General features: G+C 71.8%; 298 protein-coding genes, 3 tRNA genes and 9 pseudogenes. 184 read left to right on the top strand and 126 right to left on the bottom strand.

Going from position 1 to position 327,816, the window contains the following annotated elements; all coding sequences use genetic code 11:
- The first annotated feature begins 67 nt into the window (after nt 1-67).
- The 6 genes from rimO (at nt 68) to ACFQUZ_RS03520 (ending at nt 5,413) form a co-directional block, all read left to right on the top strand.
- Entirely contained in the window at nt 68-1,540 is a 1,473-nt protein-coding gene (gene rimO / locus ACFQUZ_RS03495; protein WP_377437522.1) for a 30S ribosomal protein S12 methylthiotransferase RimO, read from the top strand.
- 184 nt (nt 1,541-1,724) lie between these two features.
- Nucleotides 1,725-2,321 carry a CDP-diacylglycerol--glycerol-3-phosphate 3-phosphatidyltransferase gene (pgsA, locus tag ACFQUZ_RS03500; protein WP_377438106.1) on the top strand — a complete coding sequence of 199 codons (597 nt, stop codon included), beginning with the start codon at nt 1,725-1,727 and terminating at the stop codon, nt 2,319-2,321.
- A 39-nt stretch (nt 2,322-2,360) separates the two neighbouring features.
- Nucleotides 2,361-2,876, top strand: coding sequence for a CinA family protein (locus ACFQUZ_RS03505; protein ID WP_377437523.1), 516 nt, complete (start codon nt 2,361-2,363; stop codon nt 2,874-2,876).
- A gap of 169 nt (nt 2,877-3,045) precedes the next feature.
- Nucleotides 3,046-3,531 (top strand): helix-turn-helix domain-containing protein, encoded by a 486-nt coding sequence (locus tag ACFQUZ_RS03510; RefSeq protein ID WP_377437524.1) that lies wholly within the window; start codon nt 3,046-3,048, stop codon nt 3,529-3,531.
- A gap of 211 nt (nt 3,532-3,742) precedes the next feature.
- Nucleotides 3,743-4,609, top strand: coding sequence for a PspA/IM30 family protein (locus tag ACFQUZ_RS03515; protein ID WP_377437525.1), 867 nt, complete (start codon nt 3,743-3,745; stop codon nt 4,607-4,609).
- A 24-nt stretch (nt 4,610-4,633) separates the two neighbouring features.
- Complete coding sequence (locus ACFQUZ_RS03520) at nt 4,634-5,413, top strand: hypothetical protein (protein ID WP_377437526.1); 780 nt, start codon at nt 4,634-4,636, stop codon at nt 5,411-5,413.
- A gap of 71 nt (nt 5,414-5,484) precedes the next feature.
- Here ACFQUZ_RS03520 and ACFQUZ_RS03525 read toward each other — a convergent pair whose 3' ends face one another.
- The 6 genes from ACFQUZ_RS03525 to ACFQUZ_RS03550 all read right to left on the bottom strand — a co-directional run bounded on the left by ACFQUZ_RS03525 (nt 5,485) and on the right by ACFQUZ_RS03550 (nt 12,733).
- Entirely contained in the window at nt 5,485-9,042 is a 3,558-nt protein-coding gene (locus tag ACFQUZ_RS03525; RefSeq protein WP_377437527.1) for a hypothetical protein, read from the bottom strand.
- A 216-nt stretch (nt 9,043-9,258) separates the two neighbouring features.
- On the bottom strand, nt 9,259-10,074 hold the full coding sequence (locus ACFQUZ_RS03530; protein ID WP_377437528.1) for a DNA-formamidopyrimidine glycosylase family protein: 816 nt from the start codon (nt 10,072-10,074) through the stop codon (nt 9,259-9,261).
- 59 nt (nt 10,075-10,133) lie between these two features.
- Complete coding sequence (locus tag ACFQUZ_RS03535) at nt 10,134-10,427, bottom strand: helix-turn-helix transcriptional regulator (RefSeq protein ID WP_377437529.1); 294 nt, start codon at nt 10,425-10,427, stop codon at nt 10,134-10,136.
- Nucleotides 10,428-10,438: 11 nt separating this feature from the next.
- A complete protein-coding gene (locus ACFQUZ_RS03540) occupies nt 10,439-11,386 on the bottom strand; it encodes a TerC family protein (protein WP_377438109.1) in 948 nt (315 codons plus the stop codon).
- A gap of 247 nt (nt 11,387-11,633) precedes the next feature.
- Nucleotides 11,634-11,879: a CPCC family cysteine-rich protein gene (locus ACFQUZ_RS03545; protein ID WP_377437530.1), complete on the bottom strand. Its 246-nt coding sequence runs from the start codon at nt 11,877-11,879 to the stop codon at nt 11,634-11,636.
- A 65-nt stretch (nt 11,880-11,944) separates the two neighbouring features.
- Nucleotides 11,945-12,733, bottom strand: a complete 789-nt coding sequence (locus tag ACFQUZ_RS03550; protein WP_377437531.1) for an S-adenosyl-l-methionine hydroxide adenosyltransferase family protein — start codon at nt 12,731-12,733, stop codon at nt 11,945-11,947.
- 69 nt (nt 12,734-12,802) lie between these two features.
- Between ACFQUZ_RS03550 and ACFQUZ_RS03555 the strand changes: the two genes are divergently transcribed.
- Nucleotides 12,803-13,729 carry an LLM class F420-dependent oxidoreductase gene (locus tag ACFQUZ_RS03555; RefSeq protein WP_377437532.1) on the top strand — a complete coding sequence of 309 codons (927 nt, stop codon included), beginning with the start codon at nt 12,803-12,805 and terminating at the stop codon, nt 13,727-13,729.
- Nucleotides 13,730-13,823: 94 nt separating this feature from the next.
- Nucleotides 13,824-14,657 (top strand): SAM-dependent methyltransferase, encoded by an 834-nt coding sequence (locus ACFQUZ_RS03560; protein ID WP_377437533.1) that lies wholly within the window; start codon nt 13,824-13,826, stop codon nt 14,655-14,657.
- 33 nt (nt 14,658-14,690) lie between these two features.
- Here the strand turns inward: ACFQUZ_RS03560 and ACFQUZ_RS03565 are convergent, their stop codons facing one another.
- The gene (locus ACFQUZ_RS03565; protein WP_377437534.1) at nt 14,691-15,359 is read right to left on the bottom strand and encodes a Crp/Fnr family transcriptional regulator; all 669 of its coding nucleotides are present in this window, start codon (nt 15,357-15,359) and stop codon (nt 14,691-14,693) included.
- 59 nt (nt 15,360-15,418) lie between these two features.
- Between ACFQUZ_RS03565 and ACFQUZ_RS03570 the strand changes: the two genes are divergently transcribed.
- The 3 genes and pseudogenes from ACFQUZ_RS03570 to ACFQUZ_RS03580 all read left to right on the top strand — a co-directional run bounded on the left by ACFQUZ_RS03570 (nt 15,419) and on the right by ACFQUZ_RS03580 (nt 20,894).
- Entirely contained in the window at nt 15,419-15,691 is a 273-nt protein-coding gene (locus ACFQUZ_RS03570; protein ID WP_377437535.1) for a YciI family protein, read from the top strand.
- Nucleotides 15,692-15,860: 169 nt separating this feature from the next.
- Nucleotides 15,861-16,985 (top strand): annotated as a pseudogene (locus ACFQUZ_RS03575) (choice-of-anchor A family protein); the annotation flags it as partial.
- Nucleotides 16,986-17,738: 753 nt separating this feature from the next.
- Nucleotides 17,739-20,894 (top strand): LPXTG cell wall anchor domain-containing protein, encoded by a 3,156-nt coding sequence (locus ACFQUZ_RS03580; protein WP_377438112.1) that lies wholly within the window; start codon nt 17,739-17,741, stop codon nt 20,892-20,894.
- Nucleotides 20,895-20,991: 97 nt separating this feature from the next.
- On the opposite strand, the gene ACFQUZ_RS03585 is transcribed toward ACFQUZ_RS03580, so the two are convergent.
- Nucleotides 20,992-21,846, bottom strand: a complete 855-nt coding sequence (locus tag ACFQUZ_RS03585) for a potassium channel family protein (protein WP_377437536.1) — start codon at nt 21,844-21,846, stop codon at nt 20,992-20,994.
- Between the two features lie 64 nt (nt 21,847-21,910).
- The gene (locus tag ACFQUZ_RS03590) at nt 21,911-26,449 is read right to left on the bottom strand and encodes an ATP-dependent helicase (protein ID WP_377437537.1); all 4,539 of its coding nucleotides are present in this window, start codon (nt 26,447-26,449) and stop codon (nt 21,911-21,913) included.
- 195 nt (nt 26,450-26,644) lie between these two features.
- Between ACFQUZ_RS03590 and ACFQUZ_RS03595 the strand changes: the two genes are divergently transcribed.
- From ACFQUZ_RS03595 to ACFQUZ_RS03640, 10 genes are all read left to right on the top strand, one after another.
- Complete coding sequence (locus ACFQUZ_RS03595; RefSeq protein WP_377437538.1) at nt 26,645-26,986, top strand: hypothetical protein; 342 nt, start codon at nt 26,645-26,647, stop codon at nt 26,984-26,986.
- Nucleotides 26,987-27,546: 560 nt separating this feature from the next.
- Nucleotides 27,547-30,420 (top strand): Na+/H+ antiporter subunit A, encoded by a 2,874-nt coding sequence (locus tag ACFQUZ_RS03600; protein ID WP_377437539.1) that lies wholly within the window; start codon nt 27,547-27,549, stop codon nt 30,418-30,420.
- A complete protein-coding gene (locus ACFQUZ_RS03605) occupies nt 30,417-30,884 on the top strand; it encodes a Na(+)/H(+) antiporter subunit C (RefSeq protein WP_377437540.1) in 468 nt (155 codons plus the stop codon). The genes ACFQUZ_RS03600 and ACFQUZ_RS03605 overlap by 4 nt, the downstream gene beginning before the upstream one ends.
- A 115-nt stretch (nt 30,885-30,999) precedes the next feature.
- Entirely contained in the window at nt 31,000-32,739 is a 1,740-nt protein-coding gene (locus ACFQUZ_RS03610) for a Na+/H+ antiporter subunit D (RefSeq protein ID WP_377437541.1), read from the top strand.
- On the top strand, nt 32,736-33,311 hold the full coding sequence (locus tag ACFQUZ_RS03615; protein ID WP_377437542.1) for a Na+/H+ antiporter subunit E: 576 nt from the start codon (nt 32,736-32,738) through the stop codon (nt 33,309-33,311). The genes ACFQUZ_RS03610 and ACFQUZ_RS03615 overlap by 4 nt, the downstream gene beginning before the upstream one ends.
- Entirely contained in the window at nt 33,308-33,571 is a 264-nt protein-coding gene (locus tag ACFQUZ_RS03620) for a monovalent cation/H+ antiporter complex subunit F (protein WP_377437543.1), read from the top strand. Before ACFQUZ_RS03615 ends, ACFQUZ_RS03620 begins: the two co-directional genes overlap by 4 nt.
- Nucleotides 33,572-33,605: 34 nt before the next feature.
- Nucleotides 33,606-34,061, top strand: a complete 456-nt coding sequence (mnhG, locus tag ACFQUZ_RS03625; protein ID WP_377437544.1) for a monovalent cation/H(+) antiporter subunit G — start codon at nt 33,606-33,608, stop codon at nt 34,059-34,061.
- A 355-nt stretch (nt 34,062-34,416) separates the two neighbouring features.
- A complete protein-coding gene (locus ACFQUZ_RS03630) occupies nt 34,417-35,745 on the top strand; it encodes a hemolysin family protein (protein WP_377437545.1) in 1,329 nt (442 codons plus the stop codon).
- A 58-nt stretch (nt 35,746-35,803) separates the two neighbouring features.
- Complete coding sequence (locus tag ACFQUZ_RS03635) at nt 35,804-36,865, top strand: hemolysin family protein (protein WP_377437547.1); 1,062 nt, start codon at nt 35,804-35,806, stop codon at nt 36,863-36,865.
- 15 nt (nt 36,866-36,880) lie between these two features.
- Entirely contained in the window at nt 36,881-37,747 is an 867-nt protein-coding gene (locus ACFQUZ_RS03640; protein ID WP_377437549.1) for a sporulation protein, read from the top strand.
- 105 nt (nt 37,748-37,852) lie between these two features.
- On the opposite strand, the gene ACFQUZ_RS03645 is transcribed toward ACFQUZ_RS03640, so the two are convergent.
- On the bottom strand, nt 37,853-38,779 hold the full coding sequence (locus ACFQUZ_RS03645) for a sigma-70 family RNA polymerase sigma factor (RefSeq protein ID WP_377437550.1): 927 nt from the start codon (nt 38,777-38,779) through the stop codon (nt 37,853-37,855).
- 79 nt (nt 38,780-38,858) lie between these two features.
- On the opposite strand from ACFQUZ_RS03645, the gene ACFQUZ_RS03650 reads away from it, so the two are divergent.
- Nucleotides 38,859-39,236 carry a VOC family protein gene (locus ACFQUZ_RS03650; protein ID WP_377437552.1) on the top strand — a complete coding sequence of 126 codons (378 nt, stop codon included), beginning with the start codon at nt 38,859-38,861 and terminating at the stop codon, nt 39,234-39,236.
- Between the two features lie 71 nt (nt 39,237-39,307).
- Nucleotides 39,308-39,736, top strand: coding sequence for a DoxX family protein (locus ACFQUZ_RS03655; protein ID WP_377437553.1), 429 nt, complete (start codon nt 39,308-39,310; stop codon nt 39,734-39,736).
- A gap of 51 nt (nt 39,737-39,787) precedes the next feature.
- Here ACFQUZ_RS03655 and ACFQUZ_RS03660 read toward each other — a convergent pair whose 3' ends face one another.
- Nucleotides 39,788-41,032: a bifunctional pyridoxamine 5'-phosphate oxidase family protein/GNAT family N-acetyltransferase gene (locus ACFQUZ_RS03660; protein ID WP_377437555.1), complete on the bottom strand. Its 1,245-nt coding sequence runs from the start codon at nt 41,030-41,032 to the stop codon at nt 39,788-39,790.
- 41 nt (nt 41,033-41,073) lie between these two features.
- Here ACFQUZ_RS03660 and ACFQUZ_RS03665 point away from each other — a divergent pair, with 41 nt between their 5' ends.
- The 11 genes from ACFQUZ_RS03665 (at nt 41,074) to rny (ending at nt 52,625) form a co-directional block, all read left to right on the top strand.
- Nucleotides 41,074-42,411 carry an aminotransferase class I/II-fold pyridoxal phosphate-dependent enzyme gene (locus ACFQUZ_RS03665; protein ID WP_377437557.1) on the top strand — a complete coding sequence of 446 codons (1,338 nt, stop codon included), beginning with the start codon at nt 41,074-41,076 and terminating at the stop codon, nt 42,409-42,411.
- 130 nt (nt 42,412-42,541) lie between these two features.
- Nucleotides 42,542-43,243, top strand: coding sequence for a UdgX family uracil-DNA binding protein (locus ACFQUZ_RS03670; RefSeq protein WP_377437558.1), 702 nt, complete (start codon nt 42,542-42,544; stop codon nt 43,241-43,243).
- A gap of 109 nt (nt 43,244-43,352) precedes the next feature.
- On the top strand, nt 43,353-44,180 hold the full coding sequence (locus ACFQUZ_RS03675) for a GNAT family N-acetyltransferase (RefSeq protein WP_377437560.1): 828 nt from the start codon (nt 43,353-43,355) through the stop codon (nt 44,178-44,180).
- A 39-nt stretch (nt 44,181-44,219) separates the two neighbouring features.
- Nucleotides 44,220-45,362, top strand: a complete 1,143-nt coding sequence (locus ACFQUZ_RS03680) for an acyl-CoA dehydrogenase family protein (protein ID WP_377437562.1) — start codon at nt 44,220-44,222, stop codon at nt 45,360-45,362.
- Nucleotides 45,363-45,469: 107 nt separating this feature from the next.
- Nucleotides 45,470-46,924 carry an MFS transporter gene (locus ACFQUZ_RS03685; RefSeq protein WP_377437564.1) on the top strand — a complete coding sequence of 485 codons (1,455 nt, stop codon included), beginning with the start codon at nt 45,470-45,472 and terminating at the stop codon, nt 46,922-46,924.
- A 3-nt stretch (nt 46,925-46,927) separates the two neighbouring features.
- Complete coding sequence (locus tag ACFQUZ_RS03690; protein WP_377437565.1) at nt 46,928-47,128, top strand: DUF3046 domain-containing protein; 201 nt, start codon at nt 46,928-46,930, stop codon at nt 47,126-47,128.
- Nucleotides 47,129-47,311: 183 nt separating this feature from the next.
- Nucleotides 47,312-48,358 (top strand): recombinase RecA, encoded by a 1,047-nt coding sequence (recA, locus tag ACFQUZ_RS03695; protein WP_377437567.1) that lies wholly within the window; start codon nt 47,312-47,314, stop codon nt 48,356-48,358.
- Between the two features lie 63 nt (nt 48,359-48,421).
- Nucleotides 48,422-49,192 (top strand): regulatory protein RecX, encoded by a 771-nt coding sequence (locus ACFQUZ_RS03700; protein ID WP_377437569.1) that lies wholly within the window; start codon nt 48,422-48,424, stop codon nt 49,190-49,192.
- 116 nt (nt 49,193-49,308) lie between these two features.
- A complete protein-coding gene (locus ACFQUZ_RS03705) occupies nt 49,309-50,013 on the top strand; it encodes a 3-keto-5-aminohexanoate cleavage protein (protein ID WP_377437570.1) in 705 nt (234 codons plus the stop codon).
- Nucleotides 50,014-50,053: 40 nt separating this feature from the next.
- Complete coding sequence (locus ACFQUZ_RS03710) at nt 50,054-50,383, top strand: nucleoside triphosphate pyrophosphohydrolase family protein (protein ID WP_377437571.1); 330 nt, start codon at nt 50,054-50,056, stop codon at nt 50,381-50,383.
- Nucleotides 50,384-50,852: 469 nt separating this feature from the next.
- Complete coding sequence (rny, locus tag ACFQUZ_RS03715) at nt 50,853-52,625, top strand: ribonuclease Y (RefSeq protein ID WP_377437573.1); 1,773 nt, start codon at nt 50,853-50,855, stop codon at nt 52,623-52,625.
- A 64-nt stretch (nt 52,626-52,689) separates the two neighbouring features.
- Here rny and ACFQUZ_RS03720 read toward each other — a convergent pair whose 3' ends face one another.
- The 4 genes from ACFQUZ_RS03720 to ACFQUZ_RS03735 all read right to left on the bottom strand — a co-directional run bounded on the left by ACFQUZ_RS03720 (nt 52,690) and on the right by ACFQUZ_RS03735 (nt 56,095).
- Nucleotides 52,690-53,649, bottom strand: coding sequence for an amino acid ABC transporter permease (locus ACFQUZ_RS03720; RefSeq protein ID WP_377437574.1), 960 nt, complete (start codon nt 53,647-53,649; stop codon nt 52,690-52,692).
- Nucleotides 53,646-54,353, bottom strand: coding sequence for an amino acid ABC transporter permease (locus tag ACFQUZ_RS03725; RefSeq protein ID WP_377437575.1), 708 nt, complete (start codon nt 54,351-54,353; stop codon nt 53,646-53,648). Before ACFQUZ_RS03725 ends, ACFQUZ_RS03720 begins: the two co-directional genes overlap by 4 nt.
- 44 nt (nt 54,354-54,397) lie before the next feature.
- Nucleotides 54,398-55,279, bottom strand: coding sequence for a glutamate ABC transporter substrate-binding protein (locus ACFQUZ_RS03730; RefSeq protein ID WP_377437576.1), 882 nt, complete (start codon nt 55,277-55,279; stop codon nt 54,398-54,400).
- Between the two features lie 69 nt (nt 55,280-55,348).
- Complete coding sequence (locus tag ACFQUZ_RS03735) at nt 55,349-56,095, bottom strand: amino acid ABC transporter ATP-binding protein (protein WP_377437577.1); 747 nt, start codon at nt 56,093-56,095, stop codon at nt 55,349-55,351.
- 376 nt (nt 56,096-56,471) lie between these two features.
- Between ACFQUZ_RS03735 and ACFQUZ_RS03740 the strand changes: the two genes are divergently transcribed.
- Entirely contained in the window at nt 56,472-56,954 is a 483-nt protein-coding gene (locus tag ACFQUZ_RS03740) for a hypothetical protein (RefSeq protein WP_377437578.1), read from the top strand.
- A gap of 66 nt (nt 56,955-57,020) precedes the next feature.
- Here ACFQUZ_RS03740 and ACFQUZ_RS03745 read toward each other — a convergent pair whose 3' ends face one another.
- Nucleotides 57,021-57,284, bottom strand: coding sequence for a DUF2277 family protein (locus tag ACFQUZ_RS03745; protein WP_377437579.1), 264 nt, complete (start codon nt 57,282-57,284; stop codon nt 57,021-57,023).
- A gap of 345 nt (nt 57,285-57,629) precedes the next feature.
- On the opposite strand from ACFQUZ_RS03745, the gene miaB reads away from it, so the two are divergent.
- Nucleotides 57,630-59,135, top strand: coding sequence for a tRNA (N6-isopentenyl adenosine(37)-C2)-methylthiotransferase MiaB (gene miaB / locus ACFQUZ_RS03750; protein ID WP_377438115.1), 1,506 nt, complete (start codon nt 57,630-57,632; stop codon nt 59,133-59,135).
- 181 nt (nt 59,136-59,316) lie between these two features.
- Here the strand turns inward: miaB and ACFQUZ_RS03755 are convergent, their stop codons facing one another.
- Nucleotides 59,317-60,525, bottom strand: a complete 1,209-nt coding sequence (locus tag ACFQUZ_RS03755) for a DUF349 domain-containing protein (RefSeq protein WP_377437581.1) — start codon at nt 60,523-60,525, stop codon at nt 59,317-59,319.
- Between the two features lie 337 nt (nt 60,526-60,862).
- Between ACFQUZ_RS03755 and ACFQUZ_RS03760 the strand changes: the two genes are divergently transcribed.
- From ACFQUZ_RS03760 to dapF, 4 genes are read left to right on the top strand one after another with little or no spacing between them, the layout of a single operon-like run.
- On the top strand, nt 60,863-61,312 hold the full coding sequence (locus ACFQUZ_RS03760; RefSeq protein ID WP_377437583.1) for a hypothetical protein: 450 nt from the start codon (nt 60,863-60,865) through the stop codon (nt 61,310-61,312).
- Between the two features lie 45 nt (nt 61,313-61,357).
- The gene (locus ACFQUZ_RS03765) at nt 61,358-62,092 is read left to right on the top strand and encodes a class III extradiol dioxygenase subunit B-like domain-containing protein (protein ID WP_377437585.1); all 735 of its coding nucleotides are present in this window, start codon (nt 61,358-61,360) and stop codon (nt 62,090-62,092) included.
- Entirely contained in the window at nt 62,089-63,033 is a 945-nt protein-coding gene (gene miaA, locus ACFQUZ_RS03770) for a tRNA (adenosine(37)-N6)-dimethylallyltransferase MiaA (RefSeq protein WP_377437586.1), read from the top strand. The genes ACFQUZ_RS03765 and miaA overlap by 4 nt, the downstream gene beginning before the upstream one ends.
- A gap of 10 nt (nt 63,034-63,043) precedes the next feature.
- Nucleotides 63,044-64,015, top strand: a complete 972-nt coding sequence (dapF, locus tag ACFQUZ_RS03775; RefSeq protein WP_377437587.1) for a diaminopimelate epimerase — start codon at nt 63,044-63,046, stop codon at nt 64,013-64,015.
- A 126-nt stretch (nt 64,016-64,141) separates the two neighbouring features.
- Here the strand turns inward: dapF and ACFQUZ_RS03780 are convergent, their stop codons facing one another.
- Entirely contained in the window at nt 64,142-65,623 is a 1,482-nt protein-coding gene (locus tag ACFQUZ_RS03780) for an NAD-dependent malic enzyme (protein ID WP_377437588.1), read from the bottom strand.
- 241 nt (nt 65,624-65,864) lie between these two features.
- Here ACFQUZ_RS03780 and hflX point away from each other — a divergent pair, with 241 nt between their 5' ends.
- Entirely contained in the window at nt 65,865-67,322 is a 1,458-nt protein-coding gene (gene hflX / locus ACFQUZ_RS03785; protein WP_377437590.1) for a GTPase HflX, read from the top strand.
- 50 nt (nt 67,323-67,372) lie between these two features.
- Nucleotides 67,373-69,268, top strand: coding sequence for a hypothetical protein (locus ACFQUZ_RS03790; RefSeq protein WP_377437592.1), 1,896 nt, complete (start codon nt 67,373-67,375; stop codon nt 69,266-69,268).
- A 130-nt stretch (nt 69,269-69,398) separates the two neighbouring features.
- Here ACFQUZ_RS03790 and lexA read toward each other — a convergent pair whose 3' ends face one another.
- Complete coding sequence (lexA, locus tag ACFQUZ_RS03795) at nt 69,399-70,190, bottom strand: transcriptional repressor LexA (protein WP_377437594.1); 792 nt, start codon at nt 70,188-70,190, stop codon at nt 69,399-69,401.
- Between the two features lie 292 nt (nt 70,191-70,482).
- Between lexA and ACFQUZ_RS03800 the strand changes: the two genes are divergently transcribed.
- From ACFQUZ_RS03800 to ACFQUZ_RS03820, 5 genes and pseudogenes are all read left to right on the top strand, one after another.
- Complete coding sequence (locus ACFQUZ_RS03800; RefSeq protein WP_377437596.1) at nt 70,483-70,791, top strand: LysM peptidoglycan-binding domain-containing protein; 309 nt, start codon at nt 70,483-70,485, stop codon at nt 70,789-70,791.
- Between the two features lie 389 nt (nt 70,792-71,180).
- Nucleotides 71,181-71,636 (top strand): annotated as a pseudogene (gene nrdR, locus ACFQUZ_RS03805) (transcriptional regulator NrdR); the annotation flags it as partial.
- Between the two features lie 281 nt (nt 71,637-71,917).
- Nucleotides 71,918-74,812 carry a vitamin B12-dependent ribonucleotide reductase gene (locus ACFQUZ_RS03810; protein ID WP_377437597.1) on the top strand — a complete coding sequence of 965 codons (2,895 nt, stop codon included), beginning with the start codon at nt 71,918-71,920 and terminating at the stop codon, nt 74,810-74,812.
- Nucleotides 74,813-74,941: 129 nt separating this feature from the next.
- Nucleotides 74,942-75,355 carry a hypothetical protein gene (locus ACFQUZ_RS03815; protein ID WP_377437599.1) on the top strand — a complete coding sequence of 138 codons (414 nt, stop codon included), beginning with the start codon at nt 74,942-74,944 and terminating at the stop codon, nt 75,353-75,355.
- Entirely contained in the window at nt 75,355-75,780 is a 426-nt protein-coding gene (locus tag ACFQUZ_RS03820; protein WP_377437600.1) for a hypothetical protein, read from the top strand. Before ACFQUZ_RS03815 ends, ACFQUZ_RS03820 begins: the two co-directional genes overlap by 1 nt.
- Nucleotides 75,781-75,877: 97 nt before the next feature.
- On the opposite strand, the gene ACFQUZ_RS03825 is transcribed toward ACFQUZ_RS03820, so the two are convergent.
- From ACFQUZ_RS03825 to ACFQUZ_RS03835, 3 genes are read right to left on the bottom strand one after another with little or no spacing between them, the layout of a single operon-like run.
- A complete protein-coding gene (locus tag ACFQUZ_RS03825) occupies nt 75,878-76,210 on the bottom strand; it encodes a helix-turn-helix domain-containing protein (RefSeq protein ID WP_377437602.1) in 333 nt (110 codons plus the stop codon).
- Complete coding sequence (locus tag ACFQUZ_RS03830; protein WP_377437604.1) at nt 76,207-76,575, bottom strand: type II toxin-antitoxin system RelE/ParE family toxin; 369 nt, start codon at nt 76,573-76,575, stop codon at nt 76,207-76,209. Before ACFQUZ_RS03830 ends, ACFQUZ_RS03825 begins: the two co-directional genes overlap by 4 nt.
- Before the next feature lie 8 nt (nt 76,576-76,583).
- Complete coding sequence (locus tag ACFQUZ_RS03835) at nt 76,584-77,642, bottom strand: class I SAM-dependent methyltransferase (protein ID WP_377437605.1); 1,059 nt, start codon at nt 77,640-77,642, stop codon at nt 76,584-76,586.
- Between the two features lie 136 nt (nt 77,643-77,778).
- Between ACFQUZ_RS03835 and ACFQUZ_RS03840 the strand changes: the two are divergent.
- Both ACFQUZ_RS03840 and lhgO read left to right on the top strand, forming a co-directional pair.
- A pseudogene (locus ACFQUZ_RS03840) lies at nt 77,779-78,012 on the top strand (DUF5522 domain-containing protein); the annotation flags it as partial.
- 98 nt (nt 78,013-78,110) lie between these two features.
- Nucleotides 78,111-79,313 (top strand): L-2-hydroxyglutarate oxidase, encoded by a 1,203-nt coding sequence (gene lhgO, locus ACFQUZ_RS03845; RefSeq protein ID WP_377437607.1) that lies wholly within the window; start codon nt 78,111-78,113, stop codon nt 79,311-79,313.
- Nucleotides 79,314-79,350: 37 nt separating this feature from the next.
- Here lhgO and ACFQUZ_RS03850 read toward each other — a convergent pair whose 3' ends face one another.
- On the bottom strand, nt 79,351-80,040 hold the full coding sequence (locus ACFQUZ_RS03850) for a metal-dependent transcriptional regulator (protein WP_377437609.1): 690 nt from the start codon (nt 80,038-80,040) through the stop codon (nt 79,351-79,353).
- Nucleotides 80,041-80,137: 97 nt separating this feature from the next.
- On the opposite strand from ACFQUZ_RS03850, the gene ACFQUZ_RS03855 reads away from it, so the two are divergent.
- The 3 genes from ACFQUZ_RS03855 to ACFQUZ_RS03865 all read left to right on the top strand — a co-directional run bounded on the left by ACFQUZ_RS03855 (nt 80,138) and on the right by ACFQUZ_RS03865 (nt 84,978).
- Nucleotides 80,138-81,028, top strand: a complete 891-nt coding sequence (locus ACFQUZ_RS03855) for a sulfurtransferase (protein WP_377437611.1) — start codon at nt 80,138-80,140, stop codon at nt 81,026-81,028.
- 75 nt (nt 81,029-81,103) lie between these two features.
- A complete protein-coding gene (locus ACFQUZ_RS03860; protein WP_377437612.1) occupies nt 81,104-82,285 on the top strand; it encodes an acetoin utilization protein AcuC in 1,182 nt (393 codons plus the stop codon).
- A 2-nt stretch (nt 82,286-82,287) separates the two neighbouring features.
- Nucleotides 82,288-84,978, top strand: a complete 2,691-nt coding sequence (locus tag ACFQUZ_RS03865; RefSeq protein ID WP_377437614.1) for a GNAT family N-acetyltransferase — start codon at nt 82,288-82,290, stop codon at nt 84,976-84,978.
- Between the two features lie 49 nt (nt 84,979-85,027).
- Here the strand turns inward: ACFQUZ_RS03865 and sigB are convergent, their stop codons facing one another.
- From sigB to ACFQUZ_RS03880, 3 genes are all read right to left on the bottom strand, one after another.
- Complete coding sequence (gene sigB, locus ACFQUZ_RS03870; protein ID WP_377438118.1) at nt 85,028-85,966, bottom strand: RNA polymerase sigma factor SigB; 939 nt, start codon at nt 85,964-85,966, stop codon at nt 85,028-85,030.
- Between the two features lie 170 nt (nt 85,967-86,136).
- The gene (dtd, locus tag ACFQUZ_RS03875; protein WP_377437615.1) at nt 86,137-86,559 is read right to left on the bottom strand and encodes a D-aminoacyl-tRNA deacylase; all 423 of its coding nucleotides are present in this window, start codon (nt 86,557-86,559) and stop codon (nt 86,137-86,139) included.
- Between the two features lie 4 nt (nt 86,560-86,563).
- Entirely contained in the window at nt 86,564-88,030 is a 1,467-nt protein-coding gene (locus ACFQUZ_RS03880) for a methyltransferase (protein ID WP_377438121.1), read from the bottom strand.
- A 93-nt stretch (nt 88,031-88,123) separates the two neighbouring features.
- On the opposite strand from ACFQUZ_RS03880, the gene ACFQUZ_RS03885 reads away from it, so the two are divergent.
- From ACFQUZ_RS03885 to ACFQUZ_RS03900, 4 genes are all read left to right on the top strand, one after another.
- Nucleotides 88,124-88,873 carry a hypothetical protein gene (locus ACFQUZ_RS03885; protein WP_377437618.1) on the top strand — a complete coding sequence of 250 codons (750 nt, stop codon included), beginning with the start codon at nt 88,124-88,126 and terminating at the stop codon, nt 88,871-88,873.
- Complete coding sequence (locus ACFQUZ_RS03890) at nt 88,866-89,492, top strand: Fic family protein (RefSeq protein ID WP_377437621.1); 627 nt, start codon at nt 88,866-88,868, stop codon at nt 89,490-89,492. Before ACFQUZ_RS03885 ends, ACFQUZ_RS03890 begins: the two co-directional genes overlap by 8 nt.
- A gap of 704 nt (nt 89,493-90,196) precedes the next feature.
- A complete protein-coding gene (locus tag ACFQUZ_RS03895; RefSeq protein ID WP_377437623.1) occupies nt 90,197-90,559 on the top strand; it encodes a nuclear transport factor 2 family protein in 363 nt (120 codons plus the stop codon).
- 162 nt (nt 90,560-90,721) lie between these two features.
- Nucleotides 90,722-91,300, top strand: coding sequence for an HhH-GPD-type base excision DNA repair protein (locus ACFQUZ_RS03900; protein WP_377437626.1), 579 nt, complete (start codon nt 90,722-90,724; stop codon nt 91,298-91,300).
- Between the two features lie 102 nt (nt 91,301-91,402).
- On the opposite strand, the gene ACFQUZ_RS03905 is transcribed toward ACFQUZ_RS03900, so the two are convergent.
- Both ACFQUZ_RS03905 and ACFQUZ_RS03910 read right to left on the bottom strand, forming a co-directional pair.
- Nucleotides 91,403-91,714, bottom strand: a complete 312-nt coding sequence (locus tag ACFQUZ_RS03905; protein ID WP_377437629.1) for a hypothetical protein — start codon at nt 91,712-91,714, stop codon at nt 91,403-91,405.
- 10 nt (nt 91,715-91,724) lie between these two features.
- Nucleotides 91,725-92,012 (bottom strand): hypothetical protein, encoded by a 288-nt coding sequence (locus ACFQUZ_RS03910; RefSeq protein WP_377437632.1) that lies wholly within the window; start codon nt 92,010-92,012, stop codon nt 91,725-91,727.
- A gap of 107 nt (nt 92,013-92,119) precedes the next feature.
- On the opposite strand from ACFQUZ_RS03910, the gene ACFQUZ_RS03915 reads away from it, so the two are divergent.
- The 4 genes from ACFQUZ_RS03915 (at nt 92,120) to ACFQUZ_RS03930 (ending at nt 95,419) form a co-directional block, all read left to right on the top strand.
- Nucleotides 92,120-92,473, top strand: a complete 354-nt coding sequence (locus ACFQUZ_RS03915; RefSeq protein WP_377438124.1) for a DUF3099 domain-containing protein — start codon at nt 92,120-92,122, stop codon at nt 92,471-92,473.
- Between the two features lie 55 nt (nt 92,474-92,528).
- Nucleotides 92,529-92,804: a DUF3039 domain-containing protein gene (locus ACFQUZ_RS03920; RefSeq protein WP_377437635.1), complete on the top strand. Its 276-nt coding sequence runs from the start codon at nt 92,529-92,531 to the stop codon at nt 92,802-92,804.
- 9 nt (nt 92,805-92,813) lie between these two features.
- Nucleotides 92,814-93,464: a trimeric intracellular cation channel family protein gene (locus ACFQUZ_RS03925; protein ID WP_377437637.1), complete on the top strand. Its 651-nt coding sequence runs from the start codon at nt 92,814-92,816 to the stop codon at nt 93,462-93,464.
- A 230-nt stretch (nt 93,465-93,694) separates the two neighbouring features.
- Entirely contained in the window at nt 93,695-95,419 is a 1,725-nt protein-coding gene (locus ACFQUZ_RS03930; protein ID WP_377437640.1) for a DEAD/DEAH box helicase, read from the top strand.
- A 99-nt stretch (nt 95,420-95,518) separates the two neighbouring features.
- Here ACFQUZ_RS03930 and ACFQUZ_RS03935 read toward each other — a convergent pair whose 3' ends face one another.
- Nucleotides 95,519-95,752 carry a hypothetical protein gene (locus tag ACFQUZ_RS03935; protein ID WP_145819239.1) on the bottom strand — a complete coding sequence of 78 codons (234 nt, stop codon included), beginning with the start codon at nt 95,750-95,752 and terminating at the stop codon, nt 95,519-95,521.
- A 238-nt stretch (nt 95,753-95,990) separates the two neighbouring features.
- The gene (locus tag ACFQUZ_RS03940; protein ID WP_377437644.1) at nt 95,991-97,631 is read right to left on the bottom strand and encodes an RNA polymerase sigma factor; all 1,641 of its coding nucleotides are present in this window, start codon (nt 97,629-97,631) and stop codon (nt 95,991-95,993) included.
- Nucleotides 97,632-97,922: 291 nt separating this feature from the next.
- Between ACFQUZ_RS03940 and ACFQUZ_RS03945 the strand changes: the two genes are divergently transcribed.
- Nucleotides 97,923-98,741, top strand: a complete 819-nt coding sequence (locus tag ACFQUZ_RS03945; RefSeq protein WP_377437647.1) for an inositol monophosphatase family protein — start codon at nt 97,923-97,925, stop codon at nt 98,739-98,741.
- Nucleotides 98,742-98,751: 10 nt separating this feature from the next.
- On the opposite strand, the gene ACFQUZ_RS03950 is transcribed toward ACFQUZ_RS03945, so the two are convergent.
- Nucleotides 98,752-99,282, bottom strand: coding sequence for a LytR C-terminal domain-containing protein (locus ACFQUZ_RS03950; RefSeq protein ID WP_377437649.1), 531 nt, complete (start codon nt 99,280-99,282; stop codon nt 98,752-98,754).
- A 411-nt stretch (nt 99,283-99,693) separates the two neighbouring features.
- On the opposite strand from ACFQUZ_RS03950, the gene ACFQUZ_RS03955 reads away from it, so the two are divergent.
- Complete coding sequence (locus ACFQUZ_RS03955) at nt 99,694-99,990, top strand: DUF4193 domain-containing protein (protein ID WP_281598899.1); 297 nt, start codon at nt 99,694-99,696, stop codon at nt 99,988-99,990.
- 217 nt (nt 99,991-100,207) lie between these two features.
- On the top strand, nt 100,208-101,221 hold the full coding sequence (locus ACFQUZ_RS03960; RefSeq protein WP_377437652.1) for a hypothetical protein: 1,014 nt from the start codon (nt 100,208-100,210) through the stop codon (nt 101,219-101,221).
- Nucleotides 101,222-101,244: 23 nt separating this feature from the next.
- Here the strand turns inward: ACFQUZ_RS03960 and ACFQUZ_RS03965 are convergent, their stop codons facing one another.
- Nucleotides 101,245-101,739 carry a DUF3093 domain-containing protein gene (locus tag ACFQUZ_RS03965; protein WP_377437655.1) on the bottom strand — a complete coding sequence of 165 codons (495 nt, stop codon included), beginning with the start codon at nt 101,737-101,739 and terminating at the stop codon, nt 101,245-101,247.
- Nucleotides 101,740-101,843: 104 nt separating this feature from the next.
- Here ACFQUZ_RS03965 and dut point away from each other — a divergent pair, with 104 nt between their 5' ends.
- From dut to ACFQUZ_RS03985, 4 genes are all read left to right on the top strand, one after another.
- Nucleotides 101,844-102,362 (top strand): dUTP diphosphatase, encoded by a 519-nt coding sequence (gene dut / locus ACFQUZ_RS03970; protein ID WP_377437658.1) that lies wholly within the window; start codon nt 101,844-101,846, stop codon nt 102,360-102,362.
- Nucleotides 102,363-102,470: 108 nt separating this feature from the next.
- Entirely contained in the window at nt 102,471-103,184 is a 714-nt protein-coding gene (locus ACFQUZ_RS03975; protein WP_377437660.1) for a DUF3710 domain-containing protein, read from the top strand.
- 85 nt (nt 103,185-103,269) lie between these two features.
- Nucleotides 103,270-103,650, top strand: coding sequence for an OB-fold nucleic acid binding domain-containing protein (locus ACFQUZ_RS03980; RefSeq protein WP_377437662.1), 381 nt, complete (start codon nt 103,270-103,272; stop codon nt 103,648-103,650).
- 38 nt (nt 103,651-103,688) lie between these two features.
- Nucleotides 103,689-104,375, top strand: a complete 687-nt coding sequence (locus ACFQUZ_RS03985; protein WP_377437664.1) for a DUF3159 domain-containing protein — start codon at nt 103,689-103,691, stop codon at nt 104,373-104,375.
- A gap of 57 nt (nt 104,376-104,432) precedes the next feature.
- On the opposite strand, the gene ACFQUZ_RS03990 is transcribed toward ACFQUZ_RS03985, so the two are convergent.
- Nucleotides 104,433-105,131, bottom strand: coding sequence for a potassium channel family protein (locus ACFQUZ_RS03990; RefSeq protein ID WP_377437666.1), 699 nt, complete (start codon nt 105,129-105,131; stop codon nt 104,433-104,435).
- Nucleotides 105,128-105,793: a potassium channel family protein gene (locus ACFQUZ_RS03995; RefSeq protein WP_377437669.1), complete on the bottom strand. Its 666-nt coding sequence runs from the start codon at nt 105,791-105,793 to the stop codon at nt 105,128-105,130. Before ACFQUZ_RS03995 ends, ACFQUZ_RS03990 begins: the two co-directional genes overlap by 4 nt.
- 170 nt (nt 105,794-105,963) lie before the next feature.
- Here ACFQUZ_RS03995 and ACFQUZ_RS04000 point away from each other — a divergent pair.
- The 3 genes and pseudogenes from ACFQUZ_RS04000 to ACFQUZ_RS04010 form a co-directional block, all read left to right on the top strand.
- Nucleotides 105,964-107,950 (top strand): annotated as a pseudogene (locus tag ACFQUZ_RS04000) (APC family permease); the annotation flags it as partial.
- Between the two features lie 223 nt (nt 107,951-108,173).
- Nucleotides 108,174-109,397, top strand: a complete 1,224-nt coding sequence (locus ACFQUZ_RS04005) for a class I SAM-dependent RNA methyltransferase (RefSeq protein ID WP_377437671.1) — start codon at nt 108,174-108,176, stop codon at nt 109,395-109,397.
- Nucleotides 109,397-110,683 carry an anhydro-N-acetylmuramic acid kinase gene (locus ACFQUZ_RS04010; protein ID WP_377437674.1) on the top strand — a complete coding sequence of 429 codons (1,287 nt, stop codon included), beginning with the start codon at nt 109,397-109,399 and terminating at the stop codon, nt 110,681-110,683. The genes ACFQUZ_RS04005 and ACFQUZ_RS04010 overlap by 1 nt, the downstream gene beginning before the upstream one ends.
- A gap of 130 nt (nt 110,684-110,813) precedes the next feature.
- Here ACFQUZ_RS04010 and ACFQUZ_RS04015 read toward each other — a convergent pair whose 3' ends face one another.
- A complete protein-coding gene (locus ACFQUZ_RS04015) occupies nt 110,814-111,056 on the bottom strand; it encodes a hypothetical protein (RefSeq protein ID WP_377437676.1) in 243 nt (80 codons plus the stop codon).
- Between the two features lie 220 nt (nt 111,057-111,276).
- Here ACFQUZ_RS04015 and dxs point away from each other — a divergent pair, with 220 nt between their 5' ends.
- On the top strand, nt 111,277-113,295 hold the full coding sequence (dxs, locus tag ACFQUZ_RS04020) for a 1-deoxy-D-xylulose-5-phosphate synthase (protein ID WP_377437678.1): 2,019 nt from the start codon (nt 111,277-111,279) through the stop codon (nt 113,293-113,295).
- 90 nt (nt 113,296-113,385) lie between these two features.
- On the opposite strand, the gene ACFQUZ_RS04025 is transcribed toward dxs, so the two are convergent.
- A complete protein-coding gene (locus ACFQUZ_RS04025; protein ID WP_377437680.1) occupies nt 113,386-114,570 on the bottom strand; it encodes a hypothetical protein in 1,185 nt (394 codons plus the stop codon).
- Between the two features lie 353 nt (nt 114,571-114,923).
- Between ACFQUZ_RS04025 and ACFQUZ_RS04030 the strand changes: the two genes are divergently transcribed.
- Both ACFQUZ_RS04030 and ACFQUZ_RS04035 read left to right on the top strand, forming a co-directional pair.
- Nucleotides 114,924-116,828, top strand: a complete 1,905-nt coding sequence (locus ACFQUZ_RS04030) for a hypothetical protein (protein ID WP_377438126.1) — start codon at nt 114,924-114,926, stop codon at nt 116,826-116,828.
- On the top strand, nt 116,828-118,849 hold the full coding sequence (locus ACFQUZ_RS04035) for a hypothetical protein (RefSeq protein WP_377437682.1): 2,022 nt from the start codon (nt 116,828-116,830) through the stop codon (nt 118,847-118,849). Before ACFQUZ_RS04030 ends, ACFQUZ_RS04035 begins: the two co-directional genes overlap by 1 nt.
- Nucleotides 118,850-118,868: 19 nt before the next feature.
- Here ACFQUZ_RS04035 and ACFQUZ_RS04040 read toward each other — a convergent pair whose 3' ends face one another.
- A complete protein-coding gene (locus ACFQUZ_RS04040; protein WP_377437684.1) occupies nt 118,869-120,758 on the bottom strand; it encodes a hypothetical protein in 1,890 nt (629 codons plus the stop codon).
- Nucleotides 120,759-120,861: 103 nt separating this feature from the next.
- Here ACFQUZ_RS04040 and ACFQUZ_RS04045 point away from each other — a divergent pair, with 103 nt between their 5' ends.
- The 3 genes from ACFQUZ_RS04045 (at nt 120,862) to ACFQUZ_RS04055 (ending at nt 124,257) form a co-directional block, all read left to right on the top strand.
- Nucleotides 120,862-122,235: a PQQ-binding-like beta-propeller repeat protein gene (locus ACFQUZ_RS04045; protein WP_377437687.1), complete on the top strand. Its 1,374-nt coding sequence runs from the start codon at nt 120,862-120,864 to the stop codon at nt 122,233-122,235.
- 118 nt (nt 122,236-122,353) lie between these two features.
- Entirely contained in the window at nt 122,354-123,037 is a 684-nt protein-coding gene (locus tag ACFQUZ_RS04050; RefSeq protein WP_377437689.1) for a response regulator, read from the top strand.
- On the top strand, nt 123,034-124,257 hold the full coding sequence (locus ACFQUZ_RS04055) for a sensor histidine kinase (RefSeq protein WP_377437691.1): 1,224 nt from the start codon (nt 123,034-123,036) through the stop codon (nt 124,255-124,257). Before ACFQUZ_RS04050 ends, ACFQUZ_RS04055 begins: the two co-directional genes overlap by 4 nt.
- Before the next feature lie 48 nt (nt 124,258-124,305).
- Here the strand turns inward: ACFQUZ_RS04055 and ACFQUZ_RS04060 are convergent, their stop codons facing one another.
- A complete protein-coding gene (locus tag ACFQUZ_RS04060; RefSeq protein WP_377437693.1) occupies nt 124,306-125,154 on the bottom strand; it encodes a DUF2637 domain-containing protein in 849 nt (282 codons plus the stop codon).
- 260 nt (nt 125,155-125,414) lie between these two features.
- Here ACFQUZ_RS04060 and ACFQUZ_RS04065 point away from each other — a divergent pair, with 260 nt between their 5' ends.
- Nucleotides 125,415-125,828 carry a VOC family protein gene (locus ACFQUZ_RS04065; RefSeq protein ID WP_377437695.1) on the top strand — a complete coding sequence of 138 codons (414 nt, stop codon included), beginning with the start codon at nt 125,415-125,417 and terminating at the stop codon, nt 125,826-125,828.
- A 56-nt stretch (nt 125,829-125,884) separates the two neighbouring features.
- Here ACFQUZ_RS04065 and ACFQUZ_RS04070 read toward each other — a convergent pair whose 3' ends face one another.
- On the bottom strand, nt 125,885-126,799 hold the full coding sequence (locus tag ACFQUZ_RS04070) for a hypothetical protein (protein WP_377437697.1): 915 nt from the start codon (nt 126,797-126,799) through the stop codon (nt 125,885-125,887).
- A 14-nt stretch (nt 126,800-126,813) separates the two neighbouring features.
- Entirely contained in the window at nt 126,814-128,298 is a 1,485-nt protein-coding gene (locus ACFQUZ_RS04075; RefSeq protein WP_377437699.1) for a B12-binding domain-containing radical SAM protein, read from the bottom strand.
- Between the two features lie 197 nt (nt 128,299-128,495).
- Here ACFQUZ_RS04075 and ACFQUZ_RS04080 point away from each other — a divergent pair, with 197 nt between their 5' ends.
- Nucleotides 128,496-129,077 (top strand): dihydrofolate reductase family protein, encoded by a 582-nt coding sequence (locus ACFQUZ_RS04080; protein WP_377437701.1) that lies wholly within the window; start codon nt 128,496-128,498, stop codon nt 129,075-129,077.
- 206 nt (nt 129,078-129,283) lie between these two features.
- On the opposite strand, the gene ACFQUZ_RS04085 is transcribed toward ACFQUZ_RS04080, so the two are convergent.
- The gene (locus ACFQUZ_RS04085) at nt 129,284-131,350 is read right to left on the bottom strand and encodes a 3-hydroxyacyl-CoA dehydrogenase NAD-binding domain-containing protein (RefSeq protein ID WP_377437703.1); all 2,067 of its coding nucleotides are present in this window, start codon (nt 131,348-131,350) and stop codon (nt 129,284-129,286) included.
- A gap of 50 nt (nt 131,351-131,400) precedes the next feature.
- Nucleotides 131,401-132,600: a thiolase family protein gene (locus ACFQUZ_RS04090; RefSeq protein WP_377437705.1), complete on the bottom strand. Its 1,200-nt coding sequence runs from the start codon at nt 132,598-132,600 to the stop codon at nt 131,401-131,403.
- A 145-nt stretch (nt 132,601-132,745) separates the two neighbouring features.
- On the opposite strand from ACFQUZ_RS04090, the gene ACFQUZ_RS04095 reads away from it, so the two are divergent.
- Nucleotides 132,746-133,792, top strand: coding sequence for an NAD-dependent epimerase/dehydratase family protein (locus ACFQUZ_RS04095; RefSeq protein ID WP_377437707.1), 1,047 nt, complete (start codon nt 132,746-132,748; stop codon nt 133,790-133,792).
- Between the two features lie 36 nt (nt 133,793-133,828).
- Here the strand turns inward: ACFQUZ_RS04095 and ACFQUZ_RS04100 are convergent, their stop codons facing one another.
- The 3 genes from ACFQUZ_RS04100 to ACFQUZ_RS04110 all read right to left on the bottom strand — a co-directional run bounded on the left by ACFQUZ_RS04100 (nt 133,829) and on the right by ACFQUZ_RS04110 (nt 135,858).
- Nucleotides 133,829-134,233: a type II toxin-antitoxin system VapC family toxin gene (locus tag ACFQUZ_RS04100; protein ID WP_377437709.1), complete on the bottom strand. Its 405-nt coding sequence runs from the start codon at nt 134,231-134,233 to the stop codon at nt 133,829-133,831.
- Nucleotides 134,234-134,245: 12 nt separating this feature from the next.
- A complete protein-coding gene (locus tag ACFQUZ_RS04105) occupies nt 134,246-134,443 on the bottom strand; it encodes a hypothetical protein (protein WP_377437712.1) in 198 nt (65 codons plus the stop codon).
- A 98-nt stretch (nt 134,444-134,541) separates the two neighbouring features.
- Nucleotides 134,542-135,858 (bottom strand): HRDC domain-containing protein, encoded by a 1,317-nt coding sequence (locus tag ACFQUZ_RS04110; protein WP_377437714.1) that lies wholly within the window; start codon nt 135,856-135,858, stop codon nt 134,542-134,544.
- Nucleotides 135,859-136,129: 271 nt separating this feature from the next.
- Between ACFQUZ_RS04110 and ACFQUZ_RS04115 the strand changes: the two genes are divergently transcribed.
- Both ACFQUZ_RS04115 and ACFQUZ_RS04120 read left to right on the top strand, forming a co-directional pair.
- The gene (locus ACFQUZ_RS04115) at nt 136,130-137,314 is read left to right on the top strand and encodes a trypsin-like peptidase domain-containing protein (RefSeq protein ID WP_377437716.1); all 1,185 of its coding nucleotides are present in this window, start codon (nt 136,130-136,132) and stop codon (nt 137,312-137,314) included.
- A 49-nt stretch (nt 137,315-137,363) separates the two neighbouring features.
- Nucleotides 137,364-138,128, top strand: coding sequence for a hypothetical protein (locus ACFQUZ_RS04120; protein WP_377437717.1), 765 nt, complete (start codon nt 137,364-137,366; stop codon nt 138,126-138,128).
- 120 nt (nt 138,129-138,248) lie between these two features.
- Here ACFQUZ_RS04120 and ACFQUZ_RS04125 read toward each other — a convergent pair whose 3' ends face one another.
- The gene (locus ACFQUZ_RS04125; protein ID WP_377437719.1) at nt 138,249-138,821 is read right to left on the bottom strand and encodes a DUF3000 domain-containing protein; all 573 of its coding nucleotides are present in this window, start codon (nt 138,819-138,821) and stop codon (nt 138,249-138,251) included.
- A gap of 184 nt (nt 138,822-139,005) precedes the next feature.
- Here ACFQUZ_RS04125 and hemE point away from each other — a divergent pair, with 184 nt between their 5' ends.
- From hemE to ACFQUZ_RS04150, 5 genes are all read left to right on the top strand, one after another.
- Nucleotides 139,006-140,082: a uroporphyrinogen decarboxylase gene (gene hemE, locus ACFQUZ_RS04130; RefSeq protein ID WP_377437720.1), complete on the top strand. Its 1,077-nt coding sequence runs from the start codon at nt 139,006-139,008 to the stop codon at nt 140,080-140,082.
- Nucleotide 140,083: 1 nt separating this feature from the next.
- The gene (gene hemG / locus ACFQUZ_RS04135; protein ID WP_377437722.1) at nt 140,084-141,508 is read left to right on the top strand and encodes a protoporphyrinogen oxidase; all 1,425 of its coding nucleotides are present in this window, start codon (nt 140,084-140,086) and stop codon (nt 141,506-141,508) included.
- Nucleotides 141,505-142,209, top strand: a complete 705-nt coding sequence (hemQ, locus tag ACFQUZ_RS04140) for a hydrogen peroxide-dependent heme synthase (RefSeq protein ID WP_377437724.1) — start codon at nt 141,505-141,507, stop codon at nt 142,207-142,209. The genes hemG and hemQ overlap by 4 nt, the downstream gene beginning before the upstream one ends.
- Nucleotides 142,210-142,344: 135 nt before the next feature.
- Nucleotides 142,345-143,220 (top strand): helix-turn-helix domain-containing protein, encoded by an 876-nt coding sequence (locus ACFQUZ_RS04145; RefSeq protein ID WP_377437727.1) that lies wholly within the window; start codon nt 142,345-142,347, stop codon nt 143,218-143,220.
- A gap of 67 nt (nt 143,221-143,287) precedes the next feature.
- On the top strand, nt 143,288-143,563 hold the full coding sequence (locus tag ACFQUZ_RS04150; protein WP_377437730.1) for a DUF2087 domain-containing protein: 276 nt from the start codon (nt 143,288-143,290) through the stop codon (nt 143,561-143,563).
- Here the strand turns inward: ACFQUZ_RS04150 and ACFQUZ_RS04155 are convergent.
- Entirely contained in the window at nt 143,548-144,003 is a 456-nt protein-coding gene (locus tag ACFQUZ_RS04155; RefSeq protein WP_377437732.1) for a GNAT family N-acetyltransferase, read from the bottom strand. The two genes, ACFQUZ_RS04150 and ACFQUZ_RS04155, sit on opposite strands and share 16 nt — an antisense overlap.
- Nucleotides 144,004-144,153: 150 nt before the next feature.
- Entirely contained in the window at nt 144,154-144,414 is a 261-nt protein-coding gene (locus ACFQUZ_RS04160; RefSeq protein WP_377438129.1) for a Prokaryotic metallothionein, read from the bottom strand.
- A gap of 174 nt (nt 144,415-144,588) precedes the next feature.
- Between ACFQUZ_RS04160 and ACFQUZ_RS04165 the strand changes: the two genes are divergently transcribed.
- On the top strand, nt 144,589-144,867 hold the full coding sequence (locus ACFQUZ_RS04165; RefSeq protein ID WP_377437734.1) for an isoamylase early set domain-containing protein: 279 nt from the start codon (nt 144,589-144,591) through the stop codon (nt 144,865-144,867).
- 9 nt (nt 144,868-144,876) lie between these two features.
- Here ACFQUZ_RS04165 and ACFQUZ_RS04170 read toward each other — a convergent pair whose 3' ends face one another.
- Together ACFQUZ_RS04170 and msrB are read right to left on the bottom strand one after the other, a co-directional pair.
- Nucleotides 144,877-145,239 (bottom strand): hypothetical protein, encoded by a 363-nt coding sequence (locus ACFQUZ_RS04170; protein WP_377437736.1) that lies wholly within the window; start codon nt 145,237-145,239, stop codon nt 144,877-144,879.
- An 86-nt stretch (nt 145,240-145,325) separates the two neighbouring features.
- Nucleotides 145,326-145,751, bottom strand: a complete 426-nt coding sequence (gene msrB, locus ACFQUZ_RS04175) for a peptide-methionine (R)-S-oxide reductase MsrB (RefSeq protein WP_377437738.1) — start codon at nt 145,749-145,751, stop codon at nt 145,326-145,328.
- Nucleotides 145,752-145,809: 58 nt separating this feature from the next.
- Between msrB and ACFQUZ_RS04180 the strand changes: the two genes are divergently transcribed.
- The 6 genes from ACFQUZ_RS04180 (at nt 145,810) to ACFQUZ_RS04205 (ending at nt 155,898) form a co-directional block, all read left to right on the top strand.
- Nucleotides 145,810-146,409 (top strand): hypothetical protein, encoded by a 600-nt coding sequence (locus tag ACFQUZ_RS04180; protein WP_377437740.1) that lies wholly within the window; start codon nt 145,810-145,812, stop codon nt 146,407-146,409.
- 10 nt (nt 146,410-146,419) lie between these two features.
- On the top strand, nt 146,420-147,451 hold the full coding sequence (ligD, locus tag ACFQUZ_RS04185) for a non-homologous end-joining DNA ligase (RefSeq protein WP_377437742.1): 1,032 nt from the start codon (nt 146,420-146,422) through the stop codon (nt 147,449-147,451).
- A gap of 705 nt (nt 147,452-148,156) precedes the next feature.
- A complete protein-coding gene (locus tag ACFQUZ_RS04190) occupies nt 148,157-151,435 on the top strand; it encodes an FtsX-like permease family protein (protein WP_377438132.1) in 3,279 nt (1,092 codons plus the stop codon).
- Nucleotides 151,436-151,549: 114 nt separating this feature from the next.
- The gene (locus tag ACFQUZ_RS04195; protein ID WP_377437744.1) at nt 151,550-154,210 is read left to right on the top strand and encodes a hypothetical protein; all 2,661 of its coding nucleotides are present in this window, start codon (nt 151,550-151,552) and stop codon (nt 154,208-154,210) included.
- Between the two features lies 1 nt (nt 154,211).
- The gene (locus tag ACFQUZ_RS04200; RefSeq protein ID WP_377437747.1) at nt 154,212-155,186 is read left to right on the top strand and encodes an ABC transporter ATP-binding protein; all 975 of its coding nucleotides are present in this window, start codon (nt 154,212-154,214) and stop codon (nt 155,184-155,186) included.
- Nucleotides 155,179-155,898 (top strand): ABC transporter ATP-binding protein, encoded by a 720-nt coding sequence (locus ACFQUZ_RS04205; protein WP_377437750.1) that lies wholly within the window; start codon nt 155,179-155,181, stop codon nt 155,896-155,898. The genes ACFQUZ_RS04200 and ACFQUZ_RS04205 overlap by 8 nt, the downstream gene beginning before the upstream one ends.
- Before the next feature lie 57 nt (nt 155,899-155,955).
- Here ACFQUZ_RS04205 and ACFQUZ_RS04210 read toward each other — a convergent pair whose 3' ends face one another.
- From ACFQUZ_RS04210 to ACFQUZ_RS04255, 10 genes are all read right to left on the bottom strand, one after another.
- Nucleotides 155,956-156,399 carry a GNAT family N-acetyltransferase gene (locus ACFQUZ_RS04210; RefSeq protein ID WP_377437753.1) on the bottom strand — a complete coding sequence of 148 codons (444 nt, stop codon included), beginning with the start codon at nt 156,397-156,399 and terminating at the stop codon, nt 155,956-155,958.
- A 29-nt stretch (nt 156,400-156,428) separates the two neighbouring features.
- Complete coding sequence (locus ACFQUZ_RS04215; RefSeq protein ID WP_377438134.1) at nt 156,429-158,030, bottom strand: alpha/beta hydrolase; 1,602 nt, start codon at nt 158,028-158,030, stop codon at nt 156,429-156,431.
- Nucleotides 158,031-158,132: 102 nt separating this feature from the next.
- Entirely contained in the window at nt 158,133-159,053 is a 921-nt protein-coding gene (locus ACFQUZ_RS04220; protein WP_377437756.1) for a DNA-3-methyladenine glycosylase family protein, read from the bottom strand.
- Nucleotides 159,054-159,287: 234 nt separating this feature from the next.
- A complete protein-coding gene (locus ACFQUZ_RS04225; protein ID WP_377437760.1) occupies nt 159,288-160,391 on the bottom strand; it encodes a Pecanex-like protein 1 in 1,104 nt (367 codons plus the stop codon).
- 128 nt (nt 160,392-160,519) lie between these two features.
- Nucleotides 160,520-161,161, bottom strand: a complete 642-nt coding sequence (locus ACFQUZ_RS04230) for a hypothetical protein (protein WP_377437763.1) — start codon at nt 161,159-161,161, stop codon at nt 160,520-160,522.
- 249 nt (nt 161,162-161,410) lie between these two features.
- Entirely contained in the window at nt 161,411-162,199 is a 789-nt protein-coding gene (locus tag ACFQUZ_RS04235; protein ID WP_377437766.1) for an anti-sigma factor family protein, read from the bottom strand.
- Nucleotides 162,196-162,876 (bottom strand): sigma-70 family RNA polymerase sigma factor, encoded by a 681-nt coding sequence (locus ACFQUZ_RS04240; RefSeq protein WP_377437768.1) that lies wholly within the window; start codon nt 162,874-162,876, stop codon nt 162,196-162,198. The genes ACFQUZ_RS04235 and ACFQUZ_RS04240 overlap by 4 nt, the downstream gene beginning before the upstream one ends.
- Before the next feature lie 163 nt (nt 162,877-163,039).
- Nucleotides 163,040-163,897 (bottom strand): spermidine synthase, encoded by an 858-nt coding sequence (locus ACFQUZ_RS04245; protein WP_377437769.1) that lies wholly within the window; start codon nt 163,895-163,897, stop codon nt 163,040-163,042.
- Entirely contained in the window at nt 163,897-164,331 is a 435-nt protein-coding gene (locus tag ACFQUZ_RS04250; protein WP_377437771.1) for a type II toxin-antitoxin system VapC family toxin, read from the bottom strand. The genes ACFQUZ_RS04245 and ACFQUZ_RS04250 overlap by 1 nt, the downstream gene beginning before the upstream one ends.
- The gene (locus ACFQUZ_RS04255; RefSeq protein ID WP_377437773.1) at nt 164,313-164,762 is read right to left on the bottom strand and encodes a hypothetical protein; all 450 of its coding nucleotides are present in this window, start codon (nt 164,760-164,762) and stop codon (nt 164,313-164,315) included. Before ACFQUZ_RS04255 ends, ACFQUZ_RS04250 begins: the two co-directional genes overlap by 19 nt.
- A 186-nt stretch (nt 164,763-164,948) precedes the next feature.
- Here ACFQUZ_RS04255 and ACFQUZ_RS04260 point away from each other — a divergent pair, with 186 nt between their 5' ends.
- Complete coding sequence (locus tag ACFQUZ_RS04260) at nt 164,949-165,233, top strand: aminopeptidase (protein WP_377437776.1); 285 nt, start codon at nt 164,949-164,951, stop codon at nt 165,231-165,233.
- Here the strand turns inward: ACFQUZ_RS04260 and ACFQUZ_RS04265 are convergent.
- The 6 genes and pseudogenes from ACFQUZ_RS04265 to ACFQUZ_RS04290 all read right to left on the bottom strand — a co-directional run bounded on the left by ACFQUZ_RS04265 (nt 165,208) and on the right by ACFQUZ_RS04290 (nt 172,713).
- On the bottom strand, nt 165,208-166,170 hold the full coding sequence (locus tag ACFQUZ_RS04265; RefSeq protein WP_377437779.1) for a hypothetical protein: 963 nt from the start codon (nt 166,168-166,170) through the stop codon (nt 165,208-165,210). The genes ACFQUZ_RS04260 and ACFQUZ_RS04265 overlap by 26 nt on opposite strands.
- A 2-nt stretch (nt 166,171-166,172) precedes the next feature.
- Nucleotides 166,173-168,644 (bottom strand): AAA family ATPase, encoded by a 2,472-nt coding sequence (locus tag ACFQUZ_RS04270; protein ID WP_377437781.1) that lies wholly within the window; start codon nt 168,642-168,644, stop codon nt 166,173-166,175.
- Nucleotides 168,644-168,907, bottom strand: a pseudogene (locus tag ACFQUZ_RS04275) (exonuclease sbcCD subunit D); the annotation flags it as partial. The pseudogene ACFQUZ_RS04275 and the gene ACFQUZ_RS04270, both read right to left, overlap by 1 nt.
- Nucleotides 168,908-169,048: 141 nt before the next feature.
- Nucleotides 169,049-169,921, bottom strand: a pseudogene (locus tag ACFQUZ_RS04280) (exonuclease SbcCD subunit D); the annotation flags it as partial.
- 3 nt (nt 169,922-169,924) lie between these two features.
- Nucleotides 169,925-171,676: an ATP-binding protein gene (locus tag ACFQUZ_RS04285; RefSeq protein WP_377438137.1), complete on the bottom strand. Its 1,752-nt coding sequence runs from the start codon at nt 171,674-171,676 to the stop codon at nt 169,925-169,927.
- A 635-nt stretch (nt 171,677-172,311) separates the two neighbouring features.
- Nucleotides 172,312-172,713, bottom strand: a complete 402-nt coding sequence (locus ACFQUZ_RS04290) for a helix-turn-helix domain-containing protein (RefSeq protein WP_377437783.1) — start codon at nt 172,711-172,713, stop codon at nt 172,312-172,314.
- 272 nt (nt 172,714-172,985) lie between these two features.
- On the opposite strand from ACFQUZ_RS04290, the gene ACFQUZ_RS04295 reads away from it, so the two are divergent.
- On the top strand, nt 172,986-174,314 hold the full coding sequence (locus tag ACFQUZ_RS04295; protein ID WP_377437786.1) for a BtrH N-terminal domain-containing protein: 1,329 nt from the start codon (nt 172,986-172,988) through the stop codon (nt 174,312-174,314).
- 10 nt (nt 174,315-174,324) lie between these two features.
- On the opposite strand, the gene ACFQUZ_RS04300 is transcribed toward ACFQUZ_RS04295, so the two are convergent.
- From ACFQUZ_RS04300 to ACFQUZ_RS04310, 3 genes are all read right to left on the bottom strand, one after another.
- On the bottom strand, nt 174,325-175,155 hold the full coding sequence (locus ACFQUZ_RS04300; protein WP_377437787.1) for a MerR family transcriptional regulator: 831 nt from the start codon (nt 175,153-175,155) through the stop codon (nt 174,325-174,327).
- 12 nt (nt 175,156-175,167) lie between these two features.
- The gene (locus ACFQUZ_RS04305; RefSeq protein ID WP_377437790.1) at nt 175,168-176,010 is read right to left on the bottom strand and encodes an alpha/beta fold hydrolase; all 843 of its coding nucleotides are present in this window, start codon (nt 176,008-176,010) and stop codon (nt 175,168-175,170) included.
- Nucleotides 176,011-176,088: 78 nt separating this feature from the next.
- Complete coding sequence (locus ACFQUZ_RS04310; protein WP_377437793.1) at nt 176,089-176,859, bottom strand: pyrimidine reductase family protein; 771 nt, start codon at nt 176,857-176,859, stop codon at nt 176,089-176,091.
- A 147-nt stretch (nt 176,860-177,006) separates the two neighbouring features.
- Here ACFQUZ_RS04310 and ACFQUZ_RS04315 point away from each other — a divergent pair, with 147 nt between their 5' ends.
- The 6 genes from ACFQUZ_RS04315 (at nt 177,007) to ACFQUZ_RS04340 (ending at nt 183,680) form a co-directional block, all read left to right on the top strand.
- On the top strand, nt 177,007-177,552 hold the full coding sequence (locus ACFQUZ_RS04315) for a plasmid pRiA4b ORF-3 family protein (RefSeq protein WP_377437795.1): 546 nt from the start codon (nt 177,007-177,009) through the stop codon (nt 177,550-177,552).
- 227 nt (nt 177,553-177,779) lie between these two features.
- Nucleotides 177,780-179,087 (top strand): extracellular solute-binding protein, encoded by a 1,308-nt coding sequence (locus tag ACFQUZ_RS04320; RefSeq protein WP_377437798.1) that lies wholly within the window; start codon nt 177,780-177,782, stop codon nt 179,085-179,087.
- Nucleotides 179,088-179,222: 135 nt separating this feature from the next.
- Nucleotides 179,223-180,206 carry a carbohydrate ABC transporter permease gene (locus ACFQUZ_RS04325; RefSeq protein WP_377437800.1) on the top strand — a complete coding sequence of 328 codons (984 nt, stop codon included), beginning with the start codon at nt 179,223-179,225 and terminating at the stop codon, nt 180,204-180,206.
- A gap of 31 nt (nt 180,207-180,237) precedes the next feature.
- On the top strand, nt 180,238-181,146 hold the full coding sequence (locus ACFQUZ_RS04330; protein WP_377437803.1) for a carbohydrate ABC transporter permease: 909 nt from the start codon (nt 180,238-180,240) through the stop codon (nt 181,144-181,146).
- Nucleotides 181,143-182,561 carry a GH1 family beta-glucosidase gene (locus ACFQUZ_RS04335; protein ID WP_377437806.1) on the top strand — a complete coding sequence of 473 codons (1,419 nt, stop codon included), beginning with the start codon at nt 181,143-181,145 and terminating at the stop codon, nt 182,559-182,561. Before ACFQUZ_RS04330 ends, ACFQUZ_RS04335 begins: the two co-directional genes overlap by 4 nt.
- A gap of 72 nt (nt 182,562-182,633) precedes the next feature.
- A complete protein-coding gene (locus ACFQUZ_RS04340) occupies nt 182,634-183,680 on the top strand; it encodes a LacI family DNA-binding transcriptional regulator (protein ID WP_377437808.1) in 1,047 nt (348 codons plus the stop codon).
- Nucleotides 183,681-183,687: 7 nt separating this feature from the next.
- Here ACFQUZ_RS04340 and ACFQUZ_RS04345 read toward each other — a convergent pair whose 3' ends face one another.
- Complete coding sequence (locus ACFQUZ_RS04345; protein ID WP_377437810.1) at nt 183,688-184,905, bottom strand: acyl-CoA dehydrogenase family protein; 1,218 nt, start codon at nt 184,903-184,905, stop codon at nt 183,688-183,690.
- On the bottom strand, nt 184,905-185,960 hold the full coding sequence (locus ACFQUZ_RS04350) for a phosphotransferase family protein (RefSeq protein WP_377437812.1): 1,056 nt from the start codon (nt 185,958-185,960) through the stop codon (nt 184,905-184,907). The genes ACFQUZ_RS04345 and ACFQUZ_RS04350 overlap by 1 nt, the downstream gene beginning before the upstream one ends.
- Before the next feature lie 163 nt (nt 185,961-186,123).
- Here ACFQUZ_RS04350 and ACFQUZ_RS04355 point away from each other — a divergent pair, with 163 nt between their 5' ends.
- Nucleotides 186,124-186,834 carry an amino acid-binding protein gene (locus tag ACFQUZ_RS04355; protein ID WP_377437814.1) on the top strand — a complete coding sequence of 237 codons (711 nt, stop codon included), beginning with the start codon at nt 186,124-186,126 and terminating at the stop codon, nt 186,832-186,834.
- 142 nt (nt 186,835-186,976) lie between these two features.
- Complete coding sequence (locus ACFQUZ_RS04360) at nt 186,977-188,182, top strand: GNAT family N-acetyltransferase (RefSeq protein WP_377437816.1); 1,206 nt, start codon at nt 186,977-186,979, stop codon at nt 188,180-188,182.
- A 1-nt stretch (nt 188,183) separates the two neighbouring features.
- On the opposite strand, the gene ACFQUZ_RS04365 is transcribed toward ACFQUZ_RS04360, so the two are convergent.
- The 5 genes from ACFQUZ_RS04365 to bioB all read right to left on the bottom strand — a co-directional run bounded on the left by ACFQUZ_RS04365 (nt 188,184) and on the right by bioB (nt 193,510).
- Nucleotides 188,184-189,650, bottom strand: coding sequence for an RICIN domain-containing protein (locus ACFQUZ_RS04365; RefSeq protein ID WP_377437818.1), 1,467 nt, complete (start codon nt 189,648-189,650; stop codon nt 188,184-188,186).
- Between the two features lie 108 nt (nt 189,651-189,758).
- Nucleotides 189,759-191,333: an aldehyde dehydrogenase family protein gene (locus ACFQUZ_RS04370; protein WP_377437821.1), complete on the bottom strand. Its 1,575-nt coding sequence runs from the start codon at nt 191,331-191,333 to the stop codon at nt 189,759-189,761.
- 163 nt (nt 191,334-191,496) lie between these two features.
- Nucleotides 191,497-192,132 (bottom strand): pyridoxamine 5'-phosphate oxidase family protein, encoded by a 636-nt coding sequence (locus ACFQUZ_RS04375; protein ID WP_377437824.1) that lies wholly within the window; start codon nt 192,130-192,132, stop codon nt 191,497-191,499.
- A 177-nt stretch (nt 192,133-192,309) separates the two neighbouring features.
- Nucleotides 192,310-192,504 carry a hypothetical protein gene (locus ACFQUZ_RS04380; RefSeq protein ID WP_377437826.1) on the bottom strand — a complete coding sequence of 65 codons (195 nt, stop codon included), beginning with the start codon at nt 192,502-192,504 and terminating at the stop codon, nt 192,310-192,312.
- Between the two features lie 10 nt (nt 192,505-192,514).
- Nucleotides 192,515-193,510, bottom strand: coding sequence for a biotin synthase BioB (gene bioB / locus ACFQUZ_RS04385; protein WP_377437828.1), 996 nt, complete (start codon nt 193,508-193,510; stop codon nt 192,515-192,517).
- Nucleotides 193,511-193,657: 147 nt separating this feature from the next.
- Between bioB and ACFQUZ_RS04390 the strand changes: the two are divergent.
- The 4 genes and pseudogenes from ACFQUZ_RS04390 to ACFQUZ_RS04405 form a co-directional block, all read left to right on the top strand.
- A pseudogene (locus ACFQUZ_RS04390) lies at nt 193,658-194,791 on the top strand (8-amino-7-oxononanoate synthase); the annotation flags it as partial.
- A gap of 125 nt (nt 194,792-194,916) precedes the next feature.
- A complete protein-coding gene (bioD, locus tag ACFQUZ_RS04395) occupies nt 194,917-195,621 on the top strand; it encodes a dethiobiotin synthase (protein ID WP_377438140.1) in 705 nt (234 codons plus the stop codon).
- A 53-nt stretch (nt 195,622-195,674) separates the two neighbouring features.
- Nucleotides 195,675-197,324 (top strand): sensor histidine kinase, encoded by a 1,650-nt coding sequence (locus ACFQUZ_RS04400; RefSeq protein ID WP_377437831.1) that lies wholly within the window; start codon nt 195,675-195,677, stop codon nt 197,322-197,324.
- A gap of 12 nt (nt 197,325-197,336) precedes the next feature.
- Nucleotides 197,337-197,981 carry a response regulator gene (locus tag ACFQUZ_RS04405; protein ID WP_377437834.1) on the top strand — a complete coding sequence of 215 codons (645 nt, stop codon included), beginning with the start codon at nt 197,337-197,339 and terminating at the stop codon, nt 197,979-197,981.
- On the opposite strand, the gene ACFQUZ_RS04410 is transcribed toward ACFQUZ_RS04405, so the two are convergent.
- A complete protein-coding gene (locus ACFQUZ_RS04410; protein ID WP_377437836.1) occupies nt 197,978-198,346 on the bottom strand; it encodes a winged helix-turn-helix transcriptional regulator in 369 nt (122 codons plus the stop codon). The genes ACFQUZ_RS04405 and ACFQUZ_RS04410 overlap by 4 nt on opposite strands.
- A 49-nt stretch (nt 198,347-198,395) precedes the next feature.
- Between ACFQUZ_RS04410 and ACFQUZ_RS04415 the strand changes: the two genes are divergently transcribed.
- Complete coding sequence (locus ACFQUZ_RS04415) at nt 198,396-199,148, top strand: hypothetical protein (RefSeq protein WP_377437839.1); 753 nt, start codon at nt 198,396-198,398, stop codon at nt 199,146-199,148.
- Between the two features lie 102 nt (nt 199,149-199,250).
- Here the strand turns inward: ACFQUZ_RS04415 and ACFQUZ_RS04420 are convergent, their stop codons facing one another.
- Nucleotides 199,251-200,090, bottom strand: coding sequence for an ABC transporter permease (locus tag ACFQUZ_RS04420; protein WP_377437840.1), 840 nt, complete (start codon nt 200,088-200,090; stop codon nt 199,251-199,253).
- A complete protein-coding gene (locus ACFQUZ_RS04425) occupies nt 200,087-201,025 on the bottom strand; it encodes an ATP-binding cassette domain-containing protein (protein WP_377437842.1) in 939 nt (312 codons plus the stop codon). Before ACFQUZ_RS04425 ends, ACFQUZ_RS04420 begins: the two co-directional genes overlap by 4 nt.
- 271 nt (nt 201,026-201,296) lie before the next feature.
- On the opposite strand from ACFQUZ_RS04425, the gene ACFQUZ_RS04430 reads away from it, so the two are divergent.
- Nucleotides 201,297-202,202 carry a hypothetical protein gene (locus ACFQUZ_RS04430; protein WP_377437844.1) on the top strand — a complete coding sequence of 302 codons (906 nt, stop codon included), beginning with the start codon at nt 201,297-201,299 and terminating at the stop codon, nt 202,200-202,202.
- 147 nt (nt 202,203-202,349) lie between these two features.
- Here the strand turns inward: ACFQUZ_RS04430 and ACFQUZ_RS04435 are convergent, their stop codons facing one another.
- The 3 genes from ACFQUZ_RS04435 to ACFQUZ_RS04445 all read right to left on the bottom strand — a co-directional run bounded on the left by ACFQUZ_RS04435 (nt 202,350) and on the right by ACFQUZ_RS04445 (nt 205,619).
- On the bottom strand, nt 202,350-203,489 hold the full coding sequence (locus ACFQUZ_RS04435) for an alpha/beta hydrolase family protein (protein WP_377437847.1): 1,140 nt from the start codon (nt 203,487-203,489) through the stop codon (nt 202,350-202,352).
- 270 nt (nt 203,490-203,759) lie between these two features.
- Entirely contained in the window at nt 203,760-204,887 is a 1,128-nt protein-coding gene (locus ACFQUZ_RS04440) for a cytochrome P450 (RefSeq protein WP_377438143.1), read from the bottom strand.
- 63 nt (nt 204,888-204,950) lie between these two features.
- On the bottom strand, nt 204,951-205,619 hold the full coding sequence (locus tag ACFQUZ_RS04445) for a class I SAM-dependent methyltransferase (protein WP_377437850.1): 669 nt from the start codon (nt 205,617-205,619) through the stop codon (nt 204,951-204,953).
- A 167-nt stretch (nt 205,620-205,786) separates the two neighbouring features.
- Between ACFQUZ_RS04445 and ACFQUZ_RS04450 the strand changes: the two genes are divergently transcribed.
- Together ACFQUZ_RS04450 and ACFQUZ_RS04455 are read left to right on the top strand one after the other, a co-directional pair.
- Nucleotides 205,787-206,674, top strand: coding sequence for a hypothetical protein (locus ACFQUZ_RS04450; protein WP_377437852.1), 888 nt, complete (start codon nt 205,787-205,789; stop codon nt 206,672-206,674).
- 66 nt (nt 206,675-206,740) lie between these two features.
- A complete protein-coding gene (locus ACFQUZ_RS04455; RefSeq protein WP_377437855.1) occupies nt 206,741-207,964 on the top strand; it encodes an alkane 1-monooxygenase in 1,224 nt (407 codons plus the stop codon).
- On the opposite strand, the gene ACFQUZ_RS04460 is transcribed toward ACFQUZ_RS04455, so the two are convergent.
- Nucleotides 207,936-208,538, bottom strand: coding sequence for a TetR/AcrR family transcriptional regulator (locus ACFQUZ_RS04460; protein WP_377437857.1), 603 nt, complete (start codon nt 208,536-208,538; stop codon nt 207,936-207,938). The two genes, ACFQUZ_RS04455 and ACFQUZ_RS04460, sit on opposite strands and share 29 nt — an antisense overlap.
- A 155-nt stretch (nt 208,539-208,693) precedes the next feature.
- On the opposite strand from ACFQUZ_RS04460, the gene ACFQUZ_RS04465 reads away from it, so the two are divergent.
- The 6 genes from ACFQUZ_RS04465 to ACFQUZ_RS04490 all read left to right on the top strand — a co-directional run bounded on the left by ACFQUZ_RS04465 (nt 208,694) and on the right by ACFQUZ_RS04490 (nt 213,219).
- A complete protein-coding gene (locus tag ACFQUZ_RS04465) occupies nt 208,694-210,844 on the top strand; it encodes a TRAP transporter permease (RefSeq protein ID WP_377438146.1) in 2,151 nt (716 codons plus the stop codon).
- A complete protein-coding gene (locus ACFQUZ_RS04470; protein WP_377437860.1) occupies nt 210,841-211,860 on the top strand; it encodes a TAXI family TRAP transporter solute-binding subunit in 1,020 nt (339 codons plus the stop codon). Before ACFQUZ_RS04465 ends, ACFQUZ_RS04470 begins: the two co-directional genes overlap by 4 nt.
- Before the next feature lie 475 nt (nt 211,861-212,335).
- Nucleotides 212,336-212,408: transfer RNA gene (locus ACFQUZ_RS04475), tRNA-Gly, on the top strand.
- A gap of 33 nt (nt 212,409-212,441) precedes the next feature.
- Nucleotides 212,442-212,512: transfer RNA gene (locus ACFQUZ_RS04480), tRNA-Cys, on the top strand.
- Between the two features lie 13 nt (nt 212,513-212,525).
- Nucleotides 212,526-212,600: transfer RNA gene (locus ACFQUZ_RS04485), tRNA-Val, on the top strand.
- Nucleotides 212,601-213,132: 532 nt separating this feature from the next.
- Nucleotides 213,133-213,219 carry a hypothetical protein gene (locus ACFQUZ_RS04490; protein WP_377438149.1) on the top strand — a complete coding sequence of 29 codons (87 nt, stop codon included), beginning with the start codon at nt 213,133-213,135 and terminating at the stop codon, nt 213,217-213,219.
- A 220-nt stretch (nt 213,220-213,439) separates the two neighbouring features.
- On the opposite strand, the gene ACFQUZ_RS04495 is transcribed toward ACFQUZ_RS04490, so the two are convergent.
- Nucleotides 213,440-213,934, bottom strand: coding sequence for a nuclear transport factor 2 family protein (locus ACFQUZ_RS04495; protein ID WP_377437862.1), 495 nt, complete (start codon nt 213,932-213,934; stop codon nt 213,440-213,442).
- Between the two features lie 92 nt (nt 213,935-214,026).
- On the opposite strand from ACFQUZ_RS04495, the gene ACFQUZ_RS04500 reads away from it, so the two are divergent.
- The 4 genes from ACFQUZ_RS04500 to ACFQUZ_RS04515 all read left to right on the top strand — a co-directional run bounded on the left by ACFQUZ_RS04500 (nt 214,027) and on the right by ACFQUZ_RS04515 (nt 216,737).
- Nucleotides 214,027-214,893 carry a LysR family transcriptional regulator gene (locus ACFQUZ_RS04500; protein WP_377437865.1) on the top strand — a complete coding sequence of 289 codons (867 nt, stop codon included), beginning with the start codon at nt 214,027-214,029 and terminating at the stop codon, nt 214,891-214,893.
- Between the two features lie 120 nt (nt 214,894-215,013).
- Nucleotides 215,014-215,334, top strand: coding sequence for a hypothetical protein (locus ACFQUZ_RS04505; protein WP_377437866.1), 321 nt, complete (start codon nt 215,014-215,016; stop codon nt 215,332-215,334).
- A gap of 166 nt (nt 215,335-215,500) precedes the next feature.
- Entirely contained in the window at nt 215,501-215,944 is a 444-nt protein-coding gene (locus ACFQUZ_RS04510) for a DUF4259 domain-containing protein (RefSeq protein ID WP_377437868.1), read from the top strand.
- Between the two features lie 115 nt (nt 215,945-216,059).
- Nucleotides 216,060-216,737 carry a hypothetical protein gene (locus tag ACFQUZ_RS04515; RefSeq protein ID WP_377437870.1) on the top strand — a complete coding sequence of 226 codons (678 nt, stop codon included), beginning with the start codon at nt 216,060-216,062 and terminating at the stop codon, nt 216,735-216,737.
- A gap of 184 nt (nt 216,738-216,921) precedes the next feature.
- On the opposite strand, the gene ACFQUZ_RS04520 is transcribed toward ACFQUZ_RS04515, so the two are convergent.
- On the bottom strand, nt 216,922-217,506 hold the full coding sequence (locus ACFQUZ_RS04520) for a DinB family protein (protein ID WP_377437872.1): 585 nt from the start codon (nt 217,504-217,506) through the stop codon (nt 216,922-216,924).
- Complete coding sequence (locus ACFQUZ_RS04525) at nt 217,496-217,747, bottom strand: hypothetical protein (RefSeq protein ID WP_377437874.1); 252 nt, start codon at nt 217,745-217,747, stop codon at nt 217,496-217,498. The genes ACFQUZ_RS04520 and ACFQUZ_RS04525 overlap by 11 nt, the downstream gene beginning before the upstream one ends.
- A gap of 239 nt (nt 217,748-217,986) precedes the next feature.
- Between ACFQUZ_RS04525 and ACFQUZ_RS04530 the strand changes: the two genes are divergently transcribed.
- From ACFQUZ_RS04530 to ACFQUZ_RS04565, 8 genes and pseudogenes are all read left to right on the top strand, one after another.
- On the top strand, nt 217,987-218,214 hold the full coding sequence (locus tag ACFQUZ_RS04530; protein WP_377437877.1) for a hypothetical protein: 228 nt from the start codon (nt 217,987-217,989) through the stop codon (nt 218,212-218,214).
- Between the two features lie 33 nt (nt 218,215-218,247).
- On the top strand, nt 218,248-218,493 hold the full coding sequence (locus tag ACFQUZ_RS04535) for a hypothetical protein (protein WP_377437879.1): 246 nt from the start codon (nt 218,248-218,250) through the stop codon (nt 218,491-218,493).
- 640 nt (nt 218,494-219,133) lie between these two features.
- On the top strand, nt 219,134-219,949 hold the full coding sequence (locus ACFQUZ_RS04540) for an ABC transporter ATP-binding protein (RefSeq protein WP_377437881.1): 816 nt from the start codon (nt 219,134-219,136) through the stop codon (nt 219,947-219,949).
- Between the two features lie 833 nt (nt 219,950-220,782).
- Nucleotides 220,783-221,076 (top strand): annotated as a pseudogene (locus ACFQUZ_RS04545) (ABC transporter permease); the annotation flags it as partial.
- Nucleotides 221,077-221,245: 169 nt separating this feature from the next.
- The gene (locus tag ACFQUZ_RS04550; RefSeq protein ID WP_377437883.1) at nt 221,246-222,517 is read left to right on the top strand and encodes an ABC transporter permease; all 1,272 of its coding nucleotides are present in this window, start codon (nt 221,246-221,248) and stop codon (nt 222,515-222,517) included.
- A 262-nt stretch (nt 222,518-222,779) separates the two neighbouring features.
- Nucleotides 222,780-223,607: a sensor domain-containing protein gene (locus tag ACFQUZ_RS04555; protein ID WP_377437886.1), complete on the top strand. Its 828-nt coding sequence runs from the start codon at nt 222,780-222,782 to the stop codon at nt 223,605-223,607.
- 427 nt (nt 223,608-224,034) lie between these two features.
- Nucleotides 224,035-226,044: a hypothetical protein gene (locus ACFQUZ_RS04560; RefSeq protein ID WP_377438152.1), complete on the top strand. Its 2,010-nt coding sequence runs from the start codon at nt 224,035-224,037 to the stop codon at nt 226,042-226,044.
- A 32-nt stretch (nt 226,045-226,076) separates the two neighbouring features.
- On the top strand, nt 226,077-226,472 hold the full coding sequence (locus tag ACFQUZ_RS04565) for a hypothetical protein (protein ID WP_377437888.1): 396 nt from the start codon (nt 226,077-226,079) through the stop codon (nt 226,470-226,472).
- A 264-nt stretch (nt 226,473-226,736) separates the two neighbouring features.
- Here the strand turns inward: ACFQUZ_RS04565 and ACFQUZ_RS04570 are convergent, their stop codons facing one another.
- Nucleotides 226,737-228,311, bottom strand: coding sequence for an MFS transporter (locus ACFQUZ_RS04570; RefSeq protein ID WP_377437890.1), 1,575 nt, complete (start codon nt 228,309-228,311; stop codon nt 226,737-226,739).
- A gap of 195 nt (nt 228,312-228,506) precedes the next feature.
- The gene (locus tag ACFQUZ_RS04575; RefSeq protein WP_377438156.1) at nt 228,507-229,730 is read right to left on the bottom strand and encodes a multidrug effflux MFS transporter; all 1,224 of its coding nucleotides are present in this window, start codon (nt 229,728-229,730) and stop codon (nt 228,507-228,509) included.
- Between the two features lie 216 nt (nt 229,731-229,946).
- Here ACFQUZ_RS04575 and ACFQUZ_RS04580 point away from each other — a divergent pair, with 216 nt between their 5' ends.
- Nucleotides 229,947-230,861 carry an aminoglycoside phosphotransferase family protein gene (locus tag ACFQUZ_RS04580; RefSeq protein WP_377437893.1) on the top strand — a complete coding sequence of 305 codons (915 nt, stop codon included), beginning with the start codon at nt 229,947-229,949 and terminating at the stop codon, nt 230,859-230,861.
- Between the two features lie 234 nt (nt 230,862-231,095).
- Here the strand turns inward: ACFQUZ_RS04580 and ACFQUZ_RS04585 are convergent, their stop codons facing one another.
- The gene (locus ACFQUZ_RS04585) at nt 231,096-231,860 is read right to left on the bottom strand and encodes an SDR family NAD(P)-dependent oxidoreductase (protein ID WP_377437896.1); all 765 of its coding nucleotides are present in this window, start codon (nt 231,858-231,860) and stop codon (nt 231,096-231,098) included.
- A gap of 54 nt (nt 231,861-231,914) precedes the next feature.
- Here ACFQUZ_RS04585 and ACFQUZ_RS04590 point away from each other — a divergent pair, with 54 nt between their 5' ends.
- The 3 genes from ACFQUZ_RS04590 to gap all read left to right on the top strand — a co-directional run bounded on the left by ACFQUZ_RS04590 (nt 231,915) and on the right by gap (nt 234,192).
- On the top strand, nt 231,915-232,511 hold the full coding sequence (locus ACFQUZ_RS04590; RefSeq protein ID WP_377437898.1) for a TetR/AcrR family transcriptional regulator: 597 nt from the start codon (nt 231,915-231,917) through the stop codon (nt 232,509-232,511).
- A 77-nt stretch (nt 232,512-232,588) separates the two neighbouring features.
- Nucleotides 232,589-233,182, top strand: a complete 594-nt coding sequence (locus ACFQUZ_RS04595) for a TetR/AcrR family transcriptional regulator (protein WP_377437900.1) — start codon at nt 232,589-232,591, stop codon at nt 233,180-233,182.
- A gap of 5 nt (nt 233,183-233,187) precedes the next feature.
- On the top strand, nt 233,188-234,192 hold the full coding sequence (gap, locus tag ACFQUZ_RS04600; protein WP_377437903.1) for a type I glyceraldehyde-3-phosphate dehydrogenase: 1,005 nt from the start codon (nt 233,188-233,190) through the stop codon (nt 234,190-234,192).
- A gap of 17 nt (nt 234,193-234,209) precedes the next feature.
- On the opposite strand, the gene ACFQUZ_RS04605 is transcribed toward gap, so the two are convergent.
- Both ACFQUZ_RS04605 and ACFQUZ_RS04610 read right to left on the bottom strand, forming a co-directional pair.
- Nucleotides 234,210-234,587 (bottom strand): YciI family protein, encoded by a 378-nt coding sequence (locus tag ACFQUZ_RS04605; protein ID WP_377437905.1) that lies wholly within the window; start codon nt 234,585-234,587, stop codon nt 234,210-234,212.
- A 415-nt stretch (nt 234,588-235,002) separates the two neighbouring features.
- Complete coding sequence (locus tag ACFQUZ_RS04610) at nt 235,003-235,197, bottom strand: hypothetical protein (RefSeq protein WP_377437907.1); 195 nt, start codon at nt 235,195-235,197, stop codon at nt 235,003-235,005.
- Between the two features lie 170 nt (nt 235,198-235,367).
- Here ACFQUZ_RS04610 and ACFQUZ_RS04615 point away from each other — a divergent pair, with 170 nt between their 5' ends.
- The 6 genes from ACFQUZ_RS04615 (at nt 235,368) to ACFQUZ_RS04640 (ending at nt 240,299) form a co-directional block, all read left to right on the top strand.
- Complete coding sequence (locus ACFQUZ_RS04615) at nt 235,368-235,895, top strand: TlpA family protein disulfide reductase (RefSeq protein ID WP_377437909.1); 528 nt, start codon at nt 235,368-235,370, stop codon at nt 235,893-235,895.
- Nucleotides 235,892-237,697, top strand: coding sequence for an ABC transporter ATP-binding protein (locus ACFQUZ_RS04620; RefSeq protein WP_377437911.1), 1,806 nt, complete (start codon nt 235,892-235,894; stop codon nt 237,695-237,697). Before ACFQUZ_RS04615 ends, ACFQUZ_RS04620 begins: the two co-directional genes overlap by 4 nt.
- On the top strand, nt 237,694-238,194 hold the full coding sequence (locus ACFQUZ_RS04625) for a S26 family signal peptidase (protein ID WP_377437913.1): 501 nt from the start codon (nt 237,694-237,696) through the stop codon (nt 238,192-238,194). The genes ACFQUZ_RS04620 and ACFQUZ_RS04625 overlap by 4 nt, the downstream gene beginning before the upstream one ends.
- Nucleotides 238,195-238,321: 127 nt before the next feature.
- Nucleotides 238,322-239,149: a BTAD domain-containing putative transcriptional regulator gene (locus ACFQUZ_RS04630; protein WP_377437915.1), complete on the top strand. Its 828-nt coding sequence runs from the start codon at nt 238,322-238,324 to the stop codon at nt 239,147-239,149.
- Nucleotides 239,150-239,213: 64 nt separating this feature from the next.
- Nucleotides 239,214-239,879 carry a class I SAM-dependent methyltransferase family protein gene (locus ACFQUZ_RS04635; protein ID WP_377437917.1) on the top strand — a complete coding sequence of 222 codons (666 nt, stop codon included), beginning with the start codon at nt 239,214-239,216 and terminating at the stop codon, nt 239,877-239,879.
- A 39-nt stretch (nt 239,880-239,918) separates the two neighbouring features.
- Nucleotides 239,919-240,299 (top strand): VOC family protein, encoded by a 381-nt coding sequence (locus ACFQUZ_RS04640; RefSeq protein WP_377437920.1) that lies wholly within the window; start codon nt 239,919-239,921, stop codon nt 240,297-240,299.
- Nucleotides 240,300-240,337: 38 nt separating this feature from the next.
- On the opposite strand, the gene ACFQUZ_RS04645 is transcribed toward ACFQUZ_RS04640, so the two are convergent.
- The 6 genes from ACFQUZ_RS04645 to ACFQUZ_RS04670 form a co-directional block, all read right to left on the bottom strand.
- On the bottom strand, nt 240,338-240,724 hold the full coding sequence (locus ACFQUZ_RS04645) for a hypothetical protein (RefSeq protein WP_377437921.1): 387 nt from the start codon (nt 240,722-240,724) through the stop codon (nt 240,338-240,340).
- 132 nt (nt 240,725-240,856) lie between these two features.
- Nucleotides 240,857-242,089 carry a Gfo/Idh/MocA family protein gene (locus tag ACFQUZ_RS04650; protein ID WP_377437923.1) on the bottom strand — a complete coding sequence of 411 codons (1,233 nt, stop codon included), beginning with the start codon at nt 242,087-242,089 and terminating at the stop codon, nt 240,857-240,859.
- Nucleotides 242,086-243,576 carry a mannitol dehydrogenase family protein gene (locus ACFQUZ_RS04655; protein WP_377437926.1) on the bottom strand — a complete coding sequence of 497 codons (1,491 nt, stop codon included), beginning with the start codon at nt 243,574-243,576 and terminating at the stop codon, nt 242,086-242,088. Before ACFQUZ_RS04655 ends, ACFQUZ_RS04650 begins: the two co-directional genes overlap by 4 nt.
- Entirely contained in the window at nt 243,567-244,868 is a 1,302-nt protein-coding gene (locus ACFQUZ_RS04660) for an enolase C-terminal domain-like protein (RefSeq protein WP_377437928.1), read from the bottom strand. The genes ACFQUZ_RS04655 and ACFQUZ_RS04660 overlap by 10 nt, the downstream gene beginning before the upstream one ends.
- Nucleotides 244,865-246,295: a glucuronate isomerase gene (uxaC, locus tag ACFQUZ_RS04665; RefSeq protein ID WP_377437930.1), complete on the bottom strand. Its 1,431-nt coding sequence runs from the start codon at nt 246,293-246,295 to the stop codon at nt 244,865-244,867. Before uxaC ends, ACFQUZ_RS04660 begins: the two co-directional genes overlap by 4 nt.
- Nucleotides 246,296-246,308: 13 nt before the next feature.
- Entirely contained in the window at nt 246,309-247,643 is a 1,335-nt protein-coding gene (locus ACFQUZ_RS04670) for a Gfo/Idh/MocA family protein (RefSeq protein ID WP_377437933.1), read from the bottom strand.
- 250 nt (nt 247,644-247,893) lie between these two features.
- On the opposite strand from ACFQUZ_RS04670, the gene ACFQUZ_RS04675 reads away from it, so the two are divergent.
- From ACFQUZ_RS04675 to ACFQUZ_RS04705, 7 genes are all read left to right on the top strand, one after another.
- Complete coding sequence (locus tag ACFQUZ_RS04675) at nt 247,894-249,021, top strand: LacI family DNA-binding transcriptional regulator (protein WP_377437936.1); 1,128 nt, start codon at nt 247,894-247,896, stop codon at nt 249,019-249,021.
- Nucleotides 249,022-249,039: 18 nt separating this feature from the next.
- The gene (locus ACFQUZ_RS04680) at nt 249,040-250,389 is read left to right on the top strand and encodes an ABC transporter substrate-binding protein (RefSeq protein WP_377437939.1); all 1,350 of its coding nucleotides are present in this window, start codon (nt 249,040-249,042) and stop codon (nt 250,387-250,389) included.
- Nucleotides 250,390-250,426: 37 nt separating this feature from the next.
- Nucleotides 250,427-251,407 carry a carbohydrate ABC transporter permease gene (locus tag ACFQUZ_RS04685; RefSeq protein WP_377437941.1) on the top strand — a complete coding sequence of 327 codons (981 nt, stop codon included), beginning with the start codon at nt 250,427-250,429 and terminating at the stop codon, nt 251,405-251,407.
- Nucleotides 251,408-251,592: 185 nt separating this feature from the next.
- Entirely contained in the window at nt 251,593-252,354 is a 762-nt protein-coding gene (locus ACFQUZ_RS04690; protein ID WP_377438159.1) for a carbohydrate ABC transporter permease, read from the top strand.
- On the top strand, nt 252,351-253,016 hold the full coding sequence (locus ACFQUZ_RS04695) for a hypothetical protein (RefSeq protein ID WP_377437944.1): 666 nt from the start codon (nt 252,351-252,353) through the stop codon (nt 253,014-253,016). Before ACFQUZ_RS04690 ends, ACFQUZ_RS04695 begins: the two co-directional genes overlap by 4 nt.
- Nucleotides 253,013-253,873, top strand: coding sequence for a PmoA family protein (locus ACFQUZ_RS04700; RefSeq protein WP_377437947.1), 861 nt, complete (start codon nt 253,013-253,015; stop codon nt 253,871-253,873). The genes ACFQUZ_RS04695 and ACFQUZ_RS04700 overlap by 4 nt, the downstream gene beginning before the upstream one ends.
- Nucleotides 253,870-254,850 carry a sugar kinase gene (locus ACFQUZ_RS04705; RefSeq protein ID WP_377437949.1) on the top strand — a complete coding sequence of 327 codons (981 nt, stop codon included), beginning with the start codon at nt 253,870-253,872 and terminating at the stop codon, nt 254,848-254,850. The genes ACFQUZ_RS04700 and ACFQUZ_RS04705 overlap by 4 nt, the downstream gene beginning before the upstream one ends.
- A gap of 41 nt (nt 254,851-254,891) precedes the next feature.
- Here ACFQUZ_RS04705 and ACFQUZ_RS04710 read toward each other — a convergent pair whose 3' ends face one another.
- The 5 genes from ACFQUZ_RS04710 to ACFQUZ_RS04730 form a co-directional block, all read right to left on the bottom strand.
- A complete protein-coding gene (locus ACFQUZ_RS04710; RefSeq protein ID WP_377437952.1) occupies nt 254,892-255,410 on the bottom strand; it encodes a S26 family signal peptidase in 519 nt (172 codons plus the stop codon).
- A gap of 12 nt (nt 255,411-255,422) precedes the next feature.
- The gene (locus ACFQUZ_RS04715) at nt 255,423-257,255 is read right to left on the bottom strand and encodes an ABC transporter ATP-binding protein (protein ID WP_377437955.1); all 1,833 of its coding nucleotides are present in this window, start codon (nt 257,253-257,255) and stop codon (nt 255,423-255,425) included.
- Between the two features lie 204 nt (nt 257,256-257,459).
- On the bottom strand, nt 257,460-257,654 hold the full coding sequence (locus ACFQUZ_RS04720; protein ID WP_377437957.1) for a hypothetical protein: 195 nt from the start codon (nt 257,652-257,654) through the stop codon (nt 257,460-257,462).
- A gap of 133 nt (nt 257,655-257,787) precedes the next feature.
- Nucleotides 257,788-258,327 carry a TlpA disulfide reductase family protein gene (locus ACFQUZ_RS04725; RefSeq protein ID WP_377437958.1) on the bottom strand — a complete coding sequence of 180 codons (540 nt, stop codon included), beginning with the start codon at nt 258,325-258,327 and terminating at the stop codon, nt 257,788-257,790.
- Between the two features lie 21 nt (nt 258,328-258,348).
- On the bottom strand, nt 258,349-258,540 hold the full coding sequence (locus ACFQUZ_RS04730) for a hypothetical protein (protein ID WP_377437960.1): 192 nt from the start codon (nt 258,538-258,540) through the stop codon (nt 258,349-258,351).
- A 131-nt stretch (nt 258,541-258,671) separates the two neighbouring features.
- Between ACFQUZ_RS04730 and ACFQUZ_RS04735 the strand changes: the two genes are divergently transcribed.
- Complete coding sequence (locus ACFQUZ_RS04735; RefSeq protein WP_377437963.1) at nt 258,672-261,530, top strand: BTAD domain-containing putative transcriptional regulator; 2,859 nt, start codon at nt 258,672-258,674, stop codon at nt 261,528-261,530.
- A 103-nt stretch (nt 261,531-261,633) separates the two neighbouring features.
- Nucleotides 261,634-262,749, top strand: coding sequence for a hypothetical protein (locus tag ACFQUZ_RS04740; protein WP_377437965.1), 1,116 nt, complete (start codon nt 261,634-261,636; stop codon nt 262,747-262,749).
- Here the strand turns inward: ACFQUZ_RS04740 and ACFQUZ_RS04745 are convergent.
- From ACFQUZ_RS04745 to ACFQUZ_RS04765, 5 genes are all read right to left on the bottom strand, one after another.
- A complete protein-coding gene (locus tag ACFQUZ_RS04745) occupies nt 262,734-263,408 on the bottom strand; it encodes a response regulator (RefSeq protein WP_377437967.1) in 675 nt (224 codons plus the stop codon). The two genes, ACFQUZ_RS04740 and ACFQUZ_RS04745, sit on opposite strands and share 16 nt — an antisense overlap.
- Nucleotides 263,396-264,721, bottom strand: a complete 1,326-nt coding sequence (locus ACFQUZ_RS04750) for a sensor histidine kinase (RefSeq protein WP_377437970.1) — start codon at nt 264,719-264,721, stop codon at nt 263,396-263,398. The genes ACFQUZ_RS04745 and ACFQUZ_RS04750 overlap by 13 nt, the downstream gene beginning before the upstream one ends.
- Before the next feature lie 65 nt (nt 264,722-264,786).
- Nucleotides 264,787-265,620, bottom strand: coding sequence for a nitroreductase/quinone reductase family protein (locus tag ACFQUZ_RS04755; RefSeq protein ID WP_377437973.1), 834 nt, complete (start codon nt 265,618-265,620; stop codon nt 264,787-264,789).
- Nucleotides 265,621-266,002: 382 nt separating this feature from the next.
- Entirely contained in the window at nt 266,003-266,206 is a 204-nt protein-coding gene (locus tag ACFQUZ_RS04760; RefSeq protein WP_377437976.1) for a hypothetical protein, read from the bottom strand.
- Between the two features lie 108 nt (nt 266,207-266,314).
- Nucleotides 266,315-267,136: a DUF2249 domain-containing protein gene (locus ACFQUZ_RS04765; RefSeq protein WP_377437978.1), complete on the bottom strand. Its 822-nt coding sequence runs from the start codon at nt 267,134-267,136 to the stop codon at nt 266,315-266,317.
- Nucleotides 267,137-267,194: 58 nt separating this feature from the next.
- Here ACFQUZ_RS04765 and ACFQUZ_RS04770 point away from each other — a divergent pair, with 58 nt between their 5' ends.
- From ACFQUZ_RS04770 to ACFQUZ_RS04800, 7 genes are all read left to right on the top strand, one after another.
- On the top strand, nt 267,195-267,899 hold the full coding sequence (locus ACFQUZ_RS04770) for a helix-turn-helix transcriptional regulator (protein WP_377438162.1): 705 nt from the start codon (nt 267,195-267,197) through the stop codon (nt 267,897-267,899).
- 23 nt (nt 267,900-267,922) lie between these two features.
- Entirely contained in the window at nt 267,923-269,212 is a 1,290-nt protein-coding gene (locus ACFQUZ_RS04775; RefSeq protein ID WP_377437980.1) for a hypothetical protein, read from the top strand.
- 476 nt (nt 269,213-269,688) lie between these two features.
- Nucleotides 269,689-270,522 (top strand): YwiC-like family protein, encoded by an 834-nt coding sequence (locus ACFQUZ_RS04780; RefSeq protein ID WP_377438165.1) that lies wholly within the window; start codon nt 269,689-269,691, stop codon nt 270,520-270,522.
- A gap of 189 nt (nt 270,523-270,711) precedes the next feature.
- Nucleotides 270,712-271,104, top strand: coding sequence for a Fur family transcriptional regulator (locus ACFQUZ_RS04785; protein ID WP_377438168.1), 393 nt, complete (start codon nt 270,712-270,714; stop codon nt 271,102-271,104).
- A 485-nt stretch (nt 271,105-271,589) separates the two neighbouring features.
- On the top strand, nt 271,590-272,837 hold the full coding sequence (locus ACFQUZ_RS04790; RefSeq protein ID WP_377437983.1) for a cytochrome P450: 1,248 nt from the start codon (nt 271,590-271,592) through the stop codon (nt 272,835-272,837).
- A 205-nt stretch (nt 272,838-273,042) separates the two neighbouring features.
- Nucleotides 273,043-274,740: a serine/threonine-protein kinase gene (locus tag ACFQUZ_RS04795; protein ID WP_377437986.1), complete on the top strand. Its 1,698-nt coding sequence runs from the start codon at nt 273,043-273,045 to the stop codon at nt 274,738-274,740.
- Nucleotides 274,741-274,750: 10 nt separating this feature from the next.
- Nucleotides 274,751-275,776, top strand: coding sequence for a hypothetical protein (locus ACFQUZ_RS04800; protein WP_377437988.1), 1,026 nt, complete (start codon nt 274,751-274,753; stop codon nt 275,774-275,776).
- Nucleotides 275,777-275,841: 65 nt separating this feature from the next.
- Here ACFQUZ_RS04800 and ACFQUZ_RS04805 read toward each other — a convergent pair whose 3' ends face one another.
- A complete protein-coding gene (locus ACFQUZ_RS04805) occupies nt 275,842-276,738 on the bottom strand; it encodes a hypothetical protein (protein ID WP_377437991.1) in 897 nt (298 codons plus the stop codon).
- A 367-nt stretch (nt 276,739-277,105) separates the two neighbouring features.
- On the opposite strand from ACFQUZ_RS04805, the gene ACFQUZ_RS04810 reads away from it, so the two are divergent.
- Genes ACFQUZ_RS04810 through ACFQUZ_RS04820 form a run of 3 tightly spaced genes read left to right on the top strand, consistent with a single transcriptional unit; the run spans nt 277,106 to nt 280,323 of the window.
- The gene (locus ACFQUZ_RS04810) at nt 277,106-277,567 is read left to right on the top strand and encodes a hypothetical protein (protein ID WP_377437993.1); all 462 of its coding nucleotides are present in this window, start codon (nt 277,106-277,108) and stop codon (nt 277,565-277,567) included.
- Between the two features lie 24 nt (nt 277,568-277,591).
- Nucleotides 277,592-279,682 (top strand): sensor histidine kinase, encoded by a 2,091-nt coding sequence (locus ACFQUZ_RS04815; RefSeq protein WP_377437996.1) that lies wholly within the window; start codon nt 277,592-277,594, stop codon nt 279,680-279,682.
- The gene (locus tag ACFQUZ_RS04820; protein WP_377437998.1) at nt 279,679-280,323 is read left to right on the top strand and encodes a response regulator; all 645 of its coding nucleotides are present in this window, start codon (nt 279,679-279,681) and stop codon (nt 280,321-280,323) included. Before ACFQUZ_RS04815 ends, ACFQUZ_RS04820 begins: the two co-directional genes overlap by 4 nt.
- Before the next feature lie 9 nt (nt 280,324-280,332).
- On the opposite strand, the gene ACFQUZ_RS04825 is transcribed toward ACFQUZ_RS04820, so the two are convergent.
- Nucleotides 280,333-281,400 (bottom strand): ATP-dependent DNA ligase, encoded by a 1,068-nt coding sequence (locus ACFQUZ_RS04825; protein WP_377438000.1) that lies wholly within the window; start codon nt 281,398-281,400, stop codon nt 280,333-280,335.
- A 198-nt stretch (nt 281,401-281,598) separates the two neighbouring features.
- Here ACFQUZ_RS04825 and ACFQUZ_RS04830 point away from each other — a divergent pair, with 198 nt between their 5' ends.
- A complete protein-coding gene (locus ACFQUZ_RS04830) occupies nt 281,599-282,717 on the top strand; it encodes an N-acetylmuramoyl-L-alanine amidase (protein ID WP_377438003.1) in 1,119 nt (372 codons plus the stop codon).
- A gap of 44 nt (nt 282,718-282,761) precedes the next feature.
- Here ACFQUZ_RS04830 and ACFQUZ_RS04835 read toward each other — a convergent pair whose 3' ends face one another.
- Entirely contained in the window at nt 282,762-283,508 is a 747-nt protein-coding gene (locus ACFQUZ_RS04835; RefSeq protein WP_377438005.1) for a class I SAM-dependent methyltransferase, read from the bottom strand.
- Nucleotides 283,509-283,590: 82 nt separating this feature from the next.
- Between ACFQUZ_RS04835 and ACFQUZ_RS04840 the strand changes: the two genes are divergently transcribed.
- The 3 genes from ACFQUZ_RS04840 to ACFQUZ_RS04850 are packed head-to-tail and all read left to right on the top strand — an operon-like array spanning nt 283,591 to nt 286,682.
- Nucleotides 283,591-284,817 (top strand): nucleotide sugar dehydrogenase, encoded by a 1,227-nt coding sequence (locus ACFQUZ_RS04840; RefSeq protein WP_377438007.1) that lies wholly within the window; start codon nt 283,591-283,593, stop codon nt 284,815-284,817.
- Entirely contained in the window at nt 284,814-285,647 is an 834-nt protein-coding gene (locus ACFQUZ_RS04845) for a glycosyltransferase family 2 protein (protein WP_377438010.1), read from the top strand. The genes ACFQUZ_RS04840 and ACFQUZ_RS04845 overlap by 4 nt, the downstream gene beginning before the upstream one ends.
- Before the next feature lie 9 nt (nt 285,648-285,656).
- Nucleotides 285,657-286,682 carry an NAD-dependent epimerase/dehydratase family protein gene (locus ACFQUZ_RS04850; RefSeq protein WP_377438013.1) on the top strand — a complete coding sequence of 342 codons (1,026 nt, stop codon included), beginning with the start codon at nt 285,657-285,659 and terminating at the stop codon, nt 286,680-286,682.
- Nucleotides 286,683-286,732: 50 nt separating this feature from the next.
- Here ACFQUZ_RS04850 and ACFQUZ_RS04855 read toward each other — a convergent pair whose 3' ends face one another.
- Both ACFQUZ_RS04855 and ACFQUZ_RS04860 read right to left on the bottom strand, forming a co-directional pair.
- Nucleotides 286,733-288,646 carry a hypothetical protein gene (locus ACFQUZ_RS04855; protein ID WP_377438016.1) on the bottom strand — a complete coding sequence of 638 codons (1,914 nt, stop codon included), beginning with the start codon at nt 288,644-288,646 and terminating at the stop codon, nt 286,733-286,735.
- A gap of 288 nt (nt 288,647-288,934) precedes the next feature.
- Entirely contained in the window at nt 288,935-289,183 is a 249-nt protein-coding gene (locus ACFQUZ_RS04860; RefSeq protein WP_377438018.1) for a DUF6458 family protein, read from the bottom strand.
- A gap of 139 nt (nt 289,184-289,322) precedes the next feature.
- Here ACFQUZ_RS04860 and ACFQUZ_RS04865 point away from each other — a divergent pair, with 139 nt between their 5' ends.
- Nucleotides 289,323-289,688 (top strand): ArsR/SmtB family transcription factor, encoded by a 366-nt coding sequence (locus tag ACFQUZ_RS04865; protein ID WP_377438020.1) that lies wholly within the window; start codon nt 289,323-289,325, stop codon nt 289,686-289,688.
- Nucleotides 289,689-289,690: 2 nt separating this feature from the next.
- Nucleotides 289,691-289,948, top strand: a complete 258-nt coding sequence (locus ACFQUZ_RS04870; protein ID WP_377438022.1) for a hypothetical protein — start codon at nt 289,691-289,693, stop codon at nt 289,946-289,948.
- On the opposite strand, the gene ACFQUZ_RS04875 is transcribed toward ACFQUZ_RS04870, so the two are convergent.
- Nucleotides 289,932-290,612 carry a DedA family protein gene (locus tag ACFQUZ_RS04875; RefSeq protein WP_377438024.1) on the bottom strand — a complete coding sequence of 227 codons (681 nt, stop codon included), beginning with the start codon at nt 290,610-290,612 and terminating at the stop codon, nt 289,932-289,934. The genes ACFQUZ_RS04870 and ACFQUZ_RS04875 overlap by 17 nt on opposite strands.
- 361 nt (nt 290,613-290,973) lie before the next feature.
- Between ACFQUZ_RS04875 and ACFQUZ_RS04880 the strand changes: the two genes are divergently transcribed.
- Together ACFQUZ_RS04880 and ACFQUZ_RS04885 are read left to right on the top strand one after the other, a co-directional pair.
- The gene (locus tag ACFQUZ_RS04880) at nt 290,974-291,981 is read left to right on the top strand and encodes an ATP-binding cassette domain-containing protein (RefSeq protein ID WP_377438027.1); all 1,008 of its coding nucleotides are present in this window, start codon (nt 290,974-290,976) and stop codon (nt 291,979-291,981) included.
- Nucleotides 291,978-292,838: an ABC transporter permease gene (locus ACFQUZ_RS04885; protein WP_377438030.1), complete on the top strand. Its 861-nt coding sequence runs from the start codon at nt 291,978-291,980 to the stop codon at nt 292,836-292,838. The genes ACFQUZ_RS04880 and ACFQUZ_RS04885 overlap by 4 nt, the downstream gene beginning before the upstream one ends.
- Before the next feature lie 75 nt (nt 292,839-292,913).
- Here the strand turns inward: ACFQUZ_RS04885 and ACFQUZ_RS04890 are convergent, their stop codons facing one another.
- Nucleotides 292,914-296,192 (bottom strand): ATP-binding protein, encoded by a 3,279-nt coding sequence (locus ACFQUZ_RS04890; protein ID WP_377438033.1) that lies wholly within the window; start codon nt 296,190-296,192, stop codon nt 292,914-292,916.
- A 509-nt stretch (nt 296,193-296,701) separates the two neighbouring features.
- Between ACFQUZ_RS04890 and ACFQUZ_RS04895 the strand changes: the two genes are divergently transcribed.
- The 14 genes from ACFQUZ_RS04895 (at nt 296,702) to ACFQUZ_RS04960 (ending at nt 311,206) form a co-directional block, all read left to right on the top strand.
- Complete coding sequence (locus tag ACFQUZ_RS04895; protein WP_377438036.1) at nt 296,702-297,991, top strand: cytochrome P450; 1,290 nt, start codon at nt 296,702-296,704, stop codon at nt 297,989-297,991.
- Between the two features lie 311 nt (nt 297,992-298,302).
- Nucleotides 298,303-298,836: a helix-turn-helix transcriptional regulator gene (locus ACFQUZ_RS04900; RefSeq protein ID WP_377438039.1), complete on the top strand. Its 534-nt coding sequence runs from the start codon at nt 298,303-298,305 to the stop codon at nt 298,834-298,836.
- Between the two features lie 255 nt (nt 298,837-299,091).
- Entirely contained in the window at nt 299,092-301,761 is a 2,670-nt protein-coding gene (locus ACFQUZ_RS04905; RefSeq protein WP_377438042.1) for a nitrate- and nitrite sensing domain-containing protein, read from the top strand.
- Complete coding sequence (locus ACFQUZ_RS04910) at nt 301,758-302,162, top strand: roadblock/LC7 domain-containing protein (protein WP_377438045.1); 405 nt, start codon at nt 301,758-301,760, stop codon at nt 302,160-302,162. The genes ACFQUZ_RS04905 and ACFQUZ_RS04910 overlap by 4 nt, the downstream gene beginning before the upstream one ends.
- A gap of 49 nt (nt 302,163-302,211) precedes the next feature.
- Entirely contained in the window at nt 302,212-303,402 is a 1,191-nt protein-coding gene (locus ACFQUZ_RS04915; RefSeq protein ID WP_377438048.1) for an ABC transporter substrate-binding protein, read from the top strand.
- Nucleotides 303,399-304,292 carry a branched-chain amino acid ABC transporter permease gene (locus tag ACFQUZ_RS04920; protein WP_377438050.1) on the top strand — a complete coding sequence of 298 codons (894 nt, stop codon included), beginning with the start codon at nt 303,399-303,401 and terminating at the stop codon, nt 304,290-304,292. Before ACFQUZ_RS04915 ends, ACFQUZ_RS04920 begins: the two co-directional genes overlap by 4 nt.
- Nucleotides 304,289-305,308, top strand: a complete 1,020-nt coding sequence (locus ACFQUZ_RS04925) for a branched-chain amino acid ABC transporter permease (RefSeq protein ID WP_377438053.1) — start codon at nt 304,289-304,291, stop codon at nt 305,306-305,308. The genes ACFQUZ_RS04920 and ACFQUZ_RS04925 overlap by 4 nt, the downstream gene beginning before the upstream one ends.
- Nucleotides 305,305-306,048 carry an ABC transporter ATP-binding protein gene (locus ACFQUZ_RS04930; protein ID WP_377438055.1) on the top strand — a complete coding sequence of 248 codons (744 nt, stop codon included), beginning with the start codon at nt 305,305-305,307 and terminating at the stop codon, nt 306,046-306,048. Before ACFQUZ_RS04925 ends, ACFQUZ_RS04930 begins: the two co-directional genes overlap by 4 nt.
- The gene (locus tag ACFQUZ_RS04935; RefSeq protein ID WP_377438057.1) at nt 306,048-306,956 is read left to right on the top strand and encodes an ABC transporter ATP-binding protein; all 909 of its coding nucleotides are present in this window, start codon (nt 306,048-306,050) and stop codon (nt 306,954-306,956) included. Before ACFQUZ_RS04930 ends, ACFQUZ_RS04935 begins: the two co-directional genes overlap by 1 nt.
- A 2-nt stretch (nt 306,957-306,958) precedes the next feature.
- Complete coding sequence (locus tag ACFQUZ_RS04940) at nt 306,959-307,777, top strand: class I SAM-dependent methyltransferase (RefSeq protein ID WP_377438059.1); 819 nt, start codon at nt 306,959-306,961, stop codon at nt 307,775-307,777.
- Nucleotides 307,778-307,995: 218 nt separating this feature from the next.
- Nucleotides 307,996-308,472, top strand: a complete 477-nt coding sequence (locus ACFQUZ_RS04945) for a hypothetical protein (protein WP_377438061.1) — start codon at nt 307,996-307,998, stop codon at nt 308,470-308,472.
- A 76-nt stretch (nt 308,473-308,548) separates the two neighbouring features.
- Nucleotides 308,549-309,202, top strand: coding sequence for a hypothetical protein (locus ACFQUZ_RS04950; RefSeq protein WP_377438065.1), 654 nt, complete (start codon nt 308,549-308,551; stop codon nt 309,200-309,202).
- Nucleotides 309,203-309,358: 156 nt separating this feature from the next.
- Entirely contained in the window at nt 309,359-310,645 is a 1,287-nt protein-coding gene (locus tag ACFQUZ_RS04955) for an MFS transporter (RefSeq protein ID WP_377438171.1), read from the top strand.
- Between the two features lie 45 nt (nt 310,646-310,690).
- The gene (locus ACFQUZ_RS04960) at nt 310,691-311,206 is read left to right on the top strand and encodes a serine acetyltransferase (RefSeq protein ID WP_377438067.1); all 516 of its coding nucleotides are present in this window, start codon (nt 310,691-310,693) and stop codon (nt 311,204-311,206) included.
- A gap of 75 nt (nt 311,207-311,281) precedes the next feature.
- On the opposite strand, the gene ACFQUZ_RS04965 is transcribed toward ACFQUZ_RS04960, so the two are convergent.
- On the bottom strand, nt 311,282-312,298 hold the full coding sequence (locus ACFQUZ_RS04965; protein ID WP_377438070.1) for an Acg family FMN-binding oxidoreductase: 1,017 nt from the start codon (nt 312,296-312,298) through the stop codon (nt 311,282-311,284).
- Nucleotides 312,295-313,296, bottom strand: coding sequence for an Acg family FMN-binding oxidoreductase (locus ACFQUZ_RS04970; RefSeq protein ID WP_377438073.1), 1,002 nt, complete (start codon nt 313,294-313,296; stop codon nt 312,295-312,297). The genes ACFQUZ_RS04965 and ACFQUZ_RS04970 overlap by 4 nt, the downstream gene beginning before the upstream one ends.
- A 170-nt stretch (nt 313,297-313,466) precedes the next feature.
- Between ACFQUZ_RS04970 and ACFQUZ_RS04975 the strand changes: the two genes are divergently transcribed.
- Entirely contained in the window at nt 313,467-314,108 is a 642-nt protein-coding gene (locus tag ACFQUZ_RS04975; RefSeq protein WP_377438075.1) for a response regulator, read from the top strand.
- A 57-nt stretch (nt 314,109-314,165) separates the two neighbouring features.
- On the opposite strand, the gene ACFQUZ_RS04980 is transcribed toward ACFQUZ_RS04975, so the two are convergent.
- From ACFQUZ_RS04980 to ACFQUZ_RS04995, 4 genes are all read right to left on the bottom strand, one after another.
- Complete coding sequence (locus ACFQUZ_RS04980; protein WP_377438078.1) at nt 314,166-314,759, bottom strand: GrpB family protein; 594 nt, start codon at nt 314,757-314,759, stop codon at nt 314,166-314,168.
- Between the two features lie 188 nt (nt 314,760-314,947).
- Nucleotides 314,948-315,217 (bottom strand): type II toxin-antitoxin system VapB family antitoxin, encoded by a 270-nt coding sequence (locus ACFQUZ_RS04985; protein WP_377438080.1) that lies wholly within the window; start codon nt 315,215-315,217, stop codon nt 314,948-314,950.
- A gap of 119 nt (nt 315,218-315,336) precedes the next feature.
- The gene (locus ACFQUZ_RS04990; RefSeq protein WP_377438082.1) at nt 315,337-317,064 is read right to left on the bottom strand and encodes a GAF domain-containing protein; all 1,728 of its coding nucleotides are present in this window, start codon (nt 317,062-317,064) and stop codon (nt 315,337-315,339) included.
- A gap of 54 nt (nt 317,065-317,118) precedes the next feature.
- Entirely contained in the window at nt 317,119-318,123 is a 1,005-nt protein-coding gene (locus ACFQUZ_RS04995) for an Acg family FMN-binding oxidoreductase (protein ID WP_377438084.1), read from the bottom strand.
- Nucleotides 318,124-318,358: 235 nt separating this feature from the next.
- Between ACFQUZ_RS04995 and ACFQUZ_RS05000 the strand changes: the two genes are divergently transcribed.
- Nucleotides 318,359-320,254: a heavy metal translocating P-type ATPase gene (locus tag ACFQUZ_RS05000; RefSeq protein ID WP_377438086.1), complete on the top strand. Its 1,896-nt coding sequence runs from the start codon at nt 318,359-318,361 to the stop codon at nt 320,252-320,254.
- An 8-nt stretch (nt 320,255-320,262) separates the two neighbouring features.
- Here ACFQUZ_RS05000 and ACFQUZ_RS05005 read toward each other — a convergent pair.
- From ACFQUZ_RS05005 to ACFQUZ_RS05025, 5 genes and pseudogenes are all read right to left on the bottom strand, one after another.
- Nucleotides 320,263-320,523 (bottom strand): annotated as a pseudogene (locus ACFQUZ_RS05005) (hypothetical protein); the annotation flags it as partial.
- A gap of 108 nt (nt 320,524-320,631) precedes the next feature.
- Complete coding sequence (locus ACFQUZ_RS05010; protein WP_377438087.1) at nt 320,632-323,031, bottom strand: phosphoketolase; 2,400 nt, start codon at nt 323,029-323,031, stop codon at nt 320,632-320,634.
- A 201-nt stretch (nt 323,032-323,232) separates the two neighbouring features.
- The gene (locus tag ACFQUZ_RS05015) at nt 323,233-324,129 is read right to left on the bottom strand and encodes a universal stress protein (protein WP_377438089.1); all 897 of its coding nucleotides are present in this window, start codon (nt 324,127-324,129) and stop codon (nt 323,233-323,235) included.
- A 40-nt stretch (nt 324,130-324,169) separates the two neighbouring features.
- On the bottom strand, nt 324,170-324,988 hold the full coding sequence (locus ACFQUZ_RS05020) for an oxidoreductase (RefSeq protein ID WP_377438092.1): 819 nt from the start codon (nt 324,986-324,988) through the stop codon (nt 324,170-324,172).
- Nucleotides 324,985-325,548: a TetR/AcrR family transcriptional regulator gene (locus tag ACFQUZ_RS05025; RefSeq protein WP_377438094.1), complete on the bottom strand. Its 564-nt coding sequence runs from the start codon at nt 325,546-325,548 to the stop codon at nt 324,985-324,987. Before ACFQUZ_RS05025 ends, ACFQUZ_RS05020 begins: the two co-directional genes overlap by 4 nt.
- A gap of 133 nt (nt 325,549-325,681) precedes the next feature.
- On the opposite strand from ACFQUZ_RS05025, the gene ACFQUZ_RS05030 reads away from it, so the two are divergent.
- The gene (locus ACFQUZ_RS05030; RefSeq protein ID WP_377438097.1) at nt 325,682-326,239 is read left to right on the top strand and encodes a Uma2 family endonuclease; all 558 of its coding nucleotides are present in this window, start codon (nt 325,682-325,684) and stop codon (nt 326,237-326,239) included.
- An 18-nt stretch (nt 326,240-326,257) separates the two neighbouring features.
- On the opposite strand, the gene ACFQUZ_RS05035 is transcribed toward ACFQUZ_RS05030, so the two are convergent.
- Nucleotides 326,258-326,752: an Lrp/AsnC family transcriptional regulator gene (locus ACFQUZ_RS05035; protein WP_377438100.1), complete on the bottom strand. Its 495-nt coding sequence runs from the start codon at nt 326,750-326,752 to the stop codon at nt 326,258-326,260.
- Between the two features lie 62 nt (nt 326,753-326,814).
- On the opposite strand from ACFQUZ_RS05035, the gene ACFQUZ_RS05040 reads away from it, so the two are divergent.
- Nucleotides 326,815-327,744 carry a DMT family transporter gene (locus tag ACFQUZ_RS05040; RefSeq protein WP_377438103.1) on the top strand — a complete coding sequence of 310 codons (930 nt, stop codon included), beginning with the start codon at nt 326,815-326,817 and terminating at the stop codon, nt 327,742-327,744.
- Nucleotides 327,745-327,816: the final 72 nt, after the last annotated feature.

Genomic DNA, 327,816 nt, shown 5'->3' on the forward strand with positions numbered 1-327,816 from the left:
GTGGGGGGAGGGGGAGGGGGGTGGGTTGGCGTGTGGTTGGTGTGGGGGGCCGGCCCGGTAGGCTCGGATGGTGTCCGAGACCTCCACCTCCCCCGCCGGCGACCGGAAGGTTGCCCTGCTCACGCTCGGCTGTGCCCGTAACGAGGTCGACTCGGAGGAACTCGCCGCCCGGTTGGACGGCGACGGTTGGCGGGTGACCACCGACGCCGAGGGGGCGGACGTGGTGCTGGTCAACACCTGCGGGTTCGTGGAGAAGGCCAAGCAGGAGTCGATCCAGACGCTGCTGGCCGCGGCCGACTCGGGGGCCAAGGTGGTCGCCGCCGGCTGCATGGCCGAGCGGTACGGGCGGGAACTCGCCGACAGCCTGCCCGAGGCCGGCGCGGTGCTCAGCTTTGATGACTATCCGGACATCTCGGCCCGGCTCGGCGAGGTGCTCTCCGGGGAGCGGCTCGCCGCTCACACTCCCCGGGACCGGCGGGAACTGCTGCCGCTGACCCCGGTGTCCCGGCGGGACCGGGATGTCGTGGTGCCCGGCCACGGTGCGCCGCTGGCCGACGAGCACACCCCTGCCCACCTGAGGCCGGTGCTGCGGCATCGGCTGGAGCGCGGGCCGGTAGCTTCGCTCAAGCTGGCCAGCGGCTGCGACCGGCGGTGCACCTTCTGTGCGATTCCGGCCTTCCGGGGCGCCTTCGTCTCGCGTACCCCGGATGAGCTGCTGGCGGAGGCGGAGTGGCTGGCCAAGACCGGTGTGCGCGAGCTGGTGCTGGTGAGTGAGAACTCCACCTCCTATGGCAAGGATCTGGGCGACCCGCGGGCGCTGGAGAAGCTCTTGCCGCAGCTTGCGGCGGTCACCGGGATAGTCCGGGTGCGGGTCAGCTACCTGCAGCCGGCCGAGACCCGGCCGGGCCTGGTGGCGGCGATCGCCGGCACGCCCGGTGTGGCGCCCTACTTCGACCTGTCGTTCCAGCACTCCAGCGAGCCTGTCCTGCGCCGGATGCGCCGGTTCGGCTCCACCGACCGGTTCCTGGAACTGCTGGAGTCGGCACGCCGGCTGGCGCCGGAGGCGGGTGCCCGCAGCAACTTCATCGTCGGCTTCCCGGGCGAGACCCGGTCCGACGTCGACGAGCTGGTCCGGTTCCTGTCGGCCGCCCGGTTGGACGCTGTCGGCGTGTTCGACTACAGCGACGAGGACGGCACCGAGGCCGCCGACCTGCCCGGCAAGGTTTCCGCCGCGACGATAAAGCGCCGGTACGACAGGATCGGCGCGCTCGTCGACGAGTTGTGCGCGCAACGGGCGGAGGAGCGGTTGGGGTCCTCGGTGGAGGTGCTTGTGGACGCTGTCGACGATGGCGTGGTGGAGGGCCGGGCGGCCCATCAGGCGCCCGAGGTGGACGGCTCCACCACTCTCGTCGCCCCGCCCGGCGGTGCGGTCGACCTGGCGGTCCTGCGCCCCGGAGACCTGGTCCGGGCCACGGTCACCGGAACCGAGGGGGTCGACCTGGTCGCCGTACCGGTGGAGTTGGTTTCGGCGGCGGTGTGACGGGCCGGTGGGTGGGGGGACGGATATGACGGACGGGGTTCCGGTCGCGCCGCCGGCCAACGGCTCGCGGGCGCTGGACAGCGCGGCCGCAGGGCCGGCGGGCCCGGCGCTGCCGGAGTCCGTGTCGGGGCAGGCGCCGCCGGAGTCCGTGTCGGGGCAGGCGCCGGCGGGGTCGGCGGAGTCCGTGGGTCACCTCGGATCGGTCCCGCCGGACGTCGCGGTGGTACCACCGGTCCCCCTTGTCAACGCCGCGAACGCCCTCACCGCGCTGCGGCTGGCTCTGGTCCCGGTCTTCGTGGCGCTGGTGGTCGCCTCGGAGCTGACCCACCCGGGCTGGCGGATCATCGCCACGGTGACCTTCGTGGTCGCCTCCACGACCGATCTGGTCGACGGCTGGATCGCCCGCCGGTTCGGGCTTGTCACCTCGTTCGGCAAGGTGGCCGACCCGATCGCCGACAAGGCGCTCACCGGCGCGGCGCTGGTGCTGCTCTCCTGGTACGACGCACTTCCCTGGTGGGTCACCACGGTGATCCTGACCCGGGAGGTCGGGGTGACGCTTATCCGCTTCTGGGTGATCCGGTACGGCGTGATCGCCGCGAGCCACGGCGGCAAGATCAAGACTGCGCTGCAGATCCTGGCCATCGTCTGGTACCTGTGGCCCACGCCGACGGTGCTCACCGGGGTGGGTGGTTGGATCATGGCGGCTGCGGTCCTGGTCACCGTGGTGACCGGTTTAGACTACATTGTCCGCGCAGTCCGGATGCGCCGGCACGCCACCTGACTCGGCGACGGGAAGCCACGACGGAGAAGCGGAGGCCGGATGACCTCGGACGACAGCCACGGGCCAGGCAGCGCGGCCGCCGCGGCCGTGCACCTGCTCGCGGAGCGCGGCGAAACGCTGGCCACGGCGGAGTCGCTGACCGGTGGGTTACTCGCCTCGGCGATCGTGGAGATCGCCGGAGTGAGCAGCGTGTACCGGGGCGGGCTGGTGGTCTACGCCACCGAACTCAAGGCCACGCTGGCCGGCGTACCGGAGGATCTGCTGGCGGACCGCGGGCCGGTCGACCCGGACGTGGCCCGTGCCCTGGCCGAGGGGGCCCGATGGCGCTGCGGCGCCGACTGGGCGGTCGCCACCACCGGGGTCGCCGGCCCCGAGCCGCAGGATGGCCACGCGGTGGGTGAGGTGTACGTGGCCACGGCCGGTCCGGCGGGTAGCGAGGTCCGCCGGCTCGACCTCGGCGCCGGGCGGGAGGCCATCCGCGCCGCCGCCGTGGTGGAGGCGCTGCGGCTGCTCACCGACGCGCTGCACGCGGCGGCCGACCAGCCGGTCCGGTGACCGGGCTGTCGTCGCGGCGGTGATCCACGGAGATCGCGGGCGGGGTGGGATGTCGTCCGGCGCCGCACCGGGTACGGTTGCGGGAAGCTCCCGGCTCGCCGCGGAGCGGTCGCGCCGCCCGTGCAGCGGGTGGCGCCGGAGGACGTGTCCCGCGTGAGGGGGAGGTGCGATGGTCCTGCTGCGTCGGGTGATCGGTGACGCACTGCGCGCGCGCCGGCAGGGTCAGCACCGGACCCTGCGCGAGGTGTCCACCGCCGCGAACGTCAGCCTGGGCTACCTCTCCGAGATCGAACGCGGGCAGAAGGAAGCGTCAAGCGAACTGCTCGCCGCGATCTGCGACGCGCTCGGCGCCCGGCTGTCCGAGCTGCTCCGTGAGGTGAGCGACACCGTCGCTCTCGCCGAGCAGGTGCCCGGCGTGCTGCTGCCGGTGCGCGAGCCCGACGAGACCGTGCCGGTGGACGTGCCCGCCGGCGCCGGCGGCCGCTCGGAGGCCGCTCCACGCGCCGCTGCCGAGCCGGCGGTGCGCACGGTGACGGCCGACCCGTCGGTGTCCATCGCGGTACGCCAGAAGGCGCCGCTGAAGGCCACCCTGCGCACCGCCCGACGGGTGCACACCGGGCCCGACCGCGAACGCGACGTCGTTTGCGCCGCCTGAACCGGCCCGGCCGTCCCTGAGCCATCCCGGAGTCCTCCCTGGCTGGGGGCGCGGATGCGGCGTAGGGTTGATCTCACAGGTGCCGCAAACGGTCCGGCCCCGACTCCGCAGGACTGGCGCCGGGCTGGGACCATGTGATGGTGCCGCCTGGCACCCGACCGCCGGTGCGTCCGGGGCGGTCCGACGATGACTGTGAGGGGATACCGCGGAGATGGCGAACCCGTTCGTCAAGGGCTGGCACTACCTGATGGCGCTGTTCGGCGCCAAGATCGATGAGCACGCCGACCCGAAGGTCCAGATCCAGCAGGCCATCGCGGACGCGCAGCGCCAGCACCAGGCCCTGGTTCAGCAGGCCGCGGCGGTGATCGGCAACCAGCGTCAGCTGGAGATGCGGCTGTCCCGGCAGATGACCGAGGTGGAGCGGCTGCAGTCGATGGCCCGGCAGGCCCTGGTGCTCGCCGACCGTGCCCGGGGTGGTGGCGACGAGGCGGAGGCGCAGAAGTACGAGCAGTCCGCCCAGACGCTGGCCACCCAGCTCGTCTCGGCCGAGCAGTCGACCGAGGACCTGAAGACCCTGCACGACCAGGCGCTCAGCGCCGCCGCGCAGGCCCGCAAGGCGGTCGAGAACAACTCGATGATCCTCCAGCAGAAGCTCGCCGAGCGCACCAAGCTGCTCAGCCAGTTGGAGCAGGCGAAGATGCAGGAGAGCGTGGCCAAGTCGCTGGAGTCGATGTCGTCGATGACCGCGCCGGGCAACACCCCCTCCCTCGACGAGGTACGCGACAAGATCGAGCAGCGGTACGCGACCGCCATGGGCCGTGCCGAGCTGGCCGGCAACTCTGTCGAGGGCCGGATGCTGGAAATCCAGAAGTCGACGCTGGACATGGCCGGCGAGTCCCGGTTGGAGCAGATCCGGGCCAGCATGGCGGGCGAGCAACTGGCCGGGGGCGGCCAGCAGCCGGCGGTGGAGAAGGCGGCCTCGGCGGCGGATTCCGCCTCGGTGGCCCGGCTCGACGAGATCCGGGCGAGCATGAATCGGGACAAGCAGGCTGGCGGGGACGCCAGCGCCGCCGGCTGAGCCGGCCCGAACCTCGGGGGAGCGATGGCCGACCAGCGGACCCGTCATCTTCGCCAGCTGACCAGGCTGCGCCGAGCCGCCCGTCGGTGGAGCGTGTACGCCGGTGGCCTCGGTGGGGCGGCGGCCGTACTCACCCCGTACGCCGGAGTGGGTCTGCCGGACGCCGCCTGGGCGGCGGCGGCCGGCGGTTCGGCGGCCCTGGCGGTGTGGCGGTGGATGGACCTGCGCGCCCTGGCCCGTCAGCCGATCCCTCCGGCGGAGTCGCCGGAACAGGCCCGCACCCGGCTGGTCGCCGCGGTCGAACGGTTGCCCGCCGGACGGATCGCGATGGCCGAGGTACGCCGGCAGCGGGCACGGTTGGCGTTGCGCGGGTCGGTGGCCGGCCAGTCGTGGGAGCGGCTGGACCGGGCGGCGCAGGCTCTGATCGGCCTGTCCCCACGGCTGGCCGGGCACGGTGACGCGGCGTTGGCGGAGGCGGCCTCGGCCGAGCGGTCGTTGCGGGACCTGGCGCACCGGGTGGCCGAGATCGAGCGGGCGGTCCGGGTGGCACCGCCCGACGCCGGGCCCGCGCTGGGTGAGGCGCATCGCCGGCTCGCCCAGCAGCTGGACAGCGGGGTGACCGCGTACGAGGGGCTGGTCGCCGCGGCGGCCGGTTATGTGGCGGCCGACGGCACCCCGACCGGTGACCATCCGTCGGTGTCCCGGCTCGCCGAGGCCAGCGACTTCCTGCACGGGGTGGCGGCCGGCCTCCGGGAGTTCCGCCGGGCCGAGGAGATCCGCACCCAGCGGGCGTCGATCGTCTAGGCGCCTGTGTCACGGTCCTCGGTCGAGTCGAGGCGGAGTCGAGGCGGAGTCCGGGCGGGTCCGGTGCGGCCTCAGGCCCGGACGGCGACCGGTCCGGCGAACGGAGATCCGCCGGCCGCGTTCACGGTCTGGATCCGGTAGTGGTAGGTGGATCCCTGGTCGACCGCGGCGTCGAGATGCTTCCGGGCGTTCCCCGGCAGCGCCACCGTGACCAGCGCCGAGGTGAAGGCGGCGTCGGTCGCCCGCTGGAGCAGCAGCCCGGTGACCACGCTTACCGGTGACGTGCGCCAGGTCAGCTCCACCGGCCCGGAGCCGGTGGCTCGGGCGGTCACGTCGACCGGTGGCGCGGGCGGCGCCGGCGTCCGCACCGTGGCTACGTTGGACCATGGCGCGGCGGCACCGCGGTAGGTGGCCCGCACCCGCCAGTAGTACGTGGTGTCCGGCGAGATTGTCACGTCGGTGTGCGTGTTGCTGGCCGGCCGGGGCACGGTCACCAGACCGGCCGTGAAGGTCGGATTGGTGGCCCGTTGGACCTCCACCCCGGTCGCGAACGACTGGCCGGTCCAGGTCAGCCCGATGCGCAGCGGTGGTGTCGGCGGCACCATGGCGGCCAGCCCGGTTGCCGCGGGCAGGTGCACCACCGCGGCCGCCGTGTTCGACCAGGGTGAGTAGCTGACCGCGTTCTCGGCGCGGACCCGGTAGTAGTAGGTGACCCCGGGGACCACACCGTGGTCGGTGTGGCCGCGATGCGCCGCCGAGATGCGGACGGTGCAGCGGTCCTCGGTGAAGCCCGGATCGGTGGCCCGGTCGAAGGAGAAGCCGGCGGCCGGTGTCGCGCCGGCGTTGTTGGTCCAGGCCAGCACGATGGCCGGCAACATGGTCGGTCCGCCGGGCGCGCCGGTCGCGGTGAGTCCCGTGGGTCGGGCCGGCGACACCTGGAGTACCACGGGTCGCAGCAGGTCCGTTCCCGGTCCACCGGGCAGGTCGGCGTACCAGTGGTACTCCCACCCGAAGTCGCGGCCGAGGTTGCGGATACCGCCAGGCAACTGCTCGCCGGGCGGCAGGGTGGGGTCGAGCAGCCGGATGCTGTCGGCGACCCGGAACGGCAGCGGATCCGGCACCCGCGGTCGCAGCGCCACGACGGTGTCCTCGCCTGGATTCACCCGCACGACCTGCTTCCAACCCAGCTCGGTGGGGTGCGGCGCTCGGATGGCGCCGTCCCGCGCTACCCGGTTCACCACCTGCACCGGACCGGGAAACCGTACGGTGCGGCCCTGCCGCCCCAGTTGGCGGACGCGCCAGAGCTGGACGTCACCGCCCGCGGGTCCGGCGGACGGGACCAGAACCTCGGTCGGGACCCCGGGGTCGGCACCGAACCGGTCCGCCTGCCGGCCGTATCCGGGCTCGAAACCATCGACGATCACCTTGTCGACGGCGGGCAGGGTGAGCGGTGGGCCGCCGACGCCACGATCGATGACCAGGTCCGGCGCGTGCACCGGCAGCCGGCCGGCCGACTCCGTACGGGTGCCGAAGACCTGGTCGTACGCGGGTTGTGGCACCAGTGGAGGGGGTTGGCTGCTCGCGTACGCCCGGGGCAGCCGCTCCCGGAGCCGAACCAGGTCGACCGGCGCACCGGGCGCGCCGGCCACCCGGAACTGCAGCAGGGTCCGGGTGTTCGGGCCGTACCCGGGCCGGGTCGGTGGCGCCCCGCCGCGGTCGGTCTGGTCAGGGCCGTCGGTGTAGTGGTCGTAGCGGGGGTCGAACGCCGGCAGCGGTGCCGGGGCGTCGTTGTAGAGGATGAGCGTGGATCCCGGCGGTACCGAGGAGAAGTCCACCACCACGTCGGCCCGCTCCCCGGGCCCGAGCAGCAGCGAATGCTCGGCCACGTTCAACACGGTGACGTCCCGGCGGTCGTACCGGTAGCCGATCGGCCGGCTGGGCAGCACCACGAGTCGGGGGAGCAGGCCGCCGTCGGTGCCGATCTGGAGCCAGTCCGGCCCCGCGGCGCGGGGGTCGGGCACCCCGCCGGCACGCCCGTCGGTCGGCCAGTCCGGCGGCAGGTCGGGGTGTGGGCAGGCCGGCACCATCGGCACCTCGCCGGCCGCCGCGTCCTCGATGGCGCCGTCCGGTCGCCACATCGGGGCGCTGGAGGCCGCGTGGTAGAGCTGGAGGTTGACCGTCCGGTCCAGGCACGCGTTCAGGATCCGGAACCGGTACGCCTTCGGTTGGATCCGCAGGTAGGGATAGGCGCAGCCGTTGACGAGCGGGGTGTCGAGGAAGGCCGTCGGCGGCGCGGAGGGCACGGGGGTCCCTGGCTGCCGGGGCGGCTCGGTGGGTCGGTCCGGGCGCCCGTGGTGCGGGTTGGGCACCGAACCGTGCATGCTGTCGGTCGGTGGGGAGCCGTACCAGGGCCCGTAGTCCCAGCGACCGGCCGGGTTTCGCCCGCTCGGGTGGTACGGGTTCTGGTTGGGCAGGTAGACGTGGGGGAACCACAGGCTGCCCGGGCCGCCCCAGGCGGCGGTGTCCCAGGTGGGGTCCTGGGTGGCGAGCTGGCGAAGCTCGGGTACGAACGTCTTGTCCTCGATCACCAGTGGGATCTGTTCGGCGGGTAGCACCCCGTCGGCCACCAGTTGCCGTTCCGCCGGGTCGTCAAGCAGGCAGACACCCAGCAGTCCGGAGTAAACGGTGAGCCGGGCGAGGCCGGCCGTCAGGTCGTGGAACCAGAGCATCCGACCGCTCTGCTGGTTGGGAAAGAACAGGGTCACCGCGCCGGGCGCCGGATCCGGCATGTCCGGCACGGTGGCGAAGCCGGCTCCCCGCGCGTACGGGGTGACCTCGCCGGCCGGGGTGAACCACTGGTGCGCGGAGCCGGCGCTGATCCACGGCCCGTCCGCCCCGGCGAGATGCAGCACGGTGCGGTTGTGCGGATAGCGGTCGGTGCTGTTGAGTGGCCCGATACCGGCTCCGGCGACCGTGGTGTCGACCGGCAGGAACAGATCCCCGGCCGGGCCGGTGGGTAGCTGGTTGACCAACTTGACGCGCACCGGCCGGTCGCGGTGGGCGACCAGCACCGGACCCAGGTGGTACGGCCGGGCCGGCGGCGGGACGGTGTTGTGGCCGCTGCCGTCGGTGCCGTTGTTGAGCTGACGGTAGCCACGCAGCCGGGTGGGTCGCAGGTCCCGGTGCAGTTGCTGGGTGTACTCCTGCACGCCGATCTCGTAGTAGTCGCAGCCGGGATAGGTGATGGTGTCCGGGACCGCGACCGGCAGGTAGTTGCCGAGGCCGTTGCGGTGCTCGGCGCCGAGGCCGGGGAGGGCGTCGACGAACTTGCGCAGCCCGGTGCCGGCGATGACGGCACCCGTCGGGTCGAGGTCCGGTAGCGGACTCGTGGCGAAGTGCGGGATGCCGCCGAAGTGGTCGGGCGGTGCGGCGGGATCGATCCCGGCGGCCAGCTGAACGATGTCGGTGGTTGTCGTTCGCGCGTCGGGAGCGGTCGGCCGCGGCGCGGATTCCGTCGGCACCGGGTCGGTAACCGGTTCCGACGGGTCGCCGCCCGGCGCCTGCCGGGGGACCGTCGGCACTGGTCCGGAGTCTGGCCGACCCGTCGCGGCTGTCGTCTCGTCGGACATGATCATGCTCCTCACCGGAGCGGCCCGACGGCTGCGCCGGATCCGGCGGCGTCGAGTCGACTCTGGGGTTCCGGGCGGCGCTCCCCAGAAATCAACCTTTATAGACCGAAAAGGACGCGCGTCAGGGCCGTACCGATAGGGTCGCGCACCGTGTGGGCGTGACGCCAGCCCGTACCAGGACCTGGTGACGGGCCGTGGGTCGCGTCCGGGGTGATGCTAGGAGACCGGGTCGGACCGTGTTGCCGCGTCCGGGACCACCTGGCAGCGCGGACACCAGTAGGTGACCCGCTCGCCCTGCTCCCGCTTCCGGATCGCCGTGCCACACCGGCGACACGGTTGGGCGCGGCGGCCGTACACGTAGCTGGTTTCGCCGCGGCGCAGCGAGCCCGTGCTGCTCTGCGTCCACCGACCCCGATTGGCCGCCAACAGCCGGTGCGCGAGATCCACCATGCCGCGCGGGTCCGGGACCGCGCCGACCGGCGTCCACGGCGAGACGCCGCGCAGGAACAGCAGCTCGCACTTGTAGAGGTTGCCGATCCCGGCCAGGGTGCGCTGGTCGAGCAGCGCCTCGGCGATCTCCCGGCCTGGGTCGGCGACCAACCGGCGGGTCGCCTCGGTGGCGTCCCAGTCCGGACCGAGCAGGTCCGGCCCGAGGTGCCCGACAAGGCTGTCCTCCTCGACCGTCGGCACCAGCGCGAGGTCGTGCAGGTGGTAGCCGACGGCAACCGCCTCGGCGGTGCGTAACACCACCCGGATCAGGTGCGCGGGCCGGGCCGCCCAGCGCTCCCCCGGTCCGTACGCCCGCCAGGCCCCATCCATCCGCAGGTGCGAATGCAATGTCAGCGCCTGGTCACCGTGCCGCAACCGGAGCAGCAGGTGCTTGCCTCGGCTGGCCGAGTCGAGCACGGTGGCCCCGGTCAGGTCGGTGGTGGCCAGCCGTGGGACGCGGAAGTCGCTGGCGGTCAGCCGGCCACCGACCAGCGTGCGGTGCAGCGCGCGAGCCGTGTTCCAGACGGTGTCACCTTCGGGCACCCGTCCATCCTGCCGCCATCCGGACCGTCCGTCGCGGTGGATGCTCGGGCGCCGGCGCGTCATCCCGGGGGTGCGGTCGACGTGCTGTGCAGGACGGCCAGGATTTCCCCGATTTGATGGTCCCGTTCGAGTGGGTGGCGCAGTGGCAGGTCGCGATGGAGTTGGTAGCGGTTGCGGCGCCCGTCCCGGGTGCTGGTGAGATAACCGGCGTCCACCAGGTCGGCAACGATGCGTTGGGCGGCCCGTTCGGTGATGCCCACCTGCGTGGCCAGGTCGCGGAGCCGCACGTCAGGATCACGGGCGATGCACAGCAGTACATGCGCGTGGTTGGTCAGGAAGGTCCAGGCCGCCATGGCTGCTCAGGTTACGTCGGCCGTCGGCTCGTCGGCTCGTCGACGCCGCCACGGGTGGCCAGCAGGCTCCACCCGATGGAGGCGCCGATGGTGAGGATGATGACGCTCAGGGTCAGCGGGATCGGGAGTTTGCCCACCGGGGTCTCCGACAGGATCAGCTTGATCCCGGCGAAGGCGAGCAGCAGTGCCAGCCCGTAATGCAGATGCACGAACCGGCGCAGCAGCCCGGCCAGGCAGAAGTAGAGGCTGCGCAGACCCAGGATGGCGAACGCGTTGGCGGTCCAGACAATGAACGTGCTGGTGGTGATCGCCAGGATCGCCGCGACCGAGTCGACTGCGAAGATCAGGTCGGTCGCCTCCACCGCGATGAGGACCACGAACAGCAGGGTGGCCATGCGCCTGCCGTTGACGCGGACGAAAAACCGGTCCCCGTGGTAGCGGGCGTCGGTGGGGACGATCCGGCGGACCAGACGGACGAGCGGGTTGCGGTCCGGGGGAGTCTCGTCGTCGTGCCGGAAGGCCATCTTGTAACCGGTGTAGATCAGGAACGCGCCGAACAGGTACGCCGTCCAGAAGAACGTCTCCAGCAGTTCGGCGCCGACGAAAATGAACACCAACCGGAAGGCGAGCGCTCCGATAACGCCCCAGAACAACACCTTGTGTTGCACCGACGCCGGGACCGCGAAGAACGTGAAGATCAACGCGAAGACGAACACGTTGTCGATCGACAACGCCTTCTCGATCAGGTAGCCGGCGTAGTAGGTGCCCGCGACCTCGCCGCCCAGCCAGATCCACAACACGACGCCGAAGGCGAGACCGGCGGCGATCCACAGGCCGGACCAAGTCAGTGCCTCGCGGAAGCCGATGACGTGATTGTCACGGTGCAGGAACAGGTCGATCGCGAGCATGACCGCCACGGACAGCATGACCGCAACCCAAGCCCACCAGGGCACCGACATGAAGACCCCCTCCGACCGGCCGGCCTCACTGGCCGGCACGCCTGGTCGACGGTCTCCCCGGGCCACTCGCGGTGGCTGCGACGCCGGGACCCGGATGGGCCGGGTCCGTCCTGACGACGGCGCGTGGATCGGCGGGTACTCCCCGGTCGAACTACGATCCAGAATACATGAAAAACGTGTCGTATATCAAGGGTGTGTGTCATCGGCGGGGAGCAGCTACGTCGTCGGTACCGTCCGCCGCCGCGGATCAGGGGCGTTCGTCGTCGCGCGGCGACCGGACCACGTCCCGGTAGCGGGGATGGCTGGCGCCGTAGATATGGAAGTTGAGCCGGGCATGCGACAGGCTCAAGTCGCCGTTGGGTCCGTCGTGGACGGCGCCCGGATCGGTGCCGCCCCGGCCATCGTTGGTCCAGAAGCAGACCGGGCAGGTGCCGATCCCGGTCCGGTAGCCACAGCACGGGCAGGCGTCAACATCGGCCGATCGGGTCCCCACCGGGTAAGCATTTCATGTCGCTGGGTTGTCGGCGACCGCCGATGCGCCGACGTGGCGGGGCCCGATCAGCCGGCGCTGACCACGCGCACCATGTCGCCGGGCTCGACGGTCAGCACCACGGCCGCGCGACCGCCGTTCACCGCGATCGCCACCCGGTCCGCCGAGTCGACGTACGCCACCAGCCCGCCGGGCGGGGCCGCCGCGAAGGTGTCGCCACGGACCGCGGGCACCCCACCCACCCGCAGCGTCCGGCCCAACCCGGCGAGGGCCGGACCGGGGGCGGCGAGCTGCACGTTGCCGAACCGGTCGACGGTCAGCACCTCGGCCTCCAGCCAACCGTCCCCGGCCGCCACTACCGGTTCGGGCAGCCGGACCAGCGCCGTCGGGTCCACCGTCGGCCCGGCCTCGGCCAGCGCCGCCCCCGCGGCCAGCCGCGCCGCCGCCGGGGCGAAGACGTCCCGGCCGTGGAAGGTGTACGAGACGCGGTCACCGAACCACTCCGGGTTGGTCAACTCGACTACCTCGCGGACCCCACCGAGGGCCTCTGCCGCCCATGGCAGCAGGCCATTGTCCGGGCCGACCAGCAGGCCGCCCGGGGTTTCCACCGCGACTGGCCGGCGGGCCGTGCCCACTCCCGGGTCCACCACCGCGAGGTGCACCGCGGCCGGCAGGTGGGGCACGGTCTGCGCGAGCACCGCCGCGCCCTGCCGCACGTCGCCGGGGTGGATCAGGTGCGTCACGTCGATCACCCGGACCGGCGGTGCCAACCGGGCCACCACTCCGTGGCAGGCGGCCACGAAGCCGTCGGACAGGCCGTAGTCGGTGGTGAAGCTGATCCATGGATACCCCGCCATGCCGGAACGGTATCGCGAACCGCGATCACCTACCCGGCGGGTCCGGGGACCGGCTGGCAGAGTGGCGTCATGCGGCTGTGCATCTTCACCGAGCCCCAACAGGGGGCCACCTACGACGACCTGCTCCGGATCGCCCGACACACGCAGGACTGCGGGTTCGACGGCTTCTTCCGTTCGGACCACTACCTGACCATGGGTGGCGACGGGTTGCCCGGACCGACGGACGCCTGGCTGACCCTTGCCGCGCTCGCGGTGCAGACCGAACGGATCCGGCTCGGCACGCTTGTCACCTCGGCCACGTTCCGGCTGCCCGGGCCGCTGGCGATCGCGGTCGCCCAGGTGGACGCCATGAGCGGCGGCCGGGTGGAGTTGGGGTTGGGCACCGGCTGGTTCGCCGAGGAGCATCGGGCTTACGGCATCCCGTTCCCGCCGCTGGCCGAGCGGTTCGACCGGCTGGCCGAGCAGTTGGACGTGATCACCGGCCTGTGGACGACGGAGGCCGGCGGGACGTTCCGCTACCCGGGCACCCACTACCAGGTCGACGACTCGCCGGCGCTGCCCAAGCCGGTGCAGCGACCGCATCCGCCGGTCATCGTCGGCGGTAAGGGACTGACCAAGACGCCGCGGCTGGCGGCCCGGCACGCCGATGAGTTCAACGTGCCGTTCGGGTCGGTCGCCGAGGTCGCGCAGAGCTTCGGCGCGGTGCGGAAGGCGTGCGTGGACGCCGGTCGGGAGCGCCCGTTGACACTCTCCGCGGCGGTGACCGTGGTGTGCGGCCGGGACGACGCCGAGGTGCGCAGCCGGGCGGCGGCTGTCGGTCGGGATCCCGCGACGATGTTCGGCCAGGGTGGAGTGGCGGGTCCGCCCGACGCCGTGGTGGAGCAGCTCCGGCAGTACGCCGAGGCGGGGGCCTCCCGGATCTTCCTGCAGGTGCTCGACCTGGCCGACCTGGGCCACCTCGATCTGATCACGGCCGAGGTGGCCCCGCACCTGTGATCGCAGGGCCGTGTCACGTGACACGGTCCTCCGGCGCCTGGCCGGATCGTCGGCAGTCGATTAGATTCTCCTCGATTATTGATCGACTCCGGAGGTGGTCGTGGTCGTCCCCGAGGAACCGGCGTCCGAGAACCCGGACAACCAGATCGACACGTCGGTCGCGCATCCGGCTCGCCGCTACAACTACTGGCTCGGCGGTAAGGACCACTTCGCCGCCGACCGCGAGTCGGGAGACCGTATCGCGGCGGCCTGGCCGAGCGTCCGCACGGCGGCCCGGGAGAACCGTGGATTTCTCAAACGCGCCGTCACCTATCTCGCGGGAACGGCCGGGCTCGACCAGTTCCTGGACATCGGCACCGGCCTGCCCACCGCGGACAACACGCACGAGGTCGCGCAGGCGCTCGTGCCGAGGACGCGGGTGGTCTACGTGGACAACGACCCGATGGTGATGATGCATGCCCGGGCGCTGATGACCAGTGCGCCGGAGGGCGCCACCACCTACATCGAGGGCGACCTGCGAGAACCGGAGAAGATTCTCGCCCACCCCGACCTGACCGGAACGCTGGACCTGTCCCGCCCGATCGCCCTGATGCTGGTGGCGGTGCTGCACTTCATTCCCGCGCAGCAGGACGCGGTACGCATCGTCCGACGGCTGGTGTCGGCGCTGCCGCCCGGCAGCCACCTGACCGTCACCAATGCCACCAAGGACGTGCTCTCCCGGGAGACGGCGGCCGTGTACGACGCCATGCTCAACTCCGGCCGCACCGACGTGTGGCCCCGCAGCCGGGACGAGTTCGCCGCGCTGGTCGCCGGGCTCGAACTGGTGGAGCCGGGCATCGTCCCGGTGAGCGAGTGGCGACCGACCGCCACAACCCGACCCGACCCGGCCGACGTGGCCGTGTACGGCGCCGTGGCCCGGGTGCCCTGACCCGGCTACTCAGGTGTGGGCGCGGCGGCCGTGTCACCGGTCCTGACGGGCGGCGGCTGCCAGCCGAACGGGGTCCAGCACCACCACCGCCGCGGTCTCCACGCGTAGCACACCGGCCCGGGCGAGGGTCCGCAGCGCCCGGTTGACGGTGACCCGGGACAGGCCGAGGTGCTCACCGAGCCCTTGCTGCGCACCGGGCAGCCGGATCCGGCCGTCCCGCCCGCCATGGTCGCTGGCGAGCCAGTCGGCGACGCGGGCCACGGGCGGGCCGGCGACCGCGCGTACCTGCCGCCGCCGGTCCCGGTTGACCTGCCCGGCCAGGTGCCGCAACAGGTGGTCTCGCACCGCCGGCACCTCGTCCACCAGCCTCGTCAGGTGGTACGCCGGAAGTCGGCGGATCCGGGCCGGGGTGGCCGTCGTCCAGGTGGCGGTGTGCCTACCGCCGTCCAGGACGGCGGCCTTGTCCACGAGCGCGGGCCCGGTCACCGTGGCCAGGCCGACCCGGGTGCCGGCGACGGTGTCCCGGGTGGCGCGCAGCGTGCCGCGTTCCACCACGACGAGATGCCGGGCCGGCTCACCCGCCCGGGCCACCTGGGTGTCCGAGGGCAGGTCGCGCGGCGGCGCCTGGCTGGCGATGTCGCACAGCCGGGCCTCGTCGAGCGCGGCGAACAGCGGCACGGTGGCCAACCCCCGGATGTCCACGGCGCGACTGTATCCGGCGATACAGCGCGTCGATCCACCCGCGCCTACCGTCCGTTCCCATGATCTGTGTCGAACTGACCTTCACCGACGACCCGGCGCGGCTCGCCGTCCGGCCCGCGCACCGGGACCAAGTGGCCGCCCTGCACGAACGGGGCGACCTGTTGCTGGCCGGGCCGTGGGCCGACGACAGCGGCGCCCTCCTCATCTTCGACGTGGACCGGGACCGGCTCACCGAGATCATGGCGGCGGACCCGTACTACGAGACGCCCGGCGTCACGGTCGCGTCGATCCGCCGGTGGCGCCCGTTGCAGGAGGTGCCGGAACCGCGATGACAGAAAACGTGGCCCGAAGCCAGCGGTGACCGGAGGCGGCGGCCAAGACGGTTTCCCGCTCGCTGTCGTGTCATTACCACGGATTCGGACAAAAGAGATCTAGGCGCGCTGCAAGGTCGATACGCTCCCTGTCGAATGGGATGTAGGGGGCGTAATGGGAAACATCGGAATGGTGGCGTGGCGGCGGGCACTGGCGGCCGTCCTGGGCGTCGGTCTGCTGACGGGAAGCGGGACGGCGGCACCGGTCGCGGCGCGGGACGCGGACCGGCCACCAGTGGCGGCGTCGCGGGCGATCGGTCCGGTGAACCCCGTCGCCGACGCGTTGAGCTTCGGAGTGATGACCGAAGGCAACGCCAACGTCGTGCAGAGCGAGAACGAGGGCACGATGGCCGTCGGCGGCGATCTGTCCTTCGGTCAGTACCAGTTGGCGAACAACTCCGTCGGTTCCTTCATCGCGCCCGGAGACACCCGGCCGTCCGCGCTGGTGGTGGGCGGTCGGGTCAATTTCACCGGCAGCGTGGCCGGCACCCGGCTCCAGGTGTTGTCCGGCGGGTACGCCAAGGTCGGCAACCTGACCGGAACGTTCGTCCGGGACACCGACAACAACGGGGCCGCGGTCAACACCCGTATCCTGCCCACCAACAACTACGAGGCCACGCCCCGAGTGGAACTCACCACCCGGCAGGCTCCCAGCAACGTGGGACCCACCTCGCCGATCAACTTCGCGGCCGCCTTTGAGAGCTTCCGCAGCACCTCGATCGGCCTGTCGGGGTGCGACAACACCGTGGTGCTGCGGACGCCCAACGGCGACGTGCTGCCGCGGCCGATCCCGCCGGGCAGCAACGCGGTCGTCTCGCTGACCGCCGGCGTGACGAACGTGCTCAACCTGAGCGCCACCGATCTGAACAACATCGAAATCCTTACCTTCGCCAACCAGCCGACCGCAGCCACGCCGCTGCTGATCAACGTGGACACCACCGGGGTGGGCGACACCTTCGCGTGGAACTCGCCGAACTTCGCCGGCATCGGCGGCACCCAGGCCCAGTACATTCTGATCAACTTTCCGACCGCCACCCGGCTCACCCTGACGCCCGCGGCTCGAACTGTCGAGGGCAGCATCTACGCGCCCAACGCCGACCTGATCGACCTGTCGGCGTCGAACACCGAGGGCAGCGTCATCACCCGCACGCTGGACCACCGCGGCGGCGAGATTCACTACTTCCCGTTCAGCACCACGCTGTCCTGCAACGGTGCCACCCCGGCCGCCATCGCCCTGACCAAGGCCTCCACCACTGCCCTGATCACCAACGTCGGCCAGCAGGTGACGTACGACTTCCATGTGGTCAACACCGGCGGCGTCACCCTGAACAACATCGCGGTCGACGACACCCAGACACCGCCGTCGTCAAACGCGAACCTCGGCCCGATCACCTGCGCGGCCACCACCCTCGCCCCGGGTACCCGGACCGCGTGCACCGCGACCTACACGGTCACCCAGGCGGACCTGGACAACGGGTCGCTGAACAACACCGCCACCGCCCGCGGCACCCCGACCGGCTCGGCCACCCCGGTCGTATCCGCCCCCGACTCGCTGACCATTCCCGTCGCCGCGCTCACGCCGTCCATCTCGGTGGCGAAGGCCTCGACCACCACCAGCATCGGCTCGGTGGGCCAGCAGGTCCCGTACGACTACCATGTCACCAACACCGGCGGCCTGACCCTGTCGAACGTCAACATCACCGACGTGCAGACTCCGCCGTCGTCGAACGCGAATCTCGGCCCGATCACCTGCGCCGCCACCACCTTGGCGCCGGGCGCGTCGACCTCCTGCACCGCCACCTACACCGTCACGCAGGCGGATCTGGACAACGGCAAGGTGACCGACACGGCCACCGCGCACGGAACGCCGCCCGGCGGCACGCCCGTCGACTCGGCACCGTCGTCGTTGACGATCCCGGCGTCCGGGGTGACGCCGTCCATCGCGGTGATGAAGGCATCCACCACGACGGCGATCAATTCCGTCGGACAGCAGGTTCCGTACCAGTTCATGGTGGTCAACACGGGTGGCCTGACCCTGTCGAACGTGAACGTCACCGACGTGCAGACGCCGCCGTCGTCCAACGCCGACCTGGGTCCGATCAGCTGCCCGAGCACGTCGCTGGCGCCGGGAGCCTCGACGATCTGCACCGCGACCTACACCGTCACCCAGGCGGACCTGGATAACGGCGCGGTGACGGACACCGCCACCGCGCACGGCACCCCGCCGGGCAGCCAGACGCCGATCGACTCGCCGCCGGCGTCGCTGACCATCCCGGCCTCTGGCGTGGAGGCGTCGATCACGCTGACGAAGGTCACCACCACCGCGACGATCGACACGGTCGGACAGCAGGTGCCGTACCAGTTCCTGGTGGTCAACACCGGTGGCCTGACACTGTCGAACGTCAACGTCACCGATGTGCAGACGCCGCCGTCGTCGAACGCTGACCTCGGCCCGATCAGCTGCCCGGCCACCACTCTCGCCCCGGGGGCGTCCACCACGTGCATCGCGACCTACACGGTCACGCAGGCGGATCTGGACAACGGCGGGGTGACGGACACCGCCACCGCGCACGGCACCCCGCCGGGCAGTCAGACGCCGATCGACTCGGCTCCGTCGTCGCTGACCGTTCCCGCCGGTACGCTGATCAACGGCATCGCGGTGGTGAAGTCGTCGCCCACCACCGCGATCGACACGGTCGGCCAGCAGGTGCCGTACCAGTTCCTGGTCACCAACACCGGCGGCCGGACGCTTACCGACGTGAGCGTGACCGACGTGCAGACGCCGCCGTCGTCGAACGCGAACCTGAGCCCGATCAACTGCCCGGTGACGACGTTGGCGCCCGGGGTGTCGACCACCTGCACCGCCACCTACACAGTCACGCAGGCAGATCTGGACAACGACGGGGTGTCCGACACGGCCACCGCGCACGGCACCCCGAGCGGAAGCCAGACCCCGATCGACTCGGCGCCGTCGTCGCTGACCATCCCCGCGGTCGACGTGATCGCCAGCATTTCACTGGCGAAGTTGTCCACCACCACGACGATCAGCGCCGTCGGCCAGCAGGTGCCGTACCAGTTCCTGGTCGCCAACACCGGCGGCCGGACGCTTACCGACGTGACCGTGACCGACGTGCAGACGCCGCCGTCGTCGAACGCGAACCTCGGCCCGATCAGCTGTCCGGTGACGACGTTGGCGCCCGGGGCGGCGACCACGTGCACCGCGACATACACCGTCACCCAGGCCGACCTTGACAACGGCAGTCTGACGGACACGGCCAGGGCGCACGGCACCCCAGCGGGCGGCGGCGCTCCTGTCGACTCGGGCCCGTCGACGCTGACCATCCCGGCGGTGGACCTGGTCGCCGCGATCTCGGTCGACAAGAGTTCACCGACCGCGACCTACACGACGCCGGGTCAGCAGATCCAGTACCGCTACCTGGTGGTCAACACCGGCGGCCTGACGCTGTCGGAGGTGAACGTCACCGATGTGCAGACCCCGCCGTCGTCCAACGCCGATCTCGGCCCGATCAGCTGTCCGGTGACGACGTTGGCGCCCGGAGCGGCGACCACGTGCACCGCCACGTACACCGTCACCCAGGCCGACCTTGACAACGGCACCCTTACCGACACCGCCACGTCGCACGGCACCCCGCCCAGGGGCGGTCCGGTCGACTCGCCCCCGGCCACGTTGACCATCACGGCCGGCGACCCGACGATCTCCATTGCCGTGATCAAGTCCTCCACCACGGTGGCGATCACTGCCGCCGGGCAGCAGGTGCCGTTCTCGTACCTGGTGGTCAACAACGGGGGCCGCACCCTCACCGGGGTGACGGTGAACGACACGCCACTGCCGCCCGCCGACGTGGCGAACCTCGGTCCGATCACCTGCGGGCCGGACGACACCCCCAACGGGCAGGTGACGTTGGCGCCCGGCGCCGCCGTCGAATGCCACGCCACCTACACCGTCGCCGCGGCCGACCTCGGCCAGGCGAGCCTGATCGACGTCGCGACCGTCACCGGTACGCCGCCGAGCGGACCGCCGGTGGTGTCACCGTCGTCGCAACTGGACATCCCGGTCCTGCGCCCGGCAATCAGCCTCACCAAGTCGGTCAGCCCGACCGTCGTCGCCCATCCCGGAGACACCCTCACCTACCGGTATGTGGTCACCAACACCGGGAACACCACCCTGAGCGCGGTGACCGTGAACGAGACCCAGTTCTCCGGCACCGGCACGCCGTCCGCGATCACCTGCGGAAACCCGCCGGTGCCCAACGGCTCGGTTTCGTTGGACCCCGGCGCGAGCACCACCTGCACCGCCACCTACTCGGTGACGAGGCAGGACATCGAAGCCGGCCGGATCACCAACACCGCCATCGGCGTCGGCACCCCGCCCCAACAGCAGCCGGTAAGTTCCGGTCCGTCCTCCACGATTGTCACGGTCACCCGTAGCGCCGCCATCACCCTGACCAAGTCCGGCACCCTCATCGGGAAGCCGTGGCCCGACGGTCACTGGCCCGACGGTCACTGGCCCGACGGTCACTGGCCCGACGGTCACTGGCCCGACGGTCACTGGCCCGACGGGCATGGGCGCGACCACACCTGGCCCGGCGACAGCGCCACCGGCAGCGGATGGTCCGGCTCCGACGGCCACGGTGGCGACGGAGGCAGCGACGACCACGGATCGGGCAACCATTGGCCCGACGGACACGAGTCCGGCAAACCCGGCTACGGCCAGCAGATCCGCTACCGGTTCGTGGTGACGAACACCGGGACGGTCATCCTGACCGGGGTCACCGTCAATGACACCCTGGCACCGCCCGCCGATCCAGCCAACCTGGGCCCGATCACCTGCGGTCCGGATCGGGTGCCCAACGGGTCCGTCACCCTCACACCGGGAGCGTCCATCACCTGCGAGGCCATCTACACGGTGAGTAAGGCCGACTACCAGAACGGAACGGTGACCGACACCGCCACCGCCACCGGGACACCTCCGGAGGGCCCGGCTCCGATCTCGCCGGAGTCCACCGTCACCATCCGGCTCAAGGGCAAACTGCCTGTCACTGGTGACTCGCTCATCCTGCCGCTGGTCGCAAGCGGGGCCCTTGCCCTGTTGCTCGGTGCCTCCCTCGTCCTGCTCACCCGCCGGCGGCGGACCGAGAACTGACCGCAGCGTTCGAGGGAGCGGGGAAGCTGGCGCCGGTACGAGTACCGGCCCCAGCGTCCCCACTCCGGACCGGCCTGGGACGGCACCGGGCGCGAACCTACCCGGGGTCGGTACGGGTCACGACCTGGCCTTCCGGTGCCGGTGCCGGTGCCGGTGCATCTCCAGTAGGTCGCGGGACGGTCGGCCGGAAATGCGCGGGGTCGCGCAGCCGGGCGACCTCGGAGCGGAGTTCGGTCAGTTCGGCAAGTACGGCCGAGATGTCCTCCCGGGTGGCCGGAGGGGTCGGCGTGGCTGCCGAGATCCGTTCCACGATCCAACTCGCCAGCGAACCGGTGACGAAACCGATCAGCCCGATTCCGCCGATCATCAGGGCGACGGCCACCACTCGACCGCCGGTGGTCACCGGAAAGTGGTCGCCGTAGCCGACCGTGGTGATGGTCACCACCGACCACCACAGCGCCTCCGGATAGGAAGTGATGCTCGCGTCCGGAGCGCCCCTTTCCGCGTCCAGCACCGCGAGGCCGGCGACCAGGGTCAGCAGCACCGTTGTCGTGCCGACATAGAGCGCCAACTGGCCCCGGACGAGGGTCTCCGTTCGCCGGACGAGGAGGAGCACGGCGGTGACCAGACGCAGCACCCGCAGCGGACGCAGCACCGGCAGGGCCAGCACGATCAGGTCGAAGACGTGAGTGCGAAGGAACCGCAACCGGTCGGTGCTGAGGACGAGCCGCCCGGCGAACTCCACGATAAAGATCATCCAGATGGCGATGTTGATCGCCTCGCACATCGTACGGGCAGCCGGTGGCAGACCGGGTCGCAGGATCGGAAGCGCGTACACGCCCAGGAACAGCACGGCGAGAATGACCATCGGCCAGGCTGTCCGGCGTTCCCATGCGGCCAGCCGGGCGTCGCGTGTCGTCGACGGATCTGGTGACGTCATGCCGGCCAGCATCTCCTGTCATTGCGCGGCTGACCAGGGCGGTGGGCCGAAAGACTGGCGGTGGACCGCCTTTGGGTCAGCCGCGTAGGCGCAGGCCGCGCGGGGTGGCCCGGAACCCGGCGCCGATGAGCGCGTCGGCCAGCGGTGAGGAGCGCACGGCGCCCCCGTCGGCACGTTCCACCGAGATCGCGCCCAACGCCCCCGAGTGCACCACCTCGGCGAGGGCCTTGGTGGCCATGGCCAGCGGCTCCGGCCCGTCGGTGAAGGAGAGCAGGCTGCGGCCGCCGCGCTCAACATAGAGGGCAAGTGCCCCATCGACAAGCACCACCAGCGCCCCGGCCTTGCGGCCGGCCCGGTGCCCACCGGCGGCGACCGGCTCGCCGTCGCCGGAGTCCACCACCCGCTCGGGCCAGGGCAACGCCGCACCGTACGGGTTGGCCGGATCGGCGGCCGCCAGCACCAGCGCCGTGCCCGCGTCCCGGGTCGGCTCGACAAGCGCCCGGATCCGGTCCACCGCCCCTGGCACGGCGAACTGGGCCGCCCCCAACCCCTCCACGAAGTAGCCCCGGCGGACCGCGCCGCGCTCCTCCAGCGCCGCCAGCACCGGGTACACGCCGGCGAACCCGCCGGCCGGGCCCTCGGCCGCCACGGTCCCCCTGGTCAGCACGCCGTGCCGTTCGAGCAGCGCGTCCGCCAGGGCGGCGGTCCGGCGGGTCGGATCCGTGTCACGCTCGGGCAGCAGCGACCACCGCCCGGCGACGGTCGGCGGCCCGGTGCGGGTCGGCAGCGTCGCGCGGCCCGGTCGCCGGTACCGGGTGTGCGGCCCGGCCGTCGCCCTGGCCCGGTGGGCGCCGCCACCGCTGAGCGCGGCCCGTAGCGGCGCGGGCGTGTCGTTGGTCAGCCGGCCGGCCCAGACCAGGTCCCAGACGGCCGCCACCAGCCCGTTGTCGTCGGTCGAGCCAACCCGCTCGGACAACGCCCGGAAGAAGAGCGCCTGACCGTCGGCCAGCGCGGCCAGGATCTCCTCGTGCAGCGGGGTCAGCGCGAGGGTGTCGTCCGCCGGGGGCAGCAGCAGCGGCGCGGCATCCGCGTAGACCAGCCGCACCCAGCCGTCCCCGCCGCCGATCGCCCCGGCGCCGGCCCACAGCACCTCGCCGCTGGCACACAACTCGTCCAGGTACGCCGGGGAGTAGTCGGCCACCCGACCGGCGAGCACCAGGCGTTCCAGCGCGGAGGCCGGCATCGCCGCGCCCTGCAACTGCTCCACGACGGCGGCCACCGCGTCAACACCGCGGCCCGACGAGCCGACCTGCTGCCAGCGGGGTAGGAACGTGGCCAGCGCCCGGGGCGGCACCGGCTCGATCTCGCGGCGTAGCGCGGCGAGCGACCTGCGGCGCAGCAGTCGCAGGACCTCGGCGTCGCACCACTCGGCGCCGGCACCGTCCGGCCGGAACTCGCCGGCCACCACCCGGGAGGTGCCGGCCAGCCGGCGAAGCGCCTGCTCGACCACGGCCACCCCGAGCCCGAACCGGGCGGCACAGGTGGCGGCGGCGAACGGGCCGTGCCCGCGGGCGTAACGGGCGATCAGGTCGCCGAGTGGATCGGCCACCGGGGCGAGGTACGCCTCGGCCACCCCGACCGGCAACGCCACGCCGAGCGCGTCGCGCATCCGGCCGGCGTCCTCCACGCCGATCCACCGATCCTGGCCGGCAATCCGCACCCGGAGCACCCGGCGTGCCGATTCGAGGTCGGTCAGCCACTCCGGCCGGGCGCCGCGCTCCGTCAACTCGTCGTCGGACAGGTCGCCGAGCAGCCGCAACAGCTCCACCACGTCCTCGGCGTCCCGGGGCCGGCGATCGTCGGTCAGCCACTGCAACCGCCGCTCGGTCTCGACGACGACCGCCGGGTCCAGCAGCTCCCGCAAATCGACCCGACCGAGCAGCTCCCCCAGCAGCGTGGAGTCCAGGGCCAGCGCCGCGGCCCGGCGTTCGGCGAGTGGCGCGTCCCCTTCGTAGAGGAAGGCGCCGACGTAGCCGAACAGCAGCGAGCGGGCGAACGGTGACGGCCGCTGGGTCTCCACCTCGGCCAGCCGAACCTTCCGACCGGCCAGGTCCCGCATGAGACCGACCAGGCCCGGCAGGTCGAAGATGTCCCGCAGACACTCGCGGGCGGCCTCCAGCGTGATCGGGAAGTCGGCGTACTCGCGGGCCACGTCGAGCAACTGGGCGGCCCGCTGCCGCTGCTGCCACAGCGGCTGGCGGCGGCGCGGGTCACGCCGGGGGAGCAGCAGGGCCCGGGCGGCGCATTCGCGGAACCGGGAGGCGAACATCGCGGACGTGCCCACGGACTCCTCGACCAGCTGGGTGATCTCCTCGGGGTCGAAGGTGACCAGATCCGCGCCGGGCGGCTCGTCGGTGGTGTCCGGCAGCCGCACCACGATGCCGTCGTCCGAGGGCATCACCTGGGCGTCCGTGCCGTACCGCTCGGCCAGCCGGCGGCCGATCGCCAGCGCCCACGGGCCGTTCACCCGGGCGCCGAGCACGCAGTGCACGGCCAGCCGCCAGTCCCCCAGCTCGTCGCGGAACCGTTCCACCAGCACCGTGCGGTCGTCCGGCAACGCCCGGGTCGCCTCCCGCTGTTCGCGCAGGTATGCCAGCAGGTTCCCCGCCGCCCAGGCGTCGAGCCCGGAGTCGACGAGCGCGGTCTCCGCCGCCTGGTCGTCGGCCCGGGCCAGGGCGCGCAGCCGGGCGCCGATGGCCCGGCCCAGCTCGACGGGCCGGCCCGCGTTGTCGCCCTTCCAGAACGGCATGCGGGCGGCCTGTCCGGGCGCCGGCGAGACCAGGACCCGGTCCGGGGTGATGTCCTCGATCCGCCAGGACGAGGAGCCGAGCAGGAAGACGTCGCCGACGCGGGACTCGTACACCATCTCCTCGTCCAACTCGCCGACCCGGGCGGCCCGCTCGGCGCCGGCGAGGAACACCCCGAACAGCCCTCGGTCGGGGATCGTGCCACCGCTGGTCACCGCGAGCCGTTGGGCCCCGGGCCGACCGGAGAGCTGGTCGGTCGCCCGGTCCCAGACGAGCCGCGGGCGCAGCTCGGCGAAGGCGGTCGACGGGTAACGCCCGGACAGCATGTCGAGCACCGCGGTGAGCGCCGACTCCGGCAGGTCGGCGAACGGCGCGGCGCGGCGGACCAGCGCGGCCAGGTCGCCGAGGTGCCACTGGTCCAGCGCCACCATGGCGACGATCTGCTGGGCCAGCACATCGAGCGGGTTGCGCGGATAGCGCAGCTCCTCGATGGCGCCGTCCGCCATCCGCTCCGCGACCACGGCGCAGGAGAGCAGGTCACCGCGGTGCTTTGGGAAGACCACACCGCGTGAGACGGCGCCCACCTGGTGCCCGGCCCGACCGACGCGTTGCAGCCCGGCCGCGACGCTGGGCGGGGCCTCGATCTGCACCACCAGGTCGACGGCGCCCATGTCGATGCCCAGCTCGAGGCTGGAGGTGGCCACCACGGCCGGCAGCTGACCCGACTTGAGGGCCTCCTCGATGTGCTTGCGCTCCTCGCGCGACACGCTGCCGTGGTGGGCCCGCGCGATCACGGGGGCGGCGCCGCCGGCCATGCCGGACTGCGCCATGATCTCGGCCGGCTGCCGATCGGGCTCGGCCGGGGCGAGGCCGGCCGCCTCGGCGGCCAGCTCGTTGAGCCGGGCGCAGAGCCGCTCGGCTCCGCGCCGGGAATTGGTGAAGACGATTGTCGAGCGGTGCGCGCGGATGAGTTCGTGCACCCGCTCCTCGACCGCGGGCCAGATCGACGGCCGTCGCCGCGGGTCGAGGTCGTCGTCGCCCGGGTCCGGCTGCTCGTCGAGCCGGGTCATGTCCTCGACCGGCACCTGAACGGTGACCTCGATCGTCTTGGCGGTGCCGGGCTGCACGACGTCCACCGCGCGGGCGCCGCCGAGGAAGCGGGCGGTTTCGTCGACGGGGCGCACGGTGGCGGACAGCCCGATCCGCTGCGCCGGCCGCTCCAGCAACGCGTCCAACCGTTCCAGCGACAGGGCGAGGTGGGCACCGCGTTTGGTCGCCGCCACGGCGTGCACCTCGTCGATGATCACCGTCTCGACGCCGCGTAGCGCGTCCCGCGCCGCGGAAGTGAGCAGCAGGAACAGCGATTCGGGCGTAGTGATCAGGATGTCCGGAGGGGTACGCGCGAACGCGCGTCGCTCGTCGGCCGGGGTGTCGCCGGTGCGCATCCCGACAGTGATCTCGGGCGGTGGCTGGCCGAGCCGGGCGGCCGCCTGCCGGATCCCGGCGAGCGGGGCGCGCAGGTTGCGTTCGACGTCGACGGCCAGGGCCTTGAGCGGACTCACGTAGAGCACCCGGCAGCGACGCTGCCGGTCCGCCGGCGCCGGCTCCCGGGCCAACCGATCCAGTGACCAGAGGAAGGCGGCGAGGGTCTTGCCGGAACCGGTGGGCGCGACAACCAGGGCGTTGTGACCGGCGGCCACCGCCCGCCAGGCCCCAGCCTGGGCGTCCGTGGGCGCGGCGAAGGAGGCGGCGAACCACTCCCGCGTCGCCACCCCGAAATCCGCCAGCATGCCGGTCACGCGATCCATCCTGCCCCGGGGGTACGACACCAGCCAGCCGCCGGACGTCGCGGACGCGTCGACCGAGCGCGGCGGAAATGGTGGATTTAAGTCGCCCCCGCGAAGAATCAGATGAGAAGCATTAATTATCGCTTAACTACTTGCTTGCCTTTGGCCACGTACCGTAATTTCTCCGGCAAGTCGGATCGACCAGCAGGGGGTCACATGATCGTCGAGCGCCACTCGACGCTCGGCGTGGACGTGCTGATCCGTGCGGTCGACGGGCACCTCGACGCCCTGCGTCCGGTGCTGACCGGCATAGATCTCGACCTCGCTGAGCGGTTGGCGGTCTGCCTGCGCGCACTGGTCAGAGTCACGGCCGAGTCCAGCGCCGCCGACCGGGCCCGGGTCCGGGTCGCGGTGCACCACTTCGTCCGCGCTCCCCGAAACCGCCGGCTCGCCCTGGTGCGGTCACTCGCCCTCGTGCGTGCCCTGGTGGACGAGAGCGCGGAGCGGCTTCAACGCCCCGATCTGACGGTCCGACCGTCCGGCGGTAACCGCCCCTAAACATTCCGGGCTCCCGCCTCAACCCCGCTCAACCCGTGCCGCCCGGCCCACCCACCCCGGGCGCCGCCCGCCCGTCTCGCCGGCCTCGCCCATGATCGTTGCTGGATTTGGACCCGACACGCCGTGCGATCGCACCGTTTTCCTCCAATGATCATGAATCCCCCACTCTGGCCCCGCCCCTGCCCCTCCGGTCCCACCTCACCCCCCGGCCCCGCTCCTGCCCCTCCGCCCGGCCGTCCCCGGACCAGCCCCTGCCCCTCTCCAGCCCTGCCCCTCTCCAGCCCTGCCCCTCTCCAGCCCTGCCCCTCTCCAGCCCTGCCCCTCTCCAGCCCTGCCCCTCTCCGGCCCGGCTCCGCTCCGGGGGTGCCTCCGGCTCCGCCCCGCGCGCCGTCGACCACGCCTCCCGGCCCGTTGCCGGTTTCGCCGCGGTCAACCGGACCGGCCGCGTACCCGATCGGTGGCCGATTTCCGGCAGATTCCGCGAATCGCTCATCTACCCTCGCCATCTGCCGTCTGATTCGTCGTAGCCCCACCCGGCGACGACTCGGGAGTACGCACGCATGCTTGTCCTGTTGGCCCTGCACCTCGCGGCGGCGCTTGGCGCGCCGGCGCTCACGCGGTGGTGGGGCCGGCAGGCGTTCGTCGTCCTGGCTCTGGTCCCGGCCGTGGCGGCGGGTTGGGCGGTTTCCCGGACAGCCGAGGTGCGGCGAGGCGACAGCGTGACCGAGACGTACCCCTGGATCCCCGGGCTGGCCCTGGACCTCGCGCTGCGGCTCGATCCCGTGTCCTGGTTGATGCTGCTGCTGGTGGGCGGGGTCGGCGCGCTCGTGCTCGTCTACTGTGCGCGGTACTTCCCGGCGGACACACCGTCGCTCGGCCGGTTCGCCGGCTCATTCGTCGGCTTCGCCGGAGCGATGACCGGCTTGGTGATCGCCGACAACCTGCTCCTGCTCTACGTCTTCTGGGAATTGACAAGCGTCTTCTCGTATCTGCTGATCGGGCAGAACCCGGCGCGCCGTGCCACCCGGCAGGCCGCCGCCCAGGCGCTGATGGTCACCACGCTTGGCGGGTTGGCCATGCTTGTCGGCTTCGTCCTGCTCGGCGAACATGCCGGCACGTACCGCTGGTCGGAGATCGTGGCCGGGCGGCTGCCCACCGACGGCCGGCTGGCCACCGCCGCGCTGCTGATCCTGGTGGGCGCGGTGACCAAATCCGCCATCTTCCCCACCAGTTTTTGGCTCCCGGCCGCGATGGCCGCGCCGAGCCCGGTCTCCGCGTACCTGCACGCCGCCGCGATGGTCAAGGCGGGTATCTACCTCGTCGCCCTGCTCACGCCGGGGCTCGCCGCGGCCGCCGGCTGGCGGCCGGCGGTCACGGTGCTCGGCGCCGTCACCATGCTGGCCGGCGGCTGGGCGGCGCTGCGGCAGGTCGACCTCAAGCTACTGCTGGCGTACGGCACGGTAAGTCAACTCGGCCTGCTCGTGCTGCTGGTCGGCACGGGCGACCGGGCCGCGGCCACGGCGGGACTCGCCCTGCTGCTGGCCCATGCCCTGTTCAAAGCGGCGCTTTTCCTGGTCGCCGGCGTGGTGGACCGTAGTGCTGGCAGCCGGGACCTGGACCGACTCTCCGGGTTGGGTCGGCGGATGCCGGCGCTGGCCGTGGTGGCCGGGCTGTCGGCCGCCTCGATGGCTGGGCTGCCGCCGCTGCTGGGGTTCGTGGCCAAGGAGGCCGCCGTGGTGGCCGTCGAGCGGCGACTCCTGGTGCTGGCGGCAGTCCTGATCGGCACAGCGCTCACGGTCGCGTACAGCGCCCGATTCATGTGGGGCGCCTTCGCCGACAAGCCGGGTCGCCCGGCGACCTCGGTCCGCCGGACCGGCTTGCTGCTGTTCGTGCCGCCGGCGGTGCTGTCGGTGGCCGCGCTGGCGCTCGGGCCGCTCGCCGGGCCACTCGACACGATCTTCGCGCCGTACACGACACGCTTTCCGGGCCCACCGCATCCGCTGGTCCTCTGGCCGGGCTTCACGCTCGGGCTGGGCCTGTCCGTGCTGGCGGTGGCAGGCGGGCTGGGGATCTTCCTGTTCCGTGACCGGGTCACCCCGGTGGTTGGCCGGATCCGCGCGCCCATCGCCGGTGCCCACGTCTACCAGCGCGCCACCCACCTGCTCGGCCGGCTGGCCATCGAGGTCACCGGGGCCACCCAGCGCGGCTCGGTGCCGCAGTACCTGGCAACCATCCTGTGCGTCCTGCTGGTGGTGGGCGGGGTGGCGCTGGCCGACGCCTGGCCCTGGGGGACGCGGCTGCGACCCTGGTTCGACCCCGTCCAGCCGGTCGTGATCGGGGTGCTCGCCCTGGCGGCCGTGCTTGCGGTCTGGGCGCGCCGGCGGATCACCGCGATGGTCCTGGTGGGAGTCACCGGGTACGGCACCGCGTTGATGTTCATTCTGTACGGCGCGCCGGATCTGGCGCTCACCCAGTTCCTCGTGGAAACGGTCACCATCGCGGTGTTCATGCTCGTGCTTCGCCGGTTGCCGGCGAACTTCTCGGCCCGCCCGCTGCGCCGGAGCCGGTGGTTCCGGGTCGCGCTCGGCTGCGGGGTCGGGTTGCTCGTGGCCGGGCTGGTGCTGGCCGCGACCGGCGGACGGCGGGCGGCACCGGTCTCCGACGCGTTCCCCGACCTGGCGGAGACCGTGGGTCACGGCCGCAACGTGGTGAACGTGGTGCTTGTCGACATCCGGGCCTGGGACACCCTGGGGGAGATATCGGTCCTGGTGGTGGTCGCGACCGGAGTGGCCAGCCTGATCTTCGTGCACCCTCGTGCCGGGGCCCGGCCGCCCCGCGCCGAGGCGCCGGCCGCCGAGCCGGGGGAGCGGACCTGGTTGCGGGGCGGCCCGACCGTGGCGGTCCGACGGCGTTACATCGTGCTCGAGGTGGTCACCCGGCTGATCTTCCACACGGTGGTGGTGTTCTCGCTGTTCCTGCTCTTCCGCGGGCACAACGCGCCGGGGGGCGGTTTCGCCGGCGGGCTGGTGGCCGGGCTGGCGCTGGCGCTGCGGTACCTGGCCGGCGGACGGCACGAACTGGACGAGGCGGCGCCCGTCGACGCCGGTGTGGTGCTCGGCGCCGGCCTGCTCACGTCGGTCAGCACGGGGGCGCTCGCCATGTTCGTCGGTCGACCGGTGTTCGACGCGACCAAACTGTCCGCGCATCTCCCGCTCATCGGGGACACGTACGTCGTCACTTCGTTGTTCTTCGACATCGGGGTGTACCTCGTGGTGATCGGCCTGGTCCTGGACATCCTGCGCAGCCTCGGTGGCGGGATCGACAAGCAACTGGAGGCGACCGGCGGGCACCGGCGGGGGGAAGGCGCGACCAGTGAGCGGACGCTGCCGCCCGGCCTGACCGGACGGGTCGATCCGGGCGAGGCGGCGGGATGAGTACGTCACTCGTCACGGTGATCGCCCTCGGCGTGTTGTTCGCCGCCGGGGTGACCCTGCTGCTGGAGCGGAGTCTGACCCGGGTCGTGCTCGGCGTGGTCGTCCTCGGCAACGGCATCAACCTGCTGATCCTGGTCGGTGGCCGACCCGGGGGGCCGCCGATCGTCGGGGAGACCGAAGCGGACGCGATGAGCGATCCGTTGCCTCAGGCGATGGTGCTGACCGCCATCGTGATCACATTCGGCATGACGGCGCTGCTGCTGGCGGTGGCATACCGGAGCTGGCAGGTGCGGGGGAACGACGAACTCCAGGACGATCCCGAGGACCGTCAGATCGTCCGGCTCGCGGAGCGCGACGAGGTCCCCGACGGCGACACGGCACCGGAAACCGGCCCGGACGATCCGGAACAGGTGGACCTGGACGCCGCGGTTCGCCGCCTCCACGGCCGGGGCACCAACCGGTGAGGGCGAGGAGTGAGCCGGGTTTGCGAGCCCCGCAGCGCGAACGGACGGCGGCACCGGTGAGGGCGAGGAGTGAGCCGGGTTTGCGAGCCCCGCAGCGCGAACGGACGGCGGCACCGTGAGCGCGCTCGTGCCGCTTCCCGTCATGCTGCCGCTGCTCGGCGCGGCGCTCACCCTGGTGCTGGTCGGGCGGCCCCGGACCCAGCGCACCCTGAGCGTGACCGTCCAGGGGGCCATCATGCTCGTCGCGGCGTTGCTGCTTGTCGAGTCGGACCGGCATGGCCCCGTGGTGGTGGAGGTGGGAGGTTGGGCGGCCAGTACCGGCATCGTGCTGGTCGCTGACCAGCTCGCCAGCCTGATGCTGCTGGTCTCCGCGGCGGTGACTCTCTGTGTGCTGCTCTATTCCATCGGGCAGGGCCAGGCCGGTGGCGCAGAGACGGCACCGGTGACCGTCTACCATCCGACCTACCTGGTGCTGACCGCCGGCGTGACGAACGCCTTTCTGGCCGGTGACCTGTTCAACCTGTTCGTCGGCTTCGAGGTACTCCTGGCCGCCAGCTACGTGCTCATCATGCTGGGCGGTAGTGAGGTGCGGGTCCGGGTGGGTGCCACGTACGTCGTGGTCAGTCTGCTTTCCTCGATGCTGTTCCTGACCGGGGTGGGGCTGGTGTACGCGGCCACCGGCACGCTCAACCTCGCCCAACTCGCCGGCCGGCTCGCCGACCTGCCGGACGGATTGCGGTTGGCCCTTCAGGTCATGCTGCTGCTCGCGTTCAGCATCAAGGCCGCGGTCTTCCCGCTGGCCGCGTGGTTACCGGACAGTTATCCGAGCGCGCCCACCCCGGTCACCGCCGTATTCGCCGGCCTGCTCACGAAAGTCGGCGTCTACGCGATCATCCGAGTGGAAACGCTGCTCTTCCCCGGCGGCCGGGCGGCCGACGTGGTGCTGGTGCTGGGACTGCTCACCATGCTGTTCGGCATCCTCGGTGCCGTCGTCCAGAGCGACATCAAGCGACTGCTGTCGTTCACGCTTGTCAGCCACATCGGCTATCTGCTGTTCGGGGTCGGGCTGACCACGGTCCGCGGGCTGGCCGCGGCGACCTTCTACGTGCTGCACCACATCACGGTGCAGACCGCCCTCTTCCTCGCCGCCGGACTGGTCGAGCGGCGTGCCGGCAGCACCAACCTGGACCGACTGGGCGGGCTCGCCCGCGCCGCTCCGTTGCTCGGCTGGCTGTTTCTCGTTCCGGCGCTGAACCTGGCGGGGATTCCGCCGATGTCGGGCTTCCTGGGCAAGCTCGGACTCATCGAGGCCGGTGTGGCGGATCGTGGGGTGCTGGCGGCCGTGCTGGTGGGCGGCGCGGTGGCGACCAGCCTGCTCACCTTGTACGCCATGGTGCGGGTCTGGAGTCTGGCGTTCTGGCGGGACCGTCCGGCGGATGAACCGGTGGTGACCGGAGAACCGCCCCTCGCGGCTGGCGTGCGGTCGGCCCCCGGGATGTCGGCCGTGGCGTCGGCAACCGCTCGTTCCGGCCACCACCCGGGACCGGAACCTGAACTGGCCGAGCAGGTGGCGCCCGCGGCGCCGCACGAACCAGATCAACCCGCTGGGGGCCGGCCGGCAACTGATCCCCGGCATACGGGGACGGTCCGCCACACCGAGGTGGACGGTGCCGAGGGCGATTCGTCCGGCGCTCTCCACCCGTTGATGGTCGGCGCCACCATGGCGCTTGTCGTCCTCGGTGTCGTGGTCGCCGTGGTGGCGGGACCGGTGTACCGGATCGTGGATGACGCAGCGGTCGATCTCAACCAGCGGAGCCCGTACATCGAGGCGGTGCTGGGCGGGGGAGAGCCGTGAGCCGGCCCGCGAACGCCGCCACGTGGCGGCGCCGACGGGGGCGGGACCTGGTCGCGGTGGCCGGGTTGACGCTCATCTGGAACCTGCTCTGGGCGGAGCTGAGCTGGGCCAACCTCGTCGGCGGCATGCTGGTGGCCGTAGTGGTGTTGATCTTTTTCCCGCTCCCACCGGTGACCTTCCGGGGACGGCTGCGGCCGCTGCCACTGGTGCGCCTGGCGGCCCACTTCGTGGTCGAACTGGTGGCGGCGAGCGTCGCACTGAGCTGGCTGGCCATCCGGGGCGGTCGCGTCCCACGCAGCGCCGTGATCGCGGTGCCGCTGCGGGTGGGCTCCGACCTCAACCTCTCGCTCACCGCCGAGCTGGTTTCGCTGGTGCCCGGCACGCTGGTGGTCGAGGTCGATCGCGACGCCGGCATCCTGTTCGTACATGTGTTCGACGTGCGCGGGGCGGGCTCCCTGGCCGAGGGACGGCGGCGCATTCACCGGGTCGAGGCCCGGCTCGTCCGGGCAGTGGGTTCACCCGCCGAGGTGCGCCGGGTCGCGGCCCGGCCGGACCGGGAGCCGACGGGATGAACCTCGCAATCGCGCTCGCCGTGGCGGTCCCGTTGTCGGTCGCCGCCTTGTTCGCGCTGGTCCGGCTCGTCCGCGGACCCGCCGTGCTGGACCGCATCGTGGCCGCCGAGGTGCTGCTGACGCTGATGGTGGCGGCGGTGGGCGCGGAGGCGGCGATCAACCGGCACACGACCACGCTGCCGGTCCTCGGGGTGCTCTCCCTGCTGGGCTTCGTCGGCTCGGTGTCGATCGTCCGGTTCTCCGGCAGTGAGGAACCGTGACCGGGAGGGCGAGAGCCGTCAGCGGAGGTGGACGATGACCGGTGCCGATGTCGCGGACCTGCTCGCCCTGCCATGCCTGGTGGCTGGCGCCCTGCTGAGCCTGGCCGCCGGGATCGGGTTGCTCCGATTCCCGGACACCTTGTCCCGCGTGCACGCGGCGACGAAACCGCAGGTGCTCGGCGTACTCCTGATTTTGGTCGGGGTTGGGCTGCGGCTGCGCACCCCGACCGTGCTGCCGATGCTGCTGCTGATCGGGGCGTTCCAGCTCATCACGGCGCCGATCACGGGGCAGATGATCGGCCGGGCCGGATACCGGTCTCGGAAGCTGCGCCCGGACCTGCTGGACGTCGACGAACTCGCTGACCGGCGGGTTGGGCGCGGGTCCGCCGCGCGGACCCACGGGCCGCCGCGATCCGCCGGTGGTTCCGCGTCGTCCGGCACGGATCAGCCCTTCAGCGGTCAGGACGACGGGCCCAGGCCGGCACCGTAGCGCGGACGCGTGTCGCTACTGGGAACGTGGAACATCCTCCTGATCGGCGCGCCGCGGCTTCCGTGGGGCGCGCCACGCTGCGGAGATGACCGGCGGGTCGCGGCTTTACCGACGCGCCGCGGCTTCCGGTCGGCCAACCGGCCGGGCGGGCGAACGGAGTACGGGCAGCGAAACCAGGCACCGGGGATGCTTCCGGCACTCTCAGCGAACCTCCAGCCTGCCTGGTTAAACTTGACGGCATGATCGACTCGACTGCCCAGGAGGGCAGTAGTAGCCAGCCGGGTCGGGCCCGGCATTCCTGGTCGACACGTCGGCCATCGCAGTCCGAGCGGCGACGGGGAGCACTGACGCATCCGTGCTGATCGCCCTTGGCCTCCTTCTGATTCTCGTACTGACCGCGGCGACGGGATACTTCGTCGCCCAGGAGTTCGGCTACGTCGCCGCCGATCGCGGCAAGCTGCGCCAACTCGCCGACGACGGTGACCGCGCCGCGAGCCAGGCGCTCCAGGTCACCGGCCGGCTCTCCTTCATGCTCTCCGGTGCCCAACTCGGCATCACGGTCACCGCGCTACTCGTCGGTTACGTCGCCGAGCCGTTCCTCGGTGCCGGACTGGCCGAGCTGTTCGGCGGCGTCGGCCTGCCGACCGGGGTGAGTCTGCCGCTCTCGGTCGCCCTCGCCCTGCTGATCGCGACCGTGGTGCAGATGGTCTTCGGCGAGTTGGCTCCCAAGAACCTCGCTATCGCCAAGCCGGAGGCGCTGGCCCGGGCGCTCGCCAGCTCCACCCGGATCTATCTCGCGCTCGCCGGACCGCTGATCCGGCTCTTCGACGCCTCCGCGACCCGGCTGCTGCGCCGGGTCGGCATCGAACCGATCGAGGAGTTGCCCAGCGGCGCCACCCATGAGGACCTTGAGCAGATCATCGCCTCCTCACAGAAGCAGGGTCATCTCAGCGCGGAGATGTCCAACCTGCTGGACCGGGGCCTGGACTTCCGCGAACTGACCGCCGGGGAGGCGATGGTGCCCCGGGTGGACGTGGTGACGCTGAGCGCCGACGACCCGGTGACCCGCCTGGTCGAGCTGTTGGACACCGGGCACTCCCGCTTTCCCGTACACGGGGCTGACCTGGACGACCTGGTCGGGGTGGTGGGGATCGCCGACGTCCTCGGCGTGCCGGCGGACCGGCGGGCCACCACCCCGGTCGCCGCGGTGGCCGTGCCGCCGCTGCTGGTGCCGGAGACGCTGCCGTTGCCGACGGTGCTGGACCGGCTGCGCTCCGGGCACCGGCAACTCGCCTGCGTGGTCGACGAGTACGGCGGCTTCGCCGGGGTGGTCACCTTGGAGGACATCGCCGAGGAACTCGTCGGACCGATCCGGGACGAGGACGATCCCCCCGAACGGGCACCGGTCCGGCAGCCCGACGGTTCGTGGGTGGTGCCGGCGCGTTGGCGCATCGACGAGGTGGCCGACAGCACCGGCATCGAGCTGCCCGAGGCGCCCGAATACGACACAGTCTCCGGACTGGTGATGCGCGAGCTGGGCCGGGTGCCCGAGGTGGGTGACCGCCTGGAGATCGTGTTGCCGGTTGACCCCGACGCGCCGGAGCAGATCCCGCACGCTCTGGTCGAGGTGCTGGCCGTGGATCGGCACGTGGCCGACGCCGTACGGCTGGAGGTGCGTGCGTGAGCGCGAGGAGTGAGCCGGTTGTGCGAGCCCCGCAGTCGCGAACGAAGGCTGGTAACCGATGAGCGCCGGCCTGGCACTGTTCCTGTCGTTGATCCTGCTGGCGCTGAACGCCTTCTTCGTGGCCGCCGAATTCGCCCTCGTCGCGAGCAAGCGCTACCGGCTCGAACAGGCCGCCGCCACGGGCAGCCGGGCGGCCCGGGCGGCGCTGGCCGGCAACCGGGAGCTGTCCCTGATGCTGGCCGGCGCGCAGCTCGGCATCACCGTGTGCACCCTGGGCCTCGGTGCGCTGGCCGAACCGGCGATCGAACGCCTGCTCAGCCCGCTTCTGCACCTCGTCGGGTTGCCGGAGGCGACGAGTCACGTCATCGCCTTGGTGATCGCACTGTCGCTGGTGACCTTCCTGCACCTGGTGGTGGGGGAGATGGCGCCGAAGTCGTGGGCGATCACCCATCCGGAGCGGTCCGCGCTGCTGCTGGCCCTGCCGTTCCGCGCGTTCGCCTGGCTGGCCCGGCCCGTGCTGGCCGCGTTGAACTGGCTGGCCAACGGCACGTTGCGCCTGGTCCGGGTGCAGCCGCAGGACCAGTTGGCCCAGGTGCACGGCCCGGGAGAGCTGCGCATCCTGCTCGAACAGTCGCACGAACACGGGCTCTTGGAGGCGCAGGAGCACCTGATGCTCACCAGCATGCTGGAGCTGCAGGGCACCGCCGTGAAGGACGTCATGGAGCCGCTGGACGGGCTGGTCGCGGTCGACGGGCGGGCGTCCGCGGACCGGATCGAGGAGGTGTCCCGGGACAGCGGCCGGTCCCGGCTCGCGGTCCGCGGCGCCGACGGCGCGATCGCCGGGCTGGTGCATGTGCGGGAGGCGGTCCGGGCGACCACCGCGGGGCGGCCGACCACGGCGGCGGACCTGATGACGGACGCCTTCGCCCTGCCGGCGACGGCCAGGGTGACCGAGGCGGTGGCCGCCATGCGGGCACGGCAGGCGCAGTTGGCGCTCGTCGTCCCGGTGCGGGGCGCCCGACCGGTCGGCTTCGTGGCCCTGGAGGACCTCCTGGAAGAGGTCATCGGCGAGTTCGACGACGAAACCGACCCGGTCCCGCGGGGCCGGCGGATGCGCTGAGTGGAGGTGGGGTCGGTGGGGCTGCCGGTGGCGGGACCGCCCGGACTGTCGGTGCAGACCGACCTCACCAATCCCAGCACGCGGCCGGGCCTGCGGCTCCCCGGCCGGGTGACGCTGACCGCCACGCTGGATCCGGTACGGATCGACGGTGTCCGGCTGGGCCTGGTCGGCAAGGTGGAGCGGGACGATGGCGGGCAGGCGCTTGTCGAGTTCCACCGGATGCCGGTGGCCGGGCCGTTCCTGCTGGCCGCCGGGGAACGCCGGGTGGTGCCGTTCGCCGCCCCGATGCCCTGGGAGACCCCGGTCAGCGTGGTGGACGACAAGGCGCCGCTGGCTCTGCGGCTCGGCCTGCGTACCGAGGTGTCGACCGGTGATGGCCCGGGGCCGGACGACATGCGACCGGTGTTCGTGCATCCGCTGCCGGTACAGGCCGGGGTCCTGGGAACGCTTGCCGAACTCGGGTTCGAGCTGCGGCAGGCGGCGCTGCGGGACGGGCGGCTGCCCAACGTCGACCAGGTCTTCGGCTTCCACCAGGTGATCGGCTACTGGGCGGCGCCGCTGTACGCCGGGCCGATGAGCGAGGTGGAGGTCACCTTCGTCACCGACGACACCGGGGTGGACGTCATCCTCTGGCTGGACCGTCGGCTCGCGCTGGCCGGCGGCGGGCACACCAGCATCAGCCGGTTCCGGGTCAACCACTCGGGTGCCGACCGTGCCGACTGGCCGTCGGTGGTGGACGGCTGGCTGCGGCAGGCGATAGATCGGCACGTCGCGGCCCATTCGCCGTACCCGGTGCATCCGCACCTGACCGAGTCGCCGCGGGTCAGCCGACCACCGGACCGGCTGGAGCAGGGCGGCGATCCAGGCGCTACGGCCGGCTGACCTCACCCGCGACGCCGACCGAGCACACCGAGGTCTGGCGGTCCGGCCGTCGCCGGGTAGGACGTCGGTGCCGAGGGTCGAAGGCGCCTCCCGGCCTGGCGGTGGTCACCGATGGAGGGCAACCAGGTCGAGGCGGGTCAGGTGGTCGGCGTCGGCGATCAGGTCGATGGCCGTGATCTGCCCGTGGGCCACGGTGAAGGCGAACACCACCCGGGGGCGGCCGGCGTGCGTCCAGAGCGCGCCGGCCCGCCCGTCGACCATCGCGGGCTGGGCCGCCCGGGCCCGTCCCGCGAAGGTGCCGGCCACGTCCGCCGCACCTCGTACCTCGCCCGCCGCGCCCATCAGCACAGCGGCACCGTCGGCACGGGCGACGACATCCGGGTGGAGCACCGCCAGCAGCGCGGCGAAGTCGCCATCCCGGGCGGCGGCCAGGAAGGCTCCGACCACCTGCCGTTGCCGCTCCGGGTCGCGATCCGGCCGACCGAGGGAGTCGGGCTCCTCGGCGGGCTCCGGCCCGCCGGTCTGGCGCACACGGCGGCGGGCTCGGCTGGCAAGCATCTTGGTGGCGTCCGGGGACCGCCCCAGGATCGGGGCGATCTGGTCGAACGGTACGGCGAACAGGTCGTGCAGCACGAAGGCGAGCCGTTCGGCGGGGGAGAGCGTATCCAGGACCACGAGCAGGGCGGCGCCGATAGAGTCGGCCAGCAGCGCCTCCTGTTCCGGGTCGACCGGCTCGTCGGCCGCCACCGGCCGGGCGTTCGTTGTCGGCCGGGCGATTTCGTCGCGGGCGTCGAGCGGGTCCTCCCGGCGGGCGGTCCGGGACCGGAGCATGTCCAGGCATACCCGACCGATCACGGTGGTGAGCCAGCCACCCAGGTTGGTCACGCCATCGGCCTCCGTACGGGCGAGGCGGAGCCAGGTCTCCTGGACGGCGTCCTCGGCCTCTCCGCTTGAGCCGAGCATCCGGTGCGCCACGGCCCGCAACCGGGCCCGGTGCGGTTCGAACCGGTCGGCCAACCACTCGTCGTCCACAGTTACCTTCTCCCGTCGCTGTCCGTCATAGCGGTGACGGAGCACCACCCGCTGAGGTAACACATCAAGGAGCACAACCATGTCGACGGGCCTCAGGACGATCATCTACCCGGTCCGGGATCTGGCTCAGGCGAAGGCGTTGTTCGGCGACCTGCTCGGGGTCACCCCGTACATGGACGAGCCCTACTACGTCGGTTTCGACCGCGACGGGCAGGACGTGGGGCTGGATCCCCACGGCCACGACAAGGGCATGACCGGGCCGGTCGGCTATTGGCACGTCGACGACATCGAGGCCAGCCTCGGCCGCCTGCTCGCCGTCGGCGCAAAGGCGGAGCAGGACATCAAGGACGTTGGTGGGGGCAAGTTGGTGGCCAGTGTGCGGGATGTCGACGGCAACGTGATCGGTCTCATCCAAACCCCCAGCGATCCCGGTCTGGTCGGGTCCGACAACGCCTGACGTCCGACGCGCCCGCGGCCGCTCGTGCACCGACACCGGGCTCGGGCGGCGCCCTGAGGAAGGAGCTTGAGTTGTCTGATCGACCTGTCCGGGGCTGGCGACCACGCCTGCTCACCGCGCTGTGCTGGGTGATGGCCGTGGCGTTCACCGTCGGCGGGATCACCAAGATCCTTCCCGGCGAGACGTTCTTCGGCCCGCCGTACTCGGTGAAGTTCGTCGAATGGGGCTATCCGGCCTGGTTCCGTTTCCTGGTCGCAGCCGGGGAGATCGTCGGCGCCATCCTCCTGGTAACACCCCGACCGAAGGCCCGGTTCGTTGGTGCGGCGCTGCTGGGCGTCATCCTTGTGGGGGCCGTCATCACGCACATCGCCAATCGGGATCCGGTGGCCCACAGCGTCTCGGCTCCCGTCCACCTGGTGCTGGTCAGCATCGTGGCCTGGGTGAACCGACCGGAGAAGGGTTTCCGGTGGCCCGGTGGTCGGGCGGAGGTTGCGGCTTGAGGTACCCCTGGACGCCGCTGGAGATCAGCGGTGTCCAGGGAACCACTGTCGTCACGCGGCGGATGCGGCTGGTCGAATCCTGTCCCGCAGCAGCCGTCGTGCGTCCGGCCAGTCCTGTTCGGTCATCGCGTACTGCACGGTGTCCCGCCACGATCCGTCCGCGCGCTGTTTGTGCATCCGCAGCACCCCTTCCCGCCGGGCACCGAGGCGCTCGATGGCCCGCTGCGAGCGCTCGTTGCGGATGTCGGTGTGCCAGACCACTCGGACGGCGCCGAGAGCGCCGAACGCCCGGTCCAGCAGCAGCAGCTTGGCCTCGGTGTTGACTCCGGTACGCCACCAGGGCCGGCCCAGCCAGGTGTAGCCGATGGCGAGGCTGCGCCGCTCCGGGTCGACCTCGTAGAACGAGGTGGAGCCGAGGACCGTGCCGGTCCGCGCGCACCGTTGCACCCAGGGCACCCGCTCCCCGGCGAGTTGGGCGCGCAGCGCGGCGGTCACCCACCCGGCCACGTCGGCGGGGCCGTCCGGGGTGGCCGAGCCGAGGTGTCGCCACACCTCCTCGTCAGCACCGGCCGCGTACAGCGCCTCGGTGTGGCTGGCGTCGAGCGGCTCCAGCGCGACGTGGTCGCCCCGCATCGGCTCGGCGGACAGCCAGGGTGAGGTGACCGGGCGCAGGTACTCGGGCACCGGCACGGTCACCCCGGCGGCCGGCTCGGGGACCCCTGCGACCTGCCGCAGCGGCAACACGCCGGCCCAGTACGGCAGGTCGAGGTCCGCCTCGTCGTCCACCGGCGCCCCGGACCGGCGCTTGACGGTCACCTCGTGCAGCGGCAACGCGAGCACCGCCGTCTCGGCCAACTCCCGCCGGGTCGGTGGCCGGGTGTCGGCGGCCCGGCCGGGGCCGACCTTGTCGACGAGCGCCGCCAGCACCCGCCGTTTGGTCTCCTCCTCCGCGACCAGCCGGGCCACCCCGTGCACCACCGCCGATCGGTAGTTGGCGCTGTGGTGGAACTGGGAGCGGGCGTACACCAACCCGTCGAGCTGGGTGACCGCCACGCAGACCGGCAACCCGGGCTCCGCCCGGGCGGCGAGCAGCGGCCGGCTGCCGGTGGACCCGTGCAGGTAGAGCGTGTCACCGATGCGTACGTGCAGGGTGGGCAGCAGCCGGGGCTCACCGTCCACGGTGAAGCCGAGGACGCAGTGGTACGCCTCGTCCAGCAGGTCGTGCGCGGGTTCCTGGCGCCGGTCGATGCGCTCCCGGTAGCGGCTGGCAGCGGTGCGGTCGGTGGTGGCGAACATCTGACGCGCTCCGTCCTTTGTTCTAGTACAATCCTTAAACTGTGTCAGTACGTTATCAGTTGACCGGTACGACGGCGCTCGGCATTTCGGCAAGCGTCGAGACCGGCATCCGCACCGGAGCCCTGCCGCCGGGCGCGGCCCTACCGGCCGTGCGGGCCCTCGCCGCGGAGCTGGCGGTCAGCCCCGCGACCGTCGCCCGCGCGTACCAGGTGCTGCGTCAGCGCGGCCTGGTCGAGACCGCCGGCCGCAACGGCACGCGGGTGCGGCACCGGCCGGCGGTCGTCGCCACCCGCTCGGCCGGGCCGCCCGTCCCGCCCGGGGTGCGGGACCTGTCCGCCGGCGAACCGGACCCCCGGCTGCTACCGCCGCTGGGTCCGCCGCTCGCGGCCGTCGCCGCCGGGCTCACCGACCCCATCGGGTACGCCGCCGGCGGGGTGCTGCCCGACCTGGCCGACCTGGCTCGAACCCGGCTCCGGGCCGACGGGGTGCCGGCCGGCGGGATCGCCGTCACCTCGGGGGCGCTGGACGGCATCGAACGGTTGCTGGGCACCCGGTTGCGGGCCGGAGACGCGGTGGCGGTGGAGGATCCCGGCTGGGCCAACCTGCTCGACTTGGTGGCGGCGCTCGGCCTGCGCGCCGTCGGCGTACCCGTGGATCGGGACGGGCCGACGATGGCCGGCGTCCGGGCGGCGCTCGCGGCCGGTGTCCAGGCCCTGGTGGTGACGACCCGAGCGCACAACCCCACCGGCGCCGCGGTGAGTGCCGACCGGGCCGCCACGCTCCGGACGGTGCTGGCCGGCCATCCGGATCTGCTGGTGATCGAGGACGACCATGCCGCCGAACTGGCCCACGTCCCGCCGCACAGCCTGGCCGGCGCGACCTCACACTGGGCGTTCGTCCGCTCGCTGAGCAAGCCGTACGGGCCGGACCTGCGGCTGGCGACGGTGACCGGCGACGACACCACCCTCGGCCGGCTCACCGGCCGGCTAAGGCTGGGCGCCGGCTGGGTCTCCACCGTGCTGCAACGCCTGGTCGTCCGGCTGTGGACCGATCCGGCCACCGCCGAACAGGTCATGGCCGCGGCGACGAGCTATGACCGGCGGCGGGACGCCCTTCGCGCCGCCCTCGCGGAACGGGGGATCGAGGCCGCCGGCCGCACCGGAATCAACGTCTGGGTGCCGGTGCCGGACGAGACGCGCGCGGTGACCATGTTGCGCGACGCCGGCTACGCCGTCGCTCCCGGTTCGCTCTACCGGCTGGCCGCCGAGCCGGCCGTGCGGATCACCATCAGCCCGCTGGACGACACGGACATCCCGGCCCTCGCCAGCGCCGTCGTCACGGCGGCCGCACCCGCCCACCCCGCAGCCTTCCGCGCCTAACTCCCCCCACCCCCCACCTCGACGAGATCGACGAGATCGACGAGGAAGGAGGGGTGGGTGCGGTGCTCGACCGGGGCGCGCCGAGCGGGATCAGTGCGTGCGCGCGGTCCGGCGGGGTAGAACAGACCGCATGCCCGACATCCGGACCGCGCCCGGCGCCCAGCAGTTCATCCCGCCCGACGCCGATGACCTCGACGCGCTGAAGGCAGCCGCCGCCCGCTGCCGGGGGTGCGAGTTGTACGAACCGGCAACCCAGACGGTGTTCGGTCGGGGTGACGCGCACGCACCGGCGGTGTTCGTCGGCGAGCAGCCCGGCGACATGGAGGACAAGCAGGGGCTGCCGTTCGTCGGGCCGGCCGGGCACCTGCTCCGCCGGGCGGTGGACGACGCCGGCATCGATCCACAAGGGATCTATTTGACGAACGCCGTGAAGCACTTCCGTTTCGAGACGCGCGGCAAGCGACGCATCCACCAGACCCCGGACCGGACGCACATCGTCGCCTGCCGGCCCTGGCTGGTCGCCGAGTTCGCCAAGCTGCGCCCGAGGGTCGTCGTGGCGCTCGGGGCCACCGCCGCGAAGGCGCTGCTCGGGCCGTCGTTCCGGGTCACCCGGTCGCGCGGCGAGTTGCTGCCGTGGCCGGCGTCGGCGCAGCACCCCGACGACTTCGCCCGGGTGCCGGTGGACGCCTCCGGCACCGTCGCCGACGCCCCGACCGTGCAACTGGTCGCCACCATCCACCCGTCGGCCGTGCTACGCGCCGACAACCAGGACGACGCGTACGCCGGGCTGGTCGCCGACCTGACGGTGGCCGCCCGCGCCCTCCGCGTTTAGGAATGGCTTGCACCCTTCCGCACATCGCAGTGGAGGCGCCCCCTGTTGACCGCCCGGCTAAGTGTCGGTTCAGTCCCACCCCGGGCGTCGGTCGCGTACCGTGCCGATGATGGGCACGGCTTCCCCTGATCTCCGCCTGGCCACCGACAACTTTGCCGCCTTCTGGTCGGTGCTCGCCGACGCTCGCGGGCACGCCCTGGTCCGCCGACCCGGCTTCCTCGCCGTGACCGGCAGCGACCGGACGGGCCTGCGGGTGCTGCTGCTGACGCCCGAGCCGTCCGTGGCGGACCTCGCGAACCTGATCGAACTGGTCCGCAGCTGGCTGCCCGGGCCGGTCACCGTCGAGGACCCGTTCAGCACGGTGGAGTTGACCGGGTGCGGTCTTGCTCCGATGCGGATGCCGATCATGGTCCGGCCGCCGGAGCCGGTTGGGCGGGCTCACCCGGCCTCGGCCCCGACCTCGGCCCCGGCCCTGGCCCCGGCGTTGGCTCCGAGCTCGACCCCGGACCCGGCGGCGCTGGGCGACGCGGCGATCGACGTGCACCGGGTCGGGCACGTTCACGAGCTGACGCTGGTGGAGGACGTGGTGGTGCATGACTTCCCGCTGCCGCCGCTCCAGCCGTACCAGATGGGGGAGGCCTTCCCACCGGCGCTGCTCGACCGGCCCGAGGTCGGGCTCCACCTGGCTCGCCGGGGCGAGGTGCCAGCCGGTGCCTGTCTCACCTTGACCGGTCCGGTCACGACCGGGCTCTACTGGATGACCACGCTGCCCGAGCACCGGTCGTACGGGGTGGGCCGGTCATTGCTGGAATCGGTGCTGGCGGGGCTGCCGGAGCGTCGGATGGTGCTGACCGCCACCCCGGCCGGGCGGCCGCTCTATGACTCGCTGGGCTTCCGGGCGATCGCCGAGGCGACCTGGTGGATCCGGTACGTGTGATGATCGCGCGCCACCCGGTCGTGGTGCCAGACTGACGGCATGGAGCAGCACCTCTATGAGTCTGTACATGAGGAGTTCCGCTCATTGTGCCGGGAATTCCTGGCCCGGGAGGCGGTGCCCCGGCACGCGGAGTGGGAGGCGGCCGGCATCGTCGACCGGGGGGTGTGGCGGGCCGCCGGGGCGGCGGGCCTACTCGGTCCCGACATCGACGAGGAGTACGGTGGCGGAGGCCAGCGCGACTTCCGGTTCAACGCGGTGCTGGTCGAGGAGATCGTCGCCTCCGGTTGTTCGGGACTCGGATTCGGCCTGCACAACGACGTGATCGCCCCGTACCTCACCGAGCTGACCACTCCCGACCAGCGCAAGCGTTGGTTGCCCGGGTTCTGCTCCGGTGACCTGGTCACCGCGATCGCGATGAGCGAGCCGGGCGCCGGGTCCGACCTGGCCGGGGTCCGTACCTCGGCGGTCCGCGACGGGGACGACTACGTCCTCAACGGACAGAAGACGTTCATCACCAACGGAGAGCTGGCCGATCTGGTGCTGGTGGTCGCCAAGACCGCACCGGACCAGGGTGCGCACGGGGTGAGCCTGATCGCTGTCGAGCGGGAGACCCCGGGGTTCACCCGGGGCCGGCGGCTGGAGAAGGTGGGCCTCAAGGCCAACGACACCGCCGAACTGTTCTTCGACGACTGTCGGGTGCCGGCGGAGAACCTGATCGGCACCGAGAACCACGGCTTCTATCACCTGATGGGCAACCTGCCCCGGGAGCGGCTGAGCATCGCCATCGCCGCCGTCGCGGCGGCGGAGAAACTGCTCGCCATCAGCCTCGACTACGCCCGTACGCGGCAGGCGTTCGGCCGGCCGATCGGGGCGTTCCAGCACAACCGGTTCCTGCTCGCCGAACTCGACACGGAGGTGACCATCGCGCGTACCTTCGTCAACCACTGCGTCGCCGAGTTCAACGCCGGCCGGTTGTCGGTGGCCGACGCGGCGAAGGCCAAGTGGTGGACCACCGAACTGCAGATCAAGGTCGCGGACCGGTGCGTCCAGTTGCACGGCGGCTACGGCTACATGGTCGAGTATCCGGTCGCGAAGGCGTGGCTGGACGGCCGGGTGCAGACCATCTACGGCGGCACCACCGAGATCATGAAGGAGATCATCGGACGCGGCCTGGGGCTGTAGGTCCAGGTCCGCGCCGGAGTTCGCCGCGCGACGGGTACGCCTCGACGGGTACGGGGAGGCGCGGCGAAAGGGTAGAGTGGCTCGCCGCCCGTTACCGAGGAGGGCCGATGGCCACCGAACTCGTCACCTCGGCCGGTCTCGACGTACCCCGGCTGCAACGCCGCACGCTTGGCCTGCTCGCCGGCAGTCAGGTCGTCGGTGGCATCGGGGTGGCGACCGGGCTGACCGTCGGTGCCCTGCTCGCCGAGGAGGTGGCCGGCACCGCGCTGTCCGGCCTGGCCATCAGCGCCGGGGTGGTGGGCGCGGCGTTGCTCGCCGTGCCGGTGAGCCGGATCATGCGGGCCGCCGGTCGGCGACCGGGTCTCGCGTTGGCGTACCTCGTCGGTGCGCTGGGGGCGGTGCTGGTGGTGGTCGCGACGGTGATCCGGTCGGTGCCACTGCTCTTCCTGGGGATGCTGCTGTTCGGCGGCGGCACCACGGCCAACCTGCAGACCCGGTACGCCGCCATCGACCTGGCCGATCCGGCGCGCCGGGCCCGGCAGCTCTCACTGATCGTGTGGGTGACCACGGTCGGGGCGGTGGCGGCGCCCAACCTCGCACCGCTCGCCGATCGCCTCGGAACGCGGCTCGACCTGCCGCCACTGGCCGGCGCGTTCGCGGTCAGCGCGGTGGCGAACATCGTCGCGGCCGTGCTGGTGCAGACTTTCTTGCGGCCCGATCCGCTGCTCACCGCGCAGCGGCTCACCGCGCCGACGGCCGCCCCGGCGAGCGCGGCGGAGGCGGTTCCGGCGGTCGCTACGGTGACAGCCGTGCCGGCGAACCCTGTGGCGGTGGCCGTCCCCGAGAAGGCGGTGACCGTCCCGGAGAAGGCGGTGACCGTCCCGGAGAGTGCGGCGCCGCCCGGCGTCGGACGCCCCTCGGTCGGCGGGGGGCAGCCGCGCCGTGCCGATGGGATGGGGGCGGCGCTGCGGGTGATTCGGGACCGGCCGGCGGCCCGGCTGGGGATGGCCGCCGTCGCGGTGGGCCATCTGGTGATGGTCGCCGTGATGGTGATGACTCCCCTGCGGCTGCACGAGACGCACGGCGACGCCGATGTGCTCCGCGTCGTCGGGGTGGTGTTGAGCCTGCACGTCGCCGGCATGTACGCCCTGTCGCCGGTGGTCGGCCTGCTGGCGGACCGGTTCGGCCGCCGACGGGTGATCGTCGGTGGGTTGGCCATGCTGCTGGCCGCCTGCGCGGTGGCCGGCAGCGCCGGGCACAACACGCTATGGCTCGCGATCGGATTGACCATGCTGGGGCTCGGTTGGTCGGGCACGATGGTGGCCGGGTCCGCCCTGCTCACCGAGGCTGTGCCGGCAGCGGTGCGTCCGGCGACGCAGGGCCTGTCCGACCTGACGATGGGACTGGCCGGCGCGTTGGCCGGCGCGCTCAGCGGGTTCGTCGTGCATCTCGCGGGTTACCCGGTGCTCACCGCGCTGGCCGCGCTCGCGGCCGTGCCGCTGTTGGCGCTAGCGTTGCGTCCGGTGCCGCCGGTGGCGGCGGATGACCCGCGTAGGGAGTGACCGGTGCGGTTGACGGATTTCTGGGGCCGGCTCGAGGAGGTCTTCGGGTCCGGGTACGCCGCCAGCATCGCCGCCGACCAGGTCCTTCCGCAGTTGGCCGGACGAACCATCGACCAGGCCATCGCCGACGGCGAGCAGACCGCGGTGGTGTGGCGGGCGGTGTGCGCGGCCTATCCCGACCGGGTGCCGGCGCGACTACGCTGAGTTGCTTTTGGGTGGGTACGCGTGTCGCGTGCGGTGTCGTACACCTGTTCGGCTATTGTCCACAGCGAGGCGCCGTCCACAGGGCGCGGCCTGATCGGCTGTGTTCTGTCAGACCCAGCGCCTAGCGTGTTGCTCGTGACGAGAAGCTCTTCAAAGATGCCGGCGAAGGCAGGGGTGGCGAACATGGCGGCAGGGCCTGACCGGGAGAAGGCACTCGACCTTGCTCTCGCTCAGATCGACAAGCAGTTCGGCAAGGGTTCGGTGATGAGGTTGGGGGAGCGGCCGGTCGTGGAGACCGCGATCATCCCGACCGGTTCCATCGCGCTGGACGTGGCGCTCGGCGTGGGCGGCCTGCCCCGTGGCCGGGTGGTGGAAATCTACGGGCCGGAGTCCAGCGGTAAGACCACGGTCGCGCTGCACGCGGTGGCCAGCGCCCAGCGGGCCGGCGGCATCGCCGCCTTCATCGACGCCGAGCATGCCCTCGACCCGGAGTACGCGCGGGCTCTGGGTGTGGACACCGACGCGCTGCTCGTCTCCCAGCCGGACACCGGCGAGCAGGCGCTGGAGATCGCCGACATGCTGGTCCGGTCGGGCGCGCTGGACATCATCGTGATCGACTCGGTCGCCGCGCTGGTGCCACGGGCCGAGATCGAGGGCGAGATGGGGGACAGCCACGTCGGCCTCCAGGCTCGACTCATGAGCCAGGCGCTACGGAAGATCACCGGTGTGCTCAACAACAGCGGGACCACCGCGATCTTCATCAACCAGCTCCGCGAGAAGATCGGCGTCATGTTCGGCTCGCCCGAGACGACGACCGGTGGCCGGGCACTGAAGTTCTACTCCTCGGTGCGGCTCGACGTGCGTCGGATCGAGAGCCTCAAGGACGGCACCGACGTGGTCGGCAACCGGACCCGGGTCAAGGTGGTGAAGAACAAGGTCGCCGCGCCGTTCAAGCAGGCCGAGTTCGACATCATGTACGGCAAGGGGATCTCCCGCGAGGGATCGCTTATCGACGTCGGCGTTGAGCAGGCGATCATTCGCAAGTCCGGCGCCTGGTACACCTACGACGGCGACCAGCTGGGCCAGGGTAAGGAGAAGGCGCGGGAGTTTCTGCGGGAGAACCCGGATGTGGCCGCGGAGATCGAGAAGAAGATTCTGGAGAAGCTCGGCGTCGGAGCCGGTGCCGGCGATGCCGCCGGCGGTCCAGAGCTTCCGCCGGTGGACTTCTGACGGTCGGTTCGATGACGCATCCGTCGATGTCGCCTGCCGTTCCGGCCGGCGACCGCTGACGACATGGCAGGACGACGACGTGGCGCCCGGACTGGGCGGGGCTGGGACGCCGCCCCACCCCGGTCCGGCGCCGCGAACGGCAGGCGCCGGGGTGGCGGAGCCCGATTCCCGAGCCGAGGTGAGGACGGCCGGATCCGGGACGGGGCCGATGAGTTCCACCCGGACGGCGAGGGTGACGTCGGTTGGGACGAGCCGGCTCGGGCACCGGCCCCGCGCGACGAGGCCGAGGTTGCCCGGGAGATCTGCCTGCGGCAGCTCGCGGTGCGACCACGCACCCGTGCCGAACTGGCCACCGCGTTGTCCCGCAAGGGCATCTCCGCGACGGTCGCCGAATCGGTGCTCGACCGGTATGACGAGGTCGGCATGATCGACGACGCCGCGTTCGCCCGGGCCTGGGTGACCAGCCGGCACCACGGCCGAGGGCTGGCCCGTCGGGCGCTCGCCAACGAACTGCGGCAGCGGGGCGTCGACGGGGAGACGGCCGGCGAGGCGCTCGGCGCGCTGGACGAGGAGACCGAGGCGGAGACCGCGCGGGCGCTTGTCGACCGCAAGCTGCGGACGGTCCGGGGGGAGCCGGACGCGGTGTTCCGCCGGCTGGTCGGGATGCTCGCCCGCAAGGGTTATCCACCGGGTGTGGCGATCCGGGCGGTCAAGGACGCGTTGGCCGCACAGAGCGCCGAGGCGGCCGAGTTCGCTGATCAGATCGACGCGGACGCGGTGGCCGACGCCATCGGGCCGGACGCCGCCGGCCCGGACCCGACGCCGTCCAGTTGATCAGTCGTTGCCGGGTGCCCAAGCAACAGGCCTGCCCACGTCATGATCGAGGGACTCGACGTGGGTGAGCCGGGACCGAGCAGGTCAGCGGAGATTGCGGCAGATCGGAGTAGCGAATGCTGAAGGTATGCCTGAACGGGGGACGCGACCGGCGGGAGCACCCGGCGGTTCCCGTCACCGCCGCCGAACTGGCCGCTGACGCGGCACGCTGCGTCGCGGCGGGTGCCGCGGCGATCCACCTCCATCCGCGCGGTGCGGACGAGACGGAGACCCTGGATCCGGCGGCGGTCGGCGCGGCACTCACCGCGATCCGGGCAGCCTGCCCTGGCGTACCGGTCGGTGTGAGCACGGGTGCCTGGATCGTTCCGCGGCCCGAGGAGCGGGTGGCCGCCGTACGATCCTGGGAGGTGCTGCCCGACTTCGCCTCCGTCAACGCGCATGAGGAGGGTGCCGAGGAGGTCGCCGCGGCCCTGTGCGAGCGGGGGATCGGGGTGGAGGCGGGCCTGTGGACCCTGGACGCGGTGCGGGCCTACCGGGGCTGGCGGGTGCCGGTCCTGCGGGTGCTGCTGGAGTGCATGGACCCGACGCCGGAGGCGGCGACCGCCGACGCGGAGGCGATGCTGGCCGCGTTGCCGGTGGGATCGCCCAGGGTGCTGATGCACGCGGAGGGTCCCGCGGTCTGGCATGTGCTCCGGCTCGCGGTCCGGCTCGGCCTGGACAGCCGGATCGGCTTGGAGGACACCACCGACCTGCCCGACGGATCCCGTACCCCGGACAACGCCGCCCTGGTCGCCGCGGCGATGGCGGTCGGTGCCCGGTAGCACACCGGGGGCGACACCCGGTTCGTCATACTGGTCCGCCATGGATCTGGACGAGTATCAGCGCGGCGCTCTCCGCACCGCCGCTCCACGTGACAAAAGGAACGAACTGCTTCACCTGGTGCTCGGGCTGGTCGGTGAGTCCGGTGAAATCGCCGAGAAGTTCAAGAAATGGGTCCGCGACCTCGACAGCGAGGAGTCGCGGCTCGACCGGGCCGACATCGGTAAGGAACTTGGTGACGTGCTCTGGTACGTGGCGGTGCTCGCCGACTACCTCGACCTGTCGCTGGACGATATCGCCACGGCCAACCTTGCCAAGCTGGCCAGCCGTCAGGGTCGTGGCGTCCTAGGTGGCAGCGGAGACAACCGCTGATCCGGGTGATCTTGTGCTCTTTCCGCGTTGTTTACCCGAGGTTCCGACCGACCGGACCATCGCCGGCTCCAACCGACCAGCTCACCCTCGGCAGGTCGATCATGACTCCTTGACCGAACGGGCCCTTGCGACCTAGCCTCGCCTTACACAATGAGAATGCCCGACCAGCGCAGGCAACGCGCACAACATAGATCGCATAACAGTACGGCAACACTTCGGCCCAGCTCAGCGGCCAGATAGGGCGCACCCGGACGGCCGGTCCGGTGGCGGCCCGACAGCAGCACCGGCCGTCAGCGGTGTCTTCGACATCGCTGGCTGGACGCTACCCGCAGCCACCGCCCCGGTCGGGCGTCTCGACAACGGCAGGGCGAGCCCGGAGGGCGATGCCTCCGGCGACGCGCTGGTGGAGGGAGGCGGCCATGAGCGGGTGGCACACGGCGGTCGGCGCGAACCGGTGCGAGGTGCCGACATGACCGGCCTGGAGGCGGTCCTCCTCGTCGCCGTACTCCTGCTCACCGTGGTCGTCGCGGGTGCGTTGGTGATCGGCGTCCGGGCGGTCCGCCAGATGGGTGGCGCCGGAATGCCGGCCCGCGATGATCCGGCCTTCGCCGCCGAGCGCGACCGGCAGGAGCAGTCCCTGGCGGCGCTGCGCGAAGCGGCCGACGAGGCGAGTTCGAGCGTCGACGTGGCCAAGTCGGCTGCGGCGGCCGCCCGGACCGAGGCGGCGGCCGCCAAGGCGGAGGCCAACGCCGCCCGGGCCGAGGCGCTCCGGGTGTTGGACGCCGCCCGAGCCGAGGCGGACAACGTCCTGGAACGCGCTCACCGGCAGGCGGAAATCGATGCCGAGCAGGTCCGGGCGGCCGCCCGGCGCAGCGGCGAACGCGAGGTCGCCATGCTGGCCAGCACCACCCGGGAGCAGGCTGCCGAGGTGGAGCGGCGGGCCCAGCGGATGGACGAGCGGGAGCGGTTGCACACCGAGGAGGTGGAGCGGCTCGCCGAGCGGGAGCGCCAACTGACCGCCGCCGCGGCGGAACTGAACGCCCGGGAGGCGGCGCTCGCCGTGCGGGACGCGGCACTCGCCGAAGCGGAGGAGCGGCGCCGCCGCGAACTGGAGCGGGTCGCCGGGCTGACCGTCGACGCCGCCCGGCAGGAACTGGTGGACGCCATCGAGGGGCAGGCGAAGCGGGAGGCCGCGATCCTGGTCCGGGACATCGAGAGTGACGCGCGGAGCACCGCCGACCAGCGGGCCCGGCACATAGTGGTGGACGCCATCCAGCGAGTCGCCAGCGAACAGACCGCGGAGAGCGTGGTCAGCGTCCTGCACCTGCCCGGTGACGAGATGAAGGGACGGATCATCGGCCGGGAGGGTCGCAACATCCGGGCTTTCGAGTCGGTCACAGGGGTCAACCTGATCATCGATGACACGCCGGAGGCGGTGCTGCTCTCGTGCTTCGACCCGGTCCGGCGGGAGATCGGCCGGTTGACCCTGGAGAAGCTGGTGCTCGACGGTCGGATCCATCCGCACCGGATCGAGGAGGTTTACGACACGGCCCGGTACGAGGTCGAAGGGCTGTGCCGGCGAGCCGCCGAGGACGCGCTGGTCGACGTCGGCATCACCGAGATGCACGACGAACTGGTCACCCTGCTCGGCCGGCTGCGCTACCGGACCTCGTACGGGCAGAACGTGCTCAAACATCTCGTCGAGACGGCACACATCGCTGGCGTCATGGCGGCCGAGCTGCGCCTGGACGTGCCGACCATCAAGCGGTGCGCCTTCCTGCACGACATCGGCAAGGCCCTCACGCACGAAGTGGAGGGGAGCCACGCCATCATCGGCGCCGACCTGGCCCGCAAGTACGGTGAGAGCGAGGACGTGGTGCACGCCATCGAGGCGCACCACAACGAGGTGCCACCGCAGACCATCGAGGCGGTGCTCACGCAGGCCTCCGACGCCTGTTCCGGGGGGCGGCCGGGGGCGCGCCGGGAAAGCCTGGAGGCGTACGTGAAACGGCTGGAGCGGATCGAGGAGATCGCCGGCGGCAAGTTGGGCGTGGAGAAGGTCTTCGCCATGCAGGCCGGCCGGGAGATCCGGGTGATGGTCAAGCCGGACGACGTGGACGACATCGGCGCCGCCGTGCTGGCCCGGGACGTGGCCAAGCAGATCGAGGAGGAGCTGACCTATCCGGGGCAGATCCGGGTCACGGTGGTCCGGGAGTCCCGGGTCAGCGAGATCGCCCGCTGACAGCACCCCACCCGCCCCCGCCCGCCCTTACCCCACCCCACCGGGCGAGGGAGGGGGAGGAGGGTCAGGTGGCGGTGCCCGCCACGGCCTCCGTCTCCAGTTCGGTGCCGGCGGCGCCGGTCCGGGTCGACGAGCGGCGGCCCCGGGCGAGCCGGTGCTGGACGTACTGCGCCAGCTTCGACAGCGAGTAGTTCACCGCGATGAACAGTACGGCGATCACCGTGTACGTCTGGATCGGGTTGTCCAGCACGCCGATGATCTGCTTGCCGATGTTGAGCGTCTCCTCGTAGCTGATGATGAAGCCCAGCGAGGTGTCCTTGAGTACCACGACGAGCTGGCTGATCAGCGCCGGAAGCATGATTCGGAACGCCTGTGGCAGCAGGATCATGCGGGTGGTCTGCATCGGGGCGAGGCCGATGGCGGCGGCGGCCTCCGCCTGCCCGCCGGGCAGCCCCTCCATGCCGGAGCGGAGGATCTCGCCGATGACCACACCGTTGTAGATCGTCAGGCCGATGACCAGATACCAGAGGGTGCTGAAGGTGATCCCGAATTCGGGGAAGCCGCGCGCCACGAAGAAGATGGTGATGACGACCGGCAGGCCGCGGAACACCTCGACACAGACCCGGCTGACCACCGACAGCGTCCAGCTCAGGCCGCGCAGCAGGTACGACACGGGCGTGGCCAGGCCGGTGAACCGACGCCGGGTCAGGCTCTTGAGCTGGATCCGCAGCACGGCCAGCAGCGTGCCGATCACCAGCGACGCGATGATGGCGAAGACCGCCGCGGTCAGCGTGTTCTTCAGGCCGAGGCCGATCCGCTCCCACACGAGGGAGAAGTTCTCGTTGCCGGGGTCGATGAGCGGACCCCACAGCTCCATCGAGAACTGGTCCTTCTCGTCCAGCGGCTTGTAGATCAGGAAGTACGCGCCGAGGAGCAGCAGCACCCCGGCAACGACGCTGCTGATCAGGGTGATCCGGCGTTGGCGCGGGCCGGGTACGTCGTAGAGGACGCTGTTCTGGCTCATCGGGCCACCGCCTGTCGCTTCTCCAGCCGGTCCAACATGGCGCCGAGCGGAACGGTCATGATCAGGTAGCCGGCCGAGATGCCGATGGCGACGGGGATGAAGGGGTAGCCCTCGGCGGAGGTGAGCTGGTCGGCGGTCTGGGCGAGGTCGCCGACGACGCCGAAGAAGCCGATAAGCGCCGAGTTCTTGATCATTGCGATGATCACCGAACCGAGCGGCACGACCGACGCCTTCCAGGACTGCGGCAGCACCACGTACCGCAGATTCTGGCCGAAGGTGAGGCCGATCGACCGCGCGGCCTCGGCCTGGCCGGCGGGCACCGCGTTGACGCCGGAGCGCAGTGCCTCACAGACGAACGCCGCGGTGTAGAGCACCAGCGCGATCACGCCGAAGCGGAAGTACGGCAGGTCGGTGCCGAGCCGGCTGAAGATCGAGTCGAGCACCGGGATCCGCAGGAAGTCGGCGTTTGAGCCGAGCGCCGGCAGCCCGAACGCCGCGAAGAACAGCACCACGGTCAGCGGCATGTTCCGGAAGACGTTCACGTAGGCGGTGCCGACCGCGCGCAGCGGCGGCACCGGTGAGATGCGGAGCACCGCCACGACGGCGCCCAGGATCAGGGCGCCGATCGCGGCGAGTACGCAGGCCTGGAAGGTGAGCCAGAAACCACCGGCGAAAACGTCGAAATTCTCGATGAGGACGCTCACGCGGCCGCCTCCATGCTCACCCTCCAGGTCGTCGGTCTAGCTGCTCAGTAACGGTTCACGGTCGGCGCGTCACCCAGCTCGGCGTCGAACTTGCCGGCGGTGTCGTCCCAGGCCTTCTTCCAGCGGCCGTCGGAGAACGCCGCCTCCAGGATGTCGTTGATGAAGTTGCGGAACGCGGTGTCGTCCTTCTTCACCCCGATGCCGTACGGCTCCTTGGTGAAGTTGTCGCCGGCGAGCTTGAACGCGCCCTCGTCCTTGGCGATGTAGCCAAGCAGGATGACGTTGTCCGTGGTCAGCGCGTCCACCTGGCCGCCCTTGACGGCGTCCCGGCACTTGTCGTACGTGTCGAAGAGCACCACCTGGGTGGCCACGTCCTTGACGTACTCCTTGATCTTCTCGGCCGGGGTCGATCCGGTGACCGAGCAGACCTTCTTGGTGCCGTCCTTGAACGAGTCCGGGCCGGTGATCGACGTGTCGTCCTTGCGGACCATGATGTTCTGGCCGGCCTCGTAGTACGGCCCGGCGAACGCGATGCGCTCCTTGCGCTTGTCGTTGATCGTGTAGGTGGCGACGACCATGTCGACGGTGTCGTTGACGATCACGTCCTCGCGGACCTTGGACGGCGTCTCGACGTACTCGATCTTGTCCTCGGGAATGCCGAGTTCCTTAACGATGATCTTGGCGATCTCGACGTCGAAGCCCTCCGGCTTGCCGGAAAGGCCCTTCTGCCCGAAACCGGGCTGGTCGAACTTGGTGCCGACCTTGATCGCCTGGGCCTTGTTCAGCCGCTCCATGGTGCTGCCGGCCTCGAAGGTCTTGCTGCCGGCGCCGGTGCCCTCGTCGCCGCCGTCGTCGCCGCCGCAGGCGGCGACCGTGAGCGACAGCGCCGCCACCGCGGTCAGCGCCGCCATCCGAGTGAATCGCATTGTTCTACCCCTTCTTCGACGGAGCGTGCCGTGCCGGTCCCCGGCCACGACACGCTCCACGGTGGACGCCTAGTGTGTAAGGATCTTGGAAAGGAAGTCCTTCGCCCGCTCGCTGCGCGGGTTGCCGAAGAACTCCTCCGGGGGCGCGTCCTCGACGAGCTGGCCATCGGCCATGAAGATGACCCGGTTGGCGGCGTGCCGGGCGAAGCCCATCTCGTGGGTCACCACCACCATTGTCATGCCGTCGCGCGCGAGCGAGGTCATCACGTCCAGCACCTCGCCGACCATCTCCGGATCGAGGGCGCTGGTGGGCTCGTCGAAGAGCATCGCCTTGGGTTGCATGGCCAGTGCGCGGGCGATCGCGGCGCGCTGCTGCTGGCCGCCGGAGAGTTGGGCCGGGTACTTCTCCGCCTGGTTCGCGATGCCCACCCGGTCGAGCAGGGCCATCCCCCGCTCCCGGGCGGCCGCCGACTTCTCCTTGCGTACCTTGATCGGGCCCAGGGTGACGTTGTCCAGAATCGTCTTGTGCGCGAAGAGGTTGAAGGACTGGAACACCATGCCGACGTCGCTGCGCAGCTTCGCCAGCGGACGGCCCTCCTCGGGCAGCGGTTTGCCGTCGAAAGTGATGGAACCCGACGTGATGGGCTCCAACCGGTTGATGGTCCGGCACAACGTGGACTTGCCGGACCCGGACGGTCCGATCACCACGACGACCTCGCCCCGACCGACCGACAGGTTCACGTCGTCGAGCACGTGCAGGGGGCCGAACCACTTGTTTACCGCTTCGAGCACGATGAGCGGTTCGCCCGTCGTCACCGTCGTCCACCGTCCTGTTCTCGCCGAGGGCTGGGGGTTGCACGCACAGTGGCATCACCTCTGGTGGGGCCACTCTAGGCGGGCGTTTGTGTGCGAGCGCAACCGGAATGGTCACGGAGCCGTAACAGCGGGCCGATCGGCCGCCGGTTGGGGTCGTCGGGCCACCGTCCGTGACGGGCAGGCGTGTTGATTCGGGGCCAGGGCGGCAGCGACGGTACCGTGTGGTCCGTCGAACGTGAGGCGGCATCGGCGCGACAAATTGGGCTGAAATGGTCACAGACCGGTAACTTCGCCCCCGATCATTCCCAGCCACCCGGCACCATCGTCAGTAGGCCCGATCCCGAGGGGCTCGTGGCGGGCGTGGTGAGGAGGCGGCATGACCGAGTTGTGGAACTGGAAGGTCGACGACGATGTCGTACGCGTCGAGGTCTACCAGGCGCTGGCCGAGGCGCTCGGTCGGCCGGTGGTGCCGCTCGGCGACCGGCACCCCGCCCGGATCCCGGTCGGCGCGGTGCTCGCCGACGTGTGGCGGCGTCCGGGCGACTTCGCGCTATCCGTCGACTGCTACGGACCGCCGCCCGGACTCCCCGAGCACACCGCTATCGCGGCGTTGGCGCGAGGGCTCGGGAAGGGCTGCCTGCTCGCCGACGACACCTACGACGGCAGTCGGCACCTGCTGGTCACACCGGACGGAACCGTACGCGCCGTGCATTTCGACGTCGTGGAGACCGACGACGGCGAGATGTTGACCAACCAGCGGTTGTGCAGCACCGGGCTGTCCGGTTGTCAGGGCTGGTCACAATGTCGCCGGTCCAGATGGGCACCCGACTCCGTGCTGCCCGCGCTGGCCGCGGCCTGAACCCGCCCCTCCCCGTCGATCTAGGGCAGATGGTCGCGATTAGAGATCGGCTAGCAGCCATCTTCCCTAGATCGACGGGGAATGGGAGGCGGGCTCCGCTCCCGACCCGGCATGGGCTCGAGCCGGCCGGCCGATCACCAGCTGGTCGAGCAGCACCCGGGTCGCCTCGGCCACCGCGGCGACCGCCGCGTCGAACGCCTCGGCGTTGTGCGGAGCGGGCTTACGAAAGCCACTGATCTTGCGGACGTACTGCAGGGCGGCGGCCTCGATGTCGGCCTCGGTCACCACCTCGGCGTACGGCTCCCGCAGGGTCTTGATACTGCGGCACATGTCTCCTCCGTCTCCGCCGGCCGGCGAACCGCGGCGGTAGCGATCTGGTCACCGGGACGGTGACACCATGTCAGGAACTCCCTATCCTTGCCGAGGACGAACGAGGCCGCCGACCCTCGACGCCGGCGAGGTTGTCCCCATCGGTCCAGGGAGCATCATGGTGGACGCCCGACCGGGCCACCCACGAACCGGTCTCGACCTGCTCAGCCGTCTCGGGGTGCCTGGCTCGCCCACCTGATCCTCGCGCTCTGCTGCCCGGGGTCCTGACCCTGGTTGCCGTGCCGCCCCGGGGACGTCCGCCGGCGGCGGGCATCGCCGTCGGTCGACCCGCGGGAGGGCACTACGCTGGGGGGGCGAGGGAGAGGGGCTGGAGCACCGGTGGCAAGGACCTACAACGTCGTGACCTACGGCTGCCAGATGAACGTGCACGATTCCGAGCGGATCTCCGGTCTGCTCGAGGATGCCGGGTACGTGCGGGCGGCGAGCACCGACGAGCCTGACGTCGTGGTGTTCAACACCTGTGCCGTCCGGGAGAACGCGGACAACCGGCTCTACGGCAACCTGGGACACCTGCGGCCGACCAAGACCAGGCGGCCGGGCATGCAGATCGCCGTGGGCGGCTGCCTGGCGCAGAAGGACCGGGGCGAGATCGTCAGGCGGGCCCCCTGGGTGGACGTGGTGTTCGGCACCCACAACATCGGCTCGCTGCCGGTGCTGCTGGAGCGGGCCCGGCACAACGCCGCCGCCGAGGTGGAGATCCTGGAGTCGCTGGAGGTGTTCCCGTCCACCCTCCCGGCTCGGCGGGAGTCGACCTACGCGGGCTGGGTGTCGATCTCCGTTGGTTGCAACAACACCTGCACGTTCTGCATCGTGCCGTCCCTGCGGGGCAAGGAGAAGGACCGCCGCCCCGGCGACATCCTGTCCGAGGTGCGGGCGCTGGTGGACGAGGGCGTCCTGGAGGTCACCCTGCTCGGCCAGAACGTCAACTCCTACGGGGTGGAGTTCGGTGACCGGCTCGCGTTCGGCAAGCTACTGCGCGCCTGCGGCGACATCGACGGGCTGGAACGGGTCCGGTTCACCAGCCCGCACCCGAAGGACTTCACCGACGACGTGATCGCCGCGATGGCCGAGACGCCGAACGCCTGCCACTCGTTGCACATGCCGTTGCAGTCCGGCTCGGACGACGTGCTGCGGGCCATGCGCCGCTCCTACCGGGCGGACCGCTACCTGGGCATCATCGACAAGGTCAGGGCGGCGATGCCGGACGCGGCGATCACCACGGACATCATCGTCGGCTTCCCGGGCGAGACGGAGGCGGACTTCGAACGCACCCTCGACGTGGTGCGGCAGGCTCGGTTCTCCTCGGCGTTCACCTTCCAGTACTCCAAGCGTCCGGGCACCCCGGCCGCGTCCATGCCGGACCAGTTGCCCAAGCAGGTCGTGCAGGAGCGGTACACGCGGTTGCTCGCCTGCGTCGAGGAGATCACCTGGGCGGAGAACAAGCGGCTGGTCGGCGAGACCGTCGAGGTGCTGGTGGCCGTCGGCGAGGGGCGCAAGGACGAACGCACCGGCCGGCTGTCCGGCCGGGCCAGGGACGGTCGCCTGGTGCATTTCGAGGCCGGCTCCCTGGCCGGTCGGATCCGACCGGGTGACGTCGTGCACACGACCGTCACCTACGCCGCCCCGCACCACCTCAACGCCGACGGCGAACCCGGGGCGCACCGACGGACCCGGGCCGGTGACGCCGCCGAGGCGGGCCGCTCCCCGCGTACCCCTGGTGTGCTCCTCGGACTGCCGACGATCGGCGCTCCACCGGCCGCGTCCGCTCCCGCGAACGCCTGCGGCGTATAGCAGGATGTGCCCCTTGCCATCCGCCGCCAGGGGCCGCCAGGGGCACGTCGCATCAGACGGAGATCCGTCCGGCGCCCGCGCCACCCGTGACGATCGACGTGACGCAAGGTAACTGGAACCGGACGTGGGCGGACGTGCGTCGGCCCCGACCCCAGGACGGGACCGGGGCCGATGGCGGAGTTCAGTTGGTCTGTTCGGCCAGGTTGAGGAACTGCCGCTTGGCCTCCAACGCCTTCTCGGCCTCGCGAATCCGCTTGTTGTCGCCGGCCGCCCTGGCCCGGGCCAGCCGCTGCTCGGCCTCGGCCACCTGCTCGCGCATCTGCGCCAGCAGCGGGTTGGCCGACGGCTCGGTCCGCCGCCACGCCGAGTCCATCGCCTGTCGGACCTTCTCGTCGACCGCCCGCAACCGGCGGTCCAGTCCCGCGGCGGCGTCCCGGGGGACCCGGCCCGCCTCGTGCCACTGCCCCTGGATCTCCCGCAGCCGGGCCTGGGTGCCGCGTGGGTCCGCGTCCACGTCGAGCGCCTCCGCCTCGGCGATCAGGGCCTGCTTCCGTTCGAGGTTGGCCCGCTGCTCGTTGTCCCGGGCCGAGAAGACCTCGCTGCGCCGGCTGAAGAACGCGTCCTGGGCGGAGCGGAACCGTTCCCAGAGTCGCTGTTCGGCCTCCTTGGAGGCTCGGGGGGCCGCCTTCCACTGGGCCATCAGATCCTTGAGCCGGCCGGCCGTGGGGCCCCAGTCGGTGGAGTCGGCCAATGCCTCCGCCTCCGTGACAAGTTCCTCCTTGGCCGCCTGGGCCTGCTTGCGCTGGGCGTCCAGGGTGGCGAAGTGCGCCCCACGCCGGCGGGTGAAGCCGTCCCGGGCCGTGGCGAACCGCTTCCACAGTTCGCCGTCGGTCTTCTTGTCGACCCCGCGGATCGTCTTCCACTCGTCGAGGATCTCCTTGAGCCGGTCGCCGGCGGTCTTCCAGCCGGTCGACTCGGCGGCCATCTTCTCGGCCTCCTCGACAAGGGCCGTCTTGCGGGCAACCGCCTCGGCGCGGGCCGCCTCCCGGGCGGCGCGCGCCTCGCCGGCCTTCTCCTCGGCGAGGGTGCTGAGCTTGTCCAGCCGGGCGGCGAGGGCGTCGATATCCCCGACGACGTGCGCCTCGGCCAGCGAGGCCCGGATCCGGCGGAACGTGGACAGGGAGTGGGCGGGGTCGGCCGCACCGGAGTTGAGGCGGGCCTCGGTCAGGTCGACCTCGGTAACCAGGTCGGCGAAGCGCCGGGCGAAGTGGGCGAGGCCCTCCTCCGGTGAACCCGCCTGCCACGAGCCGACAACACGCTCGCCCTCGGCCGTCTTGACGTAGACCGTGCCATCCGCATCGACGCGGCCGAAGGCAGTCCAGTCAGTCATGTGCCCATCCTCGTTCTCCCGGCGCCGGCCGGAGGCATCCTCCGCCGGGCGCCGCCACGGCGCATATTGCACAGAAGTTTCCCCCGGCATTGTCACAGGTGCCACCCGCCCCGCGTCGAGCGCCTGTCGCCGACCGTGACCATATGGTGTCCTACCCCCTCCGACGGCGGCCTCGGCTTCGGACGCGACTGGATCCGTACGCTGTACGGTATAATGTACGGCGAGCCGGAGCGACGCTCCGGCAGCGCGGCGCCACAAGCGCCGCGGACGGACCAGATCACCAGCCCGGCAAAACGAGCGCGCGGACAGGCGCGGTCGTACGCAGACAGGAGCCCCAATGACCCAGACCGCTTCGCAGCTCACCCCACCGGCCGACTCGGGCTACCAGCCCACCTCCGACGACCTCGCGGCGCTGGACGAGTGGTTCCGCCGGTACGACGGGTACGCCGCGGCGGGTGATGTCTCGGCGACGGCCGACCTGGCGATGTTCCCGCTGAACACAGTCACCGACAATGCCGCTGGCGAGGGCTCGGCCCAGCAGCTCACCCGCGACGAGTACCTGCGGCAGATGGCAGCCGTGCTGGGTGGCTCGGCCGACCTGCAGATGGAGTCCCGGCGTACGCCGCATTTCCTCACCGCCAGCCTGGCGGTGGTCTTCACCGACGCCGAGTTCACGATCGACGGTCAGCGGCAGCGGGTGCGGTACGCGGACGTGCTGGTCAAGACCGGTGGGCAGTGGCGGTTCCAGACCATGATCCAGGGCGGCTGGGGCGACCACACCGGCTGACGACACCGGCGCGGACGGCGGTGGCGTGACCGCTACGGTGGCCAGGTGCCACTGGTCGCCGCCGCCGTCTGCCCACACCCACCGCTGATCGTTCCCGAGGTCGCGGGCGACGCCGCCCCGGAGTTGAACGGGCTACGCGGCGCCTGCGACGACGCCCTCGTCGCTCTGCTCGCCGCCGGGCCGGACGAGATCATCCTGGTCGGCGGCGGCCCGGAGACCACCGGGTTCGGTGCCGGGGCCTCCGGCACCCTGTGGCCGTACGGGGTGCCGCTGGCCATTTCGCTCGGGACGACGCCGGGCGGTGGCCCGTCGTCCGGTGGACCCGACCTGCCGCTGAGCCTGACGATCGGCGCCTGGCTGCTCAACCGGACCGGCACGAACCTGCCCCGGCACGCCGAAGCCGTCACCGTCGACGCCCCCTCGTCGACGTGCCTCCGGCTCGGCGAGCGGCTCGCCGATCGTGCGGGGCGCCGGACCGCGCTGCTGGTGCTCGGGGACGGGACGGCCCGCCGGGACGAGCGGGCCCCCGGTTACCACGATCCACGCGCCCTGGCGTACGACGAGGAGGTGGCCCGGGCCCTGGCCGACGCGGACACCGAGGCGCTGCTCGGCATGGACCCGGGGGTTTCGGCGGAGCTGACGGTGGCGGGCCGGGCGGCCTGGCAGGTGCTCGCCGGTGCCGTCCGCTCGACGCCCGGAGCCTGGCGCGGGGAGCTTCGACACCACTCGGCGCCCTACGGCGTCGGCTATCTCGTCGCCAACTGGGAGCCGATCCGATGATGCGGGGCGGGGCCGGTGGTCCGGGGGCGGCGTTGACGGGACGGGTCGTCGCGGTCGTCGGGCCCACCGCGGCGGGCAAGTCGGCGCTCAGCATCGCGTTGGCCCACGCCCTCGGCGGCGAGGTGGTCAACGCCGACTCGATGCAGCTCTACCGCGGAATGGACATCGGCACGGCCAAACTTACCGAGACCGAGCGGGACGGCGTACCGCATCATCTGCTGGACATATGGGACGTCACCGAGCCGGCGAGCGTGGCCGAATACCAGCGGCTGGCCCGGGCTGCCGTGGACGACGTGCTGGCCCGCGACCGCGTACCGCTGCTGGTCGGCGGATCGGGGCTGTACGTCCGCGCGGTGCTGGAGGAGTTCGAGTTTCCCGGCACCGACCCGGCGTTGCGGGCCAGGCTTGAGGCAGAGCTGGCGGCCGTCGGCCCGGCACCGCTGCACGCGCGGCTGCTTGCCGCCGACCCGGTGGCCGCGGCCGGCATCCTGCCCGGAAACGGTCGGCGGATCGTCCGCGCGCTCGAAGTGATCGAGTTGACCGGCGGTCCGTTCCGGGCCGGGTTACCCGAACCTCGGCCTTACTACCCCGCCGTGCAGCTCGGCGTCGACCTGGACACGGCCGTGCTCGATGAGCGAATCGCCGCCCGGGTCGACCTCATGTGGCGGCGAGGGCTGGTCGACGAGGTGCGGAGGTTGGCGGACCACGGGTTACGCACCGGGCGGACGGCGGGGCGTGCCCTCGGTTACCAGCAGGTGCTCCGGCTGCTCGACGGCGAACTGTCCGACGAACAGGCACGGGACGAGACGATCCGGGCAACCCGCCGGTTCGTCCGGCGGCAGCGGTCCTGGTTCCGCCGGGACCCGCGCGTGCGCTGGCTGGATGCCGGCCGGTCGGACCTGATCGAGGCCGCCCGCACGGCGCTGGTGGCCGGTGAGTGATGATGGGGACGTGGAGTTCACCAAGGGCCACGGCACCGGCAACGACTTCGTGATCCTGCCCGATCCGGAGGGGCGGCTCGCGCTCACCCCGGCGCTCGTCGCCGCGCTGTGCGACCGCAGGCGGGGAGTCGGTGGCGACGGCGTGCTCCGCGTCGTGCGGTCGGCGAAGCACCCGGACGCGGTGGGCGACGCCGCCGAGGCCGAGTGGTTCATGGACTACTGGAACGCCGACGGCTCACATGCCGAGATGTGTGGCAACGGCGCCCGGGTGTTCGTCCGATACCTGCTGGACAACGGACTGGTCCCGGTTGGAGAGGCGACCGTGCCGGTGGCGACCCGGGCCGGCGTCGTGCGTGCGGTGATCGCGGACGGCACGATCGCCGTCGGCATGCGGCTTCCCCGGATGTACGCCCGGAGCACGGCCGAGACCGGCGGACTGACCCTGCCCGGGCGGGTCGTGGACGTCGGCAACCCGCACCTGGTCTGCCCGTTGCCGGCGGGGGTCGACCTGGCCGCGTTGGACCTCACCCGGGCCCCGGGGTACGACCCGGCCATGTTTCCCGCCGGGGTGAACGTCGAGTTCACCGCCCCTGGCGAGCCGGACGGGTCCGGGTTCGGCGACCCGGTCGCCGCCACGTCCGGGGATCCCGCCGGGTCCGGGGATTCCGCCGGGTCCGGGAATTCGGGCGGGACTACGGACTCGGGCGGGTCCGCCGGGTCGGCGGTCGGCCGGGCTGACGTGCACATCCGGATGCGGGTGTACGAGCGCGGGTCGGCGGAGACGCAGTCCTGTGGCACCGGTGCCTGCGCCGTGGCGGCGGTGGCGCTCGCCGAAGCGGGTCGGGACGCCGGGCTGGTGGCGGTCGACGTACCGGGTGGGCGATTGACGGTCGCCCTGGACGGCTCCGCCTGCTGGTTGGCCGGTCCCGCGGTGCTGGTCGCCCACGGTCGGGTCGACACCACGGCACTACCCCACACCTAACCCCCGCCCCCGCCCCGTGTACGGCGCCGATCTTGCAGTTTCGGCTGCAATTATCGGGCACTTTGTCGGCTTTGCCGGGGCCGCAAGTTCAAGATCGGCGCGGAAGGGGTGGGGGGTGGGGGCGGCTCAGTGGGTGGACGGTTGGGTTGTGGCGGCGTCCCGGGCCGCGATCTCCGGGAGGTCCGCCGGGCCGGGGTCCGCGGCCGGCGGTTCGGCAGGCGTCGTGGCGGCGGCCCGTACCGCGGCAGCCACCGCCGGGGCGACCCGGGGATCGAACACGCTGGGCACGATGACCGTCGGGTTGACCTTCTCCTCGCCCACCACGTCGGCGATCGCCCGAGCGGCCGCGATGGCCATCTCCTCGGTGAACTCCTCCGCGTGCGCGTCCAGCATGCCGCGGAACACGCCGGGGAACGCCAGCACGTTGTTGATCTGGTTGGGCTGGTCCGAGCGGCCGGTGGCCACCACCGCGGCGTGCTTGCGGGCCTCCCGCGGGTCGACCTCCGGGTCCGGGTTCGCCAGCGCGAAGACGATGGCGTCCTTTGCCATCCCGGCCACATCGTCGCCGGTGAGCAGGTTGGGCGCGCTCACCCCGATGAAGACGTCGGCGCCGCGGAGCGCGCCGGGCAGGTCGCCGGAGTAGTTCTCCTTGTTGGTGTGCTCGGCCAGCCACTGCCAGGCCGGGTTGAGGTCGGGCAGACCGCGGTGCAGGGCGCCCTGGCGGTCGTACGCGATGATGTCCCCGACGCCCTGGCGCAGCAACAGCTTCATGATCGCGGTGCCGGCCGCGCCGGCCCCGGAGACCACCACCCGGACGTCCGCGAGTCGCTTGCCCACCACACGCAGCGCGTTGGTGAGGGCGGCGAGTACGCAGATCGCGGTGCCGTGCTGGTCGTCGTGGAAGACCGGAACGTCCAGGGCCTCGCGCAACCGGGACTCGATCTCGAAGCACCGCGGCGCGGCGATGTCCTCAAGGTTGATCCCGCCGTACGCGGGCGCGATCGCCCGGACGATCGAGACGATCTCGTCGGTGTCCTGCGTGTCCAGCACGACGGGCCAGGCGTCCACCCCACCGAACCGCTTGAACAGCGCCGCCTTGCCCTCCATCACCGGGAGGGCGGCGGCCGGGCCGATGTTGCCCAGGCCGAGCACCGCGGAGCCGTCGGTGACGACGGCGACGGTGTTGCGCTTGATGGTGAGCCGCCGGGCGTCCGCCGGGTTCTCCGCGATGGCCAGGCAGACGCGGGCGACTCCCGGCGTGTATGCCCGGGACAGCTCGTCCCGGTTGCGCAACGCCACCTTGGGGGTGACCTCGATCTTCCCACCGAGGTGGAGCAGGAAGGTGCGGTCGGAGACCTTCCGGACGTCCACCCCGTCCAGTTCGGTAAGCGCGTCGACGACCTGGTCGGCGTGTCCGGAGTCCGCGGTGTCGCAGGTCAGGTCGACCACCACGTGGGTCGGGTCGGAATCCACCACGTCGAGGGCGGTGACGATGGCACCGGCTTCCCCGACGCAGGTGGTGAGCCGGCCGATCGCCGACGCGTCGGCGGTCACGCTGATCCGGATCGTGATCGAGAATCCGGCGCTCGGCAGTCGGGTGATCGCCACAGGTCCCTCCGTCATCCACTCGGCGGCCGAGGGGCGTCGGGCCGCCTGGGCATTCTCCCGCCGCCGGTCCGCACGCTGTCGGTGGGGTCGGGCGGGAGCCGGTTTCGACCTCCGTGGCCGGATCGGATCCCCCCGGTGCCTGGGTCGGCTCCGCCGGCTGGCAGCGGGTATAGCAGGTGCAACCGGCCGGTCGACGTGTCACGATTGATCGGCGACCCACACTTATCGACGGGAGAACGGCTTGCGAGACCAGGAGAGCTTCGTCCAGATGGCGGACGAAGACCTCGACGCCACCACCGGCGAGTTGGAACTGGAGGACCGCCAGGCGTTGCGTCGCGTCGCGGGCCTGTCCACCGAACTCACCGATATCACCGAGGTCGAGTACCGGCAGCTCCGGCTGGAGCGGGTGGTGCTCGTGGGGGTGTGGACCGACGGATCGGTCACCGATGCGGAAAACTCCCTCACCGAGCTCGCGGCGCTCGCCGAGACGGCTGGTTCGCAGGTGCTCGAGGGGCTCATCCAGCGGCGGAACCGGCCCGACCCGGCGACCTACGTCGGACGAGGCAAGGTCGACGACCTGGGTTCGATCGTCCGCGACAGCGGCGCCGACACGGTCATCTGCGACGGAGAGCTGTCCCCGTCCCAACTTCGTAACCTCGAACAGCGCACCAAGGTCAAGGTGGTGGACCGGACCGCGCTGATCCTGGACATCTTCGCCCAGCACGCCAAGAGCAAGGAGGGCAAGGCCCAGGTCGAGCTGGCTCAGCTGGAATACCTGCTGCCCAGGCTGCGGGGCTGGGGTGAGACCCTGTCCCGGCAGACCGGCGGCAGCGGCCGCGGTGGCGGTGCCGGGGGCGGCGTCGGTCTGCGTGGCCCGGGTGAGACCAAGCTCGAGACCGACCGGCGGCGGATCCGCACCCGGATCGCCCGGCTCCGGCGAGAGATCAAGGGCATGCGCATGGTGCGGACCACGAAGCGGGCCCGCCGGGCGCGCAACGCGGTGCCGGCCGTGGCCATCGCCGGGTACACCAACGCCGGCAAGTCCAGCCTGCTCAATCGGCTCACCGGGGCGGGCGTGCTGGTGGAGGACGCGTTGTTCGCCACCCTGGATCCGACCACCCGGCGGGCCCGGACCGCGGACGGCCGGGTCTACACGCTGTCGGACACGGTTGGCTTCGTCCGGCACCTGCCGCACCAGATCGTCGAGGCGTTCCGGTCCACCTTGGAGGAGGTGGCGGAGGCGGACCTCGTGGTGCACGTGGTGGACGGCGCGCATCCGGACCCCGAGGAGCAGGTTCGCGCGGTTCGCGAGGTGCTCGGGGAGGTGGGCGCCGACCGACTGCCCGAGTTGCTGGTGGTCAACAAGATCGACGCGGCCGACGAGGAGACGTTGCTGCGGCTCAAGCGGGCCTGGCCCGACGCCGTATTCGTCTCCGCGCGGGCCGGGCGGGGCATCGACGACCTGCGGGCGACGATCGAGAGCCGGCTGCCGCGACCGCCGGTGGAGGTCCGGGTGGTTCTGCCGTACGACAGGGGGGACCTGGTCGCCCGGGTGCACCGCAGTGGCGAGGTGCTGAGCACGGCGCATCTGGGTGAGGGAACGGCGTTGCACGTACGCGTCGGGGAGGCGCTCGCCGCCGAACTCGAGCCGTATCTGGCCGCGACGGCGCGGGCGGATGTGGGCGCCACCCGCAATTGATGGATCACCGGGGCATCCGGGTGGCGGGTGTGCCATGCGACACTGGCCAGATGCGGCGTGCCCTCTCCTGGATCGCGGTTGCCCTCGGCGCGGTGACGGCATGCGCGTTGGCGGCTCCCGCCACCGCGGCGGGCCCCAGTCGCGAGGGCGGCGTCGTCCGCTCCGGGCTGGCCGCCGTTGCGGGGACCAAGGTCTGCACGATCTCCGACGAGCGCCTGCTCGAACTGTCCGGCCTGGTGGCCACCAAGGACGGATACGTCGTGATCAACGACGGCACCGAGGTGGAGAGTCGTAAGCGGGTCTTCTTCCTGGACGGCAGGTGCCAGGTCAAGAAACAGGTGGCCTACTCGGGTGACGGGCCGTACGACACGGAGGACATGGTGCTGTCGGCCGACGGCAGCACCATGTGGATCGCGGACACCGGCGACAACGTCACCAGCCGCGAGCACCGCACCCGGGTGGCACTGTGGAGCATGCCGGTCAACGGCTCGGCCAAGCCGGTGCTGCACCGGCTGAGCTATCCCGGGCAGAAGCCGCACGACGCCGAGGCGTTGCTGATGGCCGACGACGGTACGCCGATCATCGTCACGAAGACCACCGGCAAGGCGAAGGTGTTCGTGCCGACGGCGCCTCTCAAGAGGAACAACGCCGACCCGGTGCCGATGAAGCAGGTTGGTGAGGTCGGCCTCCCCAAGACCACGACGGAGAACATCCTCGGCGCGGACGGACGGGTCGCGATCACCGGGGCGACCAGATCCCCGGACGGGCGCAAGGTGGTGCTGCGTACGTATGCCGACGCGTTCGAATTCGACGTGCCGGACGGTGACCTCGTCAAGGCCATCACCTCGGGGACACCGCGGGTGACGGCGCTCGCCGACCCGTTCGGTGAGGCGATCTCCTACACCCCGGACGGTGCCGCGTTCGTGACGGTCTCGGAGGCGCGTTCCGAGGAGGAGAACGCCAGCGTGGCGATTCTCAAGTACACCCCGTCAGCGGCCACCGCCAAGCCGGTCGCGGCCGCGGCGCCCAAGAAGGCCGCCGGGCGGTCCTGGACCGATTCACTGACCCTGAACGACATCACGTACCTCATCGCCGCCGTGGGCCTGATCGGGGTGATCCTGGTCAGCGCGGGGGTGTTCGGGATCCTGCGGGCCAGGCGTCGTCCGCCCGGCGTCGGGGACGCGGCCGAGGACAATAGCGGAGTCGGGGCGGCGCGGGCGTCCTCGGGTTGGAGTGGCCCCGAACCCGGTGGTCCGCCCGGGGCCGAGCGCAACCGGTACGGAGCGGACGCCGGCGACGGGCGGAACGGCGCCGTCTACGGCGCCGGAGGTGGGCGCGGTTCCGCCGGTCCGGATTCCGGCGGCGGACGCAACGGCGCGGTGTACGGCGGCGGCCCGGCCGGCCCGGGTGGTGGACCGGCGGCGGGAGGGGTTTACGGTGACGGCCGAGCTGGACCGGGCGGCGGGCGGGGCGGTCCGGGCGGCGGGCGGGGCGGTCCGGGCGGCGGGCGGGGCGGTCCGGGCGGCGGGCGGGGCGGGGTGTACGGCGGCGGACCGGGTGGTAGCCATGGCGGACCCGGCGGCGGCGGTCGTGGTGGTGCCGGTGGGGGGCGCGGTGGCGCTGCCGGCGCCGGCGGCCGATCTGGTCCCGAGCCGGCCGGCGGCGCGTTCGGTGGCCGGCGGGGCGGATATGGCGCCCAGCCGGATGGTGGTCAGAACGGACCGGCCGGTCCCCAGCCCGGCGGTCGTTCCGGGGCCCAGTCTGGTGGCCGGTCCGGGGGACGAGGGTCCGGTGCCGTCTACGGCAGCGGGCCGATGGGCCGCGGCCGTGGGGACGACGAGCCGCCCCGAGATGGCAGCCCTGGCGGCCGGCCACCACGCGGGCATGGCGGCCGAGGTCGGCCGTACGACCAGAACGGCGGGTACGACGACCAGGGCTACCGCTGATCTGGACCGGCTGACCCGGATGTCCTGGTCGGACGCACAGCGTCGGTGGTCCGGGAACGGTTCCGGGCGCTCCGGGAGCCATCAGACTGGTCCGGTGGCTCCCGGACGACCGCCGCCGTCCTGGGTGGGTTCAGATCCGACGCAGCACCGCCACGACGCGTCCCATGATCGTGGCGTCGTCACCGGGGATCGGGTCGAACGCCGGGTTCTGCGGCATCAGCCATGCGTGACCATCGCGACGGCGGTAGGTCTTGACCGTCGCCTCGCCGTCGAGCATGGCGGCGACGATGTCTCCAGCGTTCGCGGTCGGCTGCTGCCGGACCACCACCCAGTCGCCGTCGCAGATCGCCGCGTCGATCATGGAATCGCCCTTGACCTGAAGCATGAACACCTCGCCCTCGCCCACCAGCTCCCTCGGCAGCGGGAACACGTCCTCCACCGCCTGCTCGGCGAGAATCGGACCGCCTGCCGCGATCCGGCCGAGCATCGGCACGTACGCCGGGGCGGGGCGCTGCGCACGGGCGGCCTCGTCGTCCATCAGGTCGTTCGGCGGGCGGACGTCCACCGCCCGGGGACGGTTGGGGTCGCGGCGGAGGAAGCCCTTCCGCTCCAACTCCTTGAGCTGGTAGGCGACGCTTGACGGGGAGACGAGCCCGACGGCCTCGCCGATCTCCCGCACGCTCGGCGGGTAACCGTATCGCTCCACCCAGTCGCGGATGAACTCGAGGATGCGGCGTTGTCGCGCGGTCAGCGTCGAGCCCGCCTGGTCGGGGAACGCGCTGACCACCGGCGCGACAGCGCGCAGGCCCGGCTCAGCGGCTCGGGCCCGGCCCGAGCCGCGACGGCGGGTCGCGGACCCGGCCGTGCTCGCGACCCCCTTGCGCGGATGCTTCTGCCGGCTGGTGCCCTCGTCGGTCGACACGTCCGTCCTCCCTGGTCGGCGGTGGTCCCAATGCTGGTACGGAGTCGTTTTGGGCCGCTGCTGCCCGTTTCGCGCGGGTGGTCGTCAGCGACTGGAGTCGACCGTATCGGTGGGATCCGACAGTTTCAAACATCTGTACGATCTCGCGTCGGCGTGTCGCGCGCCAAACCTCGACATCCGTACGCCTGTTCTGATACACCATCGTACGTCCGTACTATCGAACTGGCGTTCGATCTTGGAGGTCACGGTGATTGCGACGGGGTCATCGGGTTCGTCCGATCATCCGCACCGCATGGTGTCGGATGTCCAGCCGCCGCCGCTGCGGCTGACGCGCCGAGGTCGAATCGTCCTGATCGTGGGCGTGTTGATCCTTCTGGGTGCCGTCATCGCCGTCTTGGCCCCCGCGTCCCAGGCGGCGGACCCGGCCGGAACGTCGCACACCACGGTGGTGCGTCCCGGCGACACCCTCTGGTCGGTCGCGGAACGGCAACTGCCGGACCACGACACATATCTGGTGATCGCGGAGATCCGGCGACTCAACGGCCTCGACGGCTACACCATCTACGCCGGCCAGGAGCTGGTGCTGCCCGCCGGCCGCTGACAGCTGACCGCCGCCCGCGCGCCCGCCGCCCCCTCGCCCGCCGCCCCCGCGCCCGCCGGCCGACAGCGGACCGCCGCCCGCGCGCCCGCCGCCCCCTCGCCCGTCCCGTCGCCCGCGCGCCCGCCCCCGCCGCCCGGCGTTTCACGATCGCGGCGACGGTCTCTGCCGATTTACCCGTTTCCGCACGTCGTCCAGGTGTTCCGGTAACCGACGGGCGCCGTCCGAGGTTGGCAGAGTGACGACGCGCCGGGACGCGCCGATCGACTTGACCAACGCCGGGTGGCGGCATACGGTCGACCCCTAGATGTAGTAGTGACAAGGGTGTAAGTCGTCCATAGGTTGGGTTCGACGGCCCTACAGCTCCCGTTGGTATCAAACGGAGGTCGACCATGCGGTGCCCGTACTGCCGGCACGCCGATTCGCGCGTGGTCGACTCCCGGGAGGCCGACGACGGCCAGCTGATCCGGCGGCGGCGATCCTGCCCGGAGTGCGGCAAGCGGTTCACCACCGTCGAGGAGGCGGTGCTCGCTGTGGTCAAGCGCAGCGGGGTGACCGAACCCTTCAGTCGCAGCAAGATTATCGGCGGGGTGCGCAAGGCGTGCCAGGGGCGACCGGTCGACGAGGACGCGATCGCCCTGCTGGCCCAGCGGGTGGAGGAGACGGTCCGGGCCAAGGGTGCGGCCGAGCTGCCCAGCCACGATGTCGGCTTGGCCATCCTGGGCCCGTTGCGGGAGCTGGACGAGGTCGCGTACCTACGGTTCGCCAGCGTCTACCGGTCGTTCGACTCGTTGGCCGACTTCGAGCGGGAGATCGAGGCGCTGCGAGCGGAGGCCGACCAGCGGCAGCGGCCGGCCGGCGACACCGGACCTTCGGTTGAGGGGGCCGGATCGCGGGGGAGCGGCGCGGCGACGGATGGCGGCGCGGCCCCGACGGCGAACGGTCAGCGCCCCGCCGGCTTGCGGGCCGGTCCACCGGCCTGACGGCCGGGCTCGACCGGTCGAACGGAGCGAACAGATCGGGTCGCGACCACGCGACGGCGGGCATGGCCAGCCAATTATTGAGTGTTTTGGACGGATTTCTGACGACGGACGCGGTCGGACCGCGTCCGCGCGAGGGGGCGGATGACATGGCGGGGGAGAGCGTGACAACAGGGCGGACCGGACGGGTACGGGGGACCGCGACCGCGACCGGACTCAAGGTGGACCGGGTCTGGACCAGTGCCGGGGTGCACCCGTACGACGAGGTCGAGTGGGAGCGCCGGGACGTCGTCATGACGAACTGGCGGGACGGCTCGATCAACTTCGAGCAGCGCGGGGTGGAGTTCCCCACGAGTTGGAGCGTCAACGCGGCCAACATCGTGACCACCAAGTACTTCCGGGGCGCCATCGGCACGCCGGAGCGGGAGTGGTCGCTCAAGCAGCTCATCGACCGGGTGGTCAAGTCCTACCGGGCGGCGGGCGAGCAGCACGGTTACTTCGCTAACCCCGCCGACGCCGAGATCTTCGAGCACGAGCTGACCTGGATGCTGCTGCACCAGGTGTTCAGCTTCAACTCGCCGGTCTGGTTCAACGTCGGCACCACCTCGCCGCAGCAGGTCAGCGCGTGTTTCATCCTGGCCGTCGACGACTCGATGGACTCGATCCTCGACTGGTACAAGGAGGAGGGGCTGATCTTCAAGGGCGGCTCCGGCTCCGGCGTCAACCTGTCCCGGATCCGCTCGTCCCGGGAACTGCTGTCCAGCGGCGGCACCGCCTCCGGCCCGGTCAGCTTCATGCGCGGCGCCGACGCGAGCGCCGGCACCATCAAGTCCGGTGGCGCGACCCGCCGGGCGGCCAAGATGGTCATCCTGGACGTGGACCACCCCGACGTGGAGGAGTTCGTCCTCACCAAGGCCCGCGAGGAGCACAAGGTGCGGGCCCTGCGGGACGCCGGCTTCGACATGGACCTGGGCGGCTCGGACATCGTCAGCGTCCAGTACCAGAACGCCAACAACTCGGTCCGGGTCACCGACGAGTTCATGCGGGCGGTCGACGACGGCGCCACCTTCGACCTGCGTGGCCGGCTGGACGGCGCGGTGATCGACACGATCGACGCCAAGAAGCTGTTCCGCACCATCTCCCAGGCCGCGTGGGAGTGCGCCGACCCCGGCCTCCAGTACGACGACACGATCAACGACTGGCACACCTGCCCGGAGACGGGCCGGATCACCGCCTCCAACCCGTGTTCGGAGTACCTGCACCTGGACAACTCCTCGTGCAACCTCGCCTCGCTGAACCTGATGAAGTTCCTGCGCGCCGACGGCGGCTTCGAGGTGGAGAAGTTCGTCCGGTCGGTGGAGTTCGTCATCACCGCGATGGACATCTCGATCTGCTTCGCCGACTTCCCCACCGAGAAGATCGGCGAGACCACCCGGGCGTACCGGCAGCTCGGCATCGGGTACGCCAACCTGGGCGCGCTGCTGATGGCCTCCGGCATGCCGTACGACTCGGAGCAGGGTCGGTCGCTTGCCGCCGCCATCACGTCGCTGATGACCGGTACGGCGTACCGGCGCTCGGCCGAACTGGCCGGCGTGGTCGGCGCGTACGACGGCTACGCGCGCAACGCGGAGCCGCACAAGCGGGTGATGCGCAAGCACGCCGCTGCCAACGACGAGATCAAGCCGTCCGGCCCGGTCGCCACGGCGATCGTCCGGGAGGCCACCCGGCAGTGGACCCAGGGCAACAAGGTCGGCGACAAGCACGGCTGGCGGAACTCGCAGGCGTCGGTGCTCGCGCCGACCGGCACCATCGGCCTGATGATGGACTGCGACACCACCGGTGTCGAGCCGGACCTCGCCCTGGTCAAGTTCAAGAAGCTGGTCGGCGGCGGCTCGATGCAGATCGTGAACCAGACGGTGCCGCGCGCGCTGCGTAGCCTCGGTTACCCCGAGGAGCAGGTCGAGGCGATCGTCGAGCACATCGCCGACCGTGGCCACGTGGTGGACGCGCCGGGCCTCAAGCCGGAGCACTACCCGGTCTTCGACTGCGCGATGGGCGAGCGGTCGATCGCGCCGATGGGGCACGTCCGGATGATGGCCGCGGTGCAGCCGTTCATCTCCGGCGCCATCTCCAAGACGGTCAACATGCCCGAGGCGGCCACCGTCGAGGATGTCGAGAAGATCTACTTCGAGGGGTGGAAGCTCGGCCTCAAGGCGTTGGCGATCTACCGGGACAACTGCAAGGTCGGCCAGCCGCTGTCCGTCGCCAAGACCACCAAGGCCGCGGTCGAGGCGCCGGCCGAGGCGGCGAAGGTCGTCGAGAAGGTGGTCGAGTACCGGCCGGTCCGCAAGCGGCTGCCGAAGAAGCGCCCGTCCGAGACGGTGTCCTTCTCGGTGGGCGGTGCCGAGGGCTACCTCACCGCCTCGTCCTACCCGGACGACGGTCTCGGCGAGGTCTTCCTCAAGATGTCCAAGCAGGGCTCGACCCTGGCCGGAGTGATGGACGCGTTCTCCGTGGCCATCTCGATCGGTCTCCAGTACGGCGTGCCGCTGGAGACGTACGTCAGCAAGTTCACGAACATGCGGTTCGAGCCAGCGGGGATGACCGACGACCCAGACGTGCGGATGGCCGCGTCGGTGATGGACTACATCTTCCGCCGGTTGGCGCTGGACTTCCTGCCTTACGAGCGCCGCGCGGAACTGGGCATCTTCACGGCCAAGGAGCGGGCAGCCCAGTTGCGGGCGGAGGCCGAGGCGGAGAGCGGTGTGGACCTGACCGCGATGGCGTCCTCGGCGCCGGTGGAGACTAGGCAGGACGGCCCGGACGAGGTGGCGACCGGCACCGACGCCGCCGCGGCGACCGGCTCGGACGAGGTGGCGGCGGCCAAGCCGGCGCCGTCGGTTGGTTCATCCACCGAGCTGCTGGAGGCGGTGATCGGCAAGGCCGCCGACGCCCCGCTCTGCTTCACCTGCGGTACGAAGATGCGGCCGGCCGGTAGCTGCTACGTCTGCGAGGGCTGCGGCTCCACCAGCGGCTGCAGCTGACCCATGGCGTGACCGGGAACGGGAGTCGGGCCGCACGGTCCGGCTCCCGTTCCTATGGGGGATAAGTACGTGAAGTACTTGACGTACTTGCGGAGCGGGGGCAGGCTGTAGAACAGGAAGGGGGCGGTCATGTCGGGTGTCCACTATGAGAGCTATACCGACGCGCGGGCGCATCTCAAGGATCTCCTGGATGCGGCCGAACGAGGTCGTGTGGCGACCGTGCGTCGGGATGCCCGCACCACTGCCTTCGTCGACCAGGAACGGCTCAGACGCTTCCTCAAGGCCGTCTGCCCGTCCAACGCGCAAGCGGTCGCCGAGGACGGCGGTTGGTCGATCTTTATACCGGGATTGCCGGTGGCTGCCGACGCCGCGACCTTCGACGAGGCGGTGCAGGAGACGATCACCGCTCTGCGCGAGTACGCCGAGGACTGGCAGGACCGGCTGCTCGACGCTCCCAACCACGCGGGCAACTGGGGCCTTGTGCAATTGGTGAGTCTCAGTGACGACGAGCAACTGCGTGACTGGCTTGTCGGGTCGCGGTAATGAGGCACCCGCAGCCGACGCGGCAGGCGCACGAGAAGTTCTGCCGGGTGGAGGAGTGGACCCGGGTGCGGGACGCGCGCGGGCGCACGGGCACTCACCACGTGACGTACGAGTTGAGCCTCAAGGACGGTCGTATCCTGCGAACCAGGATCTCCCATCCGGTCGATCGCACGACATACGGCGCTCGCATCTGGGGCCACATCCTTAGAGACCAGCTTGAGGTCACCGACGACGAGTTCTGGGCCTGCGCGCGGGACCGGATCCGGCCGGACCGAGGCGAGCCCGTGGTGCCCCTGGACGCTTTGCCGGCCGACCTCGTCCATCTACTCATCACCCGGGTCGGTGTCGACGAGACGACCGTCGCCGCGATGACGAAGGACGAGGCCGTCGCCCGCGTCAATGATTACTGGATGGGCCGCGACTGACCCGCCGCGTCGGTCACCGCAGTGCCCGCCAGTCACGCGGTCGACTCTGTCGCGCCGCTGGCCCGGGCATGGTCCTCGCTACCGTCCACCACTCGCGTCAAGCCACATTGAGATGGATATTGCCAATACGGGCGACCACGTCGAGATGACCGCCCAGTCCCGCGACATAGGCGCGCAGCGTTTCCAGGTTGGTCACCGCGCCGCTCTCGATCTGGCTGATGCGTGCCTGGGTCAGGCCAGCGGCCTCAGCGAGTTGGCTCTGGGTCATACCGAGTTGTTTGCGGATCTCGGCTAGCTGGGCGCCACTCACTGAGGCGAGCATCTGTTCTCTGAAAGCAGCACGTCGGGCGACTCTGTCGGCAGTGTCCCATTCTGGATCGGCGTCCCGGCCCTTGGCTTTCACGTCGCGCCAATTCGCTGGTGTGCTCACCGCTGCTCCTCCTTTAGTCGCGTCAGATGCTCCTCGAAGCGGGCGTCAGCCAAGGGGATAGCGGTTCGGTACCAGCTCTGCCACCGTCCGGATTTGTCGCCCGCGATCAGGAAAACCGCCTCCCGTGCCGGGTCGAATGCGAAGATCATGCGAACCTCGGTCGCTCCTGTCGATCCCGGCCGTAACTCTTTCATGTGATGGAATGCGCTGCTCTTGAGGCGATCGACCAAGGGGCGCCCCAATGCCGGACCATGTTCCGCGAGCAGATCAATGGCCTCGACGACGAGGTCGGCGCTGACGGGATCGGAGCGGCAGAGATCGAGAAACCACGTCTCGACCTCCGGGTGGAGCACTACTTCCCACACGCCAAGAACTATAAGCCGAACTTATATTCGTAGCAAAGCATCGCGTTGGGCGGTCGCCCTGACGGGGGCACCGTCAGCCACGCGGTCGAGGCCGTCCCGTCACCCGTCCGGGCATGGCTCTCGCCGACCACAGGAAAGCCCAACCCGCGCACCAGCTCGGCCACGCCGGGCAGTGACCCACCGATCGGCTGGTAGACGCTGACCAGCAGCCGACCGTCCGGTTCCACCAGGCTCAGCCCGTGCCGGACCAGGTCGGCCCGCCGGCGCGCGGGCACCAGGTCCAGCAGCAGGTGGACGAACGCGAACAGCCGCCCGTGCGCCGGTCGCCAGTCGATCGCGTTACCCACCGCGATCCGGTCCGCCCAGTGCGGCAGCCGACTGCGGGCCAGCTCCACCAGGCCGGGCGCCAGGTCCACCCCGTACGGCTCCAGGGTGTGCCCCCGCTCGGCGGCCCACTCCCGGACCGATTCCATGAGCAGCCCGTTGGCGCAGCCCACGTCCAGGAAGGTGCCCGATCGGTGGACGCCGTCCACGATCATCGACCGGCGGGCCCGCCACTCGTCCGGCCCGCTCCCGAATCCCGAGCCGGCCCACACGGTGTCGCCGCGCAGGTACGCCGGTTCGAGCAGCCGCCGGTTGTCGGCGTAGTAGCTCTCGTCAGTCTGCGCGGTGAACGACCGGTGCCCGTCCCGTACCGCGATCGCCTGGTCCGGCCGTCCGGCGGCGGCGAGCCGGTCCGCGATGCTGGCCGCGTTTCCGGTGATCCACGGCACCGTCGCGTGCGGCCGGCGGCCGGCGTAGCGGTCGCCGTCGCACCAGACGTACAGATGGTCGCCGTCGGCGGCGAACGGGTGCACCCGTTGCGGCTTGTACCCGGCCGTCTCCAGCGGTACTCGCTGGGCGCCGTCGACCAGCCAGTGCTCGCCGGGCGCCACGGCGCCGTGCGGCAGTCGCGGTCCGTCCGTCGCATCGATGACGGCGCAGTGTCCGTCGGGGAGGAACGGGACGATCGTGAGGCGGCGGACGGCGTCCGGATCTGGATCGGTCTCGGCCGGTCGGTACGGCATCCGGACAGGATCGCCACCGGGCCGCCATCCGCGCCACCGGATAAAGCCGCAATCGCGCGACACGGTTGGTCACGGGAGCGCGGCGGACGAAAGGGGCACCTCCGGGCACTGCCGTCCGGCTTCCTAGACTGGTCGGGTGGATCCGCAGCCCCGGCCGCTGGCCGATCGACCGTTGACGGAGCCGCATCCGTCCCGGCTGGCCCCGGAACACCCGCACCGGCAGCGGATCCTGGCCGCGCACGCCGCCGCCCTGGCGGCCGGCGACGCCGGTTACGCCGACCCGGGTACCGGCCTGTTCGTGCTGACCGCCGGCTTCCTCGCCAACCGGGGAACCTGTTGCGGCCGGGGCTGCCGGCACTGCCCGTACGTCACGGACGCCGACGGGCCGGAACCCGACAGAACGCGACCCGGCGACCCGCCGGGCGCGGACCGCAACGCGGGGCGCGGCGGCCGGTAGCTTCCCCCACCATGAGGTACGCGGTGGTGGGTGGCGGCATCGTCGGGCTGGCCACGGCGCACCGCATCCTGGTGGACAACCCTGAAGCACGGGTGACCGTGCTGGAGAAGGAACCGGTCCTCGGCGCCCACCAAACCGGGCACAACTCGGGCGTCATCCACGCCGGCGTCTACTACCGGCCGGGCAGCCTCAAGGCACGCCTGTGCCGCGCCGGCAGCCGGTCCATGCTGGAGTTCTGCGCCGAGCACGGCGTACCGGTGCACACCTGCGGCAAGTTGATCGTCGCGACCGACGACGCGGAGTTGCCCCGGCTGCGGGCGCTACACGAGCGGGCGTCGGCCAACGGTCTGCCGGTGCGGCTGGTCGGGCCGGCGGAGGCGCGGGAGTACGAGCCGGCGGCCCGGGTCGCCGGGGGCATCTGGGTGCCGACGACCGCCGTGGTGGACTTCCGGGCGGTCTGCGCGGCCCTCGCCAACCTGGTGACGGCGGCCGGCGGCCGGATCAGCACCGGCAGCCGGGTCACCGGGGTCCGGGTCGCCCGGCAGGAGCAGGTGGTGCGCACCACGACCGGGGACGTGCCTGTCGACGTGCTGGTCAACTGCGCCGGCCTGCACGCGGACCGGGTCGCCGAGCTGGCCGGGGTCCGCCCGCCGGCCCGGATCGTGCCGTTCCGGGGTGAGTACTACGAGCTGCGTACCGAGCGGCGCGAGCTGGTACGTGGACTGATCTATCCGGTGCCGGACCCGGACCTGCCGTTCCTCGGCGTACACCTGACCCGGATGATCGACGGCTCGGTGCACGCCGGTCCGAACGCCGTGCTGGCGTTGGCGCGGGAGGGCTATTCGTGGGGGCGGGTCGATCCTCGGGAGGTGCTCGACCTGGCCCGCCATCCAGGGCTGTGGCGGCTGGCCCGGCGGCACCTGCGGTACGGGGTGTCGGAGGTGGCCCGGTCGTTGTCCAGGCGCCGGTTCGCGACCGCGCTGGCCCGGCTGGTGCCCGAGCTGACCCGGCAGGATCTGCGGCCCACGGCGGCAGGGGTACGGGCGCAGGCGGTGGCTCCGGACGGGTCGCTTGTCGACGACTTCCTGATCGTGCGGGCCGAGCGGCAGGTGCACGTCATCAACGCCCCGTCACCGGCCGCGACCAGCTCGCTGGAGATCGCCAAGCACATCGTGGCACGGCTGCCGGGCGGACCAACCGGCAGCGCCAGATGATCGACCGACGGTGTCCGGGGCAGGTGGCGCCGGGTGGTCAGGCGGCGGCGACGAAGACCCGCGAGGCGACCTCCCGGGGAAGGCGGATCTTGTCGCCGGAGCGGTCGATTGTCACGCCGTCCCGTTCCTGCCATACGGTGACGGTGGCGCCCGGGTCGACGCCTGCCGCGTGCAGCTGGCGCAGCACCTCCGCGTCGGTCTGCACGCTCTCGCAGATGCGGCGCACGGTGACGGCGCCGGTCAGGCCGGGGAAGGCCAGGTTGCGTTCGACCTCGACGTCGGTCGGGACCTCCGCGGTGGGCGGGGTGCCGAACGCGTCCAGCCCCGGGATCGGGTTGCCGTACGGCGACCGGGTGGGCCGGTTGAGCAAGGTGTAGACCTTTTCCTCCACGGCCTCGCTCATCACGTGCTCCCACCGGCAGGCCTCCTCGTGGGCCTCCTCGTAGGGCATCCCGATCACGTTGACGAGCAGCAGCTCGGCGAGCCGGTGTTTGCGCATGACGGAGACGGCGTGTGCCCGGCCCTGCTCGGTGAGGTGTAGTTGCCGGTCGCCCTCGACGGTGAGCAGTCCGTCGCGCTCCATCCGAGCCACCGTCTGGCTCACCGTCGGACCGCTCTGCCGCAGCCGCTCCGCGATCCGGGCACGCAGCGGGGGCACACCCTCCTCCTCAAGCTCGAGGATGGTGCGCAGATACATCTCGGTGGTGTCAACCAGGTCGTGCTTCACGTCAGCGGTCCTCCCGGATGTCGATGGTACCCCGCGGCACCGACAGGACCGGGCCGCCGCGACGCCGTACCGAGCCCGATGGTGTTGACTTGTCGGCATGTCCGGAACCGGCTCCGATGATCTTCTCGTCACTCCTGTCGATCTTGCCGACCGGCTCTCCAGCGAGCGCCCACCGACGCTGCTCGATGTGCGCTGGCGGCTGACCGTGAGCCGGGACGCCGACCGGGTCGGCCCCACCGGCCGGGACGACTACCAGGCGGGACACCTCCCAGGTGCGGTGTTCCTGGATCTCGACCACGATCTCTGTGGACCGCCCGGCCCGGCCGGTCGGCACCCGCTGCCCGACCCGACCGAGCTGCAGCGTGTGCTGCGCGCCGCGGGGGTGGCCGGGAATCGGCCGGTGGTGGTCTACGACGACGGGGACGGGCTGGCCGCGTCCCGCGCCTGGTGGACCCTCCGGTGGGCCGGACACCCGGCCGTGCGGGTCCTGGACGGCGGCTATCCGGCCTGGCTCGCCGCGGGACTGCCGGTGACCGCCGAGCTGCCGGACCCGGCGCCGGGCGACCTCACCGTACGACCGGGCGCGCTGCCGGTGCTGGACGCCGAGGGCGCGGCCGCCCTCGCCGCCGGCGACGGGGTCCTGGTGGATGTCCGGGCGGCGGCCCGTTTCCGGGGTGAGACGGAGCCGATCGACGCGGTCGCGGGACACGTACCCGGCGCGGTGAACCTGCCGATCGGCGAGTTGCTCGACGCCGGGCGGTTCCGCGAGCCGGCCGCGCTGCGGTCCCGGTTCGCGGCGGTCGGCGTCGATCCCGGGGTACGGGTGGGCGCGTACTGCGGATCGGGGGTGACCGCCGCGCAGGCCGTGTTCGCGCTGCACCGGGCCGGCCGTCCGGACGCCGCGCTCTATGTCGGCTCGTGGAGCGGGTGGATCACCGATCCGAGCCGGCCGGTGGCCACGGGGATCGAGCAGGGCGCGGCCGGCTGACCTCGACGGCAGGTGAATTCACCGGCTCACGAACGTGAACGGGTGTTACCGGGTGCCTCGTGCGAGGATGTGCCCATGTCGGACGGCACGGTCGTGGTCTGGGACGAGCGGTTGCTGGCCTACGACCTGGGGGAACACCCGCTGGATCCGGTGCGGGTGGAGCTGACGATGGCACTCGCCCGGGAGTTCGGCATCCTCGACCGGCCAGGCGTTCGCATGGTGGTGCCGGAGCCGGCCGACGACGCGGCGCTGACCCGGGTGCACGACGCCGACTACCTGGCCGCCGTCCGGGCAGCACCGGCGGATCCGTTCTTCTCCGGGTACGGCCTGGGCACGGCCGACAACCCGACGTTCGACGGGATGCACGAGTCGTCCGCGCTGGTGGCCGGGGCGAGCCTGGCGGCCGCCGAGGCGGTGTGGCGGGGCGACGCCCGCCGGGCGGTGAACGTGGCCGGCGGCCTGCACCACGCGATGCCGGACCGGGCGGCCGGGTTCTGCGTCTACAACGATCCGGCGGTGGCGATCGCGCGGCTGCTCGACTCGGGCGCCGAGCGGATCGCGTACGTGGACATCGACGTGCACCACGGCGACGGGGTGCAGGAGATCTTCTACGACGATCCACGGGTGCTGACGGTGAGCCTGCACGAGACGCCGTTGGCGCTCTTTCCCGGCACCGGCTTCCCCGACGAGACCGGCGGGTCGGGGGCCGAGGGGAGCGCGGTGAACCTGCCGCTGCCGCCGGGCACCGGAGACGCCGGCTGGTTGCGGGCGTTCGCCGCCGTGGTGCCGTCGGTGCTTCGCGCGTTCCGGCCGCAGCTACTGGTCACCCAGTGTGGCGCCGACGCCCACCGGCTGGATCCGCTGGCCGACCTGCGGTTGTCGGTGGACGGCCAGCGGGCCGCGTACCTCGCGTTGCGGGATCTCGTCGACGAACTGTGCGACGGACGCTGGGTGGCCCTCGGCGGTGGCGGGTACGCCCTGGTGGAGGTGGTGCCCCGGGCCTGGACGCACCTGCTGGCGGTGGTCACCGGGAAACCGGTCGAGCCCGCCACGCTGGTGCCGATCCGCTGGCGCGAGCTGGCGTCGAGCCGGTGTCCGGGCCGGGACGCTCCGCTGCGGATGACCGACGACGGAGATCCCGCGTTCGAGCCCTGGCAGCCGGGTGGTGAGCCGGACGCGGTCGATCGGGCGATCATGGCGACCCGCAAGGCGGTGTTCCCGCTGCACGGTCTCGACCCGCACGATCCGCGCGACTGACCATGACGCCGGCCGACAGCCAGGCGCCGGACGGCGGCGCCACCGCGCCGGACGGCGGCGCCACCGCGCCGGACGGCGGCGCCACCGCGCCGGACGGCGGCGCCACCGCGCCGGACGGCGGCGCCACCGCGCCGGACCGGTCGGCGGATGTGCTGCTGACCGACGGCACCACCGTCCACCTTCGACAGATTCGTCCCGCCGACGCGCCGGCCATCGTGGCCATGCATTCCCGCTTCTCCGAACGCACCCGGTACCTCCGCTACTTCTCCCCGTACCCGCGCATCCCCGAACGCGACCTCGCCCGGTTCGTCACGGTCGACCACCGTGACCGGGAGGCGTTCGTCGTGGTCTCCGGGGAGCAGATCCTGGCTGTCGGCCGGTACGAGCGGCTCGGCCCCGACGCGCCGGACGCGGAGGTGGCGTTCGTGGTCGAGGACGCGCACCAGGGCCGGGGGATCGGTTCGGTGCTGCTGGAACATCTGGCCGAGGCGGCCCGCCAGGAGGGCATCGGCACGTTCGTCGCCGAGGTGCTGCCGGTCAACGGCGCGATGCTGCGGGTCTTCGCCGAGTTCGGTTACCAGGTGCGGCGACAGTACGCCGACGGGGTGGTGCACCTGACCTTTCCGATCGCGCCCACCGAGCGTTCCCTCGAGGTGCAGCGCCGCCGCGAGCACCGCACCGAGGCGCGTTCGATCGCCCGACTGCTGGCGCCGGGCGCGGTCGCCGTGTACGGCGCCAGCACCAGCGGGCAGGGAGTGGGCGCCGCGCTGCTGGGTCATCTGCGGGACGGGGGATTCACCGGCACGGTCGTGCCCGTGCACCCGAACGCGTCCATCGTGGCCGGACTCCCGGCGTACCCGTCGGCTTCCAATGCCGGTGTGCCGATCGACCTGGCGGTCGTCGCGGTGGCCCCGGAGGCGATGGCCGAGGTGGTGGTGGACGCGGCCGGCGCCGGCACGCGCGGGCTGGTGGTGGTCTCGGCGGGTTTCGCGGAGACCGGGCCGGAGGGCGCCCGCGCCGAACGGGCGCTGATCCGGGCGGCGCACGCGGCCGGGATGCGGGTGGTCGGTCCCAACTGCCTGGGCATCGCGAACACCGACGAGACGGTGCGGCTCAACGCGACGCTGGCCCCGCGGCTGCCGGCCAGGGGTCGGGTCGGACTGTTCAGCCAATCCGGGGTGTTCGGGGTGGCGGTGCTCGCCGAGGCCGAGCGGCGCGGCCTGGGGCTGTCGAGCTTCGTGTCGGCGGGCAACCGCGCCGATGTGTCCGGCAACGACCTGTTGCAGTACTGGCAGGACGACCCGGGCACCGATGTGATCATGCTGTACCTGGAAAGCTTCGGGAACCCGCACAAATTCGCCCGGCTGGCCCGGGGCATCGGCCGGACCAAACCCGTCGTGGCGCTCGCTTCGCCGGCCCGACCGGTCCCGGCCGAACACGCCGGTCTGGATGAGACGGCCGTGACGGCGCTGTTCGCCCGCTCCGGTGTGATCCGGGTGGACACGGTCGCCGAGCTGCTCGATGTCGGTGTGCTGCTGGCGAACCAGCCGCTGCCGGCCGGCCGGCGGGTCGCCGTGGTCGGCAACTCGACCGCGCTGACCCGGCTCGCGGCGACCGCCTGCCGTGGGCGCGGCCTGGTGGTCGACGAGGGCCACCCGGTCGACGTGGGCCCGGGCGCCACGGCCGCGGCGTTCGGCGCCGCCCTGGCGGCCGCGGCGGCACGGGTGGACGCGGTGGTGGCGGTTTTCGCCCCGCCGCTGCCTGGCCAACCGCCGGACTCGGACGCCGACTTCGTCGCCGCGCTGACCGGTGTGGCGTTGACCGGCGACCGGCCGGTCGTGGCCACCTATCTGGCCGGCCGGCTGCCGCCCGGGGTGCCGGCCTACCCGGCGGTGGAGGAGGCGGTGCGGGCGTTGGCCCGGGTGGTCGACTACGCGGACTGGCTGCGCCGTCCACAAGGGCAGCTGCCCGAGCTGCCCGAGGTTGACGAGGCGGCGGCACGATCCGCCATCGCCGCCGCGGGGGACCGCCCGGCCGGTGCGCCGGGACCGGCCGGGCCGCTGCTCGCCGCGTACGGCATCGGGGTGTTGCCGACGCTGCCCGCCGGTTCGGCTGAGGAGGCCGGCGAGGCCGCGGGGCGGCTGGGTTACCCGGTCGCCGTGAAGTCGGCCCGGGAAGGGCTGCGTCACCGGTTGGACCTGGGTGCCGTCCGGCTGGGGGTGACGGACGAGGAGGCGCTGCGCCAGGCGTACGCGGAGACGGTCGCCGGGTTCGGGCCGGACGTGCTGATCCAGCCGATGGTCCAGGCGGGCGTCGCGTGTGTGGTGGAGACGGTCGTGGATCCGGCGTTCGGCGCGGTGGTGGGCTTCGGGCTGGGCGGGGTGGCGAGCGAACTCCTCGGCGACCGGGCCTGGCGCGCGGCGCCGTTGACCGATACGGACGCCGCCGAACTGGTCGACGAGCCGCGGCTGGCTCCGCTGCTGCACGGTTACCGGGGCGCCGAGCCGGTCGACCGGGCCGCCCTGGTGGACCTGCTGCTGCGGGTGGGCCGCCTGGTCGCCGACCACCCGGCGGTACGCCGCCTGGTGCTCAACCCTGTGCTGGCCCGCGCCGACGGGCTGTCGGTGCTGCACGCCGAGCTGGTGGTGGATCCGTCGGCGATCCGGCCGGACACCGGTCCGCGCCGGCTCTGACCGCCGGGGTCCGCGCCGGCTCTGGCCCCTGGCGGTCAGCGCCGCCCGCTCAGCTGGCGTAGGCCTCGAGCCGTTGCGACCGGGCCGGTTGCCGCAGCTTGGTCAGGGTGACCTTCTCGATCTGCCGGATCCGCTCCCGGGACAGGCCGAACTCGCGACCCACCTCGTCGAGGGTGCGCTGCCGCCCGTCGTCCAGGCCGAAGCGCAGGCGGATCACCGCCTGCTCGCGGTGCGACAGGGTGGACAGCACCACCTCGACCTCGGTGCGGAGCTGTCCCTGGCCCGCCGCGTCGGCCGGGTCGCGCGGATCGACGGCGGCCACGAAGTCACCGAGCGCGCTCTCCCCGTCCTCGCCGACCGCCTGATCGAGGCTGACCGGCTCCCGGTCGTACGAGATCAGCTCGATGATCTGGAACTCGGGCACCCCGAGGGAGACGGCGATCTCGCCGACTGTCGGTTCCCGGCCGAGCGCGACGGAGAGGTCCCGCCGGGCCCGGACCATCCGGTTGACCTGCTCCACCATGTGCACCGGGATGCGGATGGTGCGGCCCTGGTCGGCCATGGCCCGGGTGATGGCCTGGCGGATCCACCAGGTGGCGTACGTGGAGAACTTGTAGCCCTTGGCGTAGTCGAACTTCTCCACGGCGCGGATCAGGCCGAGGTTGCCCTCCTGGATCAGGTCGAGGAAGGCCATGCCGCGACCCGTGTACCGCTTCGCGATGCTCACCACCAGCCGCAGGTTCGCCTCCAGCAGGTGGTCCTTCGCGGCCCGGCCCTCGGCCGCCACGACGCGCAGGTCGGCGCGGTCGTCGTCGGCCGCGGTCGAGGCGGTGAGCTTCTCCTCGGCGAACAGCCCGGCCTCGATCCGCTTGGCCAGCTCGACCTCCTGGACGGCGGTGAGCAGCTTGGTCCGGCCGATGCCGTTGAGGTATGCGCGGACCAGGTCCGCGGAGACGCCCCGCTCGTCGGTGGCGTCCAGGTCCGTCATCGGCTCGCCATCGACTCCGGTCAACTCGGCCGGCTGGACCTTCTCCTCGATCAGGTGCGCTACCACGTCGCCCTCCCCGCGTCGACCTGTGGCGGTGCCGTCGGCGGCGATTCCGCCGCCGTTGGACAACAGCTTGCCGATCGGGGCGTTAAGCGGAGGTGAGGCGACGATCAGAGGTCGAGCAGGACGGTGCGGGGACCGACGTTTACGCTTTCCACAAGCATGTGAGCGCGGAACCGGCCGGTCTCCACGGTCGCACCCCGCTCGCGCAGCGCCTCGGCGAAGGCCGTCACCAGCGGCTCGGCGACCGGTGCGGGGGCCGCGGCGGTCCAGCTCGGTCGGCGACCCTTGCGCGCGTCGCCGTACAGGGTGAACTGGCTGACCACCAGGACCGGTGCGTTCGTTTCGGCGGCGGACCGCTCGTCGTCGAGGATGCGCAGCTCGTACACCTTGCGCGCCATCGTCGCGGCGGTTCCGGCCGTGTCGGTGTGGGTGATTCCGAGCAGCACCAGCAGACCGTCGCTGATCGCGCCGACCCGCTCGCCGTCCACCGTGACGGACGCGCGGGCGACCGTCTGTACCACCGCGCGCACCGGGTCAGCCCACCGGCGCGATAAGGCCGCGCTCCACCAGGTGGGCGACGATCGGACCGGCCGCCTCGGCAAGATCACTTTCTGGTACGTCGTGCGCCACGGCGAGCAGGGTGATCTGGTCGCGCAACGGCACCTGCCCGTCGCAGCCGCCGACCAGCGCGAGGACCAGCGGATCCACCTCCTCGGTCCAGCGCAGACCGTCGCGCATCACGAGCACCTGGCGGTCCACCGCCCAACCCTCCGCGCTCATCGTGGCGTCCTGGCGCAGGCACAGCCCGTCGGCCATCCGGTAACGCTGCCCGAGCAGGCCCACGTCATCCCGGCCACGGAGCCAGTCCTGCCGGCCGAACCAGGCGTCGACCTGGTCACCCAGCGGCGGCTGGACGGACTGCCGCAGATCCTCGACCCGGATGACCGGGTCGTGCCGGTCGGAGCGGCGCAGGTTGACGAGGCCGAACCCGACGGCCTCGACCTTGTGCGCGTCGAACCAGTCGAGCCAGCGCTCCACCCGGGCCGGGTCCGTCGACTCGCTGGCGTCGCTCAGCCACAGGTTGACGTACGCCCGCGGGTCGGCCACCTCGCGCTGGATGACCCAGGCGTCCAGTCCGGTGCCGGCGCACCAGCCGGCGACCCGCTCGCCCCAGTCCTCGCCGCCGACGTGTACCCAGTTGGCCAGGTACTGCATGGTGCCGCCCGCGGTCAGCAGATCGGGCGCGGCGGCGGCGAGTTCGGCCCCGAGGCGGTCGCCCACCCGGCCGGAATCGCGGTAGCTGTGCGTGGTGATGCCCGGCCCGACCACGAACGGGGGGTTGCTGACGACCAGGTTGAATCGGCGACCGGCCACCGGCGCCACCAGGTCACCGCGCAGCAGGTCCCAGTCCTGCCCGTTGAGGGCCGCGGTGGTGGCCGCGAACCGTAACGCCCGAGGCGACAGGTCGGTCGCGGTCACCGAACGGGCGTGGGTGCCCAGATGCAGCGCCTGTACGCCGGATCCGGTGCCCAGGTCGAGCGCCGTGTCGACCGGTCGGCGGATCGTCGCGCCGATCAGCGTGCTGGTCGCTCCGCCGACGCCGAGGACATGCTCGGCGGCCAGCGGCTGACCGGGCCGGGCGTTGGCCGGCACGTCGGCGAGCACCCACCAGTCCTCGGCGTACGGCTCCAGGTCGACGCCCTGGCGCAGCCCGGCGCCGTGCCGTTCGACGAGGCCACCGGCGAGCGCGTCGGCGAGCGGCAGCGGAGCCAGCGCGGCCGCCACGGCCGTCTCCGGCTCCGTCTGAGCACAGAGGTAGAGCCGGATCAGGGTGTTGAGCGGGTCGCGATCCGCGGTGGCGCGCAGCGTCGCCCGGTGGTCGTTGCGGGCGAGGCCGGCGGTGGCCGACGGACCGAGCCGGGCGGCGATGCCGTCGGCGGTGAAGCCGGCGGTGCTCAGCGCCGTCCGGAGCTGGTCAACGCCCGTTGGGGGGAGCAGCATCTCGTATCGGTCCACCCGGACATCCTGCCCTCGCGGCGAGCGGGGATGGACACGGACCCCCTAGCCTGACGGGACCGGGGTACGGGGGGTTCAGTGACGCGGTCGGAGACGTTGTGGGACAGGGCGCGGGCGTTGGACCATCCCGCCGGGCTCCATTGGGCCGAGGTGGACCCGGCCGGGCGTGACGTCGACCGGACCGAGGTGCTGTCGGTGGTCCGCGGCCTCGCCCCGGCGCGGCGGGTGCCGCCGCCGAGACCGGCGACCACGCTGGCGGAGATCCGCCGTTATCACGACTGGACCGCCGAACAGGGTTGGCCCTGGGCAACCGCGATGACGGCGGCGCTGCGTGAGCACTACGGTCCCTGGGTGATCGGCTGGCGGTGGGGCGTTGGCGAGTCCGATCGGGACGGCGGGGTGGTGGAGGCCTGGTGCTGCCCAGGCCACACGATCACCACCCCGGATGCCACCCTTCGCGCGGTGGCCGACGCCGTGATCGAGTGGCACGACTGGACGGTGGAGCTGGCCGAGCGCTTCGACCGATTCCTGCCGATGTCGGCGCACGCGTCGGACGATGACCGACGGGACGCCTGGGAACGCGCCGTCGCCCACCTGGTGACCGTGGTGGTCGACCGCACCTTCTGCCAGAGTGGCTGGTACAGCATGTGCGAGGTGGTGCTGCACTGGTTCCTTACCGCGGCCGGGGTGCCGGAGCAGCGGCATGCCGACATGATCGATTCGGCCATCGGCGGTCGGTTCGAAAGCTGGGTGGAGCCCGGCCGGGATCTCATCGATGACGTTGCCGACCGGCTGGGCCGGACGTTGGCCGCGCCGCCGCATGCCTGACCACCTGGATCTGTGGCGCCGGAACCGGGGCCGGATTCCGTGGCGGGACCTGGCGCCACCGCTTACCGGGCCGGTGACCGGTCGCCGGGACGGCGCGGCGGACTACGCCGAAAGCACGGCCGGCCGCGATCCCGAGCGGGCGAATCGGCTGCTCGACGCGCTGGCTCTGGTCCGTGCGGCGGCGGCCACCGACGCGCCGCTCGATTTCGGGATGCTCGCCGGCTGGCAGGCGACTGTGCTCGGCGGGCCCGAGCCCGGGTTCCGACGTGGCCCGGCGTACGCGAAGGGTGGCCGGGAACGGTACGGCCTGGCGGTCGATACGCCGAGCTGTTTCGCGGCGTGCCTGGCCGAGGCGGCCGACGGGACCGTGCCGGTGGCCGCCCGGGCAGCGCGGGTCTATCTGGACGTCGCCTTCTTCCATCCCTTCACCGATGGCAACGGCCGGGCCGCGCTACTGGCCATGCAGTTCGTGTTGCACCGCGACGGCGTCGTCCTGGATCTCGTAGCTCCGGTCACCGTGGTCCGTCGGGCGGACGACCAGGGCGGTGCCGAGGCTCTCGTCCGGTTGGTGCACGCCCTGATCGAGGGAACCCGGCGCCGTGCGCGGTCCACGCGATAACGCGTTATGGCCGGCGGGGCGGCGGATGATTATCGGTCCGCCCGAAGGAACGCTCGCTGGGTAGCAGCGTCAACTGCCGGCACGGCAGTGGATTGCCACACGAGCAGCGGCGTCGGGGGGTCAACCCCTGCCGGGTCCATCGCGGTTTGTGCCGCGCCGCCAACTCGATGGCGAGTCGCGCGAACTCCGAGAGCTGTGGTGCGGCGGCCAAGGGTCCTCCCCCGATCTGCTCAGGACGACCGCCACTCGATCCGCGGTGCTGTCCGGCGTGAAACCAGAATGCAAAACATTGACCGCCGACACAACGTCAAATTGGTTACGACAACCGTAATGCCGAGGATTACGGGAGATATGAAATTCGTCTTTTGCGGCCTGCAAGATGCATGCTCGGTGCCCGCGAACGGGAAATTGCGCAATGCAACGTTCTCGCTGGATGTCGCTACCGATTCCCTGCGTATGTGGCTCGCCACGCCCTGTGGTGGCAAGGGTTCCGATCGGGTGTTGCTGGTACACGCCAGACGGCTGGCAGGCCGGTCCATCGATGAATGTCTTCGGACTGTGGATACCTTGCCGGGATTCCCACGGCGCGTCAATCGCCAACACCGATGACCTCCGAGGTAATCGACGGCGGCAGGTATTGCTGGCAGATTCGGTCTCGGCGGCCGACGGCCGACACAATGCCAGACCTATCGAGGAGAACGACAGTGACCGACTTCAAAGACCTTGTCACCCGGTATCTGACCGTGTGGAACACCGGCGATCAGGCCGATCGGGCGGCTCTGGTACAGATCGTCTTCACCGAGGATGTCCGGTACGTCGACCCGCTCGCGGACACCGGCGGTCATGCCGGAATGGTGGAGCTTGTGGACGGCGTCCGAGCCATGTTCCCGGGTTTGGAGTTCCGGCCGAGCGGCATCGTGGACGGCCACCACGATGTGGTTCGGTTCGGCTGGCAGCTCGGGCCCGCCGAGGGTGAACCGCTGGCCGTCGGCTTCGACGTGGCCCGGCTGGCCGAGGACGGCCGGATCCGCTCGGTCTACGGCTTCCTGGACAAGGCGCCCGGCTGAGCCGCCAGTGCGGCCGCGCCGATCAGGTGGCTGGGTCGCCGTCCGCCAGCAAGTCTTGACCATTTGTCAAGCTGGTCTCGGGAGCGTACGAACGCCCCCTGTGGGCGGTGTATGTCATTGCCTTGAGACCATGCGCCGCCCGGTCAGGGCAAGATGGCGTGCATGACGCCTTCGCTGCCCATCGACCCGGATGCCGACGCCCTGTTGCGGCGCAGCCCGCTGGCGCTGCTCGTCGGCATGGTGCTGGACCAGCAGGTCCCACTCGAAAAGGCATTCTCCTCGCCGTACGTGTTGTCGCAGCGGCTCGGGCACGAGCCCACCGCGCGGGAACTGGCCGAGTACGATCCGGTCGCGCTCACCGAGATCTTCGCTACCCCGCCGGCGCTGCACCGGTTTCCCAAGGCCATGGCGGACCGGGTACAGCAGGTGTGCCGCCAGCTGGTGGAGCGATACGACGGTGATGCCGCCGGGCTGTGGGCCGGCGTGCGCACCGGCAAGGAACTGCTGGACCGGGTCGCCGCGCTGCCGGGGTTCGGCAAGCAGAAGGCGCAGATCTTCGTCGCGCTGCTCGGCAAGCAGTTCGGCGTCCAGCCGACCGGGTGGCGGGAGGCCGCCGGGGCGTACGGCGAGGAGGGCGCCTACCGGTCGGTCGCTGACATCACCGATGCCGACTCGTTGACCAGGGTCCGGGCGTACAAGCAGGAGATGAAGGCGGCGGCAAAGGCCGGCGGCGGGCGGTGAGCCTGCGGTGACGTCCGACCGGCGGCCGGCGCCGGACCAGCATGGCGAGACTCATCGCGGTCGTCGCTCCCGCGCCGACACCGGCGAGGGCGGTGCTCGCCGTCAGGCGGCGTGCGGGTGGGCCAGCGCGGCGAGCGCGCGCCGCACGTCGGCGAGCGAGACGGTGGCGGTGTCGTCCAGGTCGGCGAGGCCGGCCTCGATCCACTGCCGCATCAGGGTGGTGACCCCGATGCCGCGCGTCTCCGCCGCCGCCCGGATCCGCTCGTAGGTGTCCAGCGGCAGGCGGACCGATCGGCTGACCATCGGCACGTCGCTGTCCGGCCGCGGTAGGTCCGCCGGCTGGCTGCCGTCGATGAGTTCGGCGAGCCGCTCGTCGTCGGAGTGGAACCGCTTGACCGCGTCTCCTCGGTTCATGACACGCTCCTCACCCTCGCCATCCGCCCAGGGCCTCCTCGAACCGCTTCGCCTCGCGGTCGCTGAGATCCCGGGCGGAGAGAACGTCCCAGTCGTTGTCGTCGTGGCCCGCCTCGGCCAGCAGGACCGCGAGACGGCGCCCGCGGCGGGTGGCGGCGTAGACGATCATCACGTCGTCGCCGAGGTGCCGGATGATCCGCCGCCCGCTGTGCAACGCCTCCCAGACCTCGCCGGGGGTGACGTCATAGACCCGCAGGTTGTCGAGGGCCTCCTCGACGAAGCTGAACCTGCTGACCACGCGGGGAGCGTACCACGCGCGTAACACGCGGCGGTCGAGCTGGAGAGTAGGCTTCGGACTGCGTGGAAGGTGCGAGGATGGACGAAGCCCCCGAGGAGGAGCGTGTGGTGAAGCGCCCGGCGAACCGTCCGATCCTGATCACCGACGCGGCCCGCAGTCAGCGTGACCAGCTGCGCAGCCGTGAGGTCCGGTACGTCGTCATGATGGGCATCCGGGCGGCCTGCCTGATCGTGGGCGCCGTGCTGGTCAGCGCGAAGGCGCCGCTGCTCTGGCTGTGGTTGCCGCTGTGTGTGGCCGGGATGGTGCTGATTCCATGGCTGGCGGTGCTGCTGGCCAACGATGGTCCGCCCAAGGAAGAGCACCGGTTCGGCGCCCGGCTGCGTCGTCGCGAGCGCCCGGAGCCGGAGCCGCTCAGCCTCACGGCCGACCGAGGGTCGCGCACCATCGACGCCGAGCCCTGACAGCGCCGCCGGGTACGCGGGTGCGTCGACCGGCCCTGGCTGGCACAATTACCGGGTGACCTCACCCGTCGTTCCCGACACCAGCGGCACCATGCTCGAAGAGCGCGTGGAACACCCGATCGAGCACGGTGACCATGAGCGGTTCTCGCACTACGCCGAAAAGGACAAAATCACCGAGGCCATGGTCCTCGGCACCCCGGTCAAGGCGCTCTGCGGCAAGGTGTGGGTCCCGTCCCGGGATCCCAGCCGGTTCCCCGTCTGCCCGGAGTGCAAAGAGATCTTCTCCGACGACAAGCGCTTCTTCGACCCGAAGCCGGATTCGGGCGAGTAGCCGCCGGCGGTGAACACCTCCACCGCCCTGCTGGTCGCCGATCTCACCGGCGTCGCCGTCTTCGCCGCCTCCGGCGCGTCGGCCGGCGTCGCCAAGCGCCTCGACCTCTTCGGAGTGGTCTTCGTCGGCTTCGTCGCGGCCCTCGGTGGCGGCATCTTCCGGGATCTGGTGATCGACGAGGTCCCGCCGCTGGCGTTCGCAGACTGGCGGTACGCGACCACCGCGGTGGCTACCGCGGGGGCCGTGTTCTGGCTCCATCCGCACCTGGCCCGGCTGCGCACCACCGTTCTCGTCCTGGACGCCGCCGGCCTCGGGCTGTTCACGGTCACCGGAACCACGCTCGCCCTGGCCGCCGGTGTGCCGGCCGTGGGTTCCTGCCTCATCGGCATGCTCACCGGGATCGGTGGCGGGCTCGGCCGGGACCTGCTCACCGGGGAGATCCCGGTGGTGCTCCGCAGCGAGATCTACGCGGTGGCCGCGCTGCTCGGCGCCGCCGTGGTGACCGCCCTCGACGGGGCCGGCGTGACCGGAGCCGCCCCGCTTGTCGGCGCCGCGGTGCTGATCTTCGGCATCCGCCTGGTGGCCCTGCGCCGCCGGTGGGCGGCGCCGGTCGCGACCGGCGAGCCCTTGCCAGCCCGGCGGCACGGAAGGACACCTTAGCGGGGCAACGTCCCTGCCACCCACCGTCCAGGGACCCCCGCTCGCCACCACCACCCTACCCGCGCGGCCTCTTGACGAGCGGTTGTCTCGCGGTGTCTGCCGGGGCGGGAGTGACGAATGGTTATGCTGGGGATCGCCTTCGCGGTGGTCGCCGCCGCGAGGGCGTTTCCATGGTCGGGCGAGCCGCCGGGACGACCGGCACGCCACGCGTCGCAGGGGGGAGCGTCTCGATGGTTGCCGGGCCGGTGTCGACCGAGGCGTTTCCGCCGCTGCGTTCATGGCAGCGCAAGGCGCTCGTACGCTATCTCGGTCGGCCCATGCCGGACTACACCGCGGTCGCCACGCCGGGAGCCGGAAAGACCACCTTCGCCCTCCGGATCGCCGCCGAGCTGCTCGCCGACCGGACGGTCGAAGCGGTCACCGTGGTCGCGCCGACCGAGCACCTGAAGACCCAGTGGTCCCTTGCGGCCGCCCGGGTGGGGATCCAGCTCGACGACGCGTTCCGCAACTCCGACCTGCGCTCGTCGGCCGACTTCCACGGCGCGGTCGTCACGTACGCGCAGGTGGGTGTCGCCCCTCAGGTGCACCGGCGGCGCACCATGACCCGCCGGACGCTTGTCATCCTGGACGAGATCCACCACGCGGGTGACTCCCGCACCTGGGGCGACGGGGTCAAGGCGGCCTTCGAACCGGCCGTCCGCCGGCTGATGCTCACCGGGACGCCGTTTCGCTCGGACGAGAACCCCATCCCGTTCGTCGAGTACGAGCGCGGCGACGACGGACTGCTGCGTTCGCGCGCCGACTCGGTCTACGGGTACGCCGACGCGCTGCGTGACGGCGTCGTACGACCGGTGATCTTCCTGGCGTACTCGGGGGAGACCCGGTGGCGGACGCGGGCCGGTGACGAACTGGCGGCCCGGTTGGGTGAGCCGATGACGCAGGACCTGGTCGCCCAGGCGTGGCGTACCGCGTTGAATCCGGCGGGGGAGTGGATGCCTCAGGTGCTCCGCGCGGCCGACGCCCGGCTACAGGCCAAGCGGGCCGGTGGGATGGCCGACGCCGGCGGCCTGGTGATCGCGAGCGACCAGCAGACCGCGCGGGCGTACGCCCGCCTCATCGAGCAGCTGACCGGTGAGAAGCCGGTTGTCGTCCTTTCCGACGACACGGGCGCCTCGGCCCGGATCGCCGCGTTCGCGGCCTCCGACCAGCGGTGGCTGGTTGCGGTCCGGATGGTGTCCGAGGGGGTCGACATCCCACGGCTGGCGGTCGGTGTGTACGCCACGAGCGCCTCCACGCCGCTGTACTTCGCCCAGGCGATCGGCCGCTTCGTCCGCGCCCGCAGACCGGGTGAGACCGCCTCCGTCTTCCTGCCCAGCGTGCCGCACCTGCTCGGACTGGCCAGCGAGATGGAGGCGCAGCGCGATCACATCCTGGGCAAGCCCAAGGACCCCGACGGCTTGGACGATGACCTGCTGGCCCGGGCGCAGCGGGACGAACCGGCCGCTGACGGGCTGGACAAGAACTACGAGGCGGTGTCCGCGACCGCCGAACTGGACCAAGTGATCTTCGACGGCGCCTCGTTCGGCACCGGCGCCCAGGCCGGCACGCCGGAAGAGGAGGAGTTCCTCGGACTGCCCGGCCTCCTCACGGCCGACCAGGTGGCGGTGCTGCTCAACAAGCGCCAGGCGGAGCAGTTGGCCGCTCGCCGCCGGGCCGGCGCGGGCCAGCCGGCCGCGCCGGAGCCGCGGGCCGCGACCGTGTCGCTGAGCGCCGCCCAGCGGCGGGTGGCGTTGCGTCGACAGCTCAACACCCTGGTCGCCGCCCACCACCACCGCACCGGCCTGCCGCATGGCAAGATCCACGCCGAGCTGCGCCGGATCTGTGGTGGCCCACCCAGTGCTCAGGCCACCATCGAGCAGCTCGAAGAGCGGATCGCCACGGTCCAGACGCTGTGACCGGTCGACCGATTCGCCGGTACCTCTTCGAGTGCGCACAAAGCCGACCGGAGGCGCCCTGACGGGTGCCTCCGGTCGGCCTATGGTGATGTGCCTGTCTCAGTTCGCCATCAGATCGGCGCCACGCCACGTGAACTCGGGATCGGTCGCGAACCGAACCGTGATCTTCACGAGATCCTCGGCGTACTTGTTCGCGTGATGCCCACAGAACACCAGCTCGCTCCCACCCGCCAGAGTGATACGGAGCTTGCCGGCAGCGTTGCAGCGGTCGCACCGTTCATCGGCGGCTGGGGGAGCCACCGTCTCGGGCGGCGGCGTGAGGGTCGGGGTCATCGCCTTCCTCCTCGGGTCGTCACCGATGAACACATTCCTTCGTTGCTCACCTATCCTGCAACACCCCGGCGGGGTGCGGCCTTCCCTATGTGCCCTTGGGGGACCGAGGTCACACACGGCGTACCGACAGTGTGCCGTGCGCACCGGGGGCGCCGTCAACGATCATCGCCGGGGACCGGCCGTTCACCATCGGGTGATGTACGAGCGGTGACGGGTCCGACACGACCGGTTGACCGGATCAGTCCAGATAGTCGCGCAACACCTGGGATCGCGAGGGGTGCCGCAACTTCGACATCGTCTTGGACTCGATCTGCCGGATCCGTTCCCGGGTCACCCCGTACACCTGGCCGATCTCGTCGAGCGTGCGGGGCTGCCCGTCGGTGAGTCCGAACCGTAGCCGGACCACCCCCGCCTCCCGCTCGGAGAGCGTCTGGAGCACCTGCTGGAGCTGGTCCTGCAGCAGGGAGAAGGACACCGCGTCGACCGCGACCACGGCCTCCGAGTCCTCGATGAAGTCCCCGAGCTGACTGTCCCCCTCGTCACCGATGGTCTGGTCGAGCGAGATGGGCTCCCGAGCGTACTGCTGGATCTCCAGCACCTTCTCGGGCGTGATGTCCATTTCCTTGGCCAGTTCCTCCGGGGTGGGCTCGCGACCCAGGTCCTGGAGCAGCTCACGCTGGATTCGGCCGAGCTTGTTGATCACCTCGACCATGTGTACCGGGATGCGGATGGTGCGGGCCTGGTCGGCCATGGCCCGGGTGATGGCCTGGCGGATCCACCAGGTGGCGTACGTGGAGAACTTGTAGCCCTTGGTGTAGTCGAACTTCTCCACGGCGCGGATCAGGCCGAGGTTGCCCTCCTGGATCAGGTCGAGGAAGGCCATGCCACGGCCCGTGTAGCGCTTGGCCAGCGAGACCACCAGCCGCAGGTTGGCTTCCAGCAGGTGGTTCTTGGCCCGCTCGCCGTCCCGGGAGATCCACAGCAGGTCCCGGACCATCTCCCGGGCGAGCTTCTCCTCACCGTCCTCGGTGGCCCGCAGTCGTTCCGCGGCGTAGAGCCCGGCCTCGATGCGCTTGGCGAGCTCGACCTCCTGCTCGGCGTTGAGCAGCGGGACCTTGCCGATCTGCTTGAGGTACGCCCGGACGGAGTCGGCCGAGGCGGTCAGCTCGGCGTCCCGCCGGGCCTGCTTGAGCGCCTCGGACTCCTCGTCGTCCCACTCGAAGTCGTTGTCGGTCGCGGCGTCGGCGGCGTCGGCCGCGGCGGCCTGCGCCAGTTCGGCCGGCTCCTCGACCACCACGTCCTCGATCTCGGCCGCGAGCTGCTCCGGATCGACGTCACCCTCGGCGGCTGGGGCATCGGCGGCCTTGCCCTTGGCGGTTTTCGTCTTGGCCGGGCCGGCGGCCGCCGGAGTGGCCTTCGCGGGGGTGGCCTTCGCGCCCCGGCCGGCCTTGCCCGGCTTCGCCGGGGCGGCTCCGGCCGCCCCGTCCGGGACCACCGCGCCGACCGGCGCCGCGGCGCGCTCAGCGGCCGGCTGGCGGGCCGGGACGGCCGGTTCCTCGGTGCCGGCGGCCTGCTTCGGGGCTGGCGGCGCGGCTTTCTTCGTGGCCTTGGCGGTGGTCACCCGGGAGGCGGGGGTGGCGGAGCGGGCGGCTGCCACCCGGGGGCGACGGGTGCTCGCCGACCCGTCCACCACGACGGTCACCCCCGCGTCGGAGAGCGCACGCAGGATCTTCTTGGCCTGGGCCGGAGTCACCTCAGCGGACTCGACGGTGCGCGCCAGCTCGGCCGAGGTGAGCTGGCCGCCGGCGTTCTGCGCGTGGGCGATCAGGGTATCGGTGAGCGAGCGGACGTCGGCGCCGGTCTGGCGGGGTTCTGTCACGAATGACCTTCCGGAGGCGATGAAGGAGCACGACCCGCTGCGGCCAGCGCAGCGCGACGCGACCGATTCGGGCCGATGTGCTTGAGGTACCCGCGCGACGCGCACCGCCGGCTGCTCGGCGGTCCGTGGCGCGTGGGTAGGCATGAATTGTAACGCCGTCCGATACCGGATTGCCGAACCGCACGCCAGACCGGGCGGCTCAGGGTCGCCGAGGTCGCGCATATGTGAGTTTTGAAAGGATGGTACCCATAGGTTCGCCACGATCGGGCGGACGAGCGGAAAGGGGACCAGATGCCGGGTGCTCCCAGCCCCGACGAGTTGCTCGACACCGCGGTGGAGGTGGCCCGCCGGGCGGCCGACACGGCACGCCGGATGCGGGCCACCGGGGTCGACACGGTCGCCACCAAGAGCACGGTCACCGACGTGGTGACCGCCGCCGACCGGGCGGTGGAGCGCGAGGTGGTCGAGATGATCGGCCGGATGCGTCCCGGGGACCGGGTGCTCGGCGAGGAGTTCGGCGCCGGGAACACCGGTGACGACACCGGCGGCGCCGTCCGGTGGATCGTGGACCCGATCGACGGGACCGTCAACTATCTGTACGGGCTCCCGCACTACGCGGTCTCCCTGGCCGCCGAGGTGGACGGCGTGGTGGTCGCCGGCGTGGTGCGCAACGGGGCCACCGGGGACGAGTGGACCGCCCGCCTCGGCGGGGGCGCCTACCGGGCCGGTCGCCGGTTGGCCGGTTCCCCGGAAACCGACCTCGGTCAGGCGCTGGTCGCCACCGGCTTCGGCTACGACCCGGCTCGCCGGAGGCATCAGGCGGGCGTGCTGGCCGGACTGATCGCCGACGTCCGGGATGTCCGGCGGTTGGGCGCCGCCGCAATCGATCTCTGCCTGGCCGCCGAAGGCGCGGTGGACGCGTACTTCGAGAAGGGCCTCAACCCGTGGGACCTGGCCGCCGGCGGCCTGATCGCCCGGGAGGCGGGCCTGCTGGTGGCCGGCCTGCACGGGGCGCCGCCCGGCCACGACCTGGTGATCGCGGCGCCACCGGCGCTGTTCGGGCCGCTGCACGACCGGCTGGCCCACCACGACGCGGCCGGCGGGCCCTAGGATCTGCCGGTCAGTCCTTGGAGAGGCAGGTGCCGGCCGGCAGTTCCACGGCGCCCAGCCCGGCGATGGCCTGGTGAACCTCGGTGGTGGTCGCCAGTTGCTGGAACCGGGAGCCGATCACCACGTCGACCAGATCGTCCTGGCGCTTGGGGTCGAACTCGAGCGTCGCCTCGTCGAGGAAGTAGGCACGCAGCAGGTGGGCCGAGCCGAAGGCCTTCGGGCCGTACCGCAGCACCGCGACCCCGTCGACGGCCTTCTTCTGCGGGTCGTTGGCCTTCTTGACCACCTGGAACTGCCGGTTGGCGAACTCGGTGCCCACGATGTCGGCGAGGCCGGGGGTCTTCGTCCCGTTGAAGACATTGACCTTGACGTTCTTCTGCTCGGGCAGGTCGGCCACCACCGGTACCTCGCCGTCCTGGCAGCCGGTGGCCAGCTTCTCGCCCGCCTGTGTGTCCCGTATCAGGGCCACGACGATGAAGACCAGGGCGAGGATGGCCAGCATCCCCACGATGACGAGCGCCCGTACCCGCGCAAAGCTCATCCGGTCTGGCCCCCCGTGCTGGTCGGGCGACGACGGGTCGGCGAACCGCCGTCGCCGGCATTCGAATGTTCCGCTGAGGCTAGCGGTAGGCCGCCACCCGGTGGAAACCGCCATCGGCTGCGGCGTGCCGACGTTGATCCTTCCGCCGCTACCCCTATCTTCGTGTCGCCTGAGTCACATTGGGAACAACTTCCGGCACACGGGCGTACATGCATGGGACGAGAGCGGTATACATGCCTCGCGTAATGGGGGGTAAGGTACCGCGCTCGCCGGGGTCTCTTCGCGACCGCCGGGGGCGGACGGAGTGCTGGGTCCGGCTCGGCCCAGAAGCGACCGGCCAGCGGGAACCGAAACACCGTCGTCCGGCGTTACAACCGGCAGCGACTATATCGACATGGGAGAGTGAAACCGATGGCCACCGACTACGACGCTCCGCGTCGAGACGAGGTCGACCTCGGCGAGGACAGCCTCGAGGAACTCAAGGCACGGCGGGTCGACTCACAATCGGGCGCCGTCGACGTCGACGAGGCGGAGGTCGCCGAGAGCTTCGAGCTGCCAGGCGCCGACCTGGCCGACGAGGAACTCACGGTGAAGGTCCTGCCGATGCAACAGGACGAGTTCCGCTGCGCCCGCTGCTTCCTGGTGCACCACCGCAGCCAGCTCGCCACGGAACGCAACGGGGATCTCATCTGCCGCGAGTGCGTGTGACCCGGTCCGGCGGCGCCGACATCGAGCCGGCAGTGACGGCGACACCGCCGCTGCCGGCTCCCACGGCGGACGGCGGCGCCGGCCCGACGTGCGGCGCTTGCCGGTAGCTGCTTGACTCTGTGACATCGGCCGATGCGCCGACCGGGCATACCGGATCGGCCGTGCCCGTGGGATGGGCCAACGCGGAGTCTGGCCGCCGGACCAGCGAGGAGTCGATGTGAGCCGTGCCGATCGCCGGGACGAGCCGGTGAGCAGCCAGGACCGGGACGCCGCTGCCGACCCGTCGGCGGCGCCGCCGGCCGGCTCCGAGCAGAGCAGCGGACCCGCGGGCATCACCCCGGACCCACCGGTCGTCGAGACGGACCCGGAGTTCGGGTCCGCCGTCGCCGCGCTCACCGCCGACGACATCGAGCCGGCTCAGCGCCGCCGGCAACTCGTCGGGCTGGCCGGTCGGCTCCGGGTCCGCCGGATGGGCGACCTGTTCAAGCCGCGGGCCGCCGTTCGCTGGATCGCCGAGGCGGTCAGCGACGTGGCGCCGCACCTGCCCGTTCGTGACCGCGAGACGCTGCACCGGCACTTCCCGGGGCTGGACGACGACGAACTCGCGGAGCGACTGATCCGCAACGCCGCCCGGGCGACGGCCGGAGTCGGCGCCGCCGGCGGCGGGGTCGCCGCCATCGAGTGGGTGGCCACCCCGACCCTGCTGACCGCACCGGTGCTGCTGGCCACCGAGACCGTCGTCGTGGTGGCCGTCGAACTCAAGCTGGTCGGTGAGCTGCACGAGGTGTACGGGATACCGCTTCCCGGGAGCCGTACCGACCGGGCTGTCGCACTGGTGCAGTCCTGGTCCAGTCAGCGCGGGGTGAACCCGATGGTGCCCGGGGTCGGGGTGGGAGCCGTGCTCAGCACCGCCGCCCGACGGGAGCTCCGCGAGCGGCTGCTCCGCCGGTTCGGCCGCAACCTCACCACGCTCGGCCCGTTCCTCACCGGCGCGGCCGTGGCCGGCTATCTGAACCGGCGGGCCACCCGAGGCGTCGGCGACCGGATCCGCGACGACCTGGACAAGCAGCGCCGCAAGCGGGGCGGTCCGGGAGCGATCGCCGGCGGCGCCGGCCGCGGAACCGGGGCCATCGGTGGGGGCACAGGCCGTTCTCCGCGAGCCGTCGGTGGGACGGCCGACCCCGGGTCACCGGCGACCGGTGGGCCGGACCGACCAGGCCGGCGAGACTAGGTCCGGCGGCGCGACGGCCACGGTCAGTCGCACGGACCGGCTGCCTCCCGGGCGGCCAGGATCGCCTCGGCCAGCCGGACCGGGTGCCGCGAGCTGACCACCCAGTACGGCGTGGGGTCCTCCGGATCGTCGAGGACCACCTGTACGGCGCCCGGCACCCAGGGGCGCTGCACCACGAAGGCCAGTGGATCGGCCCCGACCCCCAGCACCTCCCGCCGCCCGGCCGCGTCCAGGGCGATCGCGTCGGCGACGTACCGCACCGGGAGCCGGGCGTCGTCCACCCGCAGCTCGCCGTCGGTGACCGAGACCCGGATCCGGCCGAGCCACCACAACCCTCCGATCGCCAGCGGCAGCAGGACGGCGTACGACAACCAGGCGCGCAACCCACCCCCGCCGAGCCACAGCTCGGTGGCCAGCAGGCCGGTGCACAGCAGCCCGCCGAGCCAACCCCACCAAGGCAGCCGCAGTCGCTCCGCGTAGCCGGTGGTCCTCGTGTCGGCGGTGGGTCGGGCGGTCACCCTTGCGAGGGTACGGCGCGGCGCCACCTGTGGAACCGGCAGGATGGGAAGGTCATCGGACGACCGGTGGACGCTTCGCCGAGGGAGCCAAGGAAAGGGGACCCGTGAGCCAGCTTGTGCCCGTACCCGTGCGGCGGCTCGACCCGGAGCTACCGCTGCCCGCGTACGCCCATCCGGGTGACGCCGGCGCGGACCTGGTCGCGGCCCGCGACGTGGTGATTCCGCCCGGCGGTCGGGCGTTGGTCCCCACCGGCCTGGCGATCGCCCTTCCCGAGGGGTACGTGGGTCTGGTGCACCCCCGATCCGGGCTCGCCGTCCGGTTGGGTGTGACGGTGCTGAACGCGCCCGGTACGGTCGACGCCGGCTATCGCGGCGAGATCATGGTCAACCTGGTCAACCACGACGCGTCGAGCCCGGCCATGATCTCCCGGGGGGACCGGATCGCGCAGCTCGTCGTGCAGCGGGTGGAGCGGGCGGGCTTCCACCTCGTGGAGGAGCTGCCGGCCTCCCCGCGCGGGGCGGCCGGGCACGGGTCGACCGGTGGGCACGGGAGCCTGGTCAGCCAGCACGGAGCGAGTGACGAGCGGGCTCCGTGGCCGGGAACGAAGGGGATGGCGGGGTGAGGGTGTTTTGCGAGCCCCGCAGTCGCGAACGAAGGATGTGGCAGGGGTGAGCGTGAGGAGTGAGCCGGTTTTGCGAGCCCCGCAGTCGCGAACGAAGGATGTGACAGAGTGATCTTCTCGAAGGGACGCCGGGAGTCCGGTCGGCACGCCCAGGGTGACCAGCGGGGGCCCGTTGTCGCGGAGGAGTCCGTCGCCGTCCCCGAGCGGGGGCCGTATGACATCGCGGACGCTCCGGACGACGTAAAGCGGCTCGATCTGGGCAGCCTGCACATCCCGGCGGTGCCGGAGGTGGAGGTGCGGATGCAGACCGACCCGAACGGCACGATCCAGCAGGTGGTGCTGGTGCATGGCGAGAGCGCCCTCCAGCTCGGTGCCTTCGCGGCGCCGCGCAGCGAGGGCGTCTGGGACGACGTCCGCGCCGACCTGCTGGCATCGCTGGGGGAACAGGGCGCCACCACCTCGGAGGTGGACGGGGCGTACGGCGTCGAGCTGCGGGCCACCGTGCGCAGCGACGACGGGCCTGTCGAGCTGCGGTTCCTTGGCATCGACGGGCCTCGGTGGATGGTGCGTGCCGTCTACCAGGGTCGGGTCGCCACCGATCCGACGGCCGCCGGTCCGCTCGCCCGGGCGCTGGAGAACCTCGCGGTGGATCGGGGTGAGGAGCCCCGGCCGGTGCTCGAACCGTTGCCCCTGCGGTTGCCCAAGGAGTTCGCCGACCAGGTCGAGCGGGAGCGGGCGGCCGGCGGCGCGCCGGTCGACGGTGTCCTCTCCGGCCAGCAGCATCCGCACCGCGCGGAACCCGGGCCGCCCGGCTCCCGTTGACGGCCGTCCGGCGTACCCTGGCGTCGAGGGGACGACGGGCCGGCCGGTCCGCGCCGTCGCGCCGAGGAGAGGATGGACCGAGGTCATGGCGACCGCCCAGAGCCGCGTGTCGGTCCGACGTCTGCTGCGACGGCTGACGGCGAGCGAGGCCGAGATCGAGGCGCAGGAGCTCCGGAAGGAGAGCGCCGAGGCCGGCGGCAAGCCGGCTGGCCAGTGCTGCCGGGGCGAGGTCGTCTCGATCTCCGGTCGGTTGCGGACCGTGGTCTACACCCCGCGAACCAACCTGCCGACGCTGGAGGCGGACCTGTATGACGGCACCGACGTGGTGACCCTGGTGTGGCTGGGACGGCGACACATCGCCGGCATCGAGCCCGGTCGGCAGCTCATCGTGCGTGGTCGGGTGGCCGTCCGGGACGACCGTAAGGTCATCTACAACCCGTACTACGAGCTGGAGCCGGCCCGGTGACGGCCGGCACCGGCCGGGACCGCGCGACGGAGGGCCCCATGACGACCGGACCCGCGCCGACCACGCGACCGGAGGGCGGCGGCTCGGCGGCCGATGAGCTGCCCCTGCCCAGCTTCGCCGAGCAGATGGCCGATCAGCTCGGCGGCTGGCGGGGGATGGTGGAGTCCAGCGTCCCGGTGGTGGTCTTCGTCGCCGCCAACATCATCGGGAACCTTCGGCCCGCGGTGGTCGCCGCGGTGGCGACGGCGGTGGCGATCGCCGGGCTGCGCCTGGCCCAGCGCCGGCCGGTCCGGCACGCGGTGAACGGGCTCGTCGGGGTCGCGATCGGCGCCGCCATCGCCTGGCGCACCGGGGATGAGAAGACGTTCTACCTGCCGGGCATTCTCTACGGCATCGGCTATGGGCTGGTGTTGCTCGGCTCGGCGGTGGTCCGGCAGCCGCTTGTGGGTTGGATCTGGTCGATCATCGTCGCCAAGGGCCGGTCGGACTGGCGGGACGATCCGCGCCTGGTGCGCACGTTCACCTGGCTCACCGTGTTGTGGGGGGTGGTCTGGCTGGCCAAGGTCGGTGTGCAGGCCGCGCTCTACCTGGCTGACATGGACACCGCGCTCGGGGTGGCCCGGTTGGCGCTCGGCTACCCGCCGTACGCCCTGCTGCTGATCATCACGGTCTGGGCGGTGCGGCGGGTGACCCGGACGCCGGCGGTCGCGGAACCGGCGGTCTGACGACCGCACCGCCGGCCTGACGCGCCCGCCAGGCCGATTCGACAGGTCCGCCGAGGATCACCGATCGGGCCGGGACCGCCCACCGGAGCCGCTCTCGCCCAGCACGACCGCGCGCACCTCGTCCTCCATCTCGGCGGTGCAGACGAAGATCAGCTCGTCGCCCGCCTCCAGCGGGTCGTCCGGTGTCGGGACCAGCACCCGCTTGCCGCGCAGGATCGCCACCAACGCGGCGTCCCGGGGCAGCGGCACCTCCCGCACCGGATGTCCGACGTACGGCGCGGTGGGCGGCAGGGTGATCTCCACGAGATTGGCCTGGCCCTGCCGGAAGGTCATCAGCCGGACCAGGTCGCCCACGGTCACCGCCTCCTCGACGAGGGCGGCCATCACCCGCGGCTTGCTGACCGACACATCCACCCCCCACTGGTCGGTGAAGAGCCACTCGTTCTCGGCCCGGTTCACCCTCGCGACGACCCGGGGGACCGCGAACTCCGTCTTGGCGAGCAGCGAGACCACCAGGTTGACCTTGTCGTCCCCGGTCGCCGCGACCACCACGTCGCAGCCCGCGACGTCGGCCTCCTCCAGGCTGCTCAGCTCGCACGCGTCGGCGAGCACCCAGTCGGCCTGCGGCACCCGTTCCGGAAGCAACATCCGGGGCTGACGCTCGATGAGCATGACCTGGTGTCCGTTCTCGATCAGCTCCTGGGCGATCGAGCGGCCGACATTGCCGGCACCCGCGATGGCGATCCGCATGGTCAACGACCCCTCTCCGGGGAGGTGCCGGCACTCGTGGTGACCGACGGCGCGATGTCGTCGGTGACCAGCATGAACAACTGGTCACCCTCCTGGATGACGGTCCCGGCGGTGGGCAGGGCACCGATGCCGAAGCGCTGCACGTACGCGGTGCGGGCGCCGGTGGCCTCCTCCAACTCGCGCAGCGGGCGGCCCACCCAGTCCTTGTGGATCGGCACCTCGATGATCGAGACGGTGCTCGTCGGGTCACGGAAGATCTCGACGTCGCCCTCGGGGACCAGGTGCCGAACCATCCGGTCCGCCGTCCACCGGACGGTGGCGACGGTGGGGATGCCGAGCCGCTCGTAGACCTGGGCCCGGCGCTGGTCGTAGATGCGGGCCGCCACCCGGGACACGGCGAACGTCTCGCGGGCCAACCGGGCCGAGATGATGTTCGAGTTGTCGCCGCTGGAGACCGCGGCGAACGCGTCGGCTCGTTCGATGCCGGCCTCCCGCAGGACGTCCCGGTCGAACCCGATGCCGGTCACGGTGATCCCGCCGAAATCGGGGCCGAGTCTCCGGAAGGCGTCGGCGTCCTGGTCGACCACGGCCACCGAATGGCCGCGGGCCTCCAGGCTGTGCGCGAGGGTGGAGCCCACCCGGCCACATCCCATGATCACGATGTGCACGGCTTCCTCCCGGACTGACTGGCGCCACCCGCACCGGACGGGTCCCACGGTCAGCGTGCCACGCCGTGCCCCGCGTTCGCGCCCGGGGCACGGTACTCCCGTCGGCGCCACTCGGCGTGATCAGCCTCCCGGCGGCGGGCGGCGGTGTGCCGGTCGTACCCTTACCGGTTGTGGCCAGATCCACCTCTCTGCTGAAGCGGCTCCTGCTCGGCCGGCCGTTCCGATCGGACAAGCTTCAGCACACCCTGCTGCCGAAGCGGGTTGCCCTTCCGGTCTTCGCCTCGGACGCGTTGTCCAGCGTCGCCTACGCCCCGGACGAGATCCTGTTGACCCTGTCCATCGCCGGGGCGTCGGCGTACTTCTTCTCACCGTGGGTGGCGCTCGCGGTGGTGGTGGTCATGCTCACCGTGGTCGCCAGCTACCGGCAGAACGTGCACGCGTACCCGTCGGGTGGCGGCGACTACGAGGTGGCGACCGTCAACCTCGGCCCCCGGTTCGGTGTCGGGGTGGCCAGCGCGCTGCTCGTGGACTATATCCTCACGGTGGCGGTCTCGGTCTCCTCCGGGGTGGCAAACCTGGGCTCGGTGGTGCCGTTCGTCGCCACGCACAAGGTGGGCATCGCGGTGGCCGCGGTGGCCGTGCTCGCCGCGGTGAACCTGCGCGGGCTGCGCGAGTCGGGCAACACGTTCGCCCTCCCGACGTACGGCTTCATGATCGTCATCATCGGGATGCTGCTGACCGGGCTGGTCCGGATCTTCGTCCTGGGCGACGACCTGCGCGCGCCCAGCGCCGACCTGGTGATCAAGGAGGAGCACGCGGTCACCGGCTTCGCCCTGGTCTTCCTGCTGCTGCGGAGCTTCTCCTCGGGCTGCGCCGCGCTGACCGGGGTGGAGGCCATCTCGAACGGCGTGCCGGCTTTCCGGCCGCCGAAAAGCCGCAACGCGGCGACCACCCTGCTGATGCTCGGTCTGGTGGCCGTCACGATGCTGGTCGGCAACATCTGGCTGGCCCGGCTCACCGGCCTGCAGTTCGTCGAGGACCCGGAGCTGCAGATCGTGAGCGGCCCCGAGGGGTACGTGCAGAAGACGGTCACCACCCAACTCGGCGAGACGGTGTTCGGCTCCGGCTCGATCCTGCTCTTCATGGTGGCCGGGGTGACGGCGCTGATCCTGTTCCTGGCCGCCAACACCGCGTTCAACGGCTTCCCGGTGCTGGGCTCGATCCTCGCCCAGGACCGGTACCTGCCCCGGCAGTTGCACACCCGGGGCGACCGGTTGGCCTTCTCCAACGGCATCGTCGCGCTGGCGCTGCTCGCCATCGTTCTGATCGCCGCCTTCCAGGCCGAGGTCACCCGCCTGATCCAGCTCTACATCGTGGGCGTCTTCGTGTCGTTCACGCTGTCCCAGGCCGGCATGATCCGGCACTGGAACCGGCTGCTGGCCACCGCCCGCGATCCCGAGGCCCGCCGGCGCATGCTGCGGTCCCGGGCGATAAACGCCTTCGGCATGGCGATGACCGCGACCGTGCTTGTCATCGTGCTGGTCACCAAATTCCTGCTGGGGGCGTGGATCGCCATCGCCGCGATGGCCGTCATCTACGGCCTGATGCTGGCCATCCGCCGGCACTACGACACGGTGGCCCGCGAGCTGACCCCGGACGACGAGGGGCGGCCCGTGCTGCCGGCCCGGAATCACGCCATCGTGCTGGTCAGCAAGGTGCACCAACCGACCCTGAGGGCCATCGCGTACGCCACGGCCACCCGGCCGGACACGCTTACCGCGGTCACCGTCAACGTGGACGAGCAGGACACCCGGGCGATCCAGACCGAGTGGGAGCGCCGGGAGGTGCCCGTCCCGCTCACCGTCATCGACTCCCCGTACCGGGAGATCACCCGGCCCATCATCAACTTCGTGGCGTCGGCCCGGCGGGCGTCACCGCGCGACGTGGTCACCGTCTTCATTCCCGAGTACGTCGTCGGCCACTGGTGGGAGAACCTGTTGCACAACCAGAGCGCGCTGCGGCTCAAGACCCGACTGCTGTTCGAGCCGGGGGTGATGGTCACCAGCGTGCCCTGGCAGCTCCAGTCGTCGGCGGCCAAGAACCTCGACCGGCTGGACGCCACCCTCACCCGCGGACCGGCGCGCGGACCGCGGGCGGCGGCGATGCTGGGCGCCCCGACCGGAGCGGCCGGCGGGGACCCGGTGGCCGATGCTGCTGTCGGGACCATCGGGGCTGCCGATGGTGCCGGGGCTGCCGGGGGCGGCTCAGGCGCTGTCGCTGGCGGGGATCGACCGGACGCCGGTGCTGCCGGGGACCGGCCGGGCGATGGTCCTGGCGGGCATCGGCCGGGCGGTGGCGTTGGCGGGCCGGAGGCCGGCCGATGACCGCGGAGGAGGCGGAGCGGGTCGAGCTGACGGTCGGCCCGCCCGCGCACGGCGGGCACTGCGTGGCGCGGCACGAGGGGCAGGTGGTCTTCGTCCGGCACGCCCTGCCGGGGGAACGGGTGGTCGCCGAGATCACCGAGTCGCATCGCGGGTTCCTGCGCGCCGACGCGGTGACCGTGCTGACGCCCGCCGTCGACCGGGTCGAGCCCCCGTGTCCGTACGCGAAACCGGACCGGTGCGGCGGGTGCGACCTGCAACACGTCGCGCCGGACGCGCAGCTCGCCTGGAAGACTGCGGTGGTTCGGGAGCAACTGGCCCGGCTCGGCCGGCTGCCGGAGGCGGAGATCGACGCGCTCGACCCGACCGTGCGGCCGGTGCCCGGCGGGCAGCTCGGCTGGCGGTCGAGGGTGCGCTACACCGTGGACGCCGCCGGCCGGGCCGGGCTGCGCAAGCACCGTTCGCACGAGGTGGTGCCGATCGACCGGTGCCGGATCGCCCACCCGGCCATCCAGGAGCTGCCGGTGCTGGCTCCCGCCGGACACCGCTGGCCCGACGCGGAGGAGATCTCGACGGTCGCCAGCACCGGGGGAGACGTGACCGCGCGGGCCGTCTCGGCCGCCGGGGAACGCCTCGTCCGTGGCTCCGGGACGGTACGCGAGGCGGCCGTCGGCCGGATCTGGCGGTTGCCCGCCAACGCGTTCTGGCAGGTGCATCCGGCCGCCGCGGACACCCTCGGGACGGCGGTGCTGGAGTTGCTCACTCCGGTCGTCGGCGAGTCGGCCTGGGACCTGTACGGCGGAGCCGGCCTCTTCGCCGCGGCACTGGCCGGTCCGCTCGGCCCGGAGGGCCGGATCACCCTGGTCGAGGCCGACCCGGTGGGCGTCGCCGCCGCCCGGGAGAACCTGGCGGACCTGCCCCAGGTGGAGGTGGTGGCCGCCCGGGTGGAGCGGGCCCTGGGCCGCCGCCGGATCACCGGCCCGGTCGACCTGGTGGTGCTCGATCCGCCCCGGACGGGCGCCGGCCGGGACGTCAGCACCGCGATCACCCGGTCGGGCGCCCGGGCCGTCGCGTACGTCGCCTGCGACCCGGCGGCGTTCGCCCGGGACGTACGGACGTTCGTGGACGCGGGTTGGCGGCTGGCGGCGCTGCGCGCGTACGACCTGTTCCCGATGACCCAGCACGTGGAGTGCGTCGGGCTGCTGGTTCCGGCGCTCGGTTGATGCGTACCGTCTCGTTGATGTCCGGCACCTCGTACGACGGGGTCGACGTGGCGGTGGCGGACTGGCACCGCGACGGGGAGACGCTCTGGTTGCGTCCGGTCGGCACCCGCGGTCTGGCGTACGACGACGACCTGCGCGCCGCGATCGCGGCGGTGCTGCCGCCGGCAGCCAGCGGCGTCGAGGCGGTCTGCCGGCTCGACGCCCGGCTCGGTCAGGTGTTCGCCGACGCGGCGGCGGTCGGCCTGGAGCTGGCCGGTGGTCGGGCTGACCTGGTCGTCTCGCCGGGCCAGACGGTGTTCCACTGGGTCGACGGTGGTCGGGCCCGCGGCACCCTGCAGCTCGGTGCGCCGGCCTGGATCGCCCGCCGTACCGGGCTTCCGGTGCTGTCCGACCTGCGTACCGCCGACATCGCGGCCGGTGGCCAGGGGGCGCCCCTGGTGCCGGCCTTCGACGCGCTGCTGCTGGCGGAGGACGGGCGGGTCGGCGCGGCGGCGGAGGACGGGCGGGTCGGCGCGGCCTTGGGGGACGGACCGGGCGGTGCGACGGCCGGAGGTCCGCCGCTGGCGCGCGCGGCACTGAACCTCGGCGGCATCGCCAACCTCACGGTGGTCGCGCCGCCGGCGCCGGTGCTCGGGTACGACATCGGGCCGGCCAACGCCCTGATCGACGCCGCCACGCTCCGGTTCCATGGCGAGCCGTACGACATCGACGGCCGCCGGGCCACGGCCGGGCGGGTGCACGAGGGGCTGCTGGCACGCCTGCTCGCCGAGCCGTACTACGCCGCCCCGCCGCCCAAGTCCACGGGCAAGGAACTGTTCCATGCCGGCTACCTGGATCGGCACCTGTCGGCGGTGGCCGGGCCGGTGCCCGGTGACGACGTGATCGCCACGGTGACCGAACTCACCGCGCGCGCCGTGGCGGCGGCCTGCGACCGGCATCGGGTGACCGAGGTCATCGCCGCCGGGGGTGGGGTGCGCAATCCGGTGCTGACCGGACGGTTGGCGGACCTCGGCGCGGGGCGCTGGCGGCTGCGGCTCAGCGACGAGTTCGGCGTGCCGGCGCAGGCCAAGGAGGCGTACGCGTTCGGGCTGCTCGGCTGGCTGTCCTGGCACGGGCTGCCCGGGTCGCTGCCGTCGGTGACCGGCGCCGCCGAGCCGGCGGTGCTGGGTTGCTGGACGGCCGCCGGCTGGCCCGCCCCGGCGCCGACCAGCCGGCAACCGGCGGCCGACCCGGGCCCGCGCCGCCTCCGCGTCGCCCCCGCTCCCGCCTCCGCCTGCCCGCGTTGATCAAGAGATCTGCGTCATGACACGCCGGGGGGATGACGCAGATCTCTTGATCAACAGAGTCGGCGAGGGGGCGACGGAGCCGGCGAGGGGGCGACGGAGCCGGCGAGGGGGCGACGGAGCTGGTGAGGGATCAGCGGCGACGGGTGGCGGTGTCGCGGTGGCGGAGCCAGAGGACCACCAGGATCAGCGCCGGTAGGGCGGGTAGGGCCAGGAGCGCCACCAGTACCAGCGCCAGGAGCTGGCCCGCCGCGTACCGCCCGGAGGCCCGGGGCGCCGCGCGGTCACCGGCCGGTCGCCGGCCGTGCGGCATCTGCCGCAACGGCCAGGTCCAGCGGGGCGGGCCGGGCGGGGGTGACCGATCGGGGACGGGCATCGGCGGGACCTCGCGGTCGGGGACGGACGTGTCTCGTGGCCCCCCACTCACCGGCCGATCGTATCGACCGGTATGCCGCTGCGGACCGGCTCAGCGTCCGAACTGACCGGCCGGTTCGGCGGATCCCGTTGGCCCGGACGTGCCTCCGGGTGTGGCGATCCGGTGACGGTGATCCAAGCCCGAGCTGCGGGTGGCGTGAGGGCCGATAGACTCTTCCGTCATGAGTGTTGACGAGGATCCGGCAACCGACGGTGGCCTGCTCCGCTCCGTCCGTAACCCCGAGGACGTCAAGCGGATGTCCGCCGAACAGCTGAAGGTCCTCGGTGCCGAGATCCGTGACTTCCTGGTCGCGAAGGTCGCCCGCACCGGCGGGCACCTCGGTCCCAACCTCGGTGTGGTGGAGCTGACGATCGCCATGCACCGGGTGTTCGACTCGCCCAGGGATCGCTTTCTGTTCGACACCGGGCACCAGGCGTACGTCCACAAGATGCTGACCGGCCGCCAGGACGGCTTCGACCAGCTCCGCCAGCGCGGCGGGCTGTCCGGCTATCCGCACCAGGCGGAGAGCGAACACGACCTGGTCGAGAACTGCCACGCCTCCACCGCGCTCTCCTACGCCGACGGGCTGGCCAAGGCGTACGCGCTGCGTGGTGAGGAGCGCAGCGTGGTCGCCGTGGTCGGCGACGGCGCGCTGACCGGGGGCATGTGCTGGGAGGCCCTGAACAACATCGCCACCGCCGGCAACCCGCTGGTCATCGTGGTCAACGACAACGGCCGCTCGTACGCCCCGACGATCGGCGGGCTGGCCGACCACCTCTCCGCGCTGCGGCTGAATCCCGGCTACGAGAAGGTGCTCGACACGGTCAAGGACGCCCTCGGCTCCACCCCGCTGGTGGGCCGGCCGATGTACGAGGTGCTGCACGCGGTCAAGAAGGGGATCAAGGACGCGGTCGCCCCGCAGGCGATGTTCGAGGATCTGGGCATCAAGTACGTCGGCCCGGTCGACGGGCACGACGAGGCCGCCATGGAGTCCGCGCTGCGCTCGGCGAAGCACTTCGGCGGACCGGTGATCGTGCACGCGGTGACCCGGAAGGGCTACGGCTACCGGCCGGCGGAGGAGGACGAGGCCGACTGCCTGCACAGCCCGAGCAGCGCCTTCGACGTGGAGACCGGCAAGCTGCTCGCCGCACCCTCGGTCAAGTGGACCCACGTCTTCCGGGACGAGTTGATCGCCATCGCCGACGAGCGGCCCGACGTGGTGGCGATCACCGCGGCGATGGCCGAACCCACCGGGGTGGCGTCACTGGCCCGCAAGCACCCGGACCGGGTCTACGACGTCGGCATCGCCGAGCAGCACGCGGTCACCTCGGCGGCCGGTCTCGCGCTGGGCGGGATGCACCCGGTGGTGGCGCTCTACGCGACCTTCCTCAACCGGGCGTTCGACCAGGTCCTGCTGGATGTGGCACTGCACCGGCTGCCGGTGACGTTCGTCCTGGACCGGGCCGGGATGACCGGTCCGGACGGGCCGAGCCACTACGGCATCTGGGACATGTCCATCCTCGGCGTGGTTCCCGGCCTCCGGTTGGCCGCCCCCCGGGACGCCGCCACCCTGCGCGAGGAGTTGCGCGAGGCGGTCGCCGTGACCGACGGACCGACGGTCGTCCGGTTCCCCACCGGCTCGGTGGCGACGGACCTGCCGGCGGTCCGCCGGATCGGCACGCCGGACGGCGACGGGCCGGGCGGTCAGGTCGACGTGCTGGCCGAGTCGGCCCGCACCGACGTGCTGCTGGTGGCCGTGGGCGCCTTCGGTCAGCTCGCGGTCGAGGTGGCGAACCGGGTCGCCGAGCAGGGCTACGGGGTGACCGTGGTGGACCCGCGCTGGGTCCGCCCGGTGCCGACCGAGTTGGTAACCCTCGCCGCCCAGCACCGCCTGGTGGTGACCGTGGAGGACGGCGTACGCGCCGGAGGCATCGGCGACGCGCTGGCCAAGGCGCTGCGCGACGCGGACGTCCGGGTGCCGCTGCGCGACCTCGGCGTCCCGGTGGCCTGGCACCCGCACGGCACCCGGGCACAGATCCTCGCCGACCTGGGACTCACCGCCCAGGACGTGGCACGGGACATCACCGGCTGGGTCTCGTCCCTGGAGGAGCCGATCGACCCCGTGCGAATGCCGGCCGACGGCAACCCGGAGACCCGGGAGAACGGCAAGCCGGCGAAGGGGCGCGGTTCGCGGAGCTGACCGTCGCGGGGTCGCGCCGGCCGCCGGACGGCGACCGTCGCGACCCCGACGCGCGTCGTCCGGGTGGGATCTCCGTGGCCGCCCGTGCGGTCAGCCGCCCGCCGAGCGGTAGTACGTCTTGTCCGGGGTGGCGAGGCTGAACGTCCGTTTCTCCGCCGGCCGGTCGACCACCACGAGGCCCGGCCGGTCGACCAGCCGCCTCATCCCGGCGGGCACCGACACCGAGTTGTCCGGGGCGGCCCGCCAGACAAGGACGAGGTACTCCCGGTCCGCGACCGTCAGGTCGTAGCTCTGGAGAGGGTTGTACCGGTCGGCCGGGCTGGCCACCGGGGCAGCGTCCGATCGACGCAGCACGACGGAGGTCATGATGCCCTCGTCGGTCCGCCAGCTGATCTGATCGAGGTCGGCGGAGGCGTCGGGGGACAGGCTGACCTCGCCGAGCGGGCGGGTGGTGAGCCGGTCGATCGGCCATGATGCCGGGACCGACTGGGGTGCCGGCCGGCCGGTGATCCGCCGCTCCACGCTGCCGAACGGACCGTCGTCGGCGGCCAGCGCGCAGGTGTCCAGCCCGTCCAACGCGGTGAGCGCCGTACCGGACTCGTCGCTGATCATCGGATAGCGCGGCGACTCGATGCCGGTGCCCAGATCGACGAGCCGGTCGGCGGCCTTGCCGTTGGGCAGCGAGTCCGTCTCCCGTAGCGTCGCCGTGAGCTGCACGGGGGCGCAGGCCGGCACGTCCACCCGGTCGGTGAGCCCGTCGGTGGTGGCCACCGGTGTGCCGGACGGACCAGTCAGCTTCTCGACCCGGGCCGAGGTCAGGTAATGCCGTCCGTCGGGCAGCGCCACCGGCAGCACGTCGGCGTAGACGAGGTAGCCGGGGTCGGGGTACTCCACGGCCCGTTCCACACTGACCGCCGCTCCGGTGCCGGTGAGCTGGAGCAGCCACGAGGCGCTGGTGCCGGGGACGCTCGCGGCGACCAGCGCGAGCTGGCGACCACCGATCTCGCCCAGCCACAGGATGCCGGAGGCCGGCAGGTAGACCCGGTCGCCGGCGGGGGATCGCCAGTCCGCCACCGCCCGGCTCACCTCGGCCGTCGCCTGCGGCTGACCGGCCAGGGCGCCCCGTGCCGGCCACACAGCCAGCGTGCCGTCGAGCGTGTCGAATCCGGCGCGCAGCACCGCCGTCGGCGGCTGCGGCGCACCACCGCAGCCGCCGACCAGCACTGCGAGCGTCGCCGCGACGACCGGCGCGACCCGACGGCGGACATCCCTCACGATCCGCGCTCCCTCATCTCGGCGGAAGCCACATCGTACGCAATTCGCGGCCGGCTCCGGGCCGCGCCTCGGTAAGCTCGGTCCATGGTGCGTACCCGTTCCCGGGCCGACTCGCACCCGCCGCGACCCGTCGGCCCGGTGGGTCCGGTCGCGCCGGCCCGCCTCCACCGCTCCGGTAGACTCCGCCGACTGTGACTCCTGCCGAGCCCAGCCTCGATCCGCCGTCGGACCCGGAGGAGCCCGGGTCCGGCAGGCGTGCCACCAGCAAGGCGGCCACCGACGAGGCCGGCGCGCCGGCCGACCGGGCCGCCAACGGGAGCCGATCTGCCCGGGTGGACGAGGCGGACCGGCGGGTGAACGGCTCGGCACGGGAGGCCTCGGCAGCCGGCACACCCGTACCCGGCGAGCGGCCTGGACCGGACGGCCCGGGGGCCAGCACGGATCAACCGGGCACCGCGACGCCTGCCGGCACCGCGACGCCTGCCGGCACCGCCGAGCGTCCGGCGGACCGACACCGGCGTTGGCCGACCTGGCGGCGGGACCTTGCGGTGCTCGGCGTGTTCCTGCTGGCCGGCGTCTGGGTGACGAGCCAGATCTGGCTCAACCCGGCTCGGCGGGTCGCACCTCTCTACAGCAGTGATCCGGCCCAGGTGCAGTACTTTCTCGCCCACTCGGTGCGGGTGGTGCTGCACGGTGAGTTCCCGTTCTTCACCGACCGGCTGAACTACCCCGACGGCGTGAACCTGATGGCCAACACGGCGATCCTCGGTCTTGGCATCCCGATGGTGCCAATCACGCTGCTGTTCGGCCCGGCGGTGTCGTTCGTGACCCTGGTGACCCTCGGCCTGGCTGGCACGGCGTACGCCTGGTACTACGTCCTGTCCCGGCACGTGGTCCGGGTGCCGCTGGCGGCGATGGTCGGTGGCTGGTTCCTGGGTTTCTCCCCGGCCATGCTCTCCCACGCCAACTGGCATCCGAACATCATCAGCCAGTTCCTGTTGCCGTTCATCGTCTGGCGGGTCATGGTGCTGACCCGCTCCCGGCGGCCGGTGCGGGACGGGCTGCTGCTGGCGGCGCTGGTGACCTACCAGGCGTTCATCAACGAGGAGATCCTGCTCTTCACCGCGCTGGCCTGTGGGGTGTTCCTGTTGGCCGTGCTGGCGCAGCAGCCGTACCGGTGGCGGACGGCGTGGCGACCGCTGGGCATCGGGCTGGCGGTGTGCGCGGTGGTCGCCGGGAGCCTGCTTGCGTATCCCCTGTACGTGCAGTTCGCCGGCCCGCAGGCGTACCACGGGCTGAGCGACGCGGTCCGGGACTACGGCAACGACCTGGCGGCGTTCGTCAACCCCGGCACCGCGACGCTGGGCGGCAACGAGCGGGGAAACGCCAACCTCGCTCCCAACTACTCGGAGGAGAACGCCTTCTTCGGATGGGGCCTGGCGCTGCTCACCGTGGCGATCGTGATCTGGCTGCGGCGCGAGGTCATCGTCCGGGCGTTGGCGGTCACCGGCCTGCTGTTCGCAGTTCTGTCGCTGGGGGAGCGGATCTCCTACTGGCACCGTGGTGCCGTCTGGGGACCGTGGGACCTGCTGGTCCGGGCGCCGTTGCTGGACGCGGTCGTGCCCACCCGGTTCGGGCTGATCACCTCGGTGGTGATCGGGCTGCTGCTGGCACTGGGCGTCGAACGCGCCTGGCGGCTCCAGGTCGGCGACCGGCGAGTGGTCCGGCGGGTCGCGGTGGGCGCGCTGGCGATCGCCCTGGTGCCGATCCTGCCCATCCCGCTGACCGAGATCACCCGTCCGGCGGTGCCGCTCTTCATCACCTCCGGCGAGTGGAAGCCGTACGTCGGCGAGGACGAGACCCTGGTGCCGATCCCGGTGCCGGCGATGGGCCACACCCACGGCATGCGGTGGGCCGCCGCCACCAATCTCGGGTTCAAGATCCCCGGCGGGTACTTCCTGGCCCCGCGCAACGGCAACACCGGCGACTCCGGCAGGTTCGGCGGCCGGCCGAGCGGCGTGGGCGAACTGCTCGACGAGGTGGCCACCACCGGCCGGCCGGTCACCCCGACCGAGCGCCAACGCCGGCGGGCCCAGGACGAGTTCCGTCACTGGCGGGCCGCCATCCTGGTGCTGCCGCTACGGGAGCACAACGCCGACGCGTTGCGGCGCACCGTCGAGCAGTTGGTCGGCCCGGCCCGGCAACAGTCCGACGTCTGGGTGTGGGACGTCCGTCCGATCAGCGGCCGGACCGCCTGATGCCCACGGCCGACCCCGTCGGCACGGCCGGTGATCCAGACACCGGCCGACGGGTCGCGGCCGGCGGGAACGGCACCGGCACCGGCCCCACCACCGGCACCGGCCCCACCACCGGCACCGGCCCCACCACCGGCGGCGACCCCGGCACCGGCCCCACCACCGGCACCGACCCCGGCGCCGGCCCCGGCCCTGCCGCCTCGACGGGCACCCGATCCGGCGAGGACCGGTCCGAAACGCCCGGGGCGGAGACGGGCCGGCGGTGGGGCTGGCGGCGCCCGGCACTCCTCGACGCGTACGTCATCGCGGGTTTCGTCGGCCTCGGAATGCTTGTCACCGCCAGGCTGTGGCGGCACCTGGACCGGATGGTGCTGGCCGACAACGACCAGATCCTGTTCGAGTGGATGCTGGCGCACGCGGCCCGCGCCGTACGCCACCTGGAGAACCCGCTCTACACCACCCAGTTGAACGCGCCGGACGGCGTCAACCTGATGGCCAACACCTCGGTCCTCGGGATCGGGGTGCCGCTGGCCCCGGTCACCTGGGCGTTCGGGCCAACCGTGACGCTGCGGCTGGCGATCGTGCTCTGCCTGGCCGGCACCGCCGCCGCCTGGTACCTGCTGCTGTCCCGGCGACTGGTCCGGTCGCGTGTCGCCGCGGCGGTGGGCGGGCTGTTCTGCGGCTTCGCTCCCGGGATGATCTCCCAGGCCACCTGCCACCTGCACATGATCTCGCAGTTCCTGGTGCCGGCGATCCTCGCCGTGGTGTTCCACCCGGGTCGGGACCGGACGGTGCGGCGCGGCCTGCTGCTGGGCGCGCTTGTGACGTACCAGATTTTCCTCGGCGAGGAGGTGCTGGTCCTCGCGGTCCTGGCCACCGGGCTGTTCGTGGTGGGATACGCGGTCGCCTCCCCGCGGCGGGCCCGCGAGTGGGTGGGTCCGGTGAGCGGCCGGCTGGCCGTCGGCGCGCTCAGCGCCGCCGTGGTCCTGGCGTATCCGCTGTGGTTCCAGTTCTTCGGTCCGGCGCACTACCGCGACATGCCGTTCACCCCGAGCAGCCACAACCTGGACCTGGCGTCGTACACGGCGATGGCCCGGCAGTCGCTCACCGGCAGCGACGCGGTGCCCGGCCACCTGTCGCCCAACCTGTCCGAGGAGAGTTCGTTCTTCGGCCTCGGCCTCATCGTGCTCGCCGCCGTGATCGCGTACTGGCAGTGGCGCCGGCCGCTGGTCCGGGCGCTGACCCTGGTCGGGGTGCTGTTCGCGCTGCTCTCCCTGGGCACCGAGATCCGGTACCGCCGGATGGACACCGGCCTGCCGGGCCCGTACCGGCTGGTGACCGAACTTCCCATGATCGACCTTGTGGTGCCGGCGCGATTCGCGCTGATCTGCATCCCGGTGCTGGGCATCCTGGTCGCTCTCTCCCTCGACGGGGTCTACCGGCGTTCCCAGCCGGCGGGCCGGTCCGCGACAGGCCGATTCCCGTCGGGCGGCCCGCCGGTCCGTCTGCTGTGGACGGGAGCGATCGTCGCCGTCCTGCTCCCGGTGGCGCCCACGCCGATCCGGACCAAGCCGGCCTGGCCGGTGCCGGACTTCGTGGCCAGCGGGCAGTGGCGCGAGTACGTTCCCCCCGGCCGCACTCTGGTCCCGGTGCCCCCCACGAAGGGCAGCGAGGCCACGGCCGGGATGTACTGGTCGGCCCGAACCGGCGTCGCCTTCACCGCGCCCGGCGGATACTTCATCGGTCCCACCGGACCGGACGACCCGCACGCCCGGTGGGGCTCCCCGGACCGGCCGACCGCCGTGCTGCTGGACCGGGTGGCCGCCACCGGGGAGGTGGCGTCGGTGGGCCCCGAGCAGCGCGCGCAGGCCGTCGAGGACCTGCGCCACTGGCGGGCCGCGGTGGTGGTCCAGGGCGGCCTGACCTACGGGGGCCCGGTCAAGGCGACCGTGGACCAACTACTCGGTCCCGGCCGGATGATCGGCGGAGCCTGGGTCTGGGACGTGCGTCCGCTTGTGGACTGAGCGTCCCCCGCCGGCCCGCTCAGCCGACCACCGACCGGACGTCCCACAGCCAGACGTCGTCTACCCGGCGGGGCGGCCCGAGCAGCTCGGTGACCAGCGCGCGCAGCTCGTCCTGCCGGGGATGCGCGCCGAGCACCACCACGGACGCCCGCCAGTAGCGCAGGTCCTCGACGGCCTGCGCGCGCTGCTCCGGCCCGACGGCCGGCTGATCGCCACCGTCGGCCACCCGGTAGATCAGCCCGGTGGTGGGGCGTGGTGCCACGCCGAAGATGCCCTCGCCCTCGGGTCCCGGGCCGATGAAGTAGCCGCCGGGGACCGGGAACTCGTGTCGGGTGAGCGCGCTCCACCGCAGGCTGGTGAGGCCCTGCACGTTGTTCGGCAGCGGCACCGGCACCAGGCTCCGACCCTCGGGGACGTACGGCCGCCAGCCGCCCGAGGTGATGAAGTGCGGCGGCGGGTCGATGTGCTTGGCCGGCAGCGGCTCCGGGAACAGCGGCAGCAGCGCCACCGCGATCGCCGCGTACCCGGCCAGCCGGAACCACCGACCGACCCGGCCGGACTCGTCGCCGGCCCGGTCGGGTTCCAGGTCGCGGCCGTCGCTCGCCCGGCTGTCGTCGCTCGCCCGGCTGTCGTCGCTCACCGGGCCACGTCCGGCGGCGAGCTGGTCCCAGGCCAGGGCGATCAGCACCCCCACGGCGGCGACCAGCACCAGGCTCAGCCGGGTGGGCATCATCATCTCCACCAGCGGCAGATCGTCCGGCAGGTAGTGCCACACGCCGTACAGGCCGGTGTCCTGTGCGTTCAGCCGCACGGACGGACCGAGCGACAGCACGCCGAACACCACGATCAGCACCGTGGCGATCCGGGCGGGCACCGACCGCCGCCACAGCATCGGGATGGCGACCAGGATCAGCAGCACCAGTGGCCAGCCGAGCCAGGTGTTCTGCTCGGTGACGCCGATGGTCTCCTCCACCGCCGGCGTGCCGGCGACGGTGTCCCGGGCGAAGGTGACGAACGCCGCCAGATCCTCGCCCCAGTTGTGGAACACCCCGCCCTGCAGGCCGCGGTAGGACTGCGGGCCGTTGAACTGGAACCACAGTGGATAGGCGGCCAGCAGCAGGGTGAGTCCGGCACCGAGGCCGAGGCTCCCCGCGGCGGGCAGCAGCCGGGCCCGAAGGTCCCGTGGCCGCTGCACCGCGTACGCGATGACGATCACCGCGCAGGCGAGCGCGGTGAGCAGCAACATCTCCTCGTTTATGAAGATCTGGTACGTCACGAGAAGGCCGAGGGTCAGTCCGTCTCGCCGCCACCGCCGGCCGGGTCGACCCAGCCTCAGCACCTGGCCCACGATCAGCGGCAGCAGGAAGTTCGAGGCGAAGTTGGGCTGGCCGTTGGCGTGGTGCACGATGCCGGGCGCGAAGCCGAGGAAGCCACCGGCCAGGGCCGCCGCGGCCCGTGACCGGACCAGGCCCCGGCGCAGCACCCAGTACGCCGTCGCGGCCGTGCCGGACAGCGCCAGACCCAGGTAGAGCGCGTACGCCACCTGCGGGCCGAACAGCATGGTGATCGGCGACATGGGCAGCGTGACGCCGAGCAGCGACGTGTTCGCCATCAGGTTGACGCCGTCGGGAAAGTTCTGCCGGTCGGAGAACAGCGGGTTCTCCAGGTGCCGCACCGAGTAGGCGCCGTGCGAGAACAGCCACTCGAACCAGCTGTGGTCGGTGGGCAGGTGGGAGGAGACCCGTTGGTTCACGTCCACCCAGTAGCTGGCGCAGACGAGGACACCGAGCACGGCGTACGCTCCGATGACCAGCAGATCGACGCGGGTGGGCGTACGGCGTCGCGCCGGCGCCGACCCACCGGGTCCGGTGGGTCCGGCGGACGGGTCGTCCACGACCGAGACAGGCACGACGCGACATCGTACAGGCGAGTGGACCGGTGCGGTCCGGGCCGGGCATGTCGGCGGCTTCGGCGGTCCACCGCGCCGCTCGGCCTGGAGGCGCCGGCGGTACGTGACGGAGGTGACCGGGGTGGCCGTCATCGAGCTGGGCGACCGAACCGGTCCGGCGGTCGACGACGACTCCGGTCGTCGTGGTCCGCCGGCCCGGCGGCCGGTGCTGCTCGCCGGCGTGCTGGTGCTGCTGCTGGTCGGCCTCACCGGTGGCGCACCGCTGGCCCGGCCGCTGCCGGAGGCGATCCTGTCGGCACGGCTCGGCACACAGGTGATCATCGCCGATGACCGGTTGTACCTGGCCGACCCGATCACGAACGACCCGACGATCGTCCGGGTGCCGGAGATCGCCGTGCACGCCCTGCCGGACGGCCGGCCACTCGGCCGGACGCGGCTGTCGGTGCCGTTCGACCGGCCCACGCAGTTCCTCGACCGGGTGGGTGACATCCTGCTGTTCACCTCCTGGCAGTCCAATCCGCAACAGGTGGCGGCGGTGCGCGGGTCGACCGGCGCGACGCGCTGGCAGCGGATCGCCCGGTTCGAGGGGATCACCGCGGCCGGAGACGCGCTCCTCGGCTCGCCGCTCAGCCCGCCCGGGTCGCCGTCGGAAGCGGATCCGCTGCGGTACGGGGAGAACCTGCGCGCCGTCGACCCGGTCACCGGCAACGAGCGCTGGTTGATCGAGTACCCGCCGGGGACGGTGCGGGGAGCGCGGGTGGACCGGGACACCGGTCGCGTCTCGCTGCTTGCCGACCTGCTGCCGGCGGGTCGCCTGCGGCTGCTCGACCCGTCGACCGGCCGGGTGATCCGGACCGTGGATCTGTCGGCGCGGACCGACCCGGCCGGGTCCGCGCCGCCCGTGCCGGTGGCGCTCCGCATGATCGACGACCTCGTGCTGATCGACCGGGACGACGGAGAACTCGTCGCGTACGAGGTCGATCGGCTGAACCGGCGCTGGAGCGTGCCCGCGCCGATCGACCGGGCGTCGCTCGGCGACGCCTGCGTCACGGTGCTCTGCCGCAGCGGTCCCCGAGGCGGCACCGACGTGCTGGATCCGGCCACCGGTCGCGTGTTGTGGCGCAGCGGCCGGTGGAATGTCTACGCCGAGCACGCCGGCCGGCTGGTCGCCGCCGCGGACGACGAGGGGCGGTGGGACTTCTCGCCGGTGGGCATCCTGGATCCGCGGACCGGCCGGCTGCTGGCCGACCTCGGGCCCTGGTGGGTGATGGGACCGGTGCGTGACGGGGAGCCCGTGTACGGGCTGCGCTTCGGCCGGGACGGGCGGGCGTTGGTGGCGGAGCTGCTGCCGGCGCGGGGGTCGGTCCGGGTGCTGGGCGGAATCCGGGACGTCTCGGGTGACTGCCGGTCCCGGGACAGGGTGCTGATCTGCCGCCGCGTCGACGGCCGACTCGCCATCTGGAACCTGGCGAGGTGAGGAACGGACCCATCTCATCGTCTCCGGTGCGGAACAGCTCCTCGTCCGCGCTGGTCGTGGCGGTCACTGGCCCGCCCCGGCTAGCTTGACGGGCAACGGACGGAAGCGGGAGGTCGCGGTGCGGATACTTGTGGTCGAGGACGAGCGGGCCCTGGCCGACGCGATCGCGCGCGGGTTACGTCGGCAGGGCATGGCAGTGGATGTCGCGTACGACGGCCTGACGGGCCACGAGATGGCCTTCGTCACCCGGTACGACGTGGTGGTCCTGGACCGGGACCTGCCCGGCATGCACGGCGACGAGATCTGTGCCGAGCTGGTCCGCTCGGGCGCGCTGACCCGGGTGCTGATGCTCACCGCGAGCGGCACGGTGGCCGACCGGGTGGAGGGCCTGCAGCTCGGCGCCGACGACTACCTGCCCAAGCCGTTCGCGTTCGACGAACTGGTGGCGCGGGTGCAGGCGCTCGGCCGGCGGGCCACTCCCGCCGCCCCGCCGGTGCTCACCGTCGCCGACCTGGTGGTCGAGCCGGCGAAGCGATTGGCCAGCCGGGGTGGCTCGCCGGTCGACCTGACCCGCAAGGAGTTCGGCGTCCTGGAGGAACTGCTCAAGGCGCGCGGCGCGGTGGTTTCCAGCGAGGAGTTGCTGGAACGGGTCTGGGACGCGAACGCGGATCCGTTCACCACCACGGTCCGGGTGACGGTGCGGACGCTGCGCATGAAGCTCGGCGACCCGCCGCTCATCGAGACGGTTGTCGGCGCCGGCTACCGGGTGCCCGATCCGGTCCGGGAAGAGGCCGGGGCATGACGGTGTACGCCCGGGGCGGCCGTCCCCGGTTGCGCCCCACGTTGCGGCTGCGGCTGACCCTGCTGAACGGGGTGTTGCTGGTGGGTGCCGGCACGATCCTGATCGTGCTGGCCTGGTTGTTGCTCGCCGACGCGCTCCGCCCGGCGGATCTGCTCGCGCCGGGCACGGAGGTGGTGCTGCGGGACGGCCGGACACTGGACGCCGCGCAATGGGAGCAGCAGGCGGTCTCCGCCGCCTCCCGGGAGTTGGTGACCAAGGGCCTGGTGGCGCTGCTCGCGGTGAGCGTCGTCGGGGTGGCCGGCGCCTACGCGGTGGCCGGCCGCACCCTGCGTCCGCTGCGCCAGGTCACGCTGACTGCCCGACGGCTCGGCGAGGCGACCCTCGACCAGCGGATCCGTTACTCGGGGGCGGACGACGAGGTGGCCGAGCTGGCCGGGACGTTCGACGCGATGCTGGACCGGATCGCCGGCGCCTTCGAGGCGCAGAAGCGGTTTGTCGCCAACGCCTCGCACGAACTGCGCACGCCGCTCGCCGTGATGCGGACCGAGATCGACGTGACGATGGCCGACGACGAGGCGGACGTCGCCGAGTTCCGGCGGATGGCCACCGTGGTCCGGGACGCCTCGGAGCGGGCGAACGGCCTGGTCGACGCGCTGCTGGTGCTGGCGCGCAGCGAGGCCCAGGCGGGCCGGCGGCTGGCTCGCAAGGTGCCGACCGACCTGGCGGACGGGGCCGGCATGGCACTGGCGGCGGTGCGCGGCGAGGCGGACCGGCTGTCGGTGCGGGTGGAGACGGATCTGGCGCCGGCTCCGGTGGTCGGGGATCCGGGCCTGCTGGAACGGCTGGCCGGCAACCTCGTGGAGAACGCGGTGCGGTACAACCACGGTCACGGTCGATTGTGGATCCGCACCGGTGCGGACGCCGAGCAGGCGTGGCTTGTCGTCGGCAACACCGGCTTCGAGGTCGACCAGGCGGACGTGCCGGGTCTGTTCGAGCCCTTCCGCCGTGGCGGCCGGGAGCGGACCGGCGCCCGCGGCTCCGGGCTCGGGCTGTCCATCGTCCGCGCGGTCTGCGCGGCGCACGGCGGGACCGTCCGGGCTACCGCGCAGCCCGGTGGCGGCCTGGAGGTGACGGTGCGGTTGCCCGCGGCTGGCACCACCCCGGTCGCAGCCGGGACGGCCACGGTGGGGCGCCCGACCGTCGCCGCACCGGCGGACTGACCGGGCCGCCGGCGCCGATCGGAGTCGGGCTCCCGCTCGGGTACGCCGTCAGGCCGCCAGTTCGGGTACGCGGGCCTGCCGCCGAACCGCCCGAAGGCGGGAGAGGGTGATGCCGAGTTCCTGCGCCAGGTCGGCTTCCGTGAGGTCGGGTCGGTCCGCCTCGATCTGGGCGGCGAGTGCGGCTGTCTCGGCGACCGGCCGGCGCGGCCGGGAGGGCTTCGCCGGGACCTGCCCGCCGGAACGGGCGCGGGTCGCGGCGGGTTCGGCGCCGGCTGTGGCGGGTTCGGCACGGGCCGTGGCTCGCGTGGCGGTGGGTCTGGCGCCGGTCGCGCCGGCCGTGGTTTGCGGCGTGGCGGGTTTGGCGCCGGTCGCGACGGCAGTGGCTCGCGTCGCGGCGGCCTTGACCCGGGGTCCGGCCCCGTTCGTGGCGGTGGGCGCGGGTGGCCGTTCCGCCTCCGTCACGGGCGACCGCTCCGTCTCCAGCCGGGTGGCGCGTTCCGTCTCCGCGGCGGAGATTCGGCCCCCCAGTTCGACAAGGCAGATGCTGGCCACCACGATGAGGCCGTCGACCGATAGCGGCAACAGGTATGGGGACGCGCCCGTCTCGCCGTACCGTGCGGCTACCCCGACCATGTGCCAGTAGGAGACCCAGGCGGCGATGCCGGCGATGATCGCGGTGGCCGCGAAGCGGGCGAACGCCAGGACCCGGCGGTGCACCGGCACCCGCGAGATCAGCTCCACGGTGAGCAGCAGGGCGAGTGGCGGCCACGCGGCGATGGCCTGGCTGATCGGGTTCTCCTGGGCGTGCAGGATGTTGGCGGTCACCGAGGCGGCGACGCCAAGCGCCAGCGTGGCCCGGACCGCCCAGCGGACGCGGCGAAGCTGAGGGAGGGGCACCTGCTGCTCCTTCTGTCGTACCGTCCTTCCGGTCCCACACGTCGACCCAGCGGCACCGGGACGAGGCGGCGGAAACCCTACCAGTTCGCCGTCGCCAAGTCCGTTGCTCAGCTGGCGGCCTCGTGAGAGGGTGTTGATCGTCAGCCCGACGAGGAGGGGAGGTGCGGTTGTGAGCTGTCATTTCCTCGCCGCGCCTCGGCCCGTCCGCCGCTGACCCTCGGGTTCGAGGCGCGCTCGTCCATCCATCATGGAGGATTCGCGTGACATCCCTGATCGAGAACATCCACTTCGACTGCGCGGACACGTACGAGCAGGCCAGGTTCTGGTCCGAGGTGCTCGACCGGCCGATGCACCCGGAGGACTTTCCCGGCGACCCGGAGGCGATCCTGCCGCCGCCGGACGGGGTCGGTCCGACGGTGTTCTTCAGCCAGGTGCCGGAGGGCAAGACGGTGAAGAACCGCCTGCACCTGTGCCTGCGGCCGGCTGACCGGACCCGGGACGAGGAGATCGAGCGGTTGCTCGGCCTCGGTGCCACCGAGGTCGCCGACCGGCGCAAGCCGGACGGCGCGGGCTGGATGGTGCTCGCCGATCCCGAGGGCAACGAGTTCTGCGTGCTGCGCAGCGCGGCCGAACGGACCGCCCAGCGGACGGCGGAGGAGCCGGCGGGCGCCTGAGTCGGAAATGCGGGTGGGGCGCCGGCCAGCCGGCCGACGCCCCACCTTTCCGTCGGTCAGGAGCGCTTCTCGATCTCGCCACGGATCTGCACGAACTCGGTCGCGGCCTGGTCCGCGGTCTTACCGTAGGTGACGACCATGCCGGAGCTGCCGGCGTCCGCCCAGATGCACACGCCGAGCTGGATGCCCTCGAGCTTGGAGTCCCCACACTTGGCCACACCGCCGAGCGGGCCCGGATCGACCGACTTCACGTCGGTGATGGCCATGCCCTGCGTGCCGGCGTCCTCGATGTCGCGTTCCACCTGCTTGTCCGGGTCGGGCACCCGGCCGGACACGGCGGCGATCATGAGCAGGTTCTCTTCCTCAGGGTCACCGTAGAAGGCGGCGACGGTGCCGGTGGCCCCGGTAACGTCCTTGTTGATCGAGGCTTCCGTGTCCTGCGCGGCCTTGACCAGGTCCGGGTCGGTGGACTTCGGGCGGCCCGCCAGGGTGTCCGGAGCCGTGACGGTCGTCTTCGCCGCCTCGACCACGTTCTCCACATCGTCCTTGACGGCGAAGTAGATCGCCGCGCCGCCGCCTCCGCAGACGACGAGCAGCCCGATCAGCACGAAGAGCACGATCTTGCCGGCCTTCGACTTCTTCTTCGGCTGCTCGGGGGCGCCGGGCCCACCGCCGGGAGCGCCAGTCCCCCCGGGGCCGGGCGGGCCGTAGGCCGGGCCCGCGTTCCCGTACGACTGAGCCGGGTCTCCGGGCCGCTGGTCGCCGCCGTACGGCTGGCCGTCAGGTCCGGCGCCGTACGGCTGGTTGCCGCCGCCGTACTGGGGGCCACCCTGCTGTGGTGCGCCGCCGTACGGCTGGTTGCCGCCACCGTACTGCGGGCCACCCCCGTACTGGTCGGATGGGTATTGCGGCGGCTGGTACGGCCCGCCCTGGGGCTGACCCGATGAGGGTGGGTAGGGCGGCTGCGTCATGGCACTCTCCACGGCTAGGTGTCGACCGGTCGGACAGGCTGGGTGTCGACCGGGCGATAATAGTGAGCCGTGGTGGCAGGTGCAGTCCCGGACCGCGTTGGCCGTTGCGATGTGGCAAGGGTCTCGGTTCGATGTTCCCCGAATCCGGTCAAAACCGCCTCCAACAGCGGTCGGGCGTGCAGCACCTGACCGGCTCGGATCGCCGTGTGCCACACCGGTTCGAACTTCTTCCACCCGCCCGCGTACGCCAGATGCCTCAGCCGCCCGCGCGTGGTGTCCTTCGTGGCTGCCCCGCGCCAGATCGACGACCATCGGTAGAAGTCGCGGTAGGCGCGGCGGTATCCGTCGGCGAGCTGGCGTTCGGTGAGCCGGCGTGGCCGGTAGACAACCTGCCGGGTGTCGTACCGGTCCCAGTCCCGGTGCAGCAGCCGATCCTGTCGTGCCATCCGGTCGTACAGCGCGGTCCCCGGGTACGGGGTGAGGATGTGGAACGTCGCGGTCTCCACACCGTGCCGGACCGCCCAGTCGACGGTCCGGTCGAACACGTCGGGTCCGTCGTCGTCGAGGCCGAAGACAAAGCTGCCGTTCACCATGACGCCGTTGTCGTGCAGTCGGCGTACCACCGCCGCGTAGTCCCGGCCGATGTTCTGCCGCTTGCGGGTGGCCGCCAGGTTGCCGTCGTTCACCGTCTCGAACCCGACGAACAGGCTGCGCAGCCCGGCGGACACCGCCAGTTCCAGCAGACCGGGGGCGAGAACGGTGTCGACCGTGCCGGCGGCCTGCCACAACCGGCCCATGCCGCGCATGCCGTCGAAGAGCGCGGTGGCGAACCGCCGGTTGCCGAACAGGTGGTCGTCCAGGAAGTAGAGATGGCGTCCGGGGAGCCGGTCGATCTCGGCGAGTGCGGCGTCCACCGCCTGGGTGTAGAACGACTTCCCGCCGGCGAAGAACGCGTCCTTGTAGCAGAAGTCGCAGTGGTGCGGGCAACCCCGGGACACCACGATCGAGTTCGGCACCAGGTACCGGTGCCGGGCGATCAGATCCCGCCGGACCGGCGGTAGCCCGGTGAGGGTGCGGGCGGTCGAGACGTACCGCGCGGCCGGCGCGCCGCGCCGCAGGTCGGCCAGGAACGCGGGCCAGGTGTCCTCGCCGGGGCCGAGGAAGACGGTGTCGGCGTGCGCGGCGGCCTCGTCGGGCAGCGCCGTGACGTGCAGCCCGCCGAGCACCACGTACGCTCCGCGCGCCCGGTAGTGGTCGGCGATGGCGTACGACCGGCGGGCCGAGGTGATGTACGCCTGGATGACCACCAGGTCGGGGACCGGGTCGTCGTCCAGCCGGAGCCGTTCGACGTGCTCGTCGACCAGACTGACCTCGGCGTCGGCCGGCAGGTAACCGGCCAGCGTGGCGAGCCCCAGCGGCGGGAACAGCGAGTACTTGATCGGCCGGAAGAACGGGCTGGTGGCCTCGGTGAGGGCCGGCAGGATCAGCTTGACACGCATACCGGCGACGCTAGGGCGCGAATGTGCGGATCAGGTGTGGACGCCGGGGAGAACCGGTGCCGGTCAGCGGGGCGGACCGGTGCCCGGTCCGGCCCGAGGACCGGTGTCGCGAACCTGTCGATCCGGCCGGGTCCCGATCGTGTAGTGGCCGGGCGGGCGGCACCGGGCCGGCCGCCGGGACGGGAGGACGTGCCGCGATGCGGAAGTTGGCCATCATCGAGTTCCTCACCCTCGACGGGGTGATGCAGGGGCTGGGGTCACCGGACGAGGACCGGGAGGGCGGGTTCGAGCACGGCGGCTGGGGCGCGCCGTACTTTGATGAGATCCAGGGGAAGGCGGCGGTCGACGGACTGGCGTCGACGTCGGCGTACCTGTTCGGCCGGAAGACGTACGAGAAGATGGTCGGTTACTGGCCCAGCCAGCCCGACGAGAACCCGATTGCCCGGCATCTCAACGCGACGCCGAAGTACGTCGCCAGCCGGACCCTGTCCGCCGTGGACTGGTCGAACGCCCAGGTGCTCGACGGCGAGCTGGTCCCGGCCGTCGAGGACCTGAAGTCGCGGGGAGACGGCGAGATCGCCGTGCTGGGCAGCGGTTTGCTGGCCCAGGACCTCATGGTCAACGACCTCGTGGACGAGTACCAGCTGTTCCTGCACCCGCTGCTGCTGGGCGGTGGCAAGCGGCTGTTCCGGGAACTGCCCGAGCCGGTCCGGTTGCGGCTTGTCGAGTGCACGCCGACCAGCACCGGTGTGCTGATGCTGACGTACGCCCGGGAGTAGGGCCCGCGGGACGTTCGAGCGCCCGGCGGCGGCCGACCGGGCGCCTCCGCCGTGGCGCCGTGGTTCCATCGCCCGATGGACGACCCCCGCACCGCTGGTGAAGGGGCAGCGCTGGCAGACGGTGTCCTACGTCCAGCGCCGGTCGACGGACTGACGGGCTGACCGGTCGAGGCCGGTCAGCCCGTCAGAATCGCTCAGGTGAGCACTCAGCCGCGCAGGCTGGCCACGCCGGGCGGCAGGAACCGCCGGCCGGTCACCCGCTCGGAGGTGCCGGTCCGGTCCAGGTACGGCGTGACGCCGCCCAGGTGGAACGGCCAGCCGGCGCCGAGGATCATGCACAGGTCGATGTCCTGCGCCTCTGCGACGACGCCGTCTTCCAGCATCAGCCGGACCTCCTGCGCCAGCGCGTCGAGGGCACGCTGACGGACCTGCTCGCCGGTCAGCGGCTGGTCACCCACCTCCAGCAGCTTCGCGACCTCGGGGTTCACCTCGTCGTCGACCACGATCGGCTGACCCGACTCGGCGATCCGGCGCAGGTTCTCGCTGACCCCGAACCGGTCCGGGAACGCGGCGTGCAGCGTCCCGCCGACGTGGTGCGCGACGGCCGGGCCGACCAGCTGGAGCAGGGCCAGCGGGCGCATCGGCAGACCCAGCGGGTCCAGCGCGCTGTTCGCGACGTCCAGCGGGGTGCCGGCGTCCACGGCCGCGAAGATCTCCCCGAGGAACCGGGTGAGCAGCCGGTTGACCACGAACGCCGGCGCATCCTTCACCAGCACGGACGACTTCTTGAGCTGCTTGCCGACGGCGAACGCGGTGGCCAGCGTGGCGTCGTCGGTCCGCTCGCCCCGGACGATCTCCAGCAGCGGCATCATCGCGACCGGGTTGAAGAAGTGGAAACCGACCACCCGTTCGGGGTGGGTCAGGTCGGCGGCCATCTCGGTCACCGACAGCGACGAGGTGTTGGTGGCGAGCACCGCCTCCGGCTTGACGATCTGCTCCAGCTCCGCCCAGACCTGCTTCTTGACCTTGAGGTCCTCGAAGACGGCCTCGATGACGAAGTCGGCGTCGGCGAACACGCCCTTGTCGACCGACCCGGTCACCAGTCCGTACAGCTTGGCGGCCGTGCCCTTGTCCATCCGGCCCTTGCTTACCGACTTCTCGATCTGCTCGTGCACGTACGCCACGCCCTTGTCCACCCGGGCCTGGTCGAGGTCGGTCATCACGACCGGCACCTGGAGCCGGCGGGCGAACAGCAGCGCGAGCTGGCTGGCCATCAGGCCGGCGCCGACGATGCCGACCTTGGTGACGTCGCGGGCCAGTCCCTTGTCGGGCGCCCCGGCGGGCCGCTTGGCCCGCCGCTGCACCAGGTCGAAGGCGTACAGGCCGCTGCGCAACTCCTCGCTGAACACCAGATCGGCGAGCGCCTCGTCCTCCGCGGCGGTGCCGGCGGCGAAGTCGGCGTCCTTCGCCGTCTCCAGCAGATCCAGCGCCTTGTACGCGGCCGGCACGGCGCCGTGCAGCCGCTGGTCGAGGGTGGCCCGGGCGAAGTAGAGCACCCCGGCCCACATGTCCTTGTCGACCTCGGGCCGGGTGACGGTGACCTCGCCACGAACCACCCCGGCGGCCCATTCGAGGGACCGCTCCAGGAAGTCGGCCGGCTCCAGCAGCACGTCGGCGATGCCCATCTCGGCGGCCTGCTTCGCCTTGAGCATCTTGTTCTGCATCAGCGGGTTCTGGATGATCACCTGGGTGGCGGCCGGGATGCCGATCAGGTTCGGCAGCAGTTGGGTGCCGCCCCAGCCGGGGACCAGGCCGAGCGAGACCTCGGGCAGGGCGAGCGCCGCCGCGCCGCCGGACAGGGTCCGGTAGTGGCAGTGCAGCGCCAGTTCCAGCCCGCCACCCATGGCCGCGCCGTTGACGAACGCGAAGGTGGGCACCGGGCTGTCCTTGAGGCGGGCGAAAACCCGGTGACCGAGCCGGCCGATCTCCAGTGCCTGGTCGCGGTCCGCGAGCTGCGGCAGGCCCAGGATGTCGGCGCCCACGCAGAAGATGTACGGCTTACCGGTGACTGCGATGAACGCCGGGTCCGCCGCCAGCGCCTCGGTGATCGCCTCGTCGAGGCTGGTCAGGCCGGCCGGGCCGAAGGTGTTGGGCTTGGTGTGGTCGAAGCCGTTGTCCAGCGTGATGAGGGCGGCCGGTCGGTCCAGGCCGGGCACGGTCACCTGGCGCAGCAGCGCCTTCGTGACCACCTCGTTCGGTGCCGCGAGGCTCACCGTGTCTCCTCCGTTCGCGACTGCGGGGCTCGCAAGATCACTCCTCGCGCTCACTTGTCTCGACCCTCCGTCCAGTGCGGGTTCTCCCAGATGACCGTGCCGCCCATGCCGATGCCGATGCACATGGCGGTGACGCCGTACCGGACCTCGGGGTGCTCGGCGAACTGCCGGGCGAGCTGGGTCATCAGCCGGACGCCGGAGGAGGCGAGCGGGTGCCCGACGGCGATGGCGCCGCCCCACGGGTTGACCCGCGGGTCGTCGTCGGCGATGCCGAAGTGGTCGAGGAAGGCGAGGACCTGGACGGCGAACGCCTCGTTCAGCTCGAACAGCCCGATGTCCTCGATCGACAGGCCGGCGATCCGCAGCGCCTTCTCCGTCGACGGGATCGGACCGACGCCCATCACCTCGGGCTCGACACCGACGAAGCCGTACGACACCAGCCGCATGGCGACCGGCAGTCCCAGCTCGCGGGCGGTGTCCTCGGCGGCCAGCAGGCCGGCGGTGGCGCCGTCGTTGAGGCCGGCCGCGTTGCCCGCGGTGACCTTGCCGTGCGGCCGGAACGGGGTCTTGAGGGTGCCCAGCTTCTCCATCGAGGTGTCCCGCGGGGCCTCGTCGGTGGTGGCCAGGCCCCAACCGGTCTCCGGGTCGCGCACGGCGACCGGCACCAGGTCGGGCTGGAGCTTGCCGTTGGCGTACGCCTTCGCGGTCTTCTGCTGGGAGGCCAGCGCGAACGCGTCGGCGCGCTGCTTGGTGACGTGCGGCACCCGGTCGTGCAGGTTCTCCGCGGTCGCCCCCATCACCAGCGCGGAGGGGTCCACCAGCTTTTCGGCGAGGATCCGCGGGTTGGGGTCGACACCCTCGCCCATCGGGTGCCGGCCCATGTGCTCGACGCCACCGGCGATGGCCACGTCGTAGGCGCCCATGGCGATCCCGCCGGCCACCGTCGTGACGGCGGTCATCGCGCCGGCACACATCCGGTCGATGGCGTATCCCGGCACGGTCTTGGGCAGACCGGACAGCAGGGCGGCGGTGCGGCCGATGGTCAGGCCCTGGTCACCGATCTGGGTGGTGGCGGCGATGGCGACCTCTTCCACCCGCTCCGGCGGCAACTGCGGGTTGCGCCGCAGCAGTTCCCGGATGCACCGGACGACCAGGTCGTCGGCGCGGGTGTTGGCGTACATGCCGCCCGCCTTGCCGAACGGGGTGCGGACACCGTCGACGAAGACGACATCCCTGACTTCACGGGGCACTGTTGAGCCTCCTTGCCGGGCGTGAGCTGTCCCCCGAATGCTACTCGCCGGTAACTATCTGGGGTGCCGGCTGCCGTGTGGTCCGGACCACACTCGGGGTGGTCCGGTACGTTGAGCCGGACGCGAAATTTCCCCGGAGGTGGGCGTGAAGGTTCTGGTGGCCGGCGGCGCCGGCTTCATCGGCAGTACGGTGTCCTCCGCGTGCCTGGACGACGGTATCGAGCCGGTGATCCTGGACAACCTGAGCACCGGCCGGCCGGAATTCACCCGGGACCGGATCTTCTACCACGGTGATCTCGCCGATGGGCCGCTGCTCGACCGGATCTTCGCCGACCACCCCGACATCATGGCCGTGGTGCACGCCGCCGCCCTCATCGTGGTGCCCGATTCGGTGGCCCGGCCACTGCACTACTACCGGGAGAACGTCGCCAAGTCGATCGACTTCGTCGAGCACGTGCTGCGCAACGGCTGCCACCGGTACCTGTTCAGCTCGTCGGCGGCGATCTACGCACCGGCCGCCGACGGCAGCGTTGACGAGGACTCGCCGATCGAGCCGACCAGCCCGTACGCGCGTACCAAGGCGATGCTGGAACAGATCCTTGCCGACGTCGCGGTCGCCACCCCGCTGCGCGCGCTGTCGCTGCGCTACTTCAACCCGATCGGGGCCGACCCGGCGCTGCGTACGGGCCAACATCTGCGTCGGCCCACACACGCCCTCGGGAAGATGATCAGCGCGTACACCGAGGACGAGGAGTTCCTGGTCACCGGGGTCGACTGGCCCACCCGGGACGGCTCCGGCATCCGCGACTACATCCACGTGTGGGACCTGGCCCGGGCGCATGTGCACGCGTTGCGCCGGTTCGACGACATCCTGCCGCCCGCCGGAGCGTCCTCCGCCGATGCCGCCGATGCCGCCGATGCCGCCATGTGCCGGGGTGGCACCCTGGCCATCAACCTCGGCACCGGCGACGGCACCACGGTACGTGAACTGGTCGCGGCCTTCCGGACGGTGGCGGATCGGCCGTTGCGGGTCCGGGAAACCGGTCCGCGACCGGGCGACCAGGCAGGTTCCTTCACCAGGATCAGCCGGGCCCGGCGACTACTCGACTGGAAGCCCGAACTGAGCGTCACCGACGGCATCCGCGACTCGCTGCGGTGGGCCGGGCTGCGGGACGACCGCCTCACCGACTGAATCGGTTCGGACCGAGCGCCACTTCTCGTGGCTGACCTACTCGCCGCCCAGAAGCCTCAGGCCGTGATGCGTGGCGAAGTCTTCGTAGTCCTTGAAATTCAAGGTGGCCAGGGGCAGGTCGTATGTGAGGCAGCATGCGGCGATCCACATGTCGTTGGTCGGGCGGGGACGCCCTCGCTGGGCTGCGGCGGCCGATAGGCGTCCCCATGTCGCTGCCACAGCCTCGTCGCCGGGCAGGACGGGAATGTTGGACAGCCAGTCTGCCAACTCCTGGCGGCTGCGGATTCCCCAATGGCGGATTTCGGCCCACTTCATGAGTTCGCCGAAGGTGATGAAGGTGATCAATGGACGACGTCCGATGAGGCGGGTCGCGACCGGTCCCTGAAGCTTTCTCTTGTGACTGAGCGATGCGACATCGGTGTCCAGAATGACGGGTTGCACGTGAGGCGCCTATCAGGCGACGTCGCGTTGACGCTCGTCATGGGTGAACGCGAGGAACTCGGCCAACTCCTCGTCAGAGCCGAACGTGTCGGCGGTGAGATCGTCCAGCGAACGAATTGGCTGGACACCTCGAGCCGCCAGCAGGTCTTCGACCGACGGTGGTGATCGGAAAGGCAGATAAGACGCGGAATGAGGCTCAGGGGCAGTCACGGCAGTCTCCAACGGCGTGGTGATAAGGACAGCCTTAGCATATTGCCGCTATCGCTGATCATGGTATTCCGGCGTGGCCGTGTCGCGCGACGGCCACCTCAGTCGGTGCTCGCCAGGGCCTCGGCCAACCCGGCCGCGATCAGGCCCAACTGCCACTCCCGGGCCCCGAAACCACGCAGGATTTCGGCGACCACCTTCTCGGTGATCTCCTCGGGTGGTGTCCAGGCCAGCCGGCGTACCGAGTCGGGGCTGATCAGGTTCTCCGGGGGGAGGGTGTGCTCGGCGGCGAGCCTGGTGACGACCGCGCGGCAGCGGGCCAGCCGGGCCGCCGCCACCGGATCCCGCTCGGCCCATCGGTGCGGGGGCGGCGGACCCTCCACCACCGGCGTCACGGGCAGCGCGTCGTCAGACAGTTGTCGCGCCGTCGCGAGCGCGTCCAACCAGGTGCGCGCCAACCGCCGCACCGATCGGCCCCCGAAGCCCGGCAGCGTGAGCAGGGTCCGTTCGTCCTGTGGGTCGGTCTCGGCGGCCGCGATGATCGCGGCGTCCGGCAGCACCCGACCCGGCGCCGAGTCCCGTCGGGCGGCGATGGCGTCCCGGGCGTACCAGAGGGACCGGACCCGGGCCTGGGCGCGTGCGCCGCGGACCCGGTGGATCCCGGAGGTGCGCCGCCACGGGTCGGGACGCTGCCGCGGCGGCCGGGCGCCCCACAGCACCAGCGCGGCGAACTCCTCGGCCGCCCACCCGTCCTTGCCCTGCCGGTTCAACTCGGCGGCGAGCACGTCGCGCAGATCGGTGAGCATCTCGACGTCGAGGGCGGCGTAGGTCAACCACGACTCGGGCAGCGGGCGGGTGGACCAGTCAGCCGCCGAGTGGTGCTTTTCGAGGCTGTAGCCGAGCAACTGCTCGGTCAGCGCGGCCAGGCCGACCCGCTCATAGCCGGCCAACCTGGCGGCCAGTTCCGTGTCGAACAGCCGGCGCGGTCGTAACCCGATCTCGGCGAGGCAGGGCAGGTCCTGGCTGGCCGCGTGCAGCACCCACTCGGCCGATCCGATCGCCTCGTCCAAGGTGTGTAGGTCGTCCAGCGGCACGGGGTCGATGAGCGCGGTACCGGCCCCGGCCCGGCGCAGCTGCACGAGATAGGCCCGCTGGCTGTAGCGGTAGCCGGAGGCCCGCTCGGCGTCGATGGCCACCGGACCGTCGCCCGCGGCGAATCGCGAGACGAGGTCGGACAATTCGTCGACGGTGGTCACCGGCCGGGGAACACCGTCTCGAGGGGCGAGCAGCGGTACGGGTCCCGCGGGCGCCGGTTCGGGGCTCGCCGTGGACTCCGGCATGGACGCCGGTGCGGGGTACGGCTCGTCCCCTGCTCGGCCGTGCGCGGCCCGACGGCGCAGGGGGGGTTCGTCGGTCACCTGACAACCCTAGTCGGCTGGCCACCTTCGCCTCACGCAGCGTCCTCCGGCGCGTCGGCTGGCGTCAACCGGCACCCGTGTGCTGGCGGAGGCAACCGTTAGGCGGAGGGTGACTGGGCCGATGGCCGGTATCGCGCCGTGCGAAGATTCGGACGACCAGGCGGACAGCGGACCGGCAGGCCGGTGCCGCCTGGCCGTGCGGCCCCTCCCTCCGGTGGAGCGGAGGTGACGCCGCACGGACCGATCGCTTCCGGGGAGGGGCGTCGAACAGATGACCGCTGGTTACGACCCGCGAGCGCGTCCGCCGGACAGCCGGTGGCTTACCTCGGGTGAGTCCGCTGGAGGCGGCGGCACGAACCGGCCACCGGCCGCTGGTCCCTACCCCCCGTCCGGCCCGGTGCCTCACCAGCCCACGCCCCGGCGAGACCCGGCCCCACCGGCGGCAGGAGACTGGTCGGCTCCGTCGCCGCCCCGGTTCGAGTCGCGGTCGCCAGCGACGGCGGACTGGTCGGCTCCGTCGCCGCCCCGGTTCGAACCGTCGGCACCCGTGGCCGGTGGGCCATCCGCGACCGCCGTCGGGTCGTACCATCCGGGCCCCTCGTTCCCGCCGTCCGCCGGTGGACCGCATCTCGGGACACCGGTGTTCGCCGACCCGACGGGGCCGCCGCCGGCAGCCCGGCCGCGGGACCGGGTCCGGTCGGTCCTGGTGGCGCTGCTCGTGCTGCTCGTCACGGTCGCCGGCGTGCAGGCTGTTCAGCTCTACCGGTTGGGCGACCGGCTGACCGGCGTGGAGGGGGAGTTGACCGCGCAGCGGCAGGCCGACGACGACAGGCTGGCCGGTCTGGAAGGGCGTGCCGGTGCCCTGGAGAAGCAGGCCGGCACCGTCTTCAATCCGGAGGCCGTGGCCAAGCAGGTGCTGCCAAGCGTGTTCCGGGTTCGGGCCGGCCGATTCACCGGCACCGCCTTCGCGGTCGGGAAGCCGGCCGCCGGCGGTGACACCAACCTGTTCACCAACTTCCACGTCGTCGAGGCGGTGTGGCGCACCGGCGGCCGCAAGGTGGATCTGGAACGCACCGACCAGCGATTCCCGGCCACGATCGTGCGCGTCGACGAGGAGAACGACATCGCGCAGTTGACGACTGACGCGTCGTTCGCCGGGCTTCCGGCGGCCGGCGAAGCGGTCCGCTCCGGGCAACAGGTCGTGGTGGTGGGCGCTCCGCTCGGCCTCACCGACACGGTGACCACGGGGGTGGTGAGCGCCATCCGCAAGGCCGACGCCCGGAACGGCCCGATGATCCAGTTCGACGCGCCGATCAATCCGGGAAACTCCGGGGGGCCGGTGGTCAACGGAAACAAGCAGGTCGTCGGCATCGCCACCGCCAAGGCGCGGGACGCCGAGGGCATTGGGCTCGCCGTTCCGATCAAGGTCGCCTGCGACGGCTTCCGCATCTGCTGATCCCACTTCCGGTTCCGAGTCACCCGCGGCGTGCCCTCCAGGAGGAGTCTTGTCCTATCCGCCCAGCCAACCGGACGACCCGACCAGACCCGTGGGTCGGCCGCCGTCGTACGTCCACCCGCCGTCCTACCCTCAGCAGCCGACCGGTGACTCGTCGGCCGACCAGACAGCCCGGCTGGGCAGCTACGGCACTCCCCCGCAACCGACGGCGCCGTACGGGCAGACCGGCCCCGTCACCAACGGTCCCGGGCAGCCGACCTCGGCTACGCCGTACGGGCAGCCGACCTCGGCTACGCCGTACGGGCAGCCGACCTCGGCTACGCCGTACGGGCAGCCGACCTCGGCTACGCCGTACCCGATGTCGGGGTCGCCCTGGTCGATGCCGCCGGCCGGCGGCTCGCCCGGGAACCCCAGGGTGCGGTCCGGGAACGTCCGGCTTCTCGTGCTGGCCGGCGTCGCGGGCCTGCTTCTGGTGGCGACCGTCGTGCTGACGGGGTTGTTCGTGTCGAAATCCGGCGCGCTGGCCAGGGCCGAGCGGACGGTGGCCCAGCGGGACGCCGAGGTCGCCACCAAGCGTACGGAGATCGAGGGACTCCAGCGGGACCTGCGGGCCGCCAACGACAAGGCCCGGGCCGCCGAGCAGGATCTCACCGGGACCCGCAACGACCGGGACGAGCAGCAGCGCCAGAAGGAGGTCATCTCCACCTGCCTGGAGAAGCTGACCGAGGCGCTGGCCTCCGAGAGCCAGGCCGAGTTCGACAAGAACATCAAGGTCGCCGAGAAGGCCTGCGAGGAGGCCGAGAAGTACCTCTGACAGGCGTGCCCAACGGGTGGACCGTGGATTTCCGAGGCCCCTGGAGAGGCATCAGGAATCCACGATCCCTCCGGTTACCGGCGCCGGCCGCGCGCCGGTGGCGGGTGGGTGGGGCGTGGGTCAGGCGGCACCGGCGGGACGCCGCTCCGGCAGCGCGGTGACCCCGGGGGGCGGCAGCCCGGCGGTGGACCCGAGCAACGCACACCAGGCCAGCAGATGGGCCGTGAAGTCCGGGCTGACCGGCGTCCACGACGCCCGCAGTTCCACATCACCGGCGGCGGGCGGACCCGCGAGGTCCCCGAACCGGGTGGAGAGCGTCTGCGTCACCGTCCCACCGAGCGCCCGGTAGGCCGCCCCGTGCGCGTCCAGCGCGTCGGTCAGCCAGGTCCACCCGACCGTCGGCAGCAGCGGGTCGGCCGCCAGATCCACCTCGAGATCCGCGGTCACGTAGGTGACCAGCCGCAGCGTGCCCTGCCATGCCTCGTGCCCGGCCGGGTCATGCAGCAGGATCAACCGTCCGCTGGCCACCTCGTCGCCGTCCCGGAGCACGGTGGCGCTCAGCGCGAAGGCGTACGGCGCCAGCCGCTGCGGGGCCCCCACCTCCTCAAGTTTGATCTCAGGGCGGGGGGCGACCGCGCGTAGCCCGGCCACCGCGTGAATGAACGGCTCCGGGGGAGCGGTCGGGGTGGGCATGTCGGCAGCCTATGCCGCCGGCCGCCACCGTCGGGTCAGCGCCGCGCCGGAAGCGTGCGTCATCCAGGGCCGAGAGCCGGACGTCGACCGGCGGGCGGACGTGAGTGGCGAGACGGAGGTGAGTGAACAGACCTTCGGGGGACCGGCGGTCGGTCGACGCCCTGCGCGTGGCACGATTGCGCCGATGACTCCGACGACTCCGGGCGCCGCCCGCGACAGCATGCCCGCGACCGGCGTGGCTGGATCGCCGTTGGTTCGCGCGGCGCGCCGTGAGCCGGTGCCGCACACCCCGGTGTGGTTCATGCGCCAGGCCGGCCGGTCGTTGCCGGAATACCGGGAGATCCGGACCGGCGTGCCGATGCTGGAGTCCTGCCGCCGACCCGAACTGGTGACCGAGATCACCCTCCAGCCGGTGCGCCGGCACGGAGTGGACGCGGCCATCCTCTTCAGCGACATCGTGGTGCCTGTGGCGGCCGCCGGCGTGGACCTGGACATCGTGCCCGGCACCGGACCGGTGGTGGCCGAGCCGATCCGCACCGCCGAGGACGTCGGCCGGCTGCGGCCGATCACCCGGGATGACGTGGGCTTCGTCGACGAGGCGGTCCGCATGCTCGTCGCCGAGCTGGGCGACACGCCGTTGATCGGCTTCGCGGGGGCGCCGTTCACCCTGGCCAGCTATCTGGTGGAGGGCGGCCCGTCCCGCAACCACGTGCGCACCAAGGCGCTGATGTACGGCGAGCCCGACCTCTGGCACGCGCTCTGTGGCCGGCTCGCGGAGATCACCGGCGAGTTCCTCGCCGTGCAGGCGCGCGCCGGGGTGGCCGCCGTGCAGCTGTTCGACTCGTGGGCCGGTGCCCTCTCCGAGGCCGACTACCGCCGGTTCGTCCTGCCGCACTCGCGTACCGTCCTGGCCGGCCTCGCCGACGCGGGCATCCCGCGGATCCACTTCGGGGTCGGCACCGCCGAACTGCTCGGTGCCATGGGCGAGGCGGGCGCCGACGTGGTGGGCGTGGACTGGCGTACCCCGCTGGACGTGGCGACCCGGCGGATCGGCCCCGACCTGGCCGTGCAGGGCAACCTCGACCCCTGCCTGCTGTTCGCGCCGTGGCCGGTGATCGAGGCCGAGGTGCGGCGGATCCTGGCCGAGGGGCGGGCCGCCCCCGGGCACATCTTCAACCTCGGGCATGGCGTGCTGCCGGAGACCGACCCGGACGTGTTGACCCGGGTGGTCGAACTGGTGCACGCCGCGTCCGCGCGCTGACATGCGCCCGGGGAAGCGGATCGCGGTCGTCGGCGGCGGCATCGCCGGGCTGGCCGCCGCCGTCCGGTTGCGCGACCGGACCCCGGCCGGCACCGAGATCACCGTGTACGAGCAGTCCGGCGTGCTCGGCGGCAAGCTGCGCACCGGCGCCCTGGCCGGATCGCCAGTGGAACTCGGTGCCGAGGCGTTCCTGGTCCGAGACCCGGCCGGCGGTGACTCCGCTGCCGTGTCGCTGGCCCGCCGGGTCGGGCTCGGGGACGCACTCGCGCATCCGGCGACCGCGCGCGCCGCGCTGGCCGTCGACGGGGACCTGCGGCCGCTGCCCAGCGGCACGCTGATCGGCGTACCCGGAGACCTGGCGGCCGTGGCGACGATCGCGCGGCCGCCGGCGGACGCCGACCCGGACGAGGGCCGGCCGTTGCTCGGCCCGGACGAGGACGTGGCGGTGGGTGCGCTGGTCCGCCGACGACTGGGTGACGAAGTGGTCGACCGGCTGGTGGACCCGATGCTGGGCGGCGTGTACGCCGGCCGGGCCGACGACCTCTCGCTGGCCGCCACGATGCCGGCCCTGTCCCGCGCGGCCCGGACCGCGCACACGCTGACCGGCGCGGTCCGGTCGGCGCTCGCCGCGTCGCCGCGGCGGCCCGGGGCGCCGGTCTTCGGCACCGTCGAGGGCGGGTTGAGCCGGCTGGTGGCGGCGGCCGCGGCGGCCAGCGGGGCGCGGATCCGGCCGGATACGGCGGTACGCGAACTGGTCCGGACCGCCACCGGTTGGCGGCTGACCGTCGGGCCCACCCGGGACGCCGAACTGGTGGCGGCGGACGCGGTCGTGCTGGCGCTGCCGGCCCGACCGGCGGGGCGGCTGCTCGCCGGGGTGGAGCCGGCCCTCGCCGCGCGGGTCGGCCGGCTCGACTACGCCAGCGTCGCCCTGGTCACCCTGGCGTTGCCGGCACCCGACCTGCCGGCGCTCTCCGGCTTCCTGGTGCCGGCCGGGCGCGGCACCCTGGTCAAGGCGGCCACATTCGTCACCACGAAGTGGGGTCATCCGCGCCGGCCGGACGGCGTCGCGCTGGTCCGCGTCTCGCTCGGCCGGTACGGCGAGGAGCACCGGTTGCAGCACTCCGACGACGAGCTGGTGGCGGTGGCCCGGCGGGAGCTGGCCGAGCTGGCGGGCCGGGCGTTGCCGGCGCCGGTGGAGACCGCCGTGCACCGGTGGGGTGGCTCGTTGCCGCAGTATCCGCCGGGGCATCTCACCGAGGTGGCCGCCGTCCGCACCGCGCTGCGGGCCGCGCATCCCACCCTCGCGCTGGTCGGGGCGGGGTACGACGGAGTCGGCATCCCGGTGTGTGTGCGCTCCGGCGAGACGGGCGCCGAGGAGATCGTGAAGGCCCTGGAAGAGTCGATGTCCCGGGAGGGATCCGGATGACCACCGAACAGACGAACGCGGCCCGGTTGCGGGAGCTGAACGACACCATCCGGTACACGATGTGGTCGGTGTTCCGGGCGGCCACCGGGCTTCCGGCGCTGCGGGACGGCATCGTCGGCGAGGTGGAGTCGCTCTTCGACGAGCTGGCCGGCAAGGACGTCACGGTGCGCGGGACGTACGACGTGTCCGGGTTGCGCGCCGACGCCGACCTGATGGTCTGGTGGCACGCGCCCACCAGCGACGCGTTGCAGGACGCGTACGGCCGGCTGCGCCGCACCCAGTTCGGCCGCACCCTGGCGCCGGTCTGGTCACAGCTCGCCCTGCACCGGCCGGCGGAGTTCAACAAGAGCCACATCCCGGCGTTCCTGGCCGGTGAGGAGGCGCGCGCCTACCTCTGCGTCTATCCGTTCGTCCGGTCCTACGAGTGGTACCTGCTGCCGGACGCCGAGCGGCGGGACATGCTGGCCGAGCACGGCCGGTTGGCCCGCGGCTATCCCGACGTGCGGGCCAACACGGTCTCCTCGTTCGCCCTCGGCGACTACGAGTGGATGCTCGCCTTCGAGGCCGACGAGCTGCACCGGATCGTCGACCTGATGCGGGACCTGCGGGCCTCCCGGGCGCGCCGGCACGTCCGCGAGGAGGTGCCGTTCTACACCGGGCGGCGCCGGTCGCTGGCCGAACTGATCACCGCCTTGCCGTAGGGCTGCCGTCGGCGCGGTCGGCCCCTTCGCTGGCCCCTCCCTGGCGGCGCGTCCGCCGTTAACGTCCCCCGTGACGGCCCGTTCCGGCCGGTCTTCGGACCGGCCGGGACCCGGGATGTTCGCGGGGGGAGTGTGATGGACCAGTCGAGCACGACGGTGCCCCGACGGCAGCTCGGCCACTGCCTGCAGCGGCTGCGCGACAAGGGGAACCTGTCCGTCCGGATGGTGAGCGAGGCGGTGGGGTGGTCCCGCCAGAAGCTGTGGCGGATCGAGCGCGGGGCCGGTTCGGTCCGGCCGGCGGACGTGCGCCGGCTCTGCGAGCTGTACCAGGCACCGGCCGAGCTGACCGCGTCGCTGACGGAACTGGCCCGGCAGCCGCCGGGGCGGAGTTGGTGGCAGGCGTACCCGGACGTGGGGCCGGACCGGCTCGATCCGTACCCGATGATGGAGGCGGAGGCGACCCGGCTGCGTTGTTACGACGCTGAGTTGGTGCCGGTGTTGCTGCGGACGCCGGCCTACACCGCCGAGGTGCTGCGGGCCGAACGACCGGACCAGACCGGGCGAGAACGTTCCCGCCTGGTGGCGCGGGACCGATGGCGGCAGCGGGTGCTGCACCGCCGGGGTCCCACCGCGCCGCGGCTGGAGTTCCTGCTCAGCGAGGCGGCGTTGCGTCGACCGGTCGTGGACCATCCGGCAATGGTCGGGCAACTGAGCTACCTGGTCGCGGTCAACGAGCTGCCCACGGTCCGCGTCCGGGTGCTGCCGCTGGCCGCCGGGCCACATCCGGGATCCGCCTGCGGCAACTTCACCCTGCTGGATTTCGCGGGTTCGGGTCGCCGCCTCGGTGGGCCGAGCGTGGTCAGGCAGGAGGGCCCGACCGGTGCGCTGTACCTGGACCGGAGCGCCGAGGTGAACCGCTACCAGGAGATCTGGGCGGGCATGGCGGCGTTGGCGCTGTCCGAGCGGGAGTCCGGGCCGTTCATCGCCTCCTTCGCCGGGGTGCGCGGGTGACCGCCGCCCGTCCCCGGGCGCCGGCCGGGTGGCGATACCCGGTTGCGCGGCTCGGTACGGTTCGGAGATGGAGATCGACCGGGACAAGGTGCTGCGCACGTTCCTCGCCGACGGCCGGGTGGTGCGCCTCCCGGCGCGGGCGGCGAAGCGCCGGATCCTGCTGGAGCACATCGTCTCGGTCTTCGAGCCCGGGGTGCGCTACTCCGAGCGGGAGGTGGACGCCGTTCTGAGGGCGTTCTACGCGGAGGATTGGGTGTCCTTGCGCCGCTATCTGGTCGACGAACGGCTGATGGACCGCGAGGCGGGCGAGTACTGGCGGATCGGCGGCTATGTGGAGGTGTGACCGGGGCGACGCATCGGTACGTGCGGGATGCCGTCCTCGTCATACTCGGCGCCGTCGACGGTGAATCCGTACCGGCCGTAGAAGCCGACCAGGTGCGACTGCGCGGACAGGACGCAGGTCCGGTCGCCGATCAGCGACAGCGCCTCGGTCAGCAGTCGGTCTGCCAGCCCGGCGCCACGGGCGGCGGCGGCCACCGCGACCCGGCCGATCCGTGCCGTCCCGCCCGCTTCGGCGACGATCCTCAGGTACGCCACGGGGACGCCGGCCCGGGACAGCCACAGATGCCGGGTGCTCGGCTCGACGTCCCGGCCGTCCAGGTCCGGATAGGGGCTGCGTTGCTCGACGACGAACACGTCCACCCGCAGCCGGAGCAGGTCGTACAGGGTGCGGGCGTCGAGATCGGCGAAGCCGTCGACGCGGAGTTCGGTCGGTGGCGTCACGCGGCGATGGTACGGCCGTCCGCTTCGATGGCGCGCAGGGCATCAGCCGGCCGTCCGTCCGGTTGGGCCGCGCAGGGCGGCAGGCGACCGTTCGTCCGAATGGCCCGCGCAGGCGTCAGGCGGCCGGTCCGTCGGCGGACCTCGCGGGTGTCAGCGGGGCCGCGCGCCGACAGCGTCCCGGATCTCGGCGCCCTTGGCCGTCTCCACCGACCGGGCGCAGTGGGCGCAGCAGAAGAACCGGCCACTGACCTCGACCCCGTGTCCGATGATCTTCACCTGGCAATGCTCACAGACCGGTGCCAGTTTGTGGACGGCGCATTCGAACGAGTCGAACGTGTGCACGTCGCCGCTCACCGTACGGACCTCGAACGCCATCCAATAGTCGTTGCCGCACACCTCGCACGTTGCCATAGCGAACCCCCCGAAGACGGACATGTGTCCTCAGCGTGCGCTGGCCCGGCCCCGCGGGCAACCGAAACGGAGATAACCGGCGAAAATTGTGGTCCGAGCCGGTGTGTCGGGTTTCCGGCGCCCCGGCGGCGGGCCAAGCTCGGCTCGGGCCTGTCACACCGCAGGAGGACCGCCATGATCAAGCGCAGCAGACTTTTCGGCAACCAGACTCGGGTCACCTTCTGCCTGCCCCGCGGCAGCGCGCCGGACGGCCCGGTAAGCGTGGTGGGCAGCTTCAACGACTGGGAACCGGGCCGGCACGAGTTCGTCCGCCGCCGCGACGGCAGCCGGACGGTCACGGTCAGGCTGGGGCCGGGGGAGCACCGGTTCCGCTATCTGGCCGACGGTGGGATCTGGCTCGACGACGAACAGGCCGACGTCATCGACCACGATGGTGGTCGGCTGCTGCTCTGACCCGGGGCGTCATCGACCGCGCTGCCGGACCGCCAGCCCGACCAGCAACAACGGAACCAGCACCCACAACTGGGCCGCCGTGTAGCGACGCAGTTCGCCGAACACGTCCACGTCCGCCAGTTCCGCCTCGAGCGCGCCCGGCCGGGACAACGACATCGCGTGCAACGCCAGCGGCACGTAGTTCACGCCCACGCCGAGCAGCCAGGCGGCGAAGACCAACCGGCCGGCCGACTGGCTGTCGCTCGCCGACCAGAGGGCGATCAGCGGCAGGCCGATCGCCCCGGCGACGAACTCGATCAGGATCACCCGCCGCCGCACCCGGGAGCCGGCGCCGCCGTACATGTCGATGGCGGCTAGCCGTCGCACGTTCATTCGCATTTATGGTCCCCGATCCGGCGACGTCCGCCCGCCCGGATACGGGCGGGCCGATGAATTGGTACTCCAGGGACGACCGGCGGTCAATCGGGCGGATCAGGCGCGCCCTCCGATTCCAGCCGCATGGCGACGGAGTTGATGCAGTACCTGGCGTTGGCGGGGGTGAATCCCTCGCCGTCGAAGCGGTGCCCGAGATGTGAGTCACAGTTGGCGCACCGCACCTCGATCCGGACCGTCCCGAGCGACCGGTCCTCCAGGTAGCGGATCGCCCCCGGGACCGCCCGGTCGAAGCTCGGCCAGCCACAGTGCGAGTCGAACTTCGTGTCACTTGTGAACAGCTCGGCACCGCATGCCCGGCAGTGGTAAACCCCGGCCGTCTTCGTGTCGACGTACTCGCCGGTCCACGGGCGCTCCGTGCCGGCCTGCCGGAGCACCCGGAACTCCTCCGGGGAAAGCCGGACCCGCCACTCGTCGTCGGTCTGGGGCAGCTCGTTCTTCTCAACAGCCACCCATCCAGCGTACGGCGGAAGAATGATTACCAACGGGCTACGCGGTCGTTGACGAGGTATGCGGGCGGCCACCCGGTCGGGTGGGGACTATCGGGGTCGACACCAGGCGGCGGTGCTGGCCCGCTTCCAACCGACCTGGCGACAGGCGTTCGCCCGAGGGCTGGCCGCCGGGGCTCTGCTCCTCGCCGCCGGCCTTTCCATTGCCGGGATGGCGCTGCTGCTGGTTCCCGACGAGCCGGCGGGGCGAGACGTCGGTCGGCCGGCGACTGGTCGGTCGGTGCCACACCGGTTCGGCCCGACCGTCCTGCTCGCTGGCGCTCCGCCCGGCCTGGGCCTGTTCATGGCGGTGGCCCATCGGCGCTGGGCGACCGCCCGGCTCGACGTGTCCGGCATGCGCACCGGAGGCGGGCGACGCGGCGGGTTCGTGCCGTGGGACCGGGTGACGGACATCCGGGCCGAGCGCCGCCGACGACGTACCGTGGTGGTGGTCTACGGCGCGGACGGCGTCGTACGACGGCTCCGCGCGCCGTACGACGGTGAGCTGCTCGCGCACGACCCGCGCTTCGAGCGCAAGCTCTTCCTCATCCAGCACCTGTGGGAGACGCACCGCAGCTGGAGCATTCCCGGGCGGGCCCCGACGGGGCCCAGCGTGGCATAGGGTCGGCGTCATGGTCGGCAGCACCGCGAAGGCGAAGCCCGTCGAGGTCGAGGTGGCGGGGCACACCGTACGGCTCAGCAGTCCGGACCGGGTGATGTTCCCCGCCAAGGGCTACACGAAGAAGGACATCTTCGACTACTACCTGGCGGTCGGCGACGGCATCCTGCGTGCCCTGCGCGACCGGCCCACCACGCTGCAACGCTTCCCCGAGGGCATCGAGGGGGAGATGTTCTTCCAGAAGCGGGTTCCCACCCGTGGCGTGCCGCCGTGGATCGGCACCGCGGAGATCGCCTTTCCCAGCGGCCGGACCGCCGACGAGTTGTGCCCGGCGGACCTGGCCCACGTCGCCTGGGCTGCCCAGATGGGCACCGTGGTGTTCCATCCCTGGCCGGTGCGACGCTCTGACGTGGATCACCCCGACGAGCTGCGGGTGGACCTCGACCCGCAGCCCGGCACCGACTTCGCCGACGCGGTCGAGGCCGCCGGGGAGCTGCGCGGCCTGCTCGACGAGCTGGGTGTCACCGGCTGGCCGAAGACCTCCGGCGGTCGCGGCGTGCACGTCTATCTGCGGATCCAGCCACGTTGGACGTTCACCGAGGTCCGCCGGGCGGTGATCGCGTTGGCCCGGGAGCTGGGCCGGCGCCGTCCGGACATCGTCACCACGGCCTGGTGGAAGGAGGAACGGGGCGAGCGGGTCTTCGTCGACTACAACCAGATGGCCCGGGACCGGACCATCGCCTGCGCCTACTCGTTGCGTGCCAACGCCCGAGCCACGGTGTCGACCCCGGTCACCTGGGAGGAGTTGACCCAGGTCGAGCCGAACGACTTCGACCTGCGCACCGTTCCCGGGCGGATCGGCAAGCAGGCTGACCCGCACGCCGGCATAGACGAGACACCCTGGGACATCACCCCGCTGCTGGATTGGGCCGACCGGGACGAGCGGGACGGCCAGGGCGACCTGCCCTATCCGCCGGACCATCCGAAGATGCCGGGCGAGCCCAAGCGGGTGCAGCCCTCCCGCGACCGCGACCGGAAGAAGTGAGATCCGTTTCCGTCGGACCGGTGCGGCGAGCCGGGATCATCACCCTGCCGTCGGGCGTGGACGGGCATCAGGAATGGAACGTCAGGCAGCCGGTTGCGTATGTATGGCTCCGGGCGGGAGACCGCTAGTGCGGTGTCCATGAACGTTTGCGGGTTCCGGTGTGTACCGGGCCTGGCGGACGGAGACACCCACAGCCACCGAGGACAGGTTTCGTTAGGCGACCCGACTGCGGCCTTTGCGCTGCTGTAGCCCACGCAACAGCAACCCACGGTAACCTCGCCGGCCAGCCACCACACATCGACAGTTAGCTATCCGCCAGGTTGTCTCCGGTGTTGCGTGGGCTACAGCAGCGCAAAGGATGCCGAGACCACCACCGTCACCCCCACGAGACATCACACACGGTCTACAGCAGGAGGCCACCGGCCGCTATGACGTTCCGCAGCCAGCGCCGACCTGCCCACCTACTGACAAACCCGGTGAACGATCCTGGCCACCGCACTAGCCGACGCCGGGGTTCGAAGACCAATCGTCACCAGCTCTGATGTTCCGGTCCGGGGTTCCGAGGCTGCCGGAGACCGATAACGATCATGTAACCGTGGCAACCGGCCGGGGGAGAGTGGGGGTTTACTCGTCCGGCTGCCGCGGGCGGGATTCGGTGTCGCCCGGTGACGGTGGGGAGAGCGGAACGGGTGCGGAGAGGTGAGCATGAGACTGGTCCTGCGCCGGGCGCGGGAGGCGCGCGGTCTGCTGCTCGCCGCCGCCGTCGCCGCGTTGGTCTCCACCGCGCTGGTCACCGGGCTCGCCGACTACAACCGGCAGGTCACGACGGCTGGTCAGCGGGGCGTCACCGCGGCGGCGCCGGCGGCGGAACGCAGCATTCTGGTGAGCGGATCGGTGGGTCTCGGTGGCTCCGACTTCGCGGCCCGGGACGCCGCCGTGCGGGCCGGCGTGTCCGACGGCCTCGCCGGCATCCCGTCCAGCGTGACCGCCGCGCGGTACGGCACGGGCCGGCAACTCCTCGGCGATCTCAAGGGCGCTCCGACCGACAACGAACCGGTCTTCATCGCCGTGGCGACCCTCGACGAGCTGCCCGAGCACGCCGACCTGACGGCCGGCGCCTGGCCGCGGTCCAGGCCAGCGGACCGTGATGGTCAGTGGACCGGCGGAGCCGCACTGGAGGTGGCGCTGCCCGGCCGGACGGCCGACCTGCTCGGGGTGACCATCGGCGACCGGATTCCGTTACGCGACCGGGCCGCCCAGCGGGACAGCCAGGTCGTGGTGGCGGGCATCTGGCGTCCCCGGAACGCGACCGACGCCTACTGGCGGCTGGCGCCCGGCGGTGGCGGTGGCGGTGGCGGGTCGGCCGAGACCTTGCTCGGCCCGCTCGTCCTGGCCGCCGACGACTTCGACGCCACCTTCGCCGCTGAGACGGTGACGGCGAACTGGTTGGCCGTCCCGGATCTCGGCGAGGTCGGTCGCACCCAGCTCACCGCACTTCCCCGGGCGGTGGCCGGACTGGTGGGGCGGTTGCCGGAGCAGACCGGTCTGGGCAGCTCCGGCCGGGTGGACACCGGGCTTGACCGGCTCGCCGACCGGCTCGGTCGGACCGGCCTGGTCGGCCGGTCGGCGCTGCTCACTCCCGTCCTGCTGGTCGTGGTGCTGGGCGGATACGCGCTCGTCCTGATCGCCGCGCTGCTGCACGAGGACCGGCGTGGCCAGACCGCCCTGCTGCGTGCCCGGGGAGCGGCCCGGCGACAGCTCGCCGGACTGACCGCCCGAGAGGCGGCGCTCGTGGTGCTGCCCGGGTTGCTGCTGGCGCCACCACTGGTGGGCGTGGCACTGCGCGCCCTGGACGCCAGTTCCGTCGGCTCCGCGCTACCACTCGATCCGGCGCTCACGCCGTACACCTGGTTCATCGCCGCCGGGACCACCGTGGGGTGCCTGCTGGTGCTGCTCGAACCGGCCCTGCGGTCCGGCGGCACGTACGCGGCGGACCTGGCCGCCCGGTCCCGGCCCGCGCGGTGGGCGGCGGCCCAGCGCGCCGGTGTGGATCTCGCCTTGGTGGGGGCGGCCGTGCTCGCCTGGTGGCAGCTACGGGAGTACGGGTCGCCGCTCGTCGGCAGCGGCGCGGGAGCCGGTATCGATCCGCTGCTCGCGGCGGCACCCACGCTGGGCGTGCTGGCCGGCGCGGTGATCGCGTTGCGAGTGCTGCCGCCGGCCACCCGGCTCGCCGAGCGCGTCGTGGACCGGCGCCCGTGGACCGCCACCGTGCTCGGGACCTGGCATGCCGGCCGGCGGCCGCACGCCGGTCCGGTGCTGCTGCTCGCGCTGGCGGTCGGCGCCAGCACCCTGTCCTGGTCGCTGCTGGCCAGCTGGCAGCGCTCCCTTGCCGATCAGGCCAGCCATCGGGTGGGCGCCGACCTGCGGTTGGTGAGCGCGCCCGGTTCGACCGTCGACGCCACCGACCCGGCCGGGCTGCCCGGGGTCCGCGCCGCGGTTCCCGCGTGGCAGGACAACTTCCGGCTGGGCCGGGAGAACCTGGACGTGTCGGTGCTGGCGCTCGACGCGGCGGCGGCACCGGGCGTGGTGCGGTTGGACGAGCGACTGGTGGACGGCACTCCCGACGGGACCTTCCGGAAACTGGTGGAGGCCCGACCCGCCGTGCCGGGGGTGCCGCTGCCGGCCGACGCGCGGCGGCTGTCCGGCACCCTCCGGACGCCCGTGACGCGATCGGCACAGCGCCAGCCGGTCACCACCACCGCCCTGGTGGCGGACGCCGGCGGTACGGTGCACCGGCTGCCGCTCGCCAGGAGCGGGATCGACGGCAGATCGAAGTCGTTCAATGCCGACCTGCCCGACAGCGGTGGCCGGGAGTTGCGGTTGATCGGGTTCGACGTGGACGCTGGGCTGGTCGACGCCCGCCGGTCGGGGCGTTCGGACTCCCTGGAGGCCGAGTACGCAGGCGAGCAGATGCGCTACGGATGGCGACTCACCGGGCTGCGTGCCATCGGGGCGGACGGTACCGGTCGGCCGGTCCGGCTCGAATCGGGAAACTGGCTGCGGTACGAGGGGGGCAAGCCGTCCGGCCCACTGGCGCCCTCGCCGGACGGGCTGAGCACCGATCGGGAGGTGACCGGCTTCCCCGGGTCCTACTACACCAAGCAGTACGTCCGGTTCACCGCGCTCCGGGAGGCACCGGCGACACCGGTGCCGGCGCTCGTCACGCCGCGGGTGCTGGACAGCCTCAGCGGCCGGGTCGGGGACATCGTGGAGGTCCAGCTCTCCGGGTTCACGGTGCCGGTCGTCATCGTCGGCGTTACCGCCGCCGTACCCTCGGTGGACCAGAATCCGGCCGCGATGCTGCTTGACCTGCCGTCGGTGGTGACCTGGCAGCTGCGCGGAACCGGGTCGACGCGGGCGCCCGACCAGTGGTGGCTGGCGACCGATCCCGTCCGGCACGCGGAGGCCGCCGAGGCGGCGGCCGGGCTGCCGGGGGCGGTCGTGTACGACCGGGTGGCAGCCACCGGGGCCGCGAACCGGGACCCGTACTGGCAGGGTGCCCGCATGGGGCTGCTCGCCGCCGCGGGAGGCGCGGTGTTGTTGGCGATTGTCGGACTGGTGGTGGATGTGTGGGCGACGGCCCGCCGGCGGACCGGTGAACTGGCCGTCCTGCACATCCTGGGCGCCACCCCCCGCCTGCTGGCCCGCGCGCTGCTTGCCGAACAGGCGTTCCTGGCCGGTGCTGGCGTGGTCGTCGGTCTGCTGGTCGGCGTCGGCGTGGCCGCGACCATGGCACCGCTGGTGATCCTCACCCCGACCGGCGACCGGCCGGTGATCGAGCCGGCCTTCGAGTTGCCCTGGGGGCCGGCGGGTGCCGCCGCCGGGGGGCTGCTCGCCGTGGCGTTGCTGCTCGGCGTGCTGATCGCCGGTCCGATCGGTCGGCGGGTCGCGGCGGCCCAGCTCCGAGTGGGCGGTGACCGGTGAGCGCGAGGAGTGAGCCGGGTTTGCGAGCCCCGCAGTCGCGAACGAAGGGGGACCGGTGAGCGCGAGGAGTGAGCCGGGTTTGCGAGCCCCGCAGTCGCGAACGAAGGGGGACCGGTGAGCGCCGTACGGCGGGTGCGGGCGTACCCGGGACTATTCGCCCTGGTGGCGGCCTTGGTCCTGGTGGCCGCCTTCCTGATCACAGGCATGCCCCGGATGGCCAACCGGCTGGCTGACGACGGCCTGCGGGAGTCGGTGGCTCGGCAGCAACCGGCGGTCCGGGACATCACCTACCGGGAGGAGTTCGATCCGTTCGAGATCACGCTGGACCGGCCCAGCCGGGAACAGCAGCTCGGCGTGCGGCACCGCGCCATGCCCCCGGCGGTGCGTGACGTGGTCGACGAGTCCTGGCACTCGGCGGAGACGATGCCGGTGCGCGCCACCGGTCCCGACCTTCGGCCCGGTCCCCCACTGGAGTTGATTCTCCGCAGCACCACCGGGGGACGGGAGGCGGTGTCCATGGTGGCCGGTCGCTGGCCGGCCGGGCCGACCGCACCCGACGCTCCCGTGGAGGTGGTGGTGCCCCGGAGTGTCGCCGACGAGCTGGGACTGCGGGTCGGCAGCCTGCTGCGGACGCCGCCCGGTGGATACACGCGAGCCGGGCGGATGGTGGCCGTCGTGGGCGTCTTCGAGCCGGTCGACCCGGCCGGCGGCGTCTGGGATGTCGAGCCGCGGGCGTTGCGGGTGATCCCGCCGCCGCCGGACGCGGCCCAGGGGTCCAATACCGCGGTGGCGCTGACCAGCACCGCCGGCATCGCCGCGGTGGAGACCGGCGGCTCCATGAAGTACCTGTGGCGGTACCGCGTGGCGCCCGAGCGGTTCGAGGCCGGGAACGTCCCCGAAATGATCGACGGACTCCGTGCCCTGCAGCGGCAACCCGAGCGGGACCTCCGGCTGGTGCTGGGGCTCGACGCACCGTTGCTGGAGTTCCAGCGGACCTACGCCACGGCGCGCGGGGTGCTCGCGGTGGTCATCGCGGGCGTCCTGGCCTGCCTCGGTGGACTGGTGATCCTCGCCGCCGCGCTGGCCGGCCGGCGCCGTCGCGACGAGGTCACCCTGCTGCGTGCCCGCGGCGGCTCGACCCGGACGGTGGCCGGTCGCGGGCTCGCCGAGGCGCTGCTGGTGGTGCCGCCGGCGGCGTTGATCGGTTGGTCGGCCGGGCTCGCGGTGCCCGGGCGGGCTGGCGGAACGGTGTGGTTACTGCTGATCGCCGCCGCGTTCACGGTAGCCGCCCTGCCGGTCGCGGCCATGGTGGCGCCGGTGGATCGCGGTCGCCCGGGCCCGTTGTCCGTGTCGACCCGGCGACTCACCGCCGAGGCGTTCGTCGTGCTACTGGCCGTCCTCGGGGTGGTCCTGCTCCGCGGCCGAGGTCTGCCGGCGGCCGGAGAGGTTGATCCGCTGCTGGCCGCGGTGCCGGTGCTGGTGGCCGTGGGCGCCGCCCTGCTGGTCGCGCGCGGCTACCCGTGGCCACTGCGGGCGGCTGGCCGGCTTTCGGCGGGTGGCCGTGGCACGGTGCCGTTTCTCGGGTTGGCCCGGGCCGGTCGGGCCACGGTGACCGGGTCGCTGGTCGTGGTGGCGCTGGGGGTGACCACCGCGGTGTTCTGCGGCGTGGTCACCGCCGGTGTCGACGCCGGCCGGGACCGGGCCGCCGCGCTGGCCGTGCCGGCGGACGCGCTGGTGACCGGCGTCTTCTTCGCGCCGGACACCGCCGACGCGTTGGCCGCCCTGCCCGGGGTTCGAGCGGTGACCCCGGTGGCCGCGCGGACAGCGCAGGATCTGCACGGTGCGGCCGGCGACCGGGCGGAAGCCATCTACCTCCTGGTGGTGGATGGGGACGCGTTCGCGAGGACGGTCGCCGAATCGGGCGCGGCGGTCGACGTGCCGGTGTCGCTTACCGGGGATCCGGGTCCCGGCCCGGCGCCCGCGGTGGTCTCCCCGAGCGTCGCGGCCGACCTCTCCGGGGAGGGGACGGTCCTCAGCTCCGGCGAGCGCCTACCGTTCCGGGTGGCCACGGTGCGTGACCGGTTTCCGGGGATCGGCGATCATTACGACCGGTTCGTGGTCCTGCCCCGCCAGGCGCTGACCGCGGAGGTGGCCGCGGCGTTGACCCCCACGGGGTTCCTGGTCGCCGGCGCGCCGCCGGATCGTGCCGAGCTGCGGAGGGTCGGCGACGAGGGGCAGCGGCGCTTTCTCTCCACCGGCCTGGTGACCGGGAAGGCGGAGCCGTCCCGCCCGTCGGTGGTGACCACCCGGAGCGAGGCGCGGCAGGCGCTCGAATCGGGCGGCGCCAACGGCACGCTGCGGTTCGGCTTCGTCGCGGGGATCACCGGCGGCGCCGCGTTGGGCCTGCTCGCCATCGCGTTCGTCGTGCTGGCCGGTGCCCGTGACCGTGGTCTCGTGCTGGCCCGGCTGCGCACCATGGGGCTGTCCCGGGCACAGTGGCGGGGTCTGGTGGTGGTGGAGCTGACGCCGTTGGTTGGGGCCGCGACGTTCACCGGCGCCCTGGCCGGGATCCTGTTGCCACCGTTGCTGACGCCCGCGCTGGACCTGTCGGTGTTCACAGCGGGCGTGCCGGTCCGGGTGGGCTTCGACATCGGCCTGGCCGCCGGTGTCGTCGTCCTCGGCGGATTGGCGCTGGCCACCGCCATCGCGGTCGAGGCAGTGATGAACCGCAGGCTTCGCCTGGGCGACGTGCTCCGGCTCGGAGAGGGGGACTGATATGACGGCGACCCATCGCGCCGTACCGGACCTGGCCGTCCTGCAGCGGCGGGCGGCCGAACGCGCGGCGTTCCGGGCCGGCGGCGCCGACCGGCTACGCGGGCACATCGTCTGCGACGGTCTGGTACGGATCTTCAAGACCGAGGGCGTCGAGGTGGTGGCGCTGCAGGGGCTGGACCTCGCGGTGGACCGGGGGGAGCTGCTGGCGATCGTCGGTGCCTCCGGATCCGGCAAGTCCACCCTGCTGAACATCCTCTCCGGCCTCGACACGCCGACCGCGGGCGTCGCCCGGGTGGCCGGCCAGGATCTGCTCAACCTCACCTCGCGCGCCCGGCTGCGGTACCGCAGACGGGTGGTCGGATTCGTCTGGCAGCAGACCGGGCGGAATCTGTTGCCGTACCTCAGTGCGCGGGAGAACGTGGAACTGCCGATCCGGTTGGCCCGGCGCCGAGCGGGGCGGGCCGGGCGGGAGCGGGCTCGGGAACTGCTCGAACTGGTGGGCGTGGGCCACTGCGCCGACCGCCGGCCGGGCCAGCTCAGCGGCGGCGAGCAGCAGCGGATCGCGGTGGCGGTCGCGGTGGCCAACGATCCCGAGGTGCTGTTCGCCGACGAGCCCACCGGTGAACTGGACGAGTCGACGGCCGCGGAGGTGTTCGGCGCGCTGCGGACCATCAACGCCGAACTGGGCGTCACCGTCGTGGTCGTCACCCACGACCAGGCGGTCTCGGATCAGGTCAGGCGCACGGTCGCGATCCGGGACGGCCGGACGGCGGCCGAGGTGCGCCGGAGCGCGCGGACCGCGTCGGACGGCACCACCCACACGGTCACCGAGGAGTACGCGGTGCTGGACCGGACCGGTCGCATGCAGCTCCCACCCGCCTTCGTGGCGGCCCTGTCGCTGCGCGACCGGGTGAAACTGAACCTCGAACCGGACCATGTCGAGGTCCGGCCCGGACAGGAGGCCCGCGATGAGTAGTCAGCCGGTAGTCCGGGTGACGCCCCCGGGGGCGGCGGAACCGCTGGTCGCGGTGGAGGGGATCGGCCGGGTGTTCGGCCGCGGCGAGCGGGCGGTGCACGCCGTGCGGGGCGTCTCGTTCACCGCGGGGCGGGGTGAGCTGGTGGCCGTCCGGGGCCGTTCAGGGGCCGGCAAGACGACGCTGCTCAACATGATCGGAGGGTTGGACCGGCCCACCTCCGGACGCGCGTTCGTGGCCGGCGTGGACGTCGCGACGGCGGGGGAGGGCGAACTGCTGGCCCTGCGTCGGGACACGGTCGGTTTCGTCTTCCAGACCTTCGGGTTGATCCCGATCCTGTCGGCGGCGGAGAACGTCGGCGTTCCGCTGCGGCTGTCCCGGACGCCGGCGGCCGAACGGGAACGGCGGGTGGCGGTGCTGCTGGAGTTGGTCGGGCTCGGCGGGCAGGCCAACCAGCGGTCGAACGAGCTGTCCGGCGGGCAGCAGCAGCGGGTGGCGGTGGCCCGGGCCCTGGCCAACGATCCACGTCTGCTGATCGCCGACGAGCCGACCGGTCAGCTCGACTCGGAGACCGGCAGGTCCATCATGGACCTGTTGCGGGCCGTGGTGCACGCCCGGGGCATGACGGCGTTGGTCGCCACCCACGACCCGGCCCTCATCGACCTCGCCGACCGGACCCTGGTGCTGCGCGACGGCCATCTCGTCGAAGGGTAACGGCGGCGGGGCCGGCCTCCGCCTCCGGCGCGGCCACCGGGACCGCGCGGGCGGTGGTCACAGGGCCAGCTTCATGCCCTCGTGGCTGGCGACGAAGCCGAGTCGCAGATAGAACCGGTGGGCGTCGGTGCGTGACTTGTCGGTGGTGAGCTGCACCAGGGCGCAGCCGCGTTCGCGGGCACGGTCGATGGCCCAGCGCATCATCCGCTCGCCCAGGCCGTCGCCCCGCCGGTCGGAGCGGACCCGGACCGCCTCGATGAGCGAGCGTTCGGCGCCGTGCCGGCCCAGTCCCGGGATGTAGGTGATCTGCATGCAGGCCACCACCTCGCCGCCGTCCTCACCGACGATCAGCAGGTTGCGTGGGTCGGCGTCGATGTCGGCGAAGGCCCGTTCGTAGGCCTCGTCGACCGTGGTGTGGTCCCGGGACCGGCCCAGCACGTCATCGGTCAGCAGGGTGACGATGGCGGGTAGGTCCGCCTGGACCGCCTCTCTCAAGATCACAGTACGATCGTACTATGTGGGTTGCCGCGTCACGCCGGCGGGCAGCGCTTCCCGGCCGGCGGCAGCGTGAGATCCACCAGGTAGGCGTTCACCGCAGCGCTGACACAACTCGTCTGCGGGTACGCCGTGTGCCCCTCGCCCTCCCAGGTGAGCACCCGCCCCACGCCGAGCATGTCGGCCAGCTTCTGCGTCTGCTCGTACGGGGTGGCCGGGTCGCCGGTGGTCCCCACCACCAGGATCGGGGCGGAACCGTCGGCCCTGCCCGTCGGGTACGGGTCGGCCGGTGCCGGCCAGCTCGCGCAGCTGAGCAGGCCGGTGGCCAGCGGCGGGCCGAACAGCGGATACTTCTGGCGCCACTGCTCCTGAAGTGTCCGGGCCTGCTCCCGGTCCGGCCGCTGCTCCTGATCGGCGCAGTTGACCGTCATGCTGGCGTCGAACTGGTTGGAGTATTCGCCGTTCGAGTCCCGGTCGGCGTACCGGTCGGCCAGCTCGAAAACGCCCGCCGGGTCGCCACCCTCAAGCTCCTTGATCGCTTTGGCCAGCTCCTGCCAGCCGGTCTCGGTGTAGAGCGAGGACACCACCGCGAAGAAGATCCAACCGGCGGTCGCCTCCCGGCCGTCGGCGCCCCGGGCCGGCGAGGTGCGGCCTTTCGCGAGTGCGTCGGTCACCGCGGCACGCGCGTCCGGCGCGATCGGGCACTTGCCCGGCGTGGCGGCGCACCACTCGGTGAAGTTGCGGAACGCCGTCTCGAACCCCTTCGCCTGACCCTCCGAACCGGCCACCGCGTCCTGCTTCGGATCCACCGCGCCGTCCAACACCATGGCCCGCACGTTGCGCGGGAAGAGTTGGGCGTACGTCGCACCGAGCAACGTGCCGTACGAGTAGCCGAGATAGGTGAGCTTCTCGTCGCCGACCGCGCTGCGGATCGCGTCGATGTCCCGGGCCGCCTGCTCGGTGGAGAACAGCCGCAACTGGTCGCCGTACTTGTCGCCGCACGCCTTGCCGATCCGCTCGTTGAGGCGTACCAGGCCGTCGAACTCCGCGGCCGTGTCCGGGTCCGGGTCGTACCCGAAGGAGGCGTCCAGGTCGGCGTTCGAGATGCACTTGACCGGGCTGGACCGCTTTACCCCGCGCGGGTCGAAGCCCACGATGTCGAACCGCCGGGTCACCTCGTCCGGCAACCCGCCGAACGCCGGACCGAAGGACAGGTAGACGGCGGTGTCCACGCCCGAGCCACCCGGGCCACCGGGATTGACCAGCAGGGAGCCGATCCGGTCGGTCTGCTTGCTCGACCGGGCTCGGATCAGTGCGATCTCGAACGTGTCCGCACCGCTGGCGCCGACCGTGGGACCGGGGCTGCCGGCCGCGCCCGGGCCACCCGCCACCGCCCAGTCCCGCGGGACGGCGACGGTCGTGCAGTCGTACGCCATGTTCGGCGCCGCCCGGCCGACCAGCTCGCGGGGGACCTCCGGACAGGGTCGCCAGGCCGCGGCCCCCGCCGGCTGCCGACCCCCGGGCGTGGCTTCCCGATCGGCGTTGGGCGCGAACGGCGGCAGAGTGCAGCCGGTGGTCAGCAGCACGGCGGCGGCGACGGCCACGGCGGCGACACGACTGCGGACGGTGCGGGCCACGGTCATCCTCTCGGTGATCACTGAGGTCAGGCTACGCCGTCGCGGCACGCCCAGCGGACGTACCCGGCATGGCGTCATGGGGCGGGCCGGTCGCGCGCAGCGTCAGAACCGGGCGAACGAACGGATCGGCATCCGCGGACCGTACCGGGGCGGGTGCATCCCGGCGGCGGCCAGCAGCCCGCAGACCCGGCCGCGATGGCCGCGGAACGCTTCCAGCAGCGTGAGCATCCGCGCGTCGTCGCCGCGTGGCTCACCGGCCAGCGCCCAGGCCACCGTGTTCGGGATGTGGTAGTCCCCGACGCTCACCGCGTCCGCGTCGCCGAACGCGATCCGCACCACCTCGGCGGCGGTCCACGGGCCGATGCCGGCGATGGAGGTCAATCGCCGGGTGGCGTCGGCCGGGTCGGCACAACGCTCCAACCGGTCGGCGACGGCGGCGGCCCGGCGCAGCGTGTCGGCCCGACGCTGTTCGACTCCGAACGGGTGGAACACCCAGTACGGCGTGGCGGCCACCACGTCCGGGGGCGGCGGCGCCCACAGAGAGGTGAGGGGACCCGGCGCCGGCGAACCGAACCGGCGGACCGTCGCCGCGTACGCCCGGAACGCCTCCTTTCCGGTCACCTTCTGCTCCAGGACCGCGCGCAGCAGGCGCGGGAAGATCTGGCCGGTGGCCGGCAGCCGGAGCCCGTCGAACTCGTGGGCCAGCCGGGCCACCACCGGGTGCCGCCCGGCCAGCGCGGGGAAGCCGGTGGTGTCGTCGCGCAGCCCCGCGACCGCGTCGGCGCGGTCAAGCACCCAGTCCGCGCCCGGACCGTACCCGGAGGCATGTAGATCACCCGCAGCCGGCCGTAGCGCGAGGGTGGCCGGACCGGCCGGGGTACGGGTGGCCCACCAGAACGCTCCGCCGGCGAACCGGGCGCACGGGTCGTGTGCGCCCATGGCCAGGGTCCGTACCGTCCCGGAGAACCGGTAGCCGGGAGGCGGGTGAAGCGTCCGCGTCCCGGCCGGCTCCGTCATGTCCACCGGCACACTCTGCCACGGCGAGGGGGGTGCGCAAACGGCGGCGGCACCGGGACGCCCGTGCGCGTCCCGGTGCCGCCAGACCCGGAGCAGGTCAGGTGTTCCGACCGGTGCTTTAGCCCCTCCTTCGTCGCCGGCTGCCGCGAGCCGGAATCACCTGGTGCGGGTTTGGGGGACCAGGCGCCGCTGCCAGATCGGCCGTGGGGTTGCGGCGCGCCATCCTGCCCCGGGGGTCGATCAGCGGACCCGGATCCGGACGACGTCGAACGCCGGGATCTGGTTGGCCCGCTGCATCATCGGGATCCGGTGCGAGCCGTCACCGGCCCACACCGCGCACTGTGCCGTGCCGCGCTGCGGAAGACCGGGGATGGTCACCCGGACCGCGTCAGGCTCCGCGCCGCCGCCGCCGTCCTCGGTCGCGACGAAGAACGCCGGAGCCGGGTCAGGAACCGGCGCCGTGCGGTTGCTCTCCAGCATCCGACAGGCCGTGTGGAAGTGCCCACGGACCAGGCCCGCGTCGTTGAGCAGCGAGCTTTCCTTGTAGTAGCCACCCGCGGCGGCACCGAGGAACCGGTCCCGGACCAGGTTTCGGCTGCTCACCCGGAGAGTGAACGGCTGGTTGCGACGCACCTGGAGCGGCGCCTGCGAGATCAGCAGAGTCGGGTTGTTCGCCGCGCTGCCGACCTCGCCGAATTCGGTGCTCACGCACCGGTCGCCATTCTGGAACCCGTCGTGCGGATCGAGCCGGCTCTCCTCGCAGTCGTCCGCCAGTACGTCCAGACCGTTGTCGTTGCCGTTACCGGTGCTGGGGTCACAGTTCTCCGACTGCGCGGGGTCCGGCTGCTGGCCGTCGCCCGGGATCTGGGTCGCCCCGTCCTCCTCGTACGGCGCACCCGAGGGGTTCATGCCGTTGGTCGGTACCGGGTTGGGGGCCTCCGCCGACTCGGCCGGATCGGCCGCGGGGGGTTCGGCGGCCGGCGACTCGGCGGCCTGGTTCTCGGCCGCGGGCGACTCGGCGGACCGGTTCCCGGCGGCGTTCTGCTCGCCGGCGTTGCCCGTGGCAGGGTCCACGGTGGCACCGCCCCCGGCTCCCGGCTGGGTCGAGGCGTCACCATCGGGGCTGGCCGAGGCATCCTCGTCCGGGCTGGCGCTCGCGCTGGCGGGCGGGCACGGCGCTCCCTGGGACTGCTGCCCGGTCTCGGCGAGGGAGACCTGGGTCACGGCCACCAGCGCGCCGAACACGCCGAGAGTCGCCAGCACGGCGATCAGCCGCCGCTTGCGGGGGTCCTGGTCGTGGCGCTCGGGACGCCGCCGGGCGTACCGACGGGTGGTGTTCTTCACCGGAAGGTCCCTTCCATCTGTCGATTGGGTTTTTGCGGACTGGTATGGGATTTCGTCGCCCGTGGCGGCGACGACCGGCCACGCCCTCCCCGGCTGTGGCCGGCCGCCGCGTCTGGGGCGGCGCGCTGTCAGTAGCTGGAGCCGCCGGAGGATCCGGCGTCCGAGTCATCCGCCGGCGGCGGCGCGACCGGCTTGGGTGGGCTGGTCGGGAGGCAGGTCAGGTTCTTCGTGCCGTCCGGTGCCACGACGAACCAGGTGCCGCCGACGCCCTGACCCCTCCACTGGCCCGGCTTCTTGTCGCCGATGTAGCGATAGACAGGCCAACCACCGATGGTCAGCTGGCGGGTTCCGTCGGGACGGTCAACCGATCCGACCTTGTCGTCGACGACGCCCTGCAGTTGCGGAGTGCCGTCGGTGAGCGCCGGAGGCCATACCCGGGCACAGTCGTCAACACAGTTCGAGGTCGGCGGGTTCGCCGAGTCCTTGTCGAACCGGTAGAGGATCCAGCCCTTCTCGTCGGTCACCACCTTGCCCATCCGGGCGACCTTCTTGCCGACCAACTTCCCGGTGAGCACGACGTTCTGTGGTGCCTTCTGGGATGCCTCGGCGTCCGCCGAGGGGGAGGGCGAGGCGCTTGGCTCCGCGGCAGCCGCGGCCACCGGCTCGGTATCGGCTGCCTGGTTCCCGGTGTATCCCGTGGGCGCGCAGGCCGTCAGGGCGGCCATCGCCATCGCCCCAGCGACGATGACGGTTCGCTTGATCTGTGCCACGTGCCCTCCTTTTCCTGACTGGTCGCCACGGAGTACGGGCCCCCCTGACCGGCGGATGAGTAATCGACAGTGGACAAACTCACAGCCCTTTCGGTGAACCGAACGGACGTCGGGCACGTATCCATACAAGCCGCGATGCCGGACACGGCACGTGTTGGGAAGGACACGAAAACGCACACCTTCCGGGCACGGACACGCGAACACCGCGGCAGCCGGTGTGCACGACCGCCGCGGCGCCTCGATGCGGATCTACAGTGGAACGGTCACCAGCGGCGTGGCGACACCCTTTTCGTCGATCGACTGGACCTGGACCCGGTCGATGTCCTCGCGCGGGACCGCAGTGGCCGCCTGCAGCATCAACGGCATCCGCTCCTCGCCCGTGCCATAACCGCTCACCGGCACCGTCCAGGTGGACACCACCTCGGCCGAGCCGCTGCGGCGCAGCACCACGAGACGGCAGTTCCGCGGGCCGGGCAACTGGCTCAGCGCGAACGAGAGCTGCGTGCCGAAGGGCTTCGACGCGAGGATCAGGTCGGCCCGCACGCCGGTGGTGTCGTCGGTCGCGGTGAGTTTCTCGCCGCCCCGCAGATCCGGGCCGCCGAACCCGGGACCCGGCTGACCGTTGACCCAGGTCTCGGTGGGGGCCGGAGCCGCGCTCGCGCTGGCGGACGGTGGCGCCGCGATCGACGTGTCTGGCGCCGACTGCCGTCCGACGACAAGCGCCCCGCCGGTGGCCAGCGCCAGCAGCACGAAGCCGGCGGCCAGCGCGAACACCTGGTGCCGCCGGGACCGCCGGTGATCCCGCGCCGCGGTGGCGAGCATCCGGTCCAGCGCGACGTTGTCGGCCGGCGCGTTGTCGGCCGTGGGGATCGTACTTCCGTCCACGTCGGACAGAAGGTCCACGACCGGCATCATCGCTTCCAGGTCAGCCGCGCAGACCCAGCAACTGGCCAGATGTTCCTCGAACCGGTCGATGTCGCCCGGGTCGAGTACGCCGAGGGCGTACGCGGCCACATCGAAGTGGTCAGCGCGGCTCATTCTGTCACCCCCCGCTCCTGCAGCGCGGCACGCAGCGCGCGCAGCGCGTAGTAGACCCGCGACTTGGCAGTGCCCAGCGGCAACCCCAGTTCCTGCGCCGCCTCCGGAACCGTGCGCCCACGGAAGTAGGTGGCGACCAGGATCTCCCGGTGTGGCTGGCTCAACGCGCGCAGCGCGTCCGCCACCGTCATCGTCCGAAGGACCCGTTCGGTGTCGTCGGCTTCGGCGAACGCCTCCAGGTCCCGGTCGTACGTCTCGGTGGGGCGAGCCTGTTCGCTGCGGTGGTCGTCGATGGCGATGCGCCTGGCGACGGTCACCAGCCATGGTCGTAGCGAGGTCTGACCCTGCGCGCCGAGCCGATGCGCATTGCGCCACGCCCGCAGCAACGTCTCCTGGACGATGTCCTCGGCGCGTTGCCGGTCGCCGCCGGTGAGGCGGAGAACGAAGGAGAGCAACGGGCCGGCGTGCTCCTCGTAGAGCCTGCGGATCAGCTTCTCGGAATGCGTGACCTCGGCGGGTGCCGCGTGGTGTCGGCCGGTGGCCGGTCGGGGGATCACCCGGTCATCATTCCCGTTCGAGCCGTGACCGTCGACAGCCCCCCACCGTTGAATCGGCCGACGTTCAGCGGTGGCGAAGATGCCGATCTGACCCTGCCAGCCGCCCGCTAGCGCATGCATCCAGCCCCTCCGGTCGTTCGGTTCGGCGACCACCGCCCTCGGGGCGCCACCACCTGATACGGAAGTGGGGGCCGGCCGGATCAACGCGACCCCGGAAGGTTTCCGGCGACGTCCGGTCGGGCGGCGAACGACCGGTATGTCCAGCCCCCGGGAAGCGACCGGTCTATCGATCCACGCCGAACATCCCCGCGGGCGGTAACGGCGACGGCTGAGCGGTCGCGTCGCGTACCACCCGGGCGCCCGCGACGAACCGGTCCAACTCGTCGCCGGCCAGCACCCGTCCTGGAAACCAGTCGCCCGCCGCCCGGCGGGTCAGGCCGGCGACCGGCGGTTCCCGCAGCCCGGCGAGCAGCATCAGATTGCCGTACCGCCGGCCCCGCAGCACCGCCGCGTCGGCCACCAGGCACGCGCGCGGCAGCACGGCCCGCACCGTGGCGACCTGGCCGCGGGCGTGCCGCAGCGGTGGACCGTCGGCGACGTTGACCAGATACCACCCGGCCGGGCGCAACACGCGGGCCACCTCACCGGCGAACTCCACGCTGGTCAGGTGCGCCGGGGTCCGGGCGCCGGCGTAGACGTCCGACACCACCAGGTCGTACGCGTCGTCGCGGTGCCCGGCCAACATCTCGCGGGCGTCACCGACCCGTACCCGCAGCCGGTGGCTCGCCGGCCACGGGAGGCTGCGCCGGACCAGGTCGACAAGCGCGCCGTCCAGTTCCACCGCCCGCTGGGCCGAGCCGGGCCGGGTGACCGCCACGTACCGGGGCAGGGTCAGCGCGCCGCCGCCGAGGTGTAGCACCCGCAGCGGCGCCCCGGTGGGCGCGATCAGGTCGATCGCCGCGGCCATCCGGCGGACGTACTCGAACTCCAGGTGGGTGGGGTCGGTCAGGTCGACGTGCGACTGCGGCGTTCCGTCGACGAGCAGGGTGTACGCCCGCGGCCGATCCGGGTCGGGCACCAGTTCGGCCCGGCCGCCGGCCACCTCGGCGACGATCCGATCGGTCGAGCGCCGGCGCCCCATCAGACGTGAACCACGGCTATCCGCTGATCCTTGGGCCGGTCCGGTTCCTCCACGAGTCGGCTCATGTCGTCCGGGTCGCCTGTCAACAGAACCACCGGACGGGGAAGCTCCAGAGCGGTCACCGCCACCAACGCGTCGACGGCGCAGCGGTGGCCGGAGAGTCCTGTCGCCCCGAGAAGTTCGCCAGCGCGCCTGCCGAGTTCCGGCCGCACCGGTTGCACCGTTATTCGGGACAGCACCCGATGCACCGGCGCGTCTCGCGATCCTCCCCGGAGCACCTCTGTCAGCGTCACGGCGTTGACGACGACCTTGCCGCCTCGTTCACGTGTGACCTCCAGGAAGGCGCGAACCCGCTGGTCACCCCTGCTGAGCCTGACCAGCCCCTCGCTGTCGAGGACCAGCGTGCCGCCGGCAGCTACTCCGCGTCGGGCCATGACCTTCTCGCCTCGGTCAGCGCCTCGTCCGACACCGGGCCGTGCTCCGCCGCCAGGAGCGTCGCCAACTCTCCGAGGAGGTCCAACTCCAGTTGCCTCGCCACGGCTTCCGCCACGTACTGGCTGAATTCGCCGCGTCCCACCCGCCGCTGCACCGCGGCGGTCAGATCCTCGGGCATCGACACGCTCACCTTGCGCGCCCTGCCCACCAGACGAAGTCGCGGGCCCTCGTCATCTGCCGCGCTGCTGGCGAGGATCCGAGCCACTTCGGCTCGAAACTCGGGCGATGCCTTACCCAGATCGCGGACGGCGCTCAACACATCGGGCATCAGGGCGCGGGCGGCCTCGGCCGTCTGATCAGTGTGTTCCTGGAGCGGGGTCTCCGCGCCCTCCCTTGACGAGGCGCGCGGCGGGACGGGTTCGGCACTCACGCGGTCATGCTACCGTCGGTAGCAACGGAGGCCAAGCGGGATAGCGGCGTGTTGGAATGGACGCGTACGCGCCCCGCCCCACCCCGCCGATCTAGGGCAGATGGTCATGAATCGGTCTCTATTCACGACCATCTGCCCTAGATCGACGCAGACGTGGGGGAGGGAGGGGGACGGGTACTTGCCCGAATGCCTGATCCCCAGCTCGTTGAGCGATTCGCTGACCTGGTGGTGCGCGTCGGCGTCAACGTCCAGCCGGTCGAGGGACTGGTACTGACCGTCGCCGGGGGACGGATCACCGACCTGACGGCCACCGCGGGTGCGGACCCGGTGCGCGCCCAGCTCGACACCGACGAGGGGGCGCGCAGCCTTGGTGGACGAGTGGGTGCTTCCGGTCTGACCCGGCCGGCCGCGGCATCCCGGCACCGGCCTCGGCGTCCCGGCACGGTCAGCGGCGGGCCGCCGCCAGGGTGAGCGCGCGGTGCAGCAACCGCGCGTCACCGAGCAATCCGCGCAGCCGCCGTTCCAGCCCGGCGATCGGGATCAGGTTCTGCGGCGCGCGCGGATCCTTGTACGGCGTGGCGGCGAACCGGGGCAGCGTCACCAGCGACCGGTCGGCCAGCTCGATCGCGGCCTGCGCCGGCAGATCGGGGGAGCACTCCACCCGGACGATGCCGGCCCACGGCGCGCCCGTCGTGCCGGGCAGCCGGAGATACCACGACCAGCCGCCCCACGCGGTGCCGAGGCCGAAGACCGGGGACCGCTCGCCCGGTTGAAGCCCGGTGACCACCGCTTGCAGCCGGGCGTCCAGGTACTGGCTGTGCTGGGTCTTGACGTACCCGATGGTGCGCGGCAACTGTCGCCGGTTGCGCAGCGGACCGTCCACCACGAGCAGATCGTCGTCGTCATCCCGGACCGCGCCGGAGACCGCCACCTCCAGCGCGGTCAGCGGCCCCTGCACCGCGGCCGGCAGCTTGTTCGGCTCGCCGGTGCCACGCACCCGGTGCACCGTGTACCGGACCTGCCCGGCCACCAGGTCGGCGGCCGACGGGCTGGCGGTGAACAGCCCCCGCTCCACCCGCGCGCCGGCCAGTTCGGCCACCCCACGGCGCAGGTCGCAACGGACCACCCCGGCGGCGTACGAGGCGGCCAGACCCGCGTACGAGGCGCCGTCGTCCTCCCGGGTCCACAGCCCGGCGTCGATCCGGCGTACCCCGTCGACAAGCAGGACCACGTCCGGAGCGCGCATCCCCGGCGGCGCGGTGCGCGGTCCCCACGCCGCGGCCGGCACCTCGACGTCCGGGTCGACCTGGGCGCTGCTGGGCGCGGCCGGACCCGTCGGGGCCTCCAACGCGGCACCGTACGCCGGGTCCCAGGCGTCGACGAAGTACCGGGTTCCGGCGGCGGCCATGCTCAGCCCACCCGCTCGACCCGCGCGGTGCGGGCGTCCTTACGCACCTCGTACCGCACCGGCACCCGCTCCGCCAACGCCGGCACGTGGGTGACCAGGCCGACCATCCGGTCACCGCGCGCCGCCAGATTTTCCAGAGTGGCCGCCACGGTGTCCAGGCTGGCCGCGTCGAGCGTCCCGAACCCCTCGTCCAGTACGATCGACTCCAGGCTCGCGGAGGTGGTGGAGAGGCCGGCGAGCTGTTCGGAGAGGGCCAACGCCAGGGCCAGCGACGCCTGGAAGGTCTCACCGCCGGAGAGCGTCCGCACCCCGCGCCGCAGCCCGGCGTCGTGCTGGTCGACCACGAAGAACTCACCCTTGTCGTGAACCAGGTCGTACTGGCCGCCGGACAGGTCCCGCAGAATCTCCGAGGCCCCGTCGACAAGCAGATCCAGCGCCTCGGTGAGCAACCACCGCTCGAAGTTGTTGGCCCGCAGGTGGCCGGCGAGCGACCGGGCCACCCGTCCGGACCGTTCGTGCTCCTGCCGCTGGTCGGCCAGCTCCCGAGCCTGGTCCCGACGCTCGGTCACCCGGCGCAGGTCCGCCTCGGCCCGTTCCACGGCCACCGCCGCCGACCGCAGCGGGTCGTCGCCGGCGGCGAGTCCGGCCTCGACGAACAGCGTGTCGATGCGGTCCCGGGCCGCGGCAACAGCCCGGTGTGCCGATTTGACCGACTCGGCCGCGGCGGTCCGGGCGGCGCGTCGCCGCTGCGCCGCCGTCCCGGCCCAGTCGCACAACCCGGTCCACGCCGCACCGAGGTCGTCCCGGTCGGCGGCTGGGGGAGCGAACCGCGCCAAGCCGTCCCGGACCTCGTCGAACCGGCGCCACGCGGCGCGTACCCGCTCCTCGGCGTCGTCCACCTCGGCGCGGACCCGGCGGGCCTCCTCGCGGGCCCGGCGGACCGCCCCGCCGGCGGCCTCCAGGTCGCGGCGCAGCTCGGCGAGGGTGTCGAGGTCGCGACGCAGGGTGGCCGGGTCGGCAGCACCGGACAGCTGACCGTCCAGCTCGGCCAGCCGGGTGCGGAGCTGGTCCTGCCGCGCCTGACCGCGGGTCAGCGTCTGCTCGGTTCGGCGCGCCTCGGCGTCGCGTTGCTCCAACACGCGCTGGGCCGCCTGGGTAGCGGCGCGCGCCCGCTGCCCGGCCGCCTTCGCGACCGCCACCGCCGACTCGGCCGGAACCGGCGGCACCGTCGTCACCGGCTGCTCGCACACCGGGCAGGGCGCGCCGCGGCTCAGCTGGGCGCGCAGCGCGGCCGCCTGGTCGGCCGCCTTCGCCTCGTCGTGCGCCCGGAACGCCGCCTCCAACTCCGCCGCCGCCTGGTCGGCGGTCGTCTTCGCGGCGGCGAGGTCGGTGGTCGCGCTCGCGTGCGCCGCGCGGGCCGCCGCCACCACCTCCCCGGCCGCGTCCAGGTCGGCGGCCAGCTTGGCGCGGTCCTCGTGGGCGCGCAGCAGCAGGCGCAGGGCACTCTCGTCCCCGGCGCCGGCGAGTTCGCCGCGCAGCTTCTCCTCGCGTTCCTCGGCCCGGGTCACCGCGGCCGTCGCTGCGGCGGCCCGGTCACGCGCGTCGGCCACCGTGCGGGCCAGCTCCCCCACATCGGCCGGCGCCCGGACCCGTCCCAGTTCGGCCAGGTCGGCGTCGAGGGTCACCAGCTCCGCCTCGGCCGCCGACACCGCCGACCGGGCGCTCTCCAGGTCCGGTACGTGGCCGGCGACCGCCTCGGCCAGCGTCCGGCGCGCCGCCACCGCCTCCGTCGCCTCGGCCACCGCGTCGTCGTCGGCCCCGGTCAACCCGGCGAGCACCTGGTCCACGGCGGCGAGCTGGGCGTCGGCCTGCGTCGCCCGGGTGGTGGCCAGCTTCTGGATCTCCTCGTAGACACCGAGCCCGAGCAGATTGACCAGGATCTGCTGCCGGGTGGCCGGCTTTGCGTGCAGAAAGTCGGCGAACTGGCCCTGCGGCAGCAGCACACAGCTGGTGAACTGGTCGTACGGCAGCCCCACCGCCTCCAGCACGGCCGGCTCCATCTCACCCGGCGTGCCGGCGAGCACCTCGCCCAGGTCGTCCGGACTCATTCCGGTGTCCAGCTTGGTGACGTCGAAGCCGGCGGGCATGAGTTGCAGTCCGGCGTTGCCGGTCTTGACGTTGCCCCGGGAGTCCCGCCGGACGACCCGGGTCGCGACGTACCTGGCGCCGGCCGATTCGAATACCAACCGGACCCGTGCCTCGGTCGCCGAGGGGGCCAGCGCGTTGCCGATGCCCCGGCTGCCGCCCCAGCGGGGCACCTGGCCGTAGAGGGCGAAGCAGATCGCGTCGAGCACCGTGGACTTGCCCGACCCGGTGGGCCCGACGAGGGCGAAGAAGTCCGCGTCGGTGAAGTCGATTGTCGTCTCGTCCCGGAAGACGGTGAATCCGGCGAGGTCCAGCCGCAGCGGGCGCACTACTTCTCGACCTCCTCGTGCAGCTCGTCGAACAGCTCCCGGACCCCGTCCTCGGCGTCCTGACCCCGGCTGTCCAGATAGTCGGCGAACAGTTGACGCGGGGACCGGTCGGCGCGCTGGGCGGTCCGGGTGCCGGTGCCGGGCCGGGGCACCATGTCGGGGTCGATCCGTACCTCCAGGGCGTTCGGCAGCAGGTCCTGGACCTCCTCGCGCAGTCCGGCCCGGGGTGCCTCCCGGACGTACACCCGCAGCCACTCCGCCGGCCGGTCCGCGCCGCTCCCGGCGCCGTCGCCTCGGTGGGTCCCGCCCGCGGCGAGTCCGGCCTCGTTCCCGGCCGGACCGGATTCGTTCCCGCCTGGACCGGTCTCGTTACCGGCCGGGCGGACGCGTTCGGCGTACGCCGTCAGGTCGGCAAGCGTCCCGCGGACGGTCCGCAGCCGGGCAGCCACCGTGATCGGCACCTCGCGGACCTTCGCGGCGGTCTGGGCGGTCACCTCCACCACCGTCACCGACGGCCGGTTCTCCTCCTCGCCGAAGTCCACCGCGAGCGGGCTGCCGCTGTACCGGACCGGGCACGGTGCGATCACCTGCTGGGACCGGTGCAGGTGGCCGAGTGCCACATAGTGGGCGCTGGTCGGGAAGACCGTCGCCGGCACCGCGTACCCGAGCACGGTGTGCGCCTCCCGCTCGCCGCCGCCGGCGTGCGCGCCGACCACCGTGAGGTGCGCGGTGACCAGGTGCACCCGGTCGGGCGCGTCGAAGCCCTCGGTGAGCCGGCCGAGCAGCCGGCCCATGTGGTCGGCGTAGGTCTGGGTGGCCTCCGCCGCGGTCAGCTCGTACATCTCCACGGCGCGGATGGCGTACCGCTGGGACAGGAAGGGCAGGGCGACCAGCCGCCACGCCTCCCCACCAGTGGTGCGGCCGTCGATGACATGGTCGGCGGCGTTGTCCCGGACGCTGCCGCGCAGGGTGATGCCGGCGGCCTCGGCCCACGGGCGCAGCGCGTCCAGGGCGGGTCCATTGTCGTGGTTGCCGCCGATCACCACCACGTCGGCGCCGGTCGCGCGCAGCGCCGACAACGCCCGGGTGACCAGCCGGGTGGCGTCCGGAGTGGGGGCCGCCGTGTCGTACAGGTCGCCGGCCACGATGACCAGGTCGGGCCGTTCCGCCCGGGCAGCCTGGACCACCTCGGCGAGCACGGCGACGTGCTCCTCGGTCCGGACGCGTCCCTTGAGGACCTTCCCGACGTGCCAGTCGGAGGTGTGCAGGATCTTCATGGTCTAGAACGGGATGTCGTCGTCGGCGAGCCCGCCGGAGCGTGAACCCACGACGGCGAACGGGTCGGCGGACTGGGTGATCGACCGCAGTGTCTCGGACGGCGCCGCCCCCGCCTCACCGACCCGGGTGGCCCAGGCCGGGAACGGGAACTCCAGGCACAGCGGCACCGGAATGTCGGGCTGGTTGACGAACATGGTGCCCGGCTTGGCCAGCAGCGCCCGCTGCCGCTGGGCGGGTGGCAGGAAGCCGTATTCGGGCCGGCCCGCCTCGGCCGGGTCCAGCCGGCCCACCACCTTGATCGCCGAGTTGGTCACGATCCGCCGCTCCACCTCGCTCGCGGTCTGCTGCGCGCCGATCAGGATCACCCCGAGCGAGCGACCCCGCTCGGCGATGTCCAGTAGCACCTCCTTGATCGGGGAGGAGCCCTCGCGGGGGGCGTACTTGTTCAGCTCGTCCAGCACCACGAAAAGCAGCGGCTTGGCCGTGCCGGCCTTCTCCTTGCGGTCGAACTCGGTCTTGAGCGTCACGCCGACCACGAACCGCTGCGCCCGGTCCGGCAGGTTGTGCAGGTCGACCACGGTGACCTGGGCGCTGGCCGCGGTGTTGATGGCGTGCGGCCGGCGGGTGGCCAGGTCGCCCCGGATCAACCGGGCCAGGTCCCGCTTGCTGTTGATCAGCCGGCGGGCGAACGCGTTCACCGTGCCGATGCCGACGGCGCTGCCGGCCCAGTCCGCCCGGGTCTCGTCGTCGGAGAGTTGCGCCACGATGTGGTCCACCAGATCCGGGTACGAGTGCAGCCGGGTGCCGTCGACGCTCACCCCGCCGTCGGCCGGCTGCGCGTACCGGGCGAGATGCGCCGCGACCGAGTGCACCACCATCGTGTACTGCTGGCGCTCGTCGTCGGCATCGGCGAAGACGTACGGCAGCAGCCGGTCGGCGCAGAACTCGGTGAGCGTCCAGTAGAAGCTGTCCACTCCGGACAGCCGGCTCGTCACGTCCGGCGTGCCGGACGAGTCCCCGGCGCGGGGCGGGGCGTACACCCGGACGTCGGGGAACGCGCCGGCGGCCAGGCCGAGCTGGGCGTACGCCGCCCGGGTCGGATCGTCCAGCCGGTTGTTGGGATGGTCGAGGAAGAGCAGGTCCTCGCCCTTGACGTTGAAGATGAGCGCCTTGGCGTTCACCGCGTCGCCGCCCAGCATGCCGGAGCGGAACACCGAGTAGAGCAGGAACGTGGCGAAGCTGGTCTTGGTGGCCACTCCGGAGATGCCGGAGATGGAGACGTGCGCGCCGCGGGTGCCGTCGAGGAAGTCCGCGTTCAGGTAGACCGGTACGCCGTCGCGTCCGGTGCCCATCGGCACCCGGCGCTCCATCCGGTCGAAGTGCAACGCCCGCGCCCGCGCGTCGCCCTCGGCGCGATGCACCACGGCGCCGGGCGACGGCGGGACGTACAGCTCAGGATCGACCCGGGTGGTGGTGATCTCGGCGGCCTCCTGCACCATGGCCGGCAGCGTGCCGTCGGCGATGGCGAACACGTCCGAGTCGAACTGGGCACCCTCGTGTCGGGCCCGGACCTGGGTCACCACCCCGGCGATGGTCACCGGTTCCCGGTCGGGGACGTCGCGCCGGGTCACCACCACGTCGTCGAGTTGCAGGTAGCTGCCGGGGGCGACAGCCGTCCAGAACTGCAGCGGGGTGGCGTCGGCGGTGCCCAGGACCCGGCCGACCGCCGCGCCCTCGGGCTGCCGGTCGGTCACCTCGGTCGGGGTCCCGGTCCGCTCATGGTCTTGGTACACCTGTTGCATCCTGCCCCACCCGGACGACCCGGCGCCAAACGACGCGGCGGGGCGTCACCGAAAACCTGAGGACGCGCGTCGCGGCGCAACGCTCCGTGTCATGGCGAACGCGAATAGTTCATGTCCACTACCATCGGCGTCCGTGCCTTTCGGGTCGGAGCCTTTTGACGTGGTGTACTTCGCTCGACATCCTCAGGATGACCCGGACGAGAGTGTGCCTGGTCGAGACTTTCTTCGTTCCTGTCCGTCCGGTGTTCGAGCCAAGTTCGCGGCGGTGTTGACCGCTGTGGCTGCTGCCCCGCCCCACAGGTTCGCCGGCGGCGGCTACTGGCAGGCCATGCATGGCGACATGGCTGGTTGGTTCGAGGTCCGACTTGACGGGCCCAAGCCCGGTGGCGGCAGGGGACGGCATCACTATCGGTTGTACTGCCTGCTCGACCACGAGGCGGCGGGCAGAACCCGTCCATTGCTCGTGGTGGTCTCGGGTATGAGTAAGCCGTTCCGCTCAACGCTGACAACGTCGGACTACGCGGCTGTCAGGCAGTTGGGCTCCGAGTATCAGAAGCGCAATCCGCGGTCGTTGCGGTGAGCAGTAGCTATGCGGCAGGGCGCTGGCGCTTCCGGGTAATGTCGCCGTCGGGTCTGACGCGTCGGACGGGCGGCCGTCCGGTGCGTAGCGGTTCCGTGATCGCCTCGCGCTCGGCCGCCGACATCGGCCGTACGGAGATGTGCAGACCGAGTGCGGCAGCAACCGCCGCCAGTGTCCCGAGGGTGGGGTTGACGTTGCCGGCCGAGAACAGGCGACGGACGGTGGCCGGCTCGGCTCCGATCGCCCGCGCCACGTCCGCCTTCGATAGACCGGAGGCGGTCCGAGCGTCGTCGAGCGCGTTGATGATGGCGTCGACCGTCGCGATGCGGACGGACTCGGTGACGAAGCTCCGGAGAAAATCCGGATCGGTCAAGTCGTCGTTCAGGTCGTCCTGAAAGCCACTGCTCATCACTGCCTCCCGCGGGAACGTACCATAAACGATACGCCGACGGTGATGTCCGGGGCTGGTGCCTGCTGGATATGTGGCCGGGGGAGCCGGTAAGCTCTCGACCCGGCGGGTCCTTACGCCGTACCTCCTGACCGGGTGCCCACGCCGCCCGGCGACGCGGAGGCGAAGGGGACGAACGAGCCTCAGGGATCGCGCACCGGTCCGTTCCGTCCTGGCCGGCTGGCGCGGCGTCGACGCGTGGGGTGCCGCCGCGTCGGCGGCAGGAGCCAACGATGACCAGCAAGAAGCAGCTCAAGGACCGGATCCGGGCCCGGATGGCGGCCACCGGCGAGCGCTATTCCACCGCCCGCCGGCACGTCCTCGGTCGGGACCCGGGCGAGGCCCCGACCCCCGACGCCGGCTATCCGTTGCGCGGCGGTGCGCACCCCGACTCGGCCGTCGTGGCCAACGTGGCGGCCCACCACGGGCTGCGGCTGGCGGCGACCGGCGCGCCGCCCAGCGAGGCGCTGGTCTTCGGTCTCGGCGGCGGTCTCGGCGCCGGCTACATCCTGTGGGAGTTCGCCAGGCACGACACCCGGGCGCTGGTGCTCGGCTTCCGCAACGGCTGGCAGTACACCGGTCGCTGGGTGCGTCAGGCGCTGCACCGGCTCGGCGTGCCGTTCGACGAGCAGGCCACCTCGGGCACCGCCCGCGCGGCGACCCAGTTGTCGACGGCGCTCGACGCGGGCGAGCCGGCGATCATCTGGCCGGACCGGTACCTGGCCGGCTATTGGCACCTGCCGCCGCACCTGGACGGGCACGGCGGGCACCCGGTGCTCGCGTACGCCACCGACGGCGACCGGGTACGCCTCGACGACCGCAACCTGGCCCCGCTGACGGTGTCCCGGCAGGCGCTGGACGTGGCCCGGGCGCGCGTCGTGTCGTACCGGAATCTGCTGCTCGTGCCGCGACCCGGCGCGGACCGGGAACTGTCCGACGCGGACCTGCGCGCGGCGCTGCTGGCCGGCCTGGCCGAATGCGCCGACCACCTGCGGCAGACCTCGGAGTCGTTCTCGCTGCCGGCCTGGCGCAAGTGGTCCCGGATGATGACCGACAAGCGCAACGCCAAGGGTTGGCCGCGGGTCTTCGCCGACGGGCGGGGCGTGGCCGGCGCGTTGCTGTCGACCTGGGAGGGAATCGAGCCGGCCGGCATCACCGGCGGCAACCTGCGCCGCCTGTACGCCGACTTCCTCACCGAGGCCGCCGGGCTGCTCGACGCCCCGGCGCTCGGCGACGTGGCCGGCGCGTTCGCGGTGGCGGCGCGCGGCTGGCACGAGGTGGCCGAGGCGGCCTGCCCGACCGCCGTGCCGGAGTTCGCCCGGCTGCGCGAGCTGACCGCCGAGGTCAACGGCGGCGTCGTCGCGGACGGTGACGCGGGCGCCGCCGAGGCGGCGTCGGCGGCCGAGCGGCTGTGGGCGCTGCGGGCGCGGTGCGACGAGTCGCCGCCGCTGGATGCCGCCGCCCTGGGCGAGCTGTTCGCGGCCACCGGCGAACGGCTGCGCGAGGTCTACCACCTGGAGGCGGCGGCCGTACGCGGACTGCACGCCGCCCTCGACCTCTAGCTTGGGCCGGTCACCACGGCCGAACCCGGTCGCCCGGACCGTCGCCGCACTGATGATCGACCGCGGGGCTGGACCGGTCCACGCGCCGGAGTTTGGTCCAGCCGGTCCAGCCCCGTTGGGTCAGCAGGTCGATCAGCCGACCGGCCTGCGGCACGGTGTCGAACGTCCAGGTGTCCATGAGCCTGACCAGCGGCGGCTCGACGCCGGTGTCGTCGATGTAGTCCTCACCCTGTTCGTCGGCCAGTTCGGTGATGTATGCGGCCAGTTTGTCGGCGAGTTCCACCAGTCGCGGGTCGTCGGCGGTTCGGTCGAGAACCTGGCTCAGCACGAGATAGAAGTCGGCGAAACGCGGGTCGGTGAGCTGCTCGCGCTTGCGCGCCATCCACTCCGGGACGCGCTCGGGCGAGCGGGCGCTCAGCACTATCCAGCCGTCGCGCTCGACCCGCACGATCCGCTCGTCGACGCCGAGTGCCCGCAGGTGGTCGAGATACTCGACCACCTGCGGGGGCAGCACCAGGTTGTCGCCGGAGGCGAGGCGGGCGATCCGTTCGCGGTGCCGTTGCCGCCGCCGGATCTCGGCTCTCAGCCGTTTGTCGATGTCCGCCACCGCCGCGGTGAACTCCTCCTCGCGGGACCGCAACAGCTCCCGCACCCGGGAGAGCGGAACCCCGGCCTCGGCGAGCGTCCGGACCTTGATCAGCTCCACCACATCGTCGGCGCCGTACCGCCGGTATCCGGACCGGTCCCGCTCCGGCTCCGGCAGCAGCCCCTTGGCGTGGTAGTGCCGCACGGTACGCACTGTCACCCCGGCGTGCGACGCCAGCTCGCTGATGGTCAGCATCTCCCGCGGCTCCTAAGGTGTCCGCCGGGAGCCAGCCGGGTCAGCGGTGCTCAGGGCCCGCCGGATGATCTGGGCGATCTCCGGAGCGTGGGTGAAGGGCAGCCGATGGTCGCCGTCCACCCGGTAGGTAGCGACGTGTGGCTGTTCCCGGACGAGCCGCTCGAAACCGGCCTGCCAGTTCCGGTTGATGCGCTCCGCCTGCCCTCCACCGCTGTCGCCAGCCATCGAGGTTGACATGATCATGCTGGTGGGTCGGCCGATCCTCCGGAACCGGTCCAGAATTCCGGACCGGACGGCGTCGATCTCGATGTTGATGTTCAGGATCTCCCGGCCGGTGAGCAGCACCTGACGATCGGTGCCCTGGACGGTTCTCTGTCGCATCGCCAGTTCCTCCCACACCCGAAGGTACGTCGGCTGGTCGGCCTCGGTGATGAACGGTTCGGGTATCGGGTTGGCGCCGTCGATCAGTACAAGCTCCGTGGCAAGGTCCGGATGCTCGGAGGCATAGTGGACGGCCAGGTCCGCGCCCAGCGAGTAACCCACCAGCACGGGCGGCGCGAACAGATCGAGCCTGTCCAACCGCGCCATCACCGCCCTGAGATCGCCGAGAAACGCGTCGAAGGAGTACCGGTCGGCGGCCGAGGCGACGCCGTGACCCCGCAGGTCGAAGGTCACCACGTCGTGGTCCTGCCGCAACAGCTCGGTCAGCTCGCGCAGGTCGGCCTGCGTCGAGTTCAAACCGGGGCACAGCACCATCGGTCGCCCCCGACCGGCACGGGACACCGGGATGGTGACGCCGTCGTGGTGGATGGTGAGATACCGTACCGGCCCGTCAGCCCTGGTTCCTGTGGTCATGCGGCCATGCTCGAACATTGACCCTGCGTCAGGGTCAACCGTCGCGCGGCACGAGCACGGCGGACAGGTTCTCCACGGTTACCGCCCCCGCTGTCGCACGTACCGGAGCAGGAGCGCGCCGTCGTCGGTGGTGAGCACGCCGGTCAGGGCCATCCCGCGTGGTACCGGGGGGCCGTCCCCGCGCGGCGGGCCGGCGGTGATCCGGCCGGCGCCGGGACCGGCGAGCAGCGGGCTGAGCGTCAGGCACAGCTCGTCGACCAGGTCGGCGGCGGTAAGCGCGCCGAAGAGCACGGGCCCGCCCTCGCTCAGCACCTGGTGGTGCCCGCGTCGGCGCAGCTCGGCCAGCCCGGCGGCGAGGTCCACCGTGCCGCCACCGTGCCGGATCACGTCGGCGACCTCGGTCAGCCCGGCTGGTGGCTCGGCGTCCGCGTGGGTGAGCACCACCGGACGTACCGGTGCGTCGGCGAACGCCGGGGCGGCCGGGTCGAGGCGCAGCGAGTTCGACACCACGACCAGGGTGGGGCACTCCACGAGGCCGTGTGCCCGCCGCCAGGCCCGGCGGGCCGGGTCGAGCCGAACCGCCCGGTAACCCTCGGTGCGCAGCGTGCCGGCGCCCACCAGGAGGGCGTCGCAGAGCATCCGCAGGATGCCGAAGACGCGCTTGTCTGCGGGCGAGGAGAGACCTGCCGAGTGGCCCTCGACCTCGACCGCGCCGTCCAGGCTGCTGACGAAGTTGACCCGCAGGGTCGCAACGATTGGCCGGGCGTAGCTGTCGATCACGCCGGTCTCGTCCAGCGTCGCGCCGTCCGGATCCGGCCAGAGGCGGCGGATCCCCGAATCACCTGTCATTCACTGGCCGGACCCGTGACGGGAGGGGTGGGCGCGGGGGTACGGTGCTGGCAGTCGCACCAGTTGTGCCCCCGGCAGTCGTCGTGCCGTCTCTCCCGGCACGCGCGGCAGATCATGCCGGCAGCCTATGTCAGAGGGTGGGGGAGCATGCCGCGTCAGATCGTTCAGCTCAAAATCTCCCTGACCGACGTGACACCGTCGGTGTGGCGCCGGGTGCTGGTCCCCGGTGGTTACACGCTGGACCGGTTGCATCGCGTGGTGCAGCACGCGTTCGGGTGGCAGGACTGTCACCTGCACTCGTTCGACATCGACGGAGCCACCTACGGGCCGCCGGACCCGACCGGCGAGCTGGCGGTGCGGGACGAGCTGGACGTCCGGCTGGACAGCGTGGCTCGCAAGGGCGGGCGGTTCCGCTACACCTACGACTTCGGTGACTGGTGGGAGCACGACATCGCGGTGGAGGACGTGCTCACGGCCGACGGCGACCGGCGCTACCCGCTCTGTGTCGACGGTGCCGGCGCGTGCCCGCCGGAGGACGTCGGCGGACCGTACGGCTATCGCCAGTTCCTTGCCGCGCTCGCCGATCCGGCTCATCCGGAGCACGAGATGATGCGCGGCTGGGTGGGCCGGGTCTTCGATCCGGCGGCCTTCGACGCGCTCCGGGCGACGACCCTGGTACGCCGGCTGTCCTGAACCGACCCGAACTCGGGTACCCAATTGGTGACGATTTGGTATGTCGCCGGCCGTAACGAAATGGGAACGCTCCCAAATGGCCGTTGACAGCGTCGATCCGGTCCGCCACGCTCATGGGAGCGCTCCCGGCTGTGGTCTCGATCACTTTGGCCAGGAACGAGCGTGCCTCACCCCAGCAATCCACACCACCTCAGCGCAACCGAACCACGACCTGAGAGGGGTCAAGGATGAGCGTTTCCACGCGCCGACTGCGTACCGTCGCGGTGGCTGCGTTGGCCGCGGGTCTCGCCCTCGGCAGCACTGCGTGCAGCAAGAACTCCGACGGCGGTTCCGGCGAGTCGGGCGGCCAGGTCACCCTGGTCCTGCAGACCTTCCAGAACTTCGGCTACGACCAGGCCATCAAGGACTTCGAGGCGGCCAACCCGGGCATCAAGGTCGACCACCAGCGGATGGGCGAGTTGCGGGACTTCCAGCCCAAGCTCGTGCAGTGGCTGGCGGCCGGCAACGGCGCGGGCGACGTCGTCGGGCTGGAGGAGGGCGTCCTGCTCCAGTACGTGCAGAACCACGACAAGTTCGTGAACCTGCTCGACAAGGGCGCCGGTGACCTGAAGAGCACCTTCCCCGAGTGGAAGTGGAACAACGCGCTGACCTCCGACGGCAGCAAGCTGATCGGTCTCGGCACCGACGTGGGTGGGCTCGCGATGTGCTACCGCTCCGACCTGTTCAAGCAGGCCGGGCTGCCGACCGACCGGGAAGAGGTCAGCAAGCTGATCTCCACCTGGGAGGCGTACATCGAGACTGGCAAGAAGTTCAAGGCCAGCGGGGTGAAGGCGGCCTGGTTGGACAGCGGGACCAGCCTCATGCAGCCGTACGTCATGCAGAACTCGGAGTTGTTCTTCTTCGACAAGGACAACAAGTTCATCGGCGACACCAACCCGATCATCAAGAAGACCTGGGACATGGGTCTGCAGATGGCGGCCGACGGGCTCACCGCCAAGAGCGTGCGGTGGAGCGACGACTGGAACGCGGCCTTCACCAACAACGCCTTCGCCACGGTGCCCTGCCCGTCCTGGATGACCGAGGGCGTCATCGCCCAGAAGTCCGGGCCGGCGAACGCCGGTAAGTGGGACATCGCGACGATCCCCGGCGGCGGCGGCAACTGGGGCGGCTCCTACCTGGCCATCCCGGCGCAGAGCAAGCACCAGGATGAGGCGTACAAGCTGGCCACGTACCTGACCAGCAAGGAGGGCCACCTCGCGGCGTTCAAGGAGGCCGGCGCCATGCCGTCGGACCTGGCCGGCCTGGCCGACCCGGCGTTCGCCGAGAAGAAGAGCGAGTACTTCAGCAACGCGCCGGTCGGGAAGATCTTCGCCGACAGCGTGAAGAACCTGAAGCCGACCTACCTCGGGGCCAAGCACCAGCAGATCTGGGAGACGATCTTCGAGCCGCAGATGCAGGCGGCCGAGCGTGGGCAGGCGACCTCGGACGCGGCCTGGAAGAAGGCGGTCGACGAGGCGAAGAAGGCAGCGGGCTGATCCGGCGTTCGGCCCGGGCGGGCTCTGCCCGACCGGACGGCGTCGCCCGTGGGTGGGGGCGCCGTCCGGTCACGGGGGCGGGCGGCGCCCGGGCCATCGCCCGCACCACGCCCCTGACCTGCGGAAGGACCCGCCATGACCACTGTCGCCGGCCCCTCGGCACCGCCGCGGCCGCCAACCCCCCGGAGCAGCCCGGCGCATCGCGAGCGCGCGTACCGGCTGGGCCGCTGGGACATGAGGTACTCGCCCTACCTCTACATCACTCCGTTCTTCGTGCTCTTCGCCGCGTTCGGGTTCTTCCCGATTCTCTACACGGTCTACGTCTCGCTCTTCGACTACGACCTGCTCAGTGACAGCAAGACGTTCATCGGTCTGGAGAACTACCGAGTCATCCTGGGCGACGCCCAGTTCTGGAACGCGGCCTACAACACCGTCGGCATGTTCGTGATCAGCACGGTGCCGCAGCTCATCGTCGCCCTGATGATCGCCAATCTGCTCAACCGCCGGATGCGGGCCCGCACCGCGCTGCGGATGGGCGTGGTTATCCCCAACGTCGCCTCGGTCGCGGCCGTCGGCATCATCTTCGGTCTGATCTTCGCCGACCGGTACGGCCTCGCCAACTGGCTGCTCGGCGCCGTCGGGCTGGATCCGATCGCCTGGCGGGACAACCGGTTCGCCGCCTGGATCGCGATCGCCACGATGGTCGACTGGCGGTGGACCGGCTACAACGCACTGATCTATCTCGGGGCGATGCAGGCCATCCCGAAGCACCTGTACGAGTCGGCCTCGCTGGATGGCGCCTCGCCATGGCGGCAGTTCTGGACGATCACCGTGCCGTTGATCCGGCCCACCATCCTCTTCACGATCATCATCTCCACCATCGGCGGGCTGCAACTGTTCACCGAACCGCTGATGTTCGGGTACGGGATGCCTCGCGGTGGCGTCGACAACCAGTTCCAGACGCTGGCCATGTACATCTACGAGGTCACCTTCACCGGCAACTTCGACTATGGGACGGGCGCCGCGATGTCCTGGCTGCTGTTCCTCCTGATCATCGTGTTCGCGCTTGTGAACTTCGCGGCGGTGCGCCGCTCGGTCCGCGGGGAGGGGCCGTCATGAGCGAGCGGAGCGAGCGAAGCGAGGAAGCGTCATGAGTACTGTCGTCACGCCGTCGCCGGTGAGCGTCGCGGCTCCCGGCCCGGTCGGATCGCGGCGCCGCCGCGCTCGGCCCGGCGGCCGGTTGTGGGACGCCAGCCCGCTGACCTACCTCGCGTTGATCCTCGGTGGCGTGCTGTCGATCTTCCCGATCATCTGGGCGTTCATCGTCGCGTCCCGGGACAACAGCGCGATCTACGAGATGCCGCCGCTGCCCGGCGGGTTGTTCGGCGACAACGTGCAACGGGTGCTGGCGAACGAGGACGCGGCTTTCCTGTACGGGTTGATCAACTCGGTGGTGGTGTCCAGCGTGGTCACCGTCTCCGTGGTGTTCTTCTCCAGCCTGGCCGGGTTCGCCTTCGCCAAGCTGCGCTTCCGGGGGCAGAACGCGCTGCTGCTGGTGATCATCCTCACCATGATGGTGCCCACCCAGCTCGGGATCATCCCGCTCTACCTGCTGATGGTGGAGCTCGGCTGGCGGGGCACGCTGCAGGCGGTGATCGTGCCGTTCCTGGTGCAGGGTTTCGGCGTGTTCATGATGCGGCAGTACGCGGCCGGGGCGGTCAGCGGTGAGTTGATCGAGGCGGCTCGGTTGGACGGCTGCTCGACCTGGCGGATTTACTGGAACGTGGTGCTGCCCGCGCTGCGACCGGCCGCGGCCGTCCTGGGCCTGCTGACCTTCATGCAGACCTGGAACGAGTTCCTCTGGCCGTTCGTCGTCCTTGACCCCAACACCCCGACCGTGCAGTACTCGCTCAAGGTGCTCGCCTCCGGGTACTACTCCACCGACTACGTTGCCCTGTTCGCCGGCACCACGCTGGCGACGGTGCCGTTGCTCGTCGTGTTCCTGATCTTCGGCCGCCAGATCATCGGCGGCATCATGGAAGGTGCCGTCAAATCATGATCGAATCGCCAGCCACCCAGCTCGATCAGCAGATGATCCGCTTCCCGGGCGGCTTCCGGTGGGGCGTGGCGACGGCCGCGTACCAGATCGAGGGCGCCGCCACCGAGGACGGCAGGGGACCGTCGATCTGGGACACCTTCTGCCGCACCCCCGGGCGGGTGATCGAGGGACACACCGGTGACGTCGCGTGCGACCACTACCACCGGTTCCGCGACGACGTGAAACTGATGGCGGACCTCGGGATCACGGCCTACCGGTTCTCGGTGTCCTGGCCCCGGGTCCAACCGGCCGGCTCCGGCCCCGCCAACCAGGCCGGTCTGGACTTCTACCGCCGCCTCGTGGACGACCTGCGGGCCCACGGCATCGAGCCGTGGCTGACGCTGTATCACTGGGACCTGCCGCAGCCGCTGGAGGACGCCGGTGGCTGGCCGGAACGGGACACGGCGGCCCGGTTCGCCGACTACGCCATGCTGACCCACGACGCGCTCGGCGACCGGGTGAGCCATTGGACGACGCTTAACGAGCCGTGGTGCTCGGCGTTCCTCGGCTACGGCTCGGGCGTGCATGCGCCCGGCCGGCAGGAGTCGGTGGCCGCCGTCCGGGCCGGGCACCACCTGATGCTCGGCCACGGGCTGGCCACCCGGGCGCTGCGTGCCTCGGCACCGGAGCACGAGGTCGGTGCGACGGTGAACCTGTACGCGGTCTCCCCGCAGACCGACTCGCCCGGGGACGCCGACGCGGCCCGCCGGATCGACGGCCTGGCGAACCGGTTCTTCCTCGACCCGATGTTGCGCGGGTCCTACCCGACGGACGTGGTCGACGACCTGCGCGAGGTGACCGACTTCGCCCACGTCCGGGACGGCGACCTGGCGGTCATCGCCACCCCGATGACGTTCCTCGGCATCAACTACTACAGCCGGTACGTCGTCGCGGCGCCGGCGCCCGAGGGCAACCGCGAGCCGTACTGGCGGGTCCCGTCGTCCTGGCCGGGTAGCGAGCAGGTGCCGTTCGTCAGCCGTGGCGTGCCGGTCACCGACATGGATTGGGAGATCGACTCGGCGGGGCTGCTGGAGACCCTGGTGCGGGTCAACCGGGAGTACACCGACCTGCCCCTCTACGTCACCGAGAACGGGGCGGCGTTCGCCGACCGGGTGGTGGACGGGGAGGTGCACGATCCGGAGCGACTTGCCTACATCGACGAGCACCTGCGCGCCTGCCACGAGGCGATCGAGGCCGGGGTGCCGCTGCGGGGCTACTTCGCCTGGTCACTGCTGGACAACTTCGAGTGGGCCTGGGGCTACACGAAGCGGTTCGGCCTGGTCCACGTGGACTACGACAGCCAGGTGCGGATCCCGAAGTCGAGCGCGAAGTGGTACGCCGAGGTGATCCGTCGTCACGGCCTGGCCGCACAATAGGGGAAGGCAGCCATCCGGGGGCGGGCCCTCGGGGGCCCGGCGCCGGTCCACCCGGCGTCGGAGGAGCAGATCATGACGACCCAGCGCACCCGTTCACTCGGTCGACCCACCCTGGACGCCGTTGCCGCGCGAGCCGGGGTGGGCCGGGGCACCGTTTCCCGGGTGGTGAACGGCTCGCCACAAGTGAGCCCGGAGGCGCGGGCCGCCGTCCAGCAGGCGATCGAGGAGCTGGGTTACGTGCCCAACCGGGCGGCTCGCGCGCTGGTCACCCAGCGCACCGACTCGGTGGCCCTGGTGGTCTCCGAGTCGGGGGAGCGCGTCTTCGGCGAGCCGTTCTTCGCGGCCATCGTGCGCGGGATCAGCTCGGCGCTGCTGGCGACGCCGATGCAGTTGTGGCTGGCGATGGCCCAGTCGCCCGCCGAGCGGGAGCGGGTGGAGCACCACCTGACCAGCCAGCACGTCGACGGCGTACTGCTGCTGTCGCTGCACGACGACGATCCGCTGCCGGGCCTGCTGGAGCGGCGCGGCCTGCCCACCGTGCTCGGCGGCCTGCCGGCGGGGATGCTGCGTCCCGGTGCCCAGCCGCCGTACTTCGTCGACGTGGACAACGCGGGCGGGGCCCGGCAGGGAGTGGAGTACCTGTTCCAGCGGGGGCGCCGTCGGGTGGCCACCATCGCCGGCCCGCAGGACATGGGGGTAGGGGTGACCCGGCTGACCGGCTACCTGGACGCGGTCCGGGCCGCCGGGCGGCAGCCGACCGACGATCTGGTGGCGTACGGCGACTTCAGCCAGGACAGCGGCGCGGCCGCGATGCGCCGGCTGCTGTCCTCGGCCCCGGACCTGGACGCGGTCTTCGTCGCCTCGGACCTCATGGCGATCGGCGCGCTCCGGGTGTTGCGCGAGGTCGGTCGCCGGGTGCCGGACGACGTTGCCGTGGTGGGCTTCGACGACACGCCAGTCGCCGGCCAGGCCGAGCCGCCGTTGACCACCGTCTTCCAGCCGATCGAGGAGATGGGGCGGGAAATGGTCCGGCTGCTGGTGTCCCGGATCCGCCGGGACGAGCCGAGCCACCCGCAACTCCTGCTGCCGACCCGGATGGTGCCACGCGCCTCCGCCTGAGCGCTCCCTACTCCGAGGGCGCCCAGCGGCGCAGCTCCCGACGGGCCAGCGAGGCGCGGTGCACCTCGTCCGGGCCATCCGCCAACCGGAGCGTCCGGGCCCCCGCCCAGAGCGCGGCCAGCGGCGTGTCCTGGCTGACACCGGCCCCGCCGTACGCCTGGATCGCCTTGTCGATCACCCACTCGGCCATGGCCGGTGTGGCGATCTTGATGGCCTGGATCTCGGTGTGCGCGCCCTTGTTGCCCACCGTGTCCATCAACCAGGCCGTCTTGAGCACCAGCAACCGGGCCTGTTCGATGCGCACCCGCGACTCGGCGATCCACTCCCGCACCACACCCTGCTCGGCCAGCGGCCGGCCGAACGCCACCCGTTCGTGCACCCGCCGGCAGAGCAGTTCCAGCGCGCGTTCGGCCATCCCGATCAGGCGCATGCAGTGGTGGATCCGCCCCGGACCCAGTCGGGCCTGGGCGATCGCGAAGCCATCACCCTCGCCGCCGATCAGGTTTTCCGCCGGTACGCGTACCCCGTCGAAACTGACCTCGGCGTGCCCGCCGTGCGACCCGTCCGAATAGCCGAAGACGGTAAGCCCTCGGTGCACCGTGACGCCGGGGGTGTCCCGGGGCACCAGCAGCATGCTCTGCTGCCGGTGCCGGGGCGCGTCCGGATCGGTCTTGCCCATCACGATGAAGATCTCGCAACGCGGATCCATCGCCCCCGACGACCACCACTTGCGCCCGTCGACGACGTACGCGTCACCGTCCCGGCGGATCCGGGTGGCGATGTTTGTGGCGTCCGAGGAGGCCACCTCCGGCTCGGTCATGCAGAACGCGGACCGGATCTCCGCGGCCAGCAGCGGGGTCAGCCAGCGTTCCCGCTGCTTCGGCGAGCCGAACTCGGCCAGCAGCTCCATGTTGCCGGTGTCCGGGGCGGCGCAGTTCAGTGCCTCCGGGGCCAGGTGTGGGCTGCGGCCGGTCAGCTCCGCCAGCGGGGCGTACTGGAGGTTGGTCAGGCCCGCGCCGTACCGCGGATCCGGCAGGAACAGGTTCCACAGGTCGCGCTCACGCGCCTCCGCCTGCAGCTCGGCCATGATCGACGGCCGAGACCAGGCGGGGCCGGTCGTCACCTGTTCGGCGTGCGTCGGCTCGGCCGGCAGGATCCGCTCGACCAGGAAGTCGTGCACCGCCTCGTGCAGTTCGGCGGTGCGCGGATCGAATCCGAAGTCCACTAGTCCTCCCGCAGTCGGGTGAGCCCGTGGTCGACCAGCGGGGTCACGAGGTCGCCGATGCGGTCGAACCCGTCGCCCACGGTCTGCCCGAGCGTGTGCCGGTAATGGATGCCCTCGCAGATGACGGCGAGCTTGAAGCAGCCCAGCGCCACGTGCCAGCCCAGCGGTCCGACGTCCAGGCCGGACCGGGTCGCGTACCGTTCGATCAGTTTCGGTCCCGGCGGGAAACCGGCCCGCGGCCCCAGCCCGTCCGCGACCGCGTTGCCGGCGGCGGCGTCGCCGTCGCCGAGCACCTCCCAGTACGTCAGGAGCAGCCCCAAGTCGGTCAGCGGATCACCGAGGGTGGCCATCTCCCAGTCCAGCACCGCCCGGACGGCCACCGGGTCGGCCTCGACGATCAGGTTGTCCAGCCGGAAGTCACCGTGCACGATCCGGCCGCCGGACGGTGTCGCCGGCACCGTGGCGGCCAGCCGTTCCCGAAGCTCGTCCACGCCCGGCAGGTCCCGGCTCCGGGACCGGTCGAGCTGCCCGCCCCAGCGCCGGACCTGGCGGCCGAGGAAACCCTCCGGGCGGCCGAAGTCCGCGAGCCCCACCGCCGCGGGCTCCACCCGGTGCAGCTCCGCCAGGGTGTCCATCATCGCCATCGCCATCGCGTGCCGCTGGTCGGCCGAGAGCGGGTGGGTCTGCCGCCGGCTGCGGAATACCGTGCCCGTCACCCGTTCCATCAGATAGAACGGCGCTCCGAGCACGTCCGGGTCGGCGCAGTGCAGCAGCGCGGCCGGCACCGGCACGGCCGTGGTGGCGAGCGCGGAGATCACCCGAAACTCCCGCCCCATGTCGTGCGCGGTGGCGAGTACATGCCCCAGCGGCGGCCGGCGCAGCACGTACTCCCGTTCACCGGAGCGGACCAGATAGGTGAGGTTGGATTTGCCGCCGGTGATGAGCGTTGCCTGTGGCGGACCGTCGAGCAGGTCGGGGCGATATCGGGTCAGGTGGTCGGCGAGCCGATGAAGATCCAGTCCGGCGGGGGAGTTACCGGCTGGTAGATCAGTCATCCGAACAGTTGATGGCACCAGGGCCGGCGTGTCAACCCGTCGACGGCGAGCGGCCGGTCCAGACGTTGCGGCCGGGACATGGCGCGGCAACAGCTTCGAAACCCCGTCCGGCCAGGCTGGATGCCGGTGGCCGGCGCCTGCCCGGCCGCCCGAGGGGGTGGGGATGGTGCTGCGAATCCGGGTGAGCCTGCCCGACCGACCGGGGACCCTGGGCCAGGTCGCCCGGACGATGGGTGTGGCGGGCGCCGACATCGTCCAGGTCGTGGTGCTGGAGCGGCTGGCGGGGCGAGCGACCGACGACTTCACGGTGTTCTGGCCGGGAACGACACGGGTGGAGCGGCTGCTCGCCGGACTCGCGGCAATCCCGGGCGTCCAGGTCCTCGGCGCCTGGCGGGCCATGGGCGCGCCGACCGGTGGTGGGGCGGACGCGGAACTGCTGGCCCAGGTGGCCGGGAACACGCGGGACGGGCTCGCGACCCTGGTCGACGCCCTGCCCGCGTTGCTCGCCGCGGACTGGGCGGCGGTGGCGGTGGTCCCGGCCGACTGGGCCAGCCGACCGGCCGGCGACGGGGGACAGCCCATCCTCGCGTACGCCAGCTGGCAGGCGCCACCCGCGCCGGGCCTACCGCCGGTCACCCCGCTGCGGGCCCGGGTGGCCGACGGCCAGGACGGCTGGCACCACGCGATGGCCCCGTTCGGGCGGGCCGGCCTGGTCCTGGTGGTGGCCCGCGGCGACGGCGCCGGTCCGCTGCCGGCGGCGCCGTTCCACGTCACCGAGCTGGACCGGATCGCCCAGTTGGTGCGGGCGGCGGCCGTCATCCTCGGCGACCGGCTGGACCTGGTGGGTGCGGCGTCGTCGGCGATCCAGCGCTGACCATCGCGAAACCTCTGCCGGACGGCGTGCCGCGGGCGCACGCTTGGTGTGGGCGGCGGGTGGCGGGCGGAAGATCTTCCAACCCGCGGACCACCCGCCGGGGACCGTCCGGCGTGGGGGCCGGGCGGGAAAGGAGGCCGAGATGGCCCTGTGGCGAATTCGAGCGACCGTGGACGACCGACCCGGATACCTTTCCGTGCTGACCGCGAGCCTCGCCCTCCGGTCGGTGAACATCCTGTCGGTGCAGGTGCACACGACCGAGGCGGGGGCCGTCGACGACTTCCTCGTCGACGCGCCCGAGAAGTTGTCCGGCAACGACCTGGTGGCGGCGGTCGAGCGGGGTCGGGGCCGGGACTGCTGGGTCGCCCGCGGGGAGGCGCGGGTGCTGGCCGATCCGCCGACCCGGGCGCTCGGCCTGGCCGGCCGGCTCGTCCGCGACCCGGACCGGCTGGGCGAGGCACTGCGCACCCTGCTCGACGCGAGCACCGTCACCTGGCGGCCGTCCGGTGTCCCGGCGTCGTCCGGTGTCCCGGCCGATCCGGCGCCGACGGCCACCGGGCTGCCCGCGGAGCCCGTACCAGTGTCCCGGACCGTGCCGGTGCCCGTTCCCGAGGCCGATCCACGGCCGCGTCGCGGCTTCTCGGGTGAGTCGATGTGGTTGGCCGATCCGGCCGGCGGTTCGTTCGAGGTGACCCGGGTGGCGCCCGGCTTCACCCCGGCCGAATACGCCCGCGCGCAGGCGCTCATCGACGTCGCGGCGGCGCTGGCCGAGCGGGACGTGGACCAGGTGACCGTGCTGTTGCCCGACGGCACCGAGGTGATCGTCCGGCCGGCTACCGAGGACGACCTGCCGGCCGCCCTCGCCATGCACAGCCGCTGCTCGGTCCGCAGCCTGCGCCGGCGCTACCTGACCGCGGGCCCGCCGAGCGAGGCGCAGGTGAGCCGGCTGCTCCTGCCGTCGGCCGGGCTCACCCTCGTGGCCACCGTCGAGTCCACGCCGACCGACCGGCCGAGGCTGGTCGCCATCGGCTCGTTGATCGCCGAGGGTGACCTCGCGGCGGCGGCGCTCCTGGTGGAGGACGCGTGGCAACGCCGGGGGATCGGCACCGCGCTGCTCCGCCGGCTGGTGACCCACGCCCGCCGGGCCGGGTACGCGGCGCTTGTCGGGCACGCCGTCCCGGACGACGACATCTCGCTACGCGTGCTGCACCGGGTCGTCCCGGATGGCCGGACCGACCGGGAGGACGACCTGCTGACCGTCGCGGTGCCGCTGACACCTGAATCGCCGGCAACTCCTGATTCACCGCCACCTCTGGATTCACGGAACGTTCCGACGAGGCGGCCGTAGGTCAGCCGAACCGGTACTGCTGACTGGTCAGGGTGGGCGTCTTGCAGTCGAACTGGGTGAGCTGGGCGCCCTCGGCCGTACCGCCACCGGCGATCCGCAGGCACTGGATGCTGTGCCTGATGATCACGCGATAGTGGCCACTGTCGGTCGGTTCGAGCCGGAACTGCTGGTTCGCCCCGCCCCAGCAGTCCCACTGCAGCACCTGGGTGTCGAGCGCGTAGCTCCCGGACCTGACGTCCAGGCACTTGCCGCTGTGCGCGGCGACGAGCCGGTGGAAGCCCTCCCCGCTGGGCTGGAACGTGAACCGCTGGTTGGCGGCGGTCCCGCAGGCCCGTTGCTCCAGCACCACGCCGTTACTGGTCGAGGAGTTGGGCACGGTGAGACACTTGCCGGAATGCCGGGCGACCAGCCGGAGGCTGCCGGTGGGCACCGGCACCGGCACCGGCACCGGCATGGCGTAGTCGCGGACCAGCGCGATGGTCGGATCGAGGTCCGGCGCGCGGACCTGGTACATGCAGGTGCTGTCATTCCGGGGGTTCGGGCTGTAGGTCCAGACGAGGACGCCGGCCACGCCCGACAGGAAGTCGCCGTCGAACTCGCGGCGGAGCATGTCGGCCCGCTGCTGCAGGGAGGTGGAGCAACCGACCGCGGCGAGAATCCCGGTCTCTCCAATGATTAACGGCTTTCCGAGGCGGTAGAGCGGGGTCAGCGTCTTCGCCAGGTGCCGCGAAATGATCTGGTCACCGTGGTCCTGGTCGTACTCGTGCAGGCTTCCGACGTCGATGTGCGGACCGCTGTGGATCAACTCGAAGTCCGTGCTGCCCGGGGTGTACTCGGCCATGCTGCCGGTGGTCACCAGATGCACCGGGTCGACCGCCTTGATGGTGGCCGCCGCACCGTCGAGGAACGCCTTCATGGTGGCGTTGTCCACGGTGCTGTGGTGACCGGGCTCGTTCATGATCTCCCACATGCCGATCGCCGGGGAGTCCTTGAACCGGGTTACCACCGTCCGCACCCAGGACAGGTACGCCCCCCGGTAACCGTCCCGGTACCAGGCGACGTCCTTGAGCGACTCGCCGCAGTCCTCCCCGGCGTTGGCCAGCGAGAGGATCAGTTTCTGGCCGTGTGCCTCGGCACGCGCCACCAGTGGTTCGAGGCGCTCCACCCCGAAATGGGCGAACGCCCAGGTCCGGGTCATCGACGCCGGCGGCAGACCGGCCAGGTACGCGTCCATCTGGTCCTGCCGCCACGGGGTGCCGGTGGCGCAGCCGGTAATGCCGAACGAGTTGAAGCCCACGAACCGGTAGGGCGAGCCGTCGAGCATCAGGTTCCGGCCCTCGCGATACACGAAGCCGGCCGGCGGGGCGCTCGCCCGCGCGGGACCGGACCCGGTTCCGGAGACCTCGGTGACGAACAGCCCGCCCAGGGCGAGGAACGCGGCCAGCGCGGCCGCCAGCAGACGACGCACAGTAGATCGTCCAATCAGGATGGACAGCGGACGTCGAAGCATACTCGCCATGCCGGCCCGGCGTGGCCCGGTCGTCCCGCCCCGATCGGGCGGGACGACCGTGACCCGTCAGACGTTGGGCGGCAGTGCCGTCCAGTCCGGGAAGTTGCCGTACAGCCGGCGGTCGTCGGCACCGGTGGTGACTGCCTGCACCAGCAGATCACCGCCGACGAACGCCCCCTTCCAGGAGGCACCCCGGCCGCCGAACGGCTCGTCCCGGTCACCGCGCGAGCGGGGCTTGTTGATGCCGACCTTGAACGCCTGGAGGTCGACCACCAGCTTCGCCGCCTCCTCCTCGTCGTCACAGGCGAGGCTCGCGACAAGCGCGCCGTTCGAGGCGTTCATCGCGGCGAGCAGTTCGTCGTGGGTGTCCACCACGACGATCGTGTCCACCGGGCCGAACGGCTCGGCGTGCATCAGCCGGGACCGGCCGGGCGGCGCGAGCAGGACCGACGGCGCTACGTACGCCGAGGTGTCCTGGCCGTCGAGGAACGGCGCACCGGCCAGGTCGCCCCGGTACAGCGGGATCGCGCCGCCGCGGACCGCCTCCTCCACCTTGCGGCGCAACTCGTCGGCCTTGGCGGCGCTGATCAGCGGCCCGTAGTCCAACTCGGGCAGCGGGTCGCCCGCGGACCACCGCCGGTCCACCGCGAGCGGGTGGCCGAACCGCACCGACTGCACCACCGGCAGGTACATCGCCAGGAACGCGTCGACCAGGTCCCGCTGGACCACGAACCGGGGGTACGCGGTGCAGCGCTGCTTGCCGTACTCGAAACCCTTCTTGAGGTGCGCGGCAAGCGTGTCCCAGCCGGAGAAGTTCCAGATGCCCCAGGCGTTCAGGCCCTCCTGCTCGATCATGTGCCGCTTGTCGGTGTCCAGCAGGGCGGCGGCGACCTTGCCACCGTTGGACCGCCCGCCGACGAACGCCACGGCACCGATCTCCGGTGCTCGCACCAGCACCTCGGACAACTCCTCGCCGCTGCCGGAGAGCAGGGTGGCCGGCAGCCCGGCCCGGCGCATCAGCGCGTGCGCGACAGTGAGGCACACGGCGCCGCCCTGCGACGGCGTCTTGGCGATCACGGCGTTGCCGGCGAGCAACTGCACCAGTTCGGCGTGTACGAGGACGCTCATCGGGTAGTTCCAGCTCGCGATGTTGCTGACCGGCCCGGGCAGCGGTTCCCGGCCGTCGGCCAGCATGCGGTCGATCTGTTCGACGTACCACCGCACCCCGTCGAGTGCCCGGTCGACGTCGGCGCAGGCCAGCCGCCACGGCTTGCCGATCTCCCAGACCAACAGCAGGGCGAGCAGGTCGCGGTGGACGGTCAGCTCATCCAGGGCGGCCGTCACCCGGGCGACCCGGTCGGCCAGCGGCGTCGCCGCCCAGGCACGGTGCTCGACGGTCGCGGCCCGCACCGCGTCCCGCGCGGTGTCGGCGTCGAGTCTGGGCAGGTGAGCCAGCACCGTGCCGTCGACCGGCGTACGCACCGGAGTCGGCGTGCCACCCGAATGCCAACCGCCCCGCACCAGGTTACGCAGGGTGACGGTGGATCCGTCCGGGGCGGGATCGAACGCCTCCCCGGCGGTGTTGACGGCGCGGTTGAGGGCGGCGGTCCAGGCGGTGTCGTCGGCGAGTCGAAGTGCCATCACGGTCTCCTCGGGACGGGGGAGCGGCGGCGTCGATGGCACCGCGGATGGCCGTACTCTCGCGCATCGTGGCTGGTCGGGGCAACCGTACGTCCGTATGCCAGGACACGCCCCGCCGCTGTGTCGACCACATCGGCCGGTCCTGGGACTGACCGTCAAGCGGTCAGCCGCCGTACAGGCCCCTGAGGTACGCAGGGCCGTAGTGCCGCTCCAACTCGGCCAGGTCCTCGTCCGGCTGCACGGCCTTGGTGATCCGCGCCCGGGACGGCAGCTCGTCCGACCCCCACGTCTCCGGCTGCCACAGCGCCGAGCGCAGGAACGCCTTGGAGCAGTGGTAGAAGATCTCCTCGATCGACACGACAAGCGCGAACCGCGGGCGGTGCCCCTTGACCACCATCCGGTCGAAGAACGGCGCGTCCCGGACCAACTCGGCCCGGCCGTTGATCCGCAGCGTGTCGTCCCGACCGGGGACCAGGAAGATCAGGCCCACCCGCGGATTGTCCAGGATGTTGTGAAAGCCGTCGGCCCGCCGGTTGCCCGGTCGCTCCGGGATGGCGATCGTCGTGTCGTCCAGGACGAGGGTGAACCCGGCCGGGTCGCCCTTGGGGGAGACGTCGCAACTGCCGTCCGAGCCGGCCGTCCCGACCAGGCACATCGGCGAGGCGGCCAGCCACTGCCGGTCCACGTCGTGCAGCCTGGGCCGGACCTTGGTGATCGACCGGCGGCCCACCGGGCCGAGCAGCTCCCGCAGTTCCTCGTGCGACGTGACGCGCACCGTTCCGGCGTCGACCGTGGTCATCGCGTTCCTCCCCCGTGATAGTCCGCCGCGGACAGCATATCGATCCCGCGGGAGCTGGAGATCCCGGCTTGATCAACTCGATGTCGGAGAAGTAGCTGGGTCGGCGGGGTCCGGACACAGCTACTACGCCGACATCGAGTCGATCTACTCCGCCATCGGTCTCGCGTGGCTTACGGATCAGCTCCGGATCTCGCCGTGTTCGACGCAGGTCGCCGACCAGCCGGCCGGCAGGATCTGCACCTTCATCCGGCGGCGGCAGCGCGCGCAGAACCGCGGCGGCTCCAACTCCCGCGCGGCGCGGCAGCCCGCATGATCGACACCGTCCGCCGGCTCGCCGCACCGGTCACACCAGAGCACCTCAGCGATCGTCACGGCTACCTCCTCAGATCGTGGCGGACAGCGCCTTGACCGGCATCTTCAGGTCGTCCAGCAGGGCCAGGTCGGCGGTGGCCGGTCGTCCGAGGGTGGTCAGGTAGTTGCCCACGATCACCGCGTTGATGCCGCCGAGCAGGCCGTCGCGGGTACCCAGATCGCCGAGGGTGATCTCGCGCCCGCCCGCGTACCGGAGGATGGTCCGCGGCATGGCCAACCGGAACGCCGCGATGGCCCGCAGCGCGTCCTTGCCGTCGACCACCTCCTGGTCGGCGAACGGCGTGCCCGGTCGGGGGTTGAGGAAGTTCAGCGGCACCTCGTGCGGGTCCAACTCGGCGAGCTGGGCGGCGAACTCGGCTCGCTGTTCGACCGACTCGCCGAGGCCGAGGATGCCGCCACAGCACACCTCCATGCCGGACTCGCGCACCATCCGCAGCGTCTCCCAGCGTTCCTCGAAGGTGTGCGTGGTGACCACGTTCGGGAAGTACGACCGGCAGGTCTCCAGGTTGTGGTTGTAGCGGTGCACTCCCATCTCGACCAGCTCGTCGACCTGGGCCTGGGTGAGCATCCCCAGCGACGCCGCGACCTGGATGTCCACCTCCGCCCTGATGGCGGCGACACCGTCGCGCATCTGCTTCATCAGCCGCTCGTCCGGGCCCCGGACGGCGGCCACGATGCAGAACTCGGTGGCCCCCGTCGCGGCGGTCTGCTTCGCCGCCTCCACCAGCGACGGAATGTCCAGCCAGACGGCCCGCACCGGCGAGGTGAACAGCCCGGACTGGGAGCAGAAGTGGCAATCCTCGGGGCAGCCGCCGGTCTTGAGCGACACGATGCCCTCGACCTCGACCTCCGGCCCGCACCACCGCATCCGCACCTCGTGGGCGAGTTGCAGGGCCGCCGGCAGGTGCTCCTCGGGAAGCCGAAGGACGTCGAGGACGTCGGCCTCGTCGAGGCCCACTCCGTTCTCCAACACCTGTGTACGGGCCCGGTCAAGGATCTCTGGCATGGTCCGTACCCTACAAGGCCGACGCCGACCCCCGGTGACGCCAGGCACCGGACCGAGTGGCTCCCAGGGTGGCGTCCGCGACGCCGGGCGGGTCCCGGGCCGGGTCCCGCGGGGATGGTACGTTCCGGACGGACGAAGGGGTGGCAGATGGCGGACTGGCTGGCGGCGCTCGACCGGCGGGCCGCGCTGCGCGCCAGGGCCGGGCTGACCCGCCGGTTGCGGCCGCGTACCGCGACCGACCCGGTCGTCGACCTGGCCGGCAACGACTACCTCGGCCTGGCCCGCCACCCGGCGGTGCTGGCCGCGGCCGCTCAGGCGTTGGCCGGGTACGGGCTGGGCGCCACCGGATCCCGCCTGGTGCGCGGCTCGACCGACCTGCACGAGTCGCTGGAGACCGCGCTCGCCGACTGGATCGGCGGCGAGCGGGCGCTTGTCTACTCCTCCGGCTACCTGGCCAACCTGGGTGCCGTCCGGGCCCTCGTCGGGCCGCGCACCCTGCTGATCTCCGACACGCACAACCACGCCTCGCTCATCGACGGGTGCCGGCTGTCGGGCGCCGAGACGGTGGTCACCCCGCACGGTGATGTCGGCGCGGTCCGGGCGGCGCTGACCGCCGCGTCCGGCCGACCAGCCGTGGTGGTCACCGAGTCCGTCTTCTCGGTGGACGGGGATCTGGCGCCGCTGCGCGAGTTGCACGGGGCCGCCCGGGACCACGGCGCCCTGCTTCTGGTTGACGAGGCACACGCGGTCGGGGTCCTCGGGCCGCGCGGCGCGGGGGCGGTGGCCGACGCCGGACTCGCCGGGGCGCCAGACGTGGTGGTCACCGCGACCCTGTCCAAGGCCCTCGGCGGAGCAGGTGGCCTGGTCACCGGTCCGGCCGAGCTGATCCGGCACCTGGTCGACACCGGCCGGACCTTCATCTACGACACCGCGCTGCCGCCGGCCGTCGCGGCAGGCGTACACGCGGCTCTGGAACTGGCCCGCCACGGCGACGGCCGGCGCGCGGAGCTGGCCGATCGAGTGACCGCCGCGGTCCGTCGGCTGCGGGCCGCGGGCCTGGATGTGCCGGTGCCGGCCGCAGGGGTGTTGTCGATCACCGCACCCGGTCCGGAGGCCGCGGTGGCGTGGGTCGCGGCCTGCCTCGGACGCGGTGTCGCGGTGGGCTGCTTCCGGCCGCCGTCCACCCCGGACAGCAGGTCCCGGCTGCGGCTGACCGTCAACGCCGGCATCGCGCGGGCCGACTTCGACCGAGCCGTCGACGCGGTCGTCGCGTGCGCGCCGGCCGAGGCGCGCGGCGTGGTCGGTGCCGAACGGTCCGAGGCGGGCGGTGGCGTTGCTGGGACGCGGGCCGCTGGCCTCGCGGGTGCTGAGGCGGCGGCGTGACCGCCGCCCCGTGGACCGGCCCGGTGCTGGTCACCGGCACCGACACCGGCGTCGGAAAGACGATCACGACCGCCGCGATCGCCGCCGCTGCCGCCGCGGCCGGGCTGCGGGTGGCGGTGGTCAAGCCCGGCCAGACGGGTACGGCCACCGGCGAGCCGACCGACATCGAGGTCATCACCCGGTTGGCGGCGCCGGCCGGCGCCCGCAGCCTGGCCAGCTATCCCGAGCCGCTCGCGCCGCTGGCGGCGGCGCGGTTGGCCGAGGCGGAGCCGCTCGAACTGTACGCGGCGGTGGACGCCGTCCGGGCCGACGCGAAGGAACACGACCTGGTGCTCGTCGAGGGCGCCGGCGGGTTGCTCGTCCCGATGGGACTGCGGCCGTCCGGCGAGCCGTGGACCCTGGCCGACCTGGCGGTGGCGCTCGGCGCCCCGGCCGTGGTGGTGGCCCGGGCCGGACTCGGCACCCTCAACCACACCGCGCTCACCCTGGAGGCACTGGACCGGCGGGCCGTGCCGGCCGGGTTGGTGCTCGGCGCGTGGCCCACCGATCCGGAACTGGTGCACTGGGCCAACCTGACCGATCTGGTGCCCAACCTGGTGGGTGTGCTGCCGGACGGGGCCGGCGCCATGGACCCCGGGGTGTTCCGCCGGTCCGCGCCCGGCTGGCTCACCCCGGCGCTGTACGGCGTCCTGGACGACTGGCGGGCCTGGGCCGAGGGTGTGCACTGAGAGCTGACTTTCGTCAGTAACGCGGCAGGTCGGGCGCCGGTAACCTGGCCGCCGTGCGAGGCTTGTGGAGTTGGGGACGGGCGCACGGTCCGCTGGTGCGGGGCATCGGGCTGTGGCTGGTGCTCGCGGCCCCGATTCTGTACGCGTTGGCCATGCCGCCGTACCAGCATGACCTGGCGCTCCGGCTGGTTACCGGCCCGCTGCTGCTCGGCTTGGCGGTGGCGCTGAACCGGCGGTATCCCCTGGTGGGGCTCGGTGCGGTGCTGGTCGGCACCTGGTTCGACGGCAACTTCGTGTTCGCCCTACCGGTGTTCAGCTACCTGGTGGGGGCGCGGATGACCCGGGCCCGGCCGGCCGTGCTCGCCTTCGCCGGGGTCGCGGTGGCTGGTACGGGACTCAACCTGCTGCTGCTCGGCACCGCCCCCGACACCCTGTTCCTGGCCGCAAACGTCCTGCTGTTCGGCGGGGTCTTCCCCTGGCTCGTCGGGCGCTACCGGCGCCAACAGCGGGAGTTGACACTGTCCGGCTGGCGCCAGGCCGAGGCGTTGGAGCGAGAGCAGCGTGGTGCGGCGGAACGGGTCCGGCTGCGGGAGCGGGCCCGGATCGCCCAGGACATGCACGACTCGCTGGGCCACGAGCTGAGCCTCATCGCGCTGCGCGCCGGAGCGTTGGAGCTGGCGCCCGATCTCGACGAGCGGCACCGGGCCGCCGCCGCCGAGCTGCGTGCCTCCGTCGCCGACGCCACCGAGCGACTGCGGGACATCATCGGGGTGCTCCGGGAGGACACGGCCGCTGGTCAGGCCGCGCCGACCAGACCCGCCGACGAGGACGTGGCCGAGCTGATCCGGCGGGCCCGGGACGCCGGGATGGTGGTCCGGTCGTCCGACGGTCCGACGGTCGGCGCGCTACCGCCCCTGACCAGCCGGGCCGTGCACGGCGTGGTGCGGGAAGGGCTGACCAACGCCGCCCGGTACGCGCCCGGCGCTCAGGTGGCCGTGACCGTGGCGTCCTCCGGCGGCGGGGTCGAGGTTGCAGTGGTCAATCCGCGACCGCCAGCCGGTCCGCTGCCGGGTGCCGGAACGCCGCCGGGCGCCGGGTCCGGTCTGGTGGCTCTGCGGGAGCGGGTACGCCTCGCCGGCGGCACCCTTGAGGCGGGACCACGGGAGGGCGGATTCGCGTTGCTGGCCCGGCTACCGTTGCCCGGCGGTGCGTCGGCCCACCCGTCCCGGGCGGTGTCGCCGGTCCCACCGTCGTCGGCCGTCCCGGTGTCGCCGGTCCCGTCGTCCGCCGTCCCGGTGTCGCCGGCCGACCTGGCGGCGACCGGGCCGGCAGCCGCTGGCGGGGGACCGGTGGTCGAGGGCGGGCTCCGAGACGCCCGGCGCCGGGTCCGGCGGAGTCTGCTCGTCGCCGTCACCGCACCGGTGCTGCTGGCCGCGATGCTGTCCCTGGTCTACTACCCGTACGTCACGACCAACGCCGTGCTGGAGCAGTCGGCGTACGACGGGATGCGGGTGGGCCAGCCGCGCGCCGATCTGGTGGGCCTGCCGGGCCGGCAGGTCGAGCCGGTCGGCACCGGCGCGGCGGCGCCCTCGGGAGCCACCTGCGAGTACTACACCGACGGGAATTTCCCGCTGGCCCAGGCCACCTATCGGCTCTGCTTCGCCGACGGCCGGTTGGTGGACAAGGAACAGTTCGGCGGCTGAGGGGACGAAAACGTGATCAGCATCGTGCTGGCCGACGACGAGGCGATGATCCGGGCGGGGGTGCGGAGCATCCTGGCCACCGACCCGGAATTCGAGGTCGTTGGCGAGGCCGGCGACGGTGGGCCGGCGGTTGAGCTGGCTCGCGCCCACCGTCCCCGGGTGGCGCTGCTGGACATCCGGATGCCGCGGATGGACGGGCTGGCCGCGACGGCCGAGATCCGTCGGCTGGTGCCGGAGACCTCTGTCGTGCTGCTCACCACCTTCGGCGAGGACGACTACATCGCCCGCGCGCTGGGCGAGGGGGCCAGCGGTTTCCTGCTCAAGGCCGGCGATCCCCGCGAGCTGCTGGCCGGCGTACGCGCCGCGGCGGACGGCGGCGCGTACCTGTCGCCGGCGGTGGCCCGCCGGGTGATCGACATCAACGGCGGCCGGATGGCCCGCGGCCCGGCGGCCCGGGGCCGGGCGGCTGGCCTCACCGACCGGGAACGCGAGGTGCTGGCGCTGGTCGGGGCCGGGCTCTCCAATGCCGAGATCGCGAAGCGCCTGCACCTCGTGGAGGGCACGGTGAAGAGCTATCTGAGCGCGATCTTCACTCGACTCGACGTTCGCAACCGGGTGCAGGCGGCGATCATCGCGTACGAGGCGGGCCTGGTCTAGGAGCCCGACGCCATCCGTCGACGCGCCTCGTCGATCTCCGACGCGTGTACGGTCGCCCACTCGCCGATCGCGATCACCAGCGGCAGTAACGAGCGCCCCAAGCCGGTCAGCGCGTACTCGACCCGCAGCGGCGTCTCCGTGCGGCTGACCAGGCCGTCGCGTTCCAACGTCCGCAGGGTCCGGGTGAGGATCCGCCGGCTCAGGCCGTGGACGGCGCGGTCGAGTTCGTTGAAGCCGTACGGGCCATCGCTCAGCAGTGCGAGGACGAGCACGCTCCACTTCTCGCCCACCCGGCGCAGCACCTCGGTTGCCGCGCAGCCGACGTGGTCGTCCGGGGTGACGGGCAACGGGAGCACCGGTGACATGGATGTGCCTTCTTTCGGTGGGCTTGGTCCGACGACCAGGATCAAATGTATGCGCACAGTCGTGATTTGTGGTGGTACGCGTGGCATCGGTGGTGCTCTCGCGGCCCGGCTATGGTCGGCGGGGGACCGGGTCATCGCACTCGGCAGCCGGGACGCCGACCTCACGTCCGTCCGGCAGACGGTGGACCTCGCGTCCCGGCTACCGGACCGGATCGACGTACTGGTGTTTGCCGCGGGGCGGTTCGATCAGCGGCGGGTGGTGACCGCAGAGGGCTTCGAGCAGACCTTCGCGATCGGGGTGCTGAGCCGCTACCTGCTCGGGGAGCGGCTCCGGCCAGCGCTGGACCGGGCGGAGACGCCGGTGATCCTCAACCTCTGCGGTACGGGCGGCATCCGCGCCGGCCGGATCCACTGGGACGACCTCCAGCTGTCCCGCGGATACAGCCTGTTCCGGGCGACCATGCAGGGTTCCCGGGGAAACGACCTGCTCGGCGTAAGCTTCGCGGCCCGGGACCCGGCCAGCCGCATCCGATACGTCCTGTACAACCCGGTCCTCGTCAACAGCGGCATGCACCGGTATTTCCGGCAGCCGACGCGCGCGGTGGTGGGCGCGGCGGCGGCGTTCGGGTCCTCGACGCGGACCGCCGCCGCCCGGCTGGCCGAGCTGTTGGCGGATCCGCCGGCCGCGCCGTTGACCGCGCTCCGCCGGGGTACGCCGATTTCGTTGTCCCGCCCCGAGTTCGACCCTTCGACTGCGGCCCGGTTCGACGCGGTGCTGGCCACGCTGGTCGCCCCGTGGTGATGCCTCTGTTGACCCTCGGGTCGGCCGGAGAGGACAACTCCGTGACGGGCTTGCCGCTCCGGCCGACCGGACGGTCCGACAGCGGCGGACCGTTCCCGCTCCTCAGGCGTCGCGGCGACGCAGGACCGTCAAGCCGGCGAACAGCGCGGCGGCGGCCCAGCCGGCGAGCAGCAGCAGGCCCACCGCCGCCGGGTACGGCGCTTCGGGGTCGGCCGTCAGGAAGTGTCCACCGGCCACCCCCGGGAAGGCGTCGGCGATCCGGTCGAGCAGTGTGATGTCCGGCTCGGTCAGCGACAGCGGGATGATCATCAGGGTGAGGAACAGCGCCGTCAGCACGAGCACCGCGCTGCGCAGCGCCGCGCCGAGTCCGAGGGCGAGGATTCCGATCAGCGCGAAGTAGGTGGCGACGGAGACGACGTCTCCAACGGTCTCACCGGCGGGTAGCCGTCCCCACTCACCGAGGACCGGTCGGGCCACCGCAACACCGACGGCGCCGAGCAGCAGGCTTGCCGCGAACGTCACCGCGCCGACCACGACGGCCTTGGCCAGCAGCAGCCGCCCCCGGGACGGGACCTGCAGAAGGCTGGGTCGGATGGTGCCGCTGGTGAACTCGCTGGTGATGGCGAGCAGGCCGATGGCGAGTACGGCGTACTGGACCAGTTCCACCGAACCGATCAGGATGCTGCCGACGGTGACCACACCGGGGTCGTCGGCCGGGTCGTCGTTGGTGTTGGCGTTGGCCGCGTAGATGGCCAGCTGCGCGGCGGTCGCGGCCATCAGCAGCATGCCGGCCAGCAGCGCCCACCAGGTGGACCGGATCGACCACATCTTCGTCCACTCGCTGGCGACGGCGCCGGCCAGCCCACCGCCAACCCTGTCGCCTCCGGCCCGCTCGGCGGCCAGCCCATCGACGCGGACCGGCTCGAGGGTATCGGTGTTCATGCCGTGACTCCCTTCGCGATGGTGCCGGCGGCGTGCTCCACGCTGTCACCGGTGAGTTCCATGTACGCCTCTTCCAGTGACGCCGTCGACACGGCCAGCTCGTGCAGCGGTACGCCGAGTTCGTAGGCCAGGTCGCCCACCCGTTCGACCGGAAGGCCCGTGACGAACAGCGCGTGGTCCGGACCGGGGCGGACTTGTGCCCCGGCCGCCGTGAGTCGGTCCTCGAGTGCCGCGAGGCCGTCCGGGCGGGGGCCGCGCACCCGGACCTCGTTGACGGAGCCGGTGTCGAGTACCTCGGCGATCGGAGCGTCGGCGAGTAGCCGACCCCTGCCGATGACGACGAGATGGTCGGCCGTCAGTTGCATCTCGCTCATCAGATGGCTGGAGACGAAGATCGTCCGGCCCTGCCGGGCCAGCGACCGCATGAGCTCCCGGATCCAGCGCACTCCGTCGGGATCGAGCCCGTTCACCGGCTCGTCGAACATCAGCACCGGCGGGTCGCCGAGGAGCGCACCGGCGATGCCGAGCCGCTGGCTCATGCCGAGCGACAGCGCCCTGCCGCGCTTGGCTGCCGCCGACGGATCCAGCCCGACGATCTCCAACACCTCGTCCACGCGGCGGGCCGGTATGCCGTTGCTGCGGGCGGTGGCCAACAGGTGGTGTCGGCCGCCGCGGGCCGGGTGGATCGCTCGGGCGTCCAGCAGCGCACCCACCTCGCGCAGCGGGTGTCGCAGTTCGACGTACGGTCGGTCACCGACCAGGGCGTGCCCGGCGGTGGGTCGGTCGAGGCCGAGGACCATACGCATGGTGGTGGACTTGCCGGCGCCGTTGGGACCAAGGAAGCCGGTTACCCGACCGGGCACGACGTCCAGCGTCAGGTTGTGCACGGCGGTCGCCGCGCCGAAGCGTTTGGTCAGCCCGCGTAATGCGATCACTCTTGCCTCCCGAGGATTTGTGTCGCGTCGACGCTAGGAGTTCCGGGTGCGCGAAAACACGCTCGTTCGTCAGGGGGCCAGCCAACTTTCGTCAGGGTGGGGACCCGGGCCACGTTCTGCCGAGGCGCATATGTTCTGTTCGAGGTGTGTCAAGTCGATCAGTGGGCTGCAATCTCTTGTTCGGTATGTTTTCAGAGATGTATTCATTTGCCGGACCGTCTGTCGGCGCGGCTCATGTTCCGCTCTGTTGGCGCCGTCTTAGTGTTCGGGTATGCCGAGTGCGGAGCATGAATCCCCGGTCGCGTTGGTCAAACTGGATCCCGGTCTGGTGGCCTGGCTGCTGGCGAATGTCTTCGATGTGAAGGTTCCCGACTACCACCATGCCCGGGCGAGTTCCACTGACGTTCGGGTGCTTGTTCCACGGACCTACCATGCCGATGGCATGCTGCTGTTCTGTGACGTGTCCGATCGGCCGCTGCTGGCCGTGGTGCTGGAGGTGCAGCGTGGCTGGGACACCGCGAAACGGCGTACCTGGAAGCTGTACGTGGCTCAGTTGGAGGCGGAGCTGGATGTCGATGCCGGGTTGTTGGTCTATTGTCCTGACGTCAGGGTCGCGCGTCGTTATCGGGACATGTTCGAGTTCGGTGGGTTGAGTCTGACGCTGCGGCCGTTGATCTTTACGCCGAATGATGTTCCGTTGGTCGTGGAAACGGATCTGGCTCGGGCCAATCCGGCGCTTGCGGTGCTGTCGGCGATCTGTCATGGCGACGATGGCGAGGTGGATGCGACGTTTCCGGCGTTAGCCGAGGCGTTGCGCGCGCTCGGCCCGAACAGAGCGATCTTGTATTATGACGTCGTGTTGGCTGGGTTGCCGGTGGCGGCCCGGAGTCGTTGGGAGGCTTTCATGACCAGCACCCTGGGTCACGAGTACCACAGCGAACTGTTCCAGAAGCTCGCCGCCGAGCACGAGACCCGTGGCGAGGCCCGTGGCGAGGCTCGTGGCGAGGCCCGCGGCGAGGCGCAGGCGATCCTGACCGTGCTGGACGCCCGGGGGGTGACGGTGCCGACCGACGCCCGGGAACGGATCCTCGCCTGCGCCGACCTGACTCAGCTCACTGAGTGGCTCCGTCGCTCCGTCACCGCGACCACCCTGGACCAGATCCTCGACGACGAGTGACGAGCACCGGCATCCAGATGCGAGCCGTGCCATGACCCGTCACTGTCCAGCCGGTCGATGGCGATCGACCGGCTGGACACGTCGAGACGCGACCGGCTGGTATCCGTCAGACGCGGCAGCCCTGACGCCGAATCCGACGGGCAGCGCCTACGAGATGCCTCGGAAGACGACCTCCGGGAACTCAGCAGCCGGAGCGTCGAGCAAAGGGGCGGGCCTGTTCCGCAGATGCCGGTCGACGAAGGCGCGGACGTAGCTCCGGGTGAGCAGCAGTTGCCGGTCAGCGGGGATGGGACCCGTGTCCAGGCCGAGTCCGGCGCCAAGCACCGGACGATCGGTGAAGGTCATGTGCCCGGAGCCGGTGACGGTGATCCATCGCTTCCAACCGGTCAGCCCGGTCCAGTCTCGCGACCAGGTCGGATCGGGAGCCCGGTCCGATCCGACCAGCAGCACCGGTTCGCCGATCCGACCGGCCGGGACGAACATCGTGCCGTCCAGGTTCGCGGCCGCATCCACCCGCTGGTCGGCGGACAGCATCCGGACGGCCGTCGCACCACCGAGAGAGTGACCGATCACGCCGACCCGGGTCCGGTCGACGAGCCGCCCACCGGGCCAGGCGGCTCGTGGCCCGGTCAACCGGTCGAGCACGAAGGCGAGGTCCGCGACACGACCGGCGATGATGCCGGGCGCGGTGTCCGGTCCGGCCGCCTCGCAGGCCAGACAGCCGACCAGCCGGCCGTCCGGGAACTCCACGCCATGCGCTTCGCCCGGATGGTCCACCGCCGCCACCAGGTAACCGTGGCTGGCCAGGTCCTCGGCCAACCCGGTGAGCGATTCCCGGCTGAGGCTGAACCCCGGAGAGAGGATCACGAGTGGCCAGCCCCGGGCCGTGGGGCGCATCCGGGCGTCCCGGCGGGCGGTGACCCGAACCGTGGCGAGCACGTCGGGGGAGACCGGCAGCCGTTCGGCGGCGATGATCCGCGCCGAGACGGCCGCCGTTGTGTAGGGCGCCGGTGGCGCGGGGACCGGTCCACCGCGCGTGGTCGGCGAACCGGGTCCGGGCAGCGCTGGGTACCACAGCGACACCATCAGCTCCCGGCGGCTGTCCGGTCGCCACGGGTCGGGACGGCTGTCATCGGTCAGGTGCAACCAGCGTGTGCCAACCGGGTACCGACCGGTCGGAGCTGGCAGGGCCAGCGCCGGTGGAGCGGGCTCGGCGGCCGGTTGTCGCGTCACCGGCGGTTCGGCCCGCACCACGCCGCCGGGCAGCAGCACCGCCAGCGTCGCCACGAGTACGCCGAGTGCCCACGACCGGCCGCGGCCTGACCGGCCTGCTGGGGGGCGTCCGCCGTCATGGGTACCGGAGCGTGTGGTTGGGCCGGAGAACGCGATCACGATGCCTCCCGAGAGTTGGTGTAGGTCGACGCTAGGGATCCGCGCGCCGATGCCACCACAGCCATGAGTCAGGTTCAGGGCCAACTTTCGTTGGGGGATCCACAGCTGCCGGCGAGCTCGGGGCTGCGGATTCGGCCGACCCCGACCGGCCGCACATCGAGTCGATCAGACGTCCGTCGAGGGACCGGGTCGGCGGATGACGAACGCGTCCGGCATCCGGAACGACAGATTGTCCGGGCACCATGGGGCGCGCACCACGCCGGTGCCGGAGAGCAGTGGTGTCGCCTGCTCGACCACCACGGCGGCCTCCATCCGGGTCAGTTGCGCACCCAGGCAGCGGTGCGCGCCGGCGCCGAACGCCAGGTGCCGGCGGGATCCGGGTTGGCCAGGGCGGAACGCGGTCGGCTCCTCCACCACCGCCCCGTCCCGTCCCGCTCCGGCCAGCCACAGGACGATGCTGGCGCCGGCCGGCACCTGGACCGGGCCGATGGTGGTGTCCCGGGTGGCCACCCGTCGCCAGGTGACGATCGGCGGATCGAGCCGCAGGCCCTCCTCGACCACGGCGTCCACCCGGATCGTGCCGTCCGCCAACCCGGCGAGCACCGCCGGCTCGCCGTGCAGCCGGTGCAGCAGCAGGGTGAGGAACTGCGACGTGGTTTCCTGACCAGCCACCAGCAGGAAGAACAATGCCCCCACCACGATGTCGGGTGGGTGGCCGGCGGTCCGCAACCGGGCGGCCAGCCCAGGACCGTCGGCAGCGAACGTCCGCAGCACGGCGTGGAACCGACCGACGGTGTCGGCGAGCGCCAACTGCCGATCGGCGTCCACCGGCGCCCAGAACAGTTCGAGGGCCGCCCGGGCGAAGGCGGTGACCGCCGGGGCCGCGCTCGCCGGCAGATCCACCAGCCGGGCCAGCACGAGCAGCGGCAGGTCGGCGGTGAGGTCGGCGTACAGGTCGACCGGCGAACCGGCGTCCAGCCGGGTGGTGAGCGCCGTGACCCGGTCCCGCACCATCGCGGTCAACCAGTCCCGCTGCTCGGCGACCCGGTCGGGACGCAGCGCGTCGGCGACCGTCGCCCGGATGCCCGGGTGGCTGGCCGCGGAGTTGTTGGCCAGGGTCGGCGGCAGCCGGAAGCCGCGGCGGGCCAGCACCCGCAGCGCCGCCACCGGCATCGGGGTGATCGCGTCGAGAGCGTTGTCCGCCGCGTACGTCACCGGGTCGGTGAGAACCTGCCGGACCAGGGCGTGCCGGGTCACCACCAGGTGATCCACCCCGACGTGGTCGGTGACCATGGCGACGTCCGGCCACGGCCGAACGGTCGCCGACTCCCAACTGCGGAACAGCACGACGACACGCTATCCAGCGGGTCGGTTGGCCGGCGGGCGCAGTCGCCATACCGTGGTCGGTCTCACCTGGACGCTCTCCAACGCCTCCGGCACCGGGATCTGGTACGTCGCCAGCGCGGTGAACCGTTCACGGGGTAGGTACGCCCGTTCGGGGTCGCCGACCAGCACCTCCGCCCCACCCGCCGCCGCCCGCAACAGGAACCGCAACATCCGGCGGGCCATCACCTCGCTGTAGAAGACGTCGCCGGCGAGGATTACCCGGGCGTCTCCGGCGTCCCCGTCGAGGAGGTCGCCGTGCTCGGCCTCGACGGTGACTTCGTTGGCGGCGGCGTTGAGGGCGATCGCGGCCACGGCCCGACTGTCGATTTCCACGGCGCGGACACTCGTGGCTCCGGCTCGGGCGGCGGCGATGGCGACGAGTCCGGAGCCGGCGGCCAGGTCGAGCACCGGTTGACCGGCCACCGTCTCCGGGTGGTCGAGGACGTACCGGGCAAGTGCCTGGCCGCCAGCCCAGGCGAAGGCCCAGAACGGCGGCGGCTGCTCACTGTGGAACTCACCCTCGGACAGTTCCCACAGCCCGATCGGCTCATCGGCCTGGTGGATCCGGATCTCCGGTACCCCGGCCACCTCGGTCAGTCGTGCGTGCAGGCGGATGAAGGCCGCCGCGGTGTCAGTCACCTTCCGATTGTGCCAAGTCGAAGATCCGTTACCGGTTCAACACAACGAGTGAAAGTGCCCTCCACGATTCACGCCTGGTGCGGGAAAGGTGGCCTTACCGGCCGTCGATCGTGGCTCTAGCGTTGGCCTGACGGAAGATCCGGGGCTGGACTGACAGGGCGGTGGCGATGACGCGACGGTGGACGGCCCGACTGATCGCGGTGCTGGTCCCGATCGTGGGGTTGTTGGGACTGCCGATGGCGCCGGCGGGGGCGGCACCCGGCTTCGACACCAGGCTGGGGAACCTGCCGGCCCGGTTCACCGCGGGGGCCGAGCCGACCACGCTGACGGCCGTGGTCTCCACCACGGTGGGCGGCGAGTGCCGAAAGGTCCGCTGGTCGCTTGTGGTGCGGGTGGCGGGGATGCAGCTCGACCAGGTGCGTCTCGACCGGATCGAGGAGACCGGCCGGTTCCCCACGCGGGTCAGCGCCGAGGGACTCACCGCCCGGATCACCGACGAGCAGGTGGATCCCGGAAGTCTCTGTCGGGACCGGACGGTCACCGCTCGCTACCGGTTGGCTTTCGCGCCGGACGTGGTCGACGCGCGCGTCGACCTGCGCGCCGAGGCGTACGACGAGAATTCCCGGTTGCTGTCCCAGCGATCCGCCACCCGCATGGTGGTTCGCGGTAAGGCCGGACCGTCGGCCGTACCCGACCAGACGCCCACTCCCACGGCGGAGCCGGCGCCGACGGTGGCGCCCGAGGACGAGGCGGTGGTGGGCACCGAGGCGCCGCCGGCCGCGGGCGGTACCGGTGGCGGCGCCGAGCAGCCCGCCGGCGCCCAGTCCGGCGGGCTGGGTCTGGTCGAGGCCGGTTTCCTGGTCGGCGGGTTGCTGCTGTTCCTCGGGATGGGTCTGTTGCTACGGATGCGTCACGTGCTTCGGGCGCCGCCGGCGGGCGCGGCGGATTTCGAGCCGGTTCCCCCACCGTCCCGGGGTCGCGGTTCCGCACGCCGATCGTGGCAGCCACCGGGGAACACCTTGTCGAATCGGCGGCGGTCGACTTTACAAAGATAGCGCCCTTGTAAACCATCGTGATCCGTGCCACAGTCGAGCCAAGGCTCGCTGTGGCAGGGAGGCACGATGGGCAGCACGACGGGAGCGGCGGGCAACGCCTGGCGGGATTCGCGCAAACCCCTGTGGCCGCTGGCCCTTGTGGTTCCCGTGCTTCCGGCCGGTGGGTACGCGTTGTGGCGCGGACCGCTCGGCGAGGCCGGGTGGTGGCTCACCCCCGTCGTCGTGTTCGTCCTCATCCCGATAATCGATCTGGCCATCGGCGACGACCGCGACAACCCGCCCGACGAGGAGTTCGCCCGGTTGCAGGCCGAGGGCTACTACCGTTGGCTCACCTACCTGTGGCTGCCCGTCCAGTACGCGTCACTGGTGCTCTGCTGCTGGGTGTGGAGCCGCGGCGACCTCGGGCCGCTCGGTGCGGCCGGGCTCGTCGCCACCCTCGGCATCGTCAACGGCATCGCCATCAACACCGCCCACGAACTGGGCCACAAGCGGGAGACCGCGGAGCGGTGGCTGTCCAAGGTGGCGCTCGCCCCCACCGGGTACGGACACTTCTACGTCGAGCACAACCGGGGGCACCACACCCGCGTGGCGACCCCCGAGGATCCGGCCAGCGCCCGGCTCGGCGAAAGCTTCTGGGCGTTCTGGCCGCGTACCGTGTGGGGCAGCCTGCGGTCGGCCTGGCGGCTGGAGACCGGTCGGTTCCGCATCCGTGGCCGCTCCCCGTGGACCTGGCGCAACGACATCCTGAACGCGTGGGCGATGACGGCCGCGCTGTTCGGCGCGCTGGCCGTGGCCTTCGGACCCGGGGTTCTGCCGTACCTGCTGCTCCAGGCGGTCGTCGGGTTCTCCCTGCTGGAGGCCGTCAACTACCTGGAGCACTACGGGCTGGCCCGGCGACGCACGGCGACCGGGCGGTACGAGAAGGTCGACCCGCGGCACAGTTGGAACAGCGACCGGACCGTCACCAACGTCTTCCTCTTCCAGCTCCAGCGGCACAGCGACCACCACGCCAATCCGCTGCGCCGCTACCAGACGCTGCGCACCTTCGACGCCTCGCCGCGGCTGCCCGCCGGATACGCCAGCATGGTGGTGGCGGCGCTGGTCCCGCCGCTCTGGCGGCGGCTCATGGATCGTCGGGTGGTCGCCCACTACGGCGGCGACCTCGCCCTGGCCAACGTCGCCCCCCGGGCCGCGGATCGGCTGCGGATGCGCTTCCCGCGCCGACCGTCCGGGGGGACGCCCCCGGCCCGGCCGGACGTCCTCAGGCCAGCTCGGCCGGATCGAGGTTGAGTTCCCGGGCGACCGCGATCCGGATCCACTCGTTCATCTGCCGCTGCGTGATCAGGCGATGATGCACGGAGACCTGCACGGCGAGTCCGTCCATCAGCGCGTTGATCCGCCAGGCCGCGCCGACGGGATCGGGACACTCGAAGACGCCCGCGTCAACCCCGATGGCGATCACCTGGGCGAGATCCTCCCGCCAGCGCAGGTCCAACCGACGGGACACTTTCTCCAGCTCGGGGGTGCGCTGCGCCTCCGACCAGCCGTCGATCCAGATGGCCCAGGTCTTCGACCGGCCCGCCGGCGCGTACAGCTTGAGGATCTTCTTGAGCTTGACCAGCGGGGGCAGGTCGGCCGTGGTCACGGCGTCGAGCCTGGCGATGTCGCGCTCGGCGGCGTACGCGAACGCCTGCGCGAGCAGTCGTTCCTTCGTGGCGAAATGGTAGAAGACGAGGGCCTGGCTGACCCCAGCCGCCTGGGCGACATCGGCGGTCCGGGTGTTGGCCAGCCCGCGCTCGACTATCACGTCACACGCGGTGCGCAGCAGCGAATCAAGGCGGACCTCTGCCGCACGTCTCGTCACGCGGCTACGGTAATCGATCCGATCGGATACTAGGAGTTACCGACTCGGGTGTTTGGGGCGGACTAACAGTCGGTAATCGGACAGTTTGCCGCGCCCGCTTCGATCGACATGCTTCGGAAGACATCCATGGACGTCGGCCCTTCATAGTAAGGTTTATCAATGGCTACCACCGCCGCGAACGTACCGGGCGGTGCGCCGCCGACGGCGGCACGGTCGCGGTCGGCCGGGACGACGAGGAACGGCCGGCCCGCCACCTCGCCGGCGCTATGGCGACGCTGGTGGCCGTGGTCGCCGTCGCCGTGGCGGTGCTGGCGCTGTGGCAGGTATTCCGGCCCCTGGCGGCGGGCAGCCAGTTCTACCTGATCATCTTCCTGGCCGGCACGCTGCCGCTGGTCTTCCTCAGCTACCGCTCGGGCGTACGACTGCCGTGGCGACCGCGGACCACCGACCCGGACCGGCCGGTGGTGGCCGGACGTCCGGCGACGGCCGAGCGTCCGGCGGCTGACCGGACGGCGGCGGCCGAGCGTCCGGCGGCTGACCGGACGGCGGCGGCCGACGGTCCGACGGTGGTCGACCTGGTGCTGGCCGGTTTGGCCCTGCTGGTCTGCCTCTACCCGGTGCTGCCGCTGAGCATCGGCGGCGTGGGCGGCGGATACGACGCCTTCCTGGACCGCCAGGGCCTGCTCGATCCGGTGGACGTGGCGATGGGCGGCGGCCTGCTGGTGTTGCTGGTGGAGGCGTGCCGGCGGGCCACGGGTTGGGCGTTGCCGGTGTTCTGCCTGCTCTTCCTCGGCTACGGCTACTACGGCGGATGGCTACCGCAGCACTTGTCGGTGGCGCACGCCGGCCTCGACTTCAGTCAGATCGTCGATGCGCTCTACAACTCGGGCAGCGGTTTCTACGGCACCCCGCTCGACGTCGCGGCGAGCTACATCGTCCTGTTCACCATCTACGGTGCGGTGCTCGACCTCTCGGGCGCGGGCCGGTTCTTCGTCGACCTGTCGGTGGCCGCGTTCCGCCGGTCACGCGGCGCCGCCGGTCGCACCGCCGTCGCCTCCGGGTTCCTGCTCGGCACGGTCTCCGGCTCCGGTACGGCGACCGCGGTCAGCGTCGGCGCGGTGACCTGGCCGATCCTGCGCCGGGCCGGGTATCCCGCGGAACAGGCGGGCGGAATGCTGGCCGCCGCCGGGGTGGGCGCGATCCTGTCGCCACCGACGCTCGGCGCCGCCGCGTTCATCGTCGCCGAATACCTCGCGGTGCCGTACCTGACCGTGCTCGGTTGGGCGATGATCCCCACCCTGTTGTACTACCTGGGCATCCTGCTCGCCGTGGAGATCGACGCCCGGCGGTTCGGGGTCCGCCCCGTCGAACTGGCGACGTCGTCAGCCCTCCGGTTGCTGCTGCGATTCGGATACCACTTCTCGTCTCTGGGACTCATCGTTCTCCTCCTGGCCCTGGACGTTCCCGCCACCCGCGCCGTCGTGTACGCCACCGCCCTCGCGTTCGCTCTCTCCTTCCTCGACCGGCGCGGCTGGCTGACCCCGCGCCGACTCTTGGCGGCCCTGGCCGCCGGCGTACGCGGGGTGTTGCCGGTGACCGCCGTCTGCGCCGCCGCCGGGATCATCACGGCCGTCACCACCAAGACCGGGTTGGGCGCCCAGGTGGCCGCGTTGCTTGTCGACGGGGCGCGGGCGGTAGCCGAGGAGCCGATCGTGGTGCTGGCGCTGACCGTCGCGTTCGCGGCGGTGGCGCTGGCACTGCTGGGCCTCGCGGTGCCGGTGACCGCGTCGTTCATCATCGGCTGGGTGATCATCGGGCCGGCGTTGCTGGCCCTGGGCGTACCGGCGCCCGCCGCGGCGATGTTCGTCTTCTACTACTCGGTGCTGTCCGAGGTGACCCCACCCACCGCCCTCGCGGCCGTCGGAGCCGCCGCGATCACCGGGGGGCAGACCGTCCCGACGATGTGGCAGGCCCTCAAATACGCCCTCCCGGCGTTCCTCGCTCCCATCGCGTTCGTGCTCACCGGGCCGGGGGAGTACCTGCTGGGCCGCGGGCCGGCGCTCGGCGTGCTGTGGACGGCGCTGACGGCCGCCCTCGGGGTGGCGGCCCTCGCGGTGGCCACCGGCGGCTGGCTGCTCGGAGCCGGGCCGGCCGGTCCGTCGGCCCGCGTACTCGCCGCGATGGCCGGACTGGCCCTGCTGTTCCTGCACCCCGTCACCATCGCGGCCGGGATCGCGTTGCTGATCGCGGCCACCCTGCTCACCGTCGCCCGACGTCCCGCGCGTTCCCAGGAGGCACTGTCATGACCCACCTGACCCGCGTCCTCATCGCGTCGACCGCGTCGGTCCTGCTGCTGGTGCCGGCCGCCGGATGCGGCGGACGCCGGGACACCGCCCGGACGGACGCCGGCGGCGAGGTGCGCTGCGAGGTGACCGCCGAGACCCGGATCGGCCTGGCCACCGGCAACGCTACCGGCGTCTACTTCGCCCTGGGCAATGCGTACGCCACGGAGCTGTCGAATGCCACCGGCGGCGCGGTCAAGGCCACCGCTGCGGAAACCGGCGCCTCGGTGCAGAACATCCAGCAACTCGTGGCCGGGACCTACCAGGTGGCGTTCTCGCTGGCGGACACGGCGGCGGACGCGGTCCGCGGCACCGGCAGCTTCGACGGGAAACGGCAGCCCGTTCGGGCGCTGGCCCGGATCCACACCAACTACACGCAGGTAATCGCCCGCCGGGACGCGCGGATCACCTCGGTCGCCGACATGCGGGGCAGGCGGGTCTCCACCGGTTCGCCGAAGTCCGGCACCGAGGTGATCGCCAACCGGTTGCTCCAGGCGGCGGGACTGGACCCGGCCCGCGACGTCCAGGCGCAGCGGCTGGACCTGGCCAAGACCGTGGACGGGATGAAGGACGGCTCGATCGACGCGTTCTTCTGGTCAGGCGGGCTGCCCACGCCGGGCGTCACCGACCTCTTCACCACCGCCTCCGGCCGGGTCGACTTCGTGGACATCACGCCGCTGCTGGGAAAGCTGAAAGAGATCAACCCGGTGTACGAGCGGGGCAGCATCCCGGCGGCCACGTACCGCACCCCCGGTGACGTCCCCACCATCGTGGTTCCCAACGTGCTGCTCGTGAAGGACGACCTGGACGCCGATCTGGCCTGCGTGCTGACCCGGACACTGTTCGACCGCAAGGACCGCCTCGCCCAGGCCAACGCGGCAGCCAAGGAGATCATCCTGGAGACCGCCCGGCGGACCGACCCGGTCGAGCTACACCGAGGTTCCGTGAAGGCGCTCGACGACCTGAACGCCCCGCGCTGACCTCCGCCGGCCGGCTCGGATCAGCTTGCCTCTCGGTGCCCTCGGTGTCGTTCGGACCGGGCAAGGTCGGCTCGGTGGTGCCTCGGGCGGGACAGGGTCGGCTCGGTGGTGCCTCGGGCGGGGCAAGGTCGGCTCGATGTGCGGCGTTGGGCCGAGGCGAGGACATCGTGGTCGGACACCGGGGCTCACCAGATCTGGCGCCGTCGACGATCGCCGCCCTTCGACATCCCGCAGCCTGAGTCGGTCGACCGCAATGGACGAGAACAGGTGACGTATGCGCATCGTTGTCGGCTTCGCTGGTGACCGAACGTCCCGTTCCCGCCGAAACCACCCGAGCGCCCCCTCGGCAGGCTCCTTACCTAGCTCCCTAGGAAGCCTCACGTGGTGTGAGGGCGCGCCGGAGAGACCCCGAGTTGGCATAGCTCCGCGTGCTCGGCTAAAGTTCTCATCCGTCGCCGGAAAACACCGGGGGCGTGCGGACGTAGCGCAGCTGGTAGCGCATCACCTTGCCAAGGTGAGGGTCGCGGGTTCGAATCCCGTCGTCCGCTCGGAGATGCCACCACGCATGCGGGGGCAACCTCGGTGGAGTGGCCGAGAGGCGAGGCAACGGCCTGCAAAGCCGTGTACACGGGTTCAAATCCCGTCTCCACCTCGGCACCGAACGAGGGCGATTGGCGCAGTGGGAGCGCGCTTCCTTGACACGGAAGAGGTCACTGGTTCAAACCCAGTATCGCCCACCATATTCGCTGTTCAGAGCCTTGATCAGCGTCCATTTAGCACGATGATCTTGCGATCGTGGGGGCAGTTTTGCTCCCACGGTAACGGAAGAGGTCATGGGTTGGCCGTTACCAGTAGCCGCCGTTGTTCATACATCGATCTTGCAGTGCGGCCAGCAGTGGTGGGTGCATGGGTTCGGTGACGTGGGCGTAGACGCCGCGGATGCCGGGTAGTTGGTGGTCGAGTCGTTGGCTTTGAGGGGTTCGGCGATGCCGTCCGGCGCCAGGTCGTCGGCGAGCGCGCGGGCGAATGGCACAAAATGTTCGGCGACCGGCATGTCGCCCGAATGGAAGAGATCATGCGGGACGTCTGCCGAGACTTCGAGACCGAACTGGTCGAGTTCAACGGCGAGAAACTACGTGCACCTGCTCGTCAACGTCCCGGCCAAGGTCGCCATTGCCAAGCTGGTCAGCTCGCTCAAGGCGTGTCAGTCGACGGATGCGGCAAGAGTTCCCCGACCTGCGCCGACACTAATACCAGGCCCACAAGCTGTGGTTGAGTTCGTACTTCGCACGGTCCGTCGGCGACGCGCCACTGAGCGTCGTCCGCCAGTACATCGAGCAGCAGAACCGCCCGGTTTAGAGCACTGCTCGGCCTCGGCGGCCCTCCCAGCGCGGGCCTTCACCCCCACCCTGAAGGGCGGAGCACTGGCCCACATTCCGGTGGCCGGGCGATGACCCCTCCCTGCGGGGGCCGTAGACCCAGGTTGGACGGCCCGAATATCGATGGTTGTCAGCGCGGGCCCGCAGGGGCCGACCCGTGGGGCCGCCGACAATCTCAGCCCGTTGATGATCGGTTGGGATCAGCCGCCGAAGATGGCCGCCGGATCACCCCGGTACCAGACATTCTCGATGACCATCCGCCGCACGACCCACCGCTGCCGATCGCGGACGAGTTCGACGTCGTACCGGTTCTTCAGCAGCGCATGGACGGAGTGGTCGGCGGTCAGCAGATGCTGGGCCTCGACGATCGCGGTCAACCAAGCGCGATCGTCGTCGATGCGTACCCGTGGGTTCGTGACGACGTGCGTCGTGTCCACCCGGTCGGCGAACATGGCGAGGATCGTCTCGACGATGGCGTCGCGTCCGGTCATCACCGGCACGTCCGCACCCCATCGACTCGCGGCGGGACGGAAGTCCAGTTCGGCGGATTCGGCGAACGCGGAGGCGAAGAGGTCGCGGTCGGCGAGATCCTGCCCGAGGCCGAATCGATACAGGGCGTCGACGATCTCGGTCCGGTCGCGCAGGTCGGCATCTGTCCCACCCGCTGGCAGGGCGCGGTCTGCTGTGACGTACATGATCCCACGATGACCGTCCGGTGGGCGCGGAACAACGCCGGTCCGTGCAACGATCGTGAAGCGGAACTTGGCGATGGAGGCGGACCGGAACCGTGGAGCGACACGAGATCGAGGTGTTCCTTGCCCTCGCCGAGGAGTTGCACTTCGGCCAGACCGGTCGGCGGCTCGGTGTCACCACGACGCGGGTCAGCCAGGTCGTCCGCGTGCTCGAACGACGCGTCGGCGTCCCGCTGTTCGAGCGGACCAGCCGCCGGGTCGCGCTCACCCCGACCGGCCACCAGCTGTACGAGGACCTGAAACCGGCGTACGACGGGGTCCGTGCGGCGATGGCGCGCGCCGCCGCCCGCGGTCGCGGGCTCACCGGCACGCTGCGGGTGGGGTACGTGGGCGCGATGGCCGGCCGGTTGGTGATGATGGCGGCGGCCCGGTTCCGGCGCGGTCACCCGGACTGCGCGGTCCAGCCTCGTGAGGTCCAGATGGGCGGCGCCCTCGACGGGCTGCGCGCGGACGAGATCGACGTGCTCGTCGGCTGCTTCCCGCTGGACGGACCGGGGCTCACCGCGGGGCCGGCTCTGCTGACCGAGCCGCGGATGCTCGCCGTCCCAGCCGGTCACCCGTTCGCGCGGGTCGCGTCCGTGTCGATCGAGGATCTGAGGCGTGTCCGCCTCGTCGCGGCGCCGTGCTCGCTCCCGCCGGTCGCTCCCGCCGGACCTGCCGACGACGACCTCCCGGTGGCTGAGACGCTCCAGGAGGTGCTGACGCTCATCGGCGCCGGCCAGGGGGCCTTCGTCGTCGGCGAGCACGTGACCCGCTTCTACGCCCGCCCCGACGTGGTTTATGTCCCGTTCCGGGACGCGCCGCCGCTGCACTGGGGACCGGTGTGGCCGACCGCGTGCGAGACCGCGCGACTGCGGGCCTTCGTGGCCGACGCGATCGAGTCTGCCCAGGCCGCGGCCTGAGGCGCGGGTCGGCCCGTTCCAGCCGGCCGACAGACACCACCGGACGGCGCCGGGCGGACCGCGATCGAGGCCCGCGCGCATCCGGACCTGCCGTTCATCTGGTGGGTGGTGGACCGCGTCATGGAAGGCGACCGGCGCGCGTGGTGGATGAATCACTGGCTGCCGGGCACCACCAGTGTCCAGACCGGCGAGGTCTTCGAACGGACAGAGCCGATTCTGTACGTGAGTCACGACGCCAACGACAGTTTCTGGCAGCTCATCGGCGCGAGCGACGCCAACCCCGCCACGGGCAAGCTCAGCCACCTACACCATGCCGTGGAACACGATCCCATGCTGCTCGACGTACTCGATCTCCAACCCGGCGAGAGCGCCTACCGGAACGGGCCGGACCGCCCACGGACCGGCGAGCCCTCCTGGAAGAGTGCAGCACGGGGCTCCTAGAGAGCTTCCTTGGCTGTGACCATGGGCGATGGGGCGCTGTGAGCGCTTCCCTGGTTCGGGAGTGGTCCTCCTTAACGGTGTACGACAAGGCAGGAGCGGGTGGGCTGGGTGCTTCCTGCCCCGAGCCCTCTCATCCGGTGTGCCCTATGGCATCGTCGCTTGCGACATGCGGGAGGCGACCGCGGTGGGGTTCTGGGATTCAAGCGCGTTCGGCAACGACGACGCTGCGGACTTTGCCGGTGCGTTGGACGAGACGACGGCGCAGGGGCGCATCGAGATGGTCGGTGCGGTGCTGGAACGGGTGGCAGCCACTGGTCTCGCCGAAGACCTCGATGCCGGTGACGCGCCCCGGGCGGTGGCAGCAGCGGCTCTGGTCGCCGCACAGTGTCCTTCAGGCGAGCCTCTCTGCTCCACCTTCGGTCCGTCCACCTCCATGCCGCAGTTCCCGGGCTATCTCAGGCAGCTGGCGATCGTCGCCCTCGACCGCTTGGTCACACCGCCGTCCTGGCTCGCCGACGCCTGGGAGAACGACCCGGCATGGCGTCGAACCGTTAACGATCTTCGTAACGTCCTCGACCCACCACAGCGCGAAGCCCTCTTCGATCTATAGCCTGCCGGCAGCGCCGAACTCACCACGCACTACACGGCATGAGCGTGCATTGTCACCGAGGTCTCGTCGACGGACTGAAGGTCGGTGCCGGTGCTGTTGGGCATAGGTTCACCGGGTGACCGTGTACGCCATCGCCGCCAAACTGCCCTCCATCGACGTGCTGCGGGGGCGCTGCAAGGCACTCGCGACGCTGGAGTGCATCGTCGACGGTGGCGAGCCCTACTACGCCTACACCCGCGCGTGGGGCGACGACGAGGCGGCACTGATGAACAACGGCGGCGGCGAGTGGACGGTTGTGTTCACCGCCGACGGCGCATTCATCCGCGCATTCGACCACGAGTCGGCGATGACGCCCTATCGCGATCCGGACCACGAGCTGTGGCCCGGACTGCTCGACGGTATCCCGGCGGTGTTCCGTCCGCAGATCGAGGAACCAGCGTTCGGCGACGAGGAGGGCCAGTTCGTCGCCACCGCTGTACTGTGGCGGCTCTCCGGTGACGACCGCTGGCATGCCGGCGAAGGCATCACGTTCCCCCCGCTTCGCGGACCGTACGACGACAACGCACCGGACGGCTCTGGGCTGCTCGAGATCCTGCTCGACGACATCGTCGACCGGTACGTCACGTTCGCCGAGGACTACTACGAGATCGAGGTGGACCCGACGGTCGTCGAGCACGTCGTCGCGCACCGTCCGCTCACTGACGTCGTTGTGCAGGCTTTGAACGCGGAAGTAACCGTTGCCGGGCTGCACGAGGACATTGCCGCGATTGGGTATCCGATCGCGGCGGCGTGACCTCAGGCCCACACCTGGACCGCCTCGGCAGCACGCTGGTCGCTCATCGGCTATCCGGTCGGTCGGCCAGACCGCACCACTCGCCAGATGAGTGCGGGCGTCCTCGTACTACTGAGCCAGCCGCCGAACCTCGATACGGGCCCCGGGCGCCTCGTCGCTGCGAACGGCGCGGGCCATGTCTCAACTAAGCCTTGATTGGTGCGGCCGACCTGGCGGCCTGCTCGATCTTCGCGCAGTAGGCTGCACGGGCTTCCTCGTCGATTTGCTTCTCGTGTTCGGCGCGCAACCCGGTCCGGCCGTCGAGACCCTCGCGCAGGATATCGGCGTGCCCGGCATGCCGGATGGATTCACCGAGGACGTGGACCATGATGGCGAACAGGTTCGTGTCGGCATAAGGCTCCGGCCACCATGGCACGTGGCCAGGGGCGTCGAGGGGAAGCTCGTTGATCGTCGCGTCCGAGTGTTCCCACGTGCGCCGGTAGAACGCGATGATCTGATCGCGGGTCTCGTCCTCAGCCGCCCACAGATCGCTGCCGTTGGAGTCCTGCCACCGAGGCAGCGGTTCCGGGGAAGGGCGGTCGAAAACCTCGCCGAAGTACCGAGCCTCGACGGTGGCCACGTGCTTGACCAGGCCGATGAGGTTGGTTCCGGTCGCTGTCAAAGGTCGGCGGGCGTCGTATTCGGACAAGCCGTCGAGCTTCCAGAGCAGCGCCTTGCGGTCCCGCCGCAGTCTCCCGTGCAGGTTGTCTTTCGCGAATTCATCGTTCATGCGGCATAAGCCTGCCATGCTGGGCAACCAGCACGATCGGCCTGCCCTGCAATAGGTGGGAGAGGCCGTCGTTGACCACAGCACCGATCCATGGCCAGAACGGCGGGTCGTCGACATCGGTCACGTGAACCATCGACGGCACCACCGTAGCCACGCCCAGTGCCCTCAGCTTGGCCGCCAGCGGAGCCCAGGTCAGAGGCTCCAGCAACAGGCTGTGCAGGAGTACAAGCACGGGCTTCACGCGTCCACCATCCACGACGCCGCCGGGCCACCGCCACCGACGCCAGCCGGATCAGCGGCGTCCGATGACTTCACCAATGACATCCGCGCCCGACCTGCGGCCAGATGCGGACAGGGGAGTTGGCAGGCCACGTCAACGGGTGTGGGGCAGACTGGGCCGATGATGAGTGTTGGTTCAGTGCGTACCTTCGACGCCGACGAAGGTTGGGGTGTCATCGACGGCCCGGATGTGCCGGGCGGGTGCTGGGTCCACTTCTCTGCTACGCGATGGATGGATACCGCGAGTTGGCCCGTGGGCAGCACGTTTCGTTCCGCGCCGAGGTGGCGAGCCAGGATGGTTTCGCCTATCGAGCCGTCAAGGTCTGGACGGGCGACGTCGAGCCGGCCGATCAGCCGCGAACCCAGCGCGGCTCCGCCGCCTACCACAGCTCGCTGAACTTGACATTCGATCCGCCGCCGTCCGGATGACGTGGTTGGACTGCAGGTTCCTTATCAGGCCGAGTGGAAAGCCTGATCGCGACGCTGGAGGCCGCGCTGCGACTGCACCGTCACGAACCCGGCTCCCTGACCCGCCTCGACCGCTACCTGCACAAGCGCACCGACGGGATGATCGGCAGCCTGTCGCACCTGGTCCTGGCCGCCGCGCTCACTGTGATCGACACTGGCGCTGAAGCGATTAGCCGCGATCTGCTCGACAGCACCCCGGTCGACTACGCCGCCGATTCCGACAGCCAGGGCGCCGCATGATGGCCGTCTCGCTGCGGTTGCTGCCGCTACGTCGCCTACCTCGCACGCAGCTGCACGGTCCTGGTCCTGGTACGAGGGCTGCGACTGCTGGGGCTGTTGCACCGACCCGGTACAGGTTCGCGCCGTCCCGGACGTGGTGTTCATGCACTACCCGCCCGCGATGCTCGACTGTTCCGCAAGCTCGTCGCCGAGCTTGACGAGCTGTGGTGATCCTGACCCGCACACTTCCGGGCGGTGGCGGCCGTCCTCCATGGGCCCAATGCGCCCGGGTTGTCGACCTTGGGAGACCGCCAACATTGCCCGGCACCCGGAGGACAAAACGCTAACCGGACGCTCGTGACCGGGCCCAGCGGGCCCACCGCGCCCCACCGCGGTCGCCTCGCTGCGCGGCAGGCCCGCCGGGGTGGGGACAACACCACTATGGCGGTGGTTCTAGGTCGATTTCACGGCGAGTTCACCTGCCATAGCGTCGTAGATACAGCCGATCGTGGCACGCGGTTCGCCAGGGCGGGGCGACGCCACCGCCATATGGATCGCGTTACGGCGTCACGCCGGCGCCCTTCACAAGGCCTCGGACGTCTGCCGGACGGGAGAACTCCCGTCGGCATCCGTGACGAAATCGACAACGGGGACCGAGACGATGAGGACAGGCAACATCGACAGCACATCGACCAACGCCGACACGCCGGCCGATCCGGTCATCGCCGCAGTTCGCCTGCATGACGTCCACCGGGTGCACGGCAAAGGCGACAACCAGGTCGCCGCCCTGCGCGGCGTCTCGATCGGCCTCCGCAGGGGCACCTTCACCGCCATCATGGGCCCGTCCGGCTCCGGCAAGAGCACATTTCTGCAGTGCGCCGCGGGTCTGGACACCCCCACCTCGGGCACCGTGGAGATCGACGGGCTCGATCTGAGTGGGATGAGCGAGACCGAACTGACGAAGCTGCGCCGCGATCGGGTCGGCTTCGTGTTCCAGGCCTTCAACCTGCTTCCCGCGTTGACCGTGGAGGAGAACATCGCCCTGCCGTACCGGCTCGCCGGCCGCCGAGCGGACCGGGCCCGGATCGCCGAGATGATCGATCGGGTCGGGCTGGCCGAGCGACGCAACCACCTGCCCAGCGAGCTGTCCGGCGGTCAGCAGCAGCGGGTCGCGATCGCCCGAGCCCTGGTCACCGCACCGGCCGTCATCTTCGCCGACGAGCCAACCGGCGCGCTCGACACCCAGACCACGCTCGAGGTGCTGCAACTGTTGCGGGAGTCAGTGCGGACCGGGCAGACCATTGTGATGGTCACCCACGACCCGGTCGCCGCCTCGTACGCCGACGTCGTACTGTTCCTCGGCGACGGCGCGTTCGTGGCCGAGTTGCGGCACCCCACCGCAGAGAAGATCGTCGAGTGTGTCACGCACCTCGGCACTCGGGAGACGCGGCGCAGGGCGACAGGGGTGGCTCACTGATGTTTGGCCTCGCCCTGCGGACCCTGCGCAATCGGAGAAGCGGCTTCGTCGCGACGTTTGTGGCCAGCTGCTTCGGCGTCGCCCTGATCATCGCGTGCAGCGCGCTGCTGGAGACGGGCGTGCGCGCCATCGTGTCACCCGAGCGGCTGGCCGCGGCACCCATAGTGGTCACTGGTAAGCAGAGCCACGACCTGCCCAACCAGGACCCCGCCGACACCGAGGTGCACAACTCGGTGGGTCTTCCCGAACGGCGGTACCTCGATCCGGCCCTGGCCGGCGTCATCCGCGGCGTGCCCGGGGTCGCCCAGTCCGTCCCCGAGTCGTCCTTCGCGGCGGCCGTCGTCGTGGACGGCGAGCCAGTCCGGACCGGTGAGGAGTCGCAGGGCCACGACTGGCAGTCCGCGATCCTGGGGCCGTACACCCTGACGGCTGGGCAGCCGCCCGCCCGCGCCGGCGAGGTGGTGCTCGACGGCGCGGCGGCCAACACGGCCGGTCTTGATGTGGGCGACCGGGTGACCGTCGCGGCGGGCGGTGTCGAGGCTGCCTACCTGCTCACCGGCATCGCCGAGCTGGACCGGAACAGCACGCAGTCGGCGTTGTTCTTTTCGCCGGCCGACGTCGACCGCCTCGATCCGCACGCGGGCTCCGTGTCGGCGATCGGGGTGCTGACCGCGCCCGGTGCCGACGTCGACGAGGTCCGAGACGGGGTCGAGCGGGCACTCGCCGGTCAGGCGGTGACCGTGCTGACCGGCGACGACCGCGGCGCCGCCGAGTTTCCCCAGGCGGTGGCCGGTGCCGGCCAGCTCGCCCCGATCGCCGGCGTGTTCGGCGGTATGGCGATCTTCGTGGCCGTACTGGTGGTGTCGAGCACCTTCGCCCTTTCCATCCAGCAGCGCAGGCGCGAGATCGCCCTGCTCCGGTCGATCGGCACCACACCGGGGCAGATCCGCCGCATGGTCCTCGGCGAATCGCTGGTCGTGGGCGTGCTGGCGGCCATCGTCGGCTGTGCTCCCGGCGCTCTGCTCGGACCCCTCATGTTCGAGCTGATCTGGCAGGCCGGCGTGGTGTCCCCGCTGGTGGAGTTCCGCCAGGGTTTCCTCGCCTACCTGGTCGGCCCGCCGGTGGGTGTGTTGACGGCGGTGGGCGCGGCGTTCATCGCGAGTTGGCGCCCGTCCCGGACCAAGCCCAGCGGCGCGCTCGGCCGAGTCCGCCGCTTCGCGTCGCTGGCTGAGCGTAACCCGCGTCCTGGTCGCGGTGGTGTTTTTCGCGGGCGGCTGCGCGCTGATGATCGTGACGATGGCGGTGATGTCCGGGCCGCTGGCCGCGGTCACCTCCGGCCCCGCGGTAATGTGCTGGGCGATTTCGATCGCCCTGCTCGCGCCGGGACTGACCCGACTGATGCTGCGCCTGCTCGACGGCCCGGTCCGGTCGGCGTTCGGGCTACCCGGATATCTCGCGGTGCGGACGCTGCGCCACAACGTGGTCAAGTTCGCCTCCGTCGTCACGCCGATCATGCTGGCCGTGGGGATGGCGCTGGCCAACTTTTACTCGCAGACCACGCTGGCCGAGGCCGAACACCGCAACTTCGCCGACAGTCTGCGCGCCGACGTGATCGTGTCATCCCGGATCGGCGGGCTGCCGCCCGGCCTGCTCGACCAGGTAGCCGGCACACCCGGCGTCGCGGCAGCCTCGGAGTACGTCACCAGCGCGGGGTGGATCGACGACCCGGTCGACGGTTCGCACACCGAGGCGCCGTGGCCGATGCGGGGCTTCACCGCCGGTCAGGTCACGCAGCTCACGGGCGCCACACCGGTCGCCGGCTCCTTCGCCGACCTGCGGGGCGACACGATCGCCCTCCCCCACAGCACGGCCGACCGTCTCCACCGACAGGTCGGCGACGTCATCACGGTCCGACTCGGGGACGGCGTCGCCGCACGGCTGACCGTGGTCGCGGTCTACCCTGCCCCCGAGGGGTTCGAGACGTTGATCCTGCCCGCCGGGCTACTCGCCACCCACAGCGTCGCCGGCGCGGTGCCACAGATCCTGGTACGCGCCGACTCCGGCATCGGCTCGGACAAGCTGGTGGCCAGCCTGCGTGACCGGCTCGGCGTCCAGCCCGGGCTGGACGTCGGTGGACGGTCCGGCCTGACTACCTTCACCGCGCAGGGACAGGCCGAGGCCTGGGTCAACTACCTGTTGGTCGGCATGATCACCGGGTACGCCGCGATCGCGGTGGTCAACAGCTTGGTCGCCTCCACCAACGAGCGCCGCCGGCAGCTCGGGATGCAGCGGCTGGTGGGCGCGACCCGCCGGCAGACCCTGCAGTCGCTGTGCGTGGAAGCGGGCGTGCTCGCCTTCATCGGCACCTTGCTCGGGGGGCTGGCATCGATCGCGACCCTGTTCCCGCTCAGCATCGTGGTGCTCGGCCGTCCGATGCCGTCTGGTCCACTCTGGATCGGTCTGATCGTGGTGGTTGGTGCGATCGGACTGGCCCTGCTGGCCACGCTGCTGCCCGGTCGTCGGGTAGTCGGTGACCGGCCACCGCTGGGAGCGCTGACGGCCGACTGAGCCCATTCGGTCAACGTTCCGATAGGAGAGGATGACCCCGTGCGCGCGGCCCCCTTATTCCATGGAATAGGGGGTCGTAAGGGTGTCGGAAACCGGCAGGCCGCAGAGCGTGAGCAGCGAACCGTCCCTGGCTGCGCGCCCAAAGAGGGGTGCTAGGTCCAGCGACGGTCACCGGCCGACCGGACAGGATGGACTCGTGACTGACAGCGATTTTCGCCACCGATCGCAACAATTACCACCGACGATCGGGCCACGATTCGGCATGGCGGCACGGGGCCTTCTGAGAGCAATTCTCGCGGTCGCCAATCCGATTCTCTTCGCACTCACCATCCTGTCCCTCATCCTCATCCCGGTCTTCGGCCTGGGGCTGGTGCTCTTCCCGCTGACGACGAAACTGGTGCGCCAGCGTGCCGGACTGGCCCGCCGGATGGCGGACCGAGACGACGTGCTGATCGAGGAGCCGTACCCGCCCGTTCCGGCCGGTGCGCGGATCGGTTCCTGGCGGCTCTGCAAGCACCTGATGACCGACGCGGCGACCTGGCGGGACTTCACCTGGCTGATCCCCGGCACGGTGGTCAACGTGGTGCTGGGCGGTCTGGCGTTCCTGCTTCCGGCGTACGGCCTGGCTGGTGTCTTGCTGCTGCCCGGCCTGCTGCGCTTGGTGGGCGACGAGACCAGCCACGGCATCACCGGACAGTACGGCTATGGCGCGACCTGGCCGGTCGGCGACGGCGCCGCGGTCCTGCTGATCGTGCCGCAAGGGCTGATCATCCTGGCCGCTGGGCTCGCCGCGGCGCCGAAACTGATCGAGTTGACCGCGCGCTTCGACCGGGCGTTGCTGAGCCCGACCCGGGTGGCGCTGCCCAGTGGCCGGGTGGAGTGGCTCGCCGCCAGCCGTGCGGACACGGTCGACGCGCAGGCGGCCGAGCTGCGCCGGGTCGAACGGGACCTGCACGACGGCGCCCAAGCCCGGCTGGCGGCCCTCGGTATGAGCATCGGGCTCGCCGAGGAACTGGTGGTCACCGACCCGGCGAACCCACCATCGACATCCTCAACCCGAAACCCCTTGACACCCAGCCCACCCGCCTAGCTACCCGGCTTCGCACCTAGCCCTTCTCGGCGAAGGATTGACCCGTATCCAGGCAGCTCGCCGCGTCAGGCTGGACGACGTGGCCGCTCCGGTCGGCAAACCTGGTCAGTGCGGGTGGCGATCTGTCCGTAGCCGGCTGGTCGAGCACGGCCCGGAGGCACGGGTCTTCACCGCAATGCTTACCGTGTTGACCGGCAGAGGCCTGATTGCTGGCGGACATTTCCGCGAACGTGGGGAGCACTGGGGTGATGATCGCCGCCGAGCGCGCGTTCACCCGGTCCCTCGGTGTGAGCCCGGCGTTCGTGCTCCGGGTCGACTGACCGCCGGCCACCGGGCGCCCGTCTGTGACCGTGCGGACGGCCGGGAACGCGTTTCTCCGATTGGCGTTCGCTCCGTAGTATCTCCGGCGACCAGGGGGGATGAGATGGTGGGCGACTTCCAGAAGTTCGTGGCGGATGTGACTTCGCGTCTGTCCGCGATGTCCAAGGGCGAGTTGTACGTCGTCGGGGACGGTCTCGACCGGGACTCACTCTGGCTCACCTTCCTCGATTCCTTCCCCGCCGGCACCAATCTGCGGTTCCGTGAGCGATCCGAGTACGACTGCTCGACCTGCCGACGGTTCATCAAGCACTTCGGCAACGTCGTCGAGATCCACGATGGCGGGGTCCGTACCGTCTGGTCCGGGGTGTCGGCCTTCGACCCGGTCTTCTCCGTCGTCGCCGCCGCTCTGGACGAGTTCGTTCTTTCGCTGCCGTTGTCCACCATATTCCGGTCCACCCAGGCGCAGTACGGGACGAAGACCACCCGAACGCTGCGCGACGGCCAGGTCGAGGTGTGGCATCACCTGCACGGCCGGGTGGAGCAGCGGCATCGCATCGAGGACGTCGGCGCGGCACAGGGCAACTTCGACGCCGCGGTGCAGGTTTTCCAGCGGGGCCTGGCCGAGTTGACCCGGCACGCTCTGGACACCGTCGTCGACCTTATCGACGACAACGCCCTCTACCGCGGCGCGGAGCATCGTCGGGCGGTGACCGAGTTCCGGTCGCTGCAGAACCGGTGGACCCAGGCGGCCGACCGACGGGCCTTCGTCTTCGCCAACGCCATGAACCCCGGGGCCCGGTTCCGCAACACGGTGATCGGTACCCTCGTCCAGGATCTCTGCGCGGGCGTCGACCTGGAGCAGGCGGTCCGGTCGTTCGAGTCGAAGGTGGCGCCGCAGAATTACCAGCGCCCCACGGCTCTGATTACCCCGGCCATGGTCAAGGCTGCCATGAAGACCATTGCCGAGTTGGGCATCGAGGAGTCGTTGCAGCGACGGTTCGCCCGGCTGTCCGATGTGTCGGTCACCAACGTGCTGTGGGTCGACAACGACACCCAGCCGCGGATGAAGGACGGCATCGAGGGGCTGCTCATGCAGGCGGCCACCATGAATTCGGCAGGTGCGGGCGTTCGTGACGCGAAGCCTGAGGAGATTCCCGTGGTCTCCTTCATGAAGGACGTCCTGCCGGCCGCCGCCACCATCGACCTGTGGGTCGCCAACTCCTACGAGCCGCACTTCGTCAGCGTCACCACCGGCCGGCATCCGGCTGCTCCGCGGTTGTTCAAGTGGGACAACGATTTCGGCTGGTCGTACGGCGGCAACGTCACCGACTCGATCAGGGAGAAGGTCAAGCGGGCCGGCGGCAACGTCACCGGCAGGCTGCGGGTGAGCCTGTCCTGGTTCAACCACGATGACCTGGACCTGCATGTGTACGAACCCAACGGCGACCACATCTGGTACCAGGAGAAGCGCAACAAGCTGGACGTCGACATGAACGCGGGCGCGCCGCTCTCCCGGGAGCCGGTGGAGAACGTCACCTGGACCGACCGGGTCCCTGATGGCGAGTACCGGATCGAGGTGAACCAGTACCGCAAGCGGGACAGCAGCCAGGTCGGCTTCGTGATCGAGACCGAGAGCAACGGGAAGATCGAGAATTACCGCCACGAGCGGGCGGTCGGCCACAAGGAGACCGTCGAGGTGGGCCGGATGACGGTTGCCGGCGGGGTGATCACCGCTTTCCGGCCGGGTAAGGACGTGCAGCCGGACAGCGCGGCCAAGGAGTTGTGGGGCATCACCACGGAACAGTTCGTACCGGTGTCCACCATCATGTACTCGCCGAACTATTTTGACGACAACGAGATCGGCAACCGGCACTACTTCTTCATCCTCAAGGGGTGTGTGAACGACCAGCCGGCGCGGGGGATCTACAACGAGTTCCTCCGCAGTGACCTGCAAGCGCACCGCAAGGTGTTCGAGGTTCTCGGCGACCGCACCAAGTGCGAGCCGTCCCCCGATCAGCTTTCCGGCCTCGGGTTCAGCTCCACGATCCGCAACTCGGTGATCGCCAAGGTGACCATGACCGGCGGCCGGCGCCGCCTCATCAGCATCCAGTTCTGATTCCGTACCTCCGATAATCCAGAGAGGCCATCATGACCATTTTCGAAAAGGCCACCCGGGAGAAGTTCCGCTATCCGTCGACCAAGGGACTACTCACCACAGAACAGCTGTGGGAGCTTCCGTTGACCGCCAAGTCCGGCTTCAGCCTCGATGATGTGGCCAAGGCGGTCAACGCCGAGCTCCAGGCGGTCGACACCGAATCGTTCGTGGCCACCGAGGCCAATCCGGCCAAGGTGACCCTGGAGATCAAGCTGGAGGTCGTCAAGCACGTCATCGCCGTCCGCCTCGCGGAGGACAAGGCGGCGAAGGCGGCGGCGGCGAAGAAGCTGGAGAAGGAGAAGCTGCTCGCGGTCCTGGACCGCAAGCAGGACGCGGCCCTGGAAAACCTGACCGAGGCAGAGCTACTGGCCCGAATCAACAACCTGTAGCCCGCCGGTCAGCTGGCAGGAGTCTACGGCGTCTTCGGACCGCACCCGCCGCGGCGCGACTCCGACCGCGTCAGGGAACGCGGTGGCCGAGCCGGCGGCGCCGGGACTGGCGACCTCCCACCAGCCCGGCGTCCACCGCGCCGATGTGGCGCGCTCGGGTCCCTCACCCCACCCGAGCCGGCGTCCGATCGGTGATCCGGGGCGTCAGCCCGTTCGGCGCGGCTACCGTCCGGGCCGGGACTTCTCCAACCGGCCGGCAGCGACTCAGGCGGGAGTCTCGGCCCTCACCGGGGCCGCCGAGTCGGCCTCGGGCGGCGGCGCGGGCTGACCGAAGGCCGGAACGGACCTGAGCCTCGCAATTACCAGTAGCCCGCCCAGGACGTACAGCGCGAGGCCGATGAAGGCCAGCACCCGGATTCCGTCGACAAAGGCGGCGTGGGCCGAGGCGAGCAACTCGTCTGCCAGGCCGGCAGGCAGTTGTGACGCGGTCGCCGCCGCCCCGGCGAGGCTGTCGCCGGCGACGGCGGCATGGTTACCCGAGACGCCGGCGGGGACATCGACGGAGCCCCGGTAGACCGCGGTGGCCACGGTCCCCAGTAGCGCCAGGCCCAGTGTGCCGCCGAACTCCAGGCAAAGCTGGGCGAGCGAGCCGGCGGAGCCCATCTTTTCCGGCGGCGCGTTGCCGACGACCAGGCCGGTGCCCAGGCCGACGGACGCGGTGCCGAAGAGAGACGCCAGCACGAACACGGTGACCAGGAGCCACGTGCCATTCTCCACCGTCACCTGGGTCAGGATGAGGTACGTCAGGCCGGCGAGGAGCACGCCGACGCCAATGACCCTGCCGGGCCGGAACCGGGCGGCGAGCTTCGGCGCGACCTGCATGCCCACCGCGCCGGCCACCATGCCGGGGATCATCAGCAGGGCCGCCTGTAGCGGGCCGAAGCCGTCGACGAGTTGGAAGAACAGCAACATCAGTAGCATCAGTCCACCGCCGACTCCGCTGAAGAGAAGGGCGTTGGTCAGGGTTGCGGTGATCACGCCGTTCTTGAGCAGCTTCAGGTCCAACAGCGGTTCGGCCAGCCGGTTCTGGCGGCGAACAAAAAGCACCCCGAACACCAGGCCGATGATCAACGACAGCAGCGGCACGACTCCAGAGCCACTGCGGACCATCTCCTTGAGGCCGTAGATGATCGGGAGCAGTGCCAGCAACGACAGGGCGATGCTCGCGAAGTCGATCCGGCCGGCGTTCGGGTTGCTGAACTCGGGCAGGTACTTCGGCCCGAGCGCGAGCATGACCAACAAGAACGGAACGGCTACCAGGAACACCGATCCCCACCAGAAATACTCCAGTAGCATGCCGCCGACGACCGGCCCGCAGCTCGCGCCAAGGGTGTAGACACCACCCCAGATTCCGAACGCGGTGGCCCGCTGCTTCGGGTCCTGGAACAGCCCGCCGATGAGGCCGATGGTCGAGGGCATCAGGGTGGCGCCGGCGACGCCCAGTGCGGCCCGGGCCAGGAGCAGCAGCTCGATGGTCGGGGCGAACGCCGTCAGCACCGACCCGATGGTGAACAGGGCCCCACCGACCATCAACAGCTTGCGTCGACCGACGCGGTCACCGAGTGTGCCCATGGAGACCAGAAACCCGGCCAGCAGGAACCCGTAGATGTCAGAGGCCCACAGCTGTTCCACGCTGTTGGCGCCGAGGTCGGCGGCCAAGGCCGGAAGCGCCAGGAGGAGCACGAACAGGTCGACGGCAATGACGAAGGTCGGCAGAGCGAGCACAGCCAGCCCGATCCACGCCGCCCGTCCGGCCTTTGTCGCGGTTTCCGCGGTCACATTAGGTCCTTTCGCGTCTCATGGGTGGACAGCTCGCCCACGCATCGCGGACAGGCCTGCCCGCTCACCGCCGAGCACGGTGAGCCGCTGTCGCCACTGACTACGAATGACCCGCCCGAAAACCGACAGCCTCCGCCCACCGACTTTCCGCGTCCTGTCTCGCATCGGACGACGGCGGGTGAGGGGGTGACTTGGTCAGACGGCTGCGGCGACCATCGGTTCGGGCTCCACGACGGCGAGGTGGCCGGGTCGCACCACGAGCAGCAACACGACCAGTGCTGACACCATGCCACCGGCGAGCACCAGGGCCATCGGCGCCGCTCCGGTGCCGAACACGCCCACCAGCGGTGCGGCCAGCGCGCCGATTCCGAACTGCACCGCGCCGAGCAGTGCGGAGGCCGTGCCGGCTGCCTCGCCGTGCCGGCTCAGGGCAAGCGCGGGGGCGTTCGGAAGCGCGAGGCCAGCCGAGGCGAGCGCCACCCACAGCGCCGCGAGCAGAGCCGGCAGTCCGCCGAGCCCGGTAGCGGCGAGGCCGAGCAGCACCAAGCTTGCGATGGACCCCACGAGCAGGGCGGTCACCAGGATCTGCCGCGGGGGATAGCGGCGCAGCAGGCGTACGTTGCCCTGGGTCGCCGCGATCAGGCCGATCGCCCCGGCTCCGAAGGCGAGCCCGAACTGCTGCTCGTCGAGTCCGTACTGTCCCTGGAGGACGAACGAGGAGCCGCCGACGTAGGCGAAGAGCGCCGCCATGGACAGCCCGGCGACAAGCACCAGCCCGACGAAGGCACGGTCGCGCAGCAGGGAGCCGTAGCGGCGCACGGTCGGCAACACACCACCGCGCTGGCGTCGGGGGGCCGGCAGTGTCTCCGGCAGGCCGAGCATGGCGATCAGCATCAGCAGTACACCGATGACGGCAAGTGCCGCGAACACGCCCCGCCATTGCGTCCATCGCAACAGTTCGCTGCCGAGCGTCGGTGCGAGGATCGGGGCCGCGCCCATCACGAGCAGCAGTCGGGAGAGCAGCCTGGCGAAGGCCGCGCCGCTGAAGAGGTCGCGTACCACGGCCATGGCGATCACGGCGGCCGCCGCCGCACCCAGACCCTGGGCGAGCCGTAGCCCACCGAGTACCCCGATGTTCGGGGCGAGGGCGCAGCCCACCGAGGCGATGATGTGCAGTACGACACCCGCGACGAGCGGCTTGCGCCGACCGACCGCGTCCGACAGCGGACCGATCAGCAACTGGCCCAGGGCGAGACCGACGAGCGTGCCGGTGAGGGTCAACTGGACCGCCGCCGAAGTGGTGGCCAGGTCGTCGACGATCGCTGGCAGCGCCGGCAGGTACATGTCGATGGTCAGCGGGCCCACCGCGATAAGCGAGCCGAGGACGAGGATGAGCCGCAGGCGTTGCCGTTGGCTCATCAGGTCCCCCGGCATCGACGCGGCCGGCGGCGCGATGATGGCGTCGGCGGTCACCGGGCTTGCTCCGGACGCGCTGATCGCGGGTCAGGTTGTGCTGCGACGGTCATGTCTGGCTGCAAACCCGGAACCGGTGGGCTGATTCCCGGTCCGCGAGGAGGTAATACAGCTCACAGCACCAGGGAAGCCCGCGAGTGTCGCGGGACTACTGTGGCTCGGATGGCTCATGTCGAGGTCGAGATCACCGCGGATCTGGTTCGGGACCTGGTTCGTGACCAGCATCCAGACCTCGCCGATCGTGCCGTGCGGTGGGGTGCCCGTGGCTGGGACAACCAGCTGTGGCGCCTCGGTGACGACCTGGCCGTCCGGCTTCCCTGGGCGACCGGGTCCGCGGACGCGCTGCTACGCAACGAGTACTCCTGGGTGCCCACGCTGGCACCCCGCCTTCCGCTTGCGGTGCCAGTGCCGCAGCGTTTCGGCGAGCCCTCCGAGCGGTTCCCCCGACCTTGGCTGATCACCACCTGGGTTCCAGGAACACCCGCAGACCAGGCTCCCGTCACGCGGGCGTCCGTCGCGGCCGAATCGTTGGCGGCCTTCCTGACGGCTCTTCACCAACCCGCGCCCATCGGCGCGCCAGCGGGACGGGACCGCGGCGGGCCGTTGGCCGACCACGCCCAGGGATTCGCCCATGGACTCGCGTCCGCGGTCGAGCGAGGGCTGATCCGCGACCCGGACGCCGTCCGCGCCGTCTGGCACGACGCGGTCTCCGCACCACAGTGGACCGGCCCGGCACTGTGGCTGCACGGTGACCTGCACCCGGCCAATGTCCTCACCGCGGCCGGCACCCTGTGTGGGGTCATAGACTTCGGTGACCTCTGCGCGGGCGATCCGGCGTACGACCTCGCCGCCGGGTGGCTCCTGCTACCGGACGATACGGCGGACCTCTTCCTCGCGGCCTGCCAGCCGACCCCGGACGTCGCCACTGTGCGCCGTGCCCGCGGTTGGGCGATGGCGCGTGCCCTCGGCGGCATCCTGATAGGCGACGCCGGCGTCCACGGCCGCCCCGGAGGCAAGACCACCTGGGGTCCACCAGCCCACGCCGCCCTGCGACGCCTCGTCGCCACCGTCCGCTGATCGGTGAGCGAACGCCGGTCAGATCCTTCGATCCGGCCGAACTCCGCGTCTACGGGTCCGACGTCACGTCTCGCCCCGGGCGGGGGGGTTGACCGAGATCAGTCAAGCGCCGGCCGCGGACGCGACGTAACGGAACGGCGGCCGGCGGCGGGGTCCGTTCCTGGAAGCGACACGCTGGAGGTCATGGGTCGCTGAGCCGGCGCCCGCCGGGAGATGGCGGGCGCCCTGTGGTGCTCAGATGCGCGGGCCGAGGAACAGGCCGCCGCTCGCGTCGATGACCTGTCCGGTGATCCAGCGCGCGGCGTCGGAGGCGAGGAACGCGACCACGTCGGCGATGTCGTCGGGTGTCCCCAGCCGATCAAGCGCCGTCATCCCGGTGATCAGCTCGGTCAGGCCGGGTGTCTCGAAGATCGGCCCGTTGGTCGGGGTCCGGGTGGCGCCGGGCGCGACCGCGTTCACCGTGATGCCCCGGGCGCCGAGCTGGTTGGCCAGGGTCAGGGTCATCGTTTCGACAGCGCCCTTGGTCATGGCGAATGACGTCTGGGTGGCGTTGGCCATTCGTGTCGCCGCGGACGAGATCGTGATGATCCGGCCGCCGTCGCGGAGCAGGGGCAGCATCCGCTCGATGATGAAGTACGGCGCTCGCACGTTTACCGCGAACAGCTGGTCGAATGCAACCCGCGTCGTGGCGCCGAGCGGCCCGGCGGGTGGTGCCGCCGCGTTGTTGACGAGGATGTCGAGCGGCTCCCCGGCCAGGGTGGCCTCGACCCCCGCCGAGAGCGTCTCGATATCTCCGTCCAGGCCCAGCTCCGCGCCGACGGTGTACGCCGTACCGCCGGCTCGCGCGATCTCGTCGGCCGTCGCTGTGGCGCCCTCCTTGTCCGTGCCGAAATGCGCGATGACCGTGGCGCCCCGTGCTGCCAGCCGGATCGCCGTTGCCCGTCCGATGCCACGCGAGGCGCCGGTCACCAGGGCGGTCCGACCGATGAGATCATCCATGGTGTTAGTTGCTCCCTAAATGTTAGTGACTATCAGTGCGGTAGTGTCTATCACATGATGGAGCGGCATTCAACCCTGCGGGAGCAACGTCGGACCGAAACGCAGCGCATGATCCAGGCGCATGCAATGCGGTTGTTCGTCGAGCGCGGGTACGACGGCACCACCGTGAACGACGTCGCCGAGGCTGCCGGCGTGTCTCCGATGACGGTGTACCGGCACTTCCCGACGAAGGAGGACCTCGTGCTTGTCGATCAGAATGGCCCGCTGGTCGCCGAGCGGATTGCCGCCACGCCCGCCGGGCAACCCCTGGTGCGCCGCATCGGCGGCGCGCTCGTCGAGTCGGCGCGGACGCTGACTGCCGGGGATGACCGGTTCCTGCTGGCCCGCCTGCGGCTGATGATCTCAACTCCCGCCTTGCGCGCCAGGCACCTCGACAACCACTACGTGCTTCAACGGGCCATCGTGGACGGCCTCGGGGACGAGGCCGCCGATCCGGACGCGGCGTTCCGTGCCGAGGCCGCGGCCAGCGCCTGTCTGGCCGCCATGCACACCGCGCTGGTGCGGTGGGCGAGAGACGACGGGCACACCGATCTGCCCGACTTGATCGAGGAAGCGCTGGCGGCGACCTTCGGTGACGAGGCCACCCGGTAGGGGTGACCGGCGTTGGTGGGTGGCGGCGTGTGGCAACGAGGTTGCGTTGTACCTACTGGTATGTACAGAATGGCGACATGGATTCACGCCAGGTGCTGGTCGAGACGATGAGCCAGCTCATGTGGGAGCGCGGCTACGCCGACACGAGCCCGCGTGACGTGCGGGACCGGTCCGGCGTGGGCCAGGGGAGCATGTACCACCACTTTCCGACCAAGCGGGACCTCGCGGTCGCCGCTCTCGAGCGCAATGTCGCCGATCTGCTGCCGGCCGCGTCGGAGCTCGACGGTCCGGGTGACCCGATGGCGCGGATCGAGGCCTATCTGATGCGTCCCCGGGACGCCCTCAAAGGCTGCAAGGTCGGCCGGATGACCCAGGACCCCCAGGTCCGCGAGGACCCGGTGTTGCTTGCGCCGGTGGCCCGAGCGTTCGCCCAGGTCCACCTCAGCTGGGTGAAGGTCCTGCGGGAGGCTGTCGCCGCGGGGGAACTGCGGGACGACCTCGATCCGGAGCGTCTCGCCCACACGCTGATGGCCGTCCTGCAGGGCGGCTACGTGCTCGCGATCGCGCAGCAGGACCCAGGCCCGTTCGACGACGCCCGCGCCGGCGTCCTCGACCTGCTCCGAGGGGCGGCGCCAGCCACGCCGAACGACACGAACAAGCGGAGGAAGTGAACACCATGACGGTACGCATAGGAATCAATGGGTTCGGCCGGATCGGGCGCAGTTACCTGCGGGCCGCCCTGGCGAACGATGCCGACGTGGAGGTGGTCGCGGTCAACGACCTCACGGACGCCCGGACCCTGGCCACCCTGCTCGAGTGGGACTCGATCTCCGGTCACCTCGACGGCGTCACCTTCGACGGCGACGCGATCATCGTTCAGGGCACCCGGACGAGGGTCTTCGCGCACCCGGACCCGGCCACAATCCCCTGGGGGGACGTCGGCGCCGATGTCGTCATCGAGTCCACCGGCCGCTTCACCGACGGCGTCACGGCGGCGGCCCACCTCAAGGGTGGCGCCCGGAAGGTCGTCATCTCGGCGCCGGCGAAGGGTGACGTCCCCACGTTCGTCCTCGGGGTCAACGACGACACGCTCGACCCGGACAGCCACGACGTCTTCTCCAACGGCTCGTGCACCACGAACTCGCTCGCGCCGCTGGCGAAGGTGCTCAACGACTCGTTCGGCATCGAGTCCGGCCTGATGACGACGGTCCACGCCTACACGGGCGACCAGTTACTGCACGACGCCCCGCACTCCGACCTGCGGCGGGCCCGGGCGGCGGCCGTCTCGACCATCCCGACGTCGTCGGGTGCGGCGAAGGCGATCGGCAAGGTCATCCCCGAACTCGACGGGCGCCTCACCGGCGCGGCGCTGCGCGTCCCCGTCCCGGTGGGTTCGATCACCGATCTCACTGTGGTCCTTCGGCGAGGCGCCAGCGTCGAGGACGTCAACGGGGCGTTCCGCGAGGCGGCCGCCTCCCCGCGGCTGCGGCGCTACCTGCAGTACTCCGAGGCGCCGCTGGTCTCGGCCGACATCGTCGGCAATCCCCACTCGTCGATCTTCGACGCGCCGTTGACCGAGGTCGTTGGCAACCAGGCCAAGGTGTTCGGCTGGTACGACAACGAATGGGCATTCTCCCACCGCCTGGTCGAGTTCTCCGAGCGAATCGCCACCGCCATCTGACACCCGCGTTCTCCGGTTCAGGCCGATCGCCTGTCAGCCTGGCGGAGCATCGCGTCTGTCTCGGGATCGGGCAGGATCTCCCGGACCTCCTGCGCACAGCGGCAGGCGTCAGCGATCTTGGCGGCCCACCTCAGCGCCTCCTCGTGTGAGGTCACGTCGACGACCACGAACCCGCCGATGACCTCCTTGGTCTCCGGGTACGGGCCGTCGGAGACGAAGCCGTCCGTGGCGACGACGCTCGCCCGCTGGCGCTCGAGTCCAGCGCCGAACACGAACACGCCGGCGGCCACGGCCTCCTGGATCACCGCGTGCGAGGCCTTGCCCACATCGGGCATCTCGTCGCCCGGGATGTGGTCCATCGCGCCGTCATTGAACGAGATCAGGTACCGCGTCATCTTCGTGACTCCCTTGTTCCGGCGGCTTCTCCGGCCGCCCTCACATGTGCTACGAACGGCCCACACCTGATCCGACACCGTCAGCGAACTTCCCGTGACCTCCGGCCGGCCCGACGACCGGGCGGCACCAGGATCCGCACGCCTGCGCGGAAAGCAGCGGCCCCCCGTGATCCTGCCAGGGCTCGTCCGACGCCGGAGTGCCCGGGCCCGATCTCCGGCCGTGAACTTTTGCGAGCCTGGCTTCGTCCGCGTTCACCCAGCGGATGCGGCACGACTGTTCGTACTCGTTCCAGTCCTCGATCTCGACGCGCCAGTCCCGGCGAGGCGCACCGAGCCCCGCGACCAGGGCCAGCCGAGCTGACGCGGTCCCGGGGCTCGGTCGGGGGGATTGCGCCTCCCGCCGGTGGTCAACCGGTCAGCAGCCGCACCCGTCGTTCGTCCACGGGGTGCAGTACCCGCTGCCGTCGTGACACTGGCGCCGCTGAGCCTGGCCGCGGCCACCGCAGCCGGTGGGCAGGCACCGGTACTGCGGGATCCAGACGGCCGACGCCTTCACCTCGGGAACGACCAGGCCGACCAACCGGTCGGACAGCGCACGAAACATCGACACGCTCCACCTTCTTTCCTCTGGCGACCGCGGGGGGTGCGGTCACGTGGCGCCGAAGGTAGTCCGCCGACGTACGTGATCAATACACGGCTCGATGTAGGCGCCATGTATCTCGACCTGCGTACAGTCACGCGGCCGCACGTCGCACACCCGCACCCCGGAGGAGCACTCCCATGCCGTTCCTGACCGCCGCCGTCGTCCTGGTGGGCGCGCTCGGCCTCGTGAACCTGCTGTTGACGCTGGGCCTGACCCGGCGGATGCGCCAGTATGGGCACCTGCTCGACGGACTGGAGCCGGCGGAGCGGGGTGCCTCGACGAGGCCGGTCGGCTCCGACGTCTCGCCGTTCACCGCCACGGCGGTCGACGGAACCGTCGTCGGCCTCGACTGGTTCAGGGAGCCGACCCTCGTGGGCTTCTTCTCACCCGGCTGCTCCGCCTGTAAGGACGTGTTGCCCGGTTTCGTGGCGGCCGCCGCAACGAAGCGGGCGCTCGCGGTCGTGGAGAAGGGGCCCGAGCCGGCCGACGAGTACGTCGAGCCGCTGGCCAAGGTCGCCACGGTGCTTGTCGACGACCAGGCCCACGAGGCGATCACGGCGTTCGCGGTACGGGCCTTCCCCGCGGTGTGCGCTGTCGACTCCCAGGGCGTGATCACCGAGACCGGCGTTCAGGTGGCCCGGCCCTCCGCCGCGGTGCCGGCGTGAGGTTGGTACGGACCCTCGGCGGGGCGGTCGGCCTCGCGGCCCGGGCGGCACCGGTCGCCTTCGCCGTCCTCGTCACGTTGTCGGTGGCCGCGGCCGCCGTACCGGTGGTGGCGGCCTGGTTCACGAAGGGCATGCTCGACGAACTGGCGAGCCCGCGACCGGCCTGGTCCGCTCTCGCCGGCATCGTCGGTGGTCTGCTGGCGGCCGGTCTGGTCGCTGCCCTGCAGCCGCATCTGTCGCAGTATGTCCAGGAGGATCTCGGGCGCAAGGCCAGTCTCGTCGCGCAGGACCGGTTGTACCGCGCGGTCAACCGTTTCCAGGGGCTGGGCCGTTTCGAGGATCCCGCCTTCCTCGACCGGCTCCGGATGGCCCAGCAGACCGGCCAGGAGACGCCGGGGCAGATTATCCTGACGACGCTCGGGCTGATCCGTACCGGCGTCACCATTGTGGGTTTCTTCGGCATGCTGCTCGTGGTTGCCCCACAGATGGCCTGGATCGTCGTCCTGGGCGCCGTGCCCACGTTCATCGGGGAGGTCCGGCTGGCTCGCAGACGGGTCCAGACGACCCTCGAGATCAGCGGGCTGGAACGTCGGGAGACCTTCTACGCCCGGCTGCTGGGCGATGTGGCGGCCGCCAAGGAGATCCGCCTGTTCAACCTCGGCGACCACCTGCGGCGGCGGATGAAACGCGACCGTACGTCGATCAACCGCCTGCACCGGCGGATGGACCGCTGGACGTTGCTCACGCAGGGCGGGCTGGCGGGGATCGCGGCCGGGATCGCGGCGGCCGGACTGTTCTGGGCGGTGCGGTCGGCCGTGGCGGGGACGCTGACCGTGGGGGATGTGTCGATTTTCGTGGCGGCGGTGGCGTCGGTGCAGACCAACCTCGGCGTGCTGGCGGGTGGGCTGGCCGTCGCGCACCAGCACCTGCTGATTTTCAGACGGTATCTCGAGGTCGTCGACGCCGCCCCCGACCTCCCGAGGGCCGAATCGCCCCGGCCGCTGCCACGGCTGTGTGACGGCATCGTGTTGCGCGATGTCTGGTTCCGGTATTCCGACGATCATCCGTGGATCCTGCGCGGCGTCGACATGACCATCCCTCATGGACAGACGATGGCGCTGGTCGGGGTCAACGGTGCCGGAAAAACCACGATCGTGAAGTTGCTGTGCCGCTTCTACGACCCGACGCGCGGCTCCATCCAATGGGACGGCGTGGACATCCGGGAGGTGCCGGTCGAGTCGCTGCGGGACCGGTTGAGCGGCATCTTCCAGGATTTCATGCACTACGACCTTCCCGTTCGGGACAACATCGCCTTCGGTGACCTCGCCGCGGCCCGCGACGAGCAGGCGGTGACTCGGGCCGCCGAGCGCGCCGGTATCCACTCGACCCTCGCCGGTCTCCCGTCCGGGTACGACACGATGTTGACCCGGATCTTCTCCGATGACACCGCGCACCCGGGTGTGGTGTTGTCGGGCGGCCAGTGGCAGCGGGTGGCGCTCGCCCGCGCCCTTGTGCGGGACGCACGCGACCTGCTGATCCTCGACGAGCCCAGTGCGGGCCTCGACGCCGAGGCCGAGTACCAGGTCCATTGTCGGTTGCGCGAGCATCGGGCCGGGCAGACGAGCCTGCTCATCTCGCACCGGCTCGGCGCGGTGCGCGACGCCGACACGATCGTGGTGCTCGACCAGGGTGTCGTGGTGGAGCAGGGTGACCACGACGCGCTCATTGCGATGGACGGGCACTACGCTCGGTTGTTCGCGTTGCAGGCCGAGGGGTACGCGGCTGTGGGAGCGCAGCGGTGACGGCGGCATTTGTCATGGGCGGCCTCGCGGTCGTGGTGGGCGCGGGAATCGGCTGGTTGCGCGCCCGCGTCGTGGTGGTCACGATCGAGGGCGGCAGCATGGAGCCGACGCTGCGGGGCCGGGACCGGGTGATGGTCCGCCGGTTGCCCGCCCGGCGGCTACGGGTCGGCCAGATCGTGGTGCTGGAGCGACCGTACCTCCGGGGCACGTGGATGTGGCGCGCCTCCGGCGGCGCGGTCCGAAGCCGTGCCTGGATCATCAAGCGTCTCGCCGCGCTGCCCGGTGACCCGATGCCGCCGGGCGTCGACCGGGAGGGCCGGTTCGCCGAGGTACCCGCCGGACGCGCGGTGGTGCTCGGCGACAACCGGGACGCCAGCACCGACTCGCGTACGTTCGGGCTGGTGCCGCTGGACCGGGTGCTGGGCGTCGCGCTGCGCCGCTACGCGGAGGACGGACCCATCACCGCGGCGACCGGCGACCGGCCGGCCGACGGATAGTTCTTCCGCCGGGGACCCGCCGGGCAGCCGACTCCGATGTGGACCGGCGGGCGCCTTGTGGATATTGAAACTGTAGACAGTCCATGGTACGCATACCCCACACGGCGAACTGACGGGGAGGACGCCCGTGGAGTTGACCGTGCGTGTGCTCGGTCCGATCGAAGTGCACCTGCTGACCGGCGTCCGGCAGGTCCGGGGAAGTAAGCCGTTGAGCCTGCTCGCCATCCTGCTGTCCCAGGCCAACCGGTCGGTAAGCGTGGACCGTCTGGTGCGGATGATGTGGGAGGCGGATCCGCCGCCGTCGGCGGTCGCCAACATCCGTACGTACGTGCGGATACTGCGTGAGGTCCTGAGCGGCAGTCCGGTGCGGCTGGAGCGCAAACCCGGAGGCTATCTGCTGCGGGTGACGGACGTCGACTGTGACCATCTGCGGTTCACCCAGCTCGTCGCGGAGGCGGGCGCCGAGGCCGCCGGGCCGCGGCGGACGATCGAGCGGCTGGAGCTGGCGCTGCACCTGTGGCGCGGGGTCGAGGCCGCCGCGGGAGTGCCGCGACACGGCGCGGTCGGCAGCTGGTTGGACGCCCTCGACGAGCAGCGGATGCGGGCGGTGGAGCGGATCGCGGAGGCCCGGATCGCGGTCGGCGATCCCGACCGGGCAGTACGGGAACTCGGTGACCTGCTGGCGGTCGCGCCCCTACGCGGCCGGGCCTGGTGGCTGAAGATACTCGCTCACCACCGGCTCGGCGAACACGACCTGGCACTGGCCGGGTACCGGTCGGCGGCGGACGTCTTCCGCGAGGAACTCGGTATCGAGCCGGATCCGGAGCTGACCGAATTGCACCACTCGCTGCTGCGGTGGGAACCCGTGTTTGTGAACGGCGAGCGGCGCCGGTCCGTCACCGCGTCCCCGATCCGCCGCTTCCCGGCACACCATCCCGGCCTCGCCGGCCGGTGAAAGCGATGACGTACCGCTGTCGGCCGGGTGTGAGTGGCGTCCGGGTCGATGGCAGGCTGGCGGCATGAACGACCGCGCCGACCCCGCGGCCCACGGAGGGTCGAGCACCGACTGGCGGGCCTGGCACGACGCGTACGACGACGAGACGTCCGAATTGTCCCGACGGCTGCGGATCGTGCGGGGGCAGATCGACCGATGGCTGACCCGCTCGGCCGGGCGGGTACGGGTGGTCAGCGCGTGTGCGGGTCAGGGCCGCGACCTGATCGGCGTGCTCGCCGGCCGGCCGGACGCCGGGCGGGTACAGGCGACGCTTATCGAGTACGACCCGCGCAACGTCGCCGTGGCCCGCGCCGCCGCGGAACGGGCGGGCCTGTCGAACCTGACGGTGCGGCAGGCGGACGCGGGGCGGCTGGCCTCCTACGTCGGTGCGGTCCCGGCGGATCTGGTGCTCATGGTGGGCGTACTGGGCAACATCACGGACGCCGACGTGCGGCGGACCGTGCTGTCCCTCCCGCAACTGTGTGCCGAGGGCGGCACGGTCATCTGGACCAGGACCCGGGAGGCGCCGGACCTCACGCCAGCGGTACGTGGCTGGTTCCGGGACAGCGGATTCGCGCAGGAGGCGTTCCACGCGCCGGAGGGCGCGCTGTTCTCGGTGGGAGTGCACCGTCTCGCGGGGCGGCCCCGGTCGCTGGACGAGTCCGGGACGATCTTCTCGTTCGTCCGGTGAGTCCGGACACGGCCCTTGCCGAGCGGTACTCTCCGCCGCATGCATCGAAGCCGGGTCTACGCGCTCCTGATCGACGCCCCCGCAGCGGAGGCGGCCCGGTCGGTGGACTTCTGGTCGGCGGCCTTCGGCGTGCCGACCCGGTCAAGCACCGCGGAGCCGGAGTTCACCGGCCTGGACGGGGCCCTGCCCGGGCTGGTGACGGCCGTCCAGTCGGTCGACGACGCTCCCCGCTACCACCTTGACATCGAGACGGACGACGTAGCGGCCGAGACGGCGCGCCTCGTCGCGCTCGGCGCGACGCAGGTGTCGCAGTGGCGGGAGTGCCGGGTGCTGCGGGCGCCGGGCGGTCACCTTCTCTGTGTCCTGCCGGTGGAGAGCGACCCGGACCACTTCGCGGAGCACGCCAGGACCTGGGCGTGACGGCGTACGCCATCCCGCGGCCGTGCTGGCGTCAGCTGTCAACCGTCCGAGGTGAACAGGCCCTGGACGCCGATGATGATCGCGATGATGCCGAAGATCGCGAGCAGCAGGCGCGGGCCGGCAGCGTCCCTGGTTTCCTCGTCCCGAGCCGGACGCCCGGTGAGGCGGTCCCACAACAGGGCGACCCCCACCGCGACCCCGACGACCTCGAAATGGAAGACCTGTGGTCCGGAGATCAGGTGCACGATGAGGTAGTACCCGCCGGCCGCCAGCGCGACGACCCCGACCACCCAGCCGAACGGGGCGAGCCGCCCGGCGACGCGACCGATTTCGTCGCCGGCGCGAGGTATCCGGCGCAGCAGGGCGACGGCGAGCAGGAAGCCGCCCACGATGTTGGCGAGGTCGAGCAACAGCGCCATGATCATAAAGGCCGCCTTCGCTGGATCCGGGCAGGCGGCCAGCGTACCCGCGGGCGCGACAATGACCGGACCCGGCCCGTGCGAGTGGGCGAACCTCTATCGATGCACGGCGATGGACAGGGTCCGGGTCGGACCGGCTCAGCCGGCCGTCTCCCTTCCGGCCAGTGACACGCGGTAGGGCCGAACCGCCCACGGCACCGCCAGCTCCGACAGCAGCCGGCCGCGGTCCGCTGCGGTCCGCAGCAGGCCGTCGATGCCGCTGATCATGTGCACCCGGTCCACGCGGGGACCGGCGTGCCGCACCAGATCGCCGCCGAGCAGCACCGGTTCGGGCGCCCCGAGGACCGCCTCCAGCACCCTGGTGAAGCCGGCCGTGCGCGCCAGCGGTGCGATAAGCGGCACCCGCTCCGGGTCGGCGCGGTGGGCGAGCAGGTTGGCCAGCAGGCCGACCCGGCCGGGCACCGGCCGCAGCGCGTCCTCCCCGGGCAGCCACAACCGATCGGTCGGGTACTCCAGCACCGCGTCGCCGGCCGTACCACGGACGACGATCTCACCGGCGATGAAGCCCTCGGCGGCCAACGTGACCGCCACCAGCACCGGCGGCCCCGACCGGTTGGTCACCCGGATCGTGGCCGTGTCGTCCACCTCGATCGGCCTGACCCGGTAGCGTTCCAGCTCGACCCGGACCGGCACGGCCGGCTCGCCGGCCACACCCGCCGCGACCGCCAAGCCCTGCATCACGGCGTGCGCGAGCGGATTCGCCAACGCCCCGTCCGCCACCGGCCGCCCGTTCAGCAGTCGCCGCCCGGCCCACGGCGCCCGGGAATAGTAGGCGTCGCCCCGCTGCCAGGCCGCCACCGCGCCGATTCCGGTCACGGTGCCCAGCCGGCCGGCCGCGACCGCCGTCAGCAGCTCGACAAGTGCGGCCGACCCGAGTGCCTGGAAGCCCACCTGGCAGGCCCGCCCGGTCGCGTCGAGCATCGCGGCCAGCTCCCGATGCTCCATCATGGACACCACCGGTGGCTTCTCCAGCAGCAGGTCGGCCCCCGCGGCAAGCACGTCGAGCGCGAGCGGCAGGTGCGTATGCGGCGGCGTGCAGACCACCACCACATCCGGCCGGGCGCTGCGCAGCATCTCCCGGTGATCGGTGAAGATGGACACCTCGTCCGGCACCGCCGCCGCCGGGTCCGGCTCCACCGGCTGGATGTCGACGAGCGCGACCAGGCGCGCCTGTCCCGCGGCGTGCATCGGCGCGATCGCGCGGCGGTGCCAGCGACCGTGCCCGTTGGCGCCGATCACCGCCACCCGCGGCACGGCCGCGATGCCACCCTGCCCGGGGCGGCCCGCACCGTCCTTGCCGGGGCCGCTCACGCCGCCCTCGCCAAGGTCCCCGACACGCCGTACCGGTCGAGTTCGGTCAACCAGCCGATCACCGCGGCACGGACCTCGTCGTCCTCGGCCAGGTCCGGCGGGAAGACCTCGGTGAGGCCGAACAACGCCTCGGCCACCCCCGTCGGCGTGTCTGGCCGATCGACAAGCAAGGCGCGGATCCGGTCGGCCAACGGGTCGTCCAGCGGCAGTTCCGTGCCGTCGTCGGCCCGGCCCCGGACGTACCGCATCCAGGCCGCGACCACAAGCGTGGCCCATCGCGCCGGGGCGCCGGCCGACCGTAGGTCCGCGATTGTGTGCAGGACCCGCTGGGGCAGCTTCTGCGAGCCGTCCCCCGCCACCTGGCGGGTCTGGTAGCGGATCGCCGGGTTGGCGAACCGGTCGAGGACCTGATCGCCGTAGTCGATCACCGACACCTCGTCCGGCGGGGTGAAGCTGGCCGCCACGTCCTGCGCCACCAGCCGGCGGAGGACCGTGCTCAGGTGCGGCACGGCCAGCGCGTCGGCGATCGTCTCCCGGCCGGCGAGCGCGCCGAGGTACGCGGCGGCTGAGTGGACACCGTTGAGGGTACGCAGCTTCAACCGCTCCCACGGGCCGGCGTCGGTGGCCAACACCGCCCCGGCCCGCTCCCAGGCCGGCCGCCCGGCCGGGAAGTCGTCCTCGATCACCCACTGCCGGTACGGCTCGGCGGCGACGGCGGCCAGGTCGGTCACCCCCAGGGCACGGGCGGCGTCGGCGACCGTTGCCGGGGTGCTCGCCGGCACGATCCGGTCCACCATGGTGCCGGGGAACGTGACGTTTCGCCCCACCCAGTCCAGCGCGGCCGACGGAACCCTGGCGAAGGCCAGCGCCTGCTCCACGAGGCCCCGCAGCCGGTGCCCGTTCGCCGGCAGGTTGTCGCAGCTCACCAGGGCGAGCGGCCCGGAGTCCGCAGCGGCGCGGGCCAGCAGACCGCGGACCAGCAGGCCCGGCACGGTGCCTGGTGGCCGGTCGGCGCGGAGGTCCGCGACCACCGCGGCGTCCGGCCGGAACCGGCCGGTGGCCGGGTCGAGGTGGTACGCCTTCTCGGTGACGGTCAGCGTGACAACCCGGATCGACGGAGCGGCGAGCAACGTCACCACGGCCACCGGATCGCTGGCCGCGTGCCGTATCTCGGCCAGCGCCCCGACCACCCGGGTGTGGCATCCGTCGGGGGACAGGCTGGTCACGCTGAACAGGGCATCCTGGGCGCGCAGCGCGTCGGCCACCGCGGTGCTGCGCGGCGCCACGCCCACGATGGCCCAGTCGCCGCCGGCCACCGCCAGCGCGGCCTCGGTGTAGACAGCCTGGTGGGCCCGGTGGAAGGCGCTCAGCCCGAGGTGCAGGATGCCGGCCCGAACGGTGCCCGGCCGCACCAGCGGGCGACTCTCCACCGGCAGCCGGCGCAGCGCGGCCAGCCCCAACCGCGACGCCCCGACGGTCAGTGCCATGCCGGGCCGTCCGGGAATCGGAACTCCGCGACCGACTCCGGTCGCATCGCCGCGCTGTAGCCGGGTGCGGTGGGCGGCAGGTACCGGCCGTCCCGGGTGCGCACCGGGTCGACGAAATGTTCGTGCAGGTGGTCGACGTATTCCACCATCCGGCCGGCGAGGCTGGTGCCGACCCGCAGGTAGTCGAAGATCGCCAGGTGCTGCACGTATTCACAGAGTCCCACCCCGCCGGCGTGCGGGCAGACCGGCACCCCGAACTTCGCCGCCAGCAGCAGCTCGGCCAGCACCTCGTTCACCCCGCCGACCCGGCAGGCGTCGATCTGCATCACGCCGATCGCCTCGGCCTGGAGCAGCTGCTTGAAGATGACCCGGTTCGCGGCCACCTCGCCGGTGGCCACCCGGCACCGGCCACCGGTCAGCTCGTCGACCGCGCGGGCGATCCGGGCGTGGCCCAGCACGTCGTCGGCGTGCGTCGGTTCCTCGATCCAGTACGGGTCCACCTCGGCCAGCGCGGCCATGTTCCGGATCGCCTCGTCGACGTCCCACACCTGGTTGGCGTCCAGCATCAACAGCGCCTCCGGACCGATCTCGGCCCGGATGATCCGGGCCCGCCGCAGGTCGTCGGCGGGATCCCCGCCGACCTTCATCTTCATCGCCCGCCAGCCGTCGTCGTACGCCGTCCGGGTCAGCGCCCGGACCTTGTCATCCGGGTAGCCGAGCCAGCCGACGGAGGTGGTGTACGACGGGAAGCCGTCCCGGTCGAGCACCGCGAGCCGGTCGGCCATCCCGTCGCGTCCCTTGTCCAGGATCGCGGCGGCCTCGTCCGGCGTCAGCGCGTCGGTGATGTGGTGGAAGTCGACGCTGGCCACCAGCTCCGCCGTGGACATGTCGGCGAGCAGCCGCCACAACGGCTGGCCGGCCAGCTTCGCGCGCAGGTCCCACACCGCGTTGACCAGGGCGCCGGTGGCCATGTGGATGACCCCCTTCTCCGGGCCCAGCCAACGAAGCTGTGCGTCGGCGGTGAGCGAGCGCCAGAACGCCACCGGCTCGGCCACGATCCGCTCGACGGTGCGGCCGGTGACGTGGTGCGCCAGCGCCCGGACCGCGGCGCAGGTGATCTCGTTGCCCCGCCCGTTGGTGAAGGTGAAACCGGCCCCGGTCGGGCCGGCGTCGGTGCGCAACTCCACGTACGTCGCCGAGTAGTCGCCCCGGTTGATCGCGTCCGATCCGTCGCCCGCCGCGGCCGTCGGGAACCGGACGTCGTGTACGTCGACGGAGACGATTGTAGTCATGCCGGCCTCCCGAACTTGAAGACCCGCTTCGGCAGCCGGTACGCCAGGTCGGCGATGGTGTCGGCCGCCTCGTCCTCGGTGAGCCGGTGCTCGGTCACCAGCCGGGCCAGGTACGCGGCGTCCACCCGGCGGGCCACGTCGTGCCGGACCGGGATGGAGCAGAACGCCCGGGTGTCGTCCACGAACCCGGCCGTGTTGTAGAAGCCCGCCGACTCGGTCACCGACTCCCGGAACCGGCGCAGCACCTCGGGCGAGTCCAGGAACCACCAGGGCGCGCCGAGATAGACGGCGGCGTAGCCGCCGGCGAGCGGGGCCAGCTCGCGGCTGAACGTGTACTCGTCCAGCGTGTAGAGGACCAGCCGCAGCCGCGGGTCGTTGCCGTACGCGTCCAGCAGCGGCGCCAGCGCGTGCGGGTACTCGGTGGCCTGCGGCACGTCGCCGCCCACGTCCCGGCCGTGCCGCGCGTACAGCCACCGGTTGTGGTTGCGTACCGCTCCCGGGTGCAGCTGCATCACCAGACCGTCCTCGATGGACATCCGGGCGAACTCGACGAGCATGTGCGCCCGGAACGCCTCGGCGTCGGCCGGGTCGGCGAGGCCGCGCCGGCCCCGGTCGTAGAGCCGGGCGGCCTCCGCCGGGTCGAGGTCCAGGGTGCGGGCCGTCGGGTGGCCGTGGTCGGAGGAGGTGGCGCCGGCCGCGATGAACGCCTCCCGGCGCTGCCGCAGCGCCGCCAGGAACCCGGCGTACGTTCCGGTGTCCGTGCCGGTGACCTCGCCCAGCCGGTCGAGATTGCCGGCCCAGCCGTCGAACTCCATGTCCACTACGTTGTCCGGCCGGAACGTGGTGACCACCCGGCCGCCCGGCCCGCCCCATCCGTCGGCGGCCAGCTTGGCGTGCCAGCCCAGGTCGTCCAGCGGCGACTCGGTGGTGGCCAGCACCTCGATGTTGAACCGCTCGAACAGCGCCCGAGGCCGGAACTCGGGTTCGGCGAGCCGCGCCGCTACCTCGTCGTAGACGGTGTCCGCGGTCGCCGGTGACAGCGGCGTGGTCACCCCGAACACCTCGCGGAACGTCTGCTCCAGCCAGAGTCGGGACGGGGTCGCGCGGAAGAGGTGCCAGTGGTCGGCGAACCGGCGCCAGATCCGCCGGCCGTCCGTCTCCACCGGGCTGCCGTCCAGCGTCGGAACGCCCAGGTCCGCCGGCGGCACGCCCTGGCTGAGCAGCATCCGGGTCAGGTAGTGGTCGGGCACGATGATCAGCTGTGCGGGATCGGGAAACGGCCGGTCCTCGGCCAGGATCGCCGGATCGACGTGGCCGTGCGGGGAGATGATCGGTAACTGCGCCGCCACGGCGTACAGGCGCCGAGCCAGCGAGCGCTGGCCCGGTTCGGCCGGGAACAACAGGTCGGCGCGGGAGTCGGTGGGCACGGTGGGCGGCTCCTTAGCGATCAGGGAGGGTCAGCAGGTCGGCGACCCGGACGACGTGGCCGGTCTCGGCCGACCGGTTGGCGGCCAGGCCGGTGAGCAGGGCCAGGGCGCCGTCGCGCGCGGTCGCGGTGCGGCCGAGCGGGTCGGCGGCACCGCCGAACAGCACCCGGGTCATCCGGGCGTCCGCCCCGCCGTGGCCCTCCCGGGTGTGGCCGTCGACCGGGATCTGTCGCGGTGGCTCCCAGAACGGGCGCAGGGTGAGGCTCACCGAGCCGGACTCCGTCGCCGCCTCGTCCCCGTGCAGGGCGGCGCCCTTCAACGCCCCGGCCGCGGCCGGGCTGACGAAGTCGCTCTCCACCACCTCCAGCTCCAACCGGCCGCGGCTGCCGTTGACCATGACCCGGTAGCCCTCGTACGGGGCGTACGCGGTCAGGTGGTACGTCATGGTGGCGCCCGTGGAGTAGCGGGCGAGGACCGCCAGGTCGTCCTCGATGGTGACGCCGGGCGCGAAGACGTTGCGGTCGCGCCGGTAACCGTCCTCGACCTCGGCGTGGAGGTACAGCTCCCGCAGCCGCGGATGGTCGGCCATGCGCAGGGCGAACGGATCGTCCACCGCCGCGTCGGCTCCGTGCGCCCGGTCGTAGTCCCGGGCGTACCCGTGCCGACGGCCGGGCTCGCCGTAGAAGAACAGCCGGCCGGCGGCGTACACCTCGACCGGGGTGGCGTCCAGCCACCAGTTGACCAGGTCGAAGTGGTGGCTCGCCTTGTGTACCAGCAGGCCGCCCGAGTTGGCCTTGTCGCGGTGCCAGCGGCGGAAGTAGTCGGCCCCGTGCCGGACGTCGAGCAGCCACTCGAAGTGCACCGAGCCGATCTCGCCGACCGCCCCGTCGGCGAGCATCCGGCGCAGCCGTTCGTGCAGCGGGTTGTAGCGGTAGTTGAAGGCCACCCGTACCGTTCCGCCGGTCTCCGCCACCGCGTCCAGGATCCGCCGGCAGCGCGGTGCGTCGACGGTCATCGGTTTCTCGGTCACCACGTCGCGACCGGCCCGCAGGGCCGCCACGATGTACTCGTCGTGGGTGGCGTCGACAGTGGTCACCAGCGCCACGTCGACCCGTTCCTTGTCGAGCATGGTGACGAAGTCGGCGGCCGGATAGGTGGGCACCGGGGTCTTGCCCAGCTCGGCCAGCCACCGGTTGTGGGTGTCCATCCGGGACTTGTTGACGTCGGCGAACGCGACCAGCTCGGCGGTGTCGGCATGGTCGCGGACCAGGGCGCGGACGAACATCTCGGCCCGCGCGCCGGTGCCCACTATCGCGTAGCGGAGCCGGGCCGGGGATCGCGGTGGCATCGGGCGGTCGCCTCCCAGGGCTGAGCGAGACCAGGCTGCAAAGGTTTGCAGCGAAGTAACCACGGCGCCCCCGATCGCGTCAACGCTTCGGATCCAACCCGGGCTATACATCCTGATTCGTCGGTCTATGCCGCATCAGCGAAGCCGTGCAGACATCGAACCGAAACGGTGAGGCGTTGACAGCGGCGCAACCGTTTGCATTAATTGGCGGCACCTCGTGACCGTCGCCACACCGGACGGAGCAGCCCTCGTGCCAGCCACCATTCGGGACGTCGCCAAGGCATCCGGCGTGCACATCTCCACGGTCTCCCGGACCTTCTCGGCTCCACACCTGGTCAACCCGGAAACCCGGGGCCGCGTGCTGGCCTGCGCCGAGGAACTGGGCTACCGGCCCAACCGCGCCGCCCGCGCCCTGATCACGGGACGGACGCACAACGTCGGCCTGATCGTCGCCGACATCGCCAACCCGTTCTTCCCGCCCCTGATCAAGGCAGCGGAGCGGCAGGCCCGACTCCGCGACTACCACGTCTTCGTGGCCGACACGAACGAGGATCCGACCGCGGAGGAGGACCTGGTCCACGCGCTGGCCAAGCAGGTGGACGGGATCCTGCTGTGCAGCCCACGGATGAGCAACAGCCTGATCGAACAGCTCAGCCGGGAGGTGCCGCTGGTGGTCATCAACCGGCAGGTGCCCGGACTGCCGTGCGTCGTGATGGACGTCGGTCAGGGTGCCCGGTCGGCCGTCGAGCACCTGCTCGGCCTCGGGCACCGCACCATCGCGCTGCTCGGTGGCCCCCGGGGGTCGTGGACCAACCGGGAGATGCGGCGGGCGGCGAGCGCCGCGGCCCGCGCCGGTGGTGCCGACCTCGCCGTGCTCGGACCCAACCCACCCACCGGGATCGGCGGCAGCGCGCTGGCCGAGCAGGTCCGCCGCTCGGGTGCCTCCGCCGTGCTGGCCTACAACGACCTGATGGCGATCGGCCTGATCGAAGGGCTCGACGCACTCGGGGTCCGGGTGCCGCAGGACGTGAGTGTCGTCGGCATCGACGACATCGCGCTGAGCCGGCTCACCCGGCCCAAGTTGACGACGGTGGCCACGCCAACCGCGGCCGCCGGCCGGACGGCCGTCGACATGCTGCTGCAACAGGACGCCGGCACCTCCCGCGTCATGCGGGCCGGCCGGTACGCCGCGGCCGACGACCGTCGCACCACCGCCCAGGTAATGCTCCAGACCGAACTGGTCATCCGCGACTCGACCGCGCCGGTGCTCCGGAGCGGCCGTAACCCGTCCGGTGCCGGGCTGGCCGGCCCGGGTCCGCATCGCCCTGCGGACCCGGACCATCCGGTCGTGACCACCGGTGGGTCCGTCGCTTCCTGACACAAGGAGTGAGCGCTCATGCACCCCGCAACGTCCACCACCGCCGGCGCACCAGCCGGACCATCTCACCGTACCCTCGTGTCCCGACGCCGAACGCTGCGCGGTCTGCTCGCCGCGCTGGTCACGGTGCCGCTGGTCCTCGGATCCGCGGCCTGCGGTGCCGACTCCTCGTCGAGTGCCGACCCGAACGCGCCGGTCAAGCTGTCGGTCTTCTGGTGGGGCGGTGAGGCCCGGGCCAAGCTGACCGAGGACGCCCTCGCCCTCTACACCAAGAAGCATCCGAACGTCACGTTCGAGAAGACCTGGCAGGCCAACCAGGGCTACTTCGACAAGCTGGCCACCCTCACCGCCGGCGGCAACCCGCCGGACCTGTTCCAGATCGACGACAACTACCTCACCGAGTACGCGTCCCGGAACAGCACCCTCGACCTGACCTCGTACAAGGACGACGGGAAGTTGGACGTCTCGAAGTTCCCCGAGAGCCTGTGGCAGTACGGCATGGTCGACGGCAAGCTGGCCGGGATCGCCGCCGGGGAGAACACCCAGGGACTGGTCTACAACAAGACGCTGCTGACCCAACACGGCCTGCCGGAACCCACCACCGGCATGAGCTGGGAGGAGCACATCGCCTGGGCTGAGCAGGTGTCGAAGACGACAAAGGTGCCCGGGACCCAGGACCCGAGCGCGGTCGACAAGGCGTTCTGGATCTGGCTGCGGCAGCAGGGCAAGGACCTCTACAAGGGCACCGAACTCGGCTTCACCGTCGAGGACGCGACCAGGTGGTTCGAGCTGTGGAAGGGCGCCCGGGACCGGGGCGCCACGCCGACCCCCGACGTGATCCACGAGGGCAACGCCACCGACATCACCAAGCAACTCGTGGTCACCGGCAAAGCCGCCACCTCCTGGGTGTGGGTCAACCAGATGCCCGAGTTGAAGAAGAACACCAAGAACGAGTTGGGTGTGGTGGCCTACCCGGGCGATCCGAGCGCGCAGTGGGCGCGGGCGTCCATGTACTGGTCGGTGTTCCGCGGCAGCGAGCACAAGGACGTCGCCGTGGACGTCATCAACTTCATGATGAACGACCCGGAGGCCGCCAGGATCCTCGGCACCGACCGCGGCCTGCCGTCCAATATGGATATCCGGCAGGAGATCAGTGCCAATGTCACCGACCCGGCGATGAAGCAGTCGATCCAGGTCGAGACCGAGCTGGCGGAGAAGTTCGGCAAGGCGCCACAGGTCCCGCTCAAGGGACACAGCAAGGTCCGCAGTGAACTCACCAAGGCCGCCGAGAACGCGCAGTACGGCCGGGCCACCCCGGCCCAGGCGGCGGCCCAGCTCGTCGAAGCCTGCAAGTCGGCGATCGCCTGATCACGCCAGCGACGAACGCTCGGAAAGGAGCCGGCTGGTGGTCCTGACCACGGCGCCCGACCCGACCCGGCCCGGCACCGCGCCCGCCCCGGGCCACGCCACCCGGCGTGGACCGGGGCGGACCCGGGACGGCGAGGGCCTGGCCGGGTACGTCTTCCTCTCACCCTGGCTCGTCGGGCTGATGGCCATCACGGCCATCCCGATGCTGCTGTCGCTCTACCTGAGCTTCACCAACTACGACATCCTGACGCCGTGGTCCGAGGTGGAATGGGTGGGGTTGGCCAACTACGAACGGATGTTCACAAGCGATCCGTCGTACTGGCACTCGGTCCGGGTCACGCTGACCTTCGCGCTGATCGCGGTGCCGCTCAAACTGGCCGCCGCGCTGGCGGTGGCCCTGCTGCTCAACCGGACCTGGCGCGGGGTCGGGCTGTTCCGCAGCCTGTTCTACCTGCCGTCGCTGCTCGGCGGCAGCGTCGCGCTGGCCATCGTCTGGGTAAGCATGTTCAACCGGGACGGCGCGTTCAACTCCTTCCTGAGCCTGGTCGGGATCCAGGGCAAGCCCTGGGTCAACGATCCGGACTGGGCGTTGCAGACCCTGATGGTGCTGGCCATCTGGCAGTTCGGCGCCCCCATGGTGATCTTTCTGGCCGGGCTCAAGCAGGTGCCGACGGAACTGTACGAGGCCGCGGCCGTCGACGGCGCCGGGCCGATCCGCCAGTTCCGTGACGTCACGCTGCCGATGCTCTCCCCGGTGATCTTCTTCAACCTGGTGTTGGAGACCATCAACGGTTTCCAGGGGTTCACCGCCGCCTTCGTGCTCAGCAACGGCACCGGCGGGCCGGTCGACTCCACCCTCATGTACACGCTGAACCTCTACATCGCGGGCTTCACCGACCTGGAGATGGGCTACGCCTCGGCGATGGCCTGGGTGTTCCTGGTCGCGATCGCGGTCATCACCGTGGTCTTCTTCAGCACCGGCAGGTTCTGGGTGCACTACTCCGACGGGGAGCGGTGATGGCGACGGTTGCCCCGACGATCGGACCGGACCGCCGCGGTCCGGACGGCAACGGTCCGGACGGCAACGGTCCGGACGGCCGCCGACCGGTCCGCCGGGTACCCCCCGGCAGCCGGCAACGTCAGGTCGTCCGGCTGATCGTCCTGGTCCTGATCCTCGCGGTGGTGCTCTATCCGCTGTTCTGGATGATCGGCACCTCGGTCAAGTCGCAGGAGGAGATCGTCAGCAACATCGGCCTGCTGCCCGAGAAGTTCACTCCCGGCAACTTCGCCGACGGGTGGGCCAACTTCGATGTCAGCTTCGGCCGGTTCTTCCTCAACAGCGCCATGGTGAGCCTGCTGACCGTGGTCGGCAACGCGGTGTCCTGCCTGTTCGCCGCGTATGCCTTCGCCCGGCTGCGGTTTCGGCTGCGCGGCTTCTGGTTCGCCATCATGATCGGAACCCTGCTGCTGCCCGGTCACGTGCTGATCGTGCCGCAGTACATCCTGTTCCGCAGCCTCGGCCTGGTCGGCGGCGAATGGCCGTACCTGCCGTTGCTGATCCCGCAGTTCCTCGCCACCGAGGCGTTCTTCGTCTTCCTCATGGTGCAGTTCATGCGGGGCATCCCGCGCGAGCTGGACGAGGCCGCGAAGATCGACGGATCCACCTCGTACGGCATCTTCCGGCACGTCATCCTGCCGCTCAGCCGGCCGGCGCTGGTCACCACCGCGATCTTCTCGTTCATCTGGACCTGGAACGACTTCTTCCGGCAACTCGTCTACCTGTCCCAACTGGAGGACTACACCGTGCCGGTGGCGCTGACCCTGTTCATCGACTCGACCGGCCAGAGCGCCATCGGGCCGATGTTCGCCATGTCGGTGCTGTCGCTGCTGCCGGTCTTCCTGTTCTTCCTGGCCTTCCAGCGAATGCTCGTCGAGGGCATCAACACCAGCGGGTTGAAGGGATGACCGCCCACCGGCCGTTCGGGGTGGACGGACGGCTGCCGACGCCCTGGCCGGAACACCCGCCGGCCCCGTCGCGGCGGGACTGGCGGGACGTGCTGCGGGACGCCGCCGACCTCGCCCTCGTCGGCATCCTGCTGGTGCTCGCGGCGGCGCCGGTGCTGACCGCGGGTGCCGCGGCGGCGACGGCGAGCGCGGCGGTGCACGACTGGGTGACCGACGGGCGGTGGCCCGAGCCGCGCCGGATCGCCGCCCGGTTCGGCCGGGCGCTGCTGCCCGGTGTGCCGGTGACCCTGCTGGCGCTGGCCGTCGGCACCCTGCTGGTCATCGACATCGCCGCGCTGAGCGCCGGCCGGGTTCCCGGCGGCGGGCCGGCGGTGCTCGTCACGGGGTTGGTGACGGCCGGGCTGGCCGGGTACGCCGCGCTGGTGGTGGTCGAGGTCGGGCGCGGTGGTGGCCAGGGTTGGCGGGCCGCCGCCCGGGCCGCCGCCGGGACCTGCCTCTCTCGGCCGGTCACCTGGGCCGCCGTCACCGGCGTCGGGCTCGTCGCGGCGCTGCTCGCCGTCCTGATCACCCCGGCAGCGGTGCCGATCCTCGCCGGGTACGCCCTCGCCGCGACGCACGCGGTCGCCGCCCGCGCCCGGGTCGCCCACCCGGAGCACCCGTGACCAGCGGCGACGAACCCCGGCTCGCCGTCGGCGGGATCGAGGTGGCCCGGTACGTCGTCGACCCCGACCTGGACCCGACGCACGGACCCCGTCCGTACCTGCACCCCGTGCGTACCCTGGCGGGCACGGTGGTGACCGACGCCCTGCCGGCCGACCACGTGTGGCACCTCGGTGTCTCGCTCGCGGTCCAAGACGTCAACGGCACCAACCTGTGGGGCGGCAGAACCTACGTCCGGGGCACCGGTTACACCTGGCGCTCCGATCACGGGCGGATCGCGCACACCGCCTGGGAGACGCGCACTCCACGACGGCTGGCGCACCGCCTCGAATGGCGGACGCCGGCCGGGGACGTGCTGCTCACCGAGCGGCGCACGGTGGCCGCGGTGGCGCTGCCGGACCGGCGGGGGTGGGCGCTCGACGTGGCGTACACGCTGACCGCGCCGGACCGGTCGGTGACGATTGGCAGTCCGGCCACCAACGGCCGCCCCGGCGGCGCCGGCTATGGCGGCTTCTTCTGGCGGGTGGCGGCCGGCGCCCCACCGCGGATCTTCACCGCCACATCAGCGGGTGAGGCCGCGGTCAACGGCACCGCCGAACCGTGGGTCGCGCTCGCCGGCACCGACACCGGCGACGCGAGCTACACTCTCGTGTTCACTGGCCTGGGTCCCGGCGACCGGTGGTTCGTCCGGGGCGCGATGTACCCGGGGGTGTGCGTGGCGTTCGCCTTCGACCGGCCGTACGTGCTGGCGGCCGGCGCCGAGCGGCGGGGACGGCACCGGGTGGCGGTGGTCGACGGCGACCTCGACCCCGTGGCCGCCGGCCGGATCGCCGCCCAACTCACCGGATCGGCCCGATGACCGGCATCGGGACCGGCGGGACACCCGAGGTGGTGACCGTGGGCGAGACGATGGCGGTGCTCGCCCCGGATCCGGGGGTTTCGCTCACCGACGCCGAGCGCGTCACGCTCGGCGTCGGGGGCGCCGAGTCCAACCTGGCGGCCACCCTGGCCGCCCTGGGACACCGGGTGGCGTGGGTGAGCCGGGTGGGCAACGATCCGTTCGGGCGGAGGATCCTCCGGCGGCTCGCCACCGACGGCGTCGACATCGACCTCGTCGATGTCGACCCGGTCGCGCCGACCGGGCTCTACGTCAAGGAGCCGGGGTCGGACGGGACCCGGGCGCACTACTACCGGACCGGGTCGGCGGCTTCCCGGCTGAGCACGGACGTGCTGCGCCGGCCGCGGCTGACCGGGGCCCGACTGCTGCACCTGACCGGAATCACCGCCGGACTGTCGCCATCCTGCCTGCGCCTTGTCGAGCACGCCATGACGGATCGGCCGTTGGCAGGGGCCATCGTCAGCTTCGACGTCAACTACCGACCCCGGCTGTGGCAGGACCGGATGGCCGGTGACCTGCTGCTGCGCCTCGCCGACGCGGCCGACGTGGTATTCGTCGGGTTGGACGAGGCGCGCACCATCTGGGGCGCCGTGGATCCGGCCGAGGTCCGCCGGCTGCTGCCCGGCCCGGCGACCGTGGTGGTCAAGGACGCCGCGGTTGGTGCCACGGCCCTGCCCCGGCACGGGCCGGCGACCTTCGTGCCGGCGTTGCGGGTGCCGGTGGTGGAACCGGTCGGTGCCGGCGACGCGTTCGCGGCCGGCTACCTGTCCGCGCTGCTGCGCGGTCTCGGCGAGGTCGCCTCCCTGCGACTCGGGCACCTGCTCGCGGCCCGGGTGCTCGCCGTGCCCGGGGACAACGCCGCGCCGCCGGACCAGGATCGCCTCGCCGCCCTGATGACCCTGCCCGACCACGAATGGTCAACCCTGACCGGGGTCTGAGCGCCTTCCGTATTCCGCGATCTGGCGGGTAGGCAGATCCACTATGTACCGACCTGCCCGCGCTCGCGCGAGCCGCGACTACCGCGTGCCCCGCCCGCCGAGCCCGACATGGGGCGGATCGGGCCGAGGATGCGGTCGGCGGGTACGAGGCCGAAGGCACGGGAGTCCACGCTCTGCCGCCGGTTGTCGCCGATCAGCACGAAGTGTCCGGGCGGCACGCGGGACGCTCCCGCGTTGGACGTGCCGACCAGTTCGGCAGGCAGCGGGTCACCGGGAACGGCGACCGCCCGCTTCACGATCCACCGCCGGTCCGCGCTCGGAGCCGCGCGCGCCGACAACGGCGTGGTCCGCCAGACGCCCGCGTCCGGGTTCTCGGCCACCACGATGTCACCGGTGCGGATCTCCCGGGCCCGGATCCGTCGGACCAGCACCCGCTCACCGGGCCGGAGCGCCGGCAGCATGGACGGACCGTCCACCGTCACCAGCACCCACCGGCGGCGGAGGCCGGCCAGCAGGAGGCCCAGCGCCAGCCCGGCCAGGCCGGTGAGCACCAGCGGCATCCGCCACCCCCGTCAGGCCGCCGCCGGCTGGTAGCCGGCGGCCTGGAGGTTGAACAGCCGGGCGTACGCTCCCTGCGCCAGCAGGAGTTCGTCGTGGCTGCCCTGTTCGGCGATCACCCCGTCGCGGAGCACCACGATGTGATCGGCGTCCCGGACGGTCCCCAACCGGTGCGAGATCAGCAGCGTGGTCCGTCCCTGGCGCAGCTCGCGGAGCCGTCGGTGCAGGTCAGCCTCCGCCTCGGCGTCCAGGCCGGAGCTCGGCTCGTCGAGGATCAACAGGTCCCGGTCGGCGCGCAGGAACGACCGGGCCAGCGCCAGCCGCTGCCACTGGCCACCGGAGAGCAGTACACCGATGCCCGGCGCGGCGTGCTCAGCGGACTCGGCGAACAGCCGGCTGAGCTGCGTCGCGTACCCGCGGGGGAGGGCCGCCACGGTGTCGTGCGCGCCGGCCCGCTCCGCCGCGGCGACGATCCGTTCGGTGTCGTCCAGCGCGGCGCTGTCACCCACCCCGATGTTTTCCGCGGCGGACAGGTCGTAGCACATGAAGTCCTGGAACGTGGCGCCGATCCGGTCCCGGAGCTGGTTGATGTCCAGCTCCCGGTAGTCGACCCCGTCCCAGCGCACACTGCCTCGGCTCGGATCGTAGAACCGGGTCAACAGCTTCACCACGGTGCTCTTACCGGCTCCGTTGAGCCCGACGAGTGCGACTGTCCGGTCGTACGGGATGGTCAGGTCGACGCCGCGTAGCACCCACGGGTGGTCGTCGCTGTACCGGAACCAAACGTCGCGCAGCTCGATGGCGTCCCGCAGCGGGGGGACCGCTACCGGCTCGGCGGCCAGGGCCAGGTCCGGCGTGGCGGCGAGAACCTCCCGGTAGTGGGCGAATCGGAGCAGGGACTGGTGGGCGTCGGCGAAGCGGCTGATCCCGCCCGCGACGGCCCCCTGCACGCCGGCCACCGCGGCGATGAAGAGGGTTACGTCGCCGATGCCAAGCCGACCGGAACGGGCGGCCTGGACGGCCCAGACCAGGCCGGCGCCGGCGATGGCGGCGGCCGCGATCGTCAGCCCACCCTGCACCAGGACCTCCTGGCGGTCCATCCGCCGGTTCGCCGCGTTGAGCGCTCGTAGCTCCCGGAGCATCCGCCCGCCGAACAGGTCACCGAGATTGAACAGGCGGATCTCCTTGGCCGCCGCCAAACCGGTCAGCAACTCGGCGTAGAAGTACTGGCGCCGCTCGGTCGGGCTGAGCGTCCACAGTAACTGGGCCCGCTGCCGGGACAGTCGCAGTTCGGCCTGGGCGGTGGGCATGGCGGCCAGCATGAGCACACCCACCATCCAGGGATTGAGCAGGGCCAACGTAGCGGCGAAGCCGGTCACCGTGACGACGCCGCGGAGGAGTTCCAACCCACCACCGGCCACCGCGATCGGGCTGTTGCGACCGGCATCGTCCGCCAGGTTCAGGTGGTCCCGGAAGGCCGGGTCCTCCAGCCGGCCGATACCGGGCAACCGGTTGACCGCGGCGTACATGTCGGTCTGTGCGCGGAGCCCGACGGCCCGCCGCCACTCCGCGCTCACGTACCGCTGGAAGTGCGGCAGTGCGGCAACCGCCACCCCTGCGACGGCGAGCCCGGCGGCCAACCCGACAACCGTGCCCAGCGAACCACCCCCGGGGCTGGCGAGCCGGTCGACGATGAGTTTGGTGAGCAGACCAATGCCGACCGGCAGAAGACCGGTGACTATGGACAGCGACAGCTCGGCGAGGGCGATTCCCGGAGCCGATCGGTAGGCGAGGCCGATGGCGGCAGTCACCAGCCGGCGGTCCACACGTTGGACTTCCGGCGTCATGAGCAGACGGTCGGCGCTGGCGCGATCCTGACCGCCCCGGTCAGCGCCGGATCGGGCGGACCCGACGGGCGTGTCCGGGCCACCAGGTTGCTGAGGCATGGCACGCGAACAGTACTCCTTCGCCTGGAAAAGCGGTCCGCCCCCGACAGCCGGCCGAGAGTACTCTCGGCCGGCTGTCGGATCCCCGGTATCTCCTACCCACAGCTAACACACGTGGGTGGTGGTGTAGCAGTTGTAGCACTTGCAGTTGCTGTTGGTGAAGCACGTGCAATACCGCTCGACGCCCTTCCAGCAATCCTTCCGCTGGTAGGTGTAACCGCAGTCGGCAGCCGAGGCCGTCGCCCGCGGAACGACCAGACCGAGCAGTCGGTCTGCCATCTCGTTCACGATTCGCAACATTCGATCACCTCCCTTCATGTGTACGGCGGCCATCGTCGGCTTCCCAACTGGGCAGCGACGAGACGCCTGTTGGACGTGCCCCCTTGACCGGGGGAACGATCGGCCGGCTGGTTTCCCTCCGTGCACGTCGACGTCACGCGGCTGTCAGGGTCGGCAGGCCGGTCCATCCGCTGCCGCTGTGCCGGACGTCGCCGGACGGGTCGAGCAGGCACCAGGCGGGAAAGGCGGCAACCTGGAATGCGCCAGCGACGCGCCCACCGGCACCGTCGACCACCACCCGGCTCACCTCGGCGAGCCGGGTGGCCATCTCAGTTGTCTCCGGACCGTCCGCTCCCACCACGGTGAGGACCTGGCTCCGTCCCCCGGGGAACTCGGCCGCCTCCACCAGGAACTGGGGTAGCGCCTCCACGCACGCAGCACAGTCCGGAGAGAAGAAGGCGACAAGCACCGATCCGGTCAGATCTGCCCGGCGTACCGGCTTACCGTCGGTGTCCGTGGCCGCGAAGTCGCCAGGCCGCTGGCCGGTCTCGATGATGCCCGGCCCGGATCCGGCCGGGCCGGCGGCCAGCCGGGTCGAGTGTTCCCGCAGCCGGCGGAGGACCCCGAGGGTGAGCAGCAGGTTGAGGACGCCGATCGCGCCGACCAGTACGACGGCGGTGATGAGGTAGGGCACGATACCGCTCCTTGGGATTGCTCAGCAACGACCGCTGGTCCGCCAGGGGCCGCACACGCAGTTGCTGTTGGTCCAGCACTGTCGGCGCAGGTAAACGCCGTCCTCGCACTTGGACTCGTAACGTGGCGACCCGCAGTCAGCCGCGGAGGCCACGGCCTTCGGCGCGACGAGGTCGAGGAGCCGGTCGCTCAGCACGGTGACGATTCGCAGCATGTGCTTTCTCCTTCTGGTCGGTACGACAGCCATCGTCGATCTTCCGATTGGTCAGCGACTGGATGCAGAATGGACGGTCGAGCGTCCGGGTGCCGCCGTCGGTGCGGTGCCGGGACGACGGGGGAGGCGCGGTGCGGCCGGTCGACGGGTCGGGGGAGTTACGGCTGTGCCTGCTCGGCCGGGTGCGTCTGTGGCAGGACGGGACCGAGCTGCCGGTCGGCCCACCGCAACGACGGGCGGTGCTGGCGCTCCTCGCCCTCGCCGAGGGCCAGCCGGTCGGTCGCGACGAACTGGTGGACGCGCTGTGGCCGACCGACCCGCCGCCGACGGTGAGCAACGTCGTGCAGACCCACGTGAAGCACCTGCGCCGCCTGCTGGAACCGGACCGGCCGGCGCGCGCCAGCAGCCGACTGCTGCCGTCCGTCGGCACCGGGTATCGCCTGGCTGTGGGTCCGTCCATGGTGGATCTCGACCTAATGCGGTTCCGCGAACGGGTGGCCGAGGTCCGGGTCGCGATCGGCACCGGCGATCACTCGCGGATCGGGGAGGCGACCCGTCGCGCCCTCGACCTGTGGCAGCCGCCGCTGGCGGACCTGCCGGCGCTCGGCGCCCATCCGCGGGTCGCCGCGCTGACCGCGGAGGCGCAGTTGCTCCTCTCCTGGCACGTCGACGCGGCCATCCGCTCGGGTCGGGCCGAGGACGTGTTGGCCCTGGTGCGGGAGCAGGCCCGGAGCCGGCCGCTCGATGAGCAGGCCCAGGCTCAACTGATGCGCTGCTACCTGGCCGTCGGTCGGCGGTCGGAGGCATTCGCGGTCTACGAGGACACCCGGAAACGGCTGGTGGACGAGCTGGGCGTCGACCCCGGCACGGTGCTCGTCGAGGCACATCGGGACGTGCTGGAACCGGAGCGGATCACTGCTCCGGCCGGGACGCCAGCGTCGGCACCGGTACCGGCCCAGCTACCACCGGACACGCCGGCGTTCACCGGACGGGTCGGACCGTTGCGGTGGTTGGACGACCTGCTGGACATCCGTTCCGACGGAGCGCCGCTGGTGGCTGTGGTGACCGGAACCGCCGGGGTCGGCAAGACCACCCTGGCGGTGCACTGGACGCACCGGGTCGCCGATCGGTTTCCGGACGGGCAGCTCTACGCCGACCTCCGGGGGTTCGACGCGGGCGTCGGACCGATGCGGTCGGACGAGGTGGCGCGCAGTTTCCTCGCCACGCTCGGCGTGTCGCCCGACCGCATTCCGGCGGACCTCACGGCCCAGGTCGGGCTCTACCGTAGTCTGCTCGCCGGCCGGCGGATGCTGATCCTTCTCGACAACGCCCGCCTGGCTGACCAGGTCCGCCCGTTGCTGCCCGGCTCGGCTGGCTGCCTCGTCCTGGTCACCAGCCGCAACCAGCTACCCGGTCTGGTCGCGGCGGGAGCGCGACCGCTCGACCTGGACCTGATGACCAGCACCGAGGCCCGGCAGATGTTGATCAGCAGGATCGGGTCGGAGCGGGTGGGGCGCGAGCCGGAGGCCATCGGCCAACTCGCCGCCGCCTGTGCCCGGCTGCCGCTGGCCCTGGCCATCGTGGCAGCGCGGGCCAGCACCCAGCCGCAGCTTCCGCTCGCCGCGTTGAGCAGCCAGATCCGCGCCGGTGACGGCGACCTGACGGCGTTCGCCGACGAGGACGAGGCGTTCGACGTGCGGGTCGTCTTCTCCTCGTCGTACCGGGTGCTCAGCGCGGAGGCGGCGGCGCTGTTCCGGATGCTGGGCCTGCATCCCGGGCCAGACATCGCGATCACCGCGGCTGCCGCTCTGGTCGACGTCCCGGTGCACAAGGTCCGTCCGTCGCTGGCGCAACTGGCCCGCGCGCACCTGGTAGTCGAGCACCGGCCCGGACGCTTCGGATGCCACGACCTGCTTCGCGCGTACGCGGCGGAACTGGTGCGCGAGGTGGACCCGGAACCGGTCCGGCGAGACGCGCTGCGCCGGATGCTCGACCACTACGTGGCCTGGGCCGCGACCGCCGACCGGCTGATATCGCCGTACCGGCATCCCGGGCCGGCACCATCCCGGCCGGGGAGCGGTTCAGGCGACGCCGACGGGACGCCGGAGGCCCCCGCGCCGGACGAGGCCGGGCCGCCGGGTGACGCGGACGCCGCGTTCGCGTGGTTCGCCACCGAGCACCCGGCGCTGCTCGCGTTGATCGACCAGGCGATCGAGGCCGGTCTCAACCGGGAGGTGTGCGAGCTGGCGTGGCACCTGACGTCCTTTCTCGACCGGCGGGGGTACTGGCACGACCAGGCGGCGGTCCAGCGGATCGCGTTGACGGCGGCGGACCGCCTCGGTGACCGGGCGCTGCAGGCGCGGACACACCGCGGCCTCGCCCGGGCGTACACCCGGCTGGGCAGGCACGAGGACGCGGGCCGGGAGCTGCGGCAGGCGCTCGACCGGTTCGAGGCGCTGGGGGACGACGCCGGCCGGGCCAACACCGAAATGAGCCTCGCCGATTCCTGCGAGCGCCGCGGTCACCACCGGGAGGCGCTCACCCACGCGCAACGGGCCCTGGCGTTGTACGAGGGTGCCGGATACCGGCCTGGCCAGGCCAACGCCCTCAACGCGGTGGGCTGGTGCCACGCGTTGCTCGGCGACCACGCGCGGGCGTTGACCTACTGTACGCGGGCGTTGCGGTTGCACCAGCGTCTCGGCGACCGCCGGGGCGCCGCTGACACCTGGGACAGCATCGGGTACGCCAACCACGGGCTGGCCCGGTACGGACCGGCTGCCCGCTGTTTCCAGCGGGCCGTCCTGCTGTTCCGGGAGGTGGGTGACCGGTTCGCGGAAGCGATGTCGCTGCTCCGGCTCGGCGATACCCACCAGGCGGCCGGCGACGCGGACGCCGGTCGGGTCGGTTGGTCGCAGGCCCTGGAGATCCTGACCGAACTGAACGATCCACGGGCCGCCGAGGCCCGGCGCCGGTTGGCCGACCACCGGTGACCTGGCCGTCGACTTTGGTCGGCCGGGCGCGGGGCTGATGGCCGTCGCGGGCGCCGTCGTGGACACGGGAGGGTGACGGGGCGACGCGATCCAGGAGGAGCCGATGCCCGCGATCCGGCACACCAGCGACCCATCCACCGACCAGGCTGACACGCCGGGGACCGAACGGGCGCCGTGGTGGCGCCGCCTTCCGCCGATCGTGGCGCTGCTGCTGCTCGCGCCGTGGGCGGCCGAGTGTTCCTGGGGCGGGTTCACCGTCGTCGACTATCCGGGCGTCCTGATCATCCTGGCCCCGATGTACGGGGGAGCGGCGGTGCTGATCCGTGAGGTCGCCCGGCGTACCGGTGGCGGTTGGCCGGCGATCGTGCTGCTTGCCGGGGCGTTCGGGGTGATCCAGGCGGGCCTGGTCGACCAGTCGCTGTTCAACCTCGGCTACCTCGAGGACACCGAGTTCGCCGACCTCGTCGAGGCGAACGGCCGAACCGTGGTCCCGGGGCTCGGGTTCGACGCCGGGCAGGCGATCGACTTCGTCGGTAACCACATCGCGCTCAGCATCTGCGCGCCGATCGCCCTCGTGGAGTCGTTCCTGCCTCCGCACCGGCGGAATCGGCCCTGGCTGGGCGGACCCGGCCTGCTCGCGGTCGGCGTCCTCTACGTGCTGGGCAGCTTGCTGATCTTCAGCGACGACGGCGGTCGCAAGGGTTTCCTGGCCAGTCCGGCACAGGTGACGTTCGCGTCGGTAGTGACTCTCGTGCTGGTGGGCGCGGCGCTGCTGCCGCGCCGGCGGCCGGTCGCCCGCCCGGGCCGGCCGCCCCGGCCGGTCGTGGTCGGCCTGGCAGCGCTCGGCCCGCACGCCGTCGGCTACCTCGTGTACGGGACCGGCTGGCTGAGCGTCGTCATCCGGCTCGCGGCGGCCGGCGTACTGGCGGTGCTGCTGATGCGCTGGTCGCGTCGGGCCGGCTGGGGCCACCGGCACGTGCTGGCGGCGTGCGCGGCCGGGTTGGCCCAGGCAGCCGTGACTGCCTACCTCGTGCCACCGTACGCCCCGGCGTCCCCGACGGTCGCGCTGGTCAGTGACATCGCGGTGAGCGTGATCACCGTAACCCTGGTCGTCGCGGCGTTCCGTCGGCTGCGGCCGGCGGACGGGAAGCCGGCGGCGGACCCGACGGACCCGGCACCGGCGGACGTCCCGGCGACGCCGGATCAACGGGCGTCGTGAACCAGCAGCGCGACCTGCACCCGGTTGGTGAGGTCCAGCTTGGTGAGGATGCGCGTCATGTACGCCTTCACGGTGGCGGTGCTCATCAGCAGTTCCCGCCCAATCTCCTGGTTGGTGCGTCCCTGGCCGACGAGGAGCGCGACGGAACGCTCGGCATCGCTGAGTCGCCCGAGGAGTTCGCGCGCCCGGTCCCGGCGGGGGTCCGGCTCCGGCTCGGCGGCGAACGCCATCACCCGGCGGATGACGTCCGGGGAGAGCATCGGCTCGCCATCGGCCACCAGCCGGACGGCCCGCGCGATCTGGGCCGGCGGGGTGTGCTTGAGCAGGAAACCGCTGGCGCCGACCCGTAACGCCCGGCGGATGTGCCGGTCGGTGTCGAAGGTGGTGAGGATGATGACCTCGGGCGGATCCGGCCGGACACACAGCCGTTCGGTCGCGGTGAGACCGTCGACGCCGGGCATCCGGATGTCCATCAGCACCACGTCGGGCCGATGCCGGTTGACGGCGGCCGGCACGTCGGCGCCGTCGCCGGCCACGCCGACCACCTCGATGTCGTCGAACTCGTTGAGCATCATGGTTAGGCCGGCCCGCACCAGGGCGTCGTCATCGACGACCAGAACCCGGACCGGGGCGGCGGACCGGTCGGTCATGGCCGCCATGGTAGCCAGGCCCACAGCCGGAAACCGCCGTCGGTGGTGGCTTCGTGCCGTAACCGGCCACCGGCCAGGTGCATCCGTTCCTGCAATCCGATGAGCCCGCTGCCCGAGCCGGGCAGTCGCGCCGAGCCCGACCCGGCTGGCGGGCCGTTGCGGACCTCGACGACCAGGCCGGCGCCGCCATCATCGTGAACAGCCGCACCGCCGTCGGCGTCGAGTGCCGCGGTTTCGTCGGCCCGGTCAGTCGTGGCGCCGTCGACGTGGGGAGCCACCGCGTCGTGGGTGGCACCGCCGATCCGGACGTGCACCGGGGCGTCCGGCGCATGCTTCCGGGCGTTGGTCAGGCCCTCCTGGACGACCCGGTACAGGTGCCGGCCGATGCTGTCCGGCACCGCGGCCAGGTCGGCGGCGTCGCCGTCGAGGCTCACCCGCATTCCCGCCGCCCGCGACTGCTCGACCAGCGCCGGCACACCCGACAGTGTCGGCTGTGGCCGGTCGCCGTCCGTGCCGTCGTCGCGGAGCATGCCGATGACCTCTCGGAGGTCCTCCAGCGCCTGGTACGCGCATTGCCGCACGACCCCGGCGGCGTGTCGTTCGTCCGGATCGGCGGATCGGCGTACCTGCAGGGCGCCGGCGTGCATGGCGAGCAGCGAGATGCGGTGGGCCAGCACATCGTGCATCTCCCGGGCGATGCGTTCCCGTTCCGCGTGCCGGGCCTCCTCCACCCGCAGCCGTTGCCGCTCCTCGGCCTCCGCGGCACGGTCCCGCAGCGCCTGGACGAGCAGGCGCTGCGAGCGGATCAGCATGGCGGACGCGGCCAACGCGGCGTCCAGCGCCAGCACCACCACGAGGCCCTGCCAGAACTCCCTGGTGTCTCCAGCGACGACCCGGAACAGCGTGCCGACGGTCGCCACGTGCGCGGCCAGCACGGCGGTGGCGACCGGCCACGGCCGGTAGACGGCCACCGCCGCGATGGCGACCGCGGTCGGACCCAGGGCGGCGGCCGACGCCGCCAGCGAGGGGATGAGCACCAGGGCCAACGCCACCGGCCAGCGCCGGCGCAGCAGCAGCGCGCCGCAGGCCAGGCCGCCCACGACAAGATCGACGACCGGGAAGCCGGCGCCGTGGTTCGCTGCCGTCTGGATCGAGTCCAGGAAGAACAGCCCGCCGAGGAGCGCGGCCAGGGTGACCACGCCGACGTCCGCCCAGCGGTCGCGGCGCCATGACGGATCCCGCATGGTCTCACCGTACGACCCGCCGGGCTCGGCGCGCGCCGGCCGACCGGCGATGCCGGCGTCGACCTTGGTCGCCCTCACCGGGCAGCCCGGCGCGGGGCGCCGTCCCGGAGGTGGGACCGGCACCCCGTCGCCTGGCGCGGCGACTACCCGGGAACCGCGTCCAACGCCGGAATGAGCCGCTCCTCCTCGTACGTCAGATGCCTATCGAGTTCGGCGGTGAGTCGGTCCACGTCGCGAGCCAACCTGCTCGGGTCCGCGTCGTCGGCCGCGAGCAGCGCGCGCAGTTCCTCGACGAGCGCGGCGATGGCCAGGTGTTCCGCGGCGAGCCTGTCCAGCACCGGCCGGAGTTCGGGATGCCGTTCGCCGATCGCCGGGAACATCCCGCCGTCCTCGGCGGTGTGGTGGAACTCCAGGTTGGCGCAGAGGGCCAGGCAGTTGATCCGGAGCTGGGCACCGAGTCGGGGACCGGACCGGGCCGCCTCGGCGCGGACCAGGGCCAGCTCGCGCCGGAAGGCGTCATGGATGAGCCGCAGGGCGGCGCCGAGCGAGGACGCCCGCGGTGGCCCGCCGGAGACCTGGCGCAACGCGACGACCGGGATCTGCCGGTCGGTCTTCGCCTGGTAGTCGGCCCATCCGGGATCGGCCTCGACCGCCCGGGCGAACACCTCGTCCCGCTCGGCACCGGTGAGGACGGTCGCCTCCGCCTGGTAGGTCACGACGCCGTTCTCTACGGTCACCGTCGGGTTGGCCACCAGGTTGTGGAACCACGCCGGATGCCGGGGGGAACCGGCCGCCGAGGCGATGACCACAATGCGGTCGGTGTCCGGCAGGTACGCGACCGGGGTGGTGTGCGGCCTGCCGGTGCGCGCGCCGGTGGTGGTGAGCAGGATCAGTCGGGCGTCTTGGAAGTAGCCTCCGACGCGCCCCCCGTTGGCCCGGAACTCGTCGATGATCTGCTGGTTGAAGTCGTTCGGCATGTGCTCCGTCTCCGCTGTGAACCCGCGACCGTACGCGGGCAGGGTTGGCCGACCGCGCCGAGAACGCGGGCAGGCAGGTGACGCGACAGTGGCTCACCGCCGCGGCGTGTGGGGGAGATGGATCGATGCTGGCGGGCCCCTGGCCCGCCCGATCGTCATTCGGCGGCCGGATATCCCGTCCGCTCGTGGCCCAAGGCCGACCCGGCAGTCACGCTGTCGATCTTAGTACGGGCCGTCGAGGCGGGGAAGGGCTGCGGTGGTGGGACGGAACTGCCCGCGGCGGTCCGGCGCATAATGGTGGAGCCAGGCCCCACGAACATCGCCCGGAGCAAAAGTTCCGGTCCGGCCGATCCGCCGGTCGGATGTCCGGCCGGAGGCCGGGTCATCCGCCTCGCTCGGCGAGCCATTCCGCCCGCAACCGTCGGGCCGTCAGTTCCCCGGGAAAGTTCGGCAGCAGCGTGCTGAGTGGGCCGGCGAGCAGGAGACCGGGGAAGCCGAGCAGGGCGGCCAGGGCCACCCCGGTCAGCTGCCACTGGCTGTCGTGCGCGGCCCCACCCTCCCGGCCGTGCACCACGAAGCCGTGCAACCGAAGGTGGCGGACGACGTACCAGAAGACGGCGACGCTCGTACACGGTCCCGCCGGTGCCGGGACGGTGGCCCCACGCCGACGCCCGTCCCGGCCCGGTGTGCCGGGTCAGCCGGCGACGGGCACCCGGTGCAGGCGGATCTGCCACACCTCCGGGCCGTCCTGGAGCCACTCGGCGGCGACGGCGTCGCCGTACCGCTTGTCGATCTGGGCGAGCAGCGGGCGGGGGGCGTGCGGCGCGACCAGGACCAGCGCCCCACCGGCCGGCAGCCCGTCCAGCGCCGAGAGCACCTGGGCGTGCCGGTGGGCGTGCGGCACGTTCCGGACGTCGAGCCGCTCGTCGATGCTGAGCACCGGCGCCTCAGCGGTGGCCGGCGCGGTGTCCCCGCCGCAGCCGCAGGTGCCGCCGCACCCGCCTCCGGAGTCGGCGTCCGGCGCGTCGTTGCCGGGTCTGGCCGGCTGGTGACCGCCGACGAGGTCGTGCATGCCGTCGAGGAGGCCGGCGAGGGAGACCTCGGGTGCGGCGACCAGCAGCGGTACGACGAGGTCGTTCTCCTTGGCCAGGTGGGTGTCGAACACGGCGGCCAGCGCGCGGGCGGCCACGGCGCCGGTGGCGGCCTCCAGTTCGGCCACCAGCCCGGCGATCGCCCGGTGTTCGTCGAGCATGCCCTCCACCAGCAACGCGCCGCGGTCCAGCGCGGCCGCCGCCGGATACAGCGCGGCCTCCTCGGCGTACGCGTGCGGTAGCAACTCCTCGTGCAGCCAGCGGGCGAGGTCGGTGCGGTGCCGCAGGGCGGCCGGAATGTCACCGGCGGCGGCGGCGTCGACGACCCGGCCGGCCCGGGACGTGAGGGCGGTCGCCAGCTCGGCGTGGTGGCGGACCACGGCGTCGGCGGCGCGGCCGTCCGCGGCGGGATCGGGATGTGACATGAGGCCCTCCTGGGTTTTGAGGCCGTTCGGCGTTGTAACGTTATCTACCGTGGAAACCATCGGAACAGGGCCCACCGGGGAGACCATCGACACGCCCCGACACCGGGCGCTCGGCACCGCGAGTCGGGTGGCGATCCTCAGCCTGGTCAGGGCCGCCCCGTCCGGGGTGACGACCGCCGAGATCGCGGAACACTCCGGTCTGCACCTGTCCACCGCCCGCGCCCACCTGGACCGGCTGGTCGAGGCGGGCCTGCTGGTGAAGGCCCGGGCCAGCGACGGGCAACCGGGTCGCCCCGCGTGGCGCTACCGGGCCGTGGCCGACGATCCGGCTCCCGCGCCGTACCGGTCGCTGGCGGCGGCGTTGCTGGACCACCTGGGCGATGCCGGAGGCGACGTGCGTGCCACCGCCGCCTCCGTCGGGCAGGGGTGGGGCCGCAAGCTGGCCGCCGCCGCCGCGGAACCCGGAACCGGTCCCGTGCGGACCGTCCTCGACGTGCTGAACGGGCTGGGCTTCTCACCGGCTCCGGCCGGAGAGGGAGCCGGTGGCGCCACCGAGATACACCTGCGGACCTGCCCGTTCCTGGACCTCGTGGGGCGGAACCCGGACGCCATGTGCGGCCTGCACGCCGGGGTCGTCCGCGGCGCGCTGGAGCACGCCGGCGCGCCGTCCGGCGCCGCGGTGCTCGAACCGTTCGGCGCGCCCACCGCCTGCGTGGTGCGGCTGTCCGCGATCCGTCCGGCACCCGGGACCGGTCCGGCATGAGCCGGGGACCCACCACGTCCGGCGTGGCATCGACGTCCGGTCCGGCGTCGACGTCCGGTCCGGCGTCGACGTCCGGTCCGGCGTCGACGTCCGGTCCGGAGCGGGCGTCCGGTCCGGCTCCGGTCGGCGGGACGGGCCGGGCGGGCTGGCACCGGCGGGTGGCCGTGCTGCCGATCGCGTACCTGGTCGGGCTCGTCGTGCTCGCCTTCGGGCACCCGTTCCTGCCGGGCTGGCGCTGGCTCGCCATCCACCTGCTGCTGCTCGGCGCGGCCACCAACGCGATCCTCGTCTGGAGCGCGCACTTCACGGTCGCGGTGCTCCGGGCGCCGGCACCGGTACGCCGAGTGGGTGAGAGCGTCCGGCTGGCCGTGCTGAACCTCGGCGTGGTCGCGGTGCTGGCCGGCGGGACGGCCGGGCTGCCCTGGGTCGGGGTCGCCGGGGCGGCACTGGTCTGCGGTGCCGTCGGTGCCCATCTCGGCTGGCTGGCGGCGCGGCTGCGGACGGCACTTCCGGCCCGCTTCCGGATCACGGTCCGGTACTACCTGGCCGCCGCGCTGGCGCTGCTGGTCGGGGTGCCGGTCGGCGCGTGGATGCTCGTCGACGGCTCGGCCCGGCCGCGCCTGATCCTGTTCCACGCGCATGTCAACCTGCTCGGCTGGGTGACGCTCACCGTGCTCGGCACGCTGCTCACGCTCTGGCCCACCGTGCTGCGTACCCGGATGGCCGGTGACGCCGTCGCCGCCGCCACCCGCGCGCTGCCGGCGGCGACCATCGGGCTGGTCCTGCTCGGTGCCGGCCTGCTGGCCTGGTGGCCGGTGCTGACCGGCGCCGGCCTCGCCCTGTTCGCCGCGGCCGTGCTGGGGGCCCTGCGTCCGGCCGTCGCCGTCGTGCGGACGAAGGCGCCCGGATCGTTCGCCGGCGCTTCGATAGCGGCGGCAGGCGGTTGGCTGGTGGTGGCACTGGCCGTCGACGGCTGGATTCTCGCCACGGCGAGGGGCCCCGACAGCGCGGCCGGTCGGTTCGGCGCCGTGCTCGTCCCGCTGCTCGTCGGCTTCGTGGCCCAGGTGCTGATCGGCGCGCTCAGCTACCTGCTGCCCATGGCGCTCGGCGGCGGACCGGCCCGGCTCCGCCACCGGATGGCCGTCCTGGACCGCCACTGGCCGCGGCGGGTGGCCATGGCGAACACGGCGCTCGTCGTCTTCGCCCTGCCCAGCCCGCCGTACGTCCGCATCACCACCTCGTTGTTGATCCTCGCCGCGCTGGCGCAGTTCGTCGTGCCGGCCGTCCGGATCCTGCTCACCGCCAGGAGATGACCGTGTCCACCGTCCCTGTCCCCGGCGCCCGCCGCCCGCTCGGCGGCGCGGCGTTCGGCGTCGCCCTGGTCCTGCTCGCCGTGCTGGTCGGCGTGGCGGCTCAGCGGGTCGTCGCCGGACCGCCCGGCGATCCGCCGGCGGCAGGCGCCCCCGTCACCGCCACGGGCCGCACCACCACCGTCGCCGTGATCGCCGACGGGATGCGGTTCCATCCGGGGCGAATCACGGTCGCGCCGGGCGACCGGCTCGTCATCGAGCTGACCAACCGCGACGAACGGCGGCACGACCTGGTGCTGGCCAGCGGCCCGCGAACCGTGACGATCGGCCGTAACGGCACCGCCCGGCTGGACGTCGGGGTGATCGCCGGGCCGGTCGCCGGCTGGTGCTCGCTGCCCGGACACCGGCAGGCCGGCATGACGCTGGAGATCGCCACGACCGGCACGGCGCCCGCGGCACGATCGAGGTCAGGTGACAGCATGAGCACGGAGATCGGACCGAGGACCACTCGCCGACCGCGTCGCTCGGCCGCTGAGCCGCGCCGCCCTGCTGCTCGGTCGCGCCGCCCGGCCGCTGAGCCGCGTCGCCCGACCAGCCGCCGTGGCCGGATCCGCCGCTTCCTGCCGCCCCAGCACGGCGCGTGGGCGATGCTGCTGCTGCCGTACCTCGCCGGCGTGCTCGCGGTGGGGTGGAGTTGGCCACACCTGCCGCTGCTCGGCGCCTGGTTGGCCGGCTACCTGTGTTCCTACTACCTGTTCCAGGCGGTCAAGAGCCGCCGGATCGGACGGTTCGCCGACCAGCTCCTTGCCTACGGGCCGGTCACCGCGATGCTCGGCGTAGTGGTGGCGGTCGCCCGACCGGCCGTGCTGTGGTACGCCCCAGCCTTCGCCGTCCTGGTGGCGGTGAACGTGTGGTATGCGGCGCGGCGCCGGGAACGCGCGATCGGCAATGATCTCGCGTCTGTCGTGCAGAGCTGTCTCATGGTTCCGGTCACGGCGACTGTCGCCGGGGTCCCGGCCGAGCGGGTCGGCCCGGTGTTCGGCGCCGTGCTGCTCTACTTCGTCGGTACCGTCCTCTACGTCAAGACGATGATCCGGGAACGGGGACACGCCGGGTACCGGCACGCCTCGGTCGCGTACCACGGAGTCGCCCTGGTGGTCGCGGCCTGGTTGGACCCGCTGCTCGCCGGGTTGTTCGCCCTGTTGTTGTCGCGGGCCTGGGTACTTCCCGCCCAGCGGCTGGCGCCGAGGCAGGTCGGGGTCCTGGAGATCGTGGCCTGCGTCCTGCTGCTGGCCGTGACACTGGCGCTCTGATCCGACGCGGGGAGGAGGAATCCCCGGCCCGGGCCGATCGACCGGGACCGGGCCCGCGGGACCGGCCGGGCGCATAATGGTGGGGTCCGACGTCCCGCTCGCCGGCAACGAGGCGACGGGGCGCACCGGCGACCGCCGATCGCGGTCGCGATCGAGAGCAGCGGAGACGGCGGAACGGTGACTCAGGCGATGCCCAACGTGACCAGGAACACCCGGCAACGGGCCGAGGTGCTGGCACTGCTGCGCGAGGTCGAGGGCTTCCACACCGCCCAGCAACTGCACCAGATGCTGCTCGCCCGTAAGGCCCGGGTGGGGCTGACGACCGTTTACCGCACCCTGCAACTGCTTGTGGAAGCTGGGGAGATCGACTCGACCAGGCTGCCCGGCGGGGAGCAGCTGTTCCGCCGGTGCAGCCAGAGTCGACACCATCATCATCTGGTCTGCCGGTCCTGCGGCCGCACCGTGGAGGTGGCCGGCCCGGCGGTGGAGCGGTGGGCGGACCGGGTGGCCGAGGAGCATGGGTTCACGGACGTCGGTCACACGCTTGAGATCTTCGGAAGGTGCGCGGACTGCTCGCGCTAATGCGGTGTCCATGGACGTTTGCGGGTTCCGGTGTGTGCCGGGCTGGTGGACGGAGACACCCACAGTCACCGAGGACAGGTCCCGTGAGGCGACCCGACTGGGGCCTTTGCGCTGCTGTAGCCCACGCAACAGCAACCCACGGTAATCGCGCAGGCCAGCCACCACACATCGACTGTTCGCTATCGTGCCAGGTGGTATCCGGTGTTGCGTGGGCTACAGCAGTGCAAAGGCTACCGAGACCACCACCGTCACCCCACAAGACATCACACACGGTATACAGCAGGAGGCCACCGACCGTCATCACGTTCCGCAACCAGCTCCTACCTGCCCCACCTGCGCTGACAAACCAGGTGAACGATCCTGGACGCCGCGCTAGCCGCTCGCCGGCTACCCCACGTCATCGGCGGTACCTCAACGAGTGACGCGCGTGGGTACCATGCGGGATGGCAGCCTGATCGATGCGCGACGATCATCCGGGAGCTTCCATGACCGACCTGACCTCGCACGCCGACCCGTTGCACCTGGACGACACGTGGCTCGCCGATCCGCACGCCGCGTACGCCGTGCTGCGCGAGGAACGGCCGGTCGTCCCGGTGCGGCTGTCGACCGGGATCCGCGCCTGGCTGGTCACCCGGCACGCCGACGTGCGGGCGGCGCTCGCCGATCCCCGGCTGAGCAAGGACAGCACTAGGCTCGCCGATCTGATGGCCCGGCAGCCCGACGCCGACGTCGTGGCCGTCGTGGGCGATTCGCTCGCCGAGCACATGCTCAACTCCGACCCGCCGGACCACACCCGCCTGCGGCGCCTGGTGGGTCGGGCCTTCACCGGTCGAGCCATCGCCGGGCTCCGTCCTCGCATCCAGCAGATCGCCGACGAACTGCTCGCCGAGACCGAGGCGAGGGCCGCCGGCAACGGGGGCGTCGTCGACCTGCTGGACAGCTTCGCCGTTCCGTTGCCGATCACCGTGATCTCGGAGTTGCTGGGTGTGCCGCTGGAGCGGCGGGACCAGTTCCGGGACTGGTCGAACACCCTGCTGTCCAACGCGGCGCCCGACGTTCGACGCCCGGCCGCCGTGGCCATGGCCGGCTTCCTGCACGGCCTGATCGACGCCAAGCGGCGCCGCCCAGCCGACGACATGCTCTCGACGATCGTCGCCGCGACCGAGGACGCCGACCGGCTCTCCGAACGCGAGGCGGTCTCGATGGCGTTCCTCCTGCTGGTCGCCGGGCACGAGACGACGGTGAACCTGATCGGCAACGGGATGCTGGCCCTGCTGCGGCACCCCGACCAGATGGCCGCGCTGCGGACCGATCCGACGCTGGTGCCCCGCGCCGTGGAGGAGTTCCTGCGCTACGACGGGCCGGTCAACCTGGCCACCCTGCGATACACCACCGAACCGGTGACGCTCGCCGGCACCACGATCCCCGCCGAGGAGTTCGTCCTGGTCTCCCTGATCTCGGCCAACCGGGACCCGGCCCAGCACCCGGACCCCGACCGGCTGGACATCCGTCGCGACGCCGCCGGCCACCTGGCGTTCGGCCACGGCATCCACTACTGCCTGGGGGCTCCATTGGCCCGGTTGGAGGGCGAGATCGCCTTCGGCGCGTTGCTGGCCCGGTTCCCGGATTTGACCCTGGCCCGCGAGCCCGCCGAGTTGACCTGGCGGCCGAGCAGCCTGATCCGGGGCCTTGTCGAACTGCCGGTGCGGGTGGGCGGTCAGGGCGGAACCTGACGAGGGCCACAGCGGACCGGCGGACCCTGGCGGAAGACCGGCGATACCCAGCGGTAGGCCGGCGATACCGAGCGGTACGGCCGTCCGGTGTCGACCGCTGGCCGGCCGGCCGATGGCTGCGGCTGGCCGTTCGAAGAAAATCCAACCAGCGCCACCGGACCTGCGGGTATCGACAACCGTCCGGGCGCGTGGGGGAGGGCCTCGGATGGAGGGTACGACGTGGGAGCTGTCGGGCTACACCCACGTACGGGAACTGGGCAAGGGCGCGTCCGGACGGGTGCTGCTGGCCACCCATGACCGGACCGGCACCCCGGTCGCCATCAAATACCTCGTACCGCGGTTCGGCGACGCGACGGCCTTCACCGAGGCGTTCCGGGCCGAGGCGCTGCTACTCGCGGAAATCGACGACCCGTTCGTCGCCAAGCTGTACGAGTACGTCGAGTCGGCGTCGGGCGCGGCTATCGTCATGGAGCTGGTCAACGGCGTATCACTGCGGCAGATGCTGCGGGCGCACGGCGCCACCGACCCCGCCGCGGCGCTCTGCGTACTCAAGGGTTCGCTCCTGGGCCTGGCCGCCGCGCACGACCGGGACGTCGTGCACCGCGACTACAAGCCGGAGAACGTGCTGGTCACCGCCGACGGTGAGAGCAAGCTGGCGGACTTCGGCATCGCTCTGCCGTCCGGTGTGCCCACCGGCGTCCAGGTCACCGGCACCCCGCGATACATGGCGCCGGAGCAGTGGAAAGGCGGACCGGCCAGCCCGGCCGGCGACATCTACGCCGCGACTGCCACCTTCTACGAATGCCTCACCGGGCGGCCGCCGTACGAGGGCCCGGACCTCGTCGCGCTCTGGCACCAGCACGCCTACGCACCGATTCCGACACCAGAGGCGCCCGAGCCGGTGGTCGAACTGGTCCGCCGTGGGCTGGCCAAGGACCCGGCCGAGCGACCGTGGTCGGCGCGCGCCTTCGTCGACGAATTGGCGGAGGCCGCCGGCCTGGCGTACGGCACGGATTGGGAAGACCGTGGCTGGCCCGAACTGGCACGGCGAGCCGCCCTGCTGGCGGCCCTGTTCCCGTTCGCCGATCGGGTCGGCGGGGCGACGGCGGTGGCCAACACCGTGCTGGGCACCGCCGCTGGCGCCGGAGCCGGCGCGGATACCGGGACCGGCCCGGCGAACGGTGCCGCCGGGCGCCGGTGGGCGCGGAAGGCCGCGCTTGTCGGCGGGCTCGCGGTGGTGCTCTCCAGCGGCGGGATCGGGCTCAGCTACGCCGCCCGGGACACCCCGGCCGCCGTCGCCGACCCGGCCCCGCGGCCGTCGGCCGTGACCGCCCTGACCCCGGCCGGGGTTCCGACACCCGGCGCGACACCGGCGGCGGGCCCGCCGGCCACGCCCACTGCCACGCCCACCGCCACGGCCACTACGCCCGGCCCGCCGGGCCCGCCGGACCCGGTCGGGGGCGGTCCGTCCACCGTTCGGACGCCCGGTCGCGGCCCCACGAGCACCACCAGTTCGTTACCGTTGCCGCCACCGCCCGCGGACGTCGTGGCGCCCACGGTCGGGCGCGTCGCCGCCAGCCCGACCGCCATCGACCCGGCCGGTTGCCCGTACGCCCCGACGTCCAGTGTGGTCACCGCCATCGCGTCGGACGACCGGACGCCGCCCGAGCGACTGCGGGTCAGCTTCCAGTACACGATGCTCGGGCAGTCCGCCACGGTGGCGATGAGCCATCAGGGTGGCGGCCGGTTCGGCGGGGTCCTTGGCCCGCTCACGCCGCCGCCCGGGAACGAGCAGCGTATCCCGGTCACGATCTCCGTCGCGGCCACCGACGCGGCCGGGAACCGGTCCGCCGCGGCGGGTCCGGTCTCGGTGGTCGTCCACGGCTACTGCACCCCAGGCTAGGAGGTGTCTCGTGGCACAGTCCCCGCCGCCGGGCGGCTGGCACCCCGCCGACCCGGACCGGACGGACCGGATTGGCTGGCACCCCGCCGACCCGGACCGGACGGACCGGATTGGCTGGCACCCCGCCGACCCGGACCGGACGGACCGGATCGAGGCGCTGCCGACGGAGGCGCTGCCCACCGAGTACCTGTCGGATGGCGGGACGTCCGGGGAGTACCTGTCGGACGGGGCGTTGTCCACCGACGCCTTTCCGGTGCGCGCCGTCGGGTCCGACCTCGGGTCCACCCACCCCGTACCGGATTTCGTGCCGACCCGGCGTGTCGACCCGGGGCGGTTCTCGACGCGGCGGGCGAGCGATCCGGCGGCGTTCGGCGCCAGTGGCGCCGAGACCATCCCGGCGGGCGGCGCGGAGACGATCCCGGCGGGCGGCGCGGAGACGATTCCGGCGGGTGGCGCGGAGACCATCCCGGCGGGCGGCGCCGCGGAGACGATCCCGGCCGGCGCCGCGGAGACGATTCCGGCCGGCGGCGGCGCCACCGCACCGGCCGGTGAGGTACGGTTCGGCCCCGGCGTACCGATGGCACCGACGGGCTGGCCCCGGCCACCGGCAGCCCCGCCCCGCCGGCGTCGCTCCCCGGCGCGGGTGGCCGCGTCGGTCCTGTCCACCGTGCTGACCCTCGCCCTGGTCGGCGCGGTCGGGATCTATCTCTGGCAGCGGCTCCAGCCGCTGGAGATCGTCTCGGTGACCGCGGCGGTGCCGCAGCCACCGGGTAGGACGTGTGACACCACCGTGGATGTGGTGGCCACCGTACGGACCAACGGCAACGCCGGTACGATCGGCTACCAGTGGTTCCGGTCGGGGGCCGAGCCGAGCGGGGTGTTGACCGAACGGGTGGCACGCGGACAACGGACCGTCAGTCTGCATCTGGCCTGGGCGTTCAGTGGGACCGGGACAACCACCCAGACCGCCACGGTCAACGTCGTCTCCCCGTCACCGGCTCAGGCCAGCACCGAGGTCACCTACTCCTGCGGCTGACGACCGGATGCCGGGAGATCCCCGGGCTCGGGGGAGCCCGGGGATCCCGGCATGGTCTCCCGCGGTCAGGGACCGCAGATCGCCTGTGCCACCAGGTCCCAGCTCGCGTTGGTCGGGCTGGTCTCCACCGCGTAGACCGACGCTGTCCGCTGGTCACTCGACGGGAACACCTGCTGGATGGCCACGCCCGCCGGGGTGTCGGTAAGCGAGGTCCCGCCGCTGGTCGCGGCGGCGACACTGTGCAGTCGGGTGCCGACCGGGCACTGCACGGATGCCGACTTGGCGTTCGCCGAGCCGGTCTGCGTCGACGGAGCGCCCTGCACCGAGAAACCGGAGATCGGGTTCGCGCAGATCGCGTACGCGGTCACGTTCCAGGTCGCGGCATAGCCGTTGGCGTCCTCCTTCGCCGTCACCCGCGCGATGTCGCGGGGGCCGGACGGTCGGGCCAACTGGAGGCTGACCTGCCCACCCGGGTTGTTGATCCGGGCCCCGGTGCCGATCGCCCGCTTGGTGCCGCCACACCCCGCGGCCGTCTCCTGCACCGTCGACGAAGACGGTGCGGTGGAACCGCTGACGACCTCATACCCGGCCGGCGCGGCGGCGCAGATCGCGTATGCCTCGACCCACCAGGTGCCGGTCATTCCGGGCGCCACCTCGGCGCCGGAGGCCACGTAGCTGTCCAGGTTGCCGGAATGCACCGGCTCCAGCCCGGTCACCATCACCTTGGCGTCATCGGCCGCCGCGAGGGCGAACACCCAGCCGCCGCCGCCCACCACCACCTTGCCGGCCGGGCAGGCGGCGATCGCCGTCTTGACCGGCTCGGAGTCGGTGAGCGACGTCGCGCTGACCCGCTGCCAACTCGGCAGGGCCGACGCCTGTGGCGCCCCGCCGAGCTGCGTACCGGCGATCATGACCAAGCCGAGGGCCAGCCCGGCGGCCACTCGCCACGTTCGTGCGTTCATAACTCTTTCTCTCCTTCTACCGCGTCTCCGCCTCCGTCGGCGGCGACGGGAGAACCTTCGCGGGCGCGGTGTCCCGGGTTCGAGGGATCGGCGTCCCGGGGCCCCGGGTGGTTCGCCCGAGATCGACCGGCGGCGGCCTCCGGTTGGTCCCGCCCGTCCGGGACGGATGTCCCGTGCGGGCGGGGCGGGTTTCCGGTCAAGCTGTCGGAGATTCGTCAGTGAACAGGGCGAACGCCGCCGGAAATGTCAGCTGTGTCGATGGGCAGTGCTCTTACGCTGAGGACTGGCCGGCAACCGGTGACGTGACCCGGCGGGCCATCCCTCACCTCTGGCGTCCGGCGTGGACGCCGCACCGAAAGGAACGACGATGCATTCGTTCACCGGAATCCTCGTCATCCGCAGTGACGACGCCCGGGCGCACCTGTACCCGGACGTGACCACGTTGCTTGCCGACACCGGCATCGGCGCCGTCGGCGACACCGCCCACCCCGTCGAGTTCTTCGACAGTGCCGGTCGCCGGCTGGCGGCCAGCTTCGACAGCACCTGGCGGCTGCAGAAGTTGATCCCGGCCAAGGACGAGCCGCAGCCGGAACTGGTGCTGGCCCGGTTGGCGACGGCGATCCGGCTGATGGAGGAGTACCTGCGGGAGAACCAGGACAAGGTCACCGAGGCCGGGCTCGACCTCGACCAGGGGTTGGCTCGGTTGCCGAGGGCCGAGGCCGCCGCATCGCTGCCGGACATGCTGGCCGACTGCGCGCCGCTGATGGGTCACGGCAGCGAGGACTCCCGCGATCCCTGGCACAACTTCTGGGTGCACGGCGTCATCTGACCGCGGCCGGAACCGGAGAAGCGCATGGAAACCGACGGCAACCGGCGCGTGGCTCGCCCGGTGCTTCTGGCGGCGGTCGCCGCGACGATTGTGGGAGCGTTGGGCGTCCACCTGTTCGGCCTGGACCGGCCCGCCGGGTACCTGATCGCCCTGACCGCGCCCGTCGCCGTGGCGTACACCGTGATGGGCGCCGTCGTTCTCGCGGGCCGCCCGGGACATCGGATGGGCCGGCTGATGCTGGGCACCGGCGCGGTCGCCGCCCTTGCCACGGTGGCCGCGAGTTGGTCGTCCTGGCTGCCGGCGGCGTGGCTGAGCCAGTGGTCTTGGTGGCCGGCCTTCGGGTTGATCTTCCTCACTCTGGCGCTCTTCCCCGACGGGCGGCTGCCCGGTCCGCGCTGGCGGCCGGTGGTCGTGCTGATCGTGACCGGCACGGCGGTGGCAACCCTCGCGCTCGCGGTCGCCGCCGTGGACCACCCGCGGGACCTGCTCACCGAGGTCATCGAGTTCACCCCGCGGGCCCAACTCCTGATCCGGGTGGCCGCGCTGGCCGCGGTGGTGGCCCTGGCGGGCCTGCTCGGCGCGCTGTGGTCACTGTGGCACCGCTGGCGGCGGGCCGACGGAGACGTCCGACGTCAACTCGCCTGCCTGTTCCCAGCGGTCCTGGTGATCCTGCTGAGCCTGGCCGTGCTGAACCCGCTCGGCATCGGCGCGAGCTATGTGACCACGGCGGTCGCTGTGCCGGTGGCGATGTGCGTGGCGATTCTGCGGTACCGGCTGTACGGCCTGGACCATGTGGTCAACCGTTCCATCGTCTGGTTGGTGATGAGCCTGCTGGTGATCGCGGGGTTTGTCGCCGCCGTGACCGTGCTCCGGGAGGTGCTGCTGGCTGGCACGGCCCGCGCCGAATCGATCGGTTCCCTCGTGGCGACGGGTCTGGTCGCGCTCGCCTTCGAACCGGCGCGGGGGCGGGTCCAGCGCGGCGTGGACCGCTTGGTCTACGGCGACCGCGACGATCCGTACCGCGTGATCGCGCGGCTGGGCGACCTGCTGGCGGGCACGGGCGAACCGCAGGCGGCGTTGCCCCGGCTGACCACGGTGGTGGCCGACTCGCTGCGACTGCCCTACGTGGCGGTGGAGGTGACGGGTCGGGACGGCACGCAGGTGCTTGCCGAGCATGGTCGCCCGGTGCCCGGGGCGGAGATCTTCGACCTGGTCGCGCGCGGGGAGAGGCTGGGGCAGCTGGTGGTCGCGCCGCGCGAGCGGGGCGGGCGACTGACGCGGCGGGAACGCCGGTTGCTCGGCGATGTGGCGGCGCAGGCCGCCATCGCGGTCGAGGCCACCCGGCTGGTACGCGACCTGCGTGACTCCCGGGAACGACTGGTGATGGCCCGGGAGGAGGAGCGGCGACGGCTCCGGCGGGACCTGCACGACGGGCTCGGCCCGACGCTGGCCGGGATGTCGATGCAGGTCCGGGCGGCCCGCAAGCTGATGGCCGAACCTTCGCGGGCGGACGAGATCCTCGCCATGCTCGCCGACGACCTGCGCGGCTGTGGACGGGAGTTGCGCCGGCTGGTGGACCAGTTGCGACCGCCGGCTCTCGATCGTGGGCTGGCCGACGCCCTGCGGGCGGAGAGTCACCGCTTCGACGGGCCGGCGCTGGCGGTTCGGCTGACCGTCACCGACGACCTGGCCGGGCTGCCAGCGGCCGTGGAGGTGGCCGCGTATCGTATCGCCGCCGAGGCGCTGACCAACGTGGCCCGGCATGCGAACGCGACCACCTGCCGGATCACCGTGACGCGAGGCCGGTGGCTGACCCTGGAGATCGTCGACGACGGGACCGGCATCGGCGCCACCGCCCTCGGCGGCGCTGTCTCCGCTGTCGGTGGGGTCGGCCTCGACTCGATGCGGGATCGGGCCGCCGAGCTCGGCGGCGACTGCGAGATCGGCGACGCGGCGCCGCACGGGACCGCCGTCACCGTCCGCCTGCCGTTGCCGGCGGCCGGGGTGCCGCCACCGTCGGTGGGCGCGGCGTCGGCGGGTGTGGATCTGGGAGTCCTGGCCCCGGCGGCCGCTCCGGTCCCGGCCGATCCGGTGGGATCGGGGACGGGCGAATGACCGGCGAGGTGCACGTCCTGGTGGTGGACGACCACCCGGTGGTACGCCGTGGCCTGCGGACGATGCTGGCCGGCGAGCCGTGGGTGGGCTGTGTGTCGGAGGCGGCCACGGTAGCCGAGGCGGTCCGAGCGGTCACCACGCGGCCAGTCGACGTCGTGGTGATGGACGTGGCGCTGCCGGACGGCGACGGTGTGGCGGCGACCCGGCAGGTGCTGAGGGCGCGACCGGACGCCACCGTGCTCATGTTGACCATGGCCGACGACGACGAGGTGGTGACCCGGGCGCTGCGCGCCGGAGCCCGCGGTTACCTGCTCAAGGAGACCGATCCGGACCTGATCCTCGACGCCGTGCGGACCGTGGCCGCCGGTGGAGTGGTGCTCGGGCCGAGGATCGGGCCCGCGCTGCTGGCCGACGCGCCGGGCTCGGCCGGGCGGCTCCCGCCACCGTTCGACCAGCTCACCGCCCGGGAACGGGAGATGCTTGTCCGGTTGGCGGCGGGGGAGAGCAACGCCCGGATCGCCCGGCACCTGGGCGTCAGCGAGAAGACGGTACGCAACCAGCTCTCCACCGTGTTCGGCAAGCTGCGGGTCGGCGACCGGGTGCAGGCCGCGTTGCTGGCCCGCGACGCCGGCCTGACCTGAGGGATCGCGTCAACCGCCCATCAGCACGTCGGCCAGGTTGAACCGGACCGGCCGCTCCAGCTGCTCGTACGTGCAGGAGCGCGGCTCCCGGTCGGGACGCCAGCGCTCGAACTGTGTGGTGTGCCGGAACCGCTGGCCCTCCATGTAGTCGTAGCGGACCTCGACCACGCGTTCCGGTCGCAGCGGTACGAACGACAGGTCCTTGCCGGCGTTCCACCGGCTCTGTTCGTTGCGGCGCGGCGTGCGCTCGCCGCTGGAGTGCGCGGCCCAGTCCCACGGGTGGCCGTCCAGCGCGGTGACCAGGGGCTGCAACTCGGTGAACAGCTCCTTCCGGGTGGCCATCGGGAACGCGCCGATCACCCCCACCGACACCAGCACGCCACGGTCGTCGTAAAGCCCGAGCAGCAGCGATCCGATCCGGTCGTCGCCGGACTTGTGCGGCCGGTAGCCGGCCACCACGCAGTCGGCGGTGCGCTTGTGCTTGACCTTGGCCATCACCCGCTTGTCGGGCTGGTAGGTCAGGTCGGGGCTCTTGGCGATCAACCCGTCCAGGCCGGCGCCCTCGAACTCGGCGAACCAGCGCCGTGCCGTGTCGATGTCGGCGGTCAACGGGGTGACGTGCACCGGCGGCGCGGCCCGGGACAGCGCCCGTTCCAGCACCTGGCGGCGCTCGGCGAAGGGCCGGTCGGTCAGGTCGTCGTCGCCCAGGGCGAGCAGGTCGAAGGCGACGAAGCTGGCCGGGGTCTGCGCCGCGAGCAGTTTCACCCGGCTGGCCGCTGGGTGGATGCGCTGCTGCAGGGCCTCGAAGTCCAGCGTGTTGCGTCCGGTGTCGGCGACGATCACCTCTCCGTCGATCACCGCCCGCTCCGGGAAGTTGGCCAGGACGGCCTCGACGACCTCGGGGAAGTACCGGGTCATCGGCCGCTCGTTGCGGCTGCCGATCTCCACCTCGTCGCCGTCCCGGAAGATGATCGACCGGAAGCCGTCCCACTTCGGCTCGTAGACGTGGCCGCTGGGTATGTCGGCGACGGGTTTGGCCAGCATGGGCGACACGGGAGGCATGACCGGTAGATCCATCGGGCCATCGTCCCGCTGGTCGGCGCCCTTGTCTACGCCAATCGCGGTCGAGCCGGACCGGACGTTCGTGCCATGTCAAGGGGTCTGGTGCCGGCCGAACTTTGGCAATATCCTCCAGACAGTCTCGTAGCCATGTAGATCTTTTTCGTCCTGGGCCACCCCGTCCGTACTCCAGGGAAGGAACCCACCATGTCTCCCGTGCCGTCCGAGATCGACCGCCGAACCCTGCTCCGCGCCGGGCTCGGCGGCGCCACGCTCGCCGTGGTCGGCAGCCAACTCGCCACGGCGGCGCCGGCGCTCGCCGCCCAGCCCGGCGCCGACCTCGACTGGATCATCAGTTGCGACGAGTGGGGCGCCCGGCCGCCGGCCAGCGAGATCCAGCTCAGCGCCATCCCGACCAATAAGATCATCGTCCATCACATGGCCTTCCCGAACAGCACCGACTACTCCGTCGAACACGCGAAGCAACTCGCTCGGGACTGCCAGGACCTGCACATGGACGGCAACGGCTGGGCGGACACCGGTCAGCACTTCACCGTCAGCCGGGGCGGTCACGTGCTGGAGGGCCGCCACCGGAGCCTTGAGACGCTCGCCGCGGGGGAGCGGCAGGTCGTCTCCGCGCACTGTCCGGGCGAGAACGGGCGCTCGATCGGCATCGAGAACGAGGGCACGTACGTCGACGAGACCCCGCCACGGGCGCTGCTCGACTCGCTGACCACGCTCTGCGTGACGATCTGCCGGCAGTACGGCCTGCACGCGCACGACGTCTTCGGCCACTGGGACTTCCGGGCGACGCTCTGCCCCGGCGCGGCGTTCTACCGGCAGTTCCCGGCGCTGCGCCGGCGGGTGGCCGCGGGGCTCGGCACCCGCAAGGGCGACATCCCGGCGCGGCGTTGGCCGGACATCTGGCGATTCGTCGGTGGTCCGGTGGTGCGGGTGGCCCAGTACCTGCTGGCCCATCGCGGGTACGCGGTGCCCGTCACGGGTGTGTTCGACGCGGCCACCGTCGCGGCCGTGCAGGACTGGCAGGCGCGTAACGGACTGCCCGTCGACGTCGACGCCACGCTCACGGCGGCGACCTGGGAGACTCTCGCCCCCGAGCTGACCAAGCAGGCCAGCGGACTGCCGGTGCAGGCCATCCAGTTCATCCTCAACCACAAGGGGTACGCCGAGGTCGCGCTCACCGGGGAGTTCGACCATCCCACCAGGAAGGCCGTGCAGGACCTGCAGAAACTGCATGGATTGCCGCCAAACGGCCTGGTGGGCACGACCACCTGGTGCGCCATCGTCGGCGGGGTGGTGCGCCAGGCGTTCTGAGCCGAGGTGGTGAGGCGGTGCCGCGCGCGGCGACAGGACCTTGCCTACCGTTCGCCCGCGGTGGTGCGTACGGCCCACGCGTCACCGTCAACGGTGTCCGGTATCCCGACGCGGGTGGCGGCGACGAACATCTGCCGGCCGAATAGCCGCCAGGCCGGTCGAAGTCGCAGGTACCACCGGACGTACGCCGGCCGGATCCGCATCCGGGCGTCCTTCACCGTGTACGGCAGGAAGCGGGGAATGACCTCGTTCGGCTGGAAGCCACTCATCCGCAGCCCTTCGACGAGGCTGAGGTGGGTCACCGGCAGGTGATGGTCGAAGTAGTCCCAGTAGCGCTGCCCCACGAAGCGCAGGTTGGGCATGAGGACCAGGAGTTGGCCGCCGGGGCGGAGCACGCGGTGACACTCGGCCAGCGTGCGGAGCAGGGCTGGCTTGTCCGGCAGGTGCTCGAAGAAGTTGGACGTGAAGACCGTGTCCACCGAACCGGTGGCCACCTGGGGCATGTCGTCGCTGGGGGCCAGGACCACGTCGGCGTCCACCGCGTACCGGACCGTGTCCGGGTTGAGGTCCACGGCGATCCGCCGGCGGGCCCGGCACGCGTTGATGAACTCGCAGGACCCGGCGCCCAGGTCCAGTACGACGTGGTCGGCGGGGATGCGGTGGTCGAGGAAGCCGCGGCAGAGTTCCGTCCACAGCAGTCGCTTGGCCGCCAGGTCGGCGTCGGTGAACCGGCCGGCGTAGAGCCGGGCCAGTTCCCGGTCGGCGAGGCTTCCGGGCGCTCGGTTGGTCACCAGGCGATGGTAAACCGCAAAAACCCGCCAAACAGTCAAAAAGCGCCCTAACGTATCGTCATCGCCCATATATGGAGGAACGATGACCGGCGCGCGGAGCGAGATCATGGTGCTGGACGAACCCTTCGTCCGGGACGTCGCCATAGTCGGCGGCTGCGGGCGGGTGGGCCTTCCGCTGGGGTTGGCCCTCGCGGCCGGTGGACTGTCGGTGTCGCTGTACGACCTGAACGAGTCCGCTGTGGCGCTGGTCAACGACGGCGTCATGCCGTTCGCCGAGGAAGGCGCGAGTGACCTGCTGGACGCGCTGGTGCGGACCGGGCGGATCTCCGCCAGCACGGATCCGGCGGGGGTGAGTGGCGCCGAGAACATCATCGTGGTCGTCGGCACGCCCGTGGACGAGCACCTGAACCCGGACCTCACCGCCGTGCCCCGTGCGGTCGAACAATGTGCCGGGCACCTGCGCGACGGGCAGTTACTCGTGCTGCGCAGCACCGTCCACCCGGGCGTGACGGCGCTGACCGAGAAGCTCCTGGCCCGGCTCGGGCGCCGGGTGGATGTGGCCTTCTGCCCCGAACGCATCGCCGAGGGACGGGCGCTGACGGAGTTGTCCGACCTCCCACAGATCGTCGCCGCCCGGCACGATCGGGCCGTCCAGCGGGCCGAGAAGCTGTTCCGGCACCTGACCGACCGCGTCGTCGTCCTCACCCCCGAGGAGGCGGAACTCGCGAAGCTGTTCACCAACACCTGGCGGTACGTCAAGTTCGCCACCGCCAACCAGTTCTGGATGATGGCCAACGACGCGGGCCTGAACTACCAACGGATCCGGGACGCGGTCACCTACCGCTACCCGCGGGCGGCCGACCTGCCCATGCCCGGCTTCGCGGCCGGTCCGTGCCTGTTCAAGGACACCATGCAACTGGCCGCCTTTCATCGCAACAACTTCGGGCTGGGCCACGCCGCGATGCTGATCAACGAAGGGCTGCCGCTGTACCTCGTGTCGCGCCTGGAGGCCCGCTACGACCTCGCCCGGATGCGGATCGGCATCCTCGGCATGGCGTTCAAGGGGGGCAGTGACGACTCTCGGGAGAGCCTGGCCTACAAGCTCCGCAAGATCCTGCTGGTCAAGGCGGGGGCGGTGACCTGCACCGACCCCCGGGTGCCGGACGAACGCCTGCTCGGGCTGGACGAGGTGCTGGCGGGGTCGGACTTGTTGATCATCGGCGCGCCACACCCGGAGTACGCCGACCTCCGGACCGACCTGCCGCTGGTCGACATGTGGGGCCTGACCGGGCGGGAGCCACTGGTATGACGCCACGGGTCTCCATCGTGGTGCCCGTCTACAACGAGGGCGCCGCGATCCTCGCCTGCCTCGACCGGATCCGGCGGGACGTGTTGCTGCCCGCAGAGGTGCTCGTCGTCTACGACACCACCGAGGACACCACGGCGCCGTACGTACGCCAGGTGGCCGCGACGGATCCCCGGGTGCGCCCCGTGCTGAACCGGTACGGACCCGGTCCCGCGCAGGCGGTCCGGTATGGAGTGGACGCGTCCGTGGCGCCGGTCGTCGTCGTCACCATGGCCGACGGGTCGGACGATCCGCGCCAGATCGACGATCTGGTGCGGCTCGTGGAGCGGGGGGTCGCGGTGGCCGCCGCCTCCCGGTACATGCCGGGCGGACAGCAGGTCGGCGGCCCCCGGTTGAAACGGACGTTGTCCCGCTGGGCGGGACGGAGCCTGCGCCTGTTCGCCCGGGTGGGCACCTGCGACGCGACAAACAGCTTCAAGGCGTACGCCACAGACTTCGTTCGGGCGGTCGGCATCGACTCACGCACCGGCTTCGAGATCGGGCTGGAGCTGACCGCGAAGGCGACCCGCCTGGGTCTGCCCGTGGCGGAACTGCCCACCATCTGGCTGGACCGGCGGTTGGGCGAGTCGCAGTTCGACCTGGGCCGGTTCCTGCCCGGCTACCTGCGCTGGTACCTGTTCGCCTTCGGACGTCCGCTGACCCTGGAGAAGCTGACCGATCGACGCCGGATCGCGCCCGAGCGGTCGACGACCCGGCCGGTCAACGCCGTGGCCGATCGAGGTGGCGACATGTCCCGGGAGATCCGTGATACCGAGACCAGCAAGGTCCATTAAGGAGTAATTGTGAGCAGAGTCCTGGTCACCGGCTCGGCCGGCTTCATCGGTGGGTACCTCGTGCAGGAGCTGCTCGGCCGTGGACACGAGGTCGTCGGTGTCGACAACTACTCGAAGTACGGGCCGGTTGCCCACTCGTACGACGATGATCCGCGCTACCGGTTCGTCGAGGGCGACGCGCGCGACACCGGCCTGCTCGCCGGTCTGCTGGCCGACTGCGACCACTTCGTGGCCGGGGCGGCGATGATCGGCGGGATCTCGTACTTCCACAGCTACGCCTACGACCTGCTCGCCACGAACGAGCGCATCATGGCGGCGTCCTGTGACGCGGCGCTCCGGGCTTTCCGGGGTGGGCGACTGCGCAAGGTGACCTACCTGTCGTCATCCATGGTGTTCGAGTCGACGGACCGTTGGCCGTCACGGGAGGGTGACGAACGCCGGGTACCTCCGCCGCTCTCGTCGTACGGCTTCCAGAAGCTCGCCGTCGAGTACTACGCCCGGGCGGCGTGGGACCAGTACCGGCTCCCGTACACGATCGTGCGTCCGTTCAACTGCGTGGGCGTCGGTGAGGGGCGGGCGTTGGGCGAGGCGGAGGTGCTCTCCGGCAATGTCAAGCTCGCCATGTCGCACGTGGTGCCCGACCTGGTGCAGAAGATCCTGAAGGGACAGGATCCGCTGCACATCCTCGGCGACGGGCAGCAGGTCCGGCATTACACCTACGGTGGCGACCTCGCGCGGGGGATCGCGACCGCGATGGAGCACGAGGCCGCGCGGAACGAGGACTTCAACATCTCCACGGACCGCTCCACCACCGTGCGGGAGCTGGCGGAACTGATCTGGCAGAAGATCAAGGGCCCGGAGCTACCGCTTCGACTGATCTCCGACAAGCCGTTCGAGTACGACGTGCGGTGCCGCATCCCCGACGTCCGGAAGGCCCGTGACGTGCTCGGTTTCCAGGCCAGCACGAGTCTCGACGAGATGCTCGACGAGGTCATCCCCTGGGTCGGTCGGGCCGTCGAGGAGGGTCGCCTGTAGCGGCGTTCCGACGAGAGCCGCCCGGTGCAGCCCGTTGGCCCGGGCTTGCGTCACCGCAGGGTGATGGCCTCGAACCGGACCGTGCCGGATCGGTCGAAGCTCAGCGTCCGGTAGCCGAAGGGGGCACCGACCGCGGATCGGGCGGGCACCGACACGAGCAGCGGTGCGTCGCGGACCGCCGCGGGTACGGGGTGGCGGGTGCCGTCCACGGTGGCGGTCGTCGGGCCGGGCTCCTTGAACAGCGTGCGGGTCAGCGCGGCGATCGGCGACGGGGCGTCGGGCACGTACCGGGCCACGACGATCTCCCCTGGTGCGGCCACCGGCGTGTCGACGCGTTCGCCGGCCCGTACGCTTCGCGTCGCCAGGCTGCGTGCCGGGCCGCACCGGTCGCCGACGTGCCGGAGCAGCAGCCATCCGCCCGATTCGGTCTCGACGCGGTAACCGCAGGTCAGTTCGAGCAGGTAGCGCGGGGTCTCCCAGCGGTGGTTACGGCCGTCGATGGCCAGTCCGGGGCGGCGGAGCACACGGTGGTCCGCCGCCGCGCTGGCGATGGCTCGGGCGTTCCGTTCGTCGAGGCCCACGGTGTACGCGGCGTAGGTCTGGAAGACCGGGACCGGCCGCCAGTCCAGCCCGTAGGCCCATGGGAGGGTCGCCTCCCAGGGGTCGACACTCACCGGGTGTCCCCGGGTCGCCGCGACCAGGTCCGGCGGGAGCCGGTACGCCTGGCGGGCCTGATTCGCCGCCCCTGCCAGGGCAGCCGCCCGCTGGTTCTGGTCGAACACGACCCGGCCTGTCTCCCGCCAACGGTCCATGGCGGCGATCGCGTCGAAAGCCTGGGCGTGCGGCAGCAGGCCGACGGCCAGCAGGGCGGCGATCAGCGGCGCGCCGGCCCGCCGGGCGTGCCCGGCCAGGGCGAGCAGCGCGAACGCCAGCAGCAGGAAGAACGTCCACTCGTGATAGCTGTCGTGCCGGACGAACCCGGCCTTGAGGCCGAACGCCACGGCGATGGCCAGTGGCGGGACCAGGTGGAGCGCCGTGCGCCGGCCGCCGGCCCGGACCAGTCCGGTCACGGACACGGCCGCGACAAGCGCCAATCCGGCGGCGGCGAGGTAGCCGCCGACGCGATGATATTCCTCTTTCGCCATGCCGGCGGCGTAGCCGCTGGCGAGGTCCCACGAGCCGGTGAACCAGCCGGCCAGGTCGCCGGGGCGCTGCCCGGCGATGATCCAGAACAGGAGGGTGGCGAAGGCGAACACCGTCGCCGCGACGGCGAGACCGCGGGCGACGCCGCGCCGGGTGGTCGCCCGCAGCGCCACCGCGCCGGCCAGCGCGAGCATGATCAGACCTTCGGAGAACTTCACCTGGCACAGCAGGGCCGCCAACGCGCCGAGAGCGGCGACCGGCCAGCTGTCCTGCCATCGCTGTGCCCGGCCTTCTCCCCACCGGAGGTCGAGCAGCGTGACCGCCACTGTGGCGGCGACCAGGGCCAGGCCCGGTTCACTGTTCGGCACGAGCAGGACGACAAGCAGCGCCGCCGGGCCCACGATTGTGGGTCGGCACAGCCGCCGCAGGCAGAGGTACGCGGCGACGAAGACGGCGGTCGTCACGAGGGCCGCGAACAGGACTCCCTGCGCGAACTGGGTGCCGCTGACCAGCAGTGGGCGGTCCAGGAATCCCCACGGCCCGTAGGTGAAGATCAGTTCCCGCCCGAACCGGAGGCCCTCGGTGGAGGCCACGTTGATGCCGGTGACCCACCCGGGATCGAGGCCGGTACGCGGCACCGCCGGGGTCACCGGAGCGTCCAGGATCAGCGCCACCACGAGCCAGCCGACGGTTGCCGTTCGCCCGCCCGGCCGACGAACGACGGTCCACCATCCCGCCGGCAGCGCCGGCCAGCGACGCGTCGGCGTCCGGACGACGTCCCGTAGCGGCGTGTCGAGTGCCGATGTCCCTTGTGGTCGCATGCTTCCACCCGCGTGCCGCGCCGCGGAATCCGCCCGGACGTACCGGGAAGGTCCCGATCCCGGGTGTTCCGGGATCCCTGAGAGGTTTCCGCGCTCTCCTGAATGGTCGATAACAGGATAGTTTAGGCGGTTTGACCGTTTCAGTGAAATGTCGAACGGCGGCAGCGCGGGGTGACCTCGGACCGGAGCGTGCCGGGTCGGGTCGAAGCTCGGTATCCAGCGGTCGAGCCTGCCGCGCACGACCACCCGTTACGAGGCGGGCCCGTGAACGGGTGGTCGGACGGGCGGTCAGATCGGCCGGTCGACGTCCCGCCGGTACTCCACCGGCTCCTCGCGGACGACCTCGCGCTGAGGTGCCGTGGTGACGACCTCGCGGCGCCGCCCCCAGATCAGCGTGGTCATGATCAATCCCAGTACGCCGGCCGCCATCAGCACCCACCCGACGACGTCGACGTTGAGCCCGCCGATGTTCACGTCCAGGGCGAAGGTCAGGATGGCGCCGAGCGCGAGCAGGAAGATGCTTACACCGATACCCACGACAGCCTCCTTCGAGGGAAAGTTGTGTGCTGTCGGGCAAACAAGTACCCGGCCGGGTGGTCGGGGTAAACGCCGGCCGTCCCGGTGCCGCCGGTCGGGGCGGCGAGGTGGGCCCGGTGGCGTGCTAGCTTGCGGTGCGATGCGCGGGGAACCCATCACGACCGATCCGGCGCCGACCGGCGACCGGCTGGTGCGGGTGCTGGCAACGTTGGCCAACCCGCACCGGTTCCGCGTGGTGGCCGCGCTGGCCCGGCGGCGCAACTACGTCAGCAGGCTGGCCCGGGAACTGGGCATCAGCCGGGCTCTGCTGCAGGTGCACCTGCGCAGGTTGGAGGCGGCCGGATTGGTGTCCGCCCAGATGGAGCTGTCCCCGGATGGCAAGGCGATGAAGTTCTACGAGGTCACCCCCTTCGCGATAAGCCTGACGCCGCAGTCCATCGCGGACGCCGAGGCGACGCTCGGCGAGGTCCGGACGACCGGGGACGACGAGGACGGAGAATCCTGACCATGAACGTGCGGGCATGGGCGGACGTGATCGGCACCGCCGGCTTCTTCACCCTGGTGATTGTCTTGATCATTCAGGGCTCCCGGATCTGGCGGTCCCGGCGAGCGGCGGTCCCGGAGTCCCACTACCGGGAACTCGCCGAGCATGCCGTGCGCGTCCAGGAGGAGACGGAACGCCAGCTGCGAGAGACCGCCGAGCGGCTCACCGAGATCAATACCAGGGTGGCCACCCTGGAACGGATCCTCAAGGACGTCGACTGACAGTCCGTCGATCGGCGGGGTCGACGGATTCCAGGGGGTCGACGAGATCCGGGTCGACGGAGCCTAGGGGGTCGACGGCGGCGGGCCGGACCCGCCGCCGAAGGTGGCGCTCCACCAGGCTCAGCGCGCCGGCCACCGTTACCGCGAGCACGATGCCGGGCACGATCCGGAACAGCGGGTGGTTGGCCGCGACGGCCGACCCGAGCCGGCCCAGCACGGTGATGTACCCGGCCCACAACGTCGCCGCAATCGTGCTGACCAGGAAGAATCGCCGGGTCGGGTAGTGCAGCGCGGCGGCCAGGAGGGTGCTCGCGGTCCGGCCACCGGGCAGGAAGCGGCCGACAATGACGGTCAGCGCGCCGTACCGGGCCATCGGCCGTCGTCCCCACCGGAGGAGCCGGCGGACGGGGCCCCGGGCCAGCCGGGCCGGGTTCACCGCATTCCGACCGAGTAGGTAGGCGGCGGCGTCACCCGCCACTCCGCCGACGGTCGCGGCAGCCACCAGCCCGGCGGTGTCCGGCAGGCCGGTTGCCGCGTACGCCGCCAGGGTCAGCACGACGAACTCCGACGGCAGGACCGGGACGATTCCGTCCGCGGCGACCAGCAGTGCCACCACGAGATAGAGCCAGGGCGAGGTGGTCAGGGCGTCCACGTACTCCGGCATGTCTCCCCCGTCGTGTTGGCAGGGCCGGGCCGCCGGGCCGGTCCCGGCGTCTCATGCTCATTCCTAGTGGCACCTGCTAACTCAAGCTTGCGGGTAGGTGGGTGGGTGGTCAACCCTGGCCCATCCCCGGTCAAGACGCCCCTAATGGTTGAGCCACGGTGTCGCTTCCGCACGCATAGCGTTGAGCAGCGCCGGATCACGTGCGGCGTTCGCTAGATCCGATCTAGCGGCCCGGCGGTCGCGGTCTCGCGCCTACCGGGTGGGAGCGCCGACTGGATCGGCGGGACGGCGGCGACGCCGTCCCGCCGGCGTCCCCGTTGATGAGTTGAGAAGAGCGCAACCGATGGGAAGGACACAAACGATGAGCAAGCGGCCAACCGGCCTCGCCATCGAGGCCGTCGGCCTGACCAAGACGTTCGGTGCGACCCGCGCCCTGGACGGCATGGACCTGGCGGTGCCGGCGGGCACCGTGTACGGCCTGCTCGGCCCGAACGGTGCGGGAAAGACCACGGCGGTGCGGGTGCTGGCCACCCTGCTACGTCCGGACGGTGGCACCGCACGCGTGTTCGGGCACGACGTGGTGCGCGCCGCGGACGAGGTGCGGTCCCGGGTCAGCCTGACGGGTCAGTACGCGTCGGTGGACGAGGACCTGTCGGGGATGGAGAACCTGCTGTTGCTCGGCCGGCTGCTCGGGCACCGCAAGTCGGCGGCCCGGGAACGCGCCGAGCATCTGCTGACCGCCTTCGGCCTGACCGACGCCGCCGACCGGCAGGTGAAGAAGTACTCGGGCGGCATGCGCCGCAGACTGGACATCGCGGCCAGCATCCTCAACACGCCGGACCTGCTCTTCCTCGACGAACCAACGACCGGCCTCGACCCGCGCAGCCGCAGTCAGGTGTGGGAGATCGTCCGGGCGGTGGTCGCCCAGGGCACCACCGTGCTGCTCACCACGCAGTATCTGGACGAGGCGGACCGGCTGGCCGGTCGGATCGCCGTCGTGGATCACGGCAAGGTGATCGCAGAGGGCACCCCGGGCGCGCTCAAATCCTCGGTGGGTGCGGGCACCGTACACGTCCGACTCCGGGACCCGGAGCGACGGTCGGAGGCGGAGCGGCTGCTCGCGGCCGCCCTCGGAACGGCGGTGCAGCCGGATCCCGATCCGGTGGCCCTGACCGCCCGACTGTCCGGCTCGGACACCGACCTGGCAGCCAGCGAACAGGCGGCGAAGGCGTTGGCCGAGTTGGCGCACGCCGGCATCGTCGTGGACGACTTCTCGCTTGGCCAGCCCAGTCTGGACGAGGTGTTCCTGGCCCTGACCGACCGGCCGGCGCAGCCCGCCGCCGATGTACGCCTGGAGGCGACCGCATGACCACCACCGCCACCACGACCGACAGCCGCGAGACGGCGACCATCTACGTCCCGTCGGCCGAGGCGCTGGCCACCGTTCTCGCCCCGGGCGTTCGGCCACCACGGCCCAGCGCGCTGTCCGCGTCGCTCACCTTCGGCTGGCGCGCGATCCTGAAGATCAAACATGTCCCCGAGCAGTTGTTCGACGTGACGGCGTTTCCGATCATCATGACGCTGATGTTCACGTACCTCTTCGGTGGCGCGCTGGCCGGCTCGACCCGCGAGTACCTGCAGTTCCTGCTGCCCGGCATCATGGTGACAAGCGTGGTCATGATCACCATGTACACCGGGGTGGGCCTCAACACCGACATCGAGAAGGGGGTCTTCGACCGGTTTCGGACGCTGCCGGTCTGGCGGCCGGCCGCGCTGGTCGGCATGATCTTCGGCGATGTCCTGCGCTACATACTGGCCGCGACGGTGATCCTCGCGGTCGGCTTGGTCCTCGGCTTCCGGCCGGGTGGCGGTGCGGTCGGGGTGCTCGCCGGAGTTGGTCTGCTTGTGGTCTTCTCGTTCGCGTTCTCCTGGATCTGGACCCTGTTCGGCCTCATCCTGCGCAGCGAGAAGTCGGTGATGGGCGTCAGCATGCTGGTGCTGTTCCCGCTGACGTTCCTTAGCAACGTGTTCGTCGACCCGGCCACCATGCCGGGCTGGTTGCAGGCGTTCGTCAAGGTCAATCCGATCACGGTGCTTGTCGACGCGGTCCGCTCGGTGGTCGAGGGCAATCCGGACGCGAGTGCGATCGGTTGGACGCTGGCGGCCAGCGCGATCTGCCTGGCGGTGTTCGGCTCGCTGACCATGTACCGCTACAACCGTCGCTGACCGGACGGCGCGGGGCCTCGGCCGGGCGCCGGGGCCCCGGCCAGCGCCGGCAGCGAACAGGTCGTGCCGGATCGTTCAGCGACGCCACGGCACCGGCTCGGCCGGCGCGTACCGGCAGGAGGTGCCTGTGGAGACCGCCGCGCGCAGGTGGTCGGCCAGCTCCGGATGTCGTTTGTCGACCTTCCGCAGTACGTCGCGGATACGAGCCGCGACGGTCTTTCGGGCCCGCTCGCCCTCGTCGCCGAGCCGGCGGTCCCGACCGGCCAGGCCGGCCGCGGCGCGCAGTTCGTCGAGCAGGGCGGTGCGTTCCTTGTCGAGAGCGGTCACCCGGTCGGTCCTACCGAGCAGCGCGGCCCCGTCGATGGCCTCGTCGAGCGCGTCGAGCCGGCGCCGGTACCGCGTCTTGGCCTCGTCGTCGAGGATGGGATCGGCGCCCAACCGGCGCGCCGCCACCAGTTCCGGACCCGCCGTCGGGTCGAGCAGCTCCACAGCCGGCACGTCGACACCCGGTCGGCCGAGCAGCAGATGCAGATCTCGCAGGCCCTTGGCGTCCGGCAGGTGGACGACCCGGCCACCGTAGGACAACCGCCACACCGCACCCTCCCGGCGGAACTCGTAGTCCGGTATGACGGCGACGGGCGACGCCTGGGCAACGTCGCGGGCGGTAGGGGCGCCGGACACCGCGTCGGACCGGTCCGCGTCCCGCCCGATCGGTCCCGCCGAAACCTGCCACATGCCCAACTCCGCTGCCTCCTGCTCGGCGTCGGCTCGCAGCCGCCGGGCGGCGTCCACGTCACCCCGACCCGCCATCGCGTCGGCCAACCCGGCCCCCGCGAGCACCGCCCAGGGCCGGGCGCGCAGCCGGTACGCGGACTCCCGTGCTGCCGTGAAGCAGCCGACCGCCTCGTCCCAGCGACTCTCGGCGGCGGCCAGCAACGCCAGCCAGAAGTCCGCGGGGCCGCTGATGTCGCAGCCCCACATGGAGACCAACCAGTCACCGCGATGCGGGGCCAACGCCGCCCGGACCTCAGAGCAACGGACCGGCTCGCCGGTCAGGGCCGCCACCCGGGCGCGCAGCCGCAACCGGAGGGGTTGCATGTAGCGGGGGTACGAGACGCCGCTCGCCTCGATCTCCGTGAGTTGGCGCACCGCCCGCTCGACGTCGCCTCGCTCGGCGGCGGTGAGCGCACCGAGGAGATCGAGGTACGGGTAGTCCGTCGGATCCAGCGTGTCGAGCAGTTTCTCCGCCTCCGGGTACCGCCCTCGCAGCAGCAGGTCGGCCCAGCGGAGGTGGTGGTGGGCCGAGCCGAAACCGGACTGGTCGCCGTGGTCGGGCTGGGCCACCTCGTCGATCAGAACGGCGGACTCGGCGAAGTCACCCTGGAACGTGGCGATGATGGCGCGGTCGATGGCGGACATCAGCCGGGACCGCCGGCCACCGTCCTGGGCGCACATGTCGGCGAACGTGCGGAGCTGCCGGAGATAACCGGGATCGCCCTGCTCGACGAGGTTGACCCAGCGCAGCGACGCGGCGAAGGTCTCCGTCTCCCGGTCGCCGCTGCGCCGCGCGACCTCGATCATCTCGCGGGTCAGTACCTCCCGCTCCCGGGCCATCCCGAGGCCCCAGATGCCGTCGTGCCGGGCCCACAGGCTGAAGGTGAGCGCGTCATCGTCCCGGTCCCGGCGGGCCAGCGACTCGGTGCGGGCGATCAGGGACTCCACCAGACGCTCGGGCGGTAGTCCCGGATCGGTGGCGCCGATCAGCCGGTCGTGTGCCTCGCGTACCAGTCCGCCGACGAACTCCGCGCCGTCGTCCAGGTGCCGGTGCGCGGTGAGGGCGACCCGGGTCAGCAGCACCGGATCGTCCGCGCGCCGGGCCAGCGTGGCGGCCTCCCGGAAATTGCGCCGTCCCTGGCCGGTATCAAGGAGATGGCACATCTGCTCGGCGAGTTCCAGGGCGAGCCGGGCCGCGCGGGCCGGTGACTCGGCAAGCGTGATGGCCCGCCGTAGGTGGCCGGACGCCTCCTCGACGGCGAGCCGGTTGGCGGCGTCCCGGGCCGCGGCCTCCAGCAGGTCCACCGCCCGGCCCGGATCGAGCGCGTCACCCGCCAGGTCTGCGTGCCCGGCCAGTTCAGCGGGGAGCAACCCGTGGGCGACACCTGGTCGCCGGTCGACCGCCCGGATTACGTCGGCATGCCGACGGCGCCGGCGCGGACCGTCGAGCGCGTCGTACAGCGTCTCCCGCACCAGGTCGTGGGCGAATCCGAACCGGCCGTCGCCGCGAGGAACCACGAGCCGGGCCGTTGCCGCCCGGTCCAGCAGCCGATTCACGTCGGCCACCGGGGCCTCGACGCAGGATGCCAGCAGGTGCGGGGAGAAGGTCTGACCGAGCACCGCGGCGGTCGTCAGCGCATCGGCCACTTCCGCCGGCAGCAGGGACAGCCGGCGCCGTACCGCCTCGCGTACGCCCGGGGGCACCCGTTCCACCGCGCCGTCGGACTGCCACAGCCGCGCGGTCTGCTCGACGAAGAACGGGTTCCCACCGGTGCGTCGGTGCACCTCGGCGACAAGGTCGGAGCCGGGTCGCCGGCCGACGGTCCGCTCGATCAGGATCCCGACCTCGTCCCCGGAGAGACCGGTCAGGGTCAGCGGGGTGGCCCGGCTCAGCAGCGGAGCCAGCAGCGGTTGTGCCGGGTGGCCGGGCGAGTCGACCTCGACGTCCCGGTAGGTCCCGATCAACAGCAGCCGCTCGAACCAGGTGTGTCGCGCGGCGAACTCGAGCAGCCGCAGCGTCGCCCCGTCGGCCCAGTGCAGGTCGTCGAGGAGCACGACGACAGGTCGCCGCTGGGACGCCGAGACCAGCGCGGTGGTGACCGCGTCGTGCCGGCGGAACTCGTCCGCGCCCTCGCCGCCGGTCGTTCTCGCGCCGCCGGCTCCTCCCGGGTCGCCGGTGGCGTCCACGTCCCCGGCCGGCCCGACGCCGTGGCCGTCCGACCCGGCCGCCGGAGCGTCCCGCCCCTCGCCGAGCAGCACGAGGAGGTCGGGACCGATCATGTCCAACGAGGTTGCCCACTCCGTGGCCGGCACACCACGCCGAAGGCCGCGAATCACCTGAACCCATGGCCAGTAGCCGGGCGCGCGGTCGGAATCCCAGCAGGAGCCGCCGAGCACCAGTGCGCCTCGCCGGCGCGCCTCCTCGGCGGCGCCGGTCACCAGCGTCGTCTTGCCGATGCCCGCTTCCCCGGCGACCAGCACGAGGCCGCCGTGGCTGCCCACCACCCGGTCGACCTCGGCGCGCAGCACCGCGACGGCGTGCTCCCGTCCGATGATGTGCTGGTCGACTCCGCTGGCCATGGCTACTCGACCGTAACGGACCCCACCGACATTCCGGGATCAGGATTCGGGCGACCGTCGGCCACCCACGGGTGGAGGCGTACCGACCGGGCATCCGTGCCTCCCGGCGGGCGTGTGGCCCGCAACGGCCAGGCGTGGGCCCGTGAGGCGGGCGTGGGCCGGTTAGGCGGCGAGCGTGGCTGGGAACGTGGCGGGCGTGGGGTGCCGCTGTCTCGCGACGGTCGGCCGGTTGTCTCGCGGTCGGCGTCGGTCCGAACATTGCGAGGCGTCTTCGGCAAATTGCGTTCGACAAGTTGGCCCTGGTGGAGCGGAGGATTCGGGTTTCGAGATCCGCTGAAAAATCCTTGGTCGGCAGCAAAGGCCATCTATTGACTAACCGCGACGGGGGGTGCACTGTATGTGACAACAAGGGGACAGAGGGTGAGGGGATGTCAATTCCGTAACCGGCTCGGTCCGGTTTCCCAGGTGGTTGGCGCCTGCTTACCCTCGGCGTGCAAGGGGGCCCGGACATGCAGCTCAATCCCTACGCGGGAGCGTATCTGACGGATCCCGGCATCATCTGGCGGCGCCTTCTCGACGATCCCGTCGGCGCCCACTACGCTGATGATCTCGGTCTATGGTTGATCAGTAAGTACGAATACGTGCGGCGGGCCCTCGGAGACCCCTCGACGTTTGCGAATGCCCTCACCTTGCTGCCGGTGTACCAGCCGACACCTGAGGCGCTCGCGGTGATTTCCCAGATTGATCCGCCGCCCACCACCGCGGCCGCCGACCCGCCGACTCACCCCCGCACCCGGAAGGCGCTGCGGGCCACCTTCGCCAACACCGACCGGCGGGTCGAGGAACAGTACGGAGGGATCGTCCGCCGCCGTGTTGACCAACTCGTTGACCGGCTGGCCGCGCGCCCCGGTGAGCGGGTCGACCTGATCGCCGAGTTCGCGGCCGACCTGCCGTTGCGCGTGGTCCTCGACATTCTCGGTGTGCCGGAGTCGGACGTCGGACGGATCAAGCAGTGGTCGGACGGCCAGATCGCGCTGATCTGGGGATGCCCGAGCGCCGACGAGCAGCTCCGCCTGGCCCAGGGGCTGCTCGACTTCTGGCGGTACTGCCAGGACCTGGTCGCCCGGCGAGCCCGGAAGGGCTGGATCGGCACCGACTTCGTCAGCCGGGCGCTCGCGTACCGGGGTGGCGACGACGCGGTGCTGACCGAGTCGGAGGTCGCGAGCATGGCCTTTAACCTGCTCGTGGCGGGCCACGAGACCACCGCCGGGCTATTGGCCCACGCCCTCGACTTCGCGCTCACCGAACCTGACCGATGGCGAGGAATGGCCGTCGATCCGACCGGCATCCCCTCCTTCGTCGCGGAGACCCTGCGCTACGCGCCGGCGATTGACGGCTGGCTCCGGTTGACCCTGCGGCCGGTGACGCTGGGTGATGTGACGATTCCTGCCGGCGCCCGCTGCCTCCTGCTGATCGGGGCGGCGAACCGGGATTCAGCCGTGTACCGCGACCCGGACCGGTTCGACCCGCACCGGTCGGTCGGCCGCGAGCACCTGTCTTTTGGTTACGGACCGCATTTCTGCATCGGTGCGGCGCTCGCTCGGTTGGAGACCGAGATCGCCCTGCGGCGACTCACCGCGGCCATTCCGGGACTGCGGTTGGCAGCCGACTACTCTCGTTCGTACAAAGCGAACTTTGCATTTCGAGCGCATCGATCACTGCCTGCAATCGTCGATATCGGCGTGCCGCTCGGAACGCCTGCGCAGCGGATGATGGCCTCCGTGCCGGAGGCCGCTTAGCAATCGCATATCTCCTGGCCAGGGCGGCATTGACGAGGAGTGCCGCCGAGCGAAACCGCGCCGGCCGAGTGGGTGTCCCGGTCACCCGCTCGGCCGGTGCTCGTCCGCGGGGCCGATACGGTATCGGCGAACCGGCCTGCGTGGCCGCGCCGCATCCCGGATATTTTACCGACGATCAGTGATAGGTGGCCGGAACATCTTCCCACCGGTCCACCGTTGGGTTAAGAATTGGCTCCGGCCAATGCCTGACGGCTCTTGGTCGCGTTTCGTCCCACCGAAACGCCTCGCCGATGCGGCTAGGAGGTGACCGCATGGAGGGCGCATCCCGGTGCGCCACCGGGGACTCGGCGGCGAGCCGCCAGTTCCGATGGGAGTTGCGCCGGTGGCGCCTCCGGCAGGGCCTGACGCAGCGGGCTCTCGCCGAGCGGGTGCGCTTCAGCCGCGAGACGGTGGCCGCCGTGGAGTCCGGGCGGCGATACGGCAGCCGGGAGTTCGCGGACCGGTGCGACGAGGCGTTGGCCACCGGCGGCCGGCTGACCGCGTTGTGGCCGCGGGTCGCCGCCGAGCAGATGGCCGCCGACGGGCGGCGGGGCCCCCGCGATCCGCTCGCCGGACGGTCGGCGGCGGCTGGGTTGGCCGCACCAGCGCCGGCCGCTCGGGTGGAGCAGTCCGCAGCGAGCCTGGCTGCCGTGGCCGAGTTGTGCACCGGCCCCGGAGCCGGGACGGATCCGTTGGCCGTCGCGGAAGCGGTCGACCAACTGCGGGAGTTGGTGGACCGGATGCTCCACGAACGAGTCGGTCCGCCCGGCCCGCCGGCGCAGGGACGGTCCGCCGTGCTCGGATAACCGCGCGAGGAGCCGATCAAACGTCACTGGCAGGACCGGCTACCTGGGCATGGGTACAGATGCTGGTACGAGCAGTTTGTACCGCCGTCAAGTCTGGCTCCGGCCCCGTCCCGTCCGGCGCAATGGAAATTGCTTACCGCAACCGCAGATCGACATTTGCCATAGCCCGTGGGGTGACTCTTGGCGTCGAACAGCAGATCCCACGCGATCCGGCCTTTTCCACCCCGGCAACGGGGTTGGAAGATCGCCTCCCGGATGCGCCTCATCGTCGCCGCGCCCCTGGTTGCGGTGATCGGGTTCGCCGGCCTGGCGGTCGCCGACAGCGCTCGTCAGACCGTCCGTGCCGGCAACCTCGAAACACTCGCCCAGCTCGGGACCGAGGCGGGTGGGCTCGCCTACCGGCTGCAGCGGGAACGGGTCGCCGCCGCCGACCTGTTGAACACCGGTGCCCCCACCCAACAGGACGCGTTCGCCCGCAACGTCGCCGAGACCGACAGCGCGCTGCGGGAGTTCCGCGCCGCCCGCAACGAGGTCGCGTCGCCACCGGACAACCTGCGGGGAGCGCTGGCCCGTATCGATTCCGGCCTGGCCGGGCTGCAACCGCTGCGGGCACAGGTCCGCACCGCCGCGAACGCGTCAGTCTCCGCCATGACCTTCAACTACCGGATCCTCATCGCCGACCTGCTGGGCTATCGGGAAAGTCTGGCCCAGGGCGTGGTCAACGCGGACATCGCCGACGGCATCCGGGCCGCGGGAGCCCTGGCCGCCACCTCCGAGTCGGTCGGCCAGCAACAGATCGCGGTGCTCCGAGCCGTGGCCTCCGGACAGTTGACGGCCGCCACGCAGCAGGACATCACGGCGGCCAGGACCAGCTTCACCGAGGCCAGCCTCTCCTTCCTCGACCTGGCCCGGCCGGGCTGGTCGGCCTGGTGGGAGCGTGCCGGCAGCGGTGAGGAGGCGCTCGCCCTGCAGCGACTGCAGGACCAGGTGTCCCGGGCCCGTCCGGGTGCCCGCCTGGACCTTGACACCGTGGCCTGGATCGACGCGACGCAAGCCTGGTCGGCACGGCTGCACGAGGTGCAGCAACGGGTGGACGCGGCGGTGCTCGCCGACGTGCGGGCGGACCGGGACGCGCAACGGCGCCGAGCCATGCTGGAAGGCGCCGGTGTGGTGCTGGCCCTGTTGCTGACCGTGCTGGTGACGTGGCTTGTCGCGCGGCAGATCACCCGCCGGCTGCACCGCCTCAGGGACGCCGCGAACGCGGTGGCGTTCGACCAGCTACCGGCGATGGTGGCCCGGCTGACCCGCTCCGACAGCGGCTCGGTCGACCCCGAAACCCTGGCCCGCCGGTCCGCTCGACCGCTGGAACCGTCGAGCGACGACGAGATAGGCGAAGTGGGTCAGGCCTTCACCGCGGTGCACCGGGCCGCGGTGCGAACCGCGGCCGAGCAGGCCGTCATGCGGGCGAACACGGCCGACATCTTCGTTCACCTCAGCCGACGCGAACAGCGGCTGGTCGACGCCGTCCTGGCCCAGGTCGACCTCGTCGAACGCGACGAGACCGATCCGGAGAAGCTCCAGCAGCTCTACAAGCTGGACAACCTCGCCACCCGGATGGGCCGGATCAACTCCAGCCTGCTGGTCCTCGGCGGCGCCGGCGTGGGTCGGGTGCGCCACGAGGACGTGCCGCTGCAGAAGGTGCTGCAGGCCGCGCTGTCGCAGATCGAGCAGTACCAGCGGATCCGGCTCGGGGTCGTGGACGGCGATGTCGCCGTCGTCGCCGACAAGGTGGACGAGGTCGTCCACCTGCTCGCCGAACTGATGGACAACGCGACCGCGTACTCGCCACCGGAAACCGAGTCCTGGGTGACCGCCCGCAGTCTCGGCGACCGGGTCGTCATCCAGGTCAGCGACGAGGGCGTCGGGCTGTCCGCGCGACGGATCCAACAGCTCAACGAACTGCTCGCCAACCCACCGGACACCGACGTGGCCGCGGTCCGGGCGATGGGCCTGGTGGTGGTCGGCCAGCTCGCCGCTCGACTCGGCGTCGGCGTCCAGCTCAGGCCCGGCCCCCGACTCGGCACCATCGCCGAGGTGGCCCTCCCGGCGACGCTGATCCGGCCGGTGCCGCCCGAGGAGTACGTGATCGCGCCGGGACGACTGGTCGAGCGGCCGAGCCGGATGGCCGAGCCGGTGCGGTCCGGAGCCGGCGGCCGGCCGATGGTCGGCGCCGGACTGGACGGAGTGCCGGACCCGACGGCGACCAACGACGGATCACTGCGCCGGGCAATTCCGGCGCCCGTGGTCGGTGCTCCAGCCGCCCCACCCGCCGGAAGCCCGGCCGCGATGCCGGGTGGCGCCCCGGTCATCCCGCCCGTGGGGAGCCCGGTCGCGACGCCGACCGGCTCGCCGGCCGGTATGCCGCCGGGTCGATCCGGGAGCGGGAGGTCTGATCCGTTCGGGGTGCCGACCGGCGCTCCGCCTGCCCGACCCGGCAGTGGGCGGTCCGATCCCCGGGCGCCCGGCATCGCGCCGGTCTACCGGACGGCGGGCGGCCGCTCCGGCCGTGGCGAGGACCCCACGGAGGAGCTCGTGATCTTCCAGCAGGTCAACAACTGGTTCCGCGCCGACCGGACCAGGGGACAGAGCCCGTCACCGTGGGCGAGTCCGGCCGACGACGCGTGGCGGGTCGCCGCGCAGGCCGTCGCGCCGGAGGTGGCCGCAACCACGGCATCCGGACTGCCCAAGCGCCAACCCCAGCGGTACCTCGTGCCGGGCGGGGGCGAACTGCCCCGACAGTCACAACCCGAGCGGCGGGACCCGACGAAGGTCGCCAACGCGATGGCCGCCTACGCGCGCGGGGTGACCAGCCGGCGGCCGGCCACCATCCCCGCAACCAGTGACGCGACAGGGAGCAGCAGGTGACGAACCATCAGGATCTCGGTTGGATGCTTGACAACTTCGCCGAGCGGGCCACCGAGGTCAGCCACGCCATCGCCATCTCCAGTGACGGACTGATGGTCGCGGCCACCCGGAGCCTGCCACCCGACCGGGCCGATCAGCTCGCGGCCACCGGCAGCGGTCTGGTGAGCCTGCTGCGCGGGGCGGCCAGCTTCTTCGAGGCGGGAGCGGTGATCTCCAACGTCACCCAGCTCGAGGGCGGGTTCATGTTCTCCATGGCGTTCAACGACGGGGCCTCCCTGCTCGTGCTCGCCTCGCCCAACTGTGACGTCGGCAAGGTCTCGTACGAGATGGCCGAGCTGGCGAACCAGATCGGTGACGTGCTCACCCCGGCGGCCCGGGCCGCCCTCGCCCACGGCCGCTGACGCCACCCACCCGACTCCGAACTCCGCTTCCCCACCGTCTGGAGATGACATGCCTGCCATGCACCATCGGCGCCGCCGCGCGTTCGCGGCGGTGTCGCTAGCCCTCGGTCTCACCGTCGCCGGCTGCGCACAGGACAGCGGCGGTGGAGGCGCCCAGGAAACGATCAAGATCGGCCTTCTCGCCTCACTGTCCGGGACGTACCAGGCGGTGGGCACGGAGATTCGGGACGGATTCCAGCTGTACCTGTCCACGCACGACAACAAGCTCGGTGGCCACCCGGTGGAGCTGGTCATCGCCGACGAGGGCAACGGCGCCCCAACCGCCGTACCGGCGGCCACCAAGCTGCTCAAGCAGGACAAGGTGCTGGCCCTGACCGGCGGGGTCGGTGGTGGGTCGGTGGCCGCCATCTATCCGGTGCTCAGCCAGACCAAGGTGCCGTTCGTCGGCTCCAACGGCCGGCCCGAGCTCAAGGACGTGTCCCGGATCTGGCACACGTCCTACCTGTCCGAGGAGCCGGGAGCGGCCATCGCGCAGTACGTGAAGGACACGGTCAAGGGACCGGTCTACGCGATCGGGCCGGACTACCAGGGTGGCTGGGACGAACTGCGCGGCTTCACCGACGAGTTCGCGAAGGTGGGCGGCAAGCTGGCGAACCCGGACGGCAAGACGCGGTTCACCCCGTTCCCGCAGACCACCAACTTCACCCCCTACTTCGCCCAGGTCAAGGCGTCGGGTGCCGCCGCGGTCTACACCTTCTACGCCGGCACCGCCGCCGTCGACTTCGTCAAGCAGTACGCCCAGTCCGAGATCAAGGACATTCCGTTGTACGCCGCGGGCTTCCTGACCGAAGGAGGCGTGCTGAACGCGCAGGGCGAGGCCGCCCGCAACATCTACTCGGTGCTCAACTATTCACCCGACCTCGACAACGCCGAGAACCGGGAGTTCGTGGCGGCGTGGAAGACCAACCACGACGGACCTCCCACCACGTACGCCATGGCCTCCTACGACGCGGCGGCGGTGCTGGACCGGGCCATCGGCGCGGCGGGGGACAAGCCGACCCCCGACTCGATCAACACGGCCATCGCCGAGCTGGGCCAGATCAGCAGCCCGCGCGGCACCTGGCAGTTCTCCAAGTCCACCCACTCCCCGGTGCAGAAGTGGTATTTGCGGCAGGTCCGCCAGGACGGTCGCGCCCTGTCCAACACCGTCGTCGGTGACCTGGCGACCGTCGGGCAGTGAGCGGGGTGCTCGGGCGGTTCGACGCTTACCTGGTCCCGGCGGTCGACGGCATCGCGTACGGGTTGCTGATGTTCGTCGTCGCCGCCGGGCTGGTGTTCTGCTTCGGCGTGGCGGACATCCTCAACCTGGCGCACGGCACGTTGTACGCGATCGGTGGCTACACGGCGGCGGCCCTGCTGGACGGCGGCTGGGCCACCCTGCTGCTCGCCCTCCTGGTCGGCACGGTCGTGGCGGCGGGGGCGGGCGGTCTCATGGCGGGCCTGCTCGCCCCCGTCACGGCCGGGAACCACCTCACCCAGGCGCTGCTCACCTTCGGCGTCGCGCTGGCCGGCGGGGCCCTGCTGGTCACCGCGTTCGGCCCGGACGACCTGCCGGTACGGCTGCCGGCGGCGCTCGAAGGATCGGTGGAGTTGGCCGGGCACCGGTACGCGGCGTACCGCCTGGTGTTCATCGGGGTGGCAGTCGTCCTCGCCGTGCTGCTCTGGCTGACCATCACCCGGACCCGGGCCGGCATGCTGGTGCGGGCGGCCGTCGACGACGCCGAGATGGTGGCGTGCCTGGGCGTCAATCCGGCCTGGGTCCGGGTCGGGGTGCTGACCATCGCCGGCGCGCTGGCCGGGGTCGCCGGGGTGCTCGGCGCCCCGATCCTCGGCCCGGGGCCGGGCACCGCGGCCACCGTACTGCTGCTGTCGTTGGTCGTCGTGGTGCTCGGCGGGGTCGGCTCGGTGGGCGGCACGCTGCTCGCCGCGCTGGCCGTCGGCGAGATCCAGACCCTCGGGGTGGCGCTGCTGCCGTCGGCCGCACCGTTCCTGCTCTTCGCCGCGATGGCCGTGACCCTGGCCGTCCGGTCCCGTGGCTGGCGCCCACGCCGATGGGCGGTGCTCCGGTGAGTGCCGTCAGCGGGCGGGTGCTCCGCCGGGCCACGGCCGGGCTCGTCCTGGCCGGAGTGATCGTGGCGCCGTGGACCACGGACGACTACACGATCTCGGTGCTCGCCCGGACCCTGGTGCTGGGGCTGGTCGGGGTCAGCGTCGCGCTCCTCACCGGCGTGGCCGGTCTGCCGACCCTCGGGCAGACCGCGCCGTACGCCGCCGGGGCGTACACCTGCGCGGTGCTCGCGACGAACGGGCCGCAGATCGGGGTGACCCAGGTGGCGATCGGCGCCGTCGCCGGCGCGCTGCTGGGCGCGGTCACCGTGCCGCTTGTGGTGCACGCCCGCGGGGTGATCGTGCTGATGATCACGCTGGCCATCGGGGAACTGGTCGCCACGGCGGCCAGCCGCTGGCGTTCGGTGACCGGCGGTACCGACGGGAAGGCCGGCTTCGAACCGCTACGACCGGTCTGGGGAATGCCGGTGCTGGAAACGGACCGGGCCCGTTATCTCTACACCCTCGTGGTGGTCGCGGTGGTACTCGGGGTCGTGTTGCTACTGCTCCGCACCCCGTTCGGCGCCGTGCTGCGGGCCGGCCGTGACCACGAGGGTCGGTTGCGGGCCAGCGGCCACCCGGTTCCGACGTACCTCGCCCTCACCTACGTGCTGGCCGGCGCGGTCGCGGGGGTGGCCGGCTCGCTGCTGGTGACCGCGCAGCAGTACGTTTCCCCGGCCGACTTCGGATTCGACGCCTCCGCGTTGCTCCTGCTCGGGGTGGTGATCGGCGGGGCCGCCTCGATGACCGGTGCGCTGGTGGGCGCTGCCCTGGTCATCGCGGCGCGCGACTGGTTGTCGGGGGTGCTGCCCGGCTATACCCCGCTGGTGCTCGGCGCGCTGTTCGTCGCGACCGCGTACCTGTTCCCCAACGGCGTTGGCTGGCCCCGGACCCGGCGTCCGGGACGAGCGCGCGCCGGGGTTTCCGGCCGTGTCGCCGCCGGTGAACCTCGCCTCGCCCAGCCGGAGGTTCGCGCATGACGGCGCTGCTCGCCGCCGAGAAACTCTCCCGGCGGTACGGATCCCTGACCGTCGTCGACCGGGTCGACCTGCGGATCGAGGACGGCCAGCGATACGCGTTGATCGGGCCGAACGGCGCTGGGAAGACCACGCTGCTGGACCTGATCGGCGGCGCCCAGCGGGCGGACGGCGGTACCGTCCGGTTCGGTGGGCGGGACATCACCCGGACCGGCCCGGCCCGGCGGGCTCGGCTCGGCATCGGCCGGATCCATCAGCGTCCAGCCGTCTGGCCGACGCTTACCGCACTGGACAACGTGGTGGTGGCGGCCCTGCCGCAGGTCGTACTCCGGGGTGGCTGGCGGCCGTGGGGGTTCCACCGCCGGGTCCGGCGGCCGGCCGCCGCGCTGCTCGACCGGATGGGTCTGGCGGACCATGCGCGGGAGCCGGCGGGGCACCTGTCGCACGGGCAGCGTCGTCAGTTGGAGATCGCGATGGCCCTCGCCGGCCGGCCGCGGCTGTTGCTGCTGGACGAGCCGGCGGCCGGGCTGTCCAGCACCGAGGTGACTCGACTCGTCGAGCTGCTCGCGGCGCTCCCGCGGACGATGTCGGTGCTGCTGGTGGAGCATCGGCTGGACCTCGTCTACGAGCTGGCCGACACCGTCACGGTGCTACGCGACGGTCGGGTGCTGGCCACCGGTGGTCCGGCGGAGATCCGGGTCTCCCCGGCATTGCGGCAGGCGTTCGCGGCGGGAGTCTCGTGATGCTGCGGGTCGACCGTCTCATCGTCGGGTACGACGGCGGTACCGCCCTGCACGGTGTCAGCCTGACAGTGGCCACCGGGACGGTCCAGGCGGTGATCGGGCGCAACGGAGCCGGCAAGAGCACCCTCGTCCACGCCGTCGCCGGGCTGCTGCGGCCGTACTCGGGCCGGATCGAACTCGACGGTGCGCAACTGGCCGGCGCACCGCCGCACCGGGTGGCTCGGGCCGGCATCGGCCTGGTGCCGCAGGGCCGGCGGGTGTTTCCACGGCTGACCGTGGCCGAGCACCTCGCCCTCGCGGCCACGTCCGCCCGGCGCACCGCGAGTACCGGCGAGCGGTGGACGACCGCCCGGGTGCTGGAGTTGCTGCCCCGCCTGGGTGAACGGTCACGGCACCGGGGCGACCAGCTCTCCGGTGGTGAGCAACAGATGCTCGCGATCGCCCGGGCGTTGCTCATTCAACCCCGCGTGCTGCTGCTCGACGAGCCCTGTGAAGGGCTCGCGCCCGACCTCGCGGAGCGGATCCGGGAGCTGATCGCGGAGTTGGCCCGCACCGGACTGACCGTGCTGCTTGTCGAACAGCAACTGCACCACGCGTTGCGGGTCGCGGACCGGATAGCGGTGCTGGAGTACGGCCGGCTGGTCTATGACCACCCGGCGGCCGAGGTCCAGGTCGACCTCGCGCCCATCGAAGCAATGCTCAGTGGCGCCGCCTCCCTACCGGCGACCACGGACCACCATGGCGCGGCACCGGGGCCGCGCCATTCGGACCCGCACGGCACCGGGCCGGCGGCGTCCACCGCGGGAGCGGCGGCATCCCACCCGGGGTCGCCGACGTCCGGCGCCGGATCGGCGACCGGGTCGCCGGATGGTGCCGACCATCCCGCGCACACCACACCGAGGAGGTAACGGTGTCCACCCCAACCGAGATCGGCTACACGTTCGACAACGCCTCGCCCCAGGCCGGGGATCAGATGCGTACCCTCGAGGCGTTCCTGGACCCGATCAGCGCGCGCCGGCTGACCCGGCCCGTGCTGGTGCCCGGCGCGTCCTGCTGGGAGGTGGGCGCGGGAGGCGGCTCCATTGCCCGGCTGATGGCCCGGGCGGCCGGTCCCGACGGCCGGGTCGTCGCCACCGACATCGATCCGCAGCACCTGGTGCCGGCGGCCAACCTTGAGGTACGGCGTCACGACATCCGCACCGAACCGGCGCCGGGTACCACCTTCGACGTCATCCACGCCCGGCTGCTGCTGCTGCATCTGCCGGAACGCCAGCGGGTGCTGCGGAAGCTGACCGACGCGCTGGCTCCGGGCGGTTGGCTCGTCGTCGAGGAGTTCGACTGCACGACGCCGCTGCGGGTGCTGACCGCCGTCGACGACGACGCGGCGAAGCTCTTCACCCAGGTCATGGAGACCATCCTGCACGTGCTGCAGGGACACGGCGCGAACCTGTCGTGGGCGCAGGACGTGCACGCGGAGATGGTCCGGGCCGGCTTGACCGACGTCGACTCGGTGACGCATTCGGAAAGCTGGACCGGCGGGTCGCGCGGCCTGGCACTGCACGACATCAATTCCCGCCAGCTCGAACCGGAACTCGTCGCCGCCGGCTTGTCGCCCGCCCAGCTGCGGGCGTTCCACGAACTGACCCGCGACCCGTCGTTCGCCGCGATGTCGTACCAGTTCGTCTCGACCCGGGGCCGCCGTCCGGGCATGCGGAAGATCGCGGACTGACCCGTCTGGCGCTGGTCCGCCCGGCCGGGGTCGTCCACCTCCGGGAGGACCCCGGCCCACCAAGATCGACTCAGGATCGGCGAAGTCGGGTCTCCGGAACTCTGGGACACCCCAACTTCGCCGAAACCGAGTCGATCGACTTGCGACGGTCCTACCGGCAGAGGACCCCTCGGGCCGTCGAGTCGTCAGTCGGCTGGTGATTGGGTAAGTGGATCGTCATGACCTGCTACCGGATGCCGCCGAACCGGCCGCTCGCCTGGCTCATCGCGGGGGTGGGGACCGCGATCGTCGTCTTCGGTGTCACGCGGATCGTCGGAGAACCGTTCTCCTGGTTCTCCGTGCTATGGATCGCCACCGGGATCACGGTCGTGGGGAACGCCCTGGTGACGGCGTTGGGCAAGGGTGGTCTGCGGCGGTTCGTTCGCCCCGTGGACCCGGGCGGGCCTGCGGCTCTCTCCGGTGACGACGAGCCCGAGCCGCACCGAGTGCGACCGAGCAGGGTCGGGTCCGTTGTCGGCGCGGTTGCCGGCATCGGCATTCTGATCTTCGGCGTCACGCGGTTCGGCTCCGACGGTTCGCACCGCGGATTCGTGGTGTTGTGGATCCTCATCGGTGTCGTCATCATCATCTTCAATCTGTGGACGGCGTGGAGCCCACGGGGTCGTGCTCACCTCTTGGGGCGCCGCGACAGGTGACCAGGCGGCCCGCGATCGGCCCGGCATTGTCAATGCAGTGTTGACGTCGCGGCGGTCCTGGCGGCACGATGCGCGCGTGACAAACGCCGAACCGTCCCCCTCCGCGAGGCCGCCGTCGTCGAGCCGGGACGTGCCATCCGACCCGTCGGCATTAGGCGACCATCGGGCCGTCCTCGCCGCACTGACCGGCACCACCACGGCGGATGCCCTCGCCGGCCTCGGGTTGCTTCGCGGACTGCGGAATCATCTCGACGAGGTCGAGCGGTCGCTGATCGAGGCGGCCCGCGACGGTGGCGCGAGTTGGAGCGCGGTGGCCGAGGCGTTGTCGCTGGCTTCGCGGCAGGCGGCCGAGCAGCGGTGGTTGCGGCTGGCTGGCCCGGTGGCCGGCGACGTCCGTCGGCATCGGGTCAACCGCCAGCGTCAACAGAGAATTGACCGGGACTACGGCGAACCGGTGGTCACACTCCGCGTGGCTGTCCGTGCCGCGGAGCGGGTCCTGCGCGCCAACCACGAGTGGACCAGCTGTCGACCGGTCGGTGAGTTGGCCCGGGCAACGCTGGCGGCCGCCGGCGACGCACCCCCGGGAGGGCTGTACGACCTGGCCCGGAGTGCCCTGGCCGATCTGGCCGAGGTGGTGAACGCGGCCTCCGGCTTCGACGTGCCGGCACCGATCCGCGTGGCGACAGATCGGCTGCGTGTCGCGATCGAGACGGCCGCACCTGGCGGGTGACTGTGGTCGCATGCTCGCGGCCGGGAGGCCGAAACTTGAGCGCAGTCGACTAAACATGAGCTTGACTTCGGCCACTGTCGGCGGTCAGGATGTGAGCCACTTCGACTCAATCCTGGGGGACATGTGCTGGGACCACTGTGGCGTGATCGCAACGCGGTGCTGTTCGTCGGCGTTTCAGCCGTCATCGGTTGCGGAGGCTCCGTCATGCTGCTCGCCGGCGGGGTGTGGACGCTCAGCCTCACCGGATCGAGCAGCCTCGCCGCTCTCGCCGCGCCGGCGTTCTATCTGCCCACCCTGCTGGGACCGCTGATTGGCAGCCTGGCCGACCGCTTACCGCGCAAGCCGCTCCTGATCTGGACCTGCCTCATCACCGCGCTCGTACTGCTGTCGTTGCTGGCTGTCCGGTCCAGCGACCAACTGTGGCTTATCTATCTCGTGATGGCCGCGTACGGCGTCAGCTTCGTGTTGGTCGACGTCGGCGATTCCGCGCTGCTGCCGGCCGCGCTGCCCAGCGCGGGGCTGGGTCTGGTCAATGGCCTGCGGACCAGCGCCCAGGAGGGGATGAAGTTGATCGCCCCGCTGCTGGGTGCCGCGCTGTTCGCCTGGCAGGGCGGCTACCCGGTCGCCGTGCTCGCCGCCGCCCTGTTGTTGGTGGCCGCCGGACTCTACTGGGCGATCCGGATCCGACCCCCGGCCGGCGGGAGCCTCTCCCGCCCCCCGGCGGACGGCATGAGCGACGCGACCATCGAGCCGGAGCGCCGTACCGTCCGGGTCCGTGACGGCCTCCGATACCTCTGGCGGCATCCGGTGCTGCGCCCGGTGATCCTGCTCGGCGGCTCGACCATCGCCCTTTCCGGCGTGTCCACCGCCGCCGTGTACGAGGCGGTGACCACCGGCCTGCACCGCCCCCCGGAGTTCATGGGCGTCCTCGCCTCGGCTCAGGGCGCCGGCTCCCTCCTCGGCGGGTTGATCGTCGGACGCCTGCTGACCGGTCGGGGAGAGGGTGTCACCGGCGGTGTCGGCGCGGTGCTGGTCGCCGCCGGGGCGACCGCCTGGTTCGTACCGTGGTGGCCGGTGACGCTGCTGGGCAGCCTGCTGGTGGGTCTGGGACTGCCGTGGACGCTTGTCGCGGCCATGACCGCGGTTCAGACCCGGACCCCGAGCGACCTGCTCGGTCGGGTGGCCGGCACCGCGAACACCGTGCTCTTCGCGCCGACCGCCCTGGCTACCCCGATCGGGGCCGCGCTGGTCCTGATCGACCGCAGGCTGCCGCTGTTCATCGTGGTCGTGGTGGCGTTGACCACCGGCGTGTCCACGCTGATCCGGATGCGTCACGTGGGACCGGTCGCCGACCCCGAGCCCTCGTCGGCCGTCCCCGATCCCCATCCCGTCGGCACGGCGCGGGGCGCGGAGCCCGACCGCAGCGGTCTGTCGGGTTCTTGACCGGGGTCATCGGAACGGGCAGTCCGCTGCCCTACCCTCGGTGACGTGTTCGAGACGCTGCGACAGGATTATCCGCGGAACAGGGACCCGCTGGCCAAGATCGTCATCACGGTCTTCCGTTTCGGCCAGTGGACCACGGCCCGCCGTACTCTGACGCGGCGCCTCTGGTCCGTGCCGTACCGCGTCTTGAACCTGCTCGTGGTCCGACTCGGTACCCACAGCGACCTGCCGCGGGACGTCACCTGTGGACCGGGGCTGCGGCTGTTCCACCCGTACGGCCTGGTGTTGCACCGGGGTGCCCGGCTCGGCTCGGGAGTCAGCCTCTACCACCACGTGACCATCGGTCGGCGGGACTCCAGCGGGGAACCGGTGCTTGGCGACGAGGTGACCGTCGGCGCCGGAGCCATGGTGTTGGGACCAGTCACGATCGGTGACCGGGCTCGGATCGGCGCACGGGCGCTGGTGCTGGACGACGTGCCAACGGACGGGACCGCTCTCGGACCGCGGGCGTCCATCCGGGCGCCGGCCCCTACCGATCTCACCGCCGCCCCGGGTCCGTGACGCGCCCCGGCTCGGTGACGCGCCCGGCTCCGTGCCGCGGTGTTGAGTCCGTGCCGGCCAGCCTGTCCCTGGACGTCAGGAGGACACCCTCTTGCCGTGGATGGCCTCAACACGTTGTCCGTCCGTCGGCGGGTCGATCACGGTGGCGGGATCCCGGCGCGGCGTCGGCCAGCCGGGCTGCCCGTAGCCGACACGCAACACCATCTGCGGTACGCCGAATCGGCCCAATGCCAACCGCAACTGTTCGCGGGCGCCGGGGACCTCGATGGGCTGGGACATCATCGAGGCGGCGAGGCCGGCGTCGGTCGCGGTGAGCAGCACCCGTTGCAGGGCCTGCCCGGCGGTGATCTGGTCGGCCGCCGTGTCACCGACCGAACCCAGCACGGCGACCAGCGGCTCCGGCTCGAAGTCGCGGCCGGGTGCCCGGTCGCGTCCGCCAAAGTTCCGCTGCGGCAGCAGGTCGTGTATTTCCCCGGACGACGATGCGGCGGCGGCCGTCGGAACACCGTCCTGCGCCTGCTCAGCCCGGATCCAGGCACGCTGTTCGGCGCTGTACGCCGGATCGCGGTCGAGCACCCGGTGCGCGCTGCGGGCGATCTCCGCCACCGCGTTCACGGGCCCGGCACCGATGACCAGCTCCAGCCAGGCGCCCTCGGCCCGCGCCGCCTCCACGAGCCGCCACCGCGCGTCGGCCGGGACCGGATCCGGCCAGAACGGCGCCCGGTTGCTGTGCCGGCGCGGTACGGCGGCGAACAGATCGCGCTCCCGGGGGGTCGGCGGGCGAGGCTGATCCGGTGTCAGTCGAGCCACCACCCGCGGATCCGTCGGGTAGGGGCGCACCCGCACCCGGGCCGGCACCCCGGCGGCGGCCAACGCGAGCCGCAGGTTGAACACGGCGGCACCGCAGGCGAGCCGGGCGCCCCACCCGGCGGGGTCGGTGGCCGGCAACTCGCGGTCGGGGTCGACGCGTACCTCGATCCCGCCGGCGTGCAACCGGAACCGCCAGGGCTGGCTGTTGAGCAGCGACGGCGCCCGGATCGCGGTGACGACGGCGGTCCGCAACTGCGCTTCGGTGTAGTGCTCGACGTTCATTGGCCCGGCCCCTCCTGGAACTCGATCACCTGGTCGGGTCCGCGGCGGGGCACCGGCGGCAATTCGCCGGGCACGGCCACCCCGATCCGGACGGCCAGGTATGGCTCACCGGTGCCGGCCAGCAGGTCCCGCAGGAGCCCTCGCGGCCAGCTCACCTCGACCGCGTCGCTGATCGGCGCGGCCGACAGCCCTTCCACCACGGCGGTGAGCAGCAACGCCGACAGAGCCTCACCGCCGGCCAGCCAACCGGCCCGGTCGTCGCTCTCCCCGTACAGCACCACATAGCTCGCCCCCCGGTCGAAACCGGCGCCGACCTCCAGGCCCGGGGCGCCGCCGACGGCGTGGTCGCGGACCGGCACCCGGCGGGGGGCCGGACGGACCGCCACCGTCGCTGGCACGCCGTCCCGTTCGTCCGCCGGCCGGTGGGTCCATCGGGCCAGTTCCGCCCGGTACGCGGGGTCGGCCAGTTCGGTGGCCGCCGCGTGTGCGGTGGCCACCGCCAGCATCGGCATCTGGTCGTGGCGTACCACGTGCAGGTGAACTCCCTCGGCCTCGACGGCCGCGCGGAGCCGGTCCAGTGACGCGGCCGGCACCGGGGTGTCCGCGAAGGCCCGGCGGTCGGTCCGGCGGCGGGGCACGGCCGCCAGCAGCGCCGTGTCCGCCGCGGTGGGGGTCCGCGAGCCGGTCAGCCGGAGCCGGGCGAGCAGCCGGGGTACGGCCGGGTTCGGTAGGCGGGCCACCTCGACCCGGTGTCCGGCGGCGGCCAGCGCGACCCGGGCGTGGTGCAGGGCGGCGCCACAGCTGATGGTGAGCAGCTTGCCGTCCGGATCGGTGACCGGCAGTCCGCGGTCCGGGGCGACGCGGAGTTCGAGCAGGTCCGGGGCGACCCGCCAGCGCCACGGCTGGGTGTTGAACACCGACGGAGCGTGCAGGGCCGTGCGTGCCGCGACGGCGAGCGGTCCGTCGCTCATCGCCGGCCGGCCTGTCGTCGGGACCATGGCTTCTCCTCCTGCCCGGATGACGCCACCGGGTGACACCCCCACCGTGCGCCGGGCGGTGGGGGCGTGGGCAGGGCCAACGGACCCGTCCCGACCGCCCGTTGGCCGGTGACCGGGTCCGGGACCTTCGGCCCGTTACAGAGGGCGCCGGATGCGGGTAGAAACGAGGGATGATCCGCGTCTTCCTGCTCGACGACCACGAGGTCGTCCGCCGTGGCCTGGCCGATCTCCTGCAGGCCGGGGGTGACATCGAGGTGATCGGGGAGTCCGGCTCGGCCGACGAGGCGACCCGCCGGATCCCGGCGCTGCGTCCGGACGTGGCGATCCTGGACGCCCGGCTGCCGGACGGCAACGGCATCGACGTGTGCCGGGACGTCCGGGCGGTTGACTCCACCATCAAGGGGCTGATCCTCACCTCGTACGAGGACGACGAGGCCCTGTTCGCGGCGATCATGGCGGGTGCGGCCGGGTACGTGCTCAAGCAGATCCGGGGCACCGACCTGGTGGACGCGGTCCGCCGGGTGGCGGCCGGTCAGTCGCTGCTCGACCCGGCCGTGACCCAGCGGGTGCTGGAGCGGATCCGCAGCGGGGTGGAGCAGCCGCGCGAACTCAAGTCACTCACCGAGCAGGAGCGGCGGATCCTGGAGTACGTCGCCGAGGGGCTGACCAATCGGGAGATCGCCAGCCGGATGTTCCTGGCCGAGAAGACGGTCAAGAACTACGTCTCCAGCGTGCTGGCCAAGCTGGGACTGGAGCGGCGTACCCAGGCGGCGGTGCTGGCGACCCGGCTGCTCGGCAAGGGCGGGCACTGAGTCGGACTTGGCAGCCAATCAACATGGTCGCCATTGCGGGTGGATGACGGGCCCTGGTCAGCGTAATCCCGCACGCTTGAGGATCTCCCTGATGACGGTGGCTTTACCGTTGACGTAGCGCGACGCCGAGAGAGGATGCTCTGCGGCTGCTTCGTACTTGCGTGAGGCGTAGCGATCACGATCGTCAGGGTGACTGCGGAGCCAGTCCCGGAAGATGAGGTGGCGCAGGAACTCGTCGCAATCTGGGCCGAAAACGTGCAAGTTGACGTCATGACCTTCGGTCCATAGGCAACGGTGTTCGTACCAGTACGGCTCCCGAGTGCGTAGCAGGTATCCAGCAGCGGTCAGGTCCGGGACGTAGGTGTCCTCGTCGGCCGGGTCGGTCACGATCAGGTCGATGTCGAGGCGATCCTTCGCGGGTAGTCCCGGCACTGCGGTGGAGCCGACGTGTTCGACAGCGAGGACACGCTCGCCGAGCGCAGTCCGGATGCGGGCCTCCTCACGCAGGTAGCGTGCTGGCCAGCTCGGGTCGTAGGGGCTGATAGTGATGGGCTTGATGGGGACGTCCAACGTGCGATCACCGACGGCGCGTTGCGCCAGCTGTTCTGGCGTAAGCGGCGCTGACGGCGCGGGCAGCGGAGGCATGCGCATGCCGGGAGGTTAGCGCTGCGCCTCTCACCGTATTGACCGGCCATCACGGGATGTCGTCGCGCATGGTTTAGGGGGTGGACTGGACCCGTCGTTCGGCCACATCCGGAAGGTGTCGGGCGACAGTTACGAAGTCGTATCGGGGTCGCGGAGCAGTCTCCACAAGGCGGACGAGTCGATCAGATAGCGGATCACGCAGCCGGCGACTTTCCGGCCGCGTGCATGTCCTGCCAGCCCTCGTAGTCCCAGTTCTGCGCTGCCGCGGCGTAGTGATCAAGGGCGGCTATGCGACGGTGCCGCGCGGCGTACTCCCGCAAGGCGAGATTGACCGTCTCCTTCTTGCTTCGCGCGCCGGACAGGCGCATTGCCTCGGCCAACGCGTCATCATCGAGGTCAATTTGGGTAACCGTCATGACGATCTCCTGTTGGTTATGTATCAAGCTCTCATACATCTTCTCCATAGCAGTCGCCACGGTTCGTCCCGGCTGTCCCGGGAATGATCATCTGCCGTGCCTCGTGCCCATCGCGTGTGATGGCGCGGGGCCTGGTGCCGGGGCGACGGCTCGGCGTGGGCGAGCGGTCAGTGAAGCAGCGGGACACTCCAGGTCAGCTCGGTGCCGCGCGGCTCCGCCCGGCCGACATCGAAGGTCCCGCCGTGCTGGACGGCCCGCTCCCGCAGGTTGACCAGTCCGCCCCGGGCGGCCGCCGGATCGGTGCCCACGCCGTCGTCCCGGACCACCACCGTCAGCCGGTCCGGATCGACCGTCACGTCGACCGACACGTGGTCGGCCTTGGCGTGCCGGACCGCGTTGGACAGCGCCTCCCGGAGCACGGCCAGCAGGTCGGGACGCATGTCGTCGGGCACCGCGCTGTCCACCGGCCCGGTCAGCCGCAGCGTCGGCCGGTAGCCCAACGATCCGGCGGCCACCTCGATCGCCTCGCGGATCTCGGTCCGCAACGCGGCACTCATCGGCGTGCGCAGCTCGAAGATGGTCCGCCGGATGTCCCGGATGGTGGCGTCCAGATCGTCCACCGCCGCGTTGATCCGCTTGCTCACCTCGGGCCGGACGGTCAACGGGACGGCGCTCTGCAACTGGAGTCCGGTGGCGAACAGGCGCTGGATCACCACGTCGTGCAGGTCGCGGGCGATCCGTTCGCGGTCCTCCAGCACCACAAGCAGTTCTCGTTCCTCCTGCCCCCGGGCCCGTTCCAGGGCCAGCGCGGCCTGACCGGCGAAGCTGGTGAGCAGGGCGAGGTCATCCTCGGCCGGGGCGTTGCGGCCGGTGGCGTAGCCGACCACCAGCACGCCGTGCAGCGTCTCGGCGGTGGCCAGGGGCACCACCGCGGCCGGGCCGCGGGACACCGGAACCGGCCACGCCGCGGTCTCGGCGAAGTTGTCGACGACGGCGTGCCGCCGCTCGGTGACCGCCGCCGCGAAGGTGGTCTCGACCGCCGGCAGCACCGTGCCGACCAGCGCCGATGCCGGCTCGGACGCCGAGTCCACCACCTCCACGGTGAACCGGCCGGCGTCCTCGTCGTAGAGGAGCACCAGCACGAGATCCGCCTCGGCCACCTCCCGGGCCCGTCGGGCGATCAGGCTGAGCGCGTCGGTACGCCGTACCTCACCGAGCAGCACGCCGGTGATCTCGGCGGTGGCCGCGAGCCAGCGTTCCCGCCGGTGCGCCAGCGCGTACAGCCGGGCGTTCTCGATCGCCACCCCGGCCGCCGCGGCAAGCGCCACCACGATCTGCTCGTCGTCGTCGGTGAACTCGCTCGCGCCCTGCTTCTCGGCCAGGTAGAGGTTGCCGAACACCTGGTCCCGGATGCGCACCGGCACGCCGAGGAAGCTGTGCATCGGTGGGTGGTGCGGCGGAAAGCCGTACGACTGCGGGTGTTTGGTGATGTCCGGCATCCGCAGCGGTCGCGGGTCGTCGATGAGGAGCCCGAGGACACCGCGTCCGTGCGGCAGGTCGCCGATCCGGGCCTGCTCCTCCGCGCCGATCCCGTGGGTGATGAAGTTGTGCAGGTAGCCGTCGCCGCCGAGCACGCCGAGCGCGCCGTACCGGGCGCCCACCAACTCGCAGGCGGACTCGACGATGCGCAGCAGGGTGGACCGCACGTCGAGGTCGGTGGAGATGCCGACCACGGCGTCGAGCAGCGCTCGGAGCCGCTCCCGGCTGGCCACCACCTCGCCGACCCGGTCCAGCATCTCCTGGAGCAGTTCGTCGAGCCTTACCCGGGACAGCGGGGTCAGGCCGAGTGAGGGAGTCTTCTGGTCGTCTTCCGGCAGGCCGATGTCGGCGGACATTGGCCGATGGTAACGCCCGGCGTGGGCGGCGTGACGCCGCCCGGACGGCGGATCTCAGGCGGGCGGGGGTGTCCGCACCGCAGACGTGTCGATCACCTGGTCGGCCGGCAGCCGCGGGGTCCGCGGCGGACCGGCGTGTTCGGGGTCGGCGATGCCGATCCGCAGCACCAGGTACGGCTGGGCGAGGCCGGCCAGCGCCCGGCGCAGGATCTCCCGGGTGCCGGTCACCTCGACCACCCAGCTCAGCGGGACCATCGAGACGCCCAGGGCGGTCGCCGTGAGCCAGGCGGCGGAGAGCGCCTCACCGGCCCGCATCCAGTCGTGCGGTTCGTCCCCGTCGCCGAAGAGCACCGCGTACGTGGCGGCCCGGTCGTGACCGGGACCGATCGGCAGGGCGCCGGGGCCGAAGTCACGACCCGGCACCGTGGTCCGGGCCGGCTCCGCGGGCAACACCTCGGGGGTGAGCCCGGTGCCGGCGGGCGCCCGGGTGGTCCAGTAGAGCAGTTCCTCGCGTACCCGGGGGTCCTCCGCCTCGGCGTCGGTGGCCCGGCCGGCGGCGGTGGCCAGGTGCAGGATCTGGTCGGTGTCGAGCACCTGGAGGTCGGCGTGCTCCGCGGCGGCACGCCGGATCTCGTCCAGCGTGGCCGCCGGCACCGGCTCGTCGCTCACCGGCCGACGGTCGGTGTGCCGGACGCTCATCGACTGCACCAGCCGCATCGCTGCTGGCTCCGGCGTGGCGTGGCCGGTGGGCACCACGACGGCGAGCAGGTCCGGATCCGCCGGGTCGGGGACCCGGTCCACCCGCACCGTCCACCCTTCGGCGCGTAGCGCGACCACCGCGTGGTGCAGGGCGGTGCCGCAGCTCACCGCGAGCAGGTGGGCGTCCGGGTCGATGGCGGCGAGCTGCCGCTCCCGTACGGCGAGCAACTCCAGCCGGTCCGGCAGCACGCGCCACCGCCACGGCTGGGTGTTGTGCACCGACGGCGCGTGCCCGGCCACGGCGGCGGCCTGGATGAGGGCGTGCGGCACGGCGACGGTCTCTGCTGGCACCTTGGTCATCCCCTGACTCCCCTCGTGACGTCTTCAACCTATCGGCGTCCGGGCGGCGACGCAGGGGCGCATCGGCCCTACCACCCAGCCCTTTCTCCCCGACCCTCCCAGTAGTTGATCTTGCACTTTTGGTTGCGACTTAAGGTGCAAATGCGCATATATTAGTAGCCTGAACTGCAAGATCGACGGGAGAGGCGGGGACGCGGGGGACGCGGGGGAGACGGGGCCGGGGGGCGGGGGACTGGTGGGGGTTGACGAGGAGGGGGACGGGTGCGGGGGGCGCGAGGCGGCGCCGGAGCGCCCGCACGGCTGGTCCACCTGGACACCGCTTGTCGCGCTGCTGCTGGTGGTGGCGGCCGGCGGCGGCCTGTGGCTGGCCGGGGCGCGCCGGGCGGCGGACCTGGTGTGGGCGGGAGCCACCCTGGCCACCCTGCTGCCCACCGTCTTCGTCATGCTGCGCAGTCTGCTGCGGCGCCAGTTCGGGGTGGACGTCATCGCCGCGTTGGCGCTGGGCGGCACCCTGCTGGTCGGCGAGTACCTGGCCGGCGCGGTCATCGCGCTGATGCTGGCCACCGGCCGCACCCTGGAGGAGTACGCCGAGCGGCGAGCCACCCGGGACCTGCACGAGCTGCTGACCCGGGCGCCGCGCACCGCCAAGCGGCGCACCGCGACCGGTGAGATTGAGGAGGTCGACCTGGACCGGGTGGGGCCCGGCGACCACCTGCTGGTCGGCCCGGGTGATGTCGTCGCCGTGGACGGGCGGATCGAGGACCGGGCCACCCTGGACGAGTCCGTGGTGACGGGGGAGTCGCAGCCGGTCGACCGGCGGGCGGGCGACCCGGTGGCCAGCGGCGTCCGCAACGCGGGGGCCGCCTTCGGCATGGTAGCTACGGCGGTGGCGGCGGACAGTACGTACGCCGGCATCGTCCGGCTGGCCCGGGAGGCGACGGCGCGAAAGGCCCCGATGGTGCGGCTCGCTGACCGGTACGCGGCCGCCTTCGTCCCGTTCACGCTTGTGGTCTCGGGCGCGGCGTGGGTCGCGTCCGGTGAGTTCCTGCGGGCGGTGGCGGTGCTGGTGGTGGCGACGCCGTGCCCGCTGCTGCTGGCCACCCCGATCGCCATCGTCTCCGGGTTGTCGCGGGCGGCCCGTCGGGGCGTGCTGGTTCGCGACGGCGGCTCGCTGGAGGTGCTCGGCCGGGCCCGGACCCTGCTCGTCGACAAGACCGGGACGCTGACCGCCGGCCGGCCCCGGTTGGCCGAGTTGGTGACCGCCGACGGCTGGGACGGCACCGAGGTGCTGCGGTCGGCGGCCTCGGTGGCGCAGCTCTCGGCGCACGTGCTGTCCGCAGCGGTGGTGCGGGCGGCCCGCGACCGGGGCCTCGACCTGGCCGTGGCGGCGGAGGTGACCGAGGAGCCGGGTCGCGGGGTGCGTGGCCGGGTGGACGGGCGGACCGTCGCGGTAGGGCAGCTCGCCGGGGAGCCGCCGCCGTGGGCGGCGCCGGTCCGCCGGCGGGCCGAGGACGAGGGCATGTCGGTGGTCTGGGTCCGCGTGGACGGCACGCCGGTCGCGGGGTTGCTGCTGCACGATCCGGTACGCCCGGACGCGCCGGCCACCACCCGCCGGCTGCGCGTGGCCGGCTTCGACCGGCTGGTGATGCTGACCGGGGACCGGCCGCCGGTGGCCGAGCGGGTGGCGCGGGCGGTCGGCGTCGACGACGTGGTGGCCCGGTGTACGCCGGCGGAGAAGGTGGACCGGGTACGGGCCGAGTCGCGTCGCGCGGTGACCGTCATGGTGGGCGACGGGGTGAACGACGCGCCGGCGCTGGCCGAGGCACACGTCGGGGTGGCGATGGGCGCCACCGGTGCGACCGCGTCGGCCGACGTGGCCGACGCGGTGCTGACCGTGGACCGGCTGGACCGGCTTGCCGACGCGGTGGAGATCGCCCGGTACGCGCGCCGGATCGCCGTCCAGAGCGCCCTGGTCGGGATGACGCTCGCGGTGGCGGCGATGGTGGCGGCGGCGGTCGGTCTGCTGCCGCCGCTGGCCGGGGCGGTCCTCCAGGAGGGGATCGACGTCGTGGTCATCCTCAACGCGCTGCGCGCGCTGCGTGGTGGCCTGAGCCCGGCCGCCGGGAACTGACGGCTCGGTCAGCCCGGGGGCTTGGTCGGCGTGACGTTGCGGAAGCGCTCGTGTGCCGACTGCCGGCTGATGCCGAGCGCGTTGCCGATCTCGGCCCAGGAGAGTCCGGCTTCCCGGGCCGCCGCCACGGCTCGGTCGATCAGCGGTCGCTGCCAGCGCTCCACCTCGGCGAGGATGCCGAGTGCCTGCAACGGCCAGGTGGTGGTCAGTTCGGCGACAATGTCCCGGAGGGTGTCGGAGCGGCCCAGCGGCCAGCCGGTCGCGGCCCGGGACTGACTTCGGTGGCCGACCGACGGACCCGGCGTGGATGCAACCCGCCGGGTCCGTCAGGTCCGTTCAGTCAGCCGTCTCCCGCGGCGGCCACCGAACGCGTGCCGTCAGCCACGGGTGGCGCCCTGGGCGCCCGGCCACCGCCACTCGGCGACCATCGGGGCGTCCTCGCCGAACCGGCGGGTGTGGTCCCGGCACTCCTGGCGGGCGTCGACCATCTCCTGCCGCAGGTGCGCGGCCCGGGTGGCCAGTCCGGGCACCCGGTCGATGACGTCGATCACCAGGTGGAAGCGGTCCAGGTCGTTGAGCATCACCATGTCGAACGGCGTGGTGGTGGTGCCCTCCTCCTTGTAGCCGCGCACGTGCAGGTTCTCGTGGTTGGTCCGGCGGTAGGTGAGCCGGTGGATCAGCCACGGGTACCCGTGGTAGGCGAAGATGATCGGCTTGTCCCGGGTGAAGATGGTGTCGAACTGCACGTCGGGCAGCCCGTGCGGGTGTTCGCTGGGCTGCTGGAGGCGCATCAGGTCGACCACGTTGACCACCCGCACCTTGAGGTCCGGCAGGTGCCGGCGGAGCAGGTCGGCGGCGGCCAGGGTCTCCATGGTCGGGACGTCGCCGGCGCAGGCGAGCACCACGTCCGGCTCGCTGCCGGCGTCGCTGCTGGCCCAGTCCCAGATGCCGAGGCCGCGCCGGCAGTGCATGATCGCCTCGTCCATGGTGAGCCAGTTCGGCCCCGGCTGCTTGCCGGCCACCACCACGTTTATGTAGTTCCGGCTGCGCAGGCAGTGATCCATGGTGGAGAGCAGCGTGTTCGCGTCCGGCGGCAGGTAGACCCGGACGATCTCGGCCTTCTTGTTGACCACGTGGTCGATGAACCCGGGGTCCTGGTGCGAGAAGCCGTTGTGGTCCTGCCGCCAGACGTGGCTGGACAGCAGGTAGTTCAGCGACGCGATCGGCCTCCGCCACGGGATGTCCCGGGTCACCTTGAGCCACTTGGCGTGCTGGTTGAGCATCGAGTCCACCAGGTGGATGAACGCCTCGTAGCTGGTGAACACGCCGTGCCGGCCGGTCAGCAGGTAACCCTCCAGCCAGCCCTGGCACAGGTGCTCGGAGAGCACCTCCATCACCCGGCCGTCGGGGGAGAGGTGGGTGTCGTCGGGCCGCGTCTCGCCGACGAAGGCCCGCCCGGTCACCTCGAACGCCGCGTCGAGCCGGTTGGAGGCCACCTCGTCGGGGCCGAACAACCGGAACCGATCCGGGTTGGCGGCGATGACGTCCCGCATCCACTTCCCGGTGGGGCCGATCAGTCCGGTGACCGGCTGACCCGGCTCCTCGATGTCCACCGCGTACTTCCGGAAGTCGGGTAGTACGAGGTCGCGCAGCAGGATGCCGCCGTTGGCGACCGGGTTGGCGCTCATCCGGCGATCGCCCCGCGGCGGCAGGCCGGCCAGCTCGGCCACCGGGCCGCCGGTGGCGTCGAACAGGTCCTCGGGCCGGTAGCCGCGCATCCAGCGTTCCAGCTCGGCCAGGTGCGCCGGGTCGGTGCGGACCCCGGCGAGCGGCACCTGGTGGGCCCGGTAGGTGCCCTCCACCAGGTGCCCGTCGACCTCGTGCGGGCCGGTCCAGCCCTTGGGTGTGCGCAGCACCAGCATCGGCCAGCGGGGTCGGGTGACCGGGCCGCCGGCGCGGGCCCGGCGCTGGATGTCGGCGATCTCGTCGAGCGACCGGTCGAGGGCCGCCGCGAGGGCCTGGTGGACCACTGCGGGGTCGTCGCCCTCCACCACGATCGGGTCGTAGCCGAAGCCGCGCATCATCGACAGCAGGTCGTCGCGGGGGATCCGGTCGAGGACCGTCGGGTTGGCGATCTTGTAACCGTTGAGGTGCAGGATGGGCAGCACGGCGCCGTCCCGGGCCGGGTTGAGGAAGACGTTGGACAGCCAACTGCCGGCCAGCGGGCCGGTCTCCGCCTCGCCGTCGCCGATGACGCAGGCGACCACCAGGTCGGGGTTGTCGAACGCGGCCCCGTACGCGTGCATAAGCGAGTAGCCCAGCTCGCCGCCCTCGTGGATGGAGCCGGGCACCTCGGGCGCCACGTGGCTGGGGATGCCGCCGGGGAAGGAGAACTGGCGGAACAGCCGTTGCATGCCGGCCTCGTCGCGGCTGACCGACGGATACCGTTCGCTGTACGTGCCCTCCAGCCAGGTGTTGGCGACAAGCGCGGGCCCGCCGTGGCCGGGCCCGGTGACGAAGATGGCGTTCAGGTCGCGCCGCACGATCGCCCGGTTCATGTGTACGTAGAGCAGGTTCAGCCCGGGGCTGGTGCCCCAGTGACCGAGCAGCCGGGGCTTGACGTGCTCGGGGCGCAGCGGCTCCCGCAGCAGCGGGTTGTCCAGCAGGTAGATCTGGCCGACGGTCAGGTAATTCGCCGCCCGCCAGTACGCGTCCAACCGGCGCAGTTCGTCGTCGGTCAGTGGTCCGTGCGCCGCTACGGCGGTATCAGTTGTCATCAACCTGAGCCTCTCGCGTCTCGGGGGAGTGCCGCGGCCGGAACCACGATCGGTGTTCAGCGTGCCGCCGGGCGCGCCACGTCGGTCAGGGCCGTTGGTCCCGCCGGATACGGATCTCCTTACCCCCGATGGACTCCTTCTCGCCCGGAATCCCCGGGCGGGCGCTTCGGGTCCGGGTTTCCGGCGGACGCTTCGTGCCCCTCACACCTGGACGTAGAGTTCGTGCGGTTCGCGGACAATGAGGACCGGCGTGGTGCAGTGGTACAGCAGCGCCTGACTCACGCCGCCGAGCATGCCTCGCCACGGCCGGTCTCCCCGGGCGCTGGCGACCACCAACTCGGCGTCCGCCGCCACGGCGACCACCATGTCGGCCGGGTCGCCGACGCGGACCCGTGGTTCGGCCGCCACCCCGGGATACCTGTGCCGCCACGGCTCGATCTCGGCGTCGAGCTGGCCGACCGCCTGGGCATCGCTGAGCGCGGGCTGCTCCGCCGGATCCCACGCCCGGATGACGACCAGGTCGCGGCCGCGCCGGCGGGCCGCGTCGAACGCGTAGTCCAGGGCCAGCCCGGAGCTGGGCGAGCCATCCACGCCGACCACGATGGGCCCGGGTGGCGGCACGGTGTCCCGGGCGACGAGCACGCTGCATCCAGCCCGCGCGGCGATCATCAGAGCGGTGGCGTCGACCGGCACGCAGGTGCACCGGCCGAGCCCACCGTCACCGATCACCAGCAGCGCGGCGGCGCCCGACTCGCGCAGCAGGACCGTCACCGGCGGACCTTCCAGCAGCGTGGCGGTCACCTCGACGACCGGGTCGGCGCGCCTGCCGATCGCGACGGCGCGGTCGAGCACCTCTGCGGCCGGGTCCCGGAGCACCTCGGTGGGAATCGGTTCCGTCGGGTCGGGCGTCCAGTTGAAGGTGTGCACGATCCGTAGCGGGCGGTGGTGCAGGGCTGCCTCCCGGGCGGCCATCCGGATGAGGCTCTTGTCGAGTTCGGAGCCGTCCACCCCGACCACCACCGGGGCGCCGCTGGCCGCCGGCATGGCGGTCGGTTCGGCGTCCGCGGCGATCCTGGTCAGCGGCGGGTGCTCGACCACGCTCCCACCGTAACCAGGCCGTCGCCCCGGCGCGGCGCGGTCAGCGGAACTGGACCCGGTTGATCGCGTCGAAGGCCCGGCCGCCGAGCAGTCGGCGGGTGTGCACCAGCGCGCGAGCGGCGCCGGTGACGATGTACCGGGTGTGCGGCCGCCGGGCGGTCACCGCCCGCTCGATGACCTTGGCCACCGCGTCCGGGGTCGCGGCAAGCGCCGGATTGGCGTACGACTTGGTCATCGCCCGGTCGACCGCGGCGACCAGGCCCCGGTACGGCCCCGAGGGGTTGGCACCCAGCGACTCCCCGGCGACGGCCCCGAACCCGGTCCGGATCAGGCCCGGCTCGACGATGGATACCTCGATACCGAACGGTCGGACCTCCTGGCGAAGCGCGTCGGAGATCGCCTCGACGGCGTACTTGCTGGCGTGGTAGTAGCCGCCCCCGGGGAAGACCAGGCGGCCGCCCATCGAGCTGATGTTGACGATCCGTCCCCGGCCGGCCCGCCGCATGCCGGGCAGCACGAGCTGGGTGAGCCGGGCCAGGCCGAACACGTTCGTCTCGAACTGCCGGCGTACCCGGTCGATGTCGGCCTCCTCGATCGGCCCGTACTCGCCGTATCCGGCGTTGTTGACCAGGACGTCCACCTGGCCGTGTCGGCGCTCGATCTCGGCCACGGCGGCGGTCATCGACGCCTCGTCGGTCACGTCGAGCGGCAGCATCTGGGCGCCGGTGGCGGCCAGGTCCTCGATGGCGGCGGTCTTACGGGCGGTGGCGTACACGGTCAGGTCGGGACGGCGGGCCAGCCGCGCGGCGGCGGCCCGGCCGATGCCGGACGAGGTACCGGTGATCAGGACGGTTTTCATGAGTTCTCCCTGGTGGCTAGGCCGGCGGCGATCAGCGCGAGGCCCTCGCGCAGCAGCCGCCGGGGGGTGTCGGGGTCGGTGAGGTCGGCCTCCAGGCCGCGGGTGAGCGCCACGCTGAGTTCGGCGACGGACCGGGCCCGTTCCCCGGCGTCCGCCGCGAGCACCTCGGTCACGACATCGACCACCGAGGCCGTGTACGCCTCGACGAGGTCCCCGGTGAGCCGGGTGCTCGCGTCGAGCAACTCGGGGGCGTGCGGGCTGTCCCGGTAGAGCCGGAGGGTGAGTTCCAGCTTGGTGGCGAGCACCGCGTGCAGCCGCTGCGCCAGCGGTGCGTCGGTGCGCCGCGCCGCCTCCCGGGCGTCGGCGAGGGCCCGGTCGAACAGGCTCTCCGCCAGCCGGCGGTAGGCGTCGTCCTTGTTGCGGACGTACTGGTAGACCGCCGGGCGGGACATGCCGGCCTCGGTGGCGATGTCGTCCATGGTGGTGCGGCGGACGCCGTGCCGGGTGAAGCAGGTGTACGCCGCGGCCAGGATCCGGTCCAGGCGCTCGTCACTTGACATGCTGACAATCATTGCATGAAACGTCAGATCGTCAAGCGTGCTCTCGGTCACCGACATGCCCGCGTCGGTCCTCGCGCCGGAGGTCCGCGCGCGTGAACCTGTGACAGGATCTGGGTGGAGGTGACATCCGGCCATGAGCGTGGCGCTGCTGGATCATGCCGGTCCGTGGACCGAGGATGAGTACTTCGCGCTCGGCGATACGCCGGACCGGATCGAGCTGTTCGATGGGAGCCTCCTGGTGAGCCCGGCACCGTCAACGCGCCACCAGCACATCTCCCGCCGGTTGGCCAACCTGGTGGACGCCGGTGCCGACGCGGCCGGTTTCTGGGTCTACGAAGCGGTAAACGTCCGACTGGCCCCCGGCCGGGTCTTCATTCCCGACCTGGTGGTCACCCCGATCGAGGACGTCACCACCATCGACGCCGCCGACGTGGTGCTCGTCGGGGAGGTCGTCTCGCCCGGTAATGCCGGCGCGGACCGGCTGCTGAAAATGCAGCTCTACGCGGCGGCGCGAATCGGCTGGTACCTCCTCGTCGAGCCGGAGGAGTCGGTCGCCGTCACGCTGCGCCTGCTGCGGCTCGACGGCGAGCACTACGTCGAGCACTCGATCGCCAAGGATGGCGAGACGATGAGAGCTGACGTGCCGTTCACCATGGAAATCGAGACCCGGGCGCTGCTGCGTCGCCGGTGACCGGCCCGGGACCACACGTCAGTCCGGTGCCCCGGGAACGCGTGGCGGGACCGGGGTGGAGACCACGAACGAGCTGGTCGTCTGGCCGTACAGCAGGAACTGGTCGAGCACCTCCTCCAGTGCCTCGATCTCCGCTACGTGGACCTTGAGCAGGAAGCAGTCCTCGCCGGAGACGCGGTGGCACTCGCTGACCTGCGGCAGTTGGCCGGCCAGCTCGGCGATCCTGGTCAGTTGACCGGGGCCGGGCCGGACCCGGACCCAGGCGGTCACCGGCAGGCCGAGCGCCGCCGGGTCGACGTCCAACCGGTAGCCCCGGATCACCCCCGCCTCCTCCAGCCGGGCCACCCGGTCCCGCACGGCGGGGGCCGACATGCCGACCCGCCGGGCCAGCTCCGCCGCGCTGAGCCGCGGATCGGCGCCGAGTTCGTCAAGCAGTCGCCGGTTCGTCGGATCCAGCAGCGAGTTTCCCTGCGGAACGCCGTTGCCCGGTCGAGCCTTCCGTCGAGAAACCATTAGGTCACTCCTGCCGCTGATTGCCCCTGCCCTTAGCGTTCAATACTTTCCACGATAGGGGAATGTCCGAAACCATCGTCGTCGCCCGTGGCGGCAGTCGGCGACCACCCGTTCACCGCGTCCCGCCACACGCGTACTTTCTCGTGAGCGCGGTCTTCCACTACCTCGGGCCGGCGTTCGCGGTGCTGCTCTTCGCCCGGATCGACGTACTCGGGGTGGCGTGGCTGCGGATCACGGTGGCCGCCGTGATCTTCGCGGTCTGGCGCCGGCCGTGGCGACGGTGGTCGGGTCTCGACCGGGCCGCCCGACGGCTCCTGCTCGCCTGGGGCGTCGTGCTCGCCGCCATGAACAGCGTCTTCTACGTCGCGCTCGACCGGCTGCCGCTGGGCACGGTCGCGGCCGTCGAGTTCGTCCCCGTTCTCCTCCTGGCCGCGTACGCGGTCCGGTCCCGGCGCAACGCCGCGGCGCTCGCGCTGGCCGGGTTCGGCGTCTGGTTGCTGACCGACGTGCGGCTGGTCGCCGAGCCCGTCGGGATGGCGTGCGCCGCCGCCAACGCCGCACTGTTCGCGGCCTACATCACGCTGGCGCACCGGGCATCCCGCCAGCCGGAGCTGTCCGGTCTGGACGCTCTCGGGTCGGCCATGGTGGTGGCGGCGGTGGTCGCGGCGCCGGTCGGCGTCGGGTACGCCCTGCCGGCGTTCGTCGACCCGGTGGCCCTCGCCGCCGCCGTGGGAGTGGCCGTCTGCTCGTCGGTGATCCCGTACGTCTTCGACCAGTTGGCCATGGCCCGGCTGGCCCGTGGCACGTACGCCCTGATGACCTCGCTGCTCCCGGCCACCGCGGCGGTGATCGGGTTCTTCGTCCTGCGCCAGCGTCCCACCGTCGGCGAGGCCGTCGGCGTCCTGTTGGTGGTCGCGGCTGTCGCCACCCACCGCCCCCCGGGATCTCCCCGGGAGTCTTCCCGTCGATCTCGGGCAGATGGTCGCGATTAGCGATCAACTAGCAGCCATCTGCCCTAGATCGGCGGGGAGGGCGGGGGGTGCGGGGAGTGCGGGGAGTGCGGG

Origin of the sequence: Plantactinospora sp. GCM10030261 (assembly GCF_042666615.1) — a bacterium.
Taxonomy (GTDB): Bacteria; Actinomycetota; Actinomycetes; order Mycobacteriales; family Micromonosporaceae; genus KBS50.

Coding starts and splice junctions, on each gene's coding strand:
- rimO (WP_377437522.1), top strand. CDS start 68: ATGGTGTCCGAGACCTCCACCTCCCCCGCCGGCGACCGGAAGGTTGCC.
- ACFQUZ_RS03505 (WP_377437523.1), top strand. CDS start 2,361: ATGACCTCGGACGACAGCCACGGGCCAGGCAGCGCGGCCGCCGCGGCC.
- ACFQUZ_RS03510 (WP_377437524.1), top strand. CDS start 3,046: ATGGTCCTGCTGCGTCGGGTGATCGGTGACGCACTGCGCGCGCGCCGG.
- ACFQUZ_RS03515 (WP_377437525.1), top strand. CDS start 3,743: ATGGCGAACCCGTTCGTCAAGGGCTGGCACTACCTGATGGCGCTGTTC.
- ACFQUZ_RS03520 (WP_377437526.1), top strand. CDS start 4,634: ATGGCCGACCAGCGGACCCGTCATCTTCGCCAGCTGACCAGGCTGCGC.
- ACFQUZ_RS03525 (WP_377437527.1), bottom strand. CDS start 9,042: ATGTCCGACGAGACGACAGCCGCGACGGGTCGGCCAGACTCCGGACCA.
- ACFQUZ_RS03535 (WP_377437529.1), bottom strand. CDS start 10,427: ATGGCGGCCTGGACCTTCCTGACCAACCACGCGCATGTACTGCTGTGC.
- ACFQUZ_RS03540 (WP_377438109.1), bottom strand. CDS start 11,386: ATGTCGGTGCCCTGGTGGGCTTGGGTTGCGGTCATGCTGTCCGTGGCG.
- ACFQUZ_RS03550 (WP_377437531.1), bottom strand. CDS start 12,733: ATGGCGGGGTATCCATGGATCAGCTTCACCACCGACTACGGCCTGTCC.
- ACFQUZ_RS03555 (WP_377437532.1), top strand. CDS start 12,803: ATGCGGCTGTGCATCTTCACCGAGCCCCAACAGGGGGCCACCTACGAC.
- ACFQUZ_RS03570 (WP_377437535.1), top strand. CDS start 15,419: ATGATCTGTGTCGAACTGACCTTCACCGACGACCCGGCGCGGCTCGCC.
- ACFQUZ_RS03580 (WP_377438112.1), top strand. CDS start 17,739: ATGGTGGTCAACACGGGTGGCCTGACCCTGTCGAACGTGAACGTCACC.
- ACFQUZ_RS03585 (WP_377437536.1), bottom strand. CDS start 21,846: ATGCTGGCCGGCATGACGTCACCAGATCCGTCGACGACACGCGACGCC.
- ACFQUZ_RS03590 (WP_377437537.1), bottom strand. CDS start 26,449: ATGGATCGCGTGACCGGCATGCTGGCGGATTTCGGGGTGGCGACGCGG.
- ACFQUZ_RS03595 (WP_377437538.1), top strand. CDS start 26,645: ATGATCGTCGAGCGCCACTCGACGCTCGGCGTGGACGTGCTGATCCGT.
- ACFQUZ_RS03600 (WP_377437539.1), top strand. CDS start 27,547: ATGCTTGTCCTGTTGGCCCTGCACCTCGCGGCGGCGCTTGGCGCGCCG.
- ACFQUZ_RS03605 (WP_377437540.1), top strand. CDS start 30,417: ATGAGTACGTCACTCGTCACGGTGATCGCCCTCGGCGTGTTGTTCGCC.
- ACFQUZ_RS03620 (WP_377437543.1), top strand. CDS start 33,308: ATGAACCTCGCAATCGCGCTCGCCGTGGCGGTCCCGTTGTCGGTCGCC.
- mnhG (WP_377437544.1), top strand. CDS start 33,606: ATGACCGGTGCCGATGTCGCGGACCTGCTCGCCCTGCCATGCCTGGTG.
- ACFQUZ_RS03635 (WP_377437547.1), top strand. CDS start 35,804: ATGAGCGCCGGCCTGGCACTGTTCCTGTCGTTGATCCTGCTGGCGCTG.
- ACFQUZ_RS03650 (WP_377437552.1), top strand. CDS start 38,859: ATGTCGACGGGCCTCAGGACGATCATCTACCCGGTCCGGGATCTGGCT.
- ACFQUZ_RS03660 (WP_377437555.1), bottom strand. CDS start 41,032: ATGTTCGCCACCACCGACCGCACCGCTGCCAGCCGCTACCGGGAGCGC.
- ACFQUZ_RS03670 (WP_377437558.1), top strand. CDS start 42,542: ATGCCCGACATCCGGACCGCGCCCGGCGCCCAGCAGTTCATCCCGCCC.
- ACFQUZ_RS03675 (WP_377437560.1), top strand. CDS start 43,353: ATGGGCACGGCTTCCCCTGATCTCCGCCTGGCCACCGACAACTTTGCC.
- ACFQUZ_RS03680 (WP_377437562.1), top strand. CDS start 44,220: ATGGAGCAGCACCTCTATGAGTCTGTACATGAGGAGTTCCGCTCATTG.
- ACFQUZ_RS03685 (WP_377437564.1), top strand. CDS start 45,470: ATGGCCACCGAACTCGTCACCTCGGCCGGTCTCGACGTACCCCGGCTG.
- recA (WP_377437567.1), top strand. CDS start 47,312: ATGGCGGCAGGGCCTGACCGGGAGAAGGCACTCGACCTTGCTCTCGCT.
- ACFQUZ_RS03700 (WP_377437569.1), top strand. CDS start 48,422: ATGGCAGGACGACGACGTGGCGCCCGGACTGGGCGGGGCTGGGACGCC.
- ACFQUZ_RS03705 (WP_377437570.1), top strand. CDS start 49,309: ATGCTGAAGGTATGCCTGAACGGGGGACGCGACCGGCGGGAGCACCCG.
- ACFQUZ_RS03710 (WP_377437571.1), top strand. CDS start 50,054: ATGGATCTGGACGAGTATCAGCGCGGCGCTCTCCGCACCGCCGCTCCA.
- rny (WP_377437573.1), top strand. CDS start 50,853: ATGACCGGCCTGGAGGCGGTCCTCCTCGTCGCCGTACTCCTGCTCACC.
- ACFQUZ_RS03720 (WP_377437574.1), bottom strand. CDS start 53,649: ATGAGCCAGAACAGCGTCCTCTACGACGTACCCGGCCCGCGCCAACGC.
- ACFQUZ_RS03730 (WP_377437576.1), bottom strand. CDS start 55,279: ATGCGATTCACTCGGATGGCGGCGCTGACCGCGGTGGCGGCGCTGTCG.
- ACFQUZ_RS03740 (WP_377437578.1), top strand. CDS start 56,472: ATGACCGAGTTGTGGAACTGGAAGGTCGACGACGATGTCGTACGCGTC.
- ACFQUZ_RS03745 (WP_377437579.1), bottom strand. CDS start 57,284: ATGTGCCGCAGTATCAAGACCCTGCGGGAGCCGTACGCCGAGGTGGTG.
- ACFQUZ_RS03755 (WP_377437581.1), bottom strand. CDS start 60,525: ATGACTGACTGGACTGCCTTCGGCCGCGTCGATGCGGATGGCACGGTC.
- ACFQUZ_RS03760 (WP_377437583.1), top strand. CDS start 60,863: ATGACCCAGACCGCTTCGCAGCTCACCCCACCGGCCGACTCGGGCTAC.
- miaA (WP_377437586.1), top strand. CDS start 62,089: ATGATGCGGGGCGGGGCCGGTGGTCCGGGGGCGGCGTTGACGGGACGG.
- ACFQUZ_RS03790 (WP_377437592.1), top strand. CDS start 67,373: ATGCGGCGTGCCCTCTCCTGGATCGCGGTTGCCCTCGGCGCGGTGACG.
- ACFQUZ_RS03800 (WP_377437596.1), top strand. CDS start 70,483: ATGGTGTCGGATGTCCAGCCGCCGCCGCTGCGGCTGACGCGCCGAGGT.
- ACFQUZ_RS03810 (WP_377437597.1), top strand. CDS start 71,918: ATGGCGGGGGAGAGCGTGACAACAGGGCGGACCGGACGGGTACGGGGG.
- ACFQUZ_RS03815 (WP_377437599.1), top strand. CDS start 74,942: ATGTCGGGTGTCCACTATGAGAGCTATACCGACGCGCGGGCGCATCTC.
- ACFQUZ_RS03820 (WP_377437600.1), top strand. CDS start 75,355: ATGAGGCACCCGCAGCCGACGCGGCAGGCGCACGAGAAGTTCTGCCGG.
- ACFQUZ_RS03835 (WP_377437605.1), bottom strand. CDS start 77,642: ATGCCGTACCGACCGGCCGAGACCGATCCAGATCCGGACGCCGTCCGC.
- lhgO (WP_377437607.1), top strand. CDS start 78,111: ATGAGGTACGCGGTGGTGGGTGGCGGCATCGTCGGGCTGGCCACGGCG.
- ACFQUZ_RS03855 (WP_377437611.1), top strand. CDS start 80,138: ATGTCCGGAACCGGCTCCGATGATCTTCTCGTCACTCCTGTCGATCTT.
- ACFQUZ_RS03860 (WP_377437612.1), top strand. CDS start 81,104: ATGTCGGACGGCACGGTCGTGGTCTGGGACGAGCGGTTGCTGGCCTAC.
- ACFQUZ_RS03865 (WP_377437614.1), top strand. CDS start 82,288: ATGACGCCGGCCGACAGCCAGGCGCCGGACGGCGGCGCCACCGCGCCG.
- sigB (WP_377438118.1), bottom strand. CDS start 85,966: ATGACGGACCTGGACGCCACCGACGAGCGGGGCGTCTCCGCGGACCTG.
- ACFQUZ_RS03880 (WP_377438121.1), bottom strand. CDS start 88,030: ATGCTGCTCCCCCCAACGGGCGTTGACCAGCTCCGGACGGCGCTGAGC.
- ACFQUZ_RS03890 (WP_377437621.1), top strand. CDS start 88,866: ATGCCTGACCACCTGGATCTGTGGCGCCGGAACCGGGGCCGGATTCCG.
- ACFQUZ_RS03900 (WP_377437626.1), top strand. CDS start 90,722: ATGACGCCTTCGCTGCCCATCGACCCGGATGCCGACGCCCTGTTGCGG.
- ACFQUZ_RS03905 (WP_377437629.1), bottom strand. CDS start 91,714: ATGAACCGAGGAGACGCGGTCAAGCGGTTCCACTCCGACGACGAGCGG.
- ACFQUZ_RS03930 (WP_377437640.1), top strand. CDS start 93,695: ATGGTTGCCGGGCCGGTGTCGACCGAGGCGTTTCCGCCGCTGCGTTCA.
- ACFQUZ_RS03935 (WP_145819239.1), bottom strand. CDS start 95,752: ATGACCCCGACCCTCACGCCGCCGCCCGAGACGGTGGCTCCCCCAGCC.
- ACFQUZ_RS03945 (WP_377437647.1), top strand. CDS start 97,923: ATGCCGGGTGCTCCCAGCCCCGACGAGTTGCTCGACACCGCGGTGGAG.
- ACFQUZ_RS03950 (WP_377437649.1), bottom strand. CDS start 99,282: ATGAGCTTTGCGCGGGTACGGGCGCTCGTCATCGTGGGGATGCTGGCC.
- ACFQUZ_RS03955 (WP_281598899.1), top strand. CDS start 99,694: ATGGCCACCGACTACGACGCTCCGCGTCGAGACGAGGTCGACCTCGGC.
- ACFQUZ_RS03980 (WP_377437662.1), top strand. CDS start 103,270: ATGGCGACCGCCCAGAGCCGCGTGTCGGTCCGACGTCTGCTGCGACGG.
- ACFQUZ_RS03985 (WP_377437664.1), top strand. CDS start 103,689: ATGACGACCGGACCCGCGCCGACCACGCGACCGGAGGGCGGCGGCTCG.
- ACFQUZ_RS04005 (WP_377437671.1), top strand. CDS start 108,174: ATGACCGCGGAGGAGGCGGAGCGGGTCGAGCTGACGGTCGGCCCGCCC.
- ACFQUZ_RS04010 (WP_377437674.1), top strand. CDS start 109,397: ATGCGTACCGTCTCGTTGATGTCCGGCACCTCGTACGACGGGGTCGAC.
- ACFQUZ_RS04015 (WP_377437676.1), bottom strand. CDS start 111,056: ATGCCCGTCCCCGATCGGTCACCCCCGCCCGGCCCGCCCCGCTGGACC.
- dxs (WP_377437678.1), top strand. CDS start 111,277: ATGAGTGTTGACGAGGATCCGGCAACCGACGGTGGCCTGCTCCGCTCC.
- ACFQUZ_RS04035 (WP_377437682.1), top strand. CDS start 116,828: ATGCCCACGGCCGACCCCGTCGGCACGGCCGGTGATCCAGACACCGGC.
- ACFQUZ_RS04055 (WP_377437691.1), top strand. CDS start 123,034: ATGACGGTGTACGCCCGGGGCGGCCGTCCCCGGTTGCGCCCCACGTTG.
- ACFQUZ_RS04070 (WP_377437697.1), bottom strand. CDS start 126,799: ATGACGCAGCCGCCCTACCCACCCTCATCGGGTCAGCCCCAGGGCGGG.
- ACFQUZ_RS04075 (WP_377437699.1), bottom strand. CDS start 128,298: ATGCGTGTCAAGCTGATCCTGCCGGCCCTCACCGAGGCCACCAGCCCG.
- ACFQUZ_RS04080 (WP_377437701.1), top strand. CDS start 128,496: ATGCGGAAGTTGGCCATCATCGAGTTCCTCACCCTCGACGGGGTGATG.
- ACFQUZ_RS04115 (WP_377437716.1), top strand. CDS start 136,130: ATGACCGCTGGTTACGACCCGCGAGCGCGTCCGCCGGACAGCCGGTGG.
- ACFQUZ_RS04125 (WP_377437719.1), bottom strand. CDS start 138,821: ATGCCCACCCCGACCGCTCCCCCGGAGCCGTTCATTCACGCGGTGGCC.
- hemE (WP_377437720.1), top strand. CDS start 139,006: ATGACTCCGACGACTCCGGGCGCCGCCCGCGACAGCATGCCCGCGACC.
- hemG (WP_377437722.1), top strand. CDS start 140,084: ATGCGCCCGGGGAAGCGGATCGCGGTCGTCGGCGGCGGCATCGCCGGG.
- hemQ (WP_377437724.1), top strand. CDS start 141,505: ATGACCACCGAACAGACGAACGCGGCCCGGTTGCGGGAGCTGAACGAC.
- ACFQUZ_RS04145 (WP_377437727.1), top strand. CDS start 142,345: ATGGACCAGTCGAGCACGACGGTGCCCCGACGGCAGCTCGGCCACTGC.
- ACFQUZ_RS04150 (WP_377437730.1), top strand. CDS start 143,288: ATGGAGATCGACCGGGACAAGGTGCTGCGCACGTTCCTCGCCGACGGC.
- ACFQUZ_RS04160 (WP_377438129.1), bottom strand. CDS start 144,414: ATGGCAACGTGCGAGGTGTGCGGCAACGACTATTGGATGGCGTTCGAG.
- ACFQUZ_RS04165 (WP_377437734.1), top strand. CDS start 144,589: ATGATCAAGCGCAGCAGACTTTTCGGCAACCAGACTCGGGTCACCTTC.
- ACFQUZ_RS04170 (WP_377437736.1), bottom strand. CDS start 145,239: ATGAACGTGCGACGGCTAGCCGCCATCGACATGTACGGCGGCGCCGGC.
- ACFQUZ_RS04180 (WP_377437740.1), top strand. CDS start 145,810: ATGCGGGCGGCCACCCGGTCGGGTGGGGACTATCGGGGTCGACACCAG.
- ligD (WP_377437742.1), top strand. CDS start 146,420: ATGGTCGGCAGCACCGCGAAGGCGAAGCCCGTCGAGGTCGAGGTGGCG.
- ACFQUZ_RS04190 (WP_377438132.1), top strand. CDS start 148,157: ATGAGACTGGTCCTGCGCCGGGCGCGGGAGGCGCGCGGTCTGCTGCTC.
- ACFQUZ_RS04200 (WP_377437747.1), top strand. CDS start 154,212: ATGACGGCGACCCATCGCGCCGTACCGGACCTGGCCGTCCTGCAGCGG.
- ACFQUZ_RS04205 (WP_377437750.1), top strand. CDS start 155,179: ATGAGTAGTCAGCCGGTAGTCCGGGTGACGCCCCCGGGGGCGGCGGAA.
- ACFQUZ_RS04235 (WP_377437766.1), bottom strand. CDS start 162,199: ATGAGCCGCGCTGACCACTTCGATGTGGCCGCGTACGCCCTCGGCGTA.
- ACFQUZ_RS04240 (WP_377437768.1), bottom strand. CDS start 162,876: ATGCATGCGCTAGCGGGCGGCTGGCAGGGTCAGATCGGCATCTTCGCC.
- ACFQUZ_RS04245 (WP_377437769.1), bottom strand. CDS start 163,897: ATGGGGCGCCGGCGCTCGACCGATCGGATCGTCGCCGAGGTGGCCGGC.
- ACFQUZ_RS04250 (WP_377437771.1), bottom strand. CDS start 164,331: ATGGCCCGACGCGGAGTAGCTGCCGGCGGCACGCTGGTCCTCGACAGC.
- ACFQUZ_RS04260 (WP_377437776.1), top strand. CDS start 164,949: ATGCCTGATCCCCAGCTCGTTGAGCGATTCGCTGACCTGGTGGTGCGC.
- ACFQUZ_RS04265 (WP_377437779.1), bottom strand. CDS start 166,170: ATGGCCGCCGCCGGAACCCGGTACTTCGTCGACGCCTGGGACCCGGCG.
- ACFQUZ_RS04290 (WP_377437783.1), bottom strand. CDS start 172,713: ATGAGCAGTGGCTTTCAGGACGACCTGAACGACGACTTGACCGATCCG.
- ACFQUZ_RS04295 (WP_377437786.1), top strand. CDS start 172,986: ATGACCAGCAAGAAGCAGCTCAAGGACCGGATCCGGGCCCGGATGGCG.
- ACFQUZ_RS04300 (WP_377437787.1), bottom strand. CDS start 175,155: ATGCTGACCATCAGCGAGCTGGCGTCGCACGCCGGGGTGACAGTGCGT.
- ACFQUZ_RS04305 (WP_377437790.1), bottom strand. CDS start 176,010: ATGACCACAGGAACCAGGGCTGACGGGCCGGTACGGTATCTCACCATC.
- ACFQUZ_RS04310 (WP_377437793.1), bottom strand. CDS start 176,859: ATGACAGGTGATTCGGGGATCCGCCGCCTCTGGCCGGATCCGGACGGC.
- ACFQUZ_RS04315 (WP_377437795.1), top strand. CDS start 177,007: ATGCCGCGTCAGATCGTTCAGCTCAAAATCTCCCTGACCGACGTGACA.
- ACFQUZ_RS04320 (WP_377437798.1), top strand. CDS start 177,780: ATGAGCGTTTCCACGCGCCGACTGCGTACCGTCGCGGTGGCTGCGTTG.
- ACFQUZ_RS04325 (WP_377437800.1), top strand. CDS start 179,223: ATGACCACTGTCGCCGGCCCCTCGGCACCGCCGCGGCCGCCAACCCCC.
- ACFQUZ_RS04330 (WP_377437803.1), top strand. CDS start 180,238: ATGAGTACTGTCGTCACGCCGTCGCCGGTGAGCGTCGCGGCTCCCGGC.
- ACFQUZ_RS04335 (WP_377437806.1), top strand. CDS start 181,143: ATGATCGAATCGCCAGCCACCCAGCTCGATCAGCAGATGATCCGCTTC.
- ACFQUZ_RS04340 (WP_377437808.1), top strand. CDS start 182,634: ATGACGACCCAGCGCACCCGTTCACTCGGTCGACCCACCCTGGACGCC.
- ACFQUZ_RS04350 (WP_377437812.1), bottom strand. CDS start 185,960: ATGACTGATCTACCAGCCGGTAACTCCCCCGCCGGACTGGATCTTCAT.
- ACFQUZ_RS04355 (WP_377437814.1), top strand. CDS start 186,124: ATGGTGCTGCGAATCCGGGTGAGCCTGCCCGACCGACCGGGGACCCTG.
- ACFQUZ_RS04360 (WP_377437816.1), top strand. CDS start 186,977: ATGGCCCTGTGGCGAATTCGAGCGACCGTGGACGACCGACCCGGATAC.
- ACFQUZ_RS04370 (WP_377437821.1), bottom strand. CDS start 191,333: ATGGCACTTCGACTCGCCGACGACACCGCCTGGACCGCCGCCCTCAAC.
- ACFQUZ_RS04375 (WP_377437824.1), bottom strand. CDS start 192,132: ATGACCACGGTCGACGCCGGAACGGTGCGCGTCACGTCGCACGAGGAA.
- bioB (WP_377437828.1), bottom strand. CDS start 193,510: ATGCCAGAGATCCTTGACCGGGCCCGTACACAGGTGTTGGAGAACGGA.
- ACFQUZ_RS04410 (WP_377437836.1), bottom strand. CDS start 198,346: ATGTCACCGGTGCTCCCGTTGCCCGTCACCCCGGACGACCACGTCGGC.
- ACFQUZ_RS04415 (WP_377437839.1), top strand. CDS start 198,396: ATGCGCACAGTCGTGATTTGTGGTGGTACGCGTGGCATCGGTGGTGCT.
- ACFQUZ_RS04420 (WP_377437840.1), bottom strand. CDS start 200,090: ATGAACACCGATACCCTCGAGCCGGTCCGCGTCGATGGGCTGGCCGCC.
- ACFQUZ_RS04430 (WP_377437844.1), top strand. CDS start 201,297: ATGCCGAGTGCGGAGCATGAATCCCCGGTCGCGTTGGTCAAACTGGAT.
- ACFQUZ_RS04440 (WP_377438143.1), bottom strand. CDS start 204,887: ATGGTCACCGACCACGTCGGGGTGGATCACCTGGTGGTGACCCGGCAC.
- ACFQUZ_RS04450 (WP_377437852.1), top strand. CDS start 205,787: ATGACGCGACGGTGGACGGCCCGACTGATCGCGGTGCTGGTCCCGATC.
- ACFQUZ_RS04455 (WP_377437855.1), top strand. CDS start 206,741: ATGGGCAGCACGACGGGAGCGGCGGGCAACGCCTGGCGGGATTCGCGC.
- ACFQUZ_RS04470 (WP_377437860.1), top strand. CDS start 210,841: ATGACCCACCTGACCCGCGTCCTCATCGCGTCGACCGCGTCGGTCCTG.
- ACFQUZ_RS04495 (WP_377437862.1), bottom strand. CDS start 213,934: ATGTACGTCACAGCAGACCGCGCCCTGCCAGCGGGTGGGACAGATGCC.
- ACFQUZ_RS04505 (WP_377437866.1), top strand. CDS start 215,014: ATGGAAGGCGACCGGCGCGCGTGGTGGATGAATCACTGGCTGCCGGGC.
- ACFQUZ_RS04510 (WP_377437868.1), top strand. CDS start 215,501: ATGCGGGAGGCGACCGCGGTGGGGTTCTGGGATTCAAGCGCGTTCGGC.
- ACFQUZ_RS04520 (WP_377437872.1), bottom strand. CDS start 217,506: ATGAACGATGAATTCGCGAAAGACAACCTGCACGGGAGACTGCGGCGG.
- ACFQUZ_RS04540 (WP_377437881.1), top strand. CDS start 219,134: ATGAGGACAGGCAACATCGACAGCACATCGACCAACGCCGACACGCCG.
- ACFQUZ_RS04550 (WP_377437883.1), top strand. CDS start 221,246: ATGGCGGTGATGTCCGGGCCGCTGGCCGCGGTCACCTCCGGCCCCGCG.
- ACFQUZ_RS04555 (WP_377437886.1), top strand. CDS start 222,780: ATGGCGGCACGGGGCCTTCTGAGAGCAATTCTCGCGGTCGCCAATCCG.
- ACFQUZ_RS04565 (WP_377437888.1), top strand. CDS start 226,077: ATGACCATTTTCGAAAAGGCCACCCGGGAGAAGTTCCGCTATCCGTCG.
- ACFQUZ_RS04575 (WP_377438156.1), bottom strand. CDS start 229,730: ATGAGCCAACGGCAACGCCTGCGGCTCATCCTCGTCCTCGGCTCGCTT.
- ACFQUZ_RS04580 (WP_377437893.1), top strand. CDS start 229,947: ATGGCTCATGTCGAGGTCGAGATCACCGCGGATCTGGTTCGGGACCTG.
- ACFQUZ_RS04585 (WP_377437896.1), bottom strand. CDS start 231,860: ATGGATGATCTCATCGGTCGGACCGCCCTGGTGACCGGCGCCTCGCGT.
- ACFQUZ_RS04590 (WP_377437898.1), top strand. CDS start 231,915: ATGATGGAGCGGCATTCAACCCTGCGGGAGCAACGTCGGACCGAAACG.
- ACFQUZ_RS04595 (WP_377437900.1), top strand. CDS start 232,589: ATGGATTCACGCCAGGTGCTGGTCGAGACGATGAGCCAGCTCATGTGG.
- gap (WP_377437903.1), top strand. CDS start 233,188: ATGACGGTACGCATAGGAATCAATGGGTTCGGCCGGATCGGGCGCAGT.
- ACFQUZ_RS04605 (WP_377437905.1), bottom strand. CDS start 234,587: ATGACGCGGTACCTGATCTCGTTCAATGACGGCGCGATGGACCACATC.
- ACFQUZ_RS04615 (WP_377437909.1), top strand. CDS start 235,368: ATGCCGTTCCTGACCGCCGCCGTCGTCCTGGTGGGCGCGCTCGGCCTC.
- ACFQUZ_RS04635 (WP_377437917.1), top strand. CDS start 239,214: ATGAACGACCGCGCCGACCCCGCGGCCCACGGAGGGTCGAGCACCGAC.
- ACFQUZ_RS04640 (WP_377437920.1), top strand. CDS start 239,919: ATGCATCGAAGCCGGGTCTACGCGCTCCTGATCGACGCCCCCGCAGCG.
- ACFQUZ_RS04645 (WP_377437921.1), bottom strand. CDS start 240,724: ATGATCATGGCGCTGTTGCTCGACCTCGCCAACATCGTGGGCGGCTTC.
- ACFQUZ_RS04655 (WP_377437926.1), bottom strand. CDS start 243,576: ATGGCACTGACCGTCGGGGCGTCGCGGTTGGGGCTGGCCGCGCTGCGC.
- ACFQUZ_RS04660 (WP_377437928.1), bottom strand. CDS start 244,868: ATGACTACAATCGTCTCCGTCGACGTACACGACGTCCGGTTCCCGACG.
- ACFQUZ_RS04670 (WP_377437933.1), bottom strand. CDS start 247,643: ATGCCACCGCGATCCCCGGCCCGGCTCCGCTACGCGATAGTGGGCACC.
- ACFQUZ_RS04680 (WP_377437939.1), top strand. CDS start 249,040: ATGCACCCCGCAACGTCCACCACCGCCGGCGCACCAGCCGGACCATCT.
- ACFQUZ_RS04690 (WP_377438159.1), top strand. CDS start 251,593: ATGATCGGCACCTCGGTCAAGTCGCAGGAGGAGATCGTCAGCAACATC.
- ACFQUZ_RS04695 (WP_377437944.1), top strand. CDS start 252,351: ATGACCGCCCACCGGCCGTTCGGGGTGGACGGACGGCTGCCGACGCCC.
- ACFQUZ_RS04705 (WP_377437949.1), top strand. CDS start 253,870: ATGACCGGCATCGGGACCGGCGGGACACCCGAGGTGGTGACCGTGGGC.
- ACFQUZ_RS04710 (WP_377437952.1), bottom strand. CDS start 255,410: ATGCCGCTGGTGCTCACCGGCCTGGCCGGGCTGGCGCTGGGCCTCCTG.
- ACFQUZ_RS04715 (WP_377437955.1), bottom strand. CDS start 257,255: ATGACGCCGGAAGTCCAACGTGTGGACCGCCGGCTGGTGACTGCCGCC.
- ACFQUZ_RS04720 (WP_377437957.1), bottom strand. CDS start 257,654: ATGTTGCGAATCGTGAACGAGATGGCAGACCGACTGCTCGGTCTGGTC.
- ACFQUZ_RS04730 (WP_377437960.1), bottom strand. CDS start 258,540: ATGCTGCGAATCGTCACCGTGCTGAGCGACCGGCTCCTCGACCTCGTC.
- ACFQUZ_RS04740 (WP_377437965.1), top strand. CDS start 261,634: ATGCCCGCGATCCGGCACACCAGCGACCCATCCACCGACCAGGCTGAC.
- ACFQUZ_RS04745 (WP_377437967.1), bottom strand. CDS start 263,408: ATGGCGGCCATGACCGACCGGTCCGCCGCCCCGGTCCGGGTTCTGGTC.
- ACFQUZ_RS04755 (WP_377437973.1), bottom strand. CDS start 265,620: ATGCCGAACGACTTCAACCAGCAGATCATCGACGAGTTCCGGGCCAAC.
- ACFQUZ_RS04765 (WP_377437978.1), bottom strand. CDS start 267,136: ATGTCACATCCCGATCCCGCCGCGGACGGCCGCGCCGCCGACGCCGTG.
- ACFQUZ_RS04780 (WP_377438165.1), top strand. CDS start 269,689: ATGAGCACGGAGATCGGACCGAGGACCACTCGCCGACCGCGTCGCTCG.
- ACFQUZ_RS04785 (WP_377438168.1), top strand. CDS start 270,712: ATGCCCAACGTGACCAGGAACACCCGGCAACGGGCCGAGGTGCTGGCA.
- ACFQUZ_RS04790 (WP_377437983.1), top strand. CDS start 271,590: ATGACCGACCTGACCTCGCACGCCGACCCGTTGCACCTGGACGACACG.
- ACFQUZ_RS04795 (WP_377437986.1), top strand. CDS start 273,043: ATGGAGGGTACGACGTGGGAGCTGTCGGGCTACACCCACGTACGGGAA.
- ACFQUZ_RS04805 (WP_377437991.1), bottom strand. CDS start 276,738: ATGAACGCACGAACGTGGCGAGTGGCCGCCGGGCTGGCCCTCGGCTTG.
- ACFQUZ_RS04810 (WP_377437993.1), top strand. CDS start 277,106: ATGCATTCGTTCACCGGAATCCTCGTCATCCGCAGTGACGACGCCCGG.
- ACFQUZ_RS04815 (WP_377437996.1), top strand. CDS start 277,592: ATGGAAACCGACGGCAACCGGCGCGTGGCTCGCCCGGTGCTTCTGGCG.
- ACFQUZ_RS04820 (WP_377437998.1), top strand. CDS start 279,679: ATGACCGGCGAGGTGCACGTCCTGGTGGTGGACGACCACCCGGTGGTA.
- ACFQUZ_RS04825 (WP_377438000.1), bottom strand. CDS start 281,400: ATGGATCTACCGGTCATGCCTCCCGTGTCGCCCATGCTGGCCAAACCC.
- ACFQUZ_RS04840 (WP_377438007.1), top strand. CDS start 283,591: ATGACCGGCGCGCGGAGCGAGATCATGGTGCTGGACGAACCCTTCGTC.
- ACFQUZ_RS04845 (WP_377438010.1), top strand. CDS start 284,814: ATGACGCCACGGGTCTCCATCGTGGTGCCCGTCTACAACGAGGGCGCC.
- ACFQUZ_RS04855 (WP_377438016.1), bottom strand. CDS start 288,646: ATGCGACCACAAGGGACATCGGCACTCGACACGCCGCTACGGGACGTC.
- ACFQUZ_RS04865 (WP_377438020.1), top strand. CDS start 289,323: ATGCGCGGGGAACCCATCACGACCGATCCGGCGCCGACCGGCGACCGG.
- ACFQUZ_RS04870 (WP_377438022.1), top strand. CDS start 289,691: ATGAACGTGCGGGCATGGGCGGACGTGATCGGCACCGCCGGCTTCTTC.
- ACFQUZ_RS04875 (WP_377438024.1), bottom strand. CDS start 290,612: ATGCCGGAGTACGTGGACGCCCTGACCACCTCGCCCTGGCTCTATCTC.
- ACFQUZ_RS04880 (WP_377438027.1), top strand. CDS start 290,974: ATGAGCAAGCGGCCAACCGGCCTCGCCATCGAGGCCGTCGGCCTGACC.
- ACFQUZ_RS04885 (WP_377438030.1), top strand. CDS start 291,978: ATGACCACCACCGCCACCACGACCGACAGCCGCGAGACGGCGACCATC.
- ACFQUZ_RS04890 (WP_377438033.1), bottom strand. CDS start 296,192: ATGGCCAGCGGAGTCGACCAGCACATCATCGGACGGGAGCACGCCGTC.
- ACFQUZ_RS04895 (WP_377438036.1), top strand. CDS start 296,702: ATGCAGCTCAATCCCTACGCGGGAGCGTATCTGACGGATCCCGGCATC.
- ACFQUZ_RS04900 (WP_377438039.1), top strand. CDS start 298,303: ATGGAGGGCGCATCCCGGTGCGCCACCGGGGACTCGGCGGCGAGCCGC.
- ACFQUZ_RS04905 (WP_377438042.1), top strand. CDS start 299,092: ATGCGCCTCATCGTCGCCGCGCCCCTGGTTGCGGTGATCGGGTTCGCC.
- ACFQUZ_RS04915 (WP_377438048.1), top strand. CDS start 302,212: ATGCCTGCCATGCACCATCGGCGCCGCCGCGCGTTCGCGGCGGTGTCG.
- ACFQUZ_RS04930 (WP_377438055.1), top strand. CDS start 305,305: ATGACGGCGCTGCTCGCCGCCGAGAAACTCTCCCGGCGGTACGGATCC.
- ACFQUZ_RS04935 (WP_377438057.1), top strand. CDS start 306,048: ATGCTGCGGGTCGACCGTCTCATCGTCGGGTACGACGGCGGTACCGCC.
- ACFQUZ_RS04945 (WP_377438061.1), top strand. CDS start 307,996: ATGACCTGCTACCGGATGCCGCCGAACCGGCCGCTCGCCTGGCTCATC.
- ACFQUZ_RS04965 (WP_377438070.1), bottom strand. CDS start 312,298: ATGAACGTCGAGCACTACACCGAAGCGCAGTTGCGGACCGCCGTCGTC.
- ACFQUZ_RS04970 (WP_377438073.1), bottom strand. CDS start 313,296: ATGGTCCCGACGACAGGCCGGCCGGCGATGAGCGACGGACCGCTCGCC.
- ACFQUZ_RS04975 (WP_377438075.1), top strand. CDS start 313,467: ATGATCCGCGTCTTCCTGCTCGACGACCACGAGGTCGTCCGCCGTGGC.
- ACFQUZ_RS04980 (WP_377438078.1), bottom strand. CDS start 314,759: ATGCGCATGCCTCCGCTGCCCGCGCCGTCAGCGCCGCTTACGCCAGAA.
- ACFQUZ_RS04985 (WP_377438080.1), bottom strand. CDS start 315,217: ATGGAGAAGATGTATGAGAGCTTGATACATAACCAACAGGAGATCGTC.
- ACFQUZ_RS04990 (WP_377438082.1), bottom strand. CDS start 317,064: ATGTCCGCCGACATCGGCCTGCCGGAAGACGACCAGAAGACTCCCTCA.
- ACFQUZ_RS04995 (WP_377438084.1), bottom strand. CDS start 318,123: ATGACCAAGGTGCCAGCAGAGACCGTCGCCGTGCCGCACGCCCTCATC.
- ACFQUZ_RS05010 (WP_377438087.1), bottom strand. CDS start 323,031: ATGACAACTGATACCGCCGTAGCGGCGCACGGACCACTGACCGACGAC.
- ACFQUZ_RS05020 (WP_377438092.1), bottom strand. CDS start 324,988: ATGAAAACCGTCCTGATCACCGGTACCTCGTCCGGCATCGGCCGGGCC.
- ACFQUZ_RS05025 (WP_377438094.1), bottom strand. CDS start 325,548: ATGTCAAGTGACGAGCGCCTGGACCGGATCCTGGCCGCGGCGTACACC.
- ACFQUZ_RS05030 (WP_377438097.1), top strand. CDS start 325,682: ATGAGCGTGGCGCTGCTGGATCATGCCGGTCCGTGGACCGAGGATGAG.
- ACFQUZ_RS05035 (WP_377438100.1), bottom strand. CDS start 326,752: ATGGTTTCTCGACGGAAGGCTCGACCGGGCAACGGCGTTCCGCAGGGA.
- ACFQUZ_RS05040 (WP_377438103.1), top strand. CDS start 326,815: ATGTCCGAAACCATCGTCGTCGCCCGTGGCGGCAGTCGGCGACCACCC.